This is a genomic window from Gillisia mitskevichiae, assembly GCF_003634585.1.
GTDB lineage: Bacteria > Bacteroidota > Bacteroidia > Flavobacteriales > Flavobacteriaceae > Gillisia > Gillisia mitskevichiae.
This window is the reverse complement of record NZ_RBLG01000001.1, coordinates 807,403-1,268,775: the sequence shown is the minus strand read 5'-3', so window position 1 is coordinate 1,268,775 and position 461,373 is coordinate 807,403. Positions and strand designations below refer to the sequence as shown.

Here is a 461,373-nt window from a genome sequence, read left to right as displayed (position 1 = left end):
GCATGGTGTCCTGTCCCAAAAGACATTTTTGGTTCTATTACAATATCATATTCAGTATTTGGTTTTTCATGAAAAGGTGCTCTTACAGAACACTTATCGGCCACTATTATTGGATTAAAATTCTTCTCCCATTCACTATTCCAATTAACCTGCTCGATCTCTTTAGAAGTAAAACTGATCTCAAATTCATCTGAATTCAGGATTTGAATATCCTCCAAAACCCCTTCCTTATATTCTTCTGACTGAATATATGCTGTGACCCCATCTTCATTTTCAACAAAACTTTCGAAGCCTGCATAGCCCAATTCTGCGATCAATATCTCTGAACCTGGTTCTATAGGCTCTATTTTAAATTGAAATTCTAAATAATTAGACATTAATTAAAAGCGTTAACAATGGTTAAAAAATCTATCGCATTTAAACTAGCTCCACCAATAAGTCCACCGTCTACATCTTCTTTTTCAAATATCTCTGCTGCATTACCTGGTTTCACACTACCACCGTATAAAATAGATACGTTTTGAGCAATCTCATTTCCAAACTTTTCCTCAACCAAACTTCTAACATACTGATGCATTTCTTGAGCTTGTTCTGGAGATGCTGTTTCTCCCGTTCCAATCGCCCAAACTGGTTCGTATGCAAGAATGATGTTTTTCCAAGCATCTTTACTTATGTGAAATAAACCATTTTCTAACTGCTTTTTTACTACCTCAAAATGCTTTTCAGATTTCCTGTCTTTTAGTTCTTCGCCAAAACAAAAAATGATCTCCATATCATTCTCCAGCGCCGCATCTACCTTTTTAGCAAGCAATTCATCTGTTTCATTAAATAAAGCTCTACGTTCACTGTGGCCTAAGATCACGGTATTAACACCAATACTCTTAAGCATTTTTGCTGAAACTTCCCCTGTGTAGGCACCATTCTCTGCGTAATGCATGTTTTGCGCTGCAACATTTATTACAGTTCCTTTAAGCGACTGAAATGTATTGTATAAGTTCACAAATGAAGGAGCCACATATACCTCTGCTGTTGGTTGTTTCACCATCTGAAGCTTTAAATGTGAAATTAATTCTTGGGTTTCAGCAAGATCATTATTCATCTTCCAATTTCCTGCAACTATATTCTTTCTCATAATTTTCTTTTTATTTTTTTTATAATTCTATTTCTGAAGCGTCTGCCCAATGCTTTTTCTGAATTACAGTAGCATTCTTCAATGTCAGAATTCCAGGATTTGCTCTTACAATTGTTTTTAAAACCGTTTCGTCACTCTGATAAAAGTCAAAATTCAAACCAAACTCAGAAATGAATTCCTCTTTAAGATCATCTCCCGAAGCAGTTAAACCTACCACAGTATATCCTTGTTTTAAAGCTGCTTCACTTAATTCTTTTATAGCACTAAAACCTGTTTTCTCCGTTTTTCTTAGATCGTAAGCCACGATTAACAACAGCTTATCTTTACTCAAGATCTCCTGAGTTATATTTTCATTATCCTTCAATATTGAAAAATCTGGAATTCTAGGCTTGAAACCTTCAGAAATTAGTTTAGTCTCAACACTTATATATTCTCCATTTACAATTGGATAGGAGCCAGAATTTATAATTACAACCTCTTCCCCATTCTGGTTAAACTTCCAACTATACTCATATGTTGCTTTTTCTGCATCTTTTGGAACTTCCATTTCTTCAAGCAAATTATTTCCCACTTTATAAGCTCTGAAATCTATAAGTGGCAAATGCATAAGTACATAGTACGCAAAAATAAAACAGAGCATAAATGAGAGAAAAATGATCCATCTATGGGATACTGGCGCTAAGATTGGCGTGATTAATTTTCGGTTAAAAAACAGCAATAAAATAAGCCCCAGCAACACCGCATCTTTATAAAATGATTGCCAAGGTGTAAGCGGCATCGCATCCCCAAAGCATCCGCAATCTTTAACTTTATCGAAATATGCCGAATAAAATGTTAGAAAGGTGAAAAATACGATCATTAATAAAAGACTCCAAAGTGTGAATTTTGGCAAGTACCCTATAATTAGCATAATCCCTAATACCAACTCAAAAACCACCAGAAATATAGCGATCACCAATGCGAATGGCACTAGAATCTCTATGTTTAATACTTCTGCGCTAAAATATTCTTGAAGTTTAAATGAAAAACCAATTGGATCGTTCAACTTTATAAATCCGGAGATCATAAATAAAATTCCCACAAATATTCTGGCAACCCCAACTAATATCTTCATATCGCTATTTTAAATTTCACGCAGTGGTTTCTTGCATAAGGATCATGGCAAAAATCGCATAATTTATCATGTCTTGATAATTTGCATCTATTCCTTCACTCACCAAAGTTTGACCCTTGTTATCTTCAATTTGTTTAACTCTCAACAATTTCTGTATGATAAGATCTGTTAAAGAACTAACCCTCATATCACGCCATGCCTCTCCATAATCGTGATTTTTGTTTTCCATTAATTCCTTGGTAAGACTTATCTTTTCATCATAAAGTCTCATCGCTTCTTCTACGGAAAGATCTGGTTGGCTTGCAATTCCCTTTTCTAACTGAATTAATGCCATTACAGAATAATTAATGATACCAATAAATTCTGGTTTTTCATCCTCATCTACCTTTCTAACCTCATTTTCCTGAAGGCTTCTTATGCGCTGTGCTTTAATAAATATTTGATCTGTTAAAGATGGAAGTCTTAAAATGCGCCAAGCACAACCGTAATCTTTCATTTTATTTACAAACAACTCGCGACAAGTTTTAATTACCGCATCGTATTGTTTTGAGGTATCCTTCATAGAACTATTCTAATTTGCGTAAATTTCGGGCAAATAATTTAGATAGTCAAAGTTAATTTAGTCTCCTCTCTTCAGAAGAAATAATATAAATTTTATCATGACCATTAATTGTAAAGGTAATTTAATAGACTTAGCAAGCCCAAAAGTTATGGGGATCCTAAATACTACCCCAGACTCCTTTTATTCTGAAAGTCGAAAAACATCTTTAAGCGCTTTGCTTACTACTGCTGAAGAAATGCTGGAACAAGGAGCTACATTTATTGATATTGGAGGTTACAGTACACGCCCAGGCGCTATTGATATTTCCGAAACCGAAGAAATAGAGCGCGTAGTTCCAGCTATTGAAGCTATTAGCAAAAGATTTCCTGAATGCATTATCTCTATAGATACTTTTAGAAGTAAAGTTGCTGCTGAAGCTTTGGAAGCCGGCGCAGCAATGGTAAATGACATTTCTGCAGGCAATCTGGATGAAAATATGCTTCAGACAGTTGCTGAAAATAAGGTGCCATATGTAATGATGCATATGAGAGGAACACCGCAAACAATGAAAGACCTCAATGAATATGAAGACCTTACTCAAGAGATCTTATTTTATTTTTCAGAAAAAATAGAAGCTGCAAGATCATTGGGAATTAACGACATTATTGCAGATCCTGGATTTGGATTCTCTAAGGATATCTCACAGAATTTTGAATTGCTTTCTAATCTCAAAAAATTCAAAAACCTAAATGTTCCAATTTTAGCTGGTTTATCTAGAAAGTCTACTATTTATAAAACGTTAGAATGTTCTGCAAAAGAAGCTCTTAATGGAACTACGGTTTTAAATACAATGGCAATTGCCAATGGCGCTAGTATTTTAAGGGTACATGATGTAAAGGAAGCAGTGGAATCTATAAAATTAATGAGCCAGCTTACATTCTAATTTTCTATTTTTACAAAAAGCCTTAAAATTTGGATTTCTTAAACCTTCGTATTCTAGATATTGTAGACATTGTTTTTGTTGCAATATTGCTTTATTATTTATATAAGCTTGTAAAAGGAACGGTTGCCGTAAATATCTTTATTGGGATCGTGATCGTTTACCTTATGTGGAAGCTAACAGAATTGCTTCAAATGGAACTTCTAAGTAGTGTGCTGGGGGAATTTATTGGAGTAGGAATGTTTGCTTTAATTGTAGTTTTTCAACAGGAGATAAGAAAGTTCTTATTGATGATTGGCTCTACTAATTTCACACAAAGGAGAAAATTCTTCAGGCAATTTAAGTTTGTAAAAGATGACACCCAAATAAGCACGAATCTCAATGCCATTGTAAAAGCTTGCGAGAGTATGGCGAGATCTTATACGGGCGCTCTTATAATCATTCAAAAAAGCACAAAACTGGATTTCGTGAAAATTTCCGGAGATGCCATGAATATTGAACTTAATCAGCCAATAATTGAGTCGGTATTTTTTAAGAATTCTCCACTTCATGATGGTGCAATGATCATTGAGGATAATAAAATTACCGCAACTAGAGTAATACTACCAGTTTCTAATGACAGATCTATCCCTTTGAGATTTGGATTAAGACATCGTGCCGCTGTTGGAATAACTGAGAAAACCGACGCATTAGCATTGGTGGTAAGTGAAGAAAACGGGCAGATCTCTTATTTAAAAGATGGGGAGTTTGTGATCTTTGAAGACAATAACGAGTTGGTGAATAAATTAAAAGAAGATCTTACTTAATGTATTGAGGTACAACTTGGATCTATATCGAAAACGCTCGTGTATACCACGAAAATATCTCAAAAGGAACAACACCAAAATTCAGTAACTCAAACTTAAAGACTGTTTAAATAGACTCCTCTTCAGCCATAAATTGTACTTCATATAAATTCTTATAGAAGCCATTTTCCACTCTCAACAGTTGCTGATGTGTTCCCATTTCCACGATCTTTCCAGCATCCATCACTAAAATTCGATCTGCTTTTTTAATGGTCGCTAATCTATGTGCGATCACAATAGAAGTTCTATTCGCAGTGATCTTATCTGTAGCATCTTGTATTAACTGTTCACTGTAAGAATCTACAGAAGATGTAGCTTCATCTAAAACCAAAATACTTGGGTTACTTACATAAGCCCTCAAAAATGAGATTAGTTGGCGTTGCCCAGATGAAAGCATGACCCCGCGCTCCTTCACATTGTAATGATACCCATTAGGCAAAGAACTAATAAAATCGTGAATTCCAATTTCCTTCGCTGCTTTCACAACATCTTCTTCAGTCACCGCCGGATTTTGAAGGGTAATATTATTAAGAATAGTATCTGCGAATAAGAATACATTTTGCAGGACTACTGCTATTTCTGCTCGCAATGTTTTAAGAGTGATATCCTTAATATCCATTCCATCCACCATAACTCTACCAGAATCAATTTCGTAAAATCTATTCAGCAGATTGATCACGGTAGATTTCCCAGCACCCGTTGCCCCAACAATTGCAATGGTTTCCCCCGGCTCTGCCTTAAAAGAAACTCCTTTTAAAACTTCTTCTCCTTCGTCATAACTAAATCGAACATTTTCAAATTCGATCTCTCCTTTTAGATTGGAAATTTCCTTGGTTCCTGTATCCTGAATTACAGAATCTGTATCTAGAATAGCGAAGATCCTATTGGCTGCAACCATCCCCATTTGTAGGGTATTAAACTTATCTGCGATTTGGCGAAGTGGTCTAAACAGCATTTGAGCCAGTTCAATAAACATAATAATGATACCCAAACTTAGGGCATCATCCTCCACTACTCGCAGTCCACCGTACCAAACTATTAAACCAATAGTGATAGATGTAGACATCTCTGCAATTGGAAAGAAAATAGAGTTATACCAAACGGTCTTGATCCATGCATTTTTATGCTTATTATTAATATCCTTAAATTTCTGGTATTCTACGTTCTCTCTGGTAAAAATCTGCACGATCTTCATTCCTGTAATTCGCTCTTGCACAAAGGTATTTAGATTTGCTACCTGATTTCTAACATCCTCGAAAGCGATCTTCATTTTCTTCTGAAAAACCCGAGTTGCATATAGAATAAATGGTAAAACAAGTAATACCAACAAAGTTAATTGCCAACTTTTATAAAACATAAATCCAAGAACTACCAGCATTTTCAAGAGATCACTGGCAATCATAAACAATCCTTCACTAAAGATGCTTGCAATAGTTTCAATATCACTTACCGCACGGGTTACCAATCTTCCAACTGCAGATTTATCATAATACTTCATTTTAAACTGAAGCATGTGTTTAAATAAATTCACTCTAAGATCGCGAACCACTTCTTGCCCTAACCAATTGGCAAAATAAATAAAGCAAAATTGAAAGATCACTTCTAGAAATAACACCACTAACATCATACTGATGTAGAACACAAGGTTGTCATTATCCTTAGGTATAATAGAATCATCTATAGTTACCTGAAGTAAATAAGGTCTTAGAACCGCAAAAAACGATAATAATATTGCAGCCAAAGCCACAAAATAAAATGTCCATTTATACGGATTGGTATATTTTATAAGCCTTTTAAAAAGACTAAAATCAAATGCGTTACCTGTAGCTGATGCCATTTATTTATTTAAAATAGATGTTGGGTATTCAATTTTTGCTAAGAATAGTGCTTTTGCCGGAACCGATGTTCCCGCCTCTTGCCTGTCTCTGCTTACTAATATTTCATGTAATCTGGAAACGGGAATTTTACCTAAACCTATTTCCAGTAATGTTCCTACGATCGCCCTAACCATATTTCGCAAGAATCTATCTGCTGTGATCTTAAATACTAAAACGTCTTTTTCTTTTACCCATTGTGCTGCACTAATTTTACAATTATAGGTATGCACATCGGTTTTAGATTTTGAAAAACATTTAAAATCTGTATAATTTAACAAGGTGGAAGCTGCCAGATTCATTTTATCTACATCCAACTCATTTTTTACATAATGAGCGGTTTCAAATTTAAATGGATCTTTTTGCTGAACCACATAATACTCATAACTTCTTCCAGTTGCATTAAATCTTGCATGTGCTTCGTCGTTAACTTCAACGAGATCATACACTGCAATATCATCTGGCAGTAGAGAATTTAACTTGTAAATAAACTTATCTATAACCGCTATCTTTTCACTATCAAAATGAGCAAAATATTCACTTGCATGAACTCCTGCATCTGTTCTCCCCGCCCCTACTAATGGGGTTTGTACCTGCAAGGCAATGAAAAGAACTTTCTCCAGAGTTTCTTGTACAGAAATAGCATTTGGCTGATTTTGCCAACCATGATATGCCTTTCCATTATAAGCTAGTTCTATAAAATATCTCAATCTAAATTGATACTTTTACGTGATTGCTTGCAAAGATACGGCAAACTTCGCAACCCTCTAGAGGTTGATCAATTCAGTTTTAAGGAAAACCAAAAAAAATAGATTTAAGATTTGAAAAAGATTTTATTATTAAGTGATACTCATAGCCATATAGATGAACGCATTCTACATTATGTAAAAGAGGCAGATGAAGTATGGCACGCAGGAGATATTGGAGATCCTAAGGTAACCGACCAGATTAAGACTCTAAAGCCATTAAGAGCGGTCTTTGGAAATATAGACGATCATGTAATACGAAAGGAATTTCCATTGAATCAACGTTTTTTATGTGAAGAATTAGATGTGTGGATCACACATATTGGGGGATATCCAGGAAAATATTCTCCCGCCATTAAAGAAGAGATCAAAAAAAATCCTCCAAAATTATTCATAAGTGGACATTCACATATTTTAAAGGTTATGAATGATAAATCCCTGCACTGTTTACACATGAATCCTGGCGCTGCTGGTAAATATGGATTTCATAAGAAGAGAACTATGTTACGCTTTAAAGTAGAAGGCACAAACATTTTCGATCTGGAAGTGATAGAACTGGAGAGTTAGATGGGTTTGAATTGATAGATTATTCAATTTGAAAATAGTTGAAAATTACAACTAGAAATATTCCTTTTTTCGTCATGCTGTCCCGATAGCTATCGGAATTGTTTCAGCATCCCAATAGGTAAGAAGAAGACCCTTAAACAAGTTCAGGGTGACGAGGGGTTTAATTTTTGATAGATAAAAGCAGAAACACATATAATTTTAAGGTATAAAAAAACCCGAAGCTTTCACTTCGGGTTTTCTACGCACTAATAACACTAAGATAATAGGTTTTATCGTAACCGGTCTACAGATTTTACGAGATCCTCATCCTTTTTTATAGCCTTATTGGCCAAAACTAAAAAAACGATAGAAAGAACAGGAATAAACATCCCAATACCCTTCTCCGAGATTTCCATCTCTCCAGGTACAGTTAGAGACCAATAAACAAAAACTCCTAGCAAAAAAAAGTTTAATAATATATTGACGCGCCCCAATACAAATTGAAGCTTTCTGTTTTTAAATAAAAATATGCTAATAAAAGAAAGAACCGCAGAGCCTAAGAATAGACCCAAAGCTATTAAAACTTCTTCAACAAAAACAGATTCCCCTGCTTCATTGCTCCACAAAGAAACAAAAAATATTAAAACACCACTTATTAAAGCAGCAAGAAATAAATAAATAGTTTGAATGCGTTGTAACATGGTAAATCTTCTGTTTAGTCAGCAAAAATAAGTGTTTCTTTTTAGATACCGTATTCAAAAATTTAAAATAAAGTTGTATTATTGCAGTAAGAATATGTAATCAATTCAAAATAGGTTACTTAAGTCTCCAAAAATTTTTTTCGATTCTTCCTCGAGAAGTTTACAATAAACAAACACAATCTTATTCATGTTTGAAATTTCAGATTTAAAAGCTAAGAAGCTTCCTGAGCTTCAGGATATAGCCAAATCATTAAATGTCCCTAAATATAAAACGGTTAAAAAGCTAGATTTGGTTTACCAGATCTTAGATTATCAAGCTGCAAACCCAAATAAAGTGAAAGAGGTATTGAAAGATGAAAGCCCAGCTAAACCCGAAAGCACAGCTAGTACGGAAAGTAGAAGTCCTGCAAAGCCAAGAACAGAAAGCAAACCAGCTAAAAAGGTAAATCCGAATCCTCGCAAGAAGGAACCTGCAGCAAAGACTTCAGATACTCCAGATAAGACTGATGACGTTAAAACCGATTCTAAAGAAACTTCCCAGGATAGAACTTCAGAAAGAAAACCTAGACCAGAAAGATCTAATGATGCTCCAAAGCGTCCAGTTCATAAAAATCAGCCTGTGAAAAAGGATGATAAACAAAACACCTCTAGAGACAATTCTAGTAGAGATAATACCAGAGCTCCTCGAGAACCAAGAAAAGATTCCAAGGATAATAGAGGTAATAGATCTGATGGAAATAGAGCAGATGGAAATAACTCCGGAAGTTCTAAGAATAACGGAAATCGAGATAGCAGAAATAGATATAGAGAGCCAGATTATGAATTTGATGCCATTATAGAAAGTGAAGGAGTTCTGGATATTATGCAGGACAATTACGGTTTTCTAAGATCATCAGATTATAATTATCTTTCTTCTCCAGACGATATATATGTATCTCAATCTCAAATTAGATTATTCGGATTGAAAACCGGGGATACAGTTTTAGGACAAATTAGACCTCCAAAAGAAGGAGAAAAATATTTTCCACTTATAAAGATCAGCAAAATTAATGGGTTAGATCCACAAGTGGTTCGTGACCGTATTTCTTTTGAACATTTAACTCCTTTATTTCCAAAAGAAAAATTCAACATTGCAGACAGACAGAGTACTGTTTCTACGCGAATCATGGACTTGTTCTCTCCTATTGGAAAAGGACAACGTGGAATGATCGTTTCTCAGCCTAAAACAGGTAAAACAATGTTGCTTAAGGATATTGCAAATGCAATTGCAGCCAATCATCCTGAAGTTTATCAGATAATCCTTCTTATAGACGAACGTCCAGAAGAAGTTACAGATATGCAACGTAATGTTAAAGGTGAAGTTGTGGCTTCAACTTTCGATAGAGAAGCTCACGAACATGTAAGAGTTGCCAACATCGTTTTGGAAAAAGCGAAGAGAATGGTAGAATGTGGTCACGATGTAGTGATCTTATTAGATTCTATCACGCGTTTAGCCAGAGCTTATAACACTGTTCAACCTGCCAGTGGTAAAGTATTAAGTGGTGGTGTAGATGCAAATGCTTTACATAAACCAAAACGTTTCTTTGGTGCTGCCAGAAATATTGAAAATGGCGGTTCGCTTTCTATTATCGCTACGGCTTTGACAGATACTGGTTCTAAAATGGATGAAGTTATTTTTGAAGAATTCAAAGGAACTGGAAACATGGAATTACAACTAGATAGAAAGATCGCAAACAGAAGAATTTTCCCTGCTATAGATCTTACTTCTTCCAGCACACGTCGTGACGACTTACTTCTTGATGAAACTACCTTACAGCGTATGTGGGTAATGAGAAAGTATCTTGCAGACATGAATCCTGTTGAAGCTATGGAATTTATAAACGAGCGTTTCAAGAAAACGAAAAACAATGAAGAATTTTTGATCTCTATGAATGGATAGATGATCCTCTAAATAATAAGGAAGCCCCTACTATTAATTTAGCAGGGGCTTTTTTTATTCTCTTACTTTATTTGGTGATCCCAATTGAACAATGAATTTCATCTTAAAAACAACTCTTTTTACATTTTATTAAACTAGCCACGCAACCTTTTTAATATTCTAAGGTCATCTACATATATAGTATCCTTAAAAAGGTGTGAAATTTAATTTTTGAACAATGAGAAACTTATTTCTAATCTTCAGTATTTGCCTATTAGCCTCATGCTCTAATGATGATGAAGCTATCCCCAATATAGAGAACATCTATGGGTCTTGGGAAAAAGCTGAAAGTATTTCTGCCGAACAATTTGATCTAGATAGTACTTACAGTTATTCAGCAAAACAAGTGCTCAAATTAAACAGAGATAATAGCTTCGAATGGTTAATATATGTAACAAATTCTGAAAGCGGTGAGATCATAGGATATAGGCAAAAGGAGACGGGTACGTTTTCCCAAAATGAAAATGTGCTTAGCTTTAATTTAGATAGATTTGAACCAGAACAGGATGCTACATCGAGTTCCTATAAATTAACGGCTTTAGAAAATTTGATGTTGACCGATCAAAATATAACAATGAATTATAAATTCAAATTGCTTACCAGCATCAAAACTCTTTTCTTCGATTTTCCAAGTTGTAGCTCCAATAATACATGTCGTGCAGATTTTGAACTAAATAAGGTCGATTAAAATCTTTTTAATTATGATGAAATTTATAGCATTAATTTTAGTTGCATTTCTCCAGTTAACCACAAGTTGTTCTAAAGACGAAAATCCACATGAGGTAGTTAATCTAAGAGTTAATCATTATAAGCAAACAGCTATTGGGTTTGGACCAAGATTAGTACTTCAAACTCAAGAGTCTAACGAAATTGGAACGGATACCTGGAGTAATTTTTATTCTGATATTGAAGGCTTTAATTATGAACCTGGATTTATCTATATGCTTTCTATTGAAAAACAAAAAATTAGCAATCCCCTGCAAGACGGGAGCTCTATAAAATATATCTTGAAAAAAGTAATTTCGAAAGAAAAGGTGAGTAATGAGGTTACTTTTGAAATTAAACTAAAATCTATAAAACTCAGCGATCCGCCCAGCTTCATCACTGGTGATTTAGATTCAAATTATAAAATACTGAATGAGATTGAAATTGACTGTAATGATCTTTGTGAGAATTTATCAGAAAAACTTCAAACTGAAGATGAAGTCTCAGGAATTTTTAAGCATGCAGATAATAATACAATAAGCTTAATTAGCATCCTTTCAGAATAAAATATTTGATATTATATATTCTTTTATAAAACTAACAAATGAAAAAGACACTATTAATTTTAGTAATTCTTGCCTCTTTTTATTCTTGCACGAAAGATGCTGATGATGCAGCTAAAACAATTGATTACACAGGAGAATGGGAACTCGTTAAAATGACTGGTAGTTTTGCAGGCTCAGAAACTACTGGATCGGATATGGATTGGCAGGAAACATATCTTATAAAGGAAGATGAGACCTTTACAAAAACCAGAGTACGTGGAGATAGCACAAGTACTGTTTCAGGAACTTACACGTTTACCAATGATGGATTATTAGATGAAACGGCTGGTGTGGTGATTTATATCGAATTTTTACATAATTCGAAGAATGTATTAATAGGCAATTGCTATTCAAATAGATCCACAGAGTATTTGTATTTCAACTCTAAAAACGAAATGAAAAGCACCTGGGAAGCTTGTGATGGCCCTGGATTAAAATATTTAAATAGAAAATAAAAGCTTGTAATTCAATCTATAACAACAAAAAAAAATCTTGAGCCCTATCCTCATTCTTAGTAAGCATTTCAAATTACAAAATGGTTAAAATCTACTGTCTTTGAGCATTGAAAACTTAATTCTAAAATGTAAGCAACAGGATAAAAAGGCTCAGGAAATTTTATATCGAAGATATTCTCCTAAGTTTTTCGTCTTGTGCCTTAAATATTCTAGCAGCTATGAACAGGCGAAGGATAGCCTGCAGGATGGTTTTATTAAAATATTTCAGAATATCTCAAAATATACTGAAAAAGGATCATTTGAAGGTTGGATGACGCGAGTTATAATTAATAATGCTTTAAGGGAATATCAGAATAAAACAGTTTTCACAAAAATTGAAGATGACTATTTTGAAGAAGCAGAAATTGAGATTGAAGACGAAGAATTATCTTTTGATTTTTTAATGAATTTAATACAGAAATTGCCTGACCAATATCGGCTAGTATTTAACCTCTATGCTATGGATGGATATTCTCACAAGGAAATTTCAAAATTATTAAACATCTCGATAGGTACGTCTAAATCTAATTTAGCTAGGGCACGTAAAAAATTACAAGAAAATATAGAGTCCTATAAACTAGATAAAATGAAGCTAGGATTATGAAAAAAAATATAGATGACATCTTCAATGAAAAATTCAAACAAGCTGAAATAACTCCGCCTGAAGAAATTTGGAATAACATATCAGCCCAACTTCCATTTAAAAAGAGTAAAAAAAGAATTATTCCTATATGGTATTTAATGGCAGGAACTGCAGCTGCTTTAGCCATCATAGTGTTTCTTTTTAATTATAACCAGTCTCCAATTTTAAATAAAAAAATAACTAACACTCCTGGAAATAATATAAACATTGATAATACTTCAGATGAATCTAAAATTCAAATATTAGATTTAGCACCTATACTAGAACAAAAGAATGATGTAGTACAATCAAATAAACAGGAAAATGAATCTCTAAAAACTAAAGAGAGTCAAACAAATAATATATCAGAAATGAATGCTCAAGTAAATGAAGCTAAAACAAGCATCGTTTCTAATTATGCTAAAGAAAATGAATTAAAGAATTTGGAAATGGTATCTAGACAGGAGAAAAGTCTAAGTACAGATTATGAATTATCTCAGATAATTCATAATGAAGTAGAAATAGTAGCTAATGATTCTATATTACTATTAGAAAACACCATTGCTAGTGCAAATGATATTGAAGAAACATTTTTCAACACAAATGAAGTAGAAAAATCTTTTAAAACACCGATCTCCAAACGCCTAAGTGTTACCACGACAGCTGGGGCTCTATATTTTAACAATCTAGGGGATGGCAGCGGAATAGATGAACAATTTGCTAATAATAATGCAACTAGTGAAATTACGAGCTCATATGGAGTAAATTTCGGCTATCAAATATCGCAAAAAGTAAAACTTAGAACAGGAATTAGCCAGATCAATTTGGTTAATAACACTCAAAATGTAGAATATTCTAGCCTAATAAATTCCCGCGCTCTTGGTCGCCAAGATCTAAATAATAGCCCTACCTACAGTAATAATCCCATAACTAATAATTTGATCTCTTTTGCTGGAAAAGTGAATCAGAATCTTGGTTTTATTGAAGTTCCTTCAGAAATTGAATATTTACTTATAGATAAAAAGCTGGGGATAAATCTTATAGGTGGATTCAGCACCTTGTTTTTAAATAAAAATGAAATTTCAATCAATTCAGAAAACTCTAATACCGATTTAGGTAAAGCGAATAATCTTAACGAGATTAGTTTTACAGCAAATGCTGGATTTGGTTTAAATTATAAGATCTCTCCCCAATTTCATTTTAATCTAGAACCAATCTTTAAGTATCAATTAAACACCTTTAAGGAAACTAAAGACTTCAAACCTTATTATTTCGGAATGTATTCCGGATTTAGTTTCAAATTTTAAGTTTCCAAACTAAAAACTTATAAAACTATTGCATTGATATTTAAGCAAATAGTTATTTTTTCAATTCTAATTTTTCAGCAAAATAATCGCAGAAATCTTTCATAGTAGCCGTCATTTTTTCATCTTGGGTTGCTCTATTAAAAGTATCGCTCATTGCAACAAGGGTTTGGTGAAAAAACTTCTTCATTTCATCTACTGGCATATCCTTAGTCCATAGATCTATTCGTAAAGTTTCCTGCTGTTTCCCATCCCACATAGATAGCATCATGGCTTTAGCTTCCTCTTTATAAATTGCTCCATCGTCTGCACTCCAGTATAGTTCTTCTGGAACTTTATTTTCATCTAATACAACTTCAATATTGATCTCAGATTTTTTGTATTCTGCCATTATTTCTTTGGTTTGTAATTTGCTTTATTAAAAATTGTTTCTGCATTTGCAGCAAGCATTTCCTGAATGCTCACTTCATTTTTGTCCATATATTGACGTATCATTTGCCATCCTATAAATTGTCCTAATCTAGCGGGAGACTCTGCGTCTAACTCGAGATAGAATTTAGAAAATGGTGCAGGATATAAGAATCTCGAGTATAAGTCGGAATCTGTATTAAATATTACTTCCCGCTCTACAAAATAACGCCATACCTCTTCTTCATTGGCTATAGCCCAATCCAGTTCTTCTACACTATAACCTATTTTGTTGTGATCTGCGACATTCGATAAAAGTCGATCTTTTAAATAAAGGATCTTGCCATAATATAACATATGTGCAAGAAAGGTTTTAGAATCTGGCTGTGGTACATAAACCTCTGCGATCTCATTGGCGATATCTGGAAGAATTTGATCCTTCTCAAAATTCTTTTTTAAATACGTCTGAATTCCCATATAAAATGGATGTTCACTCCCTAAATAAGTATCTAAAGAAATGAATAAAAAATCTGGAGTTAATAGTACTTTATTTCTATAATCCACATCAGAAGTAATCGTAATTACTTGCGGCACTTTAAAGGATGGGAAATAGTATTTAGCATGCTGAAAAAGGTCATAAATTCCATCTTCTTCTGAAGAAAAATCTGGAAAAGCTTTTTCTACTTCTATATTTAATTCTTGCTGAATGGTATCATTAGCCTTAGCAATCCACATACTATCTGTGAATCTTTCAGGAAACAAATAAGGATATTCCCCTTTTAATTGAGCTAAATTAGCTGCTGTAACTTGTGCGAACTCCTTATCGAAGCGAGTCACTTTTAGATCTAAAGATATTTTCTCGATCTCCTTCTCATCTTTTGATTGCGAATTGCATGCAACCAATATTAAAACCAAAAAATACACACTTATTAATCTAAACATCTAATACAATTATGAAGCCTTTAACGCTGGCGGATTTTGATACTAATTTAAACTTGCTAAATTTGTTTGCAAAGGTATTACTTAGAACTCTAAACACCCAAAATTATGCAAACTGAAAAGGTAGTAAATCACATTGTAGATTGGTTAAAAGAATATGCTACTGCAGCCAATATGAATGGTTTTATTATCGGAATAAGTGGAGGGATAGACTCGGCTGTAACTTCTGCGCTTTGCGCTAAAACAGGTTTGCGTACGTTGTGCGTAGAAATGCCGATCCACCAGGCGCTAACTCAGGTGAGTAGAGGTAAAGATCATATTACTTTTTTAAAAAATCATTTTGCAAATGTTACTAATCTCGAGGTAGATCTAACATCTGTTTTCGAGCAGTTTAAAGAAGTAGTGCCTTTTGAAGATGAAAATCCCAATATAGATCTATCCTTAGCTAATACCAGAGCGAGATTAAGAATGTCTACTTTATATTATTTTGCGGGTTTACATAAATATTTGGTAGCCGGAACAGGAAATAAAGTTGAAGATTTTGGTGTAGGATTTTACACCAAGTATGGAGACGGCGGAGTTGACCTTAGTCCGATCGCAGATTTAATGAAAAGTGAAGTTTATGAAATTGGGAGATATTTAAATATTAGCGATGATATTTTAAATGCAGCACCAACCGATGGTTTATTTGGGGACAGTAGAAGCGATGAAGACCAGATTGGAGCGAGTTATGATGAATTAGAATGGGCAATGGAGAGGGATCGGTTAGGAATGAACGCAGAAGATTATTCTGGAAGAGAAAAGGAAGTTTTTGAGATTTATAAAAGCAGAAATAAAGCAAATAAACATAAAATGGATCCAATCCCTGTTTGCAATATTCCCTTTAATCTTAAAAATTAATCCTTTTATCGAGTATTTGAAGAGTGTTGTAATATTAAAAGATTAAACTATTAGTTTTATCTAATATACCTAATCAAACTAAAAAGCAAACCCTGCTGCTTTAATATTAGTGCTAACAACATCTTATGAGTACAATCTTAATTGCAGATCACCATCCGATTACTAGCGAAGGAATTAAATCTTTACTTTCTCAGCAAAATGAATTAAATGTTATTGGGAATGTTACTAACGGTAACGACTTATCTAAATCTCTAAGAAATCATTCTCCCGAAGTTCTGGTTATAGAAATAGATCTTCCTGAGATTAATGGAATTACGGCGCTACGTACCATTAAAACTGAATTCCCGAGAATTAGGATATTGGTTTTTAGTTGTCATCCAGAAGAAATGTACGCCTTAAGTGCTATAAAAGCTGGAGCATCTGGGTATTTATCTAAAACAGCATCTACAGAAAGCTTATACAATGCAATTCAACAAGTTGCCCGAGGAGGAATTTATTTGAATAAGAACATTACCGACAAAATAAATTCTGGAGCTACCAATGGAAATGGGTTAATAGCCAAATTTAAAAAGTTATCTACTAGAGAAATGGAAGTGCTTAATTTACTTTCTAATGGAAAGAGGAATAAAGATATTGCTGAAGCCTTAGACATCAACGAAAAGACAGTAAGCACCTACAAAACAAGACTTTTAAAGAAACTTAAAGTAGATAATCTAGCAGATCTAATTAATCAATCTAGATTACTGCAGCTTAAAATTACATAACCCTGTTTAATTTATTAGAAAGGATCTTTTTCAAAGAAAGATAATCTACTATATCTTCTAAAGAGCTTGAAGCCTGATCTTCCGAAGGAGCTGCCATTTTTATTTCATTAGAAAGTTCATCTATCTTTTTAGTGATTAAAAAACGTCTTAAAGCTAAAATGGTCTCATTAACTAATCTGGCAATACTCGCATCTTTTTGCTTTACCATAATATCCATACGTTCCCAATCATGTAAGATATATTGCTCTTCCTCCATTAAGATGGTAGTTACTTCTCCAGATAATTTAGAGTCCAGTTCATTTACAAAGGTTTCTAAAGTCAACTTCCCTTCTTCATTCAACTTATTGATCACCAAACTATATAATTCCTTGAAAAGTTCATTGGTAAAAGCTACTTCATCTTCCTGAAGATCTAAAAATATCTTTTCAAAAACCTTGGCTTTCTGTAATTCTGGTTCTAAAACTAATTCCCCTTGAGCATTCTCTTTCCAAACTAGATCTTCAAACTCCTCCTCTACTGTCCCGTAAAGCAACAATAAACTAATGATCTTTCGCTCTAATTCGAACAGCTCATCTACCTTAGATCGTGGAGAGGTAGACTCTTTTACTACTTCAAAAGACTTAGATTTTCCTTTTGTTTGTGGAGCGGCTTTCCCTTCTTTTGCCAACATTTGTGTTAGAGTAGAAAACAAAACCTCTTCAGAAATATCCATAATTCTGGAACACTCCTGTATATAAACTTCTTGCTGAATTTGATTTGGGATCTTCGCGATACTAGAAACCATATCATGAATTAGATTGGCTCGTTTTACTGGATCGTTCTTAGCATCTTGATATAGTAGCGAAGCTTTAAATTCTATAAAATCCTTTGAATTTTCTTCAAGATATTCCTCTAATTCTGTTTGAGAATTTTTCTTCGCAAAGCTATCTGGATCTTCTCCTTCTGGAAAAACCACCACCTTTACATTCATTCCCTGTTCCAATATAAGGTCTATTCCACGAATAGCAGCTCGCATCCCGGCGGCATCACCATCAAATAGCACAGTAATATTCTTGGTAAGCCTATTTATAAGCCTAATTTGTTCTGAAGTAAGCGAGGTTCCCGAAGAAGATACCACGTTCTGGATTCCGCTTTGGTGAAATTGGATCACATCTGTATATCCTTCAACCAAATAGCAATTATCTTCTTTGGCTATGTATTGCTTTGCATGATAAATACCATAAAGCACTTTGCTCTTATGGTAAATATCGCTTTCTGGGGAATTTAAATATTTAGCAGCCTTTTTATCGTTGGTTAAAATTCGACCCCCAAAACCTAATACTCTACCCGACATAGATTGAATAGGAAACATTACTCTTCCTTTAAATCTATCGAATTGCTTTTCGCCTTTTACAATGGTCAACCCGGTTTTTTCCAGATAATCCATTTTATAACCTTTCCGAATTGCTTCAGAAGTAAATGCATCCCATTCATCCAAACAATATCCTAAACCAAAGGTTTTGATGGTTTCGTCTGTAAAACCTCTTTCCTTAAAATAACTAAGACCAATAGCTTTTCCTTGATCGGTTTTAAGCATGGTGTTCTGAAAATACGTACTAGCGAATTCAGAAACTAAATACATGCTTTCACGCTCGTCTAAAAGCTGTTTCTGCTCATCTGTTTGCTCGGTCTCTTCAATTTCTATGTTGTATTTCTTAGCTAAATATTTAATAGCCTCTGGATAGGTAAAATGTTCGTGTTCCATTAAGAAGGCCACCACATTCCCTCCTTTTCCGCTAGAAAAATCTTTCCAAATTTGTTTCACAGGAGACACCATAAAACTTGGAGAACGTTCATCTGTGAACGGACTTAATCCCTTGAAATTAGATCCAGATTTTTTTAATTGCACAAAATCGCCTAAAACCTCCTCTACTCGAGCGGTTTCAAATACAAGATCTATGGAGTTTTTTGAAATCAAAGATTATTCGGAATATAGGATTTGTAAGAAGTTCCAAATGTAACAATAAATAAAAAAAGAGGATGGTTTCTACTAATAGAAAACCATCCTCTTTCACAACTTAGCAAATTGTATTTAATCTATATCAAAACGCAGTCCAAAAGAGATATTTCGCATCTCAATATTTGGGTCTTTAAATAGGGGATTAAGATCGTATTTCACGTAAAGAGCAGTACCACCAAGGCTCACATAACTACTTAACCCATACACAAAATCATTGGTATTGTAATCACTCTTTAATTTATCTTTCTTCTTATCTCCGTCTACAGTATATTTTAATTTTTGACGTTCCCCAATATTGAATCCGGCATATCCTCCAACCCCTATTTTAAATTGATTGCTGGTATTGTATCTGAAATAATCTGCTCCTTCAGTTTTCTTGGAAGGACCAAATTCAAAATGCAATGGAAACACCAAATTATCTGATCTGAATTTAGATTTATCCAAATCATATTCAAATTCTTCCAACTGAGTTAGATCCCCATCCTTAACGAAAAATTTATTATCTGTTGGCTTCAATCCATTGAATTGAAAGGAAACTCCATATTTTACACGCAGCCAATTGGAATTTTCAAATACCCTGGTTTTCCAAGCCCAACCAATTTCAAAAAAGCGACTTCCTCCAATTTTAAAATCTGAATTATCTAAAGAGTTCTCATCGGAGATCACATTATTAAAACCTGCAGCAAGCACTAGATCACTGGTTGTTCTTTTATCAAAAACGCGATCCTTTTCATCATCATGATTCACGTTTATATTTACAATTTTCCCATTTCCAAGCAACTCAATGGAAGAATAATTATTATTATTTCTTTCCTCTAAAGCTGTTTTATTTTCTAAAATAGCGATTCTGTTTTCAATATTTAAGGCGCGTTTTTCAGCTACCTCTTTTTTTAATTTATCAGCTTCCTCTTGAGTGATAAATTTATTATCTAGTCGCATTTGAATTCTTTCCAATTCAGATTTCAGCCCTTCCTTTTCTTCCTCGATAATTTTTTGTTTAAGAGTCTCTAAACGTTCTGTTTTAATAGGAATGCTATCATTTTGCGCTTGCATATCTTGCATTGCAAGACTGAACATAATAAGTGTAAGAGTTACGATAATTGTTTTCATGATGTTGTTGGTTTTTAAATGTCCTCTGCCTACCTCCTCTTTTGAAGAGGCGGCTTATTGGACTTGATTGATGAATGATTTAATTTGACTTTCTAAGTCTTTGTGATGATATAACGGCTAATTCTATCCTAATTAATAATTCCTATTTGCAACTGCGGTCCTCGCTTTTGAATATCCCTCTTTTAAGATCTCAAAGATCTTATCCCGAAAGGAATTGTCCATTTCAAATTCTACATCTTGCAAAAGGTCTTGCGCATTCACCTTTCCTAAGGCAAAATCTTTTTTATAACGCTCCTGACTAATTTTTGATGCGGCTTCAGCCAGCAATTTATTTATCTCAGCATCTGTAACTTCTTGGCCATTATCAGTTTGCGTAAGCACACTTGCCAAGGCGTTATTTAATGTTAGATCTAACAAATTATCACTTGCGGCTTCTAGAGAGGTGTTTATCTTTTGTTCTTTTAGTAAAGCCTTATTATCTAAAACTGCTATTTCCTCTCTGTTTTTTGATCTAACTTGATTTATTAAAGGATCAACTTTATCCTTTTTAGATGTTATTGATTCTTGCTTCCCTTCTGAAGCTGCAACTCGTTCTGCTTCCTTCTTAATTTCTGTAAAAATCTCTTTTGAAGATTTTACTGGAGTTTTCTCGATTTTTAAATCTTCTTTAGGGGCATCTACAATTTCAGGGGAATTTGAAAGAGTCGAATTATTGAATACTAAACTTAAGATCAAGATCCCTCCAATGATACTCGCTGCAATTCCCATCCAAAACGCAAATGGTCTTTTCTTTTCTTGACTAGCATCTAATTTAGCGCTTAGTTTATCCCAGCTTCCCGCAGATGGAGCGATCTCCCGATCCAGCAACTGCCTCTTTATTTTATCTTCAAATCTTTCAGTTCCCATAACTTGAAGTGTTTGTTTGTTCTAATTGTTCTTGTAACATTTTTTTAGCTTTAAACAACTGAGATTTTGAGGTCCCAACCGTTATTTTAAGTAAGTCTGCAATTTCTGCGTGCTTATATCCTTCAACTGCATAAAGCACAAAAACCGCTTTATAACCCTCCGGTAATTCGTCTATTAATTGCTGAATATGCTCTGCATCTACCTCAGCCTGAATAGCATCAAATCCTTCACTTTTTAAGGACTCCATTTCCTCTTGAAACTCTAGTTCATTTTTTTTCCGAAGAAAAGAAATTGACTCTCGAATCATGATCCTTCTCACCCAACCTTCAAAACTACCTTCATGTTTAAAATCATTTAAGTGCGTAAAAACCTTAAAAAATCCGGTTAACATTACATCTTCTGCATGCTGAAGATCTTTTATATACATTCTGCAAACACTCAACATTTTGCCAGAATATTTTTCATAGAGATGCTGTTGGGCATCACGATGGTTTTTCGCAGCTCTTGCAATTAATTGCTTTTCGTTTTTAAAAAGTGGTATTACCTTCATTAAGCTTTACTTAAACCCATCTATTTATATAGACGTAAGAAAATTACAAAAGGTTGCCTAGGTATTAATTTATTTTTGAAGAAAGTTTTTGTTTGGGAGAGAATAAGGTCTTTAAGCCTTACTTTTTAAAGAAATCACTCTTCGACAGGCTCAGACTGATAATTGATAATTGTTTACTGAAAAAATTACTTCTTACGTTCTATCACGTAGTTCACCATTAAGATAAGTGAATCTTTATAAGTTGAAGGTGGGTAATCGTTTAAGATTGAAAGTGCCTCTTTTTGATATTCTTTCATTTTGGTAACAGCATAATCCAACCCGCCGTTAGATTTTACCAATGCAATAACTTCCTTAACGCGTTTTTTATCCTTGTTGTGTTTCTTGATGGAATTGATGATCCATTTTTTTTCTTTTGGCGTAGAATTATTGAGCACATAGATCAATGGCAGGGTCATTTTTTGTTCCTTGATATCGATCCCCGTTGGTTTCCCTATTTGCTCCTCTCCATAATCGAAAAGATCATCTTTTATTTGAAAAGCCATTCCAATAAGCTCCCCAAATCTTCTCATTTTAGCGATCTCTGAGGATTCCGGTTTTACTGAAGCAGCGCCTAAACCACAACAAGCTGCAATTAAAGTCGCTGTTTTCTGGCGAATAATATCGTAATAAACAGCTTCGGTAATATCTAAACGTCTGGCTTTTTCTATTTGGAGCAACTCGCCTTCACTCATTTCTTTCACAGCGATAGAGATGATCTTCAGCAGATCGAAATCGTTGTTATCTATAGAAAGCAATAAACCTTTAGAAAGTAAATAATCACCTACTAAAACAGCGATCTTGTTTTTCCAAAGTGCATTAATACTAAAAAATCCTCTCCTCCTATTAGATTCGTCTACAACATCATCATGAACCAAGGTAGCAGTATGAATAAGTTCTATAACCGCTGCGCCTCGATAGGTACGTTCGTTCACCTGCCCTTCAGAAACCATTTTTGCAACCAAGAACACAAACATAGGTCGCATTTGCTTCCCTTTCCTGTTAACTATATAATGCGTTATTTTATTTAAGAGCGCCACTTTTGAAGACATGGACTCAAAGAACTTTTTTTCGAAAAGTTCCATTTCTTTTTCAACCGGTAATTTTATTTGAGAGATCACCTTCATAAGAAATCAAATATAGCTAAAGATTATGGTTTAGATATTTTTAGGCTGTTATGAAGATTTGTTTGCCAATTGGCCACAGGCTGCATCTATATCTTTCCCTCTAGATCTTCTAACGGTAACGGTAATTCCATTTCTTTCCAACATGTTCTCGTACATACTGGTAGCTTCAGAAGAAGCCTGCTGGAAAACACCATCATCTATGGGATTATATTCAATTAAATTAACCTTACAAGGCACATATTTACAGAATTTCACCAATGCTTCAGCATCTTTACGGGTATCATTTATACCTTCCCAAACAATATACTCATAGGTGATCCTGCTTTTAGTTTTTTCATACCAATATTCCAATGCTTCCTGAAGATCTACTAAAGGAAAAGTTGCATTAAAAGGCATAATTGTAGTTCTTATTTCATCTATTGCAGAGTGAAGCGAAACGGCCAGTTTTACCTTTGTTTCATCATCTGCTAACTTCTTGATCATCTTGGGAACCCCAGAAGTAGAAATTGTAATACGCTTAGAAGACATCCCTAATCCTTCTTTGGAAGTGATCTTTTCTATAGACTTCATTACATTATTGTAGTTCATGAGCGGCTCTCCCATCCCCATAAAAACGATATTGGACAATGGCTTATCAAAATACAATCTGCTTTCATTATCTATAGCAACTACTTGATCGTAAATTTCATCTGGATTTAGATTACGCATACGCTTTAAGGTAGCCGTTGCACAAAATCTGCAATCTAAACTGCATCCAACTTGAGAAGAAACACAAGCGGTAGTCCTCTTTTTAGTAGGAATAAGAACAGATTCTACGGTGAGATCATCATGTAATCTTACTGCATTTTTAATAGTACCATCACTACTTCTTTGCATTTGGTCTACACGAATATGATTGATCACAAAGTTGTCCTCCATCATCTGTCTTGTTGCTTTGGAAATATTAGTCATATCTTCAAAACTATGAGCACTTTTATTCCACAGCCACTCATAAACTTGAGACCCACGAAAAGACTTATCTCCTTGAGCTACAAAGAAATCCTGTAATTGTTCCTTAGTTAAAGCACGTATATCTTTCTTCTTTTCTTTCACGCTGCAAAAGTATGAAGATTATTAGGATTTACAGTAGAAACTATCAAATTCAAAACTCTGCTAAAAAAAGAAAACCACGAATACTTCTCTTTAAATGAGCGTATTCGTGGTTTAAATTATTTGGAAGGTGGATGTTAGATAATCAACATAGCATCTCCATAAGTATAGAACTTATATTTTTCCTTGATCGCTTCGTCGTAAGCTTTTTTCATAAAATCATGTCCTGCAAATGCAGAAACCATCATCATTAAAGTAGACTTAGGCGTATGGAAGTTTGTGATCATACAATTAGCAATGCTAAAATCGTACGGAGGAAAAATAAATTTATTGGTCCAACCACTAAATTCATTTAAAGTATGGTTAGAAGAAACCGCACTCTCCAACACACGCATACTTGTTGTACCAACAGCACAAATTCTGCGTTTTTCACTAAGCGCCTTATTGATTGTTACAGTAGCTTTCTCTTCAATAAAAGCTTCTTCACTATCCATTTTGTGCTTGGAAAGATCTTCAACTTCCACTGGGCTAAAAGTTCCCAATCCTACGTGAAGCGTAACTTCAGCAAAATCTATCCCTTTTATTTCCAAACGTTTTAATAAATGCTTAGAAAAATGCAAACCTGCAGTTGGAGCAGCAACAGCACCTTCATTCTTAGCATAAATAGTTTGGTAACGCTCAGCATCTTCTGGCTGCACGTCTCTTTTAATATATTTAGGAAGTGGAGTTTCCCCTAGTTCCTGTAATTTTTTTCTGAATTCCTGGTAAGAACCATCATATAAGAAACGAAGAGTTCTACCTCTAGATGTAGTGTTATCTATTACTTCAGCAACAAGACTTTCATCATCCCCAAAATACAACTTGTTACCAATTCTAATTTTTCTTGCTGGATCCACTAACACATCCCAAAGCTTAGTTTCTGGATTTAATTCTCTTAATAAGAAAACTTCAATACGAGCTCCGGTTTTTTCTTTGTTTCCGAATAAACGCGCAGGAAATACCTTGGTGTTATTAAGAACCATAACATCATTTGGCTCAAAATAATCCATTATATCCTTAAATAATTTATGCTCAATTGTTTGGTCTTTTCTGTTTAGAACCATCAAACGTGCTTCATCCCTATTTTCTGAAGGGTATTCAGCTAGAAGTTCATCCGGAAGTTCAAAACCAAATTGTGAAAGTTTCATTCCCATATTATCATTTTTTAAAGGATGCAAATATACAACCTCAACATAGGGGTTGTCAAGTAAATAGATGTTTATTTAACAAATGAATGTAATCTAGACTTTCTCTACAGAAAATCCAATGGATTCTAGGTCTTCCCAAAACTCCGGATATGATTTTGAAACTACTCCAGCATCTTTTATTGTAAGCGGAACTTTTAAGGCTAAAGGCGCGAAAGCCATTGCCATTCTATGATCGTTATAAGTTTCTACTTCTATGTTTTCCTTTAATATAGCACAGGCTGCTAGAGACAAGCTATTGTTGGTGATCTCTACAACCGCACCAAATTTCTCTAATTCATTTTTTAAAGCAACTAATCTATCCGTTTCCTTGATCTTTAAAGTATGAAGACCTTTCAACTCGCAACCTATTCCTAAACCTAAACAAGTAACTGCAATGGTTTGAGCAAGGTCTGGCATGTTTTGAAGATCTAAATGTAAACTCTTAGGTTTTTTAGATGTATTTTTTAAAAGTTGAATTTCATTAGCCGTAAATGAGGTTTCAATTCCAAATTCTTTATAAATAGGAATAATATTGGAGTCTCCTTGTAAACTTTCCTGTTTGTAGTTCTTTAAATTAAGTTGTGCTTGTTTTCCTAAAGCAGCAATAGAAAAATAGTACGAAGCAGAACTCCAATCAGATTCAATTTCAAAAGTTTTAGCTTGTACTTTATTTTTAGGTTGAATTGTTATTAATTGTCCTTCAAATTCTGCTTCAATTTCAAAATAGTGAAGCAATTCTAAGGTCATATTAATATAGGGAGCGGAAGTTACGGGTCCTTCCAAATTTATACTTAATCCCTCTGGCAGGGAAGCACCTATTAACATTAATGCTGAAATATATTGGCTGCTGATATTAGCCTGAACCCTTACCGATGATTTCTGAAATTTTTTACCTGTGATCTTGATAGGCGGAAATCCCTCTTCATTTAAATAACTGATCTCTGCCCCTAGCATTTTGAGAGCATCTACCAAAAGTTTAATTGGTCGTTCCTGCATTCTAGAACTCCCCGTAAGCACAACTTCCACTCCTTCTCTAGAAGCAAAATAGGCCGTAAGAAAACGCATTGCAGTACCAGCATGATGAATATCTACTGTCCCTTCTTTAGCCGATAATACCTTTTGCAAAACTGAAGTGTCGTCACTATTGGATAGATTGCTTAAACTTATAGAAGGGTATAATGCTTTAAGGATTAAAGCTCGATTAGATTCACTCTTAGATCCTGTAATTTGAATTTCTGCAAAGAGGTTGGTATCTGGATGACTTAATTGAACGTTCATATAACTTAAGATGAAAATATATTAATGAGGAAATATCACAACTAATTTAATGCTCTCTCTCTTCCTTTTTTTGTTTAATAGAAAATTGCCCAAAAGTGATTATGAAACCATATAAAAAACCTGAAAAAAGAGATCCTAAAACAAAACGCATCCATCTTTCTTCAGATAAATTCAGTTCAAAATAACCACTAAAATCAAAACCTCCGAATGTAAAGAGCATAGTAATTATATGATAGACCACGATAAATGATAATCCCATTCCTGCAACAGATTTCCAAAAACCCTCTGCAGTAATCACTTTTTTAAAGTTCATTATTTCAATTTTTCGTTGTTATGATGCCTGTCATGATCCCGCTTTGTCTTGAGATCCAATTTCTTATCGAAAGCATCCTGAAGATTGATCCCTGTTTGATTTGCCAAACATAACACGACAAACATAACATCTGCCAATTCCTCCCCAAGATCTTTATTTTTATCACTCTCCTTCTCACTTTGTTCTCCATATCGTCTTGCGATGATACGGGCAACTTCCCCAACCTCTTCTGTAAGTTGCGCCATATTTGTAAGCTCGTTAAAATAACGAACTCCATGATCTTGTATCCATTTATCTACAGCCTCTTGTGCATTTTGTATATCCATTATGATGTTTTTTTCAGTACAATAGTTTCCAAATTTTTCTCAATCATACTGCTATAAAAATTCTTTAAAGTTTCATACTCCTCCGGCAAATATATAACAGTATTTATTTTAAACTCGGAATCTATTTTTAAATACTTACCAGTTGCGGCTACAATTAGTTTAAATACCGCTCCATCATTATTAACTGTAATAATCTGGTTTTCTGGCATAGACTCCACTTCATAAGCATCTGGAATTTTAACATGTACGGTATTAGAGACAATAGAAGGATATTTAAAGAAAATAGGGTAATTTCTTTCATCAGATTTAAAAGGATTGGAATCTTTAGTTAGAAAGAATAGTGGTTTTAAATAAAGGTTGTTTCCAATTTTTTCAATCCCATTATTAAGATCGAAATCGTAAGATTCCCTAATGTCCTGATCTAAAATTTCTTTATTTTTCGTTTCAATATTAGAAATCTTAATATCTCCTTTATCCTCTTCTAATTGCTGTATATAATTTTCTCCGCCTAAATTATTCTTTTCTTCTCTAAATTCTTTAGCATAATAACCATCTAGAATATTGGTGACTTTTCCTTTAATTGTAAGATCATCCTCGATTTGAACTCTCAAATTTGTTCTATATTCTGATACCTCTTTTCCCATAAGATCTACCCACTCTGAGCTTCCATCTTCACGAACAAGTCTTCCCATCCAGTTCCTAGCATGTTCTGAAAGCATACCTGGATTATTATATTTTTGCGAGGCGTCTAATATTATAATTTTATTATTAAGTTTTACTGATGCAACTACATAGTTAAATCCTGTTCTGCTAGGATAAATAGGGATTCCGTTATCCTTAGTGCTAATTAAAATTGGATTAGCATCTAGCCCAGCATATTTAAGCATGGATGTAAGCATGAGATTAATATCTGCAATATTACCATTCCCTTCTTTGTAAGCGTCTCGCACTCCATTTTCTGAATAGTATCCAACATAATCGTTCCACTTAACCTTATCTTTTACAAATTGGAAAATTATGTTCATCTTGTCTTTAGGTATGCTTTTACCTTTTAAAACCTCATCTAGATCATCATCAAAATATTTAGTAATTGAAAGTTCTTGACCAAATTCTGAATTATTATAAATCTTATTTACAACATCCTCCCAAGTTTCAGAATAATTCTCAATTGCTCCCGATGGAAACTTTGTATATAATAACTCCCATGAAAGAAATGCAGCATAGTTTTTTAGATAATCTACATATTCCTCTTTTTTAAGAGCAGGGATATTCTCTTCTTCTATTCTATAAATATTTTCTCTATATTCTAATTTAGAAGTGCTTCTAGAATGTGAGATTACATTCCATCCCTTGCGTTCTATACTAGTATTTGTATGTGAAGTGTTCTTTTGTGATTCCTGAATTTTAAACGTTAATGGAGATTTTGGGTTAGAATGCTTTTGAAAAATAAAATATTCTGGGATAATTATTTGTGTCTCCAATCTTTTAATTGGAATAGTATTCTGAAGCTCCATCTTATCTACAGTAAATATAAAAGGTGAAATTATAGTATACTTATATTCTATCACACTGCCTTCTTTTAATGCAGGCATGGTTATTTTCTCTTTACTTCTATATTTATTTACTTCAACATCGAAAATCCCATCTTTACTTAATTTTTGAGAGATCAACTCGCCTTCTTCAATATTGTAAGTTTCTCCTCTTATCCCAACAACTTCTTCTTTATCGCTTCCAGAATTGTAAAGACTAATCTCCTTGGTAGCCCAATCGAAACCGTCCTGGTTGTAGATTTTTATGCGCTCATGCACATCTGTAGTTAAAACAAAACCTCTGTCTTTTTTATAGTCATAATATGTATTGGAGCTCTTAAATAAAAATGCAGCATTAGCTTCAGGATTTGTTGGATGGGATAATTCTAATACTTCTTCTTTAGATACTTTTCCATACTTATAATCTTGTGCATATATGGTATTTACTATGACAACAAAAAGGATAAGTAGTATACGATTTTTCATATTTTAATTGGTTAGTTTGAAATAATTACTGCTTTTTGATTACTAAAAGTTTTTAATTGGATCATAAATTTTCTGAAATCCTCATAAGCTTCTTTCTCCCATAATCCATCTTTCAGGATGTAAGTTTGATTCACTATGATCTTTTTATTTTCTTCCTTGATTTCCATTTTAAAACTTCCAAATTTATTTTGCAGCTCTATATTTTCAGGAATACTTTCAACTATATATTCTGCAGGAATATTTAATACAGTTTTATTTTTAATTGTTTTTCCTCTAAGTATCTCCAGTGGCAGATTTCTATCCAAATATCTGGGAGTTTCTTCAGTTTCAACATTAACAATACTTAGCGGAATCAATAATCTTTTTCCTGCTACAGATCCAAAATTAGAACCTGCAATAGCCATTTTCTCTGTAAAGATTTTATCTTTTTTACTGTTTAAAAATGTTAAGCTATCTATTTCTAACTTTTTCAAATAACTTAAATGCTTTCTATAATATATTTTTTGAGCTTTAAAAGCTATTCTTTCCAATCCATAGGTATTTCCGTATTGAATGCCTTTAGATATTCTTTTGAAATCTCCTTCAAAATCGCCATTAGCGTTTAAAAAAAGTTCTATAGAATTTTCTTGAATATTCTCATCAAACTCATATTTTTTAGTCTTTATAATCTCCCCTCCAGATGGTTTTATAAGCAACACATTTCTATTATCTGTAAAATCGCCTAAGTAATTGAAAGGGGCCGTTTGGCTGGTACATTCCAAATAAATATTCTCATTTTCTTGGGGAATAGTTAAGATCACATGATTTCCCTGCATCGATGCAAACTCGCCATCTATATCTCGTTTCTCTTCACCAGCGTAAACTACCGTGTAATAAGATTTTATTCCTTGGCTTTCTAATAAGGAATATGTATAATTTGTTAATGCCTTGCAATCTCCATAACCAAGATTATCTACCTCAAGAGCATTCATAGGCATCCAACCTCCAATCCCTAACTGAATGCTTATATATCTGGTTTTAGCCTGCATATATTCGTAGATCAATCTCGCTTTTTCCATTGGCTCCTTTACACCCATCGTCAAATCCCTGACCTCAGCAATGGTCTCTGGAGAAAGTTCATTCTTATTGACTAATAAATGATCATATTGCCATTGTCCAAGATCTTGCCAATTACTAGCACTGCCTTTTACACCCGCTAATGCAAAATCCTGTAATGCTATTTTTACTTTGGGTATATAATCCCAAATTCTAGGGCTTAAGTGCTCACCTTTAAGAGCAGCAATATTGCTTGCGCTATATTTCACATTGAACTTATCCCCGGAATTAACGATAGAAGAATCAATATTGGTTTCCTTAATACGCAAAGGAATGCTCTTAGGGTTTGTAAGCTTATAGGAAGTCTCTTGAACACTTTGCGAGGTTCTATCTACAGGAGACCAAGACTGAATGAAAATAGTGTTTTTAGAGACCACTTCACTATTATACAAGATCGTGTAAGGATAACTTGTGGGTGTATAATCTAAATAACTCACCCTATTATCGGTAAAAAGATCGTTAGAACTTACTGCACTAACATCCTTAAAGTCTTTTTGCTTATATTTTTTGACTTCTTTACCCAGAGCATTGTAAACAACTGCAGATTGCTTTTTAATAGTTAAATTATTATTGTAAAATTCTAATGAAGATACTTGATCATCTCCTGAATTATTCAATACAGTTACTATTCTTTTAGTTTGAATAGTCATTTTATCTACATCATCAATTTCAATAGAAATTGATTCATTCCTTATCACGGAATTTGAATTTTCCAGTAATTCTAGTGGAATATTTGTTATAGATAAAGAATCGTCTTGGCAAAATATGTAGGGGGAATTTACAAAGAGAATTATGGCGACTAGGGCTTTAAATCTCATTTTTAACAATAAATTTTGTTAAAACTAATCTTTAAATTGAAAACACCAAAGATTATTCTCTGCTTTTTGAATCTATGATAATAGTAACCGGACCATCATTTATAAGAGAAACCTTCATATCTGCTCCAAAAATACCTCTCTCTACCTTTTTATCAAGTTGGTTTTCAAGTTCTAACAGAAAAGCCTCATAAAGTGGAATAGCAATATCGGGCTTAGCAGCCTTAATATAACTTGGCCTATTCCCCTTTTTTGTACTAGCATGCAATGTGAACTGACTAATCACCAATACATCACCATCAATATCTTGTAAAGAACAATTCATCACCCCAGCTTCATCATTAAAAATGCGCATTTTCAAGATCTTATTGCACAGCCAGGTAATATCCTCTTTGGTATCTGTATCTTCAATTCCCACAAGAATTAAAAGTCCGCTGCCTATTTGTCCATTAACGTTTTCATTTATGGTGACCGATGCTTCTATAACTCTTTGTAAAACTATTCTCATTGCTCTTCCGGGAAATCATCCGTTCTATATTGTTGCTCGTCTTCCCCTTCTAATATCTGCAAATAACTCTTATATCTGGACCAAGCGATTTTCCCGTCTTCCAACCCATCTTTAACTGCACAATGGGGTTCATCTTTATGCAAACAGTTATTGAATTTACATTCTTGTTTCACCGCAAAAAATTCTGGGAAATAGTTTCCTAATTCCTCTTTTTCTATCTCCACAATTCCAAAACCCTTTATCCCGGGGGTGTCTATAATTCTGGCATCGAAACTAAGATCATACATCTCTGCAAAGGTGGTAGTATGTTGACCCTGCTTATGCTGAGCGCTAATAATGGAAGTTTTTAGATCTAAGCTTGGTTCTAATGCATTAATAAGAGTAGATTTTCCAGTACCACTATGCCCAGAGAACATACTGGTCTTACCTATCATCATCTCTTTCACCTTATCTAAATTCTTACCTGTCTTTGCTGAAATCCCTATACATTCATATCCAACTTCTCTATATAACGCTGCCAGGTATTTAATTTCATCCAGCTCCTCTTCATTATAAACATCTATCTTATTAAACAGTAAAACTGTTTTTATATGATATGCTTCTGCGGTTACCAGAAATCTATCAATAAATGTGGTAAAGGTGGGAGGATTATTTAAGGTGATCAATAAGAATGCTACATCTATATTGGCAGCAATTATATGAGTTTGCTTAGAAAGATTTACAGATTTCCGGATTATATAATTATCCCGTTCTTCTATCGTATTTATTACTCCAAAAGTGTCGTCTCCAGTTTCCTCCAGTTCAAACTGTACGTTATCGCCTACCGCTACAGGATTGGTGCTTTTAATTCCTTGCATACGGAATTTCCCCTTTATCCTGCAGCGGTAAAAAACACCGCTTTCAGCCTTTACATGATACCAACTCCCAGTAGATTTATATACAATTCCTGTCATGCTACAAAGGTGCAAAATCCCACGCTTATTCGCTAATTACTTTTTTCTGATGATTTATAGATTCTTGATGAATAGCCTTAAACATTTTTAAAACAAATTCTTCACTTAAACCTTGCTGCTCTCCTTCCAAGATCATTTTACCTAAGATCTCATTCCATCTAGATGTTTGAAGAATAGCAACGTTTTGTGTTTTTTTAATTACACCTATTTCATCTGCTATTTTCATTCTTTTTGAAAGGATCTCTAATAATTGATGATCTGCAATATCAATTTTTGCACGTAAATTCTTCAAGCTGCTCACAAATTCTTCACTTTCAGAGATCTCTTTTCTAATCTTAAGATCTTTCATCACTTGGATTAAGGTAGCTGGTGTAATTTGTTGCGCTGCATCACTCCAAGCATTATCTGGATCATGATGAGTTTCTACCATCAAACCGTCATAGTTAAGATCTAAAGCTGTTTGGCAAAGGTCAAAAATAATATCACGTCTTCCTGCAATATGAGAAGGGTCTAAAATAAGTGGTAGGTCCGGAAATCTGTTTTGGAGATCTATTGGAATTTGCCATTCTGGATTATTTCTGTATTTGGTTTTTTCATAAGCAGAAAATCCACGGTGTATCACTCCTAAATTTTTAACATCCGCAGTATAAAATCGCTCCACAGCTCCCAACCATAATGAAAGATCTGGATTCACAGGATTCTTTATCAAAACAGTTTTATCTGTTCCTCTTAAGGCTTCTGCAATTTCCTGAACGATAAAAGGAGAAACAGTAGTTCTGGCTCCAATCCATAAAATATCCACATCGTGTTTTAAGGCTAATTCCACATGATTTGCATTCGCTACCTCTGTAGTTGTTAGCAATCCTGTTTCTTCTTTTGCGGTTTGCATCCATTTTAAACCTAATGCGCCTACGCCTTCAAAATTTCCCGGGCGGGTTCTTGGTTTCCATAAACCGGCTCGTAATACGCTAACATCGCTATCCTTTAATTGTTTTGCAATTCCCACAAGTTGATCTTCAGTTTCAGCACTACAAGGTCCTGCTATTACAAGTGGATGATCAAGGTTAAATTTATCTAACCATGTTCTTAGTTCTTTTTTATTTTCCATTGTTACCTATTGTTTAATTAATTCTTTTTAAATAATTCCGTTTAATATAGATTTGATATGATTTGTTTTTTCCATTTCGTTAAAGACTCCTTCAAAATCGTTATTCTCCAGTAAGTCTTTAAACATGTTGAGATTCTGAATATATTCCTTTAAGATCTCCACAACATTTTCTTTGTTTTGCTCAAAAATTGGAGACCACATGGCAGGAGAACTTTTGGCGAGTCTAACAGTAGAAGCAAAACCACTACCGGCAAGATCAAAAATATTGCGTTCGTCTTTTTCCTTTTCCAATACTGTTTTACCAAGCATAAAAGAACTTATATGCGATAAATGTGAAACATATGCGATATGCCTGTCATGAGATTTTGGGTCCATATAACATATTCTCATTCCTAATTTTTGGAAAAGCTCTAATGCTCTTTCCTGAAGCTTAAATGCGGTTTTTTCTACCTCACAAATAATATTCGTCTTATTCCTATAGAGATCCTTTACTGCTGCTTGAGGTCCGGAAAACTCTGTTCCAGAGATTGGATGAGCTGCCAAAAAATTACGCCGATTTGGATGTGTGCTTAAAGCCTCGCACAGCTTTCCTTTAGTAGAACCGGTATCGATTACCAAGGTTTGGTCTTCTACTAAATCCAAAACTTGTTTTATAAGCGGAATACTTACATCTACCGGCACAGCCACAATTACCAGATCTGAGGATCTAACATCGTTTATTTCCTCAATCTCATCAATGATTCCCAAGGATAGTGCTTGTTGAAGATGATCTGGATTATTATCTACACCAACCAACTGCACTTCAGAAAATACATTTCTAATATCCACCGCGAAAGATCCGCCTATGAGGCCTACACCTATTATATGTACTCTCATTATTTAATTCTATTAATTGCTTCCTTAATTTTCTCCTCTGTAGTACAAAGTGAGAATCGTATATAACCTTCTCCCTGATCGCCAAAAATGAAACCAGGAGTTGCAAACAGATCATAGGTATGTAATAAATGATCTACAAATAATTCCGAGGTAGTGTCTAATGGCACCTTTGCCCAAACAAACATCCCGGTTTGGTCCTTTTCTGGAATACAGTTCAATTTTGAAGCTAGCTCCAATACCAATTCTTTTCGTGTTCTATAAATAACATTCAATTCGTTAAACCATTCTTTGGGTAAACGCAATGCTATTGCTGCTCCAGCTTGTAAAGGGAAGAACATTCCACTATCCATATTGGACTTCACCTTTAAAACGGAATTTAAATTATCTTCATTTCCACATACCATTCCTATTCGCCATCCCGCCATGTTAAAACTTTTACTAAGCGAATTCAATTCCAATGCTACCTCCTTAGCTCCTTCTGCTTCCAAAATACTAATAGGATGATCGTTAAGAATGAAGCTGTAAGGATTATCGTTAACGATGAGGATATGATGTTTCTTAGCAAATGCCACAAGATCTTGAAACACCTTTTTAGTTGCTGAAGCTCCTGTTGGCATATGCGGATAGTTTACCCACATCACTTTCACTTTACTAAGATCCAACTTCTCTAAACTCTCCAGATCTGGTAACCAATTGCCTTTTTCATTCAGATCATAAAAAACAGGTTCTGCTCCAACTAATTTGGTAACAGAAGAATAGGTAGGATATCCCGGATTTGGAATTAAAACCTGATCTCCTTCATTTAGAAAAGCCATAGAAATATGTAAGATCCCTTCTTTACTCCCCATAAGAGGAAGAATTTCTTTTTCTGCATCAAGGCTCACAGAGTAATGTGTACTATAAAATTCTTTTATTGCACTTCTAAAATCTGAGGTTCCTTTGTAAGGCTGGTATTGATGTGCTGCCGTTTTTGCCAAGGCATCATTTAAACCTTCTATAACTTCTACAGGTGGAGGAAGATCAGGGCTTCCAATCCCCAAATTAATAATGGGTTTCCCAGAGGCCTCCAAAGCCCTTACTTCCCGCAATTTTGAAGAAAAATAGTATTCCTTTACTTCATTTAATCGTTCTGCTTGGATCATTATAATTTATTTTTGTAGGTGCCTAATATTTTTAAATGCTCTGTCATCACTTCTACGATTTCCATCGCTTTTTGGAATTCTAAGTGATCCTCGAAGATAACATCTACGAAAAATGAATATTTCCAAGGAGTTTCAATTATGGGCATAGACTGTATTTTAGTCATATCCAAATTATAATCCCGTATAATATTTAAGACAGATACTAGACTTCCTCTTCGGCTTTCTAATTCAAATTTCAAGGAAGCCTTATCCATCTGTATTCCATTAGGCTCTTTTTTAATATTGCTTACAATTAAGAATCTTGTAGCATTACTTTTTTTAGTATGAATGCCTTCAGCAAGAATCTCTAATCCAAATAATTCGGCTGCCATTGTACTAGCTACGGCTCCAATTCCCATAGATCGTTTTTCTGAAATTCTTCGGGCTACTTCGGCTGTATCTGTATCCTCAATCAATTTTATATGAGGATATTTTTTAAAAAATTCTTTACACTGAAGTAAGGCCATAGGATGCGAAAACACCTTTTTAATATTAGAGATATCTTGTCCCGGCACTGCCATTAAATTCATATTTATAGGAATATAATGTTCACCTACTACGCTAAGATTATGCTCATCTATAAGTGCATAGTTGGGCAAAATGGAACCAACAATAGAATTCTCTATGGCCATCACAATTTCCTGAGATTCCCCAGCAACAAGGGAATTCACTAACTCATGAAAAGACATACATTCCTGTACCTTCACATTTGTTCCAAAGTATTCTTGAGCCACCAAATGATGAAAAGAACCTTGAACTCCTTGAATTCCTATTATTTTTTCCATTTAAAAATTTTCAAAAAAAAAAGGTCCTGATTTTTAATAAATCAGGACCTCTTTATATAATTTATAATTTTAATTACATGACGCTCCCGATCTTATCTCCGTAATAGAAATAAAAATAATAGAATGCAGTCCAAGTAATTATATTCTTCATTGTTCTTTTTAACTATCGCTAATGTAGTATTTAATTTAATATCACCTATACTTTTTTATATTTTTTCACGATAACGTTTTAGTGAAAACCCTTTTAAAATAAATTTATCCATACTTTTGAAAAAAGCTTAGCTATGTCCATTTCTGTTAAAGAAATATCTAAATATTACGGAGAACAAAAAGCCTTAGATAAGGTTTCATTTAGCATCGAAAGAGGTGAAATTGTAGGATTTTTAGGCCCTAATGGAGCAGGAAAATCTACACTAATGAAAATTTTAACCGGCTTTCTTTCTCCTTCAGAAGGTGTGGCGAGCGTGAATAATATTTTGCTTTCTGAAGATCTAAAAGCAGTGCAGCGAGCTATTGGTTACTTACCAGAACATAATCCTTTATATACAGAAATGTATGTGAGGGAATATTTAGCTTTTAATGCTTCTATATACAAATCCAGTAAATCCAGGATTGAAGAAGTAATTAAAATGACTGGACTTTTGCCTGAAGCGAACAAAAAAATAGAGCAGCTTTCTAAAGGATATCGCCAACGAGTTGGACTTGCAGCAGCACTTTTACATGATCCAGAAGTGCTTATTTTGGATGAACCTACTACAGGACTAGACCCAAATCAGCTTACAGATATTAGAAATTTGATCTTAGAAGTAGGTAAGGAAAAAACAGTTTTTCTTTCTACTCATATTATGCAAGAAGTAGAAGCAATTTGCGATCGGGTGATCATTATAGACAAAGGAGTAATAGTGGCCGATAAGAAAATGAAGGACCTACGGGAAGAAAAAGAACAAATTATTCAAGTAGAATTCGATTACAGAATAGAGGAAGTTGCTTTAAAAGCACTGCCAAATTTGGTGTCTGCAAAGAATATTGGCGGATTTCATTACGAACTTAAATTCGAAACTGATAAAGACATGCGTCCGGCAGTTTTCGATTTTGCTCATAATAACGGACTAAAAACCCTTCAGTTAAACAGAAAATCTAAAAATTTAGAAACTTTATTTTCAGAATTAACTATTCAAAAATAAGTCGGCCTGTATAGTATTCCTCTACATCTACCACAGGAGGTCTATTTTTAGCTTTCACATTTCCACTGCTACGCAATTCCCCTTTAATAGATTCTACTGGAAATACGATCATTTTATTAGTACCCCTATGAAAGATCTCATACTTCTGAACAATTAAATTAGAAGCATCCAATCTACTATCCCCCGCCGCAAAGAACACATCAAAATTCTCTGCTTTCCCGCTAAGAAAGTAATTGGAAACATTATCGTTAGTGATCCTTAAATTTTCCACATCCAATTCTAATATAAAATCTCCATCTGTATGAATTGAAAGATCATTCTCTTGATTTACTGAGCGCAACCAAAGCTCATCCAGTTTAAGAGTTCCAATAGTTTCTATAGCGCTTCCGCTGCTGTTTTGTAGCCAGGTAAGATCTGGTATGGTTACATATACTTTGGTAAGCTCGTAGTCTCTCACCAAATTGCAAGAATTCCCATTTCTTATGCTTAATCTATTATCTATAACCTCAACAGAAACATCTTTTCTTAAATTTTCTCCGGTTTCTATCACCACTTTTCGAACTGGGCCCTGCTGAATATAGAGCTTCACTTGTTCGTAAACAATTATCTCGTTGAAGGTATCCACAGAAACCTCATCCTGAACAATGTCTCCCGCTTTTTTGAAACATCCTGGAGCATCTTCAGCATCACAACTACTTAATAAAAAAGTAGAGAGTATTAAAAAAACTAACTTTTTCATATCTACAATCTATATCCTATTGAAAATTCTACTGCTTCGGCATTTGCGGCATGAGATCTTACCGTTGCCGATGCCCACCAATGATCACTTATTTCTCTTCTTAAACCAAGCCTGTTATAAACCCGCTCCACATAATTATTATATGGATAATAAGCATAATACCCCACTTGTGTAACCAAGGACATTTTATTGAAAGTTAATTGATGACCTATAAAAACCCCAACTCTTTTTGCATCCTCGTCTCCTTCGGTTATACCCTGCGGAAAAGCAACCGACTGGAAATAAATAAATTCCTCTAAAGCCTTAGAAAAGAACACCTCTGCTCCTGCTTGCAAGGTGCTCTTTTTATTGATCACCTTATCTGCAAATCCAGTCAGTGTTAAAAAAGGATACTGTTTAGAACCAATTACTCCGGTTGTATTTACTCCACTTCTAAGCACGAAATTATAATGAACTGGTTCTGTATATTTTTTCTCTTTGGGATCCTTCTCCACATAATCGGGCATATTTTCATAATCCAAATGATAGTTTAATCCAACATTAAAAGTAAAGGTGTTGGTACTGTTATTTGGAGATTTAAAATCGGCATTAGAATAATGAATTACTGAAATTCCTGCCTGTACTCCAAATCCTTTATAAATATTTTGCCTATGGAAGTTACCCATGAGATAAGTAGAACTCAACAATCTGGACCCGTAGGCATTATTAATATAATTAGATTCTGCATTATAAGGATTTGTAGCATATGCCATCCCCTGCCCAATTCTAAACATCAAATTTCTCTTGAGGAAGTAAAAATTAAAATGAGCATATAAGCCATAATTCTCTCCCAAATATTGATTTTTCATATCCTGATATGAAAAAGAATATCCAAAATCCGGAAAATTATATCTGCGCTCCCAAGCCTCTAATCCATAGGTTTTCCTGTTGAAACTTAAAATTACACCGGTTGGATGACCAGTTATTAAGTGAGCAATATCTGGGTTATGTTCAATGATAGAGCCATAGAAGTAATTCGCATCTAAGGAATAATACTTTTTAATCTCCTCTTGAGCGTAAGAAGTGGTAGAAAAAATTAAAAGTAGGACAAGCAAGCATTTTTTCATAGGGGGCAAATCTAATCTATTAATTTAAAAAACCGAAGAAGCGATTTTATGAATATTGGTGCTTTTCCCCATAGAATAATAATGCAACACCTCGACGCCAGAACTTATAAGTTCTTTGCTCTGGGCAGTGCACCATTCTACACCAACTTCGCGAACTTCCAAATCTGTCTTACAATTATTAACCGATCTTATAAGTTCTTCAGGTAAATCCACATGAAATCTATGTGGAATATTGGTGAGTTGTTTTTTAGTAGCAAGGGGTTTAAGTCCAGGAATTATTGGGATAGTAATTCCGCTTTTTCTGCATTTTGATACAAACTCAAAGAATTTTGAATTATCGTAAAACATCTGAGTAACCACATATTCTGCTCCAGCAGCAACTTTCGCTTTTAACCTTTCTATATCATTATCTAAACTTGGTGCTTCCATATGCTTTTCTGGGTATCCAGCAACACCTACGCAAAAATTGGTAGCATGGTTTTTTTCTAATGGTGAATCTAAATATTGTCCTTGGTTCATTTCTTGGATTTGAGACACCAGATCTGATGCGAAACAATTACCCTTGGGCTCCGGCTTAAAATAGGTTTCACTTTTAACAGCATCCCCACGAAGTGCCATTACATTGTTGATTCCTAAAAAATCCAGATCGATCAAAAAGTTCTCAGTATCTTCTTTGGTAAAACCCCCACACAGGATATGCGGCACTGCATCTATTCCATATTTATTCTGAATTGCGGCACAAATTCCCACCGTTCCTGGCCGTTTTCGAACTACTTTTTTCTCTAAAAACCCGTTGGGTTGTTCTATGTATACATACTCTTCCCTATGATAAGTCACATCTATAAACGGAGGTTTAAATTCCATTAAGGGATCTATTCCATCGAATATAGATTGAATATTCTGCCCTTTTAGCGGCGGTAATATTTCAAAAGAAAAAAGCGTTTTGCCTTTAGCGGCAGCTATATGTTCTGTTATTTTCATCTATGTATTATTGATCTGAAATTGAAGGATTCAACCATTTTTCTGCTTTTTCAACAGAAATATCTTTTCGTTTCGCAAAATCTTGTACCTGATCTAATTTGATCTTTCCAAGTCCGAAGTATTTAGCTTCGGGATTCCCAAAGTAATATCCACTTACACTCGCTGCAGGCCACATAGCTAAGCTATCTGTTAGTTTAACGCCGATATTTTCTTCCACCTTCAAGACTTCCCAAATAGTGAGTTTTTCTAAATGATCCGGGCAGGCTGGATATCCGGGAGCAGGACGAATCCCCTTGTAACTTTCTTTTATAAGATCTTCATTAGAAAGCTCTTCATTAGCCGCATATCCCCAATCTTCTGTTCGCACCTTTTTATGAAGATACTCTGCAAAGGCTTCTGCTAATCTATCGGCCAAAGCTTTCACCATGATCGAATTGTAATCATCGAGCTCGGCTTCAAATTTGGTAGCAAGTTCCTGAGTTCCAAAGCCAGTACTTACACAAAAAGAACCAATATAATCCTGAATCCCAGAATCCTTAGGGGCTATAAAATCTGCCAAAGCAAAATTTGGCTTGCCTTCATACTTTTTGAGTTGTTGCCTTAAGGTTCTAAAAACCTTCTTTTCTTCTTCATTCCCTTCAGAAGTGATTATCTCTATATCATCGTCTTGTACTGAATTTGCTGGAAATAATCCAAACACCGCTTTCGCCTTCAGTAATTTCTCTTTTAAGATCTTCTTTAAAAGTTGCTGCGCTTCTTTAAATAAAATAGAGGCTTGCTCACCCACTACCTCATCGGTAAAGATCGCCGGATATTTACCATGCAGTTCCCAACTTCTAAAGAATGGCGTCCAATCTATAAAAGGAACTAATTTTTCTAGATCCAGATCTTCAATTACCTGAACACCCAGTTTATTGGGCTTTACAACTTCTGAAGTTTTCCAGTTGATCTTGAATTTATTTTCACGAGCATGCTCTAGAGGTAGAAAATCTTTCACTTTACTACGCTTCAGAAAATTGGTTCTAAAGACCTCATAATCTGATTTTATGTCTTTAAAATATTGTTTCGATGTTTCTTTTTTCAGAAGATCATTCACCACATTCACTGCACGAGAAGCATCATTCACATGAATTACAGCATTGTGATAATGAGGATCTATCTTCACAGCAGTATGCGCTTTAGAAGTGGTAGCCCCACCTATAAGTAAGGGAACCCTAAAATTTTGACGTTGCATTTCTTTTGCCAAAAACACCATTTCATCTAAGGAAGGGGTTATAAGTCCGCTTAGGCCAATAGCGTCCACATTTTCTGACTTTGCTACCTCAATGATCTTTTCCGGAGCCACCATGACGCCAAGATCTATGATTTCGTAATTATTACAACCCAGCACTACACCTACGATATTCTTCCCAATGTCGTGCACATCTCCCTTTACGGTAGCCATTAAGATCTTACCTTTTGCTCCTTTTCCTGTAGACCCATCTTTAGCTGCTTCAATATAAGGCAGTAAATAGGCTACCGCTTTTTTCATTACCCTAGCCGATTTAACAACTTGTGGCAAGAACATTTTCCCGCTTCCAAAAAGATCTCCCACTACATTCATCCCGGTCATTAAATAGACTTCTATCACCTCAATAGGCCTGGAAGATGCTAAACGGGCAATTTCCACATCCTCTAAAATATATGCATCGACACCTCGTACTAATGCATGTGTAATTCTTTCCTGCAAAGGTTTTTCTCTCCAAGAGAGATCTATCTTGTTTTCACGAACAGAGCCGGTAACTGTTTCAGCAAAAGTTAAAAGTCGATCTGTAGCATCATCTCTCCTATCCAGAATAACATCTTCTACATGTTCTAAAAGATCCTTTGGGATATTATCATACACCTCTAACATTGCCGGATTAACTATTCCAATATTCATCCCGGCCTTTATAGCGTGATATAGGAACACCGAATGCATCGCTTCCCGCACCGGATTATTCCCTCTAAAGGAAAAGGAAACATTGCTCACTCCTCCACTTATACTTGCATGTGGGAGATTAGATTTCACCCAACGTGTTGCTTCAATAAAATCTATCGCATTTCTTCGATGTTCGTCCATTCCTGTAGCCACCGGAAATATATTAAGATCGAATATAATATCCTCTGCAGGGAAACCCACTTTTTGGGTAAGAAGCTCATAGGAACGCTTTGCTATTTCTATTCTTCGTTCATAAGAATCGGCTTGACCATTTTCATCAAAAGCCATAATAATTACAGCGGCGCCATAACGTTTTACTTTTTTTGCCTGATCGATAAATACTACTTCACCCTCTTTTAAGCTAATGGAATTTACCACACATTTCCCCTGAACAACTCTTAATCCAGCTTCTATGATCTCCCATTTAGAACTATCTATCATTATGGGAACTCTGGCGATATCTGGCTCGGCAACGATCAAGTTTAAGAACTTTACCATAGCTGCTTTTCCATCTACCAGCCCGTCATCCATATTTACATCTATGATTTGCGCTCCTTCCTCTACCTGTTCTCTGGCAATACTAATAGCTTCTTCATATTTTTCCTCCTTAATTAATCGTAGGAATTTTTTGGAACCAGACATATTGGTACGCTCGCCAACATTCACGAAATTGCTTTCCGGTGTTATTATAAGCGGCTCTAAACCCGCAAGTTTTAATGCTCTAAATGCTGTCATTTTATAGGAATGTTTCAGGTTTCAATATTTTTTTAAGCGATCTGGGTTTGTATTCCTTGGATATTTCAGAAATAGCTTTTATGTGCGCGGGAGTTGTTCCGCAACATCCACCCAAGATATTCACCAAACCTTTCTCCAGATATTCTTGAATTTGCTCTGCCATTATCTTCGGAGTTTCATCATACTCTCCAAAGGCATTTGGTAATCCTGCGTTTGGATAAGCAGAAATTCCAAATTCGCTTTTACGGGCCAGTACCTCTAAATGAGGAGTAAGTTGACTTGCGCCAAGGGCACAGTTGAAACCAACACTCAGCAAATTCATGTGTGAAATTGAGATTAGAAAAGCTTCCGCAGTTTGACCGGAGAGTGTTCTCCCGGAAGCATCTGTTATTGTTCCGCTTATCATAACAGGAATTTCGGAATGGAGTTCCTCTTTTAATTCATCTATTGCATATAAAGCAGCTTTTGCATTTAGGGTATCAAATACAGTCTCCACCAATAAAACATCTACGCCGCCTTCTATTAAAGCACGAGCCTGAAGTTTGTAGGCAACTAATAATTGTTCAAAGGAAATGGCTCTATATCCGGGATCGTTCACTTCCGGGGACATGCTGGCTGTTTTGTTGGTAGGTCCAATTGCACCAGCTACAAACCTCGGTTTAGATGGCTCTTCTAAAGTAAGTTCTACTGCCACCTTTTTTGCGATCCTTGCCGATTCAAAATTAAGCTCATAAACCAGTTCCTCCATTCCATAATCTGCCATGGCAATAGTAGTTCCAGAAAAGGTATTGGTCTCTACAATATCTGCACCCGCTAGAAAATATTTCCTATGGATCTCCTCGATTGCATGAGGCTGTGTAAGCGATAAAAGATCATTATTGCCCTTCAGGGATCTTGGCCAATCGGCAAAACGAGAGCCACGGAAATCTTCTTCAGAGAATTTATATTCTTGAAGCATGGTGCCCATTGCACCATCGAGGATTAATATTTTTTTGGAAAGGATCTCTTCTAATTTTGACATATTATGAAGTATATATGTATCAAAAAAGAGGAGTGAAAAGAATTCTTTTTGTTATCTATCTGCGAATAAAATGCAGTAGAATGTAGCACCTTCTCCAAAAGGAGGGTTGCCAAGGTCTCATAGGGTCTTATCCCTCCACCTTTCTTGATAACGTTTTTAAATAAAAATAAGAACTTAAGTCTTGTAAATATACGCTTAGTTTGCGCATTTCCAAGTGCTATTTATTAAATCAATAATTTCGTGGGCTTGCCCAAAACATGAATTGGAAAATACTTTTAAAAATTCAAAGCATCCCGATAGTTATCGGGACAGGAAATCCCGCTATAGGCATTAATCTCAATTAATTTCTTCATCATTTAAGGTGATAGTATAAGTAATAGTCGCAGCTTTTTCTAACATCTTTGAAACCGAACAATATTTCTCCATAGACAATTTCACAGCTCTTACAACTTTGGCAGCGGGTACATCTCCTTTTAAAATAAAATTTAAATTGATCTTCTTAAAGACATTTGGTATAGCACCATCTTCGCGAAAACCTTCTACCTCTACTTGTAAATCTTCCAGTTCATGCTGCTGCTTCTTTAATATCATTACAACATCTATGCTGCTACATCCCGCAATTCCTCTCAAAATAAGATCCATTGGGCTGGAGCCTTTTGGTTCTTCTTCAGATTTGTTATCTAAAAGCACAACATCTCCACGTTCATTTTTGGTTTCAAAAAGATAGTTGGTATTCAAACGTTTTAAATGGATCTTCATTTTATTTCAGAATTTGGTCAAATTTAATAAATCCAAAATGAATATCGAGCAACAATTTTGTTTGAGATTAGATTTATAAAGAATCTATAAAACCTACTCCTGCCGTTGTATTTGTAATGGGATCTATCAAAATGAATCTTCCATTCTCAGGATTATTCTCGTAAGTATCTGCATAAATAAGCTTACTTAACTTCATGGATACCTGCCCAATTTGGTTTAACTGTAAATTCGAATTTATTTCACCTGTATCATAATTTCCTAAACTTATGCTTTCAATATGATCTATTTTGGTGAGAATTCTATTGGTATTATGTTGAAGTAAATACTTGGCACTAGGTAGCATGGATTTAGAATCCATCCAACAAATGGTTGATATTAAAGTTTTTGAACACTTTGGGATTTCATCTGATTTTACCAAAGTATCTCCCCGGGTAATGTTTATATCATCCTCTAAAGTAATTGTTATAGAACTCCCTGAACTTGCCTCCGCATATTCCTTATCAAAAAAATATATCTCTTTAACCTTACTGCTAGTTAAACTAGGTAAAACAGTAATAGATTCTCCCACTTTTAGATTTCCTCCACTCAACTTACCAGCATAAGCTCTAAAATCTCTATGATCTTCTGTCTTGGGTCTAATAACGGTTTGAACCGGGAATCTGCTTTGGGTCTTTTTCTGAAAATCTTCAGCTTTAATATTTTCAAGATAATCTAATATCGTATTACCTTGATACCATCCCATATTCGAAGACACATCTGCTATATTTTCACCCCACAAGGCACTAACAGGAATAAAAGTTACTTTTTGATCATTGTATTCACTTTCCTTTTGGATCTTTTTAAAGTCTGATACTATTTCGTTGAAAACATCTTCAGAATAGTTCACCAGATCCATTTTATTTACAGCTACCACAACTTCTTTTAATCTCAAAAGATTATTTATAAAAAAGTGCCGCTGAGTTTGCTCGATCACCCCTTTTCTGGCATCGATCAAAATAATTGAAACCTGAGATGTGGAAGCTCCTGTTACCATATTTCGTGTGTATTCCACATGACCCGGAGTATCTGCAATTATGTAACTCTTTCTCTGCGTGGAAAAGTAGATGTGCGCAACATCTATAGTGATCCCTTGTTCTCGCTCTGCTACTAAACCATCTGTAGCTAAAGAAAAATCAAGGTAATCTAAACCTTTCTTTCGACTACTTTTTTCAATAGCCTCCAATTTATCTGAGGTTAAAGATTTAGTGTCATACAAGAGCCTTCCTATTAGCGTACTCTTACCATCATCTACACTTCCTGCTGTTGCAATTTTAAGAACTTCCATTTTATTATTTATCATTTAAAAGTAACCTTGCTGTTTTCTTGTTTCCATAGCCGCTTCAGATCTTTTATCATCTATTCTGGCGCCACGTTCAGAAATAGTTGAATGGATGATCTCATAGACGATTTCTTCTATAGTTTTGGCATGAGATTCTACAGCAGCAGTGCAGGTTACATCTCCTACTGTTCTAAATCTTACATTTTTGGTCTCCACCTCTTCTGATTCGTCTTTAAAAACATGTTCTGAGGCCGTCCAGATTAACCCATCCCGTTCAAATATCTCGCGTTCGTGTGAAAAATAAATTGATGGAATTTCGATTTTCTCCCGATCTATGTAATTCCACACGTCCAACTCTGTCCAGTTAGAAATAGGAAAAACACGAACATTCTGTCCAATTTCGATCCTACCATTAAGCATATCGAAAACCTCGGGGCGTTGATTTTTTTCATCCCACTCTCCAAAATCATTTCTCACAGAGAATATGCGTTCTTTGGCTCTGGCTTTTTCCTCATCTCTTCGGGCTCCACCAATACAGGCATCAAACTTAAACTCTTCGATCGCCTCTAAAAGCGTGTTTGTTTGCAAACTATTTCTACTGGAATATTTCCCAGTTTCCTCAACAGATTTTCCGTTATCTATATCATCCTGTACATTTCTTACAATGAGATCAAGTCCCATTTCTTTAACCAGCTTATCTCTAAACGCTATGGTTTCAGGAAAGTTATGGCCTGTATCTATATGCAATAAAGGGAATGGGATCTTAGCTGGATAAAAGGCTTTTTCTGCCAGCCTTACCAGAGTTATAGAATCTTTACCTCCAGAAAATAGCAACACAGGATTTTCAAACTGAGTTACCACTTCTCTAAAAATATAGATAGCTTCACTTTCTAAGGGGTTTTGTTTTAAAATACTGTTCATTTTCTGCTTTTTATGAATGTAGTCCGCACTCTCTATTGGAAAGGACCTTTGTAGGGTCAAAATATTTAAATTCATTAGGTAACTGATGTTCTTTTAGATAGGCATCCAATTCCTCGTCAGTCCAATGATAAAATGGGCTCACTTTTAAAATGCCGTCTTTACTATAACTCAGAATATCTATACTGTCCCTAAAAGCAGTTTGCCCTTTTCTTAAATTAGTAAACCAAACATCTGGTTTTAGCTCTCCCATTGCTCTCATAAAGGGTTCTAATTTTACCTGCTCAGTAAATTCTTGATGTCTGCTATCCTCCACCTGTGGAATACCTCCAAACAACACATCGCGATGTGCTGCAGTTTGCAAAGGAGTGTATAATTTGATATTCAATTTAAGTTGAGTGATCAAGTCTTCGGCATGCCTATAGGTTTGCTGGGTATTATATCCGGTATCGCACCATACGATTTTGATCTCTGGAGCTACAGCTACACTAGCTTGTAGAATCGCAGCTTCATAGGGTCTAAAATTTGTGGTCACTACTGGTCTTTCTGCATCTTGAAATGCCCAATTAATTATTTCTGAAGGTGTTCCTTCTTTAAACCTTTTATTAAGGGCTAGTATTTCTTCTTCTGAGTATTTCTTCATAATTATTCCTTTCCAAAATTGATGGAATTCCAAATGCGTTCATGACCAAAATAGAGGATCATCTTTGTTACCAATTCTACAGATCCAATTGCCAATGCCGTTTCCACCTTTCCGGTCAAGATCCTTGAAATGACTATTGTATCTAAAGTACCAATGAATCTCCAGCTTATAGTTTTTGCTATGCTTCGCAATGGTTTCTCAGATAATTGATCTGATACATAACTGGCTTTTCCCTTGTTCGGATTTAAAAACATATGGATATTATATAAAATTCTATTAACCTATAGGATTAATAGGTTATGCAAAAATAGGATTCCTTTTATAATTGAGCAATTAAAGAATCTAAAATTAAGTTTCAGCTCTTTTATTCAACTAGAAACAATAAAAAAAATTAATTTTTACCTCAGGAGAGATCTGCCAAGGTATTATTACCTAATACATTCAAGGTGCTATCTCTTACTTGGATCATCAACTTATGTACAGAGCATGTATCCTCATCTGGACAGTCTATACATTTTTCATAATAATTTAAACTCACACATGGAACCATTGCAATTGGACCTTCAAGCACTCTAATTACTGAGGTCATGAGAATTTCCTCTGGTTTTTTAATTAAGTAATAACCTCCTCCTTTGCCCTTTTTGGAACCTAAAAATCCAGATTTCCGAAGGTCCAACAAAATACTTTCAAGGAATTTTGAGGATATATTTTCATTACTTGCAATTTCTGAAGTTTGTACAGGGTTTTTATCTGGCTGTTTAGCTAAGAATGCAAGCGCTTTAATACCGTATTTCGTCTTTTTTGAAAGCATTTAGCGAATATAGATAAATAATTTATCTAGTTCTTATTTCAAGATTTTAAGCTTAAAACTAAAAGCCTCCTGGATCAAAACAAATTTTGATTCAGGAGGCTAAATGTCTTTCAACATAAAATTAAATTACTTTTTATATTTCTCTGCTAACTTGGTTAAATCTGCGAGAATTCCTCTTGCAGCTACACCTGTTCCAGCGGCAGCCCCTTGAATTACTATAGGAAATTGCCCATTAGATTCTGTATAGATCTCAAAAGAAGCTTCTGCATTTTTCAGACTTCCAAAAGAGGTATTGGTTTTTACTTTTACTAATTTTACTTCTAGTTTCCCAGAGATCACATCTAACTCGCCAATATGTCTTAAGACCTCATCTGGCTTTAATTCATCCTTCAATTCATCAAAATCCAAATTGAGATCACTTAGGTTATCTTTAAAATGTGAAACAGAACTTCGTCCATTTAAATGCTTAGGCACTAAACTTTCGATCTTTACATCTACAAGTTCTTTCTTCATATGTAACTCCCTTGCTAAAACTAACAACTTTTCTGCTACATCTTTTCCTGAAAGGTCTATTCTAGGATCTCTTTCTGTAAGTCCTTTTATTCCAGCCTCCGCCAATAAAGAATCGAACATTTTATTTTGTTGCGAAAATTGATTGAAAATATAACTTAAGGATCCTGAAAAAACACCACTTACCTTAGTTACTTTTTCTCCAGAAGCATATAACCTTTGCAGCGTTTGTATTATTGGTAAGCCTGCGCCTACATTAGTTTCATATAAAAACTCAGTTTTATTTTTCCTTAGTTGCTTTCTCAAATTGTTATAGAAAATTGTAGATAATGTATTGGCCGATTTATTAGAAGCTACAATATCATATCCGTTTTTTATAAACGTAGAATAATTTTGCACAAACTCTTTACTTGCTGTAGCATCTACAATGATCACATTCTTATAAGCTTCTTTTTTGATATATTTTAAAACCGTATCTACCGTATATGGAACACCAAAATATTTAAAATCGGTTCTCCAAGATGGTCGCACACACTTCTCTTCATAGAAGGCCGAAGTAGAATTTACCACTACTGGCACATTGATTTCTATTTTGCTTTGTTTTTTAAGTTGTTCTCTCGCATCCAAGATCTGATTTATCAAGGTGCTTCCAACATTCCCGACTCCGAAGAGTATAATATGAATCTTTTTCATAATTCCATGTACTAGGTTTTGGCTGTTTTCAAAAACTCAGCCAAGTGTGACTTTAATTTTAAAACTTTCTATCAAACTTTATATTTTAACTTAAGTTTTAGAAAGTAAATATCCCTTTGGAAAAATTACCAGAGGGATATTTAGAATTGAATTATAACTAATATAAAATCTAAAATTTCTGATAATTGAAAGAGGTGCGATTCGTATGCATATAAAAATTATAATGCTTACTAATCCACATGATATTTGGTTTACTTATTTCCAATTTAAGTTCCATTCTCTAATTTCAATTTATTGTAACAAAAAAGCCGCTGCGGTTGGCAGCGGCTTTGGTAATTCTTATATTCTAAGTTTTACGCAAATGCAGCTGCTGTAGGTAGCTCCCACATTAATTTATACATATTACGAATCACTTTATCCATTGCCTTATTTGAAAGTACAAAGTTAACCACACAATTGGTTAGAAACCAAGATAAATTTGAAAAGATTTCATATAAATTTTCATTCAATTTTAATTATTTATTCCAGATTCTAAAGCTTGGTTTAGATCCTTAATAACATCATCTACATGCTCTAAACCTACAGAGATTCTTATTAGTCCGTCTGTAATCCCCGACTCCAGTCTATCCGATTTAGAGAGTTTACTATGCGTGGTAGATGCGGGGTGAGTTATTATACTTCTGGTGTCTCCTAAATTTGCAGATATTGAGCATAATTTTATTGAATCTATAAAATTTCTTCCGGCATCAATTCCTTTTTTGATTTCAAAAGCAATCACATTTCCACCTAGTTTCATTTGCTTTTTGGCAATTTTATATTGGGGATGAGATTTTAAAAATGGATATTTTACCTTCGAAATTGCAGCATGATTTTCTAAGAACTTTGCGACTTTAAGTGCGTTTTCACAATGCTTTTCCAGACGCACCGGCAAGGTTTCTAAACTTTTGGATAATACCCATGCGTTAAATGGAGACATTGAGGGTCCGGTATTTCTTGAAAATAAGTATATTTCTCTAATAAGATCTGCTCTCCCCACGGTTATCCCACCCAGAACTCTACCCTGACCATCTATTAATTTTGTTGCAGAGTGAATAACCAGATCTGCCCCAAAATCTATCGGGTTTTGAAGGTAAGGTGTTGCGAAGCAATTATCAATGATCAAAATAAGATGGTGCTTTTTAGCAATCTTACCCAGTTTTTCCAGATCCAAAACATCTACCCCGGGGTTTGTTGGGGATTCCGCAAATAAAATTTTAGTTTCTGGTTTTATTAAACTTTCAATAGTATCCAGTTCATCTATATTAAAATAACTATGTGAAATATTCCATTTAGGAAAATACTGAGAAAACAAGCCGTGAGTAGATCCAAATAAAGATCTGGAAGCTACTATATGATCTCCGCTATTTAATAATGCAGCCAAACTGGAAAACACAGCTGCCATTCCAGAAGCAAAAGCAAATCCAGCCTCTGCTTTTTCCATTAACACCATTTTATCTATAAACTCTGAGGTATTTGGATTTGAATATCTACTATAAATATTTCGATCTTTTTCCTCAGCAAAAGATGCGCGCATATCTTCTGAATCTTCGAAAACATAGCTCGATGTTAAATACAAAGGAACCGAATGCTCTAAATTTTGAGTTCTCTCTGCCTGTGTCCTGATAGCTGTAGTTTCTATATGTGTATTGTCCATTTTTATTTTATTATATGCATTCAAGTTTTTCTGAGATCTTTAAAAGATCGGACAACACTCCTCTTGAAGTCACCCTTGCTCCAGCACCGGCACCTTGAATAACAATGGGCCTATTTCCATAGTTTTTAGTATAAATTTCGAAGGAAGCATCAGCTTCCTGTAAGCTTCCAAAGGGAGAGTTTCTTTTTTCTGTTACCAACTTTACCTCTAATTGTCCGCTAGCTACACCTAACTCTCCAATATGCCTTAAAACCTCATCTGCCTTTAAATTTGATCTACGTTCTTCAAAATTTAAATTCAGTTCTTGTTGATTTTCGTTAAAATGAGAAATGGAACTCTTTCCATTTAAATGATTTGGAACCAGATTTTCTATCTTAACTTCCGTAAGTTCTTTTATGATATTAATCTCTCTGGCAAGGATCAATAATTTTCTGCCAACATCTTTTCCTGAGAGATCTATTCTTGGATCTGGCTCTGTAAGCCCTTTATTTCTTGCTTCGTCTAAAACTTCAGAAAAGGTTCTATTATTACTGGAAAATGAATTAAAAATATAACTTAAAGAGCCCGAGAAGATCCCTCTTATTTTAGTTATCTCTTCTCCCGCTAAGTGAAGATCTTGTACGGTTTTAATTACAGGTAATCCAGCCCCCACATTGGTTTCATATAAAAATTGTTTGTCGTGCTTTTTTAATTCTAGTCTTAAATCTTTATAAAATTTATCTGATAATGAATTAGCGGTTTTATTGGCGGCAACTATATTAAATCCATTTCTTATTAATTCCTTATAATTCTTTACAAACTTCTCACTTGCCGTAGCATCTACAGCGATTAAATTGGTGAGTTTCTCTTTTTTAACATGATTTATAATTTGCGATAATTTATAGGGATACCCATAAGATTTAAAATCTGCCTCCCATGAGTTATTGATGTCATCCTTGTTATAAAAAGCGATTTTAGAATTCACTATAACCGCAAGTTTGATATCTATCTGAGAAGAATTAAAAATTTTGGATCGACTCTCCAATATCTGATTTATTAAGGAACTCCCTACATTACCGACTCCGAAAAGCACTATGTTTATTGTTTTCATTTTGTTTATTACTATGGTTGAATATTGGATTTAAAAAGGATGCTACTTGAGATGTTTCTATTAAAAATGCATCATGTCCATGTATGGATCTAATTTCATGAATACTTATATTTTCTTTGATGAGGGACAAGTTTACATAAGTATCCCAATTCTCATTGGCTGTAAATAACCCATCAGAATTAATTGTGATTATATGAATGTCGCCGCTAATTTTTGATGCCGCATTTAAATGATCTCCACTCCCCAAGCTTATATCTGAAGTTGAAAGCAAATGGTTCATTAATTTGTAAGCTGCCAATTGATATCTATTTTCCAGTTGTTTACCATGGTGCTCTAGCCAGTCTTCAATATTTCCAGTGCCATTTGTATTGTTTTGGTTAGAGGTGAATTTAGAAATAAAAGATTCCGGACTTCTATATATAGTCATTGCATGCATTCTGGCATCTGCCACGGGATTTACAGAATTATTTAAGATCTGTTCCTGCACCTTACATTGTGCCTTTACCCACGGCGTAGCTTTATAATCTGTTGCTATTGGAATTAAATGTTCAAAGAGATCTGGATCTAAAACTGCCTGTTCCCATAACAAAGCTCCCCCAATAGAGCCACCAATTCCTGCATATATTTTGGAGATACCTAATTGTTTTAAGGCTTCAGAATAAATTTTAGCAATGTCCCTAAGTGTGAAATCTTTATAATTTAATAATAAATGAGACTCCACACCATCAAACCCATTCCCGGGATTATTAAATGCCAGAACGGTATACTCTTGAAGATCGATGCTTTTATCAAGCCCAATTATTTCTTGCCACCAACCATTTTTCCCTGTTACTTCTGAATTTCCCGTGAGTGCATGATTCACCATAACTATTGGTGCAGTCCCTATTTCCCTACCAAAGGTTTGATAGGTCAACTGGAGCTCCTGAATAGTTCCTGCACTGTTCTTAAAATTGGAGATGTTTATCTTTTGAAGCATTTCTACCTATATTTAAAATTAATAAAACCACAAAGCTCGGGGAACCTGGTAAGGCGGGCCTGCCCGAATCAATCAGGCGGGTTAAACCCTAGGAGGGATGAAAAGAGCAATCGGAAATTTCGCATGAGGATTTGGTAATTCCGATTGTCTTCATCCACAAACAAATTATTTTAAAACCTTTTTACCGATCTTGGAAAATGCCTGTTTAAGATCGGATTTAAGATCTTCCAGATCCTCCAATCCTACAGAAAGCCTTATTAGATCTTTGGTAACTCCGGTAGATTCCTGTTGTTCATCACTTAATTGTTGATGAGTTGTACTGGCGGGATGAATTATTAAGGATTTGGTATCCCCAATATTTGCAAGCAAGGAGAAAATAGTAGTTTCATCGGCAATCACCTTTGCAGCATCAAAACCTCCTTCTACTCCAAAGGTCACCACACCGCTTTGCCCCTTAGGTAAATATTGCTGTGCAAGTTCATAATATTCACTGCTCTTAAGTCCCGGGTAATTCACCCATTTTACCTGCTCTTGTTCTTGTAACCATTTAGCCAATGCCAACGCATTTTCACTGTGTTTTTTGATCCTGATCTCTAAAGTTTCCAAGCCTTGAATGATCTGAAAAGCATTGAAAGGACTTAATGCCGCACCATGATCCCGCAATCCTTCTATTCTTACTTTTGCAATAAAGGCTGCTTCCTTTAAAACATCATGATAAACAAGACCATGATAACCTGCAGAAGGCTCGGTGAATTCCGGGAATTTCCCATTAGCCCAGTCAAATTTACCGGCATCTATAATTACACCTCCAAGAGAAGTCCCATTCCCATTGATGTATTTGGTAAGGGAATGAATAACAATATCTGCCCCGTACTGGATCGGATTTAAAAGCGAAGGAGTCGCTACCGTATTATCCACGATCAAAGGAACTTTGTGCGATTTTGCATGTTTAGAAATAGCCTTGATATCTAATACATCTAATTTTGGATTCCCAAGTGATTCTATAAAGAAAACCCTGGTGTTTTCTTGGGCTGCTTTTTGAAAGTTTTCCGGATTGGATGGATCTACAAAAGTGGTGGTAATCCCAAATCTTGGCAAGGTTACATTTAGAAGATTATAGGTACCTCCATAAAGACTATTGGAAGCTACAATGTGATCTCCAGATCTTAGTAAGGTTAACAAAGTGGTGTTGATGGCTGCAGTACCAGATGCGGTTACCACTGCTCCAATACCACCTTCCAAAGCAGCCAATCTTTGCTCGAGAATATCGTTGGTTGGATTGTTAAGTCTGGTGTAAATAAATCCCGGTTCTGCCAAAGCGAATAGTCTGGCAGCGTGATCTGAATCTTTAAAAACATACGAAGATGTTAAATAGATAGGAACCGCTCTAGTTCCTCCATTGGTAGTTACATCGTGACATGCATGCAGTGCGTTTGTTGCGAATTGTTGTGTGCTCATGATTTTTGTTTTAAAGGTTTATTTTGATATTAAATGATTTTGATTTTGCTGAAATAAAAAATCCCTCTGGCAGATTTGCCAGAGGGATTTAGGAATTGAATTATATAAAACTAATTTACATCCTGAATTTTTGGCAATAACGGCTTGTTGCGTACATCATACACATTTGCATATTGCAGCACATTATTGAAATATTTGAGAAAGTTATTTTCATTTTATTTTGATCGAGCTGAATTTAATCGGCGTTTTTAAAATTCCATTTTGACTTATATAAACAAAAAAAGCCGCTGCGGTTGGCAGCGGCTTTTGCAATTCTTATAAGTTAAGTTTTATGCAATAGTGAACGCTGCGGGTTTCCCCAACATCATCATACACATATTACACATTACTTGATTCATCTTGTTAAAATCTATTTTACAAATTTAACGACAGAATCTTTTATAAAACAAATTTAATTTCAATTATTTTTCAAAAAACTTAATTAACCTACTGAATATCAGTCCTTCGGAAGAAATCATTTTCTTTGCGCTAAGGATTGAGCGATTGTTTGAGCTCTCCCGAACTTTTTTATCGGGAAGCGAGTCGTGAAAGCCTGACGCGAGCCTTTTGGCAAAGCGGAGCGCTCAACAATTATTAAAAAAGAAGTTAAAGAATGACGACATTCAATCTAATTTTATACATTTGCCTCTTACGATTACAGGGAATGATTTGACTGATTGCTACCCTTAAAAAATGCTAAAGCAGTGTAAACTTCGCTAGCAATTCCCGTCAAAGATTTTCTTACTTACTAATTAAAAAGACAAGAATGGCGTATTTATTCACTTCAGAGAGTGTTTCTGAAGGACACCCAGATAAAATAGCTGACCAAATCAGTGATACCTTACTAGACAATTTTTTAGCTTTTGATGAGAATTCCAAGGTTGCCTGTGAAACTCTTGTAACTACAGGGCAAGTTGTTCTTGCTGGAGAAGTAAAAAGCAATACTTATATAGATGTACAAAATATTGCCCGTGAGGTAATTAACGATATTGGTTATACCAAAGGAGCCTACAAATTTAGTGGGGATTCTTGTGGTGTAATTTCTTTGATCCATGAACAATCTCAGGACATTAACCAAGGGGTAGATCGTGGTGAAAAAGAGGAACAAGGTGCTGGAGATCAAGGAATGATGTTTGGTTACGCAACCAACGAGACCGAAAATTACATGCCTTTGGCATTAGATATTTCTCACAAGATCCTAATTGAATTGGCAAAATTACGCCGAGAAGGAAAAGAGATCACTTATTTAAGACCAGATTCTAAAAGTCAGGTTACTATTGAATATAGTGATGAGAATGTACCTCAGCGAATTGAAGCCATCGTGATCTCCACGCAACATGACGAGTTTGATGAAGATGACAATGCGATGTTGAGCAAGATCAAGAAAGACATGGTGGAAATTTTGATTCCGCGTGTAATAAAATTATTTCCTCAATATGTACAGGAATTGTTTAATGATGAGATCACCTACCACATTAATCCAACCGGAAAGTTTGTAATTGGAGGCCCACATGGAGATTCTGGACTAACAGGAAGAAAGATCATTGTAGATACTTACGGTGGAAAAGGAGCTCACGGAGGTGGTGCTTTTTCTGGTAAAGATCCAAGTAAAGTAGATAGATCTGCAGCTTATGCAGCAAGACATATCGCTAAAAACTTAGTAGCAGCGGGTGTTGCAGATGAAGTTTTAGTTCAGGTTTCTTATGCAATTGGCGTTGTAAAACCAACATCTATCTCTGTAGATACATATGGCTCTAAAAATGTAGAACTTTCTAATGGCGAGATCGCTAAGAAAGTAGCAGAGATCTTCGATATGCGTCCTGCAAGTATAGAAAGCAGATTGAAGCTTAGAAATCCTATTTATAGAGAAACTGCGGCTTATGGGCATATGGGAAAAGAACCTAGAACCATTACCAAAATTTTTGAAAGTCCTTATTCTGGAAGAATTGTAAGAGAAGTAGAACTATTCACTTGGGAAAAACTGGATTATGTAGATCAAGTAAAAGAAGCTTTTGGACTGAACTAATTCCCAGCTTAAATAATATATTATAAAAAAGGCCACTAGAAATAGTGGCCTTTTTTTTATTTCAGAAAAAATTCTTCGGAAAGCTTTAACAAGTTATAGCATATTAAAACGCTAATTTTAAGATTCAACAAAATCTTACCTATGTCACTCTTCGGAAAAGTAAAAAATACGATCAATCTCTTAAAGTCGGTAGATATGAATCAGCTGGCCAAAATAAGTCAAACTATAGATATTCCTGAAGCAATGGACGCTTTGGGTAATTTAGATGAGCGCCAATTAAAAGGCCTCATGAAAATGCTGAAAACCAAAAAGAAAAAAGGGCAACATAACCTGCCTCCTATAGATGGGGATTTTTACAATCTAGATCTAAAATTGAGTCCGGAACAGCGTGAGCTTCAGCTAAGGGTTCGGAATTTCATGGAAGATGAAGTAAAACCTTTGGTAAATGATCATTGGAATAGAGCGGCATTCCCATTTGAGATCATAGAAAAATTTAAAAAACTAAATATTGTAGGCCTTCCTTACGAGGGATATGGCTGCCCAAATTTACCTTTCTTAATGGAAGGAATTATTGCCCAAGAAATTGCCAGAGTAGATGTTTCTATTTCTACCTTTTTTGGAGTGCATAGCGGACTTGCAATGGGATCTATTTATCTGTGCGGAAGTGAAGAACAAAAACAGGAATGGTTGCCCCAAATGCAGAAGTTAGAGAAAATTGGAGCTTTTGGACTAACAGAACCAGAGGGAGGATCTGGAGTATCACAAGGAATGGAAACCACTTGTAAATTCGATGGAGAGAATTGGATCTTGAACGGACAGAAAAAGTGGATCGGGAATGCCACTTTTGCCGATGTTATTATTATCTGGGCGAGAGATGAAGATTCTAATAAGGTTAAAGGTTTTATAGTAAGAAAAGAAAATCCGGGTTTCGAAGCTGAAAAGATGGAAGACAAAATGGCTTTGAGAATAGTTCAAAACGCCATCATTACTTTAACAGAATGTAAGATTCCCGAAAGTGATAGATTACAAAAGGCAGATTCCTTTAGAGACACAGCTAAAGTTTTAAAAATGACACGTGCAGGAGTAGCATGGCAAGCAGTTGGCTGTGCACGTGGTGCATATGAAAGCGCATTAAAATACACCAAAAAACGAGAGCAGTTTGGAAGACCTATTGCATCCTACCAATTAATTCAGAATCATCTTGTAGAGATGCTTTCCAACTTAACAGCCATGCAAACTATGGTTTTCAGGCTTTCTGAATTACAAGATCAGGAACTTTTAACCGATGAACATGCTTCATTGGCTAAGGTATATTGCAGTATGAGGATGAGAGATGTGGTAAGTAGAGCTCGAGAAGTGTTAGGTGGAAATGGAATATTATTGGAATATGATGTAGCAAGATTTGTTGCAGATGCCGAAGCAATTTATAGCTATGAGGGTACCAAGGAAATAAACACACTTATTGTAGGACGTGCCATTACTGGTTATAGTGCCTTCGTAAATTAAAACATTAAAAAATGTCAGTTTTATTAATATGCACAGGAAGAGATCCACAAGTCTGGGTAAACGCAATTAGAGAACAACAACCTAATGTTAAGTTGTATGTATATCCGGAAGTGCATGATCCCCAGGAAATCACCTTTGTAGTAACATGGAAGCATCCAAAAGGTGTTTTTAACAGATATCCAAATTTAGAGGTAATCGCATCAATTGGAGCGGGAGTAGATCATATTATCAGCGATCCTGAAATTCCTAAAAGAGCACTAATTACTCGTGTTATAGATGAGCAACTTACTAAGGATATGAGCACTTTCGTGTTAGCTTTAGTATTAGATAAAATTAGAAATGTCTCTATACACCACAGTGAAAAAAAATGGAGCCCACTACCCTATCATACTTTAGATGAAGAAAATATTGGGGTAATGGGTCTTGGAGTATTGGGAAAAGCTGTGGCTTTAAACTTGTCCAGTAATGGTTTTAAAGTTTCTGGTTGGTCTAAGTCTAGAAAACACATTGATGGAGTGAGTACGTATCACGGAGAAAAAGGTTTGAATGATTTTCTGAAAGATACCAGTATATTAATCTGTTTATTGCCATTAACTTCAGAAACAGATAGCATTCTAAATAAGGAATTATTTGAAAAATTACCAAAAGGGGCTTATATTATAAATGTTGCCCGTGGGGAACATTTGGTAGAACATGATCTATTAGAAATGCTGGACAAAGGACATCTTTCTGGAGCAAGTCTGGATGTATTTAGAACAGAACCTTTACCAGAAGAACATCCTTTTTGGAAACATCCAAAGATTCATATTACCCCACATATTGCAAGTGTTACAGATCCTAAAAAGGTCGTACATCAGCTTATGGAAAATTATATGCATTTAAAGAACCGAGAACCTTTAAAAAACGTGGTGGAATTGAAAAAGGAATACTAAAAAAACAGCTATGAGTACAGGATTTAAAAATATCATGGTAGCGGTAGATTTTAACGATGCCGTTGGAAAATTAATGAGTTATGCCGAAGCATTAGCCTTGCAATTTGAAGCTAAGATCTGGGTGGTTCATGTTGCAGATCCAGATCCAGATTTTGTAGGATATGAACCGGGACCTCAATATATACGAGATTTTAGAGCGGATGAGTTGCGAGATGAACATAAAAAACTTCAGAACATTACCAACATGTTCCTTGACAAAAAAATTGAATCTGCCGCATTGCTTATACAAGGTTCTACAGTAGAAACTGTTTTAAATGAAGCTAAAAAACTACATGCGGATCTACTAATAGTAGGCAACCATAAACATAGTTTCTTACATAATTTATTATCTGAAAGTGTGTCACTTGAGCTATTAAAGAATGGGAATATCCCATTGCTCACTATTCCAATAGACGAAAATTAACTTTTAGATTTTAGCACACTTACTGTAACCAACAATTGTCCAATATGTCGTTGGGTATGTTCTGCAGCATGAAATAGCAGTCCGATTACAGAAGATGGCAACTGTTTTCTACCAACCCCTCGAAATTCCGTTAAGCTGGAAACCGGTATAGATTCTAGCTTTCTGAGGACCTGTTCTATTTTGTGGCCGAATTCTTCAATCAAGCTTTCCGATGTAATATCACTATCCGGAACTCCTTCCCTTTTTAAATAGGTTAGTTGTCCTTCACTTAAATTCTCAGCTTCCACATAAGTAAACAATCTATCTAAAAGCCCTGAGAGATGTTGCAAATGAAACCCTACTGAAGCCCTTCCTGAAGGCTTTTCCCAAAGCAAATTGTCTGGAAAATCTATCATATATTTCTTCAGTTCCATTTTAGACTGCAGCAAAGAATGAACAATGGGCTGTAAAAGATCTGGAGTACCTTCTATTTTACCTCTAAGCCAATATTCGGGAAGCTCTTTCTCTTTCATAGTTTAAGTATCTTAAGTTTATGTAAAAATAAAAGAAATGGTATCTTTAGCTATCCTATAAATACATAAATATGTTTGAAAAAAGATTACTCACGCTAGCATTGGTGATTCTCTCCACTACATTATTCTCTCAGGAAAAAGACAAAAAAGATAAATGGGATGTATCTAATCCATACACTAAGGATTGGAAGATCAATGAAGTTCCTTTAAGTACAGATGAAGGAACCTGGATGAATTTAGATGTGAGCCCAGATGGTAATAAGATAGTTTTCGATCTTTTAGGAGATATATTTAGCATGCCTATTTCGGGTGGAAAAGCAAAGCTTCTTAGATCTGGAATGCCTTATGAAGTACAGCCAAGATTTAGTCCGGATGGAAGTAAGATTCTTTTTACCAGTGATGCCGGCGGAGGAGACAATATATGGGTCATGGATGCTGAAGGTGAAAACGCAAAACAGCTAACCACTGAAGATTTTAGATTATTAAATAACGGAGTTTGGACCGCAGATGGAAACTCAATTATCGCAAGAAAACATTTTACTTCAGGACGTTCCTTGGGAGCTGGAGAAATGTGGCAATATCATATTGCAGGTTCAGCAGGGCTTCAGTTAACCGAAAGAAAGAACGATCAACAAGACGTGAATGAACCAAGTACTTCGCCAGATGGAAGGTATTTGTATTATAGTGAGGATATGTATCCTGGTGGTAACTTTCAGTATAACAAAGATCCGAACAAACAGATCTATGTGATAAAAAGATATGATTTTGAAACAGGAGAAACCCTTGTAATTACAGGAGGTTCTGGGGGAGCTGCGCGACCTCAGATTTCCCGAGATGGAACCAAATTGGCTTTTATAAAAAGGGTTCGAACAAAAACAGTCTTATATGTACATGATCTAAAAACTGGTGAAGAGCGACCGGTTTATGACAATCTAAGTAAAGATCAGCAAGAGGCATGGGCTATTTTTGGAGTATATCCAGGATTCAGTTGGATGCCGAATAACAAAGAAGTAGTGATCTGGAGTGAAGGAAAGATAAAACGCATCAATGTGGAGACTTCTGATGTGAAAGAAATTCCTTTTAATGCGGAAACCACCATAAAAATTGCTGAAGCGCATCATTCTAGTCCGAAGGTGTTTTCAGAAAAATTCACCGCAAAAGCTATACGAAATGCGGTGACTTCACCAAATGGAAAAACGTTAGTGTTTCATGGATTAGGATTTCTTTGGAAAAAGGAACTTCCAAATGGAAAACCTCAACGTTTAACAAAAGACACCGATTTTGAATTTGACCCTTCTTTTTCTCCAGACGGGAAGTCGGTTATCTATGTAACATGGGACGATCAAAATAAAGGAAGTATAAAAAAGGTTTCACTTTCAGGTGGAAATCCTTCAGCATTAACTCAAGAAAAAGGAATCTACAGAAACCCATCTTTTTCTAGAGCAGGAGGTAAAATTGTATTCACAAAAGAATCTGGAAATACAGATCTAGGCGAAACTTTTACGAAAGAACCTGGAATTTATCTAATGAGTGCAGATGGCAAGAATTCAGAAAAAATAAATAAAGAAGGAGATTTCCCTGTTTTCAATAAAGATGATTCAAGGATCATTTTTCAAACCGGAGGATACCTGTTCGGAAATCTTACTAAAAGTTTAAAAAGTATAGATCTTAATGGAGAAGATGAACGTGTGCATTTTACTTCAAAATATGCAAATCGCTTGATTCCTAGTCCGGATAATAAATGGATCGTATTTTCAAATTTACATAAAGCCTATGTGGCGCCTTTTGTAATGACAGGGAAGCCAATAGATCTTGATGGAAAATCGAAAGCATTTCCTGTAACCCAGATCACAAAAGATGCAGGGATCAATTTACACTGGTCTAACAATAGCGATAAGGTTCACTGGACTTTGGGAGATGAATATTTCACAAATGAGATAGACCAAAAATTTACCTTCCTGGAAACTTCCCCCGATTCAATTTCAGCAATGACTGAGACTGGTTTAAAAATAGGTTTACAAGCAAAGACAGATGTACCAAAAGGAAAAATTGCATTTACCAATGTGCGTATTATTACCATGGAAGGTGACAATGTAATTGAAAATGGAACGCTTGTGGTAGATGAAAATAAAATAGTTGCTCTTGGAAACGCTAGTGATATTGAGATTCCTAAAAACACTAAGATCTACGATCTAACCGGCAAAACTATTATGCCAGGAATTGTAGATGCTCATGCGCATATTGGAGCCTTTAGATATGGGATTAGCCCTAATAAACACTGGCCTCTTTATGCAAATCTTGCCTTTGGAGTAACCACTTCTCATGATCCGTCTGCTTTAAGCGAAACGGTTTTTGGAATGGCAGAAATGATTAAAAGTGGAGAAATGGTGGGACCAAGATTATTTTCTACAGGAATAATAATTTATGGTGCCGATGGCGATTTTAAAGCAGACATCAACAGTTTGGAGGATGCGCGCTCTGCCCTAAGAAGAACGAAAGCCTTTGGTGCAAATTCTATAAAGAGTTACAATCAGCCTAGAAGAGAGCAACGCCAGCAAGTGATGCAAGCTGCCAAAGAATTAGATCTAAATGTGGTTCCTGAAGGAGGAAGTACTTTTTTCCATAATATGAGTATGATCATAGATGGCCATACAGGAATTGAACATAATATTCCTGTGGCTCCGGTTTATAAAGATGTATTAACTCTATGGGGAAATAGCAACACAGGCTATACTCCTACTCTAATCGTGAATTACGGAGGAATTAATGGAGAGTTTTACTGGTACGAAAAATCGAATGTTTGGGAGAATGAAAAGTTATTGACCTTCACCCCGCGTTTCATTGTAGATTCCAGATCTCGCCGCAGAGAGATGCTTCCACAAGAAGAGTATGACAATGGGCCTATCCTAGTTTCGGAAACTGCAAAAGCATTGAGCGATAAAGGAGTAAAGGTTAACCTAGGTGCACACGGACAGTTACAAGGACTTGGAGCACATTGGGAATTGTGGTTATTACAAATGGGCGGAATGACTAATATGGAAGCTTTAAGAGCGGCAACAATTAATGGAGCCGAATACCTTGGAATGGGTAGCGAAATTGGATCTTTGAAAGTTGGAAAACTGGCAGATCTTATAGTTTTGGGCAAAAATCCATTGGAAGATATCAATAATTCTAATACAGTAGAATTTACTATGGTTAACGGACGTTTATTTGAATCTGCAACCATGAATGAAATTGGAAATAATCCGAAGGAACGAAGTGATTTTTATTGGGAGAACAATAATTACAATCAGGCGTTTCCATGGCACGAGAGCACCCAAAGTTTTACTGCTCCAGGTTGTACTTGCCAAGCTACTCACAACTAAAAGTTTTCTATAATAAATGAGAAGAGTTAAATTATACAATCCATTTAAAAGCCGAATGATCGATGAAAAACTCATTCGGGAGCATTTGGCTTTGGAGAGAACGAAATTAGCAAACGAGCGAACACTGCTCTCTTACATTCGTTCTTCATTATATCTTTTTATTGGAGGATTAGCAATTTTACAGATCAAGGAATATGAGCATGTTCAATGGCTAGGGTATTTATCTTTATTCATTTGCATTGTATTCATATCTATTGGTATCTACCGGTATATTCATCTTAACAGAAAACTTCGGAAATTATTACAGCCCGATGATAAGGATAATTCTAAAAATGAAGAGTTTGAACCCGATCTATAACCATAATTAATTTAACTGATATTGCAATCTGTAGTTCATTATTCACTTCATTTTCTCGCTATAGGGATTATTGCATATTTGTATGATAAGAAAAATTGGAATCAAAACTGGTTGATTCTAGCTCTCACCATGTTGGTAGATATAGATCATATTTTTGCCACACCATTATTCGATCCAAATAGATGTGGAATTGGCTACCATCCTTTACACTCTGGAATTCCGATATTCATTTACTTTGCTGGGATGTTCTTAATTAAGAATAGAGTCTTAAAATTGATCTTTATTGGCTTATTCTTTCATATGATCACTGATTTTATTGATTGTCTATGGATGTTTTCAGAATGTAACGACTGCTATTTAAAGTCTGAGTTTTACAATTGGATTCAATTTTTCAAAAATTAAAAAACCCTACAACTTTCGCTATAGGGTTTCTTTTCATCCTTCCTTCTTGTTGAGGTAGGATATTTCTTCTTCCTTAAGCAAGCGAGATCTAATAATAAAACGTTTGCCTAAAGGGATCTCCAGAGAAAAACTTGCTCCTCGCCCATTGGTGAGATCTACAGTGAGATGTGTATGTTTCCAATATTCAAACTGATCATGGCTCATATAAAATGGAACCCCAGAAACTTCTCCTAAGAAAATATCATTATCGTCTATATAGAAATCTTCTTTAGGTAATAGCATTGGAGAGGATCCGTCACAACATCCACCACTTTGGTGAAAGATCACTTCCCCGTGTTGTTGCTTCAGTTTTTCTACTATCTCTGCAGCTTCCTCTGTTATTTCCACCCTTTTAAATTCCATAGTTGTCAATTTTCTAAAAGAAACCTAGTTTCTTTTTATCATAAGAGATCAACATGTTTTTGGTTTGTCTGTAATGATTAAGCATCATTAAATGATTCTCACGACCAAAACCAGATTTTTTATAACCTCCAAAGGGCGCATGTGCTGGATAATCATGATAACAATTCACCCATACTCTACCAGCTTTGATAGCACGAGGGATTTGATAAAGTTGATGCGCATCTCTGGTCCAAACTCCAGCTCCTAATCCGTATAAGGTGTCGTTGGCAATTTCAATGGCTTCGGCTTCATCTTTAAAGGTACAAACTGCAACCACAGGCCCAAAGATCTCTTCCTGAAAAACGCGCATTTTATTATGTCCCTTTAAAATAGTTGGCTGTATATAGAATCCATTAGAAAGGTCTCCATCTAATTTTTTAGCTCCACCACCTGTTAATACTTCTGCACCTTCTTCTTTTCCTATTTCAATATAAGATAAAATCTTTTCATGCTGATCATTAGAAGCCTGAGCTCCCATCATGGTGTTCATATCGAATGGATCTCCCATTTTTATAGCTTCAGTTCTGGCGATCACTTTTTCAATAAACGCATCATAAATGTCTTCCTGAATTAATAATCTCGATGGAGCAGTACAAACCTCCCCTTGATTGAAGGCAAATAGAACAGCACCTTCTATACATTTATCAAGAAAATCATCATCATGATCCATGATACTGCTAAAAAAGACATTTGGAGATTTTCCTCCCAATTCCATAGTAACCGGATTCAAATTCTTTGAAGCATATTGCATAATTAACTGACCTGTAGTAGTTTCTCCTGTAAAAGCCACTTTATCTACTTTACCACTGGAAGCTAAAGGTTTTCCAGCTTCCGGACCAAAACCATGGATCACATTAAACACACCGGGAGGTAAAAGATCACCTATTTTTTCAGCAAGAAAAGTTGCAGATGCAGGAGTTTGTTCTGCAGGTTTTAAAACCACACAATTTCCTGATGCTAATGCGGGAGCAACCTTCCAGGCAAGCATTAAAAGTGGAAAATTCCAGGGAATTATTTGTGCCACAACTCCTAGAGGTTCTCTTATTATTAAAGAAACCGTGTTCTCATTAAGTTCTGATGCCGATCCTTCTTCAGCTCTAATAACCGATGCAAAATATCTAAAGTGATCTACCGCAAGTGGCACATCTGCATTCACCGTTTCTCTTATCGCTTTACCGTTATCTGCAGTTTCCATCTGTGCAAATTCATTTAAATTTGCTTCAATAACATCTGCTATCTTATTTAAGATTGTAGACCTCTCCGCAACCGAGGTTTTTCCCCAAGCATCTTTAGCATTATTAGCAGCTTCAATGGCTTTTTTCACATCGCTTTCTTTAGAACGAGGATATTTGGCTAATAATTTATTATCTATTGGAGAGTGGTTTTCGAAATACTCCCCATCATCTGGAGCTTCAAATTTTCCATTTATAAAGTTGCCGTATTTTTCTTTGAACTTTGGTTTTGAATAATTCATAGTGTCTTTATTAAAATTTATTGATTATAAATTTCTATATTTAAACTTATAAAAAATTGAACTTTTCTACTTAAGACTATTACATTTCTATCAATTTCATAATTTTAGAATACCTTGAATACAAATTTGTTAAAATACAAGAGTTCCAGAAAACTAAATACTTTTATAGAAAATAGAACTATTTATAGTGCAGATCATGCAGAACTTAATGTATTCGAAACTCAACAAGCTGCTGAAAAAGTAGATCTGCAATTTGGATTTCCAATTATTGCGAGTATGCTTACCGGAAAAAAAGTAATGCATCTTAAGAATAAAGATCCCTTTGAATTTTATCCAGGAGAATCGGTTGTTTTGCCTGCCAATGAAAAAATGCTTATCGATTTCCCATTAGCAACAATAGAAAAACCAACCCACTGTTTGGCCTTAGGAATAGATCCCGATAAAATAAAAGAAACAGTTGAACTATTCAATGAAAACACCCGAATAGAATTTGAAAACGACGCACATAATTTCGACACCAACTCCATACATTTAAATAATAACGAACAAGTTCAATTAGTTTTGAACAGGATCTTTCAAACCTTTTTAAGTGGAAATAAAGCTAAAGATGTTTTGGTAGATCTTATGGTAAAAGAGTTAATTATACGATTACTGCAAACTAAGGCCAAATTGATGTTGGTGGATAATACCACGCTTTTCGATAATAATAGAATGGCATTTATCGTAAAATACATGAGAGATCATCTTACCGAAAACATTTCTGTAGATAAACTTGCTAGTAAAGCTTGTATGAGCACTTCTAACTTTTATAGAACCTTTAAAAACACCTTAGGTGAATCGCCAATAGATTATTTAAATGCTGAACGCATTAAATTTGCAAAACGACTCATACAAAATACCAACTATAAATTTGCAGATATCGCATTTAAATCTGGGTTTAATAATATTAGTTATTTCAACCGACAATTTAAAAGACTGGAAAAGATCACCCCGAACCAATATCGCAGTTTATTTAATTCTTAATAAAATTTCCAGATTAATTTAAATCTTTTAATTCCCAGTAGCGATTTCTGCCAAATTGGATAATGCTGTAGAAATTTGCTCTAATACTTCGTCATTCTCTTCAATCAAATGTCTGGAAGCAAGATAATATGGATCATTATAAGATATATTCACGGTTCCGTCTTCAGATTCCCAAACCAATATTTTCTGAGGTAGGTCTAAACCTATAGATTGTTTATTTTGCATTAATGGAGACCCTAAATTTGGATTTCCGAAAATAATGATCTTGGTTGGCCTTAACTCTAAACCTACACTAGCTGCATTTAATTGATGGTCTAATTGTGCAACAATACTTAAATTTTCATTTGAGGCAATCGCATTTTCTAAAGCGCTGTAAGTAGATTCAAAATCCTGAGTACTTTTAACTGTAATAATCCCTTCTTTAAATTCTACGGATAAATCTGTAGCGCGTTTAATTTCTGAAGAAGTAGCTGCTTTTGTTAAATTCCCTAAAGCCGTTGAAATCTGCGGTAAAGTGTTAACACCCTGAAGACCATGTCTGGTTTCCAAATAAGAAACACTATTGAAAATTGCATAAACCGTATTATCTGAATTTTGAAAAAACAATACTTTTTGTGGTAAATCCAAACCCGCGAGTTGATTTTTTTGCATTAAAGGAGTTCCAAGCAAAGGATTTCCAAAAAATACGATTTTCGTTGGATTAACAACACGACCTGTAGTTCTGGCATTTGCTGCATGATCTACTTCTGCAACAATAGAAATAGCATTATTGGCATTCAGAGAATCTATAAAAATGGCATAGGTGTTAGTAAAATTATTTTTGCTTTCAGAATATTTTGTACCAGTGATATTAATTTCTTCAGAAGAAAGAACAACATCTCCTGGATCGTCATCATTGCATGAATTTAAAATAAACAGGAAACTAAATAGCGATATAAATTTGATCATTTTTAATATATTTTCGATTAATATAGCTCAAAAGCTTTTTTGTAGCTTCATCTTTATAAATCTTTAACCCTCTATGTTAAAAATGTTGAAATATAATGTCGATTGAATGCTTTGTTAGAATTAGAGAATCAGCAATATTTATCCTAAAACTTGTATCTTTACCAGCTTTAAATTACTTTCATCAGCCTCAAAAATAAATAGCAACAAATAATAATATATGCACGTAGCCATTGCAGGAAATATAGGATCTGGGAAAACCACCCTCACAAAGTTATTAGCAAAACATTATAAATGGGAACCACAATATGAAGATGTTTTAGAAAACCCTTATCTCGAAGATTTTTACAATAAAATGGAACGTTGGTCTTTTAATCTTCAAATATATTTTCTAAATAGTAGGTTTAGACAAATACTACAGATTAGGGAAAGTGGACAAAAGATTATTCAGGATAGAACCATTTATGAAGATGCTCATATTTTTGCGCCTAATCTTCATGCCATGGGTTTAATGCCAAATAGAGATTTCGAAAATTACAGATCACTTTTCGATCTAATGGAAAGTGTGGTGGAAGGCCCTGATCTTCTAATATATCTAAGAAGCAGCATTCCAAATTTGGTTTCACAGATACATAAACGCGGGCGAGAATATGAAAATTCTATATCTATTGATTATCTTAGTAGACTGAATGAACGTTACGAAGCTTGGGTTCATACATATGATAAAGGGAACTTGCTCGTTATAGATGTAGATAATATAAATTTTGTAGACAATCCGGAGGATCTGGGAGATATCATTAGCAAGATTGACGCTCAACTACACGGGTTATTTTAATTTTTGATGACAATGGAGGCTACCAAACATAAAAGACCGAAACACAAGGGCTCTGCCAAACTTTTTAAAAATCCTATTTTAGAAAAGCTTACGCACACCCACATTGCTGCACCTTTAATTATTTTTACTGTGATCTCTGCCATTCTAATATATTTTGGGATCGTAGAAAAAGGCTTTGAAGTACCAAGTATGATCTTGCTTTTCTTAGGCGGATTGTTCTTTTTTACATTTATAGAATACTTAATGCATAGGTATTTATACCATTTGCCAGTTACTAATCCTAAAAGAGAAAAATTTGTTTATACCATGCATGGTGTACATCACGATTTTCCGAAGGATAAGGATAGATTGGCTATGCCCCCAGTTTTAAGTTTGATCTTGGCCACCATTTTCTTTGTGATCTATAGAAGTGTTATGGGAGATTATGCCTTTGGATTCCTTGCTGGATTCTTGATGGGATATACTGCATATTTAGGTGTTCACTATTCTGTACATGCATTTAAAGTCCCTAATAACTTTTTGAAGATCTTATGGCATCATCATAGTATTCATCACTATAGAGAGCCAGATAAGGCTTTTGGAGTATCCTCCCCACTTTGGGATGTGATATTTAGAACAATGCCTAGAAAGGCTCCTGTAGAACAGCAATCCACCCACTAAAATTATATCTAAATCCCCGCTATAAAAAGAATAGTGGGGATTTATTTTTCTACTTAATAAACCCCATTTCCCGGGCGTGTTCCTCTGCATCTATAGAATTATCTACCATCAATATAGGTGTGGTTTCAAATTCTGTTACAATACTCTTTACCCTGTTCATTTGTCGTTTATGATTTACACTTCTTAAATAGATTGCTAAAATTCTATTAGGATACTGTGCAGCAATATCTGTATAAATGGAAGCGTCATGCTCCCCGCTATCACCAATTAAAATGAACTTAAGTTCCGGATACGTATTTAAAATATTGATAATCTCTTTTTGTTTATGAGGTTTCTCCGGCTTAATAGACCTATCGAAAGGGGTACGGAAATTTCGAAGCAACATTGGTCCCTTCGGAAATTTATTATAATCCATGAATAGCTTTAAATATTGATATAAATTCCACGGACTATTACTAATATAAAAAACCGGATTCTTATTGTCTGCATTTCTTCCTAGGTGAAGTTTCTTATAGAATTCTGCAGCACCTTTAAATGGAATCCTTTTATATGCATTGGTAAGTAAAGAATTTTTAACCAGCCTCCATTTTAAAAATGAGGTAACTCCAGTATGAATAATAGTATCATCTATATCGCTAATAATACCATATTCAGCTTTAATATCTGGAATTAATACTTCCCCTTGGAAATGCTTCCTTTCTTCTGAAGGTGTGGAATCTTCGCTTTTTCTAAATAATAAATTAACTGTCACCCAACCTTCTTCATTGGCTATTGTTGATAGATCTTTTTCGAAAGTTTGTTCAAAAAGAAAATAGCCCTCACTATCTGCTTCAGTTTTAAGGTCTAGAAAATCTGGAATATTTAATTCTATTTTCGCGTGAGGAATTTCAAAGCTATCAAATTGTTTATAGGTAGTTTTAAGGGTATTAAAAAAAGAATGATCTTGTACAATTTCCAGAGGAATATCATCTAAGGCTCTTCCCAAAAGATAAAGATGGTTCCTAGTACCGTAGCTTCTATAGGGTGTAATTAAAACATTTTCAATTTTCTTATTACTAAATAATCTTTTTATTCTTCTAAGCATTCCTTCAATTTAGTTCTAGATCTTAATAGAAAGGTAATTTACCAATATTCAAATATTTGTAATGTAATTGTAGAAGATTTTAGTTAAACTTTAAGAGCATCTATGGAGATTTGGGTTAAATATCGCAACACATATAATCTTCATTATAACTACTCTCTCATCTTTATAACTTAACACTTTGTTCACTAAAATTAGATTTTAATTATCAAGTATTTAACTAAAAGACAATCCCTTACTTTTTAAATTAGTTTCTATAACCATTAAAATATATTATTATGAAAAATCTAGAAGAATTATTTGAACATCAGTTGAAAGATCTATACAGCGCAGAAGATCAATTAATTACTGCCTTACCAAAAATGGTAAAAGCTTCTCACGATTCACAATTAAAAAAAGCTTTTGAAGGTCATTTGGAGGAAACGAAAACTCATAAACAACGCATTGAAGAGATCTGCAAAGAACTTTCTATTAAACCTACAGGAGAAAAATGTAAGGCAATGGAAGGTTTGATTAAGGAGGCTCAATCTATGATTGATGAAAAGGCAGATCCAGAAGTTAAAGATGCTGGGTTAATTGCCGAAGCTCAACGTGTAGAACATTACGAGATCTCTGGTTATGGAACTGCAGTTCGTTTTGCGAAAGAATTAGGCCATGACAGCATTGCAAAAAAGCTTCAGAAAACATTGGACGAAGAATACTCGGCAGACCAGAAATTAGATGATCTTGCAGAAAAGCGTCTAAATAAAAAAGCGAAGGTGTAATAAATAAAAAGTTTTATTTTGTAAAAAGCTCTCTATGAAAATATCATGGAGAGTTTTTTGTTTAGGAAATATTCCAATATCAAAATGGATTTATTCCAAAAAATGTTATATTTGGTTATGGGTACAGATATAACACTTGAAATAAAACGTTTTAAAGAAATTCGCGACGATCATAATTACACTCAAAGTGAATTTGCAGAACTCTTAGGGATTAAAAATTCCACTGCCGATATTGAGCGCGGGCGCACTAAACTTTCAGGAAAAGTGGTTGCTGAATTACTAAGTCAATTTGGAGTGAATCCTTTATGGTTATTTGGTGATAGTGCACAAAAATTCTTACAAATAAACAAAGGGGATGTTAGTCCAAAAGTGATCACCGTTAACAGTGGCGAGGAAGAAAATATAATTTTAGTTAATCAAAAGGCTGCTGCCGGTTATCCTCATAACGTTCAGGATGTAGAGTGGTACCAACAATTACCTGCTTTTGATATTCCTTTACCCGAATATAGAAATGCTTCCTATAGAGGTTTTCAAGTAGAAGGAGATAGTATGATGCCAAACTTAAGACCTGGAGAATGGGTTTTAGGAAAAGGCATTCCATCCATAACAGAAATTAGTAGTAATAAGATATATGTAGTAGTTCTTTATGATTCAGTTCTTGTGAAAAAGATTAAAAAACTAGACGACCCTTTTAAAGTTGTACTTATTTCAATAAATGAAGAATATGCACCTGTAGAAGTTAAAATAAGTGATATTCAAGAATTGTGGCAAGTGAACAGCAAACTTACATTTAGCATAGATGCCACCTCAGAAAGTGGTCTTCTTAGGCAATTACAAGAATCGATGGAAGAATTAAAGAGTGAATTTAAAACTTTTAAGCACTAAAAAAATCCATCTTGGTTAGAGATGGATTTTAAAATATATTAGTTGATTTTTTTAATGCTAATCTACAGCATCTTCAACATCATCAGCTACTTTCTCAACACCAGATTTTTCTTCTCGGCAAGAGGTTAACACGATACTAGAAGTAAAAGTTAAAGCTAGTAAAAAAATGATTTTTTTCATAATTTAAGGTTTAGTGGTTGTTGTAAATACCTGACTATCTCTAATCAGATTGTTGCTAAATTTTTAAAATGATATTTATAGCTGTTATAGCTAAAAACTACATATCATCTGTTCCTTCAACCTCAGCTTCAACTTCGTTAGCTGCTTTTTTTACTGCATCTCCTGTTTCATTGGCTGCATTTTCAATAGCATCACCAGTATCATTAGCTGCGTCTTCCAAGTCGTTACCTACATCATCCATATCATCATTAACATCATCCATGTCGTCCATGTCATCACTCATTTCCATATCATCACTTTCTTTCTTTGTATCTCTACAAGAGGTAAAAAAAGCGGTTAGCGTAAATGCTGTTGCTAATACTAAAATTGATTTTCTCATAAGTTTAATTTTATAGTTATTGGTTTGTCAAGTAATTATCTATATAAATATATATAAAAAAGGATAAAATCCTAAATTTCACTAAAATTGATTTCTTTAATTGTCATCACCAATTTCATCAATTCTCTTATCCACTTCTTTATTAACTTCCTTATCTACCTCTTGGGCTGTTCTTTCTAATATTCCTTTGCGTTCCTCTACAGGCTCAGCTTTTTCGGTTTCAACTCTAACTTCTTTTACTACAACCGTTTCTTTTTCAGCAGTGTCTCTACATGAAATAAGCGATGTAGCACCTGTTAAAATTAAAGCTGTCAAATAAATTACTCGTTTCATATATTTTGTATTATAATTTAATCTTCGAAATTACTATTTAATTGAATGTGGCAATTATATTTTTAGAATATTTTAATAAAAAGCTTAAAAAATTCAGTAAACAAAGTTAATTTTCCTCCATTTTAACATAATTATTTTCTAAATAAGCACTTATCAATTTCGTCGCTCCTACATTATGCTCAATATATTGCTTAGATATATTGCCCGTTTTATGCCTAAACTCCGAATCTCTTATCAGCTTCTCAAAAATATTAATAAGCTCAAATTTTGAATTCACCGAATATAAACCCTTAACCGCTTTCAACTTAACAGCTTCTGGGAATTTATCTAGATTCGGTCCTGTAATGATAGGAATTCCAAATGTCGCTGGTTCTAAAATATTATGAAGTCCAGTGGTTCCAACAGCGCCACCCACATAAGCTATATCTGCATAACTATAGATCTTTGTTAATAAACCTATAGTATCTATAATCATAATATCATAATCAGATAATTGTTTACCATCTTTTTCTGAATAAAGGATTGAGGGACTTGAGATCGCTTTTTGAAAACTCCTAATGCGATCACGGTCTATGGAATGTGGGGCAATAATGATCTTCACATTCAACTTATTTTGCACTATAAATTCTTTTAGAAAAGATTCATCTTCAGTCCAGGTACTACCAGCAACAATACACAATTCACCATCTATAAACTCCTCAATAAATTCTAATTTGTTGTTTTGCTGAAGCTGATTGGCAACCCTATCAAATCTTGTATCTCCGCTTACCTTAACATTGTAGAATCCAATAGAATTAAGCAGTAATTTAGATTTTTCATTCTGAACAAAGAAATAATCGAAAGCTTCTAAAGGTTTTCTAAACCAATTATTATTCATTTTAAAAAATAGTTGATCTTCTCTAAATCCTCCAGATATCAAAACAGTTTGAATATTTCTTCTATTTAGTTCATTTAAAATATTTGGCCAGAACTCATATTTCACGAAAATTGTAAGTTCTGGATGTACATAATCTAAAAATAATTTCGCATTCTTAGCTGTATCCAAAGGGAGATAAATAACTAGATCTGCTAGAGGTGAATTTTTCTTGATTTCATAACCAGAAGGTGAGTAGAAACTCACTAGAATTTTATGCTTAGGAAATAGTTCCTTAACTCTCTTCATTACAGGAACTCCTTGTTCATATTCCCCTAAGGAAGCCATATGAAACCAGATAACCCGATCTTCCTTATGGATCTGAGATCTTAATAATGAAAAGGTGTTTTTCCTTCCCTCCACAAATAATTTCATTTTAGGGCTGAAAAATTTTGAGATAGGGATCAGTTTTTCAACCAACCATATTAGTATGTTATAAAGTGTTTGCAAGCCTTTTAATTTGATTGCTAAAATACCTCTTTCCTAAAAATTGCATTGGTGGTAGGAGCTATATTTTGTATTTTCGTAGCACTTCAATAAAAATTAGATGAAAAAGATACAAATGGTTGACCTTCAAGGTCAATATGACTCCATAAAAGATCAAATTAACAACTCTCTTCAAGAAATAATGAACACTTCAGCATTTATTAATGGTCCTGAAGTTCAAAATTTCCAAAAAGAATTAGAACAATATTTAGGTGTAAAGCATGTAATTCCTTGTGCAAATGGAACAGATGCACTGCAAATAGCGATGATGGGATTGGGTTTAAAACCCGGAGATGAAGTAATTACTGCAGATTTCACCTTTGCAGCGACTGTAGAAGTTATTGCATTATTACAATTAACTCCAGTATTAGTAGATGTAGATCCAAAAACCTTTAATATAGATCCGGAAGCGATTAAAAAAGCGATTACTCCAAGAACCAAAGCGATTGTTCCCGTCCACTTATTTGGCCAAACCGCCGATATGGATGCTATTATGGAGATTGCAGCAGCTCATAACTTATTTGTGATCGAAGATAACGCCCAAGCCATTGGAGCCGATTTCCATTCTAAAGAAGGAAAAACCTTCAAAACAGGAACTATTGGTCATGTAGGTTCTACTTCGTTTTTTCCATCGAAGAATTTAGGATGCTATGGAGACGGAGGAGCAATTTTTACAAATGATGACGATCTAGCACATACTTTACGAGGAGTTGTAAATCACGGAATGTACGAACGCTATCATCACGATGTAGTAGGAGTGAATTCTAGATTAGATAGTTTTCAGGCAGCAGTACTTAGAGCGAAATTACCAAAATTAGATATCTATAACGAGGCAAGAAAAGCAGCTGCTTTTAGGTATGATGATGCATTTGGTAACGCAGAAAACATTATTGTTCCTCATAGAGCTGGAGATTGCGACACCCATGTTTTTCATCAATACACTTTAAAGATCACCAATGGAAAACGTGATGAGTTGGTAAAACATTTAAATGAACAAGGAATCCCTTGTGGAGTATATTATCCAATTCCTTTACACAATCAAAAGGCCTATAAGGATTCCAGATATAACGAAGCAGATTTCCCAGTGACAAATCAATTAATAAAAGAAGTGATCTCCTTGCCTATGCACACAGAGTTGGACGTAGATCAAATAGATCATATTACTAAAACTATTATTGAATTTGTAAATAATTAAAATGAATCTATGAAGAAATTATTATCGGTAGTTTACGGAATTATATTTGCTTCAACTATAAATGCTCAGGATATTTATATTCAAAGCGGAAAAATAGTAGACACGAAAAATGGAAAAATTCTTACTGAGAAAACAATTATCGTTTCTGGAGAAAGAATTAAAAGTGTGGAAGATGGATATATTCAGCCAAAAAATGAAGATGATAGTTTAATAGATCTAAGAGAAATGACTGTGCTACCTGGATTTACAGATATGCATGTGCATATGGAAAGCGAATCTAACCCTGGAGCATATTTGGAACCATTTACTTTAAACGATGCAGACATATCTTTTAATTCCTTAAGCTTCGCAAAAGCAACGCTCATGGCTGGGTTTACAACAGTAAGAGACCTTGGTGGGAGCGGCGTGAATATAGCTTTAAGAAATGCTATAAATAAAAGAAAAGTTATAGGTCCAAGAATCTTTACCGCGGGCAAATCCCTAGCTACAACTGGCGGTCATGCAGATCCTACTAATGGTTTTAACCGAGAATTAATGGGAGATCCAGGGCCAAAAGAAGGAGTGGTTAATGGGGTTGAAGATGCTAAGAAAGCGGTAAGACAACGTTATAAAAATGGAGCAGATCTAATAAAGATCACTGCTACCGGTGGCGTACTTAGTGTTGCCAAATCCAGTTCTAATCCTCAGTTTTCTATTGAAGAAATAAAGGCGATCACAGAAACTGCAAAAGATTATGGATTTCATGTAGCAGCACATGCCCATGGGGATGAGGGAATGCAGCGCGCAGTGAAAGGTGGTGTAAAGACTATAGAGCACGGGACTTTAATGAGTGAACAAACCATGGATTTAATGAAAGAATATAATGCCTATTTAGTCCCAACCATTACAGCAGGAAAAGAAGTTTCGGAAAAAGCCAAAATTGAAGGATATTATCCAGCGATCATTGTTCCAAAAGCCTTAGAGATAGGACCGAAAATTCAGAATACATTCAGTAACGCATATAAGAGAGGTGTTGGAATTGCCTTTGGCACAGATGCAGGTGTTTATCCTCATGGACAAAATGCCAAAGAATTTGGCTTTATGGTAGAAGCGGGAATGCCAGCTATGGCTGCCATACAAAGTGCAACCATTACTCCAGCACAAATTTTAAATATGAAAACCGAATCGGGACAACTCGCTGCAGGTTTTTATGCAGATATTATTGCAGTAAAAGAAGATCCAACTAAAAACATTAAGATATTAGAAGACGTGAGCTTTGTAATGAAAGAAGGAAAAGTTTATAAAAGTCTTTAAATTTTTATAATAGAATAAAAAATCCCTCAGCATAATATGTTGAGGGATTTTTTTGTGGGTAGATTTAAACGTTTATCGTGTTTGAATTTTAATATTTTCAGAAATCAAATTCCCATCTACAGTAATACCTTCTATAAATAGTGATATTTGAGATTGGTTAGTATTAGAAATTTTGAAACTAACATTCCCGTTTTGCTCAATACTTAAATCCGAAATCCAATCTATCACTCCGAAGTCACTATAGGTTTCATTGGAATATGAAGAATATTTTGGAGCGTAAAATTTCTTTTCTTTCGCAAATCCATTGGATGTAATTATTTCACTTATAGTTTCATGAGAATTTACTACCCGATTTTTAGTTCTTGTTACTATTTTAATCACTCCACCCCCAGCACGCATTCCATATCCTATTCCAAGTTTACTTATAGTAATACTCTCAAGATCCTCCATCATTAAGTATTCTAATTGCCTAGGTGATCCATTAGGAAAACCATTCCAATAAATTAAGGGTGTATTTAATTCTGCATCCATAGAAAATGGGATTTTATTTTTAATAAAAAGCTCCCCGAAATCATTATAATATACCATAAAACCATGTTGCGAGATATAATCTGTAACATACATATATCGTTGATATACTTTATCCGTCACTTCAACATATATATCATTAGCCCTAACAGCCTCTCTTGGCACCTCAAATTCTAGTATGTAACCTTTTAAATTAACGGTGTCCAAGACTTGAGCATCAATGATGAATTCATTAAAGTTAGACCTGGTCTCAATAGTTGTATTTAAATATTTATATTTATTTTCAAGCTCTAAACTGGATTGTGTTTTGTTTGGAGTAATATTCGCATAGATGGAAGGCTTTGTAATTCTACCCTTTCTATCGTTAATTAAGCCATAAGAAAGTGCTGTACTATCCAGTATATAAATATTCTTGAGTATAAATGAATCATCATCATTCACTTCTACAACCTCAAATAATCCAGTTTCTTCAGACTTTACAAACATCGTATTTTCCTTCTTATCGTTTCGACCACTTATTTCACCTTCAATTGTAAAACCCCTTTCTGCTATCATCAATTCTTTAGGAGGATCATTATAAATAGAAGTCCAATTAAATTTACTCCAACCTTGGGTTATCAACAATAAATCCAAATCATATTGCAGTTTTCGAGAGCTTGTATCGGAAAAATAGTATTCGCCATTAACTAAATCTCCATTTATATATGGTTTCAAATAAAAGGCAGAGAGAATATTATGCTTTGGATTATAGGCTTTTGTAGTACCTGGTAAAACTGATATACTTAAGGAGTTATTTTTAATAAGACCTTCAGAATTTAAATTAATTCTAACAGAATCTGAAGCAACTCCATTTACTTGTGCATTTACTCGAATTCTTCTAAGATTTTTATCATTAAAAAACAATCTTTCTAATAATGGATTAAAATCTTCATCGAAGATAGTAATCGTATTAATTCCAGAATAAAGAGAATCCTTACTTATTTTTAAACTCGCTTCTAACTTGTTTTTAGGAAATTGAAATGTAAAATCTTTTATGTTTCCATCTTTATGTATAGCGGCGTAAAACACTTTATCCTCTACAAGATCTTTAGATTCCTTATTGGTGTTTACCTTGAAGATAAATTGCTCATCTAAATTATTAGCAATAATATTAAATCCTCTCTGTTCTGCTTTTGGTAAAGCTGCACTCACTTTTTCTCCATCTATTGTGGAAACCTCAACACGATAATCTCCCTTCGATCTAGGTAGAAAAGTGAATTTAGATAATCCAAACTGATTGGAATTAAAAGTACTAATAAGCTTCATTTCTGAATCTAATAATTTAGCCTCAGTAAAAACCACTGAATTTCCATTAGAATCAATCAATTTCACACCAATAGTGTTCCAAACATCTGTAAGTAAATGCCCACCTTCCGGTAGAAGCTGAAGATCAAAGCTTTTTTCCTTTACATTATCGTTTTTAATACTAGAACCAAGAATTTCAAAGGATTGTACGAATGAAAGGTCTTCCTTAAAATTCTTCATATATTGGGTAGAGGCCTTTATAAAATATTTACCTTCAGGATAAATATCTTTATTAAGATCAAGATAGCCACCACCCTTACCCCCAGCAATTAATACAGTTTTAGATTCAATAAAATCCCCAGCGTCATCAAAAATTTCTAAATTAAGATTAACAGTTTGCTGGTTGGGAGAATTTAAAGTAGCATTATACACATATGCAGAGAGCCATAAATTCTCACTTTTAATTACCTCTGTTTTATTTAAATGAAGAAATACCAATTCCCGATTAAGCTTGAAATAGTTCGTATAACTTTCTTCAAGATCAGTTATTGCAGTTGGTTTAAATTGAGCAAAAAGATTGAAATTTAGCAATAAAGAAATTGCTACTAAAGTATTTTTTTTCATAATTGTATGATTTTAATCTCGATAGTAGGGACTCGAAATGCAGATTAGGTCTTTTAAAATATTAACAACATTCATGCCTATTCTCTAATTTTTCGATATTTAACTACTTAAAATAATATGAATTTTACAAATTTAAACAGAAAAAGCCCTAAAATTATTTAGAGCTTTTTCTGTTTGTGAACTTAAGGATAACTATATCTTGATCTTTATTTCTTCAGAAATTAAATTTCCGTCTACACTGATTCCTTCAATAAACAAGGAAACTTGAGACTGTAATGTATTCATGAACTTAAAAGTAGCTGTACCATTTTTCTCAAGGCTGAGATCAGAGATCCAATCTATCACCCCATAATCTTTAAATGCTTCATTTGTATAGGAAGTGTATTTTGGAGCATAAAATTCTTTATTTACGGTAAAACCGTTGGTAGTTATAATTTCCAATATAGTTTCTCTTGAGGAGATAGCACCTCCACCTTTACGAGTAGTAATTTCGATTACTCCATTATTACCGGTCATTCCGTAACCCACTCCAGAAGTGCTAATAATAATAGATTCTACTTCAGAAGTTTTAAGATAAACTAAAGGAGAAGTATCGGTTCCTAATCTCATTCCGTTAAAATAAATTTGAGGGATAGGATCTTCATCCGACAATAAAGAGGATGGGCTTCTATTTGCTATTACTAATGAGCCATAACCACCTTGTATTACTTTAAAACCGTGGGCAGCAATATAATCTGTTATAAAAAGGAATCTACTCGCAATTTCTTCTGTAATGGTGACCTCTGGCTTTATTACTCTAAGATCATTTAAGTATTTATCGGCCTTTTTGTTTTCCCCCACTAATATTATAGTATCAAGACTTTCCGTATCCACAATAAAATTATCGAAATTCATTTCCTGCTCAACAACTTTTTTTGAATCTTTAAATGTATATCTCACATTTAATTTAGAAGAAGATTTATCTGGAGATATATTAGCGCTTATAGATGGTTTAGAGATCTTGCTATTCCTGCTATTCATTAAACCGTATGAAAGTGCAGAGCTATCCTGAACATAAATATTCTTAAGAATAAATGTGTCATCTTCCCTCACATTTACGATCTCGAACAAGCCAGTTTCTTCAGATTTTATAAATACGGTATTTTCTTTCTTTTCATTACGACCATTTATTTTACCATTAATAGTAAATCCACTTTCTGGTAAAACCAATTGTTTTGGAGTTTTATTATATATTGAAGACCATTCAAATTTACTCCAACCTTGTGTTAGTAATAAAAGGTCTAGATCATATTCTAATTTTCGAGGATTTGCATCAGAAAAATAATAATCTCCATTATCTATATCTCCATTTATATAAGGTTTTATGTAAAAAGCAGAAAGAATATTGTGCTTTGGATCGTATGCCTTAGAATTGCCTGGTAATACAGATATACTCAAGGAGTTATTTTTAATAACACCTACCGATTTTAAATTTATCTTAACCGAATCCATAATTGGACCACTTACTTGGGCATTTACTCTAACTCTTTTAAGATCTTCATTATTAAAAAATAATCTTTCTAAAAGCGGATTAAAATTTTCATCGAAAATAGTAAGGGTATTAATTCCTGAATAAAGAGAATCTTTGCTCATCTTTAAACTCACTTCCAATTTGTCTTGAGGAAACTGAAATGCAAAATCCTTGATATTCCCATCCTTATGGATGGCAGCATAGAACATTTTATTTTTTACAAGATCTTTTGAAGAGTTATTTGTATTTATCTTAAAGATAAATTGATCCTTCAAATTATTACCTACAATATTTAAACCTTTTAGATCTGCCTTGGGCAGTGTAGCTTTTAATTTTTCTCCATCAACAGTCGTGATTTCCACCTGGTAATCTTGTTGATCTATAGGAAGGAAATTAAATTTAGATAGGCCAAATTGATTAGATTTAAAAGTGCTGATAACATTACTATCTTGATCTAATAATTTTCCTTCGGAAAAAATAACAGAATTTCCATTAGAGTCTATTAATTTCACACCGATGTTATTCCAAACCTCAGCAAGAATATGTCCTCCTTCTGGTAAAAGTTGAAGATCATAGCTTTTTTCCTTTTTCTCCAAACTTTCAGAGCTAGCTCCTAAAATTTCAAAGGATTGCACAAAAGAAAGATCTTCCTGAAAATTCTTCATAAATTTAGTGGAAGCCTTAATCAAATATTTTCCAGCCGGATAGATATCTTTATTAAGGTTGATAAAAGTGGAACCTTTCCCCCCTGCTATTAATACTGTTTTAGATTCTATAAAATTTCCAGATTCAGTAAATATATCCAGATTAAGATTCACAGTTTCACTATTCGGACAATTTAATGCTGCATTATATACATATGCAGAAAGCCATAAACTCTCCTTTTTAATTACTGAAGTTTTGTTTAAGTGAACAAAAACTAATTCCCTATTCAGTTTAAAATAATTGGTATAACTATCTTCTAGATCGCTAAGAGTGGTTGGTTTATATTGGGCAGATACATTTAAAAGTGATAGGCAAGAGATAATAATTAATAAAATGTTTTTCATTTTTAAAATTAAATTATTTTCTAGAGTAGGGCCTAAAAGGGGGTTAGGTTATGTTTATATAATTGCAGAACTCACTTCTGCACTTCGGTCAATTTTCTTCACTAATCCTTGTAACACTTTACCAGGACCTACTTCAATAAATTCTGTTGCGCCATCGGCTATCATATTTTTAACAGAATGCGTCCATTTTACTGGAGCTGTTAATTGGAAAACTAAATTCTTCTTGATCTCCTCTGGATCTGTTACAGCGAACGTACTAACATTCTGATAAATTGGGCAGCTTGGAGTATTAAAAGTAGTTGCTTCTATAGCCTCTGCTAATTCTTTTCTTGCAGGTTCCATCAATGGAGAATGGAAGGCTCCACCTACAGGAAGTATGAGTGCACGCTTTGCTCCTCTCTCTTTTAAAACTTCGCAAGTTTTTTCTACTGCAGCTAAATCTCCAGATATTACTAACTGTCCCGGACAATTGTAATTAGCAGCAACTACCGTACCTTCAATTTCTGCACAAATAGCTTCCACTAGCTCATCTTCCATTCCTAAAACAGCTGCCATAGTAGAAGGCTCTATTTCACATGCTTTTTGCATTGCTAATGCACGCTTATAGACTAATTTTAAAGCTGCTTCAAATTCTAAGGTTTCATTGGCTACCAAAGCAGATATTTCCCCAAGAGAATGTCCTGCAACCATATCTGGTTTAAATGAATTTCCCATCATCTTGCTCATGATCACCGAATGCAAAAATATTGCAGGTTGCGTAACTTTAGTTTGCTTTAAATCTTCAGCAGTACCCTGAAACATGATATCGGTAATGGAAAAACCTAAAATTTTATTTGCCCTTTCAAAAAGTTCTTGAGCTTCTGGATATTTCTCATAAAGATCTAAACCCATTCCTGTAAACTGCGCTCCCTGACCGGGAAATATATATGCTTTCATATTTTCATTTTAATAGGGCTAAAATAGAAATAAAAAAAAAGACCTCAAACATATATGTTAGAGGTCTTTTTTTTTTAAATAATCTCCTGAATTAAAGATTCAATTTCCCTTTTTCTCCTACATCTACTTTATCTCCAGTAATGGTTGCCATACCTTTTTTTAGTAAAGCAATATATTTATTTTGCTTGGTATCCCAATAATAGGCCTCACTTGGCGTGAATTTTATTGCAGTGATGTTCGGGTCGTTTTTATCCTCGAACCAAGCATCATCACTTTTGCTGTAAAGCTCATGTATAATTTCTTTATCTGAATGTATGGTTGCTGAGCCATAAACACTAACAAATTCCATATCTGAATTATCACTATAAATAAGTTGAGTTTTGGAATGCTTAGAAATATTGGAATTATGATCGCTATTTTTTCCGCTTAAAAACCAAATATTCCCAGCTTCATCAACTTTTTTAGTAGACATTGGAATGGCGCTTATTGGCTTAGAATCCAAGTCTGTAAGCATCATACAAAAATCGATGTCCTCCACCAATTTTCTCATTTTCTTTAATGCTTCGGTATTATTTAAATTTTCTGTACTCATCTTTTCTCCTTTTTTTCTTTGCAAGATACCAAGCAAATGAAAGTTAATGAATTAAGGAAAAGCCAATTCTTAATACGATTTTGTTAAGAATTGTGAAAATGAATAATATATCAAGAATTACATTAGCATATGTAGCTATTCATTTCCCATAAAGCAATAATAGAAGAAGAATAATTTGTAATTATCTCCTCACATAAGTTAGATAAGTAAAAGAAAATTTATGCTTTTCATCTTTTTCGTGAAATTCTTCCTTTTCAAGAAGCCAATTCTTTTCATCGATCTCTGGAAAGTAAGTATCAGCCTCAAAAGTCCCATGAACCCTTGTTAGTTCTATCTTATCTGCAACATCCATTGCTAAGTTGTATATTTCACCTCCTCCAATAATAAAGGCTTGTGGATCCCCTTTACTAAATTCCACTGCACGTTCAAGAGAATGCACTGTAACAATTCCCTCTTTTTTGAAATTATCTTTTCTGGTAATAACCACATGTGTTCTATCAGGTAAAGGCTGGGGGAAAGTATCAAAGGTTTTTCGGCCCATTATTATATGATGCCCAGTTGTGAGCTTTTTAAATCGTCTAAAATCATCTGGCAGATGCCATACCAAACCATTATCCTTACCAAGTTCGTTATTTTCTCCTGCAGCTGCAATAATTGTTAGCATCGTTCTAATAGTTTTTATCTGGTGTAGTTGGATCTATAATTTTAGGCTCGGTTTTATCTAAAATAACAGTATTTTCAGGATTCTTTGGCAATGGATAATCCCGATCTACTTTTTGCTGAAGTTCAGCAATACGCTCTTTTTGTTTTGCCACTAATTTTTCTAATTGCTTTTGTTCCCATTCTTTTCCCATAAAACTGCTGGTAACCCAAACATTTATAACATGAATAAAAAAGAAGAAGGACCATGCTAAAATTGCCCAAACGAACCAATTGTATCCTAATGGCATAAAATCTTCTTGATAGCCAATAACTACATTTAGAACTATCAATAGAACAGCACCTACTAAAAAGATTACAAAATGCTGAAACAATCTTTTTTTCTGAAGAGCTCTTGCTCGAGCATTTTCATATAATTGTCGTTGATCTGCATCTAGTTTGGATGCGTTTTTCTTTTTAGAAAACATAATAAAAGGTACTTTAGTGTCTACCAAATTTACAGATTTTTTGTTCTAATGTTAAAACGCTTATGAAGAATTTAAGAAAAGCCTTTCCTGCCTTACGCCAATATGTTTATTTAAATACTGCATCCTGCGGATTAATGTCTGAAAAGGTATTTGAATATCGGCAAGATCATGACTTGGACCTTCTCATTGCCGGAAGCATTTTCAGAGATAAACATGGAGAGGTTCTAGAAAAGGTACGTGAGACGGCGGGAGATTTTTTTAGTTGCGCCCCAAATAGAGTTGGGTTAATTCACAATTTTTCAAGCGGATTCAATACTCTTCTAAGCGGTATAAATAGTTCAAGTAGAATTCTTCTTCTTAAGGAAGATTATCCTTCTATAAATTGGGCAGTGAATTCTAGAGAATTCGATGTGTGCTACGCTAAGATCGATGATAAATTAGAACAAAATATAGAAGAGGCACTTTCAGAAAATAAGCCAGATCTCTTTTGTTTTAGCATTGTTCAATATGAAAATGGGATTAAGCTAAGTATTTCTTTTCTGAAGGAGATGAAAGAAAAATTTCCAGACACTCTTTTCGTGGCAGATGGAACTCAATTTTTGGGTACAGAAAAATTCGACTTTGATGCATCAAAAATAGACGTTGTAATTGCTAGTTGTTATAAATGGATGAATGCAGGTTATGGAAATGCTGTTATGCTATTTCAAGAAGATGTGCCTAAAAAAATAGACCCCAAAAGCTGCGGATTTAACTCCCTACAAGGAAAATATAAGGCGCACGAAGGAAATTTCCTCGGAAAATTTGAGCCAGGACACCAAGACAGCTTGAATTTTGGAAGCATAATGGCTGCTATAAAACTCATAAACTCAGTTGGAATATCGCTTATTGAAGAACGTATAAAACTTTTATCCCAAAAGGCTAAAGAAGAATTTAAAAAACTCGGTTTACTAGAAGATGCTGTTGTAAATAGGGCGCAACATTCTTCTATCTTTAATATAGGAGGAGATGCTAAACTCCTACAATTCTTAAACGATAAAAATATTATATGCTCTCTGAAGGAACCTGGAGTTCGGGTAAGTTTTCACTATTATAACACCGAAGAAGAGATCGATCTTTTAGTAACTGCGCTAAAAGAATATTTTCAAAAATAATTATTCTACAACCTTGATCTCTTTCCAGAAAGCCACATAATTTTTTATTGGTTTTGCAGCATGACTGGTTTGCGGATAATACCAAGCAGAATCTTTATTGATCTCTCCATCTACTTCCACATTATAATAAGATGCTTCGCCTTTCCAAGGACATCTGGAAGTAGTATCGCTTGGTTTAAAATATTCAGACTTTATTGATTCTTGTGGGAAATAATGATTGTTTTCCACCACTTTTGTATCGTTGCTTTCTGCAATTATAGTGTTGTTCCAAATAGCTTTCATATCTCTGATATTTATTATTTGTTATTCTAAATATTTACTTTTTTCTGAAAATATAGTTCTTGTAAAAATTCTTTTCATCTGTAAAAGAATCCGTAACCTTTAGATCTGCTTGGCTGGCGAGCCACTCTACGATCATATCATCGTATTTCTGAGAGATCTCGGTATGAATGCTCTCCCAAGTCTCAAAATGTATAGTAAGATCTAAGTTCTTAATATTAACTTCTTGTTTTTTATTACTTATCAAAAAGCTCTTTGCAGTTCCGGTTTCAGGATTGTAAGTCTCCCAATGAAAAAAGGAATCAAGATCAAAATCGGCATCCATTTCGGTATTGATCCTTTCTAAAACATTCTTATTGAAAGCTTCTGTCACTCCAGTTGGATCGTTATAAGCATCTAAAATTGTTTGTGGATTTTTCTTTTGATCGAAGCCCATAAAAAGCATATCATCTGGACTCATAGCTTCTTGGATTTGTCTCAAGAAATCTATTGCATCTTCATGAAGAAGATTTCCAATATTAGAGCCTAGAACCAAGATCACTTTTTTTCTAGAATTATAATCAGATAATCGCTCTAAGGTTTTAAAATAGGTTCCTTGCTGAGGTTTAACAGATAGTGATGGTAACTCTTCTTTAAGCGATCCCTCTAAATCATCTAAAGCATTTTGGCTGATGTCTACAGGTAAATAATCGAAGTCTATCTTATTATCTATAAGGTATCTTAATACTAATTTCGTTTTCTTCCCATCCCCTGCTCCAAGTTCTATTAGATCAAAACCATCGTCACCTGCAAAAGCATCTGAGATCTGCTTAGTATTGTTTGCTAAAATATTATACTCACAATTAGTAAGATAATATTCAGGTAAATTCATAATATCCTGAAATAACTTATCTCCTTTTTTATCGTAAAAATATTTAGAAGATAAGTGCTTAGGATAACTGGTTAAACCAGTATAGACATCTTCTTCAAAGGCAGAAGCGAATTTTATTTTCGTATTATTTTCCATGTACTAAAAAGTCGAATTATTTGGCCAATCTTACACCGGTAAATTGCCATCTCAAATGCGGTTGAAAAAAATTTCTATAAGTAGCTCGGGTGTGATTTGCAGAAGTAGCAACAGATCCTCCTCGAAGTACTTTTTGATTCACCATGAATTTGCCATTATACTCACCTAATGCGCCCTCTGCCTTTTTGTAATTAGGATAAGCATCATAAGAACTCTCTGTCCATTCCCAACGGCTTCCCCATTTAAATTTATCCTGCGATACCTCCCATTCAAATTCTGTAGGCAATCGCATTCCTTTCCATTGTGCAAATGCAAAGGCTTCAAAATATGAAATATGGCTTAGTGGAGCTTCGAGGTTTAAATCTTGTAATCCGCTTAAGGTATATTGTTTCCAATTCCCAGCAACATTGTGCCAATAAAAGGGAGCAGTGATGTTTTCAGAATTTATCCAATCCCAGGCTTCAGCATGCCATAATAAAACATCTTTGTACCCGCCATTTTGGATGAATTCTAGGTATTCTCCATTGGTGATTAATTTATTGGAGATCTCAAATGGATTTAAATATACTTTGTGCCTACCTATTTCATTATCATAAAAGAAAGAATCTCCCTTATGCCCAATTTCATAAATCCCCTCTGCAACAGCTTCCCATTTCTGAGGAAAAACTTGAATAGGGTTTTCTTCGAAATTTTTCTGATAAATAGGTAATAATGGATTGTTACCAAGAATATATTTAATATCTGTTAACAATAATTCCTGATGTTGTTTCTCGTGATGGCAACCAATCTCCAATACGTTTAAGAGTTCTTCTGAAAAACTTGGAGAATCATCAAACAGATCTAATATAGCTTTAGTAACATAAGAACGATATTCATATATCCATGCTACTGTTGGTCTCGAAAGATTTCCTCTATCTGTTCTTACCACTTTTTCTCCCACACTTTCGTAATAACTATTAAAAACGAAGGCCGAGTTTTCATCAAATAATGTATAGTTTTCCTGAAATTTCTTCAGAACAAATTCTTCAAAAAACCAAGTTGTATGTCCTAAATGCCATTTTGGAGGAGATACATCCACCACTGGCTGCACTACGTAATCTTCAATTTCTAAGGGAGCACAAATAATTTCGGTTTGAGCTCTGGTTTCAGTAAAAAGTTGAAATAATTTTTCTTTTGAGATCATAAGATAGGTGGTAACATAAGGCTACCATCCAAAGTTACAATTTTTTAGGAATGAGTGAAATCAACGCTAGTTAATGAGAAGTTAAAGTCAAATACCTGATAACGAGTTTATTTTATTAAAAATTAAACGGCATTTTATATTTAACTTCTATCTTTTTACCACCTCGATGTCCTGGCTTCATTACAGGAAATAGTTCGGTGATACGGACAGCCTCTTGATTGACTAACTTTTGAGGTCCTTCCGCAGAAACTTTACAAACTTCACCTTTTTCATCTATATAAAAGGTGATCACAGATCTGCCTCTAACTATCTTTCCGTTAGCATCTTTTGGATATTTAAAATTAGATTTAATGTGCTTGGCGAGTTGTTTATTAAAGCAATCATCTTCAGAAAGTTCACTTTTTTCACAGCCAGGCCAAACCGGTCCAATCTCTTTCATAGTGATCGTGTTTCCCTTTACAGATACTCCTTCTTGTGCCTGAACATTAGTGGTAAGAACAAATAAAGCGGCAATAAAAAATATATTTTTCATAAGTAAGGTGTTTTTAATAAAGGAAAACTTCGGAATTAATTCTTCAAAGAGAGTTAAACAGCGACCTTTCCTTTTATATGTGGATGCGGATCGTAATTTTCAAGGCTGAAATCTTCAAACTTGAAATCAAAAATATCTTTCACTTCGGGATTGATCTTAATTTGAGGCAAGGCTCTTAGATCCCTGCTTAACTGAAGCTCCAATTGCTCGATATGATTGTTATAGATATGAGCATCACCAAAGGTATGAATAAAATCTCCGGCTTCGTATCCGCAAACCTGAGCCACCATCATGGTAAACAAAGCATAGGATGCGATATTAAATGGAACCCCAAGAAAAATATCGGCGCTACGTTGATAAAGCTGACAAGACAATTTCCCATCTGCAACATAAAACTGAAAAAATGCATGACAAGGTGGTAAAGCTGCTTTCCCATTAGCCACATTCTCTGAAAAGGATTTTGAGGTATCCGGTAATACCGAAGGGTTCCAAGCAGAAACCAACATTCTTCTACTATTTGGATTGTTTTTTAAAGTCTCTATTAATTCTTTTATCTGGTCTATATCTTCACTATTCCAGTTCCTCCATTGATGTCCATACACAGGTCCAAGATCTCCATTCTCATCGGCCCAATCATTCCAAATGCGCACCCCATTTTCCTGAAGATATTCAATATTAGTATCTCCTTTTAAAAACCATAAGAGTTCATAAATTATCGATTTTAAGTGCAGTTTCTTGGTTGTAACCATGGGGAAACCTTCACTTAGATCGAAGCGCATTTGATGACCAAATACACTTTTTGTTCCCGTTCCAGTTCTATCTCCTTTCTGAGTCCCATTTTCAAGGACATGTTTTACAAGATCGTGGTATTGTTTCATGCGTATGTGTTTCTAAAATACTATAATATATATTCTCTAAAAATAAGGAAACAGGTAAAAATAACTACCGAAATCTCTAAGAGATTTTAATTTTCTAACCATAAATATTAGCAATCATCTAAATCCTTCACGGCACAACGATCTGCATGATGAGCATTCCGCTCTCCCATAGGTCTTTCTTGCCCGATAGTAGTATCATATCTAGTTTGATGTTCCATTTCAGAATTTATTTCGGCACCCATTAGAACTATAAATGCGGTTAAAAACAACCATAACATTAGAATAGCTACTGCAGCAAAACTTCCGTAAAGATCATCATAACTACCAAAATTGCTCACGTACCAGGAAAACAACATAGATCCTGCCAGCCACACTAAGGATCCCAACAATGCTCCCCAACTTACCCAGCGCAATCTAGGACTTCGCCGACTGGGAGCGAACTTATAGACCATACTTAGAGTTAGCACCAAAATTATTCCCAACAAAACCCAGCGAAACCAAGAGAGAATATGTTCTATTTGAGGCGTAAGACCAATATTTTTAATGAGTAAAGGAAAAAAGATCACGATCAATAAGCTGATAAGTCCAACCACAACTCCACCTAAAGTAAAAAGCAGCGTTAGTAAGTTTTTCTTGATTATACCTCGAGTATCATTTTCATCATAAGCAATATTCACACCTTGAAAAAGGGCGCTTGTACCTTTATTTGCACTCCAAAAACTTACCAGTATACTAATTGCTAATCCCCAACCAATTTCCTTTTTAGATTTCTCTATAATTGGTTCCAAAAAATCTCTTATCATTCCGAAAGCTTGTTCCGGCAAAATGAGACTTAATTTTGAGATTTGATCACGAATTTGATCTGGTTCTAGCACCAAACTATACACAGAAATCGTAGCTATTATAGTTGGGAATACTGCCAAGAAAAAATAGAAAGCTACCCCTGCTGCCACGATCTGAACATTATCTGATTTCATCTCATGAAAACTTCTCTTACCAATATCTATCCATCCAGCCAATGGGATTTGGTGAGGCCACTGGGCATCTTCGCCGCGATATTTTCTTGTTTTTTGAGATTTATTCATTCTATTCGGGTATCTAATTCAGTAGTAAAAGATTACTTAAGTAGATTGTTACCTAACTAAGCTTTAATCAATTTATTAATTGGAATGATCCTAAAATTTTAGAGAGCTTAAGCTTACGTCTATCTCCATTTATCGTGAGATTTTTTACAATTCTATTTTCTCTAAACTAGAATCAAAACTTTTTTCTACCGGAAAAATAAGTACATAAAGCTTAGTTAGATAAGTCAGGTTGAGCGGAGTCGAAACCTCCTTTCGAGCTAAAAAGTTCTCGCTTGTAGTTTATCCTGAGTGCAGACACAGACGAACCTAGAGTTCCTAACGGTATAAATGTCTACAATAAAACTCATGGGAGTGATCTAATAACCTCAATAAGTTTTTTTAATTATATTGGTTACCCAATGATCATCCCAGCGATAGTTGCCGATAAAAGTGAAGCGATAGTACCACCTAATAAGGCTTTCATTCCAAACTCTGAAAGCACCTTACGCTGTCCTGGCGCTAAAGATCCAATTCCTCCAATTTGGATTCCAATGGAAGCAAAATTAGCAAAACCACAAAGCATATAAGTTGCCATGATCACCGACTTCTCGTAGTTAAGACTAAGTGCATTCATAGGATTCTTAAGATCTGCTAATTGAATATAACCAACAAATTCACTAGCCGCTAACTTAATACCTAAGAGTTGCCCCATAAGCATCATATCTTCTCTGGCAACCCCTATTAGCCACATTAAAGGCGCGAAAACAGTTCCCAATATAGATTCTAAAGAAAACTTAGCATAAGGCGTGTATTCTGCCATTAAGCCATTAAGATGCGTAATACCACCAATCCAACCCAGTAAATAGTTGATCATTGCGATAAAAGCAATAAACACTAATAACATAGCTGCAACGTTGGCAGCAAGTTTTAAACCTTCTGTAGTTCCATTAGCGATCGCATCCAAGATGTTAGATCCAATCTTTTCTGAAGAAACCTCCACATTGGTATTTATAGCTTCAATTTGTGGGTATAATATTTTAGAAATAACAATTGCACCAGGAGCTGCCATTACAGAAGCTGCTAATAAGTGTTTTGCGAATTGTAATCTTAGCTCAGGATCATCTCCACCTAGAAAACCGATATAAGCTGCCAGTACACCTCCGGCAACAGTTGCCATCCCACCAATCATAACCAGAAGCATTTCAGAACGATTCATACGTTCTAAATAAGCTTTGATCATTAATGGCGCTTCTGTTTGTCCTAAGAAGATATTCCCTGCAACACTCAAACTTTCAGCTCCAGAAATACCCATGATCTTAGTTAGAACCTTGGCCATTCCCTTTACAACAATTTGAATCACTCCTAGGTAAAACAATACAGATGTTAATGCTGAAAAGAATATTATAGTAGGTAGTACTTGGAATAAAAATATAAACCCAAAACTCTCTACATTCATCATTCCTCCAAGAAGAAACTCACTTCCAGCTCTTGTAAAATCAAGAATTAAGACAAAAATTCCTCCAACAAATTCGAAAATATTCTTTACAAATGTGATCTTTAGAACTCCAATTGCTAATAGTAATTGGGCTCCCAATCCAATAAGAACTGTTTTCCAGTTAATAGATCTTCTACTACTACTAAACAAGAATGCAATTAGCAATAGTGAAGCCATCCCTAAAAGTCCTCTAGAAACACTTTTAAATGAGATCCCCGCGCTAGGTATCATCTGTTTATTTGTACTTACAGGAATAACATCCTCTATTAATAAAGGAGTTTCACTAAATGTATAAGTATTTGAATTATCTGATAACTGAAGAGAATCTTCTGTTAATTCTGTTATTCTAAATTTCTTAATGGAATCTCCTTCGGGTTGACTATAAAAGAACACCAAAAGATTATTCTGATACAAATAATCCCCTTCTGCTTTTAACTCATCTTCAGAATTAATTGTAAAACGACCATCTTCAAGGGTCATATTATCATTAGAAGCGAATCCAGAAAAAGTTTGAGTACTATCATTTAAAGACTGAAAAGTCCAGGATTTTGTGATTGTTTGTGAATGTGCGGTAATAATACCGAATAAAATAAAGAACAGGCAACACAAGTATTTCTTCATAAATAACTACTTATTTTCTTTTGGAAATCTCGTCTCTAATTCGGGCTGCCTTTTCATAATCTTCATTTTTAACTGCTTGATTTAGTAGATCTTCAAGTTCAATCAAGGACATTTTTTTATAATCTGCACCTTCTGGTTCAACACTTTCAGCAAGTATATCATCTACTTGCGCTTGTTCTTTTGCTGTGGATGGAGTTAAAGATCCAGATTCTCCTTTTAAAAATATCCCTGCTTTATCTAAGATATTCTTATAGGTGAATATTGGAGCATTAAAACGTAAAGCCAACGCAATAGCATCACTAGTACGGGCATCTATAACTTCTTCAATTTTATCTCTCTCGCAAATTAGGCTAGAATAGAACACGCCATCAACCAATTTATGGATGATCACTTGTTTAATAATGATCGCATATCTGTCGCAAAAATTCTTAAATAGATCGTGAGTAAGAGGGCGCGGAGGTTTAATTTCCTTTTCTAGCGCTATGGCTATAGACTGTGCCTCAAAGGCTCCAATAACGATAGGGAGTTTTCTATCCCCGTCTACTTCACTTAAAATAAGTGCGTAGGCGCCGTTTTGGGTTTGACTATAAGATATTCCTTTTATATTAAGGCGTATTAGGCTCATATACCAATAATTAAAAAGGGCTTTCTAAATAAGGACAAAATACCACATTTAGAAAGCCCTTTTAATGCTCGCAAGTTAAAAAAATTATGCGTTTTTAGCTTTAAATTCTTTTAGTTTTTCATTTAGCTTCGGTACAATTTCAAAGGCATCGCCAACAACCCCATAATCTGCTGCCTTAAAAAACGGCGCTTCAGGATCATTATTAATAACAACTTTTACTTTAGAAGAGTTAATCCCAGCCAAATGTTGGATCGCACCAGAGATTCCAATTGCAATGTACAGGTTAGAGGCAACAGGCTTTCCTGTTTGCCCAACATGCTCACTATGAGGTCTCCATCCCATATCACTCACTGGCTTAGAACATGCTGTTGCAGCTCCTAAAGTTTCAGCAAGATCTTCTATCATTCCCCAATTCTCTGGACCTTTTAATCCTCTTCCTCCAGAAACAACGATCTCTGCATCTGCAATTGTTACTTTATCTTTTGCTTTATCTACGCTAGTAACATTTACTGAAAAATCTTCTTCAGATAAATTTGGAGAAAAATCTTCAGCAGTTGCAGCAGCTTGAGCTTCTTTTAAACCGAAGGCGTTTTTTGACACTCCTACTATTTTTATATCTGTAGTTATATTTGTAAAACTGAAGGCTTTATTTGTAAAAGCCGTTCTTTTCACTACAAATGGGCTAGCGCTTTCTGGAAGCGAAACTACGTTAGAAGCGTATCCTGCATTTAAATGCACTGCTAAAAGTGGCGCAAGATATTTGCTGTTTGCACTTTGACTTACAACTACAACTTTAGAAGCTTCCTTATCTACTGCTTGCTTTAATGCATCTGCATAAGCTTCAGCATTAAATTCTTTTAATTTTGAATTATTGATCTTCAAAACCTTGTCTACTCCGTAAGTTCCAAGTTCCGAAACATCTTCAGCATTAAATGTTACTCCTGTTACAGTAGTTCCAAGCATTTGGGCAACTTCTTTAGCATAAGAAGCTACTTCTAATGATGCCTTTTTAAACTTTCCTTCTTCTGATTCTATATAAACTAAAACTGACATGTTTTTTATTTTTTTGATGTGGATATTAAATTCTATACGTCATTTCGGCTTTTTCCAAGCCTTCAATTCAATAAGTAATTAGATCACTTTTGCTTCAGTATGAAGTAATTGGATCAATTCATCTAAATTATCCGGATCTACTAATTTAACAGCACCTTTAGGAGCCGGTTTTTCAAACTTCTCAGCTTCTGTTTGCACAGTCACTTCAACAGGCTCTACCACATTTAATGGTTTTTTTCTAGCCATCATAATTCCTCTCATATTAGGAATTCTTAGATCGCTTTCTTCAACCAATCCTTTTTGCCCACCAATAACCAATGGTAATTTAGCGGTAACAGATTCTTTCCCACCATCGATTTCTCTAACCGCTTTCGCTTCAGTTCCATCAACTTCTAGACCTATACAAGTATTTACAAAGTTGGCTTTTAATAAAGCTGCCAACATTCCTGGCACCATTCCTCCATTGTAATCTATAGACTCACGCCCAGCAATAATTAGATCGTAACCACCTTCTTTTGCAACATTTGCCAGTTGTTTAGCAACCTGAAAACCATCGGTAGCCGGCGTATTCACTCTAATGGCATTATCTGCGCCAATAGCCAATGCTTTTCTTAAAGTAGGTTCGGTCTCTGGACCTCCTACGTTAATAACATCTACTGTTGCTCCTTGTTTTTCTTTGAACCACATTGCACGGGTAAGACCAAATTCATCATTCGGATTAATTACAAACTGTACTCCATTGGTATCAAACTGAGTATTATTATCTGTAAAGTTAATCTTCGAAGTAGTGTCCGGTACGTGACTAATACACACTAATATTTTCATCTATATTTTCTTTTTAAATAATTTTTTTTTCGTGATCACGAAGATAGGTAAATTTATACAAAATTTACTATGCGCGCATAACAAATATTTTAGCAGTTAGATGCGCTATAAACTTTTACGAATTACTATTTTTGCTTTTTCAAGCGATACATTTAACAGTATAGACATATAGAATGAAAACAATTCAATTCAGAGAAGCGATTCAGCAGGCCATGAGCGAGGAGATGCGCAAAGATGATACTATTTACTTAATGGGTGAAGAAGTAGCAGAATACAACGGTGCTTATAAAGCATCTAAAGGCATGTTGGACGAATTTGGCCCAGACCGTGTGATAGATACTCCTATTTCTGAACTTGGTTTCTCCGGAATTGGAATTGGAAGCGCAATGAATGGGAATAGACCTATTATAGAGTTTATGACCTTTAACTTTGCCCTAGTTGGAATAGATCAAATTATCAACAACGCAGCAAAAATGCGTCAGATGAGTGGTGGACAATTCAACATTCCAATCGTATTTAGAGGACCAACAGGTTCTGCAGGGCAATTGGCAGCTACCCACTCTCAAGCCTTTGAAAGCTGGTTTGCAAACTGTCCAGGACTAAAGGTAATTGTGCCTTCTAATCCTTACGATGCAAAAGGTTTATTAAAAGCTGCAATTCGCGATGATGATCCAGTTATTTTCATGGAAAGCGAGCAGATGTATGGAGATAAAGGAGAAGTACCAGAAGAAGACTACATCATTCCAATTGGAGTTGCAGATATTAAAAGAGAAGGAACAGATGTTACTATTGTATCTTTTGGAAAGATCATCAAGGAAGCTTATAAAGCTGCAGATGAACTAGAAAAAGATGGAATTTCTTGTGAAATCATCGATTTACGTACCGTAAGACCTTTGGATTATGAGGCAATATATAAATCGGTTAAAAAAACAAACAGATTGGTGATATTGGAAGAAGCATGGCCTTTTGGAAATGTTGCTACGGAGATCACGTATCAAGTTCAGGAAAATGCATTCGATTATCTGGATGCTCCTATTATAAAGATCAATACCGCAGATACTCCAGCTCCTTATTCTCCAGAATTATTAAAAAACTGGTTACCGAATAGTGAAGATGTTGTTAAAGCTGTGAAAAAGGTGCTTTACAAGTAATCTTATAGACTTATCTTTGAAGCTTCATCTAAACGGTGAAGCTTTTTTTGTGCCCAAATATGAAATACTCCCTTTTATTTACCTGCATTTTATTAACTTTTTTTCAAGGATGGTCTCAAACCAGAATTAGCGGAACTGTTGTAGATGAGACAGGAACTCCCGTTCCTTTTGCGAATGTTATTTTTTTAAGTTCTTCTGAAGGAACTACTACTACCGAAACCGGTGTTTTCTATTTACAATCTGATCAAGATCAACCCAATGTGGAATTTTCCTATGTAGGATATGAAACTTTAATAGTTCCTCTTGAAAAAGGTGGAAATTTAAATCTGAAGATCGTTCTAAAAGAAATGACAGAATCTTTAGGCGAGGTGATGATCTATCAAGGGAAAACTTCTAAAAAGAATAATCCCGCAATAGATATTCTTAGAAAGATCTGGGAAAACAAAAGGCAGAATGGAGTAAAAAAATTCGATCAATACGAATACAGAAAATATGAAAAACTGGAGTTCGATCTAAATAAAATAGACAGTGCTTTAATTAATAGCCCCATTTTTAACGGAATGGAATTTATATTTAAAGACCTGGATACCAACAGAATTACTAAAAAAACCTATTTGCCAATTTTCTTAAATGAAGCTGTTTCTAAAATTTATGGAGATAAAAAATCTGGTAAATCCAAAGAAGAACTTTTAGGGAACAAGAATTCCGGTTTTAGTAATAATCAGCTTTTAATTTCTTCAGTAAAAGACATTTATTCAGAAATAGACATTTACGAGAATTACCTTAAATTTTTCGATAAAAGTTTCGTTAGTCCGCTTTCTACCACTGGGATCAACAATTATAATTATGTATTAGCAGATAGCTCTTTTGTGGGCGATAAATGGTGTTATAAGATAAATTATTATCCTCGCAGAAAAAATGAATTGACCTTTAAAGGAGATTTTTGGGTTAATGATACTACTTGGGCAGTAAAGAAGATCAATCTGGAAATGGCAGAAGATGCCAATGTAAATTGGGTAAAAGGGGTTTATATAGAACAAGAATTCGATGTTTTAAACGACTCTATCTTCTTAATTACCAAAGACTTTTTTCAGGTAGATTTTTCACTTAGAGATAAAGAGAATGCACGAGGCATTTATGGAAAAAGAACGGTGCTTTATGACGAATATAATTTCGACAATAAAAAACCTCTAAAATTTTACGACACGCGAGTTATAGAGTTTAAAGAGGAAGTTTATAATAGAGATGAAGATTTCTGGAAAAAGAACCGACTAGAAGAATTAAATGGAGATGAGCGTGGGGTTTACAAAATGCTAGATACCCTGCAAAATGTAAAAGCTTTTAAACGCTTATATAATTTAACCACTACCCTATCTTCCGGCTATATAGAATTCGATGGTTTTGATTATGGTCCAGTTTATACCACTTTAGGGTTTAATGATGTTGAAGGATTTAGATTAAGAGGTGGCGGTAGAACTTATTTCGATGAAAATGATCCATGGAGAATTGAAGGTTACGGGGCTTATGGTTTTAAGGATAAGCAATTTAAATATGGGATCGCTGGGAAAATTTTATTAGATAAAAAACTAAGAATTATTGCCACGGCAGGGAATAGACGCGATATAGAACAGTTAGGAACTAGTCTTACCAATACTACCGATGTACTTGGTAGAAGTTTAGCCTCCTCCTCTTTAATAAATGTAGGAGATAATGATAAGTTGAGCTCTATTAATCTCTCTGTTGTAAGTTTAGAAATTGAACCCTTTCAAAATTTCACTTTTAGATTAGCAGGATCTTATAGGATACTTAAACCAGCCTCGCCAACCTTCAGTTTAGATTTTTATGAAGATGAGGCACTTTCGCAAATAGATTCAGAAATAAATCAGACCGAAATCTCCACAATTTTCTCTTATACTCCTGGCAAAGAAACTACCGGGTTTGGAGTAGACAGAAATATTATTAATGAAGGCGATTTTCCAACCTTCTTTTTAAACTACAGCTTGGGAGTAAAAGATATTTTTGAAAGTGATTTCAATTATAAAAAGATCCAGTTTTTTTACAATCAACCTTTATTAGTTGGAGGCTTCGGAAAATCGAATTTAAGCATTGAAGCAGGGAAAACTTTTGGAGAAGTTCCCCTTGGGCTATTAAGTGTAGTTCCCGGGAATCAGACTTATTTCGCTTTATACAATACATTTCCATTGCTTAATTTTTATGAATTCGTAACAGATACTTATGTATCTGCACATCTTGAGCACAATTTTAATGGAAGGTTATTTTCCAGAATCCCAGGATTGCGTGATCTTAATTTAAGAGAGATCATAGGAATTCGTGGGGTCTATGGAGAAATTTCTGAAGAAAATAAAAATATAGACGCTTCTGGATTACCACTAATTGCACCAGATTCAGATCCATATTGGGAATATAGCGTAGGTGTTGGGAATATTTTTAAATTCCTGAGAATAGATGCTCATTTTAGAGGGAATTACTTTGATAATGAGGATGCCAGATCGTTTGGAGTGACTGCTTCCTTCGGTTTTCATTTTTAATGCTCTCTGTAAGAGGATAAATTACTATATTTGCCGCCTGAAAAATTTGAATAAAAAAGAAAGAAAATGTCAGAGACTTTTGATGTATTGATAGAGATCCCAAAAGGGAGCAGAAACAAATACGAATATGATTTTGAATTGAAGAAAGTTCGGTACGATCGAATGATCTTTTCTTCTATGATGTATCCTGCAGATTACGGATTTATCCCTAATACACTTGCGTTAGATAGCGATCCACTAGATGTATTGGTTTTGGTTGCAGAACCTACCTTCCCTGGAATTGTAATGGAAGTAAAGCCAATTGGGGTTTTCCATATGGCAGATGAAAAAGGTCCAGATGAGAAAATTATTTGTGTACCAGTATCAGATCCTATCTGGAATAGATTAAATGATCTAGATGATGTGAATGGTCACTTGCTTAAAGAAATAGAACATTTCTTTAAAGTATACAAAGATCTTGAGAAAAAGAAAGTAGATGTTGGTGGATGGGGAAATGCTGAAGAAGCAAAAGAGATCATCAAGCAATGTATCGAAAGATATAAGAATTATGAAGGAGATAAAGAGAGATTCGGGATATAATCGAATAATTTCTTATAATAATTGAATAATTAAAAGCGATAACCCTAAAAAGTTATCGCTTTTTTATTTATCATTGATTTTGCTACATTAGCAGACATTAACTAATTTTTAACTATCTCTATGGAATCAATGATTATCTATGCCCCAATTGTTCTGGCCATAATTGGTCTATTATACATGTGGATGAAAAGGTCTTGGGTTTTAAAACAAGACGCCGGTGACGGAAAAATGAAAGAAATTTCAGATCATATCTATGAAGGCGCACTCGCCTTTCTAAATGCCGAATATAAATTACTCACCATTTTTGTAATTGTAGTAAGTATCGCACTTGCTGTAGTTTCTTTTGTAGTACCCACTACACACTGGTTAATCGTGATCGCTTTTATTTTTGGAGCCTTTTTCTCTGCCTTGGCAGGAAATATGGGAATGAAAATAGCCACAAAAACCAATGTTAGAACTACACAAGCAGCAAAAACAAGCTTGCCAAATGCCTTAGGAGTTTCTTTTGGCGGTGGAACCGTGATGGGTCTTGGAGTTGCAGGACTCGCAGTTTTAGGATTAACCTCTTTCTTTATATTATTCTTCCATTATTTTATGGGAGGGGTTTGGACCTCCACCGCGGACATGACAATTGTATTGGAAACCCTTGCAGGATTCTCTCTTGGAGCTGAATCTATCGCTTTGTTTGCGCGTGTAGGAGGTGGAATTTACACCAAAGCTGCCGATGTTGGAGCCGATCTAGTAGGTAAAGTAGAAGCAGGAATTCCTGAAGACGATCCACGAAACCCTGCAACTATTGCAGATAATGTGGGAGACAATGTAGGGGATGTAGCAGGAATGGGAGCCGATCTTTTTGGTTCTTATGTTGCAACCGTATTAGCAGCCATGGTGCTTGGAAATTATGTGATAAAGGATATGGGTGGAAGCATCGATGATGTTTTTGGCGGAATTGGCCCAGTATTATTACCAATGGCAATTGCCGGTGCAGGAATTATCATTTCTATGATTGGTACCATGTTGGTGAAAATAAGCAGTAACGATGCTAAAGAATCGCAAGTAATGCGTGCCTTGAACATAGGGAACTGGGTATCTATAGCCTTAGTTGCAGTTACTTGTTTTGCTTTGGTAAAATGGATGTTACCAGCGACTATGCAAATGGAATTCTTTGGCGAAGGCTTAAAAGAAATTTCTTCTATGCGTGTATTTGGAGCTACCATCATAGGGCTTATAGTTGGAGGAGCTATTTCTTCAGTAACAGAATATTATACAGGATTAGGTAAAAAACCAATCCTTAAGATCGTACAACAATCCAGCACTGGTGCTGGAACAAATATTATTGCAGGTTTAGCAACAGGGATGATCTCTACTTTTCCTTCAGTTTTATTATTTGCAGGTGCTATCTGGGCTTCTTATGCTTTCGCAGGATTTTACGGAGTTGCATTAGCAGCTTCAGCAATGATGGCCACTACAGCTATGCAATTAGCAATAGATGCCTTCGGACCAATATCTGACAATGCAGGTGGTATTGCTGAAATGAGCGAACAAGAACCTATTGTAAGAGAACGTACAGACATTTTAGATTCTGTAGGAAATACAACTGCAGCAACCGGGAAAGGTTTTGCCATTGCATCTGCAGCACTTACTTCTTTAGCCTTATTCGCAGCCTATGTAACTTTTACGGGGATAGAAGGAATCAATATCTTTAAAGCTCCAGTATTGGCAATGTTATTCGTGGGAGGAATGATCCCAGTAGTATTTTCTGCCTTAGCCATGAATGCTGTTGGAAAAGCAGCTATGGAAATGGTGCAAGAAGTAAGACGACAGTTTAGAGAGATTCCTGGAATTATGGAAGGAACAGGGAAACCACAATACGATAAATGTGTGGCTATTTCTACCGAAGCTTCCTTAAGAGAAATGATGTTGCCAGGTTTATTAACTATAGGATTTCCATTGGTAATCGCCTTTGTTCCTATGATCTTTGGAATGGATAATTTGGCGATTGCTGAAATGTTAGGAGGTTATATGGCCGGAGTTACCGTAAGTGGTGTACTTTGGGCAATTTTCCAGAATAATGCAGGTGGTGCTTGGGATAATGCTAAAAAATCTTTTGAAGCAGGAGTTTTAATTGATGGAGAAATGACCTACAAAGGTTCTGAAGCTCATAAAGCTGCCGTAACTGGAGATACTGTAGGAGATCCATTTAAAGATACTTCCGGACCATCTATGAACATCCTGATAAAACTAACTTGTCTAATTGGTCTTGTAATAGCTCCCATCTTAGGCGGCCATACAATTGGTGAAACAAATAATTCTATTGAACAAGCTGAGATCATCAATGTAGCTGGTGTAAATAATTCTACAACTAAAGAAGTGGAAGTTAGAATGACCACTGAAGGTGATGAAACTGTTGCAGAGGTTAGAACTACTATTACTGAAGATGGTAAAACCGATGTAAAAGTAAAAACCTACAGAGGAACTAAAGCTGAAGTTGAAGCACAGTTGGAAAACAGATAAAACCTCTTTTTTTAATAAAAACCCTCAAGATATTTCTTGGGGGTTTTTCTATTTACGATCCCCTGTTCTCATTATTAAATTTATAGCAAGGGAATTTATTCTTTCAAATTTCTGCTAGTGCCCAATTCCATTAGGTCTCCCATTAAAGATAAAAATCTTCCAGTTTTAACATTGGAATTATTCCAATATATTGGAATAATTCCATAATTTTGTAATCATTCCCTATTAAGATGGAATGCATATAAAAATGGCAAAAACGGTATTACATCTGGATCTGGACACCTTCTATGTTTCTGTAGAACGCTTAATAGATACGCGTTTACAGCATAGACCTCTATTAGTAGGAGGTACCAGCGATCGTGGTGTTGTAGCTGCTTGTAGTTATGAGACCAGAGCTTTTGGGGTGCATTCTGGAATGTCTATGAAGCTCGCCAAACAACTATGTCCCGAAGCCACTATTATAAGAGGAGATGCAAGTACGTACACAAAATACTCTAAAGATGTAACAGATATTATAAGAACAGATGTTCCGCTGTTTGAAAAGTCAAGCATAGACGAATTCTATGCAGATCTCACTGGCATGGATCGTTTTTTTGGGTGTTATAAATATGCATCTGAATTGCGAAAAAAGATAATCCGAGAAACTGGATTACCCATTTCCTTCGGACTTTCAGCAAATAAAATAGTTTCTAAAGTAGCTACCAATGAAGCCAAGCCCAACAATCAATTAAAAATAGATTCAGGATTTGAAAAGGAATTTCTAGCCCCACTTTCAGTAAAAAAAATACCGATGGTGGGCGATAAAACATACCAAACTCTTCGGAATCTAGGAGTTAGGCACGTGAAAACAATACAGGAAATGCCGCTGGAAATGATACAAAAAGTATTGGGCGCAAATGGCACTACCATCTGGCATAGAGCACAAGGCATAGATAATACCCCAGTTATCCCCTATTCTGAAAGAAAATCCATCTCTACCGAACGTACTTTCGATCGGGATACTATAGATGTAGATAGATTATCTTCCATCTTAATAGCTATGACGGAAAATCTCGCATTTCAGCTCCGCCGTGGCGATAAACTCACCTCATGCATTTCGGTTAAAATTAGATATTCAGATTTTAATACCTACACCAAACAACTCAAAATCCCATACACCAGCGCAGATCATATCTTGCTTCCCAAGATCCAAGATCTGTTTAAAAAACTCTATAATCGCCGCTTATTGGTTCGGCTCATCGGGATACGTTTTAGCCATTTAGCGGGTGGAAATTACCAGATTAACTTGTTCGATGATAACGCAGAGATCTTGAATTTGTACAATGCGATGGATACTATTAGAATTAGATATGGAGACCGAAGCGTCTTAAGAGCCGCCTCTCTTGGAGCCAAAACCATTGGAAGAATGACCAATCCTTTTAATGGAGAACCACCGGTGGTGCTGGCTCACAGAAAGCAATAAAGGCCTTGCTTCAGAGGAAAAGAAAGAATTAAAATTTAAAAGTTTAAATCACTGTAAACATAAGAGTTCAAAATTGTATTTAAATAACCACACATATTATAGCATGCGATTTGGGACATTTTCAGAAATAGAATTACTGGAACTGGCTCAAAAAAATAATGTGAAGACCTTAGTGCTTACAGATATTAATAACACCTCTGTCTCTCTAAATTTTGTGCGAATTGCCAAAGAATATAACATTACTCCTATTCTGGGAATAGATTTTAGAAACGGAGTACAGCAACAATTTGTAGGAATTGCAAAGAATAATGAAGGCTTTCAAGAATTAAATGATTTCCTTTCTAAACATCTTCAGCAAAAAATAACGATCCCTGAAAAAGCACCTTTCTTTAAAAATGCTTTTATTATTTATCCTTTTGAGAAAATACTCGCTTCAGAAATAAGTGAATTTAACGATAATGAATTTATAGGGATAAGTATTGCCGAGTTGCGAAAATTGAAGTTTTCAAAACTAAAGGAACTCACTACCAAGTTGGTAGTATTGCAACCTGTAAGCTTTCGCAACAAACGAGATTTTAATGCGCATAGATTATTGCGCGCCATAGACACTAATTGCCTTCTAAGTAAACTCTCTCCAGAAGAACAAGCAGGAAAAGAGGAACAAATGATCCCTCTTGAGAGGCTAAAAGAGCATTATGAGGAGTTTCCTTTTATTCTTAATAATACCGAAGAGCTACTAGCAGCCTGTCACATACATTTCGATTTTTCTGAAAACAGGATCCCCCAGAATCAACAGGTTTTTGAAGAAAGTGCTTCTAAAGATGAAAAATTCCTAAAAGAACTTTGCGAAAAAGGACTTCTTCTTCGCTATCCAGAAGCTAAAGAGGAAGTTATTAAAAGAATGGTCACAGAATTAAAGGTCATTAAAAAAATGAACTTTATCTCCTATTTTCTTATTAACTGGCGCATTTGCCAATATGCTCGTGAAAAGGGCTATTTCTATGTAGGGAGAGGAAGCGGTGCTAATAGCATTGTGGCTTATTTACTGCAGATCACAGAGGTAGATCCTGTAGAATTAGATCTTTATTTTGAGCGTTTTATTAATGAATTTAGAACCAGTCCGCCAGATTTCGATATAGATTTTTCATGGAACGATCGGGAGGATGTCACTCGATTTATTTTTGAAGAATTTCCACATACGGCCTTACTCGCCACTTATAATACCTTCCAGTTTAGAGCTGTGATTAGAGAATTAGGAAAAGTATTCGGGCTTCCAAAAGAAGATATAGATAAACTTTGCAAAGGACATTTCCCGAATAACGAACAAGATGAGATCCATAAACTGGTTCTTAAATATGGAGAGCTCATTCAAGGAATGCCTAATTATAGAAGTATTCATGCAGGCGGAATTCTTATTTCTAATAAACCACTTACAGCATTCTCTGCTTTAGATCTTCCGCCTAAAGGGTTTCCTTGTGTGCAGTTTGATATGGTGATCTCTGAAGATGTAGGCCTTTATAAATTTGATATTCTAGCCCAACGCGGATTAGGAAAAATTCGGGATTCTCTAGATATTATTGCTGAAAATCAACCGGAAGCAGCTGCGTTTGATATTCACGATGTAGCAGCTTTTAAAGAAGATCCCAAGATAAATAATCTTATAAAAGAAGCCTCTTGCATAGGCTGCTTTTATGTGGAATCTCCCGCGATGCGCATGTTACTTAAAAAATTACAAACAGACACTTATCTAGGTTTGGTTGCAGCTAGCTCTATTATTCGCCCGGGCGTGGCAAAAAGCGGAATGATGCGGGAATATATTCTTCGTCATAGATATCCGGAAAGACGAGACAATGCGCATCCAGAACTTGCCAAAATAATGCCCGATACGTATGGTATTATGGTATATCAAGAAGATGTAATTAAAGTTGCTCATTTTTTTGCGGGCCTTAGCCTTGCCGAGGCAGATGTTTTACGGCGCGGAATGAGTGGAAAATATCGCTCCCGGGAAGAATTTCAACGGGTAGAAGATAAATTTCTCTCCAACTGTCGTGAGAAAGGGATCGAAGAAAAGACCATTTCTGAGGTTTGGGATCAAATTAAAAGTTTTGCAGGATACGCCTTTGCAAAAGGGCATTCTGCCAGCTATGCAGTAGAAAGTTATCAGAGTTTATTTTTAAAAGCCTATTTCCCATTAGAATATATGGTGGCAACTCTTAATAATGGTGGTGGTTTTTATTCTATAGAAATGTACGTACATGAGGCCAATATGAATGGAGCTACTGTTGTTCCTCCCTGTATTAACGAAGGGGATTACCACAACACTATAAAAGGAACAACAATTTATCTGGGCTTCGGAAATTTAAAAGAATTGGAATCGCGAGTAGCACAACGCATTCTTGAGAATAGAAATTTTAATGGAAAGTTTGAATCCTTAGAGAATTTTATAGATCGAGTTGCGGTAAGTATAGAGCAATTAAGCATTCTTATTAGGATCAATGCTTTTAGATTTACAGGCATAGACAAGTATCAGCTTTTATGGGAGGCTCATTTCAAACTAAATAAGAAACCCAAAAAACCACAACAAATTCCGCTTTTCACTCCGAAGCACAAAAAATTCACACTACCAGAATTACACACTACTCTATTAGAAGAGGCTTTTGAGCAAATAGAACTTCTTGGATTTCCTTTATGTAGTCATTTTAATCTGCTTCTGGAGCCGCCTCAAACCAGTTATGGTCAAAAAGATCTGGGCAGATTTCTAAATAAAGAGATTTTAATCTATGGATATCTGGTTACCGTGAAAAATACAAAAACGGCAAAAGGAAAACCTATGAATTTCGGCACTTTTATAGATCAGGAAGGTAATTTTTTCGATACCATTCTCTTCCCTCCTATTGCTGAAAAATATTCCTTTAGAGGCAGTGGAGTTTATGCGCTCTTAGGAAAAGTCACTGAAGAATTCGACTTTTTAAGTATCGAAGTAAACAAAATGAAAAAAGAGGCTTACATCACAGATCCGCGATTTTCTGAAGGAAATCTAGCTACCGGACACCGAATAGAGAAAATGAAAAGTCTGGAAGAGAAAAAAGAACACCAAGAACCTCAGGGATTTAAACCTCTAGTAAGGAATCAAACAACAATCTAAAAGAACAACTATGTCTTTTGAAAGAATTAAGGAAAAATTAAATATACTGGCAGACGCCGCTAAATATGATATTTCATGTTCTAGCAGCGGGAGCAAACGCGCCAATAAGGGAGGTTTAGGGAATAGTGATGGAGTAGGGATTTGCCATAGTTATACAGAAGATGGGCGTTGCGTATCCTTATTAAAGATCCTACTTACGAACCATTGCATTTTTGATTGTGCTTATTGTGTAACCAGGAAAAGCAATGATATAAAGCGAGCGGCATTTAAAGTTCAGGAAGTAGTAGATCTCACAATGAATTTTTACCGCAGAAATTACATTGAAGGTTTATTTCTTAGTTCTGGGATATTTAATAGCCCAGATACTACCATGGAAAGATTGGTGCAAGTAGCTAAAAAACTAAGATTGGAAGAGAATTTTAACGGATATATTCATTTAAAATCTATCCCTGGCGCAAGTGATGAACTTATGCAGGAAGCAGGATTGTACGCAGATAGACTTTCTGTGAACATTGAAATTCCAACAGTTTCAGGATTAAAACTATTGGCTCCAGATAAAAAGCATGAAGACTTTATAAAACCAATGGAAGCTGTAAAAAACAGCATTCAGATCTACCAAAGTGAAAAGAAGATAATAAAAAGCACGCCTAAATATGCTCCCGCCGGCCAGAGCACCCAAATGATCGTTGGCGCTACTGGAGAAAGCGATAGAGATGTAATGTACTCTGCCGCCTATTATTATAAAAAATACAAGATGAAAAGAGTCTATTATTCTGGATATATTCCAGTAGCTAATGATTCCAGACTACCGGCACTAGGAAGCCCAGTGCCCTTGCTGCGCGAAAATAGACTGTATCAAACAGATTGGTTATTAAGATTTTATGGATTTGACATTAGGGAACTATTAAATAATGAAAATCAGAACTTAGATCTAGACATAGATCCTAAATTGAGTTGGGCCTTAAGAAATAGAGAAATATTCCCTTTAGATATTAACAGGGCCGATAAGTTGCTCATTGCAAGAGTACCAGGAATCGGATTAAAATCTGTTCACAAAATAATTGAGGCAAGAAAATATAGAAAACTGAATTGGGAGCATCTTAAAAAAATTGGAATTGCATATAACAGAGCACGCTACTTTATAACCTGCGATTCTAATAGTTTTGAAAAACGAGATTTGTCCAGCATCCAAATTAAAGGTTTGATCCTTCAAAACTCCACTAGTAAGTTCAGAAAAGATTATAGCTCACAATTAAGTCTTTTTAATTAATGAAAACAGGCACACAATTATTTTATGATGGCAGCTATGAAGGCTTTCTTACCTGTGTTTTTTCTGCTTTTGAAGAAAAATTAAATGTGAATGGTATTTTTACTGAAGCTACTTCACAGGGGAACATGTTTGCAAAGTCAATGAATATAACCACAGACCTAGAAAAAGCGCAAAGGGTGATCTCTGGTTTAAAAAGAAAAATTCCTAGTGAAAGTTACAGGCACATATATTTTGCGTTTTTAAGTGAATTAGAAGGTATAGAGTTACTACTATTTCAATACATAAAATTAGCTTTTAAAGAGGAAAAATTTAGCAGTAAAGACTTTGGGAATCCTATTATTTTAAAGATCAATCAGATCTCAAAAAAGGTGAGTAGAGAAAAACACCGAATGGAAGCTTTTGTAAGATTTCAGTTAACCAAAGATGACATTTTTTATGCTACTATAGAACCAGATTTTAACGTTTTACCTGTGATTTTAAAACATTTTGAAACCCGATATGCCGATCAAAAGTGGATAATTTATGATTTGAAAAGAAATTTTGGTTTGTTTTATAACCTTCAGGAATGCAGTTATATAAATATTAATTTTAAATCTACCGAGCATTTAAATTCCTCTAACACCAGTATTTACAGCACTTCAGAAATAGAATTTCAGAAATTGTGGCAAGAATATTTTGAGAGCACTAATATAAAATCCAGAAAGAACATGAAATTACACCTGCAACATGTACCTAAAAGATATTGGAAATATTTAACTGAAAAGAGTACTTGGCAAAATTAAAAATTAGTTTAAATTTGCTGCTCAACTAATTAAACATTTTTACGATGAAAAAATTATCTTTATTATTATTAGCTGCTGTATTCTCTTTATCAATCTATTCTTGTAGAGAAACAACAGAAGAAAAAACAGAAGACGCGATGGAAGACGCTGCTGACGACATGGAAGATGCTGCAGATGATGTTGCTGATGACATGGATGAAGTAGGAAATGACATTGAAGCTGCTGCTGACAATGCTGAAACTGAAATGAAAGAAGAAGTTAACGGAACTGATGATGTAAATGGTGACGACGATATGTAGTCTTTTGCATTCATAATTTTCTAAAGCCATCTTAATCTTATTGAGATGGCTTTTTTTGGTTTAACTAATTAAATTTTAATCTTATGAAAAAATTATTTTTATTCTTATTTGCTGCAACTTTTGCTAGCTCTATTTACTCTTGTCGAGAAACAACTCAAGAAAAAACTCAAGATGCTTTAGAGTCTATTGGTGAAGACATAGAGACAAATGCTAAAAAAGCAGGAGAGAAAATTGAAGCCGGTGCAGACAAGGTTGTAAAGGAAATTGATGAAGAAGTTCACGATACAGATGATGTAAATGGCGAAGAAGCTGCAGATGATCTAAATTAAGATCTCTACCCAAAATTATCACAAACCGCCTTTGAGCGGTTTTTTTTATTTATTACTTATCCTAAATATTCTATCATATAAATAACTTGAATTTAATATTTAAGGAAAATGTTCTTCTAAGTCATCAATTTTAGGCTTTATCTCCTGCAATTTTTAGAATAAACCTTAATTTTCTACAGTGAGAAAAACTAGCTTTACTTATGAATTTATATAAATTATCTACTAAACGATTATCCTTAATTCCTTTAAGTCAAGAAGAGATTCAATTTGTACATGCTTTACACTCCAACCTGGAAGTAGATTATTATAATACCCTTGGGATTCCTGCAAGTATGGAAGCCACTGAAGTAATTATGAAAGAGATGGTTCTAGAAAATGAGAATGAAGAAACCAGAAAATTTACTTTTTGCATTAAGTGGAATGATCAAAATATAGGATTGATCGCCTTGAATTTAGGCAACAAGAAATATGAAATTGGAGAAATCTGGTATAAATTCCTTCCAGAATTCTGGAATCAAGGTTTTGCAACAGAGGCACTAAAAGAGATGATATCTCTCGGATTTCAGAAATTAAAACTGCATAGGATCGAAGCCGGATGTGCTTCAGAAAACATTGGTTCTATTAAGGTTTTAGAGAAAGCAGGGATGAAAAGAGAAGGTCTTAAAAGGCAACATTTACCATTAAAATCGGGATGGTCAGATTGCTATGAATATGGTATGCTTCGGGAAGATTATATCCTTACGATAGATTAAATTTAAAAAGCCCACCACCTCTGTAAGAAATAGTGAGCTTTTAATACATGAATTAAAATTCTTATAGAAGCTTAAATCATAAATAATTATTGCTTAAGAACGAACTGCTGTTGCAATTGCAGTCTCTCCGGTAAGAATTTCAAATACTTGATTTTTCTTTACCTCGTCGTCCAAAACTTCAACTAAAGTTTTAGCTACATCTGCACGGGAGATATTACCTTGTTTTCCCAGCTTTGGCTCTAACTGAATTTTACCTGTACCAGCTTCATCTGTCAAAGAACCAGGTCTAACTATACTATAATTTAACCCGCTGGCTTTTAGATAATCATCGGCATTTTGTTTTGCCTGTAAATAATCTTTAAGTTCCTCACTCACAGATGGATTATCTGCTCCCATAGAACTTAACATTACAAATTTACCGGCTCCAGCATTTTTAGCAGCATCTGTAAGCTTTTTCGCTCCCTCTTGATCTACTCCTATTACATTTTTGCCTTTAGATCCTGCGGCAAAAATCACTTTGTCGGCATTCTTTACAGCATGGCTCAGATCTTCTTCCAAATCTGCCATTATAGTTGCTACATTTTCTTTTTCGAAAAGATCTTTTTGCTCCTGTTTTCTAACCATAGCTATAGGGTTATAGTTGGTAGATTCTTTTAATAAATCTATAATGATTCTTCCTGTAGTCCCGTTTGCACCGGCAACTAATACATTTCTTTCTTTTTTCATGATCATTTTTTTGTTATTATAAATTATGTCGGCTGTCTTAAAATAGATCAGCCATACTTATTATTACTTTTCCTTTGGCTTTTCCTTCAGCCAGATATTCATAGGCATCTATTCCGTCTTCAAAAGAATAAATTAGATCTACAATTGGTTTAATAGCTCCATCTTCAACCATAGCTTTGATCTCATTCAATTGCTCCGCATTTGGTTGCATCCAGGTTAGTTTATAAACAGCAGATTTTTCTTCGATTAGTTTTGATAATTTTTCTGGTAACTTATAATCTTTTATTCCCATTTGTTTAGCTGTCTCTTCGTCTGGGGGACCAACGATAGAAGTTACCCTTCCTCCCTCTTTTATAATTCCAAAAGCATCGAAAGTATAATCGTTTCCTAAAGTGTCGAAAACTATATCTAAATTATTAGCGACTTCCTTATAATCTTCTGTTTTATAATCAATTACACGATCTGCACCCAATGCTTTAACCCAGTCTACATTTTTAGTACTAGTGGTTGTATATACAATCGCGCCTTTTGCTTTTGCATATTGAATTGCAAAACTACCTACCCCACCAGAACCAGCATGAATTAGAATTCTGTCGTTTTTTTTAATACCAACTCTTTCCAAGGCTTGCATTGCTGTTAATCCTGTTAATGGCAATCCAGAAGCTTGTTCAAAAGTTATATTTTCAGGTTTTAATGCCACTAGCTCGCTCTTAACTGCTACAAACTCTGCTACACTACCCATTTGTTCCTGTGGCACTCTAGCATAAACCTCATCTCCAATTTCAAAATTGCTGACTTTTGCCCCTTTTTCTACTACCACACCACTAACATCATATCCTATTGTAGCAGGTAATTTTAATGGCACCATATCATTTAATTTACCTTCCACCAATTTATAATCGATAGGATTTATAGATGCTGCTTTCACTGCTATTAAAATATCCTTCTCGCTAAATGTTGGTTTGTCTATTTCTTGAATGGCTAGACTCTCTTTGATCTCTCCGTATTTTGTTATTTGTAATGCTTTCATATCAATTCTTTTTTAATTTTAATTATTCTGATCTATTTTCTGATTTTTCAGACAAGATCGCTATCCATTTATCTAGAGTATCCTTTAATAGCATAACATCTGTAAGTTCCACTTCTTCGGAAAGCAACGATTTCAGAAGTTTTTGTGGGACCGGAGCTGCCTCGGCTTTATAAGATAATCCTTTTTTAGTTAATTCTATTAAAACACTACGCTCGTCCTGCACAGATCTTTTGCGCTCTAAAAGATCCATTTTCTCCATCCGTTTAATAAGGGGAGAAAGGGTGTTAGTATTTAAAAGTAGTCTTTCCCCTATTTGATTTATAGATGATTTGCCATGCTCCCATAAAACCAGAAGCACCAAATATTGTGGATAAGTAAGCCCCATTTTCTCCAAATATGGTTTATAGGCCTTGGTAATTAACCGAGAAACCGAATATATTGGAAAACAAATCTGGTTCCCTAATTTTAATTGTTCCTCCTCTTTCATAGTTCTTACTTTTTAGAATTTCTCCAAGCTTCCCAAGCGCCAGTAGACCATAGCACCCAAGCGATTAGAACCGGCTGGAAGAAAAGCCTGATGAGTCTTGCTCTATCTGAATTTAAGGCTCCAAAAGCATCTTTTCCATCCAAATACTGCGAAATATTACCTGGAAATATTAGAATAAAAAATATAGCTAATCCCCATCCCACTTTCACACGTTGATCTTTCCAGAATAATAAGGCAAGACCTAAGACCATTTCCACTATCCCTGAAAGGATCACAACTAAATCCTTGCTCATAGGCACCCAATCTGGCACCTGTGCCTGAAAATCTATTCTATTAAAGCTAAGATGACTGAAACCTGCATAGATCATAAATACTGCTAACAGAATTCTAAAAACATTTTGAGTAATACTGGTTTTAACTACATCTCTCATTTTATATCAATTTATCACGAACAATTATATCGTGCACGATGCAAATATAAGGAAATTGATGTGTTCTTATATTTAATTAAGGTAGAGTTAACTTATAGCCTATAGAAAAAACCAATCATATCCTATTTGAGCAAGATCAAACAGAACGATTTCAGAAAACCAAGATCATGTTCTTATAGCGAATAAATAAATGCGTTCTAATAATTAAATATTTATCGACCTACTAGCGCTTTTATCTCAAATCCCTAATGTTGGTAAGTGCTTAACTTTATGATACAGCAACGCGGCCTTAATGCAATATTTTAATTCGTGTTCAGGAATTTCATAAGGTATTTGAAAGATAATCGCCCTTTTTCCCTCATATTGAAAAGTAGATCTGAATATAATTTTGAAAGTATCTACCAATCGGGTAGAACACTGGAAATACATTGCATATTGATTTGGAGATTTCTGTTTCCAATCTATTCTAAGGGTACTTCCAAATTTTGTTATATAACTTGGCTCACTCCATTTTAGGGTTTCTTCTATCTCAGTTATTTCATCTATTCCTTCAGCGGTTTCAAGGATCATCTTCCGAAGAGCTAACATTTGTGGACGAACCGAGTTTGGATATTCACGAAAAACAGACATGACTTCCGGGCTTGATTTTACATGTAAATCTTTCATCAGTTTTAAAAATTTTAGCTTTAAGAATAAATGAAAGTTTAATTAATTTTTTATCCTAGATTAATTCACCACTTTTTTAAAAGAAAACTATTAATGTCAGCAAATACAAATTCAGCTATTTACCAATTTACTCCATTATCTGTTTGATCTGTCCAGAAACAGTACAGCTACTCTTAACTGTATTAAATATAGTCCCGAATTTTTCGATGTTCTTTTGTAGTAAATCAATATTTAAATTGTCGTCACTACTATAAATCATTAATTCATAGTTAATCTCGTCCATCCTTGGAGGTTTTTCTAGGCGGGTAGCCTTAACCATTATTTCTGCCTTTGAATATTCAAAATGCATTAAGCCAGAAAAGCGTTCCACATTTTTTAAAATACATGCTGAAAAAGATCCTAAAAACAATTCGGCTGGATTTGGTAATGTATCTGCAGTTTCCGGTGTTGTTCCAAAATTAATTTCGGATGTTTTGATCTTTAGAGAAGCGTTCTTTTTTGAAATTGAGCTTGCATTACAGAAATACTTCATGACTTTATATTATTTAATTTACTTCAGGCTATAGCTAAACAGAAGAATTATTCTGAAATTAAATACTAAGCACTTAGAGGGTGGAATATTTTTGATTTAAAATCAATATTAATTTTAATCACTATCCCCTGATCATATAACAAGTTAATACAAAAACAAAGGAATATGAAAAAGCATTTAAAAAAGCCGAGAAAATTAAAAGTGGATTAAATCTAAATCTTAAATCTAAAGAGGATTCTAGTATTTGGAGCGGTCCCAGTAGCAATGGGATTGAAGCCAATGAAAATAGATTTTTAAAGAAAAACCTTTACTTTTTTCACATAAAAAAAAGTATTAGAAACAAAAAAACCCCTTAAAAAGGGGTTTTTGTACTCGGAGCGGGACTTGAACCCGCACGACCGTTGCTGATCATTGGATTTTAAGTCCAACGTGTCTACCAATTCCACCATCCGAGCGTGGATTTTAATAAAGTGCGATTTTTCGCCTGTCAGAGCGAAAAACGGGATTCGAACCCGCGACCTCCACCTTGGCAAGGTGGCGCTCTACCAGCTGAGCTATTTTCGCAATTTGTCTGAACGTTTTTTCGGTTTCCCGAAGAGCAATAATTCCTTATTGCGGTTGCAAATTTAAAACAATTCTTATAATACCAAAGGATTTTCTACAAAATTATCACCTTTAAATTTGAGCTTTTTGTTTCCCTGAAAGCATTCTCTTTATTTCATTTAATTTCATCAGGGCTTCAATAGGCGTAAGTGTATCAATATCAATATGCAACAACTCTTGTTTTAATTCTTGCAGCAATGGATCGTCCAAATTAAAAAAGCTCAACTGCATTTCTTGTTCCGCAGAATTTTTTAAAATTTCTCCAGATTCTTCCATTTTATGAGATTTTTCCAGCTTTTTAAGGATCTTATTAGCTCTGCTTATAACCTGTTGTGGCATTCCCGCCATCTTAGCAACATGTATCCCAAAACTATGGGCACTTCCTCCCGGAACCAATTTCCTGAGAAATAACACGGTATCCTTTAATTCTTTTACAGAAACATTATAATTCTTTATCCTACTAAAAGTATCGCCCATTTCATTCAGTTCATGATAATGAGTTGCGAAAAGTGTTTTTGCATGCGTAGGATGCTCATGTAGATACTCGGTAATGGCCCAAGCTATAGAAATCCCATCGTAAGTACTAGTTCCCCTTCCTATCTCATCTAAAAGTACCAAACTACGCTCAGATAGATTATTTAGTATACTAGCCGTTTCATTCATTTCTACCATAAAAGTAGATTCTCCCATGGAGATATTATCGCTCGCTCCTACTCTGGTAAAGATCTTATCTACCAAACCTATCCTTGCGCTCTCTGCAGGTACAAAACTTCCCATTTGAGCCAGAAGTACAATAAGTGCTGTTTGTCTTAATATAGCCGACTTACCACTCATGTTAGGCCCGGTGATCATAATTACCTGCTGAGTTTCTCTGTCTAAAAAAACATCATTGGTAATATACTGTTCTCCATGAGGCAATTGCTTTTCTATAACGGGATGCCTTCCGCTCTTGATCTCCAATTCGGTAGAATCATCTATTTCCGGCTTGTTATAATTCTCTAAAACAGCTTGTTGTGCAAAAGAAGATAAGCAGTCTAATTCACCAATTAATCGTGCATTTTGCTGTACGGGATTAATATAATCTCTCAACCAATCTACCAAACCTGCAAATAACTCCTGTTCCAGGTGCAAGATCTTCTCCTCTGCCCCAAGGATCTTCCCTTCATATTCCTTTAATTCTTCAGTTATATACCTTTCCGCATTAACCAAAGTTTGCTTTCTGGTCCATTCCTCAGGCACTTTATCTTTATGGCTATTTCTAACTTCAATATAATAACCATACACATTATTGCTTCCTATTTTTAGAGAAGTAATCCCAGTGGCTTTACATTCACGATCCAACATATCGTTTAAATAGCTCTTACCAGAAAAAGCTAAATTTCTAAGTTCATCGAGTTCCGTATGATAGCCTTTTGCAATAGTATTTCCTTTTACAATATTCACAGGAGCCTCTTCATGCAACATTTCATTGATCTTGGCTCTTAAAACCTCACAGCTTTGCAATTTATCGCCAAGTACTTTTAACGACTCTTCATTAGCGCTCATTGCCAGTTTCTTGATTGGTAAGATCGCATCTAGCGAATTGTTGAGATGAATTACTTCCCGAGGACAAATCTTACCAGTAGCCACTTTAGAGATCAAACGTTCCAGATCACTAATTCTTTTTATATGTTTCTGAAGCTGTTCTAATTCTTCTTTATTCTGAATAAAGTAACTCACCACCTGATGCCTGGCCTTTATTTTTTCAGCATTTTTAAGCGGAAGCGCCAACCAGCGTTTCATCATTCTCCCTCCCATAGGAGAAATAGTTTTATCTATTATCTCTAAAAGAGTTACTGCATTTTGAGCGTTAGAATTATATAATTCAAGATTTCGAATGGTAAACCGATCCATCCAAACATATTCCTCTTCAGCAATTCTATTTAAAGAAGCTATATGCTGTAATTTATGATGCTGGGTTTCGCTTAAATAATATAAAATAGCTCCTGAAGCAATAATACCTTCTTCCAAATGATCTACTCCAAAACCCTTTAAGGACTTGGTTTTAAAATGTTCATTTAGAGATTCGTATCCAAAATCCAATTTAAAAACCCAATCTTCCAGATAAAAACAGTGGAATGTATCTCCAAAAGTTTTAGTGAATTCCTTTTTATAATTTTTCTGAATAAGCACCTCACTTGGTCCAAAATTCTGAAGCAATTTATCTATATATTCAGCAGTACCTTGAGCTGTTAAAAACTCTCCTGTAGAAACATCCAGAAAAGAAATTCCCATAGACTTCTTTCCATAATGCACAGCACATAAAAAGTTATTAGACTTGCTGCTTAAAACCTCATCATTCATTGCTACTCCTGGAGTAACCAACTCGGTTACACCTCGCTTCACAATAGTTTTTGTGAGTTTTGGATCTTCTAACTGATCGCAAATAGCAACCCGCAAACCTGCTTTTACTAGTTTAGGTAAATAGGTATTTAACGCATGATGAGGAAATCCTGCCAAGGCCGTTTCTGTTTCGCTACCGTTACCTCTTTTAGTAAGAACTATGTTCAGGATCCTAGCCGTTCTAATAGCATCTTCCCCAAAAGTTTCGTAAAAATCTCCTATCCTAAATAATAATAACGCATCAGGGTATTTCACCTTGATGGCGTTATATTGTTTCATTAAAGGGGTGATCTGTTTAGGTTTTTTAGCTGCCAAAAGAATGAAATTTTAATTCCTGCTAAAATACTGAATCCTATAAGCTATCAGAAATTTAAAAAGAAGCATTTATTTAAAATTATTCACATTAGTCATAACTAATTTAATAGAGAATTTGATAGCCTTAATTAGCTAAAGTATTAGTTATAAAAAATCCCCTAAAACCAGTATCGGATATTAGAGGATAATTCTAAATTTATTAAGGTGTAATTAATTGAAATAAAATCTCTTAATTCTTTGTTTCTACTCTAATTAATCTAATTGGTATGGTCTTGCTAATATTTTCTACAGAGTGAGGAGCTTCAGCTTCCTTCCACATTGTAAAAGGAAATTTCATAGGAGCACTCATATCTCTGCTATCAAAAACGACATTCCCATCCATATCAAAATCAATGAAATCTCCAGCTTCCTGTATATATAGAACACTTGGCCAGCGATGGTGATGAATGGGCTCTCTTTCTCCAGGCTTAAGAACAACCTCTAAGACTCGAACTTTATCATTTTCCAACAATATTTTATGATTATCTGGCGCAGCTGTTACTGCATCTAGTTCAATTTTCCAGTTTGTTGGATCACCTGTTTTATATACAAAAGACTTAGATGGCTCCTGAGCTTGAGCGCTCACATTGGAAAAACTCAAAATAGATAGCATTACTAATAAGATAAATATATATTTCATATCTCTCTTTTTATTGTCGTTCCGCAACTTTTACTTCCCCAGTCAAGCCACTAAGATCTGGTCTAAAATGCCAAATTTCAGAGTATTTACCTTGAGTAGCATTCTCCCAGTCTTTCAGAAAAGTTTCAAAACTACCTGCACCATGCACTTCATTATACTTATCTGCGAATTTCCAGTCTTCGCCCATCCATGCAGATTTTTCGAAAAAAGAAATAAATGCAATGTCATCTCCCTCTTTTGTATTTGGCAACTCATTGGTATAAATACCAAAAGCTTCTGTTGAAAATTTATCCTTCATCACCTTTTGAATTTTTCCCAATAAATTCATGGCTTTGCCATTTTGAAAAGGTTTTACATCATAATAATCTACTAACAATTTATTTAGTGTAAAATCCTTAGGAAAATTAGATAAACCTGCCTCGAATTTGAAATAGGTCTGATTTGTTTCGGGCATCATATATTGTAATACATTAGTATTCCAATCTTCATCATGGCCTTCCTTTTCGGGTCTCGTATCGAACGCACTCCAGGGAAGTGGACCCATTACCCATAAATATCTACCAGTGTTAGGCCCATTACCTATCCAGTAAACTCTAGCACCAAATGGTCCCTCTTTGTGATATTTCTTATTGTGTGCTGCTAATCCAGATTCGAATTGAGAGATCTTATCCAACTTTGGGGATAATAATCCATTTTCGAAAACCATATATTCAGTCTCGTTTTGAGATATTGCTAAAAAAGGTATTAGCAATATCAAGTAAAAAATCTTTTTCATATTGATATCTTAAGTTGTTAGTGCAGGCTATTAAAATAAGATCTGAGGTGATTTTTAATTTTATTTTATTTGGATGCCACATAAGAAAGATCTGGTCTCATCCATCCACGTACCGTCTCGGTTTTTAAAAGGATTTTATTAAGATTCGCAAAAAGCTCTTGCCCTTTAGGACCCATAGCTTTTCTTACATCTGCACTTTTACGTTCCATATCCATAGCATCTTTTGCAGCAGCAGCAACCAAAAAATAAGTGCCATCTGTCCCGAACCCACTTCTATATAACCTATAGTGCACGCCCAAATTATTATCTGTATAAAATTTCTTAAAGGCTTTTGCAACCTCAACTGCTTTTTCACTATCTGAGGGAGCAAAATAATACAAGGTATTTTCTCTATAATTTTCACCTTCGATCATGGTTTTCATACCATTAGGCATATAACTAAGCTCCTTATCTAATGTTAAAACATAGTCTGTATGTTTATCATAACATTTGTCAAAATCTTTAAACACCTTGTCAAAATCTTCTGCACCAACTTTATCCCTAAGCGAAGCCATTGGATTTTCATCCAGTTCAGCAAAATTGCTTATAGGAGTAATGTAATGGTATTTATTATCTTCTGTAGCTAAGGTCATCCAATCGTGCGCATAGTTATTCTCCTTGCACATTTTAACGAAATTAGCTGCTGTTTTTTCGTATTCAGCTTGCATAGATGGTTTTACGGGATCCATGTGTATTAGATATCTCTGATACATTGATTCCTCCTGCGATTGCATATTAAACGTGAACATACAAGCAAATAGTAAAAGCCCTAAAAGTTTAATGGTTTTCATAATCTCTGAATTTTAGTTGGTTAATTAATTATAATAAAATGCCGACTCCGAATATTAAATTCGAGGATCAATGCAATTATTCAAAACTAAAATGTGGGGCTTATTGCCGTATATTACGGTAATACTTATAAGCATAAAGGGGAGAATAAAAAATCTTATATAAGATATATAAGATGCTGTAAGTTATTAAAAATGTGTTAAATAAACACAAATAATCGATGTTTTTTTAACAAAACTATATGATATCAATATTTATTAGAATTATAAGTACGAATAAACTATTGGTAACCCGCAGCTTGAAGATTGAATAATTCAGTATATAATTTATTATTTTCCATTAATTCCTGATGGGTTCCAATTTCTAGAACGGTTCCATTTTTTAATACCATAATACGATCTGCAATACGCACTGTACTAAATCTGTGAGAAATGATCACTGCTGTTTTTCCTTCCGTTAATTTTATAAATCTGTCAAAGGCTTCAGTTTCTGCTCTTGCATCTAATGCTGAAGTTGGCTCATCTAATATTAATACTTCAGCATCTTTCATATAAGCTCTCGCAATAGCTATCTTTTGCCATTGCCCACCAGAAAGGTCTTTACCGTTCTTAAAGCGTTTCCCGAGTTGCTGATCATAGCCTCCAGGTAATTCTGAAACCACCTGATTGGCCAGACTTTTATCTGCAGCATTATCTATTCTAGGTTGATTGCCTATTTCCTCTATTTCGCCCATTGCAATATTCTCACGAAGGGTTAACTCGAATTTTACAAAATCCTGAAAGATCACTCCGAAATATTGTTGGTATTGAAGCTGATTATATTTTTTTATTGGCACGCCATCCAAGAAAATCTCTCCTTCGGTTGGCTCATAAAATTGAAGCAAGAGCTTAATAAGAGTGGTTTTCCCTGCTCCATTCTCACCAACAAATGCCAATTTTTCTCCAGCTTTCAACTCAAAACTTACATTGCGAATCACCCATCGCTCAGATTTCGGGTATTTAAAGCCTACATTCTTAAATGTGAATCCTGTTTTAATACTTTTAGGCAAGGAAAGACCAGTTACCTCTTCAGATCTATCAAATTTAAGATCCAAGAATTCAAAATAATCCTGAAGATATAACGCACTTTCTGTAATGGCTGTAAATCTTGTAAAAAATCCCTGTAATTTATTCTGTAAACTTTTGAAGGAACCCGAAAGAAAAGTAAGATCCCCTAAACTAAATACTCCCACCACAGTTCTGAAAACTATAAGTACATAAGCCCCATAATATGCCCCAGTTCCTATGACATTAAAAAATGAACCCCATGCTGCGCGTTGCTTTGCAAGCTGTTTACTTTCCTTATAGTATTTATTGGAAAGATTTTGAAATCTATTTGCCAGATAATCTGAAAGGCCAAACAATTTCACCTCCTTAGCAGTAACATCACTAGCTCCTGCATATCTTAAATAATCCAGCTCCCTGCGTTCCTGAGTCCAGCTTCGGGCCAAAGAGTAGCTTGTGCCACTAAATTTTATTTCGTTAATTATAGTTGGAACAATAGAGACGATTAACAGAATTATCAACCAAGGTTCAAAGGCAACCACTCCAGCCATTAAAGATATAATTACAATTACATCTTGACCTTGTGTTAAAATATTAGACATTAAACCTACCCTTCCGGTAGTTTGTTGTCGAGCTCTTTCTAACTTGTCATAGAATTCTGAATCTTCCAACTGATCCAAATTTATTTCTGAAGTTTTCTTTATGATCTTTACTGATGTATCTATAGAATATTGGTCTCCTAAAAGCGCATCTGTTAACGCGATCGCTCTGGATAGAAGGTCAGAAAGTATTGCCAATCCAAGCTCAATTCCCACAAATAACCAAAGCCTGTCATAATCTTTTACATCTGCGGCTATTTGAAGTACCACTTCATCTACGATGATCTTCCCTATTAATAAAATGAGCACAGGTAAACTCGCATTTATTATTCTACTTGCCACATTCGCATAAAATAATAACGGATTCACCTTTCGAATTTCTTTAAAAAAACGGGGTACGAATTTTAAAGAAGCAAAGCTTTCTCTAAAATTGATCTTTTCAGGTTTTAAGGTTTTTTGAGGTCTAGGCAAGAGTTAAATTTTAATAGGTAAGCAAGTTACTTCGTAAATATTAAATTAAGAAGCAAACCACCCAAAGTATTCTCTTTTAACATCTACAAAATGCCTATAAATATTCATATTTTTGCAGCATGGTCGAAAACAGAAAATTAAAAAATAGCGAGTTAGAAAGAAAGACTATTTCAGAATTTAAAGAGGCAACTAAAACGCCTGTAATTGTAATTCTGGATAATATTAGAAGCTTAAATAATATTGGCTCTGTTTTTAGAACAGCAGATGCTTTTTTAATTAAAAAGGTCTATTTATGCGGTATTACTGCTACTCCGCCTCATAAAGACATTCAAAAAACTGCACTGGGCGCTACAGAAACGGTAGATTGGGAATATATAGAAGAAACCATTCCTTTAATAGAAAAACTTCAGGCAGAGAAAGTAGAAGTGCTAGCCGTAGAACAGGCAGAAGGCGCAATTATGCTAAATGATTTTATGCCGAAAAAGGACAAAACCTACGCGGTGGTTTTTGGAAATGAAGTAAAAGGTGTGCAGCAAGAAGTAGTAACCGCAAGTGATGGAATAATTGAAATCCCTCAGCTAGGCAGTAAGCATTCGCTAAATATTGCAGTAAGTACAGGGGTGGTATTATGGGACCTTTTTAGCAAGATCTCTTCTGAAAACTAATTTTTAAGCAGATATTCCCGAAACCGTTTCTTCGATCTTCTCTAAAATAGAAAGATAATCGCTGCGGTTATTCACAAAATCCAGCTCCGAAATATCGATGATCTTCACCTTGATATTAGACTGAGATTTAATAAAAGATAAATAGCTTTTATTGATCTCTATTAAATATTCTGGCTGAATATTCTGCTCGTAATCACGACCTCTATTTTTAATGTTTTCTAGTAATCTATCTGTATTCTGATATAGATAAATATAAAGATCTGGTTTGATCAATTCTTTATACATTATCCTGAAAAGCTTATCGTACAATGCGTATTCGTCTTCCTGAAGCGTGATCTTTGCAAAGATCAAAGACTTAAAAACGTCGTAATCTGAAACGATAAAGTCGGCAAAAAGATCATACTGTGCAAGATCATCTGAAAGTTGCTGATAACGATCTGCTAAAAAAGACATTTCCAATGGAAAGGCATATCTATTCTTGTCCTCGTAAAATTTTGGTAAAAAAGGATTATCCTTAAAACGTTCCAAAATTAATTTCGCATTGAAATCTTGAGAAACCATCGTAGATAAACTGGTTTTTCCTGCCCCGATATTTCCTTCAATAGCTATATAATTATAGTTGGTAAAGCTGTATTTTTTTGAGGGAGAAGCTAGATTTTCTGGAGTAACCTCAATAGAAGACTCATCTTTTAATTGCTCTTTTAAATTTAAGATAGAAGTTTTTAAAACGGGATGAATTTCTTTTCCGGCAATATCTGCTAAAGGAAATAATACAAACTTCCTGTTTTGCATCTCTGGATGTGGAACTTTTAAGCTAGTAGAATTTATAATTTCATCTTGAACTAGGATAATATCCAGATCTATTTTTCTATTAGTGTATCCTTCTGTAATTGTTCTAACTCTACCAAGGTCTGTTTCTATTTTAAAGAGTTTTTGCAAAACTTCTTCTGGTGAGAATCTTGAAGAAACAGCCGCACAAGCATTTAAAAACATATCTCCCTTAAACCCCCAAGCTGGTGTTTCATACACTTTAGAAATTGCATTTACCTCTCCAATTTCAGAATAAATTTGATTTATGGCTTGTTGCAAAAGCTGCATTCTATTGCCATCATTACTGCCTAGCGCGATATAGTAGAGTCTTGGAGAATTCAAACTTAAAATGGAATATTAAGAAGGGAGTTATTAAATTTCTTGGCAAAATTAAGTAAAACAAACATACATCTACTTGGTTTTTCAAGAGAGTTATTAAAGTTTTTAAGAGCCTAATTTTAAGTTTCTTAAACCCTCATAAACTACTACACTAACCGCATTTGCTAGATTCAGACTCCTAATATGCTCACTGTAAATGGGGATTTTATACAGACTCTCCTTATTATTTTCTATTATTTCTGAAGACAAGCCTACAGATTCTTTCCCAAAGATCAGGAACATTTCGTCTTTATAATCAAGCTCCAAATACTCTTTTTCGGCATGGCTAGAATAAAAGGCCATTTTTTCACCCTTGTTCACTTCAAAAAATTCTTCTACACTCTCATAGATCTTTAAAGAGATATGTTTCCAATAATCTAATCCTGCACGCTTTACCCGTTTATCATCCAACTCAAAACCAAATGGTTTCACTAGATGTAAGGTGGAGCCAGATGCCAAGCTCAAACGTCCAATATTGCCGGTATTCATAGGTATTTCTGGCTCTATAAGCACAATATTATATCCCATTCTTTATTTTATAAATTATTTATATAGTGGCCTTATCTCAAATATTCCCCAACAGTTTTAATGACGGTACATAAGTTCAATGTCACATCGAGCGATGTCGAAATGTTTTACCAAGCAGATAACAGAATCAGGTAAAAAAAATCTCTTATCAAGCTTTAGCATTCCATTTTCATCTATAAGACACATTAATTTCACAACAAATTAAGTAAAAGGAATTTACATACTCTTAACTTTGTATAGGGAGTTTAAAAGGAAACTGTATATATCTATGCCAAAAAATAACTAAGTGGTGCAGAGATTGTATAGGTTTTAAATTCAGCAACTGCATATAGTAGCGATAAAAGAAAAGAAATAATATGAAAAAAGCATTTAAAATTATAGGTTTTTCACTGTTAGTGATTATCGTACTCTTGATCACCGCTCCATTTATTTTTGAAGCACAGTTAAAAGACATGGTTAAAAAAACCATTAATAAAAATGTAAATGCCACGGTAGAGTTTAGTGATCTTGATCTTACTTTATTCCGAAGTTTTCCACAGGCAACTTTAGTTTTAAAAGACCTTAGTATTATAAATAAAGCACCATTTGCTGGAGACACCCTAGCAGTTTCAGAAGAATTGCTCTTGGAGATGTCTATAAAGGAGCTTTTTAAAGGGAGTGATCAACCAAAGAAGATAGATGAACTTATCTTGAATAAAGCCTTTGTAAACATCAAGGTAGATTCTTTAGGGAATAATAATTATGACATCGCAATTGTAGATTCTACTGCAGTAGATACAGATTCCATTTCCAATCCCTTTCAGTTAGATCTTAAACATTACGAGATTAATAATTCCAGGCTTAAATATGTGGACGAATCAAATAAGATGGCTTTAAGTTTAGAGAATCTAAATCATCAAGGAACTGGAGATTTTTCTTTAGCCCAATCTGAACTAGATACAGAAACGAATTCGCTTATTTCTTTAGATTATGATGGCACCAATTATTTAAATAAAAACAAATTGGCTTTAGATGCTGTCATTCAGATGGATCTGGATAAATTGAAATACACCTTTTTAGAAAATCAAGCCACCTTAAATCAATTGCCTCTTACGTTTAATGGGTATGTTCAAGTTAATGAAGATAATAACGAGATAGATCTTTCTTTTAAAACTCCATCTTCTTCTTTTAAAAATTTCTTGGCAGTGATCCCGGCGATCTATGCTAAGAATATTGAAAACGTAGATACCAAAGGAGATTTTATTGTGAGTGGAATTATAAATGGGATCGTAGATGATACGTATATCCCAAAAATGGATATTAAAATTAGCTCTAGCAACGCTTCATTTAAATATCCAGACTTACCAAAAGGAGTAGATGATATTAACATAGATGTTGCAATAATAAATGAAACAGGACTTATAGATGATACTTTTTTAGACATCAATAAAATGAGTTTTAGGATAGACCAAGACAACTTTAGCGGGAATGGGGAGATTAAAAATCTTACAGGAAATATGTTGGTAGATCTTGCTGTAAAAGGAACTATAAATCTAGCGAATCTGGAAAAAGCTTATCCATTAGAAATGCAACAGGATCTAAATGGAATTTTAACTGCCGATCTAAAAACTTCTTTTGATATGAATTCTATTGAGAAAGAACAATATCAGAACGTGAATAGTAGCGGAGTTGCAAGTATTAAAAATTTCTCTTACAAAACCCCTGAAATTCCTAATGAAGTGAAAATTGCTTCGGCAAATTTTAAATTCAATCAGGGAAATGTACAGGTTTCAGAAATGATGTTGACAAGTGGAAAAACAGATATCAATGCTACAGGTTCTATTCAGAATTTAATGGGATATTTGTTTACAGACCAACAGCTAAAAGGGAATTTCCAGGTGAAATCCAATACTTTTTCTGTAAATGACTTTATGGTTGCTGAGACTAAAACTATAGAAAAAACAAATGAAGAAGGAGTTCCTACAGAGAAACCTAAAGTGGTCACCACAGGAAAAGAAGCTATAAAAATTCCTTCTTTTCTAGATGCTACTTTAGTATTCAATGCGAATACTGTATTGTATGATAATTTAGAGTTGAAAAACGTTGTGGGAACCATGATCATTAAAGATGAAACTGCAACACTTAAAAATGTTACTTCTAATATTTTTGATGGTTCTATCGCCTTAAGCGGAAATGTTTCAACTAAAAATGCCATTCCAACTTTCACGATGGATATGGGATTAAATGCACTGGATATTTCAAAATCTTTTGAAGGTCTTGATCTTTTACAAAGCCTAGCTCCAATTGCAAAAGCATTGCAAGGGAAATTACAAACTCAAATAAATTTATCAGGGAATCTTAACGAAGACTTTACGCCACAACTTTCTAGTCTTGCCGGACAAGCTTTGGCACAACTATTAACCGCAGAAGTGAATCCTGAGAAAATGGCATTACTTACAACCTTAGATGAAAAGTTGAAGTTCATCAATTTCAAAGATATCAACTTAGATAATTTAAGAGGAAAATTAATATTCAATGATGGGAATGTGGAGGTTACTCCTTTCGATTTTAATGTAAAAGGGATTAAAGTTACCGTTGCTGGAAATCATAGTTTCGACAATATTATGGACTACAATCTAACACTAGATGTTCCTGCAAAAATGTTAGGTAGTGAAATTGGTAATACCCTATCTAAGCTAAGCGCTCAGGATCTTCAAAACATGACAGTTGCGGTACCAATTGGTTTGAAAGGAAGTTTTCAAAGCCCACAAATAAATCTAAATATGCAACAAGCAGTTAGCGGACTTACACAACAGATAATTGCACAACAAAAAAAGGAACTCACTAATAAAGGGATAGATGCATTGGGCAATATTCTTACCGGGCAAAATAAACAAACTCCAAAAACTGTAGATTCTACAGGGACGCCAGTAATTACTCCAAAAGACACTATTAGAAATCAGCAGCAACAACAAGTAAAAGATGTTGCAAAAGATATTTTAGGCGGTTTTCTGAATAAAAAACCTAAAAAAGTAGATACCACGAAGGTGAATTAATTGTGATTAATAAATTTTTGTAATGAAATGTCAGTCTGAGCTTGTCGAAGACTCTTTTTAGTAAAGAAGCAAACTTCGACAAGCTCAGTTTGACAACGAGTAAGATTCTGAAACAAGTTCAGAATGACGATGCTTTTAGAAAGAAACCTAACTTCCATATTGTATTAGTTATGGGTTGGTTTGCCACAAATTCACGAATAATTTCCTGAAGATTCTCGTAAAAAAGTATTCGTGTATTCGTGGCTATTGATGTTATCAGAATGTCGAAAATTTGAAATACCTGAGTAAGTCTGAGCTTGTCGAAGACTCTTTTTAGTAAAGAAGCAAACTTCGACAAGCTCAGTTTGACAACGAGTAAGATTCTGAATCAAGTTCAGAATGACGTTGGTTTTAAACACGCCAGTCAGTCTGAGCCTGTCGAAGACTTTTGGACTAGAGTATAGACATTTCCACAACAAAACCTTCATGGCTTCGCACATTAAAAACAGTACCGTCTTCGAATAATAAATATTGTCCCTTGATGCCTTTTAGCACTCCTTCAAAAAATGGAGCTTTCGTTAGATTTAAAGTTTTCACTTTCTTAGGATATTGGAGAACTGGAAAATGAATTTCAGTTTCTTTATTATCTCCTAAAAAGTATTGCATAGCCTCTTCTGGAATGAATTGTCTCAATTTTTCGCGTTCTTCCGCAAGATCCAGATCTTTAACATCGTTGGTAAGCATCTTGCGCCAGTTGGTTTTATCTGCTACATGAGCTTTAAGAGCAACCTCTGTGATGCCTGCTAAATACCTATTTGGAACTTCTACGATCTCGATAGCTTCATGCGCGCCCTGATCTATCCATCTTGTTGGAACTTGCGATTTTCTAGTTACTCCCACTTTTACATTACTGGAATTTGCCAGATATACAATATGTGGTTTTAGTTGTACCTGTTTTTCATAATCCAGATCCCGGTCTTCTTCATCTAAATGAGCTTTACTTAACTCCGGGTTCATTATCCAATTTCCAGCTTGTGGAATGGAGGAATAACAATCGTAACAAAATCCTTGAGCAAATACTTTTTTCTCTAAGCCACAATTCATGCATTGATATCTAAGGAAATTAATGCTGATACGTTTATTTAAAATCTGATTAACATTCAGGAAATCAGACTCAAATACCAAATAATATTCAACTTCTTTTTGCAGTTCGGTTTTCATTTTGCTTAGAACACCTTCGTATCTCATAGTACTTTGTTTAATTTTATAGGAAATGCTTATTGTAAGCTAATAGATTAGTTTTAATTTTATCGGATATACTGTATATTACCAAGCATTTTAAATCAGGTTTAAAGATAAAAAGAATAATGCCAATTCCACTAGTAAACTCTATCGCCTCTTGGGTTTTAAAGAAGCGCATCCACCAAATGGAGTTGTTTATGAAGTATCCAAACGAAGTTCAGCAAGAACTTTTAAGATCTCTCATAAGCAAAGCCAGATATACGGAAATTGGAAAAAAATACAACTTTTCAGAAATAACCAACTACCAGACTTTTGCAGAGCGTGTGCCTATTCATTCTTATGAAGAATATGAACCTTCTATAGAACGCAGTAGAAGAGGCGAAAACAATATATTTTGGCCTACCCCTATTAAGTGGTTTGCAAAATCCAGTGGAACCACAAATGCAAAAAGCAAGTTTATCCCAGTTAGCGACGACTCTTTGGAGAATTGTCATTATGCTGCAGGAAAAGATTTATTGTGCATGTACCTTAACAATAATCCGCAATCACAATTATTTACAGGAAAGAGCTTAAGATTAGGCGGAAGCAAGGAGATCTATAGAAATAACGGCACTTCTTATGGTGATCTTTCAGCAATACTGATAGAAAACATGCCTTTTTGGGCAGAATTCAGCAGTACACCCAGCAGCGAAGTTTCCCTTATGAACGATTGGGAAGTTAAAATGCAGGCGATTGTTAATGAAACTATTAAAGAAAAAGTAACCAGTCTTGCGGGAGTTCCCTCCTGGATGTTGGTATTGCTAAACAAAGTTTTAGATACTAGTGGAAAAGAGAACTTATTTGAAGTTTGGCAAAACTTGGAGGTCTATTTTCATGGAGGTGTGAATTTTCAACCTTATGCAGAACAGTATAAAAAAATACTTCCTAAAGATTCTTTTAGATACTATGAGATCTATAATGCTTCCGAAGGATTTTTTGCCTGCCAAGATCACAACAATTCCAATGAGTTATTGTTAATGCTGGATTATGGGATCTTTTATGAATTTATCCCCATGGATGCCTACGGAACTCCAGAGCAGAAAATATTACCGCTAAGTGAAGTAAAAACAGACGTGAATTATGCTGTTGTTATTACAACAAATGCAGGTTTATGGCGCTATAGAATTGGAGATACTGTGAGATTTACTTCTACCAGCCCTTATAGAATTAAGGTTTCTGGAAGAACCAAACATCATATTAATGTATTTGGGGAGGAGTTAATTATTGAAAACACCGATAACGCGCTAAAAAAAGCATCTCAGATCACTGGTTGCCAAATCATAGATTATACTGCGGCACCCATTTTTATGGAAGGCAAGGAAAAAGGAGCTCATGAATGGATCATCGAATTTAAAACTCCACCAGATAATTTGGAGGTGTTTATAATTGAACTAGATCTGGCTTTACAGCAGCTGAATAGCGATTACGAGGCTAAACGTTTCAATAATATGACGCTTAATATGCCAACAGTACATCAAGCCCGTGAAAAATTATTTTACGATTGGTTGAAGAAGAATGACAAACTTGGTGGGCAGCATAAGATCCCGAGGCTCTCTAATAAACGTTGCTATGTGGAAGAACTATTAGAAATGTCTGGAAAATCTTCTACCACAGATGCATTAGATAGTTAATTTTCTACAAGAATATTTATAAGCAAAAAGCGATCGACTTTAGAAGATTCTAAAGCCGATCGCTTTTTTATTTATTAGAAAGATCTAATTTCTATTATTCCACTAGGCTCTCTTCTTCTGGCATTTCAAGTGCTGGCTTTACGGGTTTATCAAATTTAAAGGCGATAGATATTTTAACGATATTATCATTCTCAAAATTGATATAACTAGAAACAGGGCTCTGGTAAGCGAAGTCGAACATGAAATTATTCCAGTTTAAACCTGCACCAAAAGTTACATGGTTTCTATAACCCTTGTCCCTATTTTGAGTAACAAATCCTGTTCTTATTGTAAATTTCTCATTAAAGTTAAGTTCACCTCCTAATGAGAAAATCACCTCTTTCATTTCTTCTGAAAACCCATCTGGTGCATCTCCAAAGGAATTAAAGATCCCTCCAATAGCAGAATCGTCGGGAATATTCCTGTTATCGTCTGTTGCCGGAACCAAATACTTTAAGGCTTCAGCATGAAAAGAAACATAGTCCTTTTTAGAAGTAGCTATATGATAGCCTCCTCCCAGTTTTAATGATGTTGGTAATGAATAATCAAATCCAGACTCGTTCGAGTATTTTAATTTAGAGCCTACATTCTTTAAATTAAAACCTAAGGTCCATCTATTTACATGCAGATCCATTGGCATAGAGGTGTAAAAACCAGAGACATCAGCACTAATAGCTTGTCCTGTTTTTAATGCCACCATCGTATTGGCTTGGTTATCGGTAATATCTGATCTAATATATCTGGCTGTTACTGCCATTCCAAACTTATCGTTCAGCTTTAAGCTATAGGAGAAATCCACAGCGAATTCATTTGGAACAAAACTCCCTTGTGTGATAATTTGATCTCCTACTTCCTCTTCCAGATCTACATTTCCAAAATTGAAATAAGTAAGAGAGCCACTGATGGCTGCTCTATCTGATAGCTTATTATAATATCCCGCATTGGCATAAAAAATATCATCTGCATAACCTACAAACTGTGGGATATACGAGAGACCGATCCCCTGATCTCCTTCCTCCATAAAAAGGAACTTTGCAGGATTATGGAATTGAGAATAGGCATCTGGAATAGTAGCTACTCCAGCATCTCCCATTCCTCCTGCTCGAGCATCGGGAACAATTTGTAAAAAGGGAGCTCCCGTGATCACTGGTCTTATTAATTGCTGCCCAGAGACACTAAGACTTAGCGAACAAATAAACAGGCTTAAGATTATATATTTAGTAGTCATAAAAATTTATCTTTTAAAGTGCTATTAATTTTTTCATGTAAACATTTCCGTCTGCATCAATGATCTTCACCAATAAGGTTCCTTTCATTGGGGCGATATCTATTTGCATGGTATTCTTCTTGTTTCCTTCAAAAACCTTATAATTATTGGTTTCGGTTTCCATAACATGTACTTCATTAATTCTACCATTAAACGGTAAGATCACTTTAGCAATAGTACTTCTGGTTAACATCGTTGGCACCACGTGAGCCCCCTTAGGATCTGCGCCTTCTCGTTTCACAGTTATAGTTGCTGTTGCTTGAGAAGTGTTCCCAGAAGCATCTGTTGCGGTAAGCACCACCTCATAAACTCCTGGCTTATCGAAAGTATCTCTATCTAAAGTATAGACTAGCTCACTACAATTATCTGTAGAACCGTCATTTACCTCTTCTGGAGTGATCATAGTAGGTTCATCCTGAGTAACGATAACAGTAAGATCCTGAGTTATTACCTCTGGAGCCGTGTTATCTTTTACAGTAACCCATTGTTCCTGAGTGGAAACATTTCCATTTCCATCGTTAAACTCCCAAAGGATCATAAACTCTCCTTCTTCGGAATAAGACGTAGGATCTAGCGTAGTTCCTGTTACAGTTCCTGCACAAGTATCGGTAGCTGTTGGAGCCTCTATAGTAGCTGCCTCACATTCTACAATGATATCTTCTAAACTCTCTACATCTGGAACTGGAGCAGTTAGATCTTCCAGCATTACATCCTGGGTTTGAGTTGCAATGTTGCCATTGGCATCCTCAAAACTCCAAGTGATCACTGTAAGTCCTTGGGTAGTGATCGGGAAGCTTGCATCGTTTGTAACTTTTACAGTTCCTCCACAATTATCGCTAGCGGTTGGAGCGGTTACATCTGATTCTAATACTTCACATACTGCTGTGATATCTGAAAGACTTACAGCTGAAGGAATTGGAGCAATTTTATCTTCTACTGTTACTGTTGAAGTGGTTGTAGACTCATTTCCGTTGTTATCGATCACCGTTAAAGTAACTGTGTTCTCTCCAACTTCAGCACATGTAAATGTACTTGGTGAAACGCTCATACTAGCAATCCCACAAGCATCATTCGAATCATTATCAACATCTTCAGCAGTGATCTCCACATTTCCAGTGTCATCTAATTGAACTGTGATGTCTTTTGCAATTGCTATTGCAGCTACATTATCTTCTACTGTTACTGTTGAAGTGGTTGTAGACTCATTTCCGTTGTTGTCAATTACAGTTAAAGTAACCGTATTTTCTCCAACTTCCGCACATGTAAATGCACTTGGTGAAACACTCATTGAAGCAATCCCACAAGCATCATTCGAACCATTATCAATATCTTCTGCTGATATCATAACATTTCCAGTTTCATCTAATTGAACTGTGATGTCTTTAGCGATTGCTATTGCAGCTACATTATCTTCTACTGTTACTGTGGAAGTGGTAGTCGACTCATTTCCGTTGTTGTCAATTACAGTTAAAGTAACTGTATTGTCTCCAACTTCAGCACATGTAAATGTACTTGGTGAAACACTCATTGAAGCAATCCCACAAGCATCATTCGAACCATTATCAATATCTTCAGCATTTATGGAAACATTTCCAGTGTCATCTAATTGAACTGTGATGTCTTTTGCAACTGCAATTGCAGCTACATTATCTTCTACTGTTACTGTTGAAGTGGTAGTCGACTCATTTCCGTTGTTGTCAATTACAGTTAAAGTAACCGTATTTTCTCCAACTTCCGCACATGTAAATGCACTTGGTGAAACGCTCATACTAGCAATCCCACAAGCATCATTCGAACCATTATCAATATCTTCTGCAGTGATTTCCACATTTCCAGTGTCATCTAATTGAACTGTGATGTCTTTTGCGATTGCTATTGCAGCTACATTATCTTCTACTGTTACTGTTGAAGTGGTAGTCGACTCATTTCCGTTGTGGTCAATTACAGTTAAAGTAACCGTGTTTTCTCCAACTTCCGCACATGTAAATGCACTTGGTGAAACACTCATCGAAGCAATCCCACAAGCATCATTCGAATCATTATCAACATCTTCAGCAGTTATCGAAACATTTCCAGTTTCATCTAATTGAACCGTGATATCTTTTGCGATTGCTATTGCAGCTACATTGTCTTCTACTGTTACTGTTGAAGTGGTAGTAGACTCGTTTCCGTTATTATCGATCACCGTTAAAGTAACTGTGTTCTCTCCAACTTCAGCACATGTAAATGTACTTGGTGAAACGCTCATCGAAGCAATGCCACAAGCATCGTTCGAACCATTATCCACATCTTCAGCAGTTATCGAAACATTTCCAGTTTCATCTAATTGAACTGTGATGTCTTTAGTAACTACCTCAGCAGCTTGTTCATCTATCACAGTGATTTTTTGAACTATTGACTCTACTTCGTTAGCTCCTTCAAACCTTAGATTATCCATAAATACGATGCTAAATTCCACTGGAGCATCTCCTGGAAATGGGCCATCTCCTGGAAATGGGCCATCGCCTGGGAATGGGCCATCGCCACCATCGAATGATGTTGGTATCTCAATAATTACTTGATCAAAAAGCTCTGGGCTTTCATATCCAATAAAATTGGAACTTTCATTTATCAAATAAGTTTCGTTATGAATAATCTCTCCATTTCTAACAAATTTTACTGGTAATTCAGAACCCATGAAAGGTGATATAATTTCAAACCCCACTCTATGAACGCCTTGAGGAAAAATCATTTCTAGATTATAAACTTTAGGGAAATCATCAGACGGACTTGCATTAATCAACACTTTATTTTCACCAGATCCAAACTGTTCCACTCCGACACCAGTACCAAATTCAGACCCATCATCCAATAAGAATAATACGCCTTGTTCTAAAAATTCATCTGTAATAGCATCTCTGTCCATAAGACCGTCAAAGCCTATGTACGTTTCCTCACCACTAAAATCGGTTTGGGAACTTAAAACCCTTTCTTCAAACTTTTCTGAACTTGGAAAGACATTACCACTAGCATCGGTTGCTGTCCACGAAATTATGGTTTCACCTAATGGAAATGGATCATTTAAACTTAAACCATCACTTCTAACCCCCGTAATAGTTTCAATAGTACAATTATCTGAAGCTTCTACTGTTAGCGGCTCCAAAAACGTATAACTACATTCATCATTATTAGTATTAAACACCAAATCTTCTGGTTGTGTAATATCTGGAGCTATGTTATCCTCAACTGTTACTACTGCTGTCTTTTCAGTTACATTACCATTAACATCTGTAACCGTAATTGTTACTGTATTTTCACCTATATCAAGACAAGAGAATGTATTTGGAGTGATTTCTACAGAAGAAATACCACAAGCATCATTTAATGCCGAACCAGAATTGTCTTCTTCAAAATATGCATCGCCGCCAGCATTAGAGAAATTCAATTGCCAATTATTTGGTGCAAATTGACTCACAAAACCTGGTGAAAAATTGCTCACCACTGTAGTAGAAGCACCTGCAACTCCATCAACTGTATAAGATCTAAAACCAAAAATATCATTTTCGAATAAATTAAGGGAAAAGGTTCCATTCTGAGAACTACCAAAGCTATTATTGGTTAATTGGTTATAAACATTATTAAGCAAATACCCAAAAGTATCCCAATTGGATCCATCATCGGTAGTATAATCCCAATCAAATGAAATATCGGCATCAGATGATAATTGTACTGTAAAATCAGTATTACCTTGAGAACCATTATCCCCACTGATGGAAACTATATTATAATTTATAATAACCTGTTCTGGAGTTAGATTAGCAAAACCATTACTATCCAACTGAAGTGTGACATCACTTGTTACAAATTCTGGCGCAATGTTATCTTCAACTGTTACAGTAGCTGTACAAGTATCGGTAACACCATTACTGTCAGTTATTGTTAGAGTAACATTTACAGGAGTTCCTATATTAGAACAACTAAAGGTATCCATATCCAGAGATAAAGTGAATCCTTCTCTATCATCGCTAGAGCCACCATCTACATCACTAGGTAAAATAGTTACATTTCCATTAGCATCTAATTGAGCAGTAAAAGCTTTACAAACTGCAACTGGAGCTTCATTTGTATTCTTTATTACAGTATCTGTTGCAGCATCACCTTCGTTGGTTGCTTCATCAGTCAAGGTTAAAGACAAAGTGATAGTTCCATCTTCCAAACCGCTAAGATCAATTCCAGTGATTTGATCTGTCGCTGTAGAAATTGTTCCTGTACCAGTTACATCAGTTCCACCAATATCGTTGCTAAATGTATAATTATAAGTAGCTCCAACTTCTGCAGCTGCAAACGTAAAGCTTACTGCTGTTTCGTTAGTCTCATCAATTTCTGCCTGATCTATACTTACAGTATAATCTTTTGGTGCTTCCACATCATTCACCGTCACAGTAAAACTACAAGTAGATTTGTTTCCTGAAGCATCGGTAACTTCAAAAGTGTTGGTAGTAGTTCCTATGGGAAATTCACTTCCGCTTGATAAGCCTGCAGTTTGAACAAGACCTAAATCTATTTCTAGAATATATCTTCGAGTAGTGATATTAACAAAATCATTCCATTTATTATTATTTGGATAGATCTCTGTATAATCTTCATTATTACTGTTATTAGGCTCATTTGCGTTCCAATTGGTAAAGGTAATTTCCTCACCATTTCTCCATACAAATTCACCTTCATTAGTTATATCTGTAAAGCCGATCATAGCAGTAACATCTCCTATTGAGTTACCAATAAAATTATTTTCTGAAGCATCATTAATTGTTACTACATTTCCGCCGTTTGTTTCAGCATCTAAAAATGCATCTTCCGGAGCAAAAACATTATTTGATAAGTAATATCGTTTAGCATTATAAGAACCTAAAAATGAAAAACCAGATTTCACTATATCCGAATCACAATTATCCTCGATCTGAATATTATAATCTACAACGGCACCATCAACTCCAGAATCATTTCCAACTTCAATATTCTCTGGACAAGTAATTGATGGAGGAGTATTATCTTCTACAGTAACATACGCAGTTGCTGTAGAGGAATTACCAGCAGCATCAGTTACAGTTAGGGTAACAACGTTATTAGCTCCTGCTAAAGCACTTGTTGTTGAATTTATTGAGGTTGAGCCAATAAAATTAATATTATTAAGACCTCCTAGTGCTGCTTTATCCGCATAAGCTCCGGCGCCTGTATTTGAATCAAAATTATAATAGATTAATAATCCTGATTCGTTGCCATTTAGCTTCTGATTTTGAAGAGTATTTATCTCTGTTGAGCTTAAAACTCTATTCCATAATCTAAATTCATCTAATGAACCATTGTTTGGAGTACCATAAACTGTACTTCCTAAAAAGAAGCTAGCTGCCCAATCAAAATCTGATTGACCTTTATTACCAGAAGCAACTAGGTTACCATCTACATAAAGCTTATTACCAATGCCAGATTGAACTGTCCAACTCACATGATGCCATAATCCATCATTTAAATTTGAAACATTTGAAATAATTGTTTGGTCACTCCATAATCTGGCTGATATTGCCCCATTATTTAGAAAAATATTTCTATCATGTCCATTATAGTTAACCTCAAATAGGTTCGCATTAGGATTCGTAGTCTGAAACCAAAACTCAATTGTAAAATTAGTTTCTGGCAAATCTGCTGCAGAAATATTAGTCGTTGTAGAACTGTTATTTAGAGATAAACTTCCGTCAGCGATTCCAACATTAGAACAATCAAAGGTGGTTTTATCTAAACTTAAAGTCACATCTCCACAAACATCTGAAGAACCATTATCTATTTGAGCAGCCGTAATTATTGCCTCTCCATTCTCATCTAATTGAACAGTGACATTTTGAGCGATAGCTGCAGGGGCCACTTTATCTTCTGCAATAATTTCTACAGTAGCACTACAATCATCTGAGCTACTACTAGTAGAAGTAAAGGTCATACCAGCAGTTACCTCAAAAGGAATTCCATTTGTAATACCATTATCCCAGGTAATAGTTCCTCCATTAGAAGAAGTCCCTGTAATAGTTACCATAGTACCAGGGCAAACATTCATTCCCGGAGTTACTGTTACATTTAATTCTTCACAAAGTATTGTAATGACTACTTTACCATTTCCAGTATTTGCTCCAGCTGTATTTAGTTGGTTGGTTCCTGAATTAAAGGAACCACCACCACCACCACCTGAAGTAATAGTACTAAAATGACCGCCACCACCGCCAGAATAGCCGCCGCCGCCGGCACCGCCATAAGATCCAGCACCGCCACCACCAAGACCCCAAGCACCAGCATTTGGAAAGGTAAAAGAACATCCTCCATTAGTGCCTCCAGCTCCTCCATTTGTCCAAGAAGTACCGGCTCCAGTTCCACCTAAAGTTCCGGGGGATACACCACCGTCCCATGTACCATCGCCACCATATCCATCGCCTTTAAATCCACCGCCACCAGAGGCCCAACCACAATTGCCCCCCTGATAACCTTTTTGTCCTCCAAAACCTGCAATTCCTCCTGCTCCAGATGAATTTCCGCCTTCTTGAGTGATAAGTCCGGGGTATCCTGCTGAATAAATGGAACCACCACCACCACCACCAGCAACAATAAGTGGTGTTCCAGCAAAAATAACTCCAGAACCACCACCACCACCACCTGAATTTCCAAATTGAATTCCAGAATCACCTACAATTACATCCATTATGTCTCCAGGTGTAACCGTAAACGTTCCAGACATACTTGCACCACCACCGCCAATACCTCCATCTCCATTTCCACCTTTTCCTCCAGCAGCAATTATTTGAATGTTACTTACTCCAGCAGGAACAGTGTAGGTCTGAATTGACCCTGTATAATTAAATGTCGTTTGCGCTTCTATCTGCCATACGCTGCATGTAGCCAGAAAGAAAATTAAAAATTTTAAAAAGTAGTTTTGTTTCATTAGAAATGGGTTAATTAAGTATTACGGATATAGAATTAGAAGATATAATAGAAATCTTCTTCTTTTGAAAAAGGAAATTTTTCTTAATATGAAATATGGAAATGAAAATGTAAGTTTCGAGAATTAAGCTTCGAGAATATTGTGGAAATACCGAGAGAATAGAATAGGACTTCTCCTCTAATCGATTTAAATAGTCTTGTACTTTAGCATATATTAAAATATTCATTACCGGGGGAACATTATTAAAAAATTAACGCCAACTTCAAAAAGTGAAAATAACTGACGAATTAACTTAAAATTATTATAATTTTTAACAAATATATGTTAATCTGGATAAAGCTATAGCAGTTTTTACAGGGGAAAAACCCCCTTTTTTTGTAAGAAAATTGCTTTTAAAGGATTGAAATAAAGGCTTTCAGGTGAAAATGTAGGAATAATCCAGTAAGAATTTTCGATGAAATACCTAAAAAATAGATAAAGTGTAAATGTTTAATAAAAGAAAACCCCACAATAATTAATTATTGTGGGGTTTTCTTTTATTAAAGGATATTAATTATTTCTTATTATACCCAAATCTTTTTAGTTGCTTAGAATCATTACGCCAGTTCTTATTCACCTTTACATATAACTCCAAGTGTACTTGTTTTCCAAAGAATTTCTCTAGATCTTTTCTTGCCTCTACTCCTACTCTTTTTAAGGCAGTTCCTTTATGACCAATAATGATCCCTTTTTGAGTTTCACGCTCTACCATGATAATGCTTCGCATTCTAATGATCTCTTCATCCTCAAAAAATTCTTCAGTATCTATCTCTACAGAATAGGGAATCTCCTTTTTATAATGCATTAAGATCTTTTCACGAATGATCTCATTTACAAAGAAACGCTCGGGCTTATCTGTTAAAGTGTCTTTAGGATAGAATGCTGGAGATTCTGGTAATAACTCTACTACTCTATTAAATACCTGAGCTACATTAAATCCTTGCAAAGCAGAAATAGGATAGATCTCGGCATTCGGTACTTTGGCAGTCCAATGAGCTACTTGCTCTTCTAATACTCCTTGATTGGAAATATCTATTTTATTCAGTAATAACAACACAGGAATCGTGGCATTGGTGATCTTTTTAAAGAAAGCTTCATCCTTTAGTTCCTGTTCCCCTATCTCTACCATATAGATTAGGATATCTGCGTCTTCAAAAGCAGATTTCACGAAATCCATCATAGATTGTTGAAGATCGTAAGCTGGTTTAATAATTCCGGGAGTATCACTTAAGATCGCCTGAAAATCTTCTCCATTAACAATCCCCAGAATACGGTGTCTGGTTGTTTGCGCTTTAGAGGTGATAATAGATAATTTTTCACCTACAAAAGCATTCATTAATGTGGACTTACCAACATTTGGATTTCCAATAATATTTACAAAACCAGCTTTATGTGCCATAAGAAAGATTTTTTGCAAAGATATTTTATTTAACAAGTCATTCCTAACTTTTTAAGCCTTTCTAAGTTTGAGGATTTTAAGAACAGAAGTGTCATTCAAAATGAGTGAGGTTAAGAACCACAAAGTACCAGCATCTGGGATTAAAAGAGATTCTTCGACAGGCTCAGGATGACCATGCTAAAATGTCATTCTGAATGAGAGAAACGAAGTGAAAAATTTCAAAAGAAATCAGTTCTTCACATTAAAAACTTCTCGACTCCACTCGAAGTGAACTTTTAAAAAATTATTCGTGAATTCGTGGCAGTCAAAAGTACCTCAAGAAAGATACAATTTCACTGAGATCCTTCAACAGGCTCAGGATGACAACGCAATAAAAGGTGATTCTGAATGAGAGACGCGAAGTGAAGAATCTAATACTTTACATTTAAACAGCTTTCCAAGTAAGATTTAAATTAAAATCGATATTTTTGCCGATTCTTAGGTGTTTTAGAGCTAAGCTTTTAATTATGAAGCAATTAGCAGTAGTCCAAAGAAAATAATTTTGAAATATTTAATCATTACTATTCCCGCATAGTTTTTAGACACATTTAATGACAAAAATTTTTAACCTTTTCGATTTTTCGCAAAAAGTGAATTACAAGACCGAAGTTTTGGCGGGCCTAACTGTTGCTATGACGATGATTCCAGAATCTTTATCGTTCGCAATATTAGCCGGATTCCCTCCTTTAATGGGATTATATGCTTCTTTTATAGCTGGTTTGGTTACCGCTATATTTGGTGGAAGACCAGGAATGATCTCTGGTGGAGCTGGCGCAACGGTCATTGTATTAATTGCTTTAATGAATTCCGATGGTTTAGAATATGTTCTAGCTGCTGTTGCTTTGGCAGGGGTTATTCAAATTTTAATCGGGGTTTTTAAGCTTGGAAAATTCATTCGTTTAGTACCTCATCCGGTAATGTTTGGATTTGTAAACGGCTTGGCTATCATTATATTCATGTCTCAATTAGACCAATTTAAAACGGTAGTTAATGGCGATATGGTTTGGCTTACCGGAAATCCTATGCTTATAATGGCTGGCTTAGTAGCCTTAACAATAGCCATTGTGGTCTTATTGCCGAAAATAACCAAAGCGGTCCCTTCTTCATTAGTTGCTATTATCGTAGTATTTATTTTGGTTTATTTTCTAGGAATAGATACTAAAACAGTAAAAGATATCGCCTCGGTTAGTGGTGGTTTTCCTCCTTTTCATATTCCTAATATTCCAATTAGCTGGGAAACTTTAAAATTGATTGCACCATATTCAATGATCATGGCCGCTGTAGGATTAACTGAAGGTTTACTTACTTTAAACTTGGTAGATGAGATCACAGAAACTAAAGGAAACGGAAACAGAGAATGTATAGCTCAAGGAAGCTCAAATATCTTAAATGGCTTTTTCTTTGGAATGGGAGGCTGCCCGATGATCGCACAAACTTTAGTTAACCTATCGGCTGGTTCAAGAGCACGTTTGGCAGGAATTGTTGCTTCCCTTACAATTCTTGTGATCATTTTATTTGGCGCTCCAATAATAGAACAATTACCAATGGCAGCTCTTGTAGGAGTTATGATCATGGTTGCAATTGGAACTTTTGAATGGGCAAGTTTTAAAATTATTAATAGAGTACCTAAAAAAGATGTTTTCCTAGTTTTAATTGTTGCTACGATCACCGTGCTATTACATAATTTAGCTTTAGCAGTTCTAGTGGGAGTAATCCTTTCTGCATTGTTCTTTGCCTGGGAAAGTGCTAAAAGAATTAGAGCCAGAAAACATATTGATGCTAATGGAGTAAAACATTATGAAATATATGGCCCGCTCTTTTTTGCATCCACCACTGCCTTTATTGAAAAATTTGATGTTGCGAGCGATCCAGATGAAGTAATTATAGATTTTAAAGATTGTCGAGTTTCAGATATGTCGGCTATTGAAGCTTTAAACGTGGTTACTCACCGTTATCATAAACTAGGTAAAAAAGTACATCTTAGACACTTAAGCAATGATTGTATTGTTTTATTAAAAAATGCGGAAGCGATCATTGATGTTAATATTATGGAAGATCCAAGTTACAAGGTCGTTGTAGATAAAGTTTAAATGACTCACATCTCATATAAAAGTCTCTTGAAAATAATTTCAAGAGACTTTTATATTTTCACCCTTATGTTAAACCCTTCTATAAATGCACAGCTTAAGAGCTAGATTATTCTTAAATTTAGACTGCCAATTTTAAAATTAAAAAATATGCCTGTAAGCGTAAAAGGTGATAAAGAGCTTGAAAGCACCCTTTCTATAGAAAATAAATGTCTTAGAATAAATCTTAATGAAAATATCTACGGAACTTTTGCCGAAATAGGTGCAGGTCAAGAAACGGTTCGTAATTTTTTTAGGGTTGGAGATGCTTCGGGTACCATTGCCAAAACAATAAGCGCTTACGATAAGGATTTTAGCGATGCCATTTATGGTATTGAAGATGATGGAAGATATGTTACCGAAAACCGGTTAAAAAGCATTCTTTCTTTTGAAACTGGTCTTATTGAAAATAGGATCTCTAGAGAAAAGCATCCAGACAAACTTTTCTTTAGCTACGCAAACACAGTAACCACTATAGATTTTGCTAAAAAATACAAAGGGCATGGCTGGATGGGAATCCGTTTTCAAACCCAGCCAGAAGAAGAATATAGTGAGATCATATTACATGTTCAGTTTCATGAAACCTTAGCTGTACTTCAGCAAATAACCATAGGAACCATGGGAGTGAATTTAATTCATGGCGCCTATTATCTTCATGATGATCCAAAAAACCTGTTGATGCATTTATATGATCAGTTGGATAAAGATCAGATCGAAATAGACACCATTAATTTTACCGGTCCTGTTTTTGAAAATGTAGACAATAGATTGATGAGTTTACAATTGGTTAAAAACGGAATGACAGATGCCGTGATGTTTGCGCCAGATGGACACAATATTCTTCCTGCCAATGTTTTATATAAACGTAATATTTTAACCCTGCGTGGTAGTTTTAGACCAGTTACCAAGGTGAATATGAGTATGTATGAAAAATCTTTAAAACTTTTTCTGAAAGAAAATAAGGTGAATGAGGATAAGGTAATGGTGATCTTTGAAATGACGCTTTCCAATCTTAGAGCAGAAGGAGAAATAGATGAAAAAGATTTTATGGATAGGGCTCAATTACTTTGCTCGCTTGGGCAAACGGTAATGATCTCTAATTTTCAAGAATACTACAAAGTAGTAGAATATTTCGCACAACATACCTCAGAACGCATGGGACTAACCATGGGAGTTAATACCTTTGTAGATATTTTTGACGAAAGATATTACAGGCATCTAAGTGGCGGTATTTTAGAGGCATTCGGGAAATTATTTTTCAAAGATCTAAAGGTTTATCTATATCCTCTTAAAGACCCTGAAACAGGAGAAATAATTACAAGTGAGAACCTAAAAGTACACCCACGAATGAAGGAGTTGTATAAATTCTTTAAGGATAATGGAAAAGTTGTAGACATAACAGATTATGATCCCTCTACACTAGACATTAATTCCAGAGAAGTATACCAACTTATCGTGGATGGTAAAACTGGCTGGGAAAACATGTTACCAGAGAGCACCACCCAACTCATTAAAGAAAAAAATCTATTTAGATAATAACTTCAATTATTCCCTAGATTCATTTTTTTGAATTATTGTCCCAGGCATAAAACCAAAATGCTTTTTAAAGGAAGAAAAGAAAATATCTTTATTCTGAAAACCAGACTGTCTGGCTACTGCAGAAAGATCTGACTCTCCATTATTAATAAGCGATCTAGCATATGCCAACTTGGTTCTATTAATAAAATCTAATGGAGTAAGCCCGTTAGATTTTTTCAGTTTTAAATAGAAGGAATTACTAGACATTCCAACAGCTTTGCTTAGATCTTCTACAGTAAAACTACTATCCTGTATATTTTGAAGGATAATTGCTTCTAGATTGGTGATAAATTTATCATCCAAACCTCCTTTCAGCAAATTGCTGTTACGTTCACTTAGCTTGGTATTTACGAAGGGCTGAGAACTAGAAAGGCTTGTTTTCTCCTCAACTATTTCCAGTAAAATCTCTAAGTTTATTGGTTTCTCAATTAGTTGTAGTGATCCTAATGGCTCCTCTATAATTAATTCCGTTCTTTCTTCCTGCGTAAGCATCATAAATACAGGAACATTTTTTAAGTCTGAATTTTCCTTGATCGCATTATAAAAAGTGATCCCATCCATTCCCGGCATTTCAAAGTTGCTTATAATTGCATTTGGTATAATCCTACTCGCAATCTCATAAGCCTCCAAACCATTTTTAGCATAGAAAACTTCACCCAATTTCTTGAAGGTTCGAACAAATACATTTCTAAGTTCCTCATTATTCTCCACTATCAGGATCCGGATCTCTTCTGAAGTGATCTTATTTCTTGATTCTAATTCCCAATCAGAACTCTCACTAACCTCAATATTTTTATTAAAAGAAACAGTTTTTAAATCTGGAGTAGCCTCCACTTCTGACTCTTCTTCAGAAACCATTACCTGCTGTTGTTTCTCCTTTATCTCTAAAGTTTTAGTTGCCTTAACTATCTCGTTATCATTATGATTTTTTAGGATCATAGTAAATGTTGTTCCTTGATTTTTGCTGCTTTCAAAGACGATGGTTCCACCAAGTTTATCTATAAAATCTTTAACATATAATAAGTTATTATGCTCAGAATTTTCTGTCACTAGCCTATTTCTAGAGCTTCTGTAGTAATCTTTAATCAACTTTTGATCTTCTCTTGGCAATCCTAAACCATTATCTGCAACTTGTATTTTAAGATCTCCCTTATTTGTGCCAATTAGGTTGATGATTATTTTACCATTTTCAAAAGAATATTTGATAGCACTAGAAATAAGATTAAAAAAGATCTTATTCAAATTATCTGCATCATAATAAAAGAATTTCTGGCTCCATTGGTTATTTACAATGATCTCCAATTGTTTTTGGCGAAGCAGCGGCTCAAAATCCTTGATCAATTCATCAAAATAAGTATCAAGGGTAATTTTAGAGATCACGGGATCAGCATTAAACTTGCTAAAGTTTGAAGTTTGAAAATTTAAAATAGGCTCTAATAATACCCTAAGTCTATTAACCGTATTCTTTAAACGATGTTTCGCTTTAGACTCTTCTTCAGCAATAGAATCTAAAGAGGTTAGTATAATATTCAACGGCGTGCCGATCTCCTGATTCAGATTGCTGTAAAATTTAGATCGTGCAGCTTTGTTTTCTTTCTTTTTATATATTCTGAAAAGATAGAACGGAAGCCCTATAAGTGCCAATAATATTATTCCGAAGATGATATATGCGCTTGGAGATGCCCACCAAGGAGCTGCAATATTCATTGAAATTTCCTTTACAGAGCTCCATGGTCCATTTGCCTTTTTAGCTTTCACTAAAAATGTGTAATTTCCTGGAGCAAGGTTTGCATAATTTGCTTCATTTATAGTGCTTGGTTCAGACCATTCTGTATCCAAACCTTCCAGCTTCCAGGAATAGGCCAATTGAGAATAATCTCCAGGAGTCATTCCGTAGAATTTTATATGAAAAGAGTTCTCATATGTCTCTAACTTTAAATTCTTACCAGAGCTAAAATTAGCCAAAGACTTTGTTCTTTTCTTCTTAGACCTCACATCTAATGAACCGAACAAGATATTAGGAACAGTTTCCGGTTTGCTTTTTAATTTAATCGGATTAAAAACACTTACGCCTTTTAAGGTTCCAAATGCCAGTTTATTTTCTAATTGTGCAAAGCTTCCTCTCGTAAATACGGCGCTTAATAATCCGTCATCTTTATCGAAAACTCGAATTGTTGGATCATCCTCTATTACAAAATTCACTAAGCCTTTATTGGTTCCTGCCCAAATTTCATTCCTACCATAGATCAACAAACCTTGAATTCTATTGGAAGGTAATCCAGATTTTACATTGATCACTTTTACAGAACCAGTTTCAGGATTATAAATAACAATTCCTGCTCCCTCTGTTGCCAACACTATTTCTCCAGATAAGGTTTCATTAATTGTATTGATATTAAAATAAGGCAGATTTTTAGTATTCGGGTCCAGTTTCGTGATGGGCTGAAATGTATTTGCTCCCGTATGAATATTAAACACCCCATTCTTTCCAGCGGCTAACACATTCCCATTCGCCAATTGAGCCATTGCACTTATGCCTTGTAAAGAGAAACTTTTAATCTCGTTATTTGGGCTAATCCTAGTTAGATTCCCATCTTCGCCGCCAGCCCAGACATTTTTATTGGTGTCTACTAATAAAGCATTCACTTTTTGAAGCCCGGTTTTATGTAGGGCATCTGTAGAATATTGAGCTCTTAAAAATGTATTGATATTGATCTTGTAAAGTCCATCATTAAAAGTCGCAACCCACATATGCATATCATCTGATTGCAGATCTTTAATAACATCTGGAATTTTGCTTTGATACTTAAATGAAAGGTTTTTTAAATGCTGCCAAGAATCTGAACGCCTATTCCAAACGCTTAAACCTTGCCTAGTTCCAAACCATACATTCCCATTCTTATCTTGTTCTATAGCAGTTGTAAAATTATCTGCAAGGCTGCTATATTTTTTAGGGTCATGACGCAAAAATTCAAAATTGTTCTGTTTTAAATTGATGGAGTTAATCTGTCCAGATTCCGTGGAAACCCAAAGGGTATTGTGTTTATCCAGAAACAAACCATTCAAACTATTATCAGATAAAGAAAGATTGTTATTTTCTTGCTGTAAATAGTGAGAGGCCAGTTGTAGATTTTTATTTAAGATCAATAAGCCATCTCCATTAGAAGCTAAATAAACATTCCCCAGTTTATCTATAGAAATATCTGCGATAGCAGTTTTTTGAGTGGAATATGGAAGACTATAAACTTTTTCTGGATTGCTAAAATTCTTATCTGTTTTATAAAGTCCGTTTTCTTGGGTGCCTATTAAATAGAACTCTCCGGTGAAGAGAATACTTTTTATATTAAAATCTTTATAACTTAAAAGTGGAATTTTTTTATACTGCCCGCTATTTTTATTTAAACTGAACAATCCTTTTGAAGTTCCAAACACGATTCTATCATTCACAGGAGCCAGATCATGTACAGACTGCTTTGAAGGAAATGGAGAAATAAGCACAATTTGACCGTTGGTATAGTTCCAGATCCCATTTGTAGAGCCAACCCAAATTTTCCCTAATTCATCTTCGGCTATCTGTTGTACATTCGTTTGTAGATTAGCTCTTTCCGAAGGAATAGCTAAAAAAGTATTTTTTTCAGGATCATAGAGATATAATCCGTTCTCTGTCCCAGTCCAAATTCGGTTTTGGGAATCTATAAATAACGTATTTATTTGCCCTGCATTTTCGGGCATCCCTTTAAATTGCGAATAAAATTCTGAAAAGAAGGAATTATAGCGTTGCACATGATCGTCTGAAGCGATCCAAAGATTGCCAATACTATCTTGCTGAATTTCATTTATCTTCTGAAAACTTCCATTTACCTCGGTAAGTTTTTCTATTCCTACTACTTCCTGCGCCATGCAATCACTTATTGCATTCCCCAATAAAATAAGTGAACTGGCAAGAAATATTTTCAATTTAGTGTGCCCCAAATCTTAAATATTTATTGTTGTTAATGCAAACAATTTAATGATAAGACTAGATATAAATCACTGTTTAGAAGATAATTAAAAGTGATTTATCAAGAGGTTATTAACCGATAAATCTCTAATATTTAAAAATTTATAATTTTGTTGAAATAAAAAAAAACCACCTTAATAAAGGTGGTGTATTTATGTATTGCAATTAAATATTAACTATTATCCACTACATCTGCTTCAGGGGCATTTTTCATTACTGAAGCAATTCCATTTTCCATAGCCGCAGAAGAAGTATAAGACTCACTAGTACCGATAACTTGGCTATTTGTAGATTTTAAGTTGAAACGATACTTTCCATTAGCATCTTTTCTTTCGAAATTAGAATCCTTTTGTGAATTCTTTTTAACAGATTCTATTCCATTCATACATGATGGTTTAGCTTTATAGCCTTCACTACTTAAAATAATCTGGCCATTGCTGGCTTTTAAATTAAATCTAAATTCTCCTGCCTTGTCTTTTTTGATCTCAAATTTTCCCATAATTAAGTTTTAGTTGGATTTAAATTTATGAAATTCCTACTCTTTATTCAAAAATTTTTATAGAGATCAAGCTTAAAAGCTCCATGTCTACTCATAATCTGATTTTCTTAGATACATTAAAACTAATTCTAGTGCTCGTTTAAACTAGTAAAAACAATCAAAAAGTAAAGTTTTATTTACTTTTTGTAACTAAAACTTTCCATAATTCAATTTTAGGTTTATATTTGTAAAACAAACTTTACATTAAAATTATATTTATCATGAAAGAAAAATCAAAACCGCGAGCAGAGCTCACAAAAAAGAATACTATTAATTTGGCATTATGGACTGGAGCTTGGTTAGTAACTATGGCAATAAGCAGTTTTGGATCTTTATTTCTATGGGAAGGAAATAGCCTTCTAAGCGGATTAGCAATTCTATTAAATTTCTTAGTAGGGATAGGAATGATCCTCGCCAATATAAAACATCTTAAAGGCTTAGATGAGCTACAACGTAAGATCCAATTAGAAGCTATGGGAATCGCGCTTGGATTAGCTGTAGTGGCCGGCCTTGCTTATTCTTCTTTAGATCAAACCAATCTTATTAGTTATAATGCAGAGATCTCCCATTTGGTGATCCTTATTGGGATCACCTATTTTGCTGGAGTATTAATTGGAACTTCAAGATACCGATGAAAAACAAGATAAAAATACTAAGAGCAGAACACGAGCTAACTCAACAGCAGCTTGCCGAAAAGGTGGATGTTTCCAGACAAACCATCAATGCTATTGAAAAAGGAAAATTTGATCCGAGTTTACCATTAGCCTTTAAAATTTCCAAATTATTCAATATGAGTATCGAAGAAATTTTTCAGAATGAATAGGTCTTTATTTTCAGTAAATTCACATAATCAAAAAACCCTTTCAGTTTCCTGAAAGGGTTTTACGTAGTTGTAACTGCTACAAATAAAAGCATTTCTAAATACAAGTATTTCACCAACACCTAAGATTTAATTTGCCAAAGCTAAGAGTGATTTCATGAAATGAAAAAAAACCAAAGCTGATATAATGCTAACTTATTAATATAATTCTATAACATATTTACCATATTAAACTGGATTAATAAATGCATCTATATCTGCGGGTAATAATTTAGGATTAGCACCTTCATTTTGTGCTACTAATGCCCCGACAGCGCAAGCAAATTCTATTGCTTCCTGTGGATCTATCTTGTTTAGTAATTGACTAATTAATGATCCCAAAAAGGAATCTCCCGCACCAACAGTATCTACAACTTTTATTAAATAGCCACTATTATAATAAAATTTATCATCGTAAAGAAGCACAGCTCCATGATGACCTTTAGTTACACAAATGTGCTTAGTATTTGTCTTTTCTGCTATATAGCTTATGTTTTGCTCCATAGAGCGGTATTTGGAATCTAGATAAACACTAACCTCGAACAACTCATCATCATTAAATTTAATAAAATCTGCTTTATTCATTAAATGAATTAATACCTCTTTTGTATAATAAGGAGAGCGAAGATTTAGATCGAAAACATTATAATTAGCATGCTCTAAAAGAGTAAATAAGGTGTTCTTGGAAACATCATTCCTTGCTACTAAACTTCCATAAACAAAGGCATCAGATTTTTCAACCAGATCGATTGCTTTTTCGGTAACTACAATATTATCCCAAGCCCTAGGGAAATCAATATCATAAGAAGCCGATCCCTTTTCATTAAGCATCACTTTAACCTTTCCGGTTTTAAACTTTTCATTTACTTGGATGTGATCTATATTCACACCATTTTGAGAGATGAATTCTAAAAGCATTTTACCTCGCTTATCATTACCAACACTACTAATCATAGCAACTTCGTTGTTAAATGATTGAGTTCGTAAGGCTACATTTAATGGAGCCCCACCAATTTTCTTGTGTGTAGGGAACACATCCCATAATACTTCTCCGAAACAAACAACATTAGACATACTTATTCATTTAAAATATAAAAAAGAGAGGGCTTAATTAACCCTCTCTTAAAATAAAAAAACTAATTCAAAAATTCACTAAACTTCATGATTTAACTTAATATCCAGGGTTTTGGCTATACAACCCACCAGTAAAATCAATTTCTCTTTGCGGTATAGGGTAATATTCATCACGTCCAGCTGTAAACTGAGCATTGGCAAGGAAATCTTTTCTAGTTTTTTCAACAGCTAAATATGCATTAAGAACAGGCTCTGCCATTCCCCATCTAACTAGATCGAAAAATCTAGGCCCTTCCATTCCAAACTCTAAACGTCTTTCAAACATTAAAGCTTTAAAAGCTTCCGGCTGCGTCATTCCTAAGGAATACATTCCCATTTTATAAAGATCTGTAGCTCCTGCATCTAGCTGTCTTTGAGTACTTGCTGCAGCACGAGCTCTAATTTGATTAATAATATCTAAGCCTTGATCTACTTGTCCCATTTGAATTAAAGCCTCTGCTTTAAATAAAAGCACATCGGCATATCTAATAAATTCTATATTTTTAGAAGTTCCTACAAATGGTCCTTCTTTTACATAACAGGAACAATCTGGTGCTTGCTGCTCTTTCATGTTTCCAAAATAGCCATAAACACCCGGATCTCTTGCCCAACTAAACTTATAGATCATGTCGCCAGGAGTGGAAACAGTATTACGGTATTTAAATGGACGACCAGGAATTCCAACCGTATGATCTATTCTAGGATCTAAAGTGATCCCCGCAGATAGTGGCGTTTCACCATCCTCATTTACCGTATTAAATATATTGCTATCATTAAAAGTGTCTAAAAACGGTAAACCATCACTATTGGTTTTAAAAGCATTCACCATGTTCTGACTAGCCAAGTGAAATCCGCAGCATCCATACAAAGGGGTTCCATGTGGGGAATTTAATCCAGTCACAAAACTCACCCTACCAACTGTGGTCCCATCATTAATGGAAAACTGGGCTGCCCAAATAGATTCCGGACCATTATCAAAACCATTTAGGTAATTATTCCCGTAATCTGATTCTAGTGCCCCAGAAACTTCATTTGCGTAATCTACCACTTCCTGCAAACGAGACATATTAATATTGGTTACTTGATGTGTATCATTTTGTTCGTATGCTTGGTACAAGCGTAATTTGGCCAAGTATGCCGCTGCCGCATTTTTATCTGCTCTTCCTACCTGATCTTGTGCTTGCGGCAAATTATTATATGCAAATAAGAAATCGTCTGCGATTTTATCCCATAGAACATCATTATCTATAACATTTGAAACCTCTAAAATTTCATCCTGTGATAAACCTTCTGTGATATAAGGTATCTTCTTAAACAACAACTTTAACACAAAATGAGAATGGGCTCTTAAAAACCTCAGTTCTGCTTGTCTCACTGTTTTATCTGCATAATCTGCATCAGGAATCTGATTAATAACATCTAAAGCAAAATTTGCTCTGGAAATAGCTGCATAGTAATTAGTCCAGGTCCTTGGTGCCATCCAATCTAGAGGATCATCGGCAATGGTTAAATTGTATTGCTCATACCTGTCTACTACATCCACATCACCACGACCTCCGCCGCCTTTATAGGCATCATCAGACCGGACACTCCCATAAACCCACATGCTGGTTAATGGTCCAACCATATCATCATTAGCTATTCCAGCATAAGCAGCAACCACTAAGGCTTCTGCATTTTCTGCTGTTGCTACATTTTCGCTAGATAACACGCCTTCTGGCTCGTATTCTAAAAAGTCATTGGAACATGCAACCAATAAAAATGTCGCCATAATCCCTATTACTAATAATTTTATATTTTTCATGTTTGCCATTTTTAAAAGTTAATGTTTAGTCCTAATGAAAGCACTGTTGGTACAGGGATCCTGTTCACATCTGTACGTTCCGGATCTGAACCTATGTAGTCATTTGGAGTAAACCAAAACAAGTTCTCTCCTTGAAAATAAACTCTAAGGCTTGACATTCCTGCCCATTGATTTACTAGCTCTTCTGGAAGGGAATAACCAAATTGAAGATTTCTTAATTTGAAATAAGAGTTTTTTCTATATAAATAATCTGAAGTTCTTAAATCATTAAATGCAAGGGAAGCAGATGGAATATTTGATCCTGTATTATCTGGTGTCCATGCATTTAAAACACCTAACCCGGCATTTTCTCTTCCTTGCACAAAATTATTCCAAAAGATATAAGGATCTTGTCCTATCCTTCCCGCAACACCAGAGCCAAACATTGACAGATCAAAGTTTTTGTAGGCCAGATCAATCCTCACCCCATATTCTAAATCTGGCAAGGTAGTCCCAATAAAATCTCGGTCTTCTGGACCTATACTTCCATTACCGTCTAAATCCTGGAATTTTAATCCGCCTGGTCTAGCCGCTACTTGTGTAGGGCTCGAATCTATGTCGGCTTGACTTTGAAATAATCCTGCTGTTCTGTACCCAAAAATGGAGAACTGAGAATGACCAATAATTGAATTTTCAATGGTTCCAGGGAAAGCAGAAACAACTTCATCTGGCAACTCGGTGATCTCATCTTTAAAGGAACCAAAAGTTGTTGCTACTGTAAAAGAAAAATCTTCACTTAAGGTTTTAGAATAATTCAATGCTAATTCCCATCCTCTTGTTTCGGTAGTTGCCCCATTTAAAGTACGCAGTTGGCCTTCACCAATTGCCGATGCTATTGGTGGAACAGTTAATATATCTGAGGTTTCTCTTGTGAAATAATCAAAAGACCCAACCAAGGCGTTATTAAATAAGGTGAAATCTAAACCAAGATTAATTTCTTTTGTAGTTTCCCATTTTAATCCCGAATTCGCAGCTTGAATAGATACAAATCCAGAAGGTAAATTACCTGTATTTACACCATTTAGATCATAAGCAGTTCCAACATTATAAAAGGTATTGAAAAAGAAAGTATCTCCTGTTGCTTGTAATTGGTTTTGTCCATATCTGGATTCAAACAAACCAAAACGGGCTACATCTCCAATAGATTGATTACCAACTTCTCCATAACCCGCTCTAAATTTTAAAGAATTTACAACATCATTATCCTTCCAAAATTCTTCATTGCTAATTCTCCAACCTACAGTTGCAGCTGGAAATACACCATATCTATTCTCTGGACCAAATCTTGAAGATCCATCACGACGTAGAGTGAAAGAGGCTAAATATTTGTTTTCATAGCCATAATTCACTTTTGCAAATTGAGATAATAATCGGCTTCCTGTAGAAGAACCTGTATTGGTCTTAGCTCCAGTTGCAGCATCCAACTGAAAGAAATCTTCTGTTTCCACCGCAAAACCATCTGCCTGTGCATTCACACTTTCATAATCATCTTTAATGGCCTCGGTACCTAATAAAACACCGATTTTATGTTTATCATCAAGCTCCAACTGATAGTTTAAAGTATTTGTGAATATTAAACTGGTGAACTTATTTGTGTTTTGGATAAGCCTATTGTTAGCTCTAGTTATAAACCCATTATTAACTCTGGTGTCTATATCCTTTCTTTTGAAATCGCTAAAATCCAGACCTAAGCTAGTTCTAAAAGTTAGATTTTCTATAATATCAAATTCTCCCCACACGTTACCAAAAACAGTGGTTCTATCTGTATTATCCCAACGATTTATATATTGAATTAATACAGGGTTATTTCTATCTGAATATCCAGCACCTAAAGGACCTGCAAAGTCTCCATTAGCATCATAAACCGGTAAGGTAGGAGCTAAAGAGATTGCTAAACCAGGGGTTGGTGCACTACCAACATCAGGAGAAGCCAAAGTTTCATCGGATGTATACATTTGTGTATTCACCCCTACTCTTAATCTATTATCAAATAGATTAAAATTGGAGTTCAACTTCGCAGAAATTCTTTCGTAACCCGTGTTTTTTAAAATCCCTGTATTTCTTAAATGACCTAAGTTAATTAGGTGAAAAGAGTTATCTGTACCTCCAGAAACTGAGATTTCATTGTTATAAACATAACCAGTTTCATAAGTTTCATCTTGCCAATCTGTATCTCCGGCAGGAACATTAGGATCTCCTCCAACAAAAGGTTGCACAGTTACACTATTTAATATGGGATTATTAAAATCTCCATTCCAATCGAAGTCATAAATTTCACCATAACCTCCATTTGGATCTGCACCGTCATTTACCGATGCTTGCCATAATGCCTCTCCTCTTTGAACTGCATTAAGCATATCATAGCGTTGTTTTTTTTCAGAAAGAACAGAAATGTTTGAATTTATGCTGATTTGAAATTTTTCTCCACCTAAAGCTCTTGCTCTGTTTTTGGTGGTAACTATAATTACTCCATTCCCAGCACGAGCTCCATAAAGTGAAGAAGCGGAGGCATCTTTAAGCACCTGGACAGATTCTATTGTACTTGGATTTATACTTGAAAAAACTTCTTGTCTTACAGTAGGAACACCATCTATAACATATAACGGATCATTATTTCCTAAGGTAGTAGCACCACGAATTAAGACTCTACTACCAGATCCTGTTGGATCCCCGGATTTTTCTATAAACACACCAGGAACACGCCCTTGTAATCCTTGAACAGCACTACCAGAACTCATGCTGGCACCTTCAATTGGTGCCAGATCTACCACAGTAATCGCTCCTGTTACATCCACCTTTCTTTCTCTGGAATATCCAGTTACAATAATTTCTTCAAGAGAAGCGGCATCCACTTCCATTACAACGTCTACTATAGAACGCCCATTAATTTGTACTTCTTGAGATTTATATCCTACATAGCTAAAAATTAGTGTAGCATTTGGATCTACCTCGTTCAATACATAATTTCCATCAAAATCTGAAGCGGCACCTTGAGTTGCTGCACCAGATACAAATACGGATACACCGGTTAAAGGCATACCATCCTCCTGTGAGGTCACAGTACCTTTAACCTGTGCTTCTGCCCAAAAGCTAATTAAAGCAAATACGGGCAAAAAAAATAGTTGGCTCAATTTCATAATTTGTATAGTTAGTTAAAGTTTAGTTCGTTAATTTCAATTTTGCTGAGAGTAAATTCCTTGACCTCAGGTTTTATACTTAATTTTTCAAATGGTGCATTAGGGAAAAATATTTCGGTCATTACAGTTTCACCATTATCAAAGAATATTTCTAGAGATGTCTTATCAATAATTATAGTTCCTGATAAGTCTTTATTAAGAGAGGTTCGTTTAGCTGTAGATATACGATCTGCAAACCTTTCTTCAAAATCTATTTTTCCAGATTTCCTTCTATCTACAAAAAAGTTTTTATCGTTGTGATTGAATCCAAATGCTAAGGAATCACCCTTTTTATTGGTAAGACTAAAGGTGAAACCTTCTTCATTTAGATTTGAAATATTAAATTTAATTTCAGCTCTAGCTAAATCGATTGCGTTAGAATCTATTAGTTTAGTGTCAGTATTAACTTCAATATTTTCTTTTTTATATTTTATACTTCTATAGTTTGAAAGTTCTTTTACAGGATTCATCAATAACCTATATCCGTTTTCATTTTTTTGTAGTTGTACTTCCCTAGCTATAGTCATTGCACTTCTCCAAGCTTCAGTTGGTACTTTTTGAGCGTAAAACCAATTAGACATCCAACCAAGCATAAGTTTACTCCCGTCTTTTCTAGTAGCATTAGACCAGGTAACTCCTGCATAATTATCTCTTCCAAAATCTATCCAGTAATTATGTTCTTTACTTAGGGAAGATTCAAATTCCTTGTCCATAGTAAAGGTGGTACCATCAAAATCTCCAATAAAATATTGGGTTGCACTACCACCATTTGGGCCTCCAGGATTAATACTTACAAAAAGCACCCATTTAGACTCATCTGTTCCCAATACTGGTAGTTTAAATAAATCTGGACATTCCCAAACTCCACCATGCCCGCCAATTCCTTGACCAAACTCTGATAGTAAATTCCATTTTTTTAAGTCTTTAGAATCATAAAACATTATCTTATCTCCCGCTGCGAGAACCATTACCCATTTATTCCTTTCTTCATCCCAAGAAACTTTAGGGTCTCTGAAATCTTTTATTTTATCATTATCTATTACGGGATTATTCTCAAATTTTGTAAAGGTTTTCCCTTCGTCATTACTATAAGCAATGCTTTGGGTTTGTTTCCAATTATCATCACCTTCTAATTGTTTCGAGTTGGTATATATGGCAACTATAGGTGCAGCGTTACTTACTTCTCCAAAGCCAGAAGTGTTACCTATATCCACCACCGCACTTCCAGAAAAAATAGTTCCTAACTCATCTGGATAAAGTGCTATAGGCTGCTCGATCCAAGAAATCATATCTGTACTTATAGCATGTCCCCAGTGCATAGGCCCCCAAACATTACTTTCTGGATGATATTGATAGTATAAGTGGTAATATCCATTATAATAAAACATACCATTAGGATCATTCATCCACGCTTTCTTAGGTGTAAAGTGAAAGTTAGGTCGGTAAAGTTCCTCTTCAGAATAAGACACTTTTACTGATTCTTCCTTTTCTGGCTCGTTTTGTTTTTCACCTTTGCATCCAATTACGAAGGATAGAACCAACAACATTAAAACTAGATTTACTTCTTTAAAACTTTTCATATTGTATATCTTACTTAATTAGTTTTTTACTCAATTCCTCTAAGGTCACTCCTTTCGTTTCGGGCATTATAAAAATGACAAATAGCAGTTGTAATCCCATCATTACAGCAAAGATTAAAAAGACCATCCCTGCACCAATTGTAGAAAATAGTACCGGAACTAAAGAGGGTATAATTGCTGCTAAAATCCAGTGTACAGAACTACCAAAGGATTGGCCGGAGCCTCTTAAATGATTTGGAAATATTTCAGAAATAAACACCCAAATTACTGTTCCCTGTCCTATGGCATGAGATGCAATGAACATGAATAAAAATATAGGCATGGAGCTTCCTTCCCAATTCAAAAAGAAGGATGCTGAAACCAATGAAAGGGAGATTATATAGCCAAAGGAACATATATACATAAGTTGTTTTCTTCCTAATCTATCTATTAAAAAAATTCCTAATAAAGTGAAGAGCAAGTTGGTAACACCAACTCCTATACTACTTAAGAGCGCTGTACTTTCCGCAAGGCCAGCTTCGGCTAAAATTCTAGGCGCATAGTAAAGCAATGCATTGATTCCTGATAATTGATTGAAAAAGGCTATTAGAAATGCAAGTAGTAAGGGATACCTATATTTCTTTAAAAAAATATTTTCATTAGGAACCACATTTTCCATCTCATGTTTTATCTCAAGCATAAGCTCTTCTGGATCTTGACCAGGATTGATTGTTTGAAGGACAGTTCTAGCATCGCTATTTCTAAACTTAGTTAATAACCATCTTGGACTTTTGGGAACTGTTAAAACAAAAATGGTATAGATAGCAGCTGGAATAGCTTCTACACCTACCATCCATCTCCAGGCATTGTCTCCTATATTATTTAAAAGGTAATTGGATAGAAATGCGACAAGAATTCCAAAAACAATGTTGAATTGATATAGGCCAACCAACTTGCCTCGGTCTTTAGCTGGAGCTATTTCTGAAATATATGCTGGTGCAGCAATTGTAGACGCCCCAACCCCTAAACCTCCAATAAATCTAAATATCGCAAACGTTATAGGATCATTAGAAAGAGCAGATCCTATAGCAGAAATAGTATATAAAACCCCGATCCAGAACAAGGTGTTCTTACGACCGATCCTATTAGTTGGTATTCCACCAAAAAAGGCTCCTATTACCGTTCCCCATAATGCCATTCCTATAACTACAATCCCATGGAACATATCTGACGATCCCCAAAGTAATTGAAGATCCTTTTCTGCTCCTGATATCACTACTGTATCAAATCCAAATAAGAAGCCAGCGAGTGCCGCAGTAATGGCCCATATTAGTATTTTTTTATTCATGTGTAAATGTTTCTAGTTTAATCCATTTATAATTTACCTCTATAGACTTATGCGCTACTTTAGAATTATAACAAAAGATTATAGAATTGTTAAGGCAGTGTTAATAATATTTCAAACCGCTGATTTACAGGGTTTTAAAACTTAGGTTATAACACATCAAAAAATTAGACTCTAAAAATGTTACGCACTTTATTCAAAATTGATACACATGAGAGCTGCTTCAATTTGATAATTTGATAGTAAGAAGTAGGATTAATTACGTAACTCTAAAAATTATAGGCTGATAATAATTAATTAGCAAAAAAAATGACTATAATTTATTAAAATAGCATCGAAAACAGGGAAAATGGAACCGACTTATTTCTGTCTAAAAGTCTTGGGTGATTTTTTATATTTTCCCTTAAAACTAGTAGAGAAATAATTGGGAGAGGAAAAACCAGTTGCATAGGCAATTTCAGAAATACTTAATTGGGTTTCCTGTAATAGAGATTTAGCTCTTTCTAATCGTATATTTTGAATATATTCACTAATAGTAACTCCTAAAATAGCCTTGGTTTTTCTATATAACTGTACACGAGATAAATTTAGATCGCTTGCTAGATTTTCTACTGATAATTTAGAATTATCTAAATTATCATTGATGATCTTATTAATTTTAGATAAAAAATCTTGAGCGTATAAGCCAAAACTATTGTCTGTACTTATTTTATGAATATTATTAATAAAATAATACCGAAGCTTTTCTCGATTATATATCACTGTTTTAACAGATTGAGATAGAACAGCAAAACTAAAGGGTTTGGTTAAATATAGATCGGCACCAGATTGAAGTCCCTGTATGTAAGATTCTTTGTTGTTTAATGCCGTGAGCATAATCGTGGGAATATGGGATGTTCTTAGATCCTTTTTTAAGATTTCACAAATTTCGAAACCGCTTTTATCTGGAAGATTAACATCACATATAATGACATCTGGAATTATCTCCAAAGCTTTTTCTATTGCATCTGTACCATCAGACATATAAACTTCATAGTCACCAATAAATTTATTCTTCAAAAAGCTTATTAATTCTTTATGATCTTCAATTAAAAGTATTGAATAGCGCTCCTCTTCAGACTTAGGGTTTATCTCCCTAAAACCAACATCTTCATAATCAAAATTAAAATCTATTATCGAGCGATCTATAATATCTGGTTCATAAACAATATCATCCGTATTTAAATGAGAAGTCCCTTTGTAGAGCTTAATAGTAAATTCTGTTCCATGAATACTATTTACTTCTATAGTTCCTTTGTGCATCTCTATAAATTCTCTTGATAGATGCAAGCCTATACCAGAACCTGCTTTATTATTATTTGAACCTTGAAAAAATGCTTTAAACACCTCTGGCAAATCTCGTTTTGGAATACCTATCCCACTATCTTTAAAAACAATATTCACCAAATTACTTTCAGGATCATTTTTAATTTCAATACTAATGGTCCCATTATCTGGTGTGAATTTAAAAGCGTTGGACAGCAAGTTGAAATATACTTTATCCATTATATTTCTATCTATGTATATCTCTAGATCTTCACTATTTGCGATAAACTTAAAGTCGATATTTCGTTTTTGAGCTTCCCTTTCAAAATCCTGAAAAATTCTTTTTGAGAACTTGATCAAATTGGTTTTTGAAGCTTTTAAAACAAATTTTCTGTCTTCAATTTTTCTGAAGTCAAGCAATTGATTGATTAATCTTAATAAGCGTTTAGAATTATTGAAGATCAATCCTATTTCATTTAAGATCTTATTATCCTTGATTGTCTTGTTTTCACTCAACGACTCAATAGAAGATAATATAAGGGTAATTGGTGTTTTAAATTCGTGCGATAAACCTGTAAAAAAATTCACCTTAGCATCATTGCTTATTTTTACCTCCTCAGCTATTTTTTTAATTTGGTTTCGCTGTAGGGTGATCTTCTTATTCTGTAATTCTAACTTCCGTTTTTTCTTCCTTATATTATTAGCCGAATAAACACTGTATGCGGCTAATAGAAGACTTGTAACCAATAAGCCAACGAGTAATTTTAAAATATTACTTTGGGTAGAGAATGTTTCTTCTTGTTCAATTATTTTCTTTTGCTGGCTCTCTATATCTTTCTGATGCTTATTAATTCTATCATACTGATCGTTCATTATTTCAGCATTCCGAAAATCAATAACAGTTGTGTTTAAAATATTATCCTTCAGAACATTTTCATTTCTCAAAATTTTCATTGCTATTTTTATAGCCTCATCTCCTCCCGTAGGATATAGGATAGTTGCCGCCAACACTCCATTCTCTACTAATTGAATACCGTTATTTTCGCCATTTAAACCATCTACTCCAATAAATTTAATAGATTCTTCAACTCCTTTAGATTTTGCGATTTTCCAAGCGTCGTATGCAATATTATCATTAAATGCGAACACATAATTAATTGGATTCACACTTATAGAATCTATAATTTGAGGTATTCTTGTTTGAATTTCATTATCTCTAATACTTTCAACAACAGACATATTAGCTTCTTGATACACAATTTCATGAAAACCTAAATGTCTTTCTATAACTGGGGATGAATTATCACCACCTTTAATTTCCAAAATATTGCTTTGTTTTTCATTTAGAGATGCAATATATTTTGCAGCATTACGTCCAACATCAAGATTATTGGCTCCCACAAATGCTGTGAATTTTTGAGATTTTATTTTTCGGTCTACAATTATTACTGGAATGCCTTTATCGTAAGCTCTTTCAACCAATGCAACTAAAGGTTCGGGTCTTAATGGCGAGATTATTATAACATCAAATTCATTTTCTATCATGAATTCAATTTGTGACTTCTGAACTTCTATATCCTCATGAGCTTGAAAAATACTTAATTCTATTTCAGTATATAAAGAAGCCTCAACTTCCATTTCATGGTCCATTGCTTTTCTCCAATCATCTTTGCTAATACATTGGGAGAAGCCTATTTTGTAATTTTCTGTTTCAGATTTTTTTGAACATCCAAAGGCTAATACTAGACATATTACAATAAGAGATTTTAAAATACCAGACACACGAATTTCCATAATCATTTTAAGAATTGGCAGTTTTCTAAATTAGATATTTTTAACTGAAATTTAAGACTATGTCCAAAATAATAATACTGCTCTTACATTTATCAAAGCTTGGATTAAAAATATTAAGCTTATTAATAATAGGAATTGCAACATAATCGCTTATAGGCTAATTTAAATTGAAACACGGTTTAGAAATAACAAAGCCACTCGTAGGAGTGGCTTTGTTATTTAAAGATATAAGAGGTGAATAATCGCCTTTTAAGAAAATTATTCTTTAGATTTTAAGAACTTCGGATTGATAAACAATTCTCCATCTTTTAGTTTCTGCCAGTAAATCTTCATATCTGCATTTATTTCTGGAGCCATTATATACAATCCTATTATATTAGGAAAAGACATAGCCAGAATCATCATATCTGCGAAACTTAAAACTGCTCCTAAACTTACTGATGCTCCCAATACTACGAAACCTAGATACATGACCTTATAGACCAATTCAATTTTCTTACTTTTCCCGAAGAGAAAGGTCCAAGAACGCATCCCATAATAAGACCAAGAAACCATCGTAGAAAAGGCAAATAAGAAAACCGCGACTGCTAATACTGAAGGGAACCATGAAATTACGCTTCCAAAAGCATCTGCAGTAAGTTCTACCCCACCAAGTCCGCTGCTAGTTTCGTGCATACCTGTAAAGATTAAAACTAAAGCAGTCATTGTACAAACCAGCATAGTATCTATAAATGGTTCTACTAAAGATGTAAAACCATCGGCGATTGGATGGTTGGTCTTAGCTGCACTGTGAGCGATCGCTGCAGAACCTACACCGGCTTCACTAGAAAATGCTGCTCGTTGCAATCCTATAATCAAAACACCAATAAAACCACCTTTTAAAGCTTCAGCAGAGAAAGCACCATCTGCAATGGCTAAAAATGCACCGCCAATATATTCTATATGATATCCTATAACTACTAAACAACCCAGTACGTATAGAATTGCCATAACTGGAACTACTTTAGCGGTCACTTTTGCAATACTTTTAATACCGCCAATGATCACGGCACCTACCAATAGTGCAAACCCAATTCCGAACCAAAATCCTTGACCTTGTAAAACAGGGATTTGTTCAGAAACTATCTTAAATGCTTGATTAGATTGTAACATATTACCACCTCCAAAGGAAGCTCCAACTCCAAGAACTGCAAAAAGTATAGCTAGGAATTTCCCTAAGTGCTTAAGATTTCGTTTTTCCAGACCATATCGCAAATAATTCATGGGACCACCAAATATGCGGCCTTCATCATCGATGAATCTATATTTTACTCCCAAAGTACATTCGGCAAACTTTAAAGACATTCCGAAAAAACCAGCGAGAAACATCCAGAAAGTAGCTCCTGCCCCTCCAAGAGAAATTGCCACAGCAACTCCCGCGATATTTCCTAATCCCACGGTGGCCGAAACGGCGGTAGCCATAGCTTGGAAATGGGTAATCATACCTGGAGCATCTGGATCATCGTATTTACCTCTAGCTAAATCTATAGAATGCTTAAAGCCACGAATATTTACAAACTTTAAACGAAGGGTAAAGAAAATACTTCCCAAAATAAGCCAAACAACTATAAAAGGAATATTATTGGTCTTTATATCGCCATTAGGATGTAATAGCGGCTTGGGAGCTTTAAAGTTTATAACACCTAAAGGAGGTGCTTTGAATGAACCAGTCTCCGGCATTCTAGAGATCATAGCTCCTTCTTCTGTTATCTGCTCTAAAGTTCCGTCTGCCGAAGCATAAATGAAAAGTTCTTTGTTTTGCTCATTTTTAAGAATTGCAAGCTCATCTCCTCTTTCCACCTGGCTACCTTCAGAAACTAACCACTCTTTAACTTGATAATCCTCATCATTTGGAACTTCAACGCTTGGGAGTTGAATATTTTTAAAAGAGGTATAAACAACAGGATCGTATACTCCAATAGTAGCAAAAGCATCCCAAAAGAGAATTGCTCCTAACACATCTACTGCTGGCTGCACTTTACTATTAAAAATTTCAGTAATAGATTTAGCCGGAATTGTAAATTTCTTAGACACCGTATTTCCACTTGCATCACTTACGGTCACGGAATGTTCCATTCCTTCAATTAAGCCTATAGATTCTGCATCTACCAAAGGAGTATCAACATTACTCCATTTGTATTGATAAGGAGCTGTACCGCCTTCCACCAATACTTTTGCAACAGCATTATTAATTTCAGAAGAAGGATTAAGTAGTTCTAAGCGAACCTCCATTTCATCTGAAGATGAATCCTGTGCTATAGAATTAGTAACGGTAAAAAGCAACAACGTTAATAGAGTAAAAAACCTAGATTTTATCATGTAATATTTTAAATGTTCGCAATTTATTTATCGAATTTCGCAATATAAGTGATAAACGGACGTATTCCCAACATATTTAAGGTCTTTTTCACATTTAAAGGAGAATTGGCATTTTCAAATTTCAGCTTAATCGGGCAACCAAAACCTAAGAAAAATTCCTTTTACATAGGTTTATAACTTATAGATTGGAATAATTTTGAAAAGAGTAGAAGCTTCAATTTTCTATTTAAAACAAGATTATTTAGAATTGTAAATATCTTATGCTAATAACTGAAAAGAATTTAGGATTGTAAAATGTAGAAACGAAAAAACCCTCTCAGTTTCCTGAAAGGGTTTTCTTAGTAGCGGGAACTGGACTCGAACCAGTGACCTTCGGGTTATGAGCTTGAATATGTGAGTACACGAATTAACACAATCACCTTTAAAACCAACTGTTTATAAGACTTCTAATTTTATATGATATCAAATAAATACATCTAAAATCAAATTATTCTGTACTTATTCTGTACTAGGTAATTTTTAATTTGATTACTTTTATATATTAAAGTAATTTATTATGGCAAGTATAAAAATTGTTTTGAGAAAGAATATGATACGAAAAGATAATACGATCCCACTTGCTATTCGTATAAGTGAAAACTATAAAACCAATTATAAGTGGCTTGGTCAATATGTACTTGAAAAAGACTGGGACAAAAATGCTGGTAAAGCAAAAAGAACACACCCCAATTCAAAGAAGCTAAATAATTTCCTATTGAAAAAACTTACTGAAGCTAATGATATTTATTTCGATTCCAAGAAAGAACTCACGACAAAACAAGTCAAGCAAAAACTGAAGGGTGCAGGAGGTTCTAAATCGTTTTTTGCTGTTGCTTCAGATAGAATAAAAAACAAATATGAGCGTGGCACATTTTCCGTAACAAAATCAGAATTATCAATTCTTTACAACCTAGAAGAATTTTTAAATTTAAACGCGGCGAAGGAAAAAGTAGTTAGTATTCGAGAAATAAAGGAGCGTAGAAAAAAGCGAATAAGTAAAGGACGAAAAGGCGAACATTCATTTTTGGATTCCGTAGAGGAATTCAAAAAAAATAAGTCCTTAAAGTTTCAAGATATCAATGAGTCTTTCATCGACAATTTCAAGGACTTCTGTTTAGTCTTTCTTGGACAAAAAACACGTACGGTTACCAATCAACTTATCTTCATTCGTACTATATTTAACAAAGCGATCCAAATTGGAGTTGTTGATTCAAAGTACTACCCTTTTGGTGGAGAAAAAGAAAAGATTCGTATTGGTTCCAGTCATAAAATTGGTCTTACTTCCAATGAAATCGAAAAAATAGAATTCTTAAAATTAGAACCAAATACTTCCATTTGGCATACCAAAAACGTGTGGCTAATTGCGTTTTACTTTGCAGGCATTAGAATTTCCGATGCTGTCCAATTAAGATGGTCAGACTTTAAAGACGATAGACTCCTTTATATAATGCACAAAAATGAAAAGCCCGTTAGTTTGAAAACACCTAGTAAAGCAATTACAATATTGAACCAGTATAAAAATCTTAAAGCTGAAAATAATGGTTATGTATTTCCTTTTCTTAGCACTGCAGAGATAAATAATAATGAAGAGGTATTTAAAAAAACTAGAAATGCAACCAAACTATTTAATAAGTACTTGAAGCGCATCGCCACAGAGTGTAACATCGATAAAAATCTTTCAAATCATATTGCACGCCATAGTTTCGGAAATATTGCAGGAGATCGTATCCATCCACTAATGCTTCAAAAACTTTATCGACATAGTGACTTAAAAACTACTTTAAATTATCAAGCAAATTTTATCCATAAGGATGCCGACGATGCTTTGGACAGTGTAATAAATTTCTAAAAATGGATAAATCTGATCTGTCTTTTGAATTAATAGCTTCGATGAATTTCATCCATAATCAGTTATAGAGGTAAGTTGTTAGTTAGACATTATTTGATTGTGATACACCTTCCTTTAATACCATTGTTTGGGAAGCAAATATTTGAGGAGGTAAAAAAATTATTAAAAATAGGCTCTTGACGGATTATAACAATTCTTTTTTCACAAGATCATAATAAGAATCACTTACCGGAATTCTAAGTTCAGAAAGCAGAAGATCCCCTCTTTTTAAGCCAGTTAACTTATTCTTTTTTATGATAGATGATTTATGTACCCGCATAAAATTATTGGGTAGAGTTCGATCCAGTGATTTTAGCTATTGGACATATTTACCTTTTGAATTTGATTAATATTCCTTTATTATTATTGTGAGAAAAGCCAAATAACAGCTACTTAAAAATTTAAGCCCCATATCTACCATAACTAACTTGCGCGTGGATCCTGTGCTGTTTTTATAGCGTACGGGAAGTTAAGCGTAAATAAAAACAGCATAGGGCGCAATCTACTTTTGACGCATTAGTTACAGTAAAAAATAAGGATTTTACTGAGGTTTCCAATCCATTTACTGTAAAATTAGGATAGTTTGCGTCAAGGCCCATTGTCATGACAATGCTTATTTTTTCTCTTCCAACCACCGTTTAAAATCAACTTGAATCTCCGGATTTTTCAATAAATATTCTTGATATCTATCATTTTTGGTTTCCGTGAGTATTTGATAAAGTTCAAACTTTTCGATCTGCCGTGCATGCAAGGAATACCCAAAATAACCTAAGAGACTTAATGAAATAATACCCACTGAACAAACTAGGATCAGTAGATAATTCGGAATTATCCGTGCGTGTTTCAATTTCCTTTCTATCTCTTTAAGCACTTCAACTTTCAACCTGTTCTCCTCTTCCTGTTTTCCCAAAAAGGCATTCAGGTTTTTATCCAAAGCCTCGGTACTTATGGGAATGCTTAAAGTGGATAGTTGCTTTGAAAGCACTTCAAGTTTTAAAATAGCAGTTTTAAAATCCGCCATCTCATCGGTCATGAGCTCCATAATTTCATCTAGCTTTTTCATCTTTTTAATTCTTTAAAATCCTATTCCCGCATCTAAGCTTTTTTTAATTACTTGTTTCACTAAGCCTTTGGCTATACTTGCTGCCATATTGGTGCTGAGTTGAACTGTTTTATCCTTTAGTTTTAGACTGTTAGGGACTTCTTTCATTCTTGAGTATCCTAAATTCTGACTGATCTCTCCAATGAGTTTAGCGCCAGTCATAGACCTATGAACATCACTTCCCTTCAAATTCACTCCATTATATTCAAATCGGAAGCCTTGTAATTGATTGGACTTGTTGATGCTTGGAATTACGGTTACTTGGTTCGCCTTCATCTTGCTGATATATTCATCCAATGATTTGGGTCTGTTTTCCATGACCTTTTCATGTATGTATTTTATCGCTTGTCGCTGCGGATTTAATTCCTGTAATTTATCTTGTTGCACTTCTCGAACTCTAGTAAGTCCTAACTCTTTTGCAACATTGTCTGCGGCCAGCTGACTTCTTTTGCCGATAAAACTGTCGTTATAGGCTTTCCCGTCAAAACCAATTCTGTTAGTATAAATATGCACGTGCGTATGTGCTTTATCGCGGTGTACAAATCCAATGGATTGATTGTTCTGCAAATTCATCTCCTTTAAAAATTTTTTAGAGATTTCTTCCAAGTCTCTTACGCTTAAATCCCTTCCATCTTCAATAGTGGGACTTAGTATAAAACTCAGGGTATTATTGATGCACCGCTCATTTTGTGACTGGATGATCTTAAACTCTTCCGTGATCTCTTCTGGAGTATCTCCAGCCAGATATTCCTTCAGTACTACTTCCGCATCTTTTTCTTGGTTCCATCCATACCCAATAGATGCTCCCGTTCTTGCTATGGAATGTCCCTTGCCAATCATTTCTTGAAATTTTTTAAATGAGATCTGATTTCTTCGGCAAGCTCTTGAACTTCTTTGGCAAGTCTTGGATTCCCCTTTTTAAACATATTGCTGATTCGGCTAAAGTTGTTTTTGTATTGAACGAGTGATTGGTAACATTCTAATTGCTCCTGAGTAATCCGTTCCACCATATTTATTTTGAATGCGGTAGCACGCAGATATTCCGAAAGGGAAATTCCAGCTCTGGCCGCTCTTTTTTTGAGCAGCTTTTTCTCGTAGATCGAGCAGCGTATCTGGATGTATTCTCGTTTCATCTTTTCTTTTAAAATCTTTGCAACCACCGGGAGCAAAGCAAGATTGTCATGACAATGACACATCTTGCTTTGCTTCTCCAAATGAAATTCTTCCTTTGGCGTTCACCGGAGTTTTTTAATTTTGTTAGTCAATTCTTTTTCTTTTCTAATTGAGATCAGTTGCACATTCAGATCCTTATAACCTATGTAGCATTCACTTTTATCTTTCACATTGGAATATCTATCGGTTAGTTCCTTAGAATGAATTCTTCCCGAGGCATCATGATCCAAATACAATTCAACTTCTTTATATTTTTCGAACAATTCCGAAACTGGTTCTAAAAAAGAGAGCGAGTTTAGAACAATCACATCGGAGTTTTCTAGTTGATTTGGATATAACTCAGCCATGGACAACAGATCGAACATCCCTTCTATAATTATTAAACGGTCTGCATTGTTTTTTAAATAAGTATAGGCTTTAGGAGAACTGGAGATTTTAAAATATTTATTCCGAAGTTCCCATCCGCCTTCCTTATTTTGAAGACCGATTGAAAAACAGGACCTCCCTTTAATTCGATAGGTAACTTCCTTGCAGTATAGTTGCGTTGTTTGTATCGAAATCTTTCTAGCACCCAAATATTGAATCAATGCCTGATGTTGGATGGGTTTTACATCTAAAATTTCTATTTCTGAACTTGTTGGATTTTTTAAAATGGGCTGCTGAAAAAAAAAGAAGTCTTTTTTCTTATTACTAAAAAGTTCAAGTGCTTCTTTGACCGAACACTTTTTAATGGCCACGATCAAATCCAGCCCGTTTCCGCCCCTTCCTGTTCCATGGTCATACCATTTGTTCAAAACCAAAGAAACCTTGAAAGAGGCCTGCGTTTCTGACCGAAGGGGACTCAGAAACCAAGCTTCTTTCTCCGTGGTCCTGCTTGGAAAGTGCCCGAAACTGGCCAGCGTTTTTACGATGGAAAGATTTCGGGCTCTTTCGCAGGTGATTCTTTTTGAGTACATATTCTCTTATTTTACCATTTATATTTTTTTCTTTCAGCAGCAATTTTTTTTGATTTGAATTGTGCTTATTTGTTAGGTTCCTTATTCTTTAATTATTTGTCATCATTTTATTTTTGATGACACTTTGATGACAGTTTGATGACAGCCTTATCTCTTACTATCACTGGTCTAAGAGTATTCTGTCATCAAATCATCAAAAAAAGAAAGAATTTAAAAGTGTTTACTCCAAAAACAACTTTGATTTTGATGAAATGATGACAGCGCCCCGAACCCCCTATAAAATCAAGGGTTTCCCTGTCATCATTTTGTCATCAAATCATCATTTTCCTTTTTATTTCTTGAATTTAATCGGAGTTTTGATCTTCAAAATGCTCCAGGAGGAACTTTTTATTTATTGTGAAATAGCGTCCTTTGCCATCGGAAAAATTGGCGGTGCCATCTCCCCAAAGCATGAACTTTTGGTAGCGGTTCGAGTTCGGACTACTTTCAAGTTTCCAGTCTTTCTTTAAGATTTTCCGGATTTGGGTCAAATCCGTTCTCAACCTTGTTTTGCTCAAGGCGTTTAAAACATCCAAGGGACAGCACTTGATTTCTTCGAGATCGTGATTTTCCATCACCATCAGTAATATGCTTGCCAGTTCTTTCTCCACCCTGTTTCGATTGTTCTGAACCAGTTTGGTTAGGGCGGGAGTCTCGATTTGTTTAGGGGTAAACCACATGCGGGTTTGATGCGGACTATGTAAGATTCTGTGCTGTAATAAATGTAGAAAGGCAGGGATTTCCTTTTCTAGGGATTCCAAGAAACCGGTGTGCTCCTTTTTAACTGATGGAACTTTCAAGACCCAGAACCGGGTTTCATGATGATCTATTTTTATAAAGTTCTCTTCGTTGTTACTGCAAAGAATGAACTTCCCAAAGAATTCCACTTCTCGCTTATCCACACCCTTTTTTTCAAGTTTATTATAATTAGTGGTGCTTAAATACTTGATGCGCTCCGTGAGCTCTTCTTTATTGAACAAAACTTCATCGATACAGATCAGCAATTTATTCGCCCAATCGGCATTGAACTGGCTACTAAAGCTATCATTGGTAAGGTAGGTAAGATTGTTTTCAAAGATTTGCTTGAGCCATTTCAAAAAAGTGCTTTTACCCGTGGAGCGTTCCCTGGAGACCAGACAAAGTATGGGCAGTATCTGAATGGGTTTCGTATATAAGAGTTGTAGATAATCCAGCCCCAATTCATAGTGATCCCCAAAAATATGTTTTACAAATTTCAAAGATTCACTGCAAGATCCTTCCAATATATGATGACTTAACGGAGAGTACGTATTATAAAAGTTGTTATAAGTAGATTGAAAATTTAGATGATTTGGAATACAGGTAAAGCCGTCGTATCTAGGAATACTGGCCAGAAATGTTTTTCCGTGATCTTGCCTAATGGTTTCAATGTTCCAAGAAACCAGAAGTTCATTTACCTGCCCGGCAATAGTTGGTGCTTCAACTATTTTATAATAACTTACTCCTACGCGTATATATGAATTTTTATTTTGCATCTCAGCTAGGATGATGTCAACTTGAAACGATTCTTTATAATCACATTTACTTTATTGAAAAGTAAAACCGTTCTGACAATTCATCAATTAAAGATAGTTAAAATCAGTTTTAATTGAATATTATTTATAAATAATTAAATTTGATTAAGAATAGTGTAATTTAATATTAAATAAGAACTATTTACAAATTTTAACACATCAAATGATATCAATTGGTTGAATTTAATTTTTTGTTGTTTCTGGAGATATATATAAAAACGGTAGAAAGAGTGTAATGATTGAAAAATAAGCTAGCATTCGAGAAGGATTCACTTGAAAAAATACATTTATATTAATGAGTCCCTACTATATTTTAAAGCAATCTATTTAATATGATACGCATGTATCTGAACTTATAAATTATCTTCTTCACATGGATTTATCTTAAAAACAAAACAGCTTAAAGCCATACACAGTTACAATTCGAACCAGCCAAGGCTCTAAAATAATCTTGAAGACTTAAATATTAAACGTAATATTGCAATTAAATAATAAATAAAATGGGTTTAGCCAAAACAGAAATGTTTACCGACCAACAAAATGAAATTGCTCTTTTTGCAAAAGTTTTTGGGCATCCAGCGAGAGTTTCTATTTTACAACATTTGTTTAAAACTGACTCTTGTGTTTGTGGAGATTTAGTGAACGAAATTGGATTGGCTCAACCTACAATTTCTCAACACCTAAAGGAACTTAAACATTTAGGTTTAATAAAAGGAAATGTGGAGGGAACAAGTGTTTGTTACTGCATTCATAAAGAAAATTGGACAGCAATGAAAACTGTAATGTCCGAATTTCTTAATCAAGACCTAACTGAAAAAGAAGATTGCTGTTAAAAAAATTTGAATCGATTAATCGTATAATCGCAATAAACAAATAATTAATATGATAACAACCAAAACAGAGCTGTTTAAAGAAATAGAAAATCTAATCAAGAATTTAAAACCCGAAATAATTTCAGATGAACGTAAAGCAGTTTTACAACCGCTAACTGATTTTATTCAGTCAAAAGTTTCAAGTGGTCAGGAAATTCGAATTAATTTTATCTGTACTCACAATTCACGAAGAAGCCATTTATCACAAGTTTGGGCACAAACAATGGCTAACTATTTTAATATTAAAAATGTGTATTGTTATTCAGGAGGAACAGAGGCAACAGCACTTTTTCCAATGATTGCAGAAACTTTGCATAAGTCAGGCTTTGAAGTCAAAACAATTTCAGAAGGCAACAACCCTATTTACAGTATTAAATATGCTGATAATGAACATCCTATTGTTGGGTTTTCAAAAAAATTAGATGACGATTTTAACCCAAAGTCTGAATTTGCCGCAATTATGACTTGCTCACAAGCTGATGGTGGTTGTCCATTTATTGCAGGTGCCGAAAAACGTATTCCAATGACTTTTGATGACCCAAAAGCATTTGACAACATGCCACAACAAGCAGAAAAATACAATGAAAGAAGTTTGCAAATTGCAACCGAATTATTATACGTTTTCTCTCAAATAAACTCATAAAAAAATGGCGACAAAAAAATTAAGTTTTCTTGATAGAAATCTAACATTATGGATATTTGTTGCAATGGCTATTGGAGTTGGACTTGGATATTTTATACCAACATTCCCTAATATTATAAACTCATTTAGTAACGGAACAACAAATATTCCGATTGCAATCGGTTTGATTTTAATGATGTATCCACCTTTAGCAAAAGTCAGTTATGCTTTGTTGCCAAAGGTTTTTAGAAATACAAAAATCCTTTCTATTTCGCTTATTTTAAATTGGATAATTGGTCCCGTTTTAATGTTTGTTTTAGCAATTACATTTTTACGTGATTATCCCGAATATATGGTCGGATTAATTTTAATTGGTTTAGCACGCTGTATTGCAATGGTTTTAGTGTGGAATGACCTCGCAGAAGGAAGTAGTGAATATGGAGCTGGTTTGGTTGCTTTAAATAGTATTTTTCAAGTGTTTGCCTACAGTTTTTATGCGTGGATTTTTATAACGGTTCTTCCTCCCTATTTTGGTTTTGATGGTGCTATTGTAGATATTTCCATTGGAACAATTGCAGAAAGCGTAGCAATTTATTTAGGGATTCCATTTGTGATGGGAATATTGAGCAGACTAATTTTAGTAAAAATAAAAGGCGAAAAATGGTACACACAAAAATTCATTCCGACAATTTCGCCTATGACATTAATTGCCTTATTATTTACAATAGTGGTTATGTTCTCGCTGAAAGGAGAATTAATTGTGGAAATCCCAATGGACGTTCTGATTATTGCGGTTCCTTTACTCATCTATTTTAGCTTAATGTTTATCATTGGATTTTTCATTACAAGAGCAACAGGAGCAGAATATGATAAAACAGCAGCAGTGGCTTTTACAGCAGCAGGAAATAATTTTGAATTAGCTATTGCAGTTGCTATTGCAGTCTTCGGATTGAATTCGGGACAAGCATTTGCAGGAGTAATTGGTCCTTTAGTTGAAGTTCCTGCATTGATTTTATTGGTTCGAGTTTCCTTTTGGTTGCGGAAAAAGTATTACGGAAAAGCCAACGCTTAAAGCCATACACATTCGTAATTCACACCAGCCAACGCTACACCAAAAATTGCAAAAGAGTATGTCATTGCTAACGCTGAAAACAAAAAAAAGCCAGTGGGTAACATCGGTTAAGCGCAAATAGCGGCATTCTGGTGAAAAGTGCTATTTTAGACTGCAACTAACAAACAACAAAGCCTACAAGGAGCCGTTGCTACTATCACTTTTAGGGGTGAACTAAATTTGTCAAACTTTCTGAATTCTAAATTTTATATAGTTTATATTCAGCTACTTACCTCTAAAGATTTCGAAATACACAATAAACTCATCGCCACATGGTAATAAAAATATATATTTTATTCATCGTTTACCTTTTACGGAAATAAGCTTACTGGCACTCAATCCAACTTTTGGCCTCTTCCTTTTGGTCTATATTGAAGTACTTAATTTCGGCGTTGGTAAAAGGCTTCATAAATTGGGTTATCCAATCCTGCCATTGCTTGTTTCCTACCATTGCTATTTTTTCATAGTCTCTGGCGTGGGCCGTATCCATTTTGAGGTCTTCCCATAAACCAGGCAAGTCCCAACCAGTAAAATTGTCCATTTCAAAATACCAACGAACCTTCATTCCCTTGTCCAGTATAGCGTGAATAAGTGGATGGATTTTTTCTATGTCTTCTTTTCTCAATTTGCCCGAAGCTTTTGTGGCAACAATATTTTTTTCTTTTAACTCGATTATTTGTAACATTTTATATAGTTTTTAATTAATTATTATCCTTCTAAATCGTAAAACCATTCTTCAGCCATTACAATCGCTTCTGCGATAGCTTTTTTCTCTGAGTAATTCTTCTCATTAACTAATTTCCTGGCTATTTCCAGTGCCTTTTCTTTAACTCGTGAGTCAAGAGAATCAAGGTCGGTCTTAAAATCTTCGAACATCCAATCCATATATTTTTGTTTAATGATTGAACAATTCCTTTTCCTTTTCAGGATCTATGTTTTCCTTTGATTTTTTATCCAAAAAATAATCCAGTACAATACCCACGATTATGGCAACTGCAAATGCCGCATATACTTGCCAATTGAATTGAATTATTAAGGATAGACTTATGAGTATCGCCAAAATGGGTAAAATAGGCACTCTTCCTATAGCTAAAGGAACTTTAAAAGGTCGTTCTTGCTCAGGTGATTTAAACCGTAGTACAATAAGTGCAATATTCACGGCTACAAATACAAGCAAAGCACCTAAAGAGGACATACCTGCTACAATTTTAATATCGCCCAGGAGTAAAAACCCAGCAACTGAGGCCATAACCACGAGGGTTGTAACCCAAGGAACCTTTTGGGCATTTGTTTTGGTCATAAACTTTGGTAGCTCTCCAACACTTGCCATTCCAAAAAGCAACCTGCTTATGGAAATAATACCACTAAAGGCAGCATTGGCTGTGGCAAAAAGTGCAGCAATTGCTAATACGATAGGCAACCAACTGTTTAAGTTAGATGCCGCAAGTGATAATGGCGAATCCACTCCTGCCAAAGCAGAAGGATCTGCGATATTTAAAACCGTAAATGCAATAAACAAGTAAATGATTGTGGTAATAACCATAGTTAATAAAAAAGCACGAGGAATTGTCTTTCCAGGATTTTTAACTTCCGAACCCAAGGCTGCCATATGTTCAAAACCTGTATATATAAAGAATAATGTTGCCGTAGCCGCCAAAGTTCCAGAAATTGATTCTACTTTAAAAAACTCTGCCTTGGGTGGGCCAGTTTCCATAAGTCCAAACACTATCAAAAGTAACAATCCCAACAGTTGAATGCTGACCATAATAATATTTGCGGTAGATGATTTTTTAATGCCAGTAATACTTACCAAGGAGAGCAATATTAAAATTCCATAACTAATCAAAAGAGCGGGTACACTAAAAAATGTATTGAAATATCCTGCAAAAGCCAACAGTACTGCTGCAATTGTAGCCGAGCTATGAAAAGCAATTGTCCACCCAGTGAGAAATGAGGGTATATCCACCTTTGGAAAAGCTTTTCTTACAAATATGAATTCCGCTCCAGCATTGGGGTAGGTAGAGGATAATTCGGCATAAGACATTGCCGAAACACTTGCAGCAATGGCTGCGAATATGAAACTCAACCATAGGTCGGTACCTGCCTGTCCTGCTGCAGCCCCTATAACCGTATAGATTCCAGCTCCCACGATAGTACCTACACCGTAAAAGGTCAACCGAAGAGTTCCCAAAGATTTTTTTAATTCTGACATAATAATTCCTATTTAATATTCATTTCAGACTAACTTAAATTTCTATTCTTCATTTCAAATTTTACTTTCCCAAAATTCACAGCTTCTTCTTTTAAAAAATCTAATACTCTCGTAAAATATTTATCACAGGGAGGGCGGCAATAATAGCAAGAAATGCCGTACCTGCGGCCAGACACATAATTACTACCACTACCAAAAAATTCATTTTCTTATGCATTTTTTACATATCCCTTTCAATACCAGATTCACATCAGTAGTTTTATAGCTATCTGGTAAGCTTTCCTCTGATATTTTATTAGGCAAACAGATCGTTTTCCAACAATCGGTACAATGAAAGTGCATATGTAAATCTGTACCGTATTTACCCGTGGTGTTTTCATCAGAAACTGCATATTTCGCAATGGCTGTTCCATCGTTGATTTGATGCACCATATGCTTTTCCTCAAAAAGCTTTATCGCCCTATAAAATGTGCTTTTATTAGCTGTTTTATTTTTTTCGCTCTTAATGACAAAGACATTTTGCATTTCATTCAAGGTTAGGGCATAGGTTTTCCTTTTGAGGTATTTGTAAATCTTCAACCTCATTTCAGTGGGCCGTATTCCTTTGGCTAACAAAACTTTTTCAATCTTTGTCATTCATTCTGAGTTTCAAAAAATAAACACTTCAATTTTCAATATGTAACTATGATTTTTTATAAGCTAAGAGACGTAATGCGTTGAATACTACCAGCAGGGTTGAACCTTCGTGAATTACAACGGCAATACCGATATTGGCCCAACCGAATATAGTAGCTGGAATAAGCAGGGACACAATACCAAGGCTTACCCAAAGATTTTGCTTTATGATAGCCTTTGCCTTTCTACTCAATCCAATGGCAAAGGGCAAAGTTTCCAGTTTGTCCGCCATAAGTGCAATGTCCGCCGTTTCCAAAGCAACATCGCTGCCCGCTGCCCCCATTGCTATTCCCACTGTGCTGTTTGCCATTGCTGGGGCATCGTTCACGCCATCGCCTACCATTGCTACTTTTGATTCTTCCTTCTTTAATTTTTTAATTGCATCCACTTTCTCTTCGGGCAAGAGGCTTCCCCAGGCATCGGTCAACCCAATTTCTTTGGCTACGGCATCGGCAACCTTTTGATTATCTCCCGTAAGCATGATCATTCGTTTGATACCGATTTCCTTCAATTTCTTAAGCGTTTCCTTGGCAGCTTCACGAGGTGTATCCATTAGGGCGATGATACCAATATATTCTTGATTTCTGCGAATAAGCATAGTAGTATTTCCGCCACTTTCAAGCTCCTTAATTTTGGAAGTTATTTCTTCGGAAGGTTTGGCTTCGTCAAGATCTTCGTACAAATCAAGATTACCGACGTAAATTTTATCACTTCCCAATGATGCTTTGATACCTTTTCCAAGTACGGCTTCCAAATCGGATGCATCGGGAATTTCAGTACTTTCCAAACGCTCCTTACCGTCACGAACCACCGCTTTGGCTAAGGGATGGTCGCTCAGATTTTCAACAGCAACGGCTATTTTTAGTAGTTCATTTTCTTCGATGTCCCCAAGCGGCACGACCTTGGTAAGTTTGGGTTTTCCTTCAGTTAGTGTACCCGTTTTATCAAAAGCAAGTGCGGTTAGCTCGCCTAAATCTTCCAGTGGTCGACCACCTTTAATAAGAACACCGCCTCGTGCGGCTCTTGCCACACCACTTAGAACTGCGCTCGGGGTGGAAATTGCCAGTGCACAAGGACTTGCAGCAACCAATACTGCCATAGCCCTGTAGAAGCTTGCACTAAATGGCTCATCGATTACCAAAAAAGCAAAAAGTAAAATACCTACGAGGATAAGTACAGAAGGTACAAAGTACTTTTCAAACTTATCGGTAAGCAACTGAGTCGGGGATTTTTGTGTTTGTGCCTCGTTGACCAGTTTGACCAATCGCGACAGGGTAGAATCTTTTGCTTCCTTGATGACTTTTACTTCAAGCGTGTTATTACCGTTGATAGTTCCAGCAAAAACACGGTTTTCATCTTTAATCTCATCATCCTGAGAATACTCCTTGCTTGTGTCTTCTACGGGAACTTTATCCACTGGCACGCTTTCTCCTGTAATTGGGGCTTGGTTGACACTACTTTTTCCATTTACCACAACACCATCGGCAGATATTTTGCTATTGGGTTTGACAACAATAATATCACCAATACTCAATTTTTCAATCCCCACTTCTTCGGTCTTGCCACCCTTTTTCAACAAGGCCGTTTTTGGTGCGAGATCGGCAAGTGCCGCAATGGATTTTCTGGCCTTGTTCATTGCATAATGTTCAAGTGCGTGTCCCAAACTAAAAAGAAACAATAAAAGCGCACCTTCAGCCCATTCACCCAAAATGGCGGCTCCAATAGCGGCGACCAACATTAAAAAGTCAATCTCAAAGCCCCCTTTTGCCACTGTTTCAATGGCTTCTTTGGCCGTAAAGTAGCCTCCAAAGAAATACGCTCCTATATACAGGGAGAGGCTGACCCAATCTGGGATGGAATCCACATACGAGAGCCCAAAACCTATTCCGAGAAGCGCACCGCAGATAATGGAAAAAATAAGCTCGGTGTTCTTTCCGAAAATCCCCCCGTGTTCGTGGGAATGCTCTTCGCCGGCGCCGTGACTTTCTCCTTCTTTGTGTTTGTGATTTGCATCCCCAGTTTGTTCTCTGTCTTTAGAGTTGTCAATGGGCTGTCTTCTGTTAAAACCATTTTCGTCAGCAGACGAGCTCTTTTTAATTTTGAGAGTATCCTTTTTGAGTCTTTCGGAGATATGGTCAAAACTTGTTTCCTTTTTGTTGTATTCCAGACGTATAATACCCGCAGCATTAACCGAGGCTTCCAAAACCCCCTTAATTCCCAAAAGATTCTTTTCAATGGTTCGTGCTTGACGTGTATGCCTAATTCCCTTCACTTCTATAAGTAGATGACCATACTTTTCAGTGATTTTTGCACCTGTTTGTTCTGCCATAGATTGAATACGATCTATAGAGATAACATCCGGATCATAATGAAAACAAAGCTGAGGTGTAGCGTCTGCTTTTTCATCGGCAATATGTACCTTTTCGATACCATCTTTCTCCTCCAATTTACTAATAAGTCTTTCCACGCAAGTGTCCTTTTCATTGGGCACTTGGGGAAGTATGACTGGTATTTCAATTTTTAGTTTTTCCATTTTGATCAAGTTATTTTTAATTCATACCGTATTCTTCTAAGAATCATTCTTTCCTTAGGATAAGTTGTGCAATTTGAATTTCAATGACATCTCCCAGTCCGGGTATAGTCCAGATATACAGAAAGTTGATTGCTTTCCACCTTAATAGGTTCATATTCATTATTGGCTATAATCATTATATGCCCTTCCTGAGTCCTGTAAATAGTTTGGGCCTGAATGCTTAAAGCAGCAAAAAAAATAAATATTACTGAATTTATTGTTTTCATAATTTTAAATTTAATATAATCTAAAATTTTCATACGTATACAGCTCACATTTCGTTATATAAAAGAAAACAGAGGTACACTAATGCGGATCAGTTTTCTTTATTTAACCATTTTTTAGCATCGTCTTTTTCTTCGACCTTAAAAAATTTTATATGCGCCCTGGTAAACAGCATCAAAACTTCCGTAAATTGCTCTTGCCATTCAACACTTCCTACCAAAGCCACTTTTATTAAATGTTCTTCATTGGGAAGTTCAAGTTCAATGCCTTTCCAATACATACTTGCCTTCCAACCTTCAAAATTTTTCATCTCTATGTACCACTTAACCTCTTGATGAGCCATTATATGTTCTGTTAAGACCGGTATCAGGTTTTCATAATCCTTGATATCTAGTTTATTTTGAGCCACCATATATACTGTGCTTTGTTTTTTAAAAATTGAGATCATTTCAATAATATTTAAAAATCCATATCTTAGTTTAAATTATTACTGCATTTCCCACATATACCTTTTACCACTAGATTGATATCTTCAGTGATATAGCCTTCGGGCAAATTAATATGCGGGATTTTATGCTCTGTCAAGCAAACCGTTTCCTCACAGTTATTGCAATGAAAATGTAGATGTAGGTCATTGCCGACCTCACATTCTGCTTCACATAGAGCGTACTTTATAACTCCAGTTCCATCTTGGATTTGATGTACAATTCCTTTTTCTTCAAATGTTTTCATAGTTCTAAAAAGAGTACTCCTTTCAGAAATTTTAAAATCCTTTTCCAAATCACCTAGACTTATGGCCACCTTCAATTCTGCCAGTCGCTTGTAGGTCATCAAGCGCATTGCAGTAGGCCTTATTCCCCTACTTTCCAATAATTGAATTATTTTTTCCATTTACTATAAAGAGTTTATAGGTAGTATCTTTTTAATGAATCGCCTGTTTTTATTTGAAAGGCATCCTCTATATTAGATAGATAAATAATACCGTCTCCAGGCTCTTCGGTTTTTCCATTGGCCATTATTATTTCAATAGCAGCTTGAGCTTCTTCATTTTGGCACACCAACTCTATTTTTACTACGGGACTATCGGTTACATGAAAATCAAGTGAGGGTCTTGCTCCCTTTGCTTTGAATGCTCCTGTACCTTCAGATTGTGACAGGGTCATACTTTTAAAGCCGTTTTCACTTAAGGCTTCAATCACTCTTTGAATCCTATTTGGTTTTACGAATGCTTTAACTTCTTTCATATTATAAATTTTTAATAGATTTTGAACCGAGCCTGTTTTTCAATTTTTAACTAACTAATTAAGACGATAAACAAACCCGGAATCAAAATCCTTGATGATTATTGTATTAATGACCGTGTTCCAGTTCTCCTTTGACCATTTCAGAAGAAAGGGTATAGGCCCCACTTGTTACTATTTTAACATTTTTGGCAATTTCTGCTGGAAGGTTTACTTCTACAAAACCAAGATCGTTCAAGCCAGTACTAACAGGAATCCTCTTAAACTTCATCCTATTTTCTTCTGGCGCTTCATCCTCATCTACAATAAAAATGTAGGATTGTTCTCCTTCTTTTACAATAGCTTCTTCTGGTACTGCATAACCAGATTTTTCTCCCTGAACGATCCTTCCCTCCACGTACATTCCTGGTAATAAATTCTTGTCTTTATTTTCGATATCTGCTAATATCTCTATTGCCTTTGGATCACTCTCGAAGGTCTTACCTATAGAGCGTACAGTAGCTTTTAAAAGTGCATCAGGTCTTGAGGTGGTAGAAAAATAGATCTGCTGGCCTTCCTTTATGTGTTTTATGTCTTTTTCGTACACCTTAAAATTCACATAGATTTTTGAATTATCACTTATCGAAAACATTGTGGACTGAGGAGCCACATAGTCCCCAAGACTTACCATCACTTCTCCCACATATCCGCTTAAAGGAGTGGTAATGGGTATTGCGGAAAAGATTTCGCCTTGGGCTACCTTGTCTGAATTAATACCCAACAAACGCAACCTTGATCTTAAACCATTTACACTGGAGGTTGTTGAACGATATTGAGATTGCGCCATTTGGAACTCCTTGCCCGAGGAAACCCCTTTATCATACAAGGTTTGCTTACGTTCATAATCCTGTTTTAAGAATACTAGCTCATCGTTTTTTTCTTGAAACTCTTGTTGCATTGCTATAATATCTGGATGTTCTATATATGCAAGCACCTGTCCTTTTCTAACATTATCACCAGGAACCACTTTTATGGAGCTTACATTACCACCAACAAACGGACTTATGTTCGCTTTGTCCTGTGGGAACAGTTCCAGCATTCCCGTTACCTTGATGTTATTCCCAAGATTCCTTTCTTCCAAAGTTTTGGTTTCCAAACCAATGGTCTCCACTTGTTGTTTGGTAAGTTCTACCACGCCTTCTTCTCCTTCTTCTTCCTCATTGTGCCCACTTTCCTCGTTCTCCGTTGTTTCTGATGTCGCGCTTCCATCGTTATGGCCCAATTCAGAATCGGGTTTGTCGTTACAGCCTACCAACAAGAGCGTTAATAAAACCGTAGTAATTATTGCTATATTTTTCATTTTACTTTCCTTTTTTAGGTTTATAAATTGCCCAATTGATATTGTAACTCAATGGCTTGTTGGTTATACTGATTGATAAATTGTAAATGGTTCTGCTTTATCCGAATGGCACTATTCAGGATCGTGATATAGTTTACATAATCTATTTCACCTTCCTTTGAAGCGAGTTCTGCTGTAGATATTTGCTCTTCTGCCAAAAGCAATGCTCCTTCCTGATAGTAATTCAAGGTTTTTTGGGTTTTTTCCAAGGATTTTAAAAGTTGTGAAACCCTGCTTTCGGTAACCGCTTTTTGCTCTAAGTATTGATTTTCAGCAACCCTCGCATCTGCCTTAGCCGCCTTGACCCTTGATTTTTGTGGTAAGAACCAAAGCGGGATACTAATACCGGCCTGATAGGAGTTAAAACCAGATATATTATCAACGACTTGCCTTCCATAGGAAAGGTTGAACTTGGGCAAAAACTGTGATTTTTCCACACCAATATTTGCCTTGCTTACTTCAGCATTTTGCATTGAATACTGTAATAATGGATTGTCAGCTACGGATGCCGAATCAAGCACTGCCATATAATTCATCGTTTCGTACGGCAATCCTACTGTTTCGATTTCTTGATCAATTCCCAAATATTGCTTTAAGGCTCTTTTGGCAATTTCAATATTGTCATAGGCCTGTTGTCGTAATACTTGTATTTGTTGATATTCTGAGGAGGCTGCAATAAATTCCAGTTTACCAGTTTCACCAGTGTCATACCGCAATTGGGATGCAGTCCTAAAATTGGCATAAACGCTGTCCAATTGTTCTGCAAAACGCAATTGTGCCCTATTATAGTTAATTTGGTCATAGGCTTGCATCACATTGCGCACCAACTGTTGCTCATTTAAGGCATAAAACTTTTCTCCCAATTGAACCCTTTCCTTATAAAACTTGGATTTGGAAAAGCCCGAAAGCAAATCGATATTTCCCTGTTGAAACCCAATTGTGGTCTGCACTCCAGGAAGTCCATTGCCAATTTCTTCCTTACCCGTGAACACTTGGGTGTTTCCCAAGTCGAAACTAGTGCCCTTCATAGCCTGCTCCCGTTCAATAAATGCCCGACTTTCCTTTAATGAAGGATAATTCTTTTTGGCCAAATTAATAGCTTCCTCCATAGTTATAGTTTGCGCTAAAGTCGTTTCTTGTGCATTGGCGGTATTTGAAGATAAAAATCCTCCCAAGCCTAAAAGCACGACAATAAGTGAAGTTCTTTTATTGATATAGCTTACATCGCCATCATTATCTTTTTTCTCTTTTCTTGCTTCAAGCCAATAATAAAGAACAGGAAGGACAACAAGCGTTAAAAATGTTGCTGTTATCAATCCACCAATAACCACCGTTGCCAATGGCCGCTGCACTTCTGCACCGCCTGATGTGGAAACCGCCATTGGGATAAAGCCCATTATAGCAGCAGTCGCGGTTAAGAGAATAGGGCGAAGCCGTTCGTGTGTTGCTTCATAAATTCTATCTTTAATATTTGTCATTCCTTTTTCTTTTAGTTCATTGAATTTATTAATTAGAACCAGCCCATTTAAGACGGCTACCCCAAAGAGTACTATGAACCCAACACCGGCAGAAATACTGAATGGCATTCCACGAATCCAGAGGGCAAATACTCCACCGATTGCGGCAAGCGGAACGGCCATATATATCATAATGGATTGCGAAAATGAACCAAGGGCAAAATATAATAGTATAAATATGAGTGCCAAGGCTATAGGCACCACGATCATTAACCGGTCGGTCGCGCGTTGTAGATTCTCAAAAGAACCTCCGTAGGTTACGTAGTATCCTGGTGGAAGTTTTACTTCAGCATCGAGTTTTTGTTGAATTTCCTCAACCATCGATTTCACGTCACGACCTCTAACATTGACCCCCACAGAAACACGCCTATAGGTATTATCTCTCGATATCTGCATAGGTCCAGGTTTATAGCTAATCTCCGCTACCTCTTTTAAAGGAACTTGATTACCACTGGGCAAATCGATATAAAGATTTTTTAAGCTATTGATGTCTTGCCGGTATTCTTGTGCCAGGCGGATAACCACATCAAATCGTTTTTCACCTTCAAAAATTACTCCTGCTTTTTCTCCAGAAAAAGCTGCGCTTACGTAATCATTGAGTTTATCAACAGTAAGTCCATATTGTGCCATTTTTGCCCTGTTGTAGTTCACCGTAATCTGCGGTAGACCACTTGTAGCCTCCACATTAAGATCTACGGCTCCGGGAACTGTTCTGATAACTGCAGCAATTTCTTGGATCTTATCCGACAGTACTCCCATATCTTCACCATATAATTTTATGGCAACATCTTCACGAACTCCTGTCAATAATTCATTGAAGCGGAGCTCTACGGGTTGTGTAAACACAAAGTTAACCCCAGGAATGACTGAAATTTTTTCTCGAATTTTCTCAATTAATCCCTCTTTGGTTTCGGCAGTTGTCCACTTGCTCTTGTCTTTTTCCAGAATGATATAGCTATCGGCTATATCCATAGGCATCGGGTCTGTTGGAATTTCTGCTACACCAATACGCGAAATCATTGTTTTAACTTCCGGAAATTCTTTTATAATGTTTTGAAGCTTTTTGGAAGCTTCTATAGATTCTGTAAGACTGCTACCTGGCTTAATAAGAGCTTGCATCGCAATATCACCTTCATCAAATTTTGGAATAAATTCACCACCCATATTGCTGAATATAAAACCAGCAATCAATAATAAGGCAACCGCTCCAATAACAACACCTGCTCTAAACCTTAGCGAGAAAGATAATAAAGGCTTATATGCTTTATTAAGCCCACCCATAATTCTGTCACTGAATCTATCTATTTTGTTCTCAAATTTTGCAAACCACCCATCTTGGTTTTTGGAAGGTTTTAGAAATAGTGCAGAAATCATCGGCACATAGGTCAAACAAAGTATTATAGCTCCTAAAACTGCAAAACCAAAAGTAAAGGCCATTGGTCGGAACATTTTTCCTTCAACACCCGTTAAAAATAATATAGGAGTAAATACAATAAGAATAATTAATTGACCAAAGAAAGCAGAATTCATCATTGTGCTTGCCGACTCGTATGCTATCTCATCCATTTCAGTTTGATCAATAACTGCTTTGGATTTTTTTATCCTTTGATGAATATGGAATACCATTCCTTCCACAATAATTACCGCACCATCTACGATGATTCCAAAATCAATAGCGCCCAAGGACATTAAATTTGCCCATACCCCGAATTGTTTCATTAATATAAATGCAAACAATAGGGAAAGTGGAATTACCGAGGCGGTTATCAAGCCTCCACGAAAACTTCCCAAAAGTAAAATCAAAACAAATATTACGATTAACGAACCTTCTATTAAATTTTTTTCTACCGTACTTGTTGTACGACCTATCAAATCACTTCTATCCAAGAAAGCTTCGATATACACCCCTTCAGGTAAAGACTTCTGAATTTCCTTGATACGGGTTTTTACGTTTTCAATAACTTCGCCAGGGCTTTCACCTTTAAGCATTAGAATTTGCCCCCCAACGCTTTCTTTTCCATCCTGAGTAAATGCACCATAGCGTACTTGATTTCCGAATCCTACTTTTTCAGCGAGATCCCGTACTAAAACAGGTGTGCCATTTTGAGTGGTCACCACGGTATTTTCCAAATCTTCAAGACTTCTGGCTAATCCTTCCCCCCGAATAAAGTTGGCCTGATGGTTTTTCTCTATATAGGCACCTCCAGTGTTTGCATTATTATTCTTTAATGCTTCAAAGACCTCACCCATAGTGACACCAAAACTTTTAAGTCTGTCTGGGTTAATAGCGACTTCATATTGTTTTACAAATCCTCCAGCTGCATTTACTTCCACAACGCCTGGAACCAATGCCATTTGTCGTTTTACAATCCAGTCTTGAATGGTTCGTAGTTCCATGGCGTCATATTGCCCTTCATAAGCCTTTTCTACTTTTAGCGAGTATTGGTAAATTTCTCCAAGTCCAGTAGTAATTGGCGCCATAAAAGGCGTACCGAAACCTTCAGGAATTTCTTCGCTTACCGCAGTCAGCTTTTCCTGAACCAGTTGTCTGGGAAGATAGGTTCCCGCATCATCTTCAAAAACGATGGTTACCACAGAAAGTCCAAAACGAGATACGGAACGTAGCTCGATCACATCGGGAAGGTTGGCCATTGCCAGCTCTACAGGATATGTCACAAATTGCTCAATATCTTCAGTCCCAAGGTTGGGAGCTGTGGTAATTACTTGTACTTGATTATTTGTAATGTCTGGAACTGAGCCCAGATTTATAGTGGCCATCGACCAAATACCGGTACCGATAAGTGCTACTATTAAAAGACCCACAACAAATTTATTGTTGATGGAAAATGAAATGATTTTATTAATCATGTAATGAGATTTAATTCAGTTAAAATTTTCGAAATGATTGTTAGCAATCGCGAAATCATACGAAACAGGAATTAACCCTATGAGTAGGTTAAAAGAGGATATAGCTATCCTAAAAAAAAACTGAATTAAACTTTAGGTGGTTGGAAAAGAGATTCCAGATATCTGGAATTTAATTGAAAATTATAGAAATTATACTCATTTTGTGACTCGGAGAATATCGGACTAATTGATGTTGGTCGAAAAGGGGATAAGAATACGAAATGCAAACAACATTGATGATTTGTATGCACAGGCGCATTTTCGTGGTCCGGATCTGGATGGTGGTTATCCAATTTGCCATCATCTTTTATGTAATCTTGATAAACGTAATCGATAAATGAATATCCATCATCTTCTTTATGGTCTTGATAATGAGCAATAAAATGAGATATTTCTTCTATCTGCTCACAAACTTCCATATTGGCCGCTATTCCTTGAAAAAAGAATAGAAACGACATTGATATGGAAACGAGTATTTTCATAAAGTTTTACAAAGATAATTTAATTGTAGTGCACAGGTTATGCAAAAATTGATGGAATTACATTTACAAAATAGACGACAAACAAACTTTGAGATAAAAATCCTTGTTTTAACAAATAAAAAATTAAAATAATGAGAAAACTAAGAAGTTATATTAGATCTGAAATAGTCAAAATCGTTGATTTCTATACTCCAAATCAAAAATTCATAGAATTAAGGGACAAAAAGAATGATTTAGCATCAATTAGAATGACGATTTGAAAAGAACAATATTCTGTACTTATTCTGTACTGGATAGAAACAAGAAAGGCTCCACATTTCTGTGAAGCCTTGTCTTTCCTAGTAGCGGGAACTGGACTCGAACCAGTGACCTTCGGGTTATGAGCCCGACGAGCTACCTACTGCTCTATCCCGCGATATATCGTAATTTCAAAATGTCAATTTTATCGATCTTTCAGCATTTTCATCATCCTCATTGCTGCGCTATCGGATGGCAAATATACAACGGTTTTCTACTTATACAAAGGTTTTTTAAAAAAATATTCAGCAATTTTATTCATTGCATTTAACCAGTTATTAAGCACTAAGATCATAGTACTTTTTCCCTTACCAAGTATTTGATTTTCACTGTATTCTGAAAATACCTACCAACACCAAAGCAGATAAATAATTGAAACTATTATATTCATCCTCCCAAAAATTTAAAATATCTTGAAAGATTTGTTCTGAAATAAATGAGTTAGGAATGATTTTACTGAAAAAAATGGGACGGATGAATTATTAACGGATCTTTCTTAGAATATAATTGAGAATAAGCTGAAAACTCTTATTCAGATATCCATTGTATTGCCTGCATCCTATCTTTAATTTCGAAAGGTCGAATGTCAGTATGAACGATAAGATGATTAATATTCATAGCTGCTCTTAGCCAAGTAAGATCTGTAACTATAGCGAACTTATTAATATTGGAAGAATTCTCGTACTTGAACTTTAATTCATCTATTAAACATAAAAAGGCAACATCATGTCCTTTAGCTATCTCACAGAAAATATTTATTTTTCCGAATTCGGAAATTCGTTCTAAAATAATTTCATGAATATCTTCCAGGTTGCCCTCTTCAATATCTTTATCTATTATAAGCCCTACTACATGATTAGAAAGTTCGAAAGTGGAAATCATATTTAGTAGATGCCTGAATTATTACTATTGGTTATAAATTTAACAATTTAAGTACAATAAAACAGATAATTTATTATAATAATTATTGTTCTATTCCATTAGCCTCAAAACTTTGCAGTTCGTTATTCTCAAAAGCAACCCGAATCTCGATTGGATTACAACATACCTCACAATCTTCAATATAAGTTTGCCTAGATACCGAAGTATCTAAAAGCATCGTAATGCCTTCCCAACAATATGGACATTGAAATTCGTGCTCTAACATCTAGTAATTTCTATTTGTGTAATTCTAAAATTCCAAATTTAACAGCTGTCCGGTTAATTGTAACACCTGAAGTTCTGCAAATTTAGCATCATATTTAGCTAAGTTCTTATTTGTCTTGGCATTAAGCAAATTAATTTGTGCCTGACGGAATTCTATGGAAGATATCTGTCCAAGCTTGAATTGCTCTTGAGATCTATTAAAATTGTCCTCGTTAGTTAAAACGTTCTTTTCTTGTACTTCATAAATATACCTCTTGTTTTGATAATTTCCCCAAGAGTTAGCTATATCTCTTTGTACTTCTAAAATCAATTGCTCTTTTAAATACTGTTGATTCTCTAACCTGATCTCAGCATTCTTAACATTGGTAATCGTACTCCCACCATCAAACAAATTCCAACTTAAATTTAAACCTGCAGAATATCCTTTTGTAGTACTTGTTTGTACAAACGAAGTAGAGGGTAAATCGCTATTGTTCCATCCATAAGACCCGCTAAGACCTAAACTAGGAAGATATCCCGATTTACTAACCTTAATATCGTAATCTGATATTAATAAGTTACTTTCTGCCTGTAATAAACTTACATTATTAAGATTAGAAGTTTTTATAAATTCTTCCAATTCAATTTCAGACAAAAAATTAATGCTTGTGTCTATCGCAATAGATTGAAGTTCCTTTCTAGGTTCATTTAATATTACAAGCAGATCTCTTTTAGTGTTTTCTAATTGTTGCTTGGTATTTAACAATGCTATACTATCATTATTTACATCTACTTCCGCATTTAAAATCCCCAGTCTTGAGGTTTGCCCATAATCAAATTGGTATTGAGCTCTTGTAATTCGCTGTTTAGAGATATCTAAAGTTTCATTTAATACACTCACGTTTTCTGTAAGTCGAGCTACCTCAAAATAAACACTTAATAATTGCAGAATTGTGTTCTCAATAGTTTCCCTTGCTTCTAGTTCGGTTAATTTATATTGCTCTTTTAACTGCTTGTAGTTGTAAAGCCTACCTAAGCCATCAAATAAGGTATAGTTTAAATTAAGTGAAGCATTATAACGTTTAGTTTCAGCACCTTTCAAATTTTGAGAGTCCCCATCCTGACGTTGTGCTTCAATATTTTCTATATTATAATTAGTTCCTGCATTTGCAGTTAAACTTGGTAGGTATCCAGAATTTAAAAGGCTCTGATTATTATTAGCAATATCAATTAAATTTCGAGAGCGCTTAATACCATAATTGTTTTCCAAAGTTTTAGTGATCGCCTCATCCTTAGTTATCACTGTGGTTTGTCCAAAACTTTTTCCGCAGAAAAAGATCAAAAAAAGTATTAGAGTATTATTGATGTATTTCATGAACTTCTTTTTCTTTTTGTTCTTTAATAGCTCTTTCCACCTGTTCGTTATCAACCTTTTTCCCTGTGGCTAACCAAATACTTCCCACCTTAATATTATTACTTATAGAAAGGAATAAGGGTAATAATAGCAATGTTAGTACGGTTGCAATTGCAATTCCATAAGCAATAGAAATCGCCATAGGTTTTAGAAATTGTGCTTGCCTACTCTTTTCGAAAATTAATGGAGCCAATCCTGCGATAGTTGTAATTGAAGTTAAGAATATTGCCCGAAATCTGGAACGTCCAGCTTCATAAAGCGCCTTTTCAAACTTCATTCCTTCCACCAAAAAGCTATTAAACTTCCCAATAAAAACCAATCCGTCATTCACCATGATCCCAATGAGCGCTATAATTCCAAGTGCTGAAAGTACATTTATTGGAAATCCGTGTATCCAATGTCCCCATGCAATTCCAATAACACTAAAAGGGATCATAAGCATTAATAGGAAAGGCTGACTATAACTTCTGAAAGTAAATGCGATAGTTGCATAAATAAGAAATAATACAATTGGCAAAACTTTCTTTGCAGAACTAGTAAGTTTATCGGCTTCCCGGTTTTGTCCTTCGTAAGAAACAGATAAAGATGGGTATTGTGCTAGAAGATCCGGCATTATATTATCTTGAATATCCTGAAGAATGTCTGTAGCAGACCCGTTAGGATCTTCCATATCGGCGCTTACCCGAATTTCTCTTTTCCCATCTAAATGGCTAATAGACTCGGTTCCCCGAACAATTTGATAAGTTGCTATTTCCCTAAATGGAACTCGGTTGCCAGAAGGAGTGATCAATCTATAATCGTCTAATTGAGTAATAGAAGATCTTGCTTCCAGATCATAGCGCACCCAAACTCTAATTTCGTCTTGCCCTCGCTGGAAACGTTGTGCTTGCGCCCCAAAGAATGCATTTCTAATTTGCCTCATCACATTATTAAGGTCAAGGCCTAAAGCATATGCATTATTCTTTAGTTTGATATCTATTTCTTTAATTCCTTTAGGGTCGCTATCTGTAACATCTTTGAGTAAAGAATTATTTTCGAAAATAGTTTTAAGTTCTTCTTTTGCAGCTTCCAGTTCAGAAATATTATTTCCAAGTAAGGATACTGAAACCGGACTTCCTCCAAAATTTCCTCCAGAGCCAAAAGTGAGGCTTTCTACACCAAATACAGGCCCTACTTCTTCTCGTATAGAGTTAGTTATTTCTGGAGAGCCAAAATCTCGCTCTTCCCCAGGCAAAAGATTAACTTGAAGTGATGCTTTATTATTCCCAGGCCCAACCTGTTTAATAATATTTTCTACCACCTGCTTATCTCCTGTTTGTTTCTCTGTATATTCCTTATTTACTCTCCATGCCGCAGCTTCTACCATACTAATTATGGAATCTGTCTTTGCAGGATTGGTTCCTTCGGCCATTAATAGATCTATAGAAACTCTGTCGCTGGCAATACTAGGAAATAAGGTAACTCGTATCCATCCTCCTCCAATGGCGCCAATTGTGAGAATTAGAAAAACCAATAAAATAGAAAAACTTAATACCTGCTGATTTAAAACAAATTTTAAAACTGGACTATAGATCTTATCTCTTAAATAAGACATTATTTTATCACCAGTCCTGTTAAAACCTCTTAGCTTATCAAAAACTTTGGCAATGCCTTTTTTCTTCTCGGCGCCAACTTCAGAATCTCTTCTTAAGGCCTTGGAATGTGCAATATGCGCAGGTAAGATTATTAATGCCTCCACTAAAGAAACAGTAAGTGTAAGTATAACGACTGTAGAAACTTCTCCGAAAAATTCTCCGATCCTACTGTCTAGAAATAAGAAGGTTCCAAAAGCCAGGATCGTAGTTATAATTGCTGAAATGATTGGCGGCACTACTTCCATCGTTCCATCTATAGCAGCTTTCACGGGAGATTTTCCCATTTCGTAATGCTGATAGATATTTTCTGAAATTACAATCCCATCATCCACTAGAATCCCGATCACAATGATCATCCCGAACAGAGAAAGAACATTTATTGTTACTCCAAATTGTTGAGCAAAAATGAACATTCCTAAGAATGCTACCGGCAATCCAAATGCCACCCAAAAAGCCAGTCTGGTATTTAAGAAAAAGGATAAAAAGAAGAGCACTAATAAAATCCCAATAAAACCATTTTCCAACAGCAGCATTGTTCGTTGATTCAGAGTGATTGAAGAATCACTTACTACATCCAACCTAACATTGGTATTCTTCTCATTAAAATCTTGTACATATTCCCGAACCTTCTCTGCGGTAGATACAAGATCCTCGCTATTCGTATTGCTAATTTGAATGTTTACGGAATTGTTACCATTAAAAAAGGAAGCGTTCGGTGTTTCTGAAAAACGATCCCTGATCTCTGCGATATCGCCCAAACGAACAGTTTGTCCGGAGGTAGTAGCTCTTACAACCAGATCATTTAACGCATCACCATAATAAGAACGGTTATTTGCTCTTATTAGATAATCTTCTGATACTGTTTTTATAGTTCCTCCGGTAGAAAGGATATTCGCATTTGCAACTGCTGCCGCAACTTCTTGGAAAGTAAGATCGTATGCCAAAAGATCTTCTTGGCTTACGGCTATTTCAATTTCTTCATCAGGGTATCCAGATAGGCTAATTTGAGAAATACCATCTATTGCCCTCAGGTCATTTTCAATTTGCTGACTTATTTCTTTTAACGTGGCAAGTGGAATATTTTCTCCACTCACAGAAAAACTAATAGTAGGTCTAATTTCTTCCCTTTTTGCCACCACCAGTGGCTCCATTCCTGTTGGGAAATTAGGTACCCTATCTACCGCATTTTTAACTTCAGATAAAAGAACATCTATATTTTCGCCCTTTTCAATTTCTACTGTAATAGAACCACCACTTTCGCGAGCTGTAGAGGTTACTCGATCTATACCAACGAGCCCTTTTAAATTATCTTCGATCTTGAGAATGATTCCTTCTTCTATCTCCTCGGGGGAAGAACCCGGATAAGCCACGTTTATAGTAATGATCTTAGAATCCACCAATGGAAAAAAGGAAGATTTCATATTAAAAACACCAATCAATCCAAAAATGACAAATGCGAAGATCACAACATTCACTGCAACCTCATACTTTATAAAATAACTAATTATCTTTCTCACAATTAGTTGGTTTTGGCTAGACTAGAATTATCACTTATTTCCACAGGCATCCCTACAAATGCACCAGGCACTGGAGCCGAGATCAATTTTGTGCCATTTTCTAAGCCGGTGATCACCACAGATTCCGACGAAAAATGAACAGCATCTATTTCTGCCAATTGTAGCGTATTATTTTCTTCAACTATATAAACTTTGTTCTGATCTACTAATAAGTTCCTAGGTATAGATAAAGCATTTTCTATATTTCTAGCCTCCAATCTAGCTTCCAAATACATTCCCTCTTTCACCTTGGCATCCTTAATCTTAATAAAGACTTGTACTGTTTGAGAATTTGCATCTATCTTACTATTTACTCTGCTTACTTCCCCTTGAAACTGCTGAGTTCCTTCAAGATTTTTGAGAGCAACTTGTTCTCCTACTTTCAATAGATCACTAAAAGATTTTCTTACAGCAACTTCCAGTTCGTACTCTGAAGGATCTATAAATTCTCCTAGTTTCTGGCCAGGTCTCACCAAAGAACCTTCTGTAACAAGTGCTTCTGTAAGCACTCCGTTATATGGAGCTACGATATTGAATTTGTTTAATCTGGTTTCTTGATTCTTGATATTATAATATCCAGAAACGATACCTCGCCCTGAGATAAAATAATTTTCCTGATCTGAAGAAGATTTTGGGAGCGGAGCTAAGCTTTTATTAACGTCGAAATTATTTAAATAAGTTTCCCATTTTGGATAGACATCTGGGTAATCTAAGCGAAGGTCTGGCATTACAGCCGCGATCTTATTATATAATTCACTTTTAGAAGCCCGCACAATAGCGGCATATTCTGCTGCATCTATACGCAATAAAACTTGACCTCTAGCGTATTCCTGTCCTGGTCTAAAAGGTTTGGAGCTACTTCTAAAAATACCTTCTACTTCAGAAAAAAGAGTGTTTTTTTGTAAAGCAGTAACAGTACCATTTGCAGGAATCACAATGGGAACCGTCCCATTATCTACCGTTTGCACATAAACTGTTTTTACTACTTTTTTGGCAGGAGGCCTTTCTTTTGTATTACTTTCAATAATTGCTTTAGCTACAAATATGGCACCTATAACAAGTACTACTCCCAAGATGGAAAGAATTATTTTACGCATTATTAACTTTTAATTATACTTTAGACTAGTAAAAGTATAAAGCGTTTAATCAATAATGCGTTTTATTATCTTAAAAAGCTTAAGATATGATCTCCAACTCCTCTTGCAACTGTTCCCAAGATTTCATTAGAGATTCTAATTCCTTTTTATTTTTCTTATAATTCTCTAAAAAGTGAGGTTTCGCCATGGCCTTATTATAATCTGTAGCCATCTCATGATCCTTCGTTTTTATTTCTTTTTCCAACTTATTGATCTTCGCTTCGGTATTGCTTAATTTATTCTGAAGAGATTTAAATTTTTTCTGATCGTTATAAGATTGCTTGGAATTGGTATTAGTAGATACTTCTTTTTGAACCTTATCCTTTTTTTCGATAGCACGCATGTTTTCTACATTACGCTGATCTAGATAAAAATCTATATCTCCTAAATATTCCCTGATTTTCTTATCCTTGAATTCATATACAGAATGCGTTAAATTCTGAAGGAAATCTCTATCGTGAGAAACAATAATTAGGGTCCCTTCGAAACTCTTAAGAGCTTCTTTTAACACATTTTTAGATTTAATGTCTAAGTGATTGGTAGGCTCATCCATAATAAGCACATTGAAGGGTTGAAGCAATAACTTACATAAAGCTAATCTGTTTCTTTCTCCTCCAGATAATACTTTCACCTTCTTGCTAACCTCGTCTCCTCTAAAAAGGAAAGATCCTAACATATCCCTCACTTTACTCCTGGTAGACTCTGTAGCAGCATCTATCATCGTATCCAGCACCGTTTTCTCACCATCCAACTCGTCTGCCTGATTCTGTGCGAAATATCCTAACTGAACATTATGACCTAATTTTAACTTCCCGGTATGACCAATTTCACCTACTATTACTTTAGCCAATGTGGTTTTACCTTGTCCGTTTTGACCAACAAAAGCGATCTTACTGCTTCTTTCTATTAGCAGGTCTATATCTTCCAATATTTGAACTGGTCCATAAGCTTTACCAATTCCTTCTGTTTCTACTACAATTTTCCCCGGCTGTAAAGAGATTGGAAAACGCAAATTCATCACAGCATTATCATCTTCATCTACTTCAATTCGATCTACCTTATCTAACTTCTTAATTAAGGATTGTGCCATAGAAGCCTTGGAAGCTTTAGCTCGAAATTTCTCGATCAATTTTTCGGTTTGCTCAATTTGTTTTGCCTGGTTTTTCTGAGAAGCTAATTGCTGCTCTCTTAACTCCCCACGCAAAACCAAATATTCAGAGTAAGCCTTTTTATAATCGTAGATCTTTCCTAAGGAAATTTCGATAGTTCTATTTGTTACATTATCCAGGAACATCTTATCGTGAGAAACAATGATCACACAACCTGGGTAATTGTTTAAGAAAGATTCCAACCAGATAATAGATTCTATATCTAAGTGGTTGGTAGGCTCATCCAAGAGCAAAATATCGTTACTTTGAAGCAAAAGCTTAGCTAATTCAATTCGCATTCTCCAACCACCAGAAAAGGTATCGGTAAGTTTGTCGAATTTATCACGCTCAAAACCAAGTCCAATAAGCACTTTTTCGGTCTCTCCTTGATAGTTATACCCTCCAATAATTTCATATTGATGAGTGATTTCACTAAGATCTTGTATTATTTGAGTGTATTCATCACTTTCGTAATCGGTTCTGGTAGCCAATTGCTCATTGATAAAATCGATCTGCTTTTCCATCGCTTTGATCTCTACAAAGGCTTGTTGCGCCTCCTCGATCACAGTTCTTCCTTGAATAAAATCAATATCTTGTTTCAAGAAACCAATTTTAAGCGCCTTGTCTTTAGCTATTTGGCCTGTATCTGCCTCTTGTTCTCCCGAAAGGATTTTGAGCATTGTAGACTTTCCCGCACCGTTCTTACCAATTAATCCAACACGATCTCCCGCGCCAAGTCTAAAGGTAATTTCATCAAACAAACTCTCGCCTCCGAATGAAATAGATAAATTATGAATGTTAAGCATTATTTTACTCTAAATTTTTTGCAAAGATGCCTATATTTGCATTACTAAAAAAATAGAAATGCAAATCTTAAAGGGCTCAAAATCATATAGTATACTCACAGGGACTTGTCCGGTGTGTCAGAAGGAAAGCATGTACATGGATCCCAACCCTTATAAGCTGCAAAATATTTTAGATATGCATGAGAAATGTTCTCATTGCGGAACAAAATATAAGATAGAACCCTCATTTTTCTTTGGAGCCATGTATGTAAGCTATGCTTTAGGAGTCGCAGTATCTGTAGCTGCTTTTATAATTGCATATGTATTTCTTGGTGGCGGACTTATGACCACTTTTATTGCAATTACTGTTAGTTTAATTGTATTGATGCCAATAATACTTAGACTTTCTAGAAATATTTGGATAAATATGTTCTTAAGCTATGATAAATCGGCTTGATATAATTTTTTAAATCTCTCAATATCTATTTCTTCGGAAAGAATTTCGGCATCCTCAATATGGGCTATCAATTGAGAAGCTACTGTAGGCCCAATTAAAACACCACGACTTCCGAAGCCATTGCAACAATATAAACTCTCATGCACAGGATGTTTTCCCACTAGTGGCTTTCTATCGTTTGTAGCAGGACGAATTCCGGCAATTTGATCTACTACTTCAAAATCACAATTCAAGAATCCGTTTAATTTTTCTAACAAATAGTTCTTTCCATCTTGGGTAGGCTCTTTTGTTTTATCCCAGTTATTATAAGTAGCTCCAACTTTATAAAGATCTTCCCCAAGCGGAATAATAAATACCGAAGATTTAACTGCTACTTCCAACTTTAAATCTTCAGCTTTAATAATTAGATATTCTCCCTTATTTCCATTTAAAGGCAAGTAATTAAAATATGGATTGTTCTTTAATCCGAAACCATCACAAAAAATGATCTTTCTTGCTTTCCAATTTTTATAAATACAGTGATCTCCATTAATTTCTAATTTCTGAAAATCAAAAGTGTCTTCTTGAAATGAATCTATTTCTATTAAATAAGCTCGATATTTCTCTAGTAAAAGTTCAGTATTTACAACTCCAGTTTCATTTACATGCCCAAAAGAATAGGATGAAGGAATATGTGGATTTATAGAAGCCACTAATTTCTCATCTAGAAATCTACTCAAATAAGGTTTATCCATTGCAGAGAACCAATTATTTTGTTCTTCAATAGAATGGAATCTTCTATAAATTGATAGGGATTGAATTAGACTTATATCTAATTTTTTCTCTAGGGAATTATAAAAAGTAAGTGCAGTATCTAGTTGTTCGTTGGCATTCCAAGCCAATGTAAAACGTTTTAAAATAACAGGATTGTAAATACCACCTGCTACTGTAGAAGAAGCCTGAGATTTATCATCGAACACCAAGATCTTTTTATCTCTAGCAAGTAAACTTTCAGCAACCGCAATACCGCTTAAACCGGCTCCCACAATAATATAATCCAACATATCTTAAAATTAAAAAACGCCCCGGAAATTCCGGGGCGCCTATTATATTAAATAATGAAACCTTAGTAATTCCACATATCTTGTTCGAAGTTTCGAATTTGTTCTTTGATCCTTTCAGATTCTAAAAGCTGCATAAATGCATTCTCCGCTATGTACTCATCTACTTCACGATCTCCTTGCACATTATCTTCTTTGTAGATCACAGCACTAAACCTTCTTGAATTTAGCAAATGGTCGAAGGTGATAGATTGTGCAGTATTGCTGCCGTTAAACGCATTATTATCAAATAAAACTTCACGAGCATCCGGGAACCAAATCCAAAATAATTCAACTAGATCTGGAACTTCATCATCTATGAAGTTAACATCTGGAGCCACTGGAGCAATTCCAAGTATCCTGTATTTTAATTCTGCCATACGCTTATCAAAATACCACATTCCACGAATATGATATTCTGCAATATCTGCAGAAGTAATATCTCTTCTATCAATAAATTGCTGATCTATTTCTTCACCAGCATTATACTGCTCAACTCCAAGATCTGTAGTATCAATTTTAGATATTGCAGCACTAATATCGCTTAATGTTCTTTTTTCATTGAAGTAAGAATCTGCATAGATATTCTTGATCTTTCCAGATTTTATACCCGTCATAAGAACATCATATAACGATCTTCTATTAGAACCAATGTTGTTGGTATCTATAGGGTAATACATCGGAAAATTCACTCTTTCATCTAGATCTATGATCTCCCAAGTATTTTTAGACCATAGGACATCTCGATCATCTACAAAACCATAAGGCAATGGTTTACTTTCTTTCTTCACAGCTTTCTCCGCCTCAGATAACTTTCCAATTTGGTCTGGAGAGGTCGCGTTTAGCATATTAGCTTGACCCATTACCGATCCGGTAATAAGCAATCCAAATACACCAATCAAAATCTGATTCCACTTCATTATAATGAATTTATTAGTTTGTTAACTCCACAAATACGGGAGATACTTTCTTAAGTTTATATCCGCTATTAGTAGCTAATTGAGCTTCAATATCGAATATTTGAACTGTTTCACCTCTTCCTGCACGTCTTAATGCCGCTTTAGAAGATGCATCTAATCTACCTCCATTAACTTTAATGGTAGGCTGTCCAGAAACTTTAAAACTGAATCCTGTTACTCTTAAACCTAACTCAAAATCGAAATCTGGCAATATAGCACCAACTTCAGAGATCTCTAAACTGTTACGTTGCATTTTCACAGCACCATCTTCACCACGAATGGTTCCAACAGGTCTAGGAATATCTTTTACTCTAAAAGATTTTCTATCTGAAACAGTTTCTCCACCAGGTAATTTACCACTAACGCTAATAGTCACTTCTCTTGCTTGAAGAGTTGTAACATCCATAGTGTATTTTCCTGCACCACCAGCTGGTCTTAAGCCTGGAGCATTTGCCGTTACACTTCCAACACCAGGAATAGAGATAGTCATCGGGTTTTGAACCCCACGATATACAACATTCATTTTATCTGCAGAAATTACAGCAGAATTAGGCTTTGGAATAACAGCATAAGAACTAGTAATTGGAATTCTAACTATAGAATCTCCTTCTTTAAATTGTATTTCTCCTTTAATCTCTTGCTCTCCAACGTTTCCTGCAGGGAAATCAAGAACTACTTGTCCTGCTTGAGAACTTTCCACTTTCTTTCCATTAACAACTACATTGTCAAATTTAAGTGTGTTATCCACTCTTCCTAAAACTACTTTTCCTTTAAAGTTCTCTCCACTAAAAAAAGCTGTTTTAGAAGGAACAACGATAGCTTCATAATTAGTTAATGAAACTTCACTTTGCAGTTGACCAGATAACATTGCAGAAAGAATTTCACTTTCTGTAGATTTAATGTCTGCTTGTGTTTGAGTTAATTGAGTTATTGAAGCTACTAAAGGAAAACCTTCGTAACGGTATTTTAACCACTCTACATTTGCACCATCTACCTTAACAGTTCCAGTTGAAAATTCTGTTTGAACATTCTGAACTATCTTTTCAAAACCTTTTTCGTCACCAATAATAGAGACAACTCCATTTTTGTAACCATCCATCTTATCTAAGAATTCTTGCCCTTTAGGACTAACTCTTCCACTTTGAAAAAATAATTCATCCAGTTTATTGGATTTATCCATTTCCTCATATTCAGTTTTATCATCTACATCAGATAACAGTTCTGATTTTAAAGTTTCTAAATAAGAATTAAAATCTTCAGACAAAACGTGTATTTTATCTGCTTTTTCTTTTAGAGGAGCATACTTTGCAGGCTGCTCCCCAACTTTTTCATCTAATCCCGCTAAGAACGCATTGTTTCTTTGTGCAGTGGTTGTATTAGATTCAGCTAATTTTTCATTCATTAATCCAAAAGCGGTAAGTACCTCTTTAGACATATTTAAAGCCAACATTGCAATGAAAACCAAGTACATTAGGTTAATCATCTTCTGTCTTGGTGATTGTTTTCCAGACGCCATGTATAATTAGTTTAGTTTTTTATTAGATCTTCTAGTCATTACAACTAATTAATTATGCTCGAACATTCACATTCATTGCGGTAAGCATACCACCATAAACTCCATTTAATGAAGATAGGTTATCTGCCATAGAACTCATTTGGTCCTTCAATTTAACTGCATTACTTGCAACTTCTTCATTCACCTCTGCCTGTCTAGCAGCAGATTCTACTTGAACTTTATATAAATTATTCAAAGTTTCCATCTGCGCAGCAGCAACTCCTAATTCTTCAGAATATTTTCTTTGTGAGACCATAGAATCTACAGTTGGAGCAATTCCTTTTGCAGCACCTTCAAAATTACGAATACTAGTTCCTAGACTTTCCATTAGGTTAGCATCTATCTTAGCTTCTTTCAACATCACATCTAATTTCTTAGAAAGAGATGCTTCCGTTTCTTTATCATCTTCAATTAAAGCATTATGTCTTGCAGCAGCTGGACCACCATTTAATTCTGGATATACTAATGCCCAATCAAGATCATCATCTACAGGTTCAAAAGCAGAATAAGCAAATACTAAAGCTTCAGTAACTAAACCAGCAATTAAAAATTCATTTCCAAAAGGCCAGTGCATAATTTTAAATAATGCACCTAAAATTACAACGGATGCACCTAAACCGTACACCATATTTGTTACCTTCTTAACAGTTCTTGAATTTGCCATGATATTGAATGATTATTTATTGTTGGTTATTATTAATTTGGGTTCTTGTTAACTATTTTAATTTTTTGGAGCTTGGTTTAAAGTAACATCTGTTCCTAGATAATCTTGAACTGTTCTAAAACCAATATAACTTCTCGCTGTGTCTGAATATTCATAATCTCTTGTACTTACTTGTAGAAAATAAGCAACATCTTTCCAAGATCCACCTCTAACAACCTTGCGCATATCATTTTCATCATTTACGGTAGGGTTCATAGAAGACATATATTCATATGCAGCTGGATCGTATGAAGAATTTACCCATTCTGCAACGTTTCCTGCCATATTATATAAGTTATAATCGTTTGGCTCGTAAGATTTTGCCTCTACAGTATACAATGCCTGATCTGCCGCATAATCTCCTCTTAAAGGTTTGAAGTTTGCCATAAAACAACCTCTGTCATTTTTAGCATAAGGTCCACCCCAAGGGAAGGTTGCAGATTGCAAACCACCTCTTGCAGCATATTCCCATTCTGCTTCTGTAGGTAATCTATAAAAAGGAACATCATGATCCCCTTTAGATTTTCTATATGAATTATGGTATAATGTTCTCCATTGGCTAAAAGCTTTAGCTTGTTTCCAGCTAACACCAACTACAGGATAATCATCAAATGCAGTATGCCAGTAATAGTCATTATGCATAGGTTCATTATACGAATAATTAAAATCTTTAATCCAAACGGTTGTGTCTGGATAAACATTCACTTCTTCGGTAACAATAAAATCGTTTCTCTTTTGAGTTTTTGATCTTGCCGCTTTTTGAATATCCATCCAACGGTATTTGAATTTCAATTTTTTAACATCTATAGTCCTTTGTCCGTTATAAGATTCTTCCAATGGAATGTACATAGAATCCATTACACGAGCATAAGCCTCATCAGGATAATCTCTAGTATCCCAGATGATATCTATATCTTTATTTAATTTTCTACCCTGATAATCTTCAGAAAATTGAGTGTAGTTATCATACATGTATTTTTCATATACAGACATGTCTTCCTCGTTTGAATCAAGGAATGCATATTCTCCAATTCCATCTCCACCTTCAGTAGCACCTTCAAAATCTGCTTCAATAGCAAGATTCATTCTAACTATAGAATCTCTCACCCAATTGGTAAACATTCTATACTCAGAATTAGTGATTTCAGTTTCATCCATATAAAAAGAACGAACCGTAACTGTTTTGGTTGGCGCATTTTTCGCATCGGCGATATCATCATCTGCCTTACCCATAATAAATGCACCACCTGGTATTAACGTCATTCCAAAAGGTTTCTCAGGATTCCATCTCTTACCTTGTGCACCTACAAGTTGCCCACGATCACCACTGTTACAGCTCGCAAGCATTGTAATTACAGCAATAAGCGAAAATAATTTCTTCATAATATCTCTCTGGTTATGACATATTTGATTTAGGTAGTAAACCTATCCAAATAAATTTTAAAAAACAATACTTTTTGCAAAAATACAGTATTATATGAATATGCTTACAGAATTTTATACTTCGTTCTTCCTTTTGGTCTTATACCATCTCTCCGGAATAACTTGGTTGCAAGCCTCTAAGTAATCCTCATGGTTGCAAGGTAATAACGTGTGCCTTTTCAATTTAGTATTAGAATTGGAAATAAAAGGTATTTCTATCCACCATCTTCCAGTTCTAGGGCTTTTAAAAAACACTAATACCTCATCTTCTATTGGCACTTGGTATTTGGTAAAATCTTTTTTAGCCGACAAGGTATTTTCATTAGATCTATAATTCACACCTTCTATAAAATACCAGATCATTTGGGCTATTAACATGTTTCCTGTTTCAGAATAGCTAGAAGTATACTCATATATCCCAAATGATGAAACTTTATCACTAATACCGGCATAACGTGCTAAGGCACAAATTTCCTTTCCATCAAATCCATTAGGGGAATTATTTGGAGAACTGTTTATAGAAGAAGCATTTACCGCATTAAGATCTATACCCACTAAGTTAGCATCTCTCATTACAGGTTCCACTATCTTTATATTATGGGTAACTTCACCTAACCTAAATGCATCAAAAAACAAACGCTCCATTAAACCTATTTCCTCCTGAGAATTATAATATGTTTGATAGCCTACATTAGAATAATTGAACAGGTTATAGGGTTTATTTACCACTATCTTACCTATATAAGATTTACTGCTTATAGGCTTTTCTGCATCTCCAAGATCAAATCTAGAATCTACATTTACCAAGTTCACCATTTGTTCTACAAAATCGTATGCCCTATATTGTGCATAAATAAGATCCTGACTACCTCCCAATATTACTGGAATAATATTTTTCTTTAGCAGTTCTTTTACTAAAGACTGTAAAGCAAAATAAGTGTCTTCCACAGTTTCTCCTTTTTCTATAGAACCAAGATCTGCAATATTTAAATCCCAATTTCCAGGAAAAAGGCTGTAAAAAGATCTTCTTATTTTATTGAAATTAAGAAACTCATCTTCATAACCTTCTGCTAATCTATTTTCATTTACTGAAACTATTGCAATTTGCACATTTTTAAGATCAGGAATTCCTGAAGCTAAAGTGTGAACAAACAACTGACTTCCTAAATTATGTGATTCTGCTGAAACAATTTCTTCAAATAATTGCTGGTCTACGGGTCTTAAAAATTCAAAATCCATCAATTACTTCTTTTTTGGAGCTGGTTTCTTTTTCGCTGCAGTTTTCTTAGCTGGAGCCTTTTTCTTAGTTGCAGCTTTCTTCTTAACTGGTTTCTTCTTAGTATTCTTTCCTATTATTTCCTGCACCTCCGCTAAAGTTAATTTAGTTGCATCTACAGTTTTAGGTAATTCAATCTTGGTCTTTCCTTTTATAATATTAGAACGACCCCATCTTGCCTTTTCTACACGAATTCCTTCGTCTTCCCAATTATGTAATACCTTATCTATTTCTTTTTGGATCTTATCTTTTATAAGCTCTTCTATATTAGCATCGGTTAAATTATCGAAATCGTATTTCTTATTTACATTAATGAATATATTATTCCACTTTAAGAAGGGACCAAATCTCCCAACTCCTTTTTGCACTGGCAGCTTATTATAAAAATAGATAGGAGCATCTGCCTTTTCTTTTGCTTCAATAAGTTCCAATGCGCGTTCCATATTCACACTCATAGGATCTTCACCCTTTTCTAAGGAAACAAATTTGCCTGCATATTTAACGTAAGGTCCAAATCTTCCATTGTTAACCTCAACAGGTTCTCCTTCCCATTCCCCAATTTCTTTAGGTAATTTAAAAAGATCCATTGCCTCTTCATATGTAATAGAACCTAAGGATTGATCTGGCGTTAATCCCGCAAATCTTGGTTTCTCCTCATCTTCTACAGATCCAATTTGCACCATTGGCCCAAATTTACCTAAACGAACACTTACAGGTTTTCCAGTCTCCGGGTCTTTACCAAGAATACGCTCTCCAACTTCTCTTTCTGCATTTTCGGCAACATCTAAAACTTGAGGGTGAAATTCAGAATAAAAATCTCTCAACATTTTTGTCCATTCCTCATTTCCTTCAGCAATATCATCAAAACTCTGCTCTACTTTTGCTGTGAAATTATAATCTAAAATATTCGCAAAATGCATCACTAAAAAGTCATTCACTACCTGTCCAACAGCTGTAGGAACTAGTTTTCCTTTATCACTGCCAATATTTTCAGTTAATTCCTGTTCGCTATACTTATCATTTTTCAAGCTTAACTGTGCATATTTTCGCTCTACCCCATCTACAGAACCCTTTTCTACATAATTACGGTTCTGTATAGTAGAAATGGTTGGCGCATAAGTAGAAGGTCTCCCAATACCCAATTCCTCTAATTTCTTAACTAAAGAAGCTTCGGTATATCTATAAGGAGGTCTTGTAAATCTCTCTGTTGCGGTAATATAATTATTGTCTAACTTTTCGCTAACTCTTAAAGCGGGAAGCATTCCTTCTTGTTCCTCATCTTCATCATCACTTCCTTCCAAGTATACTTTCAAGAAACCTTCAAATTTCAAGACTTCTCCATTTGCAGTGAAATGCTTATCATGCTTATCTGCTTCCACTTTAACATTCGTGCGCTCCAATTGCGCATCACTCATTTGTGAGGCAATAGCTCTTTTCCAAATTAACTCATACAAACGCTCTTGGTCACGATCTGCATTCACTGTATGATTTTCAAAGTTTGTTGGCCTGATCGCTTCGTGAGCTTCTTGTGCTCCTTTAGATTTTCCTTTGAATTGTCTTGTTTTGCTGAATTTCTCCCCGTATGCTTTCAGAATTTCATCTTTTGCTCCTTTTCGAGCATCATCAGATAAATTCACAGAATCTGTTCTCATATAAGTAATATGACCCGCTTCGTATAAACGTTGCGCCATGGTCATAGTCTTACTTACTGAAAAATACAACTTTCTTGAGGCCTCTTGCTGAAGCGTAGAAGTTGTAAATGGAGGTGCTGGAGATTTCTTAGCCGGTTTAGTGGAAAGATCTGCTACCTTAAAATTAGCTTGCTTATTCTCTAATAAGAATTTTTCTGCTTCTTCCTTAGTATCAAAATTACGAGGTAATTTCGCTTTAAAGGTTTTCCCTTCTTCTGTAGTAAATTCTGCATCTACTCTATAAGAAGCCTCAGCATTAAAATCTTGGATCTCGCGCTCTCTTTCTACTATCAGACGCACAGAAACAGATTGCACTCTTCCTGCAGAAAGGCCTCCTTTCACTTTTCTCCACAAAACTGGAGAAAGCTCATATCCTACCAATCTATCTAATACTCTTCTTGCTTGTTGAGCATTTACAAGATCGTAATTAATATCACGAGGATTTTCAATTGCTTTTAAGATCGCTGTTTTGGTGATCTCATGAAATACAATTCTTTTGGTTCTATTTTTATCTAGTTTAAGCTCTTCTGCCAAATGCCATGCAATTGCTTCTCCCTCTCGGTCTTCATCACTCGCTAACCAAACCATTTCAGCATTTTTTGCCTGCTTCTTTAGTTTACTTACTACATCTTTCTTATCCTTAGATACTATATATTTAGGTTTAAAATCCCCTTCCGTATCCACACCTAATTCTTTGGTAGGTAAATCTGCAATGTGCCCGAAACTGGACATTACAGTAAAATCTTTCCCTAAAAATTTTTCTATGGTTTTGGCTTTGGCCGGAGACTCTACAATCACTAAATTCTTTGCCATGTTTGTCTTTTTTCTAGCTGCAAAAGTAGAGGAATTTTTAAATATGTTATCAATATCCTGAAAATTCCGCCATACAAGGGGAATTAATGTCTATAATTTTTCCTGCTGTCACTTTGTCATAATCACAGTAAAACCTATCTTTGCAAGCTAAATTACCTATTGGATACGATTGACATATGGAGAAGATCATAGATGAAAAATTACAGGGGAACACCCTAGTTATAGAGCCAAAAGCCGAAAACAAGAGGAAGTTATTCATTGAGAGCTATGGCTGCGCAATGAATTTTAGCGATAGTGAGATCGTAGCCTCCATACTTGAAAAAGAAGGCTTTAATACTACCCAAAATTTAGAAGACGCAGACCTTGTTTTAGTAAATACCTGCTCTATTAGAGATAAAGCAGAACAAACTGTTAGAAAGCGTTTACAAAAATACAATGCTGTAAAGAGAATAAACCCAAAAATGAAGGTTGGGGTACTAGGCTGTATGGCCGAGCGTTTAAAAAGCAAATTTTTAGAAGAAGAAAAGATCGTAGATCTTGTTGTAGGGCCAGATGCTTATAAAGATCTTCCTAATCTTATAAATGAGGTAGAAGAAGGAAGAAATGCAGTAAATGTTCTTCTCTCTAAAGATGAAACTTATGGCGACATTTCTCCTTTAAGGTTGCAAAGCAATGGAGTTTCTGCCTTGGTCTCTATTACTAGAGGCTGTGATAATATGTGTACTTTTTGTGTGGTTCCTTTTACAAGAGGTCGGGAAAGAAGTCGGGATCCACAGAGTATTATGGAAGAAGTTAATGATCTGGCAAGTAAAGGTTTTAAAGAGATCACTCTCCTTGGGCAGAATGTAGATAGTTACTTATGGTATGGCGGCGGGCTTAAAAAGGATTTTAAAAATGCTTCTGAAATAGAAAAAGCAACTGCAACTAATTTTGCGACTTTACTTAAAATTGTTGCTGAAGCACATCCAAAATTACGCATTCGTTTTTCTACTTCTAATCCGCAGGACATGACGATGGATGTGGTAGACATGATGGTAAAATATCCAAATATTTGCAAACACATTCACTTACCTGTACAAAGCGGAAGTAATGCAGTATTGGAAAGAATGAACAGGCTGCATACAAGAGAAGAATATTTTACACTTATAGATAACATAAGAAAGAGAATTCCAGATTGTACTATTTCTCAAGATATGATCGCAGGATTTTGTGGCGAAACAGAAGAAGATCATCAAGACACATTATCTCTAATGGAATATGTGAAATATGATTTTGGGTATATGTACTCATATTCTGAAAGACCTGGAACCTTAGGTGCTAAGAAATTTGAAGATGATGTTCCTGAAGATATAAAACAACGAAGACTTGCAGAAATCGTAAAACTTCAACGAGGACATTCACTTCTTAGAACACAAAGTTTTATTGGTAAAACAGTTGAAGTACTTATAGAAAGAGAGTCAAAAAAATCTGACCAGCAATGGAGTGGTAGAACAACTTACAATGCAGTTGCCGTTTTTGATAAAGAAAACTATAAGATTGGAGAATTCGTTAATGTTGAGATAACCGATTGTACAAGTGGGACTTTATTAGGAAAACCGGTTGGATACAGCATCCATAATTAATTATACGCCAATAAAAAATTTATATAAATTTAAAGTTGCAACCTGGCATAAGCCAATAAGCAATAGGTAAGAAATATATGGAATCAGTTCAAGCAATAAAACAGCGATTTGAGATCATAGGGAACGATCCGGTATTAAATCGTGCAGTAGAAAAAGCGATTCAAGTAGCACCTACAGATATTTCTGTGTTGGTTACAGGAGAAAGTGGAGTTGGAAAAGAAAGTATTCCAAAAATCATTCACTCCCTATCTCATAGAAAGCATGGGAAATATATTGCCGTAAACTGCGGAGCAATTCCAGAAGGCACAATAGACAGTGAATTATTTGGTCACGAAAAAGGGGCTTTCACAGGAGCTACCTCAACCCGAAATGGTTATTTTGAAGTTGCCGATGGCGGAACTATCTTTCTAGATGAAGTTGGAGAACTTCCATTAACAACCCAGGTTAGATTATTAAGGGTTTTAGAGAATGGTGAGTTTATAAAAGTTGGATCTTCCAATGTTCAAAAAACAAATGTTAGAATAGTAGCTGCCACAAACCTAAATATGTTCGATGCTATTAAAAAAGAAAAGTTCCGGGAAGATCTTTATTATAGATTAAGTACGGTAGAAATTAACCTTCCACCTTTAAGAGATAGAAAAGACGACATCCATTTATTATTTAGAAAGTTTGCTGCAGATTTCGCTATTAAATATAAGATGCCTACCATTAGGCTAGAAGATGATGCAGTAGAATTGCTTCAGAAATATCAATGGGGAGGAAATATTCGTCAATTACGCAATGTAGCCGAGCAAATTTCGGTTTTAGAACAAGAGAGAAGTATTAATGGCGCTAAGATTAAAAGCTATCTTCCTAATATAGGTAGTAATTTACCCGCTGTTATTGCTGAAAAAAAGAAAGAGAGCGATTTTAGCAATGAGAGAGAGATCTTATATAAAGTGCTTTTTGATATGAAAAGCGATTTAAATGATCTTAAGAAACTTACCATGAAATTGATGGAAAGTGGAAACCTTAAAGATGTTAAAGATGAACATGAGGGACTTATCCAAAAGATTTATGGGGAAAATGAGGATGAGCAAGACATAGAAGATCAAGAAGAGGAAGAAAGAAGTATTTTACAAATACCTCAAAATTCTTCTCAAGAAAAAGAAGATAAATATTATTTTGCTGAAGAAATAGAAGAGGAAGAAACCCTTTCTTTACAAGATAAAGAATTAGAGCTAATAAAAAAATCTTTGGAAAGACATAGCGGAAAACGAAAAAGCGCTGCTGAAGAGTTGGGAATAAGCGAACGAACTTTATATAGAAAAATTAAGCAATACGATCTTTAGGTCTTAATACGGTAGATTTAAAAAGTTAAATATTTATTTTCAATGAAAAAGATTGGTGTTATTTTAAGTTGCTTTTTGATGTTCTGCTTACAATCTTGTGGTATCTATTCTTTTACCGGAGCAGATACTGGTGCAGCTAAAACATTTCAAGTAAATTATTTTCAGAATACTTCAGATATTGTTGAACCAGGAATAGACAGAGCTTTTACATTACAGTTGCAAGATCTTATTCAAGGTCAAACCAATTTGAGTTTAACAAATTCCGGTGGTGATCTTATTTATGAAGGAGAAATTATAGATTATTATGTCGCTCCAATTACAGCAACCGCACAAAATACCGCGGCTCAGAATAGGCTTACAATTGCTGTGAACTTAAGATATTACAATACCTTACAACCGGATAAGGATATTGAACGACGATTTTCATTTTATTATGATTATGCTGCAGATGATCAGTTAACCGGCGTTGTTCTAGACACTGCAATAGAAGAGATCTATTCTAGGATCACTCAAGATATTTTTAATGCAACGCTTACAAACTGGTAATGAATTCTAAAGAATTAACTTCCTTATTTGAAAATTCTGCTTCTGTTAAAAATTCAGAAATAGCAGAACTGGAAAGTATTTTAGAGAAATTTCCATTCTTTCAGCCAGCTAGAGCGATTTATCTTAAAGGATTACATGCAAAAGATAGTCCGCGTTATAATTCTGAATTAAAAAGAACCGCTGCCCATACATTAGATAGAAGTGTTTTATTCGATTTTATAACTTCGACGAAATTCATTCAGGATAAAGTGGCATTGCAAATTAAAAATCAGGAAGAAAGCTTAAGGAACATTACTGTTTTCGAACCTGAAGAAGTTTTTGGCACCAAGAGCCTTGCAATAAACGAAGCTATAAAAATGAAGCAAATAGAATCGGATCAAGTAATGGATCCCTTTTTATTTGAAAAACTAAAAGAGCAGCCAATTATTGAGGCAGAAAAAGAAAATATTACAGAGGAATTACCAATAAGTATTGGCAAACCTTTAGAATTCAATTCTCAAGAATCGCATTCTTTTTCGGAATGGTTAAGTTTAACCACAGCAACTCCTATAGAAAGAAATACAGCGAAGCAAAATATAAAACCTACATTAAGGTCTAGAAAATCTCAACTTATAGATAATTTTATTTCCAAAAGTCCTAAGATAAAACCTAATAAACCAGCTACTAATTCTAATATAGCACTGGATAGAACAGTACCTCCCGAAGCTTTAATGACCGAAACTTTAGCGAGGGTTTATTTGGAACAAAAAAACTATAAAAAAGCAATTCAAGCTTTCAAGATTTTAAGTTTGAAAAATCCCGAAAAAAGTGGTTTCTTTGCAGACCAAATTAGGGCAATTAAGAAATTACAAGAAAATAATACAGGAAAAGAATGAGCACATTCACTATTTTTTTAGCATTGATAATCATTGTAGCATTTTTGCTAGTAGTAGTCATTATGGTACAAAATCCTAAAGGCGGCGGACTTTCATCTTCATTTGGAGGTGGCGGAGGTCAGCAAATTGGAGGAGTAAAGAAAACAGGAGACTTTTTAGATAAAAGTACATGGACCCTTGCTACTTTAATGTTAGTCTTGATCTTACTTTCTAATATTACAGTATTAGATGGAACCGGGATCTCAGAATCTAGAGTTATAGATAGTGATGGTACTATAGAAAATACAGTTCCAGAAGCTACTCCACAAACTCCTATTCAAACTGAACAAGAGCAAGAGTAACACTAAGCACTCTTTACAATATATATTAAAATGCCAGCTTGTCATAAGCTGGCATTTTTTGTTTCATAATGTCAGTATATATGTCGTGGCATAATTTTGGTCATTTAGGCTCTGTACATAATAAATTAATTAACTAAAATACATTACATAATGGCTTTAAAAATTAAACCTCTTTCAGACAGAGTACTAATCGAGCCTGCTGCTGCCGAGACTCAAACAGCATCTGGTATTTATATTCCTGAAACCGCAAAAGAAAAACCACAAAAAGGTAAAGTAGTTGCAGTTGGAAAAGGAACTAAAAAACATGACATGACCGTAAAGGTTGGGGATGAAGTACTTTATGGTAAGTATTCTGGTACCGAATTAAAATTGGAAGGGAAAGATTATCTTATCATGAGAGAAGATGATATTCTTGCAATTGTGTAAATCCTTACACGTTTAAAATGCATTCTGCATTTTGAATTAAGAACTATAAATTATTAACTTAATAAAATTTCACTTTTATGCCTAGCATAAATTAAGTGTGAGATTTTCGAAAAACTAAATAGAATGGCAAAAGATATTAAATTTAATCTTGAAGCCCGCGACGGAATAAAGCGCGGTGTAGATGCATTAGCAAATGCTGTAAAAGTTACTTTAGGACCTAAAGGTCGTAACGTGATTATTGGGAAATCATTTGGAGCACCAATGGTGACTAAAGATGGTGTTAGTGTTGCTAAAGAAATAGAATTAGATGATGCTTTAGAGAACATGGGAGCTCAAATGGTAAAAGAAGTTGCTTCTAAAACCAATGATCTTGCTGGTGATGGTACGACTACCGCTACTGTTCTTGCTCAAGCTATCGTTGCTGAAGGCCTTAAGAATGTTGCTGCAGGTGCAAACCCAATGGATCTTAAAAGAGGGATAGATAGCGCTGTATTAGCAATAACAGAAGACCTTGCAAAACAAGCAAAAGAAGTTGGAAACTCTTCAGAAAAAATAAAACAAGTTGCATCTATCTCTGCAAACAATGATGACCATATTGGGGAATTAATTGCACAAGCTTTCCAGAAAGTTGGAAAAGATGGTGTAATCACTGTAGAAGAAGCAAAAGGAACTGAAACTCATGTAGATGTTGTTGAGGGAATGCAATTTGACAGAGGATACCTTTCTCCTTACTTTGTTACAAATAGTGAGAAAATGACTGCAGATCTTGAAGATCCATATATATTATTATATGACAAAAAGATCTCTTCTATGAAAGACTTACTTCCAATATTAGAACCGGTTGCTCAATCTGGAAAACCTTTATTGATCATCGCTGAAGATGTAGACGGAGAAGCGCTTGCTACTCTAGTAGTTAACAAACTTCGCGGATCATTAAAAATCGCTGCAGTGAAAGCTCCAGGATTTGGAGATAGAAGAAAAGCAATGTTGGAAGATATTGCAATTCTTACTGGTGGTACTGTTATTTCTGAAGAAAGAGGATTCTCTTTAGAGAATGCTACTTTGGATATGTTAGGAACTGCTGAAAAAGTTGCTATAGATAAAGACAATACAACTCTTGTTAATGGAGCTGGAGATAATGCAACTATTAAAGAGCGTGTTCAACAGATCAAAGCTCAAATAGAATCTACAACTTCAGATTACGATAAAGAAAAACTTCAAGAACGTTTAGCTAAATTAGCTGGTGGTGTTGCTGTACTTTATGTAGGTGCCGCTTCAGAAGTTGAAATGAAAGAAAAGAAAGACCGTGTAGACGATGCTTTAAATGCAACTCGTGCGGCTATTGAAGAAGGTATTGTTGCCGGTGGTGGTGTTGCTTTAGTTAGAGCCAAGAAAGTTCTTGAGAGCTTAAAAGGTGATAATGCAGACCAAATGACTGGTATCCAGATCGTGAATAAAGCGATTGAATCTCCATTACGTACTATTGTTGAAAATGCTGGTGGTGAAGGTGCAGTAGTGATCAATAAAGTATTGGAAGGTAAAAAGGATTTTGGTTATGATGCTAAAACCGATACCTATGTAGATATGCTTAAAGCAGGTATTATAGATCCTAAGAAAGTAACAAGAATTGCATTAGAAAATGCTGCTTCTGTTGCGGGAATGATCTTAACTACTGAATGTGCTTTGGTAGATATTAAAGAAGATAACGCTGGTGGCGGTATGCCAGGCGGAATGGGTGGAGGTATGCCCGGAATGATGTAGTGGCTAGTCACAATAAATATAAAAACCCGCTTCAAATTGAAGCGGGTTTTTTGTTTTATATATATCCTGTAAGTTTTTTATACTGTATTAATAAACATCTTCGATAGCTATCGGAATTATTTCCACGGTCTTTATTGTAGTGATACTTCGTGTTATGGGATTCTGAAACAAGTTCAGAATGACGTTATTAATACTTGTAATATATTAAAAAGCTGAGAACAGACCCTCCTTGAAGTGATCCCAATCTGACAAGATTTGACTTACAACCAAAAAAACCGCAACAAATACTAGGATCATTTTCCAGTTTAACTCTTTGTTGTTTGATTCTTTCATGACCTTAAATAGTTTAGAATTAAAGATAATAAAAAAGCCATCTATAAAAATACAGATGGCTTTTTATAAAGATTATAAGTACAGATTAAGAAACTGCTTTCAGTTTGCTAATAGTAGATTTATTCAATTTATCTTCTGCATATTCTTTTGTAACCACTAACTCTTTCTCTTCACCTTCAGGCATTTCAAACATAGCATCGGTTAAAATAGCTTCGCATAAAGATCTTAATCCTCTAGCTCCTAATTTGTATTCTACCGCTTTCCCTACAATGTAGTTAAGTGCATCTTCGGTGATCTCAAAAGAGATCTCATCCATTTCAAACAACTTTTGGTATTGTTTGATTATAGCATTTTTAGGTTCTGTAAGAATTGCTCTTAAAGTTTCCTCGTCCAAAGGATCCATGTAGGTAAGAGCTGGCAAACGACCGATGATTTCAGGAATTAACCCGTAATCTTTAAGATCCTTCGGAATGATATATTTTAAAAGGTTGGTACGTTCAATTTTATCTTCACTTTGTGAAGCACTAAATCCAACAGCTTGCATATTTAAACGCTTACTTATGTTCCTCTCAATACCATCAAAAGCTCCTCCAGCAATGAAAAGAATATTTTCTGTATCTACCTCAATGAATTTCTGGTCTGGATGTTTTCTTCCTCCTTTTGGCGGAACATTCACGGTAGTTCCTTCCAACAACTTTAATAAAGCCTGCTGAACGCCCTCTCCAGAAACATCTCTGGTAATAGATGGATTATCACTTTTACGAGCGATCTTATCTATTTCATCTATAAAAACAATTCCGCGTTGTGCTTTTTCAACATTATAATCTGCTGCTTGTAAAAGTTTAGTAAGAATTCCTTCTACATCTTCTCCTACATATCCAGCTTCCGTTAATACTGTAGCATCTACAATTGCCAACGGAACATTAAGCATTTTAGAGATAGTTTTGGCCATTAAGGTTTTCCCTGTTCCGGTCTCCCCTACCATAATGATATTACTCTTTTGGATCTCAATATCATCTTCTCTTTTAGGTTGCAATAATCTTTTGTAGTGATTATAAACAGCTACAGACATCACTTTTTTAGTTGCTTCCTGTCCTATGATATATTCATCTAAAAAAGCTTTTATAACCTTAGGCTTGCTTAACATCAAATCTGATGAAAGCTCCTTTGCACCTCCTTGTTTTGATTCTTCTAAAACTATCCCATGAGCCTGCTCGATACATTTATCACAAATGTGTGCATCTAAACCTGCGATCAGGAGATCAGTTTCTGGTTTTTTCCTTCCACAAAAGGAACATTCTAAATCATCTTTCGCCATTTCTTTCAATTTCAAATTGTTGATACTGATTTCTAGAATATAAGAAATATCCTAGCGGTATCCTACGTTATTCTATTTATCGCGAGTTAGAACTTCGTCTATCATTCCGTACTCTTTAGCACGATCTGCTTTCATCCAGAAGTCTCTATCGCTATCTTCTTCTATTTTTTCATAAGACTGCCCACTGTGCTTAGCAATAATATCATACAATTCCTTTTTCAAGCTTAAGATCTCGCGTGCTGTAATTTCTATATCACTCGCTTGTCCCTGTGCTCCTCCTAAAGGTTGGTGTATCATTACTCTTGAATGAGGCAATCCACTACGTTTTCCTTTTTGACCTGCACATAACAATACTGCACCCATAGATGCTGCCATTCCTGTACATATAGTTGCCACGTCTGGCTTAATAAATTGCATAGTATCATAAATCCCTAATCCAGCATACACACTTCCTCCTGGAGAGTTAATGTATATTTGGATATCCTTGGAAGCATCTGTACTTTCTAAAAACAAAAGTTGTGCTTGAATGATATTAGCTATTTGATCGTTGATGCCAGTACCTAAAAAGATGATCCTGTCCATCATTAATCTTGAAAAAACGTCCATTGCCACAGCATTCATTTGGCGTTCTTCAATAATATTTGGGGTCATCCCCATTGGGTTCATACTAGTAATTATCTTATCGTAATAGTTCCCGTTGACACCATGATCTTTAATGGCGTATTTTTCGAATTCTTTTCCGTAATCCATAACTGTTTATATTCTCTATTTAAGTAAATAAGGCGTTATAACCATTGGTTTAACGCCTTAAAGATATGTATAAATTATAAGAAAGTCTACTTGTAGATCTCTTTAACAAAGTCTTCGTAAGTAACCTCTTTTTCTTTTAAATCGATATTTTCTTTGTAGAAACCTAAGAGCTTTTCATTCATCAATTGCTCAGATAAACGCTTGATCTCATCTTGGTTTGAAAGTACACGTGCAGCGATCTCATCCAATTCTTTTTCTGCAGGGTCCATCTGGCCAAATTGAGCCATTTGTTCCTTAATTCTAGCAGTAGTGAATTCTTTAAGATCTTCAAACTTAACTTCCAATTTGTTCTCACGAATCAATTTCCCTTCGATCAATTGAAATCTAAGACCATGCTCGCTCTTAATAAATTCTTCTTTAGCTTCTTCTTCAGTTAATGGCTTCTCTCCCGCAGTACGGATCCATTTCTGAAGAAATTCTTTTGGAAGATCAAATTTATTGTTCTCAATTAAAGCTTCAGTTACATCATTTAATAATTGTTGATCTCCTTGTTGCTGAAATTGTTTTGCAGCATCTTCTTTGATCTTTTCTTTAAGACCATCCACATCCTTCACTTCTGAATTTGGGAAAAGCTTATCGAATAATTCTTGATTTAGCTCTGCAGATTCCTGATGATTAATTTCCGTTACAGTAAGAGTAACCTCAACATCTAGATCATGTATTCTATCGTGCTCTAGATTAAGAACTTTTTCTAATTGATGATCATCTTCAAAAAGACCTTTAGTCTTTAGGGTAATTACATCTCCTTTTTTAGCTCCAACTAGTTTACTGATGTTCTTTTTCCCTTTTACTTGGTCTAAAGAAATCGTACCAGCATTATCTATATTCTCTTCTTCGTTCACAAAAGTTCCCGCAATAACATCTCCTTCTTCAGCAACCTCTTTAGATATCAATTTCCCATATTGTTTTTGAATATGAGTGATCTGATTGTTGATCATCTCTTCTCCAGCAACGATATTATAATGAGTAATTGGTTTTTTAGTTTTTAAGTTTACATCGAATTGCGGAGTTAAACCCAACTCGAATTCAAAACTATAGTTATCCTGATTCCAATTAAAATTTTCTTTTTCTTTAGGTAAAGGATTACCAAGAACGTCCAACTTCTCTTCGGTTAAATATTTATTTAAAGCTTCCTGCAATAATTTATTCACCTCATCTACTAATACAGCTTGACCGTATTGCTTTTTCACCATCCCCATTGGAACATGCCCTTTTCTAAATCCAGGTATATTCGCGTTCTTTTTGTAATCTTTTAAGATCTTATCTACTTTTTCTATGTAGTCATCTTTCGCGATATCTACTTTTACTATCGCATTCAATTCATCAATATTCTCTCTAGTAATATTCATTGTAACGTATTATAAAAATTGGTGTGCAAAAGTACACATTTTTAGATTGTTCTCAAAGTTTCAAACTGCTGAATTACAGCACTCTTCTAATCTGATCCCAATACAGAATATAATATAGTTTGCAAAAGAGATAACAGCAAACTAAATATAAGGGCTATTAAAAAACCATCTACTCCAAACCCACTTACAAATGCATCTGCTAGAAGGATTATAACCGCGTTAATAACTAACAAAAACAAGCCCAAAGTTATAACGGTAACTGGCAAAGTTAATATTACAAGAATTGGCTTTACTATTAAATTAAGAATAGCCAGCACAACAGCAACAATAATTGCAGTAACATATCCTGCAACTGTTACTCCTGGTAAAAATTTTGCTAGCAAAACTACCGCGACTGCGGTTAAAAGAATACGTATTAGAAACTTCATCTATTAAATTTTAGTGGTTGATTATCTCACAAAAATGCAAAAAAAACGCCGGAATAAATCCGGCGTCTTTGTTTTTGTGATTTAATTAATATCATCCATTCTTTTAAGGAAGAATGTTATTAGTAAATTTTATTGAACATCATTACTCAAGGTAACAGTTCCATAAGATCCAATATTCACTTTGGGAACACTAGACTTGTAAGTTGCATTAATAGCATCTATAATAGTATTTGCCACCAAAGCATAACCTCTTGGTGTTGGGTGAACCCCATCTAAAGAAAAACCACCTCCAGTTACAAACTGAGAACTAACAACTCCCCCATCAAAAGGAATACCTCCGTTAGCAACTTGTGCTAAAGTTGCCTGAACATCCACAAAGGCCAAACCATTCGCTTGAGCCAAGGCTTTAATCGTTGCATTGTAGTTAGCTTGTGCAGTAGAAATCATAGTTAATTCATCTTTATCTAAAGCATCTTTATCGTCTATACCGCTAACAGCATCTAAAACTAACTGAGCCTGTGCCGGTGTTGGTTGACCTCCTGTTTGAAGTAAACCTAAAACCTGCATAACCTCTGGAGTTAGAACAACTGAACCATATCCTTGAGCTAAAGCTCCTTGGTTTATTGTTAGAACTAATAACTCATCTGCGGTCATTTGTCTAAACCCTAATGGATTTGTTTGAGAAACTGGAACATCTATTAAAAATCTATTAGGACCCTCGTTAAATGTAAGTGCGTATTGCGCAGCTAGACCTTGAGCTACTGCTGGATCTACACCCTGCTGAATTGCTCCTTGTGCAAAAATTCCTGCAACCGCTTGAAAAAATCCTGTTAGATTGGCCGCTGTTGCTGCATCTAAAACCAATGCATTATTTGGAACTGTGGTAAAGAATGGAATAGAAGTTACATTTGGTAAATTAACTAAGGCTCCATCTGCACCAGTTCCAACCATAGCATTTACAATCGTAGAATACGCTGAAGCAAATACTTGTGGATCTGTAATATCATTAGGCCCATACGTAGAAGGATCTAAATTCCCTGTTTGATCTACACCAACTCCACCGGAAGTTGCAAAACTTAACACATCATTATTCCCAATAAAAACTGAGAAAAAAGTAGGGTTCTGCGCTACAGCATCGGCTAGAACAGTCGAGCTTGGGCTAGAAGCAAATCTTACAAAATAAGGGTTTGCAGTTCCAACAGGAACTCCAGAAACATCTCCATAATTAGGAGTTATTAAATGAAAACTTTTAGCTCCGGGAACACCCATGTTACCAAAAGATCCAGACAATACATTTGTAATATCTGTAGTTGGTTGCATCCCTGTATAAATTTGAGGAGATGGGCTACCATCTACACCAAATGCTAAAACTCTTCTATTAGATGCAATTTGATTACCTGCCAGTAATAATCCACCAGAATTATCATTAACTAAAGGCTGTGTGAATAATTGAGTTTCCTGAACTTTAGCAAATTGCTGAGCCATAATATTAGGATAAGAATTCTCCTGTCCTGTAATATAAAGAGCCCCATCTGCGTATCCTGCAGTAAGAGAATTCCCTAAAGCAACATAATTTGAAAAGTCCGCTTCTCCATTGGTATAAAATCCAGCTTCATCTACTGGGTTGTCTAATTCTGGCTCGCAAGAAATAACTCCTAATGCCAGAAATGGTAAATATTTTATATAATTTTTCATTTTAATATCTGGTTTACTATTATAATTTATAAGTTATTCCAATTCCTGGCACGAACGCACTAGACTTGTAAGTTCCTCCAAAAGGAACAGCCTGTCCATTTTCTAAGTAAGAATCATAAGATGCATTTACTTCCTTAAATCTAGAATATAAGAAAGAAGCATCTATAGCAAAATGATCATTTACATTTACAGAAAGACCAGCTGTGAAGTTATTAGAATCATTACGAGGAGTTTCTGGAGCAAAGAATCCTTCTTGCACTGGAGATTCATCAAAATAATATCCAGCTCTTAAAGTGAACATATCATTTGCTTCGTATTGAAGACCAAATCTATACACTGAAGAATCTTCATACATTCTAAGGTTCTTAGAATCTGGAATACTAGGATTTGCAAAGTCGATATCTAAAGACTTGTAAACACTCCAAAATGTCATGTTATAATCAAAAGCGAACAACCATTTATCAGCGAATTCGTAAGAAAGACCTACAGTAAGTTCAGCTGGTAAAGGAAGCTCTGCATCAAATCTAGTATCTGCAAATGGAGTTGCAGGAGAATTTGGAATATTTTCAAAATCTGCTTCACCATCTTTAGCTTCCAAAATAATTTCAGATCTATAATTAAATCCAATTCTTAAATTATCGGCTGGAGAGAACATTGCACTAGCAGACCATCCCCAGTTAGAAACACCTGTTGCATCCACAGTTACTTCAGATCTATTCCCATCAATATCAGACAATGTTCTATTTAAATTTCTATTGAAATTAACACTTCCTGTAACATAGATAGGTCCACCTCCAACACTAAAATATTGATTTAGCTTGAAAGATAATAATGGCTGAATATATATTGCAGCAAGGTCTATGTTATTAACAAGATGAGAACCTGCCCAATCGTCTTCCCACTCTACAGAACTTCCATACGGAGTGTAAACGCTTAAACCTGCAGTTAACCAATCGGTTACCTTATAAGACGCATATAAATACAACGGAGTTCCTATAGGACTATCTGTTCTTGCAACATCTCCCGTTTGTTCATTTTGATAGACTACATCTGAAAATACACCAAACCCACCAACAGATACGTTTATCTTATTCTCTAAATAGACTAATCCCGCTGGATTAAAGAATCCTAGCTCTGCACTGTTCACCACCGCTACTCCGGTATGTCCCATTGCTAAGGCACGCTGACCCTGCAAACTCACACGATACCCTCCCGCATAGGTTACTGCGGTAGTCAACGCGAACACCGCTAGAAATAATAGTTTTTTCATAATTAAATTTGAGTTTATTTTGTTTTTTATGGATGCTTCAAAATTAGCATAAATTATAAATTACGCAAGGAATTGATGCAATTTATTATGCATACATAATAATAACGTCAAAGTTTAAATGAAATCTACTACAATCTTAAAAAATTCCGAAATTTTCTCAGCGTGAACCCAATGCCCAGCTCCTTCTATTGTTTGTATTCTAGCATTAGGAAAATGCCTATATATTAGGGGCTCATCCTCTTTAGAAATATACCCCGATTTTCCTCCTCGAATAAATAAAGTAGGTTTGATGAAAATAATATTATCTGGAAGTGCCAGTCCAATTTCTTCTCCAGACTCACTTAAAACATCCAGATTAAGTCTTAGAGACAACTTTTCCTTCGTTTTCCAATATAAATTCTTTAGAAGAAAGAGTCGAGTACCTTTATCTGGAATAAAATTAGCCAAGAAATCTTCGGCATCTCCCCTAGATTTAATCACTTCATTATCTAAAGCTTTTAAACCTTCTAATATTTCATGATGATGCGGAGCATAATATTTTGGAGCAATATCTACAATCAAAAGTTTTTGAAGTAAATCTGGGAAATCACCTGCAACCTGCATAGCTACTTTCCCGCCCATGGAATGTCCTAATAAAATAATATTTGTTAAATCATTCTCTTCACAATAGTCTTTGATATCCTGAGACATTGCCTGATAATTCATTTCTGAAGTATGAGGGCTTCTACCATGATTTCGCTGATCTAACAGATGAACTTGAAATCCCTTGTCGGCAAACTTACTTCCAAGAGTTTTCCAATTATCGCTCATCCCCAAAAATCCATGAAGAATTAAAAAGGGAGTACCTTCCCCTATAACAGTAGCATTTAATTTAATCATCCTTTTAATAAATTTAAATACTTCTGAATTGTTGCTTCTAAACCAAAGTACAAAGATTCTGTTATCAAAGCATGCCCGATAGAAACCTCTAGTAAGCCAGGTACGTTCTGTTTGAAATATTGAATATTTTGCAAGGAAAGATCATGACCCGCATTTAAACCAAGATCCATTTCAATGGCTTTATTAGCACAATCTGTATATATTTTTACAGCTTCCTTATTCCCTTTTGCAAATTCATCTGCATAGGCTTCCGTGTACAATTCTATTCTATCTGCACCAGTAGCAGCCGCATGCTCCACCATTTTCAAATTAGGGTCTACAAATATGGAGGTCCTAATATTATTTCTCTTAAATTCTGAAATAACTTCTTTTAAAAACTCTTTATGTTTAATAGTGTCCCAACCCGAATTGGAAGTGATGGCATCTACCGCATCTGGAACCAAAGTCACCTGCGCAGGTCTGGATTTTAAAACCAGATCTATAAATTTTGGGATCGGGTTTCCTTCTATATTAAATTCGGTTGTCACCACAGGCATAAGATCAAAGACGTCCTGATATCTAATATGGCGCTCGTCTGGCCTAGGGTGAACGGTGATTCCTTGAGCTCCAAAAGATTCTATATCTTTTGTGAATTGAACTAAATTTGGAACATTCCCACCTCTGGCATTTCTTAGTGTGGCAATTTTATTGATATTTACACTTAAATGGGTCATTGTATTTGGCTTTGAATTAACAAAAATACAAAGATGCAGATGCCTTATTGAATATTATTTTAATTAATTTGCATTAAAATGAAGAGGAATTATGAGTATTGAAAGTTACATAGTAAATGACATGGAAATCTGCCAGATCACGGAAAAGATAGGCGATCTAAAGAAAAAATTCAATGAGCTTACGTATTCTCATATGCCTGTTGGAAAGGATGGTGTTTATCTAGGTTGTGTGTCTGAAAATGATGTAAGATGTTTTGATGCTGAAAAAACTCTGGTTGATTATCAATATGCCCTAGAAGGATTTTACGCTAGGGAATCTGACAATTGGCTGGATACTTTAGAAACTTTTGCTCAAAATCAAGCAAATATTTTACCTGTTTTAGGTTCAGAGAATCAATATTTAGGCTATTTAGAGCTAAGCGATATCTTACATAAGTTTAATGAAACCCCCTTTCTAAATGAGCCAGGTGGCATTGTTGTTTTAGAAAAAGGAAGTTTAGATTATTCATTTAGCCAAATTGGCCAGATCATTGAATCTCAAAACGCGAGAATTTCAGGAATGTTTGTTTCTTCACAAGAAAATGATCTTACTCAAATTACCGTAAAAGTAAATTCATCTGGATTAAATGAAATATTACAAACCCTTAGAAGGTATGGGTACACAATTGTTTCTGAACACCAAGAAGACCTTTATAGCAAAAATTTAAAAGAGCGCTCCAGATATTTGGACAAGTACCTTAATATATAAAAATGAAAGTAGGGATTTATGGTCAGTTTTATCACAAAGATTCTGGCATCTATATAAAAGAACTTTTTGACATTCTAAACCAGGAAAATATTGAGGTATGTATTGAAAAAAACTTTCTAGACCTTATTCACGATCATAAGATATTAAGCAAGGATTACAATCATTTCAGCACTTTCAAAGAATTGGATTCTACTTACGATCTGTTCTTTAGTATTGGTGGAGATGGAACTATTTTGAAATCCATCAATTATATTCAAGATCTTAACATTCCTATATTGGGTATTAATACAGGAAGGCTCGGTTTTCTTGCCACTATTCAGAAAGAAGAAATCAAGAGAAGCATTGCATCCATACTTCACAAGAAATATGAGATCTCCGAAAGAACTGTGTTATGTATTGAAACCAATCCTTCCAGCGAAGAAATTGGTGAAACAAATTATGCATTGAATGAAATAGCGGTAAGTAGAAAAAACACTACCTCTATGATCACGGTGGAAACATGGTTAAATGACAAATATCTAACCTCCTACTGGGCCGATGGATTAATAGTCTCTACCCCTACCGGTTCTACAGGCTATTCATTAAGTTGTGGTGGCCCGGTTATTGTTCCAGACACTAAAGCTTTGGTAATAACACCGATTGCACCTCATAATTTAAATGCAAGACCTCTTGTTATAAAGGATAATACCAAAATAACCCTAAGGATATCTGGAAGAGAAGACTTTTATTTAGTATCTATGGACTCCCGTATTGCAACCCTAAGCAATGCTACAGAGATCACTATTAGAATTGCTCCATTCACAATTAGCATGGTGGAAATAGAAAAGGACAGTTTTCTAGAAACACTTAGAAAAAAGCTTTTATGGGGCGAAGACAAACGTAATTAGACAATAAAACCCTACAATATTTGTTAATAGAGATATACAAAAATCCCCAAATTGTTACGGGGTAAACAATATTACTATATTTGCAAACTTTTAAAAACCTATGAGGCACCTGTTATTACTAATTATTCTGTTTGCTTTCTCCAATTCTACTGTTGCCCAAACCTTCGAAATAGGTCCATTTATTGGTGGCGCCAACTATATTGGAGATGTAGGTAAATCTTCATTTATAAATCCGAACACTCTTGTGGGAGGAGGAATAGTTAAATGGAACAGGAGCGATCGCCACAGTTTTAGATTTAGTTTATTATATGCCGAAATCCAAGCAGATGATGCTTCATCTAACGAAGTAAGAAGACAACAACGAGGCTATAGCTTTACAAACCACATTGCAGAGGCATCTTTAGGATTAGAATTTAATTTTTATTCTTTCGATCTTCATGATGCTGTACCACAAAGCACTCCATATCTATACACTGGAATAAGTTATTTTAACTCAAATCATCATTATTTAGATGCCGATCGTCCTAACCCTGGTAAATTAGAACCCCAAGGTGATAATTGGGAATTTTCTATCCCTATCATATTTGGATACAAAAAAACTGTAACCCCAAAAATTATTGGAGCCTTCGAAATTGGGCTTCGCTATACCTTTACCGATAATATTGACGGGAGTAATCCTCAAGAATTACTTACCAGAAGAGATCCACCTAGAGAATTTGGAAACACAAATACTACAGACTGGTATGTATTTTCAGGTGTAAGCTTTACCTTTACGTTCGGAAAAAAACCATGTTACTGTAATATATAGAATGTTCAAAGAAAAAATCAATCTAGAAAGCTTACCAAAACACATCTCCATTATTATGGATGGGAATGGGCGATGGGCAAAACAAAAAGGATTTTTACGTGCATTTGGACATGAAGAAGGCACAAAAGCTGTTCGGGATGTAGTTGAAGGATCTGCAGAATTAGGTATTGAAAATCTAACTTTATATGCATTTTCAACAGAAAATTGGAACCGACCAAAGCTGGAAGTGGATACTTTAATGCGTTTATTAGTTACTTCTTTAAAGAAAGAAATAAAAACACTCATTAAAAATAACATTAAGCTAATTGCAATAGGAAATCTCCACACACTCCCTAGAAAAGCACAAAAAGAGCTTAATGAAGTAATTGAAAAAACTAAAGACAACAATAGAATGACCCTTACTTTAGCCTTAAGCTATGGCTCTAGGGAAGAATTGATTCATGCAATTAAGGATATTAGTCTAAAAGTAAAAAATGACGAATTATCTTTAGATGCTATTGATGAATCAATTATAAATCAGCATCTTTACACCCAAAATTTACCAGACGTAGATTTACTTATCCGTACTAGTGGCGAACAACGGATTAGTAACTTTTTATTATGGCAAATAGCATACGCAGAGTTATATTTTAGTCCGATTTTATGGCCTGATTTTCGTAGAGAAGATTTGTACGAAGCCATTTATAATTATCAAACGAGAGAACGAAGATTTGGAAAAACCAGTGAGCAGATTAGTTAATACAAACATGTCCAAAAAGTTTTTAAGCCTTTTGGCATTTTGTTTTTTGTATACCCTATCATTTCAGGCACAAGATTTACCGCTAGGTGGAGGAAGTAAATATACAATTGGGAAAATTGAAGTAACAGGTACAGTTAGTTATAATGAACAAACTGTAATAGCCTTTACAGGCCTAAAATCTGGCGATGAGATCTTTATTCCGGGAGATAAAATTAGTAAGGTCCTAAAGAAATTATGGGATCTTGGTCTTTTTAGTGATATTAATTTTTACGTTACTAACATCGAAGGTAATGTTGCAGATCTTGAACTTGAAATTCAAGAAGTTCCAGAATTAGCAGAGGTAAGAATTCAAGGAATCAAGAAAAAAGCCACACAAGAAGAACTTATAAAGGAGAACTCTTTAACTCCGGGATCAAAGGTGACCGAAAACCTTACAACCACCACTAAAAATTACATAGAGAACAAGTATAAAAAAGATGGTTACTTTAATACTAAAGTAGTCATTAATACTACCTCTATTGTGGACACCACTGGCACCAATAAGGTAAATATGGTTGTTAATGTAGATCGTGGAGAAAAAGTTAAAGTAAGCAATATAGAATTCATTGGTAATGAAGAGTTAAGCGATGCTAAGCTTAAAGGTGCAATGAGCAATACCAAAGAGAAGAACTTCTTTAGAGTTTGGAAACGATCTAAGTTCAATTATGATGATTTTGAAGCAGATAAGGAAAAAGTTGTAAACAAGTATAAGGAAAACGGATATAGAGACGCGAGAATTGTATCTGATACTTTAATTATAAATGACCCCAAAACTGTTGCTTTACAACTGCAGGTAGAAGAAGGAAGCAAACATTATATTGGAAATATAGATTTCATAGGTAATGTAGTGTATTCGGATGATTTACTTACTAGAGCTTTAGGAATAAACAAAGGGGATGTATATAATGGTGTATTATTAGAAAAAAGGATCTCGGATCAATCTAAACCAGACTCTCAAGATATTGCCAACTTATATAAAAACAATGGATATCTATTCGCTCAAATAAATACTGTTGAAACCAAAGTTTATAATGACACAATTGATTTCGAAATAAGAATTGTAGAAGGTAAAGAGGCTTATTTTAATAAAATTAGTGTAGTAGGAAATACAAAAACTAAGGATCACGTAATTTATCGTGAACTACGTACTAAACCAGGTCAAAAATACAGTCAAGAGAATGTAGTAAGAACTATTAGAGAGATAGGTCAGTTAGGATTTTTTGATGCAGAAAATGTAGCACCAAATTTCTTAAATGTAGATCCTAATAGTGGTACTCTAGATATGGAATATGCTGTTGTAGAAGCTGGAGCAAGTCAAATAGAGTTGCAAGGTGGTTATGGTGGTGGTGGTTTTATTGGAACCTTAGGTTTATCTTTTAACAACTTCTCTATAGCTGGAATTTTCGATAAAGATGCATACCAGCCAATTCCAATGGGTGATGGTCAAAAATTATCCTTAAGAGCACAGGCGAGTATTTACTACCAAACATATAGCTTATCTTTTGTAGAGCCGTGGTTAGGTGGAAAAAAACCTAAGAGCTTATCTACTTCGTTTTCTTACACAAGACAGTTTCTTTACGACCCAATAAGAGGAAAAGCAGATAAATCACAAAGTTTTGACATACTAGGAGTGAATGTTGGTTTAGCAAAAAGATTGCAATGGCCAGATGATTATTTCACCTTATCTCAATCTGTAGGATTTCAGAGATACGATCTAAATAACTATAATACTCAGTTATTTACTTTTGGGGACGGGTTTTCAAACAACCTAACTTACACCTTAGGTTTAAGCAGAAACAGTAAGGGAATTAACCCAATCTTTCCAACAGTTGGATCTGAGTTTAATTTTATTGCAAAATTCACACCTCCTTATTCACTTTGGAATGGAACAGATTATAATGATTTAGAGAACCAAAGAGAGTTCCAATTAGAAGATGACAACGGAAACCTATTAAATTCAGATGGATTAAGATTAAGACCTGGCGATGAGCCTGTAGGAGATCAATCTAAAATAGATCAGGAAAAATTTAAATGGTTAGAGTTTTATAAAATTAAATTTGATGCTGCATGGTACACTACCCTATTTAATTTAGGGCCAAAAGGTCCATTAGTTTTAAAAACGGGTATCGAATATGGATTTCTAGGTGCTTATAATAATGATCGTGGAATTCCTCCTTTCGAACGTTTCTATTTAGGTGGAAATGGAATGGGATCTTATAGTTTGGATGGAAGAGAAAGCATTGCTCTAAGAGGATATCCAGACCAATCTTTAGTGCCTTTAGATAGAACTAGTTTTAGCCAGGCGAGCAATCCAGATGGAGCTACTATCTATAATAAATATTCTTTGGAATTACGATATCCAATTACACTTAAGCCAGCTGCTTCTATATATGGTTTAATGTTTATTGAAGGTGGAGCATCTTATGATAATTTTAGAGATTTTAATCCGTTCCAACTAAACAGATCTGCTGGTGCTGGATTAAGAATCTTTATGCCGCAATTTGGATTATTAGGAATTGATTTTGGTTACGGATTTGATCCTGTTCCAGGAGCATCATCACCTAATGGTTGGGAAACTCACTTTATAATCGGGCAGCAATTCTAGGTTTGGCACGATTATTTCTAATAGCAATACTATGAAACGTCAAGTTTTTATTCTACTAGTTTTTTTAGCAGGATTTCAGCCATTAGTTCAGGCTCAGAAACCTAATAGGATCGCTTATATAGATATGGAATTTATCTTGGCAAATGTTCCTGAATATCAAGAAGCTTCTGCTCAATTAGAAGAACGAGTTCAGAATTGGAAATTGGAGTTGGATAGAGATTTAAAGAAAGTGCAAACAATGCAAATTGCTCTAGAACAAGAAAGACCTTTATTAACAAAGGAACTTATTGAAGAAAGAGAAGCAACAATTGCTTTTGAAGAATCTAAGATCGCAGAGTATCAACAAAAACGTTTTGGGTCTAATGGAGACTTTTTACTTCAGAAGAAACAATTAATTAAACCAATACAAGATCAAGTTTTTAATGCGATCCAAGAAATTGGGACTCAAAGGAATTATGATTATATTTTTGATAGAACTTCTAATGTTGGAATGGTTTTTTCAGCAGAAAAACATAACATTAGCGATCAAGTTTTAAGAATCATTACTAGAGCATCTAAAAGAGAACAATTGAATTCTAGAGGTGAGATTGCTGAAATGGAGATTGAAGAAAATCGTACTGTAGAAGAGGATGAGGAAATTGCTGAAAAGCAACAAGCCGTTCAAGCTGTACAAGACGAAAGAGAAGCTCTTTTAGAAGCAAGAAAACTAGAAAAAGATTCTATAAGAGCTGTAAAGCAAAGAGAATTTGACGAACGAAGAGCGAAAGTTCTAGCCGATAGACAACGTAAAAAAGATTCTATTGATGAAGTTCGGAAGAGAAAGATTGAAGAAATGAAAACTAAAGATAACGATTAATTAATAACGCAAACCTTTAACACTTAACAATTAATACATTAAAAATGAAACAATTTAGAACCCTTTTTATAGCAGTAGCTTTAATGATTGGAGCAACAGCTTTTACAAATGCACAATCTAAAGTAGCTCATATTGCATCTCAAGAATTGGTTGAAACCATGCCTTCTTATAAAGAAGCAATGGGACAATTAGAGAAATTACAAAAGACTTACGATGCAGAGATCAGAGATATGATGACTGAAGCTCAAAAAACAATGCAACGTTACGAATCTGAAGCTGCCACTAAGACAGAAGAAGAAAATGCAAAAAGAGCTCAGGAATTACAAGGAACTCAAAGAAGAATTCAAGAACATGGACAAAAAGCACAACAAGATCTTCAGAAAAAAGAACTTGATCTTTTAAAGCCTGTGTACGAAAAAGCTCGTGTTGCGATCCAAAAAGTTGCAAGAGCAAAAGGATATGATTACGTTTTAGACTCTTCTAATGGAGCTGGTGTGATCATGGCAGATGGTTTTAATCTAATGCCAGATGTAAAGAAAGAATTAGGAATGTAATATTTTCTAAATAATATTTCTAAAAACTGCGCTTCCTTGAAGCGCAGTTTTTATTTTTGTACTAATGAGTAATTCTAATCCTATTGGTTTTTTTGATTCTGGCGTAGGTGGAACTTCTATATGGAATGAAGTTATCCAGTTATTACCAAGAGAAAACAGCATCTATCTCTCAGATAGTAAAAATGCTCCTTATGGAGAAAAACCTATTGAGGAGATTATAGCTTTAAGTAAAAAAAATACTGAAAAGCTTATAGGAATGGGTTGTAAAATTATTGTGGTAGCCTGCAATACTGCAACCACTAATGCGATCCAAGTTTTAAGAACTACCTATTCCCTTCCAATTATAGGAATTGAACCTGCAATTAAACCCGCTGCTTTAAAGTCTCAAACAAAATCTATTGGGATCCTCGCCACAAAGGGAACATTGTCTAGCAAATTATTTTCAAAAACCTCGGAGTTGTACTCCAAAAACATAAATATCATAGAGGTGGTTGGAAATGGACTGGTTAACCTAATAGAACAAGGAAAACAAGATTCTGAGGAAATAAAAGAGTTACTAACCACACTCTTAAAACCCATGTTAGATGCTAAGATAGATTATCTAGTCCTAGGATGTAGCCACTACCCCTATCTTCTCCCAGGTTTAAAAGAGATCTTACCAAGCGGAGTAACCATTATAGATTCTGGAGAAGCTGTAGCAAGACAAACCAAAAAGGTATTATTAGAAAACGATCTAATGAGCGATTCTAAAAACACCCCCAGTCACCTACTTTTTAGTAATGCAGATCCCATTATTTTATCAAAGCTAGTTCATGCTGAAGGCGATGACCTTAAAAAAGTGTCTTATCTAGAATTTTAGTTAATTGCTGGACACTTACAATCGTATCTGCCTCGATCTCTTCCAAAATTGTAACCTAAAGTAATTTGATGAAAGCCGCTATTGCTAAGAACAATAGAATTTATTTGATGCGAATAGGTATAAGCAAAAAGGAATTTTTTATATTCCAGCCCAACAAATGGAGTTACATATTGAAGTTGTTGATTTTCAATTTTAGAACCATCTGTAGTATACTCCGCACCTTCAAAACTTCTTCTATAGGAGATTCCTCCCCAAATATCACCGAACTCTAATGTCCTATATGCCTTTAAATTAGCATCTATTGATTTTTCTGCAGTTTGTTCTCGTAACTGAAATAATATAGAAGGCTCAAAACTCCAATCACTATTATCTTTAGTATAAATATAACCCGTGGAGAACAAATACTTACGCTGATTACTAGGTACGGCATCAGAATAGAATAGATCCCTCTTAACAGGAAGAATATTTTTGGCTGTTGCATGGGCGAAAAAATCTAAATAATAATAAGACATCCCAACATCCATATTTGCATAAATATCTGAAGGATTACCACCACCAATAAGTGGATCAAAATCTGTAAACCCGGACTGATCTAAACTGTGCTGTATAACGCCTAGGCTTATACCAAAAGAAAATTGATTAAGATCTAACTCACTCCTTGATAGTAATAAATGATAAGCTAAAGTTGCATAAGCCCCTTGTTTAGAATAATTTCCATTCTTATCATTAAAAACAATACCTCCAATTCCTATTTTCTCGCTAACTCTTCCATTAACACTTAAAGTTTGTAAACTCGGAGCATCTTTCACGTCAAACCACTGTTGTCTGGCTGTAAGCCTAATTTTATTAAAATTGGCAGCACCTGCCATAGATGGGTGTAATAAGTATAAGTTGTCTGTTAAGTAATCTGAATAAGTAGGTATTACCTCTTGTGCATTCGAGGTAATTATCATAAAAAACGTGACCAAAAAACTAGTGTAAAGACCTAATTTCATTAATAAAATAATTTTAAAAGCACTTTCAGCTTTATGACTTCAGAATACCCGAAATATAAAGTAAGACTCTATACTTAACCAGAATAACAATTGTAAATATATAGATTACCGCACTTTGTTTTAGTAATTTTGCAACAAAATATTGAAGATGAATACATATACAATAAATATAGAACCAACCTCAAATTCGGCTATCCTTAAATTTGAGACCAATCAGTTTCTAACTAGGCATGAAAGCTTTGAGTTTGGGAATATTGAAGAGGCCCAAAAATCTCCCTTGGCACAGCAACTTTTTCACTTACCATTTGTTAAAACCGTTTTTATTGCACAAAACTTTATAGCAATAGAAAAGTATAATATAATAGAGTGGGCAGATGTGCAGGAAGAGGTTTCAGAGCAATTATTAGACTACTTGAATAATGATGGAATTATAATAAAAGAAGAAGATACCGCAACTCCTTCCAAAAAAGTTCCAGTAACGGTCTATGCGGAAACTACACCAAATCCTTCGGTTATGAGATTTGTTGCCAATAAAAAGTTAGTGATCGCTCCTACCGAATTTAAAAATATAGATGCTACCGCGAATGCTCCAATTGCTCGTGAGTTATTTAATTTTCCTTTTGTAAAAGAGATCTTTATTGATGAGAATTATATCTCTATTAATAAATTTGACATCGCTAATTGGGATGAGATCGCAATGGAATTGAGAGAATTCATTACTAAATACATACAAGCGGGAAAAGATATTGTCTTAAAAGAAACTCTTAAAACCGGGACCGAAACAGAGAATGTTGAAAAGCAAACAAACGCCCCTACTTCTACAGAGAATCTGGATCCTGTTTCTAAACAGGTGATAGATATTTTGGAAGAATATATTAAACCTGCAGTTGCCAGTGATGGAGGAAATATAATGTTCGATTCTTATAATGAAGAGACAAAAACCGTAAAAGTTATATTACAGGGAGCTTGTAGCGGTTGCCCGTCTTCTACAGCAACACTTAAAAATGGAATTGAAACTATGATGAGAGATATGCTTAAAGGGCAGGTAGAATATGTTGAAGCCGTAAACGGATAAGCTTATTAATCCTTTAAAGGCAAAGCATTTAACAAAGCTTTATAAGCTATAAATATATAATTTAGTAACTTAGATAGGTATTAATAATAACCAATTTAAAAGAAAAATTATGCCAGTAATTAAAGTGATTGAAGTAATGGCAACCTCTAGTAAAGGTTGGGAAGATGCAGCTAAAAATGCCGTAGTGCATGCAGCCAAAACGGTAAAAAATATCAAATCTGTTTATATAAAAGATCAAAGTGCACGAGTGCAAGGTGAAAATTTAACCGAGTATCGTGTTAACGTTAAAATTTCTTTTGAGGTGAATTAAAAAATTTTCTTCAGAAAAATATAGAGCTAATAACAAGTTATTTCAAAGTCTATCAGACTCAAATTCTTGTTATTAGCTTTTTTTTATTTTAGATATCTATTTATGAAATCAGAAAAGCATACAAATTCACTCATTAAAGAAAGTAGCCCATACCTTTTACAACATGCTCACAATCCAGTAAACTGGAGTCCATGGGGACAGGAGATTTTAGATAAGGCTGCAAAAGACAATAAATTAATTATAATAAGTGTTGGTTATGCTGCGTGCCACTGGTGTCATGTAATGGAACATGAGAGTTTTGAAGATGAAGAAGCTGCAGAGATCATGAACTCTCATTATTATAGCATTAAAGTAGATAGAGAAGAGCGCCCAGATATAGATATGGTATATATGAGTGCAGTGCAGCTTATGACTGGCAGCGGAGGGTGGCCAATGAATATTGTTGCTCTGCCTGATGGCCGGCCAGTTTGGGGTGGCACCTATTTTAAAAAAGAAACTTGGAAAAGTTCCCTATTACAGATTGCCAGACTCTACAAAGAACAGCCTGAAAAATTATATGAATACGCAGAGAAGTTAGGAGCAGGATTAAATAACATGCAACTTATCCCCCAACCTTCCACTCTGGAGAGTGTTTTAGATCTAGATCTTATTTTAGAGAAATTAGAACAGAACTTCGATTGGAAATATGGAGGCACAAAACAGACCCCGAAATTTGTAATCCCTTCTAATTTTGAATTTTTACTGAAATACTCTCAACTTTATAAAAAAAAGAATATTGAAGATTTTGTAAAACAGAGTTTAACTAAAATTTCATTTGGTGGCATTTACGATCATATTGAAGGAGGTTTTTCAAGATATTCTGTAGACGAGAAATGGCATATCCCCCACTTTGAAAAAATGTTGTACGATAATGCCCAAATGTTAAGTTTGTATAGTAAAGCTTTTGCATTAACTAAAATAAATTGGTACAGAGAAGTTGTGGTACAAACTTTAGAATTCATAAAAAACAACCTCACTACTAAAGAGGGTTCTTTTTATTCATCCTTAGATGCAGATAGTATTAATAAAAACGGTAAACTTAAAGAAGGAGCTTTTTATGTATGGGAAATAGATGAACTTAAAGCTTTATTAAAAAATGAGTTCCCCCTTTTTAAAGAATACTACAATGTGAATTCTTATGGGAAATGGGAACATAATGAATATGTCTTAATACGAACAGAGGAAAATGCTCCTTTTTTAGAAAAAAATAAATTAAATGCCGCTGAGTTTTTCCAAATGAAGAAAAATTGGACTACGACTCTTTTAAGTAAAAGAAATAATCGAGAAAAACCTAGATTAGACGACAAGCAACTAACCTCCTGGAACGCTTTAATGCTCTCCGGTTATGTAGATGCTTATAAGATTACCCAGAATAAAGATTACTTAGCAATTGCGCTTAAAAACGCTTCCTTCATCAAAAGGCACCTATACCAAGCTGAAGGAAATCTTAATCGGTCTTATAAAAACGGAGAAAGCTCAATTAATGGCTATTTAGAAGATTATGCTTTTTTAATTGAAGCTTGCATAAAATTATATGAGGTTACCTTAGACCTTATCTGGCTCAGCTTTGCGAAAGAACTCACAGAGTATAGTATTCAGAATTTCCACGAGCCAAAAACTGGCTTATTTTACTTTACTTCAAAAAAAGACGAGCCACTTATTACCCGAAATTATGAGCTATCAGATAATGTGATCCCTGCCTCAAATTCGGTAATGGCACATAATCTATTTAAACTTTCCAAATATTTCGGGAAGGAAGATTTTTACAAAATTTCAGAGGAAATGTTAAGAGCCGTAAAGCCACAGCTTGAAGATTATCCCCAAGGTTATTCCAATTGGTTGAACCTTGAACTTAATTTTAAACACAATTTTTATGAAGTAGTTATTATGGGGCCAAATGCTCTGAAACTACTTAAAGAATTGAATTCACATTATCTTCCAAATATTTTGATAGCGGGATCGGAAACAGCAGACGAATGCTTACCGCTTTTAGAGCAAAGATTTACAGAAGGTGAAGATCTTATCTATGTTTGCTCAAATGGTGCCTGCCAGTTACCAGTAAAAACAATAATTTCAGTATTAGAGTTAATTAAATAGATTTAACAATACTTAAACAGCAGAAATTATCAATTCCGTATTAAAAGCTTTTTTTTTGTAAAAAATTAAATCATATGAAATACTTAGACAATTGGGAGACTTACGCAACAGAATATTCGGATAAATTTATCGACTTTCTTCCGAGTCTACTTTATGCCATCTTCTTGTTGGTCTTTGGATTATGGCTTATTAATATCTTCGTGAAGTACATTCGAAAGTTCTTTGATAAAAAAGATTACGATGAAACTCTAGAGAAATTTGTTACAACTCTTACAAATTGGACTCTTAAGATCATTCTGTTTATTTTAGTGATCACCAAATTAGGTGTAGAGACCACTTCTTTGGTAGCAATAATTGGAGCAGCTGGTTTGGCTATTGGTTTAGCTCTACAAGGTTCCTTATCTAACTTTGCTGGCGGAGTGCTTATTATTATTTTAAAACCATTTAAAATAGGAGATTTTATTGAAGCTCAGGGCGTATCTGGAACCGTACAAGAAACCTCGTTATTCTATACGAAATTAACCACTTTCGGAAATCAATTAGCAGTGATCCCAAACGGGCAGCTTACCAACGATAATATTATAAATTACACTGTAGAAGGTAAGAGAAAGGATGCCATTACAATTGGTATTTCCTACGACAGTAATATAAAAGAAGCTAAAGATATCCTTGTTAATCTTATGACCGAGCAGGAAAAGATCTTTAAAGATCCTGCGCCACAGGTTGTAGTTACAGAACTTGCAGATAGCGCAGTAAATCTATCCTTACGTTTCTGGGCGTATAATGAGGATTTCTGGGATTGCCATTGGTACACAATTGAAGAAGCAAAAACACGATTAGAAGCAGCTGGAGTAGGAATTCCATTTCCACAAAGAGATGTGCATTTTTATAATCATTCAGATAAATCAGGTAAAGAGGAAGGGATTAGTTAATTCTAGCCTGCCATAAAATCTTTTAAATAATAAGGTTCAAAATAAGCGACATCCTCAAAGTCGCTTTTTTTGTATTTAATAGTTGCCAAAGCAACCATTTGAACTGCAGACGGCAATACATTTTCTATATATCGAGCATTTGGATGCTCACATATTTTCTGAAATTTCTCTACGCCACTCCCAATAAAGTAAACTACCTGTTCATCTAGATATTCCTTGTAAGATCCTGCATCCAATATTTTCGCAGACGTCTCTCCTATCTGTTCCTTTTCTTTGTTGAATACAGCGGTATAAACTTCCATACGCCGCGCATCCATCATAGGAATAATGGTACCCTCATTTTCAACCTGATATGCTAAAGAGCTTAGAGTTGGCACAGAAATTAATGGGAGATCTAATGAGAAACATAAACCTTTAGCAGCAGAAACACCTATCCTTAAACCTGTATAAGAACCCGGACCTTTACTAACTGCAATCGCATCTAAGTTGGAGAGTTTTAGATCGTTTTCTTCTAGGATCTCTTTTATAAAATTATGTAGCCTTTCTGCATGAGAATAGCTGGAATCATAATCTTCTTTTAGTGCAAGTAATTTACCGTTCACACCAATTGCAACAGAGCAATTGGTGGAAGCGGTTTCTATGCAAAGTATTGTAGACAATAGTATTTATTTATTCTGAAGGTTTTTCCTCTTTTAGTAAAGTTACCTCATCTCCAGATTTTAAAGATTTTGTAACCGTATTATAAGGTCCTGTGATCACGATCTCTCCTGGTTTTAAACCTGAAAGAATTTCGATATTTCTATCGTCCTGGATCCCCGTCTTAACAACGCGCAATTTAGCCTTATCTCCGTCTTTTACAAAGACAGTTTCAAATTTTTGATCTAAATTTTCTTTACTCTCTTCACTCTTAGCTGAAGATTTTGTGGTAGTAGTATCATTTTTGATAACAATAGCGCTAATTGGCACTCCAATTACATTGCTTTTTCTACGGGTAATAATATCTACAGTAGCCGTCATTCCTGGTCTAAAAGGAGAATAATTTTCTGATTTTCCTTCTAAAAGATCTTTATAGGAAGAGTCTAATATTCTAACCTTTACTTTGAAATTTGTTACCTGATCTGCAGTTAAACCTTGAATTGCAGAATTAGAGATCTCCGTAACCACTCCCTTAAATTCTCTTTTTAAGTAAGCATCTACTTCTACTTTAGTACTATCTCCAACAGATACTTTAACAATATCGTTCTCATTTACATCTACTTCCACTTCCATTTTAGAAAGGTTAGCAACTCGCATAATTTCGGTTCCTGCCATTTGTTGAGTTCCAACAACTCGTTCCCCAAGCTCCACATCCAACTTAGAGATAGTTCCACGCATTGGTGCATAGATACTTGTTCTAGCTAAGTTATCTGTAGCTTCGGTAACTGTTGCTGCAGCACTCTGCATGCTATAATAACTTGCATTTTTGGAAGCTTCAGAACGTTCGTAAGCAGCAACTATCTGGTCCCATTCAGCCTTAGAAATTATCCCTTTATCAAATAAGGTCTTATTTCTATCAAAATTAGATTTAGCTTCTTTTAAACTTGCTTCAGATTGTGCGTAATTTGCTCTTACATTCTGAAGTCCTGCTCTAGATCGCTGCAAATTAGACTGATAAATATCTGGATTAACACGAACTAAAAGATCCCCTTTTTCTACCATTTGTCCTTCCACAATTGGAAGATCAATAATTTCTCCAGATACTTCAGAAGAAAGTTTTACTTCAATCTCTGGCTGAATTTTACCCGTAGCAGAAACAGTTTCAATAATTTCCAAAGGTTCGATCTTTGTGATCTCCACTTCTTTAAAGTTTCCTGAAGCACCAAACCAACCGGCTTTTTTCCCTACTACAAGAACAACTATTAATAAAACTGCAATTACACCAATAATAATAAGTGTTTTTTTCTTCATGATTTAAAATTTAAGATCGGTTACCGGGATTCCAAAATATAACTCGATCACCTTTAATTTGAATATATAATCGTACTTAGTTCGCAATAATTCTGTTTGTGCATTTTCCAGTCTTACTTTAGACTGACTAAAATCGAATGCATTGGTTAGTCCAACATCAAAACGTTCTGTAGCATACAAATAAGCTTGATCTTGTGCCTCTAGTGCAGATTGTGCTGCTTCATAAGCCTTCAAGGCTCCTTGAGCATCTACATAGGCTTGGTATACATTTGCTTCCAAGTCTAATTCGGCTTGTTCCAAACGATACTCTGCTCTTTCTACATTAATCATATTTCGCTTCACCTGATTTCTTGTAGCAAAACCATTTAAAATTGGAATGCTTAGTTGAAGCCCATAAGAAGTTCCATCGTTTTCATATAATTGTTGTGTGAAATCTCTGTTGAAGCTATCATTATCTGCATAACGAGTATTGTAATTATAGAAAGCAGAAAGGGTTGGTAAATAAGCACCTTTGGCAATTTGAACATCTTTCTCTGCGATCAATTTTTGTTCTTCAGCAATTTTAATTTCATAACGCTCCTCTTTCGCTTTTTCAATAAGCTCGTAAGGAGAATTCGCTAAGATTTCATTTCCAACGATCTCATAATCTGCTTCTACAATGTCAAAATTCTGGTAATCTTTAATCAATAATAATTGAGCAAGACTAATTAGTGATATTTGAATGTTGTTTTCTGCAACTATAATTCGCTGTTGTTCATTAGCAGCGGTTGCTTGAATTTCCAGAAGATCTCCCTTTGGTAGCACTCCAGCATCTACTAGATCCTGAGTTCTTTTTAGTTGGTCCCGAGTAATAGTGCTTTGAGATTTTAAAACCTCTAAATTTTGTTTGTTGAAAAGAACTTGTAGGTACGAATTAGCTACAAAAAGAGCAATATCGTCCTTCATTTGTTCCAAGGAGTATTGACTAGAAAGTTTTGAAAGCTTAGCACGCTCTAATTGTCTTAAGTTTCTTAGTCCATCAAAAAGTGTTAAAGATGTAGAAGCTCCTCCAGAAAGGGAAGTGAACCTAGTATTTTCAAATCTGTTATTAGTTGGGTTAATACTTAAACCACCATTACTGGAAGCAGAAACCTGTGCATTTAAAGATGGAATAAAGTTCCCGATGGCATCTGAACGTTCTATATCGGCAGCTTCTATATCTAAAGCCGATTGTTTGATAGAGATATTGTTTTCTAAAGCATATACTACGCATTCTTGCAAAGTCCACTTTTTAGTTTGCGCAGTCACCACTGCGGAAATTAAAAATAAGCAAGCAAGTAAAATTGATTTTTTCATAATTAAGATTGTGAAGGATTGGTCTATGATATTAGGAAGTTGTTACACAAAAAATGAAACTAGTTGTTATTCATGGCTTGAGCGGGTTTAATCTGGTTCCAAACCTTGATCTTATCGTTCTCTGAAATTCCTTTTAAAACCTCAACATATATTCCATCACTAACTCCAAGTTCGATCTCTTTCCTTGTGAATTCTTGATCGCCGGTCATTACTTCCACAAACGGTTTTTGTGTTTTAGGATCAAACTGTACAAGAGCTTCTTTTATAGCCAAAGCATCTACTACTTTAGCAAGAATAATAGAGGCGTTTGCACTTAAACCAGCCCGAATAAATGTGGTATCAGCTTTATTAAGGGTTCCTTTGATATTGAACTGAATGGCTCCATTCTCACTGATTCCTTTTGGGGCGATATAATCTAAAACCGCGTCGAACTTTTTGTTCTCTATTGCCCCTATAGTAATTTCTAATTGAAGATTTTCCTTGATCTTACCAACTTCACTTTCATCTACTTTTCCTTCGAAAATCATATTATTCACATCTGCCAAGGTGGCTAAGGTGGTTCCGTCATTAAAATTATTACTTTCTATAACCTGATTCCCTTCTTTTACCGGCACGTCTAATACCATTCCATTTATAGTAGATCTAATAAGCGTATTTGCCGAGCTTCCTAGCCCACTGGTGGTTCCAGTCTTTATAATTTCATAATTCTGTTGTGCAGATCTATAATTCTGAAGCGATCTTTGGTAAGCAACTTGTGCGTTGTCCCAATCGTTTACAGAGATCACCCCTTTATCAAAAAGAGATTTTTGACGGTCGTATAGTTTTTTCTCAGTATCTAAATTGATCTTAGCCGTAGCAACTCCATCTTTTCCACTTTGTAAAGAAGACACATTCGGGATCACCCTTATTTTAGCAATAAGATCACCAGATTTTATAGCATCTCCAGCTTCAATATAGATCTCGTCTATAATTCCAGAGATATTTGGTTTTATTAGCACCTCTTCCTTAGGAACGATGCTTCCTGTAGCTACAGTTTTCTTTACAATATCTTGCTTGCTCGGAGTCTCGGTTTGATAAACCACAGGATCCTCCTGATTTTTTTGAAATAAATAATACAAAGCACCAACGAATGAAATGGCGATAACTATTAGAATTATTACTGTAACTACTTTCTTCATTTTAAAATGGTATTAATCAATTTATTGTTATTCTGTTCTTAATGCGTCAACGGGCTGGATCTTAATAGCATTTTGCGCTGGAATTAATCCTGCCAAAAGTCCAGATATTATTAAAATACTAAGTGCAATAAATACTACCCCAAGATCTACACTTGGATTGGCAAACATCATTTCTGAAGTATCCACCCCATCTAACTGCATATTCACCAGAGCAATTATTCCGGTTGCTAAAGCTATTCCACACATTCCAGAAATGATGGTTAGAAAGATAGATTCCATTAAAATTTGACCTCTAATGTCCCATGGCGTAGCACCTAAGGCTCTACGAACTCCTATCTCGTTGGTGCGTTCTTTTACAACTATTAGCATGATATTGGATATTCCAATAATTCCAGATAATAAGACCAAGATCCCTACAAAATAGGCCACCGCTTTTAAGGCAATGAATAAGCCGTTGATCTTGCTGAATTCCTGAAAAAGATCAAAATTACCAATAGCTCTATCATCTTCTGGATGAATGCTATGCCTAGATTTTATAACATCGAAGATCTGGGTTTTTAAATCGGTTATTGAAGAACCATCTTCAGCAGTTATAGACATCCAGCCAACGGTTTCTCCCATATTAAAAGCTTGAGAAAAAGCAGTAAATGGCACATAGATCTGTTTTTGATTCTCTTCTGGGTTTCCGTTATTTCCCTTTTTTCTATAGGTGCCTATTACCATAAAGTTCACTCCATTAACCTTTATATAAGAGCCAATAACTTCCTCCCCGGGATCATACATATCATTGATCACTCCAGCACCAAGAATTGCTACTTTTCTATTTTGTTCTATATCGGAATAATTGACAAATCTTCCCGATGTTATATCCATGGGTTCTTGCTTAATAACTTCCGGATAATCCCCATAGACATTAAAAGCTCCGCTTTTAAGTCCGCGCACTACATTGTTTGCTCCCCCAAACCCACCTAACTGATTTCTGGGTGACACATATTTTAAATTTGGTACATTTTGCTTAATGGCAGCAACATCACTTATCTTAAAGTTATAACGCCTCCCTTTTGGCAAACCCTTATATGGCTTAGATGGGGTTTGTGCCCACATAAACATCGAGTTGGTTGCAATACCTCCAAAACCTTGTTTTACACCATTCTCCAATCCCTTTCCTGCGGCTAAGAGTATAACTAATATAAATATTCCCCAAAGCACACCAAAGGCGGTAAGGATAGTCCTAAACCAATTTGAGGTTAAGGCTTCTAATATTTCGCTCCATTTATCTCTACTAAACATATTATTCGTCTCTTAAAGCGATTATAGGTTTTATTCTGGCAGCCCGCCAAGCTGGAAAAAATCCTGCAATAGCTCCAGCCAGAACCAAAATAAATACAGTAGTTAAGGCTACATTAAAGTTCACAGATGGATTGGCAATATATTCTGTCTCTATTAGGGGTCCTACAAATTCCAATAGAGCTAAACTGGTAATGAGTCCAATAAAACCTGAAATAGTGGTAACAAAAATAGATTCATGAAGGATCATCCCAATTATACTTAGTGGTTGAGCACCTAGAGCTTTTCTAATTCCAATCTCTTTAGTACGTTCTTTAACAATGATGAGCATAATATTACTAACCCCCACAATTCCTGCTATAATTGTACATATACCAACTCCCCAGAAAAATATCTTGATCATCTTATTAAGATCATAGAATCTTTTCATATTCTCTAAGCTGTTGTTTACAGTGATTGCCCTTGTGTCATCTGGTGCAACAGAATGTTTTTCTTGTAAATAAGTAACTAATTCCTCAGAAAATTGTTCTGACTCTGCTAATGCTTGTTCAAAATTTTCTCTTTGTGGAAGGGTAAATGCTAGGTTTCTTATATTATTTCCCCCATTAAACACTTTTTGTGCGGTAGAGATGGGAATAAATACTCGTGATTCTTCTCGTTCTCCTCCTGGATCGGAGAACACCCCAATAACCTTAAAATTAATATTGGAAATCTGTACATATTCCCCAATTACATCTTCTCCATTCTTAAACAAATCGTTCTTAACCTTATTTCCAAGAACAACCACTTTTTCTACATTATCATTATCTTTATAATTAAGAAAACGTCCCTGAGTCATGCTAGCATTCTCCAAGAATTGAAAATCTGGCCAAACCCCTTCTACTCTATAATTTCCAGACTCCTTCTTATAATTCACAAGTCCGCTCCAGATTCTAAAAACAGAAGATTTATACTCTAATTGATCTTCGTATTTATTAACGGTGTGATTATAATCATCATTTTTTAAAGTGATCTGTCTCCCTGGATTTAAACCCTTATACTCTTTGGAAGTAACATTGGTCCAAACAAATAACATGTTAGAAGCATCACGTTCAAATTCATTTGAGATTCCATTCTGCATTCCCTGGCCAATTCCTAATAGAATTACCAATATAAAGATTCCCGATGCTACAGAAAGCCCGGTAAGAAACGTACGCAATTTATTTTTGCTTATCGTTTCAAATATCTCTTGCCATCTTTCTAGATCAAACATTACTTAATGCTCTTACTTGGTTCACTTTAGAATCGTCTATTATTACTCCATCCTTTAAGTTCACAATTCTTTTTGTCATTTCTGCAATATCGTGCTCATGAGTAACAATTAGGATTGTTCTTCCTTCATCATTTATTCCTTGGATCAAATCCATCACTTCATAAGAAGTTTTGGTATCTAAAGCTCCGGTAGGTTCATCTGCTAATAAGACTTTTGGATTAGATGCCAATGCTCGTGCAATGGCAACCCGCTGTTTCTGTCCTCCAGAAAGTTCGTTTGGAAGGTGTCCTGCCCAATCTGCTAAACCAACTTTTTCCAGATAGCTCATAGCGATATCTACCCGCTCTTTATGTTTTATACCTTGATAATACAATGGCAAAGCCACATTATCTAACGCATTTTTATAAGAGATGAGATTGAAAGATTGAAATATAAAACCCAAAAATTTATTGCGGTATTGAGCCGCGATCTTTTCATTTAGATTTTTAATAGGAAGACCATCTAGTGTATAGGTGCCAGAATCTGCTTCATCCAGCATCCCAAGAATATTTAGAAGTGTAGATTTACCAGAACCGGAAGAACCCATAATTGAGACTAATTCTCCTTCTGCCACACTGAAATTAATTCCCTTGAGAACATGAAGAGAATTACTCCCCATTTTATAAGATTTGTGCAAATTTTTAATTTCGATCATACTCCTAAAGTTAGAAATACCCGATCTAGACTAAGGTTCCATACTCAGGTATAAGCATTAGACCAAAACTAGTTAAAATTGTTACAGTACTATTTGTTATGAAACTGTTAAATTTTAACTGAACATTAAGAGGTTAGTCGGTAGTTTTTTTATTCCGAAGAGATCTATAAATGAAAAAACCTATACCTCCAATAAGCACATATGGGAAGATCATTAAATATACAATTCCATCATTTATCCCTTTCGCTGTAGCTTCAGAGCCTTCACTTTCCAATACTGCCCTACACATTGCACATTGTGCTTCCGCCAAAATTGGCATCATAGTAAATAAAAATAATAGGATAATCGACTTAATTTTCATTTCAACTTATTCAGAATTAATTCAGAAAATTCACCACTATAAATTTATAAAAATTAATAGTACGGCCACATAAAAACATACACCAAAACTCCGGTTACTGAAACATACAACCAGATTGGAAATGTCCAACGTGCAATTTTTGCGTGTTTATTATATTGCCCAGACAACCCACGATACATAGTAAACAATACTAGAGGAACTATAATTGCAGAAAGTATAATATGAGTTATAAGAATAAAGAAATAGAGATAACGTAGTATTCCTTCTCCTCCATAAGGAACTGGCTCGTTACTGATCTTGGAGATCACATAACTCACTAAAAAAACAGATGATAGCACAAATGCCATGATCATAATATTTCTGTGCCATTTGTATTCTTTAATGCTCATTAGAAAATACCCAACAGTAAGCAACAATGCAGTACTTCCGTTAAGAACAGCATGAAAAAAAGGAAATGTACCAGATTGGGTTCCAAAAATATTATAGCGTTCTGGTAAATACATTAAAATAATAACTACAATAGGGATAAGTATTGAAAGGGCTATTATTATAGGAACCGCAATTTTATCTGTTTTATTATTTACCATTTATAATAGTTTTTTAAGATCTTCTATTAAAATATCTATTTGTGGTTCTTCCTCTCCTTCTAGAACAGAAGCTCCACGTTCTATAGATCCTTTATAATAGATAATTGGATTTCCAAATTTATCTAAGCGGGAACGCACATAACCTTCTCTATCTACCAATGCGAATAAACCAGAATGGGCAAATCCTCCAGGAACTGTACTATCTGTATTAGCAAAGATCCCAAAACCTTTATTTGCCAATGAATAAATAGCTTCTTTATCTCCGGTTAAAAAATTCCAATTAGGATTATCAATTTCATAATTTTCGGCATATTCTTTAAGCACCTTTGGAGTATCATGATTTGGATCTATAGTAATAGAAACAATTCCAAAATCTTTATTCTCCCCTAACTCATTTTCAACCTCTACCAAATTCTTGTTCATAATCGGACAAATAGATGGACAGGTTGTGAAGAAAAATTCTACTATATATACTTTTCCCAAATAATCATTATTAGAGATAGTATCACCATTTTGGTTCACAAACTTAAAATCCGGAACTTTTTTATTTTCCCCATATAATTCTATATAAGAAAGTTCATCTGAATTTGTAAGACCTTTACCTATATTCAAACGGTCATTTTTCACAACTTCGTCATTAGTGATCCTATCTATGATCTTTGGTATAAAGATGATACCAAAAATTAATATTACTAAGGATATCCCTATATAAGATTTGTTGTTCATTACTTCTTATTTATTGTGGAATTATATTTCTTTAAAGCCAATCTGTATTCTGCTAAGATCACTTTAATATCATCATTCATCTTATTACCTAATTCTGAAACAGATCTAGAATCGTAACCATAAAGCAGTCCATCTTCATCATCATCTCTCCCCCTTAAATTAGAATCTTTATCTATTATAAAAACGTATGGAGTTTGCAGGTTAGAATCTAATTCTAAATTTGTTTTAAAGCTTTTAAAAACATCTTTGATCTCACTTGGCTCTGCATACACAAAACTCCAATAATTGGAATTAGTGATGTTGTTAAACTCCGATACAAATTGTTGTGATTGCAACTTAGCTTGATTTGGAAGAATGATCACAAATTGAAAATCATCAAATTTATAGAACTTCTCTAGAATTTTTTTATCCAGATTAAATGTGTTTCCTTTTAACGCAGCCAGATCATTGCCAAAGAAAGCAACTATGCTAATTTTATTTTGAAAGCTTACAATTGAATCTCTATTATTCTCTAGATCTCGTATATCTTTTACTTGCTCTGTAAGTACAGGTAGTTTAGCAAAATTATTTATTCCAGAAGAAAAGAATAAATAGGCAACTATAGGTAATAAGAATAAAACGCCGAGTATTAAAAATTTCTTCATAAAGCCGTGTTGTTACGGGTTACAAAAGTAAAAAGACGGTTTTAAATAACCGTCTTTTCTTATGCTTTTAACTTATAGTAGAATATTAAAAATCCCAGGCTACCTGACCGTTCTTATAAACATCGAAGATATAATCTCCTTCTGTTAATAAAATGAACATCAAATAACTTATTAAAAAGATCGATGACCAAACAACAGCTCTACGAAGGCCTTTAGATTCTCCTTCTAAATGCATAAATGCCCACGCAATATAATATGCTTTATAAATAGTAAGTATAATGAAGATCCAGTTAAGCAACTTCATTGCAAGGAACGTTGTGTCTACAAGGAAATCAGGTTTAATGATCCCTAAGATTACCTCTACTATTGTAACTACAGAAAGTAGGGCAAAAACAAACCAAATTCTTTTGGTATTAGACTCGTGGTGATGTGTAGTACTATGTGCCATTTTTATTTATTTCAGAATTAAACCAGGTAAAAGAATGTAAATACAAATACCCAAACTAAATCTACAAAGTGCCAGTATAAACCAACCTTTTCTACCATTTCATAACTTCCTCTTCTCTCGTATGTCCCTAAGATCACATTGAAAAAGATGATGATATTAATTATAACTCCAGATAAAACGTGGAATCCGTGGAAACCAGTTATAAAGAAGAAGAAATCTGCAAATAAGGGTGGGCCGTATTCATTCTCTGTAAGATTAGCTCCTTGAACCACGCCAATAGCTTCAGCGTTTAGTTTACTAATAGATTCCTCTCTAGAAAGTATCGTTTTTTCGCCATTCTCATCGAATATTTTAGTTCTAACTAAAATGTTTTCATTTGCAGCAAAACCAGCTTTTACTTCTTCAATAGTATATTCAGATACAGTTTCATTTTCTGTAAACCAAATCCCATTATTTCTCTGATTAGCTACTCTAGTAACAGGTAATTCTGCCACAAAATCTGCGATAGCAACACGTTTCCCATCTGCATCTACGAACTGAAGAATGTTTCCTCCGTTAGTAGTTACTGCTCCATATTCACCTTTAATAAAATTCTTCCATTCCCATGCTTGTGAACCTACGAAGATGGCTCCTCCAATAATGGTTAGAAACATATACAAGGTCACCTTACCTTTCTTCATATGATGACCAGCATCTACTGCCAGTACCATAGTTACAGAAGAGAAAATAAGAATGAACGTCATAAACGCTACATAATACATAGGAGCGTCTACTCCATGCAAAAACGGGAAGTGATTAAACACTTCATCGGCAATAGGCCAAGAATCTATGAATTTAAATCTTGAAAAACCGTAAGCAGCTAAGAATCCTGAAAATGTAAGTGCATCAGAAACGATGAAGAACCACATCATCATTTTACCGTAACTAGCCTTTAATGGCTCATTTCCACCGCCCCAGGTTTTACCTTCGGTGCCTGTTCTAATAACAGTAGCTTCCATATGAAGAATTTGATTTTATATGATGGGCAAAAATACGCAAATTTATTATCTAAAGAAATATAAAAATACAAACAGGTAAACCCAGAGCGCATCCAAGAAGTGCCAAAAGGTGACACCTAGCTCAATTCCAAGCATTTGACCCTTTTTGTATCGTTGTTTAAAATGGTTATAAATTACAACCAAAAGTACTATTAAGCCTGCCGTAAGGTGGGCAAGATGCAATAAAACAACTACATAAATAAAGGAAGTAGTAATTGTGCTCTCACTTCCTGTAAAATAATAACCTGATGCTATAATTTCTGAAAAACTTCGGAATTGTAGATCCACAAATAATATTCCCAAAGCCAATGTAGTTAATAACATCACAGTAGCTTGTGACCGACTTTCCTTTAAAATAGCTCTCTTAGCAAGCATAAATGTGATACTACTAATAATAATAACCAGGGTGCTCCAATATAAGGTCTCTGGTAATTCAAAATCGGAAATCCAGTCTGGTCTATTCTTACTTACCACATAGGCACTGGTTATTCCTGCAAACATCATTACCATACTTGCAATACCAAACCATAGCATCATTTTTTTGGCTCTGCCAATTTTGTAACTACGGGTCTCTTGTGTTATATCCATTCTCTTAAAAATTTATCCAATACATAAACAATTTGCAAAAGTGTGATATAGGACACACTAGCAAACATTAATTTTTTAGCTGAGATCGCATCACGATTCTTATATAATTTGAATGCATAATACAACATACCTAAACCAAGCACTAAAATAATAGCCCCTGCATAAGGAGTAAGGAAGAGTCTTCCTGTAACCCCAAAAACTGGGATTAAGGATACCAAAATTGTCCAAACTGTATACAAGATGACTTGAATAGCCGTCCCTTTATCTCTTTTTCCTGTAGGCAACATAAAAAACCCACCTTTTTTATAATCATCAAACAACCACCAACCAATAGCCCAAAAGTGAGGGAATTGCCAAAAGAACTGGATCATGAATAGCGTTCCAGGCTCTATACTAAACTCATTAGTTGCTGCAACCCAACCTAACATAAAAGGAATAGCTCCAGGAAAGGCTCCAACAAATACAGATAAAGGAGTTCTAGTTTTAAGTGGAGTATAAACACTAACATACAGAAAGATGCTAATTGCCCCAAACATAGCTGTTTTAGGGTTAATTATATACAGAACTATCAAACCAATAACGGTAAGACTGCTTGCAATAATAAATGCAGTGTTTACAGACATTCTCCCCGCAGGGATTGGTCTATTCTTTGTGCGATCCATCAAAACATCAAGATCTCGCTCTATAATTTGATTGTAAGCATTAGAAGCGCCTACCATGCAATATCCACCAATTGCCAATAATAAAACGGTAACAAAATTCACCACTTCTGCTCCCAAAAAATATCCCGCCACAGATGAAAAAACCACACTAATTGCCAATCGCATTTTAGTGATCTCTTTAAAATCTGAAAGTACTGATATAGAAGGGGTATGTACGCTTGTATTACTCAAAAAAAGCAATTTAATATTTGGCGCAAAGATACTTCTTAATTGTGTTTTAACAAGAATGTGAAAAAGTTAATTTTCAGAAGATTACCTACTCAAAAAAATATAGATTTATAGACCAATGAGCTTTTTAGACAAGGAGCCCTATCTTTAATCAGTATTTATCATAATCTCTCATTGTTATTGAAATAAACTAACTTAATAAGTTCGTTTTTAATAAGAGAATGCAATAACTGTTAATATTCGTAATACCAATTAAATATATCTGTTCTAATTCCCACATTTAACCAAACTGTACTCTCTTTTGAAATAAGGTCGGTATTTACCTGCGGATTAAAATTTCTATAAATAAGACTTCCAAATAGTTTTAGATTGGTCACCGGATTAATAATATACCCTGCTTCTACTTCAGAAAAGAAAGTGTTGGTAGTATTTCCTTGCCCAATTTTTACACCATCCTCAAAAGCACGATCCCGTTCACTTCGGTAAATATTACCGCCATAATACCTATCATCACTTCCATCATCGAAATCGAAACCACGTTTCCCATAGATCACTTTAGCACTACCAAATATCCTGTCTTTTCTATATCTAGCAATCCCTATAATCTCCCTAAAATTAGAGCCCCACAAGTGCGCAAGAGATTGATTGTTATGTCCGTAATTTAATACAACAGAATTATGAGAATACGTATAAGGTCTAACTTGATTGTATTCAGCTTGTAAATAAAGATCTGGCACATTAAAAGCATCAAAGTATTTAACGCCTAACTGGTAGCCTAATTTATTCTTCCAGCTTTGATTGCCGCCAAAGATCTTTTCTGTAGAAAATTCATCGATCACCCACTGTCCATAAAGATTGATCTGATCATTCCACTTATACTTTCCTGTGAGCCCAATAATTGCATTTCCCCCTCTAGCGCCAGTAGAAAACTCTATGGATCTATAAAAAATCACCGGATTCAAATAATTAACATCGAAACCGCGCCCATTATCATTTTGCCAGATCACAGATTCGAATAAACCAAGATTAAATCTTTTAGTAAGATTCAAACTCAAGTAATGATTTGCCATATATTTAGTTCTATAAGAACCTTCCGCAGACACTTCTTCCCGCACATCACGCAAAGACATAAATGTATTGGTATATTTAAGTTTCCAAAAACTGGTGTTAAATTTTAAAAATGGATACGGACTAGCAATATCACTCATTAACAACGACCGATAACCATCGCCAATAAAATTCTTTCCATGACCAAACTGCACATTAAAGAAGTCTGAAACTTTATAAGACAAATAACCTTCAGCTACAGGAAAATCATATCCATCTTCTAAAAATTCCTTTGCAATCCCTCTCCCCGGAATAATCGCTGGGTTTCCACCAAATGGATCAATACTCTCTGCATATCTATTAAAATAATCGGCAAAGCGACCTTGACTTTCAAAAACCACTGTGTAGAAATTAAAATTCTTCCCCAATCCTCCCTGAAAAATAGCACCTCGGGTATTATTATAGGTAAATGCAACATCACTCTGAAAATCCTTTCCTACTTGTAGATCTACAACTACATCTCCAGTAAACCAATAATTCTCTCCCTGAAAAGTTACTAAGTGCTCATCCCATATCTTTCTACCTACCCAGGCTTTACGAGCTTTGCCTTGCTTAAATTCGGCATCAAAATCGTAATATTTAGAAACTTCATTGTAGATATAAGGCTTAGTGGCAGTGTGACTATTATTTCCAACCCTATTCATCTCCGCATCAAACCTATTGTAGCGCTCATGAGAAAGCGGCACAAACAAATTACTAGAATTTATTTTGCTAATAAATGGCTCAGAAACTATACTATCATATTCTGTAAGTGACTTTTTCTTTTGAACAGATCTATTTTCTGTTGTGGTAATTGCTTCGGCGGAAGGAGACAACATTTTGGTATATCCTAAAGGGATCTTTAAAGGAAATCTAAACTGGGCATAAGTTGGATTGCCATTATAAGTGGCTGGGGAGATAATAGGAAGTTCTTCAAAAACTCGTTGAATCTCCTCTTTTAATTCTGAATAGATAGCATCTATATAAAGAACTTTGAACTTTCCTTCTTTAGTAACTTCAAAAAGAACTATAGCTTCTCCTTTATAATTCTCTTCCGAAACCTTTGCAGGCAATTGAAAATTATCGGTAAACAATTGCATCAAGGTATTTTTAAAACATGTTTCCTCTGCATTAAAATCTACTTCTGAACAATTAGAAAAAGATGGATAAGTTTCAAATTCAGAAAATCCGTCTTGCGGAAATGCATTGTAGGATATAAAATAAAGCAGCAGAAATCCAAAATACTTCATAGAGGGAATACGAATATTATAGGTTGAAACAGGCGAAAGATACCAAATTTTTTATTCTTTAGAACAAGAAGTCTACAAACTAAAAAATTCCCAAACTGCAAGGCAGAATGGGAATTCTATATAATTTTAAAGTGTTTTAATCCTGTACTTGGAAAACAATTGGTAAAGAGTACATAACCCCAACTGGCTTACCTCTCTGCTTACCTGGTTGCATTTTAGGCAATGCATTAATTACTCTAGCAGCTTCCTGCTCTAATCTTGGGTGTGGTGCACGAGAACGAACATCTGTAATATTACCGTTCTTATCGATCTTAAATTGAACAATAATTCTATTTACTCCACAAAGCCCTAACTGGCTCCCTAGATCTGTATTAAACTTTCGGTTCACAAATTCCTGAACCTTTTCACTCATACATTTCTTTCTTTGGTCGTTATTACTCAAGTTTTCACAACCTGGGAAAATCGGCACATTTTCAATAACAGCAAATGGTACATCTGCAATCACTTCTTCAACTGGTGCTTCAACAACCTCTTTAACCTCAACGATCTCATCTTGATTAGTTTCTGTAGACTCAATTACATCTTCCTCTACTTCTTCTTCATCTTCAACAACCTCAATTATTTCCGGTGCTGGTGGCGGTGGTGGTGGTGGTGGTGGCGTGTTCAGAATTTCCGTGATTGGAATTTCTTCATCATCTAGATCACCTAGGTCTAATTGACCAAGATCTATATTACTTTTATCATAGGTCTTCCATTCTATACCTTGCCAAGCAAGAAATAGGACTAAAATAAGCCCTAACTGAAGAAAGAGAACGCTACGCTTTGTTAAATCGGCTTTCGGATTTTTCTTGGGTTTCATAATTCGATACTAATTAATAAGGGTTGCTAAAGTAAAATATTTTTTCATAAAAATGAATTAATCTTATGTTTTAAGCGTTTAAAGAATTTTAAAAATCCCAGACACATGCCTAACGCCAATAAAACTCCGATACTATTTGCCAGTATATCAGCCCAATCCGGGTCTCGATAATCTGTAAGAGCTCCTTGTAAAACCTCAATTAACATACCAAATAGTATAATTAAAACTGAAATGTTAAAAAAACCCTTAAATCTAATGCTCTTATCCTGATTTTTAAACAAATAGTAAAAAAACCAAACAAAACCCAATACAAAATATGCACCTAAATGCATCATTTTATCTGTAGGATTAAAATCTCCAAGAGAGATCTTTCCTAATTGAATTAAGGACAAATAGCTTATAAAAATGGTATAAAATACCGCAATTATTAAAATTAATCTAGCCGCCAATAAGTTCTTTATATTCTTCCGGACTCATTAAACCTGCGATCTCATCTTCATCAGAAATCTGGATCTTTACCATCCATCCATCCCCATAAGGATCTGTATTCACCTTTTCTGGAGTATCCTCAAGACTTTCATTAAATTCTATGATCTCCCCAGCAAGAGGTAAAAATAGGTCTGAAACAGTTTTTACGGCTTCTACAGTACCAAAAACTTCTTCGCGTTCCATAGTCTCTCCTACAGTCTCCACTTCAACATATACTATATCACCAAGTTCTCCTTGAGCGAAATCTGTAACGCCAATTGTGGCAACATTCCCATCGATTTTCACCCATTCGTGATCTTTGGTGTACTTTAATTCTTGTGGTATATTCATAAATTTATTTTTTTCTAGGTGCACAAAGTTAATTTATTCTTGGGTCTGTTCAAACAGCTATCAATTAATTTCCAAAATTATATCTCAATGTAAATCCAGAACGAATAGTTGTTTGAGGGAAAGCAGTAGAAATAGCATATTCAGAGAACGTGTGATCATAATAAAACAAGGCTGTCAAATTTTTAGAGATTGCATAATCTACTACAAAATTAATTGCCCACAGGTCTTGTCCAGCGATCACTTGGTTATTATCTAGATCTAGATATCTAATGATATTAATATTTTTTCGGTAAGCTACATCAGCTTTAAAGTTAAGATCGCTACTTAGCACCCGTTGTTTCCCTCCAAGATTGGTCGTGATCTTAAAATCTTTTATTCTATATCCCAAACCTAATATATACTCATTCCCTTTTACCTCGGTTAATAGATTATTATCGAAACTTAGAGACATGGTTCTGTCTTTCTTTATTTCAGCCAATATTCTAATAGCTTCTTTAGTCTCCATATCTAATCTTACAAGCGGGCTAAACAGTTCGGTTAGGTTGATATTCGCAAATAATAGTTTGTTCTTAAAGTTATTGGCCTGATTAAATTCATAAGGATTGCTAGAATTATAATCTAAATTAGATTGAAACTGATTGATCGTGTATCCAGCTCTATATCCATGGCTTAAAGAGAATCTTTTAAAATTCTTTTTGAACCAGTCTAATCTCATTAACCCTGTGTATTTAATATCCCAATTAGGAATTGGCACATTTCTAAAAGCTCCCAATTTTACAGAAGATGCACTTTGCCCAGTATAGGCGGCAAGAAATGCTGGTAATAACACAGCCTGATTCGTTTTTCCATAACCAACAGGGAAACCATCTGCGTCTACTTCATTGAGATCCCTTCCATTTTCGGATGCCAATCGTTGCGCAATTTCCAATCTATTATCTCTAAAATCCTGAAAGGTTTCCGAAAATTCCTGATCATTTTGTTGAAAAGCACTCTTAATTAAAACCGTAGAGATATTAAAGTTTCCAAAGCTATAAGGACTCAGGGATTGATATTCTAAACTTGTTGGATTGATTTTATAATTTTCATTATAAGTTTCTGAATATATTCTGCTCGCATTTAAGTCTATAGTAAGATCTGGAATTAAACTCAATGAAGCCTGCATCTCCAATTGCTTATTTTGAACCGAAGTATATTGCTGATTGAATTCCTGATACATGGTTAACCATCCATTTCTAGCAGCAATACCTCTAACATCATTTTGGCTTCCTAAAATAAATCCAGTTGTAGGTCTAAGTGTTCCCAAAAACCCAATACTAGGTGTATATCCAGGCAAAAAGATCCCCTCATTTTCTCGGTAAGTTAATTGCACTCGTTTAATAGCAGTCACTAAACCTAATACAGTGTTATAAGCTTTATCAGATTTTGGAGCTTTTACCTCAGCTTCCGCTTTCTCATTAGGCGATTTTGGCACAGCAGCACTGCGTGCTTTAATTGAGTTTGCAGTAGATTTTTTAGGCACTAGGTTTAAATATTTATACAAACCTTGCATGTCCATATTTGCATTGATCTGATGAATGCTTGAATTTTGCACTGAATTTCCTAGATCTGGAATCCCTTCCAACTGATCGTAGATTTGAGACCCACGCTGCCATTGAAAATCTCCTGTATAGGAATAGGTAGTTTTAATGAATTCTAAAATTGGGATCTTCGCGAAAGGCAGCTCATAATTCACTTGTAAAGATTGAAAATGCTGATTTGGAGTTCCTACTTCAAAAAAGTCGTCCCATATGCCCACGCTATTATCTACAAAATTATCTTCAGTAAAATAATTCCTTACCAATCTATTGTTAGTTGCGCTTAAACTAAACTGAAGGGATTTAGTTAAATTATAATTTATGCGGTATTGCCAGTCGAAAACAAAATTTCGCTGATACAAGGTTGGGATCCCTATATCATTTTCATTTAAAGATAACTCTCTAAATTTTTGCTCATTATATTGTCTAAAAATATTAGATCCAAAAGAAAGATTGGTAGGTAAAAGATTCACATTAAAATCTTTCACTAAAGAATAATAATCACTGCTATCTAAGGCTTTTATATTTTTAAAAGGCTCTAACGTTAATGGCAAAAAGCCATAATCGTAAGTTGCTCCTAACCTTACATTTTGACTAAGTGCATCTTCAATTTCAAAATCACGATGATCTACCTGGTTGTAAGAACTAGAAAATGCAAAGTTCTCTATATCATAAGGCATCGGTTTTTTATCTCCTACTCGGTCCTTTCGTAAACCAATAAGATTTACACTCTGTCTTTTAGTATAAGATTCAGATTGTTCTCTCACAAGATCGCGCTCATCTGCATCTGTAATATCATCTAATCTAGTTTGAAGTTCTAGATCCAAAAATTCTTGGTCGTATTTAGGTGTGATCAACTCCTCGCCACGGCTATAGTTAAATGGAATTTGAACTCCCCATTTTTTTGGTAATAATTGCCCTGCGTTTATATTGGTAACTACATCATATTGCTGAAGATCTTCTCTACTTCTTTGATTAGGACCTTCTTCCAAAGCTCCAAAACCAATCGTGCTTTTTCTTCCTGTTGCAGAAACTGTAGCAAAATCGGCTATATTAGTATCCATATTTACAATTGCTGCCCAACCTCCTTGATTATCTAGATCCGACAATCTCAATTCGTTGAACCACACTTCCCCGCATATATCAGACGCGGTATTCTCTGGACTTCCATTCTTTACCCCAAGCATCATTAATCTCACATTTCCAAAACTCGGATTTCCTTTGATCCCAATTCTAAGTTGTCCAACTTCATATGGATCATTAGAATTAGCGATACTTAAGTCTTCATTAAAATAATTCAACTCAGTAGGAACCAGTGAAGGCTCACCCAAAACTTTAGTTTTCACTTGTTGCAACAGGTCTAATTCTAATAAAAGCCTGTTAGCTTCTGGCCAAATCTCATCTGCAGAAGTTGCACCAGGCAAGGTTGCCGTTAGAGGTATTTCAATTTGATAATAATTATCTGTAAAATCGGTTCCTATTCTTACAAAAGCAATTAATTGCCCATCTTTTAAAGCGATCTCATTCACAAAAGATTCGGCATGAAGGAACATTTCCAAATTCTTATATTGGCGCATATCCACTTGGAAATTCTTATAAACCGCCCTAGCATCTTGTGGTTCTAGATCGCAAGTTCTAATAGAAAGCGATTGTTCATTCTGGCGGATATTAGAATTATTACTGAATAACTCTTCTCTGTTCACCCCAGGAGGCAATACATAAGGAATTGGCTCCCTATTTTCGTTCTCCTCTATATTTACGGCAGAAACCTCAAACAAAGTTCCTTCTTCTACTGGCTGATTTAGATTATCCGGATCTAAACTTTGATTGTATCTTCTATAATCTCCACGTACCAGATCCATAGTTCCAAATCTCAACACAGTTTCTTGCTGAAAGTCTGTTAAGAAAAGTCGCATAAATCGGATAGATCTAAAATCGGCAATTCCACCTTTGGTTTCTGTTGGCTCAAAAATTGGCACTTTAAATTGGATCCATCTAACGGGAAGATCTTGTCCATTAGGCAACGGAGCTTCCACCTCCCTAACATCTGTAATATAAGGGCTATTAGAAGCATTCATTCCTGGAAAGATCTTTACGTCATACTGAAAATAACTATTAATAGTATTCATAGTATTATCTCTGTTGAGATCCTCGGTAGTTGGTAAAGTTGTATTTCCCCTGTTGGTATCTGTTAGTTCTGTTGGAGAATTCCCTTCGGTTCCATTATAATTTCTATAACGATCTAGGATACTCCCATCTCTATTTAAAAAATATTCGTAATTATCTGCAGAAGGATCTGGTAGATTACTAAATGCTGAAAATTTCAAGGCTTCTTCCGCATCTCCTAAACCATCAAAACCTGCATCTTGATTAACCCGTTCCTGCCCTTGAGTATCAAATGCATATATTAAGGATTGATCTGCCGGTACTTTTCCGAATGTAGTACTTACCGTATTTTGAGCTCCCCCATCTTGTGGAAGTCCATTTTCATATTGTTTTCTACCATCCTTAAGTACGTCTTCAGATATATTACCTAAGTTAAAACTGATCGTTCCACCAGTATTCCCAGCATTTTCAGAATAAATAAAAGGATCCATCATCCAAAATTCAATAAATTCTACGTTGGTCTGTTCAAAATTGGTAGAAGTGATCGCTCTAGAAATACCTGCAAAATTTTCTTTAGGATTGTTTAAAGTATTTCCACCTGCAGCAGCTGGATTATAGTTATATGGTCCACGCATACTTGGTGAAAATGCAAGATCCATTGTGTAAATAACCTGTGGCTGTCCTTGGATCACATCTGTATTAGGAAATATTTCGTTTAGAAAAACCCTTCTTGTAGCAAAATTAGAAAGGTCTGCATCTGTAATTCCACTTGGTCTTCTACTGCTATAAAAAATTGGATCTATAGTATACCAAGATAAATTTGCTCTTTTATATCCTGCGGCCAGATCTCCGTTACTTAGCTCTCCTCCAAAATCTAAAGGCACACTAGAAAGCTCCCAACTTAAAGGATTGTTTATGGATATAGAAGTTTGTGATGCTTCAAAATCATCTATATAGGTAGTTGCCTTTTGGTCAAAATCATTTACCTGTGGTGCTCCCGGCTGCAAATAGGCAAATTCTCCACGAATAGAAAAATTAGAAGGAACATCGGTATCAATATTTGGTAGCTTATTCACCAATCTGGTTAAAAACGGCACTTCTGTACTATAGGCAGCATTTAATCCGTAGATAGTATTATTAACAGGCTCGTAACTATAATTGGCTTTTTGAGTTAGTGGACGTTCTTTTAAATTCAAAAATGTACCCCCAACTAATAATTTGTCATTGAATTGGTGCTCTATATTAATCCCCGTAAATCTTTTAGACTGCTGTCCAAAAAGAGCATTATTTTCTGTAGATACTTGTATAGGAATATCTGAAGCTAATAAAGCGTCATCTATAATTTGCACTCTTCCTAATTGATAATTCACTACATAATCTACTCCTTCTTGAAGCACTCGCCCTCCGGCAGTTACAGTTACAGAACCTTGCGGCAGGTTAAATCCAACAGGGATCCCATCTACTTGAGAAGATTTGTATCTTCCTTTTAACTGAAATTTATTCTTATCGGCATCTTCTTGCTCTGCCTGAATTTTGGTAGTTCGATATAAAGACCTAAAAACATATTCTCGCTGATTATCATTATAAGATTCCGGTATGTCGTAATCTTCCCCTCCACCATTAGGAGTATTATCCAATTTATCGAATAAATACTCTCCAAAGGGTTCTACTGTAGTAAAAATAACCAAGCCGTTTTGTGGGTTGATCGTAATACCTGGGACATAATCAAAAAAGCCATCACCCCCATTCACAGGGTCGTTGTTGGTATTTAATTTATCTAGATTAAATACACGTAGCAAGGTAGTTTCAGCAACATCTTCTGGTAACGGATTTCCAGATCCAGGAGCTGGAGATAAATAGTTTTGCGGTTGCGGATCTGTATATAAAATATTTAATCTGAAATCATCCCGTTCTAATTGAAAAGCACCTAAAGCATAGATGTTTTTCATCATAAGGTCCCAAACCGGCTCACTCACATTGGTTACTGTGCTCTTTAGCATCTTTACCACCAAGTTCTGATTGATCCTAGCGCCATCAACTTCTGCCTGAGTATTAGCATCTACACCATCATTTGCGAATTCTCCAACCTGATATACTTGCCCATTGACCGTATATTGAAAAGCAACCCCTAAAACTTCATCATTACTTAATCGTTGGTTAAGACTTATATAACCAAGTCGCTGATCAAAAGTGAACTCATTGGGTTTTAATTGTCTGGCATTTTCAAGCTTTGCATAATCCTGTCCTTCAGAAACCACTACTCCCCCGAAACCACTTTGAACAGTAGATATATCCCGAATTGCAGGAGTTAAAATAGATTCTCCGGGACCGGTTATTCCAAAAGGGTTAAAATCGTTGTTTGGGTTATTGGGAAAAGCTCCTTGTGCGGTATTAAAAAAGCCAGCAGGAGGATTATTTAAACCTATATTACCAGGAATATTAGTCTCCCCAAGATCTTGAATAGCAACAATATTTCGGGTATCGTTTAAATTCTGAATATTATTTGTGCGATTAGTAACCCAAACCTGAATTCGTTGAATTTGAATATTGCTATTAATAAAGGGATAATTCTGAAGTGCTTGATTATAATTATCTCTAAAGTAATGTGATAAGAAAAAGTGCCTGTCCTGATCGTAATCTATAGCGAATTTCTCGAATTCTTCTACTGTAGCTCCGCCCTCCACGTTTACAGTTCTTCGTTCTGATTTTTGTTCAGAAAAAACTCCTGTAACTCTGGTTTTACCAAACTGCAGTTCCGTTTTAAAACCAAACAAGCTTTGTGCACCCTGGATAAGCGCGCTATTAAGTGGCATATTCACATTACCAACTTCAATTTTTTGTACGATATCATCTTCATTAGGAGTATACTCCAATTTCAACTGGTTCTGAAAGTCGAAAGTAGACTCTGTATCGTAATTTGCGAGTACCTTTAATTTTGTACCTACATTCCCCAGTAGACTAAGCTGGATCCTTTGATCAAAATCAAATGTGAGATTACTTCTATTTCTTGGGGAAAAAGAAGGATTATCCTGTTTTGTAAATAGCAGTCCAAGATCCATAGCAACACTACCTTGAGGCACTACTTCTATTTCTTTTCCTCCAAAAATGCTCTCAAAAAAACCTGAATTCACATAATAACTTGGCAAAAGATCCTGTTGAGCTTCTGGATCTCCTTCTCTATTTTCTGAGATGGCATTGCTCTTTTCCTTAAAATAATTTCGGATCTCCTCCTGTATCACCAACTCTTGATATTCCTCTGTCGTTAAAATTAGAGGAATGGACAGATTATAAGCTCCTAATTTTTCAGTATAAATGTATCTATTAAGAATTGGATCGTACTCGTATCCTGCAACAATACTTGCAGGGTTTGGCAAAGACAAAGTACCGGTAGCATAACCTGTGCGGATGGAATCTTGAGCTGCAAGTGTATCTTGAGCATGTAAACTAGGAGAAGAGACAAATAACCAAAAAATCCCAAACAGAGATGTTAATTGTAGTTTCAAGTAATTATTCCTCAAGATTTGTTAGTATGAATTTATAAATTCTTTAATGCTAATTTTATTATAGTTTCTACGGTAGGGTCTTCTGTAGCCTCTTTCATAATACGGTCTACCACCTTTTCGGCAGATTTTCTCGCAAAACCCAGAGTCTCTAAGGCAGATAACGCTTCTTCTTTATTTGTATTGCTCTGAGACACGAAAATCTCCCCTTCTCCAAAGACCTTTAAAACCTTGTCTTTAAGATCCAAAATCACTCGTTGAGCTGTTTTTGCTCCAATACCCTTAATGCTTTGGATCGTTGAAACATCCCCAGAAGCAATAGCATCCATAATTTGTTTGGGATCTAAAGAAGATAACATGGTACGTGCAATGCTAGCACCAATACCAGAAACAGAGATAAGCAACCTAAACAATTCTCGTTCAGATTTCTCCATAAATCCAAATAGAGTTTGGGAATCTTCTTTTACTTGTAAGTGTGTGAAAATGCTAATGGCTTCAGAAGCATTTCTCAATAATGCAAAGGTATGTAGAGAGATATGTAAAAAATAACCTACGCCATTGCATTCAACTACAACGTGCGTAGGATTTTTTTCTATTAATTGCCCTCGAAGGTGATGAATCATGAATTGTAAAAATATTAGTATTCAAATGTACTAAAATATTACAGAGCTCCAAGTCTTTAAAACACCCGAAAACAGCGCTATTTTGAAGATTTTTCCTTTCTTTCCTTTTCCTGAGCATCAACTACGGCCACGGCAGCCATATTTACTATTTCTTCTACGCTTGCTCCTAACTGTAAAATATGAACAGGCTTTCTCATTCCCATCATAATTGGTCCAATTGAGTCGGCATTATTCATTTCTTTCAATAATTTGTAAGTGCCATTTGCCGATTCTAAATTAGGATAAATCAAGGTATTTACTTTCTTACCTACTAATTTGGAAAAAGGGAATTTACTTTGAAGCATCTCTTTGTTCAAAGCAAAATCTGTCTGGATCTCACCATCTACTATCAGTTCTGGATTTGATCTATGTAAAATGGCAACTGCCTCTTTCACTTTTCTAGCGCGTTCATTTTTAGAGGATCCAAAATTGGCATAAGAGATCATCGCCACTACTGGCTCCATTCCAAATAATTTCACCGTTTTAGCAGTCATCATTGCTATTTTAGCCAAATCTTTTGCAGATGGATCTATATTGATTGAGGTATCGCTAATAAAAAGCGGTCCTCTAGAGGTATTCATTAGGTTAGTAGCTGCAATTCTATCTACTCCTTTTGCCATTCCAATTAACTCCAACATTGGTTTTACCACCGTAGGATAAGCTCTAGAATAACCAGATAAAAGAGCATCTGCATCCCCTACGTTCACCATCATTGCAGCAAAATAATTTCGCTCTCGTAGTAGATTTTGCGCATCGTATTTCGTTACTCCATTTCTATATCGCGATTTCCAGTAGACATCTGCATAAGCTTCTCTACGAACTTTCTCATCGTCAGATTTTGGATCGATGATCGTAACAAGATCTTCATCAAAATCTATTTCATTCATCAATTCAATAATCACATCTTTTCTGCCTAAAAGAATTGGAATAGCAATTCCTTCTTCTTGAGTGATCTGTGCTGCTTTTAGAACATCCAACTGATCTGCTTCAGCAAAAACCACCCTTTTAGGGTTCATTTTTGCTCGATTCATTAATAAACGGGAGATCTTGTTATCGTTCCCCATTCTATTCAGCAATTCTTCTTCGTAGCGTTCCCAGTCGAGGATAGGGCTTTTGGCTACACCACTTTCCATCGCCGCTTTTGCAACCGCCGGTGGAACTTTCGATATTAATCTTGGATCAAAAGGTTTTGGAATTATATATTCTGGACCAAAATTTAATTTAGTTTCTCCATATGCAATATTTACCTGTTCTGGTACTGGTTCTTTAGCCATCTCAGCCAGGGCTTTTACGGCAGCCATTTTCATAGCTTCATTAATTTTAGTAGCTCGAACATCTAAAGCCCCTCTAAAAATATAAGGGAATCCGAGTACATTATTAACCTGATTAGGATGATCACTTCTTCCAGTTGCCATAATGATATCCTTACGTGCGGAAACGGCAAGATTATATTCAATTTCCGGATCGGGGTTAGCCATTGCGAAGACGATTGGCCTTTTTGCCATACTCTTCAGCATTGGCACATCTACAATATTTGCGATTGAAAGACCTAGAAAAACATCGGCATCTTTCATCGCTTCTTTCAGCGTGTCTATTTTTCTTTTGGTTGCAAATTCAAGTTTCTCTAGAGACAGGTTAGGTCTATCTGCACGAATAACTCCTTTGCTATCCAACATTACAATATTCTCTGCTTTTGCTCCAAAAGCCTTATAAAGTTTAGTACATGAAACTGCAGCAGCTCCTGCTCCACTTATCACTATTTTAACCTTTTCTATTTTCTTTTTAGAAATCTCTAAAGCATTAAGTAAGGCAGCAGCAGAGATAATTGCCGTTCCATGCTGATCGTCATGCATTACTGGAATATCAAGCTCTTCTTTTAATCTACGCTCGATTTCAAAAGCTTCAGGAGCTTTAATATCTTCTAAATTGATTCCTCCAAAGGTGGGAGCAATATTTTTCACCGTCTGAATAAAGGATTCAATATCTTTGGTATCTACCTCTATATCAAACACATCTATATCTGCAAAGATCTTAAAAAGCAAACCTTTACCTTCCATAACAGGTTTTGACGCTAAAGCCCCTATATCTCCTAAACCAAGAACTGCGGTACCATTTGTAATTACGGCAACTAAGTTCCCTTTAGCAGTATATTTATAAGCGTTTTCTTTATCTTTTTCTATTTCTAAACAAGGAATGGCCACTCCTGGGGAATATGCTAAGGAAAGATCCCTTTGTGTTGAATATTTCTTAGTTGGCACAACTTCAATTTTCCCTGGTTTTGGTTTAGCATGATAAACTAAAGCCTCTCTCCTTTTACTATCCTTACTCATAATCTTATTTTTTTGGGCGGAAGCACAAATGTAACAAGCTAATCTTGCTTCAGGAAAATTATTTTAATTAATAAAAAACTTATCTAAGTTCACAAGAATTAATCTTTAGCTTATATATTGCCATTTAAAGCATCAATTATGAAAGCCTTTACATTTTCTTTTATGTTCGTACTCATAGCAAATCTAGCTCTTAATGCTCAGACTAAGGTATATAACTCTCAAGATGTAGACAGCTTACCAATTATAGAAGATTGTGAAGAACCAAGCATAGACTGCTTTCAGGAAGACTTAAAAAATTATATCGAGCAAAATATTGATATTGTAAACCTTGTAAAACACACTTCTGCTAAGGCATATGCACAATTTGTAATCTCGGCTTCTGGGGAGATCAAGGATATTAAGATTAGAACAACAAATAAAACCTTAGAAAAAGAGTCTTATAAATTATTAAGAAAATTAAAAATCCAATCACCAGCTACTCTTAAAGGATTAGCAGTGGATATGCGTTACGTGACTCCAATTAGTTTTAAAAGAACTATGATAAACGAAACTGAGGGATTCTCAGAATATTCAGGGCGCCCAACGGAAACCGAAGGTCCAAATATTGCTTTTAGAGATGCCGCCACTCCTCCTTCTTTTAAAGAATGTAATTCCAGTGGAAATGAATCATGTTTTGAAGATCTTGTAATTAGACGTATTCTTAATTTTTTAGAAACTTCTAAATCATTATCAAGAGAACGAAAAGATGAAATGAAAATTAAAATCTATTTTCAAATAGAACCAAATGGAAAGGTTTCCAATTCCTTGGTGGTTTGCAAGAGTGAAAAAATCATCAAAAAACTTTCAACATTTTTAAATACCATGAAAGTTTCGGAGGCTGCTAAAAATCAAAACGGTGAATCTATCTCCACTTATTTCCTGAAAACCGTAATTTTATAATCACTTTAAAAAATCTATATTTCGTTTTAAACCTTCAAATTTGGTTCGTTTAACAGCCGATTTCTTGAAAATTTCATTGAAAGTCTCTTTGGTAAGCTCTTCCCAATCTTTTCTATCATTAGTCAAAACTTGTGGATTTGGATCGAATAAGGGTTCGTTATGGGATTTTGAGAACTTATTCCAGGGACATACATCTTGGCAAATATCACAACCAAACATCCAATCATCGAACTGATCTTTATAAGAGTTTGGTAACTCATTCTTCAATTCTATGGTGAAGTAGGAAATGCATTTGCTGCCATCTACTTTATAAGGCTCTACGATTGCCTGGGTTGGGCAAGCATCTATGCAGGCAGTACAACTTCCGCAATGATCTGTAACCGGCAGATCATATTCCAATTCCAGATCTACAATAAGCTCTGCTATAAAATAGAAAGAGCCAACCTGTTTGGTAAGTAGATTGGAATTTTTACCTATCCAGCCTAATCCACTTTTCGCAGCCCAAGCTTTATCTAAAACCGGAGCCGAATCTACAAATGCACGCCCATCTACTTCTCCTATTTCTTGCTGAATAAATTGAAGAAGCTGTTTGAGCTTATCCTTGATCACAAAATGATAATCTGTGCCATAAGCATATTTGCTTATTTTAAAAGTATCTTCTCTTTGAAACTCTGAGGGATAATAATTTAGCAGTAAAGAGATCACGCTTTTAGATCCAGACACTAATTTGGTAGGATCCAAACGTTTATCGAAATGATTCTCCATATAGCTCATTTCTCCATGCATATTCAGTTTCAACCATTTTTCTAAACGCGGGGCTTCCTCCTCCAAAAATTCAGCTTTGGAAATGCCACAAGACATAAATCCGAGGCGTTTAGCTTCAGATTTTATCAATTCAGAATATTTAGCTTTCTGCAACATTATTACTATCTCTTTTGAAACCTTAAAATTGCGTTTTTAGGCTTCAAGGTGATCAACGGGAGAATTTCTATTGGAGTTGTTTTTGGAGCGATCTTATATTTCTCGATTAATTCCGCAACCGCCAATATCATTTCGAACATCGCAAAATTATTCCCAATGCATTTTCTTGGCCCTGCTCCAAAAGGGGCATAAAATGGCGTGTGTAAATAAGGGTCTGAATTTGAAAATCTTTCGGGATCAAATTTTTCTGGATCTTTCCAATGTGCTTTATGTTTATGGATCTCATAAAATGAAAACAATAGATTAGAACCTTTCGGGATCTCCATACCTTCAAAAGAATCGGCTTCAAGATTAACTCGGTCTATAAAATAAGCAGGCGGATACAACCTCATAGTTTCTTCTATCACCTTTTTTGTATAACTACAAGCTTGAATAAATGCCATTAAGGAATCTGTTTCCTGTTTTGCTTTTACAACTTCCGCAAAGATCTTTTGTTGAGACTCTGGATCTCTTGCAAGTAGTTCGGCTGCAAAAGTGAGAGCATTAGAAGTTGTTTCATGACCAGCGGTGAAAAGGATCAAGATCTCATCTATTAGTTGTTCTTCGTCCATTTCGTTTCCATCTTCATACCTAGCATCAAGTAGCATATCTAAAAGGTCATTTTCTCGAATACCACTTTCTTTTCTTTGATCTACCAGTTTCTTAAGAATTACGCGGGCTTCATCCGTTAGATCGGTATGCTTTTTAATTTCTCCTCCATATTTAAACCACAGACTTAAAAACGGCTGACGAAGTTCTTTCACCAGCATTTTTTGAGCAGCTTCCGTAATATATTGCAATCGGGCAATATCTTTATCTCCCACAGCACTGCTGAATAAAGACTTCACTACCGTTTGGAAAGCTAGATCATTAAATACCGGAAAAATATCTATTTCGGTATCGGTTTCAATTTTATTTAGTTCGGTAATGATTGCTTTATGAATACTATCTAGCAACAAAGTGAGTTGCTTTTTATGGAATGCAGGCTGAATTAACTTTCGTTGCTTTTTCCAATGTTCCCCTTCGGATGTTAATAAGCCTCGACCTACATATTTTACAAGATCTTTGGTCTGGATAGGGGATTTTGTATAATTCTTCTGATTTTTTTGAAGTACATATTCAGCTAAATAAGCATCTCTTGAAAAGACCACAGATTTCCCTGGACCAATAATTAATCTGAAGGTATCTCCATGCTCTTCAAAATTATTATGATGAAAGGGTAGCGGGTTTTTTAAGATATTTGAGGCATGCTTTAAAAATTTTAGAAATGAAACTTGGGGTATTTTAGACTTCATTATTTGAAAATTATTTATTAATGTCACACTGAGCGCAGTCGAAGTGTCTTCATTAAGATGAATTAAATTAATCTGGCTTAAACTTGAAATGTGTAGCGTTCCTACACTCGGAAAGAACTTGCAATCTTTCGAATTCATTTTTAATTAAAGCATCCTTTTTCGCCTTAGACCAACCTTTTAATCTCTTTTCAAAACTAATTGCTTGTAAAACATTTCCAAACTCTTTTTCAAAAACTAATTTTAATGGCCGTCGTTTGAATGTATAACATTTAGAATTCAATCCATCATCATGCTCAGATAGTCTTCTCTCCATGTTATTAGTTATTCCAGTATAGTAAGAATTATCGTTGCATCTTAAAATATATACTGAATAGCAATACATAACACCTATTAAGTTAAGAACAAATTTATAATAGGCTTCGACTGCGCTCAGCCTGACATCGAAAATTCAATTCTAAAAAAGTCCGCCTTGAGTAGAACCTTTAATTCTTCCTAAGTGTTTGTAAGCTGCTTCGGTTACTTCGCGACCTCTTGGAGTTCTAAAAATAAATCCTTGTTGGATTAAAAATGGCTCATATACTTCTTCAATAGTTTCTGCATTTTCACTTACTGCAGTGGCTAATGTAGAAATACCTACTGGCCCGCCTTTGAACTTGTCTATGATGGTGGTTAATATCTTATTATCCATTTCATCTAAGCCATGAGCATCTACGTTTAAAGCCTTAAGACTATATTTTGCGATCTCCATGTCTATCTTACCATTTCCTTTTATCTGTGCAAAATCCCGAACTCTGCGCAATAAAGCATTTGCAATACGAGGTGTCCCTCTACTACGTCCAGCAATCTCAATAGCTGCGTCCAAGGACAAAGGCACATTTAGAATATCTGCACTACGCTGAAGAATGGTTGAAAGTAATTCTGTAGTATAATATTGTAGTCGGCTAGAGATTCCAAACCTTGCTCTCATTGGGGAAGTAAGCAGTCCAGAACGAGTAGTAGCACCAATAAGTGTAAATGGATTTAAGTTGATCTGCACAGTACGGGCATTTGGCCCGGTCTCGATCATGATATCTATCTTGTAATCTTCCATTGCAGAATAAAGATATTCTTCAACAATCGGACTTAATCTATGGATCTCATCTATAAAAAGCACATCTCGCTCTTCAAGATTGGTAAGCAATCCTGCAAGATCTCCTGGTTTGTCTATAACAGGACCCGAGGTCACTTTTATACCAACTTGCAGCTCATTGGCAAGAATATGCGCTAAAGTGGTCTTACCAAGTCCCGGAGGACCGTGGAATAAGGTGTGATCTAAAGCTTCCCCACGTTGATTGGCTGCTTCAACAAAGATCTTAAGGTTCTCCAGTACTTGATCCTGCCCGGCAAAATCGTCGAAACTGAGAGGACGTAATGCTCTGTCTATATCTAATTCTTCTGAAGAAAAATTCTCACCGGTTGGGTCTAGATGCTCGTTCATGAGATAAATGAAATTCTATTGTTGATAGTTTCAGCAAAGCTGATGCAAACAAAGATAAAAGAAAAAAGCCTCTTCAAATGAAAAGGCTTTTAGTTTATATTTTATTGAATCTTTAATGATTCATTTCCTCTTCACCTTCCTGAAGTGGAATGTTTTGTGGAACAAAATCTTGTCCTGGAATTGGATATTCTCCATCTTCATTTGTCTTACTATAATCGTAAGGCCATCTGTATACTGATGGAATTTCTCCGTACCAGTTTCCGTGGATATGCTCTACTGGAGCAGTCCATTCTAAAGTAGTTGCATTCCAAGGATTCATTGTAGCTTTCTTTCCGAAGAAAATAGAGCTAAAGAAGTTCCATAAGAATACTATTTGTACTGCTGCAGTAATAATTGCAAATACAGTAATAACCACATTTACATCTGCAAGATCATCGAAATACGGGAACGCTGTGTTCGTGTAGTATCTTCTTGGTAATCCAGCCATTCCAATAAAGTGCATTGGAAAGAAAACTCCGTATGCTCCAATTGCCGTTACCCAGAAGTGAACAAAACCAAGGTTCTTATTCATCATTCTTCCAAACATCTTAGGGAACCAGTGGTAAACCCCAGCTAACAATCCATAAAGTGCAGAGATACCCATTACCAAGTGGAAGTGAGCAATTACAAAATACGTATCGTGAACGTTAATATCTAGCGTACTATCTCCTAATATGATTCCAGTTAAACCACCAGTGATAAAGGTAGAAACGAAACCAATAGAAAATAACATGGCTGGATTCATTTGTAGATTCCCTTTCCAAAGAGTCGTAATCCAGTTAAATGCTTTTACTGCAGATGGAATTGCAATTAACAATGTTGTAAAGGTAAACACAGATCCTAAGAATGGATTCATCCCTGAGATAAACATGTGGTGACCCCAAACAATTGTAGATAAAAATGCAATTGCCAAGATAGAAGCAATCATCGCTCTGTATCCAAAAATTGGTTTACGAGAGTTGGTTGCCATAATTTCTGAAACCAGACCCATTGCAGGTAAGATTACAATATATACTTCCGGGTGTCCTAAGAACCAGAATAAGTGTTCGAATAATACAGGAGAACCACCTTGATGACTTAAAACTTCTCCTTGAATAAAGATATCACTTAAGAAGAAGGAAGTTCCAAAACTTCTATCCATGATAAGCAATAATGCTGCTGAAAGTAAAACTGGGAAAGAAACCACACCAATAATAGCAGTTACAAAGAACGCCCATATTGTAAGAGGTAATCTAGTCATAGACATACCAACAGTTCTAAGGTTTATCACAGTTACTATGTAATTCAAAGATCCCATTAAAGAAGACGCAATGAAAATAGCCATAGAAGACAACCAAAGTGTCATCCCCATACCAGATCCACCAATTGCTTGAGGTAAGGCACTTAGAGGAGGATAAATTGTCCATCCTGCAGATGCTGGTCCAGCCTCAACAAATAAAGAACTTAACATCACTACACTAGATAAAAAGAATAACCAGTAAGAGACCATGTTCAAAAAACCAGATGCCATATCTCTTGCACCAATTTGCAATGGAATTAAGAGGTTACTAAATGTACCACTTAAACCTGCTGTAAGTACAAAGAATACCATAATGGTACCGTGAATAGTAACTAAAGCTAAATAAATTTCAGGTGTCATAACTCCTCCTGGAGCCCATTTACCTAATAATGCTTCGAAGATCCAGAAAGATTGTTCTGGCCATGCTAACTGCATTCTAAATAGAACCGACATTGCGATCCCAATGATACCCATTAACAGTCCAGTAATAAGATATTGCTTAGCAATCATCTTATGATCTGTACTAAAAATATATTTTGTTATAAAGGTTTGCTTATGATGATGGTCATGACCATGGTCATCATGTGCGTGAGCTACCGTTGCGTGTCCTACTGCTGACATATCTCTTAATCTTTACTTTTAATTGTTCTTTTTTTCAACTACTGCTACCTCTTCTGTTTCCATAGGAGCTTCTTCCAACTCTACAGGAACATCTTCCTTCGTTTCTTTTTGTGCCGCCATGGTTTCACCAAAGGTTTGTTGTTCTTTCATCCAAGCATTATAATCCTCTTCGCTTTCAACAACTATCTTCATTTGCATATTATAGTGACCTTGACCACAAATCTTGTTACATAGCAAGTAATAATCAAATTCATAAGAATCTAAAGGCACTTCTCCAGCTGCCATTAATTCTTTAGACTTCTCTTTTCTGATCTCATTAATTCTTGCAACTTTTTCTACCATGTATTCACTTGCTCTAATGTCTTCAGAAGTGATCGTTGGAGTAAAACCGAACTGAGTGATCATACCTGGAACCACATTCATTTGCGCTCTAAAGTGAGGGAAAAATGCAGAGTGTAAAACATCTTGAGATCTAAACTTGAATAATACAGGTCTTCCAACAGGTAAATGCAATTCATTTATAATTACATCGTCATTCCCGTAAGAATCACTTTCGTCTACCCCAAGTTGATTCACCCCTTGAATAAAACGAACGTTCGCTTTTCCAAGAGTATTATCTTCTCCAGAATATCTCGCTCTCCAGTCAAACTGATAAGCATAAATTTCTATTACTAAAGGATCATCCTCTTCGTTGATATTCATAATATCAGACCAAGTGAATAAACCATAGATAATTAAACCAGCTAAAACAATAACAGGAATAATAGTCCAGATAAATTCTAGTTTATCATTATCTGCAAAAAACAAAGCTTTTTTACCTTTTTCACCACGATACTTATAAGCGAACCAGTGAAGTAATCCTTGAGTAAGCACTTGCACGAACATAATAAGTGCAATAGAGATAAACATTAAGTTATCTACTTCACTACCGTGTTCAGATGAAGCTTCTGGCAAATAGAATTTACTGTAATGCCAGAAACAGTAAATAGAAATAACATATAGAAAGACCACGAACATGAGCATTAGATACCCATTTACTTTATTGTCTTTTTCATTTGCAATTTGTGAAGAATCTGTATGAGTAGTGTCTCGAGATAGATCAAATATCTTGGACATTTGCCATACAGTTACGGCAAAAAGTGCTATTACAATGATTATTAAAAATACAGTCATTTTTTTATTTCTTCTTTAAACAATCTTTTATTAATAATGAAAATGTTTACTCTCCTTAATAAACGGATTGCGTTTCGGTAATAACGGAGCTTTTGTAAGTCCACTAAATACAATAAACACAAACAATCCTGCAAACATCAATAAAGCACTAATCTCAGGGATTCCTATAAACCATGACTCTCCAACTGTAGAAGGCATGATCATTACATAAATATCCATATAATGGCCACAAAGAATGATAATTCCAGCCATAATTACAAACAAATTAATTCGTTTATAATCACTATTCATAAGTAACAATACAGGGAACACGAAGTTCATTACAACCATTCCAAAGAACGGTAAAGTATAGTCATCTATTCTTGTTATAAAATACGTTACTTCTTCTGGGATATTCGAATACCAGATCAACATAAATTGTGAGAACCAAAGATACGTCCAGAAAATACTGAATCCAAACATGAATTTTGCTAAATCATGGATATGAGAATCATTTACATATTCTAAAAATCCTCTAGATTTAAGGTAAATAGTAACCAATGCGATCATTGTAACCGCAGATACTATCATACTTGCAAATACATACCATCCAAATAAAGTACTAAACCAGTGCGGATCTACACTCATGATCCAATCCCAAGACATCATAGATTCTGAAACTAAAAAGAATACCAAGAATCCAGCTGCAAGTTTAAAGTTTGTTTTATGTAATCTATCATCTGTAGCTTCATCTAATCTTAAAGAATTTCTTCTCATTAAATATCTAAAGATGTTCCATCCTGCAATATAGATAGCTGCTCTTATCAATAAAAATGGCACATTTAAATATGCTGTTTTATTCTGAATAAGTTCATCGTGAGCTACAACCTCCGGATCCATCCAAATAAATAAATGATTGAAATGGAATCCTGATAACGCAAGAAGTACGAACATAATGATACTTCCTGGTAATAAATAAGCCGTAATTCCTTCCATTACTCTAAACAAGACAGGAGACCATCCCGCTTGCGCTGCTTGTTGAATTGCATAAAATGCCATTGTACCAAGAGCGATCATAAAAAAGAAAAATGCAGCAATATATACAGCAGCCCAAGGCTTATTCTGCAATTGGTGCAATATGTGTTCATAATGCTCGTCCCCATGACTAGCTTCCTCGCCGTGAGCTTCTTGTCCTTCATGCCCTTCAGCAGTAACATGCGATTCTTCAGCATGCTCAGGGTTTTCAAGATGAGTATCGTTTTCTACAACTGCAACCTCTTCGGAACCATGGTGTGCATCTGCAGCCATCATTTCCTTTACATCTTCTATAGTATCTGGGGCAGCAATAAAGCCATAAACAAGGCCAATAGCTCCAACGATCATAAAAATGATCGCGGTTAATTTTAATCTACTTGATAGCGTGTACATATTAATATATCTAAGTGCAGTTATTTTTAGTTTGTACTTTCTTCGTCTTGTCCGGCATTAGCCTTAGCACCTAAAGCGGTAGCATCAGCATTAATAGCAGGAACTAGATTCTTTTTAACAGAAGCCGTATCACTCTGAAATTCTCTTTCCGGCTTCCCTTCTAGGGTTCCTTTCAATTTCATTACATAGTGATCTATTTGCCAACGTTCTTCTATAGTTGTTTGAGATGCGTAAGATCCCATAGAGTTTAAACCGTAATACATTACATGATATGTACTACCTTCAGTAATTGCTCTTCCCGCATCATCATAACTCGGTACTCCTAATATTTTTTCGCGTTCTACTAAGATCCCTTTTCCATTCCCTTGATCTCCATGACATACTGCACAGTAAATAGTGTACAACTGTTGTCCTGCAGCAATATTTTTTTCAGAATAAGGAAGCGGATTTTTTAATTGCGCTTTAGCCTGCTCGTATCCTTCATTAGTGTTTTCATAAGCGTATGGAGACCATCCACGAGGAATAGTACCTTCTACTGGTAATTTAGCTTCCTGCCCATTGGCGAAAACGTCGTACTCCCCGTAAGCTTCATAAGAAACCGGCGCATACATATCTGGAAAATATTGATAGTTTGGCTTATCCTTATTAAAACAAGAGGTAGCTGTGACTACAACTAAGAATAAAACTATTGATTTATGAAATAAACTTTTCATTCTTCTAATTAATTTTCAATTAATTTAATTTCAAGAGCTCCAGTATTGTATAAAAACTTAGAAAGTTCTTCTACACTATGGTTCGATGCATCAATTTCCATTAAGAAATGATCGTCTGTAGTTCTTACATCTGGATTTTCAGCAGCTTTAAAAGGCCATAATTTACTTCTCATATAAAAAGTAATTACCATTAAGTGAGCCGCAAAAAACACTGTTAATTCAAATATAATAGGCACAAAGGCAGGTAAGTTTTGTAAAAAGCTAAAACTTGGTTTCCCACCAATATCTTGAGGCCAGTCTGAGATCATTATAAAATTCATCATTAGGATCGCTACAGACATTCCTATTAATCCATAAATAAAAGAAGCTATTGCCAAACGAGTTGGTTCTAGTCCCATTGCTTTATCTAGACCATGAACAGGAAATGGTGTATAAATCTCTGCGATGTGGTAACGGGCGTCACGAACTTGCTTTACTGCTTGTAGCAATAAATCATCATCGGTATAAATAGCGTGTATTACTTTTGATGCCATCCTAATTAGTTATTATTAAGTTTAATTGCCTGAGCAATCCAATCTTCTCTCATAGTTTCCGAAGGGAAATTCTCGATAAGCTCATTCAATAATTCAAAATCTATAGATTCTAATCTACTTACTTGAGCAAAAGTGTAAATTCCTACCTGGTGCAAACGTTGCTGTAACATTGGTCCAGTAGCTTTTAATTTAGTAAGATCGTTTGCAGTTTGAGTTGCAGGATCGTATACTCCAATTCTTGAAAGCATTTGATCTAATTGATCTTTTTGAAATTCTGAAGTTGTTAGTCCATCTGCATTAACAGTTTCTTCATGCATATCATTATCTAAATCGTCATTCACTTTATTGTGCAAACCAGTAGCTTCATTTGCTGCTGGCTCTGCCATAAATGCAACATTTCGATGATCTGCATGATCTCCATGCTCTGCACGCAATTTCTTATACATAGCTCCAGAAGACTTCAAGATCGTTTTTACTTCTGCTTGTGCGATCACTGGGAAAGAACGAGCATATAATAAGAATAATACAAAGAAGAATCCTATGGTTCCAATAAAGATACCGATATCTACAAAAGTAGGAGAGAACATTGTCCAAGAAGATGGTAAGTAATCACGGTGCAATGAAGTCACAATAATTACAAAACGCTCAAACCACATCCCGATGTTTACTATAATAGAAATAAAGAAAGAGAACATGATACTTCTTCTTAATTTAGGGAACCACATGAATTGTGGAGAGAAAACGTTACACGTCATCATCGCCCAATAAGCCCACCAATAAGGTCCTGTAGCTCTGTTAAGGAAAGCATATTGTTCGTATTCTACACCAGAATACCAAGCAACAAACAGCTCTGTAATATAGGCACATCCAACGATAGAACCTGTAATCATAATTACAATGTTCATTAATTCAATATGTTGTATTGTGATATAGTCTTCAAGATTAGACACTTTTCTCATAATGATTAAAAGTGTGTTCACCATTGCAAATCCAGAGAATACCGCCCCAGCAACAAAATATGGTGGGAAGATAGTTGTGTGCCATCCCGGAATTACCGAAGTAGCAAAATCAAAGGATACAATAGTGTGTACCGAAAGCACTAAAGGAGTTGCCAAACCTGCAAGTACTAAGGAAACTTCCTCAAAACGTTGCCAGTCTTTTGCTCGTCCGCTCCATCCAAAAGATAGAATTCCGTAGATGCGTTTATTAAATGGAGTAATAGCTCTATCTCTAATCATTGCAAAATCTGGAAGCAAACCTGTCCACCAGAATACAAGGGAAACAGATAGGTACGTAGATATTGCAAATACATCCCAAAGTAAAGGAGAGTTAAAGTTCACCCATAACGAACCAAATTGGTTTGGTATTGGTAATACCCAATATGCTAACCATGGACGCCCCATGTGTATAATTGGGAATAATCCCGCCTGCATAACAGAGAAAATGGTCATAGCTTCCGCAGAACGGTTAATTGCCATCCTCCATTTTTGACGGAACAGTAATAATACTGCAGAAATAAGTGTTCCTGCGTGACCAATTCCTACCCACCAAACAAAGTTGGTAATATCCCAAGCCCAACCAACGGTCTTGTTTAATCCCCAAGTTCCAATTCCAGTAGAAACGGTATAAATTATACAACCTACTCCCCAAAGAAAAGCGATAAGTGAGATAGAAAAAACTATCCACCAGTGTTTATTCGCCCGACCTTCAACCGGTGCAGCCACATCTATGGTTACATCGTGATAGGTCTTATCCCCGGTAACTAAAGGCTTTCTAATAGGTGCTTCGTAATGAGACATATCCTTTTATAATTGATTCTTTACTAATTTTAATTTTTAAGCTTCTGAAGTATTTCTAACCTTAGTTTGATACATCACATTTGGCTTAGTTCCTACAGATTCCAATAAGTGATACATTCTCTTATCTTCCACCTTGTTAACGATCTTAGCTGACTTGTCATTCACATCTCCAAAGACCATAGCGCCTTTATCACATGCTGCAGAACAAGCTGTATGGAATTCACCATCTTCGATAACTCTTCCATCACGTTTAGCATCAAGGATCGTTTTTTGTGTTTTCTGAATACACATAGAACATTTTTCCATAACCCCTCTAGAACGAACAGTAACATCTGGATTCAATACCATTCTACCAAGGTCATTATTCATATGGTAGTCAAACTCATCGTTTTTAGTATAGTTAAACCAGTTGAAACGACGCACTTTATAAGGACAGTTGTTAGCACAATATCTTGTACCCACACATCTGTTATAGATCATTTGGTTCTGACCCTGACGACCGTGTGATGTTGCCGCAACAGGACATACAGTTTCACATGGCGCATGGTTACAGTGCTGACACATTACCGGCTGGAAAACCACTTGAGGATTATCTGCCGGAGCTTCCATTTCTGTTAACTGAGTCAATGACTCACCTAATCCAGAAATATCTTCTTTCTTTTCTATGTCTTCAGAAAAACTATCTTCAGAAGAATAGTATCTATCTATACGCAACCAGTGCATATCTCTAGATTTTCTTATCTCTTCTTTTCCAACAACAGGAACGTTATTTTCAGAATGACAAGCAATTACACAAGCTCCACATCCAGTACATGCATTTAAATCTATAGAAAGATTAAAGTGATGTCCTATCTCTCTATCAAAACTCTCCCAAAGATCCACCTCTGGTGAAGTAACCATGGTTTCAACATGATTTAAAGAAACTTCTGGAGTTTTGTTATATGCATTCTTTTCTTTCGTGTTAAAGATCTCCAAGGTAGTTTCCTTGATAATATCTCCACGACCCATAAGCGTATTTTGCAACTGAACACATGCAAACTCATGAATTCCGCTAGCTTTCTCAATATTCACATATTGAATAGAGCTAAAATCTTTATATAAAGGATAGGCATTTACACCTACCTGCATTTCTTCTTGAATTGCTTCTTTCTTACCATAACCTAAAGCAAGACCTACAGATCCTTTTGCTTGACCCGGTTGAATAAGAACAGGAACCTTCTTCACTTCCACACCATCCATAGTAATGTTTACATAGCTACCATTTAAGGCACCATTTGCAACATTCTCATTGATAAGACCCAGTTTATCTGCATCTTCTCTAGACATTGTTAAATAGTTATCCCAAGACGCTCTTGTAAGAGGATCTGGCATTTCCTGTAACCAAGGGTTATTGGCTTGTTGCCCATCTCCCATAGCTGTTTTTGTATAAAGGCTTAATTGAAAACCTTTACCTTCTGAAGCAGCACTTAAATTACGAACCGCACTACTTATATTGATTGTAGCACCTACAAATTCTGGAGCAGAAGTTGCGCCTGAAGCAGGAGCAGTACCTTCAAAAACACCATCATGCAATGCAGTATTCCAAGCATCTGTACCTAAAGAGCTCCAAGTTTCCTTGATATACTCGTAATAAGATTTATCAGATCCGGTCCACTTTAAAATACAATCTTGAAACTGTCTAGTATCAAACAAAGGTCTGATAGTAGGTTGCATCAAGCTGAAATTATTTTTTGTGAATTGAACATCACCCCAACTCTCTAAGTAATGAGGAGTAGCAGCGATGAATTTACACAATTTAGCAGTTTCATCTTCTTTCATTGAGAAAGCCACAGAAACTTCAATATCTTTTAATGCTTTTACAAATTCTTTTGAATTTGGCAAACTATATGCTGGATTCACCCCTGCAATTAAAATTGCACCAATGCTTCCATTCTGCATATCTTCTACCAACTTGGTAACAGCAGCAGCATCTCCTTGACGAGTCATTTTTGGATTAGCAGTATCCATCACTTGGCTACCTAAAGCCTCATTGATCTCTAAAACTAATGTTTGAGCATCTGCATCTGGAAGACCAGAAACAACCACCCCTTTACTTCCTGCTTTTCTTAATTGCGAAGCAGCCTTTACTACTGCATCGTCCAATTTACTAGAAAGGTTACCGCTAGAAGAAGCTCCAGAAACATATCCGTATAAAGCAGCTAAAACCGCACGTTGTTGTGCTGGAGTAACTGGAACTCGCTTATCTGCATTTGCTCCAGATAAAGACATATTAGATTCGAACTGAATATGACGAGACATTTTTCCTTTTTCAGGAGTTCTTGTCTTTGCATAACCAGCATCATATCCACCACCTTGCCAATCTCCCAAGAAATCTGCACCAACCGAAACAATTGTTCCAGCTTTAGAGAAGTCATAGTTAGCTAAGGCTCTAGATCCATATTTAGATTGGTAAGCAGTTAACGCAGCATCATCAGAAACTGTATCATATACAACGTGACGTGCATTCCCGAATTTACCAGAAAACTCATTAATTAATTTTGAAGTAGATGGGCTCGCAAAAGATTGAGTTAAAAGAACAACTTCTCCGGTCACTCCTTTCAATGCATCTCCAACTTGCTTATCAAAATCTTCCCAAGACAAATTTTGGCCATTAGCCATTGGTCTTTTCACTCTCTTACTATCATATAATGAAAGTACAGAAGCATTCACTCTCGCGTTTGCACCAGCTCTTCCAGCAGATAGTGTATTGTTATCAATTTTAATTGGACGTCCTTCGCGAGTTTTAACCAGAACACTAGAGAAGTCAAAACCATCTGCAATCGTAGTTGCATAATAGTTTGCTATTCCAGGCACAATTCTTTCTGGTTGCACTAAATAAGGAATGGATTTAATAACCGGACCTTCACAAGCTGCTAAAGAAGCAGCTGCCGTACTAAAACCAACATATTTAAGGAAATCACGACGAGTTGTAGAAGAACTACTTAAAGAATCCTTATCACCTAAAAATTCATCGGTAGGGATATCTTCTGCAAACTCTTTTTGTTGGAGCGTCTCAACAATAGAGCTATCTTCATTTAGCTCTTCAACACTTTTCCAGTATTTCTTGTTTGATGACATATATATCTAGATATTACTTCTTAATTAATTACCCGATTACTCAGGCCTGACTTTTTTATTAATAGTGGCATTTACCACATTCCAAACCACCTAACTGAGCAGCAGTCAATTCCTCTACTCCGTATTTTTTAGATAACTCTTCGTGAATCTTTTCGTAGTACTCATTACCAGCCATCTTCACATTAGTTTCTCGGTGACAGTTAATACACCATCCCATAGTTAATGGAGCATTTTGATAAACAACTTCCATTTCCTGAATTGGACCATGACATTTCTGACATTCTATTCCCGCAACAGAAACGTGCTGAGAGTGATTGAAATATGCGAAATCTGGTAAATTGTGAATTCTAACCCATTTAACAGGTTTAGTCTCCCCAGTGTAGGCCTGATTTGCAGGATCCCAACCAGTTGCTTCATATAATTTCTTGATCTCTTTATCGTAGAATTCTTTCGTGTAATCTTCTGTTGCAGTTGCTTCAGCAACTTCACCAATAGATTTATGACAGTTCATACAAACATTAAGAGAAGGAATCCCAGAAGTCTTAGATGTTCTAGCAGAAGAGTGACAATACTTACATTCTACCTGATTATCTCCCGCATGAATTCTATGAGAGAAATGAATTGGCTGAATTGGTTGATAACCTTGATCTACTCCAACTTGCATAAAAAATCCATAAACCATATATCCACTAGCAAGCAATACAACAATTGCTGTAACTAAAACTAAGAATTGGTTTTCTACGAAAGATCTATATAATGGTTTTCTCTTTTCTTTAACCGGAAGTTCCACTCCACTTGCAGTAGCAAAGTTTCTAAGAGTTTTATTCACTAAGAATAATACCACAAGAAGCATTACAAGAACAAATGCCAAAATCATTAGAATAACATTATTGGAAACACCACCACCTGAAGCGCCGCCATCTGTAGCACCACCACCTGCAACAACAGGAGGAGTTGGTTTTGGCTGCTCAACATAAGCAAGAATATCTCCAATCTCCACTTGAGTTAACTGCGGAAAAGCCGGCATTGCCGTCTTATTGTATTCTTCATAAATAGCAACTGCCTTAGCATCTCCAGACGCGATCATTTCAGCTGAGTTACTAATCCAAGACTCTATCCACTCTATAGAATGTCTATCAGTAACTCCATTAAGAGCTGGCCCTATAGATTTTGAATAAGGCTTGTGACATGCAGCACAAAGTGAATTGAATAATGCTTTACCATTTGCAGCGTCTCCAGAACCGGGTTCTGAAGCAACAGCCTCTATAGCCTGCTCATCTCCAGCCGCAGCTTGATCTTCTTGAGCAAAGTTAAAATTGGTAAAAGATAGCAGAAACACTACTGATAATAGTAGTAATCTGGATGTTGAATGGCGGAATTTCACCTTTTTCATATTGTAAGTTGAATTAACGTCTTATGTTTGGCACGATATTTTATAACTAACATTAATAAATAGTTACTAAATAAAATAGGTATCGCACCCCTAAATTCAGGCACAAAAGTAACACTTAAAGTCGATTTGGGAAATGTTGCATAAGTGTTAACACGTAATTTATATTAGTTCTAAATAATAAATTCACACCTCAATCAGTTATTTAATTTTACTTTTACATCAAACCTTTTTATAATGAGAATATTAAAAATTAAAGATTGTTTTTTTATATGTCTTTTCCTATTCGGAATGCAACAAATTGCAGTAGCACAAACAGGAAAAGTTAGCATTCAACAAGATGCAAACATCCCCAATTTACTAGAAATGAAGTCGGAGATGACCAAAGACGGAAAATTTGGTGAACGTTATAAGATCCAACTGTATTACGGCGATAATAATTCTGCGAGTGATGTAATCAAGAGATTTAGATCTCTTTATTCTGAATGGCCTTCACAAATAATCTACGAAACACCTAACTATAAAGTTTGGATCGGGAATTTTAGAAACCGCTTAGAAGCAGATCGTGCGCTTATGAAGGTGAAAGGAGATTTTCCATCAGCATTTATTCCAAAACCTCAGAGAAGTTAATTCTTTCTTATTTCACAAAACCTAAGTCCCATAGAAATATGGGGCTTTTTTTTATTACTAAAATTTTTCAGTTCATTCAGAATGATATTTTTAAATTATTAAAATTCATTTAGCTGTTTCGATAGGCTCAAGATGACGTTTTAAAATTGTTGTCAGGCTGAGCCTGTCGAAGCCGATTAGAAAACAATAAGTTCCTTTAGCAAAACTGGAATTTAGATAGCCATGAATTAAGATCCTGAAATGAATTCAGGATGACATTTGGATTTTCTGTCAGGCTGAGCCTGTCGAAGCCTATTGGAAAGCAATAAGTTCCTTTCGCAAAAACTGGAATTTGGATAGCCATGAATTAAGATCCTGAAATGAATTCAAGATGACGTTTTAAAGCTGTTGTCAGGCTGAGCCTGTCGAAGCCGATTAGAAAACAATAAGTTCCTTTAGCAAAACTGGAATTTAGATAGCCATGAATTAAGATCCTGAAATGAATTCAGGATGACATTTGGATTTTCTGTCAGGCTGAGCCTGTCGAAGCCTATTATAAAACAATAAGTTCCTTTCGCAAATATTGGAATTATCATAGCAATGAATTAAAATCCTGAAATGAATTCAGGATGACGTTTTAAAGTTGTTGTCAGGCTGAGCCTGTCGAAGCCTATTATAAAATTATACGCTCATTTAGCAATAAAGCGATTACCAAAGCCACATTCTAGGATCCTGAAATGTTTTCAGAATGACGACTTAAACATCCTTACGACTGTCGTTCCGACCCAAGATAATATCTTGATTATTGTCATTATCAAAGAGATCCTTCGACAGGCTCAGGATGACGTTTTAAGTTGTTGTCAGGCTGAACTTGTCGAAGTCACTTGAAAAACAATAAGTTCCTTTCTAAAATAATAGAATTAAAATAACCCGAAGCTAAGATCCTGAAATGAATTCAGGATGACGTTGGGAATTTTTTGTCAGGCTGAGCCTGTCGAAGCCTATTATACAATTATACGCTCATTTAGCAATAAAGCGATTACCAAAGCCAGATTCTAGGATCCTGAAATGAATTCAGGATAACGTGGATTAAAATAAAACAAAATTTCAGAAATCGAAAAAGGCTGTTCAGATAAAATCCAAACAGCCTTTTCTATATTAATAAGAAATTACTTTTACTTCTTCATTTTCTTCTTCACAGCAATCTCTCTATATCCTTCAATTATATCACCTTCTTTAATATCATTGTAGTTCTTAATTTGCATACCACAATCATATCCTTTAGCAACTTCCTTCACATCATCTTTAAATCTTCTAAGTGCAATAAGGTCACCTGTGTGAACTACTACTCCATCACGAATCAATCTAATACCTTCATTTCTGTAGATCTTACCAGCTGTAACCATACAACCTGCGATCGTTCCAATTTTAGATATTTTGAATAATTCTCTGATCTCTGCAGTACCTGTGATCTCTTCTTTCATCTCTGGAGATAACATTCCCTCCATTGCATCTCGAAGATCATTGATCGCATCGTAGATGATTGAATATGTTCTGATATCGATTTCTTCCTTATCTGCTATTTGTCTTGCATTTCCTGCAGGACGAACATTAAATCCGATGATAACCGCATCTGAAGCCGAAGCTAATAACACATCACTCTCTGTAATTGGACCAACTCCTTTATGTATAATATTAACCTGAATCTCTTCAGTAGATAATTTCTGGAAACTATCTGTTAATGCTTCTACTGAACCATCCACATCACCTTTCAAGATAATATTGATCTCTTTAAATTCACCCAAAGCAATACGTCTTCCAATTTCATCTAAAGTAATATGACGTTGAGTTCTAACAGACTGCTCTCTTTGTAACTGAGTACGTTTTGCTGCGATATCTTTAGCTTCACGCTCATCGAGCATTACTCTAAATTTATCACCAGCTTGTGGCGCTCCATCTAATCCTAAGATTGAAACTGGAGTAGAAGGTGTTGCAACTTCAACATCTTTCCCTCGCTCATCTTGCATTGCTTTGATCTTACCACTATGGCGACCAGCCAATACATAATCACCTAATTTTAAAGAACCATCTTGCACTAGAATAGTAGAAACATATCCTCTTCCTTTATCCAAGAAAGCTTCAACAACTGTACCTCTAGCTGGTTTATCTGGATTAGCAGTTAATTCTAAGATCTCTGCTTCCAACAATACCTTTTCAAGTAATTCCTTAACACCATCTCCTGTTTTAGCAGAAATATCGTGAGATTGGATTTTCCCTCCCCAGTCTTCTACAAGAAGATTCATTTGAGCTAATTGCTCTTTTATTTTTTCTGGATTCGCCGCTGGCAAATCAGATTTATTTATTGCAAAAATAATTGGAACTCCTGCTGCCTGAGCGTGAGAGATCGCTTCTTTTGTTTGAGGCATCACATCATCATCTGCTGCAATTACAATAATTGCAATATCTGTAACCTGTGCACCCCTAGCACGCATCGCGGTAAAGGCTTCGTGACCTGGAGTATCCAGAAATGCCATTTTTTGACCGCCACTTAATTCTACTCCGTATGCACCAATATGTTGTGTAATTCCACCGCTTTCACCTGCAATTACATTTTCTTTACGTATATAATCTAATAAAGATGTTTTACCGTGATCTACGTGTCCCATCACCGTAACGATTGGAGCTCTAGGTTTAAGATCTTCCGGATTATCTTTTTCTTCTTCTGCTGCTTCTTCAATATCTGCGGAAACAAACTCAACTTCATAATCAAATTCACTAGCAACAATAGATAAGGTCTCAGCATCTAAACGCTGATTCATCGTTACCATCATCCCAAGAGACATACATGCAGAGATAATTTTAGTTACCGGCACATCCATCATAGTTGCAACTTCACTTACAGTAACAAACTCTGTTACTTTTAGGATCTTGCTATCTATTTCTTGCTGTGCAGCATCATCTTCTGTACGTTGACGGTGTTGATCACGTTTTCCTCTTCTATATTTAGCTCCCTTACCTTTGCTAGATTTCCCTTGAAGTTTTTCTAAGGTTTCCCTTACTTGTTTTTGTACTTCTTCTTCACTAGGTTCTTCTTTAACAATAGCAGGTCTTGCTGGTCTTTTACCTCCAGGTCCTCCACCAGCACGAGATTTGCTGAATGTACCAGCAGGTGCCGCCGTTCCAGGCTTCACATCTTTGCTAATTCTACGACGACGTTTTTTATTCTTGTCGTCTGCAGCCGCTTTTTTATCGTCCTTCTTTTTAACCGGTTTCTTGAACTTAGAAAGATCTATCTTTTCACCAGTAAAATTTGGACCACTTAATTTTGCGTAATTTGTTTTAAGAGTGGCAGATTCAGGATCTTTTTCAGCTCCTTCTTCACCTTCTGCTTTAGGAGCAGTTTCACTACCAATTTTACCAGAAGCAACCTTTTCTTCGGTCTTTTCCTCTTCAACTTTTGGAGCTTCCTCTTTTTTAGTTTCCGCTTTTGGAGCTTCCACTACCTCTTTAACCTCTGCTTTCTCTGAAGTTTTAGCTTCCTCCTTAGGTGTTTCCACAGCAGGTTTCTCAGCTTCAACAACTTTAGGCTTTTCAGCTTCCACTTTAGCAGGAGCTTCTTCAGCTTTTTCAGGCTTAGGAGTTTCCACTTTTGGAGTTTCAACCACAGGTTTTTCAACTTCTGGCTTTTTCTCTTCAGCTTTCTTATCTGTACCAGGTTTTTTATCCAAGTCGATCTTACCAACTTGCTTAGGTCCTTCTAATTTAGCTCTAGCACTTACAACTTCTTGCTTCTTAACTTCATCCTTCCGTTTGTCGTCAAGCTCTTTTTCACGAGCTAGACGCAATTCCTCCTTCTCCTTGCGCTTCTCTTCCCCAACTTCTTTGGACTGCACCTTTTTGCTCTTATCTGTCTGAAATTGATCAGCTAAGACTTGGTAAATACCCTCCGAAATTTTGGTGGTAGGACGTGCCTCTATTTCGTGTCCTTTGGAATTTAAAAATTCCACAGCACGATCTAGCGAAATATTGAATTCACGTAGTACCTTGTTTAATCGCATTGTTTTTGCTTCAGCCATAAATTGCCTCTAATTTAACCTCTTATTTTATTATTATCAATCAAAAAAAATTGATATTTATTCAAATTCATTTCTTAACACTTGAATCACTTGAAGTACAGTCTCTTCTTCAAGATCTGTTCTTCTAACAAGATCATTCACATCTTGTTCCAAAATACTCTTCGCAGTATCTAAACCGATTTTCGCAAATTCCGCGATCACCCAATCTTCGATCTCATCAGAAAATTCTGTAAGCTCTACATCTTCTTCTCCACCATCTCTAAACACGTCGATCTCGTACCCAGTAAGTTGACCCGCAAGCCTTATATTGTGACCTCCACGACCAATCGCTTTAGAAACTTCTTCTGGTTTAAGTATCACTTCTGCATGTTTTGTTTCTTCATTTAATTTGATAGAAACAATTTTTGCAGGACTTAAAGCCCTTGTTATAAATAATTGATCGTTACTAGTATAATTAATAACATCTATATTCTCATTGCCCAATTCACGCACAATACTGTGGATTCTTGAACCTTTCATCCCCACACATGCTCCAACAGGATCTATTCTATCATCGTAAGAATCTACAGCAACTTTCGCTTTTTCTCCTGGAATACGAACCACTTTTTTAACTGTGATCAAGCCATCAAAAACTTCAGGAATCTCCTGTTCGAATAATTTCTCTAGGAAAACTGGAGCAGTACGCGACATAATAATTTGTGGCTTACTTCCTTTTAATTCTACGCTTTCTATAATTCCACGAACATTTTCTCCTTTTCTGAAAAAATCTGAAGGGATCTGTCTGTCTTTTGGAAGTATGATCTCATTTCCTTCATCATCCAACAATATTATTGCTCTATGACGAATATGGTGAACTTCTGCAGTATAAATTTCTCCTTCAAGCTCTTTAAACTGCTTATAAATATTTGTATTATCATGCTCATGAATCTTAGCAATAAGGTTTTGACGTAACGCCAAAATAGACCTTCTTCCTAAATCCATCAACTTCACTTCTTCAGATACATCTTCTCCAACTTCAAAATCAGGCTCAATTCTTCGAGCTTCTGCTAAAGATATCTCTTGATTTGGGTCTTCTACTTCTCCATCTGCAACTACAATACGGTTTCTCCAAATCTCTAAATCCCCTTTATCAGGATTTACAATGATGTCAAAGTTATCATCTTCACCATATTTTTTCTTTAAAGCACTTCTGAAAACATCTTCCAAAATTGCCATTAAAGTTACTCGATCTATCAGCTTATCGTCTTTAAATTCTGAAAAAGACTCTATTAAAGCGATATTTTCCATATCAAATTATTATTAAAATGTTATCACAACTTTAGCTTCCAAAATGTCTTGAAATGCTATTGTAGCTTCTTTATCTACGGTCACTTTTCCTTTACCAACTGGCTTTGGCTCTCTTGCCTGCCACTCTATGGTAATTCCATCTTCTGAAACTTGCTGTAATTTTCCCTCAAATTTATTAGAATTTGTTTGGACAGCCAGTGTTCTTCCGATATTTTTTTTATACTGCCTTGGGAATTTCAAAGGTTCTGTAGCACCTGCTGAAGCAACCTCCAATGAAAATTCTATTTCATCTTCATCTAGCTCACCTTCAACTTTCCTACTTACCGCCACACAATCACTTACTGTTACCCCATTATCCCCATCAATGATCACACTAATGTGATTTTGATCAGAAATATTTAAGGCTATTAAAAATAAGGAATTATTTTCGTGAAAGGCTTCTTCCAATAAATTTTCTACTCTCTCCTGCAACATAATGGTTATAAAAAGAGGGGACTTTTCGTCCCCTCGCTGTATTTATTTTCGTTTCAACGCTGCAAATATAATAAAAATTATTGAAGAATTGAAACAGCTTTGTAAATGAAATTTAATTCGTAATTTTAATAAGACAATCATTTTTAAACCTTTACCATGAAAAGAATCCTTGTTCCAACAGACTTTTCAGCTCAATCTGAAATCGCACTGAAAGTTGCTACCCAATTAGCGAATCGTTTTAATGGAGAAATTTTTCTTTTACATATGCTGGAATTGCCTCTTCAACTTGTAAATCCTGTTAGCGGAAGTAGCTCCCAAGACTTACCTGAAGCATTGTTTTTCATGAAGTTAGCAAAGAGCAAGTTTAAAAAATTAATAGACTCTCCTTTTTTAGAGGGAATAAAAGTTCATGATATTGTAGAATTCCATCAAGCTTTTGATGGGATTATGGAAGTAAGTAAAGAACATAATTGCGATCTTATTGTAATGGGTTCTCATGGATCCAGCGGAATAAAAGAAGTTTTTATTGGCTCGAATACAGAAAAAGTTGTTCGAAATTCCACCATTCCGGTACTAGTAATTAAAAATGAACACGAAGAATTTAACATTAATAACTTCGTTTTTGCGACAGATTGCGATTTAGAACATAAACATACCTTAAATAAAGCTATCCAATTTGCAAATAAGATAAATGCGCATTTACATCTAGTCTATATAAATACAGCTAACAATTTTAAAACCTCTCTCGAGGCTACAGAATGTTTAACAGACTTCGTGAAAGGAGAGAATATAGATAATCATAGCCTAAATGTCTATAATGATGTAAGCGTAGAAAAAGGCATTCTTAATTTTGCGAAAAGTATTGATGCTGGATTAATAGGTATTAGTACTCATGGAAGAAAAGGATTAGCACATTTCTTTAACGGAAGTATTAGTGAAGATCTGGTAAATCATGCAAACAGACCGGTGATCACTTTTAAGATCTAAAGAAAACTTTTAAGTGCTCCATTACGAATGCACAACCATAAGAAATTCCAAAAAGACTTAGTTTTATCTCTAGTAGCTTCTATATTCTTTTGATCCATTTTCTTATTAGACACATCGTTCTTTAAAATTAAATTGGCTAAGCCAGAGAGGATCTTATTTTTACGAACACCATCTTTTTTAAGTATTTCCACCTTAAAGTCATGATATTGCAATCGAGTATCTCCTAATGCGTTATCATTATTTCCATAAAAATTAAAAAACATAGAAGATATCTCTCCTTCCACCTCTATATTTAAGGCTGGCTTTAAAAACGAATTCATAGCTCCAGCAGATATGCCAGCCAAGTTTCCAGAAAAATTGAATTTATCTTCAGGATCCTTAACATTAAATTCCATATTAAAATTCAAATTAGACTCACCCATAAATTTTGCTTTCGCAGTGAGGGTAGATTTTGGAAAATCCTGTGACTCCATATTTAAATTTGAAATATTGGCGATAGTCACATCCATTTTAGAGAACATCACTTTCCCAGGTGGCTTCCCTTCTAAAGATTTTTCCTCATAAACAATATTTGAATTAGAAATTTGAATTTTATCAAACTTCAATTTAGTTTCAAGTTCCCTTAATTTCTTACTATATAAAGGTTTTATTGAAAAATCGTCTGGTAAAAGTTTATTCCTATAAATATTAAATGAAGCATTCTCTACCGAAGTTTCAGCACTTTCTAATTGTAACTTATCTCCATTAAAGCCCCATGTGAAATCTTTCAACTTAATTACGGGGATATCCAGTTCGAATCTATCATTTTCAATTCTCTGCCTTTTATCAAATTCCACTTTGCTATACTTAGGGATCACTTTTAAGTTTGAAATATTCAACAAGCCTTTATCTAGCTGTAGTTTTTCAACTTGAAGGTCGTGATAAGCATCTAAAGAATAAATTAAGGAATCACTGTCTAGAGAAACCTCTCGAAAATTAAATGGGATTTTGTTTTTAAGGCTTTGCTTAGTAATATGAAGATCGTAAATATCCATATTTCTTAATGAAACATATAAACCTTCTTTTAAAGTATCATTTCCAGTAATCTTTAGTTGGCCATCTTTAATTACTAAATGTTTGATCTTTATGTCTTCTTTAAAATCCTTTTTTGAGGTCTCATCCTTATTAGCTTTTGGAGTTATAGATGGAGTGATAAGAATTTCGGGTTTATTAAAAACAATTCTATCGAATACAATTTTCTTGGTGGAGAAATACTCCTTGTAATCTAAGTCGATCACCCTTAACTCTTCAGAACTAATGATTGCCCTTCCTAACTTCAAGCTGGGCTTTGAAACCACTGAGCTACCTTTAAGAATATCTACTGTTATATCCTTATATTCAACATTAGAATTTGTTAACTCCTTCTCTATTCCTGTCTTAATTTTTTGTTTAACTATTTTATTGGCAAAAAACACTAGACCAAACAGAACAAATAATCCAATAAAAGTATAAAGTAAAATCTTGTATTTTTTATCCACTATCTAAGTTGTTATAACGCCAATTTACAAAGGCATGGAGTTTTCTTGAATTGCGTTATGTATAATTTAACTTATTTTCCTTTAAGCTACTGAAAACCCATACGTTAAATTTAAGTCAAATTGTAATTATTCTAATAAAATGAAGACTGAAGGTATTATATTTGAGAAAATAATTTAAGAACGTATAAAACCCTTATTTCACCAAAATGATATTTAAATTAGCAATAAAGATTGTGTTTTTAGCCATAGAAATATTCCTTGGCTTTTACAGTTTGGTCATGACAGATAGTTTAGGAATGAAATTTTTATTTTTCGCTTTCACTGCTGTAATTATTGCTTTTGCTATTACAAAACTCACAAATAAGATTTTACCTTCAGATATAGATTCTTTTCCTAATGACGAACTTATATCTGAAAACTATATTGAAAAGAAAATTCAGCATTAAATTAAATTATAGCCTAAGTTGTTGTTAAGATTGAAAGTGATATTGGCTATAATTTGGAAAATCCGATGAAATTAATTTCATCGGATTTTTTTTACAAGTACTTATGAAGATCATTTGCATTTCTGACACACACAATAAACACGAGAAATTAATACTTCCCAGTGGAGATTGTATAGTTCATGCAGGGGACTTTACAGAAGCAGGCACAAAAAGAGAAACTATTAGCTTTTTAGAATGGTTTTCTTCAACCCCATATAAGCATAAGGTTCTCATAGCAGGAAATCATGATTTCTATTTTCAGAAAAAGAATCATAAGCTAGATCAAATAATCCCAGATAACATTCATTATTTGGAAGACAGTGGAGTTACAATTGAAGATGTAAATTTCTGGGGCTCCCCATATACACCCGGGGATAAAAGCTGGGCTTTTACTAAAGATCGGGGAAGACCAATTTCTAAGCATTGGAACAAAATACCTCTGGATACAAATGTCTTGATCACCCATACTCCTCCTTTTGGTATTCTAGATGAACTAGACAACAAAACGATGATTGGATGTAAAAATCTAACAGAGAGATTAAAGGAATTAAAGATCTCCCATCACATATTTGGACATGTCCATAATGATTATGGAAAGGTGAAAACCGAGAGAATCACGTATATCAATTCCTCCTCCATAGACCAATCTTATAGAATAATAAATACCCCAATTTCAATTATTCATCGGTAGGCTTCCTATATACCTGTTTAAAGGCTCGATTTGTTAATTAATTGCTAATCAGTTAAATGTTAGGTTTTTATTAACATTATGATGTGTAGCTTTGCTTTTCCAAATAATGCTTTTATTAACCGTAATGAACTTGAATATGCAAAATTTTACCCTAGACGTAATCTTAGAAGATGTTAAGAATTTGATCTCTTATAGTATTACCAATCAAGACGTAGATAACTCTAAGTTTGAAAGCTTACACAAAGCAATTATTAAAAGATATTTTGACGCCAAGAAAGTTAAAATCAATTATGCAGATCAGACCGTAGATCTTCAATTACCTGTAGCAAAAGCAAAGTACACTCCTATCACTTTTGAGTGCTTAGATCTAGGAAGCTTTATTCAATCTTGTATAAAAACAGATGAAAATAGCCTTTATTTCTATCAGAATTTACTTACTCATTATAATATTGTGAGCGCAGCTTAAGATTTAGGAAATCATAAATAACAAAAAGCCCTTAACTTTAAAGTTAAGGGCTTTTTGTATTTTTAACTTTAGAGAAAGATAGTTTAATCAAGTAAAACAAATCCTATGAAAAGCAATTTTAGTGATATAATAAAAGGAGACACACCTGTATTAGTAGATTTTTATGCCGACTGGTGCGGACCATGCAAAACTTTGGCTCCTATCTTAAAAGAAGCTAAGTCTTCTCTTGGAGATAAAGTGAAAATAGTGAAAATAGATGTTGACAAAAACCAAGAGCTATCTTCCCAATATCAGGTAAGAGGCGTGCCCACATTAATACTTTTTAAAGACGGAAAACAACTTTGGCGACAGTCTGGAGTTGTCCCAAAACAGGAGATCGTGAGAATCATTGAGTCACATTCATAAATAAGGAGTGAAGAGACAAAAGTGAAGAGTGAAGTACCTTTTTGAAAATTAAATTTTTTCTTACTTATTCAGGCGCCCACAAATAATTACATCATATCTTTAATTAGATAATAGCACACAAAAAAACCCGAACAAAATGTTCGGGTTTTTTTATTGAAAATGATCCACTAGAGCTTCCTCGACAGACAAAGCACAGGCTCCTAAATTGGGCTCAGAGCTCCCATAACTACGGGGATCTCGCCCAACAAAATTAAACACAAAAAAACCCGAACATAAATATTCGGGTTTTCTATTGAAGTTGGCCTACTAGGGCTCGAACCTAGACTCTTCTGTACCAAAAACAGACGTGTTGCCAGTTACACCATAGGCCAGTATTTCAATACGGGTGCAAATTTAAAACAAACTTTATTTTACACAAACATTTTTCAACTTTTTTATAATTTTTTTTTCGTTTTTATGATTTTCAGGCTCATTAAAAAATATTCGCTTTTAAGCCCCGTTATAAATACATTCCTGTAATTATTCTTAAATTCGCCTCATCATACTCAATATGCGCATAATATGACAGATTTTAACTTTGGTAAATGGAACAAAATACTAGGATGGCTGGTATTTGTAATCTCTCTTACTACGTATTGGTTAACCGTTGAACCCACGGCAAGTTTTTGGGATGCCGGGGAATACATAGCTACGGCAGCAAACTTAGAAGTTGGTCACCCGCCAGGAGCACCTCTTTATCAGATGATGGGCGCATTTTTCTCCACTTTTGCACCAGAAGCAGGACAAATTGCACTCTTAGTTAATATGATGTCTGGTTTGGCTAGTGCCTTCACCATTCTCTTTATGTTTTGGTCTATCGTACTCTTACTTCAAAAAGTTACTGGACCAGTAGTAGGCTTAAGCGATAGCAAAAAGATCGCTATTCTAGGAAGTGCCTTAGTTGGTTCGTTAGCCTTCACCTTCACAGATAGCTTTTGGTTTAATGCTGTAGAAGCAGAAGTATATGCCATGGCTGCCTGTATGATGTCTATTCTATTTTATCTTGGCTTATTGTGGGAAAGAGATATGTTCGCGCCTCGTGGAAACAGATGGGTGATCTTGATCTCCTTTGTTGTAGGTCTTTCCTTCGGAATTCACTTTATGGGACTTCTTACCATCCCAGCTATCGGATTCTTATATTACTTCAAAAATTATAAGAAAATAACAATTAAAAATTTCATTATTGCCAACATCGCAGTAGTGGCGGTTCTGATGTTCATCTTTAAATTGCTTTTACCATATACGCTTACATTTTTTGCTACTGCTGAAGTTTTCTTTACCAATTCTATTGGACTTCCTTTTAACTCGGGAACCATTATAGCGCTTTTGGTTATAATAGCTGCATTTTACTTCGGAATACAGTATACTCTGAGAAAAAATTATTTCCAGCTTAATACACTACTCCTTTCTATTCTATTTATACTAATTGGTTTCTCTAGTTGGACAATGCTTCCGATTCGTGCCAATGCAAATACAGTGATCAACGAGAATAGTCCAGATAATGCACGTGAATTATTGGCTTATTATAATAGAGAACAATATGGAGAGACTCATTTATTCTATGGTCCACAGTTTACTGAAATGTATAGCGGCCTGGATCCAGACAACCCATATTTAGACGATGCTCCTAATTATGAAAAAGATAAAGAACTTGGGAAATACGTAATTGTTAATGATTATAAAAACGCTCGTCAGAATTTGGAAGACAGTCATAAAACCGTTCTTCCTAGAATGTGGAGCACCCAGCATGCTGCTAATTACATGCAATTTACTGGGCCTTTACAATTCACTGTTAAACAAGAGTACCAGAGTGAAGAACAGCTGCTTACTGCAATTGCTGAATTCAGAAAAAATGTGGCTCTTGGAAGAGTAGATAATGAAGGTTATCATACTTTCTTAAATCAGTTTAGTGAATATCTAATCATAGAAAAACCATCTTTCGGATCTAACCTTAGCTACCTATTTGAATATCAGTTCGGTTATATGTACTGGCGTTATTTTATGTGGAATTTTACTGGAAGACAGAATGATGTTCAAGGTCAATATTCCGATACTGATGGAAATTGGTTAAGCGGAATTAAATTTATAGATGAGATGAGATTAGGTTCTCAAGACAATCTTCCATCAGATATGAAGAATAACAAGGCTCGAAATACGTATTTCTTTCTGCCTTTCATATTGGGACTTATCGGACTTTTATTTCATTTCAAAAGAGATAAAAAAGGATTTTGGGTATTAATGGTGTTTTTCCTTTTTACAGGGATCGCCTTAAAGATCTATTTAAATGAACGCCCTTTTGAACCAAGAGAGCGTGATTATGCTTTGGTGGGCTCCTTTTATGTGTTTGCCATCTGGATAGGATTTGGGGTATACGCTATCTTTGATTCTATTAAAAAATATTTAAAACCATCTCTTGCGGCACCAGTAGCAATTGTAGCCTGCCTTTTAGCAGTGCCAACAGTTTTAGCTTCTCAAAACTGGGATGATCACGACAGATCCGACAGGTATTCTGCTCTAGCAATGGCCAAAATGTATCTAGATTCCGTAGACGAAAATGCCATATTATTCACTATTGGAGATAATGACACTTTTGCGCTATGGTATGCCCAACAAATTGAAGGCTACCGGAAAGACGTACGTATAGTTAACACCAGCCTTTTTGCTACAGATTGGTATATCTCTCAAATGAAGCGCAAGGCCTGGGAAAGCGATCCTATCCCCTCTCAGCTAGAATATAAACAATACCGAGCGGGAACTAATGAATTCGTCATGTATCAGCAAGTTACTAAAGATACTATGGCAATTCAAAATTGGATGAACTGGATTGCAAGTGATAATCCGGGAACTCAAGGGCAGCTACAAAGTGGGCAAGTAGTAAATACGTTCCCTACCAAAAACATCAGAATTCCTGTGAATAAAGAGGTGGTTCTTAAAAATGGCGTTGTCGCCCAAATAGATGCAGATCTTATTGTAGATAACATTTTTATAGAGCTAAATGGAAATGTGATCTATAAGAACAGGCTTCTAATGCTGGATATAATAGCAAACAATAATTGGGAACGCCCTATCTACTTCACTGGAGGTAGTTACGGGGACGATGATTATTTATGGATGAAAGATTATCTTCAGTTAGACGGAGTAGCCTATAAATTAGTTCCAATCCAAACTCCATTAAGTCCGCGTAATCCATATGAAATGGGCCGCGTAGATTCAGAAAAAATGTACCAGATCGCAAAGAACTGGGATTGGGGAAATATGGAGGATACTACTATTTATCACGATCCAGAAACAAGAAAGAACTCTATCACGTATAGAAGTAATTTAGGAAGATTGATCGAGCAACTTTTAATTGAAAATGACACTGCAAGGGCTAAAGAAATGATTGATCTTGCAATGGAGAAAATGCCTGTAGATTATTATGGGTACTACACACTTCTTGAACCTTATATAACTGGCTATTTTGAAGTTGGCGAACCTGAGAAGGCAAAAGAACTTTGGACGAAGGTTGCAGCTAAGTATCAAGAAAATCTAAAATATTATAGCGGATGGAAGGAAGAGCGGCAGTATACGCTTGCCGATGATATAATAACCGATATGGAAAGGTACCGGGCTCTTATAGATCTTTTATTTAGAAATGGTGAACAGGAATTTGCTAGGGAGAAAGCTCAAGAATTTAATAATTACCTGAAACTTTTCCCGAGATTCTATGATGAAAGTGAAGAAGAAAGCGAAGCGCGTGCAAGGCCAACAGATTCTGCTATAGAAAGTGAGTTCCAAACAGAACAAAGTTTACCAGATCTGGATAGCAGCAACCAGTAATTGCAATTAAAGCAATGGCATATTTTAAAAACATTTCTAAATTAGGGAGGATTTTATACCCCTCCCTTTTATGGAATATGCCACGCGACTCCAAAACCATCTACTTAAGTTTTGACGATGGACCGCACCCAGAAATCACTCCTTGGTTACTGAATCTACTAAACGATCATCAAGCAAAAGCTACATTCTTTTGCGTTGGCGAGAATATCCATAAATTCCCGGAGGTATTCCAACAACTAATTTCTGAAGGACATTCCTTCGGAAATCATACTTATAATCATTTGAAAGGTTGGAAAACATCTACTACTAAGTATCTTGAAAATGTAAGGGAAGCTGAGGAAATTATTTCAAAATTTTCAGGAAATACCGGTAGTCAAAAGCTTTTTAGACCTCCTTATGGAAAGATAACACCTTCGCAAGCAAAAGCATTGCAGCAGCTTAATTATAAAATTGTAATGTGGGATTCCCTAAGTGCAGATTTCGATCCAACTATTTCTGCAGAACAATGCTATAAAAATGTAATTGAAAATACTAAAGAGGGCAGTATTGTAGTTTTTCATGATAGTCTTAAAGCTTCAGAAAAATTGAGAATTGTACTACCAAGGGTTTTGGAGTATTATTCAAAAAAAGGTTTCAGCTATAAAGGGCTTTAAACGTATTCTTTTAAAAGACCAATAAGCGTATTTGCATCCTGTTCGCCATTTTGCCTCCATTTCATTTCTCCTCCTTTATAGATCATAAGAGTAGGAAGTCCTTTTACTCTAAGCGCTTCGGCTAGTTGAGGGTTCTTATCTACATCTATCTTAATGATCTTTGCTTTATCTCCCAAAGCTGCAGCTACATCCCTAAGTACGGGGTGCATGGCAGTAGAAGCTTCATTCCACTCGGTATAAAAATCCAATAAAACCGGAATGTTTAAATCTATTAATTCACCAAATTTTGACATAAAATTAAAAGCTAAATTTAAATTAGATCATAATACCTGTTGAGTAATAAGATCAAATATAGTAATTTCTTTGAATTATGCGGGTTTTGAGCCTTTTCGAAGTTCTATAACTGAAATTTCTGGCCATATTCCTACTCGCCCAGGATACGCTAAATACCCAAAACCACGGTTCACATTGATATAACGTCCAAACTCCTCATAGATCCCCGCCCAATTCTCATATCTATATTGTACAGGGCTCCACTTGAACCATCCCGGAATTTCAATCCCAAATTGCATCCCATGCGTATGCCCGCTTAAGGTTAAATGATAATTATTCCCATCGGTTTTAATCTTCTCCTGCCAATATGAAGGATCATGACTCATCAATACTTTAAACTCATTTGGAGACAATCCTTTTCCTGCAAGATCTAGATCACCCATTTTTTTGAATCCGCCGGCACCCCAGTTCTCTACTCCAACAAGGGCAATTCGCTCTCCATTTCTTTCCAAGAATCTATGTTCGTTCAGCAAAAGGTCCCATCCCATTTTGGAATGTACATTTTTTAATTCTGCTACATTATTCAATCTTGCCTGATCACTCTCCCATTGTACATAATCCCCATAATCATGATTTCCAAGTACAGAGAACACTCCATCCTTTGCCTCTAGTTTAGAAAAAGTATCCATCCAAGGATCCATTTCTGTTGCCTTATTATTCACCAAGTCCCCGGTAAATAAAATGGTATCCCCTTTTTGTTCGTTAACAAGGTCTACCGCATATTCTATTTTTTCTTTATTATCGAAACTACCACTATGGATATCACTAATTTGGGTTATTCTATACCCATCAAATGAATCTGGGAGATCTTCAAAATATAAGGTATAATTAAGCACTTTATAGTTATACTTTCCTTTATACATTCCGTAGAGCAAAGAAGCAAAAGGAATTGCAGCGATCCCTAAGGCTATCTGACTTATAAAAATTCTTCTAGTAGGCATATCAAAAGTAGCGCTGTTAGAAAACAATTTGCTGTAGATAGCTACTACAAAACGCACTATATCTTCTCCAAACATAAACAACGTGAGAAGAATTTTGCTAACCACAAAAGCAAGTACTATTCCCATAGCATAACCTCTCCCACTTTCAAAGCCACCGCTAGGATTTGGTTGTGAGAACTGGTAAATAAGATTTCCCAAAACAAATAGAGAAAGAATCACATAAGAGATATGAATCCAATTATGTCTGGTTAGGGTTTTAACAGCCTGAAAAGCGTAAATATCAACAAGTATATAGAAACAGATAAATAGGAACCAACGCATGGAGCATTATATTTTTGGCGAAGATACTTTTAATCACCATTTTAAGTTTTGATTTTATAGATTTATTAACGCCATGAACAGGGTATTGTATTCCCATCAATTACAATATTGTTCCAAAAAAAAAAGCAGATTCTAAAGGAACCTGCTTTTAAAACCCAATTAAAACAAATATTCAACATCACTGTGCAGTCCACCCACCATCTAAGGTATAGGCTGAACCGGTTATAGATGATGCATTATCCATAGCTAGAAAAATGGCTAATTCTGCTATTTTATCTTCTGGAATAAATTCTTTTACGGCTTGCTTTTTTAACATGATATTTTTTACAACTTCCTCTTCAGTTAGTTGATGTGCTTTCGCCTGATCTTTAATTTGCCCTTCTACCAAAGGTGTTTTTACATATCCAGGACAAATGGCATTACAGGTAATATTATCTCCGGCACCTTCCAAAGCCAAAACCTTGGTTAAACCAATCACGCCATGTTTTGCAGCAACATATGCCGCCTTAAACTCTGAAGCTCGCAACCCATGAACAGAGGAGATGTTAATGATCCTCCCAAACTTATTTTCCTTCATAGAATTCCAAATAGCTTTAGAGGCAATGAATACCGAACTTAAATTAATTGCGATAATTGCATTCCATTTTTCCAGCGGAAAATCGGCTACTGGAGATACATATTGAATTCCTGCATTATTAATTAACACTTCGATACTTCCAAAATTAGAAATAGCGGTCTCCACCAAATTCTCTATAGCTCCCGGATCCAATAAATTAGCATTGGAAAAAGCAGTTTTTATATTGTTTTCCTTACCCACCTTTCTGGAGATCTCTTCTCCGTTTTCTTCTAAACCATGAAACATAATATTATAACCTTCCCCTGCAAAAGCCTTAGCTATAGCAAGTCCAATTCCACTAGTACTTCCTGTTATAAGCGCTGTTTTTTTCATGAGTTCATGAAGTTTAATATTACTTTATTAAATTCTACAGGTTGATCCATAGTAACTCCATGCCTGGAGTTTTTAATGATCTCCAACCTGGCATTCTTCATTTTTTCTACATATTTCACTTTTGAATCTATGGGAGTATAATCGTATTCTGATGCAACCACCAAAGTCGGAATTGTTATTTTTTCGATCTTATCTCCTAATCCCCAATCCATTAAAGTTATAAAGGAATTAAAATAGGGTTCCAATTCATTTTTACTCGCCCTATTATAAAAAATCTGTTGCAGTCCTTTTTGATCTGGATCTGGAAACATTCCTTCTGAAACTTTCTTAGCCATGGCTTGCATTCCTTCAGATTTTAACAGGTTTGTCCTTTCTTGAATCATTTGTTCTCCAAACTCACCTAGATTATTAAAATCTGGTGCCGCATTCACTATCACCATTTTATGAAATAATGATGGATATTTTATTGCCATATCAAAAGCGATTGCACCTCCCATCGAAAAACCAACTACCGTGCATTTTTCTATATTTAGAGCTTGCAAAAGCAATTTCATGTCTTCTGCACATTGGGAAATCCCATATTCTTCTTTTAAATCTGGTTTGGAAGAATTTCCATGTCCTCTTAGATCGGGAGCAATCACCCTAAATGCTTTTGAAAAAGCTTTTATTTGATAATCCCAATCTGCCTTAGTAGAACCCAAACCATGGAGAAGAAGCATTACTTCCCCTTCTCCTTGATCTAGATATTCTATACTAATATCGTTTGATAAAGTTTCTTTCTTAATCATTTATACCGCTTTATTCTTACTTACGTAAAGCTTCGATTGGTAAATGATATTTTAATTCTACTTGGAACAATCTTCCTATTGTTGGGGAAGCCACAAATTCTCTAACTTCAGATCCAAATAGATTGGTAATGCTTGCACCTATGGCAAGATTTTCGGTAATATGGTAACCTACATTTAGATCTACATTCACGAAATCCCCTAATGGACCGTAATTCCAAGTTCTTCCATTTCTCGCATTTTCTAAAATGTCATTTGTTCCATCTCCATTTAGATCTTGAGTTTCTGCAGCGATATTAATTCCGGAGAAAAAGTCATATTGTTCTACATATCTACCATATACAGACCCATAAAACTTATCTGAAGAATAGAAATATCCTAATCCCATTTTATTTTTAGGTGTATTTATTGGTAGATCGGTCTTGGTAACCACGCCATCTTTATTAGCATCATTCGCAAGATCATCTTCATCTAAATTAAAATCGAAATAAGAATAATTGAATGACAATCTATGATTATCGTTGATATAATAGTTCAACCCAAGATCGGCTCCATAAGTATCTACAGACCCAAAATTTAAATATGTTAACACAAAAGCTCCAGTAGAACCCGATATTACATCTCCTATTGGAGTACTTCCTCTTGTAGCAACAGGAGAAGTGGCTGATATATTGATAAGCGGACTTAAGAAATCTTCAGATTGATTATAATAAGCATTAACATCTAAGAATAGTTTGTCTCCTGCGATCTTTCCTTTATACCCAATTTCATAAGAACTAATTGTCTCTACTTTTAATGGCGCTATTACTGTTCCATTTTCCAAGGTAAATCCATCTCCATTACCTAAAACAAGTCCTCCAAAAAGATTTCCGCTTAAGTTAAGAATTGAAGGAGCTGCAATTCCTTTTCCATAAGTTGCTCTAAAACTTCCAAAATCAAAGTTCTTAACGATAGCAGCTTTCGGAATAAAATTCCCTCCATATAATTCATGATCATCATATCTTCCAACAAATAAAAGATCTACACCTGCATCATCAAAAGAATATTCCAGTTGCCCATATATTCCTGTTTGATCTATCACAATTGGCCCATCGGCATCTAATAAATAGGTGTTATTAGAATCGGCTCTATCTTGTTGATACTGCGCACCAATCACATAAGAAAAAGCACCAAGGTCATTGTTGTATTGAGCTTCTGCATTAAACCTTCTCGATGCATCTTCAAAAACACTACCTCTAGGTAAACTTACTCCACCATCAGGTATTCCCTCTATTGGAAACCACTGCTCGGTAAATGAACGTTGTAAAGCTTCTTGTTCAGTAAAACCATTGTTTATAAAGGACACATAGTTCTGAGTTCTCTGGTTTATAGCATAAGTCTCTTCTGTCTTGCTCCAAGTATGGTATAAGTTGGCATAAAAATGAGGTGATACCAGTTTTGCCTGAATATAATCTATGGACCAGTCTTTAATTTGATTCCTTCCTGCATTGGTAACTCCTAAATTGCTATTATTACTGTGTCCATATGAAGTAATAATATCTGTTTTATCTGAAAGTCCATAATAAACAGCACCTCCATATTTGGTTGTAGAAAAGTCTTTATCCAATTCTAATTCTGGATACGCCGTTGTACCTACATAAACAGAATCTACATAATCGAATTCTTCCCCTTGTGTATGTTCTCCCCAAACCTTAAAAGATAACTTATCATTCACCTTCATAGCATGTCTTAATCTGGCACTAAATACACTTTGATTTCCTGCGGAAACAGCTACATCTGTTCCTTCAGAAGTTCTAGGGTCTTTTGTTAAAGTGGCAACCAAGCCATTATGAGCATTTGGCCCATATAATGCTGCGTTAGGACCAAGAATGATCTCAACTCTCTCTATATCATCCTTTGTTATTGTTGTAAAAGATCCAAAAGGCAAGCCAGTGGCCACAAGAGAAGATATTCTAGCATCTTCTATTTGTAGGTTTTTTGAGTTAAAGGCAGAGTTAAATCCACGAATATTAATTCCCGTACCCTGTACCCCACTTCTTACATAATCCACCCCTTTTTGTCTAGAAGCTAATTCCCCTACGCTTCCTGCATAGTTAGAAATTTCTTCTGCTCCAATAATGGCAATTGTTGCCGGAGCTCTTGTAACTTTTTGTGGTCTTCTATTAGCAGAAAGCACTACCTCATCCATTACCGAAGAAGACATCTCTAAAATAAAATTTTGGGTAATTGCAGCACCATCGGTTACTACAACTTCTGTAGACATAGATTTATAACCAATAAAAAATACGTCTATCATATATTTTTCTGGTTTAAGATCTTTAAGACTGTATTTTCCGCTTTCATTAGCCGATACCCCAGTATTTGTTCCCCTAATTACAACACTTGCTCCCTCTAGAGGTTCTTGAGTAGTTGCATCTAACACAGTTCCACTAATACTACCCGTTTGGGCTAATGAAGCAAGGCTGAAAAATATGCTTAAAAGCATCATTATTTTAATCTTCATAAGTTGATTGTTTAATTATTTTAAGACCAAATTAACAAGTAGAGCAGCTTTTGGATCTTTCAAAATGTTTTAGATAAGTGCGACCAAGAAGAAAGTATAAGTAAAAACTCCAATAAACCAGATTAATTAGGAGCTTATAAGCTGATTTTTAAGGTGCGACTTAATCTGAGAAAATATTTCTGGTAGTGTAAATGACAACTTATCTATAAATGCGAAAAGATCTCCTTTCCCTTTATTGGTAAACTTAAAACTGGAAGTTGTATCTAAAAGATCTTCCATTAATTTTTCTTCGGAAATAGACCCATTCATATACATAGCAAGAAAATAATACCAATGAATTTTAGGTATAAAATCCTCTTTGGCCATTACCTCTGCTTCTCTTTCTAGCAAATCATATTTTTTAACCATTTTCACCACTTCCACATGCTTTTCTATTATTGTAAGAAGCATTAGGTAATTAGAAAAGAAATGTCTCCATCTGTGTTCAAAGACATGTTGCTTATTATTAAAGAGAAAGTTTTCAGCAAAGGTTTCAGCTATTTTTAAACGCTTATTTCTAATGAGCGTACGAATGTAGTGCGTGGCGAAACCTAATTTTTGATGATTGTTATTAGACTTTTTAAACAGTGCGTAATTCTCTGTGAGAATGTTTAAAGCTTGTTTATTCTTATCCCGCTTCAATAGAATTGCGATGAGGTTATTTAAATAGAACAACTTATCGCTGTTTTCTTGTTTTACAGAAAGATGGGCGTAATATTCTGCTTTTTCAGCATCATTTAAATTGGAGTGCAGGATAACCCTATTGGCATAATAGTTAAAAAGCACTCTTTTAGAATACATCTTACCATCGCTGAAACATTCATCTACATAATCGAATACCTTCATCGCTTTTTGATACTCTTTATAATTAAAATAGAGGAATACCAGCCTTATAAAGGCATTGTATTTATTTTTACCATCCAGCTCTTCACTATATAAATAAGAAAGCAATTGTTGCTCCCAATGCATGGTGTTTAAAGTACCGCTCGTGTATTCCTGCGTAAGATCTTTTGTTGCGTAAAAAAGCTGTTCTTTTACCTTTATAGATTCTTCATAGTGTTTTTTGTTCTCTTCAAGAAAACTCTCGGTAAACTTACAATCCTGATATCTAAACCGGATCAATAAATAATCTTGAAATTCTTTTAGCAGCTCGTAAAATTTCTGAAAATAAAAAGAGGTATTGTTGTAAGTGGAAATATGACTAAGGAGCTCTTGCTCTTCCTTTGGAGTAATGGTATCGGTAATTATCTGCTTTTCTGTAAACGATAAATATTCTAAATGCGCATCTACATCTACAGTTCCCAATTTGGTGTTAATCCACTTTTTGATGTAAGCATATTTCCTTTTATCGATGTCTTCATCAAAGCTTTCAAGGGTCTCTATTCTAACAGCATTTTTACATACTTTTTTTAGTATAGATTCCTTTTCCTCATCCCTTATTTTATTCTCTTTTAGGAGAAAGGAAGCCTCGTGGGGAAGAATTCCTTCAGCAAAATCATTAAAAATTTTTAGTTTAGATTTCATTCCTGTTTCATAAAATCTTCAATTTCACGATTTACCTCAGCGGCTTTTTCAAAATTCACAAAATGACCTGCTTTTTCGATGATCTTTACTTCCAATTGTGGCAATTGTTCTTTTGCGGTTTTACTCAAAAAAAGCAGATCCTGAGTTGGATGAAAATACCTATTCGGGATTAAAGCATCCTCATTTCCAAATATCATTAAAACAGGCATTTTTATTTTATTTAGGTCTTGCAGTACTGGTTCGTCCAACATGGCTGCAATATTATTCACAATAATTATAGAGTGCTCTTTAAAATCACTCGCATCTTTCATTGCGATCCTATCCCTAACCATGAACTCTGCATTGGCAGGAAATTCATAAAAATTCATTTTGAAATTATTCCTAATTTGCTCTTCAGTAGCATTCTGAACCATTTCTGCTGTATAAGAAGATTTTAGAATGCCTGCCTCCTGTGGAGTAAAGATTTCAATACCTGCAGGAGCAATTAGGATGAGTTTTTCAAAATTCTCGGGATGCTTCAAAACGGTATGAAGCGAAACCTGCCCTCCCATGGAATGACCAACTAAGCTGACATTTTTAAGTTCCTTTTGCTGAATGAATTCATTAATAAAACAAGCATAATCTGCCATTGAATAATGATTGGAATTCTTACTTGATTTTCCATAACCCGGAAGATCTATTGCTATACTTGTATAATTCTCCTTAAGTTTAGCTATGTTTTTACTCCATGCCTCCATATTGCTGGAAAGTCCGTGAATAAATAACAACACCTTATCCCCAGAGCCTTCTTCCCTATAGGCTATCTCTTCTGAATTTATTTGGATCTTCTTCACTGCAGTATCGTAATTTAGGGTTTCACTAATTGTAGTTTGGGCGGGGATGCTTAAGCTGAATAAGAACAATAAACTAAACAACATTTTTTTTATCATGATCTAGAATTTTATATAGTGCTTTAAGTTTTTCTCTATCTATCTTTCCTATGCCAGATTTGGGTAAAGAATCAAGGCAAATAATATCTTTTGGAACTTTATAAGGCGCGAGGTATTTTTTTAAGTGATTTAGAATATCTGTAACATCAAGATTGTCATTTTTCAATACAATAAAAGCCACTCCCATCTCGCCCCAGTTATCATTTTCAATTCCCACAACTGCTGCTTCCCGAACCAGATCATACTTATATAAAATATGTTCGATCTCAGATGGATGAATATTCTCTCCTCCAGAAATATAAAGTTGATTTTTTCTTCCTAGAACATACATAAAACCATCCTCATCATATTTCGCCATATCTCCAGTATATAACCATTCCTCCCTTATTTTATTAAACGAATAACCGGAATTGTTCCAATACCCAGGAGTTACAATATTACCTCTCAAACATATCTCTCCTGTTTCATGAATTCCCACCTCTTGATTTTCTGAATTGACTATTTTCATGTCTACATAGAAATTAGGTTTTCCAATAGAACCCTTTTTCCATATTGCATCATGGTAATGAAGCGAAGTAATACAAGGGCCAGCTTCGGTTAATCCATAACCTTGGCTAAGCAAGATCCCTTTTTCTGCCCAAGCTTCGATAAGTGGAATTGAAAGCGGTTCCCCTCCTACTACCATATATTTCAATTTGTTCGGAATGAAATCTAAAAACGCCTTGTTCTTAGCCATCATTCTAAGCATAGTAGGAACGGCCAAAAACAAAGAAATAGGTTCGCTTTCCAGATAATTTAATACCTTTTTCGGTTTGAATCTTTTTAGAAAATCTACTCTCGCCCCGCGATGTAACATGGGCAGCAATAAAACATTCCATCCCGAAGTATGAAATGGTGGCAACACATTTAAAGTACGATCTAAGGAAGTTAACTCCAGTTGCATGGAGGTGTTAAGACTATTCCAGAACATCATCCGGTTAGTATATATCACTCCTTTTGGTTTGCCTGTAGTTCCTGAGGTATAAAAAATGAATATTGGTTGATCTACTTCTATGGTGAAATTACTGTTTTCCAGATCTAAAGCTTGCTTATCTGCTTGAATAAAAAACGAATCAAACTTTACTATTGTGGTTGGGATTTTAGTTTTAGAAACTGAATTCAGCACATTAAATTGCTTGAGCTCTGCCAGGATCAATGATGGATTTACGTCTTTTATATAATGTAATAACTCATATTCTGTAGCTCGAAAATTTAAAGGTACCAGTATCAAACCTAATCGCTGAGCAGCAATAAATAGCATTAAATATTCAGGAGAATGTGCCGCGACAACCGCGATTCGATCTCCTTTTTTAAGCCTAAAATGATTTAGAAGATAAGAACCCACTTTTCGAGACTTATCGTCTAATTGCTTGTATGTAAGACTAAGACCTGTATCCAAAGACTTTACTGCCTTTTTATCTGGTTTATAAGATGACCATTTTGAGATCCAGTCTAAATAATTCATACTTGTTTTTTACTGAATAAATATATCGAATTACCAATTATAAAAGAAGCTACAATTGCTATCGCAGCTGAAACTCCGGGATTATTAACCGGCTCCTGCATATATGGTGTAAACCGACCGTAATAAATCGTGAAGTGTAGCACAACTGCAGAAACACTTGCAATGATCACCGCATTTTTACTCACTTTTTTAAAGTAGATCCCAAACAAAACCGGCACAAAGGCAGCAGCAAAATATGCATACACTCCATTTTGAGCAAAGATCGCTACACTAATGTCCGGGTTTAAAATCTGATCATAACTCAACCAAAAGCTAACTATTCCCAATGCTATAATCACAATCTTATTCAATGCAAATCCGCTAATTTTTTTTACTGAAGGAAACAAAGGAGTTATAAGATCGGTGCTTATAGTAGTGGAAAGGGACTGGATTAATCCTTCCAAGGTAGAAAGTCCTGCAGATATAAGTCCGGCAACTATTATAACTCCAACTCCGGCTGAAAAAGTTTTGACCACGTATGCAGAAACCAATTCATCCATTTTAAGAGGAACCCCTTCTAAAGTAAGATCTGGAAAAGTAATTCTTGCATAGAAGCCCACCATAACAACTAAAAAGAAGACCGTCATACAACCAATAGCAATAAATAAATATTTATTCACAGATTTAGCATCCCTTAAAAACAATGATTTTGTAATAATATGCGGTTGGCAAACAATTGCGATCCCTATAATAATTTGGCAGAAAATTATTTCGAAATAATCACGAAACAAAAAGCTCTTTTCATTGGTGGTTTGGGTAAGATTTGGGTCTATATTATCCAATATAGTGGCGAATCCATCTAGCCCTCCATTAAAATATTCAGCTCCAGAAAGTATCAAAATAATAGCTACTACAAACATGATAATGGCTTGAATAGAATTGGTGTAAACCATAGAATTTGCACCTCCAAACATCATATATCCAAACACAAAAACTATTAAAGCTAACAAGACATAAAAAGGTTCCAAATTTAAAGATTTGGAAATTATTTGCGTGAGACCAACACATATCAAAACTATAAAAGTGATGAGCAACAATGATAAAAAAGCAAAGAAAATGGTTAGGCCTTTGCTGTCGTACCTTTTACCTATCCACTGCGCCATGGTCAAGGCTTTTACAGTTGAACCGTATTTCTGAAAAGCTTTAGTGAAAAATATAAGAGAGCCAAAAATGGCAATTGGCATTACAAATCCAAAAGATATTAGGCCGGCAAATCCGTATAAGGCAATAAAGCCGGGATTTATTATAAAAGTAGCTGCACTGGTCATGGAAGCTGCAAGGGATAAGCCAACTGCCCAAGCCGGGAAGCCTTTGCTACCGAGTGCAAAATCATCTATATCCTTTGTTTTCCGCATTCCGCGAACAACAAAAAATATAATTACCAAAGAATAAACAATAAGGAGAAGAGTTACGTATAAAGACCAGGTTTCACTTGCAAACATAGAGGTATAGAGAATTATGAAAAGTGAAAATAATATTTATACTTGCAGGAAGAACTCATTTTAATTTAAATTAAAGTGCGACTTAAGTCCATTTTCGTTAAATATAGACCAAATTGACAATATATTAGGGAGTAACTAAGTTAGGACTTAAATATAGATAAACTAATTAGCAGATCACTGTTTTTAATTAAGACTAATTTTTAAATTTATACCACGATTAACTCAGATTCAATTTGAAAAGACGACATTTTATTACCAAATCCACCCTAAGCTATGTTGGCTTAAGTCTTCTTTCCAATCCGCTATCCGCATTTACCATAAACACCTTAAATTTTTCAGAAATGACACAGCATAAATCAGATATGTTTCCTCTCACTATTGCTACTTGGAATTTTCCAAACGCCAGTAAAAAAGCAGGGGAATTATTAGCTAATGGCGCCAATGCACTAGATGCAGTAGAACAGGGTGTAATGGTGGAAGAAGCAGATGTTAGAAATACTACGGTCGGAAAAGGCGGCGCACCAGACAGGGATGGAAATGTAACTTTGGATGCTTGCATTATGTCCCCAAGTGGGAATGCCGGTGCAGTGGTCTATTTAAAACATACATCTAAAGCAGCATCTGTGGCTAGAAAAGTGATGGAAGAAACTCCGCATGTAATGTTAGCCGGAGAAGGTGCCGATCTTTTTGCACTTCAGCAAGGATTTGAAAAGGAGGAGCTCTTTACGGAAAGCTCGAAAGAAGCTTATAAAAAATGGCTTGAGAAAAAAGAATACAAGCCAATCATCAACATAGAAAATCATGATACCATTGGGATGTTGTGCATAGATAAAAATGGAGATATTGCTGGTGCTTGTACCAGTTCGGGTTTATCTTATAAGATTAATGGTCGCGTTGGAGATTCCCCAATTATTGGATCCGGATTATTTTTAGATAATGAAGTTGGCGGTGCAGTAGCAACCGGAATGGGAGAAGCGATTATGAAAAGTGTTGGTAGTTTCTTGATCGTAGAATTAATGCGACAAGGAAAATCTCCACAAGAAGCTTGCGAAGAAGCCATAAACAGAATCATTAAGGCTAATCCTAATTATAAGGAATTTCAAGCTGCATTTATCGCTGTTAATAAGAAAGGAGAAATAGGCTCTCATTGTATACAAAAGGGCTTCAGTTATGTAAAGTATCAAGATGGGAAAAATGAAAATATTCCCAGCTCTTACAATTTTTAAACCATCACTGAGGGTTTTTTCCCGAAAAATGCCTTGGTCAATTATCCAGAAATAAGATTTTTTAATTCTTTTTCGTAGAATATGTGGTAAAATTTCCGAGATTCAGGATGGGTGTTTTTTCCATCGCCTATCCGCGGAAAATTTTAGTACGGTTTTTGGCCTTTTCGCCAAAAAATTCCTTGAAAAAGGCGTCGTTTTGTTTGCTTCGTTTATTTTGGACGAGCAAAATAAATGAAGGGCAGATAAAAAAATAATTTTCGAGTTAAATTTTCAATTCAACAAAACGTAAATTATTTACTTAAATTTTTTAAAGATATCCAGCAATTATTAGACTTTTTGTCATTTTTACTAAATTTCTGAAAAACCATTAAATGGAAGTGATTAACCAATAAATTTCAGTTTTAAAATTTCGAAACAGGTTATTAGGCAATAACTTTGTAGTTTTGAATTTCAATTAATCCTTACCCATGGCAGACCAAAAACGCTTATTTCTACTTGATGCTTACGCTTTAATATTTAGAGGCTATTACGCCTTTATAAAAAACCCACGAATCAATTCTAAAGGTTTGGACACTTCAGCAATTATGGGATTCACAAATTCCCTTTTTGATGTGATCCGTAGAGAGAGGCCAGATCATTTAGCAGTATGTTTTGATAAAGATGGAAGTCATGAAAGAACTGAATTATATTCAGATTATAAAGCAAACAGAGACGCTACGCCAGAACCTATAAAAATTTCTATCCCTTATATAAAGGATATTTTGCACGCCATGCATATTCCCGTGGTGGAATTACCAGGTTGCGAAGCAGATGATGTAATTGGAACTTTAGCAAAACAAGCAGAGAAAGAGGGTTATAAAACCTTTATGGTTACTCCAGATAAGGATTTCGCTCAGTTAGTTTCAGAAAACATCTTTATGTATCGCCCAGCGAGAATGGGTAATGGGATCGAAATTTTAGGCATTCCTGAAGTACAGAAAAAATTTGGAGTAGAACGCCCAGAGCAAGTGATAGATTTTCTTGGTATGATGGGAGATGCATCGGATAATATCCCTGGACTTCCCGGTGTAGGTGAAAAAACAGCAAAGAAATTTTTAGCTGAATTTGGAAGCATGGAAGAACTTTTAGCAAATACAGATAAGCTAAAAGGGAAAATGAAAGAGAAGATAGAAGCCAACAAAGACTTAGGAATACTTTCGAAAAGATTGGCAACAATTATTACCGATTGTGCGGTGACATTTCATGCTGAAAACTATGAATTGTCTCAGCCAGACGGGGATAAAGTTCAACTTTTATTTGAAGAATTGGAATTCCGAAGATTGAAAGATCAGTTTCTAAAATTATTTTCAGGAGAACAAACTGCGACTCCAACTCAGGTTTCGGGAACTCCAACCGCAAAAGCTCAAGCCAAGGATCCAACTGCGGGAGCTGGTCAATTTTCATTATTTGGTGGAGATGCTACTGTAATTGAAGAAACTTCTAGTAGAAAAGACTTGTCAACTTCTGGTCATGTCTATCAAAGTCTTACCAGCAATATGGCTATTGAGATGTTTCTGAAAAACTTATTAAAGCAAACCAGTGTTTGTTTTGATACTGAAACTACAAGTTTAAATCCCTTAGAAGCAAAATTGGTAGGGATCGCATTTTCCTGGGAAACTGGAAAAGGCTTTTATCTGCCCTTCCCGGAAGATGATGCTGAAGCGCAAGCGATCATTGAGAAATTACGTCCCTTTTTTGAAGCTGAAGGAATTGAGAAGATCGGTCAGAATTTAAAATATGATATTAAAGTATTAGCTAAATATAAGGTTGAGGTAAGAGGAAATTTATTCGATACTATGATCGCGCATTATCTTATAAATCCAGATATGCGACATAATATGGATGTGCTTGCGGAAACATACCTTAACTATACTCCGCAGTCTATCACAGAGCTTATTGGCAAAAAAGGAAAGAATCAGGGGAATATGAGAGATGTTCCTTTGGACAAGCAAACTGAATATGCAGTGGAAGATGCAGATATCACGCTTCAATTAAAACAACATTTTCAGCCAGAGTTAAAAGAAGCAGAAACCGAAAAACTTTTCAATGAAATAGAGATTCCACTGGTAAGAGTATTAGCAGATATGGAACTGGAAGGAATCAATTTAGATGAAGATTTCTTAAAATCGCTTTCTTCAGAATTAGAAAAAGATATAGCAACTCTAGAGAAGAAGATCTATGAAGAGGCTGGTGAAGAATTTAATATCGCATCTCCAAAGCAACTTGGGATCATTCTTTTTGAAAAATTAGAATTAGTTAAGAAACCAAAAAAGACAAAAACGGGTCAGTATTCCACAAGCGAAGATGTGCTTTCCTATTTGGCATCTGAACATGAGATCGTAAAAAGCGTACTGGAATATAGAGGTTTGGTGAAATTAAAAAACACCTATATAGATGCTTTACCAACACAAGTTGAAAAAACAACAGGGAGAGTACATACAGATTATATGCAGACGGTTGCTGCAACGGGAAGATTGAGTTCCAACAATCCAAATCTGCAAAACATCCCAATAAGAACTGAAAGAGGAAGACAAGTTAGAAAAGCATTTATTCCACGAGATGAAAATTACACCTTGCTAGCAGCAGATTATTCTCAAATAGAACTTCGAATCATAGCCGCTTTAAGCAAAGAGGATAATATGATAGAAGCATTTAAAAAGGGAGAAGACATTCATGCTTCTACAGCTGCCAGAGTTTTTAATGTGCCATTAGAAGAAGTTACCAGAGAACAACGTAGCAATGCAAAAACGGTGAATTTCGGGATCATCTATGGGGTTTCTGCATTTGGCCTGAGCAATCAGACAGATCTTTCCAGAGGAGAAGCTAAGGAACTTATAGAAACCTATTACGCAACATATCCTAAATTGAAAATTTACATGCAAGACCAGGTTGATTTTGCAAGAGACAATGGATATGTGCAAACCGTTCTAGGTAGACGTAGATATTTAAAGGATATTAATTCGCAAAATGCTGTAGTTCGAGGAGCCGCAGAGCGTAATGCTGTGAATGCTCCTATCCAAGGAAGCGCGGCAGATATTATTAAATTAGCGATGATCAATATTCACCGAAAATTAAAAGAAGGCGGTTTTAAAACCAAAATGCTTTTACAAGTACATGATGAATTGGTATTTGATGCCTACAAAGAGGAGTTACCTGTTATGAGAAAAATGATAAAGGAAGAAATGGAAAACGCTTTCATGATGGAAGTTCCTCTAGATGTAGATTTAGGAGAAGGTAAAGATTGGCTGGAAGCACACTAGTTAGCAGTTAGCAGTTAGCAGTTAGCAGTTAGCAGTTAGCAGTTAGCAGTTAGCAGTTAGCAGAAGTTAAATATTCTGAAGTAAAAGATAAAGAACACTACTTAAATTAAAATATAAAAAAAGCCGTTCAATCAAACTGAACGGCTTTTTCAACTTAAAACTAAATTTTTATATCCTCGTATATTCCAAAGCTAAAATTCTGATCTTAGAGGCAGAAGTATCTCCTGGATCTGTAACATATATATTTGATTCTGCTTTAGAAACACCAAAACCAAAAGTTGAAGTATTATAGTTAAGAGGCTTTCGTTGTGTGTAAATAGTACCATCTATACTTATATTGAGAATTAGATCTGCTTCTTCAATATCCCAAGTTCCAAAATCTACTCTATTTTTTATACATATAAACTCGGCATCACTTGTTCCTCCATTAAAATCTAGGTGTGCATTAACGGTAGAAAATGTTTTATCCTCATTAAATATTATCTTCATATCGTTAAAACATGAGGATTCGTTTAAAAGATTTTCATCTCCAGTACCATCTTGATTAAGATCTACCAAAGTATCTGCTTGCATAGTAGAGAGTTTCCACTCCCCAACAAGATCATCAGGATTAATAGATGCAGCAAAATTACTAGATTTGAATGAAGAGTTAGAATCGGCTCCATCTTCCTTACTACAGGAGATGATAAATATAACTATGGCAAAAAGAATACTAATTTTAAAAAATTTCATAATGTAGGTGTTTGATATTAGGGAATCTAAAAAGCAAAAATAGGTTTTTTCATAAGTTTTTTATGACAATATTAACATGAAAAATACCATTTATCGTTAATAGGGGTATTTCAGCGATATTGGTATCTGAGGATTATCTCATATTCCTATTTTCTTTTGCATTGATGACAACGTCTATCTAGAGAGTTAGCAGGCTTTGAATTAGGAGCCCAACTTAGTTTAAATCAAAGACATTGACAGCCAATGATTTCTGTTCTAATAAATTAATGAAGGTCTATTTGCATTCTGAATTTATAATTGTACATTTGCACCCCTGTTTTCCCGATAGATTTATCTAGGGGCAGGGAATGGAATGTTTAATAACAAGTAAAATTAATTAGTGTGGACACATTAAGCTACAAAACAGTATCGGCCAACAAGGCTACCGTGACCAAAGATTGGGTACACGTAGATGCTGATGGTCAGACTTTAGGTCGTCTTTCTTCAATAGTTGCAAAACTACTAAGAGGAAAATACAAACCTAACTTCACCCCACACGTTGATTGCGGTGATAACGTAATTGTTACCAATGCCGAGAAAATCAACTTAACAGGAAAGAAATGGGATTCTAAAGAATACATTCGCCATACTGGCTACCCTGGGGGACAACGCAGTCTAACTGCAACCGAATTATTCAATAAAGGACCGGAAAGGTTAATTGAAAATGCGGTAAAAGGAATGCTACCTAAGAACAAATTAGGTGCAGCTATATTCCGTAATTTAAAGGTATATGTAGGATCAGAACATGATCAATCTGCACAAAAGCCTAAAACTATCAACCTAAACGATCTTTTGTAATGGAAGTTATTCACAAAATTGGCCGTAGAAAAACGGCTGTTGCACGTGTATATGTTGGACAAGGAAAAGGCAACATTACAATTAACAAAAAGGATCTTAACGATTATTTCACTACAGGACCTTTAGTTTATAAGGTAATGCAACCTCTTAACATGACTGGGAACGAAGAAGCCTTCGATATCAAAGTTAATGTTTATGGTGGTGGTATCACTGGACAAGCTGAAGCTATCCGTCTTGCTATTTCTAGAGCGATGGTAGAATTAGACCCGGAAAACAGAGCTACTTTAAAGCCTGAAGGTTTAATGACCAGAGATCCAAGAATGGTAGAACGTAAGAAATTCGGACAGAAGAAAGCTAGAAAGAAATTCCAGTTCTCTAAACGTTAATATCGTTGGGCATCGTCCCGAAAGTTCATTTAAAAAATTAAAATTTTTGTTGTTGCTCCGATATCACACTAATCGTGTCGAAGTGTCGGAGGTTAGTTTAGCATCTAAACCACGCCTTAGCGGGGTTGCTATCTCAACAGAACGTAAACTATTACAAAAATGGCAAACAAAGTAGAAGTAAAAGAATTACTTGATGCAGGTGTACATTTTGGTCACCTTACAAGAAGATGGAACCCAAACATGGCCCCATATATCTATATGGAACGCAATGGGATTCACATCATAAACCTATATAAAAGTGCTGCTAAAATGCAGGAAGCTGGTGAAGCTCTTAATAAGATCGCTGCTAGTGGAAGAAAAATACTTTTTGTAGCTACAAAAAAACAAGCAAAAGAAATTGTTGCAGAACATGCAGCAAAAGCCAACATGCCATACATCACTGAAAGATGGCCTGGTGGAATGCTTACTAACTTTATCACTATCCGTAAGGCAGTTAAGAAAATGTCTTCTATTGATAGAATGAAAAAGGATGGTACTTTCAACACTCTTTCTAAGAAAGAACGTTTACAAGTAGACCGTTTAAGAGCTAAGTTAGAGAAGAATTTAGGTTCTATCTCAGACATGAGCCGTCTTCCTTCTGCTCTATTTGTTGTAGATATTACCCGTGAGCATATCGCGGTAAAAGAAGCTCAAAAATTAAACATTCCAATCTTTGCAATGGTTGATACAAATTCTGATCCTCGTGAAGTAGAATATGTGATTCCATCTAATGATGATGCTTCAAAATCTATTGACAAAGTTGTTTCTTACATGGCAGAATCTATTATTGCTGGTCTTTCTGAAAGAAAGTCTAACAAAGATGCTAAAGAAGATAACAAAGAAGAGAAAGCTGACAAAGCTCCTAAAGCTGCAAAAGCAAAAAAATCTGATGACAACGTAGAAGTTCCTTCTACAGATGCTGAAGATAAAAAAGCGATGAAAGAGGCTAAAGAAGATGTGAAATTAGAATCTAAAGAAGAAACACTTGAAAAAGCAAGTGATTCTACTGAAGAAAAAGAATAACATACCTTTTTAAGTAATATATAAGTCGTTTAGATCTTTCTTCAAACAAAGCTAAACGACTTATTTTTTAAAAACTAAAAAATTTTAAACATCATGGCAAATATAACAGCCGCAGAAGTAAATAAATTAAGAAAGTCTACCGGTGCCGGTATGATGGATTGTAAAAAAGCATTAGTAGAAGCTGATGGAGATTTTGAATTGGCAATCGAAGTATTGCGTAAACAAGGTCAAAAAGTTGCTGCAAAGCGTGCCGACAGAGATTCTTCTGAAGGAGCTGTAATTGCAAAAGTAAATGATGATGCTACTAAAGGTGTGATCGTTTCTTTAAACTGTGAGACAGATTTCGTTGCGAAAAATGATACGTATGTAGCAATGGCTACTCAAATTGCAGAAATTGCACTTTCTACTTCTTCTAAAGAAGAATTATTAGCTGCAGATTTCAACGGAATTTCTGTTCAGGATAAACTAACTGAGCAAACAGGAGTTATTGGTGAAAAAATTGAAATTGGTGACTACCGTACTATGGAAGCTCCTTTTGTAGGTTCTTACATTCATGCTGGTAACAAGATCGCTGTTTTAACAGGTCTTTCTAAAAATGTTGATGGAGCTGAAGAAGCTGCAAAAAACGTTTCTATGCAGGCTGCTGCTATGAATCCAGTTGCTTTAAATGAAGAAGGTGTGGATCAAACAATCATCGACAAAGAAATCGAGATTGCTAAAGACCAATTAAGACAAGAAGGAAAGCCTGAAGATATGTTAGATAACATCGCTAAAGGGAAGATCAAACGTTTCTTTAAGGATAACACTTTAGTGAATCAAGATTATATTAAAGATAACAAAATGAGTATCTCTGCTTACGTTAAGTCTGTAGACAGTGACCTTAAAGTTGTAGCTTTTGAAAGAGTTGCTTTAGGATAAAAAGCTTCTTTAAATCTATATAAAAACCCGTTTCAAGTTATTGAAACGGGTTTTTTATTTTGTAATTATTCTGTTTTATACAATATAGGTTTACTTGGTGACGCATCATTTTCGAAAGATGCTATCTGAAGATTTAAAATATAAATTCCATCTTCTATCTTACTAGCTACATAAATGAGCTCGGTAATAGTAGCATCAAATCTGGTGTTCTTAGGATGATCCCAAAACGCTTTATGCGCTAACAGCTTACCAGCATCCTTTTCCTTATCCACAGATGGCAAATCGATTAATAGATGCTTAATTCCGCATTCTCTAAGGTATCTAGCTGCTGCTTCTTCCAAATAAGGCCAATTGGTATGAGAATATTTTTTACTCCGCTTTTCAATATAATTAGGCAAAGTTCTTAAAACTACTGCTTCTACTTCATCTACTTTTAGCCAGCTTCTAATTTGATGTTCTGTAATCACCATATCTTCACCTATCTTCTCGGGTTCTATAGAGATTACTTTAGCAGTAAAAAAGAAGTTCTTTAAAGTTTCATTTACACTATGAAACTCTCTGGTAATATGGCCAACACATTCGGTATGCGTGCCATGCCCATGAGGATTAAACTGAATGTTATTGAAATTTGTAGAACTCCCAGAGGTGACTTTTCCAATAAAATCCCCGTCCACTACAGGTTGGATCTTGGGAGCATTTAGGTACCATGCCACCGGATTTTTTTCGTCACCTCTTAGAACAAGAGAAATATCCAAGGCTTTGGAGAGATCTATATTGTAGGTTTTGTTTTTATGTTTTATTTCTGCTTTCATGAAAATTCTCTAGTCTTAGAGCTATAATATGTTCACTAATTTAAAAAGAATAAATTACTGGCAATCCCATCACTTAAGAACTTTCCCTTTTTAGTAACTGTAATTACATCTTCTTTTTGTTGTAACAAGCCTAATTCAACTTCTTTAGAAGCCTCGTTTAATAAATGAGTTTTATACAAATTCCCAAAGCGTTCCTCCACTTCATTTATATCAATTCCCCACATGGTCCGCAGTCTGGTCATCACATATTCATTATACCTGTCTGTTATAGAAAGTTCTTCTTGCTCTAAAGGCAACTCCCCTTTTTCTATAGATTTTATGTAAAGTGTATTATTATTAATGTTCCATTTTCTGTTCTTCCCATCATAAGAATGTGCAGAAGGTCCAATTCCTAAATAAGGTTTTCCGAACCAATAGGCTGTATTATTTTCAGAGAAAAACCCTGGCTTTCCATAATTAGAAAATTCATAATGCGTAAAGCCTTGCTCCTTCAATCGTTTGGTTAGAATATCGAAATGTGCCCTTGCAGCCTCATCATCTACCGGTTTCACCTTTCCTTTTTCAATCATTTTTTTTAGAGCGGTATTAGGCTCTATTGTTAATGCATAGCATGAAAAATGTGGTAATCCAAGAGACAATGCGGTTTCAATATTGGTTTCCCATCGTTCATTGCTCATTCCGGGAATTCCGTAGATAAGATCTATAGAAATATTATCAAAATACTGCTTAGCCATCTGTATGCTTTCTAAAGCTTCTTTGGCATTGTGTGCACGATTCATCAATTGCAGATCCTCTTCAAAAAAAGATTGCACTCCAATACTCAATCTATTTATGCCGGCATTTTTAAAGATTTTAATATTCTCTAGCGTCAGATCATCGGGATTTGCTTCCAAAGTGATCTCTACATCTTTCCTCACTTCAAAATTATCATTTATAACATCAAAAATCCTCTTCAACTCTTCAGAAGAAAGCAAAGAAGGTGTTCCTCCGCCAAAGTAAATTGTATCAAGCAGTTTCCCTGGTAATTCATTTTTCCGAAGCCTTATTTCTTCGCATAACATATTCACCAATTCTCCCTTTTTCCTGATAGAAGTGGAAAAATGAAAATCACAGTAGTGACAAGCCTGTTTGCAAAAGGGGATATGAATATATAATGAAGACATAGTTTCAGTTAACAGTAATCAATTAGCAATAATCAATTTTTGATTCTTGTTGTGATCAGTAGAAGGATTATTTAATCTTATTCGGATTTTGTTTTACAAAGGAATCCCAGCCAGTATAACTTTTTCCTATTTCCACTTTTCCAGAATTGTAAAAATGACAAACCGCAGCTGCCAATCCATCTGTAGAATCCAAGTTTTTAGGTAATTCCTTAAGTCCCAATAAACTTTGCAGCATCTTAGCAACTTGCTCCTTACTGGCATTCCCATTCCCAGTAATGGCCATTTTAATCTTCTTAGGCAGATATTCTGTAATTGGAACTTCTCTGGATAATCCGGCGGCCATAGCAACTCCCTGAGCCCTTCCCAATTTCAGCATGGATTGTACATTTTTTCCGAAAAATGGTGCTTCAATGGCGATCTCATCTGGATGAAAAGTGTCTATTAATTCTACCGTTCTCTCAAAGATCAGTTTCAATTTAATATATGGATCGCTATATTTTTGAAGTAACAACTCATTAAGTTGTAAAAACTCCATTTTTTTGTTCACCACCTTGATCAATCCAAAGCCCATAATAGTGGTTCCTGGATCGATTCCTAAAATAATTCGTTCGTTTTTCAAAAGTGGAAAGTCTTTAGCTATTACCCATTCTTAATAGTTTGTTTACTTTTGATTGGGCTTTACAAAGCTACATAATTCTGCTTAGCAATTCTCTTAATCTAGCTATCTGTAAACATGCAATTATTTATAATTTTTCTAATTATAGTAACTCTAATATATGTGGTGTTTATAAGAGCCTTGCTTTTAGGCTGGAAGAAGGTCAATAACTTTGAATTAAAGGGAGTAGCTCCAATAAACAAATTTTCTATAATAATCCCTTTTAGGAATGAAGCCGAAAATTTACCAGATCTACTCTATTCTCTATCTAATTTAGAGTACCCAAAATCTTATTTTGAGATCATTCTGGTTAATGATGAATCTGAAGATACTTCTTTACAAGCCTGTTTTCGGTTTAAACAAGCTCATCCGGATCTCACTTTTTCTATTATTAATAACAAGAGGAGCACCAACTCTCCAAAAAAAGATGCTATAACAACCGCTATTGCCTCCACCAGATTTGAGAATATTTTAACCACCGACGCAGATTGTATTATTCCAAGAAAATGGCTACAAGCATATAATGAAGGTTTTATAGAAACTAAAGCTAGTCTTCTAGCAGGTCCCGTAAGTTTCTTTAAGGGTGGTTCCACAATAGAAAAATTCCTGAATTATCTAAACGCTTTTCAAGATCTTGATTTTATGAGTTTGCAGGCAGCCGGAATTGGAGCTTTCGGATTGAAAAGACCTTTTATGTGCAACGCAGCGAATATGTGCTACAAGAAAGAAGCATTTCTAACGGCAGATGGATACTGTGGAAATTCAAATATTTCTGGAGGAGATGATGTTTTTCTACTTCAGAAGTTTACCGAACTAAATTACCCGGTATCCTATTTAAAATCTGAAGCTGCTATTGTAAAAACGAAACCTCAGCTCTCCTTAGAATCCTTATTTTCACAACGAATTCGGTGGGCAGCAAAAGCGCCTGCTTATAAAAGTGGTTTTGCGAAATTGCTTGGGGTTATTGTTTTTCTAATGAACTTAATCTTAATAGTTACAATTGCTTTCGCATTGTTTGAAGTGATCCATTTTCAATTCCTGCTATTTAGTTTTGCACTAAAGTTTACAGCAGATCTAAGTTTGCTCTATGTTTCAGCTAAGTTCTTCAGAAAAAAAATGGTGTTGAGTCATTATTTGTGGTCTAGCTTACTCTATCCTTTTTTCTCTACTTCTGTAGCCGTTGCTTCCTTATTCAGCGGGTTTCAATGGAAAGGAAGAAGTTTTAAGAAATAAAAATTACCTCTCGACTATAACTTGTATGGAGCGAAGTCGAAATACTCGAACTGACTTGTCACTGCCAACTGCTAATTGTTTATTGTTTATTGCAAACCTATTCAGCCTTGATGAGGATTGGCATTTTAAACACGCTGGAAACAGGGATTCCACGTTTTATTGCTGGATATATCTTTGGCAAGGAATCTACACTCTGTCGCACCCAATTATCTAATTCTGGTAGTTGATAAGTAACCATAGAGTCTACTCTTATTGAATCTACAACCGGTTTTCCAGATTTAGAGATCTCTAGATACAAAAACAGCGTGTCATCTATAGACTGGGTTACAATTGGTTGTTGCTTTGCGAGATATGCATATATAGAATTGGCTACCGTCGCTTCAAAACAGCTACGAGCTTGGGTAAGATCTGTGATGCTTTTACAATTTTCGAAAGCTGGATATTCATCCACTTCCCGCCAATTTAAAGATTTAGATTCTTGATTGAGCACCTCTTCAGAAGAGATCTTTTTGGTTTCAAAATTTTTACAACACACCAAAATTGGGAAAATAAGCAGAAGTAATGTTTTTCTCATGCAGCTAACTATCTAGTCTATTGAATGTCAAAAATAGTGAAATTAAGCAGCTTAGTAAAAACTATTCTCCGTTAAGGTGTAATTCTTCTTTAATATCCCTAATCCTAATTTCTGCTAAATAGATCAATTCTTCACTACCCTTTTTAGAATATTTGCTTAGATATGCCTGATAATAATTTAAAACTGCTTTCTTGTCTTTAAAATAATTATCTGCCGCAATAGCTCGCTCATATAAGGCTCTTTCATTATCTGGGTTTTCTTCTAAAGCACTATTAAAATATTTAAGTGCTTTTTCATAATCTTCTTGTAGCTTATAGGTTAAAGCTAGACTAAGAAATTCGGCATCTACGGGTTGCTTTTTAATTAACAAGGCCATGAGTAAATGGGTTTCAGATGTCTTAAGATCTCCCTGTCTCGCATATAATTTTCCTAGATTATAATGTGTGTCCGAGTTTCTATCTTCATATTCTAATGCCAACTTATATTGTTCAATGGCGTCTTTAAAATTATTTTCATTGTAATAACAATACCCTAATTTAGAATGCACAAATTCGTTTCCTTGCCCTAATTCCAATAATTTCTCAAAAGGGGTAATTGCAAGGAAAAAAGAATTTTCATTAAAATAGGTTTGAGCCAAAATAGAAAGTAGTGAAGCATTGGAAGGATTTATTCCTAAACCTTGTAAACTGAGTTCTTCTGCCAAAGGAAAATTCCTTTTGCTTAATGCATCTTTGGCAAGTTTATATAAAGCTTGTTGATGATTGGGATCTATTTCAATAGTTCTTTCTAAAAAAGCTATATAAGTACTATCCTTTTGTTTTTCCTTTATTATCCCACGCTGAAACTGAAAACTGGCAATCTTAGGATATTTTGATGATAACAGGACAAACAAACTGTCTGCAGAACTTAATTCTCCAGCTTTTATAAGCAATTCTCCATAATCTATAGCAGAAAGCAATTTATTTGGATTCTGAAGCACAATTACTTTATAGGTATTTATCGCTGAATCCAGATCTCCTGAGGCAACATAAGCTTTTGCTAACCGAAGCTGCACAGCATCTGAATTCTCATTAAGATCTTCAAGTTGTTGAATTGCTTCCGTATAATTTCCAATCGCATATAAACTATCTACAATAGCTATAGTTGGGGTTTGCGCCCCTACTTTCCAAAAAACAAGCACAATTAGAATAGTTAACTTTTTCATCCTTCCCAAAACATTATTGGTAATGTATAACTAACGCTAACTTTTTCACCCTCATATTCTCCAGGTATCATATGCGGTAGTGAGGATATCACTCTAACCGCTTCTTCCTCAATCTTTGGGTGAGGACCTTCTGCAATAATATTCGTAACATCACCTTCTTTGTTTATTTCAAAACTAACAAAGACTTTAACTATACCTTTTATTTCATATTTCTTTCCAAGACTTGTATTAAAATTTCTATTAACGTAAATCTGCACTTTTTCAGCTAAGCAATTTTTTTGCTTTAAGGTGGTTTTTTTAGATTCACAACCAGGATAAATAGGAACTTTCTCTATAGCTCCAAAAGGAATAGGTTCTCCTTCTTGGAAAGTTTTAGACTCCACTATAGCAGCTTTTTCCTTTTGTACATTAAGAACTGGATTAGACGTTTTAGTCGTTGTATTAACCCCGCACGAAATAGAAATTAGACTTATCAATACTACAGGAAAAATAAGCGAGCACTTAAATTTGAACTTTTGCAACATATTTATTTATTAACTGTGTGAATTTCAAATACTATTGGCAAAGAATACATTACTCCGGCTGCCTTACCTTTTTGTTTTCCAGGAGTCATTTTAGGAAGTTTCTGAATTACTCGTCTTGCTTCTTCTTCTAACTTTGGGTGAGGAGCTCTAACTTTTATATCTGTGACATCTCCCTGCTTATCTATTTTAAATAATATAATTATTCTATTCACTCCGGTAAGTTTCAATTCTTGAGCTAATCCGGTGTTAAAATTAAGCATGGCAAATTCTTCGATTTTTCTGCTAAAACAAAGCATTTGTTCTTCATTAGAAGTATAAGATTCACATCCTGGATATACTGGCACATTATCTATAACTGCAAAAGGAAAAGTTTCTAAGTCTTTGCTATTTATATCTATTTCATCTGCTATTACAGTTTCAGTTTTCACAGGTGAGGATTCATTCTTAGTAGAAGTTTTCACACCGCAAGAGACAATTAATAATGTTACTAGAATTAACTGAAGAGCTCTAAAACATTTAATATTGGAAGTAGCTCTAGATATTAAGATTTGTAACATAGAAATTATTTTTGCAATCAATATAGGTGTTTTTAAGTTTATAGGTTAATCTAAAAATCATAAAAGCCGAAGTTTTACACCCCGACTTTCATAATTAATAAACTTATTTTATTTATGTACTTGAAAAACTATTGGAAGGGAATACATTACACCAACTGGTTTGCCCTTTTGTTCACCTGGGATCATTTTGGGTAAGGCATTAATAACTCGCTTTGCTTCTTCTTCCAAAGATGGATGAGGAGCACGTGCTCTTACATTTACAATGTTCCCATTTTTATCTATTTTAAATTGAACGACCACTCGATTAACTCCTGTTAATTTTAAGTCTTCTCCAATTTTGGTGTTGAAATTTTCCGAAACAAATTCGGTGATTTTATTAGTCATACATTTTTTCTGTTCTTCATTAGAAGACAAGCTTTCGCATCCAGGAAATAAAGGCACTTGATCTATTAATGCAAATGGTACATCGCTTCCGGGGATACCATTCGATGAAGATTTATCTGAGTATTGAGGAGGAGGAAGAGGCAAATCGCTCTCCTCTTTAACTATCTGTTCCATAATGCTAAAAAACTGATCTCTTTCAACTTCGGAAAGTTCCTTGCCTTCATCTAATGCCTGTTTAATTTCGGCTAACTGCTTAGAAATTGAACTTTCCTTAGCCATTTCTTCAGGACCCTCCTGAGTACAGGATACAATTGTTAGCATAATCAACATTAGCGGTAAGATTACCAAATACTTGAACTTTGCGTTGGTTTTTGATTTTGATTTTTGTAACATAACTATTCGTTTTTTGATTAATGAATGATTAAAAAATTGATTGATGAATGAAATATTTTGTGTGTTGAAAGCAGTGTTTAATAATTGCTCATAATAACTTCGCTTTTCTACTATTTTAATCACGTTAGAATCTGCGATGAATTCGTGCAAAGCTGCTATTCTATTTTGATAGATATAGATAAGGGGATTGAACCAGAAAATGATTTTCAGAATTTCAAAAATCACAAGATCATAACTATGCTTTTGCTCCACATGAATTAACTCGTGTGCTACAATTTGTTCCTTCTCGATTGCAGTTAATTCATCTCCTAAGAATATGGTTTTATTAAAAGTGCAGGCGACATTAGAGGAAGGAATTTCGACAATATTAAATTGTTTTACTTTTGAAATAACATTAAACTTAAACAGTTTGCGCAAGTTAAAAAGCTTTTTACCAACGATCCCTAAACTTACAATGGCACCAATGCAATAGATAATTGTCATCCAGTTAAAAGAATGGCTTTTTTTAGATAATACTATTTCAGGAAGTTGCTGTGTATTTTGCGTAACACCTCCAATATTTACTTCCGGAAGCCAAAATCTTGAAATGGATGTCACAGATTCCTGTGGTACAAAGCCAGATAACATCTCAATATTAATTATGGGTAGTAAAAAGGCTAATACAGGTGTTAGAAGTAAGTAAGCCCGATTATAGCTAAAAAAAGTTTCCTTTTTCAGCAATACTTCATAAACCACTAAAAAAAGTAGCTGAAATAATACGACTTGTATAATATAAGACTGCATATTAATCTTCTTTATTAATTTCCTTTAAAATAGCTTCCAGCTCTTTCGTATCTAGGTCATTTTCCTTCATAAAAAATGAAACCATGCTTTTAAAAGAACCATTAAAATAATTATCCATGAGCTTATTCATACTCTGGTTGCTATAAGTTTCTCGTTCCACCAAAGGAATATAGATATAGCCTTTCCCTTCTTTTCTATGTCCAACAAAATCTTTGGATTCCAATATTCTAACTATTGTGGAAACCGTATTATATGCAGGTTTTGGCTCGGGCATCTCTTCAATAATTCCAGCAACATTCCCTTCCTTAAGTTGCCATAAGATCTGCATGATCTCCTCTTCTGCTTTCGTTAATTGTTTCATTTGTTCTGAATAATGTTAAGCTAATATAAAACTAATTATTTAGTTGAACTAATTGTTTAGTTAAAAAAAGGTGTTCACAGTAAAACCAAGGAGAGATAAATTGGAAAACACCCTTAAAAAATCTTGAAATGCCTGAGAGAATTAATCCCTGCATAAGAGATTAATTCAATATTTTAGCTGAAAACATATCTTACAATGGATCTTCTTTTAATACTTATTGCTGCACTTTTAATGCTTGTGGGTATATTTGGTAGCTTTTTACCTGTGCTTCCTGGAGTTCCCGTAAGTTGGTTAGGACTTTTAGTGCTACATCTTGCTCCTTCTATTCCTATGAATTATTGGTTACTGGGAATTACCTTAGTCATTGCAATTTTTATTTATGTCTTAAATCTTATAATCCCAGCAATGGGAACCAAACGTTTTGGCGGAAGTAAAGCAGGAATGATAGGAGCCACAATAGGCTTAGTAGTTGGACTAATTGCACCCATTCCATTTGGAGTTTTAATTGGTCCCTTTGTAGGTGCTTTTATTGGAGAGATTGTTAATAAAAGCAATTCCAGATCGGCACTAAAAGCTGCTTTTGGATCTTTTATAGGCTTTTTGGCTTCAAGTTTTATGGAGTTTTTAATAGCCTTTGGGTTTTTAATTCTTTATATCTACAAGGTCTGGGAATTTAGAGAATTAATTCTCCCAGGTTCTTCAATAAATTAAAGCCTTAAACAAGATTTAATGCTCAGAAATTTAGAATATAACATGTCTTAATAAAATATCTATTAGAGAGATAGCTATGCACAATACAAGAAATAAATTTAGAACAATCGCATATTACTGTGTAGTAGTGGTAAGCTGCATTCTCATACTCGCTAGCTTGCTATCACTAGTTTATAATATTCCTAAATGGTATCTAAAAGCGCTGGATTTTCCACGTCTTCAACAATTTGTTGCAAGCATATTGATGCTTCTTTTATTTATTATATTAAATAGAAAATGGAAACTGCCCTCTATTGCCCTTGTAATCGGTTTACTAGCCTCAATATTTATTCATTTCAGCTTTATCTCTACCTATTTATTAGGGGAAAAGGCTGTTCCCTCTATAGAAGAATCTGAACTGAATCCAAATAATACGGTTGGAATACTTATAAGCAATGTGCTTATTACAAACAAAAATTCGTCTAAGTTCTTAGAGATTATAAGTGACACAAATCCTGATTTAATACTGGTTATGGAGGTGGATTCTTGGTGGATAAAGGAACTTGAATCCTTAAAAAAAGGCTATCCATACTTTATAGAACATCCTTTAGACAATGCCTACGGAATGGCACTTTATTCAAAACTACCATTAAGTGAAACTGAAATTCAGTTTTTAAATCATTCTAAAGTGCCCTCTTTTAACACATTGATCAACTTACCTTCTGGCAAGACTTTCAAATTTCACGGAGTTCATCCTGTAGCGCCATTTCCAAGCGATAAATACCCAGAAAATATCGGAGAAAATGGAAACGATCAGCAAAAAGAAGTTGCTCTAGAAAAAGTAGGCATGCTAGTCTCTAAAAATAAAAGGCCCTCTATTGTAGCAGGAGATTTTAATGATGTTTCTTGGTCTAATACTTCTCGTCTTTTCGGGCAAAATGGAAATTTGAAAGATGTGAGAATTGGCAGAGGCTTATTTAATACATTCGATGCTCAATCAATGATCATGAGGTGGCCTTTAGATCACTTTTTCGTTTCCGAAGGTATATCGGTAGTAGAATTTAAACGGCTACCAAAATTCGGCTCAGATCATTTTCCACTATTCGCTAAATTTGAAATTAAATAAACTATAAGTGTTCAGAAATATCAAGCTTAATTAAGAACAGGCATATATTTTCTTTTAACACCATATAATTCTAGAGAATTAGATTTTCCTCTAAGGGTCATGTTACCAATAAAATCCATTGTATAGTTCCCATTAGTATTCATTACTTGTAACACATCTTTTGAAATGATCAATTTCTCATTGTAAATCTTACATTGCTCCATCATTCTAGAGGTCGTATTTAAAATATCTCCTGAATAAACTATTTCACGCTTAATGATTCCAATTTCACCCATAACAACCTCTCCCCTATGAACTGCTGCTTTAAAACCTGGAACAAAGCCGTATTCATTTAAATAATAAGATTGGTTCTGCGCAATAGCATCTTCAATTTTAAAAAAGCAATTAATACAATTAAGGTTCTTTGAAGAAGCATGCATTGGTAGCCAGGAAACTATAATCTCATCTCCCACATATTGATAGATATTTCCATGAGAATTGAGAATTGAATCTGTAATATTATTATAGAAATCTCTTAGTAAAGTGAAGAAGCGAGAATGGCCCAGTTTTTCAGCAATACTTGTAGAATTGGTTATATCTAAAAACATAAATACTCTATGAACTTCGTGAGGTCTATGAAATTTCCCTAAGAACATAGAGAACAAAGTGCCTGGACCAAATTTCTCATATATTTTTAATCCGTGTAATGTGAAAAATACTATAATCATCCAGCTCACTAAATTCCGAATAGCATAGGGGTCTAAAATTAATAAGTTGATGGCTTCTTGAAGAGGATCTACGTTATTTAAAATTCTGTTTTTATAATAAAATTCATAGAGCATGACACTATTAAGAGTAAAAATAAAACCGAAAAAGTAGAGTATACTTATTACAAGATAATATCTATAACTTCTATTTCGATATTTTTCATTTAATCTAAATACAATTACACTCCCTCCTAATAATCCACCAATTGCTGGACCTATAAGATTTATAATAAAGAATTTTGTGAGTGAAAGATGGTGAGGAACAATAAATATGAAGTTCTCGCTTATAAGATCATAAGTTACACATTTATATAAAGCAAAGAAACCACCACAGAGAACCCAAAACACAGTTATTACCACTATCTGGTATAGCTGAATCCTAGTTTTAGGCCGGATATCCATCGCTATATTTTTAAATCATATATAAAGATAGTGCAAATTTATTTTCGACTATAAAAATGAATCATAATTTACAGGAGAGGATAAAAAGTTCTTTAAAAAGAAAAAAGCCCTTTTCCAATAGTATGGAAAAAAGCTTCTCATTGGTAAATACTGTAAAAACAGCATCTTAACCACGTTGTCTCAACTTCTTGAGACACACAACACAACTTCATTATACTTGCCAAAAAAAGCTTCAATTTCTTGAAGCTTCTTTTTGCAATCTTGCGGTCTGGACGAGACTGCGAAATCTCTCAATCATTTCATATTACGCAGAGCTTTACAGAGGCCTTTTAAATATGGGTCCCTTTTTTAATAGATTTATTCTAAAAATGAAGAGACACTTTTTTATAAAAGTGAAATTAGAAAATTTTTAATTATTTATGATTAGAATTATGTCAACACTAAAATATGGGGTAGAATCCTACCAGCTTCAAAACCTCCTCTACCTCTATTGAAGAATGGTTGACTATCATATTTTCACTATGTGCTAATGTGAATCTCTCATACACATTGCGTTTCTCTCTAAATATATAAACGTTAATGGCTCTATATCCACCATCGCATAAACTATAATTTATTTCAAATCTCTTTTCACAAGTTTCAATAATTTTTTCTACGCGTTCCTTCAAATCAATAGTTCTTATATTTAGTTCTTTATGTGTTTCTTTAATTGTTTCTTTATCGAAATAGAAATTGCAAAGGCTTAGGTTATAGAACAAATCCTCAGGAGAAATATATCCATAAAGATTGGCTATCGATTCGTAATCATATTTATCTACTAAACTTGGGTAACAAAAACTCCAACCCAAAGGTATAGTGTTTGGTTTTATAGGGTAATTCAAAAAACCAAATTCTGGGTGTAAAAAACTACCTGAATGGCGTAATCCCCATGATATGTTATAATATTCTTTTTGGAAAAGTATTGGTGTATTTTCGACTGTGACCTGATTTTTAGATAATTGATTATTAATATTGTGCATGATTTATACAAGTTTGAATTATAAATAAGTACGCCACTACTCCAAATTAATTTTTAAGTTAAACTTTTAATTTTCATAAAGAGAAGGCCATATCTCTATTGCCTTTTATTTCATTCATTTTGGTACTGCCAAATAAATCCCCCCGCACTATTATAAACTCCTCTACAGCATTTAGCGATTGAAGATCTATTTATTCCTGTGGCTGCTGACGCTTCAGCCACAGAACCATGAGAATTCAGAAATGAACCTTTTTCATTAAATTGTGAGACCTTCCTTTTTCGTTGATCAACTTCTGAGAAATAATTATCCCCCAAATTATAACTCCAAGAATATCCTCTACAGTTTTTAATTTCTCCAAGACAGGCTTTGCTTATAGTCCTTCGATCTACTCCAACTGATTCCGCTGCCTCAGAAAGTGATGGAAAAGTTGACAAGATGGCACCAGTTTCTAAATCATATTGATAGATGTTTTTTTGGAAACCTCCTCCGCGGTCAGAATTATAACCCTCTTCTTGTGCATTATATTGTATTATATATTGCTTCTCCTTTTCCGCCAATTCGTTAGCATCTCCAGCCGTATCTATTTCCGTCCATTCAAAAGTCTCTGGTCCATATGTCTCAATTGCTTCTTGAAACCTTCCTCCAATATTATTCCTGGCTTTTTGAAGATGATCTTTTGTCCGTTGCTTCAACGACCGAGCAGTTGAGCCTATGTAAACCTTATTAGTCAACTTATTTACCGCTTTATAAATTTTACTCACCATCTCTATCATTTTCAACTTTTTTTGTGAATTCACAATAATACTCCCCTCCTGACGACCACGGTCTATAATTAAGACCCGTGTTAAGAGCATAAATACCACACCACTTATGAAAGCCATGAGGTGATAAGTGTTTCCATCTTGGATACAGAAATTTAAAATTCGTTTCTAATTCTCTTTTATCCAATTTTTCACCAATTGTGAAAAAAGCGGCTGCAAATTCTAAGAATTCAGAAGAGGTGGAATCCTTTATCTTCTTGGTAGTTAGATTTATTGGCTCTACCTCTATTAAACCCTCTAGTAAATATATCTGAAGACATTTCATCATAAATTCGAAGAAATTATTCCATTCACTTTCAGGCCATTTACTATCCCAAAAACGATTTCCAAAATCCTGTTCAGGTGTAAAATCTGCACTATAATAATTCGAGATCTCAAACTCGTACCTTCTAGCTCTATCGGAATCTCCTCCGTCTCCTAAAACATAATAATTTGATGAGATAATTAATTTTGGTGACCGCCAGTCTTCAATCCTAAAAGCAGCTTTGTATTTTTTATTGACTTCCACCCCCGTCGTAATAAAGGAATAGAAGTTTTCAAAATCTGTGCTTTTGGGCAAATCATCATAATAAACACAATCTGTTGTACTGGTTACAAGTTCATTAGCGAAATCACTTTTTAAATTTTTCGTTTTGGCATCATTCATTACAACATCTCTACAATGCCCTAAAGCCATACCTAATAAGGTTTTGCCCACTCTACCATTAGCTTTACCATCCTCGGTCATTTTCTCATCATAGAGAATTATTGCTTTGTTCTCGCCCCTTTCTTTATTTCTATGTAATAGGTAGCCTATGAATGACTGCAAAGCCCTAAATCTTCGAGGATTATTTCCTGTAATATTCATGCTCCATTGATGAAATTGACCTACAAAATCCTTCTTGGACTTTTTATATTCTCTTTTGATTATCCTATTTTCCCAAATGGAACCTTTTAATTTATCATAAGAATTTATCATTATACTTTCTGCCGTGATTTCACAAAAGCAATTTTGAAAGTAAAATCTAGATGAATTTCTAGGGTCACGATCATTAATTAAATCAACTGTTTTTAATAACGACAGTTTAGCTGGTCCTACATAACGACTTGGGCTTTCAGCGAAGACATCTAAGAATTCTTTAAGCTCGTTATCTTCAAAAGTAGTTCTAACAAAATCGATAATTTCCATTATTGATATCCTCCTAATAATTCCATTAGTGTTGCGAATAAGCTCAAGACGTCCATCTAGGATGGCGTGATTGAAACCCATAGCTTCGAGAAAGTATATGAGTTTGGCATGTAGGATCTTTTTAGTGCCTTTCTCGTTCTCCACGAGAAAATCAAAGAGTGGGGAATTAATTGTTTCCATATAATTTGTTTCTTAATGCAGATTATTCTGCTTATTTTTCTGAAACAAATATTTAGAAAGAATCTGTCTGCCTTTTGATATTTTTCAAATCCTGCAGACTGATATGATTGGTATAAAGTTGATTTATATATTTTTAGGGAATTAGATAACTCAAATAATAATTGCATTTTGCAGACTAGTGCAGACTAAAGCAAATCAATAATGCTGCGTAATTCTCTTTTTCTAATTTTATCCTCTTTAATATTTTCATTAAATACATCAAGTGAACGCATTTGCTTTCTTGTAATTTCTATACCCTTGGTGTTACGCAGAATAAAGTTCTCTTCAACCGTAACCCATATGGGGCCTGTGATGATTTTTTTTGCTTTCAGAGTTTTAAAAAAATAGTTTGTTTCTTTTGCATTACCTGCCCATTCAATTTTCGAGTTAGTATTATTGGTGAAGATCCTTTCTAATTTGCCAATTTTTATATCGGCAGGAATTAGTCCATTTTTTTTAAGATTTTGATAAAAAAGTTTAAAATTCTCGTAATTCTTAATAATATATTTAAATCCATTTTTCCCTAATTTATTACTTTTTAAAAGAGGTTTTAAATAAGAAAATTCACTTTCAAATTTCACGCGATGGAGCTCAAAATTTTCAATGATTAGATTCTTATATTTCTCATCCAGGTCTGATACCTGAAGTGTAATTTCGGTCTCCTTAATTTTGTTTAAAATTCTATTTACTCGGTTAGCCTTTATTCCTTCATTAGTCATCACTGAAAGTTCATCATGAAGCAATTCTATTAAATCCTCAAATCTTTGCTTAATCGTATTTTGAATTTGCATATTCAAACTGTAATGATGAATTTCTGGTACAGTGGAGTTTGACAATGAAAGTGTTAGTTTAAAGCTCTCAGTACCATCCCATTCTCCGACAACTTGGTCGGTAGCTATTGCATATGAATTCCAGAATGAATTTACGTTTCCTGTGAAAAAAGATTTTGAACCTATTGCGACAATTTTTTCTTTTAATAATTTTAGTGATGTCATAATCCAATTAATAAAAACCAACGCAGCCCTACAATAAAACTACGTTGGCAAATATAATCATGATTTCTTTTTCAGTGGTTTTGTTTTAGGAGAAAACCATCTCAAAAGCTTGTTTATTCAAAATACAGCATAATCTCCCGACCCTAATATTATTCAGGATCTAAAATTTCAAAATGATAAAAGTAGTAAGCCCGCCCCTTTACAATAAAAACTGTGGTAAGACTCGAAGTAACCTTGACGTTATCTACCCACACTTTTTGTCCTATCTTTAATTCTCCTATATGATGTTTTACTATCACCTTAAAAGGACAAAAAAGTTGTGTAAGCAGATTGTTCCAGGCAACTACGTAGAGGGTGTTAGGTGAGCTATATTTGAGTATTTCTGCTAGTTCCTGCTCTGTCATAACTTAACATTTAGATAAAATGAATTCTTATTCGACTTCCTCTCGAATGACTCTAAACGCTATATAATTAATTATGTAGGAACCAATTTGAAGACTGGTTTTGCAGTGAATAAACCAGGTTATTCGTTAAGTCGTATGCATTTACATTACGTTCAAAATTGTTATCAATGTAGGAGGACTTGTTAGCTTCTGTGAAAAGGTTATATAGCCTCCACATATTAATCGAACCATCCCCACTACAAGAAAAATTAGGGTCGTGATAATAATTTTTTACCACCGTATTTATTTGGCTGTCATTTATGGAAATAGGAAAGCACTGTTTTTGCTCGGTTTTATCCATAAATTGGTACATTCTCAGCTTGCCAATGAAGTGAGCAAATTGAGACTGTGTAAATTCATGTCTACTCATTTTCTCCATCATACCAAGATGTTTATTCCTGTCATACTGCCCCAATAATTTTTCCACTGCTTCTGATAGCTGGTTTAATGAGTTCACTCTAATTTGATCTGCTAGACCATCTGTACTAATGCATAGATTTGTGCACACCATGTTCTTAAATCCAATGAACACTTTGAACTTCTCAGGACTCTTCTTACTAAAAAGATTCTCTTGATTATAAGCTCTAACTCCTCCGATAGTTAATGCTAATTTATTACCATTTACATTTTCTACCACTTCTGGAATTTCCATTACGAATGCACACCTCTCATAATACAAGGTTTTCTCGTGCTCTTTAAGCTCCTTAGCAGGCTTTCCAATGGCAGATGGAATTCTTCCCTTTATGATATGAGAGGTCCTAATATCTGGTTCAGAAACACTAAATTCAGGAAATAAATCCTGAACTATTTCCTTTGTTTTTAGCACAAACTCATAGTGACTTATAGTGCTCTCATTATCCTTTGAAAACACAGGGATTATACATTCATTCTTTAGATGTTCAAGTGTCACCTTTAAAGTATTGGCTTCAATAAAGTTGCCATTTGCTTTTTTAATTACGTGGTCTTCTTCTATAATTTGATTTTGATGGGTATTACTCGTTATTAACTCCATTCTTTTCTGGTTTTAGTTGTTCAATTTTTTCTTCTTCAATCACCTGATCTACTCCACTTTCAATCAGTTTCTTTCGCTCTATCACAAGCGGATAAATCTCTTTTTGTAGGGATGGATACTTCCCATAGATGTGTTTTAGACCTTCTAGAGTAATACATGTTTGAATCTCTCCAGAAGCTTTATTTAAAGAGACTCCTTCGGCACACCATTCTTTAAGTTTCCTTCCTGTGGCTTGATTTATTACAAACTCTGGCTTGTCCATAAAAAGACCTGTTCTATCCTTTGAAGCTTTTACCAAATGATTGTCATTAATAAGTTCAAAGTTGACCGTGAGTTCATATTCAAACCCTTCTCGGGTAATTTCCTTTGTTCCCAATTTCATAACTTTAGTTTTTCCACTCATATCTCTGTCAAGGGAGTAATCAACCTTACGTCTGGTTGATGTGATAACATGACATTTAGATTGTAGAAGAGCATCCACAAAAGAATTATGGTAAGGAGTGATTTTTGCCCAATCTTGAAAGCGACCACCTAATTTCTCGTGCATTTCAAGACATCCTCCTTTTCCGTTCCATTCATGGGAGATAGAATCAACAATAATAATTTCCATTCCAGCATCTTCACATAATTCTATAGCTGTAATGTATCTCTGCGGAGTATAGGGTTCTTCCAAGCTCAGCACGTTAAAATCTCCTAAGTGGGAGTACAGACTTGCAGAGTTGTTTTCAGTATCTATTACTGCGATCTTTTTCCAATCCTGTGTAATCCCAAAAGCTAACAAAAGAGCTGAATATGTTTTACCATATCCACTAGGACCACTTAAACCTATTCTTAGTTTTACTTGGCTTCTTTGTGCTTGTTGTAGTTTCATAATATTTTAGTTGTTTGTATCATCAGAAATTTTATAATCACTAATGATCACGATTAGACATAAAAAAAGAGCTCCTTAATGGAGCCCTTCTACCTTTGATAGAGAAATGTTTAAATTACAGTTTCTTCTCTTTGAAGATTATTCATAAGTATAACTTCTTCTTCACTTATGAGCTGATTCTGGTGTGTTGAAACAATCACCTCTCCCGTTTCTTCATTTGTATATTCAAAAGGATCTACTTCAACTCTTGCTATTTTCCCTGGAATTTCAGTCCCAACTAGATCTTTACAGGTTTCTTCATCAAAAGTACAAGAGACTTTTGCTGTTTGTTTTGTGAGATAGGTTCTCCCTGATTCTTTACTTTTTACTATTGAAATTTCACCTTGTACTACTAATACAAAGAAATCTTCGCCCTCATTATTTTGATAGGACTTGTAATCTACGATTCTTACCATGGTTTTAATTTTTTAGATTATACATTGACGAGGGATATCCCCCAAATTACAAAAGTGTGGGGGTTGATCTTTAGGTTAATAGGTGATCACCATAATAAAAGCCCAAAAAATTTTTAGAGAATTTTTTTTTAAACTTTTTACTTAATTAACATCTATTGTAATGGAAGAAAAAAAGAGAAATCAGGATGCTTTAGCATTTTTGCAATTAATCTGTATTGGAATAGCTGCCGCAGTTTTTAGCCCATTGGTTCCTTATATAGGTTTACTAGCTTATCCTTTATTTATAGGAGGAATTCTATTCGGTTTAGCAATAGTACCACTGTGGCACAACGGCAATAAAAATTAGTGAATATACTTGACGTCAACTTGTCAACTTTTTTTGATTTCAACTCTATATACATCTCCACCTATATTAATTGCAGATGTAAATAAGAAAGGTTAAAATTGTATAAGGATTTCCCCTACCTCCTCCATCTATCATTTTCAATTATATGGCTACTAACAAGCATGCCCAAATCCGTTATACTATTCTAGATCGCTGCTTCAGTAATTTTAATCGCGTTTATACCTATGATGATTTGTTAAATGAGATTAATGAGGTATTAATTGAGATTGGCACAGAAGGGGTTCAATTAAGGCAGTTACAATATGATATTGCCTATATGAAATCTGATGCTGGATACAGAATTGAGTTAGATGAAGATTTAAAGCATTATAACAAGCGTGTTTTTAGATATAAGAGTAAAAACTTTTCATTAGCTAGTCATCCGTTAAATCAATATGATTCAGAGCAACTAGAGACTACACTTGCTATTCTTTCTAGATATAAGCATAGAGAAGAATTTAGCTGGATTGAGGAATTAATTCCGCGCATGGAACAAGCTTTTGATTTAGTTTCAAGTGACGACAATTGTATCGTTAGTTATCAAGAAAATTTTGATTTAAAAGGAAGAGAACATATTAGTGTCTTGTTTAATTTAATTCTAAAACAAAAACAAGCTAAGTTAGAGTATGAGCCTTATGGCAAACCAATAATAGAAGTCATTATTTGTCCTTATCATTTAAAGCAATATAATAATCGATGGTTTCTGTTTGGGTTTAATGAACTATACAAATCCCTTTCCAATTATCCCTTAGATAGAATTTTGTCTATAGATGAGTTGAGTACAAGTTTTAAATCTAGTGAAACTAACTGGTTAGATTATTTTGATGATATTATTGGTGTTTCAAAACCTGAGGGCGCTTTACCAATAAACATAACACTCAAATTTACAGAGAACCGAATTAACTACGCACTAACGAAACCTTTACACAGGTCACAAAAAAAGGACAAAACCGATGTGTCTGGCAAAACAATCACTATTAAAGTGATTCCCAATCCAGAGTTGTATCAATTACTTTTATCGTTTGGTGAAGATTTAGAGGTCATTTCACCTGCAGAAGTTAGAGTTGAAATGAGGAGAAAAATTACACAAATGAAAGAAAAATACGAACATGCATAACTACTGCATACTTTAAAAATACATTTGTAAAATACAATTAAGTATGCTTTAATAAAATTGTGATTAATGATTGACATTGAAAATAAAATTTGGGATTTTTTAAACCTTGTCCGTGGGAAAAGAGAAATTAGAGATCTAAAAGAGCTTCTAGCTGCTTTAATATTTTTAAAATTTGCAAATGATAAATTATCCGAAAATTCTTTTAATGCTATTAAAATTGCTCCAGAAGCCAAGTGGGATAATTTAATTAACGATGTATATAATAACGATTTTATAAATCAGTTATGGAAGGCTTTTAATATAATTGAAAGGGAGAATATGCAATTAAGCAATGTTTTCAGCTCCTTTAATTTTGAAAATAACTTTAATCGTAAAAACGACTCGGAATTAATTGCCCAGCTTTTTATAATGATCTCAGATTTAGATTTTAAAAATGATGATTTTAAATTTTCAAATATTTTTTCAAGAATATTAAATTCCTTCGCTAAATTCGAGGGAAGGATTGGAGCAGATTATTATACTCCTAATTCAGTTTCGCAGTTAATGGTTGAATTACTTAACCCTACTCAAGGCGTTTTATTAGATTCAGCATGTGGTGTAGGAGGTTTTTTTCAAAAGACATCAGATAATTCCCCTAATGGAACTTTTAACTTTTATGGCCAAGAATTTAATGCAACAACACTTGCGTTGGCGAAACTTAGGTTTGCCTTTAATAATAGTGACTCAATCAGTTTCGGAGAACCCAGCGATACTTTAACTCAAGATCAATTCCCTAATTTAAAGGCCGATTTTGTAATAACCCACCCTCCTTTTAATATTAGAAATCATATTCTTAATGAAGAAGATAATGATCGTAGATTTACATTTGGATTACCTCCAAAATCTAATGCCAATTTCGCTTGGATTCAACATTTAATTTACCATTTGAACTCTTGTGGAAAAGGGGCTATTATACTTAATAACAACTCACTATCCTCCACTGGAACAGAAGGGCAAATACGCAAAAAGATCATTGATGCGGATCTAGTGGAGGCTATAATTACTTTACCTTCTCAACTTCTAACCAATTCAAGTATTCCAACTAGCATTTGGCTCTTTAATAAAAACAAGGCGCATAAAGGAAAAGTTCTATTTATTGAAGCTTCAGATTTGGGCGTTAAAATGCCGCATGGGACTCAAAATTATCTAGATGAGAAAAGCATCCTGGTAATAACCACCTTATTTAGGTCTTGGCAAGAAAACAAATTAGACCTACCTCATACAATTGGTTTTTCTAATACCGCAAGTTTAAAAGAAATTGCCCAAAATGATTATATATTAACACCAGCTAGATATGTTGGTTTTGAAGAAGTTCCTGGTGTAGATTTAAGTAAGGCTATATCATTAAACGAAATATTAGAATATGTTAGACCATCAGGGTTACAATCCAATGTTATATATAAAAGAGTTACCATAAAAGAGTTATCTTCTAACCCTGATTCTTACTTATTAAATTCAGATGATTTATCTGAAGGTGAGTTAAGATCTAACTTTAGGTTGTTAGAGAATAATGTGCTTTTATTGTCTAGATTTGGAACGAAAATTAAGCCAACTTTCTACGCTTCAAGCAACACTAAAATAGCTTATTCTTCCAATAATATTTATGCTTTCAAAGTAGATCAATCTAAAATATTATTGGAATATTTAGTAGCAGAGCTTCATAAAGATTATATAAAACTCCAGGTTGAAGTTTTTAGGACGGGTACTAGTATACCAATGATTAGACGTGAGGATTTATTAAATATTCTAATTATAACCCCTTCTCTAAAGGAACAAAAAGAAATTGTTGAGCAAGAGCGCCAAGGTCGTTTTCAGACCTTAGCCAAAGATTTAGGTTTTGAAAAAGAGATAGCGAAACTTAAGGAGGCTCAAATGAGAGATTTAGGCTCTAAAAAGCATAATATTATGCAGCACCTTAATAATGTTAAGTCATCTGCAGACGTGTTAACCAAAATGATGGAACTGAATAATGGTGTATTAAAATTCGATGAAGTAATTGATCCAAGGAGAGGTGTTACTGTAGAAAAGCGTTTTCTTCGATTACAGGAAAGTTTAGATAAGGTTATTTATTATGTAGATAATATAACCAATGAATTGAAATATGACGATCCTGAAATATTAAATCCCATCAAATTTTTGAAAGAGTGTAAGGAAAGAGGCCTTCAAAATGATCTGTTTTCCGTCGAATTTATTGTTGAAAAAGCAACTTTCCAAGGAAGAGAACCTTTAATTAGCATTTCAAAGAATGACCTGGAAGAAATATATAATAATATTTTAGAGAATGCTATTAATCATGGTTTTATAGATAAAAGTAAATCCTATGTTTTTCGAGTATCCGTGGCTTATATCGAAGGCTTTTTGGAAATTAATTTTGAGAATAATGGTAAAGCCTTCCCCCTAGGAATTGCTAAAAACTATGATGTAAAAGGGGAAAAAGCAGGTGAAACTGCTGGAACTGGTATTGGTTTATGGAAAGTTGCTGAAATCGCAAAACATTTTGACTGCAAATTAGAGGTGTTTGATGAGCCCAAAAGTGAATTTCCTGTTGGATTTAAATTTCTATTTAACCTTGAAACAATATAGTGAATGAATAAGTATGAAGTATTATGGGTAGATGATAACGCAGAAGAACAAGATGCGTTTTTGGAGTCTGCTTATTTAGAAGGGATAAACATCACATTTTTTAAAACTTCTAAACTAGGTATGGAAGAGTTATCTTCTAAAATTGAATATTACGAAGCTGTTATTTTAGATGCCATGGTATATAATGAAACTGAAGATGAAAAGGCGGGTTTAATTGGATTGCAAAATTCCATCAAAAAGATTAACAGTTTAGCTGATTGTAAAAAGATTCCTTATTTTATTTACTCTGGGTACATAGATAAAGACGAACATTCCAGTGCTAGGGAAATGTTAGCTGATGAAAACATCTTTATTAAAGGTAAAGATAATCAAGCCTTATTTAAAGCTATTAAAGAAGCAGCTGATGAACAGGAGTTAACCCAATTAAAACACAAGTACCCAAACCCTTTTGCAGTATGCGAAGAGAATTATTTAGGAGCTAAACATTTTGAGAGAGTTCTTCAGCTAATAAAAGATATCGAAAATCCAGAAAACATTTCTAACCCACAAGATGGTTTGTTGCCAATTCGTAAGCTTTTAGAAGCTTCATTTGATAAGTTAAATAAGCTAGGTTTAATTCCAGATGAAATTCAAAATGGAAATGGTGCAATAAATGGAGCGAGTTACTTCTTAGCAGGCAGCAATGATCAATATTTATATGAAGGGAAATTAATTCATCCTGTAATAGCAGAATCTATACGTCATTTAATTAGTCTTACACAAGATGCATCACATAATAACGGGAATAAATTAGGAGCAGACACATATTTAGGAAAAGCCAATAATACCTTTTTGTATCAATCTCTCTGCTATTCATTATTAGAGGTTTTAGATTACTTGAAGCCATTTATAGATGCGAATTCCGTTAAATCTATTAATCAAAAAAAATGGGAGCTTGTTCAGAAAACAACTTCTTTATCAGGTGAATGGGTTTCTGGAAAAATCACTAGAATATCCTCTAATGGTTATGGTACATTTCAACCAGATAATGAAGATCCTACCTTAGCAGTATTGCCTAATAAAATTTCAGAATTTTTGTTAAAAGAAGATCAAAAAATTGAGGTAACTACCATACCAAGTCCATGTGGAACAAAAACGTACATTAAAGAAATTAAAATAGTTGAATAATAATATATGACCAACCAACAATTAAAAGAACTAGAAGATAAACTTTGGGACTCTGCCAACGCATTGCGTGCACATGGTGGGCTTAAAGCATCAGATTATGCAGTTCCAGTTTTAGGGTTAATTTTCTTAAAGTTTGCTGAAAACAAATACAGCCAACACGAACCTGAAATTTTAAAAGAATATCAAAAGTTAAAGGGCACCAGAATGGAGCGTCCTATTCAAGATATTGCATTGGCTACTTGTGGTTTTTATTTACCCGACAATGCACGTTTCAATTACCTATTAAATTTGCCAGGTGATATTAAAATGGCTGAAGCATTAAGAGATGCGATGAAGGGTATTGAAAAACACCAAGACGCAAAATTTCAAGATGTATTACCTACAGAAGCCTATTTTGAAATAGAAAAGAAAAAAGACGATATCCTTCCAGAATTATTAAAAACCTTTTCTGATATTCCCAAGGATGCATCAGGTGATATTTTTGGTAAAATTTACGAATACTTCCTTGGTAAATTCGCTATGAGTGAAGGACAAAAAGGAGGCGAATTTTTCACACCAACCTCAGTAGTACGTTTTATAGTAGAAGTAATAGAACCATATAAGGGTAAGATTTATGATCCTGCTTGTGGCTCTGGAGGTATGTTTGTACAATCTGCCGATTTCATTGCTCACGAAGGCCACGACCTTAATGATATTTATGTATATGGTCAAGAGTATATGGGTGAAACCGTTAGATTGGCTAAGATGAATTTACTGGTGCATAATTTAAGGGGAGAAATTACAGAAGCCAATTCTTATGATAGTGATCCTTATGAGGGCTATGGAAAGTTTGACTTTGTCATGGCAAATCCTCCATTTAATGTAAAATCTGTTAAAGAAAGTACTGTTAAAGGTGATAAGCGCTTTTACGAGTATGGCTTACCAAAAAATAAAGGGAAAAGTGACGATAAAATATCTGATGCTAACTATTTATGGATTTCATTATTTGCAACCTCATTAAACGAAAATGGTCGTGCAGGTTTTGTAATGCCGAACTCTGCAAGTGATGCTCGAAATTCTGAATACGATATTCGTAAGAAAATAGTGGATTCTGGTATTGTAGATTGTATGGTAAGTATGCCAACCAATATGTTTTTAACGGTTACTTTACCTGCAACTTTATGGTTTTTTGACAAACGAAAAGTAAATACAGTTCGCAAAGACAAAATCTTGTTTTTAGATGCACGTAATGTATATAACCAAATAGATCGTGCTCATAGGGAGTGGACAACAGAAAACCAACAAAATTTGGCAGCAATTGTAGGTTTGTATCGTGGGGAATCCAACAGATATTTAGAATTAATTGATAGCTACATAAAACAAGCAGATGAAGCAGCTACAAAAGTGGAACCGTTAAAACAGGTTGTAGAAAAGCAATTAAAAGACTTGCTTAGTAACTTAAATAAATATGTTGAAGCCACTAAGGATGATAAACGTGCTCCTGCTAAAACCAAAGTTATTAAAGAGGTTAAATTATTAGAGCGTCTTAAAGGCTTTACCCAAAGTAAACCAAATGCAAATGATCTAGCAAAAAGCAACTTGTTACAACCTATCCAAAAAACACCATTAAATAATAGTTCACAATTAGAAATTGCTACCCATTTACAATGGAATGTAACCCAAAATAAATACGATAGCCATTCTTTAAAACAAGATGTTAATACCTTATTAGAACTTTGGAAATCGGCAGATTCTAACTTAAAATTAAAAAGCGACAAAGCTTGGACCACTAATAGTCTAAGTAGAGCAGACAAGGTGTTAGAGAAAGCCTTGCAATACTATATAGAGGCAACAGAACAAGCCGAATACTGGTATGATAATATTAACTGGTTACAAACCCGTTTCCCAGAGGCCAATTACGAAGATGTAGTAGGCTTATGTAAAATGGCTGATAAAACAGAATATGCAGAGGAACAAGATTATTCGCTAAATGCTGGTCGTTATGTAGGTGTGGAGATTGATATTGATAGATCAACTCCAGCAGATTTTAAGAAAATCATTTTTAGTAAAGCAAAAATGCTTGAAGAGCTAAATTCAAAAGCAAATGAACTCGAAAATCATATTAATAAAAATCTAAGAGAATTATTAGTATGATAGAAGAATTAAAACTTTCAGATTTAATAACACTTCAAAGAGGATTTGACATTACCAAATCAGAACAGGTGGATGGACCTTTTCCTGTTATATCTTCCGGAGGCATTTCAAGTTATCATAACAAATTTAAAGTTAAAGGACCTGGTATTGTAATTGGAAGAAAAGGAACTCTTGGTAAAGTATTTTACTGTAAACACAACTTCTGGCCTCACGACACCTCCTTATGGGTAAAAGATTTCAAAGGGAACGATCCTAAATTTATCTACTATTTTTTACAGGTGCTTCATTTCGAAAAATTTGATGCTGGAGCTGCGAATCCAACATTGAATAGAAATCACATTCATTCATTAAAATTAACTGTTCCAAAAAAAGAATTTCGATCAAAAATAGCCTCCATCCTATCCGCCTATGACGACCTTATAGAAAACAACAACAAACGAATTGAGTTATTAGAAGAAATGGCAGAGGAAATCTACAAAGAGTGGTTTGTACGGTTTCGTTTTCCTGGCTATGGGAATTCCAAATTCTTTGATAAAGAAGGGAAAGAAGTTCCTCACGGAACAAAAGGGGCTTTACCTGATGGTTGGGAGATTCAACCAATTAATAAGATTGTAGATATTATTTCTGGTTATGCCTTTAAAAGTGACACTTTTGAAGAAGAAGGCGATTATAAATTAGTAACCATAAAAAACGTCCAAAATGGTTTTTTTGTAACTAAAACATCAGATTGCATAAAAGAATTACCGAAGAATCTTAAAAAGAATATCTTTTTAAAAGACAAAGATATTTTACTCTCACTTACAGGAAATATAGGTAGAATTTGTTTGGTTTATGGAGACAACTATCTATTAAACCAACGAGTGGCAAAACTTAAACCCAAAACTGAAAATTTGTTTGAGTATGTTTATCTATTCTTCAGAAGTGATTTTTTGAGAAAGACTTTAGAAAATCACTCTAATGGAGCTGCTCAACAAAATTTAAGTCCCGTAGATATGTCAGAGCTGAAGTTTTTAACACCAAATGATAATCTATTGGAAAAATTTTCTAGCATTACTAAATCATTGTTTGAAGAAATAATAATTCTATTGAAAAAGAACCAGATCCTTCAAGAAACTAGAGATTTATTATTACCTCGTTTAATTAGTGGTAAGTTGAGTTTAGAGGATTTAGAAATAGAGCAAATGAATATGGCTGCGGAGCCGCAACCAGAGTATTACATAGGAAAAAACAGTATGAATGAGTAGCACAACAGCATTTATTGAGTTATTTGAGAAAAATTTCGTAATTCCGCATTATCAAAGAGGGTATCGTTGGAGTGAGCAAGAAGTTAAAGAATTACTCAATGATATTTGGTATTTTACAAAAACATCTAACAACGGCGAGTTTTATTGCTTGCAGCCCATTGTAGTTCAAAAAATCAACAAGAACACCTATAATGTGCTTGATGGTCAGCAACGTTTAACTACCCTTTATCTCATACTCATATTTTTAGAAGAAAGAAGGTTTGAAGATGGCTATAATAAGAAACTGTTTACTTTAAAATATGAAACAAGACCGGAAAGTGAGAGGTTTCTAAATAATAGAAAATTCATACATGGTATTGATGAAACCAATATAGACTTTTATCATATATCAAAAAGTTATAATTATATAAAAGAATGGTTTAAAGGTCAGGCAGGAGCAAAAAACAAATTAATTCCTGTTCTGTTAGACGAAACAGATATCGGAAATAAAAACATCCGTTTTATCTGGTATGAAGTAGCTTCAAAAACATATCCTATTGATGTTTTTATCCGTTTAAACGTAGGTAAAATTCCCTTAACAGATGCAGAATTAATAAAGGCGTTATTACTTCAAAGTGATAGGTATCCTATAGAATATTTACAGTTTCATAAAATGAAACTATTTGAAATCGCTTCAGAATGGGATACCATAGAATACACTTTACAAGAAGAGGAGTTTTGGTACTTTTTAAACAACAATGAAAACACTAAGGCAACGCATATAGAATTTATTTTTGATGCAATTGCAAATAAAGTGTTGAAAGAAAAAAAGTATTTCGACTCTAAAAACTTTAAACACGCCACATTTTTAATCCTTTCTGAATATTTAGAAGACTTAATTACCAATGACGGTATTTCTAGAATTGATGCCGTTAAAAAGATTTGGGAGATGGTTATAGAATATTTCGAATACTATAAGGAATGGTTCGAAAACCGAAAATTGTACCATTATATAGGATATCTAATTGAATTGAAAGGAACTTCCATTATAGATATTTTAATTGCGCGTTCAAAAAAATTACCTAAAGATAAATTTGAATTATATCTTGAAAATGAAATAGGTAGTTTAGTACGTGTTTCTAAACACAGAAAAGACAAAAATGGACAAGATATTGAGATAGAACTAAAGGATTTATGTTACGAAAATGAAGACCAGAGAAGCAATGACAAGCCATTAATTACCAGCATTCTGCTACTTCATAATGTTGTAATGACCTTACATTCTGAAAAAGAAAAAGCTAAATTTCCTTTTCATCTTTATAAAAAAACGACTGGTAATGAGAAATGGAGTTTAGAACATATTCATGCACAAAACTCTAATGCGATTTCAAATAAAATCCATCAAAACACTTGGCTTACGGATCATATAAAATCGATTGACAATTTGAATGATCCTCAATTTAAGGGGATACTTCAAAAAATGAAAAAAGCTTTAGAAAATGAAGAGTTAGAGAACGAAGAATTTGACTCTCTTTATAATGAGGTCTACAAGCTTATGAATGAAGTTTCTGGTGCAACTGAAAAGAATACGCATTTAATCGAGAATCTTTGCTTAATTGATAAAAACACGAATAGTCAACTTAACAATTCAGTTTTTGATGTAAAAAGAGAAAAGATAAAAAAGAGAGAATTGCAAGGTTACTATATTCCTATTTGCTCTAGAAATGTCTTTCTAAAGGTATATACAGACTATCCCCAAAATAATGCCTATTGGACAAAAGAGGATAGAAAGGGTTATTTAAAGAGTATTAAAACAACTTATGACTCCTTTATAAAGGAAAAAGAATAAATCTATGGCCTATACTTTATATAAATTATTGCAAAATAATACTGTCAAAATTCCATTAATACAAAGAGATTATGCGCAAGGCAGAAGTTCCGTAGAAGATTTACGGAATAGCTTTATTGAGAAGATTAAAAAAATTATAGACGGAAGTGATGAAAAATTAAATTTGGACTTTGTGTATGGCTACACCACTAAAAATAGCCAAGATAAGATTGATTTTATTCCTCTTGATGGTCAACAGCGGTTAACTACTTTATGGTTGCTACATTGGTATTTTGGCTGTAAAGACGAGGTGCTATTTAAGGAAGAAAATGATTTTCTTCCTTCTTTACTTCTAAATTTTACCTATGAAACAAGAGTATCATCAAAACGCTTTTGTGAAAAGCTAGTATTGAACCCAATAAAAATTAAAGATGTTAATGGTTCTCTCAAGAAGGAAATAATTAATATGCCTTGGTTTATGTCTTCTTGGAATAACGACCCTACTATTACAGCAATGCTAATTATGCTTGATACTATTCACGATAGATTAGAAGAATGTAAAGATGGTTGGGTAAAGCTTACTGAAAATGAACTGATCACCTTTGATTATATAGATATAAAATCTGAAGAATTTAAATTAACGGATGAATTGTATATCAAAATGAATTCAAGAGGAAAGCCACTTACTCCTTTTGAAAATTTTAAAGCTATTTTTTCGCAACTTTTAAGTGAAAAGCTAACAGATTATAACAATGAAACATTGCCATTTGGGGATAGTGAAATTAGCTATCAACAGTATTTTGCGTTTAACGTAGATGGTAAATGGATAGATCTGTTTTGGAGTTATAGGGATTTGACAGATAACGAATTAGATGATAATTTTCTAAATTTCTTTTATTATGTGGCAGAGATGCTCCACTATAGTGAAAGTAAAGATGATAGTTTTGAGAGAAACTTTGAATCATTAAAAAGGATTTATTTTCAGAAAAGAAATGTTGATTTTCTCTTTAAAGCATTAGATTTTCTATCGAACCTAGACAACGTTGCTGATTTTTTCAATACAATTTTCAGTGCAAATCAATATGTGGATGGAAAAGTAAGATTGTTTAATGAGAAAACCACAGATCTGTTTTTTAAATCATTTATGAACACCTCGTTTGATGTTCAGCAAAGAGTTCTTTTATTTGGCATATTGCACTATTGTATTGAAATAGAGATTAATTCTCCAGACCATAGATTAAAATATTTCACTCGCATCCTTAGAAATCTATTATTACGGGTAAGACAGGCAAATACCTCCAAGAAAATAGAAATAATATCGAATCTTCGTTTACCCAATTTCTTTGACTATTCTAAGTTTGTCTTGGAATTCGTTAAACTTATAAAATCAAACGGAACTAAGGGCATTTTAGATCTTTTTGTGACTGCTACATTTAAGGGTTTTTCAAAAGAATCTATAGTCTTAGAACAGAAAAAGATAGCTGTAATAAGCGCAAATAAAACGACAGAGAAAAGTATCATTAAACTAGAAGAACATACCTATATTGAGGGAATCACAGATTGTTTCAATATTGAATCAGATGATATATCTATGTATGTTGAGGCATTTTATAATTTGTGGGAGTTAAATGAAATTAATAATTCCCTTTTGGTTAGAGCTTTGCTTACGAAAGGTGATTTCTCGGTACAAACTCATAATTATTCTAGCTTGGGGATTATCAAATATTTTGGAGCAGAGGAAAATTGGAACCGTATTTTAGCTCCATTGGATAAGGATGAACGATTGGCTAATAAGAATATATTCGAATTATTCTTAAAAGATTATATCGCTTCAGATAAGAAGACTATTTCAGAAAAACTTAATGAAATCATTGGAAAATATGAAATAGGTATCAGAGATTGGAGATATTATTTTATTAAATACAATGAAATAACTTCTACATATCACGATAGATTTAATTTATTTACTTGGGGAGATAGTCAAGGTTTTAATATTAATAGTCTTGGTAATTCAGGAAAACAACCGCTGGCCTCCTATCATATAAATCCCTATTTAATTGCAATTGAGCAAAGGTTACGAAAAGATGGGGTAAAGCCAAATGAAGCACGAATAGTATATGGCAGATACACGGATGATCTAAGTTGTATTTTTTTACCTAAAAATATACAGATTTATGTTGAAAACGATTGTTATGAAATTTATAATTTAAAAAAACACAGACATCACAAAACTTTAATTGAGGAATTTAATTTAGAAATTGTTGATCATTTCCATATTTTGAAGGAGACCAATAAAAAGGATAAAGTTGAAATAGCAATAAATTTTTGCCAGAGGACCTTAGAATTATAAGAAATTAAGAAATACTGATTATGGCATTTTTAAACGAGTCACATATAGAAGAGGCAGATATTCAGTTTTTTGAATTGATGTTGGGATATAAGCATAAAAATGCCTGGGAGAAAAAACTCATAGGAAGAGAATCTTTAAAAGATGTTGTTTTAAAAGAAGATTTAAGAACCGCTTTAAATAGACTAAATCCTGATTTACCAAAAAAATGTTTAGACAAAGCAATCTATGAATTGACCAAAAGTCGAGCAACATTAACTCCTGTATTAGCTAATAAAGAAATTTATGAACTCATAAAAAATGGTGTCCCAGTTACTTTTAAAAATAAAACTGGACGTGAGGAAAATGGATATGTTAAAGTAATCGATTTTGAAGATGAGATGGAAAATGACTTTTTAGTTGTTTCTCAATTAAGCATTGAATATTTACAAATAGAAAACATTACTAGAAGACCCGATTTAATATTATATGTGAATGGTCTCCCTTTAGTAATGATAGAATTAAAAAATGCCACTGAAAAAGTTAAGGTTGGCTATGATAAAAACCTAAAAGATTACCAAAGAGATATCCCTCAATTATTATGGTATAATATGTTTGTTTGTATATCTAATGGTATTCAAACACGCGTTGGGTCGTTTAATGCCTCGTGGGAGCACTTTTTCTCATGGGTGAAATTAGTAGACACTTCTGTTTCACATGATCAGAAAACTCGTTTAGAAGTAGAGAAAGAAAGTGAATTAACTAATAAGCGATTAAGTTTAAAGCTTTTTGGGGAAGGTCTTTGCAAAAAAAGTAATCTACTAGATTACTTTGAGAATTTTGTTTTATATCATAAGAACAAAGTGAAAATTATTGCCAAGAATCATCAGTACCTAGGAGTAAATAATGCCATAGAATCATTGATTCATAAAGAAGAAAAAAAGGGTAAACTTGGGGTATTCTGGCATACACAAGGTTCTGGAAAATCCTATTCTATGATTTTTTTCTCTCAAAAAATTGAACGTAAATTACAAGGGAATTGGTCATTTTTAATTGTTACAGACAGAACGGATTTAGACAGTCAAATTTACCGTAATTTTCAGGAGACGGAGGTTATACTTGAAACTAAAGACCAAAAAGAAAATTATTACAGACCCCTTAGTAGAAACAAACTAAGAGACTATTTACAATCCAATAGAACTTATGTTTTTAGTCTAATTCATAAATTTGGAATTGAAAAAGGTAAAACCTATCCACTATTAACTGATCGCGATAATTGGATTGTAATAGTAGATGAGGCTCATAGAACACAATACAAGGGTTACGGTGAGAATATGCGTATTGCATTACCAAATGCACAGTACATTGCATTTACAGGCACCCCTCTATTGCGGAGTGAACTAACCAAAGATTGGTTTGGTCCTTATGTTTCTGAATACAACTTCGCTCAGAGTATTGAAGATGGTGCTACAGTTCCATTATTTTACAAAAAGAGTGTGCCTAGAGTTGAACAAGTAAATGAAGATTTAGTTGGAGAAGCTGCCGAAATTCTAGAAAATGAAAATCTTACTGAAGAACAAAAAATAAAGTTAGATAAGGAGTATTCAACCTTAATGCATATTGTAAGACGAGAGGATCGTTTACAGGAAATAGCTACACATATCGTTCAGCATTATCCATATAGACTAAATGTTTATGACGACGATAGGCAAAGAAAACCTATGAAGGCTATGGTGGTTTGTATTGATAAATTTACAGCAGTGAGAATGTTTGAATTTGTACAACAAGCTCAGAAAGAAGAAATAAAATCTTTAAGAAAAAAAATAAATAAAGAAAAAGATCCAGAGATAAAGGAACGATATAAAGAGGCTATATCCTTTATGGAAGAAACAAGAATGTCTGCAGTTGTTAGTCAGGAGGGATCAGACAAAGAGGAGAAAGAAGCTTTTGAAGCAGAAGGATTAAACATATCTCCACATAGGAAACTGATGGATTACCCAGACGAAGATGGTCGAAATATTGAAGACTACTTCAAGGATCCTAATAGCTCGTATCGAATTGTATTTGTTACTGCAATGTGGTTAACGGGATTTGATGCACCTGCTGTATCTACACTATATTTAGATAAACCACTTCAAAACCATACGCTTATGCAAGCTATTGCAAGAGCTAATAGGGTTATTAAAGGGAAGAGAAATGGTTTAGTGGTTGATTATTTTGGTGTCTTCCGAAATCTTAAAAAAGCACTTGCAAATTATGCTGAAGGCTCCAAAGGAAAGGAAAATAATGACGAAGATGAATTCCCAGTTAAAGAGTTTGAAGAATTATTAGAATTATTGGAATTAGCAATTGTCGAGACTAAGGTATTCTGTAAAGAGCTAAACGCAGATGTCGATCAGATTTTGAATCTTGGAGAAAAGGGGTTTAAAGAAGTGGAGTTATTTCAAGAATATGCTAATATAATACTAGAAAAGGATGAACACAGGAAGCAATTAGGATTGTTTGTAAATACAATAAATGGGTTATATGATTCTGCAAAACCTGAAATTTATAGTCATCCAGAAATAAAAAAAGCTAAAGATGTATTTGAATATTTACGAAAAGTAGTAGATAGAAATGTAGATAAAGATGAAGCTATTGAAAAAGCCAAGAAAAAAATTGATGCCTTATTAGACTCTAGTGTATTAGGTAAAGGAGATTTAAAAGAAAATCCATTTGAATATATTTTTGATAACTCAAAGCAAATTGATTTGAGCCAACTTAATTTTTCTAGGTTAAGAGCTGAATTCCCAGAAAAAAAACATAAAAACATTCAATTCGCCGATTTGAGAGAGCTTATGGAAATAAAACTCAAACAAATGATGGCTCAAAACAAAACGAGAGGTTCCTTTTTGGAAAGATTTGAAAAAATCATCGATGATTATAATTCAGGGAGTCTTTCTATAGAAGAGGCTTATGAAGAGTTGGTGAAACAAGCTGAAAACTTAACCCAGGAGCAAGAAAGAGCAGCAAAAAGTGGAATGTCTGAAGCTGAACAAGAGCTTTTCGATCTTCTTTTGAAAGATAAATTAACTACAGTAGAAGAAAAGAATGTGAAATTAGCTGCATCTGATCTACTTCAAATTCTCTTTGATGCTAAGAACAAGATACTGATTCAAGAATGGCACAAGGAAAAAGCAACACAAGAAGTGGTCAAAAGAGAAATACAAAAAATATTAAACAAAGGTTTACCTAAGTCATACGACCGCAATGTTTTTGCTGAAAAATCAGAAATCATATTTCAGCATTTTTATGAATTAGCTGAACAAGGAAAAGGTTTTGCAGCTTAAGATCTATTTTTATATAGTAAAAAAATTACCCAAAATAGTTGACGTCAAGTTGTCAAGTTTTTTTGCATCTATAATAGCTAATCCAGCATAAAACCGCCAAAGTTTACGCGAATTTTATTGAGCACCAACAGCAAAAAAAACCCTTGAAAAGCCCTTGATTGCCCCGTTTGAATAAAGTACATTTGGGAGTCAATAAAACGAAATGCCGTCCAAAAGCGAAATAATGGAAATGTCATTAATAATAATGTTGCATCTAATTAAATAAATGACTGAAAAAGAGGCATACAAAAAATTAAGAGAGGATAAGCGATTAGGCCTTCAGAATTTCCCCGAGAATATTACAAATAACCATTTTGATATTTCTTCTGATAAACTGATTGAGGAACTTGAATTAAAAATTTCGGAACTTAAATCTCAAATTGAATCCTATAATGCAACGCCTGGATATATTAAATCTTTGGAAATTTACTTCATTGAAAAAGAACTGTTAGCTTTTTCGGAAATGAAAATTATCTATGCCCATAAGCACTTTGAAACCCACTTAAAATTTCTTCTATCTTCATCATATGAGGAGGTCGAAGAAAAGAGATTGTATAAATGGGCCGAAGTTGAAAATTTACTAAAATCTAAAGATATTAATTTAAAAAATATTTCTAATTACTCAGAGATAAGCGAGTTAAGAAATTTAAATAATGCCATAAAACATTCTAGAAATATGATTGATGTTAAAACCAAGCATATTTTAGAGTTACGAAATAAGAAGGAACCATATTATAAAGACTTGTTAGAGTTCTACAATAGAATTGAAGGCTGTAGCTTAATTTTTTTAACATCATTATCAAAAGAGATTGAAAAAAATCTTTTTGAATTTGAAAATGAGCAACTTGAGAAAATAAGTGTAAAATTAGTGAGTCATATGGACCCTCCAACAGTTAGTAAACTGATAAATAAATTAGAATCAAAAAGTAACTAATCACAGCAATCGTTATAGAGAATTGCATGTCCTTGCCTACTTAAAAATTTCTGTGAATTTTTAGCTTGGTTTGTACTTGTTAAGCTAATGCTAGTCACGAAACTATTAGCCGAGACCGCTATTCTTTATTGTATTAAACGCAAATAGTAGAAAGGAAAATAATGTCAAAAAGTAAATATCTGATTGAACTTGGTAATAAAGTTAGTGATAAACAAATTGATCAAATTATCAATGATTTTTATTTTGCTTTCAAAAATGATGCTGAAAAGCAGAACAATTATGAATTCGATTTTTCGAACTTAAAATGGATTTCAAATCAAGAATTATTGATTTTAACAGGATTATTTCAATATTTGATAGAAACCGACACTAGGTTTAAAATTAATTTCTTAATAAATGGTTCAAGTTCCGATATTGATAAAAAAATAGCTAACCAAATTGTTCAAATATGGGACGTTTGGAAAATATATCAAATTGTTCCCCATCAAGACTACAACAAGTATTTTGATATTGATGGAAACTTTGTTAAAAGAATCAGGAAGCAATTCAATATTAGCTCATCAAACCAAGAGATTTATGATAGATACGGGGTTACGCCATTTTTAAGTTTACCTAGAATTCAAAAATATGACGATAAAGCCGTTTCAAAATTATTAAATAAAATTTATAGTTTATCAGAGGCTACTAATCAAATATTAGTAAATAATAATTGCTATTTGCCTTTTGAAAATAAAACTTTAAGCTCCATAATAACTAAGGAATTATATGAAAACTTTTTAGATCATTTTACTTCTTCTTTTTTTAAGAGTCAAAAAAATGCTGCATTTCTAAGTATTTCTCTAAAAAGAAAATTAAACGAGGAGTATTTTGATAAAAAGAAGGTACAATCACTTTTAGAATTGAATTTCAAGGAAGAAAATATAGAGGAGTTAAAACCATTCTTTTTCAATAAATTCAAAAATGAATTCAAAAATGAATCTCTTCTTCAAATGTCCTTCCTAGACTACGGTGAAGGTATATCAAAAACTTTGTTTAATTCTTTTTCAAATGAAATAAATGAAATTTCAGAGAGTCAGCATTTAGATTCTAATGTTCTTAAATATGCTTTTGAACCCTTATCTTCTCAACATAAAGTTCAAGAAAGATTTAATGACAATATAATTACTCCAAGAGGTTTATTTGATGTTATTGCAATTGTAAAAAGATTTGATGGTTTAGTTGTTGTAAGAAGTAACAATGGGAAAATAGCATTTGACTTTTCGGATAATAAATCTATAAAAGAGGCTTTTATTTTCTTTGGTAATGAAAAGCTATATTTCCCAGGTTCTTTAATAAGTATTTATATACCAGAGAGGCAGCTTAAGAAAAAATTCGATAGCACATCAATTAAACCAAGCGTTAACTTCGACAACTTCAATTTCCAGAAGAAAAATAAGAAAACATTACGTTTGTTTGATATTCAGAAACAGTTAAAATCATCATCACCCACTAAAAACAAATTATATAATGACCTGTTTGAACTGCTATTAAGCAGAATGAAATTAGGTAATAATGACTCATTAATATATTTAGATTTTCAAGGTTATGAAATTGACGAAAGGATTGCAAAGAAAATAATTTACTTTATATGTTCTGATTATAGATTCAATTATCAAAACAATATTATCGTTCTTAATCCACCTCCAAAGCAATTTCTTAAGAATATAAAAGATGAAATATCAGAATTAGAGGAAGTCGATAAAAAATTCAGGTTCCACCCAACACCTTTTGTTTATTTGGATGAACTAAAAAATGAACTTGAAATATTTTGGCTTGGAGTATATTCAGAAAAAGATATACAAAAACTTAATGATTTATTATTTGAAGAGCACGATTTAAGAGCTTCGGACTTCGAGAACCCTGATGATATTATTGGACACATTAATAAATATGACAAATTAGGAAATCTTTACTCAGCAATTGATTCGAAAGAAATATTTAATTACTACAAGATAAAGAAAGACGCTTCAATTAATGAGGAAATTAAGGGTCTTGTAGTAAGTTGTATTCAAAAAGAGGAAGGGTCAATTTATTTATGCAATGGGAATTACTATCAATATGAGTATTTTTTAATGAACGAAGTCCTATATAATGAGGACAAGCTAAACTATCTCTCAAATAATTTGTTTTTAAAAATTCAGGATAGATTAAAAAACCTTGAGGATGTTTTATTTGCTGGAATTACATCCAGTAGCCATAAAATATTAGAATCGCTTATTTCTCAAGGACATTTAAAGAAAGAAAATTACGTTCAACTTGACAATTATTTTTCATTTGAAAAAGAAAAGGCATTTTCTAAACTAACTATACCTGGATCAAAAGTTGTATTAATATGCGATGTGATTTCTACGGGATTTTTGGTCAATAAATTTGAATCCCATTTAAAAGAAACTGATTCTGAACTTATTGGAATTGGTGTTTTAATAAACGCTATAGACAAGAGTTATTTAGGAACTGATTATAGTGGTATTGAAAAAATACTAATCCCAACAATAAATTATAAATTAGAAAAAAAACATAGATCCGAGATAAGTAATAAGCTTAACAAGAAAGAATTAAAAGTAATTCGAATTAATCCATACACTAATACTCCAATTTCTCATTCCATAAAAGAAACCAATTCGAACGAGGCAATATTAATGGACAACCAAGATTTCATAAATCTAATAGATTCTTCACAAATAAAGATAGGTTATTTTGAATTCAACAATTTAATCCATCCATATTTTTTTGATATGGATGTGATACTTGATAAATCAAGCCCAACATCAAATAAAATCTTAAGCGAATTAATACAAAAGCTAGAAAAGAAAAAAACTGTTAAGGATATTGACTTTATCTTTTACCCTAATGAATCTGGGATAAAAAATATTGATTTTGAATATTTTAAGAATAACATAATACCAAAGCACAGTATTGAATTCATAAAATTAGAACGGTTCGCTACTAATGAAGGATGGAGATTCTCTCATCCGCCAAAATCCTTGATGGAGAAAAGTAAAGATAAAAATGCATTGATATTAGACGATGGTTCCTGTTCAGGTGAATCTTTGCTTCAAATGATTGATGAAGTTGCTTTTCTTGATGTACAAGAGATTACTGTACTATCAATTGTTGGAAGGGTAAATGAACATAAACGCGAATTTTTTTCAAGACTAAAATCAATACAGGCTGGAAGCAAAACAATCAAAATAAGTATATACTTTGGTTGTCATTGGCATTTACCAACTTATCATCTTTCCAAAAGTCCAGTGATAGATGAGATTACAAGGTTAAAAATACTTTCAAATTTTCCTAATACTCCTAAAGGAATTCGAAAAATTGCAGAAAATGTCTTATCTGAATTACGTTTAAAAGAAACAAAAGAGGATAATAACAAATATCTAGTAAAAGATAAAAAGGGAAAGGAAATAATTAAGGAATTAATTTTAACAAGAGACCATTTTGGTAAAATATCAGAATTCAGGTTTTATAAAGAATACTTCAATTATTTTAATGACTTTATTGCTGAATATGAATCACAAAGCAGAAAAGCCAGAGGAAACTTCCCCTATAAAAAGATTGAGCTAATATCTGCAGCGATAATACACGAACCTTATCTTTTTGATTCAATAAAGAAAGTTTTACCTGACCTTGTTGAAAAAATTGAAGACTTTCTAGAGACTTTATTATTGAAAGAAAACAGGATTAAAATCGAGGATTTGACATTTAAATGGGATATAAAAAATATTTATCATTTACTATTCATAGTTTACAAAAACGAGGCATTATTTAATAAATTAACTGTTAGGAATGTTTCTGTTATAATTTCTGATTTTTCACCTAATAATATTGATTACTTACTATACAAACTAACTTCTTATCTAAAAATTGATAGCTTTTTATCTAGTAGTAATGAAGATTATTCTGGAAAAGTGAAAGTTCTAATTAATAGCCTTATTGAAGAAAAGGATTTAAATGAAACTGTTTTAAAATCTTTGAAAAGGTATAGACCCTTTCTTTACAGCCTAAAAAGCAATGACAATTTTGATTCGAAATTATCAAAAGTCAAGCATAATTTTGATAAAATTATTAACGATCAATATCATAAGGATTGTATAACTGCTCATTTTGATAGTTTTCATGTGAAACTAATGGAGTTAGAAGTTGAGCCAAATGAAAATAGCATAAATGATTTAATTAATCTATGGGATAAAATAGTTCCATTTATTTCGGATATTTTGGATCTCTCAATAAGTTATTCTCATTTCTTCATTTCTTTCGGGGGTAATCTTTTAAGTAGCTTGGAGACTGAAGAAAATTCATTACGAAAACTTTTTGGTCGTTTAAATGATCTAATATATGAAGCTAATGAGAATACGGATTTTTCAAGTATCCGTAAAAGTTCAACCCAAATCTATTCCAAATATGTGAAAAGTGAATCTAAACTTTATAGGGTATTTAGTAAACTTATTACAAGCGATATTGGAAGTGTGTTTGAAGAATTTATTTCCGAATTATCAAGTGAAATCAAATTTGAAATCATCGGAAAGGAATTAATTGAAAAAAAATCAATATGCATTGATGTTCCATATTTAATAATAAAAGAAATAATCTTTGATGAACTAAAAAGCAATTTTAGACATGCCGATATTAATTCTCCTATTTACATAACTTGGGAAGAATCGTGTAACTCAGATTTTGTATGTCTCAAAATAAAAAATAAGAATAAATCATCCACTGCCGAAATTTCAGGAGGTGGTTCTGGAATTGATTTGTTTAAATCTTTTAGCAACTACCCAAATAAAAATTTAGAATTTGATTCTTACATTGAATCAGGTTATTTCATTCAAAAATTTAAATTTAAATTGAAATGAATCTTAAAGACGTTGTAGTATTTTATTTTGATAATTACGAAAATTTTTTCGCAAACCATACACAAAGTGTGATTGGAAAAGCCTTATATAAAGACACAATTTTAATACAAAATAAAAATGACTTTGAAAAAGAATATTCTAAGCTTGAGATGAATACTTCGTACGTTCTTGTTTGCCATGTAATTCATTCTGAAAATGAAATGGGTTTACGACATATGGGATATAAAAAATTTCAAAGTGAAGGAATTGAAGATGATTTTAATATTAAAGCTAATCTAGTTTCGTCTGGTGATAGCGGAGTAGTAACTCATAATATTTATAAAAATGAACAAGAACAGAAATTTGTTCATTCTTATCCCAAAATACATGATAATATTAAAAATGAAATTATACCAGTAAACATCAAAGGACAAGAAAATATCAATACTTCAAAAACCGAAGATAAAAATTCAAAAAAAGGTGTCTTTTTAAGCCATTCTCATCATGATTTAGAACTTGTAAATAAATTCAAAGAATTAGTTTTAGAATTAGGACTAGGTTTGAATTCTAAGGACATAATGTTCACAAGTAATGAAAGCTTTGGAATACCCGCAGGAACAAACATTCCAAAAGATCTGGAAAATTTCCTAAAAAGTGAAATGGGATTATTTATTCAGTTCTTAACACCCAATTATGAAAAAAGTAGAATTTGTTTAAATGAAGAAGGTGCTGCTTGGTGTTTAGTTGATGATGAAAAATATTTTATACCTTTAATTGTTCCACCACATAACCATAAGTTACTTAGTTGGATAAAAACCACAGATAAAGGGATAAAAATAAATAATAGAGATTCTTTAATGAATATTTATGTTCATAGGAAAGATTTTTTTGGTAAAAAAGTAGATGAAACCAGGCTGCTTCAAAAGACAGAAGAGTTTATTGAGTATTTTAAAATTAAAAATACTTAAATAACGAAGGCATTATAAACTCCTCCAAAAACATTCCTTTATAAAAATCCATTCCTGAACGAAGGAAGTCTATACATCAACATAAAGAAAAAGCTTCTCAGAAATGGGAAGCTTTTTCTTTATTTTTGAATGTTTCTGACTTTTCCAAAGTTCAAAAGCTTAGAAAAAGTTGACGTAAAATTGTCAACTTAAAAAGTCAAAATACCCCTACATAAAATATATGGGTATGACCAAACCGTAATATCCAATCAAGAGAAAACACTCATTTTGAGAGTCTTCACTCTAATTTAATTTATTACTCAGCTTTTCCATTTCATCTTGAACTTTTTCTTCCAAGATCTGTCCGTAGTGGGCTTGGGTAATACCAATCCTGGAATGACCTAAAAGCTTACTCACAACCTCCATAGGAACATCATTTAAAAGCAGTACAGTGGTAGCAAATGTCTTTCTGGCTATATGATGAGTTAAGTTTATTTTAAACTCGCATAAGCCTGCTATTTCCTTCAAGTAAGCATTGAAATGAGCATTTGTTTTTGAGGGCAAAACCTTTCCTGTAGTTAATTGATCATTATACTTATCAAGAATTTTCTGAGCCATTGGCAAAAGTGGAACTGAAATAGTTTTATTTGTTTTTTGGCGCTTAAGCCTGATCCAGTTTTTTTTATTTTTACCTTTTACAATATGCTCGTCCCTTAGATTACTCATTTCCTTAAAAGCTAACCCTGTATAACAACAGAAGATGAAGCAATCCCTTACTTCTTCCAACCGTTTATTATCCATCCCTTTATTTTGTAGATGGGAAAGCTCTGTTTGAGTAAGGTATACCACCTCTGTTTTAACTGCTTTAGGTTTGTGCATCAGGAAAGGATTTCTATCAAGATACTCCTGAGCTATAGCAAAATAAATAAGCTTCTTAAATCTCTGTATAGTCTTATTAATAGTACTCTGCTGCATTTCTTTCTCTGTTCGCAGGTAATATTCAAAATCCTTGATAAATTGAAATTTCAACTTATTGAGCTTAATATCTCTTTGTTTATATTTCAATTTTATAAAGGTTTGCAAATGTCCTTTCGTGTTTTCAAACTTCTGCCAAGAAACCTTTTTAAGATCCTTACCTACTAATTTTTTATAATAATTGTTATGCTCGACATATACAGCTATAACCCCCATTTCTTTTTTTGTATCCTCTCCGCAATAGATTCTATAGACATCCTCAACATCAAATGGCTTATCTTGAATTTGGAGCATTAAAAAAGCCTGACCAAGTTTTTGCTTAATCAGGCTTAATTGTGAATTTACCGTTTTGTGATTTTCTGTTTCGTCTAAAACTTTCTGTTTATCCTTATCCCAATATTCTGGATTAATAAATATACTGGTTGAAAATTCCTTTCTGGTTTTAGCTATTGTAATTCTACACCGAATAGGTGTGGTTCCTCTTTTATTTAGTTTAGAGTTTTGGGTTAAGAATAATATTTTCATTGTTGGTTGATTTTGTATAATTAGTGATTTAAAATTTTGGGGCACCTGAGATATTTTGGGGCACCATATGGGGCACCTGAAATGGGAGAAAAAGTTGACAATTTGACTAAAGGGAAGAAATTATAGAAAAGATATAAAAAGAAAAAAGCCCTTTTCCAATAGTTAGGAAAAAAGCTTCTCATTGGTACATGCTGTAAAAACAGCATCTTAACCACGTTGTCTCAACTTCTTGAGACACACAACACAACTTCGTTATACTTGCTAAAAAAAGCTTCAATTTCTTGAAGCTTCTTTTTTGCAATTTTGCGGTCTGGACGAGACTCGAACTCGCGACCTCCTGCGTGACAGGCAGGCATTCTAACCAACTGAACTACCAGACCGTTGCGTTATTGCGATGGCAAATATACACCTGTTTTTAGATTCCACAAACGTTTTTTAAAATAATTTTTGATTAATTTTTTCTCTAGCCCGCAAATTTTTGTCTTTCAACTAGATAGGTGGTTAAAATTTTTTCAAAATTTTCTCCAATATCAGCCTGCACATACTTTATTCGGTATTTTGCACATTGTAATTTGAGCATATGGAAGTATTTTGCAACCGAATCTTGATAAGATTCCTTGAAATTTTCGGCATAAAGATCTAAATGAGCTCCAGATTCTACATCTACAAATCGTTTTGGAGCATTATCAAAATCGAAATTGAGCTCTTTCTCTTTATCTATTACATGAAAAAGCACTACTTCGTGCTTATTATATTTAAGATGTTTTAAAGCTTCAAACAATTCCTCTTCCTTTTTATCTTCCTGAAACATATCTGTAAAAAGGAATACTAGAGACCTCCTTTTTAATTTTTCTGCTATCTGATGGAGATACTTATAGCTATCTGTTGTTCTATTTCTTGCTGGATTAGCAACTAATCTGTCTAATTCATTCAACAACATGTGGTGATGACGTTCACTTCCTTTCTCTGGCGCATAAAAATTAAATTCATCACTATACACACTTAAACCAACTGCGTCTCTCTGACGCTTTAATATTTGCATTAGGGAAGCTGCTGCCAGAACTGAAAAAGCGATTTTATTTAAAGAATTCCTGTTGAAGCTTTTCATTATAGGAAAATGCATAGATGAAGAGTTATCTATAATCAAATGACACCTTAAATTGGTTTCTTCTTCATATCGTTTTGTATAGAGTTTATCTGTTTTCGCGTACAGTTTCCAATCTATATGTTTAGTGCTTTCACCATTGTTATAAATCTTATGTTCGGCAAATTCAGCAGAAAATCCATGAAAAGGACTTTTATGTATCCCAGAAATAAAACCTTCCACCACCTGTCTGGCCAATAATTCTAAGTTGATGAAACCACCAGATTTATGGACTTCTTGTTCTATCATTAATTAATTCTATTATTAACTTAAGAAAGGTAGCAATATATTTTTTGGGAATAAAAAAAGCCTCGCTAAATCTAAATTTAGCGAGGCTTATATTTTGAATTTTGAAGTTCTCTATAAAAGAGCATCTAATGCTTCAGCATAAGTGGTTTTTGGAGCAACTCCAACTTGACGTCCTACTACTTCTCCATTTTGGAAAATAAGTACAGTTGGAATATTTCTTACACCATATTTAGCAGCGAATTCTTGGTTAGCATCTACATCCAGTTTTCCTACAACAGCTTTACCATCGTAATCTTTACTGATATCTTCTATAATTGGTCCAACCATTCTACATGGTCCACACCAAGCTGCCCAGAAATCAACCATTACTGGTTTATCACTTTTTAATACTGTTTCTTCAAAATTAGCATCTGTTATCTCTAAAGCCATAATTTGTTTTTTATTTCAATTAATATGTAAAAATAGTCAATTATTTCAGCAAACCTTACAGCGCTTGTATTGGATTTGACTATTCGTATATCAGGCGGTCTTATCATTAATAGGGATCCTAACACCCTTGCCAAATTTTAAATGACCTTTAAATCCCATATTTTAGTCATTTGCAGGAGATAATTTAAATCTTAAAAAGAAATATTTTTAATTCAGTTTATATTTCACATGTTCTTCGTCCAAAGCATTCAGAAGTTCTTGTGAGATCTTCACTTTTTGTTTCCGACTTGTCAAATTCAATTTTATAAGCTCTTTCATCTCATAAACTATAAAATGCAAATTATGATCTCCTTTATGAGTTCTAAAAATATCTTTTAGGGTATCTATGTTCTCTTCTTTCAACTCATTTATATCCAACTGAATGGTGAGTTTTCTAGCATAAATATCCATGATATCATGTAGTAACTGAAAATTATTGAATTGAATTCTAGGCTCTCCTTTACTACCGGTTTCTTTGTTCGTCCATCCCTCTTTCACAAATGCCTTGATAAATACAAAAGCATTAGGCACTAAAAAGTGTTGATATTTTAGATACTCTTCCCCAAAAATTCGGAATTCATACGAATCCCAGTAATCTTCTATGGAAAATGCAGCCCAACCTTTCCCCATTTTGGAGGTTCTATGCTGCACTTCTGAAATAACTCCTCCAAAAGATAGTTCACTGTTCACGTATTTCTCCTGCTCTTTAAAGTCGGATACTTTTGAATTACAGAAATAATGAATTTCAGCTTTAAAATCGTCTAAAGGATGTCCGGAAATATAAATCCCCACAACTTCCTTCTCCCTTTTAAGCTTCCCGATTCCACCCCATTCTTCGCAAGGCGGCACCACAGGTTCTGGGATTTGTACATCACTGGCCTCTCCAAATAAACTTACCTGTGAAGAGTTTTCATTCTCCTGAAATTTCACGGCATATTTAATCACCTTTTCCAAAAAGGTAATTCCATCTCCTTCATCATGAAAATATTGTGCTCTATGATTTCCGAAGCCATCAAATCCACCAGCTAAAGCTAAATTCTCTAAAGCTTTTTTATTAGCCGCTCGTAGATCTAATCTTTTAGCCATATCAAAAATAGACTTATAATGACCTTTCTCCGTTTTTCGATTTTCTACAATTGTAGCTACAGCTCCAGAACCAACTCCTTTCACAGCACCCATCCCAAATCTAACAGCATTCTCCTTATTTACAGAGAACTTGTAAAAAGATTCATTTACATCTGGGCCAAGCACCTTAAGTTTCATTCGTTTACATTCTTCCATAAAAAATGTAACCTGCTTAATATCGCTCATGTTATTGGAAAGTACCGCTGCCATATATTCGGCCGGATAATGCGCTTTTAAATAGGCTGTTTGATATGCGATCCAGGCGTAACAAGTGGAGTGAGATTTGTTAAAAGCATATGCTGCAAAGGCTTCCCAATCTTTCCAAACTTTTTCTAACACCTCTCTTGGATGACCTTTTGCTTCTCCCCCATCAAGAAATTTTGGCTTTAATTGTTCTAGTAAAGCAAAAATCTTTTTACCCATCGCTTTCCTTAAAACATCGGCTTCACCTTTAGTAAATCCTGCCAAACTTTGAGAAAGCAACATCACCTGCTCTTGGTAAACTGTAATCCCGTAAGTTTCTTTTAGATACTCATCCATCCCCGGAAGGTCATAGGCAATCTCCTCATTTCCGTGCTTTCTAGCAATGAAGCTTGGGATATATTCCATTGGTCCTGGACGATAAAGTGCATTCATCGCAATAAGATCTCCAAACACAGTTGGCTTAAGATCCTTCATATGTTTTTGCATTCCCGGAGATTCATATTGAAATATCCCTACGGTTTCTCCACGCTGGAACAATTCGTAAGTTTTCTCATCATCTAAAGGAAAGGTATCTGGATCCAGATCTATATTATGTCTCCCCTTTACGATCTTAACCGTGTCTTTAATTAAAGTTAGGGTCTTCAACCCCAAGAAGTCCATTTTTAATAATCCTGCACTCTCTACAACGGAGTTATCAAACTGAGTAACATAAAGATCTGAATCTTTAGCAAGTGCTACAGGAACAAAATTGGTGATATCACTAGGAGTAATAATTACCCCACAGGCGTGAATACCTGTATTTCTAACAGAGCCTTCTAATATTCGGGCTTGATTTAATGTTTGTGCTTGCAGATCGTCCCCATCTGCAATATTCAAGAGTTCATTTACTTTTTCCAGATCTTCGCTTCGGAACATCTTTTTAAGCTCCTTGGCATCCTTCCCAAAGATCTTCCCTAATTTGGACATATTCGGGATCAGTTTGGCAATTCTGTCCGATTCATGAAGTGGTAGATCTAGAACTCTGGCAGTATCCCGAATAGAAGATTTAGCTGCCATGGTACCATAAGTGATAATTTGAGCCACCTGATTAGAACCGTATTTCTTGATCACATAATCCATAACCCTACTTCGGCCTTCATCATCAAAATCGATATCAATATCGGGCATACTTACACGATCTGGATTCAGGAATCTCTCAAAAAGCAGATCGTACTTAATAGGATCTATATTTGTGATCTTTAAACAATAAGCGACGGCACTTCCCGCCGCAGAACCCCTACCTGGCCCAACAGATACATCCATTGTTCTGGCTGCACGTATAAAATCTTCAGTAATTAAGAAATATCCAGGATAACCAGTTTTCTCAATTACAGAAAGCTCAAAATCTAACCTTGTTTTAATGTCTTCAGAAAGTTCTCCATATCGCTCTTTGGCTCCAACATAAGTAAGATGTCTTAAATAAGCATTTTCACCACGCTTCCCTCCGTCATTCACATCTTCTTCCTCCAAAAATTCTTCAGGAATATCGAAAGCCGGTAAGAGGACATCTCTTGCTAGTTCAAAAGGTTCTATTTTGTCTACAACCTCCTGAATATTGGAAATAGCCTGAGGAAGATCCTTAAACAAGCGTTTCATCTCAGAATCAGATTTGAAATAAAACTCGTTATTTGGTAAACCATATCTATATCCGCGCCCTCTCCCTATTGGAGTTGCTTGTTTCTCTCCCTCTTTTACACACAATAAAATATCGTGTGCGTTTGCATCTTCTTTAGCGCAGTAATATGTGTTGTTTGTTGCTACTGTTTTTATCTGATGCTTCTTGGCTAATTTTATTAGCACCTCATTCACTCGATTTTCCTCTTCGAGATCATGACGCATTAATTCTATATAAAGATCTTCACCAAAAGTTTCTTTCCACCACAACAAAGCTTCCTCTGCTTGGTTTTCTCCTACATTAAGGATCTTTCCAGGAACCTCCCCGTAGAGATTACCGGTTAATACAATTAGGTCTTCTTTATATTGTTCAATAACTTTTCTATCTATTCTTGGTAAATAGTAAAACCCATTTACATAGGCGATAGAAGCCATTTTTGCCAGATTATGATATCCGTTTTTATTCTTAGCCAGAATAACAATTTGATATCCGTTATCTTTTCTGGTTTTATCTAAATGATCCTCGCATACAAAGAATTCACAACCAAGAATTGCTTTTAATTCTTTAGCAGTTTCTGGTTCTCCTTTTTCTACGGAAGCTGCATTTAGAGCTCTTACAGATTTATTATAATTTCCAACTTCTTTTACAAAATGAAAAGCCCCCATCATATTTCCATGATCGGTTAAGGCCACAGCTGGCATATTCTCTTTTGTTGCCGCTTCTATTAGATTTGGAATACTAATAGTAGATTGTAATATGGAGAATTGAGAGTGGTTATGCAGGTGGGAGAAACGTACTTCATCAAGTTTTTCAAGATTCTCCTCTATTTCTTCAGTACTTACTTCATCTACTTTTTCAAGCTTCTGGATCTGCTCTCTAATTTTAGCTGAAGCTTTTTTAAGATTGATATGTTTTAAGCCAATAAGCTTAAATGGTTCAGGATTTTCCTTCTGAAAATTCTCGAAATAATCTTCAGCAACCTGAAGTTTATCTGTTGTGAAATTTTCTCTTCTTATTAACTCAAGAAAACAACGAGTAGTAGCTTCTACATCGGCTGTAGCATTATGCGCTTCAGAAAAAGGTTGATTAAATAATTCCTGGTGCAATTCTGTAAGGGTGGGAAGTTTAAATCTTCCATATCTACCACCCGGAAGTTTACACAATTCAGCCGTTTTTTCTGTACAGGTATCTAGAACTGGAAAGGTTTCCATTGGATTGGCCAATCCCTCTCTAAGATATTCGGCGCCCATAATATTAAGATCGAAGCCAACATTTTGTCCAACAATGAATTTGGAGCGTTGTAATGCTTGCTGAAATTTCTCTAAAACTTCCTGAAGTGGCAGTCCATCTTGTTGCGCAAGTTCCGTGGAAATACCGTGAATTTTTTCTGCATCAAAGGGAATATTGAAACCTTCGGGTTTCACTAAATAATCTTGATGTTCCACCAAATTTCCCATTTCGTCATGAACCTGCCAAGCTATCTGAATACAACGTGGCCAGTTGTCGAAATCTGTTAATGGGGCATCCCATCTTTTAGGTAATCCAGTAGTTTCAGTATCAAAAATTAAGTACATGCTTGTCTTTTCTCAGGATCTCAGATTTGTTGAGATCATTAATAATTCAGATCTATATTTTTAGAAAAATCGAACCCTTTGAAATTACAAATAACTGAATATAAGGGAGATATAAATTAAAATATGAATTGGGATTTCGGCTTAAAAATAGGAAATTTAAATTCGATTTTAAATATAAGAAGAAACTATTTTTTATGGATTTATAGAACAAAAAAATCCTCCCGGAATATGCTTTAAAAGCATACCCCGGGAGGAAATAATCTTAAACAATATGTTATAATAAGTTTTCTACCACTTAGTCTCCATAGACTTCACCTTATTTAAAGAAGCCGTAATAGAATCTCTCTGCTTAGCTAATATATTTCCTGTAGAAGCTGGAAGATTTGTGTCTTTTAAAACTTCATTATATTCTTCTATAGCAGCTTTTTCTCCACGAATAGCTTCTTCTAAAACTGCTTCTTCCTTATCTGAAGAGAAACTAGTTTTAAGATTCATCCAGGTACGATGAGCATCGCCGGCCAAACTAGATCCTTTTTCTGGCGCTTCTCCAAAATTTCTGATCTCAGATTTTAGCTCATGGCCAAAATCATATCGCTCGTTGGCTCTTTCATTAAAAAATGATTGTAATTGAGGATTCTTCACTTGCTCTGCAGCGAATTTATACCCTTTTTCTGCATCATAATTTTTCTCCAATAACTCATTTAACTTATTTGCAACATCTTCAGAATACTTCATAATTTCTATATTTTCAATTAATAATTTATTTTCAAGAGTATAAAAATAATAGATAAAAGCCCGCACAACAACCTATTTAACAGGCTTTAGTATAGTTTAACGCCTTTTAACAAGAGTGCGAATTATTTAAATGTAGATTCTTAAAAATTAGCTAAACACATATTTCAGAAACTATTTTAAATAGGTGATTTATAAGTTGATATCCATCTCATTTTAGATAAAATTGTCTTGAATAATTATGTTCAGAAAAACAAATAATATAGTATCTTTGCAGACTTATTAATAATAGAGGTCGTGAACCTCACTAATTAATTTATTATGCCTGTAAAAATTAGATTACAAAGACACGGTAAAAAAGGGAAACCATTTTACTGGATTATTGCTGCGGATACCCGTGCAAAGAGAGATGGTAAATACCTAGAGAAAATTGGTATCTACAATCCAAATACAAACCCTGCAACTATTGAATTAGATGTAGATGGTGCTGTAAAATGGTTACAAAATGGTGCACAGCCAACAGATACTGCTCGTGCAATTCTTTCTTACAAAGGTGCCCTTCTTAAAAATCACCTTGCTGGTGGTGTAAGAAAAGGAGCTTTAACTGAAGATCAAGCTGAAGAGAAATTCAAAACTTGGTTAGAGGAAAAAGAAGGATCTGTTTCTTCTAAGGAAGAGTCTTTAACTAAAGCACAACAAGATGCTAAGAATAAGGCTCTAGATGCAGAAAAAGAAGTGAATGCTAAACGTATGGCAGCATCAGCAGAAGCTGAAACTGCAGCTGCGGAAGCAGAAGCTGCGACTGAAGAAACTGAAGTTGAAGCTACTGAAGCTTCATCTGAAGAAAACAAAGAAGCTTAATTTAAATTTCTAGCGATGCTTAAAGAAGAATGTTTCTATTTAGGAAAGATCGTTAGTAAATTTAGTTTTAAAGGGGAGGTATTAATTAAACTTGATACCGATGAACCTGAAGAATACACTGGAATGGAATCGGTTTTCGTTGAATACAACGAAAACTTGGTTCCATTTTTTATTGAAAGAAGCGGGCTTCACCGAAGCACCTTACTTCGAGTAAAATTTGAAGATGTAGATACAGAAGAGGATGCTGAAGATATTATGAAATGTAATGTCTACCTTCCCCTTAATCAGCTTCCAGACTTGGATGGTGATAAATTCTACTTTCATGAGATCATAGGTTTCACAGTAGAAGATGTAAATTACGGTACGGTTGGAAAGATCACCGCTATAAATGATAGCACCGCACAATCATTATTCGAGATCGATAAAGATGGGAAACAAGTATTAATTCCCTTGAATGATGAATTTATAGAAAAACTGGACAAGAAAAATAAGATCATTTTTGTTAAAACTCCAGAAGGTCTTATAGACCTTTACTTAGACTAATCCATTTTGGAAACCCCTTTTCGTTTTAAAGAATTTAGTGTTGCTCAGGACAAATGCGCCATGAAAATTGGTACAGATGGTGTCTTACTGGGTGCTTGGACTCCTATTTCTGCTGAAGTCAACTCTATTTTAGACATTGGCGCCGGAACTGGGATCATCGCTTTAATGCTTGCACAACGAAGTTTTGCAGAAACTATTGATGCTCTCGAGATCGATGAAGATGCTTATGAACAAGCAGTGGAGAATTTTGAAAACAGCCCGTGGGGAGACAGAATGTTCTGTTACCATGCTGGCTTTGATGAATTTGTTGAAGAAATGCAAGATGAAAAATATGATCTAATTGTAAGTAATCCCCCATTTTTCGCAAATACTTCAGCTTCAGAAATCACAACTTCTCGGGAAGCTGCCAGATCTCAAGCCTCTCTTCCGTTTGAAGAACTATTGCATGGTGTATCACAATTACTTTCAGAAAATGGAATTTTCAGCATTGTGATCCCAAAAGAAGAAGAAACAACTATTTTAGAAATCGCTTCCTCGAACAAACTCTATCCAAATAAGATCACTGAAGTAAAAGGGACTAAAACAGCAAAAGTAAAACGCAGCTTGATCACTTTTCAATTTCTTCAGAAGGAAATAGAAAAAGAGGTATTGATCCTAGAAGAGAGCAGACACAACTACACTCCGGAATATAAAAAAATGGTGGCTCCGTTTTACCTTAAATTATAAGCTTTTTAAATTGCTTGCTAATAGCGGGTTGGTTATTTTTGTTTACAAAACCATAACCAATGAAACCAGATTTATTCCAAGCTCCGGATTATTACAATCTAGACGATCTTTTAACCGAAGAACATAAAATGGTACGTGACGCTGCTCGTGAATGGGTTAAGCGAGATGTATCTCCTATTATAGAAGAAGCAGCACAAGACGCCAAATTTCCAAAATCTATTATTAAAGGTCTTGCAGAAATTGGTGCTTTTGGACCATATATTCCTGAAGAATACGGGGGAGCGGGTTTAGACCAGATCGCTTACGGACTTATTATGCAAGAAATTGAGCGTGGAGATAGTGGTGTTAGATCTACGGCATCTGTACAGTCTTCCTTAGTGATGTATCCAATCTATAAATATGGAAGCGAAGAACAACGCAAAAAATTTTTACCAAAATTAGCTTCAGGAGAATTCATGGGTTGTTTTGGACTTACCGAACCAGATCACGGATCGAATCCAAGTGGAATGGTTACAAATTTTAAAGACAAAGGAGATCATTATTTATTGAATGGAGCCAAACTTTGGATCTCCAACTCTCCTTTCGCAGATATCGCTGTGGTTTGGGCTAAAAATGAAGATGGTAGAATCCACGGGCTTATCGTAGAACGTGGAATGGAAGGCTTCTCTACGCCAGAAACACATAACAAATGGTCTCTTCGTGCAAGTGCTACGGGAGAATTGATATTTGATAATGTAAAAATCCCTAAGGAAAATTTACTTCCAAATAAATCTGGATTAGGAGCACCGCTTGGTTGTTTAGATTCGGCAAGATTCGGTATTGCATGGGGAGCAATTGGAGCTGCGATGGATTGTTATGATACTGCCCTTAGATATTCTAAAGAACGCGTTCAATTTGGAAAACCAATTGCAAGTTTTCAATTACAACAAAAGAAATTAGCCGAGATGATCACCGAGATCACAAAAGCACAGTTATTAGCTTGGAGATTGGGAGTTTTAAGAAATGAAGGAAAAGCAACCTCTGCCCAGATCTCTATGGCAAAAAGGAATAATGTAGATATGGCACTAAAAGTTGCCAGAGAAGCTAGACAGGTTTTAGGTGCTATGGGAATTACAGGAGATTATAGCATCATGAGACACATGATGAATCTTGAAAGTGTGATCACTTATGAGGGAACTCATGATATTCATTTATTAATTACCGGAATGGATATTACTGGAATTCCTGCATTCAGTTAAAAAAATAATTAAGTTCATATTACAAGGGTGGCTAATATTTAGTCACCCTTTTTTAATAATAAAAATTGAAATTGAAGTTTAAATTTAGTAGTATGTTAAAATAACACAAAACCGAGGCAATCGCTTTATAAATACTGATTTGCTAAGTAGTTTTGCAGAATGAAAGAAAGCACATGATACAAGAGCTAAATAAAACATTAGAACCTTATACAAAGCAATTATTAAATCATCCTTTATATAGTAAGATAACCAGACCAGCACATTTACGCTGTTTCATGGAGCATCATGTCTTTGCAGTGTGGGATTTTATGTCGCTGTTAAAACATTTACAGAACAATCTAACAAAAACGACCACCCCATGGGTACCTGTTGGAAATCCCGAAATAAGATATCTTATTAACGAAATAGTTCTGGCAGAGGAAACCGATCTTAATATTGAAGGAAAACGCCAGAGTCACTTTGAAATGTATCTGGAAGCAATGAGAGGCAGCGGTGCCAATCTTAAGAAAATGGAAGACTTCCTGCTTCATGTTGCTCACGGTACCGATATTTTTTTAGTGATCGCAGTTAGTGACTTACCGGAAAGTATCAAACATTTTCTGCTGTTTACTTTTGGAACTATTTCGCAAGGAGATCTTCATAAAGTTGCCGCAGCATTTACATTTGGTCGAGAAGGATTAATTCCAAATATGTTCACTTCTATAATTAATAATATTCAACAGCAATTCCCTGAAGAAGATCTAAAATTCTTTAAATATTACTTTGACCGACACATAGAACTGGATGCAGATGAGCATGGTCCAATGGCTTTTAAAATGGTGGAGGAATTATGTGAAAATGATCCTATAAAGATCAATGAGGTAAAAGAAGTTGCTGAAAATGCACTTAAGAGTAGAATAACTTTATGGGACGGGATTTTAAAAGAAATAGAATCTGAAGTTCTGATATAGACTAACTGATCTTCACTTTTGAGCCCATAATTACTTAACTAGCTATATTCAGTTTCGTCGTGGTATTGAGCTTTTAAAAAAATATTCTTGAATTCGTGGTGGTTAAAAGCCATCAAGAAAGACTCAATTTCAATGAGATCCTTCGACGGGCTCAGGATGACATTCGACAGATTCAGAATGACAATCGAACATTCACAGCATCATCAATTAGTTTCAGCTTCAATTAGATGAGACCCTGAAACAAGTTCAGGGTGACGAGATTTTCAGGCGGGATAAACTCACAATGAGAGTTAAATCATTTTAGAAATTTGAATTACTTCCAATCACCTCACTCTTTTCTGAAATCCCATTTTCATTAAAGGCTTCTACCTGAAAGAAGTATTCAGAAGCTTTATTTAAAGCTTTCAGATCATAGTTGTTTTTATCATATATAAGCACAGAGTTATTAAGTTTATCTGGTTTAATTCCCCAATACAACACATAGCCCTGAGTATTTTCTATGCTCTTCCAATTTAAAGTAGCATTTCTTCTATCACTCTCTCTTTTCACTCTAAAGTTTTCTGGCTTAGATGGTTTTTCTCCTGAACCTACTCCAAAAACCCTGAATTCTGAAATTGCTAAATATTTATTAGAACAAAACACATGCTTATATCTTACATACCTTGCTTCTATATCTTTATCAAATTGAATGAAAGCATGAGGTTGATCTTTTTGATTTTTGGAATAATCGGCTGCAATTTTCCAATTTTTCTTATCTATTGAAGCTTCAATTATAAATTGATGTTTCAAATTATCCGGACGGCCAAAAACTTCAGCATTCACATCATGAAAATTGATCTGAGTAGCTTTTAAAGTCATCTTACTTCCTAGATCTACTGTGAAATAAATGGAATCATTATTCTGTTCAGAAACCCAAAAAGATCGGATGTTTTCATCTGTAAGTTTGGAAATATCATAATTCTCTTCAAGTTTTTCGGGCGTATATCCTTGTTCCGTTTCCTCTATTGTTTTTGCATGAAGTGTTGCCAAAGGAGCATTGGTTTCAACAGATTTGTTATACGATAATAACATCCATCCTGTAAAACGATTCTTGTGATTAGCTACTTTTGAATCCGGCAAATAATGCGGGTAATCTCCATAAGCCGTATTTACATACATCTGCCCATCCTCTTCAAATCCTGCAGGGTACATCCCAATTCGACGTTCAAATTTATAGTTTACAGAGATTGGCATCGTTGCATAATGCCAATAATTTCCATTAAAATCTTGAACCGTACTTCCATGTCCGGCTCCATTTAAAAAACCCCCGGGCTTATACGATATAGGATTATAGTCGGCATAAGTAAATGGTCCCAAAGGACTATCACCTACATAAACACCATCTGCATATACATTCCACTGTGTTCCGGGAGCGGCATATTGCAAATAATATTTTCCATTATGCTTAGTCATCCACGGCCCTTCAATAAAAGGCTTCACATCTGAATCATGATTATTACCAAAACGTTCCCAGCCATGTTCCTCTGGATGTAATGTTATTAGATCTACCGGTTCTCCAATTGGTACATAATTATTATTTGGATCCAATTCCAATCCCTTAATCGGAAATAAATTGGAAGAACCTTCGTAAACATATACCCGTTTATGATCATCAACAAAAATTGCAGGATCATGAAGGGTATGGGGAATTACACTATAGGTGGTTTGCCAATCTCCTAATTTGGGATTGTCGGTTTTAATTAATGCATTTACGCCAGAAGGATCACCTATCACCAAGATCTCATCTTCTGTCGCCCACGCTGCAGGAGCATTAGAACCATTAAAATACCAGCTTTGTGGCTTTATGAATTCCCAATTAGACATATCTTTTGAAAACCAATATCCATGAGAACGGGTTACAAACATATAATATCCATCTTTATAACGAACTACAGAAGGATCTGCCCCACTCCTATAACTCACATTTCTGAAGGCGTAATGAGACATGTAAGAATAGTCTATATCGATAGGATTGCAATAAGCAGTAAAACCTTGTTTTACTTCAACTTCATCGGAATCCTGTGATGTTGATTTAATCTCACTATCCTCACATGAAAACATAAACACAAGGGATATAAGAAGCAGAAAATTTTTCATAATTCAGTTTTGCTTTTAATTAATTAAACGGAACTATACTAATAGCCGTTCCACCTCCAGCTGCTAAACTGATTTTTAATTTCGATTTACTTGTAACTGTTTGTTCCTTTATGGAATAGCTCTTTGGATTCGCTTTCCAATCTGCATCTTTTCCATCTTGATAGATTATGGCCTTATATTTTTTGCCTGGAGATAGAAAATCAAGTTTTATTTCTGTTTTTCTTGAATTTTCATCGGTGATCGCGCCTAGGAACCAACTTTCTGAGTTTTTATCCTTTCTTGCTATTGTTAAATAATCTCCTGGTTCCGCTTCCAGATAAATTGATTCTTGCCAATCTGCCGGTACATCCTTTATAAATTGAAAAGCATCCAGATATCTTTCATAATTCTCTGGTAAATCTGCAGCCATTTGTAAAGGCGAATACATAGTGACATATAATGCCAGTTGCTTAGCTAGAGTTGTATGTACCTGTTCTGTTTTACTAGGATCATAAATGTCCATTTTGATCTCAAAGATCCCCGGAGTATAATCCATTGCCCCACCTAATAACCTAGTAAAAGGCAGGATGGTTTCATGCTTCGGATCGTTCCCCGAACTCCAGGCATTAAATTCGTTTCCTCTGGCAGCTTCTGCAGCAATATAATTGGGATAAGTTCTGCTATAACCTGTAGGGCGAACACTTTCGTGAGAATTCACCATGATCTTATAATCTGCTGCGCGTTCTGCAACAAAATTAAAATGATTTACCATCGTTTGCCCATCATGATATTCTCCTCTTGGAATGATCTTACCTACATAACCTGATTTCACTGCTGGGTAATCATATTTTTTCATTAGATCGAAAGCTCTATCCAGATGCCTTTCATAATTAGCTACAGAACCAGAAGTTTCATGATGCATGATCATTTTCACTCCTTTAGATTTAGCATATTCTGAAATTTCTTTGATATCAAAATCTGGGTAAGGGGTGGTAAAATCGAATACATCTTCTTTCCAATTCCCAAACCAATCTTCCCATCCTACATTCCAACCTTCCACCAAAACTCCGTCGAATCCATGTTTTGCAGCAAAATCTATATAACTTTTCGTGTTCTCTGTAGTAGCACCATGCTTTCCGGAGGGAATAAGATCTTTAGATGCTGCATTTTGAGCATTCTGACTTCCTGCAAAATCCCATGTAGATTTACCAACATGCATTTCCCACCAAATCCCAATATATTTCATCGGTTTTATCCAGGAAGTATCATCTATCTTGTTTGGCTCATTTAGATTCAGGATCATTTTAGAGCTCACAATATCCCGTGCATCATCACTCACCATAATGGTTCTCCAGGGAGTAACGGAAGGTGTCCTTAAATAAGCTTTATCTCCAATCGCATTTGGAACCAGGTGTGAAGAAAGTTGAAAGTTTTCAATATTTACATTTAAATGCATTACAGGATAATTGACCACAGCAGCTTCAAAAATATTGATATACAAGCCATCTGCAGATTTCATCATTAAAGGCGACTGAACCCTATAATTACTTTCTATACTTTTTAGTGCGATCCCGTTATTTGAATCCAATTTGGAATTATCTATCTCAGATAACTTAGTTTCAGAATACACATATTCTTGGCTGTCATAATCTCCCGGGATCCAAAATGTCTTGTGATCTCCCGTAAGATTGAATTCTGTATTCTCATCAGAAACAATAAAATATCTGACTGCCTCTTCCTTCGGAAATTCATATCTAAACGCCACGCCTTCATCATATACCTTAAAAACGATATCTAATTTTCTATTGATTTCCTTTTGAAGCAAATGAAAGCTAACTTGGTTGTATCGATTTCTGATGGTAGATTGCTCTCCCAAAACAGGATCCCAGGTTTCATCAACACTAGTTTCCTCTTTATTTACAAGGCTGAAACCATTAGTAAGAGAAGTATCTTCTTTTAGAGAAACACCCAATTTACTAGCTTTAATTACTTCCTTGCCTTTATAATTAACTTGATAAATAGGTTCTCCTTCCGGACTTAGGGAGAATTCTACCTGTATCTCTTTGGATGGAGATTGGATCTGTTGTGCTGAAAGGGTGAAAAAAGAGCACGCCAGTAATAAAAAAGATAATTTTTTCATAAGTTATATTTTATTCGAACCTATTATTTAACAAGTTCAAATTTAGACTTTAAGTTTTCTTCGGAATTAGTACCTACAAAGATTTCAAAATCTCCAGGCTCCGCAACAAAATCCAAATCATAATTATAGAATTTCAGATCTTCTACAGTTAATTTAAAAGTCACAGTTTTAATCTCTCCTTTTTTCAAGAATATCTTTTGAAAACCCTTTAACTGTTTAACAGGTCTGGTTACAGATCCTACCAAATCTCGTATGTACAATTGCACAATTTCTTTACCATCATAATTTCCGTTGTTTTGAACTGTCACAGAAACCTCTAAAGATTCATTCTCCTTAAGCTGCTCTGAGCTTAATTTCAAATTATTATATTTAAAGTTGGTATAACTTAACCCGTAACCAAAAGGATACAATGGTTCGTTGCGTTCATCTATATAATTAGAACGGAATTTTTCAAATTTCCCTTCAGAATTTGCAAGGGGTCTACCTGTGTTTTTATGACTGTAATAAATTGGGATCTGACCTACACTTCTAGGAAATGTTGCAGTGATCTTTGCTGAAGGGTTTACATCTCCAAACAACACATCTGCAATAGCATAACCTGCTTCAGTTCCGGCAAACCAAACATCCAGGATCGCAGGTACAGTTTCATTTTCTTCTGTAAGAACTAATGGGCGCCCATTAAATAAAACTAAGATCACAGGTTTTCCTGTTTTCAGCAAGGCTTGAAGTAGATCTTTTTGAACCTGTGGAATAGAAATATTTGTACGGCTACTGCTTTCCCCGCTGAGTTCTGCAGACTCTCCTATCGCTGCAACAATAACATCTGCTTTAGAAGCAATTATTAATGCTTCATTTAGAAGAGCTTCATCAGATCTGCCATCTCTAGGGATCTCCTTACCAAACATAGTTCCCCGTTCTTCCAATCCTTTATCGTAAGAGAGATTACTTCCTTTTGCATATAACACCGAACCAGAAGTTCCTAATACTTCTTTAATTCCCTCAAGCACAGAAATAGATTTATCCTGAGGGGTTGCCACACTCCAGGTACCAGCCATATTCTCACTGGTATTTGCCAATGGACCAATAACTGCAATGGTAGAAGTTTTTTTAATCGGTAAAAGATTATTCTCATTTTTTAACAACACCATAGATTGAGCAGCTACTTTTCTAGCGAAAGCTCTATTTTCTGAAGTAAATATTTCTGACTTTGCTCTATTCACATCAGTATATCTGTAAGGATCTTGAAATAAGCCTAATTCATATTTCGCTTCTAATATCCGTCTTACTGAAGCATCTATTTTCTGAAGAGAAACTTTATCTTCCTCTAATGATTTTTTTAAAGTTGAAACAAATCCTTCTCCCACCATATCCATATCTACACCTGCATTCAAGGCCAAAGCCGAAACTGTTTGAAGATCTCCCATACCATGATCTATCATTTCATTGATACCTGTATAATCCGTCACCAAGAAACCAGAAAAATTCCACTGATCCCTTAAAACATCTGTAAGCAACCATTTATTCCCTGTTGCAGGAATACCGTCTACTTCATTAAATGAAGCCATAACTGAACCTACTCCAGCATCTATGGCAGCTTTGTAGGGTGGGAAATAGTCGTTATACATTCGTATTCTACTCATGTCTACGGTATTGTAATCTCTTCCAGCTTCGGAAGCTCCATACAAGGCAAAATGTTTAACCGTTGAAAGAATCGTATTATTCTTGCCAAGATCATCGCCTTGATACCCACGCACCATAGCTTTTGCAATTTCACCTCCCAAATAAGGATCTTCTCCATTCCCTTCAGAAACGCGTCCCCATCTTGGATCTCTAGAAATATCTACCATTGGGGAAAAAGTCCAGTTAATCCCATCGGCACTTGCTTCTTGCGCGGCAATTCTTGCTGTTTCTTGTATTAAAGGCATGTCCCAGGAAGTTGACAATCCTAAAGGAATAGGAAATGTGGTTTCGTAACCATGGATCACATCCATTCCAAATATCAATGGAATTTTAAGTCGACTTTCCTCTACTGCTATCCTTTGAACTTCTTTTATTTTTTCGACAGATTTAATATTAAATAAGCCCCCTATTTTTCCTTCTTTTATTTTTTTAGCAACATCAGAACTTTTGGACTGACCGGTTGTAATATCCCCGGAAGAAGGTAAATTTAGCTGGCCCAACTTCTCTTCTAAAGTCATTACAGAGAGCAGTGAATCTATTTTTTGATCCATTTTGACCTTATCTGCTTTAAATGCTGAATAATCTATAGTAGTCTTATCTTGAGCATTTATAGCGAAGGAACTACTAAAAATTGCAAGTAAAATCAGTTTCTTTTTTAACATGGGAATAATATTCTTTTGGTAAATCATTTTTCTATTTATTATAACTCTCTTCAAATTTTTCAAAGCTCATCTAAATTGAGATTGGAATTAAGGCTAAGTTTTGAAAATCACATTTCATCAGTTCTCTTTTTTCTGTGCTAATAACCACTTATAAAACTCCGGATTATTGTAAGTCTCTTCCCAGCTATTATGGTTGGCAAAGGGATAAATGGTATACTTAACATCGTTCCCTATATCCTTAAGTGCTTTTACCATCTTATTGCTATTCTCAGGCAACACTACATTATCTAATGCTCCATGAAAGACCCATATTGGCATTTCTTTTAAATGAAAAGCATTTCTATAGATAGGTCTATAAATTGCACCACAAATTGGTGCCATTGCTGCAAATATTTCCGGATGCTCTCCTCCTGTTGCCCACACTCCATATCCTCCCATGCTCAATCCTGTGAGATATACTCGTTTTTCATCTATATTGTTCTCAGTAATCACTTTTTTAACTAATCCTGCAACCTGTTCTGGCTGCCAATAAGTCCCTTCAGGACAATGGGGTGCAAGTATTACCGCATTAATGGCATTTCCTTCTCTTATGTATTTAAGTGGTCCATGAATACCCACACGGGAAAGGTCTCCACCTCGTTCTCCGGCTCCATGAAGAAAGACGATTAGAGGAAAGTCTTCTTTAGAATCCTCATACCCTTCTGGAGTGTATAGAACATAATCCAGCTTTGCCGGAATTTCCACTTTTTCATCAAAAGTATGTTCCGAGACTTGGGAAAATGATGATGAACAAACACTAAGCATAAAAAGTAAAAGCAAATATTTTTTCATATTGATATTCTTAATATTTAAATCCTAATTTATCCAATCCTAGCTTCACCTCATCGGCGCCCATAAACAGGTCCCAAATAAGCCCTGACCTATAATTCTCTATCATTACCAACATTGGTCCTTGGTCTATCGCTAAATATCTGGGTGCTACCCAGTCTTCACCTTCCAAACTAAAGGCATCATAAAAACCGGCTGGTCCCCAAGTAAGCTCATGAAGATCGTTATAGAAATAGCTCATTGCTCTTAAAGATTCTTCAGGAGTATAAGGAATAGAACTGATGGCTGCTGTAGGTGAGATTACACCACTGTCATTCGTAGGGGAATGAGCAGTGTAACCTATAGTATTATCTTGATTCTTTGTATAACTGGCAGTTAAACCCCAGACATTTTTGCCGTAACCTTCAAAATTCTTAGGATTTTCAACACAATACAAATAGTCTATTTTTGAATGGTTCACATTCAAATCCCAGTAATCTGCATATTGATCTGAAAGTCCTTTAGGATTCAAACCTAAATAAGAATAATGAGCCCAGAACAACGGCCCTCCATATTCTGTAGCTCCGTTATGCTGAAGTATAAGAGGCAATTCAAATTTTGTTTTATCACTTCTGATGTTTCCACTTCGCGCCCATCCTTTATGATAGGCGACAGGAGAAATAGCATGTGTAGGAGATGCTGCTGCCATGATATAGGTAATAAGAGTTTCGTTGTAGCCTTCCAACGGGAAATTCATTTCCCAATTGTAATCTGGAGACCAATGCCAATACAAAACCTCTTTATTATTAGTGTACCATTTCCAATCTATACCTTTCCAAAGTTCATCGTACTTTGCTGCCACAAGTTTCTCTTGCTCATTTCCATCTTTAAGATATTCTCTAGTGACTATAAAACCTTGAGCTAAAAATGAGGTCTCCACTAAATCCCCACCATTATCCTTTTTGCCAAAAGCTTTGGTTTTTCCTGTTTCCCCGTCTATCCAGTGAGACCAAGCTCCATGATATCTATCTGCGCTTGCAAGAAAATCAGCTATTTTATCTAGTCTATTAACTGCTTCCTCCCTTGGAATATAATTTCTGTCTATCCCTGCGATCAAAGCCATTAATCCGAAACCAGTACCTCCTGTAGTAACTATATTCTTATCATTCTGAGGATAATTACCATCTGGATGATAACGTTCTCTCGCCATTCCCGAATTAGGTTCAGCATAATCCCAAAAATATTTTAGAGTCTGACTTTCAACGGCATCCAATAAAGCCTCACCTTCCAGCTTTTCAAACTGCTCGTTTTTAGCGATTAAATCACTTTCATCTTTATCAGTTTCCGTATTCTTACATGAAATGCTAAAGATTATTGTTGCCGATAAAAGGAATTTGAAAATTTTCATATTATGAAATTGCATCAATTAGTTTAAAATATGTTGCCCTCCCATCTTGGAAGTGCAACATATTTAGCTAATTCAAAAAAGTAAATTAAATTTTAGTGAAATGTGTAGTGATGATCCTTAGAGGATCTATCAAATTATTCCCACTTAATATCATCTATAAAATAAATGTCTGCCGCAGTACCATCACTCTGTCCTCCATTAAAGAACAACACGATTTTTTGATGATTTTCTCCAGCCTGATCACTAAAGTCAACGGTATATTCTGTCCACTCGTCAACTACAGTAATATCTATGAATATCTCTTTAGGTGTAGATGAACCGCCTTCTAGTTTAGCTAATAACGGTACAGCTCTAGTTGAAAGAATCTTGATCTTCAGCTTGTTTTTAGTACCCAGATCTATTACTCCTCCTCTATCAAAGACCAAGGCATCATAAGCTTCTAGCCCGTTGTCTGTTACTTTTAAAACAGTACTACTTGTATTTACACCGCTCACATTAGGATTAGCTACAATTTCTGTAGTTACACAGCACGTGATCTCGTAGTTCTGCTGGCATTCAAAATCATTTACGATATCCATATTGCTTGCAACCCCATCACAAGGATCAAAAGCTGCAAATCTTAGATCATCTATATAATATTTGTCTGTTGGTGTTCCATCATTTTGTCCTCCATTAAAGAATAAGACCACTTTTTTATGATCTGAGCCAACTTGGTCTGTGAAATCTACAGTATATTCTGCCCATTCCCCAACTACATCTATATCAGCAAAAACCTCTTTTACTGGAGAAGTACCACCTTCAAGTTTTACTAATAATGGCACAGCTCTTTCAGCAAGCACCTTGATCTTGAAATAATTTTTAGTTGAAAGGTCAAAAGATTGAGTAGATTCAAAGATCAAAGCATCATAAGCCTCTGTTCCATTATCTATAACTTCTAACACCAAATCACTAGGATTGGCATCTCCCTCCATTGGATTTTCAACTATTGAAGTCGAAATAAATCCTGGTATCGTAGTATTTTGCTGACAATTAAAGTCATTTATGATACTAAGATCTGGGGTAACTCCATTACAGGCATCAGAAAGTTCCGCGAATTTTAGAGCATCTATAAAATAAACCTGAGTCCCATCTGTCTCTACTCCAGCATTGAAGAACAGCACTATTTTAGTATGATTCTCTAAAGCTTGATCACTAAAATCGTAAGAATATTCCACCCATTCTCCTGTCTTGGTTATTGTAGCATCTTTTTCTATTCCTGCGGAAGTCCCACCTTCTAACTTGGCTTTAAGAATTCCTTCCACTGGAGCCCATACTTTTATTTTGAAGACATTATGTGTTGTAAGATCTATTGCTTCACCATAATCTATAATTACAGCATCCCATGCTCCAACTTCATCTATATATTTACCAACAAATTTACTGTTGTTAACATCAGATTTTGAAGGATTTGCTGTAAGCTCAACTTCCGGAACTTCTTGATTTTTTTGACAATCGAAATCATTCACGACATTTAAATCGGTTGCAACTCCCGCACAAGGATCTGCTGTGGTTACCCATTTAAGATCATCTATATAATAAATATCTGTACCATCATTCTCTACACCAGCATTAAAGAATAATACTAATTTTGTATGATCCTGATTAAATTGATCGCTGAAATCAAAAGTATATTCTACCCAGCCAGAGGTGTTGGTAATATTAGCATCTACCTCTTTCCCAGGAGAAGCGCCTCCTTCTAATTTTGCCTTTAAGGTTCCGGCAACACTCGTTTTTACTTTGATCTTAAATGTATTGAATGTAGAAAGATCTATAGAAGTACCATAATCTACAATTAAAGCATCCCATGGTGCCGAAGGGTCATTATATTGCCCAACAAAACGACTCGTGTTTGCTCCGGATTCATCTGGATTTAGCACAGCCTCTACCTCATCGAAAACCACATTAGCCTGGCATTGAAAATCTGAAATAATATTTGGGTCTGCAACTACATTAGTTTGCTCGCATGGAATAGATGTTATTGAAGGAAAAAATTGATCTTCTTCAGTACACGAGAAAATAAACATCAATAAACCTATCGATATATAACTTAGGAATAGTTTAATTGTTTTCATTATTCAACACGATTTAAGTTAGTTATACTTTTTTATATTTATCAAGACCTCTTTTACACGATCTTAAACGAATTAAATGTTTGGACTTGTAAAACCTAATTTTGTTAAGCCTTGCTTTATTTCCGGGCTAGACATAAACAGCTCCCATAATAAGCCGGTTCTATAATTTTCAATCATTACTATTATTGGTCCCTGATCTATAGCCAAGTACTGATTTGAATACCAATTGGCAGATTTATTAAACGCATCATAAAATCCATATTGACCCCATAACTTTCCGTCATAATTATAATAGAAGTTTCTAAGAGCTTGTAACGACTCATTTGGAGTATAAGGCATGGATGAAAGCGCTGCTGTTGGTGTTATAGTTCCGTTATCGTTGGTAGGACTATGAGCAGAATAACCTTGATTATCATCACTGGCTGTTAACCCCCAGGAAGATGCACTATAACCCTGAAAACTTTGAGGGTTTCTTATACTATACTCTCTGTTTATAAGAGTATGATTCACATTTTGATCCCAATAATTGGCGTAGGTATCTGTTAATCCTTCAGGATTCAATCCTAAAAATGAATAGTGAGCAAAAAACAGTGGACCACCATAATCTGGACCTAATGGCAGTTGCCATTTCTGATAATATAATTTTCCGTTGTTAAAGTCATTCCCAGAAGTCCATCCATTATGGTAAACATCAGCATCAATTGCATGAGTTCTGGAAGAGGCCGCTAACACGTAAGTGATAAGAGCTTCATTATAACCCTTAATTTGATGGTTAATAGCAAAGCCATATTCTGGAGACCAGTGCCAGGTTAAGGATTTTTTATTATTGGTATACCAATCCCATTCTACCTGATCCCAAATCGAATTGATTTTATCTCTCAATGCATTTTCTTCGGAATTGTCCATATCAAAATACTGTCTGGCGGTCAATAATCCTTGGATCATAAATGAAGTTTCTACAAGATCTCCCCCATTATCTTCAGTAAAAAAAGGCCTAACCTTTCCAGTATTTCCATTATACCAATGAGGCAAAGCACCATGAAATCTATCTCCACTCAAAATAAAATCGGTAATCGTATTCATTCTTTGTAAAGCTTGCTCACGGGAAATATAGTTTCTTTCTACCCCAACAATAATTGCCATCACGCCAAAACCACTACCTCCTGTGGTAACTATATTTGGACTTTCTCCACCATAGGCAGCAGCATCAGATCTTTCCCTAGCCATTCCACTAACGGGGTGACCAAAATCCCAAAAATATTTAAAAGTTTGTTCCTGCACCTTATCCATTAGCTCGGCATCTGTGAGTTGCTGTGGCAATTCTGGATTTGGATCTGTTGGAATTGGTTTATCCCCATTATTATCTTCACTACTGGAACAGGACATAAATCCTGAACTAATAATTCCTAGAAAGAAAAGAGTGAATATAAATTGGGTGTGTTTCATGAAAAAGTATTTTATGAGATTGAGGTTTTTCAAATTTTATATTGATTAATATCCAGGGTTCTGGATCAGTTGACCTTTACTAAGATCGATTTGAGCTTGCGGAATTGGGAATAATTCATGTTTCCCATCCACAAAATTCTTTCCGTGAGCACGTAAGACTTGTCCGGCCCTACCTTGACGCACAAGATCAAAATATCTATCATGTTCAAAAGCAAGTTCCCATCTACGCTCTTTCCAAATATCCATGATAGTAACATTGTCCAAACTTTCAAGTCCTGCTCTATTTCTAACTAAATTCAATGGAGTTTTCGCATCTCCACCAACATTAAGAGCAGCTTCCGCATTCATTAAAAGCACCTCTGCATATCTTAAAATTCTAACATTCTTATTAGACTCCCAATCTCCACCATTAAAGGTTTCCATGGTTTTACTTACATATGCTTTTTGATTGTATCTAGGATTGGAAACTGTCTCAGCAACTAACAATCCATCCCAAAGAGTTTCACCTCTAAAAATGATGGTTGCATCTTTTCTTTTATCTCCCTCTTCATAAGAATTTGTAAGATCTTCTGTTGGTGTATTGAAACCCCAACCCCAACCTCCGGCACCTCTAGCACCTTGAGTTACAAAGTACCCCTGTACTCCTTTGTTAGGTGTTTCCCCTCTACCTTGAATTTCAAAGATAGATTCAGAATTATTTTCTCCAATTTCTTTCCAAATGTCTTCATATTCTGGCGTTAGACTATAACCCAGACCCATAACCTCATTTGTTAGATCGTAAACTTGTTGCCAGTTACCCTGATACATATTTACTTTTGCCAAAGATGTTAAAGCCGCACCCTTAGTTGCTCTTCCAAGATCTATATTAGAATAAGAAGTTGGTAAACTTGCTACCGCATCATTTAAATCTGCAGTAATAAAAGCATATATCTCTTCTTTTGAAACTTTTGTGTTTGCTGCATTAATATCATCTTGATTTTGAATATTAGGAACTCCCTCTATTAACGGAACACCCCCAAACATTCTTACCAATCTAAAATAATATTCAGCTCTTAAAAATTTACTTTCTCCAATTAATCTTGCTCTAAGATCTTCATCTATATCCAAGTCTGGAAGATAATTTAATGCTTGATTTGCTCTGGCTATACCTTGATAGTTTGCTTCCCAAACTTCATTGAAAGAAATAGAGGTAGAAGTAAAAGTTAGTGCATCTAAAAGATCTTTATCTGCACCTGTATCTCCAGGATCACTTCCTTTATCAGCATCATCTGTGGTAATGCTGCTTACTCCAATCCATGAAAAAGCACTTTCATTAGAGTCTAATAATTTATTATAAATAGCATTAACCAATTCTGTAGCTGCGGTAGGACTTGAAAGAGCTTGTTCGGGAGTTTCCTTAGATGGTTGTACATCTAAGAAATCACTGTCATCACAGGATACAAATGTTAGGAATATTAAACCTGTAATAATTATATTAAAAGGATTTTTCATATCTAGATTTTTTTAAAAATTTAAATTCACACCTACGATATAGGACTTTACAGATGGGTATGCATTCAATTCAATTCCTGAGCTGGCTAATGGATCCCCATTTCCTGGTAATTCTGGTGTAAATCCTGTGAATTCCTTGAAGATAAAGGGGTTTTGTGCCAAAGCATACACCCTTATTTTTTCAACTCCAGTAAATACATCTGGCAATGTGTACCCAACTGTTATATTATTAATTCTGAAGAAATCTCCACTTTCCAAGAAATAAGTAGATGATGGCAACACTTCATTAGATGGCGCCGGGTTCATGTTAGAACCATTATCAAAGTTGAATATGTTATTGGCGACACTTGCCTCAATATTTTCTCCTCCAAAACGCTGGGCTTTTTTACCATTATATACCATACTCCCAGCATTTCCATAACCTTCTATATTAAAATCCCAGTTTTTGTAATCAAAACCACCACTTATACCATAGAATATATCCGGCTGAATTGATCCGAAGAACTGACGGTCATCGTTATCAATTTCACCATCGTTATTTAAATCTCTATAAACAAATTCTCCTCTTTCATCAAAGCCTTCAACTTCTAGTAAAAAGAAACTTCCTAGAGGCTGTCCTACTCTTAAGAGTTTTGTTACTTGTCCATTATCGATACTTCCTCCTTGTTGCTCAAACGCAAAAGGGTTAGTGATCTCTTCCAGATTATTGTCATTGGTTGTAATATTCCCACTTATATGATAGTTAAAGTCATCACTTATTTTGTCATTCCAATTCAAGGCAAATTCTAAACCTTTGTTTCTAATCTTACCAGCGTGGGTTAGTGTGATTCCAGAAGCCCCAAAAGCATCTGGTAAACTAATAGGTAAAATTGCATTTTTGTTTAATCTGTCGTAATAATCAAATTCCCCAGATAGTCTATTATCTAAGAAGGAAAACTCAACTCCTATATCATATTCTTCAGTTACTTCCCAACCAACGTTTTCATCTATAATTGCAGTGATCGTTGAACCAGGAACAAGTACTTGATCAGGCCCAAAAACAGTTCCTAAATTTGAATCGAACGTAAGCGCATTTAATGGAATATTTTGGTTTCCCAATTGTCCCCAACTTGCTCTTAATTTAAGAGTGTTTAAGAAATTTGAATTATTTAGAAACTCTTCATTAGAGATCAACCACCCAAGACCAACAGATGGGAAATTACCCCATTTTTCATCTGTGTTTGCAAAGACACTGGAGCCATCTCGTCTTATAGTAGCTGTTAAAAGGTATTTATTATCGAAGTCATAATTTAGACGTGCAAAATAAGAGCGCAACCTTCTTTTATCTGAAAGAGCATTGCTTACAACGTCTGTTCCTTGCTCACCATTGTTTAAGGAGAAAAGATTTGAATCTTCTGGCACGTTATTTCGTGTACCTTCTAAAAAATCGTTTTGTTCCTCTTCTGCAGTAGTACCTAAAGTTACTTTAACCCCATGTTTTTCAGAAAAGTTTTTATCAAAAGTTAAAAAAGCATCGAATACCCAGTGGTAAAAATCATCTTTTCTAACTCTTAATGTATTTCTATTTGGAGAATCAAAATCTGATACTTCTCTGGTGGGATCACCTGCAAGGAATTGCTCTAAATTTGGAGTGAACGTGTAAGATTTACCATATCCACTCTCAATTCCAAATCTTGTGGTTCCAGATAAATAATCAGTAAAGTCATAGGTTGCAGAAACATTTCCTTGCAAAACCAAGTTCTTCCTTTTTTCATCATTCAAAACTAGATCTGCAACCGCATTTCCAACATTATTAAATCTTGCTCCAGAATTATCGAATGGCACTCCAAATCTTCCATCGAAAGAGCCTCCAATATATCTTACAGGTACAATTGGAGATTGTTTATATGCCGTAGTGAATGTTGAAAAAGGTTTTGGAACCGAGCGATTAAGGGATAAAGAAATATTATGATCGAACTTTAATTTAGAAGACAAATTATAAGTAGCCTTACTTCTTAAGTTAAGTCTGCGATAATCGTTTCCAATTAAAATTCCTTCTTCCTCGAAGTAGTTTGCACTAAAGTAAGAGGTCATTTTTTCGGTACCACCACTTACAGAAATGTTATGATTGGTAACTGTCCCTATTCGGGTTATTTCATCATACCAATCGGTATCGTATTGTTGTTCTTGGTCAAATCGCTGAAATCCAAATGCACGATTTGTAAAATCTACATAGGAGCTAGAATTCGCCATGTCTACACTACTCAATACATCCTTAACCCCAAAATAGGAAGATATATCGATTTGCATCTTACCAATTTTTCCAGCCTTAGTAGTTACAATAATAACTCCATTAGCTCCTCTTGTTCCATAAATGGCTAATGAAGATGCATCCTTAAGTATATCTATTGTAGTAATATCTTCACTGCTAATATTGTCTATTCTATCTGTAATTATTCCATCTACTACATAAATAGGATCACGCCCCGCCTGTACAGTACCTGTACCACGTATACGAACAACCGGAGAACTACCCGGAGCACCAGAACTAATAATTTGCACTCCGGCAGCTTTACCTTGTAAAGACTGAGTTGGAGTTAATGCTGGTTGCTTTAGAAGTTCTTCAGCATTTATTCTGGTAATAGAACCCGTTACATCTTGTTTTCTAGTACTTCCATACCCCACCAGTACAACCTCTCCTAAAGAAGAAGCGCTTTCAGCCATTAATACGTTTATATTATTACGTGCACCAACACTTTCCTCAATGGTTTCGAATCCTAAAAAACTAAATATTAAGATATCGTTTTCGCTTGCACTAATAGAATAGTTCCCATCAAAATCGGTAATAGTTCCAGTTGAAGTACCTTTAACCAGAACATTAACTCCAGGAAGACTAACTCCATCTGGTTCCGAGGTAACGGTTCCAGAAATTATTCTGTCCTGAGCTTGTAATTGAAAATAAAACATGTTCAGCAACACAAATAATAAAGTAAATTTTGTTTTCATAAGCACAATTATTTTTGAAGAATTAATGTTTTCAGATTTATTAATATCAAAGCGCATTAAAAGACAACGAGATTATACCAAAGCTAAGATTAGAAAGAGCAAAATTAACATTCACTTAATATAAGTAAACACATCAAGTTTAAAGATAAGCCTAAAACCTTGTATAACATTACTTTATAAATAAAAAATAAAGTAATTAAATTAATAAAATTGAGTAATGATGTGGTAAAGATGTGGTAAAGTGAGGCTAATTACAACGTTTTCGTAATGCCTTAATCCACATTATGTAAAAATTTAACCAAATTTTTATTTTTAGGTAGATTAAACTTCTTACGAAGTCTATATCTATGTAATTCTACACTTCTATAAGTTATACCCACTAAAGGAGCAATTTCTTTAGAACTAAGATTCATTACAAGATAAGCGCACATTTTTAGATCTTTGGGAGTAAGATCTGGAAATTTCTGTTGTAAGATCTTAAAAAAGTCAACATGAAGTTCATTAAAATTTCTATCAAAAAGCGCCCAATCATTTTGAGAATTTGATTGTTGCTCTTTAATATTCATAAGTGTTGAATAGAGTTTTTTATTTTCCTTTTTAATATTAGATTTTAATATTTCTCTTTCTATTTCATTCAACATATCCTCTTTTTTAGCCATTAATGCAGCGTAAGAAGCTAACTCCTTGCTTTTAGACTTTAGCTGAGTTTTTAATTTTTCTTGTTCTAATTGAGTTATTTTATTATTGTTCTCGAAATTTTGCTTTTGAAAGCTGAGTTTTTGCTTATAATCCAACTCCCTTTCAAGTAACTTCTTCTTTCTTTTGAACTTGCTTTTATTATAATAATGAACAAGAAATAGAACCAATATTAAAAGAATTAAATAACTAATCCACGCCCAAACATTGAAATACCATGGTTGCAGAACACTGAATACAAAAAGCGTTTTTTCTGTATTTTCATCTCCACTTAAATTCCTCACTTTAAATTCATAATCTCCTGGCTGAAGATTTTGATATACAACTTGAGAATTTATAGAAGGTGTAGACCATTTCTTATCGTAACCTTCCAATTTCAAAGAATATAATGGTAATGATAAAGTTCCGGGGGAATGACTGGAAAACTTGAAACTGATAGTGTTCTTTTTAAAAGGGATATTAATAGAATTATTAAGAGCATGAGCAACCCCATTAACTTTTACCATCTCCAAAGAGAGATTTGGTAAGTCTTCCTTTGTCTGGGCAGCAGATGGGTTGATCTTTAAAAAACCATCATCTAGAAATAAGAAAAGTGAATTGTCAATTTTTGTTGAACTAGGAGAATTCTTAACAATTCTACTATTAATTAACTCCTCATTAAAATTATATAAATTATCACCTGCTTTGGAGGTGATTCTAAGTGAATTTACATTCTTAACAACCAGTAACTCCTTGTCGATACCTGCTATACTGGTAAATGGCCGTAATCGTTTTTCTAAAACTGAGTCTCTTGCTAAAGAAGCATGAATAGCATCATATCTATATATTTCGTCTTTTTTAGTTAGAAATACTTGTGAGCCAATGGCGAACATTTCATAGAGAACATCAGACTTATTATAGCTTTTTAAAAGTTTTAATTCATTAAAGTCATTAGAGATCTTGTATTTAAATACTCCTTTATGCGCGGCATCTACCCATAAATTTTGGTTGTCATCAAAATATATCCCTTGAACGGGAAAATCTAACTCCTTAAACCTAAAAGATTCCCAGACTCCATTTATTTTATGATATCTGGTAACACCAGAATAATTTGGTTGTAAATAATATTCAGTACCAGAGATATTAACGAAATCCATTCCTCCATTAGTGCTGCTTATAAGCTTGAATTGATCGTTCTTAATACTATAGGTACCATTGTTATGTCCACAAATAACCTCATCTCCTACCTTAGTTAAATTCCATACCTGTCCATTTGAAGATTTTAAAAACTCCAGTTGAGTTCCCTTTAAAGAAAATACGCCATGATTAGACCCTATTAAAAGTTCTTCGCCTTGATCTACGATACTATATACCGTTCCTAACAAACCCGATTTATCATTATAGGCATAGACCTCCTTAGTAAGGAATATCTTTGATAAACCATTATCCAAGGCAAGCCATAAATTGTTCTGATCGTCTAAATATTGCCTTAAAACCGTATTATTTGCTAAGCCATTTTTCTTATTATACACATGCTTAAGTAAACCCTTAGAGTTATAAACCATGAGCCCATTATTAATAGTCCCCACACAAACAAGATCATTTACGACCTTTAGATTATTAATCTCCAGATATTTCATTTCATCAAAAGAAGAAAAAGACCATTTATTTAGTTCCGCGTTTTTATAATAATAAAGACCGTTAATTTGAGTCGCTATCAATAATCCACCATTATAATCCACAATACTTTGAACAGTAAAATCTTCCAGCGGTTTACTCCATTCTAATTGCTTCAGGCTATCCTTCTCTATTTTATAAATTCCATTATATTTGGTGCCTACATATAAATTTTCCTGAATTAGGAAAGTATATACTGCTGAAATATTTCCAAATGGCAGCACCTTAATACTTTTGGTTTTTGTGTTATATCTATAAATCTTATTGAAAGATTGAAATAAAATCTCATCGCCAAACGGGATTATTTTCCAAATCTCATCATTATTGAAAAATTTTGAATTGAGGGAATCACTTATAGATTTGTATACCAATTCGTTATTAGCATTTTTAATCCAATAACCAAACTCATGATAGGAACCTGAATATAAAGTATCGTTTATAACGCTTACAGACCTAAATATTCCTTTTGAAGGCAACATATATTTAGTCCAAAAATCTCCATTAAAAGCTAGAAGATTTTTATTGTTTGCGACATATATAGTGCCATCTGGATGTTGAGTAATATCCCAATTGGAATTCTCTCCTTTATAATCTGTCTTTAAATAATTTGTGAAATAAGGTGCTATTTCTTGCCCTTGTAGAGTAAAACATGCTATTAGAAGCAAGCCAGTTAAAACTACTCTCATTTCCTTTACTATATCCATTAACTGCAAGATATAATAAAATTAGAATTTAGTGCTTAATGAAAATATATTAAGATATTTAGGTAGATTCTGGCGCAAGCTTCACTTCCAAACCTTCTAGTTCTTCAGTAATATTTATCTGGCAACCCAACCTACTATTATCTTCAACAAAAAATGCCTGATCTAACATATCTTCTTCTTCATAACTTTTCTCTGGAAGAAGATGCTCATGACTTAAAACATAACACTGGCAAGACGCACACATGGCCATTCCCCCGCAGATTCCTATAGTCCCTTCTGGAGCCAATTCGTGCATTCGCACTATCTCCATCAAGTTCATATTCATATCTGTGGGTGCCTCTACATTGTGAGCTTTACCTTCTCTATCTATTATGGTAATATTAATATCAGACATATCTTAGAAAACTAGAATCCTTAATTTATACTTTTAACAACTTCTCGTTTTGCTTCTTTTTTAGAACCATCAAATCCGCTAATCCCACTAACTGTAGTGTATTTCATAACATACTTTTTGTCAGGATTAATTCTTTGATACGCACTTTGACACATAATAGCAGCTTCATGGAAACCACAAAGGATGAGTTTTAATTTTCCCGGATAGGTATTTACATCTCCTATGGCATAAACTCCAGGGATATTGGTTTGATAATCGTAAGTATTATCAACCTTAATGGCATTTTTTTCAATCTCTAATCCCCAATCGCCAATTGGGCCAAGTTTTGGAGAAAGACCGAATAAAGGAATAAAATGATCTGTAGGTTTTACTTCCTCTTCTGCAGCGTTTCCTTTATGACGAATTATTACAGCCTCTAGTTGATCTTCTCCTTTAAGATCTACAACTTCAGCATCTGTGATCAAATTGATCTTCCCAATCTTAGATAACTCTTCTACTTTTTCTACGGAATCCAATGCTCCTCTAAAATCTCTTCTTCTATGAACCAAAGAAACTTCCTTCGCAATATTAGATAGGAAAATAGACCAATCTAAAGCAGAATCTCCGCCCCCAGCAATTACCACAGATTTATCTCTGTAAACCTCTGGATCTCTAATAATATAAGAAACTCCTTTATCTTCAAAATTTGATATGGTAGGAATAGGCGGTTTTCTAGGCTCAAAACTCCCTAAGCCACCTGCAATTACCACCACTGGCGCATTATGTTTAACACCTCTAGAAGTAGTTACAACAAAAGTTCCATCTTCTAATTTATCTAGTGTTTCTGCCCTATCTCCTAGAGTAAAACCAGGACTAAAAGGCTTTATTTGTTCCATTAGATTATCTACCAGATCTCCAGCCAGTACTTCTGGAAATCCAGGAATATCATAAATTGGTTTTTTTGGATAGATCTCGGCACATTGTCCACCTGGAATAGGCAATGCATCAATTAAATGACATTTTAATTTAAGCAATCCCGCTTCAAATACGGTAAACAAACCTGTGGGTCCGGCACCGATTATAATAATATCTGTTTTAATCATTCTTTTTCAATTTGCAATAAAAGATAAGTGGGTAAAATCCCGCTTACCTTTCAATATTTACCACTTTTTCTATTTGCGGCGCATATTTTTTAATGGTCATTTCAACACCAGATTTCAATGTCATCTGGTTAACGTGGCAACCAACACAAGCCCCTTCCAACTGAACTTTTACTAGGCGATCATCTTCAATTGAAATTAAAGAAATATCTCCCCCATCACTTTGCAAAAAAGGTCTAATTTCTTGCAGGGCTTTTTCTACATTAATTCTGATTTCTTCAGTCGTCATTTATTTTCCTTTTACAGCACTACATCCAGCCATGGTAGTAATTTTTATAGCTTCGGTTGGAGGTAAGCTTGTATTTCTATTTACTGTTTCCTGCACTACATTTCTGGTTAATTCTTCAAAAGAACTTGCTAAAGCAGTAGCTGTTTGTAAAGCTGCTGGTCTTCCAAGATCTCCAGCTTCACGAATACTTTGTACTAATGGAATTTCTCCTAAAAATGGAACTCCAAGATCTGTTGCAAGATTTCTTGCTCCTTCTTTCCCGAAAATATAGTATTTGTTCTCTGGTAATTCTTCAGGAGTAAAATATGCCATATTCTCTATAATTCCCAATACAGGAACATTAATGCTTTCCTGTTGAAACATTGCCACCCCTTTTTTAGCATCTGCAAGTGCTACATTTTGCGGAGTACTTACGATAACCGCTCCAGTGATAGGAAGAGATTGCATGATGGATAAATGAATATCACCTGTTCCCGGAGGAAGATCTATTAACATAAAATCTAATTCTCCCCAAGCGGCATCAAAAATCATCTGATTTAATGCCTTTGCAGCCATTGGCCCACGCCATACTACGGCTTGATCTGGTTTTGTGAAAAAGCCTATAGATAATAATTTAACTCCGTAGCTTTCTACCGGTTTCATTTTAGACTTTCCATCTACATTAACAGACAAAGGTCGTTCTGTTTCAACATCTAGCATAATAGGCATGGATGGCCCATAAATATCAGCATCTAATAGTCCTACTTTAAAACCCATTTTAGCCAAAGACACCGCTAAGTTTGCGGTAACAGTAGATTTTCCAACTCCACCTTTTCCAGAGGCAACTGCAATAATGTTTTTAATTCCAGGGATTGCCTTTCCTTTTATAGTAGGTTTCTCTGGAGCTTCCACTTTGATATTCACTTTTACGATAGCCTTATCAAAGATCTTTTCTTGAATAACTTTAATTATATCTGCTTCTGCCCTTTTTTTAATATGCATGGCAGGAGTGGTCATTACTAAATCTACCACTACCTCATCTCCAAAGGTCATCACATTTTTCACGGCACCGCTTTCCACCATATTACTACCCTCACCGGAAAGAGAAATAGTTTCAAGAGCTGCTAATATATCTTTTCTGTTCAATTTCATTTGAATTTGTTTCATTTTCAATCTCTTATATAGATTGATTCTAAAATGCAAATATAGAGGGTTTCCCCAAGAAAACGAAGTATTCCCTTATAATTGATTTATTGTAGGATAAGCAGAAATTATAGATACCTTTTTCAAAATTTTAAAGCGGTCTTTCTAATTCTTTATTTGGATCCCAGAATACTTTTTCGAAATTCTGAATTTGGTTATTTTTTATCACTACGCCTTCGTTTTCTAACAATTGCTGCATGGCATTAGTACCTCCAAAATGATGTTTCCCGGTAAGTAACCCCAACCTATTCACTACTCTTTGAGCAGGAACATCTTCAAGATCATGTGCTTTGTTCATTGCCCATCCCACCATTCTAGCACTTCTTGCGGCTCCTAAATATCTTGCAATTGCTCCATAAGAAGAAACTCTTCCTGAAGGTATAAGTTTTACTACCTCATAAACTCGCTCAAAAAAGTTAGGCTCTGTAGACATTCATTAATAATAAAAGATCCTGATTAAAGTAATTATTACTAGAACTAGCATTAAAGCTGCCATAAAATAATTGGAATACTTTGTGAAAATGGTTGTTTTATCTTCAATTTTCCAGAATGAAAACACGTAGAAATAGAGTGTTGTAAAAGTTCCCAGAGAAGCAGCAAGTACAAACAATAACATGATGGTCCAGTGATATTCTACTCCCCCGCCAACATTAAGAGCTGCCGCTATTGCAACGAAGAACGGAATTGGGAATACGTTTAAAACCGATACCAACATCCCTTTAAAAATACTATTGGAATTAGCTTTTTTAGAATTAGACTTAATATGAGAATCACTTCTAGCCTTCATATAAAAGTAGATCATCAAAAATATAAATATAACGAGTCCTGTTCTAAGGAGGATATTGCGAACATAAGGATTATCGAATATGTATTTTGTTAAAAGAATAGCGACCAAAGCTTGAAAAAAGACAATTATAGATGCTCCTATTGCAACATAAATTCCATTTTTCTTACCATACTCTACACAAGTTTTGGCAACTGTCATGTTAACTAGTCCTGGGGGCACTACTCCTAAAAGTGCTGCGAAATATGTGATCAGGAAAATTTTTGTTTCCTCCAAATTGCTACTTTATCTTAAATTGAATATAGGTAATAGGCTTTCCTTGCTCAAGGTACTGTTTTTCATAGAAAGTTTGTATTCCTACTACTTCTTTTGGAGAATATACGTTTTTATACACATCATGGTTAGCATGTAAGATCTCATGGCCCTCCCCATGTAAAAGACCCAACGTGTAACCATGCATAAATTCACTATCTGTCTTTAAGTTAACCAAGCCCTCTGGTTTTAATATCTGCTTATATTTTTTAAGAAATTCGGAATTGGTTAGCCTGTGCTTAGTACGTTTATATTTTATCTGCGGATCTGGAAAAGTGATCCAGATCTCATCTACTTCATTTTCTGCAAAAATAAGGTCTATTAATTCTATTTGAGTTCTCATGAATCCAACGTTATGCATCTCCTCTTCTATTGCTGTTTTGGCACCTCTCCAAAATCTTGCACCCTTAATATCTATACCAATAAAATTTTTATTTGGATTAGCTTTAGCCATAGCCACACTATATTCGCCTTTTCCACATCCTAATTCTAAAACAATTGGATTATCATTTTTAAAGAATTGCTCATTCCAATTCCCTTTTAGGCTATATTGAGTATCTACAATTTCTTCCCGTGAAGGCTGAACAACATTGTTAAAACTTTCATTTTCCCTAAATCTCTTGAGTTTGTTCTTGCTGCCCACGTGTAGTTGAATATTTTGGCAAAAATAACTAAAATAGCTCAGAAAGCTATAATTAGATTCTTTAGGCTTTTAGATGCTCTCTAATTTTATGTTTCAAAAATGTGTTGACTATATTTGATCATGCCGAAAAAAAGGATTTTAGTTGCTCCCTTAAACTGGGGGTTAGGTCATGCCACGAGATGCATCCCCATAATCCATGCGCTAATTCTAGAAAATTTTGAACCTGTAATTGCTTCAGATGGTGATGCACTAAACTTGCTTCGGAAAGAATTTCCGAGTTTAGAAGCCCATGAATTACCAGAATACAACATAAGCTATTCAAAGAAAGTTGCTTTTTTTAAATTGAAATTATTGCTTCAAGCTCCAAAAATAATAAGGGTAATTAAGGAAGAAAAAGAAAGAACCCGAGGTTTTGTTGAAACACAAAATATCTCAGGAATAATTTCTGACAATAGATGGGGAGTGAGACACCAAAATATCCCTTCTATATTCATAACTCATCAGCTAAATGTTCTTTCTGGTAGCTCAACCTTATTCAGCAGTAAAATTCAGCAAAAATTAATTGCTAAATTCACAGAATGTTGGGTTCCAGATTTTGAAGACCTTCCCAATTTAAGTGGGAAAATGGGGCATTTAGAGAAAAAATCGTTCCCTGTGAAATATATTGGACCTATAAGTAGATTCACGAAAATGCAACTTCCAATTAAATATAGGTATGCAATACTACTTTCTGGCCCTGAACCTCAGCGTGGAATATTAGAAAAAATACTTTTAGAAGAATTCAAAAATTCCACTTTTCCGGTAATTTTTATTCGAGGAGTATTGGAAAATAAATCTAAAAAGGAAATAATTGGCAAGCTTAGTATTTATAACTTTTTACATGGAAAAGATCTGGAAGAAGCTTTAAATAGCAGCGAAACTATAATTTGTAGATCTGGCTATACCAGTGTGATGGATCTTGCTAAATTAGAGAAAAAAGCTTTTTTAATTCCCACTCCAGGACAAGCAGAACAAGAATACTTAGCAGAAAAACTTTACAAAAAAGGTTTCGTTGGAAGTTGTGCTCAAAACAAGTTCACTTTTAAGAAACTGGATGATCTAAAAAACACTACATGCTTAAGATTTAATTTTCTTACTTCTAGTTTTAGTCTTGTTTTTAGTCTTTTCCAAGGTAAATGAAAATTCACTCCCCACCTCAAAAACACTTTCTACATAAATCTTTTCATTATGAGCTTCCAGAATATGTTTTACAATAGAAAGGCCTAATCCTGAACCTCCTTCTTTTCTAGAGCCACTTTTATCTACTCTAAAAAACCGCTCGAAAAGACGGGGAATATTAACCTTTTCTATTCCTTCCCCATTATCTGAAACTCTAATTATCACTTTATTCTTAATAAGATTCTCTATACTAACCTCTGTAGTGCCACCTTTCTTACCATATTTAATAGAGTTTACCACCAAGTTAGAGATCACTTGTTGCATTCTATCCATATCGGCATAAACCATAATAGGTTGTTCATAAGCAAGATCAAAAACCAGAGAAATATCCTTTTTCGCCGCTTTCATCTCTAAAAGATCGAAAACGTTTTGGATTAATTCTACAATATTGAAATTCTCTTTATTTAAATGAAGATCTCCAGTTTCCAGTTTCGTGATCATATCTAGATCTTTCACTATATATATTAGGCGCTCAACTCCTTTACTTGCTCTCTGTAAGTATTTCTTGCGCACAGCTTTATCTTTCATAGCACCATCCAACAAAGTGAGAATATAGCCTTGAACGGTGAATAAGGGCGTTTTAAGTTCGTGAGAAACATTACCCATAAACTCTTTTCTATAGGTCTCTCTAACTTGTAAAGTTTCTATCTCTAACTTTTTACCTTTCGCAAATTTCTCTACTTCTTTTGTTAAAGTTGCCATATCTGTGGTGATACGACTTGGATCTAAAGTGCTTGCATCTAAAAGCGATACATTATCGTAGATATTCTTTATACGCTTATATATAAAATGCTCTACTCTATATTGAATGATACTAAAGGAGATCAAGAAGCTAACTAAAGCGAAACCCAGAGTTGGCCAAATTAAAAATCCTGATGTTAACAAGCTGAAAATACTCACAACTAGTGTGAGAAATACAGAAATGTATAACGAGGTCTTAAAAGAAAATTTATATGATCGCTTAAAACTATTAGCCATTAAATTACAAACTTATAACCTACACCTTTTACTGTTTTAAAACTGTCGTCACCAATCTTCTCACGCAGTTTTCTAATGTGCACATCTATAGTTCTTCCACCTACAACTACATCGTTCCCCCACACATTATCCAAGATATCTTCTCTTTTAAATACTTTCCCAGGTTTTGAAGCTAGTAAAGAAAGTAGCTCGAATTCCTTTCTTGGTAATATAATTTCCTCTTCGTTATTAATGATCTTATATTCATCTCTATTAATAATAAGATTCCCCACCTTTAAAATATTAGAAGAAGATTCATCTTCCTTGAATCTTCTAAGTAAGGCATTAACCTTACTTACTAAAACTTTTGGCTTAATAGGCTTAGTAATATAATCATCGGCTCCTGCATCAAAACCTGCCATTTGAGAATAATCTTCTCCTCGTGCAGTGAAGAAGGTGATCATAGTATCGGCTAATTCTGGAATTTTTCGAATTTGCTCACAAGCTTCTATCCCATCCATTTCTGGCATCATTACATCTAAAATGATAAGTTGTGGCTTTTTTTTCTTGGCAAGTTTCACCGCTTCCGCACCATCTTCAGCAGTTATTACATTATAACCTTCCGCAGAAAGATTATAACCAACGATCTCCAAAATATCCGGCTCATCGTCTACCAATAAAATTGTTATATTTTTTTTCTTCATGAGAATTGAAAATATTCATTCAAATTATATAGGTAAAGATAAAATTAATCTTCCATATTTTCCTGCCAATCCCTATTGGTAACAGTTAGGTAACAATGGCTGTAAATATCAAAATCGCTTATACCTCAGCAAAATCAATCCTTATTGCCCAAAAAATACAAATTTAGAGGACTTTCCAAACACTAATCTCTAAACAATAAGATAACATTCAAGAAGCCCTCATTAACTCAAAGGTAAAGTTTAGGTAAGCTTGTTCTTTAATGCTCTCTGTTAATTTGTAGTGTCGATAAAAACTAACATAATGAAGAATTTTTTATTACTTATTACATTACTATTTAGCTGTTTTTCCCAAGCTCAAGAAACCACAAAAGGCACAATTGCGGGTAAATTGATGGACAAGGAAATTAAAGGGGAAACACTCCCGTTTGCTAATGTTATTATTAAAGCATCCAACCAAGGTACAACTACAGATATTGATGGACTCTACTCCATAGATAATTTGAACCCTGGAACTTACACTGTAATTTTCAGTTTTGTAGGCTATGAAACTTTAGAAGTTCCAAATATTACAGTGGTTGCAGGTAAAGTAACCGAAATAAATACAGCATTAGGGTCTAGTGCGGCATCTTTAGATGAAGTTGTTATTAAAACAGTTTCCAGAAGAGATTCGCAAGTAGCCTTATTGCTTGAACAGAAAAAAGCAATAGAGATCAAAGAAAGCATCGGCGCCCAGGAATTAGCCAAAATGGGCGTTTCAGATGCTGCAACCGCAACAACAAAGATTTCTGGAGTAACCAGCAGTGAAGCTTCAGGAGATATTTTTGTTCGCGGCTTGGGTGATAGATATTTAAATACAACGATGAATGGGTTACCAATCCCATCCGATGATGTGGAGCGTAAGAATATAGATCTAAAATTGTTCTCTACTAATATTATTCAAAGTGTTAGTATAAGTAAGACTTATGCTGCACAAAATTCTGCCGATGAGGCTTCTGGGAATGTAGATGTTAGCACCCGTGAGTTATTAGGAATTCAGGAACTAAGCGCAGGTTTAAAAGTGGGCATAAATACCAATGCAATTGGTAAAGCAAACAATTTTAAGATCTCTCCAAATTACGATAACGTAAATTTTGGTTTCTACTCTCGTGATCTTGGAACTAGAGATGCACTCACACAGCAATCATGGAACACACAAACTGCAGATTTTCCTTTGAATTATGAATATTCTATTACTGCTGGAAAAAAATTTGGTGATCATCTTAAAGTGCTTTTCACGGGATCTCAAGATATTTCTTTTGAACACAGACAAGGTGTGTTTAGAGAATACAGAGCAAACTTTATAAACGACTCTATTACAGACGCTGAAACCTTTGCCAAAAGCGTGAACACCACCGGTTTATTAAATGCTTCTTATCAAATAGATGAAAACAATGAAGTAAAGGCTACCAGTTTATTCATTAATAAACTTACAGATGAAGTTTTTGAAGGAGGTAGAAATGGCGAGGCAAGTATATTTGAAGAAACCGAACCAGCAGAAGATCTCTCACAATTTATAAGAGATCAAAATACCAAACAAACAAGATTATGGGTGAACCAACTAACAGGGGAGCATCAGTGGAACCCGAAGAATAATCTAACATGGGGCGTTGGATATAATAAGGTAGATGCAGACGAACCTAATAGAATTAGAAACGAGGTAAACTTTAGCAATAGTATTGTTCAATTAGGGCGAACTGGAGGGTTTCAGCAAAGGAAATCTGCACAGATTATAAACGATGAAGAGTTTAATGGACGCATTCAAAACAGTCTAAATGTCATTGAAGAAGAGGCAAAAAACCTAAGCTTTAGTCTTGGAGGGAATTACCGTAATAAAGAGCGAAATTTTGGATCTCAGTTCTTAGGACTAGAAGAGGCTACGCTAAATATGTTAAATCCAACTTCTATAGATAATCTATCCAAAGTATTCACCTTAGATAATCTACAGAATGGCTCCCTATTAATAAATAGATTAGATCCAGACAGGTATCTAGCAACTTTAGAATCTACCGCAGGCTTTTTAACTGCCAACTACGGAATTAATAAAATTAATATTAACCTAGGTGTGCGTTACCAAAAAGATGATCTGAATGTAAAATATGATGTTGGTAACATTCCTGGAAGACGAGGAGAATCTAATAAAACTTACAATAATTTTTATCCAAGCATCAACTTAAAATATGCTGCCAACGAGCGTAATAATTTTAGAGTTGCAGCTAGTAAGACCATCACTTTACCAGAATTCAAGGAGATCGCTCCTTTCGAGTATGTATCTCCAACAGGACAGGTAACTAGAGGTAATCCAAGTTTAGAAGCTTCAACCAATTACAACCTAGATATAAAATGGGAGTTTTTCCCTAGCGCAGATCAACTTGTGTCTTTAACAGGATTCTATAAAAATATAGAAGACCCTATTAGTAAAGTTCAAGACAGAGGTTCGGCAGGAATATTCTCTTTCTTTAATTCAGCAGATAAAGCAGAGATTTTTGGGTTGGAGGTAGAAACTAAATTAAGCTTATTAAAGGCTGAAGAAGAATCCGGGTATAATCTTGACCTAAACTTAAATGCTTCCAGAATGTGGCATTCTCAAGACTTAAAAGAGCTTAAAGATATCCAAGGAAATTTTATAAGAACATTTAGATATAAAGGGCTTACCAAAACAGATCTCCAAGGAGCTTCGGATTGGATTTTCAATGGGTCATTAAATTTTTCAACCAATAGCCCTAATAAACTTCTTGCAAGTGTGATCGCTAATTATGCTTCAGATAAAATATATGCTTTAGGAGCTCCAGAGATTCAAACACAAAGTGATCTTTTTTATAACGATGCAATTATAGAAAAAGGCTTCGTGTCCCTAGATGCTCTTATTAATCAAGAATTTGGAGAGCATTTCAACTTAAAGCTTAGCGGTAAGAACATTCTCAATCCAGAAATTAAAAGAACTCAAAACATTAAACCAAGTACTACTGGAATCGAAACCACCGAAACCGTAAGATCTTATACTCGCGGCGCAACAATTAGCCTAGGAGTTGGATATAAATTTTAAAAAATAAACCAAACAATTAATCAAATTTAAATTTTTGAAAAATGAAAAAATCAATTAAAAGTATTGCACTTATCACAAGTATGCTTTCAGCTCTTTTCTTTGGAAGCTGTAGTAACGACGACAATTTCTTCGATGAAGGAGATCAGGGGGGAACACCAGTAAATCCTATAGCCTCTAATCTTAACGGAAGCATCTCTGCAAACCTTACTTTAGACCCTAATGTTTCTTACAAACTTACTGGTTCCTTAAGTGTAGAATCTGGAGTTAAGTTAACTATTCCTGCAGGAACATCTATTACGGCCAATGTTGGACAAGAAGTGTACATAGTTGTGAAAAAAGGCGCACAAATAGATGTGCAGGGAACTCAAAACAATCCTGTTAGAATGTCTTCTGCAAGTGGAAGCCCAGGAGATTGGGGTGGTCTTGTTCTTTTAGGAGATGCAACTACTACTGAAGGGATTGATGCTACTGCAGAAGTAGGTGGATTTATCTACGGGGGAACAGATGATACTGATGACTCTGGAACTATAAGATATTTAATTATTGAAGGTGCCGGAGCTCAAATTAATGCAGACTCCCAATATAATGGGTTAACGCTTTATGCAATTGGGTCTGGGACAACTATTGAAAATATTGCTTTATTAAATGGAGCAGACGATGGTGTTGAATTTTTTGGAGGTACAGTTTCTGTTAAAAATCTTTATTTAGAAAATAACGAAGACGATGCTGTAGACTGGACAGAAGGATGGAGTGGAACAGTAACCAACGCCTATGTACTACATACAATTGAAGGATTTTCTACTGCTATCGAGGCAGATGGATTAAACAATAATCCTAAGATCGTAAATTTTACAGCCGTTTCTTCTAAAGGAGGTACTGCTTTACAATTTAAAAAAGAATCTGGAGCAACGATCTCTGGATTGGCTTTAATAGGATATGACACTTCTATAGACATGAAGGATGAAGGAAGTATCGCAAATGTACTTATTGAAGATGTGATAGCAGATCCGGGAAAATCATATACAGATTTAGCTACTGTAGATATCGCTCTTTTTAACTGGATTAACAATAGAGGTTCTGTTGAAGCTACAGTTCTACAAGGTGTTGTTGAGGGCGAACTTAGTTTAAATGCTTCTGTCGCATACGAGCTAACTTCTTCTTTAATAGTAAAAGATGGTGGAAAATTAACGATCCCTGCTGGAACAAAAATCACTGCCAGAGATGGAGGAACAGATGTGTATATCGCAATTCTTCAAGGAGGAAAAATAGATATTCAAGGAACACCCGAAAACCCTGTAGTAATTTCTTCTCAAAACGCCATGCCGGGAGATTGGGGTGGACTAACAATCGTTGGGAAAGCAACTACAACTGAAGGTATAAATGCAACTGCTGAAGTTGGAGGTTTTATTTATGGAGGATCTGATGATACAGATAATTCTGGAAGTATAAAAAATCTTACTATTCTTGGAACTGGAGCACAAATTAATGCAGATTCTCAATACAACGGAGTCTCGTTATATGCTGTAGGTTCTGGAACAATTTTAGAAAACATTGCAGTAATTAATGGCTCAGATGATGGGATAGAATTTTTTGGAGGAACAGTTTCTGCAACCAACCTTTATTTTGAAAATAATGAGGATGATGCTGTAGACTGGACAGAAGGTTGGAATGGAACTGTTACTAACACATATATTTCTCATACCAACGAAGGATTCTCTACCGCCTTAGAAGCAGATGGATTAAACAACAATCCTAAACTAATAAATTTCACTGCAATCTCCACAACTGGGGGGACAGCTCTACAGTTTAAGAAGGAATCTGGGGCAACTATCAACAATATTTATTTGGAAGGTTACCAAACCAATTTAGACATGAAAGATAATGGTCCAGTAGCTAATGTAAAGGTGGATGGAATAAATGCCAGTTTAACAGGCACTTATAATGCTGGAACTAAACTTGATATTTCTGGATGGTCTTGGAGAAATGCAAGATTATAAATTTTATAGAACTTGGCATAAGTTAGTCTAACAAATAAATATAAAAAACAGATTAGGTGTAACTACCTCATCTGTTTTGTTTTACGACAAAAATATTATTAGTTAATTATATCGTTAAGCCTTATTAATTGGTATCATTTTTGAATAATTTATTGTAGATTTACAATTACCAACGTAAAAAATATGAAAAAATTCTACATCTTAAGTTTATTATTGGTTAGTTTTCTGCTGTTCGCCCCAAAAGCGATCGCACAAAACACAGCACTTCCTGCGTTTACTACAGAAAAGCCTATAGAAGGACTTTCTATTTACCCTAACCCAGTGGTTGGCAGCAAAGTGTATATTACCACCAATAAAAATCAGACTAAAGAAGTAGAAATTTATAATGTATTAGGTAAAAAAATTCTTTATGCCCGAGTTACCGGCAAAGAATTAGATGTTTCAGAATTAACACCTGGGATATATATTTTAAAAATTAAAGAAGGAGTTACTTCAGCTACCAGAAAATTGGTAGTAAGATAACTTTGGAAATCATATAATATTAAAAGCTTCTATTCTTAGAAGCTTTTTTTATTTCTACCTTTGCCTTCATTTTCTTCAAACCACATAAATGAATCCAGAAAAGATCTTTTCTATTACTTCTGAACAAGATTTCAATGAAGTTGCCTTAGAAATTTTCAGATTTCAGTATGCCAACAATTCGGTATATCGCAAGTTTTCAAATTTGCTGAAAACAAACCCAAAAAAAGTAAATAGAATTGAAAATATCCCCTTTTTACCTATAGATCTTTTTAAGAGCCATACTGTTTTATCTTCCGAAGAAACCATACAGAAAACATTTACAAGCAGTGGCACAACTGGTACTAAAACCAGTAAACATCATGTAACAGATCTTTCCATTTACGAAAAGAGTTTTAATTTGGCTTTTAAACAGTTTTATGGTGAAATTAAAAATTATGTAGTATTGGCCCTATTACCTTCATATCTGGAACGGGATGGTTCTTCTTTAATTTATATGGCACAACATTTAATAGAAAATAGCACACATCCAGATAGCGGATTCTATCTTAATAATCTTTCTGAATTAAAAGAGAAATTAATTTCATTGGACAAAGCAGGCCAAAAAGTGTTACTTATTGGTGTCTCATTTGCCTTATTAGATCTTGTTGAAGACTTTCAGTTTAAATTGAAAAATACCATTGTCATGGAAACTGGAGGAATGAAAGGAAGACGAAAAGAAATGATCCGGGAAGAACTACACAGCATCCTTAAAAATGGATTTGGCACAGAAAGTATTCATAGTGAATATGGAATGACCGAATTATTATCACAAGCCTATTCCGCAGGAAATGGAGTTTTTGAATGCCCACCTTGGATGAAAATTTTGATCCGAGATCCGGAGGACGCGCAGTCCTATTTAAAAAATAATAGCACAGGAGGAATTAATGTGATAGATCTGGCCAATATTAATTCTTGCTCTTTTATTGCCACTCAAGATCTTGGTAAAAAGAGCAAAAATAATTCTATAGAAATTATGGGAAGGTTTGACAATAGTGATATTCGGGGTTGCAATTTATTGGTATTATAAATCTAGGTCTACAACTTACCCCTTGCTGAAAATAAATAGAAGAAATTCTCTTAAAAATGTAATTTACACCTCTTTTTTCGAACTAATAATTGTAAACATAATTTTTGGTTAGGTTTTTGTTTACAATAAGCTATATGAGTTTTTTCATATTAGATTGGTTAGTTAGTTGCAAAGCCCTTAAACAATATACTGTTTAAGGGCTTTTGCAATTATACCACTCTTAAAATATAGGTATTTCTCTTTCCTTTATTTATAATAACGTATTTGTTATTTATAAGATCGGCTTCAGATATAAGATAATCCTCCCCCACTTTTTCTTTATTTACAGAAATAGAGTTTTCTTTTAAAGCTCTTCTTGCCTCTCCATTAGAATTCAAAAATCCTGTTTTAGCAGCCAAAGCAGCGATCATGTCTAATCCAGCATCCACATCTGCGCGTTCTATTTCTGCTTGTGGTACTCCTTCGAAAATATCTAAAAAAGTAGCTTCGTTTAAACTTCTAAAATCGCTTGCTGTACTTTTTCCGAAGAGCACATTGGATGCTTTTACAGCATTGTCAAAATCTTCTTTCCCATGAACAGTTATCGACACTTCTTCTGCCAATCTCTTTTGTAGCAATCTTAAATGAGGCTCTTTCGAATGTTCTGCAATTAGATCTTCTATAGTTTTTCTATCTAGAAATGTAAAGATCTTAATATATTTCTCTGCATCTTCATCACTAGTATTCAACCAATATTGGTAGAATTTGTAGGGAGATGTTCTATTAGCATCCAACCATACATTCCCACCTTCACTTTTTCCAAACTTACTTCCATCACTTTTGGTGATTAAAGGACAGGTAAGCGCATAGCCTTTCCCGTTTCCTATTCTTCTAATAAGTTCTGTTCCCGTAGTGATATTTCCCCATTGGTCACTTCCTCCCATTTGTAAAGTACAAGCTTGATTTTTGTATAAATGAACAAAATCATAACCTTGTACTAATTGATAAGTGAATTCTGTAAATGACATTCCTTCGGTATCTTCTCCAGAAATTCTGTTTTTTACAGAATCTTTAGACATCATATAATTCACTGTGATGTGTTTCCCTACATCTCTTATGAAGTCTAGAAAGGAAAATTCTTTCATCCAATCGTAGTTATTCACTAAAACTGCCTGATTTTTTTCTCCTGAAGAAAAATCCAGAAATTGGGAAAGTTGTTTTCGCACACATTCCTGATTATGCCTAAGAGTAGGCTCATCTAATAGGTTTCTTTCGCTAGATTTTCCTGAAGGATCACCAATCATTCCTGTCGCCCCTCCTACTAACGCCACTGGCTTATGACCACAGCGCTGAAAATGAGCCAACAACATAATAGGCACCAAGTTCCCAATATGTAAAGAATCTGCAGTTGGATCGAAACCAATATACGCCGCACGCATCTCTTCTAATAAATGCTCTTCGGTTCCAGGCATCACATCGTGCATCATGCCTCTCCAGGTAATTTCCTCAACAAAATTCATAAGTATATTATTTTCAATATTAATTCTTCTCAATTCTAATTCTCTATTCTTATTGAAATTCTTAAGTTTAATAATGAATTGCATTATCTAATAGAAAACAGCGGTAAAGATACCAATAACTGTCATTTTTCCTAAGTTGAAATAGCTATATTTACCTTATGATATTAGTTACAGGAGGCACAGGACTAGTGGGCTCACATTTACTTTTAGATTTAGCAAGAACCGGTAAAAAGGTTAAAGCGATCTATAGAACAGAAAGCAAACTTTCTGATGTAAAAAAGGTGTTTTCCTATTATGTCCCATCTAAAGAAGCCACTTTCCTATTTAATTCTATAGAATGGGTGCAAGCAGATATCTTAGATATTCCCAGTCTTAATGAAGCATTCACAAATGTAGATCACGTCTATCACTGTGCTGCAATTGTCTCTTTTGACTCCAAGAATAATAAAAAACTTAGAACTACGAACATTGAAGGAACGGCTAATATTGTAAATTCTTGTTTAGAATTTAAGGTTAAAAAACTCTGTCATGTTAGTTCTATATCTGCTATGGATATTGCATTGGGAGACGAAGAGATCTCAGAAAATTTTACTTGGCATCCCGAAAAGGCGCATAGCGATTACGCAATTTCAAAGTATGGAGCTGAAATTGAGGTTTGGAGAGGCACTCAGGAAGGTCTTTCGGCAATTATTGTAAATCCTGGAGTAATTATTGGGCCTGGATTTTGGAATTCAGGAAGTGGCCAGTTATTCAAAAAAATAGATGAAGGATTAAAATATCATTTTCCAAAGACCACTGGATTTGTAGGAGTGCAAGATGTATCTAAGGCATCTATTCTCCTTATGAATTCCACCATAGAAAATGAGCAATTCATATTAGTATCAGAAAATATAAGTTTTAAACTGGTCCTAGAATGGGTGGCAGAAAGTCTTCAGAAAAAAGCTCCACAAACCCCTTTAAAACCTTGGATGGTTTTTATTGGATGGGTATATCAAAGTATTGCTAATATATTATGGGGCGCAAAAAAACAACTTTCACATCAGGATTATAGATCCCTTTTTAAACATACATATTATAGCAACAGTAAAATCACAGAGAAAACTGGTTTTACTTTTACTTCAGTAAAAAGTGTTGTTATAGATACAGGAGCCTTATTTAAAAAAGAAAGAAAAAATTAATTATAACTACTAGCACTTGGTGGCGTTCCAAGACTATCTATTAAAACAGAAGCTGGTAGTTGCAAACTATCTACACTTAAAGTGTCCTTTATATCTAATGCTCGTATAGAATCTTCAATTCGTTGTTCTTCCTCCTGAATGACTTCCATCTTAGCTTTCATAACTTCCAGATTTTGTTTCACTTTCTGATAGATACCATCGAATTTATCATACTTTTTAGCATAATAAGTAGTGCTTTCTGCTAATTGTAAACTATCTATTTCATATTTAGAATAAAGATAAGTGTCTGGCTGAAGACCTGTTTCCTCAAGAATTCTCCTGTTTTTGTTCTTTGCAGAATTTAATAAGGACAATTCTGTAAGCACATCTACCATCTTATCCTCAGGTATTAAATTATCGGGTTTCTTGACCTCCTCAATATTCTGGCAGGAGCTCAAGAAACAAGCAAATATAAATACCTTTAAAAATTTCATAGTAGTTATTTTCTATCGAATGTTAACTGCTCTGCTACTGGAGTAAAGGGCATAAATTTAAAGTTATTATAAACCAATTGGCCATTCACAAATGTATGGGTAACTCTAGATTTAAAGGTAACCCCATCAAACGGAGACCAGCCACATTTATAGACTGTATTACTTGGTTGAACAGCCCATGGAGCATTAAGATCTATTAAAACAAGATCTGCCTTATAGCCTTCTCTAATGAATCCTCTTTTTTCAATTTGAAACAGAATCGCAGGATTATGACACATTTTTTCTACGATCTGCTCAAGACTAATCTTTTCCTGATGATGCATTTGTAACATTGCAGGAAGCGCATGTTGCACTAAAGGACCACCACTTGGAGCCTTGGTGTACACATTCTTCTTTTCCTCTTTTGTATGAGGAGCATGATCTGTAGCGATAACATCTATACGCCCCTCTAACAATCCTTTTAACAAAGCATCTTGATCTTTCTTTGTTTTAATAGAAGGGTTCCACTTTATAAAAGTCCCTTTTTTCTCATAATCAGAATCATTGAACCACAGGTGATGTACACAAACCTCGGCAGTGATCTTCTTATCTTTTAAAGGCAATTTATTATCGAATAATTTAAGCTCCTTCGCAGTGGAGATATGAAAAACATGCAATCTTGCTCCTGTCTTTTTAGCTAAAGCAACTGCTTTAGAAGAAGAAATATAACAAGCTTCCTCACTTCTAATCTTAGAATGCAGTTCAATTGGAATATCATCTCCATATCGCTCAACACATTCGGCTAAATTCTTCTGAATTGTAGCTTCATCCTCGCAATGTACAGCGATCATTAAGGGAGATTTTAAAAAGATCTGTTCTAGAACTTTTGCATCATCTACCAACATATTTCCTGTAGATGAACCCAAGAATAATTTAAGTGCAGCTGTAGTTTTAGGATCTACTTTTAAAATTTCTTCCAAATTATCATTGGTACCACCAAACATGAAAGAGTAGTTAGCATAAGAAGATTTTTTTGCAAGCTCAAATTTCTCCTCTAACTTTTCTATAGTTGTTGTTTGTGGATTGGTGTTAGGCATCTCTATAAAAGAGGTGATCCCACCTGCAATTGCAGCACGAGAACCAGTTTCTATAGTTTCCTTATGGGTTAAGCCCGGCTCTCTAAAATGTACTTGATCGTCTATAATGCCAGGAATAAGATAATTCCCTTCTGCATCGATCATTGTTAGATCCGGAGATTTAGCGCTAATACTATCGGCTATCTCTACGATAATCCCATTTTCAATAAATACATCACCTTCAGTAATTGTCCCTTCATTGACAATTCGTGCGTTTTTAATTAAAACCTTCTTCATTATTTTGATGTCCTATTAAAAAGACTTTTTAATTTCATATTTATAACTCCAAATACAGCTTCAGAAATAATCCCTCCACTCATTTTAGAACTCCCCTTAGTTCTGTCGGTAAAAATTACCGGAATTTCTTTAATGTCAAATTTTTGTAAATATGCTTTAAATTTCATTTCTATTTGAAACGCATATCCCACAAAATGTATCTTATCCAGATCTATACTTTCTAAAACTTTTCTTTTATAACAAACAAATCCAGCAGTTGTATCATGAATATTCATTCCTGTAACAAACCGAACATATTTTGAAGCTAACCATGAAAGCAACACTCTACTCATTGGCCAGTTAATCACATTCACTCCTGTTACGTATCTGGAACCAATTGCTAGATCGGCACCATTTTTCTCACAAGTATTGTATAACCGAATGAGATCGTTTGGATTATGTGAAAAATCGGCATCCATCTCAAAAATATATTCATATTTATGTGCTAATGCCCACTTAAAACCGTGAATATATGCTGTCCCTAGTCCAAGCTTGCCTTCTCTTTCCTCTATAAATAACGAACCAAAATACTCGGCCTGAAGCTCCTTTACTTTAGCAGCTGTGTGATCTGGAGAGTTATCATCTACCACCAATACATGAAATTTACGCTGCAAGGAAAATATGTTCCTAATCAAGCGCTCTATATTTTCTATTTCATTAAAAGTGGGTATAATAATTATCCCATTAGACATGCCAGAAATTTTGGGCAAATGTAACCATTTTTGTCCTTTTCAGGTTTAATTTTACTTTCAACTTTCCCGCTATTAATTATACATTTGTAAAAATTTATAATTGGAAGCAATAGAACGATATATAACCTCAAACGACCTACTTACCATTATTATTCTATTGGTACTATTATTATTAAGCCTAGCTCGGACATTATTTCAAACTAGGTTCGAAGATTTTACATCTTTAGGCGCTTCTGGCAAATATTTAATAATAAAATCTAAAGAGCATAAACTCTTATTCGGATTTAATATTTTAATGCTCACAGTACATATTTTAAGTGTTTCCCTATTCGTTTTTTTAACATTTAGATTATTTACGACGCAAACTTTAGAGAATTCTGGAAATTTATTATTGAGAATAATAACAGCCTACAGCTTTATAGTTTTATTAAAAATTACCGTAGAAAAAATTATTGCTAACGTTTTTGATATAGATGAAATCATAGACACTTATATTTTTCAAAAGCAAACTTATCTTAATTTTATATCTCTGATTATCTTTGGATTATCATTGTTTCTTGTATATAGCGATATACCTAGTTTACCTCTTTTTTATCTAATTATAGCTATTATAATTATCTCTCTGTCCTACACGTTGTACGAGATTATCAAAAAAAATCTCCGATTAATCTCACGTTTTTGGTTCTATTTTATTTTGTACATTTGCGCTCTCGAAATCGCCCCCTATGTTGTTTTGTATAAGTTAATTTCTAAGTACTAAAAATTCAAAATATATAACTAATATGAAAGTGAAAACAATTTTAATATCTCAACCAGAGCCTAAAATAGAAAATTCACCCTATTTTGAGTTGGAAGAAAAACAACGAGTAAAAATTGATTTCATACCATTTATTCATGTTGAAGGGGTTAACTCCAAGGACATTAGGCAACAAAAAATAGATCTCACCAATTATACTGCGATTATTTTAACCAGTAGAAATGCTGTAGATCACTATTTTAGAATAGCCGAAGAAATGAGATATAAAGTGCCAGATACACTTAAATATTTTTGCTTAAGTGAAGCTGTTGCTTATTATTTACAGAAGTATGTTGTTTATAGAAAGCGAAAAATATATGTTGGTAAACGCACATTTTCTGAGTTGTCTCCATATATTAAAAAGTATAAGAACGAAAAATTTCTTTTACCGGCTTCAGATATGCTAAAGCCAGACGTACCTAAAACACTTAACAAATTAGGTGTTGATTGGAAAGAAGCAGTTTTTTATAAAACTGTGGTAAGTGACCTTTCTCACTTAAGAAATGTTACTTACGATATACTTGTATTCTTTAGTCCAAGCGGAATAAAATCTCTCTTCGAGAATTTCCCAGATTTTGAGCAAAAAGATACTAGGATCGCGGTTTTTGGAAACACAACCATTAAGGCAGCAAAAGAACATGGTTTGGTTTGTAATATAAAAGCACCAACCCCAGAAACTCCATCTATGACGATGGCGCTTCAGAAATATATTAAAGAAGTTAATAAGAAATAATCTTACTTTCTTTTTAGAATTATAAAGCCCGATAAATTAAAATTTATCGGGCTTTTACTTTTCAAACATACGAGACTTACAATTATTTATTATTCTATCCTCTGGTTTGTATATAATAAAAAACCCGATAAACTCTAGGAGATTATCGGGTTTTACAAATATAATTTTGTCAATTACACAATAGGACCACCTGAAAGGATCTCGTTGTTCGAATTGTCTTCGTACTTTTTAAAGTTATTTTTAAATGAGTTTGCAAGCTCCATTGCTTTCGCATCATAAGAACCCTTATCGCTCCAAGTTTGTCTAGGATTCAAGATCTCACTCGGAACATTCTCACATTCTAATGGCATATTAAGACCAAATATTGGATGTTGAGTAAATTCTACGTCTTCCAATTTTCCATCTAATGCAGATTCGATCATCGATCTAGTATATTTCAACTTCATTCTGCTACCTGTACCATATGCTCCACCAGTCCAACCAGTGTTTACCAACCATACATTCACATTAGCGTCCTTCATCTTCTTGCTCAACATCTCTGCATATTCTGCAGGGTGTAATGGCATGAAAGGCGCTCCAAAACATGCAGAAAAGTTTGGCTGTGGCTCATCTACTCCAGCTTCTGTTCCAGCCACTTTTGCAGTGTATCCACTCATAAAATGATATGCGGCTTGAGCAGGAGTAAGTTTACTTATTGGAGGCAATACTCCAAAAGCATCTGCAGTTAAAAAAAATATATTTTTAGGGTTTTTACCAATAGAAGGTTCTGCAATATTTTTAATGTGATCTAAAGGATAACTAACCCGGGTATTAGGAGTTATAGAGGTGTCTTCAAAATTCACACTACCATCTTCATTTAAAATAACATTTTCCAAGATAGCTCCAGGCTTAATGGCATTAAAAATATCAGGTTCATTTTCTTCAGAAAGATTGATCACTTTCGCGTAACATCCTCCTTCAAAATTAAAAATGGTGTTCTCTTTAGTCCATCCATGCTCGTCATCTCCAATAAGCTTACGTTTTGGATCTGCAGATAAAGTTGTTTTTCCAGTTCCTGAAAGTCCAAAGAATACAGCTGTATCTCCATCTTCCCCAATGTTTGCTGAACAATGCATAGGAAGTGTGTTTTTATGCACAGGAAGTATAAAATTTAATGCTGAAAAGATCCCTTTCTTAATCTCTCCTGTATATCCACTACCACCTATTAAGGCTATCTTCTTTGTGAAATTTAATATAGAAAAATTTGCTTGGCGAGTTCCATCTACTAAAGGATCTGCTTTAAAACCAGGTGCATTAACTACGATCCAGTCTTCCTTAAAATTTTCAAGTTCAGATTCTTCTGGCCTTAAAAACATATTATATGCAAATAAATTAGACCATGGATATTCGTTGATCACTCGAATGTTTAAACGATAATTCTCATCTGAACACGCATAAGAATCTCGAACGTAAATTTCTTTTTCTGAAAGGTAATCTACTACCTTATCATATAATTTATCAAATTTATCTGTATCAAATGGAATATTGATATCTCCCCACCAAACTTTATCTTTGGTCTCTTCATCTTTTACCAAAAAACGATCTTTTGGAGATCTTCCAGTAAATTCACCTGTGTTAACGGCTAAAGCACCGGTAGCTGACTCCACCCCTTGGTTATTATCCAAAGTTATCTGGTGTAATTCTTCTGGGGATAGTTGATAGTGAGCAGTAGCGTTGTTAATTCCGTATTTGTCTAACGATAACGATTTCGTAGTTTGCTTATTTGCCAACATAAAAGTTTAAGTTGTGTGTTTGTTTAGGCATACAAAAGTAAAGAAACTTAAATTGATAGCTAGGAAAAACGTGCTAATTTATTTCTTTTTTAACTTTATAAATTGCACCAACAGCCATCCCCAAGCTATAATTAACAAACTGCCGCCCAAAGGTGTAGCGAAGGCTATTCCTTTAAAGTCTATAATAGTTAGATCATTCGTTGCTAATAAATAGATGGATCCACTAAATAAAATTATGCCAATAACAATTAAATAAAATACAGCTTTAGAGAGTTGATATCCCGATGTTATAATTATTCCTAATATTAATAACAATAAAGAATGATAGATTTGATATTTTATTCCCGTTTCTAAAGAAATATAGGAGTCTGGAGATAATAAAGGTTTTAATCCATGAGTTCCAAAAGCTCCAATCACTATTCCTAGCAGCCCAAAAACAAACCCAGCGATATAATATTTTCTCTCCATGCTATAATTTTATTAGTCTAAACATTTAAGTACATTCGTTCTTTAACTTCACAAAACTAATTAAGAAAATTTAATATGCGACAAATATTAATAATTGGTGCCGGCAAATCTACTTCGGTATTAATTTCCTACTTACTTAATAAATCTGAAACTGAAAATTTATTCCTCACCATTGGGGATCTAGATATAGAACACGCAAAAAAACTTAGTCAGGATCATGAAAGATGTAAAGCTATAGTCTTAGATGTTTTTAATAAAGAAAGCCGGGAATCTGCCATTAAAAATGCAGATATCGTTATTTCTATGCTGCCTGCAAGATTTCATATAGAAGCAGCTAAAGATTGTATAAAGTTTAAAAAATCACTAGTCACTGCTTCTTATGTAAGCAAGGAAATGAAAGCATTAGATCAAGAAGTTAAAGAAAATGGCTTGGTCTTTATGAATGAGATTGGTGTAGATCCAGGAATAGATCACATGAGTGCCATGAAAGTAATAGATAGCATTCGGGATAAAGGCGGGAAAATGATACTTTTTGAATCTTTTACCGGCGGACTGGTTGCTCCCGAAAGCGATACCAACCTTTGGAATTATAAATTTACATGGAATCCTAGAAATGTTGTTGTAGCAGGTCAAGGTGGGGTAGCTGAATTTATCCAAGAAGGAAAATATAAATACATTCCATACCATCGTTTATTCCGAAGAACAGAATTTTTAGAGGTTGAAGGCTATGGTAAGTTTGAAGGATATGCTAATAGAAACTCTTTAGACTACAGAAGCGTTTATGGCTTAGAAGACATTTTAACTCTATATAGAGGAACCATTAGACGTGTTGGATTTAGCAGGGCTTGGAATATGTTTGTACAATTAGGATTGACAGATGATACTTATACTATGCAAGACAGTATGAATATGAGCTATAGGGATTTTATAAATTCATTTCTACCATATTCCCCAACAGATACTGTAGAGCTTAAATTGAGACATAATCTAAAAATAGATCAAGATGACATTATGTGGGATAAACTGGTGGAGTTAGATCTTTTTAATAAAGACAAGAAAATAGGTTTAGAGAATGCCACTCCTGCAGAAGCACTTCAAAAAATATTATCAGATAAATGGACACTTGCAGAAGATGACAAAGATATGATCGTGATGTATCATAAATTTGGATATGAACTGAATGGCGAGAAAAAACAAATAGATTCTACCATGGTTTTAATTGGAGAAGATCAAACCACTACAGCTATGGCTAAAACGGTAGGATTACCAGTTGCCATTGCTACTTTGGCTATTTTAAATAAAAAGATAAGTACTCCGGGAGTACAAATTCCAATTACCAAAGAAGTTTATACTCCAATTTTAGATGAATTAGAATCTCATGGAATTGTATTTAAAGAGAAGGAAATAGAATATTTAGGTTATAATCCGTTTGGAGGAGTTGGGAATTGATTAAAATAAGAGTAATTTTTAAGCCCCAAACTTAACAACCTATCCAAATGAAATATGTAGATGATCAAGTTACCATTGATGGTATAGACAAAACCATCCTTAATTATCTCATGGAAGATGCACGTAAGCCTATTCTAGAGATCGCTAGAAGTATTGGAATAAGTGGCGCAGCTATCCATCAAAGATTAAGAAAATTAGAAAAAGCCGGACTAATTGAAGGCTCGAAGCTCATGATTAATCCAAGAGTTTTAGGTTATAAAACATTGGCTTTTGTAGGTGTATATTTGGATAAGGCGGTGAGTAACCCTCAAGCCGTAAAAAGACTAAGTGAAATTCCAGAAGTATTAGAATGCCACTATACAACCGGGAACTGGTCTATATTTTTAAAAATACTTTGTAGAGATAACGAGCATTTAATGAACGTTCTTAATAAGAACATTCAAGCTATAGATGGAGTTTCTAGAACAGAGACTTTTATTTCTTTGGACCAGCAAATAAAAAGGCAGATTAAAGTGTAATTACACTATTTAGCAATAAGCTATAATTAAAGGATATTATCGCCCTGTGCGGAGTTGAAGGGTTTTAAAAGATCACGATCGTGATATTTATCTGAATGCTCGATCAGATCTTTGATCCAATCTAAGAAGAAAGCAGAAATACTAAAAAAAAAGAGGTTTTGTAGATTACAACACCTCTTTTTTAATAAAATTTGTTCCTGAAATAATCCCAAAAGCTTTCGGGACAGGATGACTATCTTAATTTAATCTCTTCCTAAATAAATACTTACAAAATAAAGCAAGGTCGCCAAAGAACCTATTGCAGCTACCACATACGTTCTTGCCGCCCATTTTAAAGAATCTTCCGCCGCATCATGTTCTGCAGCTGTTAGCATATTTTCATTTTCCAACCATACTAATGCTCGTTTACTAGCATCATATTCTACAGGTAAGGTAACAAAACTAAACAATGTTCCCATTCCAAATAGAACGATCCCAATTAACAATACAGTACTTCCTAATGCAGTAGTTGCCATTAATAAAAGCCCTCCCATGATCACCCATGTAGATAGCTTGGAAGCCACACTCACTATAGGAACCAGCTGGCTACGCATACCCAACCAACTATAAGCCTGCGCATGTTGCACCGCATGCCCACATTCGTGTGCCGCAACTGCAGCAGAAGCCGCATTTCTTTGCGAATAAACGCCTTCACTTAAATTTACTGTTTTCTTCTGCGGATTATAATGGTCTGATAACATTCCAGGAGTTGAAATTACTTTCACATCCGTTATCCCATTATCATAAAGCATTTTTTCAGCGATCTCTTTACCGCTCATTCCATTTTGAAGATGAACTTTCGAGTACTTTTTAAATTTGCTTTTCAATTTATTACTCACATACCAACTCACGGCAAATATGAGTCCCGCAATTATATAATATCCTATCATTTGTTTATTATTTGAATTTCTAACAATTCAAATATAACAAAAACCCAGCCATTTTCTCATGTGTCAGTTTCACCTTAAGTATAGCATCTAAACCTTTAAATTCAGCCCCAAATGCAACATAAACTTAAAAATACCCTAAAATTTAATTCCTACTTACAATCGGGCCCAAGAGATTCTTCTCAATTTAAGATATTGTCTATATTTGCACCATTCATCTATAAATAGGATATGCAATACAAAAGAATTCTTCTTAAATTATCAGGCGAAGCATTAATGGGCGACAGACAGTATGGGATAGATCCTGACCGTTTAGCCGAATATGCAGAGGAAATAAAGTCTGTAATAGATAAAGGTATAGAGATCGCAATTGTTATAGGCGGCGGAAATATTTTTAGAGGTGTTGCTGGTGCAAGTAAGGGAATGGATAGAGTGCAAGGAGACCATATGGGGATGCTTGCAACTGTTATAAACGGGCTCGCTTTGCAGGGGTCTTTGGAAGATGCAGGAATTCAAACCAGATTGCAATCTGCCATCCAGATAAATGAGGTTGCAGAACCTTTTATTAGAAGAAGAGCAATTCGTCATTTAGAAAAAGGACGAGTTGTAATTTTTGGAGGAGGTACAGGAAATCCATATTTCACTACAGATTCTGCTGCGGTTCTTAGAGCGATAGAGATCCATGCAGATGTTATCTTGAAAGGCACCAGAGTAGATGGTATTTATACTGCAGATCCTGAAAAAGATAAAGAGGCAACAAAATTCGATTTTATTACTTTTGATGATGTTATTAGCAAAGGATTAAAAGTAATGGATACGACGGCATTCACACTTAGCCAAGAGAATGAATTACCAATTATTGTATTCGATATGAATACGAAAGGGAATTTGTTAAAAGTGGTTACGGGAGAGAATATTGGAACCAAAGTGAATTTATAAGCAAATAATAATACTCGTTTTATAAGCGATGTATTGTGCCAAGAGTTTAAGGCATATAATTTGAAAATATTTTATAAAAATGGAATCATCCCGATCACTTTTGGGACGGGAAATTAAACACTTATTGAAGTATTAAATTTTTAATAATATGAACGAAGATTTAAAATTTATTCTAGAAAGCACAGAAGAGAATATGCATAATGCTCTTAAGCATTTGGAAAAACAATTGCTTAATATTCGTGCAGGGAAAGCAACTCCAGCTATGCTTGGAAGTGTAATGGTAGATTATTATGGTAGTATGACTCCATTAGCACAAGTTGCAAACATCAACACCCCAGATGCTAGAACACTTACAATACAGCCTTACGAGAAAAGTTCAATCACTGCTATTGAAAAAGGTATTATGTTCGCAAATCTTGGTTTTAACCCAATGAATAATGGGGAAAGCGTTATTATTAGCGTTCCACCATTAACCGAAGAGCGACGTAAAGAACTGGCAAAACAAGCAAAAGCTGAAGCTGAAGAAGCTAAGATCGGGATTAGAAACGACAGAAAAGTTGCTAATAACGATATTAAGAAATTAGATATTTCTGAAGATGAATCTAAGATCGCTGAAGAAAATATTCAGACTTTAACAGATGCTCATATTAAGAAAGTAGATTCCATTTTCGATAATAAGGAAAAAGAGATCATGACCATCTAAACTTAAGATCGTCATAAAATATATTCAAATCGGCTTTAGAATATTATATTTGGTTCAATCTAAGTATAATAAATATTTTAAAGCCGATTTTTTTTAAGTCAAATATTCTGAAGAGGAATGAATAAATTTATACGAACCCTACTATTCCTAGCTTTATTTATTCCTTTTTCTACCTGTATTGGTCAAAATATTATTAATGGCCATGTAATAAATTCTGAAAATGGCGATCCCCTAGCCTACGCTACTGTAAAAACTTCAGATAAAAAACAAACTCTCACCAATATAGATGGCAGTTTCAGTATAAAATTAACTGCCAAAGATTCTGTTTTGACGGTTTCTTACATTGGTTTTTCCAGCAAAACAACTCCAATTACTAAATTCTCAGAATACTACCTGATAAAATTGGAGCCATTCACCGAAGACCTTTCAGCAGTGATGTTATATTCTGAAGAAAGTCCCGCCGATAAGATTATTGCCAAAGCCATCCAGAGAAAATCTAAAAATGATCCTGAAAAGGCTTTGAAAAGCTTTCAATATAAGAGTTATAACAAATTCATTATAGATAATGAAGCTTCAGGAATTAGTACTCAATCTGACTCTTCAAGCATAGAGATAAGGACGATCATCAATCAAGGCCGCGCATATCTTTCAGAAAAAACAGCAACCCATCTTTTTAAAAAACCTAATAAGAGAAAGGAATTAGTTGAGGGAATTAAAACCGCAGGTTTCAACAAACCTGTTTACGATGTGTTGTCCTTAAAAGCAGAGCCACTTTCTCTTTACAAGAGCAACTATCAATTATTTGACACGGATTATGCAGGACCTCTAGCAAACGGAGCATTCAATAATTATTCTTATAAAATATTAGATACAACTAGTATAGAAGGCAGAGCTTCCTACATGATCTACTTTAAGCCAAAGCGGCAAAAGAAAGTTGCTGGATTAGAAGGAGTTTTATATTTAGACACAACGAGTTATGCTATACAAAAAGCGACTGCGCAGCTGCTGGGAGCAGTAAAACTAGTAGTGAATCATAACTACTCATACTACAAAGAACACGACTTGTGGTTTCCAAGCAATCAAACGATAACTCTTAAGCCTGGAACTGGCGGAAAAGATATCTCGGTCTTTGGAGGAAGTATATCTCTAGGAACAGTACAGCGTAAAAAATCTATTTTAAATACAGTAATTGGTTCTGGAGAAGTAGAATCTGGTCTTTTTTTAGAATCTTCAACAGTTAATTACGAGATTAAATTTAACGAAGAAGTTGCTATTCCTAAATACGCGGCTACAATAAATGTATTAAAAAATGCTAATGATAAGTCTGTTAATTACTGGGAGGCCAATCGGCAGATCCCATTTACTTTAAAAGACGAGTTTACATCTCAAAAAGTAGATAGTATAATTAGAACCCGGAATATAGAGAAAAAGATCAGGGTTAAAAAAGCTATTGCCAATGGTCATTTGCCAGCCGGAATATGGGATTTTGATCTTAGTAAATTTTTTAAATTCAATAATTATGAAGGAATTAGGCTAGGAGCCGGCGGAACAACAAATGCTGGTTTTTCTGAAAAAACAAGACTTCAAGGTTATCTTGTTTATGGCTTTAAAGATGCGCAATTTAAATACGGTTTTGGAGCAGGAACTTTATTGAGAAAACGAACAGATACTTGGCTAGATTTAAAGTATAGCGATGATATTCGCGAAGTTGGAAGCTATAAATATTTAAAGGGAATTAATGATTTTTCTATTTTAGAACCTCGATTTGTTAATATTAGTTTCTACTATAAATATCAAGCAATTCAGGCAGGCTTAACTCATAGGTTCACTCCAAAACTGGAAACAGAATGGGTGATAAATAGAAGTGATATCACACAAATAGGAAATTATGCTTATATAAATGATGACCGATCATATAAGGATTACACTATAGCAGAAGCAACAATTGGCTTCTTGTATCGTCCTTTTAGCACATTTTTAAATACTCCAGAAAGCAACCAAATAATTAATAAAGGATACCCACAATTTACGGGGCAAATCTCAAAAAGTGTTTCGAATATTTTAGGAGGAGATTTCGATTTTACTAAAGTTGGCTTGAAAGTAGAATATCAAATTAACAGATTAGATCTTTCTAACACTCAATTCACCTTAGAAGGAAATTATGCATTTGGAGATATTCCTCTAACACACGCATTTCACTCATTTCCAAACAACCCAAATAAAGCAGAAATCTTAAATAGATTTTCTATAGCAGGAAAGATAAGTTTTGAAACCATGTATTTTAATGAATTCTTTAGCGATCGCCAAGCGGCATTACATATAAGACATCAGTTTAGACCTATAAGAATTACAGATACTTACAAACCTGAGCTCGCAATTCTAAATAGATTTGTGATTGGAGATTTTGATGATATAAATGCGCATCAAAATATCGAGTTCAATTCCTTAAAGCATGGTTTTTCTGAAGCAGGCTTAGAAATCAATAAATTACTGGGTGGTTTCGGACTAAGTTTCGCTTATAGATACGGTGCATATCATCTTCCTAGTTTCAAAGAAAATTTCTCTTTTAAATTCACATTGAGGCTTAAAATTTAGAAAGTAGATTACTTTACTTATAATCAATTAATACCACGGCTTTTCTTAACTTTGCCCGCGCTCAAAAAACAGGCATGTCAAAAATTTTTAGTTTTGGATTTTGGAATTCCATCGCTCGAGTAATTCTTAGGAATAGGCTCGTTATTATCGCCATTATTATTGGTATTACCATATTTCTTGCCTCCCAGTGGCAAAATATGCGGTTTTCTTATACAGAGGCAAATCTTTTGCCAGACGATCATGAGATCAATATTACTTACAATAACTTTCTAGACAAATTTGGAGAAGAAGGGAACATCATAGTTCTTGCAATAAACGATTCCACTCTTTTTACTCCTGAAAAATTTGCCGCATGGAATAAACTTTCAGAAAAATTACAAACTTATCCAGAGATAGAAAATGTAATTTCTCTTGGTAATTTAAAGAAGCTAAAAAAATTCGATGATCCAAAGAGGTTTGAGATGGTTCCTTTACTGAAAAAAGGAAAATTAGATAGTACTCAAGTTGCTGGCTATAAAGATGAGATCTTTAACAAACTGCCTTTCTACGATAATTTGGTTTATAGTAATAACACCAACACTGTACAAACAGCGCTTTATATAAAAGAAGAAATCGTTAATTCCAAAGAACGAAAAATCTTTGTTATAGAAGAATTAAGGCCGCTTATCGAGCAATTTGAAGTAGATAATAATATCAATGTTTATGTTTCTGGAATGCCATACATAAGAACATTGAACTCACAAAATATTATAGATGAGATAGGTTTATTTATTGGGGGTGCTTTATTGGTAACCTCTTTGATCTTCTTCTTTTTCTTCAGATCTGTTAGAGCTACTTTAATCTCTATGGTCACGGTACTTATTGGTGTAATGTGGGCATTTGGAGTAATTGGATTATTACATTACGAGATCACGGTACTTACCGCTTTAATCCCTCCTCTTATCATTGTAATTGGAGTCCCCAATTGTATATTCCTGATCAATAAATATCAGCAAGAGATAAAAAATCACGGCAATCAGGCGAAATCCTTACAACGTGTTATCACCAAAGTAGGAAATGCAACTTTACTTACCAACCTTACTACTGCCTCTGGGTTTGCCACTTTTATTCTTACAGATAGCAAGTTATTAAAGGAATTTGGTATTGTAGCTTCCATTAACATCATTGCTATTTTCATTTTAAGCTTAGTGATCATCCCGATTATCTATAGCTATATGTCTTTACCAAAAGACAAACACCTTAAGCATTTAAACAAAAAATGGATTGGTGGTTTTGTAGATTGGGTAGAGCGTATGGTTCGAGACCACAGAATTGCTATCTATATAGGTTCCATCTCCTTGTTAGCCCTAAGTATTATTGGAATTTATACTATCAAGGTCTCAGGAAGTTTATTAGAAGATATGCCACAGCAAGCAGATTTCTTTAAGGATATCGAGTTTTTTGAAGAGGAATTTAATGGAGTAATGCCACTGGAGATCTTAATAGACACCAAAAAACCTAAGGGCGCCTTAAAGCTTTCTACATTAAAGAAAATGGAAAATTTGGAGAATATTATAGTTGATATTCCAGAGCTATCTTCCCCTCTATCTGTGGTAAGGCTCGCTAAATATTCCAAACAGGCTTACTATAATGGAAATCCTAAATATTATCAATTACCCACTTCTCAGGAACAAAACTTTATAGCGCCTTATTTAAAAGGAATCTCTTCTGAAGGGAATCTGCTAAATGCTTATGTAGACACTACAGGTCAATATGCTAGAATGACTACATTCATGAAGGATATTGGGACCGAAGAAATGGAACGAATTGAAGCAGGTTTGTGGCCACAGATAAATAAAATATTTCCTCCAGATAGATTTGACATTTCTTTAACCGGGAAAGCTTTGATCTTTCAAAAAGGAACTACCTATTTGGTAAAGAACCTTATTATATCCCTTTCTTTAGCTATATTATTGATCGCCTTACTAATGGCATGGATGTTTAGATCCTTTAGAATGATCCTTATCTCTCTAATCCCTAATTTATTGCCACTAATTGTAACAGCAGGAATGATGGGCTTTATAGGAGTACCAATTAAACCATCCACTATTTTAGTATTTAGTATCGCTTTCGGAATATCTGTAGATGATACCATTCATTTTCTGGCTAAATATAGGCAGGAGTTAAAAGCAAATAATTGGAAGATAAAACGCTCTGTTTATGCAGCTTTACGAGAAACTACAGTAAGTATGTTCTATACTTCCATAGTTTTGTTTTTCGGATTTTCAGTATTTATGATAAGTAGTTTTGGAGGTACTGTTGCTCTAGGAGGATTGGTTTCAGCAACACTTCTATTTGCAATGTTAGCTAACTTGTTATTACTACCATCGCTACTTCTTTCTTTAGAAAAGAGCATTGCGAATAAAAAGATCTTAAAAGAACCTTCTATGCAGATCATTGTAAATGAAGATGATGTTTTACCAGAAGAAGAAAACGAATTAAAATAAAATGGGTTCTTGTTAAGCTAACAAGGAAAATTTATCTTTGAATCCCTAGAATCCCTAAAAAATATAAGTAACATGATAAAAGCTAAAATTGCTGATTTAATAAACAGCGATCAATTCTTACAGGAAGTTGAAGTAAAAGGATGGGTACGATCTTTTAGAAGTAATAGATTTATTGCAGTAAATGATGGTTCCACCATTAATAATATACAATGCGTTATAGATTTTGAAAACACTTCTGAAGATATTTTAAAACGAATTACTGTAGGAGCTGCTATTAAAATCAAAGGAACTTTAAAAGAAAGCCTAGGGAGCCAGCAAAGTGTTGAAGTAGAAGTTACTTCTCTTGAAATTCTAGGAGATGCTAATCCAGAAGAGGTAAAATTAACCATCTTATCACCAAAAAAACACAGTTTAGAAAAGCTACGTGAGCAGGCGCATTTAAGAATTCGTACCAATACTTTTGGAGCGATAATGCGTGTTCGTAGCAAATTATCTTTTGCTGTCCACAGCTATTTTCAGCAAAATAATTTCCATTACGTGAACACTCCTATAATCACAGGTAGTGATGCCGAAGGTGCAGGAGAAATGTTTAAGGTAACAGGAATGGATTTGAATAATCCTGAAAGAGACGAAAAAGGGAATATAAATTATAAAGAAGATTTCTTCGGAAAAGAAACAAATCTTACGGTTTCTGGGCAATTAGAAGCAGAAACTTATGCGATGGGACTTGGGCAAGTGTATACTTTTGGTCCAACTTTTAGAGCTGAAAATTCTAACACTTCTAGACACCTTGCAGAATTCTGGATGATAGAGCCAGAGGTTGCTTTTTGCGATCTAGATGGAAATATGGACCTGGCAGAAGATTTTATAAAGTATGTGGTTTCTTACGTTTTAGAAAATTGTAAAGATGATCTAGAATTTCTTAAAAACAGATTGAAAGATGATGAAAAAACAAAGCCAGCTGCAGAACGTAGTGAACTGGATCTACTAGAGAAATTAAAATTCGTAACAGAAAATAATTTCAAAAGAGTAAGTTATACAGAGGCTATAGATATTCTAAAAAATTCTAAGCCTAACAAAAAGAAAAAATTCCAATACCCTATAGAAGAATGGGGAGCAGATCTTCAAAGTGAGCATGAACGCTTTTTAGTTGAAAAACACTTTAAATGCCCAGTGATCCTTTTTGATTATCCAGCTAACATCAAGGCTTTTTATATGCGCTTGAATGAAGATGGAAAAACTGTAAGAGCGATGGACATCTTATTTCCAGGAATTGGAGAAATTGTTGGAGGCTCTCAAAGAGAAGAGCGTTTAGATGTTCTTAAAGAGAAAATGAAGGCTTTAGATATAGACGAGAAAGAACTTTGGTGGTATTTAGACACTAGAAGATTTGGAACTTGTGTGCATAGTGGTTTCGGACTTGGTTTTGAAAGACTAGTTCTTTTTGTAACTGGAATGACCAATATTAGAGATGTGATCCCTTTCCCGAGAACTCCTCAAAATGCAGAATTTTAAACTCCACTAATTGAAAATTATCGAATCGCATATCGTTCCTGCAATCGCTACAAAAATACGATTGCAGGAATACGCGGTTGGAATATTTAGAATGCTTCCTTCCAAAAGCGGACTTAAAAAAGCTATAAAAAAGGAGCAAATTTTATTAGATGGAAAGGTTGCACAAACCTCAGATTGGATTCAGGAACATCAGCAAATAGATTATATTCAGAAGGATGAAAAGCAAATAAAAGTTTTTCAATTAAAGCTGGAAGTGGTTTTTGAAGATGATCATTTAGCAGTTGTAAACAAACCATCAGGCTATCCAACAAGTGGGAATTATTTTAAAACCATTGAACAAGCCCTTCCCTTCAATTTAAAAATTTCCTCTCTTCCCGATGCTTTGCCTTATCCAATTCCTGTTCACAGATTAGACAATCCAACTAGTGGATTATTGATCATTGCCAAATCCAAATCGGCACAATTAAAGTTGCATAAAGATTTCGAGGAGAAGAATATCCAAAAAACATATTTAGCCTTAGTAACTGGAGAAACCCCATTGCAAGATTCAATTCAAACTACAATTGAAGAAAAAGAAGCTTTTACTACTTATAAAACATTGAAATCCTTTAGGCATCAGGATGTCACTTATTCATTATTAGAAGTTGCTCCAAAAACAGGGAGAACTCATCAAATAAGGATCCATCTTTCTTCAATTGGTTTTCCTATTGTAGGAGATAAATTATATGGTTCTGGGGAGAATCCTTTCAGTAAAAAAGGTCTTTATCTTGCTGCTATTGGTTTAGAATTCCATCACCCCATAGATAAAAGCTTACTAAAATTTAAATTAAAATTTCCTTCAAAATTCAGTAGAGCAGTTAGTTAAGCCTTTAATAGAGATTCTTAACAAAAATTTACGAAAGCAATTGGAATGCCAAAGCTACAATAGCACGCTTTTTGCTTATTTTTGTATAAAGCGCAATAAGTTAACTATGCTAAAGCAGCAATTAAATTTTAAATTATCTCAAAAGCTATCCCCTCAGCAAATACAGTTGATGAAGCTTATCCAGTTACCTACGCAGGCTTTCGAGCAGCGTATCAAACAGGAATTAGAGGAAAATCCTGCGCTGGAAGATGGAAAAGAAGACTTAGATGCAGAATTTGATGATGAGTTTTCTAATGACGAATATGATAATGATGACTACGATAACGAATCTATAGATACCGATATTAATGTAGACGATTATCTAAGCGACGATGAGGTTCCAAATTATAGGCTTCAGGCAAATAACTATAGTGCAGACGATGAAGAAAAGAATGTTCCTTACGCATCTGGAACTTCTTTCGCACAATATTTAAAAACACAATTAAGCACTTTTAGATTAACTGAGCTCGAAAAAGAGATCGCAGATTTTCTGGTAGGTAGTGTAGATGAAAGTGGTTACATAAGAAGAACTTTACAAGATATTGTAGATGATCTTGCCTTCACTCAAAATGTTTATACCGATGAAGAATCGGTAGAAAAAGTATTAAAGAAAGTTCAGGAACTAGATCCCGCAGGAGTTGGAGCTCGATCTCTACAGGAGTGTTTATTGATCCAATTAAAGCGGAAGGAATTAACCAAAGAAGTTTCCTTAGCAACAGATCTTCTGGACAAGTCTTTTGATCACTTCAGCAAAAAACATTACACCAAACTACTTGCCAAGCATGATATTTCTGAAGACGAACTTAGAAGTGCCATAGATGTAATAGAACATTTAAATCCTAAACCGGGTGGTGCTTTTTCTGGAAATTTAAGAATGGTGGAGCATGTGATCCCCGATTTTGCTATTAAAATTGTTGATGGAGAGCTGGAATTAACCTTGAATGGCAGAAATGCTCCAGAAATGCATATTTCCAATGATTATAGCAACATGCTTAAGGGCTATAAAGAATCCAAGGAAAAAACAAAGTCTCAGAAAGATGCAGTAATGTTTATAAAGCAGAAGCTAGACTCTGCAAAGTGGTTTATAGATGCAATAAAGCAGCGTCAACAAACTTTAATGGTCACGATGAGCTCTATAATGAATTATCAAAAAGAATTCTTCTTGAGCGGCGATGAGCGTAATTTACGCCCTATGATCTTAAAGGATATTGCAGATGAGATTGGAATGGACGTTTCTACAGTATCTCGGGTTGCAAATAGCAAATATGTAGATACTCCTTATGGTACAAAATTGATCAAAGAATTCTTCTCTGAATCCATGACCAACGATCAAGGAGAAGAGGTTTCTACAAGAGAGATCAAAAAGATATTAGAAATGTCTATCGATGAAGAAGATAAGCGCAAGCCTTTAACCGATGACAAACTAGCCAAATTACTATTAGAAAAAGGATATCCTATTGCTAGGAGAACAGTTGCAAAATATAGAGAACAACTGGATATTCCGGTTGCTCGAATGAGAAAAGAGATTTAATGAAGTTCTTAATAAAAAGTGCTTCCTATATTTTTCATCCTTTATGGATGCCTTTTACCGGAAGTTTATTTTATTTTCTAGTTACTCCACGTTTCTTTCCTTTAGCATTAATCCAAGCGAAATTATTAGCTATTGCCATTACCACTTTGTTTATTCCAGTGGTCTTTTATTTTCTTCTGAAAAATTTAGGGAAAGCAGAATCTGTATTTTTAAAAGATGTGAACCAACGCCGTTGGCCATTATTCTTTTATAGTTTGCTTATTGGCTTAAACCTTTATCAGATTTTAAACATCTACAACTATCCTTCTTTATATTACTTTTTCGTAGGGATTTTGTTTTCAATACTAACCGCATTTATTCTTGCCTTACTTAGAGTGAAAATAAGCTTACATATGTTGGGGCTCTCTGGAATATTCATATTTGTACTATCGCTTAGCATTTACTATAGACTGAATCTAATTTATGTGATTGCGTTTTTAATAGCCGCTATGGGCTTAACAGCAACCTCTAGATTACATTATAAAGCTCATACCTGGATAGAGTTATTTCTAGGATTCTTCATTGGCCTTTTACCACAATTAATAGTGCTTAATTACTGGTTATAGAATATAAAACATCAAGCCTAATTTAAAGGTAGATATTCCAACCGGAGTATTATTCAGTTGAGCATCCTTAAAGAAAGGATTTAAGCTATAATATACATGGAAATTAAATGTATTATACCCAAAGGTAAATGTGGTTCCAAGACGTAATCTTTCCAACTCTGGAACATCTGTTTGAATCACTTGATTAGAACCTTGTTTAAAATTAGATTTGAAATAATAGATATACCCCAATCTAAATCCTGTATAAATTCTCCAAAACTTATAAGAATCTGGAGTAGAAGTTCGCCATCTAAATTCTAATGGCAATTCCACAAGCTGCGTGGAAAATCTATTAAAATCATAATCCACTTCTGGATCACTTAAGTTTCTGAAAATGGTATTATTATTTTCATCTTCACCAATAAATAATTCCTGTCCATACGAATTTAAGGACCAACCTAATCCAGCTCCTATGGCAATATTACGACGTTTATTTAAGGGGAAATCTCTAATAAAACCAAGATGAACCCCACCCGAGAATCCCGATTGAGCTACAGATTCTGGGAGATCTCCTAAAAGATGGAAAGTTAAGCCTACATAAAATTGATCTTCTCTGTAAAGACTATCAACGGGTTTTATAATAGAATCTAAAGCAGTAGTTTGTGAAAATGAAGACCACATTGAGAAAAGTCCAAAAGTAAAAAATAAGATTCTCTTCATTTCCAAAAGCTTAGTTCCTGTATTTGTTCAGAAAGTTAAATATAAAAAAAACATCCCATCCGGAAGATCCAGATGGGATGTTTTATGACAGTAATGTAACAGTTAAAACTAATTCTTAGCTACTTCTCCAATTCGAGTTGTGTAGTTAATTTTTAGTGCTTCTGCTTTTCTTAATTCTTGTTTAATATCAGATACCAATCCCATATTAGTTTCAACATCTACTTTTAAGGCAGTTGTTAAATAAGGAATTAATTCTTCACGTTTAGTCTCTCTTTCTGCGTAAATAAAATTTTGGATATCTTTTACATCTGCAAATTTATCATTTAACTGAATTCGAGCTTCACTACCAAATTTTTGTTGGTATCTAGGGCTTGGTTTTCCTGCATAAATATACATTACCAATTCCTTTCTATCCAATTTCTCTACTTGGTCTGCAAAGGGTAACTTATTTTCAATCATCAAAGTATTTTGACGCATTACCGTAGCCACCATAAAAAAGAAAAGCAACATAAAAACGATATCTGGCAATGAAGCCGTATTTACCGCTGGTAATTCACCACTCTTTTTCTTTTTAAATTTAGACATATCTAGATTGAATTTAAAATATTATTTAGTCTACTAGCTTTTAGGTTCTGCTTCAGATAATTTTTGAGGATACATATCCTTTACTTCATCTATCTGCTTTTCCAGCTTATCCTTATTTCCTCTAAAATTAGGATCGTTGTATTTAGCTTCCATTTCAGTATAATCCATACCGAACATTCTTTGAGCTTCCCTGTTTCTTAACTGATTATATGCAGCTACTAACTCATTCTGAACAGAAATATACGTTCTGTACTCAGTCTGGCGGTCATTAACTAAAGATATAATAGCTTTAGTAGGGTTATCTGAAGATGCAGGATCTTTAGCTCCTTTACAGTAACTACATCCTTCATCACCTTGTCCAGCTCCATTGTCTAGAAAATCCATTGCAGCTTTACGCAGTTCACCCAATTGCATTACTTGATCTTCAACTAGTAAATCGTTATTTCTGTTAACGATTACTGTAAAGATATTTTTCTGCTTAATAACAGGCGGCTCAACGTTCTCATCTTGAATAGGGGGCAATTTACGGCTGATTCCCCTATCGGTCTCAATTGTAGTAGTAACCAGGAAGAAAATTAATAGCAAGAATGCTATATCGGCCATAGAGCCGGCATTTACTTCTGGTGCTGATCTTTTAGCCATAATTTATTTTATTAATTTTCTTACTCCGGAAAGTACCATAGCTCCAACTGCTACTGCTGCTAGAATATAAAATACTACTAATCCGGCACCAACCCAATGGTCTGCACTTGCAGATAGCGTATCACCATCTTTAAGTTGAACTTCGTTACCATCAGTTAAAACGTAAGCTAAAACTATAACAAGTAAAAAGGCACCTACTGAAATTAGTGTGTTCTTTACATTTCCGGAAAACAATCCTTTAATAACAAAGAAACCTACTATTACAATACAGATAGCCAATACAATATAGCCAACCCACATCATAGGCTCTAATAAACTATTTTGATCTGCCGCCGAGGCGGAAATAGCATCATCACCAGCTATAATAATTCTACCCAAAAGGATAAGACCTATTACACCAATAACAAGTGCTAAATATTTTAAAACTTTGTGTATGGTCATGATTTATTATTTCTTAGATTCTTTTTTTGTTTTTGTAATCAACTAACATGTCGATCAATAAGATAGAAGCATCTTCCATATCATTTACAATACTATCGATCTTAGCGATGATGTAATTATAAAAGATTTGTAGAATAATCGCTACGATCAAACCAAATACAGTTGTAAGAAGTGCTACTTTAATACCACCTGCTACCAATGAAGGTTGCATATCTCCTGCTGCTTCAATTTTATCGAATGCTTGAATCATCCCGATTACTGTTCCCATGAAACCTAACATCGGAGCCAAAGCGATAAATAAAGATACCCAAGAAACATTCTTCTCAAGTTGTCCCATTTGAACACCACCATAAGCAACAACAGCTTTCTCAGCCGCTTCAATGCTTTCGTCTGCACGATCTAGTCCTTGGTAATAAATAGAGGCAACTGGTCCGCTTGTGTTTCTACAAACTTCTTTAGCAGCTTCTACTCCACCGTTATTCAATGCATCTTCAACATCCTGAGCTAATTTCTTAGTGTTTGTTGTAGATAAGTTTAAAAAGATAATTCTCTCGATGGCGATGGCCAAACCTAGAATTAAACATAAAAGAACGATCCCCATAAAGCCGGCACCACCTTCTATAAAACGTTTTTTAAGTTCTTGGTGAAAACCTAAATCTTCCTCTTCTGTGTCGAGGCTTGCTTCGTCATCCTGAACAATCGTCTGGATGTTATCAGGTAAGATGTTTACATTAATTGTCGCATTAGCTTGTGCGGCTCCAAATAACATAATCGAAGCGATTACCAAAGTTGAAAATAATCTTTTCATTACTGTTTGTCTTAAATTAATTAGTTAAAGGGTTAAAGATATAAAAATAAATTTTTAATAAAAATAAATTGCAGAGAGGAAGGGATTCGAACCCTCGATACGCTTTTGGCGTATACACGCTTTCCAGGCGTGCGCCTTCGACCGCTCGGCCACCTCTCTAAAATATGCTTATTTTAATTAGTGCGCCAAATAACAAAAAAAAAAAATTACAAACAAAATAAGATTCGTTAATATTTATAACATTTCACCGCGTAGGGAAGTCTCATAAATGGTTTTGAATACTTTAGGTGATAATTCTTTTCCTAAAAGGTACATTAATTTTGCGATTGCCGCTTCTGTTGTAATGTCTTTTCCAGACACCACTCCTATCTTTTTTAACTGAGTACTGGTCTCATAATTACCCATAGACACACTACCTGCAACACATTGAGTAACATTTATGATAACCAAACCTTTTGAAATATGCTTTTTTAATAAATTAATAAACCAAGCATCTGTAGGTGCATTTCCACTCCCAAATGTCTCCAAAATGACACCTTGAAGATTTTTCTTCGATAAAATATGTGCAACCGTACTTTCTGTAATGCCCGGAAACATTTTTAAAATAAGCACTTCTGAACTAAAATCTTTATGAAGTTTTACCTTCTTTCTTCTATTTGTTACCCAAAGAGCTGAGTGATTTACCGATAAATATACTCCAGACTCTGCTAAAGGAGGATAATTAGAAGAAGAAAATGCTTGAAAATGTTCAGCATTTATCTTCGTAGTTCTATTAGCTCTATATAATTTATACTCAAAATAAAGACAAACTTCAGAAATAACAGGGCGTCCTTGTTTCTGTAAACCGGCAATTTGAATACTGGTAATTAAATTTTCTTTAGCATCTGTTCTTAGATCTCCAATTGGCAACTGAGAACCCGTAAAAATTACTGGTTTTGTAAGATTTTCAAACATAAAACTTAAAGCAGAAGCTGTGTAAGACATGGTATCACTTCCATGCAATACTACAAATCCATCATACTCCTCATATCTTTCTTCTATAATTTCTGCAATCTGGATCCAATTAACAGGATTCATATTAGAAGAATCTATAGGCTCCTTAAAACTTACGGTGTCTATAGAATGCTCTAGCAGTTTTAGCTCGGGAATATTTTGAAGTAATTCGCTAAAATTAAAGGCCTTTAAAGCCCCTGTTTCAAAATCTTTGATCATACCAATGGTTCCCCCAGTATAGATCAGTAAAATATTAGATTTTGTCTTCATTTAGGGCTTCATGGTTTATTACAGGATTAGCATACATTAAAAGATAACTATTAACCTCAAGAGCATTTTTAAAATCTACCCGTCTAGTTAACCTTCTTTCAAACTGCCTTTTTTCCTTATCTGTATATCGACTTGAGTGTTCTTCAGAATTATTTAATAAGTCGCAAGCTATATAATTTGCAGGCCAAAGCTTATAATTCTTATAGATCTTAGAATCTATAGCACCAGCAATAGCTTGCAATTGATCGTTAACAGAGTGTTCTGTTTTCGCTAATTCCCCGAACCAATTCTCATCCAATATCTCTCCTGCGGTAATATGAATCCTTCCTTTATTTCCCAGCGCACCTTTAAGAATAGAATTAAAATCTTCATGTGCAGATTTTTTATAAACCTCTTCTTTTCTCTTAGCCATTAATTCTGGCATCTTTAGAACATCTGTAGGATCAAATTCATAAGAGATAGAAACTGGAACTATTTTAATTTTTGAAAAATATTCAGAAATGCTCATGTCTCCCTTAGCCATAGCTAGCATTTTGAGCACGCCTTGCTGTGTGACATCATTCCCATCTTTAGTACGGCCTTCTCTCTGCGCCATCCAAACAGATCTATTTTCCTCTAATAATAAATGCCTAATATATTCTGAAAGATTCTGAGAACTACGAAGCATCTCTCTAGGTGTAAGTCCTCGTTGAACAAGAAAATTTCTATTGAGCTTAGATAATAATAACAAAAATGGTTTTTGCACTAAATTATCCCCAATTGCAGAAGCTGTCATTACCAAATCCTGCTCATATAGTGCACAGTTTATAAGACTTGTATCTAATATGATGTCTCGATGATTAGAAATAAACATATAGGACTCATCTTTGTGCAGCTTTTCAAAACCACTATAAGAAAGTCCCTCAGAACTTTTTTCTAATACTTTTTTAACGGAATGATAAATAACTTTCCCTTGAAAATCACGAATAGAATGGCAATCGTCTAGTATTTGTTTAATCTCCTCGAATGATTTCTCGGGAAAAGTAAACTGCAACAAGGTTTTTACCATTGGATGATTAGCATACTTATTTAAAGCAGCTTGCACCTCATTATCATTATAAAATCTTATTTCTTCGAAGTTGGACACGTACATTATTTGGTTAGCTTCACAAATGAACAAAATAATATGTTAATTCCCCACATTACACACCGAATATATCTTTGGAGTTTTTTGTGGTAATTGCAGCAACCTCCTCGATATGGAGGCCATATAGCTCTGCAATTTTTTCTGCTATTATCTGAATATGAGCACTTTCATTTCTTTTTCCTCTAAATGGAGCAGGCGCTAAATAAGGAGCATCGGTCTCTAAAACTATATGGTCAATAGGTATTTCTGCAATAAATTTATCTAAACCTCCATTTTTAAAGGTTACAACTCCACCTATACCCAGCTTCATATTATAAGAAAGCGCTTTTAAAGCTTGCTCTTTATTACCCGTAAAACAATGAAAGATGCCATAAAGATCGTCTCCTTTTTCAGATTCCAATACTTCAAAAACCTCATTAAATGCATCTCTGCAATGAATTACGATTGGGAGGTTCTTGGATTTGGCTAACTGAATTTGCCGCTTAAACGCAATTTGCTGTTCCTTAAGCAACGTCTTATCCCAATAGAGATCTATCCCTATTTCTCCAACAGCATAAAAGCTTCTTTCTTTAAATTGCTCTTCGATATGTTTTAATTCATCTTCAAAATTCTCCTTTACAGATGTTGGGTGTAAACCCATCATTAAAAAAACATTATCCGGAAACTGAGCTTCTAAATCATACATTGCCGTTGTATGAGAAGAGTCTATTGCGGGAATAAAAAATCTATTAATTCCTTTTGATATAGCCTTATTGACAGCTTCCTCCCTATCGGCATCAAAATCTCTACTATATAAATGGGTATGAGTATCTGTTAAAATCATAAAGACAAAAATAATTTATTTTGAAGACCTATCTTTGCCAAAACACAAAGAATGTCATCCCTGAGGAAATTATTAAAGAGCAAAGGCTATCATCGCATTAAATTAAAATATACTGAAACCAATCACTTTGAATTGGTGGCAAAAATAAATGAAGTTCAGGGTAATTTCATACTAGACACAGGCGCATCTAGCACTTGTGTAGGTTTTGATACTGCTGCTCATTTTAAATTGTTAGGTGAAGAAAGCAAGATTAGAGCAGCAGGAGCTGGAGCTACAAATATGCTTACCCAAGTGGCCTTAAAGAACAGTATTGCAATTGAAGGTTGGAAAACTAAAAAATTAGATATTGTTCTTTTTGATCTCACCCACGTAAATGAAGCCCTAGTTAACCATAAGGCCGAGAAAGTTCATGGTATAATTGGTGCCGATATATTAAAAAAAGGAAGAGCTGTTATAGATTACAAGAATAAAGCCTTGTATTTAAAATAATGGGGAAAAACCCCCATTAAAATATCTATTGTTTCAAGTTAAATTTGAATATGAAAATAGATATCATAGATAATTTAGTGAAGAAAAAAGCATTTTCGAATGCAGGATTTTTCCTGCTTACCGTAGCAATAATCGCGATACTTCTATTGAACATACTTACATTAATATCATTATTTTGATTGAAACAAGCCTTAAAAAAAAGCTCGCAACTTTATAAGTTGCGAGCTTTTTTAATATATAAAATTGTTTGTTCGAATTATAGCTCTAATGCTCTTTTCACATCATTATCCATCAATAATTCTTCTGGATTTTCTAAGGCTTCTTTTACTGCAACCAAGAAACCAACAGATTCCCTACCATCTATCACTCTGTGATCATAAGATAACGCAACAAACATTATTGGTCTAATTTCCACATGACCATCTATAGCCACCGGTCTTTCCACAATGTTGTGCATTCCCAAGATCCCACTTTGAGGTGGATTTAGTATAGGAGTAGATAACATAGATCCAAAAACTCCACCATTAGTAATAGTAAAAGTACCTCCAGTCATTTCATCTACGGTAATGTTTCCATCCCTAGCTCTTAAGGCAAGACGTTTTACATCTTCCTCTACAGCTCTAAAGCCCATGTTTTCTACATTTCTCATTACGGGAACCATCAATCCTTTTGGACCAGAAACCGCAATACTAATATCCTTGTAATCGTGTTTTATTTGAAAATCACCATCAATCATAGAGTTTACATCTGGATACATCTCCAATGCTCGAACAACCGCAAGAGTGAAGAAAGACATAAAGCCTAATCCTACACCATGCTTATCTTTAAACTCTTCTTTATATTGTTTACGCAAAGAATATATTGCCGACATATCTACTTCATTAAAAGTAGTAAGCATAGCAGTTTCATTCTTAACACTTACTAAACGCTCTGCAACTTTTCTGCGAAGCATAGACATTTTTTTGCGCTCTTCACCTCTTTTACCAGTTCCTGGAGTACCCATTGAGGCTTTTGCTTGTACAGCATCCTCTTTGGTAATTCTTCCATCGCGACCAGATCCAGATACAGATTTAGTATCTATCCCTTTCTCATCTAAGATCTTTTTTGCTGAAGGTGATGGCGTTCCAGTAGCATAGGTTTTATCTTGTTGCTGAGAAGGAGTTGAAGGTTTAGAAGGAGTTTGAGTTAAAGCTTCCGCTTTATCGCTATTTGCTTCTGTTGAAGTTTCTTTTCTTTGCTCTTTAACTTCCTCTTCACCAGATTCATCCTTAGATTTTTCTTCAGATTTATCTGTATCACCTCCGCCTGGTTTTGGAGCATCCGTGTCTATTAAACATACTACCGCACCAACAGCAACTGCATCGCCTTCTTCCGCTTTTAATGTAATTATTCCACTAGCTTCAGCAGGTAATTCTAAGGTCGCCTTATCACTATCTACTTCAGCAATAGGCTGATCTTTTTCAACATAATCTCCATCTTCTACAAGCCATTGAGCAATTTCAACCTCTGTAATAGATTCTCCCGGAGAAGGAACTTTCATTTCTAAAGCCATGATCTTTTGTTTTATATTTTTGAATCTTTCTTATTTCTAAGAAAGGGTGTTTTATTAATTATTATTGGAATTTGATTAAACCATAGTTTTATCAAAAACACTTTCAATTACTTTTTCGTGTCGTTTTTTAAATCTCACGGAACTTCCTGCTGCAGGAGATCCATAGAATTTCCTACTACATACTCTAAAGCTTTTCGCTTCATCAAAATGCAATAGTAAATAACTATACGCTCCCATATTTCTTGGTTCTTCCTGAGCCCAAACAATATCATCTGCATTGTTATATTTCCCCATTACTTCCTTAATCCTTTCTTCAGGTAACGGAAATAATTGCTCTATTCTAACTAATGCGATATCATCTCGTTTATTCTCTTCTTGATACTCTAAAAGATCATAATAGAATTTACCTGTACAAAATACTAAAGATTTTACATTTTCTACTTTAGCTGAGGCATCATCTATTACTGTCTGGAAAGTTCCTGTTGCAAATTCCTCTTTAGTGGATATTACTTTTGGATGCCTAAGCAAACTCTTTGGAGTAAATACTATTAAAGGTTTTCTATAATTCACCTTCATTTGTCTTCTCAACAAGTGATACATATTTGCAGGAGTGGTTACATCTGCAACAAACATATTATCTGTAGCACAAAGTTGTAAGAAACGCTCCATTCTTCCTGAAGAATGTTCTGCTCCTTGACCTTCATAACCGTGAGGAAGTAGCATAACCAAACCATTTTGTAATTTCCACTTATCTTCTGCTGCAGAAATGTACTGATCCATCATAATTTGGGCTCCATTCACGAAATCTCCAAATTGAGCTTCCCAAATTGTTAGAGTATCTGGACTTGCCATGGCATAACCATAATCAAAACCAACTACACCATATTCGGATAACAATGAATTAAAAATATTGAACCTTCCTTTTCTATCTGGAATGTTATTATGTAGAATGACCTCCTCTTCGCTATCTTCAACCTTTATAACGGCATGTCTATGAGAAAAGGTTCCTCTCTCTACATCTTGCCCACTCATTCTTACACTATAACCTTCGGTCATTAATGTTCCATAGGCAAGTAATTCTGCCATTGCCCAATCTAATTGATCGGTTTCAAAATACATCTTTTCACGAGCCTCTATAAGTTTCGCTATCTTTCTAAGGAATTTTTTATCCTCTGGAAGTTTAGTGATCACTTTTGCAACCTCGTCAAGTGTCTTGATATCTATAGTAGTATCTACAGGAGCCATCATTGTGTCTTCCTGTACATTCTCGTACCCTTCCCATTCATCTTTCATGAAAGGAGTGATCCTTGTAGTATCTTCTTTTCTGGAATCTAATAATTCCTCTTCTAATTTTGCCTTGTACTCTTCTTCCAGCTTTTTAACGTAACCATCTTCTATGATGCCACTTTTCATCAATTTTTCAGCATAAATATCTCTTGGATTTTCATGCTTGGCAATTGCTTTATATAATTTAGGCTGAGTAAACCTTGGCTCATCTCCTTCATTATGTCCATACTTTCTATATCCTAATAGATCTATAAAGACATCTCTTTTAAACTGCATTCTAAAATCTAGAGCGAATAATACTGCATGAACAACAGCTTCTGCATCATCGGCATTTACATGCAATACAGGAGATAAGGTTACTTTTCCAACATCTGTACAATAGGTAGAAGAACGTCCATCTAAGTAGTTAGTAGTAAATCCTATTTGGTTATTTACTACTATATGAATAGTTCCGGCTGTCTTATAACCATCTAATTGTGCCATTTGCACCAATTCGTACACCAAACCTTGACCAGCAATTGCTGCATCCCCGTGTACAATTATAGGTAGAACCTTGGAAAAATCGTCTTTATATCTTCTGTCTTGCTTTGCTCTAGCAATTCCTTCGACAACTGCACCTACCGTTTCCAAGTGAGATGGATTTGGCGCAATATTTATATTTATTTCTTTACCACTTGTGGTGGTTCTACAGCTTGTCCAACCTAAATGATATTTTACATCTCCGTCAAAAATATCCTGCTCGTAATCTTTCCCGTCAAACTCACTAAAAATATCCTTGGCACTTTTTCCGAAGATATTGGTAAGAGTATTTAATCGTCCACGGTGAGCCATTCCCATTACAAAATCTTTAACCCCAAGATCTGCGGCTTTTTCTATAATGGTATCTAATGCAGGAATCAGACTTTCGTTTCCTTCAAGAGAAAAACGTTTCTGACCTACATATTTAGTATGAAGAAAACTTTCAAAAGAAACAGCATCGTTTAATTTTGAAAGGATATTCTTTTTCTCAGCATTAGTAAACTGAGGCTGATTATCGTTGATATTTAATTTTTGCTGAATCCACTCGATCTCCTCTGGCTTCCGGATATACATATATTCTACCCCGATAGATTGGCAATAGATGGTTTCCAGATGTCTTATAATCTCCTTAAGAGTAGTTAGACCAATACCAATAACATCTCCAGCACTAAAAGTCTTTTCGAGATCTTCATTAGTTAATCCAAAATTCTCTAAAGCAAGAGTTGGAATATATTTTCTGCGGTCTCTAACCGGATTTGTTTTGGTGAATAAGTGACCACGTGTTCTGTACCCATCTATTAAACGTATTACCTGAAATTCTTTTTTAATATTATCAGGTATATCTGTAGCGGCAAAATCTTGAGATGAAGAACCATTATTTTGGTGAGTTCCTTCTGGAAGATCCCCATTTTGCTCCATTCCAAAGTCGAAACCTTGAAAAAATGCTCTCCAGCTAGGTTCTACACTATCTGGGTTTTGTAAATACTGATCGTAAAGATTTGCGAAATAGGCTGTAGGTGCAGCGTTTAGAAATGAAAATTTGTCCATAGGTGGAAACTAAAGTTTCTTTTGTATTAAAACAAAGCAAAAATACAATTTTTAGAATTTATAGCTTATAGAAATTCTTATATTTATCCTCTATATTATAAGAATTTTAACATGTTTAGCTATAGAAACCACACACTAAATATATTTCTATCTTTTTTGGTCGTCTCCTTATTGAGTACTGCAAAACTTAATGCCCAGGATATAAATCCTGTGAAAGGCCAGACAAATAATTTCTGGGAATCTGTGCGATTTGGTGGAAGTTTGGGTTTAAATTTCGGTAAAAACAGATTTACTGGGATAATTGCACCTTCTGCAATTTATGATTTTAATGAGATAGTTTCTACAGGGATAGGGTTAAATGCAGCTTATGCAAAACAGGATAACTTTAAAACAACAAGCCTTGGAGGGAGTGTAATTACCTTGATTAATCCTGTTAGATTTCTACAATTGTCTTTAGAATTTCAGGAACTTAATATTAACAGGAAATATGAGCTTATTGGTTTAGATTTGGAAGAGAACTATTGGGTTCCTGCTTTGTTTACTGGAATTGGATATAACACAGGAAATGTTACGGCAGGAATTAGATATGACTTGCTTTATGATGAAGAAAAAAGTTTTTACAGCAGTGCGCTCATGCCCTTTGTAAGCATTTATTTCTAAACCTCACGATGCATTAAGGACGCTCCAAATTGTTTTAACAATGCTTTTTTAGGTTCAGGAAGATCTATTTCTTCCAGCACTTGGAAGGCCTGATTTGTATATTTCTCAATCTCTGCTCTCGTAAGTTCTGCCGCTCCACTTTCTTCAAAGATCGTTTTAACGGCTTCTATTTTTCCTCCTGCATCCATCGGATTTATAGAATAAAGATCCTCTAAATTATTTGCATCTAGTTTTCCTGAATTCTCCAAGGCCTTTAAATATAAAAATGTCTTTTTATTTTCTATAATATCTCCACCTAGTTGTTTCCCAAAAGTATCTGGATCACCAAAAGCATCTAGATAATCATCTTGTAATTGAAATGCAATACCTAGCAACCTCCCATATTCATAAACAGAACGTTTGCAATCTTCTGAAGCTCCCGCTACGATAGCTCCCATCTGCAAGGAGGCGCCCACGAGTACAGCGGTCTTATATTCTATCATTTTTAGATAATCTTCGATCTCTACATCGTCTCTACTTTCAAAATCTACGTCGTATTGTTGCCCTTCACATACCTGAATAGCTGTTTTTGTAAATAATTGTGCTAGTTCTTTAAAAACAGAACCTTCGTAATTCTCAAATAACTGATAGGCGTTAATAAGCATGGCATCTCCAGAAAGTATCCCCGTATTAAGATCCCACTTTTCATGTACAGTGGCTTTACCTCTTCTAATAGGCGCAGCATCCATAATATCGTCATGCACCAAAGAAAAATTATGAAAAACCTCTATTGCTAATGCTGCATGTAAAGCTTTTTGGTAAGGAGCATCAAAGATCTCTGCACTCATTAATACCAAAACAGGTCTTAAGCGTTTACCACCAAGATTTAATATATAAGTAATAGGCTCATATAAATTTTTTGGTTCTTTAGTTACGATAGTAGTATTTAAATACTCTAAAAAAGCTTCTCGATATTGGGCAATAGTGTGCATTATGCGAAATTTTCGGCTAAAATACCATAAATGATATTAATACAAATTTCCCTGGCATATTAAATTATTGTAAATCTTTCGGAAACTTTCGTGGTTTTTAAAGTTTCCTCATTACATTTGCAGAAATTTTCTAAACAATTTGAAAGATCAAATAATCATAACGGCTGCAGAGCTATTTATAAGTCTCGGATTCAAAAGCGTGACTATGGACGATATTGCTAATGAATTAGGAATATCTAAGAAAACCATTTATTCTCATTTCTCCACCAAATCTAAATTAGTTGAAGCCAGCACCTTTCACTTTTTATCACAGATGTCTTGTGGAGTAGAGAATATTGTGAGTCAAGAAAAGAATGCCATTGTAGAGCTTTTCGATATAAAGAACTTTGCGATGAAAAACTTAAAGGACAATAAGTCCTCCCCACAATTTCAACTTAAGAAATATTATCCAAAGGTCTATAATCTTGTACAAAAAAATCACCTTCAGATCATGGAAGGTTTTGTCCTTGCGAACCTTGAAAAAGGGATTAAAAATGGAATTTATCGTGAAAACATTTCTTTAGATTTTATGAGTAAGATCTATTTTGTTGGAATGTTAGGCATAAAAGACGAATACCATTTCCCAGTTGATAAATACTCACAGCATGAATTATTAGAGCACTTTTTAGAATATCACCTTAGAGCAATCGTTACAGAAAAAGGTTTAAAAACCTTAAATACTTTATTAAATCACCCACATTTGAACAACTAATGAAAAAGATCTTTTTTATAATTTTTCTCCAGTTAGCTGCCTTTGCACAAGCTCAGGAAGAGAACGCCACCACACAAAAATCATTCACACTAGAGGAAGCCATTGAATATGGGTTACAGAATAGTTATAATTCTGAAATAGCCCAACAAGATGTGGCTATTGCCTTAAAACAAAAGTGGGAGATCATAGCGCAAGGTTTACCACAAATTAGTGGAAATGCAGAATACAGAAACAATCTAAAACAACCAGTTACACTTATTCCTGGAGAAATTGCAGGCGGCGATCCAGGTACTTTTGTACCAGTTACTTTTGGAACAAAACAAAATTTAACTGCAACAACTACCTGGAACCAATTAATATTTGATGGGTCTTATATAGTAGGTGTTCAATCTGCCAAAACCTTATTGCAAATTTCAGAAAACGCAAAAGTTAAGACCGACCTTAGTGTAAAAGAAGCGATTACTAATGCTTACGGAAATGTGTTACTAGCTCGCGAAAGCGTAGAAATTGCCAAACGAAATTTAGAAACCATAGAAAAGAACCTGAATGATACTAGAGTTACTTACGAGAATGGACTTATTGAGGAAGAAGCTGTAGAACAATTAGAAATGACTTTGCTAGGATTGCAGACAAGTTTAAATAATGCAGAGCGCATGGAGGTGATCGCTTACGATATGCTAAAAGTAAGCATGGGAATTCCAGTAGTAACTCCAATTATTGCTGTAAATAATTTAGAGCAATTAAGCACGGAGTATTTCGACTTGCAATTATTGAATAAGGAAATTCCTGTTGAAGAAAACATAGATTATAGAATAGCTAAAGATCAAAGCAATCAGGCAGAGATCTTAGTGAAGCTTGAGAAAAGCAAGGCGCTTCCTACACTTTCTGCTTTTGTAAACTATGGCGCGCAGGCAAATAGTGAAACTTTCAGTTTTTTCTCAAACAATCAGGTGTACTATGATCAATCTGTTTTAGGTCTTAGCCTAAATGTTCCAATTTTCAGTAGTGGTTTAAGAAGCGCTAGAACTGCACAAAAGAAAATTCAATACGAGCAATCTTTAGTGCAATTGGAATTAACCAAAAATCAAGTTGAATTAAATATTCAATCTGCTAAGAACGATTATAAATTCAGTTTAGAGAATTACGCCAATAAGGAAAAAAGCTTAGATCTGGCAAGCCGAATTGAGAACAAGAATCAGATTAAATTTTTGGAAGGTTTGTCTTCTAGTTTCGAATTAAGCGAAGCGCAACAACAATTATATAGAGCACAACAAGATTACCTACAAGCAATGCTAGAAGTTATTACTTCTAAAATAGATCTAGAAAACTTACTAGACACCACTAAATATTCAAAAGAAAATTAAAAATCTCTACAATTTTAAGAAAATGAAAAAGCTATTATACATTTCAACATTATCCATACTTCTTGCATCTTGTGGAGGTGACAAAAAGAATACAGTGGAAGCGGTCCTAGAGACTAATGATATTGAAACCATTCAGAATAAAAGAGATGAATTAACCACGCAGCAGCAGGAAATTCATTCAAAATTAAAGGAATTAGATAACAAGTTAGCAGAATTAAATCCAGAAAAAAACGTACCCTTAATTACTACTTTCAAGGCAAAATCTGAAACTTTCAATCACTTTCTAGAACTTCAAGGTAGTGTAGAAACTAAACAGAACGTGGTTATAAATGCAGAGATAAGCGGAATTTTACAACAGATCTACGTTAAAGAGGGCCAAAAAGTATCTAAAGGGCAGTTGCTTGCAAAGATAGACGATGGAGGGATGAGTCAGCAATTAGCACAATTGCAAATTCAATCTGATCTTGCTAAAACCACTTTCGAACGTCAAAAGCGTTTGTGGGATCAAAAAATTGGAAGTGAAATTCAATATCTACAAGCAAAATCCAATTATGAAGGGCAACAGAGTGCTGTAAATCAAATGAAAAGTCAGTTATCTAGATCTACCATTACAGCTCCTTTTGCAGGAACTATAGATGATATTATTACAGAACAAGGAAGTGTGGTTTCTCCTGGACAAACTCCAATCTTACGTATTGTGAACCTTAGCGACATGTATATTAAAACAGATGTACCAGAAACTTATATTTCTGATGTTTCTGTAGGCAAGAATGTGGAAGTTACTTTCCCTGTACTAGGAAAGACAATAGAAACTAAAATAAGACAAACTGGAAACTACATAAATCCAGACAATAGAACTTTCAATGCAGAGATCGAGGTGCCTAATAAAGAGAGTAATATTAAGCCCAACTTAACTGCTAGACTTAGAATAAACGATTACACAAATGAAAAGGCAGTAATGATCCCACAAAATATCATTTCTGAAAATTCCGATGGAGAACAATACATCTTTATTTTAGATAGCATAGTTGGACAAAAAGCTATTGCAAAACAAACAATCATTAAAACAGGGAAAACTCAGGGAGATGTAATTGAAGTTTTAGAGGGTGTTAAAGATGGCGATGAGATCATTAAAGAAGGCGCTAGAAGTGTGAAAGATGGACAAACTGTAAAGATTATAACTTACTAAGATTACGAAATGTCAAAAAAGAAAAAAAATATAGAGAAGGAATTCAAGATGTCCTCTTGGGCTATAAAGAATAAGACCACCATATATGTAATGATGGCTATTATTCTTTTCTTAGGAATATCAGCCTATTTCACAATGCCTAGGGAAAGTTTTCCGGAAATTAAGGAAACCAAGATCTACGTAAGTTCAGTATTTCCAGGTAACACAGCAGAGGATATTGAGAAACTCATCACTAACCCATTAGAAGACAAACTTAAGACGGTAAGTAATGTAGTAGAAATAACTTCTACCTCTCAAGAGGATTACTCTATGATCATTATAGAGTTTGATGAAGGTATTCCAGTAGAGCTTGCCAAACAAAAGATAAAAGACGAAATAGATTCTGAAACCTCGGGAGAAGATTGGCCAACTTTTAATGGTGCCAAAGTAGAGCCCAATGTTTTTGAGTTGAGCATGTCTGAAGAAGTACCAATTCTAAATATCAATATCTCTGGAGATTACCCAGTTGCCAAGTTGAAAGAGTTTGGAGAATACCTTCAGGACGAAATTGAAAACCTGCCGGAGATCAAAAAAGTTGATATACGAGGCGCGCAGGAAAAAGAGATCGAAGTGGCGGTGGATATTTATAAAATGATGGCTTCTTCAGTAAGTTTTCAAGATATAAGCAGCGCTATAAGCAATGGAAACATGACCATGTCTGCAGGGAATTTTATTGCCAGCGGCCAGCGTAGAACTATTAGAATTATTGGGGAGATCGACAATCCATCTGATCTGGAAAATTTTGTTGTAAAGTCTGAAAACGGGAATAATGTATACCTAAAAGATGTGGCAACGATTTCATTTCAAGAGAAAGACCGCACCACTTACGCCCGGGAATTTGGAGATCAGGTAGTAATGCTTGATGTTAAAAAACGTGCAGGGAAAAACATGGTTGCCGCAGCAGAACAAATAGATGTTATTGTTAAAGATGCTCAAGAGAACATTTTTCCAACCAATCTTAATATTACAATTACCAACGATCAATCTTCTAAAACCATTGGACAGGTAGATGATCTTGTGAATAACATCATCTTCGGGATTATTTTAGTGGTAACCGTCTTGATGTTCTTCTTAGGATTCAAAAACGCTCTTTTTGTAGGTTTTGCAATTCCAATGTCTATGTTCATGTCTCTTGTGATCTTGAACCAACTTGGATATACCATGAACACCATGATCCTTTTTGGGTTAATTATGGGGCTCGGAATGCTGGTAGATAACGGGATCGTTGTAGTTGAAAATGTTTACCGACTCATGGATGAAGAAGGCATGAGTAGATTGGATGCCGCAAAAGAAGGTATTGGAGAAATAGCCTTACCTATTATAATTTCCACTGCTACTACAGTTGCCGCTTTTATACCTTTAGGTTTGTGGCCGGGAGTAATGGGACAGTTCATGATCTATTTCCCTATCACATTATCTGTGGTATTAGGATCTTCCTTATTCGTGGCGATCTTCTTCAACTCGGTTTTGGTATCCCAATTTATGACCACCGAGGACAAGGACCAGCCAAGAAATAGAATTATTAAAGTGTCTGCTACAATTGCCGGTATTGGTCTACTAATTTTCATTTTTGGTGGTGAATACAGAGCTTTAGGTTCAGTAATGATCTTTACTGCGATCACAATGTGGCTTTATAGATGGTTTTTAAGGAGAATGGCTAACAGTTTTCAGAATAAATCTTTAGTAAGATTAGAGAATTGGTATGAAGGGAAATTAACGTCTTCATTTAAAAGTAAACGCCCATATTGGATCGTAGGAGGAACATTTGCATTATTAATCGTTGCTTTTATGGCTTTTGGAGCATCCTTAGCATCGCAACGTACTAAGGTAGAATTCTTTCCAGATAATAAACCCAACCAGATCATTGTATATATAGAATATCCAGAGGGAACAGATATTGAAAAAACCAATGCGATCACTAAAGAGATTGAAGCAAAAGTTTATAAGGTATTAGATAGCCCTGAATATACTGAAGATGGCAGTAATTTCTTAGTGGAAAGCGCAGTATCTCAAGTTGGGGAAGGAGCAGGAAATCCGCAAACAGATGGAGGTTCTGCTGCGGAAATGCCACATAAAGGGAAGATTACAGCTTCTATGAGAGAATATAAATATCGAAAAGGAGCCGATAGTGAATTATTACGTCAAAAAGTACAGGAAGCTTTAGTTGGAATTTATCCCGGGGTATTGATCTCTGTTGAAAAAGATCAGAATGGACCGCCTACTGGTGCTCCAATAAATATTGAATTGGAAGGTAAAGATTATAATGAATTAATTTCGACTGCTGAAAAAATGCGAGAATTCATTAATAGTAAGAACATCAATGCAATAGATGAATTAAAGATCGATGTTAATAAAGATAAACCTGCAATGCAGGTGATCATAGATAGAGAAAAGGCAGGTGAACTTGGAGTGAATGCCGGGCAAGTAGGGCAACAACTTCGAAATTCTATCTTTGGAACAAAAGCTGGAGTTTATAAGGAAGATGGAGAAGATTACGATATCTATGTAAGATTTAATGAAGATAGTAGATATAACAGCAGTGCGCTTTTTAATCAAACTATGACATTTAGAACGAATACCGGGCAATTAAGAGAGATCCCTGTTTCTGCGGTAATATCTAAAACAAATAGTTCTGGATTTAGCGCTATTAAACATAGAGACACCAGAAGAGTGGTAACTGTTTATTCAGCTTTAGCTCCAGGATATACCGATGCAGGAGCGGTAGTTGCTCAAGTGCAGAATGAAATGAGAGGTTTTGAAGGACTTTCAGATGATATTAAAATAGATTATACAGGACAAATTGAAGAGCAAAACAAGCAACAGTCATTTTTGATGGGTGCTTTCTTCAGCGGACTTGGATTGATATTTCTTATCCTGATCTTTCAATTTAACTCTATCTCGAAACCATTGATCATTATGATCGCTATTTTCTTAAGTTTTATTGGGGTATTTGGAGGAATTGTAATTTCTGGAGCACCTTTCGTTATAATGATGACCATGATGGGAATTATATCTCTCGCGGGAATTGTGGTGAATAACGGTGTGGTCTTACTGGATTATGCCCAGCTACTTATAGATAGAAGGAAGAATGTTTTGAATTTAGGAGAAGATGAATATTTAGACAAAGATGAACTCTTAAAAACGATTATTCTTGCCGGGAAAGCCCGTTTAAGACCTGTATTATTAACCGCTATTACTACCATCTTAGGACTAATTCCTTTGGCAATTGGATTAAATATAGATTTCTTTAAATTATTTGGGGAGTTTGATCCTAATATCTATTTTGGAGGAGACAATGTTGTTTTTTGGGGACCATTAGCATGGACTGTGATTTACGGATTGCTAGTTGCTACGTTCCTAACCTTAATAATCGTTCCTATCTTATTCTACATTGCCACAAGAATTAAAATGTGGGTTCATTCTAAAACCACTTCAGAAGATATTCTTGTAAAAGAAGATAAATTTGAAACTGTAGAATCTGCAGAATAAATAGTAGTTACTAATAGATTTTTAAACCTTTCAACCTTTAAAAGTTGAAAGGTTTTTTTATGTCTCAATTCTTCAGGGTAACACTTAATCTTCTTACTTTTGCAAACCAAAATTCAATAGTGCGTTATGTATAGAAGTCATACTTGTGGAGAATTAAGAGCAGATCACATTAATAAGGAAGTTGCCTTATCTGGGTGGGTTCAAAAGACCCGAAATAAGGGATTTATGATCTGGGTAGATCTTAGAGATCGCTACGGGATGACCCAACTTATTTTTGATGAAGAGCGTACTTCTTCAGAAATGATGGAAAAAGCGGCACAATTAGGTCGTGAGTTTGTTATCCAAGTTACCGGAAAAGTAATTGAGCGTGAATCTAAGAATCCGCAACTTGCAACCGGTGATATTGAAATTTTGGTATCCGAATTTAAAATATTGAATGCCTCCTTAACTCCTCCTTTCACTATTGAAAATGAAACCGATGGTGGAGAAGAGCTTCGTATGAAATATCGCTATTTGGACATCAGGAGAAATCCTGTGAAAGAAAATCTAATGTTCCGTCATAAGGTAGGAATGAAGGTTAGAAATTATCTTTCTGAAGAAGGATTTATAGAAGTGGAAACCCCATATCTTATTAAATCTACCCCAGAAGGAGCTCGTGATTTTGTGGTGCCAAGTAGAATGAATGAAGGACAATTCTACGCCTTACCACAATCCCCACAAACCTTTAAGCAATTGCTTATGGTTGGTGGAATGGATAAGTATTTCCAGATCGTAAAATGTTTTAGAGATGAAGATCTTAGAGCAGACAGACAACCTGAATTCACACAGATTGACTGTGAAATGGCATTTGTAGAGCAAGAAGATATCCTGAATATTTTTGAAGGATTAACTCGCCATTTACTTAAAGAAATAAAAGGTGTTGAAATAGGAGATTTTCCAAGAATGACCTATGCAGATGCTATGAAAAAATATGGAAACGACAAACCAGATATTCGTTTTGGGATGGAGTTTGCAGAATTGAATGATCTTGCAAAGAACAAAGGTTTCAATGTTTTCGATCAGCAAGAACTTATTGTTGGAATTGCTGTTCCCGGAGCTGCTTCGTATACAAGAAAGCAAATAGATAAACTTATCGAGTGGGTTAAGCGTCCACAAGTTGGTGCAAACGGAATGGTTTGGGCAAAATACAATGATGATGGAACTTTAAAATCTTCTGTAGATAAATTTTATTCTGAAGAAGACTTACAAGCTTGGGCAAAAGAAACCGGAGCAAATCCTGGAGACCTTATTTTGGTGATGTCTGGAGATGCTAATAGTACTAGAGCACAATTAAGTGCGTTAAGAATGCATTTAGCTACAGAACTAGGATTGAGAAATGCAAAAGAATTTGCGCCATTATGGGTTGTAGACTTCCCTCTATTAGAATGGGATGAAGACACTAACAGATATCATGCAATGCACCACCCATTTACTTCTCCAAAGCCAGAAGATATTGCTTTATTAGCCACCGAGCCAGGAAAGGTAAGAGCAAATGCTTATGATTTGGTGATGAATGGAAATGAAATTGGCGGAGGTTCTATTCGTATTCACGATAAAGAAACTCAAGCTATGATGTTTGATTACTTAGGGTTTACTCCAGAAGAAGCAAAAGCACAATTTGGATTTTTAATGGATGCATTCCAATTTGGAGCCCCACCACACGGAGGGATCGCTTTTGGATTTGATAGATTGGTTTCCATACTTGGGGGTCATGAAACTATTAGAGATTATATAGCATTCCCAAAGAACAACTCTGGAAGAGATATAATGATAGACGCACCATCAAAACTGGACAATGCTCAACTTGGCGAATTGCACTTAAAGGTTACTGAATAAAGGCAAATTTCGTTTGTAAAATAAGTACAGAAACTTTTTAGGGTCTATATTATTATAGAATAGAACCCCTAACTCGTTTTAACTTAATATATTAGTAATACATTTTCACTGTTCAATAATTTCAACATCCTAGATGTTCGCACAAGCCAAACCCGGTTTTCAAAAATTTTTACTTTGGAAGACTAACAATCTTACTCAACATCAATTCATTTTAATACTTAGTGCGCTTATTGGTTTTGCTAGTGGATTTGGAGCGGTAGTTATTAAAAACCTTACTCACTTTATTCAGGAATTACTCGAAGGAAAGTTAATTGCGAATGTACAGCACGCTTTTTATTTCATTTTTCCAATTATCGGGCTAACCCTAACACTACTTATCCTTAGATACGGTTTAAAGAAAAAGCTTGGACATGGGATACCATCTACGCTTTACGCTATTTCTAAGAGACAAGGGCTTATGAAACCTTTCCAGATGTATGCGTCATTGTTAACTGCACCGCTAACTGTAGGTTTTGGAGGATCTGTAGGACTGGAAGGACCAACCGTTGCTACCGGAGCTTCCCTAGGATCTAATATAGCACGTGTATTTCAAATGAATCAAACTCACCGCACGCTGCTTATTGGTTGTGCTGCGGCAGGAGCTATGTCCTCTATCTTTAAAGCTCCGATTGCTGCAATAATTTTTGCTATAGAAGTTTTTAGTTTAGACCTCACGTTGATCTCCATGTTGCCTTTGCTTATTGCATCGGTTTCAGCAATACTTACCTCCTACTTCTTTTTTGGATCTGATATTATTTTACCTTTTCAGCTACAGGATAAATTCTTGATTTCTGAAGTGCCCTTCTATATTATTCTTGGAATATTAGCCGCATTTTGTTCGATGTATTTTACCTCGGTCTATTTTAAAATGAATGAGCTCTTCAAAAAAATAGGATCTCCAATGAGAAGACTATTAATTGGAGGAATTGGTCTTGGAATACTTGTATATATGATTCCTCCACTTTATGGGGAAGGTTACAACGTAATAAACAACCTACTTACAGAAAATTATATAAAAGCTTTAGGCACCAACTTATTTAATGATTATCTCGAGAATATTTGGGTAGTAGTTGCTCTTTTAGCTGGATTGGTGATCTTTAAAATTATTGCAACTTCTTTAACTTTTGGAGCTGGAGGAGTTGGAGGTATTTTTGCCCCTGTTCTTTTTATGGGAAGCGCAATGGGACATGGATTTGCACTTATAGTAAATAACTTAGGGATCTTAAAAAATCCCATTTCGGTTAGTAGTTTCACCTTAGTTGGTATGGCTGGTCTTATGGCTGGTGTGCTACATGCACCTCTTACGGCAATATTCCTTATTGCAGAGCTCACTGGTGGATATGGGCTTTTCGTACCTTTAATGATCACTGCAACCATTTCTTATATGATCACCAATCAATTCCAGCCTCATTCAGTTTATACCATGGAACTGGCAATGAAAGGAGAGCTTTTAACACATGACAAGGATAAAGCAGTTCTCACTTTAATGAATATTAGGAATCTTATAGAGACTAATTTTATAAAGCTAGAGGTAGATATGAGCTTGGGAGATGTTATACATAAAGGAGTTACAAAATCTTCACGAAATTTATATCCAGTATTGGATAATAAAGGTCATTTTGCAGGGATCATATTATTAGATGACATTAGACCTATTATGTTTGATAGAGATCTATATGACAAAGTTACTGTGCAGGAACTCATGCAACGGGCTCCAGCAATAATTGATATCGATAAAGACGGAATGCAAAATATCATGAGAAAATTTCATGAAAGTGAAGCATGGAATTTACCCGTAACAGAAAATGATAAATATATTGGGTTTGTATCCAAGTCTAAATTGCTCACAGCATATAGACAGAAATTAATTGAAGTAACCGTTTAGACAATGAAAATAGTAATTAAAATACTCTCAATCTCTATTCTTATTGCCATTGGATTTGGCTTTTATTATAGGTTGAATGATGACGTACTTCTTGGAGATAGAATTATAGGGATCGCAGTTCTTGCAAGTGCTTTTGTACTGATGCCCATCTTCTTATACGTCCGGTGGAATGGAAAAAAACTAAGTGACTATACTCTTACAAAAGAAAACATGGATAAAATGCGTGATAATCGTAGAGAGTAAAAGGCTTATAATTAATAATGTTAAAAAATATTCCTAATTGAGCAAAAAGGATAAATTATATTATGTAAGTTTGTTCTTTATTAATTTTTATTTTATTACAATGGAAGGTACAGTTAAATTTTTCAATGAGTCTAAAGGTTACGGATTCATCACTAACGACGATACAGGAAGAGACATCTTTGTGCACGTTACAGGTCTTAATGGAGAGTCTTTAAATGAAGGCGACAAAGTTGAGTACGTTGAAGAAGAAGGAAGAAAAGGACTAACGGCTGCTCAAGTACGTTTGATCCACGATTAATATATTTTTATATTTAATTCGAAGATTTAAAAACCCGTCTAAATTAATTTAGACGGGTTTTTTATTACTTGCTTTTTAAGGAGATAGACTCTTGTAATCCTTTAAACATTGTTTGAGTAAGCTTTTTAAGATCGTACTCATGTTTCCAGTTCCAATCTGCTCGCGCAGCACTATCATCTATACTACTTGGCCATGAATCGGCGATCGCCTGTCTAAAGTCTGGCTTATAATCTATTTCAAATTCGGGTATTTCCTTTTTTATCGCTTCAGCCAATTCTTTAGGCGTAAAACTCATTGCAGATAAATTATACGAAGATCTCACCTTCACATTCTCTGCAGGTTCATTCATTATATCTACTGTTGCTTTTATAGCATCATCCATGAACATCATTGGTAAGGCTGTGTCTTCACCCAGAAAAGAGGTGTATTTTCCAGTTCTTAGGGCTTCATGAAATATTTCAATCGCATAATCTGTAGTTCCCCCACCAGGTAAGGTCTTATAACTTATAATTCCAGGATATCTAATACTCCTAACATCTACTCCAAACTTATTAAAGAAATACTCACACCAACGTTCACCGGTTTGCTTACTAATTCCATAAACCGTAGTCGGTTCCATAATGGTAGTTTGCGGCGTATCTTGTTTTGGAGTGGTTGGTCCAAAAACAGCTATACTGGATGGCCAAAACACTTTTTTTATCTTTTTATCTTTAGCTAAGTTTAGAACTATAAATAGAGAATTCATATTTAAATTCCATGCTTTCATAGGCATTTTCTCCCCAGTGGCACTTAACATAGCAGCCATTAAATAAACATCTGTAATGCTATGTTTTTCAATAAGATGGGCAATTCCGCCTTCATCTGTAGCGTCCATGATCTCAAAAGGGCCGCTAGACATAAGCTCTTCACTACCTTCCTTTATATCACTTGCAATCACATTATCATTTCCATGTTGCTCACGTAATTTTAATGCAAGTTCACTTCCTATTTGGCCGGAAGCCCCAATAATCAATATTTTATCTAAAATCATTCTGTAAATTTTACTGGGCAAATATATCCATTTCAAATAGGATGATATAACATTCTAACACATCTTTAAGGCTTGCTTTATTGGCAATGCTTTTTCATTAACTTTGCTTTACAAGATTAGCTTATGAAAACTTCCTTTTGGATACTATTTATAGTTTTAATGGTTGGATGTAACCAAAATAATACAGAAAATACTAATGATACAGATAAGAAAGAAATTCAGTTGGCTTTATCACAAAAGTTAGAAGCTTCTAAATTAAAAGTGGTGCTTTTATCAGAGGCTCAGGAGATCACGAATGAATGGTTGGCCTATATTACTGCGCAAAGTGAGATCGAAAATTTAAGTGATTATACTTTAAATGATGTGATCTCTAATGCTACGCCAATAACAGAGATCATGAAATCTCTTCAAGAAACAGTACCATCAAGATTAAACTCTAATGCAGTTAAAGCCCGATTAGGAGTGCTGGTAACCAAATCTAAGATCTTGCAACAACAGGCAGAAAAAAGGATAGTAGATCCTGAGAAATTATCAAAAACAGCTAAAGAGTTGCCATTAGAATGGAATAATTTTAAAATTCAGATTAATGAACTTTTCCTGAAAACCTTAGAGGAATTTGAAGAAGAATTGGATGCAATAGATAATGGCGAGGAGCAATCTACAGACAGAGTTATTCCTGCACCACGAAAAAGACCTATTACTGATTCTAAATCCACTGATTCTATATTAATAGAAAATTTATAAAAATCAATTATTTTAGAAATATGAAAAAATTACTCCTTCTTCTTTTAGTAACAAGCTTTGCGTGTAACAATGTTAACTCTCAAAATGAGGAAAAGGCTTCTGAAAAAACTAAAACAGACAAAGTTGTTTCTGAAGAAAATATAAAAGAAAAAATAAATGCTAGCTTGGAGAACTGGCATAAAGCTGCAGCCTCTGCAAATTTTGATGAGTATTTTGGATTAATGACAACAGACGGAGTTTTTATTGGTACTGATGCTAGCGAAAATTGGCAGAATAAGGAATTTCGGGAATTCTCAAAACCTTATTTCGATAAAGGAACAGCTTGGAGTTTTAGCACTTTGGAGCGAAATATTTATACTCAAAAAGAAAATAGTCTGGCTTGGTTTGATGAGCTTTTAAGCACTCAAATGGGAATTTGTAGAGGTTCTGGAGTTATGGAGAATGTTGGAGGTATCTGGAAGGTAAAACATTATGTGCTTTCTATCGCAATTCCAAACGATAACGTAACCGAGATCACTGCCATTAAAAAACAGACTGATAGTCTTCTAATTACTAAGCTTCAGGCTAAAAATTAATCAACTTTTTTTCCGTTTTTCAAACTGAATATTTTTAAGGTGTTCTCCTTATCATGATCACAATAATTTCAGCAAACAATAATTTTAAAATGATTTGTTTATAATTGATTCTGAAATACTTAGCATTAAGAACACAGGGTTTAGATTTATTTCATCTACTATTTAAAGCTCAATTCTCCCCTCCACGTCTAAAAACAACTACCTAATTAAAGAACAATCAGCTTGTAGGAATAATTATTTGTAATCTTTTACTTTTTAGTATTTTAGCATGGAAATTTTAACTTATTCTTTGAAATGAAAAAAATAACTAATGCACTTATTTTATCTGCACTTGCAGCAACGGTAGTTACCGGATGTAAAAGTGATGATAAAAAAATGGAAGTTAAAGAAGAATCCCATGGGATCAATTTAGCTTTTATGGATACTACGATGAGCCCTAAAGAGGATTTCTTTAGATATGTAAACGGAACATGGGCAGATTCTACAGAAATCCCAGATGAATATACTACTTGGGGTAGTTTTAATGAACTTAGAAAGAACACCGATGAAGCTGCACTTTCTTTATTGGAAAAAGCATCTAATAATAAGGAATTGGACGCAAACAGCGATCAGGCAAAAGCGGTTTACCTATACCAAAGTATAATGGATACGGTAGCTAGAAATAAAAATGGTGTTGCTCCTCTAACTCCTTACTTAGAAAAAATTGCTGCTATCCAGAACAAGAAAGACTTACAGGCTTTCCTTACAGAAATGCAACAATATGGTGGTGCAGGATTCTTTTCATTTGGCGTTCGTGCAGATGCAAAAGACAGTAATGCAAATGCCGCGTATCTTTATCCTGCAGGTTTAGGATTGCCAGATAGAGACTATTATGTTGAAATGGATGCAAGCACTAAAGAAACTCGTGAGAACTATAAGAAGCATGTAACTAAAATGTTGCAGTATTTAGGAGATTCTGAAGCAGATGCTACAAAGAGTGCAGAAACCATTTTGGCTTTCGAAACTAGTTTAGCAACCCCTCAAATGGACAAAGTAGACCGTAGAGATGCTAGAAAGAGCTACAACCCAATGTCTGTAGAGCAATTGCAAAAGAGAGTTTCAGCACTAGACTGGAAAGCGTATCTTGATGCTATTGGAGCTTCTAAAGTAGATACTATCATTGTAGCTCAACCAAAATATATGGATGCTTTGCAAAAAACATTCGCAGCAAATAAGGTTGCAGACTGGAAAACTTATTTACGTTGGAATCTATTAAATGATGCTTCTTCAGCATTAAGCATGGAAATAGAGCAAACTAATTGGGATTTTTACAGCAAAACTTTGCAAGGAGCTAAAGAACAACGTCCACTAAAGGAACGTGCTTTACAAACTGTAAATGGAACTTTAGGAGAAGCATTAGGTAAATTATACGTAGAAGAGAATTTCCCGCCAGAAGCTAAGAAAAAAGCTCAGGAAATGATCGCTAATATCATTAAATCCTATGAGGTTAGAATAGACAATCTTACTTGGATGAGCGATAGTACTAAAACAAAAGCTAAAGAAAAACTAGCTTCTACTACCATTAAAGTTGGATATCCAGATGAGTGGAAAGATTACAGTGCATTAGACATAACATCTACGAAAGATGGAAAAGGATCATTTTTCCAAAATATGCTAAATGCTGCTAAATGGAATGTAAAAGAAGACATGGCAAAATTAGGAACGCCGGTAGACAAGTCAGAATGGTTTATGGCTCCTCAAATTGTAAATGCTTATTACAACCCTAGTTATAATGAGATCGTTTTCCCAGCGGCTATTTTACAACCACCTTTCTACGATTATAAAGCAGATGCTGCTGTTAATTACGGCGGAATTGGAGCAGTGATTGGTCATGAGATCTCTCACGGATTTGATGATAGTGGATCTAGATTTGATGCAGAAGGAAACTTGAACAACTGGTGGAGCGATAAAGATCTTGAGTCTTTTGAAGGTCTTGGTGGTGCATTGGCAGAGCAATACAGTGCTATTGAAGTTTTAGACAGTGTTTTCATCAATGGGAAATTCACTTTAGGTGAGAATATTGGAGATCTAGGAGGAGTAAATGCTGCTTACGACGGACTTCAATTACATTTAAAAGAACATGGTAATCCAGGAGAAATAGATGGATTCACGCCAGAGCAACGTTTCTTCCTTTCTTGGGCAACCGTTTGGAGAACTAAGATGAGAGATGAAGCTTTAAGAAATAGAATTAAAACAGATCCGCATTCTCCAGGAATGTATCGTGCATATGTACCACTTCAAAACATCGACGCTTTTTACGAAGCTTTCGAAATTACCGAAGGTGATAAAATGTATGTAAAACCAGAGAACAGAGTTAAGATCTGGTAAGATTTTAAGTAGTTATTATAAAAGGGCCGCAGTGATGTTGGCCCTTTTTCTTTGGCTGCGTCCGCCAAAAAAAGGCGGTCGGGCTATTCGCTAAAGTCCCAATTGCAAAAAGCAATTAGGAGCTACCGCTACTATCCCTCGCAGGAGATATAACCTCATTAACAATATCATTTCAAAGGAGCTCTTCACGACTAAGTAATCACTAATTGATTACAAAAATTCGTTCCATTGAGATCTCTCACTGCAGTCGAGACGACAAATGTTTATCATATCTCAGTCTTAAACTCATAGCCCAAAATCTCATCAACTTTCACAGAGTTTATAATCTTACCCCTAGAAACCGAATCTTCGTTAAAACTCATACTTGCCAATCCTTTTTCTTTAGCTACTCTGCTATAATATTCTTTGCGTGTTGGATGTTCTGGATAAACTCCATGAAAAGTTTCTCCCCATGCTTTTTTTTCAAGGATCGCGGTGATAATACCAATACAATCGTCCAAATGAATAAGATTTACTGGTCCCGCGGGATCTTGTAAATCAGATTTCCCAGAAAGGTAATTTACAGGGTGCCTTCCTGGACCTATCAATCCGCCAAATCTAATGATGCTTGTAGCATACCTGTCTGAAGCCTTTAAAAGCTCCTCTGCTCCTATTAACTGCCTAGCATTTTCAGCATTTCCATTTGCAGATTCTTCTTCTGTATATTCCGGAAAATCCTCGGTATCTTCATAAACTGAAGTTGCGCTCACAAAAAGCACTTTTTCTATCCTTGCTTTTTCCAAATAAGACTTCAATCTCTCAATTTTTCCAACGAAATTCACTTCTGGATCCTTTCTTAATCCTGGCGGAATATCTATGATAAGGACTTCAGATTCATTTAAAAATGAGGTCATGTCTCCTTGAACTCCTTCTTCAAAAAGTTGAATTTTGTAAGGAATAATCCCTTCCGAAGAGAGCAAATTAATTTTATCTCTATTTGTTGTAGACCCCTTAACTATATGTCCGGCTTCAATTAGTTTCTTGGCCAGTGGCAGTCCCAACCAACCACATCCTAATATTGAAATATTCATTTTATTCTTTTTTAATTCACACTTCGACATCTCGATAGCTAGTGGAACAATGTGACCCTTGTTTATTTAAACCTACTCTTCGACAGGCTCAGAGTGACTCAGTTTTATGCTTCAAAATCAGACTTTAAATACTATCTCTGAACTACTAATCACTCTTCGACAAGCTCAGAGTGACGCCTTTTTAAATTGAAGCCCCATATTTTTATTCTTCCAATCTAATTGTTTTTTTAAGGATCACAGCATCATTCAGCACAAAAGGTTTCGGCATCTTAGTTTTATCTCGCTTTTTTACTTTCAAGTCTGGGTTATCCAAGAGGTCATAACTACTTTCATATAATACAATCTCTGGCGCAACCTTATCTCTAGTCGTAAAATTAATTAAAAGTGTATCTGTATTGGCAGCATGATAAGTAAGTAATCTATCGCTCCATCTATTTTTAAATACATGGAATTTCTCTTTACCTAAAAAAATAGCCTCTGCTTCCAGACCATTCACTGTGAATTTTTCAAAGTTATAAGAGCTATTTAAAAATAACTCCATCCTATTCACCTTCCTATTTGGAGCGATCTTTAAAGAATAGTTGCTGAATTCACTTAGAGAATCTTTGCTATCTGTTTTTTTGTAAACAATCCCTGAGGAAGCGATCTTCACAACTGGAGCCGGTGACTTATATTTAAATCCAGAACCGTATTTACTTTCAAAAGCATTTGTAGTAATTTCAGACTTGCTAGGATCTTCTCCAAAATACTCTTTATTCCAATCGTCTAATTTAAGATCGTAAGAATTCCAACTTGCAGATTGAGTATCTTCATCTAAAACATATACTAAACTATCTGGTCTTGGGCGGTCTTCATTAAAATCTGAATTAAAATGAGCTATAATAATCAGTAGAATGCCTATTAATCCCAATAATGTCGCTAAGGACTTTTTATATTTAAAATACCCAAATACAGGTAGAAATAAGCTGAATAACAAAACGGCTAATATTCCTGCCACAAGTAGAATCTTAAGACCCAATGCCACTGGAAAACTAGCTACAAAAGGCAGTATTAAAATTAATGCAGGTAGGCTTAATAGCAGCATTAAAAACAAATTGGGCCGCTTTTGACGGATCATTATCCAGAGTTGTAAGATCCCAAAGAATCCCGGGATAACAAAATATGCTGCTCCTTTTAAATAGAAGGCAGTAAGTGCGCAAATAAGTAACCAAAAGAAAAGCGGGAAAACAAAAACACTCGCCTGCACCTCATCCTTATTCATAAAATGATACATATAAATACTAATTGCCAAACTCAGGAATATCCCAAAAGCGATATAATAATAGCCGTTATAGGTAAATCCATTAATCATCTCTCCATAACCAGGATAGAGCAACATTAATAATTTCCAAAATATAAACACTACAATCGCAGAACCAACTAAGCTAATTAGAAAAGGTAACGCCCCTTTTAAAATGGTGTTAACAGCTAATTTTCTTTTGGAAATTCCATAAAAAACAACTCCAAAAAACAATAGAAACCCCACGATCAAAAGAGGTAAGATCCAAGAAAATGGATAGCTTATCATCTCTCCCATGGGTAAATTAAAGTAAATAAGATCTTCGTTAGAATGAAACCTACTAAGATCTGCATCTTTAAAAAATCCGAGCAATGGCATTAGATAACTGCCTTGATGTGCCAAGGTTTCTTTATCTAGATTTGCAGGAATATCGTTGGCAGAATGATAATCGAAATGATCGTCTATAAATGCAAAATTAAAACCGTTGATGTTTCCTTGTTCTCTTAATACCGTTAGATCTGTATCGTTTGGAAGCATTTTATAGATGCTATATGCTAGAGAATTTGTAACAGGAAATTTAGGATTGGCTTTAATAAAATCCTGAATAAGCTTAGAATTTCCACTATTTGTTTCCAATAACATAAAAGAATTCCCTCCACTTCCCCGAGCTTCGAAATTAAGTGCTAGACCTACATCTTTAGCCCAAGGATGCTCATTTACAAATAACTCGGCACCGTTTAATCCAAGTTCCTCAGCATCTGTAAAAAGAATAATAATATCATTTTTAGGCAGCTCACCCTTAGCTAAAAGGGCACGAACTCCTTCTAAAACTGTTGCCACTCCACTTCCAGCATCACTGGCTCCAAAAGAGGAGTGTCCGGCAGAATCGTAATGAGACATCAATAGAAGGGCTTTTCCGTCTTCGCTACCCTCTATTTTAGCTAAAATGTTTTGAGGTCTTGTTAACATGCCTCTATTTGTTAAGCTATACCCCTCTTGAGTTTGCACTTCTAATCCAAGATCTTGAAGCTTATTCACAATATAATTCCTCACCAAGCTATGCGCTGGACTTCCCACAAAATGCGGTGTTTTGGAGATCTCCTCTACATGCTTAAAAGCCCTAGTGGTAGAAAACTCCGTAGCCGGGATCTCTGCTTCAGAAATAGTTCTGGGCATGCTGGAGTAAAAAAGGAACCAGATAATAAATGGTAGAGGAATTAGTATGAGAAGTGGAGATAATTTTTTCAGCATAATAGAAAGAAAAATTGGTGGTTTAAATATAAATAAGATAAGCTGAATAAAATAAATATATGTCTCTGGTTTCATAAGGCTAATAAATTGATTAACTTAAGTAGCTAATAATCAAAAACATATAGCTATGGGAATTAAAAGTTTTCAAGGAAAAAGAGCGGAACCAGAAAAGATACAGAGCGCCCCAATTATGGTAAAGGATTATATGAGCCACTCCTTAATTACTTTTGGGAAGGATGATCCCGTTATAAATGTGATCCAGGCGCTTATAAAACATAAGATCTCTGGGGCTCCTGTTGTAAATGAACGCAATGAATTAATTGGAGTGATCTCTGACGGGGATTGTATGAAACAAATTTCTGAAAACAGGTATTATAATATTCCAATTGGCGATAAAAGAGTGGGAGATTTTATGGAGATCAACGTGCCAACCATAGATAAAAACACGAATATCTTTGATTGCGCCTCGCTTTTCTATAAGCATAATTGCAGACGATTTCCTATTATAGAAAACGGAAAATTGATAGGGCAGATTAGCCGAAAAGATATCCTTTGTGCTGCAATGAAATTAAGAGCACAAAACTGGCATAGTTAATTTCGTTTTACCAAGGCAAAATAATCGCCTTCTAATGGCAAATAACCTTGATCATAAACAAAGTAATAAACGGTACCAGTTTTGGTTGTGTAGATACTTGTGAAGTATTCAAAATTAAAACCTTTAGCCAGCAACTTAGATTTGGACGTTTTTGTTTTATCTGTTGGGTTTAATTCCTGTAAGATCCTGTAGTTTTTTCGAAGTAGATTATTTACGTTTCTAACAAGATTAGTAGAATCCTTATTGATCTTATTGTTATAGGCATTCCTACAATAATCACTGCAGAATTTTTTATCTGTTCTTCCAATTATTTTCTCTCCACATTCTGGACAAGCTTTTTGCATGCTTTAAATATAAGGAAAAGAGTTGTTAGTTGACTAAATGACGTTTTGGGTTTCGGGTTTCGGGTTTCAATACAAGCATTAAAAATATTTACAACTTTAGTTTTATATAGGTATCTAGGCTTATGAGTTTACCTTTTTTCAATTCACTATCTCTACTGGTACTCTCTAAAGTAAATCCAAGTTTCTCTATGGCTCGTTTACAATTCAGATTTTCTGATTCTACTATACCCTCAATTCTTATAAGTTCCAATTCATTAAATCCATAATCGCAAATTAAAGGCATGGCTTCTTGCATATAGCCTTTACCCCAAAATTCTGGTAATAACCAAAATCCAATTTCTGCTTTCTTTAATTCTTTATTTAAATCATTAAAACCAGCAGCTCCTAAAAACTCTCCTGTTATAGAACTATAAATTGTCCACCACTTTCCTGTTCCATTTTTTTCTAAGTTTTGAAACCAGATCATTTGCTCTCTTGTAGCTTCAAAAGTATTAAAACTGATGCCATAATATTTAATAACATCTGGATTGGACAGACCAAAGAAAATATTTTCTTGATCTGAGTCTATAATTGATCTTAGTTCTATTCTGGAAGCGGATCTCATAAAATTTAAATTCATTTAAAAAACTTATTTCTTTACATCCCAATAATAAAAATTATGAAGCTCGTCTAATAGGAAGTCTACTTTTGGGTAGAGGTTATTCCCAATAGTATTCGTTTTTTCAGTCTCAAGCATTAAACCCACAGAGTTTGTGGTAACTGCAAGCACTTTGGCTCGTTCTATTAAACGTACTCCCAATTGTTGTCCTCTTGCCTCCAGAGATACAAAAAGGTCATTCAACAACCATGTACGTTTTAATTGGGTAGAAGAAAAGCGAGGATACAATTGTACAAATCCAAAAAGTTTGTTTTTTTCTTCAGCAACATAGATCTTAGAATCTTTTAAAGATAAACGATCGCTAATAAAATCCTTTGCCCCTAATATATTTGATGACTGTTTATAAAAGACTCTGTAGGCATCGAACAAAAGGCTAATTTCCTTAAGATCATCTGGTATAGCTTCGCGGATTTTCATTTGAAAAGTATTTGTTATAATTTAAATTATTATCTAAAAATACTGGAATTCTCATTTCCGAAATTTCATTTCTTACATATTTTTCGTAAATTAACCTTTCAAAATTATATCTCTTCCCCCATCCTCCCCCCTGTTGAGGATTTTTTGTTTTCAAAATTAACAATCATAAAATCGATCACTTATGAGAAAACAGGTTAATCAATATACGCTGCTGGTTTTAATATTGTCTCTGGTAATTATAGGTTGGAAAAATCCGGAGAAAGAAATAGAGAAACAGAATAATGGGATTGTTGTAAAACCATTACAAACAAAAACAAAGTCTTTGGTCTACCATGAAGTAAAAGATTATGGAATATGGAAAAAGGCTTTCGATGATTTTTTTGCTAAAAGAGAGAAAAGCGGAGAATTAAGTTATGAAGTTGGAGTATTAGAAGATGATCCTAATACCGTTTATGTTTTTAACACTTGGAAGTCTGAAAATCACTACAAAGAATTTAAGAAAGACAAGGAATTGGAAGAAAAAATGCAAGAGGCAGGGGTTATTGGGCCTCCAAAATTTCTTCTATTAAATAAAATAGAAGGCACTAACTTGATTGATAAAAAAATTACTGGGATTATCTATCATGAAGTTGAAGATTACGATAAATGGAAACACGTTTTTGATGATTTTGAAAGAACCAGAAAAGAGTTTAAAGAGTTAAGCTATGAGGTAGGTACAATTAATGGAGATTCTAAATGGATCTATGTAATGAACCAATGGGATAATTTACAAGATTATCAAACTTTTGTAAATGATAATAAATTAAAGGAAGCAATGACGCATGCTGGTGTGATTGGCAAACCAGTTTTTTTGGTCTTTAAACCAAAAGAAAAAGGTTAATAATTAGTTTGTAGCTGTCTAAAATAAATATTTCTTAGTGAAAGATAAAAAAGAGATTAGTTTATAATAATAGGAGGTATTGATTTCTAAGCATATAACCTTCCTTGATCTCTAAATTTTATCTTTTTAATTATTGAAATCACAATATTTTAGACAGCTTTTTTTTTAAAATTGAAGCCATTTTAAATCAAATAAAATATTCTGGTATTTACTTTTCGCTTTTTAAACTATCATAGTAAGTTCCGCGAATCTTAGGACCATTGATAAATGCCTTTTCTGCAGCGGCATCTGTAATG

The 461,373-nt window shown here is 34.7% G+C and carries 386 protein-coding genes, 6 tRNA genes and 1 riboswitch (2 of these 393 cut by a window edge); of the genes, 137 read left to right on the top strand and 255 right to left on the bottom strand.

Features of this window, described 5'->3' with window-relative positions:
- The 4 genes in view from prmA to BC962_RS05645 are tightly spaced (at most 19 nt apart) and all read right to left on the bottom strand, a layout consistent with a single transcriptional unit that may run on beyond the window.
- Positions 1 to 377 carry the 5' end (the start) of a 50S ribosomal protein L11 methyltransferase gene (prmA, locus tag BC962_RS05660; protein ID WP_121344889.1) on the bottom strand. It extends 457 nt beyond the left edge of the window, so 377 of the gene's 834 nt are visible here — the first part of the coding sequence; it begins with the start codon at positions 375 to 377; its stop codon lies off the left edge, out of view.
- The gene (gene tpiA, locus BC962_RS05655) at positions 377 to 1,132 is read right to left on the bottom strand and encodes a triose-phosphate isomerase (protein ID WP_121344888.1); all 756 of its coding nucleotides are present in this window, start codon (positions 1,130 to 1,132) and stop codon (positions 377 to 379) included. The genes prmA and tpiA overlap by 1 nt, the downstream gene beginning before the upstream one ends.
- 19 nt (positions 1,133 to 1,151) lie before the next feature.
- Positions 1,152 to 2,246, bottom strand: a complete 1,095-nt coding sequence (locus tag BC962_RS05650) for a BT_3928 family protein (protein ID WP_121344887.1) — start codon at positions 2,244 to 2,246, stop codon at positions 1,152 to 1,154.
- A gap of 16 nt (positions 2,247 to 2,262) precedes the next feature.
- Positions 2,263 to 2,808: a DUF1599 domain-containing protein gene (locus BC962_RS05645; RefSeq protein ID WP_121344886.1), complete on the bottom strand. Its 546-nt coding sequence runs from the start codon at positions 2,806 to 2,808 to the stop codon at positions 2,263 to 2,265.
- Positions 2,809 to 2,905: 97 nt separating this feature from the next.
- Here BC962_RS05645 and folP point away from each other — a divergent pair, with 97 nt between their 5' ends.
- Entirely contained in the window at positions 2,906 to 3,730 is an 825-nt protein-coding gene (gene folP, locus BC962_RS05640; protein WP_121344885.1) for a dihydropteroate synthase, read from the top strand.
- 29 nt (positions 3,731 to 3,759) lie between these two features.
- Positions 3,760 to 4,533, top strand: coding sequence for a diadenylate cyclase (locus BC962_RS05635; protein WP_121344884.1), 774 nt, complete (start codon positions 3,760 to 3,762; stop codon positions 4,531 to 4,533).
- A 106-nt stretch (positions 4,534 to 4,639) separates the two neighbouring features.
- Here BC962_RS05635 and BC962_RS05630 read toward each other — a convergent pair whose 3' ends face one another.
- Both BC962_RS05630 and truA read right to left on the bottom strand, forming a co-directional pair.
- Positions 4,640 to 6,409 (bottom strand): ABC transporter ATP-binding protein, encoded by a 1,770-nt coding sequence (locus tag BC962_RS05630; protein ID WP_121344883.1) that lies wholly within the window; start codon positions 6,407 to 6,409, stop codon positions 4,640 to 4,642.
- Positions 6,410 to 7,156, bottom strand: a complete 747-nt coding sequence (gene truA / locus BC962_RS05625) for a tRNA pseudouridine(38-40) synthase TruA (protein WP_121344882.1) — start codon at positions 7,154 to 7,156, stop codon at positions 6,410 to 6,412.
- Positions 7,157 to 7,267: 111 nt separating this feature from the next.
- Here truA and BC962_RS05620 point away from each other — a divergent pair, with 111 nt between their 5' ends.
- Positions 7,268 to 7,759, top strand: a complete 492-nt coding sequence (locus BC962_RS05620; protein ID WP_121344881.1) for a metallophosphoesterase family protein — start codon at positions 7,268 to 7,270, stop codon at positions 7,757 to 7,759.
- 269 nt (positions 7,760 to 8,028) lie between these two features.
- On the opposite strand, the gene BC962_RS05615 is transcribed toward BC962_RS05620, so the two are convergent.
- Positions 8,029 to 8,439 (bottom strand): DUF4293 domain-containing protein, encoded by a 411-nt coding sequence (locus BC962_RS05615; RefSeq protein ID WP_121344880.1) that lies wholly within the window; start codon positions 8,437 to 8,439, stop codon positions 8,029 to 8,031.
- A gap of 187 nt (positions 8,440 to 8,626) precedes the next feature.
- Here BC962_RS05615 and rho point away from each other — a divergent pair, with 187 nt between their 5' ends.
- The 6 genes from rho to BC962_RS05585 all read left to right on the top strand — a co-directional run bounded on the left by rho (position 8,627) and on the right by BC962_RS05585 (position 14,150).
- Entirely contained in the window at positions 8,627 to 10,378 is a 1,752-nt protein-coding gene (rho, locus tag BC962_RS05610; RefSeq protein ID WP_121344879.1) for a transcription termination factor Rho, read from the top strand.
- A gap of 217 nt (positions 10,379 to 10,595) precedes the next feature.
- Positions 10,596 to 11,105: a hypothetical protein gene (locus BC962_RS05605; RefSeq protein ID WP_121344878.1), complete on the top strand. Its 510-nt coding sequence runs from the start codon at positions 10,596 to 10,598 to the stop codon at positions 11,103 to 11,105.
- A 13-nt stretch (positions 11,106 to 11,118) separates the two neighbouring features.
- Positions 11,119 to 11,688: a DUF4377 domain-containing protein gene (locus tag BC962_RS05600; RefSeq protein WP_121344877.1), complete on the top strand. Its 570-nt coding sequence runs from the start codon at positions 11,119 to 11,121 to the stop codon at positions 11,686 to 11,688.
- A 38-nt stretch (positions 11,689 to 11,726) separates the two neighbouring features.
- Positions 11,727 to 12,182, top strand: a complete 456-nt coding sequence (locus tag BC962_RS05595; protein ID WP_121344876.1) for a hypothetical protein — start codon at positions 11,727 to 11,729, stop codon at positions 12,180 to 12,182.
- A gap of 100 nt (positions 12,183 to 12,282) precedes the next feature.
- Positions 12,283 to 12,825 carry an RNA polymerase sigma factor gene (locus BC962_RS05590; RefSeq protein ID WP_121344875.1) on the top strand — a complete coding sequence of 181 codons (543 nt, stop codon included), beginning with the start codon at positions 12,283 to 12,285 and terminating at the stop codon, positions 12,823 to 12,825.
- The gene (locus tag BC962_RS05585) at positions 12,822 to 14,150 is read left to right on the top strand and encodes a hypothetical protein (RefSeq protein WP_121344874.1); all 1,329 of its coding nucleotides are present in this window, start codon (positions 12,822 to 12,824) and stop codon (positions 14,148 to 14,150) included. The genes BC962_RS05590 and BC962_RS05585 overlap by 4 nt, the downstream gene beginning before the upstream one ends.
- Positions 14,151 to 14,202: 52 nt before the next feature.
- Here BC962_RS05585 and gldC read toward each other — a convergent pair whose 3' ends face one another.
- Both gldC and gldB read right to left on the bottom strand, forming a co-directional pair.
- Positions 14,203 to 14,538: a gliding motility protein GldC gene (gene gldC / locus BC962_RS05580; RefSeq protein ID WP_121344873.1), complete on the bottom strand. Its 336-nt coding sequence runs from the start codon at positions 14,536 to 14,538 to the stop codon at positions 14,203 to 14,205.
- Positions 14,538 to 15,497, bottom strand: coding sequence for a gliding motility lipoprotein GldB (gene gldB, locus BC962_RS05575; RefSeq protein ID WP_121344872.1), 960 nt, complete (start codon positions 15,495 to 15,497; stop codon positions 14,538 to 14,540). The genes gldC and gldB overlap by 1 nt, the downstream gene beginning before the upstream one ends.
- Before the next feature lie 105 nt (positions 15,498 to 15,602).
- On the opposite strand from gldB, the gene nadE reads away from it, so the two are divergent.
- Together nadE and BC962_RS05565 are read left to right on the top strand one after the other, a co-directional pair.
- Entirely contained in the window at positions 15,603 to 16,394 is a 792-nt protein-coding gene (gene nadE / locus BC962_RS05570) for an NAD(+) synthase (RefSeq protein ID WP_121344871.1), read from the top strand.
- Positions 16,395 to 16,519: 125 nt separating this feature from the next.
- Complete coding sequence (locus tag BC962_RS05565) at positions 16,520 to 17,158, top strand: response regulator (protein ID WP_121344870.1); 639 nt, start codon at positions 16,520 to 16,522, stop codon at positions 17,156 to 17,158.
- Here BC962_RS05565 and dnaG read toward each other — a convergent pair.
- The 18 genes from dnaG to BC962_RS05475 form a co-directional block, all read right to left on the bottom strand.
- Complete coding sequence (gene dnaG / locus BC962_RS05560) at positions 17,151 to 19,115, bottom strand: DNA primase (protein WP_121344869.1); 1,965 nt, start codon at positions 19,113 to 19,115, stop codon at positions 17,151 to 17,153. The genes BC962_RS05565 and dnaG overlap by 8 nt on opposite strands.
- A gap of 114 nt (positions 19,116 to 19,229) precedes the next feature.
- The gene (locus tag BC962_RS05555) at positions 19,230 to 20,267 is read right to left on the bottom strand and encodes a hypothetical protein (RefSeq protein WP_121344868.1); all 1,038 of its coding nucleotides are present in this window, start codon (positions 20,265 to 20,267) and stop codon (positions 19,230 to 19,232) included.
- Between the two features lie 132 nt (positions 20,268 to 20,399).
- Positions 20,400 to 21,173: a hypothetical protein gene (locus tag BC962_RS05550; protein WP_121344867.1), complete on the bottom strand. Its 774-nt coding sequence runs from the start codon at positions 21,171 to 21,173 to the stop codon at positions 20,400 to 20,402.
- Positions 21,163 to 21,723 (bottom strand): RNA polymerase sigma factor, encoded by a 561-nt coding sequence (locus BC962_RS05545; protein WP_121344866.1) that lies wholly within the window; start codon positions 21,721 to 21,723, stop codon positions 21,163 to 21,165. Before BC962_RS05545 ends, BC962_RS05550 begins: the two co-directional genes overlap by 11 nt.
- Before the next feature lie 185 nt (positions 21,724 to 21,908).
- A complete protein-coding gene (locus BC962_RS05540) occupies positions 21,909 to 22,886 on the bottom strand; it encodes a polyprenyl synthetase family protein (protein ID WP_121344865.1) in 978 nt (325 codons plus the stop codon).
- 48 nt (positions 22,887 to 22,934) lie between these two features.
- Entirely contained in the window at positions 22,935 to 23,978 is a 1,044-nt protein-coding gene (gene rlmN / locus BC962_RS05535; RefSeq protein ID WP_121344864.1) for a 23S rRNA (adenine(2503)-C(2))-methyltransferase RlmN, read from the bottom strand.
- Positions 23,979 to 24,112: 134 nt separating this feature from the next.
- Positions 24,113 to 25,168 (bottom strand): tRNA preQ1(34) S-adenosylmethionine ribosyltransferase-isomerase QueA, encoded by a 1,056-nt coding sequence (queA, locus tag BC962_RS05530; RefSeq protein WP_245984038.1) that lies wholly within the window; start codon positions 25,166 to 25,168, stop codon positions 24,113 to 24,115.
- 87 nt (positions 25,169 to 25,255) lie between these two features.
- Positions 25,256 to 26,479 carry a 3-phosphoshikimate 1-carboxyvinyltransferase gene (gene aroA, locus BC962_RS05525; protein ID WP_121344863.1) on the bottom strand — a complete coding sequence of 408 codons (1,224 nt, stop codon included), beginning with the start codon at positions 26,477 to 26,479 and terminating at the stop codon, positions 25,256 to 25,258.
- A gap of 46 nt (positions 26,480 to 26,525) precedes the next feature.
- Positions 26,526 to 26,792 carry a hypothetical protein gene (locus tag BC962_RS05520; protein WP_121344862.1) on the bottom strand — a complete coding sequence of 89 codons (267 nt, stop codon included), beginning with the start codon at positions 26,790 to 26,792 and terminating at the stop codon, positions 26,526 to 26,528.
- The gene (locus BC962_RS05515) at positions 26,792 to 27,118 is read right to left on the bottom strand and encodes a nucleotide pyrophosphohydrolase (protein WP_121344861.1); all 327 of its coding nucleotides are present in this window, start codon (positions 27,116 to 27,118) and stop codon (positions 26,792 to 26,794) included. Before BC962_RS05515 ends, BC962_RS05520 begins: the two co-directional genes overlap by 1 nt.
- A complete protein-coding gene (locus BC962_RS05510; protein WP_121344860.1) occupies positions 27,118 to 29,133 on the bottom strand; it encodes a DUF3857 domain-containing protein in 2,016 nt (671 codons plus the stop codon). The genes BC962_RS05515 and BC962_RS05510 overlap by 1 nt, the downstream gene beginning before the upstream one ends.
- Positions 29,134 to 29,144: 11 nt before the next feature.
- A complete protein-coding gene (locus tag BC962_RS05505) occupies positions 29,145 to 31,046 on the bottom strand; it encodes a DUF3857 domain-containing protein (protein WP_121344859.1) in 1,902 nt (633 codons plus the stop codon).
- A 52-nt stretch (positions 31,047 to 31,098) separates the two neighbouring features.
- Positions 31,099 to 31,551, bottom strand: a complete 453-nt coding sequence (gene dtd / locus BC962_RS05500; protein WP_121344858.1) for a D-aminoacyl-tRNA deacylase — start codon at positions 31,549 to 31,551, stop codon at positions 31,099 to 31,101.
- Positions 31,548 to 32,504 (bottom strand): ribosome small subunit-dependent GTPase A, encoded by a 957-nt coding sequence (gene rsgA / locus BC962_RS05495; protein WP_121344857.1) that lies wholly within the window; start codon positions 32,502 to 32,504, stop codon positions 31,548 to 31,550. The genes dtd and rsgA overlap by 4 nt, the downstream gene beginning before the upstream one ends.
- 25 nt (positions 32,505 to 32,529) lie before the next feature.
- Complete coding sequence (locus tag BC962_RS05490) at positions 32,530 to 33,612, bottom strand: bifunctional 3-deoxy-7-phosphoheptulonate synthase/chorismate mutase type II (RefSeq protein WP_121344856.1); 1,083 nt, start codon at positions 33,610 to 33,612, stop codon at positions 32,530 to 32,532.
- A 27-nt stretch (positions 33,613 to 33,639) separates the two neighbouring features.
- On the bottom strand, positions 33,640 to 34,488 hold the full coding sequence (locus BC962_RS05485; protein WP_121344855.1) for a prephenate dehydrogenase: 849 nt from the start codon (positions 34,486 to 34,488) through the stop codon (positions 33,640 to 33,642).
- Complete coding sequence (locus BC962_RS05480) at positions 34,488 to 35,630, bottom strand: pyridoxal phosphate-dependent aminotransferase (RefSeq protein ID WP_121344854.1); 1,143 nt, start codon at positions 35,628 to 35,630, stop codon at positions 34,488 to 34,490. Before BC962_RS05480 ends, BC962_RS05485 begins: the two co-directional genes overlap by 1 nt.
- Entirely contained in the window at positions 35,630 to 36,454 is an 825-nt protein-coding gene (locus tag BC962_RS05475) for a prephenate dehydratase (protein ID WP_121344853.1), read from the bottom strand. Before BC962_RS05475 ends, BC962_RS05480 begins: the two co-directional genes overlap by 1 nt.
- 284 nt (positions 36,455 to 36,738) lie before the next feature.
- On the opposite strand from BC962_RS05475, the gene gldA reads away from it, so the two are divergent.
- Complete coding sequence (gldA, locus tag BC962_RS05470; RefSeq protein ID WP_121344852.1) at positions 36,739 to 37,638, top strand: gliding motility-associated ABC transporter ATP-binding subunit GldA; 900 nt, start codon at positions 36,739 to 36,741, stop codon at positions 37,636 to 37,638.
- On the opposite strand, the gene BC962_RS05465 is transcribed toward gldA, so the two are convergent.
- The 16 genes from BC962_RS05465 to BC962_RS05390 form a co-directional block, all read right to left on the bottom strand.
- The gene (locus BC962_RS05465) at positions 37,625 to 38,377 is read right to left on the bottom strand and encodes a head GIN domain-containing protein (protein WP_121344851.1); all 753 of its coding nucleotides are present in this window, start codon (positions 38,375 to 38,377) and stop codon (positions 37,625 to 37,627) included. The two genes, gldA and BC962_RS05465, sit on opposite strands and share 14 nt — an antisense overlap.
- 2 nt (positions 38,378 to 38,379) lie before the next feature.
- Complete coding sequence (locus BC962_RS05460) at positions 38,380 to 39,483, bottom strand: acyloxyacyl hydrolase (protein ID WP_121344850.1); 1,104 nt, start codon at positions 39,481 to 39,483, stop codon at positions 38,380 to 38,382.
- A gap of 24 nt (positions 39,484 to 39,507) precedes the next feature.
- On the bottom strand, positions 39,508 to 40,464 hold the full coding sequence (metF, locus tag BC962_RS05455) for a methylenetetrahydrofolate reductase [NAD(P)H] (RefSeq protein ID WP_121344849.1): 957 nt from the start codon (positions 40,462 to 40,464) through the stop codon (positions 39,508 to 39,510).
- 7 nt (positions 40,465 to 40,471) lie between these two features.
- A complete protein-coding gene (metH, locus tag BC962_RS05450; RefSeq protein WP_121344848.1) occupies positions 40,472 to 43,159 on the bottom strand; it encodes a methionine synthase in 2,688 nt (895 codons plus the stop codon).
- 1 nt (position 43,160) lies between these two features.
- Positions 43,161 to 44,180, bottom strand: coding sequence for a homocysteine S-methyltransferase family protein (locus BC962_RS05445; RefSeq protein WP_121344847.1), 1,020 nt, complete (start codon positions 44,178 to 44,180; stop codon positions 43,161 to 43,163).
- A gap of 48 nt (positions 44,181 to 44,228) precedes the next feature.
- Positions 44,229 to 44,334, bottom strand: a riboswitch (SAM riboswitch).
- Positions 44,335 to 44,516: 182 nt separating this feature from the next.
- Positions 44,517 to 44,939 (bottom strand): OsmC family protein, encoded by a 423-nt coding sequence (locus BC962_RS05440; protein ID WP_121344846.1) that lies wholly within the window; start codon positions 44,937 to 44,939, stop codon positions 44,517 to 44,519.
- Positions 44,940 to 45,012: 73 nt separating this feature from the next.
- Positions 45,013 to 46,263: a sulfate adenylyltransferase subunit 1 gene (locus BC962_RS05435; RefSeq protein WP_121344963.1), complete on the bottom strand. Its 1,251-nt coding sequence runs from the start codon at positions 46,261 to 46,263 to the stop codon at positions 45,013 to 45,015.
- 15 nt (positions 46,264 to 46,278) lie between these two features.
- On the bottom strand, positions 46,279 to 47,178 hold the full coding sequence (gene cysD / locus BC962_RS05430) for a sulfate adenylyltransferase subunit CysD (RefSeq protein ID WP_121344845.1): 900 nt from the start codon (positions 47,176 to 47,178) through the stop codon (positions 46,279 to 46,281).
- Positions 47,179 to 47,188: 10 nt separating this feature from the next.
- Positions 47,189 to 47,818 carry a phosphoadenosine phosphosulfate reductase domain-containing protein gene (locus tag BC962_RS05425; RefSeq protein WP_121344844.1) on the bottom strand — a complete coding sequence of 210 codons (630 nt, stop codon included), beginning with the start codon at positions 47,816 to 47,818 and terminating at the stop codon, positions 47,189 to 47,191.
- Between the two features lie 2 nt (positions 47,819 to 47,820).
- Positions 47,821 to 48,072: a DUF2061 domain-containing protein gene (locus tag BC962_RS05420; protein WP_121344843.1), complete on the bottom strand. Its 252-nt coding sequence runs from the start codon at positions 48,070 to 48,072 to the stop codon at positions 47,821 to 47,823.
- A 149-nt stretch (positions 48,073 to 48,221) separates the two neighbouring features.
- Positions 48,222 to 48,629: an RrF2 family transcriptional regulator gene (locus BC962_RS05415; RefSeq protein ID WP_121344842.1), complete on the bottom strand. Its 408-nt coding sequence runs from the start codon at positions 48,627 to 48,629 to the stop codon at positions 48,222 to 48,224.
- A 126-nt stretch (positions 48,630 to 48,755) separates the two neighbouring features.
- Positions 48,756 to 49,832, bottom strand: coding sequence for a homoserine dehydrogenase family protein (locus BC962_RS05410; RefSeq protein WP_121344841.1), 1,077 nt, complete (start codon positions 49,830 to 49,832; stop codon positions 48,756 to 48,758).
- 511 nt (positions 49,833 to 50,343) lie between these two features.
- A complete protein-coding gene (locus BC962_RS05405; RefSeq protein ID WP_121344962.1) occupies positions 50,344 to 51,525 on the bottom strand; it encodes a trans-sulfuration enzyme family protein in 1,182 nt (393 codons plus the stop codon).
- A 10-nt stretch (positions 51,526 to 51,535) separates the two neighbouring features.
- On the bottom strand, positions 51,536 to 52,615 hold the full coding sequence (locus tag BC962_RS05400; protein ID WP_183075448.1) for a homoserine dehydrogenase family protein: 1,080 nt from the start codon (positions 52,613 to 52,615) through the stop codon (positions 51,536 to 51,538).
- Entirely contained in the window at positions 52,578 to 53,591 is a 1,014-nt protein-coding gene (locus BC962_RS05395; RefSeq protein WP_121344840.1) for an alpha/beta fold hydrolase, read from the bottom strand. Before BC962_RS05395 ends, BC962_RS05400 begins: the two co-directional genes overlap by 38 nt.
- A 165-nt stretch (positions 53,592 to 53,756) precedes the next feature.
- On the bottom strand, positions 53,757 to 55,049 hold the full coding sequence (locus BC962_RS05390; RefSeq protein ID WP_121344839.1) for an O-acetylhomoserine aminocarboxypropyltransferase/cysteine synthase family protein: 1,293 nt from the start codon (positions 55,047 to 55,049) through the stop codon (positions 53,757 to 53,759).
- An 805-nt stretch (positions 55,050 to 55,854) separates the two neighbouring features.
- Between BC962_RS05390 and metK the strand changes: the two genes are divergently transcribed.
- The 4 genes from metK to BC962_RS05370 all read left to right on the top strand — a co-directional run bounded on the left by metK (position 55,855) and on the right by BC962_RS05370 (position 60,015).
- Positions 55,855 to 57,114: a methionine adenosyltransferase gene (gene metK, locus BC962_RS05385; RefSeq protein WP_121344838.1), complete on the top strand. Its 1,260-nt coding sequence runs from the start codon at positions 55,855 to 55,857 to the stop codon at positions 57,112 to 57,114.
- Positions 57,115 to 57,255: 141 nt separating this feature from the next.
- Positions 57,256 to 58,620, top strand: coding sequence for an acyl-CoA dehydrogenase family protein (locus BC962_RS05380; protein ID WP_121344837.1), 1,365 nt, complete (start codon positions 57,256 to 57,258; stop codon positions 58,618 to 58,620).
- A gap of 11 nt (positions 58,621 to 58,631) precedes the next feature.
- On the top strand, positions 58,632 to 59,552 hold the full coding sequence (locus BC962_RS05375) for a 2-hydroxyacid dehydrogenase (RefSeq protein WP_121344836.1): 921 nt from the start codon (positions 58,632 to 58,634) through the stop codon (positions 59,550 to 59,552).
- 10 nt (positions 59,553 to 59,562) lie between these two features.
- Positions 59,563 to 60,015: a universal stress protein gene (locus BC962_RS05370; RefSeq protein ID WP_121344835.1), complete on the top strand. Its 453-nt coding sequence runs from the start codon at positions 59,563 to 59,565 to the stop codon at positions 60,013 to 60,015.
- Here the strand turns inward: BC962_RS05370 and BC962_RS05365 are convergent.
- Positions 60,012 to 60,527, bottom strand: coding sequence for a DinB family protein (locus BC962_RS05365; RefSeq protein WP_121344834.1), 516 nt, complete (start codon positions 60,525 to 60,527; stop codon positions 60,012 to 60,014). The genes BC962_RS05370 and BC962_RS05365 overlap by 4 nt on opposite strands.
- A gap of 71 nt (positions 60,528 to 60,598) precedes the next feature.
- Here BC962_RS05365 and BC962_RS05360 point away from each other — a divergent pair, with 71 nt between their 5' ends.
- Genes BC962_RS05360 through BC962_RS05350 form a run of 3 tightly spaced genes read left to right on the top strand, consistent with a single transcriptional unit; the run spans position 60,599 to position 64,652 of the window.
- Positions 60,599 to 63,892 carry an amidohydrolase family protein gene (locus BC962_RS05360; protein WP_121344833.1) on the top strand — a complete coding sequence of 1,098 codons (3,294 nt, stop codon included), beginning with the start codon at positions 60,599 to 60,601 and terminating at the stop codon, positions 63,890 to 63,892.
- 16 nt (positions 63,893 to 63,908) lie between these two features.
- The gene (locus BC962_RS05355; protein WP_121344832.1) at positions 63,909 to 64,250 is read left to right on the top strand and encodes a DUF202 domain-containing protein; all 342 of its coding nucleotides are present in this window, start codon (positions 63,909 to 63,911) and stop codon (positions 64,248 to 64,250) included.
- Between the two features lie 21 nt (positions 64,251 to 64,271).
- Positions 64,272 to 64,652, top strand: coding sequence for a DUF6122 family protein (locus BC962_RS05350; protein ID WP_245984035.1), 381 nt, complete (start codon positions 64,272 to 64,274; stop codon positions 64,650 to 64,652).
- 33 nt (positions 64,653 to 64,685) lie between these two features.
- On the opposite strand, the gene BC962_RS05345 is transcribed toward BC962_RS05350, so the two are convergent.
- Both BC962_RS05345 and BC962_RS05340 read right to left on the bottom strand, forming a co-directional pair.
- On the bottom strand, positions 64,686 to 65,054 hold the full coding sequence (locus BC962_RS05345; protein WP_121344830.1) for a DUF779 domain-containing protein: 369 nt from the start codon (positions 65,052 to 65,054) through the stop codon (positions 64,686 to 64,688).
- A gap of 13 nt (positions 65,055 to 65,067) precedes the next feature.
- Positions 65,068 to 66,567 carry an aldehyde dehydrogenase family protein gene (locus tag BC962_RS05340; RefSeq protein ID WP_121344829.1) on the bottom strand — a complete coding sequence of 500 codons (1,500 nt, stop codon included), beginning with the start codon at positions 66,565 to 66,567 and terminating at the stop codon, positions 65,068 to 65,070.
- Positions 66,568 to 66,693: 126 nt separating this feature from the next.
- Between BC962_RS05340 and BC962_RS05335 the strand changes: the two genes are divergently transcribed.
- The gene (locus tag BC962_RS05335; protein WP_317127951.1) at positions 66,694 to 67,590 is read left to right on the top strand and encodes an AraC family transcriptional regulator; all 897 of its coding nucleotides are present in this window, start codon (positions 66,694 to 66,696) and stop codon (positions 67,588 to 67,590) included.
- Positions 67,591 to 67,617: 27 nt separating this feature from the next.
- Here BC962_RS05335 and BC962_RS05330 read toward each other — a convergent pair whose 3' ends face one another.
- Positions 67,618 to 68,538, bottom strand: coding sequence for a DUF302 domain-containing protein (locus BC962_RS05330; RefSeq protein WP_121344827.1), 921 nt, complete (start codon positions 68,536 to 68,538; stop codon positions 67,618 to 67,620).
- 217 nt (positions 68,539 to 68,755) lie between these two features.
- Here BC962_RS05330 and BC962_RS05325 point away from each other — a divergent pair, with 217 nt between their 5' ends.
- A complete protein-coding gene (locus tag BC962_RS05325; protein WP_121344826.1) occupies positions 68,756 to 69,370 on the top strand; it encodes a deoxynucleoside kinase in 615 nt (204 codons plus the stop codon).
- A gap of 12 nt (positions 69,371 to 69,382) precedes the next feature.
- The gene (locus BC962_RS05320) at positions 69,383 to 70,030 is read left to right on the top strand and encodes a sterol desaturase family protein (protein ID WP_183075447.1); all 648 of its coding nucleotides are present in this window, start codon (positions 69,383 to 69,385) and stop codon (positions 70,028 to 70,030) included.
- Positions 70,031 to 70,079: 49 nt separating this feature from the next.
- Here BC962_RS05320 and BC962_RS05315 read toward each other — a convergent pair whose 3' ends face one another.
- Positions 70,080 to 71,114, bottom strand: coding sequence for an App1 family protein (locus tag BC962_RS05315; RefSeq protein ID WP_121344825.1), 1,035 nt, complete (start codon positions 71,112 to 71,114; stop codon positions 70,080 to 70,082).
- A gap of 275 nt (positions 71,115 to 71,389) precedes the next feature.
- Between BC962_RS05315 and BC962_RS05310 the strand changes: the two genes are divergently transcribed.
- Both BC962_RS05310 and BC962_RS05305 read left to right on the top strand, forming a co-directional pair.
- Complete coding sequence (locus BC962_RS05310; RefSeq protein WP_121344824.1) at positions 71,390 to 71,875, top strand: YciE/YciF ferroxidase family protein; 486 nt, start codon at positions 71,390 to 71,392, stop codon at positions 71,873 to 71,875.
- Positions 71,876 to 71,992: 117 nt separating this feature from the next.
- Complete coding sequence (locus tag BC962_RS05305) at positions 71,993 to 72,760, top strand: XRE family transcriptional regulator (protein ID WP_121344959.1); 768 nt, start codon at positions 71,993 to 71,995, stop codon at positions 72,758 to 72,760.
- 57 nt (positions 72,761 to 72,817) lie between these two features.
- Here BC962_RS05305 and BC962_RS16550 read toward each other — a convergent pair whose 3' ends face one another.
- From BC962_RS16550 to BC962_RS05290, 4 genes are all read right to left on the bottom strand, one after another.
- The gene (locus BC962_RS16550; RefSeq protein WP_262674202.1) at positions 72,818 to 72,940 is read right to left on the bottom strand and encodes a hypothetical protein; all 123 of its coding nucleotides are present in this window, start codon (positions 72,938 to 72,940) and stop codon (positions 72,818 to 72,820) included.
- Positions 72,941 to 73,037: 97 nt separating this feature from the next.
- On the bottom strand, positions 73,038 to 73,319 hold the full coding sequence (locus BC962_RS05300) for a hypothetical protein (protein ID WP_121344823.1): 282 nt from the start codon (positions 73,317 to 73,319) through the stop codon (positions 73,038 to 73,040).
- A gap of 96 nt (positions 73,320 to 73,415) precedes the next feature.
- Complete coding sequence (locus BC962_RS05295; RefSeq protein WP_121344822.1) at positions 73,416 to 73,652, bottom strand: hypothetical protein; 237 nt, start codon at positions 73,650 to 73,652, stop codon at positions 73,416 to 73,418.
- A gap of 106 nt (positions 73,653 to 73,758) precedes the next feature.
- On the bottom strand, positions 73,759 to 74,940 hold the full coding sequence (locus tag BC962_RS05290) for a 3-deoxy-D-manno-octulosonic acid transferase (protein WP_121344958.1): 1,182 nt from the start codon (positions 74,938 to 74,940) through the stop codon (positions 73,759 to 73,761).
- A 172-nt stretch (positions 74,941 to 75,112) separates the two neighbouring features.
- On the opposite strand from BC962_RS05290, the gene BC962_RS05285 reads away from it, so the two are divergent.
- Both BC962_RS05285 and BC962_RS05280 read left to right on the top strand, forming a co-directional pair.
- Positions 75,113 to 76,246, top strand: a complete 1,134-nt coding sequence (locus BC962_RS05285) for a DegT/DnrJ/EryC1/StrS family aminotransferase (protein WP_121344821.1) — start codon at positions 75,113 to 75,115, stop codon at positions 76,244 to 76,246.
- 9 nt (positions 76,247 to 76,255) lie between these two features.
- A complete protein-coding gene (locus tag BC962_RS05280; RefSeq protein ID WP_121344820.1) occupies positions 76,256 to 77,539 on the top strand; it encodes a metal-dependent hydrolase family protein in 1,284 nt (427 codons plus the stop codon).
- Positions 77,540 to 77,611: 72 nt separating this feature from the next.
- Here BC962_RS05280 and BC962_RS05275 read toward each other — a convergent pair whose 3' ends face one another.
- The 6 genes from BC962_RS05275 to BC962_RS05250 form a co-directional block, all read right to left on the bottom strand.
- The gene (locus BC962_RS05275; RefSeq protein ID WP_121344819.1) at positions 77,612 to 79,975 is read right to left on the bottom strand and encodes a hypothetical protein; all 2,364 of its coding nucleotides are present in this window, start codon (positions 79,973 to 79,975) and stop codon (positions 77,612 to 77,614) included.
- 192 nt (positions 79,976 to 80,167) lie between these two features.
- A complete protein-coding gene (locus BC962_RS05270) occupies positions 80,168 to 82,534 on the bottom strand; it encodes a hypothetical protein (RefSeq protein ID WP_121344818.1) in 2,367 nt (788 codons plus the stop codon).
- A gap of 54 nt (positions 82,535 to 82,588) precedes the next feature.
- On the bottom strand, positions 82,589 to 83,470 hold the full coding sequence (fabD, locus tag BC962_RS05265) for an ACP S-malonyltransferase (RefSeq protein ID WP_121344817.1): 882 nt from the start codon (positions 83,468 to 83,470) through the stop codon (positions 82,589 to 82,591).
- Positions 83,471 to 83,561: 91 nt separating this feature from the next.
- A complete protein-coding gene (locus BC962_RS05260; protein WP_121344957.1) occupies positions 83,562 to 84,062 on the bottom strand; it encodes a pyridoxamine 5'-phosphate oxidase family protein in 501 nt (166 codons plus the stop codon).
- Between the two features lie 181 nt (positions 84,063 to 84,243).
- Positions 84,244 to 84,726 (bottom strand): dihydrofolate reductase, encoded by a 483-nt coding sequence (locus BC962_RS05255; protein WP_121344816.1) that lies wholly within the window; start codon positions 84,724 to 84,726, stop codon positions 84,244 to 84,246.
- Positions 84,727 to 84,730: 4 nt separating this feature from the next.
- Entirely contained in the window at positions 84,731 to 85,216 is a 486-nt protein-coding gene (locus BC962_RS05250) for a 2TM domain-containing protein (protein WP_317127950.1), read from the bottom strand.
- A gap of 35 nt (positions 85,217 to 85,251) precedes the next feature.
- Here BC962_RS05250 and BC962_RS05245 point away from each other — a divergent pair, with 35 nt between their 5' ends.
- Positions 85,252 to 86,340: an aminotransferase class V-fold PLP-dependent enzyme gene (locus BC962_RS05245; RefSeq protein ID WP_121344814.1), complete on the top strand. Its 1,089-nt coding sequence runs from the start codon at positions 85,252 to 85,254 to the stop codon at positions 86,338 to 86,340.
- Here the strand turns inward: BC962_RS05245 and BC962_RS05240 are convergent, their stop codons facing one another.
- The 10 genes from BC962_RS05240 to BC962_RS05195 form a co-directional block, all read right to left on the bottom strand.
- Positions 86,341 to 86,622 carry a DUF427 domain-containing protein gene (locus BC962_RS05240; protein ID WP_121344813.1) on the bottom strand — a complete coding sequence of 94 codons (282 nt, stop codon included), beginning with the start codon at positions 86,620 to 86,622 and terminating at the stop codon, positions 86,341 to 86,343.
- Between the two features lie 34 nt (positions 86,623 to 86,656).
- A complete protein-coding gene (locus BC962_RS05235; RefSeq protein WP_121344812.1) occupies positions 86,657 to 87,625 on the bottom strand; it encodes an L-histidine N(alpha)-methyltransferase in 969 nt (322 codons plus the stop codon).
- Between the two features lie 16 nt (positions 87,626 to 87,641).
- On the bottom strand, positions 87,642 to 88,808 hold the full coding sequence (egtB, locus tag BC962_RS05230) for an ergothioneine biosynthesis protein EgtB (protein ID WP_121344811.1): 1,167 nt from the start codon (positions 88,806 to 88,808) through the stop codon (positions 87,642 to 87,644).
- 115 nt (positions 88,809 to 88,923) lie between these two features.
- Positions 88,924 to 89,340, bottom strand: a complete 417-nt coding sequence (locus BC962_RS05225; RefSeq protein ID WP_121344810.1) for an energy transducer TonB — start codon at positions 89,338 to 89,340, stop codon at positions 88,924 to 88,926.
- Between the two features lie 53 nt (positions 89,341 to 89,393).
- The gene (locus tag BC962_RS05220; RefSeq protein WP_121344809.1) at positions 89,394 to 90,218 is read right to left on the bottom strand and encodes a thymidylate synthase; all 825 of its coding nucleotides are present in this window, start codon (positions 90,216 to 90,218) and stop codon (positions 89,394 to 89,396) included.
- A 107-nt stretch (positions 90,219 to 90,325) separates the two neighbouring features.
- Positions 90,326 to 91,303 carry a YihY/virulence factor BrkB family protein gene (locus BC962_RS05215; RefSeq protein WP_121344808.1) on the bottom strand — a complete coding sequence of 326 codons (978 nt, stop codon included), beginning with the start codon at positions 91,301 to 91,303 and terminating at the stop codon, positions 90,326 to 90,328.
- Between the two features lie 391 nt (positions 91,304 to 91,694).
- Positions 91,695 to 93,398: a NupC/NupG family nucleoside CNT transporter gene (locus BC962_RS05210; protein WP_121344807.1), complete on the bottom strand. Its 1,704-nt coding sequence runs from the start codon at positions 93,396 to 93,398 to the stop codon at positions 91,695 to 91,697.
- A 10-nt stretch (positions 93,399 to 93,408) separates the two neighbouring features.
- Positions 93,409 to 94,023, bottom strand: a complete 615-nt coding sequence (locus BC962_RS05205) for a bifunctional nuclease family protein (RefSeq protein ID WP_121344806.1) — start codon at positions 94,021 to 94,023, stop codon at positions 93,409 to 93,411.
- A gap of 84 nt (positions 94,024 to 94,107) precedes the next feature.
- On the bottom strand, positions 94,108 to 95,076 hold the full coding sequence (locus BC962_RS05200) for an electron transfer flavoprotein subunit alpha/FixB family protein (protein WP_121344805.1): 969 nt from the start codon (positions 95,074 to 95,076) through the stop codon (positions 94,108 to 94,110).
- 78 nt (positions 95,077 to 95,154) lie between these two features.
- Positions 95,155 to 95,901 carry an electron transfer flavoprotein subunit beta/FixA family protein gene (locus BC962_RS05195; protein WP_121344804.1) on the bottom strand — a complete coding sequence of 249 codons (747 nt, stop codon included), beginning with the start codon at positions 95,899 to 95,901 and terminating at the stop codon, positions 95,155 to 95,157.
- Between the two features lie 173 nt (positions 95,902 to 96,074).
- On the opposite strand from BC962_RS05195, the gene BC962_RS05190 reads away from it, so the two are divergent.
- The 11 genes from BC962_RS05190 to BC962_RS05140 all read left to right on the top strand — a co-directional run bounded on the left by BC962_RS05190 (position 96,075) and on the right by BC962_RS05140 (position 110,733).
- Entirely contained in the window at positions 96,075 to 97,052 is a 978-nt protein-coding gene (locus tag BC962_RS05190; RefSeq protein ID WP_121344803.1) for a pyruvate dehydrogenase complex E1 component subunit beta, read from the top strand.
- A 59-nt stretch (positions 97,053 to 97,111) separates the two neighbouring features.
- Entirely contained in the window at positions 97,112 to 99,601 is a 2,490-nt protein-coding gene (locus BC962_RS05185) for a DUF5686 family protein (RefSeq protein WP_121344802.1), read from the top strand.
- Between the two features lie 66 nt (positions 99,602 to 99,667).
- Complete coding sequence (locus tag BC962_RS05180) at positions 99,668 to 100,180, top strand: inorganic diphosphatase (RefSeq protein ID WP_121344801.1); 513 nt, start codon at positions 99,668 to 99,670, stop codon at positions 100,178 to 100,180.
- A 120-nt stretch (positions 100,181 to 100,300) separates the two neighbouring features.
- Entirely contained in the window at positions 100,301 to 102,694 is a 2,394-nt protein-coding gene (locus tag BC962_RS05175; protein WP_121344800.1) for a sodium-translocating pyrophosphatase, read from the top strand.
- A gap of 247 nt (positions 102,695 to 102,941) precedes the next feature.
- Entirely contained in the window at positions 102,942 to 104,156 is a 1,215-nt protein-coding gene (dinB, locus tag BC962_RS05170; protein ID WP_121344956.1) for a DNA polymerase IV, read from the top strand.
- 73 nt (positions 104,157 to 104,229) lie between these two features.
- Positions 104,230 to 107,301 carry a DNA polymerase III subunit alpha gene (locus BC962_RS05165; protein ID WP_121344955.1) on the top strand — a complete coding sequence of 1,024 codons (3,072 nt, stop codon included), beginning with the start codon at positions 104,230 to 104,232 and terminating at the stop codon, positions 107,299 to 107,301.
- A 10-nt stretch (positions 107,302 to 107,311) separates the two neighbouring features.
- Positions 107,312 to 108,571, top strand: coding sequence for a putative DNA modification/repair radical SAM protein (locus BC962_RS05160; protein WP_121344799.1), 1,260 nt, complete (start codon positions 107,312 to 107,314; stop codon positions 108,569 to 108,571).
- Positions 108,571 to 109,353 (top strand): TIGR03915 family putative DNA repair protein, encoded by a 783-nt coding sequence (locus tag BC962_RS05155; RefSeq protein WP_121344798.1) that lies wholly within the window; start codon positions 108,571 to 108,573, stop codon positions 109,351 to 109,353. Before BC962_RS05160 ends, BC962_RS05155 begins: the two co-directional genes overlap by 1 nt.
- Positions 109,354 to 109,397: 44 nt before the next feature.
- Positions 109,398 to 109,652 (top strand): hypothetical protein, encoded by a 255-nt coding sequence (locus BC962_RS05150; protein ID WP_121344797.1) that lies wholly within the window; start codon positions 109,398 to 109,400, stop codon positions 109,650 to 109,652.
- Positions 109,653 to 109,735: 83 nt separating this feature from the next.
- A complete protein-coding gene (locus BC962_RS05145) occupies positions 109,736 to 109,981 on the top strand; it encodes a hypothetical protein (protein ID WP_121344796.1) in 246 nt (81 codons plus the stop codon).
- A gap of 200 nt (positions 109,982 to 110,181) precedes the next feature.
- Positions 110,182 to 110,733, top strand: a complete 552-nt coding sequence (locus BC962_RS05140; RefSeq protein WP_121344795.1) for a GNAT family N-acetyltransferase — start codon at positions 110,182 to 110,184, stop codon at positions 110,731 to 110,733.
- 93 nt (positions 110,734 to 110,826) lie between these two features.
- On the opposite strand, the gene BC962_RS05135 is transcribed toward BC962_RS05140, so the two are convergent.
- The 13 genes from BC962_RS05135 to BC962_RS05075 all read right to left on the bottom strand — a co-directional run bounded on the left by BC962_RS05135 (position 110,827) and on the right by BC962_RS05075 (position 122,300).
- Entirely contained in the window at positions 110,827 to 111,459 is a 633-nt protein-coding gene (locus BC962_RS05135; protein WP_121344794.1) for an SDR family oxidoreductase, read from the bottom strand.
- Positions 111,460 to 111,496: 37 nt separating this feature from the next.
- Positions 111,497 to 112,489, bottom strand: a complete 993-nt coding sequence (locus BC962_RS05130; protein ID WP_121344793.1) for an NADP-dependent oxidoreductase — start codon at positions 112,487 to 112,489, stop codon at positions 111,497 to 111,499.
- Positions 112,490 to 112,511: 22 nt separating this feature from the next.
- A complete protein-coding gene (locus tag BC962_RS05125; RefSeq protein WP_121344792.1) occupies positions 112,512 to 112,976 on the bottom strand; it encodes a MarR family winged helix-turn-helix transcriptional regulator in 465 nt (154 codons plus the stop codon).
- A gap of 5 nt (positions 112,977 to 112,981) precedes the next feature.
- Positions 112,982 to 113,407, bottom strand: coding sequence for a DoxX family protein (locus BC962_RS05120; protein WP_121344791.1), 426 nt, complete (start codon positions 113,405 to 113,407; stop codon positions 112,982 to 112,984).
- 237 nt (positions 113,408 to 113,644) lie between these two features.
- On the bottom strand, positions 113,645 to 114,073 hold the full coding sequence (locus BC962_RS05115; RefSeq protein ID WP_121344790.1) for a DUF1801 domain-containing protein: 429 nt from the start codon (positions 114,071 to 114,073) through the stop codon (positions 113,645 to 113,647).
- A gap of 127 nt (positions 114,074 to 114,200) precedes the next feature.
- Complete coding sequence (locus BC962_RS05110) at positions 114,201 to 114,605, bottom strand: OsmC family protein (RefSeq protein ID WP_121344789.1); 405 nt, start codon at positions 114,603 to 114,605, stop codon at positions 114,201 to 114,203.
- 369 nt (positions 114,606 to 114,974) lie between these two features.
- Positions 114,975 to 115,060, bottom strand: a tRNA-Leu gene (locus BC962_RS05105).
- Between the two features lie 36 nt (positions 115,061 to 115,096).
- Positions 115,097 to 115,169, bottom strand: a tRNA-Gly gene (locus BC962_RS05100).
- Positions 115,170 to 115,280: 111 nt separating this feature from the next.
- The gene (mutS, locus tag BC962_RS05095) at positions 115,281 to 117,905 is read right to left on the bottom strand and encodes a DNA mismatch repair protein MutS (protein ID WP_121344788.1); all 2,625 of its coding nucleotides are present in this window, start codon (positions 117,903 to 117,905) and stop codon (positions 115,281 to 115,283) included.
- 229 nt (positions 117,906 to 118,134) lie between these two features.
- Complete coding sequence (locus BC962_RS05090) at positions 118,135 to 118,584, bottom strand: cupin domain-containing protein (RefSeq protein WP_147405620.1); 450 nt, start codon at positions 118,582 to 118,584, stop codon at positions 118,135 to 118,137.
- A gap of 10 nt (positions 118,585 to 118,594) precedes the next feature.
- Complete coding sequence (locus BC962_RS05085; RefSeq protein ID WP_121344786.1) at positions 118,595 to 119,359, bottom strand: hypothetical protein; 765 nt, start codon at positions 119,357 to 119,359, stop codon at positions 118,595 to 118,597.
- Between the two features lie 65 nt (positions 119,360 to 119,424).
- Complete coding sequence (locus BC962_RS05080) at positions 119,425 to 120,189, bottom strand: hypothetical protein (protein ID WP_147405618.1); 765 nt, start codon at positions 120,187 to 120,189, stop codon at positions 119,425 to 119,427.
- 278 nt (positions 120,190 to 120,467) lie between these two features.
- Positions 120,468 to 122,300, bottom strand: coding sequence for an ABC transporter ATP-binding protein (locus BC962_RS05075; protein ID WP_121344784.1), 1,833 nt, complete (start codon positions 122,298 to 122,300; stop codon positions 120,468 to 120,470).
- Positions 122,301 to 122,419: 119 nt separating this feature from the next.
- Between BC962_RS05075 and BC962_RS05070 the strand changes: the two genes are divergently transcribed.
- Positions 122,420 to 122,965: a TrmH family RNA methyltransferase gene (locus BC962_RS05070; RefSeq protein WP_121344783.1), complete on the top strand. Its 546-nt coding sequence runs from the start codon at positions 122,420 to 122,422 to the stop codon at positions 122,963 to 122,965.
- Positions 122,966 to 122,968: 3 nt separating this feature from the next.
- Here BC962_RS05070 and folK read toward each other — a convergent pair whose 3' ends face one another.
- A complete protein-coding gene (gene folK, locus BC962_RS05065; RefSeq protein WP_121344782.1) occupies positions 122,969 to 124,117 on the bottom strand; it encodes a 2-amino-4-hydroxy-6-hydroxymethyldihydropteridine diphosphokinase in 1,149 nt (382 codons plus the stop codon).
- Between the two features lie 102 nt (positions 124,118 to 124,219).
- Positions 124,220 to 124,681, bottom strand: coding sequence for a tRNA (cytidine(34)-2'-O)-methyltransferase (locus BC962_RS05060; RefSeq protein WP_121344781.1), 462 nt, complete (start codon positions 124,679 to 124,681; stop codon positions 124,220 to 124,222).
- Between the two features lie 356 nt (positions 124,682 to 125,037).
- On the opposite strand from BC962_RS05060, the gene BC962_RS05055 reads away from it, so the two are divergent.
- Positions 125,038 to 127,716 (top strand): AsmA-like C-terminal region-containing protein, encoded by a 2,679-nt coding sequence (locus tag BC962_RS05055; protein ID WP_121344780.1) that lies wholly within the window; start codon positions 125,038 to 125,040, stop codon positions 127,714 to 127,716.
- A gap of 432 nt (positions 127,717 to 128,148) precedes the next feature.
- On the opposite strand, the gene BC962_RS05050 is transcribed toward BC962_RS05055, so the two are convergent.
- The gene (locus BC962_RS05050; RefSeq protein WP_121344779.1) at positions 128,149 to 128,943 is read right to left on the bottom strand and encodes a DUF2797 domain-containing protein; all 795 of its coding nucleotides are present in this window, start codon (positions 128,941 to 128,943) and stop codon (positions 128,149 to 128,151) included.
- Between the two features lie 119 nt (positions 128,944 to 129,062).
- On the opposite strand from BC962_RS05050, the gene BC962_RS05045 reads away from it, so the two are divergent.
- On the top strand, positions 129,063 to 130,607 hold the full coding sequence (locus tag BC962_RS05045; RefSeq protein ID WP_121344778.1) for a GH3 auxin-responsive promoter family protein: 1,545 nt from the start codon (positions 129,063 to 129,065) through the stop codon (positions 130,605 to 130,607).
- Positions 130,608 to 130,701: 94 nt separating this feature from the next.
- Here BC962_RS05045 and porV read toward each other — a convergent pair whose 3' ends face one another.
- The 3 genes from porV to era all read right to left on the bottom strand — a co-directional run bounded on the left by porV (position 130,702) and on the right by era (position 140,312).
- Complete coding sequence (gene porV, locus BC962_RS05040) at positions 130,702 to 131,874, bottom strand: type IX secretion system outer membrane channel protein PorV (protein ID WP_121344777.1); 1,173 nt, start codon at positions 131,872 to 131,874, stop codon at positions 130,702 to 130,704.
- A 13-nt stretch (positions 131,875 to 131,887) separates the two neighbouring features.
- Positions 131,888 to 138,874: an HYR domain-containing protein gene (locus BC962_RS05035; protein ID WP_183075445.1), complete on the bottom strand. Its 6,987-nt coding sequence runs from the start codon at positions 138,872 to 138,874 to the stop codon at positions 131,888 to 131,890.
- A gap of 553 nt (positions 138,875 to 139,427) precedes the next feature.
- On the bottom strand, positions 139,428 to 140,312 hold the full coding sequence (era, locus tag BC962_RS05020; protein WP_121344774.1) for a GTPase Era: 885 nt from the start codon (positions 140,310 to 140,312) through the stop codon (positions 139,428 to 139,430).
- A gap of 590 nt (positions 140,313 to 140,902) precedes the next feature.
- Here era and BC962_RS05015 point away from each other — a divergent pair.
- Together BC962_RS05015 and BC962_RS05010 are read left to right on the top strand one after the other, a co-directional pair.
- Entirely contained in the window at positions 140,903 to 142,441 is a 1,539-nt protein-coding gene (locus tag BC962_RS05015) for a SulP family inorganic anion transporter (protein WP_121344773.1), read from the top strand.
- 147 nt (positions 142,442 to 142,588) lie between these two features.
- A complete protein-coding gene (locus BC962_RS05010) occupies positions 142,589 to 144,013 on the top strand; it encodes a TonB-dependent receptor (protein ID WP_121344772.1) in 1,425 nt (474 codons plus the stop codon).
- Between the two features lie 9 nt (positions 144,014 to 144,022).
- Here the strand turns inward: BC962_RS05010 and BC962_RS05005 are convergent, their stop codons facing one another.
- Together BC962_RS05005 and BC962_RS05000 are read right to left on the bottom strand one after the other, a co-directional pair.
- Positions 144,023 to 148,027: a hybrid sensor histidine kinase/response regulator transcription factor gene (locus tag BC962_RS05005; RefSeq protein WP_147405616.1), complete on the bottom strand. Its 4,005-nt coding sequence runs from the start codon at positions 148,025 to 148,027 to the stop codon at positions 144,023 to 144,025.
- A gap of 200 nt (positions 148,028 to 148,227) precedes the next feature.
- The gene (locus tag BC962_RS05000) at positions 148,228 to 148,554 is read right to left on the bottom strand and encodes a YegP family protein (RefSeq protein WP_121344770.1); all 327 of its coding nucleotides are present in this window, start codon (positions 148,552 to 148,554) and stop codon (positions 148,228 to 148,230) included.
- A 260-nt stretch (positions 148,555 to 148,814) separates the two neighbouring features.
- Between BC962_RS05000 and BC962_RS04995 the strand changes: the two genes are divergently transcribed.
- Together BC962_RS04995 and BC962_RS04990 are read left to right on the top strand one after the other, a co-directional pair.
- Positions 148,815 to 149,228, top strand: a complete 414-nt coding sequence (locus BC962_RS04995) for a hypothetical protein (protein WP_121344769.1) — start codon at positions 148,815 to 148,817, stop codon at positions 149,226 to 149,228.
- Positions 149,225 to 149,416, top strand: coding sequence for a helix-turn-helix transcriptional regulator (locus tag BC962_RS04990; protein WP_121344768.1), 192 nt, complete (start codon positions 149,225 to 149,227; stop codon positions 149,414 to 149,416). Before BC962_RS04995 ends, BC962_RS04990 begins: the two co-directional genes overlap by 4 nt.
- 225 nt (positions 149,417 to 149,641) lie before the next feature.
- Here BC962_RS04990 and BC962_RS04985 read toward each other — a convergent pair whose 3' ends face one another.
- The 7 genes from BC962_RS04985 to BC962_RS04955 form a co-directional block, all read right to left on the bottom strand.
- Positions 149,642 to 150,526 carry a carbohydrate kinase family protein gene (locus BC962_RS04985; protein ID WP_121344767.1) on the bottom strand — a complete coding sequence of 295 codons (885 nt, stop codon included), beginning with the start codon at positions 150,524 to 150,526 and terminating at the stop codon, positions 149,642 to 149,644.
- A 97-nt stretch (positions 150,527 to 150,623) separates the two neighbouring features.
- On the bottom strand, positions 150,624 to 152,369 hold the full coding sequence (locus tag BC962_RS04980; protein WP_121344954.1) for a RagB/SusD family nutrient uptake outer membrane protein: 1,746 nt from the start codon (positions 152,367 to 152,369) through the stop codon (positions 150,624 to 150,626).
- Between the two features lie 11 nt (positions 152,370 to 152,380).
- Positions 152,381 to 155,545: a SusC/RagA family TonB-linked outer membrane protein gene (locus BC962_RS04975; protein ID WP_121344766.1), complete on the bottom strand. Its 3,165-nt coding sequence runs from the start codon at positions 155,543 to 155,545 to the stop codon at positions 152,381 to 152,383.
- An 11-nt stretch (positions 155,546 to 155,556) separates the two neighbouring features.
- Positions 155,557 to 157,164, bottom strand: coding sequence for a glycoside hydrolase family 32 protein (locus BC962_RS04970; RefSeq protein WP_121344765.1), 1,608 nt, complete (start codon positions 157,162 to 157,164; stop codon positions 155,557 to 155,559).
- A 10-nt stretch (positions 157,165 to 157,174) separates the two neighbouring features.
- Entirely contained in the window at positions 157,175 to 158,491 is a 1,317-nt protein-coding gene (locus BC962_RS04965) for a sugar porter family MFS transporter (RefSeq protein ID WP_121344764.1), read from the bottom strand.
- A 357-nt stretch (positions 158,492 to 158,848) separates the two neighbouring features.
- The gene (locus BC962_RS04960) at positions 158,849 to 161,587 is read right to left on the bottom strand and encodes a substrate-binding domain-containing protein (protein WP_245984030.1); all 2,739 of its coding nucleotides are present in this window, start codon (positions 161,585 to 161,587) and stop codon (positions 158,849 to 158,851) included.
- A gap of 258 nt (positions 161,588 to 161,845) precedes the next feature.
- The gene (locus tag BC962_RS04955) at positions 161,846 to 163,945 is read right to left on the bottom strand and encodes an amino acid carrier protein (protein WP_121344763.1); all 2,100 of its coding nucleotides are present in this window, start codon (positions 163,943 to 163,945) and stop codon (positions 161,846 to 161,848) included.
- Between the two features lie 556 nt (positions 163,946 to 164,501).
- Between BC962_RS04955 and BC962_RS04950 the strand changes: the two genes are divergently transcribed.
- Positions 164,502 to 165,833, top strand: coding sequence for a site-specific integrase (locus tag BC962_RS04950; RefSeq protein WP_034919122.1), 1,332 nt, complete (start codon positions 164,502 to 164,504; stop codon positions 165,831 to 165,833).
- A gap of 184 nt (positions 165,834 to 166,017) precedes the next feature.
- Here BC962_RS04950 and BC962_RS16635 read toward each other — a convergent pair whose 3' ends face one another.
- From BC962_RS16635 to BC962_RS04920, 6 genes are all read right to left on the bottom strand, one after another.
- Positions 166,018 to 166,179 carry a LytTR family transcriptional regulator DNA-binding domain-containing protein gene (locus tag BC962_RS16635; protein WP_394337509.1) on the bottom strand — a complete coding sequence of 54 codons (162 nt, stop codon included), beginning with the start codon at positions 166,177 to 166,179 and terminating at the stop codon, positions 166,018 to 166,020.
- A 306-nt stretch (positions 166,180 to 166,485) separates the two neighbouring features.
- Positions 166,486 to 166,935 carry a DUF6730 family protein gene (locus tag BC962_RS04940; RefSeq protein ID WP_121344761.1) on the bottom strand — a complete coding sequence of 150 codons (450 nt, stop codon included), beginning with the start codon at positions 166,933 to 166,935 and terminating at the stop codon, positions 166,486 to 166,488.
- 12 nt (positions 166,936 to 166,947) lie between these two features.
- Positions 166,948 to 167,814, bottom strand: coding sequence for a relaxase/mobilization nuclease domain-containing protein (locus BC962_RS04935; protein ID WP_121344760.1), 867 nt, complete (start codon positions 167,812 to 167,814; stop codon positions 166,948 to 166,950).
- Positions 167,811 to 168,188 carry a mobilization protein MbpA gene (mbpA, locus tag BC962_RS04930; protein ID WP_245984027.1) on the bottom strand — a complete coding sequence of 126 codons (378 nt, stop codon included), beginning with the start codon at positions 168,186 to 168,188 and terminating at the stop codon, positions 167,811 to 167,813. Before mbpA ends, BC962_RS04935 begins: the two co-directional genes overlap by 4 nt.
- Before the next feature lie 21 nt (positions 168,189 to 168,209).
- Entirely contained in the window at positions 168,210 to 169,103 is an 894-nt protein-coding gene (locus tag BC962_RS04925; RefSeq protein WP_121344759.1) for a toprim domain-containing protein, read from the bottom strand.
- Positions 169,104 to 169,447: 344 nt separating this feature from the next.
- Positions 169,448 to 170,656 carry a primase-helicase family protein gene (locus tag BC962_RS04920; protein WP_121344758.1) on the bottom strand — a complete coding sequence of 403 codons (1,209 nt, stop codon included), beginning with the start codon at positions 170,654 to 170,656 and terminating at the stop codon, positions 169,448 to 169,450.
- A 539-nt stretch (positions 170,657 to 171,195) separates the two neighbouring features.
- Between BC962_RS04920 and BC962_RS04915 the strand changes: the two genes are divergently transcribed.
- Genes BC962_RS04915 through arsB form a run of 3 tightly spaced genes read left to right on the top strand, consistent with a single transcriptional unit; the run spans position 171,196 to position 173,261 of the window.
- Positions 171,196 to 171,528: an ArsR/SmtB family transcription factor gene (locus BC962_RS04915; protein WP_034919134.1), complete on the top strand. Its 333-nt coding sequence runs from the start codon at positions 171,196 to 171,198 to the stop codon at positions 171,526 to 171,528.
- 49 nt (positions 171,529 to 171,577) lie between these two features.
- Complete coding sequence (locus BC962_RS04910) at positions 171,578 to 172,210, top strand: arsenate-mycothiol transferase ArsC (RefSeq protein ID WP_121344757.1); 633 nt, start codon at positions 171,578 to 171,580, stop codon at positions 172,208 to 172,210.
- 4 nt (positions 172,211 to 172,214) lie between these two features.
- Entirely contained in the window at positions 172,215 to 173,261 is a 1,047-nt protein-coding gene (gene arsB / locus BC962_RS04905; protein ID WP_121344756.1) for an ACR3 family arsenite efflux transporter, read from the top strand.
- 364 nt (positions 173,262 to 173,625) lie between these two features.
- Here arsB and BC962_RS04900 read toward each other — a convergent pair whose 3' ends face one another.
- The 19 genes from BC962_RS04900 to BC962_RS04815 all read right to left on the bottom strand — a co-directional run bounded on the left by BC962_RS04900 (position 173,626) and on the right by BC962_RS04815 (position 195,625).
- Positions 173,626 to 173,985, bottom strand: a complete 360-nt coding sequence (locus tag BC962_RS04900; protein WP_121344755.1) for a SpoIIAA family protein — start codon at positions 173,983 to 173,985, stop codon at positions 173,626 to 173,628.
- 23 nt (positions 173,986 to 174,008) lie between these two features.
- Complete coding sequence (locus BC962_RS16320) at positions 174,009 to 174,185, bottom strand: hypothetical protein (protein WP_183075444.1); 177 nt, start codon at positions 174,183 to 174,185, stop codon at positions 174,009 to 174,011.
- 10 nt (positions 174,186 to 174,195) lie between these two features.
- Positions 174,196 to 175,512, bottom strand: coding sequence for an APC family permease (locus BC962_RS04895; RefSeq protein WP_121344754.1), 1,317 nt, complete (start codon positions 175,510 to 175,512; stop codon positions 174,196 to 174,198).
- A 201-nt stretch (positions 175,513 to 175,713) separates the two neighbouring features.
- Positions 175,714 to 176,148: a Fur family transcriptional regulator gene (locus BC962_RS04890; protein WP_121344753.1), complete on the bottom strand. Its 435-nt coding sequence runs from the start codon at positions 176,146 to 176,148 to the stop codon at positions 175,714 to 175,716.
- 46 nt (positions 176,149 to 176,194) lie between these two features.
- Positions 176,195 to 178,720, bottom strand: coding sequence for a heavy metal translocating P-type ATPase (locus BC962_RS04885; RefSeq protein WP_121344752.1), 2,526 nt, complete (start codon positions 178,718 to 178,720; stop codon positions 176,195 to 176,197).
- Positions 178,721 to 178,800: 80 nt separating this feature from the next.
- Entirely contained in the window at positions 178,801 to 178,986 is a 186-nt protein-coding gene (locus BC962_RS04880; protein WP_147405614.1) for a hypothetical protein, read from the bottom strand.
- A gap of 89 nt (positions 178,987 to 179,075) precedes the next feature.
- Positions 179,076 to 179,432 carry a SpoIIAA family protein gene (locus BC962_RS04875; RefSeq protein WP_034919158.1) on the bottom strand — a complete coding sequence of 119 codons (357 nt, stop codon included), beginning with the start codon at positions 179,430 to 179,432 and terminating at the stop codon, positions 179,076 to 179,078.
- 26 nt (positions 179,433 to 179,458) lie between these two features.
- On the bottom strand, positions 179,459 to 179,875 hold the full coding sequence (locus tag BC962_RS04870) for a Fur family transcriptional regulator (protein WP_034919161.1): 417 nt from the start codon (positions 179,873 to 179,875) through the stop codon (positions 179,459 to 179,461).
- 14 nt (positions 179,876 to 179,889) lie between these two features.
- Positions 179,890 to 180,228, bottom strand: coding sequence for a P-II family nitrogen regulator (locus BC962_RS04865; protein WP_121344751.1), 339 nt, complete (start codon positions 180,226 to 180,228; stop codon positions 179,890 to 179,892).
- Between the two features lie 106 nt (positions 180,229 to 180,334).
- A complete protein-coding gene (locus BC962_RS04860; RefSeq protein ID WP_121344750.1) occupies positions 180,335 to 181,564 on the bottom strand; it encodes an efflux RND transporter periplasmic adaptor subunit in 1,230 nt (409 codons plus the stop codon).
- Between the two features lie 20 nt (positions 181,565 to 181,584).
- A complete protein-coding gene (locus BC962_RS04855) occupies positions 181,585 to 185,988 on the bottom strand; it encodes a CusA/CzcA family heavy metal efflux RND transporter (RefSeq protein ID WP_121344749.1) in 4,404 nt (1,467 codons plus the stop codon).
- 125 nt (positions 185,989 to 186,113) lie between these two features.
- Positions 186,114 to 186,509 carry a hypothetical protein gene (locus tag BC962_RS04850; RefSeq protein WP_232224013.1) on the bottom strand — a complete coding sequence of 132 codons (396 nt, stop codon included), beginning with the start codon at positions 186,507 to 186,509 and terminating at the stop codon, positions 186,114 to 186,116.
- 342 nt (positions 186,510 to 186,851) lie between these two features.
- Positions 186,852 to 186,924, bottom strand: a tRNA-Met gene (locus tag BC962_RS04845).
- 410 nt (positions 186,925 to 187,334) lie between these two features.
- Positions 187,335 to 187,688 carry a SpoIIAA family protein gene (locus BC962_RS04840; RefSeq protein ID WP_121344748.1) on the bottom strand — a complete coding sequence of 118 codons (354 nt, stop codon included), beginning with the start codon at positions 187,686 to 187,688 and terminating at the stop codon, positions 187,335 to 187,337.
- A gap of 82 nt (positions 187,689 to 187,770) precedes the next feature.
- Entirely contained in the window at positions 187,771 to 187,953 is a 183-nt protein-coding gene (locus tag BC962_RS04835; protein ID WP_121344747.1) for a CPXCG motif-containing cysteine-rich protein, read from the bottom strand.
- Between the two features lie 24 nt (positions 187,954 to 187,977).
- Entirely contained in the window at positions 187,978 to 189,306 is a 1,329-nt protein-coding gene (locus BC962_RS04830; RefSeq protein ID WP_121344746.1) for a TolC family protein, read from the bottom strand.
- The gene (locus tag BC962_RS04825; RefSeq protein ID WP_121344745.1) at positions 189,290 to 192,496 is read right to left on the bottom strand and encodes an efflux RND transporter permease subunit; all 3,207 of its coding nucleotides are present in this window, start codon (positions 192,494 to 192,496) and stop codon (positions 189,290 to 189,292) included. The genes BC962_RS04830 and BC962_RS04825 overlap by 17 nt, the downstream gene beginning before the upstream one ends.
- 2 nt (positions 192,497 to 192,498) lie before the next feature.
- Positions 192,499 to 193,632 carry an efflux RND transporter periplasmic adaptor subunit gene (locus tag BC962_RS04820; protein WP_121344744.1) on the bottom strand — a complete coding sequence of 378 codons (1,134 nt, stop codon included), beginning with the start codon at positions 193,630 to 193,632 and terminating at the stop codon, positions 192,499 to 192,501.
- Positions 193,633 to 193,711: 79 nt separating this feature from the next.
- Complete coding sequence (locus BC962_RS04815) at positions 193,712 to 195,625, bottom strand: ABC-F family ATP-binding cassette domain-containing protein (protein WP_121344743.1); 1,914 nt, start codon at positions 195,623 to 195,625, stop codon at positions 193,712 to 193,714.
- Positions 195,626 to 195,683: 58 nt separating this feature from the next.
- Here BC962_RS04815 and BC962_RS04810 point away from each other — a divergent pair, with 58 nt between their 5' ends.
- Entirely contained in the window at positions 195,684 to 196,061 is a 378-nt protein-coding gene (locus BC962_RS04810) for a DUF983 domain-containing protein (RefSeq protein WP_121344742.1), read from the top strand.
- On the opposite strand, the gene BC962_RS04805 is transcribed toward BC962_RS04810, so the two are convergent.
- From BC962_RS04805 to topA, 7 genes are all read right to left on the bottom strand, one after another.
- Positions 196,043 to 197,104, bottom strand: coding sequence for an NAD(P)/FAD-dependent oxidoreductase (locus BC962_RS04805; protein ID WP_121344741.1), 1,062 nt, complete (start codon positions 197,102 to 197,104; stop codon positions 196,043 to 196,045). The two genes, BC962_RS04810 and BC962_RS04805, sit on opposite strands and share 19 nt — an antisense overlap.
- Before the next feature lie 62 nt (positions 197,105 to 197,166).
- A complete protein-coding gene (gene porN / locus BC962_RS04800) occupies positions 197,167 to 198,060 on the bottom strand; it encodes a type IX secretion system ring subunit PorN/GldN (protein WP_121344740.1) in 894 nt (297 codons plus the stop codon).
- 13 nt (positions 198,061 to 198,073) lie between these two features.
- Complete coding sequence (porM, locus tag BC962_RS04795) at positions 198,074 to 199,615, bottom strand: type IX secretion system motor protein PorM/GldM (protein ID WP_121344739.1); 1,542 nt, start codon at positions 199,613 to 199,615, stop codon at positions 198,074 to 198,076.
- Positions 199,616 to 199,667: 52 nt separating this feature from the next.
- Positions 199,668 to 200,318 (bottom strand): type IX secretion system motor protein PorL/GldL, encoded by a 651-nt coding sequence (porL, locus tag BC962_RS04790; RefSeq protein ID WP_121344738.1) that lies wholly within the window; start codon positions 200,316 to 200,318, stop codon positions 199,668 to 199,670.
- Between the two features lie 57 nt (positions 200,319 to 200,375).
- On the bottom strand, positions 200,376 to 201,740 hold the full coding sequence (gene porK / locus BC962_RS04785) for a T9SS ring complex lipoprotein PorK/GldK (RefSeq protein WP_121344737.1): 1,365 nt from the start codon (positions 201,738 to 201,740) through the stop codon (positions 200,376 to 200,378).
- Between the two features lie 114 nt (positions 201,741 to 201,854).
- Positions 201,855 to 203,018 (bottom strand): formimidoylglutamase, encoded by a 1,164-nt coding sequence (locus BC962_RS04780; protein ID WP_121344736.1) that lies wholly within the window; start codon positions 203,016 to 203,018, stop codon positions 201,855 to 201,857.
- Between the two features lie 3 nt (positions 203,019 to 203,021).
- Positions 203,022 to 205,559, bottom strand: coding sequence for a type I DNA topoisomerase (topA, locus tag BC962_RS04775; RefSeq protein ID WP_121344735.1), 2,538 nt, complete (start codon positions 205,557 to 205,559; stop codon positions 203,022 to 203,024).
- Positions 205,560 to 205,735: 176 nt separating this feature from the next.
- Here topA and miaB point away from each other — a divergent pair, with 176 nt between their 5' ends.
- From miaB to groL, 7 genes are all read left to right on the top strand, one after another.
- Positions 205,736 to 207,181: a tRNA (N6-isopentenyl adenosine(37)-C2)-methylthiotransferase MiaB gene (gene miaB / locus BC962_RS04770; RefSeq protein WP_121344734.1), complete on the top strand. Its 1,446-nt coding sequence runs from the start codon at positions 205,736 to 205,738 to the stop codon at positions 207,179 to 207,181.
- Positions 207,182 to 207,258: 77 nt separating this feature from the next.
- A complete protein-coding gene (locus BC962_RS04765; protein WP_121344733.1) occupies positions 207,259 to 208,512 on the top strand; it encodes a sigma 54-interacting transcriptional regulator in 1,254 nt (417 codons plus the stop codon).
- A 42-nt stretch (positions 208,513 to 208,554) separates the two neighbouring features.
- On the top strand, positions 208,555 to 209,058 hold the full coding sequence (lptE, locus tag BC962_RS04760) for an LPS assembly lipoprotein LptE (RefSeq protein ID WP_121344732.1): 504 nt from the start codon (positions 208,555 to 208,557) through the stop codon (positions 209,056 to 209,058).
- A complete protein-coding gene (locus BC962_RS04755; RefSeq protein WP_121344731.1) occupies positions 209,058 to 209,933 on the top strand; it encodes a hypothetical protein in 876 nt (291 codons plus the stop codon). Before lptE ends, BC962_RS04755 begins: the two co-directional genes overlap by 1 nt.
- Positions 209,930 to 210,274 carry a preprotein translocase subunit SecG gene (gene secG, locus BC962_RS04750; RefSeq protein WP_121344730.1) on the top strand — a complete coding sequence of 115 codons (345 nt, stop codon included), beginning with the start codon at positions 209,930 to 209,932 and terminating at the stop codon, positions 210,272 to 210,274. The genes BC962_RS04755 and secG overlap by 4 nt, the downstream gene beginning before the upstream one ends.
- Before the next feature lie 150 nt (positions 210,275 to 210,424).
- Positions 210,425 to 210,700, top strand: coding sequence for a co-chaperone GroES (locus BC962_RS04745; RefSeq protein WP_010228022.1), 276 nt, complete (start codon positions 210,425 to 210,427; stop codon positions 210,698 to 210,700).
- 123 nt (positions 210,701 to 210,823) lie between these two features.
- Entirely contained in the window at positions 210,824 to 212,461 is a 1,638-nt protein-coding gene (groL, locus tag BC962_RS04740) for a chaperonin GroEL (RefSeq protein WP_121344729.1), read from the top strand.
- A 418-nt stretch (positions 212,462 to 212,879) separates the two neighbouring features.
- Here the strand turns inward: groL and clpX are convergent, their stop codons facing one another.
- From clpX to BC962_RS04700, 8 genes are all read right to left on the bottom strand, one after another.
- Positions 212,880 to 214,112: an ATP-dependent Clp protease ATP-binding subunit ClpX gene (clpX, locus tag BC962_RS04735; protein ID WP_121344728.1), complete on the bottom strand. Its 1,233-nt coding sequence runs from the start codon at positions 214,110 to 214,112 to the stop codon at positions 212,880 to 212,882.
- Positions 214,113 to 214,184: 72 nt separating this feature from the next.
- On the bottom strand, positions 214,185 to 214,862 hold the full coding sequence (gene clpP, locus BC962_RS04730; protein ID WP_121344727.1) for an ATP-dependent Clp endopeptidase proteolytic subunit ClpP: 678 nt from the start codon (positions 214,860 to 214,862) through the stop codon (positions 214,185 to 214,187).
- Positions 214,863 to 214,948: 86 nt separating this feature from the next.
- Positions 214,949 to 216,271, bottom strand: a complete 1,323-nt coding sequence (tig, locus tag BC962_RS04725) for a trigger factor (protein ID WP_121344726.1) — start codon at positions 216,269 to 216,271, stop codon at positions 214,949 to 214,951.
- Positions 216,272 to 216,357: 86 nt separating this feature from the next.
- Positions 216,358 to 216,699 (bottom strand): phage holin family protein, encoded by a 342-nt coding sequence (locus BC962_RS04720; protein ID WP_121344725.1) that lies wholly within the window; start codon positions 216,697 to 216,699, stop codon positions 216,358 to 216,360.
- Between the two features lie 129 nt (positions 216,700 to 216,828).
- A complete protein-coding gene (locus BC962_RS04715) occupies positions 216,829 to 218,394 on the bottom strand; it encodes an SGNH/GDSL hydrolase family protein (RefSeq protein WP_121344724.1) in 1,566 nt (521 codons plus the stop codon).
- A gap of 19 nt (positions 218,395 to 218,413) precedes the next feature.
- Positions 218,414 to 219,664, bottom strand: coding sequence for an OmpP1/FadL family transporter (locus tag BC962_RS04710; protein ID WP_121344723.1), 1,251 nt, complete (start codon positions 219,662 to 219,664; stop codon positions 218,414 to 218,416).
- 114 nt (positions 219,665 to 219,778) lie between these two features.
- Complete coding sequence (locus BC962_RS04705; protein WP_121344722.1) at positions 219,779 to 220,543, bottom strand: alpha/beta fold hydrolase; 765 nt, start codon at positions 220,541 to 220,543, stop codon at positions 219,779 to 219,781.
- Entirely contained in the window at positions 220,540 to 221,256 is a 717-nt protein-coding gene (locus BC962_RS04700) for a pyridoxine 5'-phosphate synthase (RefSeq protein ID WP_121344721.1), read from the bottom strand. Before BC962_RS04700 ends, BC962_RS04705 begins: the two co-directional genes overlap by 4 nt.
- Positions 221,257 to 221,347: 91 nt before the next feature.
- On the opposite strand from BC962_RS04700, the gene BC962_RS04695 reads away from it, so the two are divergent.
- The 8 genes from BC962_RS04695 to murI all read left to right on the top strand — a co-directional run bounded on the left by BC962_RS04695 (position 221,348) and on the right by murI (position 229,351).
- Entirely contained in the window at positions 221,348 to 222,004 is a 657-nt protein-coding gene (locus tag BC962_RS04695) for a CBS domain-containing protein (RefSeq protein ID WP_121344720.1), read from the top strand.
- Between the two features lie 2 nt (positions 222,005 to 222,006).
- Positions 222,007 to 222,891, top strand: coding sequence for an NAD kinase (locus BC962_RS04690; protein WP_121344719.1), 885 nt, complete (start codon positions 222,007 to 222,009; stop codon positions 222,889 to 222,891).
- A 100-nt stretch (positions 222,892 to 222,991) separates the two neighbouring features.
- Positions 222,992 to 223,699: a type IX secretion system protein PorG gene (porG, locus tag BC962_RS04685; protein ID WP_121344718.1), complete on the top strand. Its 708-nt coding sequence runs from the start codon at positions 222,992 to 222,994 to the stop codon at positions 223,697 to 223,699.
- A 1-nt stretch (position 223,700) separates the two neighbouring features.
- Positions 223,701 to 224,438, top strand: coding sequence for an isoprenyl transferase (locus BC962_RS04680; RefSeq protein ID WP_121344717.1), 738 nt, complete (start codon positions 223,701 to 223,703; stop codon positions 224,436 to 224,438).
- 7 nt (positions 224,439 to 224,445) lie between these two features.
- Entirely contained in the window at positions 224,446 to 227,082 is a 2,637-nt protein-coding gene (gene bamA / locus BC962_RS04675; RefSeq protein ID WP_245984024.1) for an outer membrane protein assembly factor BamA, read from the top strand.
- 31 nt (positions 227,083 to 227,113) lie between these two features.
- A complete protein-coding gene (locus BC962_RS04670) occupies positions 227,114 to 227,938 on the top strand; it encodes an OmpH family outer membrane protein (protein ID WP_121344716.1) in 825 nt (274 codons plus the stop codon).
- Between the two features lie 44 nt (positions 227,939 to 227,982).
- Positions 227,983 to 228,492, top strand: a complete 510-nt coding sequence (locus tag BC962_RS04665; RefSeq protein WP_121344715.1) for an OmpH family outer membrane protein — start codon at positions 227,983 to 227,985, stop codon at positions 228,490 to 228,492.
- Between the two features lie 64 nt (positions 228,493 to 228,556).
- Positions 228,557 to 229,351, top strand: coding sequence for a glutamate racemase (murI, locus tag BC962_RS04660; RefSeq protein WP_121344714.1), 795 nt, complete (start codon positions 228,557 to 228,559; stop codon positions 229,349 to 229,351).
- On the opposite strand, the gene BC962_RS04655 is transcribed toward murI, so the two are convergent.
- On the bottom strand, positions 229,348 to 230,346 hold the full coding sequence (locus tag BC962_RS04655; protein ID WP_121344713.1) for a PorP/SprF family type IX secretion system membrane protein: 999 nt from the start codon (positions 230,344 to 230,346) through the stop codon (positions 229,348 to 229,350). The two genes, murI and BC962_RS04655, sit on opposite strands and share 4 nt — an antisense overlap.
- Before the next feature lie 148 nt (positions 230,347 to 230,494).
- On the opposite strand from BC962_RS04655, the gene BC962_RS04650 reads away from it, so the two are divergent.
- The 4 genes from BC962_RS04650 (at position 230,495) to BC962_RS04635 (ending at position 234,799) form a co-directional block, all read left to right on the top strand.
- Positions 230,495 to 231,421, top strand: coding sequence for a NifU family protein (locus BC962_RS04650; protein ID WP_121344712.1), 927 nt, complete (start codon positions 230,495 to 230,497; stop codon positions 231,419 to 231,421).
- Between the two features lie 109 nt (positions 231,422 to 231,530).
- Complete coding sequence (locus tag BC962_RS04645) at positions 231,531 to 231,731, top strand: dodecin family protein (RefSeq protein ID WP_121344711.1); 201 nt, start codon at positions 231,531 to 231,533, stop codon at positions 231,729 to 231,731.
- 102 nt (positions 231,732 to 231,833) lie between these two features.
- The gene (locus BC962_RS04640) at positions 231,834 to 233,867 is read left to right on the top strand and encodes a thioredoxin domain-containing protein (protein WP_121344710.1); all 2,034 of its coding nucleotides are present in this window, start codon (positions 231,834 to 231,836) and stop codon (positions 233,865 to 233,867) included.
- Positions 233,868 to 233,941: 74 nt separating this feature from the next.
- The gene (locus BC962_RS04635) at positions 233,942 to 234,799 is read left to right on the top strand and encodes a mechanosensitive ion channel family protein (RefSeq protein ID WP_121344709.1); all 858 of its coding nucleotides are present in this window, start codon (positions 233,942 to 233,944) and stop codon (positions 234,797 to 234,799) included.
- A gap of 2 nt (positions 234,800 to 234,801) precedes the next feature.
- Here BC962_RS04635 and tsaB read toward each other — a convergent pair whose 3' ends face one another.
- The 22 genes from tsaB to BC962_RS04525 all read right to left on the bottom strand — a co-directional run bounded on the left by tsaB (position 234,802) and on the right by BC962_RS04525 (position 261,959).
- A complete protein-coding gene (tsaB, locus tag BC962_RS04630) occupies positions 234,802 to 235,458 on the bottom strand; it encodes a tRNA (adenosine(37)-N6)-threonylcarbamoyltransferase complex dimerization subunit type 1 TsaB (RefSeq protein WP_121344708.1) in 657 nt (218 codons plus the stop codon).
- 10 nt (positions 235,459 to 235,468) lie between these two features.
- Positions 235,469 to 236,746 (bottom strand): efflux RND transporter periplasmic adaptor subunit, encoded by a 1,278-nt coding sequence (locus BC962_RS04625; protein ID WP_121344707.1) that lies wholly within the window; start codon positions 236,744 to 236,746, stop codon positions 235,469 to 235,471.
- Positions 236,747 to 236,749: 3 nt separating this feature from the next.
- Positions 236,750 to 238,081 carry a TolC family protein gene (locus BC962_RS04620; RefSeq protein ID WP_121344706.1) on the bottom strand — a complete coding sequence of 444 codons (1,332 nt, stop codon included), beginning with the start codon at positions 238,079 to 238,081 and terminating at the stop codon, positions 236,750 to 236,752.
- Positions 238,082 to 238,140: 59 nt separating this feature from the next.
- Positions 238,141 to 239,259, bottom strand: coding sequence for an efflux RND transporter periplasmic adaptor subunit (locus BC962_RS04615; RefSeq protein ID WP_121344705.1), 1,119 nt, complete (start codon positions 239,257 to 239,259; stop codon positions 238,141 to 238,143).
- A gap of 27 nt (positions 239,260 to 239,286) precedes the next feature.
- Entirely contained in the window at positions 239,287 to 240,549 is a 1,263-nt protein-coding gene (locus BC962_RS04610) for an ABC transporter permease (RefSeq protein ID WP_121344704.1), read from the bottom strand.
- Between the two features lies 1 nt (position 240,550).
- Positions 240,551 to 241,798 (bottom strand): ABC transporter permease, encoded by a 1,248-nt coding sequence (locus BC962_RS04605; RefSeq protein ID WP_121344703.1) that lies wholly within the window; start codon positions 241,796 to 241,798, stop codon positions 240,551 to 240,553.
- A complete protein-coding gene (locus tag BC962_RS04600; protein ID WP_121344702.1) occupies positions 241,791 to 242,492 on the bottom strand; it encodes an ABC transporter ATP-binding protein in 702 nt (233 codons plus the stop codon). The genes BC962_RS04605 and BC962_RS04600 overlap by 8 nt, the downstream gene beginning before the upstream one ends.
- 133 nt (positions 242,493 to 242,625) lie before the next feature.
- On the bottom strand, positions 242,626 to 242,853 hold the full coding sequence (locus BC962_RS04595) for a hypothetical protein (RefSeq protein WP_121344701.1): 228 nt from the start codon (positions 242,851 to 242,853) through the stop codon (positions 242,626 to 242,628).
- A 53-nt stretch (positions 242,854 to 242,906) separates the two neighbouring features.
- Positions 242,907 to 243,440, bottom strand: coding sequence for a DUF420 domain-containing protein (locus tag BC962_RS04590; RefSeq protein WP_121344700.1), 534 nt, complete (start codon positions 243,438 to 243,440; stop codon positions 242,907 to 242,909).
- Positions 243,441 to 244,166 (bottom strand): SCO family protein, encoded by a 726-nt coding sequence (locus tag BC962_RS04585; protein WP_121344699.1) that lies wholly within the window; start codon positions 244,164 to 244,166, stop codon positions 243,441 to 243,443.
- Complete coding sequence (locus BC962_RS04580) at positions 244,166 to 244,810, bottom strand: hypothetical protein (protein WP_121344698.1); 645 nt, start codon at positions 244,808 to 244,810, stop codon at positions 244,166 to 244,168. The genes BC962_RS04585 and BC962_RS04580 overlap by 1 nt, the downstream gene beginning before the upstream one ends.
- An 85-nt stretch (positions 244,811 to 244,895) precedes the next feature.
- Positions 244,896 to 245,258, bottom strand: a complete 363-nt coding sequence (locus BC962_RS04575; RefSeq protein WP_121344697.1) for a cytochrome C oxidase subunit IV family protein — start codon at positions 245,256 to 245,258, stop codon at positions 244,896 to 244,898.
- Between the two features lie 17 nt (positions 245,259 to 245,275).
- Positions 245,276 to 246,256 (bottom strand): cytochrome c oxidase subunit 3, encoded by a 981-nt coding sequence (locus BC962_RS04570; protein WP_121344696.1) that lies wholly within the window; start codon positions 246,254 to 246,256, stop codon positions 245,276 to 245,278.
- 45 nt (positions 246,257 to 246,301) lie between these two features.
- Positions 246,302 to 246,883 (bottom strand): cytochrome c oxidase subunit 3, encoded by a 582-nt coding sequence (locus tag BC962_RS04565; RefSeq protein ID WP_121344695.1) that lies wholly within the window; start codon positions 246,881 to 246,883, stop codon positions 246,302 to 246,304.
- On the bottom strand, positions 246,874 to 247,776 hold the full coding sequence (gene cyoE, locus BC962_RS04560; RefSeq protein ID WP_121344694.1) for a heme o synthase: 903 nt from the start codon (positions 247,774 to 247,776) through the stop codon (positions 246,874 to 246,876). The genes BC962_RS04565 and cyoE overlap by 10 nt, the downstream gene beginning before the upstream one ends.
- A gap of 230 nt (positions 247,777 to 248,006) precedes the next feature.
- Positions 248,007 to 250,109, bottom strand: a complete 2,103-nt coding sequence (locus BC962_RS04555; protein WP_121344693.1) for a gliding motility protein RemB — start codon at positions 250,107 to 250,109, stop codon at positions 248,007 to 248,009.
- Positions 250,110 to 250,245: 136 nt separating this feature from the next.
- Positions 250,246 to 250,968: an energy transducer TonB gene (locus tag BC962_RS04550; protein WP_121344692.1), complete on the bottom strand. Its 723-nt coding sequence runs from the start codon at positions 250,966 to 250,968 to the stop codon at positions 250,246 to 250,248.
- A gap of 44 nt (positions 250,969 to 251,012) precedes the next feature.
- Positions 251,013 to 251,417, bottom strand: coding sequence for a VanZ family protein (locus BC962_RS04545; RefSeq protein WP_245984022.1), 405 nt, complete (start codon positions 251,415 to 251,417; stop codon positions 251,013 to 251,015).
- Positions 251,407 to 251,787 (bottom strand): glycine cleavage system protein GcvH, encoded by a 381-nt coding sequence (gene gcvH, locus BC962_RS04540; protein ID WP_121344691.1) that lies wholly within the window; start codon positions 251,785 to 251,787, stop codon positions 251,407 to 251,409. The genes BC962_RS04545 and gcvH overlap by 11 nt, the downstream gene beginning before the upstream one ends.
- 64 nt (positions 251,788 to 251,851) lie before the next feature.
- The gene (gene sov / locus BC962_RS04535; RefSeq protein ID WP_121344949.1) at positions 251,852 to 258,970 is read right to left on the bottom strand and encodes a T9SS outer membrane translocon Sov/SprA; all 7,119 of its coding nucleotides are present in this window, start codon (positions 258,968 to 258,970) and stop codon (positions 251,852 to 251,854) included.
- A gap of 32 nt (positions 258,971 to 259,002) precedes the next feature.
- Positions 259,003 to 259,590 carry a Holliday junction branch migration protein RuvA gene (gene ruvA, locus BC962_RS04530; protein ID WP_121344690.1) on the bottom strand — a complete coding sequence of 196 codons (588 nt, stop codon included), beginning with the start codon at positions 259,588 to 259,590 and terminating at the stop codon, positions 259,003 to 259,005.
- A 77-nt stretch (positions 259,591 to 259,667) separates the two neighbouring features.
- Positions 259,668 to 261,959 (bottom strand): NADP-dependent malic enzyme, encoded by a 2,292-nt coding sequence (locus tag BC962_RS04525; RefSeq protein WP_121344689.1) that lies wholly within the window; start codon positions 261,957 to 261,959, stop codon positions 259,668 to 259,670.
- Positions 261,960 to 262,097: 138 nt separating this feature from the next.
- On the opposite strand from BC962_RS04525, the gene BC962_RS04520 reads away from it, so the two are divergent.
- Entirely contained in the window at positions 262,098 to 262,898 is an 801-nt protein-coding gene (locus tag BC962_RS04520) for an energy transducer TonB (protein ID WP_121344688.1), read from the top strand.
- On the opposite strand, the gene queG is transcribed toward BC962_RS04520, so the two are convergent.
- The 12 genes from queG to BC962_RS04460 all read right to left on the bottom strand — a co-directional run bounded on the left by queG (position 262,899) and on the right by BC962_RS04460 (position 278,704).
- Positions 262,899 to 263,819 carry a tRNA epoxyqueuosine(34) reductase QueG gene (queG, locus tag BC962_RS04515; RefSeq protein ID WP_121344687.1) on the bottom strand — a complete coding sequence of 307 codons (921 nt, stop codon included), beginning with the start codon at positions 263,817 to 263,819 and terminating at the stop codon, positions 262,899 to 262,901.
- Positions 263,820 to 263,824: 5 nt separating this feature from the next.
- Positions 263,825 to 265,153: a cytochrome P450 gene (locus BC962_RS04510; RefSeq protein WP_121344686.1), complete on the bottom strand. Its 1,329-nt coding sequence runs from the start codon at positions 265,151 to 265,153 to the stop codon at positions 263,825 to 263,827.
- 67 nt (positions 265,154 to 265,220) lie between these two features.
- Entirely contained in the window at positions 265,221 to 265,535 is a 315-nt protein-coding gene (locus tag BC962_RS04505) for a GIY-YIG nuclease family protein (protein ID WP_121344685.1), read from the bottom strand.
- A gap of 72 nt (positions 265,536 to 265,607) precedes the next feature.
- The gene (ruvB, locus tag BC962_RS04500) at positions 265,608 to 266,630 is read right to left on the bottom strand and encodes a Holliday junction branch migration DNA helicase RuvB (protein WP_121344684.1); all 1,023 of its coding nucleotides are present in this window, start codon (positions 266,628 to 266,630) and stop codon (positions 265,608 to 265,610) included.
- A gap of 112 nt (positions 266,631 to 266,742) precedes the next feature.
- Positions 266,743 to 268,569: a cytochrome c oxidase subunit I gene (locus tag BC962_RS04495; RefSeq protein WP_121344683.1), complete on the bottom strand. Its 1,827-nt coding sequence runs from the start codon at positions 268,567 to 268,569 to the stop codon at positions 266,743 to 266,745.
- 18 nt (positions 268,570 to 268,587) lie between these two features.
- Positions 268,588 to 269,742 carry a cytochrome c oxidase subunit II gene (locus BC962_RS04490; RefSeq protein ID WP_121344682.1) on the bottom strand — a complete coding sequence of 385 codons (1,155 nt, stop codon included), beginning with the start codon at positions 269,740 to 269,742 and terminating at the stop codon, positions 268,588 to 268,590.
- A 30-nt stretch (positions 269,743 to 269,772) separates the two neighbouring features.
- Positions 269,773 to 271,149 carry a quinol:cytochrome C oxidoreductase gene (locus BC962_RS04485; protein WP_121344681.1) on the bottom strand — a complete coding sequence of 459 codons (1,377 nt, stop codon included), beginning with the start codon at positions 271,147 to 271,149 and terminating at the stop codon, positions 269,773 to 269,775.
- Between the two features lie 26 nt (positions 271,150 to 271,175).
- A complete protein-coding gene (locus BC962_RS04480) occupies positions 271,176 to 271,862 on the bottom strand; it encodes a c-type cytochrome (RefSeq protein ID WP_121344680.1) in 687 nt (228 codons plus the stop codon).
- Between the two features lie 8 nt (positions 271,863 to 271,870).
- On the bottom strand, positions 271,871 to 272,395 hold the full coding sequence (locus tag BC962_RS04475) for a DUF3341 domain-containing protein (protein ID WP_121344679.1): 525 nt from the start codon (positions 272,393 to 272,395) through the stop codon (positions 271,871 to 271,873).
- A 5-nt stretch (positions 272,396 to 272,400) separates the two neighbouring features.
- Positions 272,401 to 274,194: an NrfD/PsrC family molybdoenzyme membrane anchor subunit gene (nrfD, locus tag BC962_RS04470; RefSeq protein WP_121344678.1), complete on the bottom strand. Its 1,794-nt coding sequence runs from the start codon at positions 274,192 to 274,194 to the stop codon at positions 272,401 to 272,403.
- A 36-nt stretch (positions 274,195 to 274,230) separates the two neighbouring features.
- Positions 274,231 to 277,311: a TAT-variant-translocated molybdopterin oxidoreductase gene (locus BC962_RS04465; RefSeq protein ID WP_121344677.1), complete on the bottom strand. Its 3,081-nt coding sequence runs from the start codon at positions 277,309 to 277,311 to the stop codon at positions 274,231 to 274,233.
- A 58-nt stretch (positions 277,312 to 277,369) separates the two neighbouring features.
- The gene (locus tag BC962_RS04460; RefSeq protein ID WP_121344676.1) at positions 277,370 to 278,704 is read right to left on the bottom strand and encodes a c-type cytochrome; all 1,335 of its coding nucleotides are present in this window, start codon (positions 278,702 to 278,704) and stop codon (positions 277,370 to 277,372) included.
- A gap of 234 nt (positions 278,705 to 278,938) precedes the next feature.
- Between BC962_RS04460 and BC962_RS04455 the strand changes: the two genes are divergently transcribed.
- Complete coding sequence (locus BC962_RS04455) at positions 278,939 to 279,331, top strand: SPOR domain-containing protein (RefSeq protein ID WP_121344675.1); 393 nt, start codon at positions 278,939 to 278,941, stop codon at positions 279,329 to 279,331.
- Between the two features lie 1,154 nt (positions 279,332 to 280,485).
- On the opposite strand, the gene infB is transcribed toward BC962_RS04455, so the two are convergent.
- Genes infB through rimP form a run of 3 tightly spaced genes read right to left on the bottom strand, consistent with a single transcriptional unit; the run spans position 280,486 to position 285,147 of the window.
- Positions 280,486 to 283,386, bottom strand: a complete 2,901-nt coding sequence (gene infB / locus BC962_RS04450) for a translation initiation factor IF-2 (RefSeq protein ID WP_121344674.1) — start codon at positions 283,384 to 283,386, stop codon at positions 280,486 to 280,488.
- 57 nt (positions 283,387 to 283,443) lie between these two features.
- A complete protein-coding gene (nusA, locus tag BC962_RS04445; protein WP_121344673.1) occupies positions 283,444 to 284,673 on the bottom strand; it encodes a transcription termination factor NusA in 1,230 nt (409 codons plus the stop codon).
- 12 nt (positions 284,674 to 284,685) lie between these two features.
- On the bottom strand, positions 284,686 to 285,147 hold the full coding sequence (gene rimP / locus BC962_RS04440; protein ID WP_121344672.1) for a ribosome assembly cofactor RimP: 462 nt from the start codon (positions 285,145 to 285,147) through the stop codon (positions 284,686 to 284,688).
- A 156-nt stretch (positions 285,148 to 285,303) separates the two neighbouring features.
- Between rimP and BC962_RS04435 the strand changes: the two genes are divergently transcribed.
- A complete protein-coding gene (locus BC962_RS04435) occupies positions 285,304 to 286,134 on the top strand; it encodes a universal stress protein (protein ID WP_121344671.1) in 831 nt (276 codons plus the stop codon).
- Here BC962_RS04435 and BC962_RS04430 read toward each other — a convergent pair.
- A complete protein-coding gene (locus BC962_RS04430; protein WP_121344670.1) occupies positions 286,131 to 287,651 on the bottom strand; it encodes an AsmA family protein in 1,521 nt (506 codons plus the stop codon). The two genes, BC962_RS04435 and BC962_RS04430, sit on opposite strands and share 4 nt — an antisense overlap.
- A 206-nt stretch (positions 287,652 to 287,857) precedes the next feature.
- On the opposite strand from BC962_RS04430, the gene BC962_RS04425 reads away from it, so the two are divergent.
- From BC962_RS04425 to trxA (BC962_RS04410), 4 genes are all read left to right on the top strand, one after another.
- The gene (locus BC962_RS04425; protein ID WP_121344669.1) at positions 287,858 to 288,097 is read left to right on the top strand and encodes a hypothetical protein; all 240 of its coding nucleotides are present in this window, start codon (positions 287,858 to 287,860) and stop codon (positions 288,095 to 288,097) included.
- 103 nt (positions 288,098 to 288,200) lie between these two features.
- Positions 288,201 to 288,827 carry a metallophosphoesterase family protein gene (locus tag BC962_RS04420; protein ID WP_121344668.1) on the top strand — a complete coding sequence of 209 codons (627 nt, stop codon included), beginning with the start codon at positions 288,201 to 288,203 and terminating at the stop codon, positions 288,825 to 288,827.
- Between the two features lie 136 nt (positions 288,828 to 288,963).
- Positions 288,964 to 289,293 carry a hypothetical protein gene (locus BC962_RS04415; RefSeq protein WP_121344948.1) on the top strand — a complete coding sequence of 110 codons (330 nt, stop codon included), beginning with the start codon at positions 288,964 to 288,966 and terminating at the stop codon, positions 289,291 to 289,293.
- A gap of 105 nt (positions 289,294 to 289,398) precedes the next feature.
- Positions 289,399 to 289,698, top strand: coding sequence for a thioredoxin (gene trxA / locus BC962_RS04410; RefSeq protein ID WP_121344667.1), 300 nt, complete (start codon positions 289,399 to 289,401; stop codon positions 289,696 to 289,698).
- 298 nt (positions 289,699 to 289,996) lie between these two features.
- On the opposite strand, the gene BC962_RS04405 is transcribed toward trxA (BC962_RS04410), so the two are convergent.
- Positions 289,997 to 290,069 (bottom strand) — tRNA-Gln (locus BC962_RS04405).
- Positions 290,070 to 290,259: 190 nt separating this feature from the next.
- Here BC962_RS04405 and BC962_RS04400 point away from each other — a divergent pair.
- Together BC962_RS04400 and BC962_RS04395 are read left to right on the top strand one after the other, a co-directional pair.
- Complete coding sequence (locus BC962_RS04400; protein ID WP_121344666.1) at positions 290,260 to 293,556, top strand: glycosyltransferase family 117 protein; 3,297 nt, start codon at positions 290,260 to 290,262, stop codon at positions 293,554 to 293,556.
- 77 nt (positions 293,557 to 293,633) lie between these two features.
- Entirely contained in the window at positions 293,634 to 294,209 is a 576-nt protein-coding gene (locus tag BC962_RS04395) for a polysaccharide deacetylase family protein (RefSeq protein ID WP_317127949.1), read from the top strand.
- Here BC962_RS04395 and BC962_RS04390 read toward each other — a convergent pair.
- The 9 genes from BC962_RS04390 to BC962_RS04350 form a co-directional block, all read right to left on the bottom strand.
- Positions 294,206 to 294,502, bottom strand: coding sequence for a thioredoxin family protein (locus tag BC962_RS04390; RefSeq protein WP_010231642.1), 297 nt, complete (start codon positions 294,500 to 294,502; stop codon positions 294,206 to 294,208). The genes BC962_RS04395 and BC962_RS04390 overlap by 4 nt on opposite strands.
- Before the next feature lie 75 nt (positions 294,503 to 294,577).
- Complete coding sequence (locus BC962_RS04385) at positions 294,578 to 295,804, bottom strand: metallophosphoesterase (RefSeq protein WP_121344664.1); 1,227 nt, start codon at positions 295,802 to 295,804, stop codon at positions 294,578 to 294,580.
- A gap of 178 nt (positions 295,805 to 295,982) precedes the next feature.
- The gene (locus BC962_RS04380) at positions 295,983 to 296,753 is read right to left on the bottom strand and encodes a 3-hydroxybutyrate dehydrogenase (RefSeq protein ID WP_121344663.1); all 771 of its coding nucleotides are present in this window, start codon (positions 296,751 to 296,753) and stop codon (positions 295,983 to 295,985) included.
- Positions 296,750 to 297,541 (bottom strand): alpha/beta fold hydrolase, encoded by a 792-nt coding sequence (locus tag BC962_RS04375; RefSeq protein WP_121344662.1) that lies wholly within the window; start codon positions 297,539 to 297,541, stop codon positions 296,750 to 296,752. Before BC962_RS04375 ends, BC962_RS04380 begins: the two co-directional genes overlap by 4 nt.
- Before the next feature lie 16 nt (positions 297,542 to 297,557).
- Entirely contained in the window at positions 297,558 to 300,041 is a 2,484-nt protein-coding gene (locus BC962_RS04370; RefSeq protein ID WP_121344661.1) for a TonB-dependent receptor, read from the bottom strand.
- Positions 300,042 to 300,167: 126 nt separating this feature from the next.
- Positions 300,168 to 301,604: a hypothetical protein gene (locus BC962_RS04365; RefSeq protein WP_121344660.1), complete on the bottom strand. Its 1,437-nt coding sequence runs from the start codon at positions 301,602 to 301,604 to the stop codon at positions 300,168 to 300,170.
- Positions 301,601 to 302,533: an alpha/beta fold hydrolase gene (locus BC962_RS04360; protein ID WP_121344659.1), complete on the bottom strand. Its 933-nt coding sequence runs from the start codon at positions 302,531 to 302,533 to the stop codon at positions 301,601 to 301,603. Before BC962_RS04360 ends, BC962_RS04365 begins: the two co-directional genes overlap by 4 nt.
- On the bottom strand, positions 302,511 to 304,037 hold the full coding sequence (locus BC962_RS04355) for a class I adenylate-forming enzyme family protein (RefSeq protein ID WP_121344658.1): 1,527 nt from the start codon (positions 304,035 to 304,037) through the stop codon (positions 302,511 to 302,513). The genes BC962_RS04360 and BC962_RS04355 overlap by 23 nt, the downstream gene beginning before the upstream one ends.
- A complete protein-coding gene (locus BC962_RS04350; protein WP_121344657.1) occupies positions 304,034 to 305,518 on the bottom strand; it encodes a sodium/pantothenate symporter in 1,485 nt (494 codons plus the stop codon). The genes BC962_RS04355 and BC962_RS04350 overlap by 4 nt, the downstream gene beginning before the upstream one ends.
- 233 nt (positions 305,519 to 305,751) lie before the next feature.
- Here BC962_RS04350 and BC962_RS04345 point away from each other — a divergent pair, with 233 nt between their 5' ends.
- The gene (locus BC962_RS04345; protein WP_121344656.1) at positions 305,752 to 306,744 is read left to right on the top strand and encodes a N(4)-(beta-N-acetylglucosaminyl)-L-asparaginase; all 993 of its coding nucleotides are present in this window, start codon (positions 305,752 to 305,754) and stop codon (positions 306,742 to 306,744) included.
- A gap of 467 nt (positions 306,745 to 307,211) precedes the next feature.
- Positions 307,212 to 310,043, top strand: coding sequence for a DNA polymerase I (polA, locus tag BC962_RS04340; protein WP_121344655.1), 2,832 nt, complete (start codon positions 307,212 to 307,214; stop codon positions 310,041 to 310,043).
- Positions 310,044 to 310,211: 168 nt separating this feature from the next.
- Here the strand turns inward: polA and BC962_RS04335 are convergent, their stop codons facing one another.
- Positions 310,212 to 310,775: a DUF5004 domain-containing protein gene (locus BC962_RS04335; protein ID WP_121344654.1), complete on the bottom strand. Its 564-nt coding sequence runs from the start codon at positions 310,773 to 310,775 to the stop codon at positions 310,212 to 310,214.
- A 381-nt stretch (positions 310,776 to 311,156) separates the two neighbouring features.
- Here BC962_RS04335 and rplM point away from each other — a divergent pair, with 381 nt between their 5' ends.
- From rplM to tsf, 4 genes are all read left to right on the top strand, one after another.
- Positions 311,157 to 311,612, top strand: a complete 456-nt coding sequence (gene rplM / locus BC962_RS04330; RefSeq protein WP_121344653.1) for a 50S ribosomal protein L13 — start codon at positions 311,157 to 311,159, stop codon at positions 311,610 to 311,612.
- The gene (rpsI, locus tag BC962_RS04325) at positions 311,612 to 311,998 is read left to right on the top strand and encodes a 30S ribosomal protein S9 (RefSeq protein ID WP_121344652.1); all 387 of its coding nucleotides are present in this window, start codon (positions 311,612 to 311,614) and stop codon (positions 311,996 to 311,998) included. Before rplM ends, rpsI begins: the two co-directional genes overlap by 1 nt.
- A gap of 159 nt (positions 311,999 to 312,157) precedes the next feature.
- The gene (gene rpsB, locus BC962_RS04320) at positions 312,158 to 313,060 is read left to right on the top strand and encodes a 30S ribosomal protein S2 (protein WP_121344651.1); all 903 of its coding nucleotides are present in this window, start codon (positions 312,158 to 312,160) and stop codon (positions 313,058 to 313,060) included.
- Between the two features lie 93 nt (positions 313,061 to 313,153).
- Positions 313,154 to 313,978: a translation elongation factor Ts gene (gene tsf, locus BC962_RS04315; protein WP_121344650.1), complete on the top strand. Its 825-nt coding sequence runs from the start codon at positions 313,154 to 313,156 to the stop codon at positions 313,976 to 313,978.
- A gap of 65 nt (positions 313,979 to 314,043) precedes the next feature.
- On the opposite strand, the gene BC962_RS04310 is transcribed toward tsf, so the two are convergent.
- The 3 genes from BC962_RS04310 to ruvC form a co-directional block, all read right to left on the bottom strand.
- Positions 314,044 to 314,790, bottom strand: a complete 747-nt coding sequence (locus BC962_RS04310; RefSeq protein ID WP_121344649.1) for a cyclase family protein — start codon at positions 314,788 to 314,790, stop codon at positions 314,044 to 314,046.
- Positions 314,791 to 314,825: 35 nt separating this feature from the next.
- Positions 314,826 to 315,953 carry a radical SAM family heme chaperone HemW gene (gene hemW / locus BC962_RS04305; RefSeq protein ID WP_121344648.1) on the bottom strand — a complete coding sequence of 376 codons (1,128 nt, stop codon included), beginning with the start codon at positions 315,951 to 315,953 and terminating at the stop codon, positions 314,826 to 314,828.
- Positions 315,954 to 316,020: 67 nt separating this feature from the next.
- On the bottom strand, positions 316,021 to 316,572 hold the full coding sequence (ruvC, locus tag BC962_RS04300) for a crossover junction endodeoxyribonuclease RuvC (protein ID WP_121344647.1): 552 nt from the start codon (positions 316,570 to 316,572) through the stop codon (positions 316,021 to 316,023).
- Between the two features lie 114 nt (positions 316,573 to 316,686).
- Between ruvC and BC962_RS04295 the strand changes: the two genes are divergently transcribed.
- The gene (locus tag BC962_RS04295) at positions 316,687 to 317,841 is read left to right on the top strand and encodes a glycosyltransferase (RefSeq protein WP_121344646.1); all 1,155 of its coding nucleotides are present in this window, start codon (positions 316,687 to 316,689) and stop codon (positions 317,839 to 317,841) included.
- 97 nt (positions 317,842 to 317,938) lie between these two features.
- On the opposite strand, the gene BC962_RS04290 is transcribed toward BC962_RS04295, so the two are convergent.
- The 6 genes from BC962_RS04290 to BC962_RS04265 all read right to left on the bottom strand — a co-directional run bounded on the left by BC962_RS04290 (position 317,939) and on the right by BC962_RS04265 (position 322,621).
- A complete protein-coding gene (locus BC962_RS04290; RefSeq protein WP_121344645.1) occupies positions 317,939 to 318,415 on the bottom strand; it encodes a hypothetical protein in 477 nt (158 codons plus the stop codon).
- Between the two features lie 61 nt (positions 318,416 to 318,476).
- Positions 318,477 to 319,619 (bottom strand): tetratricopeptide repeat protein, encoded by a 1,143-nt coding sequence (locus BC962_RS04285; RefSeq protein WP_121344644.1) that lies wholly within the window; start codon positions 319,617 to 319,619, stop codon positions 318,477 to 318,479.
- Complete coding sequence (locus BC962_RS04280) at positions 319,616 to 320,143, bottom strand: energy transducer TonB (protein ID WP_121344643.1); 528 nt, start codon at positions 320,141 to 320,143, stop codon at positions 319,616 to 319,618. Before BC962_RS04280 ends, BC962_RS04285 begins: the two co-directional genes overlap by 4 nt.
- A 2-nt stretch (positions 320,144 to 320,145) precedes the next feature.
- Positions 320,146 to 320,700 carry an energy transducer TonB gene (locus BC962_RS04275; RefSeq protein WP_121344947.1) on the bottom strand — a complete coding sequence of 185 codons (555 nt, stop codon included), beginning with the start codon at positions 320,698 to 320,700 and terminating at the stop codon, positions 320,146 to 320,148.
- A 108-nt stretch (positions 320,701 to 320,808) separates the two neighbouring features.
- On the bottom strand, positions 320,809 to 322,260 hold the full coding sequence (locus BC962_RS16630; protein WP_121344642.1) for a M56 family metallopeptidase: 1,452 nt from the start codon (positions 322,258 to 322,260) through the stop codon (positions 320,809 to 320,811).
- Position 322,261: 1 nt separating this feature from the next.
- On the bottom strand, positions 322,262 to 322,621 hold the full coding sequence (locus BC962_RS04265; protein WP_121344641.1) for a BlaI/MecI/CopY family transcriptional regulator: 360 nt from the start codon (positions 322,619 to 322,621) through the stop codon (positions 322,262 to 322,264).
- Between the two features lie 195 nt (positions 322,622 to 322,816).
- Here BC962_RS04265 and BC962_RS04260 point away from each other — a divergent pair, with 195 nt between their 5' ends.
- Positions 322,817 to 323,332 (top strand): DUF456 domain-containing protein, encoded by a 516-nt coding sequence (locus BC962_RS04260; RefSeq protein WP_121344640.1) that lies wholly within the window; start codon positions 322,817 to 322,819, stop codon positions 323,330 to 323,332.
- Between the two features lie 76 nt (positions 323,333 to 323,408).
- Positions 323,409 to 324,437 carry an endonuclease/exonuclease/phosphatase family protein gene (locus BC962_RS04255; RefSeq protein WP_245984020.1) on the top strand — a complete coding sequence of 343 codons (1,029 nt, stop codon included), beginning with the start codon at positions 323,409 to 323,411 and terminating at the stop codon, positions 324,435 to 324,437.
- A 26-nt stretch (positions 324,438 to 324,463) separates the two neighbouring features.
- On the opposite strand, the gene BC962_RS04250 is transcribed toward BC962_RS04255, so the two are convergent.
- From BC962_RS04250 to BC962_RS04215, 9 genes are all read right to left on the bottom strand, one after another.
- On the bottom strand, positions 324,464 to 325,585 hold the full coding sequence (locus tag BC962_RS04250) for an adenylate/guanylate cyclase domain-containing protein (protein WP_121344638.1): 1,122 nt from the start codon (positions 325,583 to 325,585) through the stop codon (positions 324,464 to 324,466).
- A 440-nt stretch (positions 325,586 to 326,025) separates the two neighbouring features.
- Positions 326,026 to 326,604, bottom strand: a complete 579-nt coding sequence (locus tag BC962_RS04245; RefSeq protein ID WP_121344637.1) for a hypothetical protein — start codon at positions 326,602 to 326,604, stop codon at positions 326,026 to 326,028.
- Between the two features lie 110 nt (positions 326,605 to 326,714).
- Entirely contained in the window at positions 326,715 to 327,368 is a 654-nt protein-coding gene (locus tag BC962_RS04240) for an NUMOD1 domain-containing DNA-binding protein (protein WP_183075442.1), read from the bottom strand.
- Complete coding sequence (locus tag BC962_RS16315; RefSeq protein WP_183075441.1) at positions 327,358 to 328,773, bottom strand: hypothetical protein; 1,416 nt, start codon at positions 328,771 to 328,773, stop codon at positions 327,358 to 327,360. Before BC962_RS16315 ends, BC962_RS04240 begins: the two co-directional genes overlap by 11 nt.
- Positions 328,774 to 328,958: 185 nt before the next feature.
- A complete protein-coding gene (locus tag BC962_RS04235; protein WP_121344635.1) occupies positions 328,959 to 329,807 on the bottom strand; it encodes a hypothetical protein in 849 nt (282 codons plus the stop codon).
- Positions 329,808 to 329,956: 149 nt separating this feature from the next.
- The gene (locus BC962_RS04230) at positions 329,957 to 330,211 is read right to left on the bottom strand and encodes a hypothetical protein (RefSeq protein WP_245984018.1); all 255 of its coding nucleotides are present in this window, start codon (positions 330,209 to 330,211) and stop codon (positions 329,957 to 329,959) included.
- A 67-nt stretch (positions 330,212 to 330,278) separates the two neighbouring features.
- On the bottom strand, positions 330,279 to 331,262 hold the full coding sequence (locus BC962_RS04225; RefSeq protein ID WP_121344634.1) for a DUF3871 family protein: 984 nt from the start codon (positions 331,260 to 331,262) through the stop codon (positions 330,279 to 330,281).
- Positions 331,243 to 332,133, bottom strand: coding sequence for an AAA family ATPase (locus BC962_RS04220; protein ID WP_121344633.1), 891 nt, complete (start codon positions 332,131 to 332,133; stop codon positions 331,243 to 331,245). Before BC962_RS04220 ends, BC962_RS04225 begins: the two co-directional genes overlap by 20 nt.
- Positions 332,134 to 332,243: 110 nt before the next feature.
- Positions 332,244 to 332,588: a hypothetical protein gene (locus tag BC962_RS04215; protein ID WP_121344632.1), complete on the bottom strand. Its 345-nt coding sequence runs from the start codon at positions 332,586 to 332,588 to the stop codon at positions 332,244 to 332,246.
- Between the two features lie 160 nt (positions 332,589 to 332,748).
- Here BC962_RS04215 and BC962_RS04210 point away from each other — a divergent pair, with 160 nt between their 5' ends.
- The 12 genes from BC962_RS04210 (at position 332,749) to BC962_RS04155 (ending at position 355,533) form a co-directional block, all read left to right on the top strand.
- Complete coding sequence (locus BC962_RS04210) at positions 332,749 to 332,934, top strand: hypothetical protein (protein ID WP_121344631.1); 186 nt, start codon at positions 332,749 to 332,751, stop codon at positions 332,932 to 332,934.
- A 145-nt stretch (positions 332,935 to 333,079) separates the two neighbouring features.
- A complete protein-coding gene (locus BC962_RS04205; RefSeq protein ID WP_121344630.1) occupies positions 333,080 to 334,090 on the top strand; it encodes a helix-turn-helix transcriptional regulator in 1,011 nt (336 codons plus the stop codon).
- A gap of 66 nt (positions 334,091 to 334,156) precedes the next feature.
- On the top strand, positions 334,157 to 336,712 hold the full coding sequence (locus tag BC962_RS04200; protein ID WP_121344629.1) for an N-6 DNA methylase: 2,556 nt from the start codon (positions 334,157 to 334,159) through the stop codon (positions 336,710 to 336,712).
- Positions 336,713 to 336,715: 3 nt separating this feature from the next.
- Positions 336,716 to 337,879, top strand: coding sequence for a hypothetical protein (locus BC962_RS04195; protein WP_121344628.1), 1,164 nt, complete (start codon positions 336,716 to 336,718; stop codon positions 337,877 to 337,879).
- A gap of 6 nt (positions 337,880 to 337,885) precedes the next feature.
- Entirely contained in the window at positions 337,886 to 340,012 is a 2,127-nt protein-coding gene (locus tag BC962_RS04190) for a type I restriction-modification system subunit M (protein WP_121344627.1), read from the top strand.
- A complete protein-coding gene (locus BC962_RS04185; protein WP_121344626.1) occupies positions 340,009 to 341,256 on the top strand; it encodes a restriction endonuclease subunit S in 1,248 nt (415 codons plus the stop codon). The genes BC962_RS04190 and BC962_RS04185 overlap by 4 nt, the downstream gene beginning before the upstream one ends.
- Entirely contained in the window at positions 341,249 to 343,084 is a 1,836-nt protein-coding gene (locus BC962_RS04180; protein WP_121344625.1) for a DUF262 domain-containing protein, read from the top strand. The genes BC962_RS04185 and BC962_RS04180 overlap by 8 nt, the downstream gene beginning before the upstream one ends.
- Before the next feature lie 4 nt (positions 343,085 to 343,088).
- On the top strand, positions 343,089 to 345,413 hold the full coding sequence (locus tag BC962_RS04175) for a DUF262 domain-containing protein (protein ID WP_121344624.1): 2,325 nt from the start codon (positions 343,089 to 343,091) through the stop codon (positions 345,411 to 345,413).
- A 20-nt stretch (positions 345,414 to 345,433) separates the two neighbouring features.
- Positions 345,434 to 348,718 (top strand): type I restriction endonuclease subunit R, encoded by a 3,285-nt coding sequence (locus BC962_RS04170; protein WP_121344623.1) that lies wholly within the window; start codon positions 345,434 to 345,436, stop codon positions 348,716 to 348,718.
- A 265-nt stretch (positions 348,719 to 348,983) separates the two neighbouring features.
- Positions 348,984 to 349,691, top strand: a complete 708-nt coding sequence (locus BC962_RS04165) for a hypothetical protein (protein ID WP_121344622.1) — start codon at positions 348,984 to 348,986, stop codon at positions 349,689 to 349,691.
- 161 nt (positions 349,692 to 349,852) lie between these two features.
- Entirely contained in the window at positions 349,853 to 354,586 is a 4,734-nt protein-coding gene (locus BC962_RS04160) for a hypothetical protein (RefSeq protein ID WP_121344621.1), read from the top strand.
- Positions 354,583 to 355,533 carry a TIR domain-containing protein gene (locus BC962_RS04155; protein ID WP_121344620.1) on the top strand — a complete coding sequence of 317 codons (951 nt, stop codon included), beginning with the start codon at positions 354,583 to 354,585 and terminating at the stop codon, positions 355,531 to 355,533. Before BC962_RS04160 ends, BC962_RS04155 begins: the two co-directional genes overlap by 4 nt.
- Positions 355,534 to 355,815: 282 nt before the next feature.
- Here BC962_RS04155 and BC962_RS04150 read toward each other — a convergent pair whose 3' ends face one another.
- The 6 genes from BC962_RS04150 to BC962_RS04125 all read right to left on the bottom strand — a co-directional run bounded on the left by BC962_RS04150 (position 355,816) and on the right by BC962_RS04125 (position 364,165).
- The gene (locus BC962_RS04150) at positions 355,816 to 357,012 is read right to left on the bottom strand and encodes a site-specific integrase (RefSeq protein WP_121344619.1); all 1,197 of its coding nucleotides are present in this window, start codon (positions 357,010 to 357,012) and stop codon (positions 355,816 to 355,818) included.
- A 306-nt stretch (positions 357,013 to 357,318) separates the two neighbouring features.
- Positions 357,319 to 357,392, bottom strand: a tRNA-Asp gene (locus BC962_RS04145).
- Between the two features lie 83 nt (positions 357,393 to 357,475).
- Positions 357,476 to 358,405, bottom strand: coding sequence for a DUF58 domain-containing protein (locus BC962_RS04140; RefSeq protein ID WP_121344618.1), 930 nt, complete (start codon positions 358,403 to 358,405; stop codon positions 357,476 to 357,478).
- Between the two features lie 111 nt (positions 358,406 to 358,516).
- Positions 358,517 to 358,834: a thioredoxin gene (gene trxA / locus BC962_RS04135; RefSeq protein WP_034919707.1), complete on the bottom strand. Its 318-nt coding sequence runs from the start codon at positions 358,832 to 358,834 to the stop codon at positions 358,517 to 358,519.
- Between the two features lie 207 nt (positions 358,835 to 359,041).
- Positions 359,042 to 363,430, bottom strand: coding sequence for a DNA polymerase III subunit alpha (gene dnaE / locus BC962_RS04130; protein WP_121344617.1), 4,389 nt, complete (start codon positions 363,428 to 363,430; stop codon positions 359,042 to 359,044).
- A 288-nt stretch (positions 363,431 to 363,718) separates the two neighbouring features.
- The gene (locus BC962_RS04125; RefSeq protein WP_121344616.1) at positions 363,719 to 364,165 is read right to left on the bottom strand and encodes a ferritin-like domain-containing protein; all 447 of its coding nucleotides are present in this window, start codon (positions 364,163 to 364,165) and stop codon (positions 363,719 to 363,721) included.
- A 318-nt stretch (positions 364,166 to 364,483) separates the two neighbouring features.
- Here BC962_RS04125 and BC962_RS04120 point away from each other — a divergent pair, with 318 nt between their 5' ends.
- The 5 genes from BC962_RS04120 (at position 364,484) to BC962_RS04100 (ending at position 368,480) form a co-directional block, all read left to right on the top strand.
- Positions 364,484 to 365,023 (top strand): 30S ribosomal protein S16, encoded by a 540-nt coding sequence (locus BC962_RS04120; RefSeq protein ID WP_121344615.1) that lies wholly within the window; start codon positions 364,484 to 364,486, stop codon positions 365,021 to 365,023.
- A 15-nt stretch (positions 365,024 to 365,038) separates the two neighbouring features.
- Positions 365,039 to 365,566, top strand: coding sequence for a ribosome maturation factor RimM (rimM, locus tag BC962_RS04115; RefSeq protein WP_121344614.1), 528 nt, complete (start codon positions 365,039 to 365,041; stop codon positions 365,564 to 365,566).
- 6 nt (positions 365,567 to 365,572) lie between these two features.
- Positions 365,573 to 366,292 carry a tRNA1(Val) (adenine(37)-N6)-methyltransferase gene (locus tag BC962_RS04110; RefSeq protein WP_121344613.1) on the top strand — a complete coding sequence of 240 codons (720 nt, stop codon included), beginning with the start codon at positions 365,573 to 365,575 and terminating at the stop codon, positions 366,290 to 366,292.
- 59 nt (positions 366,293 to 366,351) lie between these two features.
- Positions 366,352 to 367,530 carry an acyl-CoA dehydrogenase family protein gene (locus BC962_RS04105; protein ID WP_121344612.1) on the top strand — a complete coding sequence of 393 codons (1,179 nt, stop codon included), beginning with the start codon at positions 366,352 to 366,354 and terminating at the stop codon, positions 367,528 to 367,530.
- 173 nt (positions 367,531 to 367,703) lie between these two features.
- Positions 367,704 to 368,480: a DUF3050 domain-containing protein gene (locus BC962_RS04100; RefSeq protein WP_121344611.1), complete on the top strand. Its 777-nt coding sequence runs from the start codon at positions 367,704 to 367,706 to the stop codon at positions 368,478 to 368,480.
- A gap of 300 nt (positions 368,481 to 368,780) precedes the next feature.
- Here the strand turns inward: BC962_RS04100 and BC962_RS04095 are convergent, their stop codons facing one another.
- The 17 genes from BC962_RS04095 to trmB all read right to left on the bottom strand — a co-directional run bounded on the left by BC962_RS04095 (position 368,781) and on the right by trmB (position 393,064).
- Positions 368,781 to 370,616, bottom strand: coding sequence for a family 43 glycosylhydrolase (locus BC962_RS04095; protein ID WP_245984014.1), 1,836 nt, complete (start codon positions 370,614 to 370,616; stop codon positions 368,781 to 368,783).
- A gap of 19 nt (positions 370,617 to 370,635) precedes the next feature.
- Entirely contained in the window at positions 370,636 to 372,735 is a 2,100-nt protein-coding gene (locus tag BC962_RS04090; protein WP_121344610.1) for a glycoside hydrolase family 97 protein, read from the bottom strand.
- A gap of 23 nt (positions 372,736 to 372,758) precedes the next feature.
- A complete protein-coding gene (gene bglX / locus BC962_RS04085) occupies positions 372,759 to 375,104 on the bottom strand; it encodes a beta-glucosidase BglX (RefSeq protein WP_245984011.1) in 2,346 nt (781 codons plus the stop codon).
- 90 nt (positions 375,105 to 375,194) lie between these two features.
- Positions 375,195 to 375,908, bottom strand: coding sequence for a carboxylesterase family protein (locus BC962_RS04080; protein WP_121344609.1), 714 nt, complete (start codon positions 375,906 to 375,908; stop codon positions 375,195 to 375,197).
- 10 nt (positions 375,909 to 375,918) lie between these two features.
- On the bottom strand, positions 375,919 to 377,292 hold the full coding sequence (locus BC962_RS04075) for a glucoamylase family protein (RefSeq protein ID WP_121344608.1): 1,374 nt from the start codon (positions 377,290 to 377,292) through the stop codon (positions 375,919 to 375,921).
- A 134-nt stretch (positions 377,293 to 377,426) separates the two neighbouring features.
- Complete coding sequence (locus BC962_RS04070) at positions 377,427 to 379,403, bottom strand: hypothetical protein (protein ID WP_147405613.1); 1,977 nt, start codon at positions 379,401 to 379,403, stop codon at positions 377,427 to 377,429.
- Between the two features lie 72 nt (positions 379,404 to 379,475).
- Positions 379,476 to 380,849: a glucoamylase family protein gene (locus BC962_RS04065; protein ID WP_220660178.1), complete on the bottom strand. Its 1,374-nt coding sequence runs from the start codon at positions 380,847 to 380,849 to the stop codon at positions 379,476 to 379,478.
- A gap of 45 nt (positions 380,850 to 380,894) precedes the next feature.
- Complete coding sequence (locus BC962_RS04060; RefSeq protein ID WP_121344606.1) at positions 380,895 to 382,340, bottom strand: RagB/SusD family nutrient uptake outer membrane protein; 1,446 nt, start codon at positions 382,338 to 382,340, stop codon at positions 380,895 to 380,897.
- Positions 382,341 to 382,352: 12 nt separating this feature from the next.
- On the bottom strand, positions 382,353 to 385,325 hold the full coding sequence (locus BC962_RS04055) for a SusC/RagA family TonB-linked outer membrane protein (protein ID WP_183075440.1): 2,973 nt from the start codon (positions 385,323 to 385,325) through the stop codon (positions 382,353 to 382,355).
- Between the two features lie 272 nt (positions 385,326 to 385,597).
- Positions 385,598 to 388,381 carry a triple tyrosine motif-containing protein gene (locus BC962_RS04050; protein WP_121344604.1) on the bottom strand — a complete coding sequence of 928 codons (2,784 nt, stop codon included), beginning with the start codon at positions 388,379 to 388,381 and terminating at the stop codon, positions 385,598 to 385,600.
- A gap of 58 nt (positions 388,382 to 388,439) precedes the next feature.
- Positions 388,440 to 388,775, bottom strand: a complete 336-nt coding sequence (locus tag BC962_RS04045; protein WP_121344603.1) for a 2Fe-2S iron-sulfur cluster-binding protein — start codon at positions 388,773 to 388,775, stop codon at positions 388,440 to 388,442.
- A gap of 20 nt (positions 388,776 to 388,795) precedes the next feature.
- Positions 388,796 to 389,857: an NAD(P)/FAD-dependent oxidoreductase gene (locus tag BC962_RS04040; protein ID WP_121344602.1), complete on the bottom strand. Its 1,062-nt coding sequence runs from the start codon at positions 389,855 to 389,857 to the stop codon at positions 388,796 to 388,798.
- A 43-nt stretch (positions 389,858 to 389,900) separates the two neighbouring features.
- Positions 389,901 to 390,143, bottom strand: a complete 243-nt coding sequence (locus tag BC962_RS04035) for a NifU family protein (protein ID WP_121344601.1) — start codon at positions 390,141 to 390,143, stop codon at positions 389,901 to 389,903.
- Complete coding sequence (locus tag BC962_RS04030; RefSeq protein WP_121344942.1) at positions 390,144 to 391,274, bottom strand: Mrp/NBP35 family ATP-binding protein; 1,131 nt, start codon at positions 391,272 to 391,274, stop codon at positions 390,144 to 390,146.
- Between the two features lie 142 nt (positions 391,275 to 391,416).
- Positions 391,417 to 391,758, bottom strand: coding sequence for an MGMT family protein (locus BC962_RS04025; RefSeq protein WP_121344600.1), 342 nt, complete (start codon positions 391,756 to 391,758; stop codon positions 391,417 to 391,419).
- 3 nt (positions 391,759 to 391,761) lie between these two features.
- Complete coding sequence (locus BC962_RS04020) at positions 391,762 to 392,385, bottom strand: LysE family translocator (protein ID WP_121344599.1); 624 nt, start codon at positions 392,383 to 392,385, stop codon at positions 391,762 to 391,764.
- A gap of 4 nt (positions 392,386 to 392,389) precedes the next feature.
- Positions 392,390 to 393,064 carry a tRNA (guanosine(46)-N7)-methyltransferase TrmB gene (trmB, locus tag BC962_RS04015; RefSeq protein ID WP_121344598.1) on the bottom strand — a complete coding sequence of 225 codons (675 nt, stop codon included), beginning with the start codon at positions 393,062 to 393,064 and terminating at the stop codon, positions 392,390 to 392,392.
- Between the two features lie 120 nt (positions 393,065 to 393,184).
- Here trmB and BC962_RS04010 point away from each other — a divergent pair, with 120 nt between their 5' ends.
- Positions 393,185 to 394,243, top strand: coding sequence for a glycosyltransferase (locus tag BC962_RS04010; protein ID WP_121344597.1), 1,059 nt, complete (start codon positions 393,185 to 393,187; stop codon positions 394,241 to 394,243).
- Here BC962_RS04010 and BC962_RS04005 read toward each other — a convergent pair.
- Positions 394,181 to 395,260, bottom strand: a complete 1,080-nt coding sequence (locus BC962_RS04005; RefSeq protein WP_121344596.1) for a sensor histidine kinase — start codon at positions 395,258 to 395,260, stop codon at positions 394,181 to 394,183. The genes BC962_RS04010 and BC962_RS04005 overlap by 63 nt on opposite strands.
- Complete coding sequence (locus tag BC962_RS04000) at positions 395,260 to 395,943, bottom strand: response regulator transcription factor (protein WP_121344595.1); 684 nt, start codon at positions 395,941 to 395,943, stop codon at positions 395,260 to 395,262. The genes BC962_RS04005 and BC962_RS04000 overlap by 1 nt, the downstream gene beginning before the upstream one ends.
- Before the next feature lie 301 nt (positions 395,944 to 396,244).
- Between BC962_RS04000 and BC962_RS03995 the strand changes: the two genes are divergently transcribed.
- The 4 genes from BC962_RS03995 (at position 396,245) to BC962_RS03980 (ending at position 402,610) form a co-directional block, all read left to right on the top strand.
- Positions 396,245 to 399,025, top strand: coding sequence for a TonB-dependent receptor (locus tag BC962_RS03995; protein WP_121344594.1), 2,781 nt, complete (start codon positions 396,245 to 396,247; stop codon positions 399,023 to 399,025).
- 41 nt (positions 399,026 to 399,066) lie between these two features.
- On the top strand, positions 399,067 to 401,022 hold the full coding sequence (locus tag BC962_RS03990) for a hypothetical protein (protein WP_121344593.1): 1,956 nt from the start codon (positions 399,067 to 399,069) through the stop codon (positions 401,020 to 401,022).
- A 183-nt stretch (positions 401,023 to 401,205) separates the two neighbouring features.
- Positions 401,206 to 401,544 carry a T9SS type A sorting domain-containing protein gene (locus tag BC962_RS03985; RefSeq protein WP_121344592.1) on the top strand — a complete coding sequence of 113 codons (339 nt, stop codon included), beginning with the start codon at positions 401,206 to 401,208 and terminating at the stop codon, positions 401,542 to 401,544.
- An 88-nt stretch (positions 401,545 to 401,632) separates the two neighbouring features.
- Entirely contained in the window at positions 401,633 to 402,610 is a 978-nt protein-coding gene (locus tag BC962_RS03980) for a LuxE/PaaK family acyltransferase (RefSeq protein WP_121344591.1), read from the top strand.
- 209 nt (positions 402,611 to 402,819) lie between these two features.
- Here the strand turns inward: BC962_RS03980 and tyrS are convergent, their stop codons facing one another.
- Positions 402,820 to 404,109, bottom strand: coding sequence for a tyrosine--tRNA ligase (tyrS, locus tag BC962_RS03975; RefSeq protein ID WP_121344941.1), 1,290 nt, complete (start codon positions 404,107 to 404,109; stop codon positions 402,820 to 402,822).
- Between the two features lie 158 nt (positions 404,110 to 404,267).
- On the opposite strand from tyrS, the gene BC962_RS03970 reads away from it, so the two are divergent.
- The gene (locus BC962_RS03970) at positions 404,268 to 405,287 is read left to right on the top strand and encodes an NAD-dependent epimerase/dehydratase family protein (protein WP_121344590.1); all 1,020 of its coding nucleotides are present in this window, start codon (positions 404,268 to 404,270) and stop codon (positions 405,285 to 405,287) included.
- Here the strand turns inward: BC962_RS03970 and BC962_RS03965 are convergent.
- From BC962_RS03965 to BC962_RS03955, 3 genes are read right to left on the bottom strand one after another with little or no spacing between them, the layout of a single operon-like run.
- The gene (locus tag BC962_RS03965) at positions 405,284 to 405,760 is read right to left on the bottom strand and encodes a DUF4296 domain-containing protein (RefSeq protein WP_121344589.1); all 477 of its coding nucleotides are present in this window, start codon (positions 405,758 to 405,760) and stop codon (positions 405,284 to 405,286) included. The genes BC962_RS03970 and BC962_RS03965 overlap by 4 nt on opposite strands.
- A gap of 5 nt (positions 405,761 to 405,765) precedes the next feature.
- Positions 405,766 to 407,112 (bottom strand): dihydroorotase, encoded by a 1,347-nt coding sequence (locus tag BC962_RS03960; RefSeq protein WP_121344588.1) that lies wholly within the window; start codon positions 407,110 to 407,112, stop codon positions 405,766 to 405,768.
- Positions 407,112 to 407,843, bottom strand: coding sequence for a polyprenol monophosphomannose synthase (locus BC962_RS03955; RefSeq protein WP_121344587.1), 732 nt, complete (start codon positions 407,841 to 407,843; stop codon positions 407,112 to 407,114). The genes BC962_RS03960 and BC962_RS03955 overlap by 1 nt, the downstream gene beginning before the upstream one ends.
- Before the next feature lie 100 nt (positions 407,844 to 407,943).
- On the opposite strand from BC962_RS03955, the gene BC962_RS03950 reads away from it, so the two are divergent.
- Positions 407,944 to 408,603 (top strand): DUF4271 domain-containing protein, encoded by a 660-nt coding sequence (locus tag BC962_RS03950; protein WP_121344586.1) that lies wholly within the window; start codon positions 407,944 to 407,946, stop codon positions 408,601 to 408,603.
- A 22-nt stretch (positions 408,604 to 408,625) separates the two neighbouring features.
- Positions 408,626 to 409,372 (top strand): uroporphyrinogen-III synthase, encoded by a 747-nt coding sequence (locus BC962_RS03945; RefSeq protein WP_121344585.1) that lies wholly within the window; start codon positions 408,626 to 408,628, stop codon positions 409,370 to 409,372.
- 173 nt (positions 409,373 to 409,545) lie between these two features.
- On the opposite strand, the gene pckA is transcribed toward BC962_RS03945, so the two are convergent.
- Together pckA and BC962_RS03935 are read right to left on the bottom strand one after the other, a co-directional pair.
- Positions 409,546 to 411,144 (bottom strand): phosphoenolpyruvate carboxykinase (ATP), encoded by a 1,599-nt coding sequence (gene pckA, locus BC962_RS03940; RefSeq protein WP_121344584.1) that lies wholly within the window; start codon positions 411,142 to 411,144, stop codon positions 409,546 to 409,548.
- A 78-nt stretch (positions 411,145 to 411,222) separates the two neighbouring features.
- Positions 411,223 to 411,612, bottom strand: a complete 390-nt coding sequence (locus tag BC962_RS03935) for a DUF423 domain-containing protein (RefSeq protein ID WP_121344583.1) — start codon at positions 411,610 to 411,612, stop codon at positions 411,223 to 411,225.
- 75 nt (positions 411,613 to 411,687) lie between these two features.
- On the opposite strand from BC962_RS03935, the gene BC962_RS03930 reads away from it, so the two are divergent.
- Entirely contained in the window at positions 411,688 to 413,061 is a 1,374-nt protein-coding gene (locus BC962_RS03930) for a saccharopine dehydrogenase family protein (RefSeq protein WP_121344582.1), read from the top strand.
- A 47-nt stretch (positions 413,062 to 413,108) separates the two neighbouring features.
- Positions 413,109 to 413,579, top strand: a complete 471-nt coding sequence (locus tag BC962_RS03925) for an Lrp/AsnC ligand binding domain-containing protein (RefSeq protein ID WP_121344581.1) — start codon at positions 413,109 to 413,111, stop codon at positions 413,577 to 413,579.
- Between the two features lie 242 nt (positions 413,580 to 413,821).
- On the opposite strand, the gene BC962_RS03920 is transcribed toward BC962_RS03925, so the two are convergent.
- Positions 413,822 to 414,508, bottom strand: a complete 687-nt coding sequence (locus tag BC962_RS03920) for a zinc metallopeptidase (protein ID WP_121344580.1) — start codon at positions 414,506 to 414,508, stop codon at positions 413,822 to 413,824.
- A gap of 228 nt (positions 414,509 to 414,736) precedes the next feature.
- On the opposite strand from BC962_RS03920, the gene pyrH reads away from it, so the two are divergent.
- The 8 genes from pyrH to BC962_RS03880 all read left to right on the top strand — a co-directional run bounded on the left by pyrH (position 414,737) and on the right by BC962_RS03880 (position 425,783).
- The gene (gene pyrH / locus BC962_RS03915; RefSeq protein WP_121344579.1) at positions 414,737 to 415,444 is read left to right on the top strand and encodes a UMP kinase; all 708 of its coding nucleotides are present in this window, start codon (positions 414,737 to 414,739) and stop codon (positions 415,442 to 415,444) included.
- Positions 415,445 to 415,592: 148 nt separating this feature from the next.
- Entirely contained in the window at positions 415,593 to 416,147 is a 555-nt protein-coding gene (gene frr, locus BC962_RS03910; protein WP_121344578.1) for a ribosome recycling factor, read from the top strand.
- 117 nt (positions 416,148 to 416,264) lie between these two features.
- Entirely contained in the window at positions 416,265 to 418,742 is a 2,478-nt protein-coding gene (locus BC962_RS03905) for a DUF5686 family protein (RefSeq protein ID WP_121344577.1), read from the top strand.
- A gap of 74 nt (positions 418,743 to 418,816) precedes the next feature.
- Positions 418,817 to 421,228, top strand: coding sequence for an efflux RND transporter permease subunit (locus BC962_RS03900; protein WP_121344576.1), 2,412 nt, complete (start codon positions 418,817 to 418,819; stop codon positions 421,226 to 421,228).
- Positions 421,229 to 421,300: 72 nt separating this feature from the next.
- Entirely contained in the window at positions 421,301 to 422,743 is a 1,443-nt protein-coding gene (asnS, locus tag BC962_RS03895; protein ID WP_121344575.1) for an asparagine--tRNA ligase, read from the top strand.
- 10 nt (positions 422,744 to 422,753) lie between these two features.
- Positions 422,754 to 423,608, top strand: a complete 855-nt coding sequence (locus BC962_RS03890) for an RluA family pseudouridine synthase (protein ID WP_121344574.1) — start codon at positions 422,754 to 422,756, stop codon at positions 423,606 to 423,608.
- A gap of 106 nt (positions 423,609 to 423,714) precedes the next feature.
- On the top strand, positions 423,715 to 425,178 hold the full coding sequence (gene rpoN / locus BC962_RS03885) for an RNA polymerase factor sigma-54 (RefSeq protein WP_121344573.1): 1,464 nt from the start codon (positions 423,715 to 423,717) through the stop codon (positions 425,176 to 425,178).
- Positions 425,178 to 425,783 (top strand): hypothetical protein, encoded by a 606-nt coding sequence (locus BC962_RS03880; protein ID WP_121344572.1) that lies wholly within the window; start codon positions 425,178 to 425,180, stop codon positions 425,781 to 425,783. Before rpoN ends, BC962_RS03880 begins: the two co-directional genes overlap by 1 nt.
- Here BC962_RS03880 and BC962_RS03875 read toward each other — a convergent pair.
- The 9 genes from BC962_RS03875 to BC962_RS03835 all read right to left on the bottom strand — a co-directional run bounded on the left by BC962_RS03875 (position 425,778) and on the right by BC962_RS03835 (position 432,170).
- Positions 425,778 to 426,482: a porin family protein gene (locus BC962_RS03875; protein ID WP_121344571.1), complete on the bottom strand. Its 705-nt coding sequence runs from the start codon at positions 426,480 to 426,482 to the stop codon at positions 425,778 to 425,780. The two genes, BC962_RS03880 and BC962_RS03875, sit on opposite strands and share 6 nt — an antisense overlap.
- A 108-nt stretch (positions 426,483 to 426,590) precedes the next feature.
- Positions 426,591 to 427,067 carry an ExbD/TolR family protein gene (locus tag BC962_RS03870; protein ID WP_121344570.1) on the bottom strand — a complete coding sequence of 159 codons (477 nt, stop codon included), beginning with the start codon at positions 427,065 to 427,067 and terminating at the stop codon, positions 426,591 to 426,593.
- Between the two features lie 33 nt (positions 427,068 to 427,100).
- Positions 427,101 to 427,709, bottom strand: a complete 609-nt coding sequence (locus BC962_RS03865) for an ExbD/TolR family protein (protein ID WP_121344569.1) — start codon at positions 427,707 to 427,709, stop codon at positions 427,101 to 427,103.
- A gap of 3 nt (positions 427,710 to 427,712) precedes the next feature.
- Positions 427,713 to 428,150 (bottom strand): hypothetical protein, encoded by a 438-nt coding sequence (locus tag BC962_RS03860; RefSeq protein WP_121344568.1) that lies wholly within the window; start codon positions 428,148 to 428,150, stop codon positions 427,713 to 427,715.
- Between the two features lie 13 nt (positions 428,151 to 428,163).
- Positions 428,164 to 428,958, bottom strand: coding sequence for a MotA/TolQ/ExbB proton channel family protein (locus tag BC962_RS03855; RefSeq protein WP_034919787.1), 795 nt, complete (start codon positions 428,956 to 428,958; stop codon positions 428,164 to 428,166).
- Positions 428,959 to 429,029: 71 nt separating this feature from the next.
- A tRNA-Ser gene (locus BC962_RS03850) sits at positions 429,030 to 429,117 on the bottom strand.
- A gap of 75 nt (positions 429,118 to 429,192) precedes the next feature.
- Complete coding sequence (locus BC962_RS03845) at positions 429,193 to 430,221, bottom strand: asparaginase (protein ID WP_121344567.1); 1,029 nt, start codon at positions 430,219 to 430,221, stop codon at positions 429,193 to 429,195.
- Positions 430,205 to 431,347, bottom strand: a complete 1,143-nt coding sequence (locus BC962_RS03840) for a 1-acyl-sn-glycerol-3-phosphate acyltransferase (RefSeq protein ID WP_121344940.1) — start codon at positions 431,345 to 431,347, stop codon at positions 430,205 to 430,207. The genes BC962_RS03845 and BC962_RS03840 overlap by 17 nt, the downstream gene beginning before the upstream one ends.
- A 55-nt stretch (positions 431,348 to 431,402) precedes the next feature.
- Entirely contained in the window at positions 431,403 to 432,170 is a 768-nt protein-coding gene (locus tag BC962_RS03835) for a TatD family hydrolase (RefSeq protein ID WP_121344566.1), read from the bottom strand.
- Between the two features lie 51 nt (positions 432,171 to 432,221).
- On the opposite strand from BC962_RS03835, the gene BC962_RS03830 reads away from it, so the two are divergent.
- Positions 432,222 to 432,659: a retropepsin-like aspartic protease family protein gene (locus tag BC962_RS03830; RefSeq protein WP_121344565.1), complete on the top strand. Its 438-nt coding sequence runs from the start codon at positions 432,222 to 432,224 to the stop codon at positions 432,657 to 432,659.
- Between the two features lie 256 nt (positions 432,660 to 432,915).
- On the opposite strand, the gene odhB is transcribed toward BC962_RS03830, so the two are convergent.
- Together odhB and BC962_RS03820 are read right to left on the bottom strand one after the other, a co-directional pair.
- Positions 432,916 to 434,211 carry a 2-oxoglutarate dehydrogenase complex dihydrolipoyllysine-residue succinyltransferase gene (gene odhB, locus BC962_RS03825; RefSeq protein WP_121344564.1) on the bottom strand — a complete coding sequence of 432 codons (1,296 nt, stop codon included), beginning with the start codon at positions 434,209 to 434,211 and terminating at the stop codon, positions 432,916 to 432,918.
- 75 nt (positions 434,212 to 434,286) lie between these two features.
- Positions 434,287 to 437,064 carry a 2-oxoglutarate dehydrogenase E1 component gene (locus tag BC962_RS03820; protein WP_121344563.1) on the bottom strand — a complete coding sequence of 926 codons (2,778 nt, stop codon included), beginning with the start codon at positions 437,062 to 437,064 and terminating at the stop codon, positions 434,287 to 434,289.
- Between the two features lie 111 nt (positions 437,065 to 437,175).
- On the opposite strand from BC962_RS03820, the gene BC962_RS03815 reads away from it, so the two are divergent.
- Positions 437,176 to 437,724: an alpha-ketoglutarate decarboxylase gene (locus tag BC962_RS03815; protein WP_121344562.1), complete on the top strand. Its 549-nt coding sequence runs from the start codon at positions 437,176 to 437,178 to the stop codon at positions 437,722 to 437,724.
- Here the strand turns inward: BC962_RS03815 and BC962_RS03810 are convergent.
- Positions 437,721 to 438,695 (bottom strand): polyprenyl synthetase family protein, encoded by a 975-nt coding sequence (locus BC962_RS03810; RefSeq protein WP_121344561.1) that lies wholly within the window; start codon positions 438,693 to 438,695, stop codon positions 437,721 to 437,723. The genes BC962_RS03815 and BC962_RS03810 overlap by 4 nt on opposite strands.
- A gap of 205 nt (positions 438,696 to 438,900) precedes the next feature.
- On the opposite strand from BC962_RS03810, the gene BC962_RS03805 reads away from it, so the two are divergent.
- From BC962_RS03805 to BC962_RS03770, 8 genes are all read left to right on the top strand, one after another.
- Positions 438,901 to 439,446, top strand: a complete 546-nt coding sequence (locus tag BC962_RS03805) for a TetR/AcrR family transcriptional regulator (RefSeq protein ID WP_317127948.1) — start codon at positions 438,901 to 438,903, stop codon at positions 439,444 to 439,446.
- On the top strand, positions 439,446 to 440,810 hold the full coding sequence (locus tag BC962_RS03800; RefSeq protein WP_121344559.1) for a TolC family protein: 1,365 nt from the start codon (positions 439,446 to 439,448) through the stop codon (positions 440,808 to 440,810). The genes BC962_RS03805 and BC962_RS03800 overlap by 1 nt, the downstream gene beginning before the upstream one ends.
- A 22-nt stretch (positions 440,811 to 440,832) precedes the next feature.
- Complete coding sequence (locus BC962_RS03795) at positions 440,833 to 441,999, top strand: efflux RND transporter periplasmic adaptor subunit (protein WP_121344558.1); 1,167 nt, start codon at positions 440,833 to 440,835, stop codon at positions 441,997 to 441,999.
- A 9-nt stretch (positions 442,000 to 442,008) separates the two neighbouring features.
- On the top strand, positions 442,009 to 445,527 hold the full coding sequence (locus BC962_RS03790; RefSeq protein WP_121344557.1) for an efflux RND transporter permease subunit: 3,519 nt from the start codon (positions 442,009 to 442,011) through the stop codon (positions 445,525 to 445,527).
- A gap of 126 nt (positions 445,528 to 445,653) precedes the next feature.
- Entirely contained in the window at positions 445,654 to 447,402 is a 1,749-nt protein-coding gene (gene aspS, locus BC962_RS03785) for an aspartate--tRNA ligase (protein WP_121344556.1), read from the top strand.
- A gap of 133 nt (positions 447,403 to 447,535) precedes the next feature.
- Positions 447,536 to 449,326: a chloride channel protein gene (locus BC962_RS03780; RefSeq protein WP_121344555.1), complete on the top strand. Its 1,791-nt coding sequence runs from the start codon at positions 447,536 to 447,538 to the stop codon at positions 449,324 to 449,326.
- Between the two features lie 3 nt (positions 449,327 to 449,329).
- Positions 449,330 to 449,569 carry a hypothetical protein gene (locus BC962_RS03775; protein WP_121344554.1) on the top strand — a complete coding sequence of 80 codons (240 nt, stop codon included), beginning with the start codon at positions 449,330 to 449,332 and terminating at the stop codon, positions 449,567 to 449,569.
- Positions 449,570 to 449,669: 100 nt separating this feature from the next.
- Positions 449,670 to 449,867, top strand: coding sequence for a cold-shock protein (locus BC962_RS03770; protein WP_026837247.1), 198 nt, complete (start codon positions 449,670 to 449,672; stop codon positions 449,865 to 449,867).
- A 64-nt stretch (positions 449,868 to 449,931) separates the two neighbouring features.
- Here the strand turns inward: BC962_RS03770 and BC962_RS03765 are convergent, their stop codons facing one another.
- The gene (locus BC962_RS03765; RefSeq protein WP_394337508.1) at positions 449,932 to 450,897 is read right to left on the bottom strand and encodes an NAD-dependent epimerase/dehydratase family protein; all 966 of its coding nucleotides are present in this window, start codon (positions 450,895 to 450,897) and stop codon (positions 449,932 to 449,934) included.
- A 123-nt stretch (positions 450,898 to 451,020) separates the two neighbouring features.
- Between BC962_RS03765 and BC962_RS03760 the strand changes: the two genes are divergently transcribed.
- The 3 genes from BC962_RS03760 to BC962_RS03750 all read left to right on the top strand — a co-directional run bounded on the left by BC962_RS03760 (position 451,021) and on the right by BC962_RS03750 (position 454,583).
- A complete protein-coding gene (locus BC962_RS03760) occupies positions 451,021 to 451,641 on the top strand; it encodes a hypothetical protein (protein ID WP_121344553.1) in 621 nt (206 codons plus the stop codon).
- Between the two features lie 20 nt (positions 451,642 to 451,661).
- Positions 451,662 to 452,216, top strand: coding sequence for a nuclear transport factor 2 family protein (locus BC962_RS03755; RefSeq protein WP_121344552.1), 555 nt, complete (start codon positions 451,662 to 451,664; stop codon positions 452,214 to 452,216).
- 294 nt (positions 452,217 to 452,510) lie between these two features.
- On the top strand, positions 452,511 to 454,583 hold the full coding sequence (locus BC962_RS03750) for a M13 family metallopeptidase (RefSeq protein ID WP_121344551.1): 2,073 nt from the start codon (positions 452,511 to 452,513) through the stop codon (positions 454,581 to 454,583).
- Between the two features lie 266 nt (positions 454,584 to 454,849).
- On the opposite strand, the gene BC962_RS03745 is transcribed toward BC962_RS03750, so the two are convergent.
- Together BC962_RS03745 and BC962_RS03740 are read right to left on the bottom strand one after the other, a co-directional pair.
- The gene (locus BC962_RS03745; protein ID WP_121344938.1) at positions 454,850 to 455,653 is read right to left on the bottom strand and encodes a Rossmann-fold NAD(P)-binding domain-containing protein; all 804 of its coding nucleotides are present in this window, start codon (positions 455,651 to 455,653) and stop codon (positions 454,850 to 454,852) included.
- A 202-nt stretch (positions 455,654 to 455,855) separates the two neighbouring features.
- On the bottom strand, positions 455,856 to 458,183 hold the full coding sequence (locus BC962_RS03740) for a M20/M25/M40 family metallo-hydrolase (RefSeq protein WP_121344937.1): 2,328 nt from the start codon (positions 458,181 to 458,183) through the stop codon (positions 455,856 to 455,858).
- A gap of 127 nt (positions 458,184 to 458,310) precedes the next feature.
- Between BC962_RS03740 and BC962_RS03735 the strand changes: the two genes are divergently transcribed.
- A complete protein-coding gene (locus tag BC962_RS03735) occupies positions 458,311 to 458,778 on the top strand; it encodes a CBS domain-containing protein (RefSeq protein ID WP_121344550.1) in 468 nt (155 codons plus the stop codon).
- Here BC962_RS03735 and BC962_RS03730 read toward each other — a convergent pair.
- The 3 genes from BC962_RS03730 to BC962_RS03720 form a co-directional block, all read right to left on the bottom strand.
- Positions 458,775 to 459,122 carry a hypothetical protein gene (locus BC962_RS03730; RefSeq protein WP_121344549.1) on the bottom strand — a complete coding sequence of 116 codons (348 nt, stop codon included), beginning with the start codon at positions 459,120 to 459,122 and terminating at the stop codon, positions 458,775 to 458,777. The genes BC962_RS03735 and BC962_RS03730 overlap by 4 nt on opposite strands.
- An 88-nt stretch (positions 459,123 to 459,210) precedes the next feature.
- Entirely contained in the window at positions 459,211 to 459,726 is a 516-nt protein-coding gene (locus BC962_RS03725; RefSeq protein WP_245984008.1) for a GNAT family N-acetyltransferase, read from the bottom strand.
- Positions 459,727 to 459,750: 24 nt separating this feature from the next.
- Positions 459,751 to 460,197: a GNAT family N-acetyltransferase gene (locus BC962_RS03720; protein ID WP_121344547.1), complete on the bottom strand. Its 447-nt coding sequence runs from the start codon at positions 460,195 to 460,197 to the stop codon at positions 459,751 to 459,753.
- 181 nt (positions 460,198 to 460,378) lie between these two features.
- Here BC962_RS03720 and BC962_RS03710 point away from each other — a divergent pair, with 181 nt between their 5' ends.
- Complete coding sequence (locus BC962_RS03710; protein WP_121344545.1) at positions 460,379 to 461,077, top strand: hypothetical protein; 699 nt, start codon at positions 460,379 to 460,381, stop codon at positions 461,075 to 461,077.
- A 208-nt stretch (positions 461,078 to 461,285) separates the two neighbouring features.
- Here BC962_RS03710 and BC962_RS03705 read toward each other — a convergent pair whose 3' ends face one another.
- Positions 461,286 to 461,373: the final stretch of an MBL fold metallo-hydrolase gene (locus tag BC962_RS03705; protein ID WP_121344544.1), read on the bottom strand. 794 nt of this gene lie beyond the right edge of the window; 88 of the gene's 882 nt are visible here — the last part of the coding sequence; its start codon lies beyond the right edge, outside the window — the gene reads right to left on this strand; its stop codon occupies positions 461,286 to 461,288.

Coding starts and splice junctions, on each gene's coding strand:
- tpiA (WP_121344888.1), bottom strand. CDS start 1,132: ATGAGAAAGAATATAGTTGCAGGAAATTGGAAGATGAATAATGATCTT.
- BC962_RS05650 (WP_121344887.1), bottom strand. CDS start 2,246: ATGAAGATATTAGTTGGGGTTGCCAGAATATTTGTGGGAATTTTATTT.
- BC962_RS05645 (WP_121344886.1), bottom strand. CDS start 2,808: ATGAAGGATACCTCAAAACAATACGATGCGGTAATTAAAACTTGTCGC.
- folP (WP_121344885.1), top strand. CDS start 2,906: ATGACCATTAATTGTAAAGGTAATTTAATAGACTTAGCAAGCCCAAAA.
- BC962_RS05630 (WP_121344883.1), bottom strand. CDS start 6,409: ATGGCATCAGCTACAGGTAACGCATTTGATTTTAGTCTTTTTAAAAGG.
- BC962_RS05615 (WP_121344880.1), bottom strand. CDS start 8,439: ATGTTACAACGCATTCAAACTATTTATTTATTTCTTGCTGCTTTAATA.
- rho (WP_121344879.1), top strand. CDS start 8,627: ATGTTTGAAATTTCAGATTTAAAAGCTAAGAAGCTTCCTGAGCTTCAG.
- BC962_RS05605 (WP_121344878.1), top strand. CDS start 10,596: ATGAGAAACTTATTTCTAATCTTCAGTATTTGCCTATTAGCCTCATGC.
- BC962_RS05600 (WP_121344877.1), top strand. CDS start 11,119: ATGATGAAATTTATAGCATTAATTTTAGTTGCATTTCTCCAGTTAACC.
- BC962_RS05595 (WP_121344876.1), top strand. CDS start 11,727: ATGAAAAAGACACTATTAATTTTAGTAATTCTTGCCTCTTTTTATTCT.
- BC962_RS05585 (WP_121344874.1), top strand. CDS start 12,822: ATGAAAAAAAATATAGATGACATCTTCAATGAAAAATTCAAACAAGCT.
- gldC (WP_121344873.1), bottom strand. CDS start 14,538: ATGGCAGAATACAAAAAATCTGAGATCAATATTGAAGTTGTATTAGAT.
- gldB (WP_121344872.1), bottom strand. CDS start 15,497: ATGTTTAGATTAATAAGTGTGTATTTTTTGGTTTTAATATTGGTTGCA.
- nadE (WP_121344871.1), top strand. CDS start 15,603: ATGCAAACTGAAAAGGTAGTAAATCACATTGTAGATTGGTTAAAAGAA.
- BC962_RS05565 (WP_121344870.1), top strand. CDS start 16,520: ATGAGTACAATCTTAATTGCAGATCACCATCCGATTACTAGCGAAGGA.
- BC962_RS05555 (WP_121344868.1), bottom strand. CDS start 20,267: ATGAAAACAATTATCGTAACTCTTACACTTATTATGTTCAGTCTTGCA.
- BC962_RS05550 (WP_121344867.1), bottom strand. CDS start 21,173: ATGGGAACTGAAAGATTTGAAGATAAAATAAAGAGGCAGTTGCTGGAT.
- BC962_RS05545 (WP_121344866.1), bottom strand. CDS start 21,723: ATGAAGGTAATACCACTTTTTAAAAACGAAAAGCAATTAATTGCAAGA.
- BC962_RS05540 (WP_121344865.1), bottom strand. CDS start 22,886: ATGAAGGTGATCTCTCAAATAAAATTACCGGTTGAAAAAGAAATGGAA.
- queA (WP_245984038.1), bottom strand. CDS start 25,168: ATGGGAATGAAACTTTCACAATTTGGTTTTGAACTTCCGGATGAACTT.
- aroA (WP_121344863.1), bottom strand. CDS start 26,479: ATGAACGTTCAATTAAGTCATCCAGATACCAACCTCTTTGCAGAAATT.
- BC962_RS05520 (WP_121344862.1), bottom strand. CDS start 26,792: ATGAACTTTAAAAAAGTGATTACTGCAGAGGGTTTTTGGAAATCTGTT.
- BC962_RS05515 (WP_121344861.1), bottom strand. CDS start 27,118: ATGGATATACAAAATGCACAAGAGGCTGTAGATAAATGGATACAAGAT.
- BC962_RS05510 (WP_121344860.1), bottom strand. CDS start 29,133: ATGAAAAATCGTATACTACTTATCCTTTTTGTTGTCATAGTAAATACC.
- BC962_RS05505 (WP_121344859.1), bottom strand. CDS start 31,046: ATGAGATTTAAAGCCCTAGTCGCCATAATTCTCTTTGTAAATTCCCCC.
- dtd (WP_121344858.1), bottom strand. CDS start 31,551: ATGAGAATAGTTTTACAAAGAGTTATAGAAGCATCGGTCACCATAAAT.
- rsgA (WP_121344857.1), bottom strand. CDS start 32,504: ATGACAGGAATTGTATATAAATCTACTGGGAGTTGGTATCATGTAAAG.
- BC962_RS05490 (WP_121344856.1), bottom strand. CDS start 33,612: ATGGAAAATAAAAAAGAACTAAGAACATGGTTAGATAAATTTAACCTT.
- BC962_RS05485 (WP_121344855.1), bottom strand. CDS start 34,488: ATGAGAGTACATATAATAGGTGTAGGCCTCATAGGCGGATCTTTCGCG.
- BC962_RS05480 (WP_121344854.1), bottom strand. CDS start 35,630: ATGATCCAAGCAGAACGATTAAATGAAGTAAAGGAATACTATTTTTCT.
- BC962_RS05475 (WP_121344853.1), bottom strand. CDS start 36,454: ATGGAAAAAATAATAGGAATTCAAGGAGTTCAAGGTTCTTTTCATCAT.
- gldA (WP_121344852.1), top strand. CDS start 36,739: ATGTCCATTTCTGTTAAAGAAATATCTAAATATTACGGAGAACAAAAA.
- BC962_RS05465 (WP_121344851.1), bottom strand. CDS start 38,377: ATGAAAAAGTTAGTTTTTTTAATACTCTCTACTTTTTTATTAAGTAGT.
- BC962_RS05460 (WP_121344850.1), bottom strand. CDS start 39,483: ATGAAAAAATGCTTGCTTGTCCTACTTTTAATTTTTTCTACCACTTCT.
- metF (WP_121344849.1), bottom strand. CDS start 40,464: ATGAAAATAACAGAACATATAGCTGCCGCTAAAGGCAAAACGCTTTTT.
- metH (WP_121344848.1), bottom strand. CDS start 43,159: ATGACAGCATTTAGAGCATTAAAACTTGCGGGTTTAGAGCCGCTTATA.
- BC962_RS05445 (WP_121344847.1), bottom strand. CDS start 44,180: ATGTCAAAATTAGAAGAGATCCTTTCCAAAAAAATATTAATCCTCGAT.
- BC962_RS05440 (WP_121344846.1), bottom strand. CDS start 44,939: ATGAAGATCCATTTAAAACGTTTGAATACCAACTATCTTTTTGAAACC.
- BC962_RS05435 (WP_121344963.1), bottom strand. CDS start 46,263: ATGGAAGTTCTTAAAATTGCAACAGCAGGAAGTGTAGATGATGGTAAG.
- cysD (WP_121344845.1), bottom strand. CDS start 47,178: ATGAACAGTATTTTAAAACAAAACCCCTTAGAAAGTGAAGCTATCTAT.
- BC962_RS05425 (WP_121344844.1), bottom strand. CDS start 47,818: ATGAAGAAATACTCAGAAGAAGAAATACTAGCCCTTAATAAAAGGTTT.
- BC962_RS05420 (WP_121344843.1), bottom strand. CDS start 48,072: ATGTTTTTAAATCCGAACAAGGGAAAAGCCAGTTATGTATCAGATCAA.
- BC962_RS05415 (WP_121344842.1), bottom strand. CDS start 48,629: ATGCTTTCAAAAAAGACGAAATACGGTATTAAAGCGCTTGCATTCTTA.
- BC962_RS05410 (WP_121344841.1), bottom strand. CDS start 49,832: ATGAAAAAGATTCATATTATACTCTTCGGAGTCGGGAATGTTGGAAGC.
- BC962_RS05405 (WP_121344962.1), bottom strand. CDS start 51,525: ATGGACAATACACATATAGAAACTACAGCTATCAGGACACAGGCAGAG.
- BC962_RS05400 (WP_183075448.1), bottom strand. CDS start 52,615: ATGAAAACAATAAACATAGTGCTTTTCGGAGTCGGTAATGTAGGGAGT.
- BC962_RS05395 (WP_121344840.1), bottom strand. CDS start 53,591: ATGCTTCAAAAGATAAACATCTCCAATTTTAAGAACAGTGCAGGAACT.
- BC962_RS05390 (WP_121344839.1), bottom strand. CDS start 55,049: ATGAGCACACAACAATTCGCAACAAACGCACTGCATGCATGTCACGAT.
- metK (WP_121344838.1), top strand. CDS start 55,855: ATGGCGTATTTATTCACTTCAGAGAGTGTTTCTGAAGGACACCCAGAT.
- BC962_RS05380 (WP_121344837.1), top strand. CDS start 57,256: ATGTCACTCTTCGGAAAAGTAAAAAATACGATCAATCTCTTAAAGTCG.
- BC962_RS05375 (WP_121344836.1), top strand. CDS start 58,632: ATGTCAGTTTTATTAATATGCACAGGAAGAGATCCACAAGTCTGGGTA.
- BC962_RS05370 (WP_121344835.1), top strand. CDS start 59,563: ATGAGTACAGGATTTAAAAATATCATGGTAGCGGTAGATTTTAACGAT.
- BC962_RS05365 (WP_121344834.1), bottom strand. CDS start 60,527: ATGAAAGAGAAAGAGCTTCCCGAATATTGGCTTAGAGGTAAAATAGAA.
- BC962_RS05360 (WP_121344833.1), top strand. CDS start 60,599: ATGTTTGAAAAAAGATTACTCACGCTAGCATTGGTGATTCTCTCCACT.
- BC962_RS05355 (WP_121344832.1), top strand. CDS start 63,909: ATGAGAAGAGTTAAATTATACAATCCATTTAAAAGCCGAATGATCGAT.
- BC962_RS05345 (WP_121344830.1), bottom strand. CDS start 65,054: ATGGAATTTAAAAGGGTGGAAATAACAGAGGAAGCTGCAGAGATAGTA.
- BC962_RS05340 (WP_121344829.1), bottom strand. CDS start 66,567: ATGAATTATTCAAAACCAAAGTTCAAAGAAAAATACGGCAACTTTATA.
- BC962_RS05330 (WP_121344827.1), bottom strand. CDS start 68,538: ATGATCAAATTTATATCGCTATTTAGTTTCCTGTTTATTTTAAATTCA.
- BC962_RS05325 (WP_121344826.1), top strand. CDS start 68,756: ATGCACGTAGCCATTGCAGGAAATATAGGATCTGGGAAAACCACCCTC.
- BC962_RS05320 (WP_183075447.1), top strand. CDS start 69,383: ATGGAGGCTACCAAACATAAAAGACCGAAACACAAGGGCTCTGCCAAA.
- BC962_RS05315 (WP_121344825.1), bottom strand. CDS start 71,114: ATGCTTAGAAGAATAAAAAGATTATTTAGTAATAAGAAAATTGAAAAT.
- BC962_RS05310 (WP_121344824.1), top strand. CDS start 71,390: ATGAAAAATCTAGAAGAATTATTTGAACATCAGTTGAAAGATCTATAC.
- BC962_RS05305 (WP_121344959.1), top strand. CDS start 71,993: ATGGGTACAGATATAACACTTGAAATAAAACGTTTTAAAGAAATTCGC.
- BC962_RS16550 (WP_262674202.1), bottom strand. CDS start 72,940: ATGAAAAAAATCATTTTTTTACTAGCTTTAACTTTTACTTCTAGTATC.
- BC962_RS05300 (WP_121344823.1), bottom strand. CDS start 73,319: ATGAGAAAATCAATTTTAGTATTAGCAACAGCATTTACGCTAACCGCT.
- BC962_RS05295 (WP_121344822.1), bottom strand. CDS start 73,652: ATGAAACGAGTAATTTATTTGACAGCTTTAATTTTAACAGGTGCTACA.
- BC962_RS05290 (WP_121344958.1), bottom strand. CDS start 74,940: ATGAAATTATTTGTGGAGGGAAGGAAAAACACCTTTTCATTATTAAGA.
- BC962_RS05285 (WP_121344821.1), top strand. CDS start 75,113: ATGAAAAAGATACAAATGGTTGACCTTCAAGGTCAATATGACTCCATA.
- BC962_RS05280 (WP_121344820.1), top strand. CDS start 76,256: ATGAAGAAATTATTATCGGTAGTTTACGGAATTATATTTGCTTCAACT.
- BC962_RS05275 (WP_121344819.1), bottom strand. CDS start 79,975: ATGAAAAAAAATACTTTAGTAGCAATTTCTTTATTGCTAAATTTCAAT.
- BC962_RS05270 (WP_121344818.1), bottom strand. CDS start 82,534: ATGAAAAACATTTTATTAATTATTATCTCTTGCCTATCACTTTTAAAT.
- fabD (WP_121344817.1), bottom strand. CDS start 83,470: ATGAAAGCATATATATTTCCCGGTCAGGGAGCGCAGTTTACAGGAATG.
- BC962_RS05260 (WP_121344957.1), bottom strand. CDS start 84,062: ATGAGTACAGAAAATTTAAATAATACCGAAGCATTAAAGAAAATGAGA.
- BC962_RS05255 (WP_121344816.1), bottom strand. CDS start 84,726: ATGCTAACAATTATTGCAGCTGCAGGAGAAAATAACGAACTTGGTAAG.
- BC962_RS05245 (WP_121344814.1), top strand. CDS start 85,252: ATGAAGAATTTAAGAAAAGCCTTTCCTGCCTTACGCCAATATGTTTAT.
- BC962_RS05240 (WP_121344813.1), bottom strand. CDS start 86,622: ATGAAAGCTATTTGGAACAACACTATAATTGCAGAAAGCAACGATACA.
- BC962_RS05235 (WP_121344812.1), bottom strand. CDS start 87,625: ATGGAAAATAATACGAAAATAAAATTCGCTTCTGCCTTTGAAGAAGAT.
- egtB (WP_121344811.1), bottom strand. CDS start 88,808: ATGATCTCAAAAGAAAAATTATTTCAACTTTTTACTGAAACCAGAGCT.
- BC962_RS05225 (WP_121344810.1), bottom strand. CDS start 89,340: ATGAAAAATATATTTTTTATTGCCGCTTTATTTGTTCTTACCACTAAT.
- BC962_RS05220 (WP_121344809.1), bottom strand. CDS start 90,218: ATGAAACAATACCACGATCTTGTAAAACATGTCCTTGAAAATGGGACT.
- BC962_RS05215 (WP_121344808.1), bottom strand. CDS start 91,303: ATGAATAAATCTCAAAAAACAAGAAAATATCGCGGCGAAGATGCCCAG.
- BC962_RS05210 (WP_121344807.1), bottom strand. CDS start 93,398: ATGAAGAAATACTTGTGTTGCCTGTTCTTTATTTTATTCGGTATTATT.
- BC962_RS05205 (WP_121344806.1), bottom strand. CDS start 94,023: ATGAGCCTAATACGCCTTAATATAAAAGGAATATCTTATAGTCAAACC.
- BC962_RS05200 (WP_121344805.1), bottom strand. CDS start 95,076: ATGTCAGTTTTAGTTTATATAGAATCAGAAGAAGGAAAGTTTAAAAAG.
- BC962_RS05195 (WP_121344804.1), bottom strand. CDS start 95,901: ATGAAAATATTAGTGTGTATTAGTCACGTACCGGACACTACTTCGAAG.
- BC962_RS05190 (WP_121344803.1), top strand. CDS start 96,075: ATGAAAACAATTCAATTCAGAGAAGCGATTCAGCAGGCCATGAGCGAG.
- BC962_RS05185 (WP_121344802.1), top strand. CDS start 97,112: ATGAAATACTCCCTTTTATTTACCTGCATTTTATTAACTTTTTTTCAA.
- BC962_RS05180 (WP_121344801.1), top strand. CDS start 99,668: ATGTCAGAGACTTTTGATGTATTGATAGAGATCCCAAAAGGGAGCAGA.
- BC962_RS05175 (WP_121344800.1), top strand. CDS start 100,301: ATGGAATCAATGATTATCTATGCCCCAATTGTTCTGGCCATAATTGGT.
- dinB (WP_121344956.1), top strand. CDS start 102,942: ATGGCAAAAACGGTATTACATCTGGATCTGGACACCTTCTATGTTTCT.
- BC962_RS05160 (WP_121344799.1), top strand. CDS start 107,312: ATGTCTTTTGAAAGAATTAAGGAAAAATTAAATATACTGGCAGACGCC.
- BC962_RS05155 (WP_121344798.1), top strand. CDS start 108,571: ATGAAAACAGGCACACAATTATTTTATGATGGCAGCTATGAAGGCTTT.
- BC962_RS05150 (WP_121344797.1), top strand. CDS start 109,398: ATGAAAAAATTATCTTTATTATTATTAGCTGCTGTATTCTCTTTATCA.
- BC962_RS05145 (WP_121344796.1), top strand. CDS start 109,736: ATGAAAAAATTATTTTTATTCTTATTTGCTGCAACTTTTGCTAGCTCT.
- BC962_RS05140 (WP_121344795.1), top strand. CDS start 110,182: ATGAATTTATATAAATTATCTACTAAACGATTATCCTTAATTCCTTTA.
- BC962_RS05135 (WP_121344794.1), bottom strand. CDS start 111,459: ATGAAAAAAGAAAGAAATGTATTAGTTGCCGGTGCAAACGGGACTACA.
- BC962_RS05130 (WP_121344793.1), bottom strand. CDS start 112,489: ATGAAAGCATTACAAATAACAAAATACGGAGAGATCAAAGAGAGTCTA.
- BC962_RS05125 (WP_121344792.1), bottom strand. CDS start 112,976: ATGAAAGAGGAGGAACAATTAAAATTAGGGAACCAGATTTGTTTTCCA.
- BC962_RS05120 (WP_121344791.1), bottom strand. CDS start 113,407: ATGAGAGATGTAGTTAAAACCAGTATTACTCAAAATGTTTTTAGAATT.
- BC962_RS05115 (WP_121344790.1), bottom strand. CDS start 114,073: ATGAAAGATTTACATGTAAAATCAAGCCCGGAAGTCATGTCTGTTTTT.
- BC962_RS05110 (WP_121344789.1), bottom strand. CDS start 114,605: ATGAAGTATTTCTGTAATGCAAGCTCAATTTCAAAAAAGAACGCTTCT.
- BC962_RS05090 (WP_147405620.1), bottom strand. CDS start 118,584: ATGAAATATATATTTATCTTATTAGTAATGCTATCTATTTTGAGTTTT.
- BC962_RS05085 (WP_121344786.1), bottom strand. CDS start 119,359: ATGAAAAAGATTTTTTACTTGATATTGCTAATACCTTTTTTAGCAATA.
- BC962_RS05080 (WP_147405618.1), bottom strand. CDS start 120,189: ATGAAAACCATTAAACTTTTAGGGCTTTTACTATTTGCTTGTATGTTC.
- BC962_RS05070 (WP_121344783.1), top strand. CDS start 122,420: ATGGTCGAAAACAGAAAATTAAAAAATAGCGAGTTAGAAAGAAAGACT.
- BC962_RS05060 (WP_121344781.1), bottom strand. CDS start 124,681: ATGGGATATAATATTGTGCTTATAGAGCCAGAAATACCTATGAATACC.
- BC962_RS05055 (WP_121344780.1), top strand. CDS start 125,038: ATGAAAAAAGCATTTAAAATTATAGGTTTTTCACTGTTAGTGATTATC.
- BC962_RS05050 (WP_121344779.1), bottom strand. CDS start 128,943: ATGAGATACGAAGGTGTTCTAAGCAAAATGAAAACCGAACTGCAAAAA.
- BC962_RS05045 (WP_121344778.1), top strand. CDS start 129,063: ATGCCAATTCCACTAGTAAACTCTATCGCCTCTTGGGTTTTAAAGAAG.
- porV (WP_121344777.1), bottom strand. CDS start 131,874: ATGACTACTAAATATATAATCTTAAGCCTGTTTATTTGTTCGCTAAGT.
- BC962_RS05035 (WP_183075445.1), bottom strand. CDS start 138,874: ATGAAACAAAACTACTTTTTAAAATTTTTAATTTTCTTTCTGGCTACA.
- era (WP_121344774.1), bottom strand. CDS start 140,312: ATGGCACATAAAGCTGGTTTTGTAAATATTATTGGAAATCCAAATGTT.
- BC962_RS05015 (WP_121344773.1), top strand. CDS start 140,903: ATGACAAAAATTTTTAACCTTTTCGATTTTTCGCAAAAAGTGAATTAC.
- BC962_RS05010 (WP_121344772.1), top strand. CDS start 142,589: ATGCCTGTAAGCGTAAAAGGTGATAAAGAGCTTGAAAGCACCCTTTCT.
- BC962_RS05000 (WP_121344770.1), bottom strand. CDS start 148,554: ATGGGAAAATTTGAGATCAAAAAAGACAAGGCAGGAGAATTTAGATTT.
- BC962_RS04995 (WP_121344769.1), top strand. CDS start 148,815: ATGAAAGAAAAATCAAAACCGCGAGCAGAGCTCACAAAAAAGAATACT.
- BC962_RS04990 (WP_121344768.1), top strand. CDS start 149,225: ATGAAAAACAAGATAAAAATACTAAGAGCAGAACACGAGCTAACTCAA.
- BC962_RS04985 (WP_121344767.1), bottom strand. CDS start 150,526: ATGTCTAATGTTGTTTGTTTCGGAGAAGTATTATGGGATGTGTTCCCT.
- BC962_RS04980 (WP_121344954.1), bottom strand. CDS start 152,369: ATGAAAAATATAAAATTATTAGTAATAGGGATTATGGCGACATTTTTA.
- BC962_RS04975 (WP_121344766.1), bottom strand. CDS start 155,545: ATGAAATTGAGCCAACTATTTTTTTTGCCCGTATTTGCTTTAATTAGC.
- BC962_RS04970 (WP_121344765.1), bottom strand. CDS start 157,164: ATGAAAAGTTTTAAAGAAGTAAATCTAGTTTTAATGTTGTTGGTTCTA.
- BC962_RS04965 (WP_121344764.1), bottom strand. CDS start 158,491: ATGAATAAAAAAATACTAATATGGGCCATTACTGCGGCACTCGCTGGC.
- BC962_RS04960 (WP_245984030.1), bottom strand. CDS start 161,587: ATGGAAATTCGTGTGTCTGGTATTTTAAAATCTCTTATTGTAATATGT.
- BC962_RS04955 (WP_121344763.1), bottom strand. CDS start 163,945: ATGATAAAATCTAGGTTTTTTACTCTATTAACGTTGTTGCTTTTTACC.
- BC962_RS04950 (WP_034919122.1), top strand. CDS start 164,502: ATGGCAAGTATAAAAATTGTTTTGAGAAAGAATATGATACGAAAAGAT.
- BC962_RS04940 (WP_121344761.1), bottom strand. CDS start 166,935: ATGAAAAAGCTAGATGAAATTATGGAGCTCATGACCGATGAGATGGCG.
- BC962_RS04935 (WP_121344760.1), bottom strand. CDS start 167,814: ATGATTGGCAAGGGACATTCCATAGCAAGAACGGGAGCATCTATTGGG.
- BC962_RS04925 (WP_121344759.1), bottom strand. CDS start 169,103: ATGTACTCAAAAAGAATCACCTGCGAAAGAGCCCGAAATCTTTCCATC.
- BC962_RS04920 (WP_121344758.1), bottom strand. CDS start 170,656: ATGCAAAATAAAAATTCATATATACGCGTAGGAGTAAGTTATTATAAA.
- BC962_RS04915 (WP_034919134.1), top strand. CDS start 171,196: ATGGGTTTAGCCAAAACAGAAATGTTTACCGACCAACAAAATGAAATT.
- BC962_RS04910 (WP_121344757.1), top strand. CDS start 171,578: ATGATAACAACCAAAACAGAGCTGTTTAAAGAAATAGAAAATCTAATC.
- arsB (WP_121344756.1), top strand. CDS start 172,215: ATGGCGACAAAAAAATTAAGTTTTCTTGATAGAAATCTAACATTATGG.
- BC962_RS04900 (WP_121344755.1), bottom strand. CDS start 173,985: ATGTTACAAATAATCGAGTTAAAAGAAAAAAATATTGTTGCCACAAAA.
- BC962_RS16320 (WP_183075444.1), bottom strand. CDS start 174,185: ATGGATTGGATGTTCGAAGATTTTAAGACCGACCTTGATTCTCTTGAC.
- BC962_RS04895 (WP_121344754.1), bottom strand. CDS start 175,512: ATGTCAGAATTAAAAAAATCTTTGGGAACTCTTCGGTTGACCTTTTAC.
- BC962_RS04890 (WP_121344753.1), bottom strand. CDS start 176,148: ATGACAAAGATTGAAAAAGTTTTGTTAGCCAAAGGAATACGGCCCACT.
- BC962_RS04885 (WP_121344752.1), bottom strand. CDS start 178,720: ATGGAAAAACTAAAAATTGAAATACCAGTCATACTTCCCCAAGTGCCC.
- BC962_RS04880 (WP_147405614.1), bottom strand. CDS start 178,986: ATGAAAACAATAAATTCAGTAATATTTATTTTTTTTGCTGCTTTAAGC.
- BC962_RS04875 (WP_034919158.1), bottom strand. CDS start 179,432: ATGATCTCAATTTTTAAAAAACAAAGCACAGTATATATGGTGGCTCAA.
- BC962_RS04870 (WP_034919161.1), bottom strand. CDS start 179,875: ATGGAAAAAATAATTCAATTATTGGAAAGTAGGGGAATAAGGCCTACT.
- BC962_RS04865 (WP_121344751.1), bottom strand. CDS start 180,228: ATGAAAGAAGTTAAAGCATTCGTAAAACCAAATAGGATTCAAAGAGTG.
- BC962_RS04860 (WP_121344750.1), bottom strand. CDS start 181,564: ATGAAAAATATAGCAATAATTACTACGGTTTTATTAACGCTCTTGTTG.
- BC962_RS04855 (WP_121344749.1), bottom strand. CDS start 185,988: ATGATTAATAAAATCATTTCATTTTCCATCAACAATAAATTTGTTGTG.
- BC962_RS04850 (WP_232224013.1), bottom strand. CDS start 186,509: ATGAAAATACTCGTTTCCATATCAATGTCGTTTCTATTCTTTTTTCAA.
- BC962_RS04840 (WP_121344748.1), bottom strand. CDS start 187,688: ATGATTTCCACTTTCGAACTTTCTAATCATGTAGTAGGGCTTATAATA.
- BC962_RS04835 (WP_121344747.1), bottom strand. CDS start 187,953: ATGTTAGAGCACGAATTTCAATGTCCATATTGTTGGGAAGGCATTACG.
- BC962_RS04830 (WP_121344746.1), bottom strand. CDS start 189,306: ATGAAATACATCAATAATACTCTAATACTTTTTTTGATCTTTTTCTGC.
- BC962_RS04820 (WP_121344744.1), bottom strand. CDS start 193,632: ATGCGTAAAATAATTCTTTCCATCTTGGGAGTAGTACTTGTTATAGGT.
- BC962_RS04815 (WP_121344743.1), bottom strand. CDS start 195,625: ATGCTTAACATTCATAATTTATCTATTTCATTCGGAGGCGAGAGTTTG.
- BC962_RS04810 (WP_121344742.1), top strand. CDS start 195,684: ATGCAAATCTTAAAGGGCTCAAAATCATATAGTATACTCACAGGGACT.
- BC962_RS04805 (WP_121344741.1), bottom strand. CDS start 197,104: ATGTTGGATTATATTATTGTGGGAGCCGGTTTAAGCGGTATTGCGGTT.
- porN (WP_121344740.1), bottom strand. CDS start 198,060: ATGAAGTGGAATCAGATTTTGATTGGTGTATTTGGATTGCTTATTACC.
- porM (WP_121344739.1), bottom strand. CDS start 199,615: ATGGCGTCTGGAAAACAATCACCAAGACAGAAGATGATTAACCTAATG.
- porL (WP_121344738.1), bottom strand. CDS start 200,318: ATGGCAAATTCAAGAACTGTTAAGAAGGTAACAAATATGGTGTACGGT.
- porK (WP_121344737.1), bottom strand. CDS start 201,740: ATGAAGAAATTATTTTCGCTTATTGCTGTAATTACAATGCTTGCGAGC.
- BC962_RS04780 (WP_121344736.1), bottom strand. CDS start 203,018: ATGGATTTTGAATTTTTAAGACCCGTAGACCAGCAATTATTTGAAGAA.
- topA (WP_121344735.1), bottom strand. CDS start 205,559: ATGGCAAAGAATTTAGTGATTGTAGAGTCTCCGGCCAAAGCCAAAACC.
- miaB (WP_121344734.1), top strand. CDS start 205,736: ATGGAGAAGATCATAGATGAAAAATTACAGGGGAACACCCTAGTTATA.
- BC962_RS04765 (WP_121344733.1), top strand. CDS start 207,259: ATGGAATCAGTTCAAGCAATAAAACAGCGATTTGAGATCATAGGGAAC.
- lptE (WP_121344732.1), top strand. CDS start 208,555: ATGAAAAAGATTGGTGTTATTTTAAGTTGCTTTTTGATGTTCTGCTTA.
- BC962_RS04755 (WP_121344731.1), top strand. CDS start 209,058: ATGAATTCTAAAGAATTAACTTCCTTATTTGAAAATTCTGCTTCTGTT.
- secG (WP_121344730.1), top strand. CDS start 209,930: ATGAGCACATTCACTATTTTTTTAGCATTGATAATCATTGTAGCATTT.
- BC962_RS04745 (WP_010228022.1), top strand. CDS start 210,425: ATGGCTTTAAAAATTAAACCTCTTTCAGACAGAGTACTAATCGAGCCT.
- groL (WP_121344729.1), top strand. CDS start 210,824: ATGGCAAAAGATATTAAATTTAATCTTGAAGCCCGCGACGGAATAAAG.
- clpX (WP_121344728.1), bottom strand. CDS start 214,112: ATGGCGAAAGATGATTTAGAATGTTCCTTTTGTGGAAGGAAAAAACCA.
- clpP (WP_121344727.1), bottom strand. CDS start 214,862: ATGGATTACGGAAAAGAATTCGAAAAATACGCCATTAAAGATCATGGT.
- tig (WP_121344726.1), bottom strand. CDS start 216,271: ATGAATATTACTAGAGAGAATATTGATGAATTGAATGCGATAGTAAAA.
- BC962_RS04720 (WP_121344725.1), bottom strand. CDS start 216,699: ATGAAGTTTCTAATACGTATTCTTTTAACCGCAGTCGCGGTAGTTTTG.
- BC962_RS04715 (WP_121344724.1), bottom strand. CDS start 218,394: ATGAAAAATTATATAAAATATTTACCATTTCTGGCATTAGGAGTTATT.
- BC962_RS04710 (WP_121344723.1), bottom strand. CDS start 219,664: ATGAAAAAACTATTATTTCTAGCGGTGTTCGCGTTGACTACCGCAGTA.
- BC962_RS04705 (WP_121344722.1), bottom strand. CDS start 220,543: ATGATTAAATTAAATGCTACTGTTATAGGGGAAGGTACTCCCTTTTTA.
- BC962_RS04700 (WP_121344721.1), bottom strand. CDS start 221,256: ATGACCCATTTAAGTGTAAATATCAATAAAATTGCCACACTAAGAAAT.
- BC962_RS04695 (WP_121344720.1), top strand. CDS start 221,348: ATGAGTATTGAAAGTTACATAGTAAATGACATGGAAATCTGCCAGATC.
- BC962_RS04690 (WP_121344719.1), top strand. CDS start 222,007: ATGAAAGTAGGGATTTATGGTCAGTTTTATCACAAAGATTCTGGCATC.
- porG (WP_121344718.1), top strand. CDS start 222,992: ATGAGGCACCTGTTATTACTAATTATTCTGTTTGCTTTCTCCAATTCT.
- BC962_RS04680 (WP_121344717.1), top strand. CDS start 223,701: ATGTTCAAAGAAAAAATCAATCTAGAAAGCTTACCAAAACACATCTCC.
- bamA (WP_245984024.1), top strand. CDS start 224,446: ATGTCCAAAAAGTTTTTAAGCCTTTTGGCATTTTGTTTTTTGTATACC.
- BC962_RS04670 (WP_121344716.1), top strand. CDS start 227,114: ATGAAACGTCAAGTTTTTATTCTACTAGTTTTTTTAGCAGGATTTCAG.
- BC962_RS04665 (WP_121344715.1), top strand. CDS start 227,983: ATGAAACAATTTAGAACCCTTTTTATAGCAGTAGCTTTAATGATTGGA.
- murI (WP_121344714.1), top strand. CDS start 228,557: ATGAGTAATTCTAATCCTATTGGTTTTTTTGATTCTGGCGTAGGTGGA.
- BC962_RS04655 (WP_121344713.1), bottom strand. CDS start 230,346: ATGAAATTAGGTCTTTACACTAGTTTTTTGGTCACGTTTTTTATGATA.
- BC962_RS04650 (WP_121344712.1), top strand. CDS start 230,495: ATGAATACATATACAATAAATATAGAACCAACCTCAAATTCGGCTATC.
- BC962_RS04645 (WP_121344711.1), top strand. CDS start 231,531: ATGCCAGTAATTAAAGTGATTGAAGTAATGGCAACCTCTAGTAAAGGT.
- BC962_RS04640 (WP_121344710.1), top strand. CDS start 231,834: ATGAAATCAGAAAAGCATACAAATTCACTCATTAAAGAAAGTAGCCCA.
- BC962_RS04635 (WP_121344709.1), top strand. CDS start 233,942: ATGAAATACTTAGACAATTGGGAGACTTACGCAACAGAATATTCGGAT.
- BC962_RS04625 (WP_121344707.1), bottom strand. CDS start 236,746: ATGAAGAAAAAAACACTTATTATTATTGGTGTAATTGCAGTTTTATTA.
- BC962_RS04620 (WP_121344706.1), bottom strand. CDS start 238,081: ATGAAAAAATCAATTTTACTTGCTTGCTTATTTTTAATTTCCGCAGTG.
- BC962_RS04615 (WP_121344705.1), bottom strand. CDS start 239,259: ATGAAGAAAGTAGTTACAGTAATAATTCTAATAGTTATCGCCATTTCA.
- BC962_RS04610 (WP_121344704.1), bottom strand. CDS start 240,549: ATGTTTAGTAGAGATAAATGGAGCGAAATATTAGAAGCCTTAACCTCA.
- BC962_RS04605 (WP_121344703.1), bottom strand. CDS start 241,798: ATGTTTGATCTAGAAAGATGGCAAGAGATATTTGAAACGATAAGCAAA.
- BC962_RS04600 (WP_121344702.1), bottom strand. CDS start 242,492: ATGATCGAAATTAAAAATTTGCACAAATCTTATAAAATGGGGAGTAAT.
- BC962_RS04595 (WP_121344701.1), bottom strand. CDS start 242,853: ATGAAAATTAAGTCGATTATCCTATTATTTTTATTTACTATGATGCCA.
- BC962_RS04590 (WP_121344700.1), bottom strand. CDS start 243,440: ATGGTAAATAATAAAACAGATAAAATTGCGGTTCCTATAATAATAGCC.
- BC962_RS04585 (WP_121344699.1), bottom strand. CDS start 244,166: ATGAACAACAAATCTTATATAGGGATATCCTTAGTAATATTAATTTTT.
- BC962_RS04580 (WP_121344698.1), bottom strand. CDS start 244,810: ATGAAGAAATTTTTAATACTCGGCGTTTTATTCTTATTACCTATAGTT.
- BC962_RS04575 (WP_121344697.1), bottom strand. CDS start 245,258: ATGGCACATAGTACTACACATCACCACGAGTCTAATACCAAAAGAATT.
- BC962_RS04570 (WP_121344696.1), bottom strand. CDS start 246,256: ATGGAAGCTACTGTTATTAGAACAGGCACCGAAGGTAAAACCTGGGGC.
- BC962_RS04565 (WP_121344695.1), bottom strand. CDS start 246,883: ATGGATATAACACAAGAGACCCGTAGTTACAAAATTGGCAGAGCCAAA.
- BC962_RS04555 (WP_121344693.1), bottom strand. CDS start 250,109: ATGAAGTATTTTGGATTTCTGCTGCTTTATTTTATATCCTACAATGCA.
- BC962_RS04550 (WP_121344692.1), bottom strand. CDS start 250,968: ATGAAACCCAAGAAAAATCCGAAAGCCGATTTAACAAAGCGTAGCGTT.
- gcvH (WP_121344691.1), bottom strand. CDS start 251,787: ATGAATATACCACAAGAATTAAAGTACACCAAAGATCACGAATGGGTG.
- ruvA (WP_121344690.1), bottom strand. CDS start 259,590: ATGATTCATCACCTTCGAGGGCAATTAATAGAAAAAAATCCTACGCAC.
- BC962_RS04525 (WP_121344689.1), bottom strand. CDS start 261,959: ATGAGTAAGGATAGTAAAAGGAGAGAGGCTTTAGTTTATCATGCTAAA.
- BC962_RS04520 (WP_121344688.1), top strand. CDS start 262,098: ATGAAAGCCTTTACATTTTCTTTTATGTTCGTACTCATAGCAAATCTA.
- queG (WP_121344687.1), bottom strand. CDS start 263,819: ATGTTGCAGAAAGCTAAATATTCTGAATTGATAAAATCTGAAGCTAAA.
- BC962_RS04510 (WP_121344686.1), bottom strand. CDS start 265,153: ATGAAGTCTAAAATACCCCAAGTTTCATTTCTAAAATTTTTAAAGCAT.
- BC962_RS04505 (WP_121344685.1), bottom strand. CDS start 265,535: ATGTATTGCTATTCAGTATATATTTTAAGATGCAACGATAATTCTTAC.
- ruvB (WP_121344684.1), bottom strand. CDS start 266,630: ATGAACGAGCATCTAGACCCAACCGGTGAGAATTTTTCTTCAGAAGAA.
- BC962_RS04495 (WP_121344683.1), bottom strand. CDS start 268,569: ATGTCAGCAGTAGGACACGCAACGGTAGCTCACGCACATGATGACCAT.
- BC962_RS04490 (WP_121344682.1), bottom strand. CDS start 269,742: ATGACTGTATTTTTAATAATCATTGTAATAGCACTTTTTGCCGTAACT.
- BC962_RS04485 (WP_121344681.1), bottom strand. CDS start 271,149: ATGTACACGCTATCAAGTAGATTAAAATTAACCGCGATCATTTTTATG.
- BC962_RS04480 (WP_121344680.1), bottom strand. CDS start 271,862: ATGAAAAGTTTATTTCATAAATCAATAGTTTTATTCTTAGTTGTAGTC.
- BC962_RS04475 (WP_121344679.1), bottom strand. CDS start 272,395: ATGGCATCAAAAGTAATACACGCTATTTATACCGATGATGATTTATTG.
- nrfD (WP_121344678.1), bottom strand. CDS start 274,194: ATGTCTCATTACGAAGCACCTATTAGAAAGCCTTTAGTTACCGGGGAT.
- BC962_RS04465 (WP_121344677.1), bottom strand. CDS start 277,311: ATGTCATCAAACAAGAAATACTGGAAAAGTGTTGAAGAGCTAAATGAA.
- BC962_RS04460 (WP_121344676.1), bottom strand. CDS start 278,704: ATGAAAAAGGTGAAATTCCGCCATTCAACATCCAGATTACTACTATTA.
- BC962_RS04455 (WP_121344675.1), top strand. CDS start 278,939: ATGAGAATATTAAAAATTAAAGATTGTTTTTTTATATGTCTTTTCCTA.
- infB (WP_121344674.1), bottom strand. CDS start 283,386: ATGGCTGAAGCAAAAACAATGCGATTAAACAAGGTACTACGTGAATTC.
- nusA (WP_121344673.1), bottom strand. CDS start 284,673: ATGGAAAATATCGCTTTAATAGAGTCTTTTTCAGAATTTAAAGACGAT.
- rimP (WP_121344672.1), bottom strand. CDS start 285,147: ATGTTGCAGGAGAGAGTAGAAAATTTATTGGAAGAAGCCTTTCACGAA.
- BC962_RS04435 (WP_121344671.1), top strand. CDS start 285,304: ATGAAAAGAATCCTTGTTCCAACAGACTTTTCAGCTCAATCTGAAATC.
- BC962_RS04425 (WP_121344669.1), top strand. CDS start 287,858: ATGATATTTAAATTAGCAATAAAGATTGTGTTTTTAGCCATAGAAATA.
- BC962_RS04420 (WP_121344668.1), top strand. CDS start 288,201: ATGAAGATCATTTGCATTTCTGACACACACAATAAACACGAGAAATTA.
- BC962_RS04415 (WP_121344948.1), top strand. CDS start 288,964: ATGCAAAATTTTACCCTAGACGTAATCTTAGAAGATGTTAAGAATTTG.
- trxA (WP_121344667.1), top strand. CDS start 289,399: ATGAAAAGCAATTTTAGTGATATAATAAAAGGAGACACACCTGTATTA.
- BC962_RS04400 (WP_121344666.1), top strand. CDS start 290,260: ATGACAGATTTTAACTTTGGTAAATGGAACAAAATACTAGGATGGCTG.
- BC962_RS04395 (WP_317127949.1), top strand. CDS start 293,634: ATGCCACGCGACTCCAAAACCATCTACTTAAGTTTTGACGATGGACCG.
- BC962_RS04390 (WP_010231642.1), bottom strand. CDS start 294,502: ATGTCAAAATTTGGTGAATTAATAGATTTAAACATTCCGGTTTTATTG.
- BC962_RS04385 (WP_121344664.1), bottom strand. CDS start 295,804: ATGCGTTGGTTCCTATTTATCTGTTTCTATATACTTGTTGATATTTAC.
- BC962_RS04380 (WP_121344663.1), bottom strand. CDS start 296,753: ATGAAAAAAACAGCGCTTATAACAGGAAGTACTAGTGGAATTGGACTT.
- BC962_RS04375 (WP_121344662.1), bottom strand. CDS start 297,541: ATGATTAAGAAAGAAACTTTATCAAACGATATTAGTATAGAATATCTA.
- BC962_RS04370 (WP_121344661.1), bottom strand. CDS start 300,041: ATGAAGATTAAAATAATGATGCTTTTAAGCATATTTTTCAGCCTTGCT.
- BC962_RS04365 (WP_121344660.1), bottom strand. CDS start 301,604: ATGAAATCTAAACTAAAAATTTTTAATGATTTTGCTGAAGGAATTCTT.
- BC962_RS04360 (WP_121344659.1), bottom strand. CDS start 302,533: ATGATAAAAAAAATGTTGTTTAGTTTATTGTTCTTATTCAGCTTAAGC.
- BC962_RS04355 (WP_121344658.1), bottom strand. CDS start 304,037: ATGAATTATTTAGACTGGATCTCAAAATGGTCATCTTATAAACCAGAT.
- BC962_RS04350 (WP_121344657.1), bottom strand. CDS start 305,518: ATGTTTGCAAGTGAAACCTGGTCTTTATACGTAACTCTTCTCCTTATT.
- polA (WP_121344655.1), top strand. CDS start 307,212: ATGGCAGACCAAAAACGCTTATTTCTACTTGATGCTTACGCTTTAATA.
- BC962_RS04335 (WP_121344654.1), bottom strand. CDS start 310,775: ATGAAATTTTTTAAAATTAGTATTCTTTTTGCCATAGTTATATTTATC.
- rpsI (WP_121344652.1), top strand. CDS start 311,612: ATGGAAGTTATTCACAAAATTGGCCGTAGAAAAACGGCTGTTGCACGT.
- rpsB (WP_121344651.1), top strand. CDS start 312,158: ATGGCAAACAAAGTAGAAGTAAAAGAATTACTTGATGCAGGTGTACAT.
- tsf (WP_121344650.1), top strand. CDS start 313,154: ATGGCAAATATAACAGCCGCAGAAGTAAATAAATTAAGAAAGTCTACC.
- BC962_RS04310 (WP_121344649.1), bottom strand. CDS start 314,790: ATGAAAGCAGAAATAAAACATAAAAACAAAACCTACAATATAGATCTC.
- hemW (WP_121344648.1), bottom strand. CDS start 315,953: ATGTCTTCATTATATATTCATATCCCCTTTTGCAAACAGGCTTGTCAC.
- BC962_RS04295 (WP_121344646.1), top strand. CDS start 316,687: ATGCAATTATTTATAATTTTTCTAATTATAGTAACTCTAATATATGTG.
- BC962_RS04290 (WP_121344645.1), bottom strand. CDS start 318,415: ATGAGAAAAACATTACTTCTGCTTATTTTCCCAATTTTGGTGTGTTGT.
- BC962_RS04285 (WP_121344644.1), bottom strand. CDS start 319,619: ATGAAAAAGTTAACTATTCTAATTGTGCTTGTTTTTTGGAAAGTAGGG.
- BC962_RS04280 (WP_121344643.1), bottom strand. CDS start 320,143: ATGTTGCAAAAGTTCAAATTTAAGTGCTCGCTTATTTTTCCTGTAGTA.
- BC962_RS04275 (WP_121344947.1), bottom strand. CDS start 320,700: ATGTTACAAATCTTAATATCTAGAGCTACTTCCAATATTAAATGTTTT.
- BC962_RS16630 (WP_121344642.1), bottom strand. CDS start 322,260: ATGCAGTCTTATATTATACAAGTCGTATTATTTCAGCTACTTTTTTTA.
- BC962_RS04265 (WP_121344641.1), bottom strand. CDS start 322,621: ATGAAACAATTAACGAAAGCAGAAGAGGAGATCATGCAGATCTTATGG.
- BC962_RS04260 (WP_121344640.1), top strand. CDS start 322,817: ATGGATCTTCTTTTAATACTTATTGCTGCACTTTTAATGCTTGTGGGT.
- BC962_RS04255 (WP_245984020.1), top strand. CDS start 323,409: ATGCACAATACAAGAAATAAATTTAGAACAATCGCATATTACTGTGTA.
- BC962_RS04250 (WP_121344638.1), bottom strand. CDS start 325,585: ATGGATATCCGGCCTAAAACTAGGATTCAGCTATACCAGATAGTGGTA.
- BC962_RS04245 (WP_121344637.1), bottom strand. CDS start 326,604: ATGCACAATATTAATAATCAATTATCTAAAAATCAGGTCACAGTCGAA.
- BC962_RS04240 (WP_183075442.1), bottom strand. CDS start 327,368: ATGGTGAGTAAAATTTATAAAGCGGTAAATAAGTTGACTAATAAGGTT.
- BC962_RS16315 (WP_183075441.1), bottom strand. CDS start 328,773: ATGGAAACAATTAATTCCCCACTCTTTGATTTTCTCGTGGAGAACGAG.
- BC962_RS04235 (WP_121344635.1), bottom strand. CDS start 329,807: ATGACATCACTAAAATTATTAAAAGAAAAAATTGTCGCAATAGGTTCA.
- BC962_RS04230 (WP_245984018.1), bottom strand. CDS start 330,211: ATGACAGAGCAGGAACTAGCAGAAATACTCAAATATAGCTCACCTAAC.
- BC962_RS04225 (WP_121344634.1), bottom strand. CDS start 331,262: ATGGAGTTAATAACGAGTAATACCCATCAAAATCAAATTATAGAAGAA.
- BC962_RS04220 (WP_121344633.1), bottom strand. CDS start 332,133: ATGAAACTACAACAAGCACAAAGAAGCCAAGTAAAACTAAGAATAGGT.
- BC962_RS04215 (WP_121344632.1), bottom strand. CDS start 332,588: ATGGTAAGAATCGTAGATTACAAGTCCTATCAAAATAATGAGGGCGAA.
- BC962_RS04210 (WP_121344631.1), top strand. CDS start 332,749: ATGGAAGAAAAAAAGAGAAATCAGGATGCTTTAGCATTTTTGCAATTA.
- BC962_RS04205 (WP_121344630.1), top strand. CDS start 333,080: ATGGCTACTAACAAGCATGCCCAAATCCGTTATACTATTCTAGATCGC.
- BC962_RS04200 (WP_121344629.1), top strand. CDS start 334,157: ATGATTGACATTGAAAATAAAATTTGGGATTTTTTAAACCTTGTCCGT.
- BC962_RS04195 (WP_121344628.1), top strand. CDS start 336,716: ATGAATAAGTATGAAGTATTATGGGTAGATGATAACGCAGAAGAACAA.
- BC962_RS04190 (WP_121344627.1), top strand. CDS start 337,886: ATGACCAACCAACAATTAAAAGAACTAGAAGATAAACTTTGGGACTCT.
- BC962_RS04185 (WP_121344626.1), top strand. CDS start 340,009: ATGATAGAAGAATTAAAACTTTCAGATTTAATAACACTTCAAAGAGGA.
- BC962_RS04180 (WP_121344625.1), top strand. CDS start 341,249: ATGAGTAGCACAACAGCATTTATTGAGTTATTTGAGAAAAATTTCGTA.
- BC962_RS04175 (WP_121344624.1), top strand. CDS start 343,089: ATGGCCTATACTTTATATAAATTATTGCAAAATAATACTGTCAAAATT.
- BC962_RS04170 (WP_121344623.1), top strand. CDS start 345,434: ATGGCATTTTTAAACGAGTCACATATAGAAGAGGCAGATATTCAGTTT.
- BC962_RS04165 (WP_121344622.1), top strand. CDS start 348,984: ATGACTGAAAAAGAGGCATACAAAAAATTAAGAGAGGATAAGCGATTA.
- BC962_RS04160 (WP_121344621.1), top strand. CDS start 349,853: ATGTCAAAAAGTAAATATCTGATTGAACTTGGTAATAAAGTTAGTGAT.
- BC962_RS04155 (WP_121344620.1), top strand. CDS start 354,583: ATGAATCTTAAAGACGTTGTAGTATTTTATTTTGATAATTACGAAAAT.
- BC962_RS04150 (WP_121344619.1), bottom strand. CDS start 357,012: ATGAAAATATTATTCTTAACCCAAAACTCTAAACTAAATAAAAGAGGA.
- BC962_RS04140 (WP_121344618.1), bottom strand. CDS start 358,405: ATGATAGAACAAGAAGTCCATAAATCTGGTGGTTTCATCAACTTAGAA.
- trxA (WP_034919707.1), bottom strand. CDS start 358,834: ATGGCTTTAGAGATAACAGATGCTAATTTTGAAGAAACAGTATTAAAA.
- dnaE (WP_121344617.1), bottom strand. CDS start 363,430: ATGTACTTAATTTTTGATACTGAAACTACTGGATTACCTAAAAGATGG.
- BC962_RS04125 (WP_121344616.1), bottom strand. CDS start 364,165: ATGAAGTATTCTGAAGATGTTGCAAATAAGTTAAATGAGTTATTGGAG.
- BC962_RS04120 (WP_121344615.1), top strand. CDS start 364,484: ATGCCTGTAAAAATTAGATTACAAAGACACGGTAAAAAAGGGAAACCA.
- rimM (WP_121344614.1), top strand. CDS start 365,039: ATGCTTAAAGAAGAATGTTTCTATTTAGGAAAGATCGTTAGTAAATTT.
- BC962_RS04105 (WP_121344612.1), top strand. CDS start 366,352: ATGAAACCAGATTTATTCCAAGCTCCGGATTATTACAATCTAGACGAT.
- BC962_RS04100 (WP_121344611.1), top strand. CDS start 367,704: ATGATACAAGAGCTAAATAAAACATTAGAACCTTATACAAAGCAATTA.
- BC962_RS04095 (WP_245984014.1), bottom strand. CDS start 370,616: ATGAAAAATTTTCTGCTTCTTATATCCCTTGTGTTTATGTTTTCATGT.
- BC962_RS04090 (WP_121344610.1), bottom strand. CDS start 372,735: ATGAAAAAATTATCTTTTTTATTACTGGCGTGCTCTTTTTTCACCCTT.
- bglX (WP_245984011.1), bottom strand. CDS start 375,104: ATGATTTACCAAAAGAATATTATTCCCATGTTAAAAAAGAAACTGATT.
- BC962_RS04080 (WP_121344609.1), bottom strand. CDS start 375,908: ATGAAAAAATATTTGCTTTTACTTTTTATGCTTAGTGTTTGTTCATCA.
- BC962_RS04075 (WP_121344608.1), bottom strand. CDS start 377,292: ATGAAAATTTTCAAATTCCTTTTATCGGCAACAATAATCTTTAGCATT.
- BC962_RS04070 (WP_147405613.1), bottom strand. CDS start 379,403: ATGAAAACAATTAAACTATTCCTAAGTTATATATCGATAGGTTTATTG.
- BC962_RS04065 (WP_220660178.1), bottom strand. CDS start 380,849: ATGAAACACACCCAATTTATATTCACTCTTTTCTTTCTAGGAATTATT.
- BC962_RS04060 (WP_121344606.1), bottom strand. CDS start 382,340: ATGAAAAATCCTTTTAATATAATTATTACAGGTTTAATATTCCTAACA.
- BC962_RS04055 (WP_183075440.1), bottom strand. CDS start 385,325: ATGAAAACAAAATTTACTTTATTATTTGTGTTGCTGAACATGTTTTAT.
- BC962_RS04050 (WP_121344604.1), bottom strand. CDS start 388,381: ATGGATATAGTAAAGGAAATGAGAGTAGTTTTAACTGGCTTGCTTCTA.
- BC962_RS04045 (WP_121344603.1), bottom strand. CDS start 388,775: ATGTCTGATATTAATATTACCATAATAGATAGAGAAGGTAAAGCTCAC.
- BC962_RS04040 (WP_121344602.1), bottom strand. CDS start 389,857: ATGATTAAAACAGATATTATTATAATCGGTGCCGGACCCACAGGTTTG.
- BC962_RS04035 (WP_121344601.1), bottom strand. CDS start 390,143: ATGACGACTGAAGAAATCAGAATTAATGTAGAAAAAGCCCTGCAAGAA.
- BC962_RS04030 (WP_121344942.1), bottom strand. CDS start 391,274: ATGAAATTGAACAGAAAAGATATATTAGCAGCTCTTGAAACTATTTCT.
- BC962_RS04025 (WP_121344600.1), bottom strand. CDS start 391,758: ATGTCTACAGAGCCTAACTTTTTTGAGCGAGTTTATGAGGTAGTAAAA.
- BC962_RS04010 (WP_121344597.1), top strand. CDS start 393,185: ATGCCGAAAAAAAGGATTTTAGTTGCTCCCTTAAACTGGGGGTTAGGT.
- BC962_RS04005 (WP_121344596.1), bottom strand. CDS start 395,260: ATGGCTAATAGTTTTAAGCGATCATATAAATTTTCTTTTAAGACCTCG.
- BC962_RS04000 (WP_121344595.1), bottom strand. CDS start 395,943: ATGAAGAAAAAAAATATAACAATTTTATTGGTAGACGATGAGCCGGAT.
- BC962_RS03995 (WP_121344594.1), top strand. CDS start 396,245: ATGAAGAATTTTTTATTACTTATTACATTACTATTTAGCTGTTTTTCC.
- BC962_RS03990 (WP_121344593.1), top strand. CDS start 399,067: ATGAAAAAATCAATTAAAAGTATTGCACTTATCACAAGTATGCTTTCA.
- BC962_RS03985 (WP_121344592.1), top strand. CDS start 401,206: ATGAAAAAATTCTACATCTTAAGTTTATTATTGGTTAGTTTTCTGCTG.
- BC962_RS03980 (WP_121344591.1), top strand. CDS start 401,633: ATGAATCCAGAAAAGATCTTTTCTATTACTTCTGAACAAGATTTCAAT.
- tyrS (WP_121344941.1), bottom strand. CDS start 404,109: ATGAATTTTGTTGAGGAAATTACCTGGAGAGGCATGATGCACGATGTG.
- BC962_RS03970 (WP_121344590.1), top strand. CDS start 404,268: ATGATATTAGTTACAGGAGGCACAGGACTAGTGGGCTCACATTTACTT.
- BC962_RS03965 (WP_121344589.1), bottom strand. CDS start 405,760: ATGAAATTTTTAAAGGTATTTATATTTGCTTGTTTCTTGAGCTCCTGC.
- BC962_RS03960 (WP_121344588.1), bottom strand. CDS start 407,112: ATGAAGAAGGTTTTAATTAAAAACGCACGAATTGTCAATGAAGGGACA.
- BC962_RS03955 (WP_121344587.1), bottom strand. CDS start 407,843: ATGTCTAATGGGATAATTATTATACCCACTTTTAATGAAATAGAAAAT.
- BC962_RS03945 (WP_121344585.1), top strand. CDS start 408,626: ATGAAAGTGAAAACAATTTTAATATCTCAACCAGAGCCTAAAATAGAA.
- pckA (WP_121344584.1), bottom strand. CDS start 411,144: ATGTTGGCAAATAAGCAAACTACGAAATCGTTATCGTTAGACAAATAC.
- BC962_RS03935 (WP_121344583.1), bottom strand. CDS start 411,612: ATGGAGAGAAAATATTATATCGCTGGGTTTGTTTTTGGGCTGCTAGGA.
- BC962_RS03930 (WP_121344582.1), top strand. CDS start 411,688: ATGCGACAAATATTAATAATTGGTGCCGGCAAATCTACTTCGGTATTA.
- BC962_RS03925 (WP_121344581.1), top strand. CDS start 413,109: ATGAAATATGTAGATGATCAAGTTACCATTGATGGTATAGACAAAACC.
- BC962_RS03920 (WP_121344580.1), bottom strand. CDS start 414,508: ATGATAGGATATTATATAATTGCGGGACTCATATTTGCCGTGAGTTGG.
- pyrH (WP_121344579.1), top strand. CDS start 414,737: ATGCAATACAAAAGAATTCTTCTTAAATTATCAGGCGAAGCATTAATG.
- frr (WP_121344578.1), top strand. CDS start 415,593: ATGAACGAAGATTTAAAATTTATTCTAGAAAGCACAGAAGAGAATATG.
- BC962_RS03905 (WP_121344577.1), top strand. CDS start 416,265: ATGAATAAATTTATACGAACCCTACTATTCCTAGCTTTATTTATTCCT.
- BC962_RS03900 (WP_121344576.1), top strand. CDS start 418,817: ATGTCAAAAATTTTTAGTTTTGGATTTTGGAATTCCATCGCTCGAGTA.
- asnS (WP_121344575.1), top strand. CDS start 421,301: ATGATAAAAGCTAAAATTGCTGATTTAATAAACAGCGATCAATTCTTA.
- rpoN (WP_121344573.1), top strand. CDS start 423,715: ATGCTAAAGCAGCAATTAAATTTTAAATTATCTCAAAAGCTATCCCCT.
- BC962_RS03880 (WP_121344572.1), top strand. CDS start 425,178: ATGAAGTTCTTAATAAAAAGTGCTTCCTATATTTTTCATCCTTTATGG.
- BC962_RS03875 (WP_121344571.1), bottom strand. CDS start 426,482: ATGAAGAGAATCTTATTTTTTACTTTTGGACTTTTCTCAATGTGGTCT.
- BC962_RS03870 (WP_121344570.1), bottom strand. CDS start 427,067: ATGTCTAAATTTAAAAAGAAAAAGAGTGGTGAATTACCAGCGGTAAAT.
- BC962_RS03865 (WP_121344569.1), bottom strand. CDS start 427,709: ATGGCTAAAAGATCAGCACCAGAAGTAAATGCCGGCTCTATGGCCGAT.
- BC962_RS03860 (WP_121344568.1), bottom strand. CDS start 428,150: ATGACCATACACAAAGTTTTAAAATATTTAGCACTTGTTATTGGTGTA.
- BC962_RS03855 (WP_034919787.1), bottom strand. CDS start 428,958: ATGAAAAGATTATTTTCAACTTTGGTAATCGCTTCGATTATGTTATTT.
- BC962_RS03845 (WP_121344567.1), bottom strand. CDS start 430,221: ATGAAGACAAAATCTAATATTTTACTGATCTATACTGGGGGAACCATT.
- BC962_RS03835 (WP_121344566.1), bottom strand. CDS start 432,170: ATGATTTTAACAGATACTCATACCCATTTATATAGTAGAGATTTTGAT.
- BC962_RS03830 (WP_121344565.1), top strand. CDS start 432,222: ATGTCATCCCTGAGGAAATTATTAAAGAGCAAAGGCTATCATCGCATT.
- odhB (WP_121344564.1), bottom strand. CDS start 434,211: ATGGCTTTAGAAATGAAAGTTCCTTCTCCGGGAGAATCTATTACAGAG.
- BC962_RS03820 (WP_121344563.1), bottom strand. CDS start 437,064: ATGGACAAATTTTCATTTCTAAACGCTGCACCTACAGCCTATTTCGCA.
- BC962_RS03815 (WP_121344562.1), top strand. CDS start 437,176: ATGTTTAGCTATAGAAACCACACACTAAATATATTTCTATCTTTTTTG.
- BC962_RS03810 (WP_121344561.1), bottom strand. CDS start 438,695: ATGCACACTATTGCCCAATATCGAGAAGCTTTTTTAGAGTATTTAAAT.
- BC962_RS03805 (WP_317127948.1), top strand. CDS start 438,901: ATGGACGATATTGCTAATGAATTAGGAATATCTAAGAAAACCATTTAT.
- BC962_RS03800 (WP_121344559.1), top strand. CDS start 439,446: ATGAAAAAGATCTTTTTTATAATTTTTCTCCAGTTAGCTGCCTTTGCA.
- BC962_RS03795 (WP_121344558.1), top strand. CDS start 440,833: ATGAAAAAGCTATTATACATTTCAACATTATCCATACTTCTTGCATCT.
- BC962_RS03790 (WP_121344557.1), top strand. CDS start 442,009: ATGTCAAAAAAGAAAAAAAATATAGAGAAGGAATTCAAGATGTCCTCT.
- aspS (WP_121344556.1), top strand. CDS start 445,654: ATGTATAGAAGTCATACTTGTGGAGAATTAAGAGCAGATCACATTAAT.
- BC962_RS03780 (WP_121344555.1), top strand. CDS start 447,536: ATGTTCGCACAAGCCAAACCCGGTTTTCAAAAATTTTTACTTTGGAAG.
- BC962_RS03775 (WP_121344554.1), top strand. CDS start 449,330: ATGAAAATAGTAATTAAAATACTCTCAATCTCTATTCTTATTGCCATT.
- BC962_RS03770 (WP_026837247.1), top strand. CDS start 449,670: ATGGAAGGTACAGTTAAATTTTTCAATGAGTCTAAAGGTTACGGATTC.
- BC962_RS03765 (WP_394337508.1), bottom strand. CDS start 450,897: ATGATTTTAGATAAAATATTGATTATTGGGGCTTCCGGCCAAATAGGA.
- BC962_RS03760 (WP_121344553.1), top strand. CDS start 451,021: ATGAAAACTTCCTTTTGGATACTATTTATAGTTTTAATGGTTGGATGT.
- BC962_RS03755 (WP_121344552.1), top strand. CDS start 451,662: ATGAAAAAATTACTCCTTCTTCTTTTAGTAACAAGCTTTGCGTGTAAC.
- BC962_RS03750 (WP_121344551.1), top strand. CDS start 452,511: ATGAAAAAAATAACTAATGCACTTATTTTATCTGCACTTGCAGCAACG.
- BC962_RS03745 (WP_121344938.1), bottom strand. CDS start 455,653: ATGAATATTTCAATATTAGGATGTGGTTGGTTGGGACTGCCACTGGCC.
- BC962_RS03740 (WP_121344937.1), bottom strand. CDS start 458,183: ATGCTGAAAAAATTATCTCCACTTCTCATACTAATTCCTCTACCATTT.
- BC962_RS03735 (WP_121344550.1), top strand. CDS start 458,311: ATGGGAATTAAAAGTTTTCAAGGAAAAAGAGCGGAACCAGAAAAGATA.
- BC962_RS03730 (WP_121344549.1), bottom strand. CDS start 459,122: ATGCAAAAAGCTTGTCCAGAATGTGGAGAGAAAATAATTGGAAGAACA.
- BC962_RS03725 (WP_245984008.1), bottom strand. CDS start 459,726: ATGAGATCCGCTTCCAGAATAGAACTAAGATCAATTATAGACTCAGAT.
- BC962_RS03720 (WP_121344547.1), bottom strand. CDS start 460,197: ATGAAAATCCGCGAAGCTATACCAGATGATCTTAAGGAAATTAGCCTT.
- BC962_RS03710 (WP_121344545.1), top strand. CDS start 460,379: ATGAGAAAACAGGTTAATCAATATACGCTGCTGGTTTTAATATTGTCT.